General features: G+C 37.3%; 353 protein-coding genes, 2 rRNA genes, 1 other RNA gene, 1 pseudogene, 2 riboswitches and 4 other annotated features (2 of these 363 running past the window's edge). Of the genes and pseudogenes, 64 read left to right on the top strand and 293 right to left on the bottom strand.

All coding sequences use genetic code 11. The features are described from left to right. From M2919_RS08210 to M2919_RS08160, 11 genes are all read right to left on the bottom strand, one after another. Positions 1-1,343: ribosomal RNA gene (locus M2919_RS08210) — 16S ribosomal RNA — on the bottom strand (it extends 217 nt beyond the left edge of the window). 634 nt (positions 1,344-1,977) lie between these two features. After that, the gene (locus M2919_RS08205; protein WP_248848624.1) at positions 1,978-3,213 is read right to left on the bottom strand and encodes a tyrosine-type recombinase/integrase; all 1,236 of its coding nucleotides are present in this window, start codon (positions 3,211-3,213) and stop codon (positions 1,978-1,980) included. 77 nt (positions 3,214-3,290) lie between these two features. After that, entirely contained in the window at positions 3,291-3,500 is a 210-nt protein-coding gene (locus M2919_RS08200; RefSeq protein WP_202585261.1) for an excisionase, read from the bottom strand. 566 nt (positions 3,501-4,066) lie between these two features. Continuing rightward, on the bottom strand, positions 4,067-4,483 hold the full coding sequence (locus M2919_RS08195) for a sigma-70 family RNA polymerase sigma factor (RefSeq protein WP_202585262.1): 417 nt from the start codon (positions 4,481-4,483) through the stop codon (positions 4,067-4,069). 538 nt (positions 4,484-5,021) lie between these two features. After that, the gene (locus M2919_RS08190) at positions 5,022-5,819 is read right to left on the bottom strand and encodes an AP2/ERF family transcription factor (RefSeq protein ID WP_248848623.1); all 798 of its coding nucleotides are present in this window, start codon (positions 5,817-5,819) and stop codon (positions 5,022-5,024) included. A gap of 105 nt (positions 5,820-5,924) precedes the next feature. Beyond that, entirely contained in the window at positions 5,925-6,479 is a 555-nt protein-coding gene (locus M2919_RS08185) for a sortase (RefSeq protein WP_248848622.1), read from the bottom strand. Positions 6,480-6,511: 32 nt separating this feature from the next. Beyond that, positions 6,512-9,943: a DUF7604 domain-containing protein gene (locus M2919_RS08180; protein WP_248848621.1), complete on the bottom strand. Its 3,432-nt coding sequence runs from the start codon at positions 9,941-9,943 to the stop codon at positions 6,512-6,514. Further along, positions 9,940-10,890 (bottom strand): Cna B-type domain-containing protein, encoded by a 951-nt coding sequence (locus M2919_RS08175; RefSeq protein ID WP_202585266.1) that lies wholly within the window; start codon positions 10,888-10,890, stop codon positions 9,940-9,942. The genes M2919_RS08180 and M2919_RS08175 overlap by 4 nt, the downstream gene beginning before the upstream one ends. Positions 10,891-10,926: 36 nt before the next feature. Then, a complete protein-coding gene (locus tag M2919_RS08170) occupies positions 10,927-11,778 on the bottom strand; it encodes a class C sortase (protein ID WP_202585267.1) in 852 nt (283 codons plus the stop codon). A gap of 52 nt (positions 11,779-11,830) precedes the next feature. Continuing rightward, positions 11,831-13,300, bottom strand: a complete 1,470-nt coding sequence (locus M2919_RS08165; RefSeq protein ID WP_248848620.1) for a SpaH/EbpB family LPXTG-anchored major pilin — start codon at positions 13,298-13,300, stop codon at positions 11,831-11,833. 375 nt (positions 13,301-13,675) lie between these two features. Next, positions 13,676-14,281 carry a recombinase family protein gene (locus tag M2919_RS08160; RefSeq protein WP_202585269.1) on the bottom strand — a complete coding sequence of 202 codons (606 nt, stop codon included), beginning with the start codon at positions 14,279-14,281 and terminating at the stop codon, positions 13,676-13,678. A gap of 475 nt (positions 14,282-14,756) precedes the next feature. Here M2919_RS08160 and M2919_RS08155 point away from each other — a divergent pair, with 475 nt between their 5' ends. Beyond that, the gene (locus tag M2919_RS08155) at positions 14,757-15,110 is read left to right on the top strand and encodes a plasmid mobilization protein (RefSeq protein ID WP_202585270.1); all 354 of its coding nucleotides are present in this window, start codon (positions 14,757-14,759) and stop codon (positions 15,108-15,110) included. A gap of 2 nt (positions 15,111-15,112) precedes the next feature. After that, positions 15,113-16,444 carry a relaxase/mobilization nuclease domain-containing protein gene (locus tag M2919_RS08150; protein WP_202585271.1) on the top strand — a complete coding sequence of 444 codons (1,332 nt, stop codon included), beginning with the start codon at positions 15,113-15,115 and terminating at the stop codon, positions 16,442-16,444. Between the two features lie 11 nt (positions 16,445-16,455). On the opposite strand, the gene M2919_RS08145 is transcribed toward M2919_RS08150, so the two are convergent. From M2919_RS08145 to pth, 50 genes and pseudogenes are all read right to left on the bottom strand, one after another. Next, positions 16,456-17,565: an AAA family ATPase gene (locus tag M2919_RS08145; protein WP_202585272.1), complete on the bottom strand. Its 1,110-nt coding sequence runs from the start codon at positions 17,563-17,565 to the stop codon at positions 16,456-16,458. Continuing rightward, on the bottom strand, positions 17,558-18,349 hold the full coding sequence (locus M2919_RS08140; protein ID WP_202585273.1) for a DUF6414 family protein: 792 nt from the start codon (positions 18,347-18,349) through the stop codon (positions 17,558-17,560). The genes M2919_RS08145 and M2919_RS08140 overlap by 8 nt, the downstream gene beginning before the upstream one ends. Before the next feature lie 19 nt (positions 18,350-18,368). Continuing rightward, complete coding sequence (locus M2919_RS08135; RefSeq protein ID WP_248848619.1) at positions 18,369-19,004, bottom strand: hypothetical protein; 636 nt, start codon at positions 19,002-19,004, stop codon at positions 18,369-18,371. A 1-nt stretch (position 19,005) separates the two neighbouring features. Next, the gene (locus M2919_RS08130) at positions 19,006-21,384 is read right to left on the bottom strand and encodes an HsdM family class I SAM-dependent methyltransferase (RefSeq protein WP_248848618.1); all 2,379 of its coding nucleotides are present in this window, start codon (positions 21,382-21,384) and stop codon (positions 19,006-19,008) included. A gap of 344 nt (positions 21,385-21,728) precedes the next feature. Continuing rightward, positions 21,729-23,048: pseudogene (locus tag M2919_RS08125) on the bottom strand (IS1380-like element IS1678 family transposase). A gap of 222 nt (positions 23,049-23,270) precedes the next feature. Beyond that, on the bottom strand, positions 23,271-24,674 hold the full coding sequence (gene lacG / locus M2919_RS08120; protein WP_202585276.1) for a 6-phospho-beta-galactosidase: 1,404 nt from the start codon (positions 24,672-24,674) through the stop codon (positions 23,271-23,273). A 17-nt stretch (positions 24,675-24,691) separates the two neighbouring features. Beyond that, the gene (locus tag M2919_RS08115; protein WP_086950605.1) at positions 24,692-26,416 is read right to left on the bottom strand and encodes a lactose-specific PTS transporter subunit EIIC; all 1,725 of its coding nucleotides are present in this window, start codon (positions 26,414-26,416) and stop codon (positions 24,692-24,694) included. Between the two features lie 9 nt (positions 26,417-26,425). Next, the gene (locus M2919_RS08110) at positions 26,426-26,737 is read right to left on the bottom strand and encodes a PTS lactose/cellobiose transporter subunit IIA (protein WP_086950604.1); all 312 of its coding nucleotides are present in this window, start codon (positions 26,735-26,737) and stop codon (positions 26,426-26,428) included. 31 nt (positions 26,738-26,768) lie between these two features. Beyond that, the gene (gene lacD, locus M2919_RS08105) at positions 26,769-27,737 is read right to left on the bottom strand and encodes a tagatose-bisphosphate aldolase (RefSeq protein ID WP_202585277.1); all 969 of its coding nucleotides are present in this window, start codon (positions 27,735-27,737) and stop codon (positions 26,769-26,771) included. A 2-nt stretch (positions 27,738-27,739) separates the two neighbouring features. Then, positions 27,740-28,675 (bottom strand): tagatose-6-phosphate kinase, encoded by a 936-nt coding sequence (locus M2919_RS08100; protein WP_086950602.1) that lies wholly within the window; start codon positions 28,673-28,675, stop codon positions 27,740-27,742. 16 nt (positions 28,676-28,691) lie between these two features. After that, the gene (gene lacB / locus M2919_RS08095; RefSeq protein WP_086950601.1) at positions 28,692-29,207 is read right to left on the bottom strand and encodes a galactose-6-phosphate isomerase subunit LacB; all 516 of its coding nucleotides are present in this window, start codon (positions 29,205-29,207) and stop codon (positions 28,692-28,694) included. 23 nt (positions 29,208-29,230) lie between these two features. Then, complete coding sequence (gene lacA, locus M2919_RS08090) at positions 29,231-29,659, bottom strand: galactose-6-phosphate isomerase subunit LacA (protein ID WP_086950600.1); 429 nt, start codon at positions 29,657-29,659, stop codon at positions 29,231-29,233. A 275-nt stretch (positions 29,660-29,934) separates the two neighbouring features. Then, positions 29,935-30,690, bottom strand: coding sequence for a DeoR/GlpR family DNA-binding transcription regulator (locus tag M2919_RS08085; RefSeq protein ID WP_137010929.1), 756 nt, complete (start codon positions 30,688-30,690; stop codon positions 29,935-29,937). A 980-nt stretch (positions 30,691-31,670) separates the two neighbouring features. Continuing rightward, complete coding sequence (locus M2919_RS08080) at positions 31,671-32,990, bottom strand: IS1380 family transposase (protein WP_202585278.1); 1,320 nt, start codon at positions 32,988-32,990, stop codon at positions 31,671-31,673. 141 nt (positions 32,991-33,131) lie between these two features. Then, complete coding sequence (locus tag M2919_RS08075; protein WP_202585279.1) at positions 33,132-33,659, bottom strand: hypothetical protein; 528 nt, start codon at positions 33,657-33,659, stop codon at positions 33,132-33,134. A 3-nt stretch (positions 33,660-33,662) separates the two neighbouring features. Continuing rightward, a complete protein-coding gene (locus tag M2919_RS08070) occupies positions 33,663-33,881 on the bottom strand; it encodes a helix-turn-helix domain-containing protein (RefSeq protein WP_202585280.1) in 219 nt (72 codons plus the stop codon). A gap of 113 nt (positions 33,882-33,994) precedes the next feature. After that, the gene (locus tag M2919_RS08065; protein ID WP_202585281.1) at positions 33,995-34,654 is read right to left on the bottom strand and encodes a DNA-binding protein; all 660 of its coding nucleotides are present in this window, start codon (positions 34,652-34,654) and stop codon (positions 33,995-33,997) included. 40 nt (positions 34,655-34,694) lie between these two features. After that, a complete protein-coding gene (locus tag M2919_RS08060) occupies positions 34,695-42,509 on the bottom strand; it encodes a helicase-related protein (protein WP_248848617.1) in 7,815 nt (2,604 codons plus the stop codon). 65 nt (positions 42,510-42,574) lie between these two features. Beyond that, positions 42,575-44,293: a DNA topoisomerase 3 gene (locus M2919_RS08055; RefSeq protein ID WP_248848616.1), complete on the bottom strand. Its 1,719-nt coding sequence runs from the start codon at positions 44,291-44,293 to the stop codon at positions 42,575-42,577. A 76-nt stretch (positions 44,294-44,369) separates the two neighbouring features. Further along, positions 44,370-46,118: a CD1107 family mobile element protein gene (locus tag M2919_RS08050; protein ID WP_248848615.1), complete on the bottom strand. Its 1,749-nt coding sequence runs from the start codon at positions 46,116-46,118 to the stop codon at positions 44,370-44,372. Then, entirely contained in the window at positions 46,096-46,335 is a 240-nt protein-coding gene (locus M2919_RS08045; protein WP_248848614.1) for a conjugal transfer protein, read from the bottom strand. Before M2919_RS08045 ends, M2919_RS08050 begins: the two co-directional genes overlap by 23 nt. A gap of 14 nt (positions 46,336-46,349) precedes the next feature. Continuing rightward, positions 46,350-49,022: a CD1108 family mobile element protein gene (locus M2919_RS08040; protein ID WP_248848613.1), complete on the bottom strand. Its 2,673-nt coding sequence runs from the start codon at positions 49,020-49,022 to the stop codon at positions 46,350-46,352. Continuing rightward, positions 49,015-51,456 carry a VirB4-like conjugal transfer ATPase, CD1110 family gene (locus tag M2919_RS08035; RefSeq protein WP_248848612.1) on the bottom strand — a complete coding sequence of 814 codons (2,442 nt, stop codon included), beginning with the start codon at positions 51,454-51,456 and terminating at the stop codon, positions 49,015-49,017. The genes M2919_RS08040 and M2919_RS08035 overlap by 8 nt, the downstream gene beginning before the upstream one ends. Further along, the gene (locus tag M2919_RS08030) at positions 51,359-51,760 is read right to left on the bottom strand and encodes a PrgI family protein (RefSeq protein WP_248848611.1); all 402 of its coding nucleotides are present in this window, start codon (positions 51,758-51,760) and stop codon (positions 51,359-51,361) included. The genes M2919_RS08035 and M2919_RS08030 overlap by 98 nt, the downstream gene beginning before the upstream one ends. 15 nt (positions 51,761-51,775) lie before the next feature. Further along, the gene (locus M2919_RS08025) at positions 51,776-52,039 is read right to left on the bottom strand and encodes a hypothetical protein (RefSeq protein WP_248848610.1); all 264 of its coding nucleotides are present in this window, start codon (positions 52,037-52,039) and stop codon (positions 51,776-51,778) included. Positions 52,040-52,050: 11 nt separating this feature from the next. Continuing rightward, positions 52,051-52,914: a VirB6/TrbL-like conjugal transfer protein, CD1112 family gene (locus M2919_RS08020; protein WP_248848609.1), complete on the bottom strand. Its 864-nt coding sequence runs from the start codon at positions 52,912-52,914 to the stop codon at positions 52,051-52,053. 13 nt (positions 52,915-52,927) lie between these two features. Then, positions 52,928-53,143: a Maff2 family mobile element protein gene (locus M2919_RS08015; protein ID WP_202585291.1), complete on the bottom strand. Its 216-nt coding sequence runs from the start codon at positions 53,141-53,143 to the stop codon at positions 52,928-52,930. Position 53,144: 1 nt separating this feature from the next. Further along, positions 53,145-53,456 (bottom strand): single-stranded DNA-binding protein, encoded by a 312-nt coding sequence (locus M2919_RS08010; RefSeq protein WP_202585292.1) that lies wholly within the window; start codon positions 53,454-53,456, stop codon positions 53,145-53,147. 227 nt (positions 53,457-53,683) lie between these two features. Next, on the bottom strand, positions 53,684-54,865 hold the full coding sequence (locus M2919_RS08005; RefSeq protein WP_248848608.1) for a hypothetical protein: 1,182 nt from the start codon (positions 54,863-54,865) through the stop codon (positions 53,684-53,686). After that, positions 54,858-55,811, bottom strand: coding sequence for a hypothetical protein (locus M2919_RS08000; protein WP_248848607.1), 954 nt, complete (start codon positions 55,809-55,811; stop codon positions 54,858-54,860). The genes M2919_RS08005 and M2919_RS08000 overlap by 8 nt, the downstream gene beginning before the upstream one ends. A gap of 153 nt (positions 55,812-55,964) precedes the next feature. Then, positions 55,965-57,746 carry a VirD4-like conjugal transfer protein, CD1115 family gene (locus M2919_RS07995; protein ID WP_248848606.1) on the bottom strand — a complete coding sequence of 594 codons (1,782 nt, stop codon included), beginning with the start codon at positions 57,744-57,746 and terminating at the stop codon, positions 55,965-55,967. Continuing rightward, positions 57,743-58,471 carry a BRO family protein gene (locus M2919_RS07990; RefSeq protein WP_248848605.1) on the bottom strand — a complete coding sequence of 243 codons (729 nt, stop codon included), beginning with the start codon at positions 58,469-58,471 and terminating at the stop codon, positions 57,743-57,745. Before M2919_RS07990 ends, M2919_RS07995 begins: the two co-directional genes overlap by 4 nt. Then, positions 58,468-58,953, bottom strand: a complete 486-nt coding sequence (locus tag M2919_RS07985; protein WP_248848604.1) for a PcfB family protein — start codon at positions 58,951-58,953, stop codon at positions 58,468-58,470. Before M2919_RS07985 ends, M2919_RS07990 begins: the two co-directional genes overlap by 4 nt. Then, positions 58,950-59,792, bottom strand: coding sequence for an ATP-binding protein (locus tag M2919_RS07980; protein WP_248848603.1), 843 nt, complete (start codon positions 59,790-59,792; stop codon positions 58,950-58,952). The genes M2919_RS07985 and M2919_RS07980 overlap by 4 nt, the downstream gene beginning before the upstream one ends. Further along, positions 59,789-60,544, bottom strand: coding sequence for a replication initiator protein A (locus M2919_RS07975; protein ID WP_248848602.1), 756 nt, complete (start codon positions 60,542-60,544; stop codon positions 59,789-59,791). The genes M2919_RS07980 and M2919_RS07975 overlap by 4 nt, the downstream gene beginning before the upstream one ends. 84 nt (positions 60,545-60,628) lie before the next feature. Further along, complete coding sequence (locus M2919_RS07970) at positions 60,629-60,910, bottom strand: CD1845 family protein (RefSeq protein WP_248848601.1); 282 nt, start codon at positions 60,908-60,910, stop codon at positions 60,629-60,631. Between the two features lie 199 nt (positions 60,911-61,109). Further along, positions 61,110-62,714 carry a hypothetical protein gene (locus M2919_RS07965; protein WP_248848600.1) on the bottom strand — a complete coding sequence of 535 codons (1,605 nt, stop codon included), beginning with the start codon at positions 62,712-62,714 and terminating at the stop codon, positions 61,110-61,112. 401 nt (positions 62,715-63,115) lie between these two features. Then, a complete protein-coding gene (locus M2919_RS07960; RefSeq protein WP_248848599.1) occupies positions 63,116-66,346 on the bottom strand; it encodes a hypothetical protein in 3,231 nt (1,076 codons plus the stop codon). Between the two features lie 608 nt (positions 66,347-66,954). After that, positions 66,955-68,913, bottom strand: coding sequence for a lysine--tRNA ligase (lysS, locus tag M2919_RS07955; RefSeq protein ID WP_248848598.1), 1,959 nt, complete (start codon positions 68,911-68,913; stop codon positions 66,955-66,957). An 84-nt stretch (positions 68,914-68,997) separates the two neighbouring features. Further along, positions 68,998-69,987: a tRNA dihydrouridine synthase DusB gene (gene dusB / locus M2919_RS07950; protein WP_126762462.1), complete on the bottom strand. Its 990-nt coding sequence runs from the start codon at positions 69,985-69,987 to the stop codon at positions 68,998-69,000. A gap of 11 nt (positions 69,988-69,998) precedes the next feature. Then, positions 69,999-70,886: an Hsp33 family molecular chaperone HslO gene (gene hslO, locus M2919_RS07945; protein WP_126762460.1), complete on the bottom strand. Its 888-nt coding sequence runs from the start codon at positions 70,884-70,886 to the stop codon at positions 69,999-70,001. Between the two features lie 70 nt (positions 70,887-70,956). Further along, positions 70,957-72,990 carry an ATP-dependent zinc metalloprotease FtsH gene (gene ftsH / locus M2919_RS07940; RefSeq protein ID WP_168413264.1) on the bottom strand — a complete coding sequence of 678 codons (2,034 nt, stop codon included), beginning with the start codon at positions 72,988-72,990 and terminating at the stop codon, positions 70,957-70,959. A 69-nt stretch (positions 72,991-73,059) separates the two neighbouring features. After that, the gene (hpt, locus tag M2919_RS07935; protein WP_023605521.1) at positions 73,060-73,608 is read right to left on the bottom strand and encodes a hypoxanthine phosphoribosyltransferase; all 549 of its coding nucleotides are present in this window, start codon (positions 73,606-73,608) and stop codon (positions 73,060-73,062) included. Further along, on the bottom strand, positions 73,602-75,023 hold the full coding sequence (gene tilS, locus M2919_RS07930; RefSeq protein WP_248848597.1) for a tRNA lysidine(34) synthetase TilS: 1,422 nt from the start codon (positions 75,021-75,023) through the stop codon (positions 73,602-73,604). Before tilS ends, hpt begins: the two co-directional genes overlap by 7 nt. A gap of 52 nt (positions 75,024-75,075) precedes the next feature. Beyond that, the gene (locus tag M2919_RS07925) at positions 75,076-75,510 is read right to left on the bottom strand and encodes a S1 domain-containing RNA-binding protein (RefSeq protein WP_023605519.1); all 435 of its coding nucleotides are present in this window, start codon (positions 75,508-75,510) and stop codon (positions 75,076-75,078) included. A 72-nt stretch (positions 75,511-75,582) separates the two neighbouring features. Beyond that, on the bottom strand, positions 75,583-76,005 hold the full coding sequence (locus M2919_RS07920; RefSeq protein ID WP_126762454.1) for an FtsB family cell division protein: 423 nt from the start codon (positions 76,003-76,005) through the stop codon (positions 75,583-75,585). Positions 76,006-76,091: 86 nt separating this feature from the next. Next, on the bottom strand, positions 76,092-76,367 hold the full coding sequence (locus M2919_RS07915; protein WP_023605517.1) for an RNA-binding S4 domain-containing protein: 276 nt from the start codon (positions 76,365-76,367) through the stop codon (positions 76,092-76,094). A 5-nt stretch (positions 76,368-76,372) separates the two neighbouring features. After that, a complete protein-coding gene (locus M2919_RS07910; protein ID WP_248848596.1) occupies positions 76,373-77,944 on the bottom strand; it encodes a putative polysaccharide biosynthesis protein in 1,572 nt (523 codons plus the stop codon). Continuing rightward, positions 77,937-81,482: a transcription-repair coupling factor gene (gene mfd / locus M2919_RS07905; RefSeq protein ID WP_248848595.1), complete on the bottom strand. Its 3,546-nt coding sequence runs from the start codon at positions 81,480-81,482 to the stop codon at positions 77,937-77,939. The genes M2919_RS07910 and mfd overlap by 8 nt, the downstream gene beginning before the upstream one ends. Before the next feature lie 9 nt (positions 81,483-81,491). Next, positions 81,492-82,055 (bottom strand): aminoacyl-tRNA hydrolase, encoded by a 564-nt coding sequence (gene pth / locus M2919_RS07900; protein WP_126762447.1) that lies wholly within the window; start codon positions 82,053-82,055, stop codon positions 81,492-81,494. Positions 82,056-82,274: 219 nt separating this feature from the next. On the opposite strand from pth, the gene M2919_RS07895 reads away from it, so the two are divergent. From M2919_RS07895 to nrdF, 5 genes are all read left to right on the top strand, one after another. Beyond that, entirely contained in the window at positions 82,275-83,660 is a 1,386-nt protein-coding gene (locus M2919_RS07895; RefSeq protein WP_248848594.1) for a L,D-transpeptidase family protein, read from the top strand. Between the two features lie 365 nt (positions 83,661-84,025). Further along, positions 84,026-84,256, top strand: a complete 231-nt coding sequence (gene nrdH, locus M2919_RS07890) for a glutaredoxin-like protein NrdH (protein WP_023605512.1) — start codon at positions 84,026-84,028, stop codon at positions 84,254-84,256. Between the two features lies 1 nt (position 84,257). Beyond that, positions 84,258-84,638, top strand: a complete 381-nt coding sequence (gene nrdI / locus M2919_RS07885; protein ID WP_248848593.1) for a class Ib ribonucleoside-diphosphate reductase assembly flavoprotein NrdI — start codon at positions 84,258-84,260, stop codon at positions 84,636-84,638. Further along, positions 84,616-86,778, top strand: coding sequence for a class 1b ribonucleoside-diphosphate reductase subunit alpha (gene nrdE, locus M2919_RS07880; RefSeq protein ID WP_202585613.1), 2,163 nt, complete (start codon positions 84,616-84,618; stop codon positions 86,776-86,778). Before nrdI ends, nrdE begins: the two co-directional genes overlap by 23 nt. Positions 86,779-86,798: 20 nt before the next feature. Further along, positions 86,799-87,764, top strand: a complete 966-nt coding sequence (gene nrdF / locus M2919_RS07875; RefSeq protein WP_023605509.1) for a class 1b ribonucleoside-diphosphate reductase subunit beta — start codon at positions 86,799-86,801, stop codon at positions 87,762-87,764. 46 nt (positions 87,765-87,810) lie between these two features. Here the strand turns inward: nrdF and M2919_RS07870 are convergent, their stop codons facing one another. Then, positions 87,811-88,491 (bottom strand): YjjG family noncanonical pyrimidine nucleotidase, encoded by a 681-nt coding sequence (locus M2919_RS07870; RefSeq protein WP_248848592.1) that lies wholly within the window; start codon positions 88,489-88,491, stop codon positions 87,811-87,813. A 143-nt stretch (positions 88,492-88,634) separates the two neighbouring features. On the opposite strand from M2919_RS07870, the gene M2919_RS07865 reads away from it, so the two are divergent. Genes M2919_RS07865 through M2919_RS07855 form a run of 3 tightly spaced genes read left to right on the top strand, consistent with a single transcriptional unit; the run spans position 88,635 to position 90,601 of the window. Next, positions 88,635-89,414, top strand: coding sequence for a phosphopantothenoylcysteine decarboxylase domain-containing protein (locus M2919_RS07865; protein WP_126762438.1), 780 nt, complete (start codon positions 88,635-88,637; stop codon positions 89,412-89,414). A 1-nt stretch (position 89,415) separates the two neighbouring features. After that, positions 89,416-89,955, top strand: a complete 540-nt coding sequence (locus M2919_RS07860; RefSeq protein ID WP_168413269.1) for a flavoprotein — start codon at positions 89,416-89,418, stop codon at positions 89,953-89,955. A gap of 19 nt (positions 89,956-89,974) precedes the next feature. Next, entirely contained in the window at positions 89,975-90,601 is a 627-nt protein-coding gene (locus M2919_RS07855) for an ECF transporter S component (protein WP_126762434.1), read from the top strand. Between the two features lie 104 nt (positions 90,602-90,705). On the opposite strand, the gene M2919_RS07850 is transcribed toward M2919_RS07855, so the two are convergent. The 3 genes from M2919_RS07850 to spxA all read right to left on the bottom strand — a co-directional run bounded on the left by M2919_RS07850 (position 90,706) and on the right by spxA (position 93,330). Then, the gene (locus M2919_RS07850; protein WP_248848279.1) at positions 90,706-92,001 is read right to left on the bottom strand and encodes an ISL3 family transposase; all 1,296 of its coding nucleotides are present in this window, start codon (positions 91,999-92,001) and stop codon (positions 90,706-90,708) included. A 166-nt stretch (positions 92,002-92,167) separates the two neighbouring features. Beyond that, positions 92,168-92,824: an adaptor protein MecA gene (locus tag M2919_RS07845; protein WP_023605504.1), complete on the bottom strand. Its 657-nt coding sequence runs from the start codon at positions 92,822-92,824 to the stop codon at positions 92,168-92,170. Between the two features lie 107 nt (positions 92,825-92,931). Beyond that, positions 92,932-93,330, bottom strand: coding sequence for a transcriptional regulator SpxA (spxA, locus tag M2919_RS07840; RefSeq protein ID WP_023605503.1), 399 nt, complete (start codon positions 93,328-93,330; stop codon positions 92,932-92,934). A 358-nt stretch (positions 93,331-93,688) separates the two neighbouring features. Here spxA and trpS point away from each other — a divergent pair, with 358 nt between their 5' ends. Then, positions 93,689-94,696: a tryptophan--tRNA ligase gene (trpS, locus tag M2919_RS07835; RefSeq protein ID WP_023605502.1), complete on the top strand. Its 1,008-nt coding sequence runs from the start codon at positions 93,689-93,691 to the stop codon at positions 94,694-94,696. A gap of 37 nt (positions 94,697-94,733) precedes the next feature. Here the strand turns inward: trpS and M2919_RS07830 are convergent, their stop codons facing one another. The 8 genes from M2919_RS07830 to infC all read right to left on the bottom strand — a co-directional run bounded on the left by M2919_RS07830 (position 94,734) and on the right by infC (position 102,179). Further along, positions 94,734-95,738, bottom strand: a complete 1,005-nt coding sequence (locus M2919_RS07830) for a lipoate--protein ligase (RefSeq protein WP_222316861.1) — start codon at positions 95,736-95,738, stop codon at positions 94,734-94,736. 11 nt (positions 95,739-95,749) lie between these two features. Further along, the gene (locus M2919_RS07825) at positions 95,750-96,487 is read right to left on the bottom strand and encodes an MBL fold metallo-hydrolase (protein WP_126762430.1); all 738 of its coding nucleotides are present in this window, start codon (positions 96,485-96,487) and stop codon (positions 95,750-95,752) included. Positions 96,488-96,680: 193 nt separating this feature from the next. Continuing rightward, positions 96,681-97,766: a M42 family metallopeptidase gene (locus M2919_RS07820; RefSeq protein WP_126762428.1), complete on the bottom strand. Its 1,086-nt coding sequence runs from the start codon at positions 97,764-97,766 to the stop codon at positions 96,681-96,683. Positions 97,767-97,893: 127 nt separating this feature from the next. Beyond that, positions 97,894-98,496 (bottom strand): anaerobic ribonucleoside-triphosphate reductase activating protein, encoded by a 603-nt coding sequence (nrdG, locus tag M2919_RS07815; RefSeq protein ID WP_023605498.1) that lies wholly within the window; start codon positions 98,494-98,496, stop codon positions 97,894-97,896. Positions 98,497-98,515: 19 nt separating this feature from the next. Beyond that, a complete protein-coding gene (gene nrdD / locus M2919_RS07810; RefSeq protein WP_376716168.1) occupies positions 98,516-100,711 on the bottom strand; it encodes an anaerobic ribonucleoside-triphosphate reductase in 2,196 nt (731 codons plus the stop codon). A gap of 314 nt (positions 100,712-101,025) precedes the next feature. Beyond that, positions 101,026-101,385, bottom strand: coding sequence for a 50S ribosomal protein L20 (gene rplT, locus M2919_RS07805; protein ID WP_023605496.1), 360 nt, complete (start codon positions 101,383-101,385; stop codon positions 101,026-101,028). Positions 101,386-101,430: 45 nt separating this feature from the next. Continuing rightward, entirely contained in the window at positions 101,431-101,631 is a 201-nt protein-coding gene (gene rpmI, locus M2919_RS07800) for a 50S ribosomal protein L35 (RefSeq protein WP_023605495.1), read from the bottom strand. A 26-nt stretch (positions 101,632-101,657) separates the two neighbouring features. Continuing rightward, entirely contained in the window at positions 101,658-102,179 is a 522-nt protein-coding gene (infC, locus tag M2919_RS07795; protein ID WP_023605494.1) for a translation initiation factor IF-3, read from the bottom strand. A 26-nt stretch (positions 102,180-102,205) separates the two neighbouring features. Further along, positions 102,206-102,344: a sequence feature (ribosomal protein L20 leader region), on the bottom strand. Positions 102,345-102,449: 105 nt separating this feature from the next. On the opposite strand from infC, the gene M2919_RS07790 reads away from it, so the two are divergent. Then, entirely contained in the window at positions 102,450-103,163 is a 714-nt protein-coding gene (locus M2919_RS07790; RefSeq protein ID WP_248848591.1) for a uracil-DNA glycosylase, read from the top strand. A gap of 28 nt (positions 103,164-103,191) precedes the next feature. Here M2919_RS07790 and M2919_RS07785 read toward each other — a convergent pair whose 3' ends face one another. The 55 genes from M2919_RS07785 to M2919_RS07515 form a co-directional block, all read right to left on the bottom strand. After that, positions 103,192-103,701, bottom strand: coding sequence for a gamma carbonic anhydrase family protein (locus M2919_RS07785; protein ID WP_222316863.1), 510 nt, complete (start codon positions 103,699-103,701; stop codon positions 103,192-103,194). Between the two features lie 28 nt (positions 103,702-103,729). Next, positions 103,730-103,906 (bottom strand): hypothetical protein, encoded by a 177-nt coding sequence (locus M2919_RS07780; RefSeq protein ID WP_248848590.1) that lies wholly within the window; start codon positions 103,904-103,906, stop codon positions 103,730-103,732. Continuing rightward, the gene (locus M2919_RS07775) at positions 103,907-104,587 is read right to left on the bottom strand and encodes an NAD(P)H-dependent oxidoreductase (protein ID WP_248848589.1); all 681 of its coding nucleotides are present in this window, start codon (positions 104,585-104,587) and stop codon (positions 103,907-103,909) included. A 25-nt stretch (positions 104,588-104,612) separates the two neighbouring features. Next, on the bottom strand, positions 104,613-105,632 hold the full coding sequence (locus M2919_RS07770) for a zinc-binding alcohol dehydrogenase family protein (protein ID WP_248848588.1): 1,020 nt from the start codon (positions 105,630-105,632) through the stop codon (positions 104,613-104,615). Between the two features lie 56 nt (positions 105,633-105,688). After that, positions 105,689-107,500, bottom strand: a complete 1,812-nt coding sequence (pepF, locus tag M2919_RS07765; RefSeq protein ID WP_248848587.1) for an oligoendopeptidase F — start codon at positions 107,498-107,500, stop codon at positions 105,689-105,691. Positions 107,501-107,546: 46 nt separating this feature from the next. Then, a complete protein-coding gene (locus tag M2919_RS07760) occupies positions 107,547-108,740 on the bottom strand; it encodes a competence protein CoiA (RefSeq protein ID WP_248848586.1) in 1,194 nt (397 codons plus the stop codon). 79 nt (positions 108,741-108,819) lie between these two features. Next, positions 108,820-110,088 carry an NCS2 family permease gene (locus M2919_RS07755; RefSeq protein ID WP_338065015.1) on the bottom strand — a complete coding sequence of 423 codons (1,269 nt, stop codon included), beginning with the start codon at positions 110,086-110,088 and terminating at the stop codon, positions 108,820-108,822. Positions 110,089-110,260: 172 nt separating this feature from the next. Further along, the gene (locus M2919_RS07750) at positions 110,261-111,676 is read right to left on the bottom strand and encodes an AcpB/EbpR/MafR family transcriptional regulator (protein ID WP_248848582.1); all 1,416 of its coding nucleotides are present in this window, start codon (positions 111,674-111,676) and stop codon (positions 110,261-110,263) included. Between the two features lie 145 nt (positions 111,677-111,821). Continuing rightward, positions 111,822-112,457: a uridine kinase gene (gene udk, locus M2919_RS07745; protein WP_023607084.1), complete on the bottom strand. Its 636-nt coding sequence runs from the start codon at positions 112,455-112,457 to the stop codon at positions 111,822-111,824. Between the two features lie 60 nt (positions 112,458-112,517). Continuing rightward, positions 112,518-113,681, bottom strand: coding sequence for a tRNA epoxyqueuosine(34) reductase QueG (gene queG, locus M2919_RS07740; protein WP_248848581.1), 1,164 nt, complete (start codon positions 113,679-113,681; stop codon positions 112,518-112,520). Positions 113,682-113,880: 199 nt separating this feature from the next. Next, a complete protein-coding gene (locus tag M2919_RS07735) occupies positions 113,881-114,309 on the bottom strand; it encodes a hypothetical protein (RefSeq protein ID WP_248848580.1) in 429 nt (142 codons plus the stop codon). A gap of 161 nt (positions 114,310-114,470) precedes the next feature. Then, the gene (locus tag M2919_RS07730) at positions 114,471-117,146 is read right to left on the bottom strand and encodes a calcium-translocating P-type ATPase, PMCA-type (protein WP_248848579.1); all 2,676 of its coding nucleotides are present in this window, start codon (positions 117,144-117,146) and stop codon (positions 114,471-114,473) included. A gap of 249 nt (positions 117,147-117,395) precedes the next feature. Continuing rightward, positions 117,396-117,863: a hypothetical protein gene (locus M2919_RS07725; protein ID WP_248848578.1), complete on the bottom strand. Its 468-nt coding sequence runs from the start codon at positions 117,861-117,863 to the stop codon at positions 117,396-117,398. Beyond that, on the bottom strand, positions 117,850-118,281 hold the full coding sequence (comGF, locus tag M2919_RS07720; RefSeq protein ID WP_248848577.1) for a competence type IV pilus minor pilin ComGF: 432 nt from the start codon (positions 118,279-118,281) through the stop codon (positions 117,850-117,852). Before comGF ends, M2919_RS07725 begins: the two co-directional genes overlap by 14 nt. 43 nt (positions 118,282-118,324) lie before the next feature. Beyond that, on the bottom strand, positions 118,325-119,305 hold the full coding sequence (locus M2919_RS07715; RefSeq protein ID WP_248848576.1) for a hypothetical protein: 981 nt from the start codon (positions 119,303-119,305) through the stop codon (positions 118,325-118,327). Positions 119,306-119,315: 10 nt separating this feature from the next. Further along, the gene (locus M2919_RS07710) at positions 119,316-119,960 is read right to left on the bottom strand and encodes a hypothetical protein (RefSeq protein ID WP_248848575.1); all 645 of its coding nucleotides are present in this window, start codon (positions 119,958-119,960) and stop codon (positions 119,316-119,318) included. Then, positions 119,933-120,424 (bottom strand): hypothetical protein, encoded by a 492-nt coding sequence (locus M2919_RS07705; RefSeq protein WP_248848574.1) that lies wholly within the window; start codon positions 120,422-120,424, stop codon positions 119,933-119,935. Before M2919_RS07705 ends, M2919_RS07710 begins: the two co-directional genes overlap by 28 nt. Positions 120,425-120,599: 175 nt before the next feature. Continuing rightward, a complete protein-coding gene (locus M2919_RS07700) occupies positions 120,600-121,628 on the bottom strand; it encodes an N-acetylmuramoyl-L-alanine amidase (RefSeq protein ID WP_248848572.1) in 1,029 nt (342 codons plus the stop codon). A gap of 4 nt (positions 121,629-121,632) precedes the next feature. Continuing rightward, positions 121,633-121,899 carry a phage holin family protein gene (locus tag M2919_RS07695; RefSeq protein WP_248848571.1) on the bottom strand — a complete coding sequence of 89 codons (267 nt, stop codon included), beginning with the start codon at positions 121,897-121,899 and terminating at the stop codon, positions 121,633-121,635. A 5-nt stretch (positions 121,900-121,904) separates the two neighbouring features. After that, positions 121,905-122,246: a hypothetical protein gene (locus M2919_RS07690; protein WP_248848570.1), complete on the bottom strand. Its 342-nt coding sequence runs from the start codon at positions 122,244-122,246 to the stop codon at positions 121,905-121,907. Positions 122,247-122,408: 162 nt separating this feature from the next. Then, on the bottom strand, positions 122,409-122,729 hold the full coding sequence (locus tag M2919_RS07685) for a hypothetical protein (RefSeq protein WP_248848569.1): 321 nt from the start codon (positions 122,727-122,729) through the stop codon (positions 122,409-122,411). Continuing rightward, positions 122,723-124,693: a DUF859 family phage minor structural protein gene (locus tag M2919_RS07680; protein ID WP_248848568.1), complete on the bottom strand. Its 1,971-nt coding sequence runs from the start codon at positions 124,691-124,693 to the stop codon at positions 122,723-122,725. The genes M2919_RS07685 and M2919_RS07680 overlap by 7 nt, the downstream gene beginning before the upstream one ends. Continuing rightward, entirely contained in the window at positions 124,694-127,636 is a 2,943-nt protein-coding gene (locus M2919_RS07675) for a phage tail spike protein (protein ID WP_248848567.1), read from the bottom strand. After that, positions 127,636-128,292 carry a hypothetical protein gene (locus tag M2919_RS07670; RefSeq protein WP_248848566.1) on the bottom strand — a complete coding sequence of 219 codons (657 nt, stop codon included), beginning with the start codon at positions 128,290-128,292 and terminating at the stop codon, positions 127,636-127,638. Before M2919_RS07670 ends, M2919_RS07675 begins: the two co-directional genes overlap by 1 nt. Positions 128,293-128,295: 3 nt before the next feature. Continuing rightward, the gene (locus tag M2919_RS07665; protein WP_248848565.1) at positions 128,296-130,884 is read right to left on the bottom strand and encodes a hypothetical protein; all 2,589 of its coding nucleotides are present in this window, start codon (positions 130,882-130,884) and stop codon (positions 128,296-128,298) included. Positions 130,885-131,230: 346 nt separating this feature from the next. Further along, positions 131,231-131,671, bottom strand: a complete 441-nt coding sequence (locus tag M2919_RS07660; RefSeq protein ID WP_248848564.1) for a hypothetical protein — start codon at positions 131,669-131,671, stop codon at positions 131,231-131,233. Between the two features lie 2 nt (positions 131,672-131,673). Further along, positions 131,674-132,276 (bottom strand): hypothetical protein, encoded by a 603-nt coding sequence (locus M2919_RS07655; protein ID WP_248848563.1) that lies wholly within the window; start codon positions 132,274-132,276, stop codon positions 131,674-131,676. Beyond that, the gene (locus M2919_RS07650) at positions 132,276-132,644 is read right to left on the bottom strand and encodes a hypothetical protein (RefSeq protein ID WP_248848562.1); all 369 of its coding nucleotides are present in this window, start codon (positions 132,642-132,644) and stop codon (positions 132,276-132,278) included. Before M2919_RS07650 ends, M2919_RS07655 begins: the two co-directional genes overlap by 1 nt. A gap of 5 nt (positions 132,645-132,649) precedes the next feature. Beyond that, positions 132,650-133,084: an HK97-gp10 family putative phage morphogenesis protein gene (locus M2919_RS07645; RefSeq protein WP_248848561.1), complete on the bottom strand. Its 435-nt coding sequence runs from the start codon at positions 133,082-133,084 to the stop codon at positions 132,650-132,652. Next, complete coding sequence (locus tag M2919_RS07640; RefSeq protein WP_248848560.1) at positions 133,077-133,406, bottom strand: phage head completion protein; 330 nt, start codon at positions 133,404-133,406, stop codon at positions 133,077-133,079. The genes M2919_RS07645 and M2919_RS07640 overlap by 8 nt, the downstream gene beginning before the upstream one ends. Continuing rightward, positions 133,406-133,939 carry a hypothetical protein gene (locus tag M2919_RS07635; protein WP_248848559.1) on the bottom strand — a complete coding sequence of 178 codons (534 nt, stop codon included), beginning with the start codon at positions 133,937-133,939 and terminating at the stop codon, positions 133,406-133,408. The genes M2919_RS07640 and M2919_RS07635 overlap by 1 nt, the downstream gene beginning before the upstream one ends. Before the next feature lie 26 nt (positions 133,940-133,965). Then, entirely contained in the window at positions 133,966-134,238 is a 273-nt protein-coding gene (locus M2919_RS07630; protein WP_248848558.1) for a hypothetical protein, read from the bottom strand. Positions 134,239-134,242: 4 nt separating this feature from the next. Further along, the gene (locus M2919_RS07625) at positions 134,243-135,169 is read right to left on the bottom strand and encodes a hypothetical protein (protein WP_248848557.1); all 927 of its coding nucleotides are present in this window, start codon (positions 135,167-135,169) and stop codon (positions 134,243-134,245) included. Positions 135,170-135,185: 16 nt separating this feature from the next. Further along, a complete protein-coding gene (locus tag M2919_RS07620; RefSeq protein WP_248848556.1) occupies positions 135,186-135,773 on the bottom strand; it encodes a phage scaffolding protein in 588 nt (195 codons plus the stop codon). 111 nt (positions 135,774-135,884) lie between these two features. Further along, positions 135,885-136,088 (bottom strand): hypothetical protein, encoded by a 204-nt coding sequence (locus M2919_RS07615; protein ID WP_248848555.1) that lies wholly within the window; start codon positions 136,086-136,088, stop codon positions 135,885-135,887. 9 nt (positions 136,089-136,097) lie between these two features. After that, a complete protein-coding gene (locus tag M2919_RS07610; RefSeq protein WP_248848554.1) occupies positions 136,098-137,024 on the bottom strand; it encodes a phage minor head protein in 927 nt (308 codons plus the stop codon). Next, on the bottom strand, positions 136,963-138,483 hold the full coding sequence (locus tag M2919_RS07605; RefSeq protein WP_248848553.1) for a phage portal protein: 1,521 nt from the start codon (positions 138,481-138,483) through the stop codon (positions 136,963-136,965). Before M2919_RS07605 ends, M2919_RS07610 begins: the two co-directional genes overlap by 62 nt. Before the next feature lie 14 nt (positions 138,484-138,497). Then, positions 138,498-139,751, bottom strand: a complete 1,254-nt coding sequence (locus tag M2919_RS07600) for a hypothetical protein (protein ID WP_248848552.1) — start codon at positions 139,749-139,751, stop codon at positions 138,498-138,500. Continuing rightward, entirely contained in the window at positions 139,748-140,209 is a 462-nt protein-coding gene (locus tag M2919_RS07595) for a helix-turn-helix domain-containing protein (protein WP_248849494.1), read from the bottom strand. The genes M2919_RS07600 and M2919_RS07595 overlap by 4 nt, the downstream gene beginning before the upstream one ends. 217 nt (positions 140,210-140,426) lie before the next feature. Further along, positions 140,427-140,738, bottom strand: a complete 312-nt coding sequence (locus M2919_RS07590) for a hypothetical protein (protein WP_248848551.1) — start codon at positions 140,736-140,738, stop codon at positions 140,427-140,429. A gap of 202 nt (positions 140,739-140,940) precedes the next feature. Further along, positions 140,941-141,159: a hypothetical protein gene (locus M2919_RS07585; RefSeq protein ID WP_248848549.1), complete on the bottom strand. Its 219-nt coding sequence runs from the start codon at positions 141,157-141,159 to the stop codon at positions 140,941-140,943. An 11-nt stretch (positions 141,160-141,170) separates the two neighbouring features. Beyond that, complete coding sequence (ssb, locus tag M2919_RS07580) at positions 141,171-141,689, bottom strand: single-stranded DNA-binding protein (RefSeq protein WP_248848548.1); 519 nt, start codon at positions 141,687-141,689, stop codon at positions 141,171-141,173. Then, positions 141,682-142,173, bottom strand: a complete 492-nt coding sequence (locus M2919_RS07575; RefSeq protein ID WP_248848547.1) for a hypothetical protein — start codon at positions 142,171-142,173, stop codon at positions 141,682-141,684. Before M2919_RS07575 ends, ssb (M2919_RS07580) begins: the two co-directional genes overlap by 8 nt. Beyond that, entirely contained in the window at positions 142,173-142,544 is a 372-nt protein-coding gene (locus M2919_RS07570) for a hypothetical protein (RefSeq protein ID WP_248848546.1), read from the bottom strand. The genes M2919_RS07575 and M2919_RS07570 overlap by 1 nt, the downstream gene beginning before the upstream one ends. Positions 142,545-142,568: 24 nt before the next feature. Beyond that, a complete protein-coding gene (locus M2919_RS07565) occupies positions 142,569-142,805 on the bottom strand; it encodes a hypothetical protein (protein WP_248848545.1) in 237 nt (78 codons plus the stop codon). A gap of 208 nt (positions 142,806-143,013) precedes the next feature. Beyond that, complete coding sequence (locus M2919_RS07560; RefSeq protein ID WP_248848544.1) at positions 143,014-143,169, bottom strand: hypothetical protein; 156 nt, start codon at positions 143,167-143,169, stop codon at positions 143,014-143,016. Further along, a complete protein-coding gene (locus M2919_RS07555) occupies positions 143,153-143,347 on the bottom strand; it encodes a hypothetical protein (RefSeq protein WP_248848543.1) in 195 nt (64 codons plus the stop codon). The genes M2919_RS07560 and M2919_RS07555 overlap by 17 nt, the downstream gene beginning before the upstream one ends. A 4-nt stretch (positions 143,348-143,351) precedes the next feature. Further along, the gene (locus tag M2919_RS07550) at positions 143,352-144,185 is read right to left on the bottom strand and encodes an ATP-binding protein (protein WP_248848542.1); all 834 of its coding nucleotides are present in this window, start codon (positions 144,183-144,185) and stop codon (positions 143,352-143,354) included. Further along, entirely contained in the window at positions 144,154-144,987 is an 834-nt protein-coding gene (locus M2919_RS07545; RefSeq protein ID WP_248848541.1) for a conserved phage C-terminal domain-containing protein, read from the bottom strand. The genes M2919_RS07550 and M2919_RS07545 overlap by 32 nt, the downstream gene beginning before the upstream one ends. A 2-nt stretch (positions 144,988-144,989) precedes the next feature. Next, positions 144,990-145,652 (bottom strand): putative HNHc nuclease, encoded by a 663-nt coding sequence (locus tag M2919_RS07540; RefSeq protein ID WP_248848540.1) that lies wholly within the window; start codon positions 145,650-145,652, stop codon positions 144,990-144,992. 11 nt (positions 145,653-145,663) lie between these two features. Beyond that, positions 145,664-146,617: a DUF1351 domain-containing protein gene (locus M2919_RS07535; RefSeq protein WP_248848539.1), complete on the bottom strand. Its 954-nt coding sequence runs from the start codon at positions 146,615-146,617 to the stop codon at positions 145,664-145,666. Continuing rightward, on the bottom strand, positions 146,614-147,354 hold the full coding sequence (locus tag M2919_RS07530) for an ERF family protein (protein WP_376716154.1): 741 nt from the start codon (positions 147,352-147,354) through the stop codon (positions 146,614-146,616). Before M2919_RS07530 ends, M2919_RS07535 begins: the two co-directional genes overlap by 4 nt. Before the next feature lie 235 nt (positions 147,355-147,589). Next, positions 147,590-147,733 carry a hypothetical protein gene (locus M2919_RS07525; RefSeq protein WP_248848538.1) on the bottom strand — a complete coding sequence of 48 codons (144 nt, stop codon included), beginning with the start codon at positions 147,731-147,733 and terminating at the stop codon, positions 147,590-147,592. 12 nt (positions 147,734-147,745) lie between these two features. Next, a complete protein-coding gene (locus tag M2919_RS07520; protein WP_248848537.1) occupies positions 147,746-148,444 on the bottom strand; it encodes a Rha family transcriptional regulator in 699 nt (232 codons plus the stop codon). A gap of 164 nt (positions 148,445-148,608) precedes the next feature. Next, positions 148,609-148,806, bottom strand: a complete 198-nt coding sequence (locus M2919_RS07515) for a helix-turn-helix transcriptional regulator (RefSeq protein WP_248848536.1) — start codon at positions 148,804-148,806, stop codon at positions 148,609-148,611. 174 nt (positions 148,807-148,980) lie between these two features. Here M2919_RS07515 and M2919_RS07510 point away from each other — a divergent pair, with 174 nt between their 5' ends. From M2919_RS07510 to M2919_RS07500, 3 genes are all read left to right on the top strand, one after another. Then, positions 148,981-149,577 carry a LexA family protein gene (locus tag M2919_RS07510; protein WP_248848535.1) on the top strand — a complete coding sequence of 199 codons (597 nt, stop codon included), beginning with the start codon at positions 148,981-148,983 and terminating at the stop codon, positions 149,575-149,577. Between the two features lie 93 nt (positions 149,578-149,670). Next, positions 149,671-150,258 carry a hypothetical protein gene (locus tag M2919_RS07505; RefSeq protein ID WP_248848534.1) on the top strand — a complete coding sequence of 196 codons (588 nt, stop codon included), beginning with the start codon at positions 149,671-149,673 and terminating at the stop codon, positions 150,256-150,258. A gap of 122 nt (positions 150,259-150,380) precedes the next feature. Further along, entirely contained in the window at positions 150,381-151,811 is a 1,431-nt protein-coding gene (locus M2919_RS07500; protein ID WP_248848533.1) for a recombinase family protein, read from the top strand. A 48-nt stretch (positions 151,812-151,859) separates the two neighbouring features. Here the strand turns inward: M2919_RS07500 and M2919_RS07495 are convergent, their stop codons facing one another. The 21 genes from M2919_RS07495 to M2919_RS07395 form a co-directional block, all read right to left on the bottom strand. Continuing rightward, the gene (locus M2919_RS07495; protein WP_248848532.1) at positions 151,860-152,195 is read right to left on the bottom strand and encodes a type II secretion system protein; all 336 of its coding nucleotides are present in this window, start codon (positions 152,193-152,195) and stop codon (positions 151,860-151,862) included. Next, the gene (gene comGD / locus M2919_RS07490; RefSeq protein WP_248848531.1) at positions 152,176-152,631 is read right to left on the bottom strand and encodes a competence type IV pilus minor pilin ComGD; all 456 of its coding nucleotides are present in this window, start codon (positions 152,629-152,631) and stop codon (positions 152,176-152,178) included. Before comGD ends, M2919_RS07495 begins: the two co-directional genes overlap by 20 nt. After that, positions 152,628-152,924, bottom strand: a complete 297-nt coding sequence (comGC, locus tag M2919_RS07485) for a competence type IV pilus major pilin ComGC (protein WP_248848530.1) — start codon at positions 152,922-152,924, stop codon at positions 152,628-152,630. Before comGC ends, comGD begins: the two co-directional genes overlap by 4 nt. Beyond that, complete coding sequence (gene comGB / locus M2919_RS07480) at positions 152,924-154,036, bottom strand: competence type IV pilus assembly protein ComGB (protein ID WP_248848529.1); 1,113 nt, start codon at positions 154,034-154,036, stop codon at positions 152,924-152,926. Before comGB ends, comGC begins: the two co-directional genes overlap by 1 nt. Next, a complete protein-coding gene (gene comGA / locus M2919_RS07475; protein WP_222316879.1) occupies positions 153,936-154,955 on the bottom strand; it encodes a competence type IV pilus ATPase ComGA in 1,020 nt (339 codons plus the stop codon). Before comGA ends, comGB begins: the two co-directional genes overlap by 101 nt. 96 nt (positions 154,956-155,051) lie before the next feature. Further along, positions 155,052-155,777, bottom strand: coding sequence for a YebC/PmpR family DNA-binding transcriptional regulator (locus tag M2919_RS07470; protein ID WP_126762373.1), 726 nt, complete (start codon positions 155,775-155,777; stop codon positions 155,052-155,054). Between the two features lie 74 nt (positions 155,778-155,851). Next, entirely contained in the window at positions 155,852-156,853 is a 1,002-nt protein-coding gene (locus M2919_RS07465; protein ID WP_248848528.1) for a YeiH family protein, read from the bottom strand. Positions 156,854-156,941: 88 nt separating this feature from the next. Continuing rightward, entirely contained in the window at positions 156,942-157,463 is a 522-nt protein-coding gene (locus M2919_RS07460) for an NYN domain-containing protein (protein WP_248848527.1), read from the bottom strand. Positions 157,464-157,480: 17 nt separating this feature from the next. Beyond that, positions 157,481-158,263 (bottom strand): 23S rRNA (guanosine(2251)-2'-O)-methyltransferase RlmB, encoded by a 783-nt coding sequence (gene rlmB, locus M2919_RS07455; protein WP_126762367.1) that lies wholly within the window; start codon positions 158,261-158,263, stop codon positions 157,481-157,483. Next, the gene (locus M2919_RS07450) at positions 158,250-158,663 is read right to left on the bottom strand and encodes a Mini-ribonuclease 3 (protein ID WP_023607069.1); all 414 of its coding nucleotides are present in this window, start codon (positions 158,661-158,663) and stop codon (positions 158,250-158,252) included. The genes rlmB and M2919_RS07450 overlap by 14 nt, the downstream gene beginning before the upstream one ends. After that, positions 158,664-160,082: a cysteine--tRNA ligase gene (cysS, locus tag M2919_RS07445; RefSeq protein ID WP_248848526.1), complete on the bottom strand. Its 1,419-nt coding sequence runs from the start codon at positions 160,080-160,082 to the stop codon at positions 158,664-158,666. It lies immediately after the preceding gene. Next, positions 160,066-160,671, bottom strand: coding sequence for a serine O-acetyltransferase EpsC (gene epsC / locus M2919_RS07440; RefSeq protein ID WP_272158218.1), 606 nt, complete (start codon positions 160,669-160,671; stop codon positions 160,066-160,068). Before epsC ends, cysS begins: the two co-directional genes overlap by 17 nt. Continuing rightward, positions 160,672-160,880, bottom strand: a binding site (T-box leader). After that, positions 160,878-162,344 carry a glutamate--tRNA ligase gene (gene gltX, locus M2919_RS07435; RefSeq protein ID WP_126762359.1) on the bottom strand — a complete coding sequence of 489 codons (1,467 nt, stop codon included), beginning with the start codon at positions 162,342-162,344 and terminating at the stop codon, positions 160,878-160,880. It overlaps the preceding feature by 3 nt. A gap of 95 nt (positions 162,345-162,439) precedes the next feature. Then, on the bottom strand, positions 162,440-163,570 hold the full coding sequence (locus M2919_RS07430; protein ID WP_126762357.1) for a PIN/TRAM domain-containing protein: 1,131 nt from the start codon (positions 163,568-163,570) through the stop codon (positions 162,440-162,442). 18 nt (positions 163,571-163,588) lie between these two features. Further along, on the bottom strand, positions 163,589-164,959 hold the full coding sequence (gene radA, locus M2919_RS07425; protein ID WP_248848525.1) for a DNA repair protein RadA: 1,371 nt from the start codon (positions 164,957-164,959) through the stop codon (positions 163,589-163,591). Between the two features lie 104 nt (positions 164,960-165,063). Next, complete coding sequence (locus M2919_RS07420; RefSeq protein WP_248848524.1) at positions 165,064-165,597, bottom strand: dCTP deaminase/dUTPase family protein; 534 nt, start codon at positions 165,595-165,597, stop codon at positions 165,064-165,066. A gap of 115 nt (positions 165,598-165,712) precedes the next feature. Beyond that, a complete protein-coding gene (locus M2919_RS07415; RefSeq protein ID WP_248848523.1) occupies positions 165,713-165,949 on the bottom strand; it encodes a metal-sensing transcriptional repressor in 237 nt (78 codons plus the stop codon). 35 nt (positions 165,950-165,984) lie between these two features. Further along, on the bottom strand, positions 165,985-167,631 hold the full coding sequence (locus M2919_RS07410; protein WP_248848522.1) for an FAD-dependent oxidoreductase: 1,647 nt from the start codon (positions 167,629-167,631) through the stop codon (positions 165,985-165,987). After that, positions 167,632-167,946 carry a rhodanese-like domain-containing protein gene (locus tag M2919_RS07405; RefSeq protein ID WP_023607060.1) on the bottom strand — a complete coding sequence of 105 codons (315 nt, stop codon included), beginning with the start codon at positions 167,944-167,946 and terminating at the stop codon, positions 167,632-167,634. Between the two features lie 113 nt (positions 167,947-168,059). Beyond that, positions 168,060-168,779 carry a pseudouridine synthase gene (locus tag M2919_RS07400; RefSeq protein ID WP_248848521.1) on the bottom strand — a complete coding sequence of 240 codons (720 nt, stop codon included), beginning with the start codon at positions 168,777-168,779 and terminating at the stop codon, positions 168,060-168,062. 59 nt (positions 168,780-168,838) lie between these two features. Then, positions 168,839-170,482 carry a putative polysaccharide biosynthesis protein gene (locus tag M2919_RS07395; RefSeq protein WP_248848520.1) on the bottom strand — a complete coding sequence of 548 codons (1,644 nt, stop codon included), beginning with the start codon at positions 170,480-170,482 and terminating at the stop codon, positions 168,839-168,841. A 186-nt stretch (positions 170,483-170,668) separates the two neighbouring features. Between M2919_RS07395 and M2919_RS07390 the strand changes: the two genes are divergently transcribed. Continuing rightward, the gene (locus M2919_RS07390) at positions 170,669-171,706 is read left to right on the top strand and encodes a M42 family metallopeptidase (RefSeq protein WP_248848519.1); all 1,038 of its coding nucleotides are present in this window, start codon (positions 170,669-170,671) and stop codon (positions 171,704-171,706) included. Positions 171,707-171,748: 42 nt separating this feature from the next. On the opposite strand, the gene M2919_RS07385 is transcribed toward M2919_RS07390, so the two are convergent. The 10 genes from M2919_RS07385 to hisS form a co-directional block, all read right to left on the bottom strand. Continuing rightward, positions 171,749-172,240, bottom strand: coding sequence for a cupin domain-containing protein (locus M2919_RS07385; protein ID WP_248848518.1), 492 nt, complete (start codon positions 172,238-172,240; stop codon positions 171,749-171,751). Then, positions 172,240-172,881, bottom strand: a complete 642-nt coding sequence (locus M2919_RS07380; RefSeq protein WP_248848517.1) for a DUF1054 family protein — start codon at positions 172,879-172,881, stop codon at positions 172,240-172,242. The genes M2919_RS07385 and M2919_RS07380 overlap by 1 nt, the downstream gene beginning before the upstream one ends. 3 nt (positions 172,882-172,884) lie before the next feature. Continuing rightward, complete coding sequence (locus M2919_RS07375) at positions 172,885-173,457, bottom strand: GNAT family N-acetyltransferase (protein WP_248849491.1); 573 nt, start codon at positions 173,455-173,457, stop codon at positions 172,885-172,887. 23 nt (positions 173,458-173,480) lie between these two features. Beyond that, positions 173,481-173,753: a chorismate mutase gene (locus M2919_RS07370; protein ID WP_248848516.1), complete on the bottom strand. Its 273-nt coding sequence runs from the start codon at positions 173,751-173,753 to the stop codon at positions 173,481-173,483. A gap of 14 nt (positions 173,754-173,767) precedes the next feature. Further along, positions 173,768-174,478, bottom strand: a complete 711-nt coding sequence (locus M2919_RS07365; protein WP_420857186.1) for an NAD-dependent protein deacylase — start codon at positions 174,476-174,478, stop codon at positions 173,768-173,770. Positions 174,479-174,548: 70 nt separating this feature from the next. Next, positions 174,549-175,457, bottom strand: coding sequence for an EamA family transporter (locus M2919_RS07360; protein ID WP_126762330.1), 909 nt, complete (start codon positions 175,455-175,457; stop codon positions 174,549-174,551). Between the two features lie 116 nt (positions 175,458-175,573). Beyond that, entirely contained in the window at positions 175,574-176,983 is a 1,410-nt protein-coding gene (pepV, locus tag M2919_RS07355; protein ID WP_168413300.1) for a dipeptidase PepV, read from the bottom strand. Between the two features lie 74 nt (positions 176,984-177,057). Further along, complete coding sequence (locus tag M2919_RS07350; protein ID WP_023607049.1) at positions 177,058-177,933, bottom strand: YitT family protein; 876 nt, start codon at positions 177,931-177,933, stop codon at positions 177,058-177,060. Between the two features lie 116 nt (positions 177,934-178,049). Beyond that, positions 178,050-179,831: an aspartate--tRNA ligase gene (gene aspS, locus M2919_RS07345; protein WP_248848514.1), complete on the bottom strand. Its 1,782-nt coding sequence runs from the start codon at positions 179,829-179,831 to the stop codon at positions 178,050-178,052. Continuing rightward, on the bottom strand, positions 179,832-181,136 hold the full coding sequence (gene hisS / locus M2919_RS07340; RefSeq protein WP_126762324.1) for a histidine--tRNA ligase: 1,305 nt from the start codon (positions 181,134-181,136) through the stop codon (positions 179,832-179,834). Between the two features lie 52 nt (positions 181,137-181,188). Next, positions 181,189-181,402: a binding site (T-box leader), on the bottom strand. Between the two features lie 168 nt (positions 181,403-181,570). Here hisS and M2919_RS07335 point away from each other — a divergent pair. Then, positions 181,571-182,851, top strand: coding sequence for an N-acetylmuramoyl-L-alanine amidase family protein (locus M2919_RS07335; RefSeq protein WP_038101011.1), 1,281 nt, complete (start codon positions 181,571-181,573; stop codon positions 182,849-182,851). Between the two features lie 61 nt (positions 182,852-182,912). Here M2919_RS07335 and dtd read toward each other — a convergent pair whose 3' ends face one another. Next, the gene (gene dtd / locus M2919_RS07330) at positions 182,913-183,359 is read right to left on the bottom strand and encodes a D-aminoacyl-tRNA deacylase (protein WP_248848513.1); all 447 of its coding nucleotides are present in this window, start codon (positions 183,357-183,359) and stop codon (positions 182,913-182,915) included. A 17-nt stretch (positions 183,360-183,376) separates the two neighbouring features. Continuing rightward, positions 183,377-185,593, bottom strand: a complete 2,217-nt coding sequence (locus tag M2919_RS07325; RefSeq protein WP_248848512.1) for a RelA/SpoT family protein — start codon at positions 185,591-185,593, stop codon at positions 183,377-183,379. Between the two features lie 209 nt (positions 185,594-185,802). Here M2919_RS07325 and M2919_RS07320 point away from each other — a divergent pair, with 209 nt between their 5' ends. Beyond that, entirely contained in the window at positions 185,803-185,955 is a 153-nt protein-coding gene (locus M2919_RS07320) for a hypothetical protein (protein WP_248848511.1), read from the top strand. Between the two features lie 65 nt (positions 185,956-186,020). On the opposite strand, the gene M2919_RS07315 is transcribed toward M2919_RS07320, so the two are convergent. From M2919_RS07315 to M2919_RS07290, 6 genes are all read right to left on the bottom strand, one after another. Beyond that, positions 186,021-186,614 carry a TetR/AcrR family transcriptional regulator gene (locus M2919_RS07315; RefSeq protein ID WP_126762316.1) on the bottom strand — a complete coding sequence of 198 codons (594 nt, stop codon included), beginning with the start codon at positions 186,612-186,614 and terminating at the stop codon, positions 186,021-186,023. A 58-nt stretch (positions 186,615-186,672) separates the two neighbouring features. Then, positions 186,673-187,365, bottom strand: a complete 693-nt coding sequence (locus M2919_RS07310) for an ABC transporter ATP-binding protein (protein ID WP_126762314.1) — start codon at positions 187,363-187,365, stop codon at positions 186,673-186,675. A 3-nt stretch (positions 187,366-187,368) separates the two neighbouring features. Next, positions 187,369-188,451 (bottom strand): FtsX-like permease family protein, encoded by a 1,083-nt coding sequence (locus M2919_RS07305; RefSeq protein ID WP_248848510.1) that lies wholly within the window; start codon positions 188,449-188,451, stop codon positions 187,369-187,371. 123 nt (positions 188,452-188,574) lie between these two features. Beyond that, complete coding sequence (locus M2919_RS07300; protein WP_248848509.1) at positions 188,575-189,333, bottom strand: 16S rRNA (uracil(1498)-N(3))-methyltransferase; 759 nt, start codon at positions 189,331-189,333, stop codon at positions 188,575-188,577. Positions 189,334-189,335: 2 nt separating this feature from the next. Then, complete coding sequence (prmA, locus tag M2919_RS07295) at positions 189,336-190,292, bottom strand: 50S ribosomal protein L11 methyltransferase (protein WP_126762308.1); 957 nt, start codon at positions 190,290-190,292, stop codon at positions 189,336-189,338. 11 nt (positions 190,293-190,303) lie between these two features. Next, positions 190,304-190,792: a DUF3013 family protein gene (locus tag M2919_RS07290; RefSeq protein ID WP_248848508.1), complete on the bottom strand. Its 489-nt coding sequence runs from the start codon at positions 190,790-190,792 to the stop codon at positions 190,304-190,306. Positions 190,793-190,913: 121 nt separating this feature from the next. Here M2919_RS07290 and M2919_RS07285 point away from each other — a divergent pair, with 121 nt between their 5' ends. The 4 genes from M2919_RS07285 (at position 190,914) to M2919_RS07270 (ending at position 193,271) form a co-directional block, all read left to right on the top strand. Next, positions 190,914-192,191, top strand: a complete 1,278-nt coding sequence (locus M2919_RS07285) for a replication-associated recombination protein A (RefSeq protein WP_126762303.1) — start codon at positions 190,914-190,916, stop codon at positions 192,189-192,191. Positions 192,192-192,253: 62 nt separating this feature from the next. Then, positions 192,254-192,444, top strand: a non-coding RNA gene (gene ssrS, locus M2919_RS07280) — 6S RNA. Between the two features lie 92 nt (positions 192,445-192,536). Next, positions 192,537-192,821 (top strand): hypothetical protein, encoded by a 285-nt coding sequence (locus tag M2919_RS07275; RefSeq protein ID WP_248848507.1) that lies wholly within the window; start codon positions 192,537-192,539, stop codon positions 192,819-192,821. Between the two features lie 15 nt (positions 192,822-192,836). Next, the gene (locus tag M2919_RS07270) at positions 192,837-193,271 is read left to right on the top strand and encodes a universal stress protein (RefSeq protein ID WP_420857195.1); all 435 of its coding nucleotides are present in this window, start codon (positions 192,837-192,839) and stop codon (positions 193,269-193,271) included. Positions 193,272-193,345: 74 nt separating this feature from the next. Here the strand turns inward: M2919_RS07270 and M2919_RS07265 are convergent, their stop codons facing one another. The 6 genes from M2919_RS07265 to M2919_RS07240 form a co-directional block, all read right to left on the bottom strand. After that, positions 193,346-194,683: an FAD-dependent oxidoreductase gene (locus M2919_RS07265; protein WP_248848505.1), complete on the bottom strand. Its 1,338-nt coding sequence runs from the start codon at positions 194,681-194,683 to the stop codon at positions 193,346-193,348. Positions 194,684-195,085: 402 nt separating this feature from the next. Then, a complete protein-coding gene (locus M2919_RS07260; RefSeq protein WP_248848504.1) occupies positions 195,086-196,630 on the bottom strand; it encodes a bifunctional metallophosphatase/5'-nucleotidase in 1,545 nt (514 codons plus the stop codon). A 6-nt stretch (positions 196,631-196,636) separates the two neighbouring features. Continuing rightward, on the bottom strand, positions 196,637-197,446 hold the full coding sequence (gene phnE, locus M2919_RS07255; RefSeq protein ID WP_023607032.1) for a phosphonate ABC transporter, permease protein PhnE: 810 nt from the start codon (positions 197,444-197,446) through the stop codon (positions 196,637-196,639). 11 nt (positions 197,447-197,457) lie between these two features. Then, the gene (phnE, locus tag M2919_RS07250; RefSeq protein WP_023607031.1) at positions 197,458-198,270 is read right to left on the bottom strand and encodes a phosphonate ABC transporter, permease protein PhnE; all 813 of its coding nucleotides are present in this window, start codon (positions 198,268-198,270) and stop codon (positions 197,458-197,460) included. 4 nt (positions 198,271-198,274) lie between these two features. Then, positions 198,275-199,033, bottom strand: coding sequence for a phosphonate ABC transporter ATP-binding protein (gene phnC / locus M2919_RS07245; RefSeq protein ID WP_023607030.1), 759 nt, complete (start codon positions 199,031-199,033; stop codon positions 198,275-198,277). A gap of 83 nt (positions 199,034-199,116) precedes the next feature. After that, positions 199,117-200,163, bottom strand: coding sequence for a phosphate/phosphite/phosphonate ABC transporter substrate-binding protein (locus tag M2919_RS07240; protein WP_202585645.1), 1,047 nt, complete (start codon positions 200,161-200,163; stop codon positions 199,117-199,119). A 234-nt stretch (positions 200,164-200,397) separates the two neighbouring features. Between M2919_RS07240 and M2919_RS07235 the strand changes: the two genes are divergently transcribed. Next, entirely contained in the window at positions 200,398-201,729 is a 1,332-nt protein-coding gene (locus M2919_RS07235) for a C1 family peptidase (protein ID WP_248848503.1), read from the top strand. Between the two features lie 36 nt (positions 201,730-201,765). Here M2919_RS07235 and M2919_RS07230 read toward each other — a convergent pair whose 3' ends face one another. From M2919_RS07230 to M2919_RS07220, 3 genes are all read right to left on the bottom strand, one after another. Continuing rightward, positions 201,766-202,161 (bottom strand): DUF4809 family protein, encoded by a 396-nt coding sequence (locus tag M2919_RS07230; protein WP_248848502.1) that lies wholly within the window; start codon positions 202,159-202,161, stop codon positions 201,766-201,768. A gap of 121 nt (positions 202,162-202,282) precedes the next feature. Continuing rightward, complete coding sequence (locus tag M2919_RS07225; RefSeq protein WP_126762284.1) at positions 202,283-202,561, bottom strand: GNAT family N-acetyltransferase; 279 nt, start codon at positions 202,559-202,561, stop codon at positions 202,283-202,285. Positions 202,562-202,665: 104 nt separating this feature from the next. Next, a complete protein-coding gene (locus M2919_RS07220) occupies positions 202,666-203,514 on the bottom strand; it encodes a YitT family protein (RefSeq protein ID WP_126762282.1) in 849 nt (282 codons plus the stop codon). Positions 203,515-203,826: 312 nt separating this feature from the next. On the opposite strand from M2919_RS07220, the gene M2919_RS07215 reads away from it, so the two are divergent. After that, complete coding sequence (locus tag M2919_RS07215; protein ID WP_248848501.1) at positions 203,827-204,450, top strand: histidine phosphatase family protein; 624 nt, start codon at positions 203,827-203,829, stop codon at positions 204,448-204,450. A gap of 43 nt (positions 204,451-204,493) precedes the next feature. Here M2919_RS07215 and M2919_RS07210 read toward each other — a convergent pair whose 3' ends face one another. The 12 genes from M2919_RS07210 to M2919_RS07155 all read right to left on the bottom strand — a co-directional run bounded on the left by M2919_RS07210 (position 204,494) and on the right by M2919_RS07155 (position 215,630). Then, complete coding sequence (locus M2919_RS07210) at positions 204,494-205,312, bottom strand: ZIP family metal transporter (RefSeq protein WP_126762278.1); 819 nt, start codon at positions 205,310-205,312, stop codon at positions 204,494-204,496. A 120-nt stretch (positions 205,313-205,432) separates the two neighbouring features. Further along, complete coding sequence (gene thiT, locus M2919_RS07205) at positions 205,433-206,017, bottom strand: energy-coupled thiamine transporter ThiT (RefSeq protein ID WP_023607022.1); 585 nt, start codon at positions 206,015-206,017, stop codon at positions 205,433-205,435. A 66-nt stretch (positions 206,018-206,083) separates the two neighbouring features. Continuing rightward, positions 206,084-206,189, bottom strand: a riboswitch (TPP riboswitch). 87 nt (positions 206,190-206,276) lie between these two features. After that, a complete protein-coding gene (locus M2919_RS07200) occupies positions 206,277-206,582 on the bottom strand; it encodes a DMT family transporter (protein ID WP_248848500.1) in 306 nt (101 codons plus the stop codon). Positions 206,583-206,592: 10 nt separating this feature from the next. Further along, positions 206,593-206,922: a DMT family transporter gene (locus M2919_RS07195; RefSeq protein WP_126762274.1), complete on the bottom strand. Its 330-nt coding sequence runs from the start codon at positions 206,920-206,922 to the stop codon at positions 206,593-206,595. A 52-nt stretch (positions 206,923-206,974) separates the two neighbouring features. After that, positions 206,975-207,065: riboswitch (guanidine-I (ykkC/yxkD leader) on the bottom strand. 50 nt (positions 207,066-207,115) lie between these two features. Beyond that, complete coding sequence (locus M2919_RS07190; RefSeq protein WP_202585064.1) at positions 207,116-207,637, bottom strand: NADPH-dependent FMN reductase; 522 nt, start codon at positions 207,635-207,637, stop codon at positions 207,116-207,118. Positions 207,638-207,718: 81 nt separating this feature from the next. Continuing rightward, entirely contained in the window at positions 207,719-208,582 is an 864-nt protein-coding gene (locus tag M2919_RS07185) for an ROK family protein (RefSeq protein WP_248848499.1), read from the bottom strand. Between the two features lie 17 nt (positions 208,583-208,599). After that, the gene (manA, locus tag M2919_RS07180; RefSeq protein WP_248848498.1) at positions 208,600-209,562 is read right to left on the bottom strand and encodes a mannose-6-phosphate isomerase, class I; all 963 of its coding nucleotides are present in this window, start codon (positions 209,560-209,562) and stop codon (positions 208,600-208,602) included. 15 nt (positions 209,563-209,577) lie between these two features. After that, complete coding sequence (locus M2919_RS07175) at positions 209,578-210,444, bottom strand: ROK family protein (RefSeq protein WP_248848497.1); 867 nt, start codon at positions 210,442-210,444, stop codon at positions 209,578-209,580. A 151-nt stretch (positions 210,445-210,595) separates the two neighbouring features. Continuing rightward, positions 210,596-212,230, bottom strand: a complete 1,635-nt coding sequence (locus M2919_RS07170; RefSeq protein ID WP_248848496.1) for an extracellular solute-binding protein — start codon at positions 212,228-212,230, stop codon at positions 210,596-210,598. A gap of 31 nt (positions 212,231-212,261) precedes the next feature. Then, entirely contained in the window at positions 212,262-213,182 is a 921-nt protein-coding gene (locus M2919_RS07165) for a carbohydrate ABC transporter permease (RefSeq protein WP_126762262.1), read from the bottom strand. A gap of 12 nt (positions 213,183-213,194) precedes the next feature. Beyond that, positions 213,195-214,148: an ABC transporter permease gene (locus tag M2919_RS07160; RefSeq protein ID WP_023607013.1), complete on the bottom strand. Its 954-nt coding sequence runs from the start codon at positions 214,146-214,148 to the stop codon at positions 213,195-213,197. 132 nt (positions 214,149-214,280) lie between these two features. Further along, positions 214,281-215,630: an alpha-L-fucosidase gene (locus tag M2919_RS07155; protein WP_248848495.1), complete on the bottom strand. Its 1,350-nt coding sequence runs from the start codon at positions 215,628-215,630 to the stop codon at positions 214,281-214,283. Between the two features lie 156 nt (positions 215,631-215,786). Between M2919_RS07155 and M2919_RS07150 the strand changes: the two genes are divergently transcribed. From M2919_RS07150 to M2919_RS07130, 5 genes are read left to right on the top strand one after another with little or no spacing between them, the layout of a single operon-like run. Then, positions 215,787-217,685 (top strand): beta-N-acetylhexosaminidase, encoded by a 1,899-nt coding sequence (locus M2919_RS07150; protein WP_248848494.1) that lies wholly within the window; start codon positions 215,787-215,789, stop codon positions 217,683-217,685. Between the two features lie 26 nt (positions 217,686-217,711). Next, positions 217,712-218,182 carry a hypothetical protein gene (locus tag M2919_RS07145; protein ID WP_222316910.1) on the top strand — a complete coding sequence of 157 codons (471 nt, stop codon included), beginning with the start codon at positions 217,712-217,714 and terminating at the stop codon, positions 218,180-218,182. A 12-nt stretch (positions 218,183-218,194) separates the two neighbouring features. Continuing rightward, a complete protein-coding gene (locus M2919_RS07140) occupies positions 218,195-218,821 on the top strand; it encodes a YesL family protein (RefSeq protein ID WP_126762254.1) in 627 nt (208 codons plus the stop codon). After that, a complete protein-coding gene (locus M2919_RS07135; RefSeq protein ID WP_126762252.1) occupies positions 218,821-221,085 on the top strand; it encodes a helix-turn-helix domain-containing protein in 2,265 nt (754 codons plus the stop codon). Before M2919_RS07140 ends, M2919_RS07135 begins: the two co-directional genes overlap by 1 nt. 1 nt (position 221,086) lies before the next feature. Then, positions 221,087-222,466, top strand: a complete 1,380-nt coding sequence (locus M2919_RS07130) for a glycoside hydrolase family 1 protein (RefSeq protein ID WP_023607007.1) — start codon at positions 221,087-221,089, stop codon at positions 222,464-222,466. A 43-nt stretch (positions 222,467-222,509) separates the two neighbouring features. On the opposite strand, the gene M2919_RS07125 is transcribed toward M2919_RS07130, so the two are convergent. Next, positions 222,510-223,076, bottom strand: a complete 567-nt coding sequence (locus M2919_RS07125; protein WP_126762054.1) for a GNAT family N-acetyltransferase — start codon at positions 223,074-223,076, stop codon at positions 222,510-222,512. A gap of 93 nt (positions 223,077-223,169) precedes the next feature. Then, positions 223,170-224,327, bottom strand: coding sequence for a 3D domain-containing protein (locus tag M2919_RS07120; protein ID WP_248848493.1), 1,158 nt, complete (start codon positions 224,325-224,327; stop codon positions 223,170-223,172). 147 nt (positions 224,328-224,474) lie between these two features. Here M2919_RS07120 and M2919_RS07115 point away from each other — a divergent pair, with 147 nt between their 5' ends. Further along, entirely contained in the window at positions 224,475-224,963 is a 489-nt protein-coding gene (locus M2919_RS07115) for a nucleoside 2-deoxyribosyltransferase (RefSeq protein ID WP_126762059.1), read from the top strand. Positions 224,964-225,022: 59 nt separating this feature from the next. Here M2919_RS07115 and M2919_RS07110 read toward each other — a convergent pair whose 3' ends face one another. From M2919_RS07110 to M2919_RS10080, 7 genes are all read right to left on the bottom strand, one after another. Continuing rightward, positions 225,023-226,687, bottom strand: a complete 1,665-nt coding sequence (locus M2919_RS07110) for a protein O-GlcNAcase (protein WP_248848492.1) — start codon at positions 226,685-226,687, stop codon at positions 225,023-225,025. A 10-nt stretch (positions 226,688-226,697) separates the two neighbouring features. Beyond that, entirely contained in the window at positions 226,698-228,968 is a 2,271-nt protein-coding gene (locus M2919_RS07105) for a glycoside hydrolase family 2 protein (RefSeq protein WP_248848491.1), read from the bottom strand. A gap of 434 nt (positions 228,969-229,402) precedes the next feature. After that, positions 229,403-231,079 (bottom strand): formate--tetrahydrofolate ligase, encoded by a 1,677-nt coding sequence (locus tag M2919_RS07100; protein WP_126762065.1) that lies wholly within the window; start codon positions 231,077-231,079, stop codon positions 229,403-229,405. Between the two features lie 125 nt (positions 231,080-231,204). Further along, a complete protein-coding gene (locus M2919_RS07095) occupies positions 231,205-231,708 on the bottom strand; it encodes a VanZ family protein (RefSeq protein WP_023607000.1) in 504 nt (167 codons plus the stop codon). A gap of 110 nt (positions 231,709-231,818) precedes the next feature. After that, a complete protein-coding gene (locus M2919_RS07090; RefSeq protein ID WP_248848490.1) occupies positions 231,819-232,778 on the bottom strand; it encodes a tRNA dihydrouridine synthase in 960 nt (319 codons plus the stop codon). A 103-nt stretch (positions 232,779-232,881) separates the two neighbouring features. Then, positions 232,882-233,862 carry a choloylglycine hydrolase family protein gene (locus M2919_RS07085; protein WP_248848489.1) on the bottom strand — a complete coding sequence of 327 codons (981 nt, stop codon included), beginning with the start codon at positions 233,860-233,862 and terminating at the stop codon, positions 232,882-232,884. A gap of 39 nt (positions 233,863-233,901) precedes the next feature. Further along, positions 233,902-234,033: a hypothetical protein gene (locus tag M2919_RS10080; protein ID WP_023606997.1), complete on the bottom strand. Its 132-nt coding sequence runs from the start codon at positions 234,031-234,033 to the stop codon at positions 233,902-233,904. 243 nt (positions 234,034-234,276) lie between these two features. Between M2919_RS10080 and M2919_RS07080 the strand changes: the two genes are divergently transcribed. Then, positions 234,277-235,119, top strand: a complete 843-nt coding sequence (locus M2919_RS07080; RefSeq protein ID WP_248848488.1) for a D-alanyl-D-alanine carboxypeptidase family protein — start codon at positions 234,277-234,279, stop codon at positions 235,117-235,119. A gap of 82 nt (positions 235,120-235,201) precedes the next feature. Here M2919_RS07080 and M2919_RS07075 read toward each other — a convergent pair whose 3' ends face one another. Beyond that, on the bottom strand, positions 235,202-237,325 hold the full coding sequence (locus tag M2919_RS07075; protein WP_248848487.1) for a DEAD/DEAH box helicase: 2,124 nt from the start codon (positions 237,323-237,325) through the stop codon (positions 235,202-235,204). Between the two features lie 290 nt (positions 237,326-237,615). On the opposite strand from M2919_RS07075, the gene M2919_RS07070 reads away from it, so the two are divergent. Continuing rightward, positions 237,616-238,485, top strand: a complete 870-nt coding sequence (locus tag M2919_RS07070; RefSeq protein WP_248848486.1) for a sugar phosphate isomerase/epimerase family protein — start codon at positions 237,616-237,618, stop codon at positions 238,483-238,485. A 52-nt stretch (positions 238,486-238,537) separates the two neighbouring features. Here M2919_RS07070 and M2919_RS07065 read toward each other — a convergent pair whose 3' ends face one another. From M2919_RS07065 to M2919_RS07045, 5 genes are all read right to left on the bottom strand, one after another. After that, positions 238,538-240,313 carry a glycoside hydrolase family 35 protein gene (locus M2919_RS07065; protein WP_248848485.1) on the bottom strand — a complete coding sequence of 592 codons (1,776 nt, stop codon included), beginning with the start codon at positions 240,311-240,313 and terminating at the stop codon, positions 238,538-238,540. A gap of 16 nt (positions 240,314-240,329) precedes the next feature. Next, entirely contained in the window at positions 240,330-241,217 is an 888-nt protein-coding gene (locus M2919_RS07060; RefSeq protein WP_168413334.1) for a carbohydrate ABC transporter permease, read from the bottom strand. 10 nt (positions 241,218-241,227) lie between these two features. Further along, a complete protein-coding gene (locus tag M2919_RS07055; protein ID WP_248848484.1) occupies positions 241,228-242,142 on the bottom strand; it encodes an ABC transporter permease in 915 nt (304 codons plus the stop codon). A 30-nt stretch (positions 242,143-242,172) separates the two neighbouring features. Beyond that, a complete protein-coding gene (locus tag M2919_RS07050; RefSeq protein ID WP_248848483.1) occupies positions 242,173-242,859 on the bottom strand; it encodes a DUF624 domain-containing protein in 687 nt (228 codons plus the stop codon). Between the two features lie 61 nt (positions 242,860-242,920). Continuing rightward, entirely contained in the window at positions 242,921-244,555 is a 1,635-nt protein-coding gene (locus tag M2919_RS07045) for a type 2 periplasmic-binding domain-containing protein (protein ID WP_248848482.1), read from the bottom strand. Between the two features lie 250 nt (positions 244,556-244,805). Between M2919_RS07045 and M2919_RS07040 the strand changes: the two genes are divergently transcribed. Next, complete coding sequence (locus M2919_RS07040; protein ID WP_168413338.1) at positions 244,806-245,516, top strand: response regulator transcription factor; 711 nt, start codon at positions 244,806-244,808, stop codon at positions 245,514-245,516. Then, a complete protein-coding gene (locus tag M2919_RS07035) occupies positions 245,513-247,207 on the top strand; it encodes a sensor histidine kinase (RefSeq protein WP_248848481.1) in 1,695 nt (564 codons plus the stop codon). Before M2919_RS07040 ends, M2919_RS07035 begins: the two co-directional genes overlap by 4 nt. A gap of 65 nt (positions 247,208-247,272) precedes the next feature. Here the strand turns inward: M2919_RS07035 and M2919_RS07030 are convergent, their stop codons facing one another. Beyond that, on the bottom strand, positions 247,273-248,310 hold the full coding sequence (locus M2919_RS07030) for a Gfo/Idh/MocA family protein (protein ID WP_248848480.1): 1,038 nt from the start codon (positions 248,308-248,310) through the stop codon (positions 247,273-247,275). A gap of 188 nt (positions 248,311-248,498) precedes the next feature. Between M2919_RS07030 and M2919_RS07025 the strand changes: the two genes are divergently transcribed. The 4 genes from M2919_RS07025 to M2919_RS07010 are packed head-to-tail and all read left to right on the top strand — an operon-like array spanning position 248,499 to position 251,989. Next, positions 248,499-249,668 (top strand): Gfo/Idh/MocA family protein, encoded by a 1,170-nt coding sequence (locus M2919_RS07025; protein WP_248848479.1) that lies wholly within the window; start codon positions 248,499-248,501, stop codon positions 249,666-249,668. A 2-nt stretch (positions 249,669-249,670) separates the two neighbouring features. Next, a complete protein-coding gene (locus tag M2919_RS07020) occupies positions 249,671-250,153 on the top strand; it encodes a hypothetical protein (RefSeq protein WP_248848478.1) in 483 nt (160 codons plus the stop codon). Beyond that, positions 250,150-251,118 (top strand): Gfo/Idh/MocA family protein, encoded by a 969-nt coding sequence (locus M2919_RS07015; protein ID WP_168413343.1) that lies wholly within the window; start codon positions 250,150-250,152, stop codon positions 251,116-251,118. Before M2919_RS07020 ends, M2919_RS07015 begins: the two co-directional genes overlap by 4 nt. 10 nt (positions 251,119-251,128) lie before the next feature. Further along, on the top strand, positions 251,129-251,989 hold the full coding sequence (locus M2919_RS07010) for a sugar phosphate isomerase/epimerase family protein (protein ID WP_248848477.1): 861 nt from the start codon (positions 251,129-251,131) through the stop codon (positions 251,987-251,989). A gap of 39 nt (positions 251,990-252,028) precedes the next feature. Here M2919_RS07010 and M2919_RS07005 read toward each other — a convergent pair whose 3' ends face one another. The 20 genes from M2919_RS07005 to allW all read right to left on the bottom strand — a co-directional run bounded on the left by M2919_RS07005 (position 252,029) and on the right by allW (position 276,236). Continuing rightward, positions 252,029-252,922 (bottom strand): AraC family transcriptional regulator, encoded by an 894-nt coding sequence (locus M2919_RS07005; RefSeq protein WP_248848476.1) that lies wholly within the window; start codon positions 252,920-252,922, stop codon positions 252,029-252,031. 298 nt (positions 252,923-253,220) lie between these two features. Beyond that, positions 253,221-253,346, bottom strand: coding sequence for a hypothetical protein (locus M2919_RS10075; protein ID WP_276520478.1), 126 nt, complete (start codon positions 253,344-253,346; stop codon positions 253,221-253,223). 13 nt (positions 253,347-253,359) lie between these two features. Beyond that, positions 253,360-254,091 (bottom strand): DUF6339 family protein, encoded by a 732-nt coding sequence (locus M2919_RS07000; RefSeq protein ID WP_248848475.1) that lies wholly within the window; start codon positions 254,089-254,091, stop codon positions 253,360-253,362. Further along, positions 254,081-254,935: a hypothetical protein gene (locus tag M2919_RS06995; RefSeq protein WP_248848474.1), complete on the bottom strand. Its 855-nt coding sequence runs from the start codon at positions 254,933-254,935 to the stop codon at positions 254,081-254,083. The genes M2919_RS07000 and M2919_RS06995 overlap by 11 nt, the downstream gene beginning before the upstream one ends. Then, positions 254,932-256,827 carry a hypothetical protein gene (locus tag M2919_RS06990; protein WP_248848473.1) on the bottom strand — a complete coding sequence of 632 codons (1,896 nt, stop codon included), beginning with the start codon at positions 256,825-256,827 and terminating at the stop codon, positions 254,932-254,934. The genes M2919_RS06995 and M2919_RS06990 overlap by 4 nt, the downstream gene beginning before the upstream one ends. Positions 256,828-256,911: 84 nt before the next feature. After that, positions 256,912-258,528 carry a type I restriction-modification system subunit M gene (locus M2919_RS06985; protein ID WP_248848472.1) on the bottom strand — a complete coding sequence of 539 codons (1,617 nt, stop codon included), beginning with the start codon at positions 258,526-258,528 and terminating at the stop codon, positions 256,912-256,914. A 15-nt stretch (positions 258,529-258,543) separates the two neighbouring features. Continuing rightward, positions 258,544-259,731: a restriction endonuclease subunit S gene (locus M2919_RS06980; protein ID WP_248848471.1), complete on the bottom strand. Its 1,188-nt coding sequence runs from the start codon at positions 259,729-259,731 to the stop codon at positions 258,544-258,546. Positions 259,732-259,761: 30 nt separating this feature from the next. Next, positions 259,762-262,833 (bottom strand): type I restriction endonuclease subunit R, encoded by a 3,072-nt coding sequence (locus tag M2919_RS06975; RefSeq protein WP_248848470.1) that lies wholly within the window; start codon positions 262,831-262,833, stop codon positions 259,762-259,764. Further along, positions 262,814-263,404 carry a restriction endonuclease subunit S gene (locus M2919_RS06970; RefSeq protein ID WP_248848469.1) on the bottom strand — a complete coding sequence of 197 codons (591 nt, stop codon included), beginning with the start codon at positions 263,402-263,404 and terminating at the stop codon, positions 262,814-262,816. The genes M2919_RS06975 and M2919_RS06970 overlap by 20 nt, the downstream gene beginning before the upstream one ends. Before the next feature lie 525 nt (positions 263,405-263,929). Next, a complete protein-coding gene (locus tag M2919_RS06965) occupies positions 263,930-265,768 on the bottom strand; it encodes an RNA-directed DNA polymerase (RefSeq protein WP_248848468.1) in 1,839 nt (612 codons plus the stop codon). 462 nt (positions 265,769-266,230) lie between these two features. Further along, the gene (rpsI, locus tag M2919_RS06960; protein WP_126762093.1) at positions 266,231-266,623 is read right to left on the bottom strand and encodes a 30S ribosomal protein S9; all 393 of its coding nucleotides are present in this window, start codon (positions 266,621-266,623) and stop codon (positions 266,231-266,233) included. Between the two features lie 13 nt (positions 266,624-266,636). Next, complete coding sequence (gene rplM, locus M2919_RS06955) at positions 266,637-267,080, bottom strand: 50S ribosomal protein L13 (protein ID WP_023606990.1); 444 nt, start codon at positions 267,078-267,080, stop codon at positions 266,637-266,639. A gap of 106 nt (positions 267,081-267,186) precedes the next feature. After that, on the bottom strand, positions 267,187-267,972 hold the full coding sequence (truA, locus tag M2919_RS06950) for a tRNA pseudouridine(38-40) synthase TruA (protein WP_248848467.1): 786 nt from the start codon (positions 267,970-267,972) through the stop codon (positions 267,187-267,189). A 64-nt stretch (positions 267,973-268,036) separates the two neighbouring features. Next, positions 268,037-268,834 carry an energy-coupling factor transporter transmembrane component T family protein gene (locus M2919_RS06945; protein ID WP_023606988.1) on the bottom strand — a complete coding sequence of 266 codons (798 nt, stop codon included), beginning with the start codon at positions 268,832-268,834 and terminating at the stop codon, positions 268,037-268,039. Continuing rightward, positions 268,831-269,703 carry an energy-coupling factor ABC transporter ATP-binding protein gene (locus tag M2919_RS06940; protein WP_023606987.1) on the bottom strand — a complete coding sequence of 291 codons (873 nt, stop codon included), beginning with the start codon at positions 269,701-269,703 and terminating at the stop codon, positions 268,831-268,833. The genes M2919_RS06945 and M2919_RS06940 overlap by 4 nt, the downstream gene beginning before the upstream one ends. Then, on the bottom strand, positions 269,679-270,518 hold the full coding sequence (locus M2919_RS06935; protein WP_023606986.1) for an energy-coupling factor ABC transporter ATP-binding protein: 840 nt from the start codon (positions 270,516-270,518) through the stop codon (positions 269,679-269,681). Before M2919_RS06935 ends, M2919_RS06940 begins: the two co-directional genes overlap by 25 nt. 191 nt (positions 270,519-270,709) lie before the next feature. Next, positions 270,710-271,936, bottom strand: coding sequence for a pyridoxal-phosphate-dependent aminotransferase family protein (locus M2919_RS06930; protein ID WP_248848466.1), 1,227 nt, complete (start codon positions 271,934-271,936; stop codon positions 270,710-270,712). Between the two features lie 26 nt (positions 271,937-271,962). Beyond that, positions 271,963-273,201: an MFS transporter gene (locus M2919_RS06925; RefSeq protein ID WP_376715786.1), complete on the bottom strand. Its 1,239-nt coding sequence runs from the start codon at positions 273,199-273,201 to the stop codon at positions 271,963-271,965. Positions 273,202-273,363: 162 nt separating this feature from the next. After that, positions 273,364-274,731, bottom strand: a complete 1,368-nt coding sequence (gene allB, locus M2919_RS06920) for an allantoinase AllB (RefSeq protein WP_126762103.1) — start codon at positions 274,729-274,731, stop codon at positions 273,364-273,366. Positions 274,732-274,757: 26 nt separating this feature from the next. Continuing rightward, a complete protein-coding gene (gene allW / locus M2919_RS06915; RefSeq protein WP_248848465.1) occupies positions 274,758-276,236 on the bottom strand; it encodes an allantoin permease in 1,479 nt (492 codons plus the stop codon). A gap of 241 nt (positions 276,237-276,477) precedes the next feature. On the opposite strand from allW, the gene M2919_RS06910 reads away from it, so the two are divergent. After that, positions 276,478-278,118, top strand: a complete 1,641-nt coding sequence (locus M2919_RS06910) for a PucR family transcriptional regulator (RefSeq protein ID WP_248848464.1) — start codon at positions 276,478-276,480, stop codon at positions 278,116-278,118. 28 nt (positions 278,119-278,146) lie between these two features. On the opposite strand, the gene arcC is transcribed toward M2919_RS06910, so the two are convergent. The 41 genes from arcC to rpsL form a co-directional block, all read right to left on the bottom strand. Continuing rightward, complete coding sequence (arcC, locus tag M2919_RS06905; RefSeq protein ID WP_248848463.1) at positions 278,147-279,073, bottom strand: carbamate kinase; 927 nt, start codon at positions 279,071-279,073, stop codon at positions 278,147-278,149. Positions 279,074-279,081: 8 nt separating this feature from the next. Next, positions 279,082-279,921 (bottom strand): oxamate carbamoyltransferase subunit AllH family protein, encoded by an 840-nt coding sequence (locus tag M2919_RS06900; RefSeq protein WP_248848462.1) that lies wholly within the window; start codon positions 279,919-279,921, stop codon positions 279,082-279,084. Between the two features lie 63 nt (positions 279,922-279,984). After that, on the bottom strand, positions 279,985-281,247 hold the full coding sequence (locus M2919_RS06895) for a YlbE family protein (protein ID WP_248848461.1): 1,263 nt from the start codon (positions 281,245-281,247) through the stop codon (positions 279,985-279,987). 1 nt (position 281,248) lies between these two features. Further along, complete coding sequence (fdrA, locus tag M2919_RS06890; RefSeq protein ID WP_248848460.1) at positions 281,249-283,009, bottom strand: acyl-CoA synthetase FdrA; 1,761 nt, start codon at positions 283,007-283,009, stop codon at positions 281,249-281,251. Beyond that, positions 283,010-284,092 (bottom strand): ureidoglycolate dehydrogenase, encoded by a 1,083-nt coding sequence (gene allD, locus M2919_RS06885; RefSeq protein WP_126762119.1) that lies wholly within the window; start codon positions 284,090-284,092, stop codon positions 283,010-283,012. Positions 284,093-284,109: 17 nt separating this feature from the next. Next, positions 284,110-284,895 carry a (S)-ureidoglycine aminohydrolase gene (allE, locus tag M2919_RS06880; protein ID WP_248848459.1) on the bottom strand — a complete coding sequence of 262 codons (786 nt, stop codon included), beginning with the start codon at positions 284,893-284,895 and terminating at the stop codon, positions 284,110-284,112. Positions 284,896-284,922: 27 nt separating this feature from the next. After that, positions 284,923-286,152 carry an allantoate deiminase gene (gene allC / locus M2919_RS06875; protein ID WP_248848458.1) on the bottom strand — a complete coding sequence of 410 codons (1,230 nt, stop codon included), beginning with the start codon at positions 286,150-286,152 and terminating at the stop codon, positions 284,923-284,925. A 305-nt stretch (positions 286,153-286,457) separates the two neighbouring features. Next, positions 286,458-286,838 (bottom strand): 50S ribosomal protein L17, encoded by a 381-nt coding sequence (rplQ, locus tag M2919_RS06870; RefSeq protein WP_023606985.1) that lies wholly within the window; start codon positions 286,836-286,838, stop codon positions 286,458-286,460. 27 nt (positions 286,839-286,865) lie between these two features. After that, positions 286,866-287,804 (bottom strand): DNA-directed RNA polymerase subunit alpha, encoded by a 939-nt coding sequence (locus M2919_RS06865; protein ID WP_023606984.1) that lies wholly within the window; start codon positions 287,802-287,804, stop codon positions 286,866-286,868. Between the two features lie 81 nt (positions 287,805-287,885). Continuing rightward, on the bottom strand, positions 287,886-288,281 hold the full coding sequence (rpsK, locus tag M2919_RS06860) for a 30S ribosomal protein S11 (protein WP_023606983.1): 396 nt from the start codon (positions 288,279-288,281) through the stop codon (positions 287,886-287,888). A gap of 26 nt (positions 288,282-288,307) precedes the next feature. Then, positions 288,308-288,673, bottom strand: a complete 366-nt coding sequence (gene rpsM / locus M2919_RS06855; protein WP_023606982.1) for a 30S ribosomal protein S13 — start codon at positions 288,671-288,673, stop codon at positions 288,308-288,310. A gap of 18 nt (positions 288,674-288,691) precedes the next feature. Beyond that, entirely contained in the window at positions 288,692-288,805 is a 114-nt protein-coding gene (gene rpmJ, locus M2919_RS06850) for a 50S ribosomal protein L36 (RefSeq protein ID WP_009488082.1), read from the bottom strand. A gap of 31 nt (positions 288,806-288,836) precedes the next feature. Next, complete coding sequence (gene infA, locus M2919_RS06845; protein WP_023606981.1) at positions 288,837-289,055, bottom strand: translation initiation factor IF-1; 219 nt, start codon at positions 289,053-289,055, stop codon at positions 288,837-288,839. Positions 289,056-289,198: 143 nt separating this feature from the next. After that, on the bottom strand, positions 289,199-289,849 hold the full coding sequence (locus M2919_RS06840) for an adenylate kinase (protein ID WP_126762125.1): 651 nt from the start codon (positions 289,847-289,849) through the stop codon (positions 289,199-289,201). A gap of 45 nt (positions 289,850-289,894) precedes the next feature. Beyond that, positions 289,895-291,193, bottom strand: coding sequence for a preprotein translocase subunit SecY (gene secY / locus M2919_RS06835; protein WP_023606979.1), 1,299 nt, complete (start codon positions 291,191-291,193; stop codon positions 289,895-289,897). Then, the gene (gene rplO, locus M2919_RS06830; protein WP_023606978.1) at positions 291,193-291,633 is read right to left on the bottom strand and encodes a 50S ribosomal protein L15; all 441 of its coding nucleotides are present in this window, start codon (positions 291,631-291,633) and stop codon (positions 291,193-291,195) included. The genes secY and rplO overlap by 1 nt, the downstream gene beginning before the upstream one ends. A 41-nt stretch (positions 291,634-291,674) precedes the next feature. After that, complete coding sequence (gene rpmD, locus M2919_RS06825) at positions 291,675-291,854, bottom strand: 50S ribosomal protein L30 (protein WP_023606977.1); 180 nt, start codon at positions 291,852-291,854, stop codon at positions 291,675-291,677. 13 nt (positions 291,855-291,867) lie between these two features. Continuing rightward, the gene (rpsE, locus tag M2919_RS06820; RefSeq protein WP_023606976.1) at positions 291,868-292,368 is read right to left on the bottom strand and encodes a 30S ribosomal protein S5; all 501 of its coding nucleotides are present in this window, start codon (positions 292,366-292,368) and stop codon (positions 291,868-291,870) included. Between the two features lie 20 nt (positions 292,369-292,388). Then, entirely contained in the window at positions 292,389-292,745 is a 357-nt protein-coding gene (gene rplR / locus M2919_RS06815; RefSeq protein ID WP_023606975.1) for a 50S ribosomal protein L18, read from the bottom strand. Positions 292,746-292,779: 34 nt separating this feature from the next. After that, positions 292,780-293,316, bottom strand: a complete 537-nt coding sequence (gene rplF / locus M2919_RS06810; protein WP_248848457.1) for a 50S ribosomal protein L6 — start codon at positions 293,314-293,316, stop codon at positions 292,780-292,782. 29 nt (positions 293,317-293,345) lie between these two features. Beyond that, positions 293,346-293,744 carry a 30S ribosomal protein S8 gene (gene rpsH / locus M2919_RS06805; protein ID WP_023606973.1) on the bottom strand — a complete coding sequence of 133 codons (399 nt, stop codon included), beginning with the start codon at positions 293,742-293,744 and terminating at the stop codon, positions 293,346-293,348. 34 nt (positions 293,745-293,778) lie between these two features. Beyond that, on the bottom strand, positions 293,779-293,964 hold the full coding sequence (locus M2919_RS06800; RefSeq protein ID WP_016184192.1) for a type Z 30S ribosomal protein S14: 186 nt from the start codon (positions 293,962-293,964) through the stop codon (positions 293,779-293,781). Positions 293,965-293,982: 18 nt separating this feature from the next. Beyond that, complete coding sequence (rplE, locus tag M2919_RS06795) at positions 293,983-294,522, bottom strand: 50S ribosomal protein L5 (protein ID WP_023606972.1); 540 nt, start codon at positions 294,520-294,522, stop codon at positions 293,983-293,985. 26 nt (positions 294,523-294,548) lie between these two features. Further along, positions 294,549-294,860 (bottom strand): 50S ribosomal protein L24, encoded by a 312-nt coding sequence (gene rplX, locus M2919_RS06790; protein WP_023606971.1) that lies wholly within the window; start codon positions 294,858-294,860, stop codon positions 294,549-294,551. 33 nt (positions 294,861-294,893) lie between these two features. After that, complete coding sequence (gene rplN, locus M2919_RS06785) at positions 294,894-295,262, bottom strand: 50S ribosomal protein L14 (protein ID WP_023606970.1); 369 nt, start codon at positions 295,260-295,262, stop codon at positions 294,894-294,896. A gap of 53 nt (positions 295,263-295,315) precedes the next feature. Further along, positions 295,316-295,579 carry a 30S ribosomal protein S17 gene (gene rpsQ, locus M2919_RS06780; RefSeq protein WP_023606969.1) on the bottom strand — a complete coding sequence of 88 codons (264 nt, stop codon included), beginning with the start codon at positions 295,577-295,579 and terminating at the stop codon, positions 295,316-295,318. 23 nt (positions 295,580-295,602) lie between these two features. Then, on the bottom strand, positions 295,603-295,791 hold the full coding sequence (rpmC, locus tag M2919_RS06775; RefSeq protein ID WP_023606968.1) for a 50S ribosomal protein L29: 189 nt from the start codon (positions 295,789-295,791) through the stop codon (positions 295,603-295,605). After that, entirely contained in the window at positions 295,781-296,215 is a 435-nt protein-coding gene (gene rplP, locus M2919_RS06770; protein WP_023606967.1) for a 50S ribosomal protein L16, read from the bottom strand. Before rplP ends, rpmC begins: the two co-directional genes overlap by 11 nt. Positions 296,216-296,217: 2 nt before the next feature. Beyond that, positions 296,218-296,874, bottom strand: coding sequence for a 30S ribosomal protein S3 (gene rpsC, locus M2919_RS06765; protein WP_126762129.1), 657 nt, complete (start codon positions 296,872-296,874; stop codon positions 296,218-296,220). A gap of 12 nt (positions 296,875-296,886) precedes the next feature. Next, positions 296,887-297,234 carry a 50S ribosomal protein L22 gene (rplV, locus tag M2919_RS06760; protein ID WP_023606965.1) on the bottom strand — a complete coding sequence of 116 codons (348 nt, stop codon included), beginning with the start codon at positions 297,232-297,234 and terminating at the stop codon, positions 296,887-296,889. 22 nt (positions 297,235-297,256) lie between these two features. Then, positions 297,257-297,535, bottom strand: coding sequence for a 30S ribosomal protein S19 (gene rpsS / locus M2919_RS06755; RefSeq protein ID WP_023606964.1), 279 nt, complete (start codon positions 297,533-297,535; stop codon positions 297,257-297,259). 50 nt (positions 297,536-297,585) lie between these two features. Further along, positions 297,586-298,416, bottom strand: a complete 831-nt coding sequence (gene rplB / locus M2919_RS06750) for a 50S ribosomal protein L2 (RefSeq protein WP_202585035.1) — start codon at positions 298,414-298,416, stop codon at positions 297,586-297,588. A gap of 40 nt (positions 298,417-298,456) precedes the next feature. Then, positions 298,457-298,744, bottom strand: a complete 288-nt coding sequence (gene rplW / locus M2919_RS06745) for a 50S ribosomal protein L23 (RefSeq protein ID WP_023606962.1) — start codon at positions 298,742-298,744, stop codon at positions 298,457-298,459. Beyond that, positions 298,744-299,367 carry a 50S ribosomal protein L4 gene (rplD, locus tag M2919_RS06740; RefSeq protein WP_023606961.1) on the bottom strand — a complete coding sequence of 208 codons (624 nt, stop codon included), beginning with the start codon at positions 299,365-299,367 and terminating at the stop codon, positions 298,744-298,746. Before rplD ends, rplW begins: the two co-directional genes overlap by 1 nt. 24 nt (positions 299,368-299,391) lie before the next feature. Continuing rightward, positions 299,392-300,021, bottom strand: a complete 630-nt coding sequence (gene rplC, locus M2919_RS06735; protein ID WP_023606960.1) for a 50S ribosomal protein L3 — start codon at positions 300,019-300,021, stop codon at positions 299,392-299,394. A 24-nt stretch (positions 300,022-300,045) separates the two neighbouring features. After that, complete coding sequence (rpsJ, locus tag M2919_RS06730; protein WP_023606959.1) at positions 300,046-300,354, bottom strand: 30S ribosomal protein S10; 309 nt, start codon at positions 300,352-300,354, stop codon at positions 300,046-300,048. Between the two features lie 222 nt (positions 300,355-300,576). Further along, on the bottom strand, positions 300,577-301,296 hold the full coding sequence (locus tag M2919_RS06725) for a hypothetical protein (protein WP_248848456.1): 720 nt from the start codon (positions 301,294-301,296) through the stop codon (positions 300,577-300,579). 190 nt (positions 301,297-301,486) lie between these two features. Next, entirely contained in the window at positions 301,487-302,674 is a 1,188-nt protein-coding gene (tuf, locus tag M2919_RS06720) for an elongation factor Tu (protein WP_023606957.1), read from the bottom strand. A gap of 121 nt (positions 302,675-302,795) precedes the next feature. Continuing rightward, positions 302,796-304,886, bottom strand: a complete 2,091-nt coding sequence (fusA, locus tag M2919_RS06715) for an elongation factor G (protein ID WP_248848455.1) — start codon at positions 304,884-304,886, stop codon at positions 302,796-302,798. A gap of 92 nt (positions 304,887-304,978) precedes the next feature. Next, complete coding sequence (rpsG, locus tag M2919_RS06710) at positions 304,979-305,449, bottom strand: 30S ribosomal protein S7 (protein WP_023606955.1); 471 nt, start codon at positions 305,447-305,449, stop codon at positions 304,979-304,981. Between the two features lie 57 nt (positions 305,450-305,506). Next, complete coding sequence (gene rpsL / locus M2919_RS06705) at positions 305,507-305,923, bottom strand: 30S ribosomal protein S12 (RefSeq protein WP_126762135.1); 417 nt, start codon at positions 305,921-305,923, stop codon at positions 305,507-305,509. Positions 305,924-306,240: 317 nt separating this feature from the next. On the opposite strand from rpsL, the gene rpiA reads away from it, so the two are divergent. Beyond that, the gene (gene rpiA / locus M2919_RS06700) at positions 306,241-306,921 is read left to right on the top strand and encodes a ribose-5-phosphate isomerase RpiA (RefSeq protein ID WP_248848454.1); all 681 of its coding nucleotides are present in this window, start codon (positions 306,241-306,243) and stop codon (positions 306,919-306,921) included. 91 nt (positions 306,922-307,012) lie between these two features. Here the strand turns inward: rpiA and deoD are convergent, their stop codons facing one another. From deoD to M2919_RS06650, 10 genes are all read right to left on the bottom strand, one after another. Further along, entirely contained in the window at positions 307,013-307,720 is a 708-nt protein-coding gene (deoD, locus tag M2919_RS06695; RefSeq protein ID WP_023606952.1) for a purine-nucleoside phosphorylase, read from the bottom strand. Between the two features lie 17 nt (positions 307,721-307,737). Next, a complete protein-coding gene (locus tag M2919_RS06690) occupies positions 307,738-308,559 on the bottom strand; it encodes a purine-nucleoside phosphorylase (protein ID WP_126762141.1) in 822 nt (273 codons plus the stop codon). Between the two features lie 18 nt (positions 308,560-308,577). Continuing rightward, a complete protein-coding gene (deoB, locus tag M2919_RS06685; protein ID WP_248848453.1) occupies positions 308,578-309,744 on the bottom strand; it encodes a phosphopentomutase in 1,167 nt (388 codons plus the stop codon). Positions 309,745-309,827: 83 nt separating this feature from the next. Continuing rightward, positions 309,828-310,781 carry an ABC transporter permease gene (locus tag M2919_RS06680; RefSeq protein ID WP_126762145.1) on the bottom strand — a complete coding sequence of 318 codons (954 nt, stop codon included), beginning with the start codon at positions 310,779-310,781 and terminating at the stop codon, positions 309,828-309,830. Position 310,782: 1 nt separating this feature from the next. Then, positions 310,783-311,841, bottom strand: a complete 1,059-nt coding sequence (locus tag M2919_RS06675) for an ABC transporter permease (protein ID WP_126762147.1) — start codon at positions 311,839-311,841, stop codon at positions 310,783-310,785. Further along, positions 311,834-313,378: an ABC transporter ATP-binding protein gene (locus tag M2919_RS06670; protein ID WP_126762236.1), complete on the bottom strand. Its 1,545-nt coding sequence runs from the start codon at positions 313,376-313,378 to the stop codon at positions 311,834-311,836. The genes M2919_RS06675 and M2919_RS06670 overlap by 8 nt, the downstream gene beginning before the upstream one ends. A 77-nt stretch (positions 313,379-313,455) precedes the next feature. Continuing rightward, the gene (locus M2919_RS06665; protein ID WP_248848452.1) at positions 313,456-314,535 is read right to left on the bottom strand and encodes a BMP family lipoprotein; all 1,080 of its coding nucleotides are present in this window, start codon (positions 314,533-314,535) and stop codon (positions 313,456-313,458) included. Between the two features lie 66 nt (positions 314,536-314,601). Then, entirely contained in the window at positions 314,602-315,003 is a 402-nt protein-coding gene (locus M2919_RS06660; protein ID WP_126762152.1) for a cytidine deaminase, read from the bottom strand. An 8-nt stretch (positions 315,004-315,011) separates the two neighbouring features. Then, positions 315,012-316,313 (bottom strand): pyrimidine-nucleoside phosphorylase, encoded by a 1,302-nt coding sequence (locus M2919_RS06655; protein ID WP_126762154.1) that lies wholly within the window; start codon positions 316,311-316,313, stop codon positions 315,012-315,014. 132 nt (positions 316,314-316,445) lie between these two features. After that, positions 316,446-317,468 carry a LacI family DNA-binding transcriptional regulator gene (locus M2919_RS06650; RefSeq protein ID WP_248848451.1) on the bottom strand — a complete coding sequence of 341 codons (1,023 nt, stop codon included), beginning with the start codon at positions 317,466-317,468 and terminating at the stop codon, positions 316,446-316,448. A gap of 524 nt (positions 317,469-317,992) precedes the next feature. On the opposite strand from M2919_RS06650, the gene M2919_RS06645 reads away from it, so the two are divergent. The 4 genes from M2919_RS06645 to M2919_RS06630 all read left to right on the top strand — a co-directional run bounded on the left by M2919_RS06645 (position 317,993) and on the right by M2919_RS06630 (position 321,731). Then, positions 317,993-318,961: an ABC transporter substrate-binding protein gene (locus M2919_RS06645; protein ID WP_248849489.1), complete on the top strand. Its 969-nt coding sequence runs from the start codon at positions 317,993-317,995 to the stop codon at positions 318,959-318,961. Positions 318,962-318,974: 13 nt separating this feature from the next. Beyond that, a complete protein-coding gene (locus M2919_RS06640; RefSeq protein WP_248848450.1) occupies positions 318,975-319,895 on the top strand; it encodes an ABC transporter permease in 921 nt (306 codons plus the stop codon). After that, positions 319,892-320,698, top strand: coding sequence for an ABC transporter ATP-binding protein (locus tag M2919_RS06635; protein WP_248848449.1), 807 nt, complete (start codon positions 319,892-319,894; stop codon positions 320,696-320,698). The genes M2919_RS06640 and M2919_RS06635 overlap by 4 nt, the downstream gene beginning before the upstream one ends. Positions 320,699-320,759: 61 nt before the next feature. Then, a complete protein-coding gene (locus M2919_RS06630) occupies positions 320,760-321,731 on the top strand; it encodes a biotin--[acetyl-CoA-carboxylase] ligase (protein ID WP_248848448.1) in 972 nt (323 codons plus the stop codon). A 34-nt stretch (positions 321,732-321,765) separates the two neighbouring features. On the opposite strand, the gene menA is transcribed toward M2919_RS06630, so the two are convergent. The 3 genes from menA to pplA form a co-directional block, all read right to left on the bottom strand. Then, the gene (gene menA, locus M2919_RS06625; RefSeq protein ID WP_168413357.1) at positions 321,766-322,707 is read right to left on the bottom strand and encodes a 1,4-dihydroxy-2-naphthoate polyprenyltransferase; all 942 of its coding nucleotides are present in this window, start codon (positions 322,705-322,707) and stop codon (positions 321,766-321,768) included. A 16-nt stretch (positions 322,708-322,723) separates the two neighbouring features. Further along, entirely contained in the window at positions 322,724-323,833 is a 1,110-nt protein-coding gene (locus tag M2919_RS06620) for an FAD:protein FMN transferase (RefSeq protein ID WP_307726201.1), read from the bottom strand. 124 nt (positions 323,834-323,957) lie between these two features. Continuing rightward, positions 323,958-324,875, bottom strand: a complete 918-nt coding sequence (gene pplA, locus M2919_RS06615; RefSeq protein ID WP_248848447.1) for an extracellular electron transfer flavoprotein PplA — start codon at positions 324,873-324,875, stop codon at positions 323,958-323,960. Positions 324,876-325,134: 259 nt separating this feature from the next. On the opposite strand from pplA, the gene M2919_RS06610 reads away from it, so the two are divergent. The 4 genes from M2919_RS06610 to M2919_RS06595 all read left to right on the top strand — a co-directional run bounded on the left by M2919_RS06610 (position 325,135) and on the right by M2919_RS06595 (position 330,425). After that, positions 325,135-327,027 (top strand): NAD(P)/FAD-dependent oxidoreductase, encoded by a 1,893-nt coding sequence (locus M2919_RS06610; protein ID WP_248848446.1) that lies wholly within the window; start codon positions 325,135-325,137, stop codon positions 327,025-327,027. Between the two features lie 82 nt (positions 327,028-327,109). Beyond that, complete coding sequence (locus tag M2919_RS06605) at positions 327,110-327,655, top strand: Gx transporter family protein (protein ID WP_222316949.1); 546 nt, start codon at positions 327,110-327,112, stop codon at positions 327,653-327,655. A gap of 23 nt (positions 327,656-327,678) precedes the next feature. Next, positions 327,679-328,665: a polyprenyl synthetase family protein gene (locus M2919_RS06600; protein WP_420857185.1), complete on the top strand. Its 987-nt coding sequence runs from the start codon at positions 327,679-327,681 to the stop codon at positions 328,663-328,665. A gap of 140 nt (positions 328,666-328,805) precedes the next feature. After that, the gene (locus M2919_RS06595; protein ID WP_023606932.1) at positions 328,806-330,425 is read left to right on the top strand and encodes an ABC-F family ATP-binding cassette domain-containing protein; all 1,620 of its coding nucleotides are present in this window, start codon (positions 328,806-328,808) and stop codon (positions 330,423-330,425) included. 72 nt (positions 330,426-330,497) lie between these two features. On the opposite strand, the gene dnaB is transcribed toward M2919_RS06595, so the two are convergent. From dnaB to dnaA, 11 genes are all read right to left on the bottom strand, one after another. Then, the gene (gene dnaB / locus M2919_RS06590) at positions 330,498-331,859 is read right to left on the bottom strand and encodes a replicative DNA helicase (RefSeq protein WP_023606931.1); all 1,362 of its coding nucleotides are present in this window, start codon (positions 331,857-331,859) and stop codon (positions 330,498-330,500) included. A 29-nt stretch (positions 331,860-331,888) separates the two neighbouring features. Then, positions 331,889-332,341, bottom strand: coding sequence for a 50S ribosomal protein L9 (gene rplI, locus M2919_RS06585; RefSeq protein WP_023606930.1), 453 nt, complete (start codon positions 332,339-332,341; stop codon positions 331,889-331,891). 145 nt (positions 332,342-332,486) lie between these two features. Beyond that, entirely contained in the window at positions 332,487-332,726 is a 240-nt protein-coding gene (gene rpsR, locus M2919_RS06580) for a 30S ribosomal protein S18 (protein ID WP_023606929.1), read from the bottom strand. Positions 332,727-332,747: 21 nt separating this feature from the next. Then, entirely contained in the window at positions 332,748-333,251 is a 504-nt protein-coding gene (gene ssb, locus M2919_RS06575) for a single-stranded DNA-binding protein (RefSeq protein ID WP_248848444.1), read from the bottom strand. A 42-nt stretch (positions 333,252-333,293) separates the two neighbouring features. Continuing rightward, entirely contained in the window at positions 333,294-333,593 is a 300-nt protein-coding gene (gene rpsF / locus M2919_RS06570; protein WP_126762178.1) for a 30S ribosomal protein S6, read from the bottom strand. A gap of 170 nt (positions 333,594-333,763) precedes the next feature. Further along, positions 333,764-336,232 carry a DNA gyrase subunit A gene (gene gyrA / locus M2919_RS06565; RefSeq protein ID WP_248848443.1) on the bottom strand — a complete coding sequence of 823 codons (2,469 nt, stop codon included), beginning with the start codon at positions 336,230-336,232 and terminating at the stop codon, positions 333,764-333,766. A gap of 23 nt (positions 336,233-336,255) precedes the next feature. Continuing rightward, positions 336,256-338,211: a DNA topoisomerase (ATP-hydrolyzing) subunit B gene (gene gyrB / locus M2919_RS06560; RefSeq protein ID WP_248848442.1), complete on the bottom strand. Its 1,956-nt coding sequence runs from the start codon at positions 338,209-338,211 to the stop codon at positions 336,256-336,258. Next, the gene (gene recF, locus M2919_RS06555) at positions 338,208-339,338 is read right to left on the bottom strand and encodes a DNA replication/repair protein RecF (RefSeq protein ID WP_248848441.1); all 1,131 of its coding nucleotides are present in this window, start codon (positions 339,336-339,338) and stop codon (positions 338,208-338,210) included. Before recF ends, gyrB begins: the two co-directional genes overlap by 4 nt. Then, a complete protein-coding gene (yaaA, locus tag M2919_RS06550; protein ID WP_023606923.1) occupies positions 339,335-339,586 on the bottom strand; it encodes a S4 domain-containing protein YaaA in 252 nt (83 codons plus the stop codon). The genes recF and yaaA overlap by 4 nt, the downstream gene beginning before the upstream one ends. A gap of 192 nt (positions 339,587-339,778) precedes the next feature. Further along, positions 339,779-340,909 (bottom strand): DNA polymerase III subunit beta, encoded by a 1,131-nt coding sequence (dnaN, locus tag M2919_RS06545; RefSeq protein WP_126762245.1) that lies wholly within the window; start codon positions 340,907-340,909, stop codon positions 339,779-339,781. A gap of 165 nt (positions 340,910-341,074) precedes the next feature. Beyond that, a complete protein-coding gene (gene dnaA, locus M2919_RS06540) occupies positions 341,075-342,418 on the bottom strand; it encodes a chromosomal replication initiator protein DnaA (protein WP_023606906.1) in 1,344 nt (447 codons plus the stop codon). Positions 342,419-343,006: 588 nt separating this feature from the next. Between dnaA and rpmH the strand changes: the two genes are divergently transcribed. The 14 genes from rpmH (at position 343,007) to guaB (ending at position 355,644) form a co-directional block, all read left to right on the top strand. Beyond that, a complete protein-coding gene (gene rpmH / locus M2919_RS06535) occupies positions 343,007-343,141 on the top strand; it encodes a 50S ribosomal protein L34 (protein WP_023606905.1) in 135 nt (44 codons plus the stop codon). Positions 343,142-343,280: 139 nt separating this feature from the next. Beyond that, complete coding sequence (gene rnpA, locus M2919_RS06530; RefSeq protein WP_023606904.1) at positions 343,281-343,628, top strand: ribonuclease P protein component; 348 nt, start codon at positions 343,281-343,283, stop codon at positions 343,626-343,628. Between the two features lie 18 nt (positions 343,629-343,646). Next, positions 343,647-344,471, top strand: a complete 825-nt coding sequence (locus M2919_RS06525; RefSeq protein WP_023606903.1) for a YidC/Oxa1 family membrane protein insertase — start codon at positions 343,647-343,649, stop codon at positions 344,469-344,471. Positions 344,472-344,499: 28 nt separating this feature from the next. Beyond that, positions 344,500-345,240 carry an RNA-binding cell elongation regulator Jag/EloR gene (gene jag / locus M2919_RS06520; RefSeq protein ID WP_248848440.1) on the top strand — a complete coding sequence of 247 codons (741 nt, stop codon included), beginning with the start codon at positions 344,500-344,502 and terminating at the stop codon, positions 345,238-345,240. 172 nt (positions 345,241-345,412) lie between these two features. Then, entirely contained in the window at positions 345,413-346,804 is a 1,392-nt protein-coding gene (gene mnmE, locus M2919_RS06515) for a tRNA uridine-5-carboxymethylaminomethyl(34) synthesis GTPase MnmE (protein ID WP_248848439.1), read from the top strand. A gap of 13 nt (positions 346,805-346,817) precedes the next feature. After that, positions 346,818-348,725: a tRNA uridine-5-carboxymethylaminomethyl(34) synthesis enzyme MnmG gene (gene mnmG / locus M2919_RS06510; RefSeq protein WP_276520476.1), complete on the top strand. Its 1,908-nt coding sequence runs from the start codon at positions 346,818-346,820 to the stop codon at positions 348,723-348,725. A gap of 343 nt (positions 348,726-349,068) precedes the next feature. Beyond that, a complete protein-coding gene (locus tag M2919_RS06505) occupies positions 349,069-349,317 on the top strand; it encodes a hypothetical protein (protein ID WP_152514079.1) in 249 nt (82 codons plus the stop codon). Positions 349,318-349,480: 163 nt separating this feature from the next. Further along, on the top strand, positions 349,481-350,203 hold the full coding sequence (rsmG, locus tag M2919_RS06500; protein ID WP_248848438.1) for a 16S rRNA (guanine(527)-N(7))-methyltransferase RsmG: 723 nt from the start codon (positions 349,481-349,483) through the stop codon (positions 350,201-350,203). Between the two features lie 94 nt (positions 350,204-350,297). After that, positions 350,298-351,059 (top strand): ParA family protein, encoded by a 762-nt coding sequence (locus tag M2919_RS06495; protein ID WP_248848437.1) that lies wholly within the window; start codon positions 350,298-350,300, stop codon positions 351,057-351,059. Further along, positions 351,052-351,936, top strand: a complete 885-nt coding sequence (locus tag M2919_RS06490; RefSeq protein ID WP_248848436.1) for a ParB/RepB/Spo0J family partition protein — start codon at positions 351,052-351,054, stop codon at positions 351,934-351,936. The genes M2919_RS06495 and M2919_RS06490 overlap by 8 nt, the downstream gene beginning before the upstream one ends. A gap of 17 nt (positions 351,937-351,953) precedes the next feature. Next, positions 351,954-352,148, top strand: a complete 195-nt coding sequence (locus M2919_RS06485; protein ID WP_023606895.1) for a DUF951 domain-containing protein — start codon at positions 351,954-351,956, stop codon at positions 352,146-352,148. 34 nt (positions 352,149-352,182) lie between these two features. Further along, positions 352,183-353,283, top strand: coding sequence for a redox-regulated ATPase YchF (gene ychF, locus M2919_RS06480; RefSeq protein WP_023606894.1), 1,101 nt, complete (start codon positions 352,183-352,185; stop codon positions 353,281-353,283). A gap of 69 nt (positions 353,284-353,352) precedes the next feature. Further along, positions 353,353-354,024 carry a DUF1129 domain-containing protein gene (locus tag M2919_RS06475; RefSeq protein ID WP_038100999.1) on the top strand — a complete coding sequence of 224 codons (672 nt, stop codon included), beginning with the start codon at positions 353,353-353,355 and terminating at the stop codon, positions 354,022-354,024. Positions 354,025-354,159: 135 nt separating this feature from the next. After that, on the top strand, positions 354,160-355,644 hold the full coding sequence (guaB, locus tag M2919_RS06470) for an IMP dehydrogenase (RefSeq protein WP_248848435.1): 1,485 nt from the start codon (positions 354,160-354,162) through the stop codon (positions 355,642-355,644). A gap of 60 nt (positions 355,645-355,704) precedes the next feature. Here guaB and serS read toward each other — a convergent pair whose 3' ends face one another. From serS to croR, 4 genes are all read right to left on the bottom strand, one after another. Further along, a complete protein-coding gene (serS, locus tag M2919_RS06465) occupies positions 355,705-356,988 on the bottom strand; it encodes a serine--tRNA ligase (protein WP_248848434.1) in 1,284 nt (427 codons plus the stop codon). A gap of 61 nt (positions 356,989-357,049) precedes the next feature. After that, positions 357,050-357,266: a binding site (T-box leader), on the bottom strand. 41 nt (positions 357,267-357,307) lie between these two features. Then, positions 357,308-358,606, bottom strand: a complete 1,299-nt coding sequence (locus M2919_RS06460; protein ID WP_248848433.1) for a serine hydrolase — start codon at positions 358,604-358,606, stop codon at positions 357,308-357,310. Further along, positions 358,596-359,801, bottom strand: a complete 1,206-nt coding sequence (locus tag M2919_RS06455; RefSeq protein WP_248848432.1) for a sensor histidine kinase — start codon at positions 359,799-359,801, stop codon at positions 358,596-358,598. The genes M2919_RS06460 and M2919_RS06455 overlap by 11 nt, the downstream gene beginning before the upstream one ends. After that, positions 359,791-360,480: a response regulator transcription factor CroR gene (gene croR / locus M2919_RS06450; RefSeq protein ID WP_126763766.1), complete on the bottom strand. Its 690-nt coding sequence runs from the start codon at positions 360,478-360,480 to the stop codon at positions 359,791-359,793. The genes M2919_RS06455 and croR overlap by 11 nt, the downstream gene beginning before the upstream one ends. A 186-nt stretch (positions 360,481-360,666) precedes the next feature. Here croR and M2919_RS06445 point away from each other — a divergent pair, with 186 nt between their 5' ends. Together M2919_RS06445 and M2919_RS06440 are read left to right on the top strand one after the other, a co-directional pair. Beyond that, the gene (locus M2919_RS06445) at positions 360,667-361,281 is read left to right on the top strand and encodes a histidine phosphatase family protein (RefSeq protein WP_248848431.1); all 615 of its coding nucleotides are present in this window, start codon (positions 360,667-360,669) and stop codon (positions 361,279-361,281) included. Positions 361,282-361,769: 488 nt separating this feature from the next. Beyond that, positions 361,770-362,500: ribosomal RNA gene (locus tag M2919_RS06440) — 16S ribosomal RNA — on the top strand; it runs 829 nt beyond the window's last position.

Raw genomic sequence — 362,500 nt, 5'->3', positions numbered from 1 at the left:
GGCGAGTTGCAGCCTGCAATCCGAACTGAGAACAGCTTTAAGAGATTAGCTAAACCTCGCGGTCTCGCAACTCATTGTACTGTCCATTGTAGCACGTGTGTAGCCCAGGTCATAAGGGGCATGATGATTTGACGTCATCCCCACCTTCCTCCGGTTTGTCACCGGCAGTCTCGCTAGAGTGCCCAACTGAATGATGGCAACTAACAATAAGGGTTGCGCTCGTTGCGGGACTTAACCCAACATCTCACGACACGAGCTGACGACAACCATGCACCACCTGTCACTTTGTCCCCGAAGGGAAAGCTCTATCTCTAGAGTGGTCAAAGGATGTCAAGACCTGGTAAGGTTCTTCGCGTTGCTTCGAATTAAACCACATGCTCCACCGCTTGTGCGGGCCCCCGTCAATTCCTTTGAGTTTCAGCCTTGCGGCCGTACTCCCCAGGCGGAGTGCTTAATGCGTTTACTGCAGCACTGAAGGGCGGAAACCCTCCAACACTTAGCACTCATCGTTTACGGCGTGGACTACCAGGGTATCTAATCCTGTTTGCTCCCCACGCTTTCGAGCCTCAGCGTCAGTTACAGACCAGAGAGTCGCCTTCGCCACTGGTGTTCCTCCATATATCTACGCATTTCACCGCTACACATGGAATTCCACTCTCCTCTTCTGCACTCAAGTTCCCCAGTTTCCAATGACCTTCCCCGGTTGAGCCGGGGGCTTTCACATCAGACTTAAGGAACCGCCTGCGCTCGCTTTACGCCCAATAAATCCGGACAACGCTTGCCACCTACGTATTACCGCGGCTGCTGGCACGTAGTTAGCCGTGGCTTTCTGGTTAGATACCGTCAAGGTGAGAACAGTTACTCTCTCACTTGTTCTTCTCTAACAACAGAGTTTTACGATCCGAAAACCTTCTTCACTCACGCGGCGTTGCTCGGTCAGACTTTCGTCCATTGCCGAAGATTCCCTACTGCTGCCTCCCGTAGGAGTCTGGGCCGTGTCTCAGTCCCAGTGTGGCCGATCACCCTCTCAGGTCGGCTATGCATCATGGCCTTGGTGAGCCGTTACCCCACCAACTAGCTAATGCAGCGCGGGCCCATCCATCAGTGACACCCGAAAGCGTCTTTTATCTTTCTGTCAGGCGACAAAAAGAATTATGCGGTATTAGCACCTGTTTCCAAGTGTTATCCCCCTCTGATGGGCAGGTTGCCCACGTGTTACTCACCCGTCCGCCACTCCTCTTTCTCGGTGGGTGCAAGCACCCGGTGAAAAAGAAGCGTTCGACTTGCATGTATTAGGCACGCCGCCAGCGTTCGTCCTGAGCCAGGATCAAACTCTCATTAAAAGTATGATAACATCCGAAGATGTTTAGCTCATTTGTTGTTTGCTAGCGAATTGACTTCACTATCAGTTTTTATAAAAAACTGTAAAATTGTGTTTGTTTTTACACTTGTAAAAACGCCCTACACATTTGGTTCGTCTTACTTTGTTCAGTTTTCAAAGGTCTACTTCGTTGCGTTAGTAGCAACTTTTAAATAATAACATGTCGGCATTTGATTGTCAACACTTTTATTTAATTATTTTTTGAAGCTTGTTTTGTTGTCACCTGACAACTTCTAAATAATAACACGTTTAGTTGACTCCGTCAACATCTTTTTCAAAACTTTTTAAATCTTTTTTTATGTCACCTATTCGCTGTGACAACTTTTATATAGTAGCACGGGAACCCAACCGATGTCAACCATCTTTATAAAAAAATATAGTAGGTTCTAGAACCTACTATATCAAGCGTTTTATTTAAAATCAAGTATCTTTATGGACGCATCGTTGGGAAATCCATGTTGATTTACGAATATTCATCTATATGTCTCTAAAGACTGATATTATCAGCTTTTATCATTCTCTTCTTTTTTGCAACTGTCTACAACTGACCATAAATCTAGATCAAACGGTCGTAAATCGGTCGTATGATGGTCGTATTAATAAGATCCCATCATTGCTTTTTCAAAAGCTTGCATTTGCTCTATTTTAAAGTCTTCAGTTGCATCTGTGTATATGTCCATAGTAATCGTTATATCTGCATGACCTAAGATGGACTGCATTGCTTTAGTATTCATATTCTGTTCGTTCATTCTAGTCGTAAAAGTATGCCTAAAAATATGATTACTTAAATGTGGTACTAATATCACTTTTTCTTTCTTACTCTTATTTTGATCTAGAATTTTTAAATTACAGTCTCTTACAATTCTCCTTAATGATTTATTCAAAGTATTATTATTGTGTACTTTACCAAAGCGATTTAAAAACACAAAATTACTATAACCATCAATTGTATCTTTGCACTCAATTTCAAATACTTCTTGCATTTCTTTTTCTATCAAGAAAGCTTCTTTGACCTTTTCAATCATCGGAATTTTTCTTGTTCCCGCTTTAGTCTTTGGTGTATTAATTGCATATTTACTGCTTAGCCCCTTACCTTTACTATAGTATACCAAAGTATGCTCTACACTAATTAATCCTTCATCAAAGTCTAAATTATTCCATTGTAGTCCTGTAATTTCACCTACTCTCATACCTGTCCAAAGCATAACAGTAAAAATAGGATACCATCTTCTATATTCATTACTTGAGGATAAAAACTTTTCAAATAAAGCTTGTTCTTCGATGGTCATAGCTTTTTTCTTAGGTGTTTCGTGTCTATAAGCTGACTTCAACTCCTTTAGAGCATTATCTGAAGGATTATATCTTAAATAATCATCATCTAGTGCTAAATCTAAAACTTGATGTAATATAGTATGAACACAATCAATTGTTGATACTTTTAATCCCTGGTCTTCTTTTAATCGGTTATAAAAAGCTCTAACATCTGAACGTTTCACTTCAACTAACTTAAGTTGACCAAAGGTAGGTTCTACAAACTGTTGATACATATAAATGTAGTTTTTAAAAGTATTATCTTTTAATCCTCGCTTTACCTTTTTCCAAAGATTAAACATATCATTGATTGTAAGAGTAGAATTATCACTATCTATACCATCTAAGCTATTACGCAAAATTTCTTTTTGCCTTTCTCTTAATTCGGGTAAAGTTTTTGCATAGATAGACTTTCTTCTTCCAATCTTATCTCTCCACTTATATTCATAAGTACCATTAGCTCTTTGATGTTCTCCTTCTCTTAAAACTACTCCTTTATTATCTTTACGTCTTTTTACCATGAAAATCTCCCTTTCCGATAAAAAGAACACGCTATGATTATTATATCATATGCAGCATGTTCTTTTATCGAAAATCACTAAATTGAATACTGTTTATTTAAATACCCCTCCATCAACTCTCTTTTAATTAATCTCTTATTGCCATTGAATAAAACAAATGTGCAATCTCTTTCATCAGTTAACTGTCTAATTTTATCTTGTCCAATATTAAAATAACTAGCCGCCTCCTTAAGTGTTAAGAAGGCTTTTTCAGCAATACGAATATCATTTATATTTTCTCTATCCATAGCCCCTTCCTTTCATTAAAAACATATGGAGATACTTATATGTAAAGAATCTCCTATCTATTAAAAGGCTTATACTATAAAATGATATATCTAAGCCTTTTTGCTGTATTTTTCATTTTTTACTTTTCATATATTAGTATTTTAAATTTGCATGTTGTTATTTAGTTTTATGACATAAACGAGTGCAATGGAATTGCTACATAGGTATCTCACCTCTGCCCCTGTTATAGATGGGCCAGCATCAACTTTAGAAGTATCATTATCACCACTTAATTCATCGCTTAAGATTTCCAGGCCTTAATTAAACCTATTTATTTATCGCTCGCTTCCTTCTATTCCTTAGAACATCCTAGTATTTATTTGAACCGATTACTCAGCAGGAAGGTCTATGCGTAATTAAGTTTATGCTCCCTAAATGGATAACGTCTCGTCTTGGTCTATTAAGTTATCAAGGATCAATATTTATATAAAACATGAGAGGTATTTATAAGTTGCTTGTTTTAAAAAACAAAGGTCAAATCCCCCTCACTTATATGAGTGAAAATTTGACCCTCTTGGACACACTTTTATTTATTTTTTTCTAAAATCATTTTTAACTTTTCTAGAATCCTATCTCTTTTTCTTATAAGAGATGTCTTATGCGTCCCTATATTCTGTGCGACGTCTCGTATAGTCTCTTCCCTAAAATACAAAGCATTAATAATCTCTCTTTCTTCATCACTGAGTTTAGAAATAGCTTTTCGCAAGTTCACTATTGCCTCTTTTGTTTCAACTAATTTTTCTACATCTACACTTTTATCTTCTATTATATCCTGAAAGTTACCATCTTGATCAAATTGAGAAATATAGAGCAATCTATTTTTACGATCAAGTCGTTCTAAATATTTTTCCCTATTCGTCTGCTTCCAATAAGCCAGATAAACTTCCTTACTAACCATTACCTTTTCTTTATCAATAAAAATAAAATAATCTTTCTTTGTCATATAAAAACCTCCTTAAATCTCTTTTTGAAATTTAAGGAGGCATGGCGGGGATCTAATTCGTACACAATTCATAAGCAACTCACCTATAATTAGGTACAAAAATAGCCACGATTAACTCGTGGCTATCCTTTTATATTGGACCCTTTATAAAACACAGCTAAATATAACAAAACATTATCTAATACTTATTAGATTTAATTTTAAATAAAGCTCATTTCATAATATATAGAAAGAGTGTGATGTGAGTTATAGAATCTTTCTAAAATGTTGAATTTTTATAAATTTTGTTAAATTGTATATGGAAATTAAAAAAACATATATCTATTATCTCTTTCTTACTACAGAGATAACCTGGAGCATTATTTAATAGTTTGTTTTTATTTTTTCATTACACGACACATCCATATTTCTTTTTGAAGCTTGATACACTTGATTCTGTAAAACAACCTATTTTTTTCTGTTTTCAAGCAAAAGTGTTTCATTAAGGGTTCCTCCTAAATTTTTATATTCTTTTTTTCTTAACAACAGATTTTTTTTGCTATTCTTGTTTTTTTACCTTAATATTTTTACCTGCTTTTTCTAAAATTGGCTCGAATAGTTCTTCCTCAGCCTTTTTTCTAGCTCTAATAGCATCTTCTTTATTCTTAAATGTTCCAAGTGTATATCTTTTCCTTCTTAACGTAATATAAGAAACCCATTTGCCATTTTTAGTTTGACTAACACCTCTTACCCCACTAGTATTATTTGACGGTATTTTATCCGTTAGTAAATATGGTAAAGCTCCATCCACATAGTTATATTTGCGGTTACTATTAAGATGACCACAGCTTAGTGTATGCTTACTAATGAGATTAGATCTAGAAACATAAGTAGGCTTACCACAAGAACATAGACAAAGATATTTTTCTCTATTTTTATCAAATGAAATAACTGTAAGATCTCCGATTTTTTGCCTTAATAAGTCATCATATTTATGATTTCCACAGTCTTTGACATATCCTCTATCTAGTTGCTTTTTAGTGGCTTCAATATAATTTCCACATTTAAGACATCTACATTTCCAAACTATTGATCCATCTTCACGCTTTTGAGTTTTTTCTTCAACTATAAGGTTGTGATATATATTTCCTACTATGTTTTTATAACTATTAGCAATCTCCGCTCCTCTACATCCACAACTTACTGTCCTTCCCGAAATAAGATTACTATAATAAACATCAGTAGTGTTTCCACAATCACAAATACATTTATATTTTTTGTATTTGCCTTTTTTATAAACAGATAATACTTTTAATTTTCCAAACCTTTTCCCATCAAGTTTATCTTTTTTATTCATTTCTTTTGCTTTGTTTGATGTCATATCTACAAAAATTTTCTCTTTTCAAAATATAACCTCTCTTAAATTTTATTTCTACAATGATATATCAAGAAAAATTATTGCCTATTTTTCAATTCTTTTACATCGTATAGTTGTTCTTGCTTCTCCACCTAGGGTACAAGTGAATAATGTTAAGTCCCAATCTCCAGAAACCATATCTTCAACCTGTATTTCATCTAGCTCTTCTTTCTTTTCTACAGTAAAATCAAAAAGATTGTCATTCATATCCTTAAATTGAACTACATCTCCAATATTTAATCGATGAAGCTTTCCAAAATGGACTGTATAGTTATGAGCTAACAGGATCATATTGTTTAAGTATACAGAACCTTCATATCTTGCAGGTGCAATCTTAAGCTTTGGATATGACCAAGAGCTTAGAATCGGAAGTTCCAGCTCTAAGCTCGGTATAATTACATATCCTATATATTCATTGCCATCAATTGTAACCTTTGGCATTTCCATATACGGGTTTTTAACATAATCAGGTCTATCATCAATTGGTTTTTCAATTTCTATGACCTTCTTTTCTTCAAGCCTTTCTTTGATTAACTCAGTTTCTTTTCCAACCTGATAATCTTCCCATAAGTTTTTAGAAAAAAATACTAATCCAGCCACAATACAGATAGTACCAAATAAGAAAAACTTATTTACCTTTCGCATTTAATTTGTCTCTTTCTATAAGGGATGATTAAGGCAATAGCTAACACTAAAAGCCCTGTTAACCTGAATATAGTACTTCCTGATCCACCAGTTGTTGGCAGTTCATAGCCTCCCATTAATTCATTCTTTACTATGACGGTATTATCATTTAATGAAAAGTTATCATCTGCTTTCATACTAACTTTTCCTAGACGTGATACTTCAATCTTTAATGAGTTGTCTATTTTACTAAATCCTTCAGGGGCTTCGATTTCTTTTAAATAATATGTCCCATGGACTAGTCCATATATTTTAATCTCGTCTTTATCATTAGTAATAAATTCAGTTTTCTTGTCACCTTTTAAATCCTCATTATCATAAAGTTTAAGTGGTTGAACGTTTTGATTTTCATCAGGATTTTCTTTATATATTGCAAATTTAGCATTTTCAAGAGAATTACCTACCGAATCTATTTTTTTAACACTCAAATTTTGAAGAGCAACTTGGACTACTGGATGGTCATAGAACTCTTTATATGGTTTTTCTTCAGGTCCAAAGACATAATCTACATAAGCTTCTTTATTTGACTTAAATCCAGCTTTGTTAGAACTAGTCTTATTATCAGCATAATCTGTCCCAAAATCCCCTCTATGAGGGTAGCCGTTTCTTTGATACTCCTCAAATGTCTCCTTTGGAATAGTAATATTATAAGATAATGTAAATTTCATGTTTTTATCTAACTTATAGTCAGGATTGAAAGTTAAAATAACACTTTCTTCTTCATTGACTTTTTGAGTTTTAACTGATTGGATGTATCTACCATTTTCATTTTGTGCTGTTTGATTTCCATTTTCCCAAAGAGTCTTTATCATTCCATTTGTATCCGTTACTGTCACCTTAAAATCGGGTATCGAGTCCAATTTTATATCCTTACTTAAAGTATCCTTTACTTTTACTTCTGAAACTGAATATAAAACCGTATTACTTAAACTTTTTGTTAATTCACTTATATCCTCTTTAATTCCCAAGAATATTCCATTGCCTTTTTTCGACATAGCTTTTAAAACTTCTGGACTTTGTGACGTGAAGAAACCCGTATCGTTAATATCTTTTGAAACTCCTATAGCAACTGTAGAAACATCCGGATTTGAATTATAAAAACGATTCAAGGTACCTTCTTCTTCATCAAGAATCCACTTTCTAACGTTGTTAACATTAATAATACTATCGTAAGCTCCACTGCCATATCTTTTTCCATTATGCCAAACATAAAATGTTGGAACTCCATCACTTAAGAAAATCATGGCTTTTTTATTTGCACTTGACGGTCTTGCCAAGAATTGTTGTTCAGCTCTTTTCAATCCCGCATCGTAATTCGTACCTTCTTGAAATCCGTTGGTAAATCTCACCGTTTTTGGTTTGTTAGTCCAATCCAACAATATTTTTGAGTCTTTATCTAGTGTGTAAAACGGATTGCCTAGCAAACCTCCAACTCCTCCAAAATCTACAATGGTAAGATTGTTTTTTTCATTCTGATTTAAGAAATTATAAACAAAGCCATCATTATCATTGGGACCATTCAAGAAGAAGTCTATAGCTTTTGCTCTAGATTGCTTATATTTATATCCTGGAATATTCATATCTTTTTTACTCATACTCCCAGATCTATCAAGTACTAAAACCAGATCAACACCCTCTGTTTCTACCTGGGTTTTACTATTTAAGTCCAAATATATACGGTAGTTATCTGCAATTTCCTCTGGAGTTTTAGTCTTTTGTATATTCGTATCAGGATTTTGTATTCCATCTCCTAAATAATCAATTGTTTTATGTTTTTGTAAATTAGGTACTTTACCCATTTGAAAAATATCTGGTTGTCTATTGTAACTTCTAGGAATTAAACCATCTGCATGATTGGTTTCTGCAAATTGGCTATTTTCAAATATTATGACTTGCTTTCCTATATCACCTTCCACAATTATCTTTAACAAATTAATACTACTAATTTCTTTAACCGTCGATTTAAAAGCCAAAGTAAAGTCTTCAAAATCATTAGAATTCTTTGGAATTAACGAAACAATATCTACCTTATCTTCTAATACACTATGACTATCTAATCTCTCAAGTCCTTGATCTTCAAAATTATAAGAGATTTTTATCTTTCCAAGAGATTGTATCAACTCATGTTTTTTGTCATATAATTTTTTTACTGCGGCTTCTAAATTATTGAAATCTTTTTGTGATTGATTGACCTCGTTAAGTTTTTCTATTGATTTTTCTAGCTCTGTCAACTCTTTAAGTATAAGTTTTGCAGATTCTTTATCTTTATCTGAATATATTTCTTCTTCTAAAGTTAATTCTTTCGCAACTTCAAGTTCAATTTTTTTAATTTTGCTTTCTGAATTCTTGTAGAAATCAATAAAAAAATTTCCATCCTTAATTTCTATATTGCTTATGTCTATATATTCTGGAGAATTTTCATCATAATCCTTAATATCAAACTTATCCTTTAACTCTAAAGCGTCTTGATGAGTTAGACGACTTTCGCCGGACTTATCTTTTACAAGTTTTTCAAATTTTGAAATAAGTTTTTTCTCATAGTCTGAATAATTTAAAGTAAACTCTTTTAATTTATCAGTTCTTTTGTCTTCTTGTTCTTCTTTCAGTTCTTCTTCATGAACCTCTTGAGACTCTTCTTTAAGGTTTATGTTTTTTTCTACCGTATCGATCAAGATAAGTTGTTCTATTTTATCAACTTCAAAACTTAATTCTACAATTTCATTTCTATCATTTCTTTTGATTTCTGTATCTTTACAATCAATTAATTCGTTGTTGAACAGCGAAAATATTGAGAGTTCATTTTGCTCTTCTAATGAAAATGGCTTTTTAAAGACATAGTGTATATTTAGAATTTCAAGATCATGAATTCTATCTCCGTCTTTATTAATAAAGTAAATGTCATAAATTTTTGCTTTATTTAACTTTTGCTTTTCATTAAGCTTTTCAGTAATCATATTCGTGATTCTTTTTTGTAATCCTAATTGTCTATCGTCTTTTTCTGAATCAACCTCCTTAACTATTAATTGTGCCTCTTCTTGCAATGTTCCCTGTTTTAGCTCTATAGAAATTTCAATCTCACCATTTTCATAAAAATAAGTTTTAGGCAACTCCTTGCTAGTTTCAAAGGAGTTTATAATAGACCCCTTTGTAAGATCTTCACTATTTTTTATCTCTAATGAATTACTCTTACTCTCACTCTTTCTTTTTTCGTCTGGAGAGTCTTCTTTTATTTCTTGTGTGTTTGTTATAACAATTGAGTTACTTTCTTTTGTATGCTCACCAAAAGATTCTTTATCCATAGCCAGAGAAATAGGGGAATTTGAAAGTAATATTAGCAGTACTAAAACAAGCGATATAAATTTTTTCATTTTAATTTTCATTCATCCACCTTCTTTCTTCTATTTTGAATAAAGCCTAACACAATCATTATTGAACCGATACCAACTAGAGTATACACAGGCCACCATAACTGACCCGTCTGTGGCAAGGGGTCTTTGGTTTTTTTTGGTGTTTCGGATGATAAATAAGTATTTTCAACTATAAAAGTATCACCTTCTTCACTTATAGATACTTTATATTTACGTTTGCCCACACTTTTTTCTGCTACGGTCCAATTTACATTTGCATCTAATTTATGCCATGTGTGTTGCCAATTGCTTTTTTCACTTAAGCTTATTACTTCTTTTAACTTTCCATTTCCTAAAAGTTCAATTTGAACTTCTTTAGGGCGTAGATTTTCAAAGCCTTTATCTTTCCAAATCTTTATGACTTTTTTAGACACTTCTTTTATGATCTTTTCTTCTCTAGTTGTTTTTGGCTTTGAGATTACCTCATAGTTCCATGTCCCAGTTTCTCTTTCTACATTAGGTAATAGAACTAGAAAGGGACTGGATTCATATATATAATTATCTAAAGTTAACTGCTTTCCAATGACAAGATACAATCCAGCTTTTAGTTTTGTTTTGTAAATTCCGTTAGCATCAGTTAACCCTGTCACTACAGGTTTTACCCCGTCCTTTTGCACATATCCTTTTAGGGTGAGAGAATAATCGTTCCAACCATCTTGGTTTAATTTCGTTAAATCAACAGGATATTTGCTAAATTTCTTTGAAAGATCTATGTTTAGATTCTCATCAACATCCGCTACTTTATATATGTCAAATTCCGCATTAGATAATTTCTTACCTTCATTCTGATAGTCGATAGTAAACTCAACGTCCTTGTCTTTATCAAAGTCGCTACTTGCTAATATCTTTGAAGGAAATATAATAAGACTTAATATTAAGCACATGAGAAATAATGGTAGGATTTTTTTAGTTTTATTCATCTTTCACCTCCAATAAATCTTGCTTTAAGCTAATTTTTAATTTTTATCTTGGTTTTTATGCTTTTTCCTATTTATTATCAAAGATATTAAATCTTTTATAATAGTAAATAGAATAATAAGGAATACAATCAAGAAAAATATCATCTTAATTAGATGTATTTTTATACTTTTTTCCGCTTTTTCAAGAGTTTTTGCTTTTTTATGATTTGTATCTTTTATTACTCTTTCTCCTCTTACTAAAAGCCTATGAGTATTTATTCCATAGGGTGTGCATGTAAACATGGTTACATAGTCTTTGCCTTCTTCAATTTTTAAGGCTTCTACTTCTTTTGGCAAAACAGTAATAATTTGATTTATTTTATAGGTTAAATTATCCCCTAAGACAGATAAGGTAAATTCATCCCCCATTTTCAGTTTATTTAAATCAGTAAATAATTTAGCTGATGGCAGTCCACTATGAGTTGAAATTACAGCATGTGTGCCTTTGCCTCCTACCGGTAAAGAAGATCCCGGAAGATGTCCAACTCCTACTTGGATTACCCCCTCGTTGACATCATGGTAAATAGGTAAGTTAACATTTATTTTGTCTATAATTACCGTTCCCATCATTCCAGTTTTGAAAGGGTCTAAATTTTCTCTGTAGCCTTCTAATGAAAGAGGATTTGATAAGGGATTTTCAACCTTTAATAAATTTTGATTGTACTTATCTGCCTTTTCTTTTATTTTTCCAATCTCAATATCTTTAAATTGACTTAATGCTTCCTGATATTCAACAATTGCCCTAGATTGACTAATATTATTTACATAATCACTGATTGTAGGGTAGAAGAAAATACTACAGCCAATTAGTAATAAAATTCGAAAAAAAATTGATTTGCTTTTTTCCATAAACAAACTATTTATTTCAATAGAGATGGTTAACCATCTCTATTGAAAATTTTTATCTAATTCCTTTCTTTTTTAGTTTTTCTTTTGCAAGACTATATAGAGCTATTAAAATAATTCCACTACCTGAAACTGCAAATAAAGTAGTACCAATACCACCAGTTCCTGGAAGCTCTACACCAGAATTGTTTTCAACAATTGCTTCTCCATCTACAATAGCAGTAACAGCACCATCATCTTCTTTAGTTGCTTTAATTTCTACTTCAATATCTTTTGTTAATAGGTTATATCCATCTGGAGCTTTAGTTTCTTCCAACTTATATTTCCCAGCAGCCAAACCTTCAAATGAAGCAGTGGCATTTTCATCTACAATTTTTGTTTCAACTTCTGTTGCTTCATCTTTGTCGACCCAAGTTACTTCTTTAGTACTAGGATCAACTTTGTAATATTTATCTTGGTCATTTTTTAACTTAAATTTTGCACCCGCTAATGGTGTAGTCTTATCTTTTCCGTCAACTTTATTAACAATAACTTTAGCTGTAAATACTTTTTCTTCGTCTTTTGTTGTATCTGTTTTCTCATTATCTTTTGGATCGTTGCTATATTCAAGGGTAACATTGTTTGGATTAGATCCATCTGTAATCACTGCATCTTTATTTAATTTCGCCTTATATGTTATCGTAATTGTTTGACCTACTTTATCTTGTAGTTGTAACATATCAAAAGATACTTCTAAGTCTTGTTCATTTATTTTTTTTGTTACATGTTCTTCAATAGGGTCACTACCAATTGTTACTGTTACTTCCTCAGGTTTAGAAATAAAAGTTAGCCCTTTTGATAATGTATCTGTCATTTTAAAGGTATACTTACTATATCCTGTAGTGTCAGGAACCTTACTTGTTAATGTATAAGTAAGTTCTTGTCCAATGTCAGCTGTTGGCTTGTCCACTTTCTTTTCTACTGTTGGATATGTTGCTTTCACTTTAACTTCTGCTTCTGGAGTTGTTGAAGTTAAAGACACAATTGAATTTTGATCTTCTACTTTTTCTGTAGCCCCTTCTGGATGTACTAAATAGTAACCAAGTTCTAATCCACTAAAAGTTAAAGTTTCACCATCTGCTTTTTTTGTCTGAGTTTTCTTTATACCTTCCTTATTTAATTCGCCCAATGCAGCTTTTGCAAATTCTGATATATTAGATTCTGTGATATTGATATATTTTATTTCACCACCTACAACAATTGGATTTAGTTTTCCGGAATTGTCTTTAACGATATATTCCGTCCCTGCACCATCAGTGAAAAAGTCTTTCCATTCTTTTGCAATAGTATATGAAACATTTTCTCCACTTTGAGTTAAGTCAAAAATCTTATAAGCTGAATAGTTTTTCCCTGTAGTTGTTCCGTTTACTGTGATAGTTCCTTTATTTGACGATGCCGCCAATGCTTTTGAACTTGATAATCCCGTGGATAATATAAGTACTAATGCCATCATTACCCCTAGTATTCTTTTAATTTTTAAAGCCATTTTCTTCCTCCTTATGATCTAATTATTTTTTAGATATTTTTATATAATGATATAAGTTGTATAGATTCAGTTGTTATTAATTAGTTATAGCGATTTGACTCCAATTTTTAAAAAACCAAGTAAAATAAATGTTTCTTCTTATGATTTTATTGTATCTTCAGTTAGATATCTATTTCCTTATCAATTCCTCCTCCCTTAATTTTTTTGGTTTAATTCTAACTTTGACTGTCAATAATATCAGGAAATAAATTACAAACTATGATATAATTAATTCGTCTGTATAGACGCAGGAAATTACTGTTTTACAGAAAATTAACAGTATTGAATTAGTAAGCGATTTATACGTAAATAAAAGTCTACTTTTTTTTACACTTCTTATTTCTCTTTTGCATACCCTTGTTCTTTTAACCACTTTGAAAATGTAGTATGGCTTATACCAAGCTCTTTAGAAGCTTTTCTAAGACTTGTCTCGTTTTTGCAGTATTTCTCAGCCAGATTATAAAATTCTTTAGGAATTTCTATTTTACTCCTACCAAATTTCACCCCTCTTTTTTTTGCTTCACTTATTCCTTCCATTTGCCTTTGATGAATATTTTCTCTTTCTATTTGAGCTACATAGGATAGTATTTGAAGGACTATATCTGCTATAAATTTTCCTGTTAAGTCATTTACTTTTGTTCTAGTGTCAAGAAGTGGAAAATCTAGTACTACAATATCTGCGTTTTTTTCTTTGGTAATTGTGTTCCATTCTTTTATGATTTCGTCATAGTTTCTTCCCAATCTATCTATTGATTTTATATAAAGTTCATCTCCTTCTTTTAATTTTTTAATTAGCTTTTTATATTTCTTTCGATTAAAGTCTTTTCCGCTCGCTTTATCAATATAGATTTGTTTCATCTCTATTTTCTCTTTTAGTATTGCTGTAAGCTGTCTATCTACGTTTTGTTCTTTTGTCGAAACTCTTATATATCCATACCTCATTTAATCTCCTCCTGATTTTACTTTTATATAATTTAAATGTTATATGGATATATCTAGTGAGAACATATTTTCTTCAAACAAAAAAGAAGTCTTTAAACTTTATTTGTCTCCCAGACTTCTTTTATAATCTTTATATTTTTATAACACCTTTGTACAAATTATCTTTTCAACTCCTTTGTCAATATAAAATTTTCTACACAAATAATATGTCCATACTCTCCAAAGCATTTACATTAATATATGTTATATAGTATAAAGGTAAGATTTATGATATAATTTCATAAAACTAAATATCCGCTTAATTCTTGTTATCTTATATATTCTTTTGATCATTTAAGCAAGCATAGCAAGTGTACGGACACTTGCGAAAAATTGATGAAGCAGCTCCCCTAACGGACTGCTTCTTTTTTTATCAATTTTACCTTGTTAGGGAGAACCCTAAGACCCCCAAACATATAAATATAGGAGGCAAATCATGGCAAATAGAATAAGAAATGAACGAATAGAGATTAAATTAACCAAAGAAGAAAAGAAACTTTTTAAGAAGAAAATGAAGATGTCCAACAGTAAAAATATGGCTCACTTTATCAGAAAATGTGTCATGGAAAAAGAAATTTATATCGTCGATTTAGAGCCTTTTAGAAACATTCAATGGCTTCTTTCTAATGCAACTAACAATATAAATCAGATTGCTAAACATGCTAATCAGACAGGTATCATCTATAAGAATGATATAAAAAGCATGAGAAAAGATATTGATGAAGTATCAAAAGCAGTATGGCAAATTCATTCCTTACTACTTAATAGAACCACCGAAGGAGATGATTAATCATGGCAATTACAAAAATACATCCGATAAAATCAACCTTGAAACTTGCCATTGACTATATCACTCGTGATGAAAAAACAGATAATCAAATCTTGGTATCTGGCTATAAATGTAATCCTGTAACTGCTCATACTTCTTTCTTAAAGACCAGAGAAGATAACAATATTCAAGGAAAAGTTTTAGCTCAGCACCTTATTCAATCCTTCTATCCAGGAGAAACTGATGTCGAGACTGCTCATCGAATTGGACAAAAACTTTGCGAAAGACACCTAAAGAACGAGTATGAATATGTTATAGCAACACATATTGATCGTGGGCATATTCATAACCATATTATCTTTAATCATGTCAACATGAAGACGGGTAAATGCTATAGGTCTAACCATAAAACTTATCATAAAATCAGAAATCGAAGCGATAAATTATGTAGAGAAAATAATCTCTCAGTCATTGATCCATACTATGAAAGCTACAAGAGAAAGTACAAAACTACAGGCAAATCATGGTATGAATACCAACACGTAAAGAAAGGTACTTCATGGAAGTCCAAGCTTCAATTTGATATTGACCGAACACTAAAACAAGCAAAAGATTGGGAAAATTTTCTTAGAAGAATGGTCGAGTTAGGCTATGAAGTTAAGTACGGTAAACACATAGCTTTCAGGCATAAAAACAAGCAAAGATTCACTAGATCGAAGACCATCGGTGACGACTATACAGAAGAAAGATTAAAAGAAAGGCTAACTGAGAATCTTCAATTCGACTACTCTAGAGTTAAGAAAAGAGTTGGATATGTAATCGACATTAACAATAATAAGAAAATAAAATCTAGTAAAGGTTATGAGTTTTGGGCAAAGAAGCACAACCTGAAAACAATGGCTGATTCAGTAATTGCAATTCGTGAACTTGGCATAAATTCTAAACAAGATCTAGAAGCCTATATTCGAAACAGTGCTGATGAAAGACAAAAAACCCTAGATATAATTCAAGATATCGAGTCTACAATAGAAAAGCTTTCTGAAACAATGGAACAAGTTGAAATTATTAGAAAACATCGAGAACATTACAAATATCATAAGGCTAATCCTAATGATGAAAATTTTTCAAGAGAGTATTCTGCTGAATTAAAGCTATATATAGTAGCCTCAAAAGCCATAATGAAAACCTATGACACTGTACCTAAATCCAAAGATATCCTTAACCAGCTTGATAAACTACAAGAAAAAAAGAATACCCTTATGAAAGAGTATTTTAAGTTTAATAATTTATTTACTGAGTTAATTCAGTACAAAAAAAACTATGAAAGTTATATGGATAAGGAAGTAGAGAGATAGTCCCTACTTCCTTATGTTCTAAAACGCTTTAAGATTATGGTGGTGAAAATATATTCTTTTACCATCTTATCAACTAATCTCGCATTTGAAACTCCATTCCCTAATTCAAATAAAACCTTTAAAGTTTGTTCATAGTCTACTAATTGTTTATCATCTTCATTTAATTCACCATAATTTTTTGCCAAGCTAATTTGAATTAATTCTTTTATGGTATCAGGATCAAGTGGGTTAAATTGAATAACATCATCTATTCTACTATAAATCGGTTCACCTAATGAATTAACAATGTCCTTAGTATCCGAAAAATTTGAAGTACATATAATGATACTGTTCTTTAAATTGACTTTATAATTCTTGTCTTCAAATACCCCTTCATCAAACATTTGATAAAATGCACTGTAAAAAATTTGATTAGGTTTATCAAATTCATCAAACAGTATCACATTACTTTCTCTATCCAATAAATCCCTTGCTAAGCTTGATTCAGTATGATTCCCTCCAAAAACATAGTTACCAAACTCTCCACTCTGATACATAGAAAACTGTTTTCTAAATAGATTCTCATCCAATATATTGGCTATAAACTTAGCAGTTTCGGTTTTACCTACACCTGATGGTCCATAAAATAGTAAAACTAATGGTTTCTCTCTATTATAGCCTTGTGCAATCCTGTATAAGCTATTAGTTAACTTTAATGACACCTTTTGTTGCCCTAAAATCTTATTATCATATCCATCATAGAATTCTTCAACATTATGCATATCTAACTTGTTGAAGGTATATTCTTCAATTTTTAACTCATCACCAAATTCATCTTGCAGTTGATTTACGATTACTATTGGCGGATTCTGAAAATACATATTTTCTATATCATATTCACTCAAAATCGAAAGAAATCCATTTAAACCCGAATTGCTTAGTCTTGCATACTCATGTGTTCTAGCAACTAAATTCGTCACTCTTGTACGTTTTGGTTTTTGACGTGCACCATCTTGATTAAGAAAAAGCCCTCTGGCATTCATATCAGATTCATTGATAAGTTGAGTTAAAGTCCTTGGTCTAATTCGCTCTGGCAAACTTTGGTTAAATGCACTTTCTGGTCCATAGAATACCTTAATCATTCTCTACACCTGCCAAAATAACATCATAAACTTTGACTAAATCATTATTTTTATCATCTAACTGTAGACCACTTTCTTCTAAAGCTCTTTCATATGCATCAGGTACAACTGTATTTTTACCAAGACTGAATTCTTTTTCTATGTCTAGATTTTCTAAATTAATTTCACCAACTTCAACCGCATGATATGTTAGCTTCATTTTTACTAGATCTGGAAGAAGATAGGAATTTTTGAATGCATTTAAATTAAATCTCAAAACACATAAATTGTCCTTTTCTTCAAGAATCATTTCATAGTATCCTTTACTTTGTTCTAGAGCTGCATCTATCATAGAAATATTTAAACGAAACTCCCCTAAATCTACTTCTCCCTCTGTCATAATCATATATGGAGCCAATAATTTAATGTACGAAAGTGAATTCTCATATGGATAAACCTCACCGTTATTAAAAATATGAATTTTAAATTTATCCAAATCTAATTTCAGATAGTCTGTTAATACAGTGTTATTTATCACTCTGTTTAATAAATTTTCTCTACTCGTGCCAACAGATCCATTTGTACTTAAGCTAAACTTTCCTCCTAAAATTGATTTCAAAATACCAGTAGTAGCTATACCTGCTTCTCCAGAAACCTCTCCTTCATATTTAGTTAGGTTTTCTTTTATTAACTCTTCGCGTAAAGCTCCTTGATTGCTCATGTAAATCAAGTCCGTTGCAGAGTCTTCATCAAAGTATATAATTTTGCTAAATGTTGGTTTATTTGTAGTATCTATATCTTTCACCTCATATTTTTTTAAGTTATTATTTATTCTCTAAAGTTCGTGATATTTTTTTTATTTCACTTGTATTAAGTGAATAAAGTTCATAAATATTTTTATTCCAGTTACTTTTGATGATCCTCTCATATTCCAACTCAGAAGGTACGCTAAATTTTTTAACCTGGCTTTTAGCTGTTGAGTAATATCCTTGTGAATATGGCTTAGAAACCATAGAAATATAATATGCAAATAGGTCAGAAGATAAAATTTCACTTAAAAAGGAAAGATACTCTTTGTTATCATTATAAATTGCATACCCTGCAGCAAACATCTCATCTACTTCTCTAGATAACGAAGTGTGAACTTTTGAAGCAATGTATGGAAGGTATAATCTCAGACCTCTATCATTTAACCCTTGACTTCTTCCATATGCATACCACGCAGGAATATTTTTATCTACTGCTCTTTTTTTCAAATCATAAGAATAAGATGCAAGATATTCATAGGCAAATGATTCTGGTGAAATAGACAGAGACATCTTTTTATAATCATCGATAATCTTTGATACTAATCCAGGGTCTGATTTCTCTAATATTTTGCTATATTTTTCCCGAAAATTTTGAGATATAGAAGCGTATATCTGCATATGACTTGCTAATAAAGTATATTTATCGCTCACTTTACCACCTCATCTCTTTCAGCCAATTTAATGAATCTAAATCAACACCATCTTTCAAACTTATAATATCCTCTTCATTTAAATTATATTTCGAGTAAACAAAATCATTTTGCTTTTTTTGAAGTTTTATTAGTGTATCTAATACAATCTTTTTTTGGTCTCCATAAGAATCTTCATATCTTTCGATAGTACTTAATATTTCATCGTAAACTCCTGATAACATTTTTATTTCACTCTCTATTAGCTTAGGTATAGGAACTTCACCTATAAATTGTTTGTTCATCTTGTAATACCCACCTCTTGCCTCACCAGATACTGATATTGCAAGTAATGTCAAGAGTTCAGAATTTAAAATGATAGTTAAGGCTTTTAAGCTATCTATTTCATTATACTTTTCATCCACTATAGCGTTAATATTTGAATTATCTCCATAAATATTTCCATGCGATAACGAGGCAATGACTCTTCTAGCAGTCATAGGTATAAATATTTTTGCTTTATCTATTAACTTTAAGTTTTGATTTCTTGTATATCCATAAAACTCATCCGGATCTTTTCTTCTTTGATTTGTTGACATGGTATCCATCCATGTTAAATAAGCATATGACATTGGATAATCATTTTTTAATTTTTCTAGTTCAATTAAATTTGCATCTTTGTCGTAAGGGAATATCAGGTATGTTTTTATCTGATTCCTTTCAAAATCAACAAAAGAGTTCAAATTATCATTCTCATATATAGGTTTAGCTAATTCTTCTATCTTTACAATTTTTGTTTCTTTAGTACCAGTATTTGGATTTGTAAAATTAATTTCTCCTTCTACACAACCATTAAACTTCCTAGTATTTCTCAAAAAATAATATTGTTTGTCTAATGCTTGTGGACCAACAGTAACCTTAAACCTAGTACTGTTATTGATAGTAAAAAAGTTATCTTGCTCTACTAAATCCCTAAGGATTTTAGCATTTCTGAAATACCTATAAGACCAGGTTGGTGCTTGCAATAAATCATCCGCACTTAATTTTGTTTCGAAGTTGTTTCCTTCAATAACCGAATGTAAATTACCACGATCTTTATTGACTTCTTCTTGCGAAACAGAATATGTGATTTGAGCGTTTTCTTTTTTCACTGCATATAACAGAGCAACGTATGTTGTTTTGAATTTAAATAAATCATTACTAATGTACTCTTTAATTCCTGTTAAATATTTCTCTTCCGCAAGCCAATCTCTAATTTTTTTGCCATAACTTGTCGTAAAGAATCGCTTCTGAATAATAATTCCAAGTTTCCCATTTTCCCTTAACAGCTCGAAAACTCTTTCAAGGAAAAACATTGAAATATCTGCCTTTCCTTCTTTTATTAGATATCTATCTCTTAAATAGCTATATGTGACTGGCCAATTTGATTTGAAATGCTTAGGCTCAATATATGGTGGATTAGTCAAAACATATGAAAATCCACCAATCTTCATTACTTCAGGAAATTTATTAACATAATCCATTGGTACTTGCTCAAATTTCTCAATTTCTGGCAAATCATACATATCATAAATATCAGGTTCTACTATTGAGTTTCCAAGTTGAAAATTACTACTAAATTCTCCAAGCATTTTCTCTATTGGCTCAGGCTTTTCATGTTGAGTCATAACCAATTTTAAAGACAAGGTCATTTTTAATACTTCTATAGCAACAGGATCTATGTCTACTCCATATATACAGTTTTTTACTATTAATTTTATTTTTTCATATGGGAGTATTTCTAAGCCGTGTATTTCTTTCATTTTAGAAATCAATAAATCTAAAACTGTTACGAGAAAAATACCGCTGCCAGCACATGGATCTACTATTTTACAGTTAAATAAATCATCTTCATTACTAATATTGCCAGCATCTATTACATTTCGAACAATATATTTTGCAATTTCTGGAGGTGTTGGAATACTACCAGTTGGAGATGTTTTTTTATTTCGTATATCTATGGAATCATCATTGAAATACAATTCTTTTCCTAGAAAATAATCATACATTTCTGCAATGAATTCAGGCTCTATTGCATCAAATCTGTAGGGCGTAAAACCATACAGCTTATTTATGAACTTTTCAAAATGATTGTCATCAATAACTATAGAATCAGGAATTTGAAACTCATACATTGCACCATCGTATTTTTCAAAATATTCTTTTTTACAACTTGTATTAAATTGATTCCAGAATCCTTTTCCATTTTCCAACCAGTTTAATAAGCGACGTTCAGGTTCGTAATTAATAGCTTCAAGTACACGATGAAATAACAGTCTATTAATAATTACTTGAACAAAATACTGTAAATTATTTAATTTAATATCAGGAAGATAATGTCTAATTCCATATGCAAGTCCCATCTGCAAATCATGAATCAAGGATATAAAATCACTATCCAGCGTCTTTTTATACCCCTCTTCTATTTCTATAGAAAATGCTGAAACATCCCATTCATTATTTTGTATTTTTTCTCTATCTAAAAATTGATAATATAATTCAACCTGAATAATTCATAGCTTTAATTCTTTGGTACATTTTATTGAAATATGTATCACTAATATCCCTATCAACTGATTTTGACTAAAAAGTTACTTCAAACATTCACTGTTCAAAAATATTGAGGAATAAATTTTGGGTGTAAGGCATTTTGAGCATACTTCTCCCTGGATAACTTCCCAGTAAAAAAAATCGTTAGATTGTTGGATTAGATCCATTGACTGGCTCGCCTCAGGCGAGCAAAGACCCTGTAGAATTCATTCTGATACACATGATAACTAGATAATTTGAGATAGACTCGTCTACCCGTTTGGACTAATTTCCCAGCAACTTTCAGAAACTTCAATCGAATAGAATGAATGGTCATTCCCTTTTGGACTTCTTCAAAGCCAATCGTTCTTAAGAAGTTGACTAAGTTGTAAGCTATCAAGCTGAGCATCATTCGGACATGATTCTCCAAAAAGCGAGGACTGTCTGTCTTGTCAAAGTAAAAGCCAGCTTTCGCTTCTTTAATGAAGTTCTCCATTGTGCCACGTTTGGCATAGAGAGAAAAGATGGTATCAGGAGAAACATTTTCTGATAGATTCGTCACGATAAACTCATGTCGAAAGAGTAGTTCGCCCGCTTCACGTGTTGAGCGTATACACACGCGACGACTTTGTGACCAGGATTGTGCTTGATAAGTGGTGGAGAAGTACTGAACTTCTCGTTCTTCCCACTTTTGATTATCGCCATAAAGTACTGATTTCTCAGCTATTTGACCTAGTCTACGATTATTCTTCAGTCGAATAACATAATGACTCTTTTTTGATTCACACGAATCATACACACCAGGTGTAGCGAACCCGCTGTCTCCACGAACCAAGATGTCAGTGTTTGGTAGAGAGTGATTATAGTGCTCTAATAAAGGTGTGAGAAACTCCTTTACGCCTTTTGATGTATATTGATTTCCTGAACGTAGTTCAGCTTTTAAGAAGTCACCAGTCAATCCGTCAAAAGCTACCAATGGATGATAACCATAGGTTTGGTAGTGGGTATTATAATCCGTTTGTTCTTGGTGACCAAATGTATCTGAATGGGTCGAATCTAAATCAATGATTAATTCCGTATCATTACGGATGAGGCGTGCTTTATCAATAAGTTCTTGATTCAAAGCTTGAAGTTCATGGATATTCTCCTCAGATAGTCGATCTAAAAATCGAGAAAGTGAAGATTGAGAAGCGAGTTCTTTCCTATCTAAAACAGCTTTAAACACAGGATCTTGTCTCAGGAGATTAGCTGCAGAATCAGCTGAGTAACCAGCAATTAATTACATAATGAACTGCTCAAGTATGGATAAGTTGTCATTAGTAAAATATGCTCGTTCGTCTTCAATGTGAATGTGTTGCTTAGCCAGTTCAGAAAAACCGAAGGTGTTCATCAGCTCTTTCACTAGGACGAGACCCGAATCACTCGATAATTGACCACCTGTATGAGAAATAGTGATATTTGAATTGAATTTTACTTGGTTTTTGTGTAAGCTAGTCATTAGAAGAACTCCTTTCTTTTGGTTGGTTTAGTCACTTTAACCATAGCAGAAAGGGGTTCTTTTTTCATCACTTAACGGGTGAAGATGAAAAAGTAATTGTAAGCTGCCGTGAGGCAGTTTCACATGGTTTTAATTAAAAGTATGAATTATTCAGGATTAAAATTAACTTTCTAACTTAGTCGACAAATTAAAAAGGAAGACCCGCGTCTCCCTTTTAAGTCATTATTTAATTTCTTGAGTTGCTGCAAGTTCTTTGTACCAATAGGCACTCTTCTTTGGATAGCGTTCTTGCGTCTCAAAATCTACGTAGAATAGTCCATAGCGTTTTTCATAGCCATTAGACCAAGAGAAGACATCCATGAGAGACCAGATGAAGTATCCTTCAACCACAGCGCCGTCTCGTATCGCATCTGAAATGGCTTCTAAATGTTGTTTCACATAGTCAATTCGTGCATCATCATAGACAGTTCCATCAACAAAATCATCCTTATAGCCTAATCCATTCTCAGTGATATAGATTTTCTTGTAATTCGGATAATCTTTTTTAACGCGCACAATCTGATCATATAAGCCCTGAGGATAAATCATCCAATCCCAATCAGTACGAGGGACATCAACATCAAATTCTCGCTGGCCGACACCTTTAATCTGATATTTAGATCCACCTTTATCTCCTTTAGAGTTGTGTGTAATCTCTGTCTCACCTTCAAAGGCTTTCATCCAATCACTCATGTAATAATTAATTCCAAGGAAGTCATTCATATCTTTGGCAGCTTTTAAAGCTTCAAAGTCTTCATCTCTTAGGTCTAACTGTCCACCATTCACTGCAAGTATGTGATTCACACCATCCATTGTTTTCTCAGAATACTCTCCAAGATAAGTCGCATCCAGGATGAATTTATTATGGATGATATCCTCTAACTCCGCCGCACGTACATCTTCAGGGTTCTCTGGGTCTAGAGGATACTTAGTTGGCAAGGCATGCACTACACCTATCTCACCGCTATAGTCCGCTTCTTTATATAATTTGACCGCTCTTGCATGGGCAACCATCATATTATGATGTGATTGGAAGACTTTAGCTAGATCATACTTGATACCTGGCGGGAATTTACCAACCAGATATTGCCCATCCCCAATAGGTCCGATTTCATTAAAAGTAGTCCAGTACTTTACTTGAGTGAATTCCTTAAAGCAAAATTCTGCATAATCGACAAAGTGATCGATGTTTTCTCTGTTCAAAAAGTCACCTTTAGAATGAAGTGCTTCCGGTGTATCAAAGTGATGGAGTGTTACAAAAGGCTCCACATGTCGTTTATGACATTCATTGAATAGATTGTGGTAATATTCAACCCCTTTTGCATTCACTTCTCCATAACCCGTTGGAAAGATTCGTGACCAAGCGATAGAGATTCGAATACCATTCACACCAAACTCTTCCGCAAGCTGAAGATCAACGGGATACTTGTGGTAGAAATCACTTGCAGGTTCCGCAGTATACCAGTAATTATCCTCCAGATACTTATCCCAAGCAACAGGCCCTTTGCCATCCGTCTTGGTGGCTCCTTCTGCTTGATAAGCCGCAGTTGCCCCACCGAAAATAAAGTTCTTTGGTAATGTTTTCATTAATTAGCCTCGATTCCTTATTGTAAATTCTCTTCAACAAATGCTAAAGCACCTTCACCATCACGCGTCAATGCTATATATTCCGCTCCGGCTGTCTTAGCCAGCTTGATGCCTAACTTATCCGTCTCTGCTTTCATATCCTCATAATTAGAAGCTACTTGTGGTGCTAGAATAACAAATTGATATTGAGGAAGTATCTCGCGGTGTGCTCCATAGCTTCCAGCTGTAGCCTTAATAGGTCTATCATATTCTTTAGCAGCCTTGTTCAAGGCATTGGCTAAAAGTCCACTCGTTCCACCACCTGCACATAGTACCAGTACATTAGTTGATTCTGTCGCTTTAACAGCTGTTGAAGGCTCAGCTTTCACTGTTGTAGTCTCTTCAACCTGACTCTTCTCAAGAATCGCTGTAGCTTTACGTGTATCAAAGCTCTGTTCAACTTTGGCTTTTAATTCATCAGACGATGATACTCCTGACTCTTCTTCCGCTAGAATCTGACGGTCATAGACCTTCAAGAACGGGTAGTAGATTAAGACATCCACGATGATTAAGACGGCAACCAGGACAAAGGATAAGAATTGGAAGTTCGTTCCTAACAAGATACCAAGCGGTGCTGGTGTTGTCCAAGGAAGATTCGTTGTAAAGCTATTCATTCCTAAGGCATCGATAAAGAATTTAAAGATCCAAACATTGGCAATCGGTGCAAAGATAAATGGCACAAAGAATACAGGATTCAAGACGATGGGTGCCCCGAACAAGAGAGGTTCATTCACCCCAAAGAATGTGGGTATAACAGACGCGCGTCCAATGGCTTTGTTACGCTTAGACTTAGTCATCCACATAAACATGAATGGAACAACAAGCGTTGCACCAGTACCCCCCATTGTGACAATGAACATCTGAGTTCCAGATGTTAAGATTTTATCCGCATGTTCACCTGCTTGTAGTAATTGTAAGTTCACATCAATATTGGCATAGGTAATAGCTGCAATAGCTGGCTCAACAATTGAAGGACCATGAATCCCAATGAACCAGAAGAATGCATACGCACCAAAGATAATGGTAATCCCCAAGTAACCATCTGCTGCTTGGAATAAAGGCGCAAGTAAGGTACCAATAGATTCAGCAACATTTACGCCCAGTGTGCTTCTTACAAATAACGAAACCGCATAAAGGATAACCACTGAGACAGTAAAAGGAATTAAGTCCTTAAACACTTGAGATATATTAGGTGGGACTTCTTCTGGCATTGGAATCGTCACATTATTCTTCACACATACTTTATAGACATTGACCGTCACGAATGCAGCGATAAAGGCTGTGATTAGCCCCTTCGTCCCCATGAATTCCGTTAAGAATCCACCTTCTTGGGCAGGATCGGCTGCCATCAATAAGAAGCCTACCATCGTTGCTAGCATAGTTGAGATATAGTTTATCTGATTAGTTGATTCCATGTCTCGATTCATAGAATCGGTCAATGACTTTGCTGTCGTCCCTGATACAAAGAAAGCTAAGATTCCCATAGAATAGTTATAAGGGACCATTAAGAAATTCTCAACTTCAGGACTCCAGTGGAATCCCCATGCGTTTGGCACATAGGCTAGTAGAATAAATATACTAGAGAAAAGAATGACTGGCATACCCGCGATAAAGCCATCACGGATAGCACGGATATAGATATTACGAGAAATTTTTTCGAAGAAAGGTTTCGCTTTTTCAATTTGAGCAATTAATGTATTCATAGCTTTACCCTAGCCTTTCTTATAGAATCCAATTAAGTGATTAATTAGATCTTTAAGTAGTATGGTCGTCATCAGGTGGTCTTGACCATGCATCATAATGACACTGTATTCAATCTCTTCGCCAGATGCTTCTTTAGCAAGGAGATCAGTCTGAGCATTATGTGCACCAACTATCACTTCTTCAGCTTCTGCCACAAGTCTCTCAGCTTCGTCAAAGTCGCCATCTTTTGCTTTGTTCAAAGCATCTAATAGTTTAGATCGTGCTTCTCCTGCATAGGCAACAATTTCGAAGCCAATCATTCCCACTTCATCTTTGTTCATGTTAGTTCCTCCTTTTTCCAGAATACCTTTATTATAACCCAAAGTCGCAGGCTACTGCAGTACGATTGAGGACTTCATTCAGGTCTTCTATATTCTTTCTTCCTTCTGTCTGTAACCATTCACGAACCGCTTCTTCCCCTTGTTCAATAAAGACTTGAACAGATCCTGCCCATGTTGCACGTCCACATAATACACCATTAAATCTCGCACCGGCTTCATAAGCGAATTCTAAAGTATCTTGGAATAATTTAGCGCTTACACCTGCACTTAGATAGATATAAGGTAGGTCTGTTGACGCATCTTGTTCTTTAAAAGCTGCTTTGGCCTCTTCTTGAGAATGTAATACTTCTCCGCTCGCAAATCCTTCTACATAATTCATATTCACTGGCACTTCCACTTTAAGCACATCAACTCCAAAGCGATCTTGAGAGAATACTTTCATCGCACCATTCACTTTATGCGCTTTCACTTTTGCGAATTCAAGACTTCCGTTATCTTCAATATTTTCGTCGTATGCAAGAATTTCAAGGAAGAATGGAATATCCTCTGCCGCACATTCTGAACCAATTCTTTCCATGTATGCTTGTTTTTGAAGATTAACAAACCCACTACCATCCACATCATAATAAAGTAGGAACTTAACAGCATCTGCACCTTGTTCTTTAATGCGTTTTACTGACCATTCTACTAAGCAATCTGGTAAACGATCGGTCGTCGTAGCGTCATATCCAGTCTTTTCATAGGCTAGTAATAATCCAGCATTATCATCACGTGCTTGCGCAGCTGGTAGACCGTATTCTGGATCAAGTAGAATTGATGACGCATACGGTGTAAGTTCTTCTGATACAATTTCTTTTAATCGTTCAATCTGTTCAACGGTTGGCTCCTCACTTTGATACTTACTAATCATTCTCTTTAGGGCACCACGTTGGTCAAAGGCTAGGGCTGAGATAACGCCCTTATCATCAGTCAATTTGTTTAGGTAATCTAGTTTAGTCATTTTTATACTCCTCTAACTTGAATTTTATTGAATAAGGCCTCATAGTGATTCAAATTAACATGGCCTGTTATTTCTTCTTGAGCATTTAACATTCCTAAGACGTTCGCATGTTTCAGCAATGCCACATCGTCATAATTACGAGTGATTCCCGATACGATTCCTGCTACAGTCGAATCACCTGATCCAACCGGATTCACGATATCAATGGTTGGAATGTCTACTTTGTAATACAAATCATTATGTTTAGCAAAAGCACCTTCAGAACCGAGTGAGACAATGACCCACTCCACACCATTGAATAAGCTGTCTTGCAGTGCTTCTTTTAATAGATTTAAATCTTTATCTAATTCTCTGCCTAGTAATTGTGATAATTCATCCACATTAGGCTTAATGACTTTTGGTTTATGTCCAGATAATAGAACTTGTCTTAAACTTTCTCCGGAGGTGTCTAATACTACTGGGACTTCCTTAGCATTAGCAATCATAATGAGTTCAACATAGTAATCTGTTGCTAAGCCTGAAGGGGTGCTACCCGATATTGACACAACTTCAGCATCCTTCAGCAAGCTTTCAAAATGATTTTTAAAGGCTTCTCCCTCTACATCTGAGATGGTCGGACCTGATTCAAGAATCTCTGTCTGCATTCCTTCATGTAAGATAGCAATGCAGTTTCTTGTATTTCCCTTAATCTGGTAAAAGTCATGATGAATAGCTCCTTGGTCTAATTGAGACTTAATATAATTCCCAAGGTCTCCTCCTACTAATCCAGTTGCTGTAAGATCTTCATCTATTTCTTTTAAGACTCTGGTTACATTCAAGCCTTTACCACCTGCAGACTTATTCACATTACTCACTCGATTGACATCATCCAATTTGAATGTTGGTAATTGATAAGCGATATCCACGGATGGATTCATTGTGACAGTTAAGATTGACATAAGGTCACCTCTTCACCTAATCTTTGTATTCGCCACGGTCCCATTTTTCAAGAAATTCTTTAAAGAAATCTGGGTCTGTCTGGTCTACTTCTGCATGATCTAAATGACTAATCTTGGCAATTAATTCTTTGTTTTCGTCTGTTTTTTTATATTCAGCTGCTATAAAAGCATCAATAATATCACACATGAGTAATTCACCCGTAATCTTGCCACCAAAACCAATTACATTCGCATTCAATTCTTCTTTTGCATAGATAGCTGTTGACATATCACGAACTAAAGCTGAACGGATACCTGCTACCTTATTTACGGCGTTATTAATTCCTACACCAGTACCACAGATACAAATCCCTAGGTCTGCTTGGCCACTCGCTACAGCCTCTCCCACCTTTTTCCCGTAGATAGGATAGTGTGTTCTGACATTGTCATATGTTCCAAAGTCAAGGACCTCATAGCCTTGTTTCTTCAAATAATCAACTACAGCAATCTTTTCATAGGTTACAATATGGTCGCATCCAATAGCAATTTTCATTTTTTCTCCTCCAGTTAATTTAATTAACACATCTTGTTCAACATATCTACACGCACTTGATGGCGTCCACCATCATAGTCTGCAGATAAAAATTCAGTAGCAATATTCTTTGCTAATTCAGGTCCTACAATATTGGCTCCTATGGTAATCATTCTTGAATTATTATGTTCACGCGTCATATAAGCAGATCGTTCATCAGAGACTTCAGCTGCAACCATCCCCTTAATCTTAGTCGCAACCATGAAACTCCCTGCGCCATACCCATCAATGACAATTCCTAAGTGTCTCTCTTCTTCGTTCACTTTCTTCGCAACAGCTAAAGTAGTATCTACAAAGTCAGCTGTTAATTCTTCACTGACGTCAATCACATCATAGTTCTCATCTAATAGATGGGCCTTCACAATCTCTTTTAACTGTTTACCGTCTCTATCCGCACCCAATATAACTTTCATCTTATTGCTCCTTTATGTCTGCTAATTTTGCTTTGCCTTTTTCCGTTCGATAGTAGAAAACGCTTTCTGATTTACTATACATATAATATATCACGAATGTTAAAAAAGTCAACACTTTTTAAACGTTTATTGTTTAAAAAGTATTCATTAATTGTTTAAATGTTGATTTAATCAACTTTATTGCCATAAAACTTTTTTATTGGTATGCAAAAAACTCCTTCTAAACTCAACTGACTTGAGTTTAGAAGGAGTTTACTTTAGTATTGTGTGTTTAGTTAAACAATTAATTCTGTGTATACTTGAATTGCTTGTTTTTTATCCTCATTAGATTCTTCCATAACTACCGCTGTTAGGTCAGATAAGTGACATAATTTAGAGAAATCCTCTTTCCCAACCTTTGACGAATCCAATAACAAATAACTCTCTACCGAGTGCTCTAATGCCATCTTTTGAGTGTAGGCTTCTGCGACAGATGACGTCATGACAATCCCGTCTTTAACACCATTACCACCAAAAAATATCTTCCCGAACCGCATATTCTCCAAAGACATATTCGTAATCTCACCTACAAACGACTGTGTGACACTTCTCATCTCACCACCGAGTAGATAGACATGGAATGTCTCGGACTTTTTCTTTAATAGAATATTAAAGATGGGAAGGCAGTTTGTTACAACCGACAGGGCTTGGTAATTAATCACCTCTGCTAACAAAGCCGTGGTCGTTCCTGGCCCAATAAAGATTACATCCCCTTCATCAATTAATTCAGAGGCTCTTTGAGCTATATATCGTTTCTGGTCCGTATTCTTATCAAATTTATCTTCATGCGCGATTTCCTTATATTGAAACGCACTATTACTACGAGCCCCACCATGGATTTTCTTTAATAGCCCCTGATCATCTAACTCTTCTAAATCTCTTCTCACTGTCATATCTGACACATTATAGCGAGACACAATCTCTGAAACCCTGACAGTTCCTTGTTCATTCACCCATCGAATGATTGCTTCATGTCTTTGATATTTATTCATACCCGTCCTCCTCATTTATAAACTCACTATACAACATTTCTTTAGAAAACTCTACACTTAATGTTTAATTTATAAACATTCAAACATTAAAGCGTTTGCTAATGTTTGAATATAATCTATACGGATGTTTCCTTATTTCAATTGAAATATATAACTTATTAAGTCAGTGTACTATCTTTATTCAATCCGGATTTATTCACTAAAAAGTGATATCCCCGACCAACCGCATCGTTAATCATTGACCGTCACGAAATCGCTCATAATCAATTAACAGGTTTAATTTCTCCCTATTCAAACCATCGAAAGGTATTTCGTATCGTTTAGTAAAGTGCTATAAACCGCTTATTGTAGGCTTTGTTAAAAAAGTTGTGTTTTGTTCAATTTTGTTTTGGAGCTTATTGTTACTTAAAACACCAAGTTTCTCGCCATATGAACACTTATTAAAATAAATGTTTTGCAAGGTTTTAGTCTCCTTACAACACATTCTGAAATGCCCTGTGTACCCGATTTTGATACACTTTTATTTTGTAGATTCTCTCTTCATCAACTTCATCTTCGTAAAGAGCTGTAGCAGCCTTCTCAATTCCTATTATTCTTTCTTCAGATACTACTTCGTCTAGTCTTGCCTAGTTATCCTCATAGAAATCATTCAAAAGTATGCACATCAATATTCGGTATAAGCAATGTGTAAAGTCCTGAAAATACTAAGAAGCACTTATTAAGAATCAATAAAAAGAAATACTCAAAGCCAAAAAGATGATGATTTAGAATTAGAAAATATGATTATACCTGAATAATTCATAGCTATCTGTGGATAACTATTTCACTGACTATTTTCGTTCATTTGAGTATTTTTGTTGTCTTGACTGGCTCGAATAAAGTCGGTTCAGGCAGAGTTTGATAGGTCCGCCCAAAAAAAGGGTATACCACCCCCTTGGTTTTACACTACTTAAAAAAAGGCGTCTGACTCATTCAAAAAGCTAATGCAAGAGGACAAGCGATTGAATATTCTCAAGCACTTCCCAAAAGAGGGAATCAAATACGTGAGATGATGCCAAACGAACTCTTAGTTGCCTGGCATGACTCGTTAGCCTTCCTGCAATATGAAAGAGTTTGAAACGAATTGTTGAAATGGTCGACCGTTTCATTTCCTTTGGAAAGGTCGCTTCTTTCATGAGATGGACCAAATTGTAGGCGATACAACTCATCATCATTCGAGCTTGATTCGCCACATAAGTTGAGCTGTCGGTCTTATCAAAGGAAAACCCATTCTTGATTTCTTTGATACAATTTTCCATCGTACCACGCTTTTGATACAGCTTAAATACAGTTTCGGCAGAGAGTCCATGAAAGTTAGTGACAATAAACTCATACTTAGTAAACAGAAGGTCTCCAGCTTGACGAGTCGCTTTTACAGCGACTTCTCGGGAAATATCCCAACTACCTGCTTGATAGTCCATAATAAAATATTGGTGTTCGTCCTTAGTGAAGTCCGTGGTTTCTCCATAATGCACGCGGTGATGTGCGAGATCTTTCAGTTTATGATTCACTTTCAACCGAATCACATACTTGACTTGTTCTTCTTCACAAAGGGAATAGATCTCTGGTTTGGCAAAGCCACTGTCTCCACGAACAGTCAGAAACATCTCACAAGAATGTTTCTTGTGCTGACGGATAATAGCGGCTAAAAAGTCTTCTGCCGCATTGGACGTATAGACATTTCCAGGACGAAGTCGGGCATCTAAAAACAATCCAGTTAATCCGTCAAAAGCGACTAAAGGATGGTACACATTGGTACCGTAATGCGTGTTGAAATCTGTGTGTTCTTGATGGACAAAGGTATCCGAGTGCGTAGAATCGATATCAATCACCATGTGTTGTGTGTTCGTATGGTGGATCCAATCATCTGCCAAGCCTTTGGCGATTTGTTGGAATTGAGCCACATTTTCTTCAGTCAGTTCATGAATAAAGCGAGAAATCATGGATTGAGAAGCGAGCTGATCTTTTCCAAGCCCTTGCTTTAGAATAGGATCTAGGCGTAGACGGTTCGCAGCGGAATCTTGTGGATAACCGGCGATGAGTTGTACGATTAGTTGCTTCAATATTTCTTCGTACTCATGAATACAATAGGCACGAGAATCATTTAAATGAAAGAACTCCTTAAGCATCTCATCAAACTTAATCTTGTGTAAAAACTCAAAAAGTAAAAGAAGTCCGGCATCATTGGACAATTGTCCTCCATCGTTTGAAACAATCATATTTGAGTTGAATTTCAGCGATTTTTCTTGTAAAGTTTCCATATAAGAGCACACCTCTTTTTGGTATTTGGGTTTTGGATGACTTTACAATATCACAGAGTGTGCTCTTTTTGTATCTTTTTTACTTCACCCAACGGGTGAACAATGATTAAAGTGGTAAACGGTATTAATACGGGATAAATGCTAGTTCTGACAAATAAGTATGAATAATTCAGGTTCAAAGTTATCAATTAAATCATTAATGGAGAATGTAATAGTCTGATAATCTGGAGCCATTTCATAGTCTGGTTTTATCCTCGTATCATAGACTCTATAATGTTCAAAATCCGATATAATAGAAAAATCTAGACCAGCTGACCAGCCATAAGAACGTATTTGAAACGATGCTGACTTGTCATTTAGAAAATTAGCTTTTACATTCTTAGCATCTAGATATAATTTTAATATTCCTCTATCAAGTAATTGATAGTCAGGCTTAATATGAGTACTTTCTATAGAACTTAGATTTTCTCGAGTGGTTTGATTCGTTATTACCTTTTCTTGAATAACTTCATAAGTATTTGATAAATTCCAACCAAATAGTTCTAATACTTTATTTATGAATCCCGCCCTTATATATTCTTCCGAAAAATTTTCAGGTCGCTCTTTTAATTCCTTATAAAAAAGATCTTTTAATATAATTAATTCTTCTTTTATTCTATTTTCAATCATGCTTTATCCTTCTTTATTTACAGTTGATTTAACTGATACCATGTCACCAAAATCTACATCTAACTCATTAGCAATCCTATACAAAACTTCCATCGACACAAGCTCACCTTTCCCCATTTTAGAGACTGTTGCTGGAGCCAAGCCGACTCGCTCAGTAAGATCTTTTTTATTCATATTTTTGTCTATAAGTATTTTCCATAGACCATTATAATTAATTTTCATTTATTTATCTCCTTTGTTCACAAAATTGAAGTTTATTAATGTAATTATAACATGAAAAATATTTTTATTACAAACAAAAAACGGTGCAGTCCGAAGACCACACCGCCAGATTCTTATCTTTCATTTTCATGTTTTTGTTCAGTTTTCTTAACAGCCTTTTTCTTATCTGCTTCCTTATGCTTCTTGATCACTCCTAAAATGGACTCTTTCTTCTCTTCTTTACCCTTAACCCTTTCTTTAGCTTTTAAGAGCTTAGAATCGAGAATACGGACATTGGTATTCTCTTTGCCATGCTCATCAATGCTTCTTCTAACTTTACCAAATAGTTTTACAAAATCGCCCTTTTGAAAGCCCTCTGGAATCTTTGCCTTATCTTCATAGGCTGAGCAGTTATGGAATACTTTTTCTCCTGCTTCATTATTTGATACAACTGTAAAGTTAACAACTTTAAAAGGCTCTCCTTGATTATTTTTAAGCTCTAGTTTTTCAATATCATTAGCAATATTCCCAGCAATATTAATCAAGTCATCTCTTTCTTCTTTAATACTAGCTTCATCTTGGATAAGTCCCTGTTCTTTTAGATTATCAATTACATAATCAAACTCATCATTTAATAGTTCCTGTGTGTCATTATCCATATAGGACTTATAAATGCTATCAAGGGCTTTTTCATCATTAATACCTTTCTCAAAACTAATCAGCCCTTTTATAAAGTCCTCATAGTTTTCATTGACCATAGCTTCAATACTTGCTTTCATTTTCTTGTAATTCATTCTAAAATCCTCCCAATAAAATAGGGAGCTTTCGCTCCCCTTAACGTTCTCTGCTATTGTATTTGCTTTCTTTTTCTGGTTCTTGCCTGTCCTGTTTTTCTTTAATTTCTTTAATCTGCCCTAGGATAGATGGCTTATCTCCTTCGTCTCTTCTATGGAAGTTATCTTCCACATCATAGGCGGACTCAAAATAGTCGCTATCCTTTAAATCATTGTCATACCTATCAACAATCCCATCATTATCTAAGTCTTTTTCTAAAGGATCATATAGGTTTCCTTCCTCGTTTATTGCTAATCTTGTTACTTGTATGAGGTCTTCTGAATCCATATAAACTAAACCATCAAAGTTGGCAGAATGGACGCTTTCAATCATTTCTTTAATGATTTCATCTTCCGACATGCCTTTATCACCAAACTTTTCTGTTGCGATTAAAATTTCATCGTCTAAATATAAAGACCAGGATTTTTCTTCAAGATTAAGTTCATAGGAGATTGAGTTTCTTCCATCTGGTGTTTCTGTGTAGGCAATACCTACATGAGCTAAATCAGAGTATAAAGTATCGAATTCATCATAAGAATGGTCATTATCATACTCTTCATTACAGAACTCGATAATGGCTCTTTTCAAATCCTCCATTAAAGGGGAGTGGTTTTCTAATTCTTCAACCTCACCCATATCTAATAGTTTGTTTAACTCTGCCAGTCTTAAAATTTTATCCTGCAATTCTTGTTCCTTTTCAAAAGGCTTTTTCAGTTCTTCTTTGGCATTGGCAAGTTGTTCTTTTGTCGTTACTAACTTATTTTCTTGCTGTTCCAAGCGTTCCTGCATCTTATCAAGGACATTATCAAGCCTTATGATATTACCATCTGCACTAGTACCAAGTGTTCCAACATGTTTTGCTTCTCCATTTAGTGAAAAAGTGTATTGGTTCGCAAAAGAATTATAGGCAACTTCAATTTCAAAATTACGATATGCTCCGATTACCTTACCCTCGCTGATATGAACCCCCTTAATGGCTTCTAAAAGCTTCTCGCCCGCTAGTTTCTTATCTAAAATTTTCTCTCCACCAATAGTAATTCCATTAAACTTATCTTCGCCTTCTACTTTAGGCTCGACCTGATCAAGGTCGGTTTTCATGCGAACCATCAAATCTTTTGTCTTTTGAATTTCTTTTGGATAAGTCTTAGTAACCTTATCTTCCAGACTATACTTATTCGAATTATAGTTTGCTTCTAACATTTTTAGTTTGGTAACTTGATTGTCTAAGTCCATCTTTTCTTTAATCAGTGGATTGCCCGTTGCTAGGGCTTTAATTTCAGCATAGTTCAAACTATTTTCGTCTACGTCTTCAGCAGCTCTCACTGGCGTTTTCGATGTCATAATTTGAGAAATAAACTTTTGCTTGTTTTCAATGGTCTGCCATAAATAGCTATCAAAGGTATTTTCAGTAACGTATCTAAAGATATTGACCTTCTCATTTTCATTGCCTTGACGGACAATTCGACCTGCTCTTTGTTCAAGGTCAGCAGGCCTCCAAGGGACGTCTAAATCATGCAGAGCAATCAGTTTGTTTTGCACATTCGTACCCGAACCCATCTTTTGAGTTGACCCCATCAGGATTCTTACTTCACCTTTACGCACTTTAGCAAAGAGCTCTTCTTTTTGTTTGTCCGTGTTAGCTTCATGTATAAAAGCAATTTCCTTCTTGGGTATCCCCATCTCCACAAGCTTATCTCTTATATCATCATAAACATTAAATTCTCCATCACCTTTTGGTGTGGACATATCTGAAAAGATTAACTGTGTTGAGTTTTTTTCTGAAGAAGCTTCCCAAATGCTAAAGACATTCTTGATACAAGTATTGACCTTGCTATCTGGATTATCAGGAAGCAAAGGATTCATAAGTCTTTGATCTAAAGCTAATTTTTTACCATCATTGGTAATGTTAAGCATATTATCCTCTGTTGGTTCTACTTGATTACTCCTCACCTTGTCGGCTCTTTCTGCAAGACTTTGTAGGATTTCTTTTTGCTCTTCACTTGGCATAGTTTTAATAACATGAAACTCTGCTTCTGGTGTTGGTAAGTTGAGCATATCAGCCGTTTGAATATCGGCTACTTCTCTAAACACGCTCATCAATTCTGGCAAGTTATAAAACTTAGAAAAACGAGTCTTAACTCTGTATCCTGTTCCTTCAGGACTTAATTCCATTGCTGTTTGAGTTTCACCAAAGGTCGATGCCCATGCATCAAAATGTTCTAAACCATGTCTTTTCAAATCGTCGTATTGCAAATACCTTTGCATCGTGTAAAGTTCTGTCATAGAATTTGAGACTGGTGTACCTGTTGCAAAAACAACACCTTTTCCACCTGTCAATTCGTCCATATAACGACATTTCATAAACATATCCGAAGACTTAAAAGCTTCGGATTGACCAATACCAGCAACATTTCTCATCTTAGTATGAAGAAATAGATTCTTATAAGAGTGGGCTTCATCGACAAATAATTTATCGACACCCAACTCTTCAAAAGTAATGACATCATCTTTCTTAAAATCATCATTTAATTTTTCAAGCCTTGTCTCAAGCTTCTTCTTCGTTTTTTGTAACTGTTTCACCGTAAAGCTTTGATTTCGGTCATACTTGTATTCTGCAATGTAATGAACGATATCATCTATTTGCTCTTTAATATGGTTCTCTTGGTATTCTTTACTCATAGGAATCTTTTCAAATTGACTATGACCGATGATAACTGCATCATATTCCCCTGTGGCAATCTTACCGATAAATCTTTTACGATTCTTCGGTTGAAAGTCTTTCTTATCAGCCACCATGATATTGGCAGAAGGATATAGTTGCATAAATTCTCGACCAATCTGACCAGTTAAGTGGTTTGGTACAACAAATAAAGACTTCGTACACATTCCAAGCCTTTTTGATTCCATCGCAGAAGCTACCATTTCAAAAGTCTTACCCGCTCCTACGACATGAGCTAGTAAGGTATTACCACCATATAAGCTTCTAGCAATGGCATTTTTTTGGTGAGGCCTAAGTTCAATTTCTGTATTCATCCCCTCAAAGCTTAAATTCGTTCCGTCATATTCTCGATTTCGAACCGAATTAAAACGTTCATTATAAATGTTCTCTAAACGATGCCTTCTATTCGGATCTTCAAAAATCCAGTCCTTAAATTTTTCTTTTATCAATTCCTGCTTTTGACTAGCAAGCATAGTTTCTTTCTTATTTAAGATAGAGGTCGTTCTACCTTCGTCATCCGTTACTCGGTCAAAGACCTTGGTATCTTTTAGGTTTAATGAGTTTTCAATTAGCTTGTAAGCATTAACCCTCGATGTACCATAGGTCATATTTGCCAAGTCATTGAACCTATCTGCACTTTTTCCTTCAATATTCCATTCGCTAGTCATTGGTGAGAATTTTACATTAATATCCCACTTAGCAAAGCTCGGTGTTTTTAGCGTTTCAAAGATAAAAGCCTCAACATCTTTCGTGGGTATCCAAGTCGCTCCAAGCCTTACATTAATCTCACTTGCAGTTAGTTTTTCAGGCATCACCTCTTCCAGTCTTTCTTTTTGGAAGTGTAAACGGTCTAATTCGCCTTGTAAGAGCTTTTTCTCCTCTTCTGTATAAAGAAGAGTATAATCTCCAGAAATAGCCACCCTATTTCTCTCATCCTGGCTTAATTCATACTGAATTCTTGCGATATGACTATCTAAAATTTCCATCTTTTCTCTGATATTGCCACTTAAATATTCATCAGCTGTCACGTAGCGATATTTAAAAGAATCGTCTTCATTAGCAGATACAAAAGGCAAGTCTCCATCCTCAATATTGATTGAAAATGGTGTACCTGAATTTGCTTTTTCATCAAGGTTTAGGAATATTTCACCTTGAAGTTCTTCTACTATAGTTCTTCTATCCTTGCCAGTAAGACTCTCCATATAAGGGAGACTGATGAGCCCTTTTTCCGATACTGATAAAACAAGTGCTTCTAACGAAGTATCAACATGGTCGATAACTTTTGCCTTAGTAATTGTTCTTTTAGTAAAGATATCGCTTTTTGCCTTGAACTGGTCTTCATCATCTAATACTTCAATCGATGATACGAGAGGAAAATTAGAATCTTCTTTTAATGCTCTAGTGTTCGATAAGTTATTTATAAAGCCATGCTTTTCTGAAAACTCATCATAGACTTCATTGAGCTTTGCCTGCGCTTCTTTAACTTCGCTATCTAAAAAGTCCTCTTTTTGCCTAAAGATAACCTCTTTTAAGGCTTCATTAACGGCCAGATAGTCTTTAATCTTTTCCTTATTATTGTCTGAGACTTCCTTATGAATAAGAACAGAATTATCTCTATAATAGATTTCGCCATCAATGACTGTATAGGAGAAATTCTTAACATCATCCATTGCTGGTATCGTTTCTAATTCATCATCTAAAAGTTCTATCTCTTCATATCTATTTTTTAGAGAGATTTGTTTGCTAGCTTTTTCTAAGAGTTCAGCTAAAGGCTTATCACCTGCAATACAGTTAATTTCATTACCAAAACGACCACTTGTTTCAACCATTTCACCTAAAACCATTTCAGGATGGTCTACAAAATATTTATTGTAGACTAGACCATTCTCATCTTTTACTAAATGTATCCAGTCATCGTCACGATCAAGAATGGAATCTCTTTTCTTTAAAAAGATAATATCTGATGTTACTTCCGTACCAGCTTCACTTTTAAAGGTATTGTTAGGAAGTCTAATAGCTCCTAAAAACTCAGCTCTTGAAGCTAAATATCTTCTGACACTATCATCTTTCTTATCCATCGTTCCAGAAGAAGTAATAAAGGCAATAACTCCACCATTACGAACTTTATCTATGGATTTGGCAAAGAAGTAATCGTGAACGAGAAAGTTATTTCGATTATATTCTCTATCATTAATCTTATAGTCACCAAAGGGTACATTGCCTATAACTACATCAAAGAAGTTATTGGAAAACCTCGTTTCTTCTAAACCTTTAATTTGAATGTCACTTTCAGGATAGAGCTTTTTAGCAATGCGACCACTAATTGAATCAAGCTCAACTCCATAGAATTTAGATGCTGATAAATCACTTGGCAAGCTTCCAATAAAATTACCTACACCCATTGAAGGTTCAAGAATATTACCTTGCTTAAATCCCATATCATAAAGCGTCTTATACATACTATCGACCACAATTTTAGGTGTGTAGAAACTTGTTAAAGTGCTTTCTTTGGCTCTTTCATATTCTTCCTCACTTAGATTCTCTTTTAAGAAGTTTCTTCCTTCTCGCCATTGTCCAGCCTTACTTTCATCAAAGATATCAGCAAGACCACCCCAACCTAAATAACCAGAAAGGATTTCTTGTTCCTCAACTCTAGCATTTCTATTTTCTACTTCAAGTGTTTTAAGAACTCCTAAAGCAGAAATATTTCTGTTTAATCGTTCCGATGGAGTTAGATTAATTAATTCGCTTCTATCATCACTAATGACATAGTTTTTAGCAGGAATTTTTTCGGATTGAACAGTTTCAACAATTCCCTTTTTATCCTTTATTTCTTCTAAAGGATCATCTTGTACTAACTCTTCAGAAATTGGCTTAAACATCTTGTCAAGATCATCTTCATTTCTGAAGGGAATGACTTCCGAATCTCGAATCATGCCACCTAAAAATTCCTCATGGTCTCTTATTGTTACTGTCTTTAAACTTGACGATGTATCAAAATTGATAATTGTATAATTTTTACCTTTATAACTCACATCATCACCAATTAAAAAATGTGGCCTTTCTAAATTCACTTGATTAAATAGCTCTTCTTCATTTGTAAAAGTTATGTGAGGATTATAGTATCTATTATCTAATACAGTTCTAAGTTCAAGGTGAGCTTCATTACCCTCTAGAAAAATATCTTCCACCTGAAATTCTTCGTGGTCATAATAGACCGTTTGGCCAACTTCTAAAAGCTTGTCTAAGGTACTAGCTTTTATATAGTCATTTATTTTATAGGCTTCATATCCAATCTCATCTATTAACTCATCAACTTTAGTACTTTCTTCAAAATTACTACCTTTATATAAGGTAAAGGTCTTTCCATTAATTTCAACTTGTACTCCTGTTGATTCAACCCCAATTTGCCTAACGTTATTTCTATTAACTAATATGAATTTTGTTCCTACTTTTAACGCAATTTCTGATTCTTCTTTTTCAAATAATGATAATTGTTCTAAGTTTATAGTGTCAAAGCTTAATTGACCATTGAATACAAAATCTAACTCTGATTCTGTCATTTGTTTCTTTAAGTCTGTATCTACAAGCTCTCTAAAAGTCTTTGGGAAATCTTCTAAGATAAGTCGTTGAGCCTGTAGCTCTTCCAATTCATCTAAATTAAAATAACCCCATTCAGGCTCCAGTCCCAAAACAAGGCCATAGGCATCACGAGTTTCTTGATCATACTCTGTTAAATACCAAGTCCAATTACTTCTAAAGGGGATAAAATAAGCAGCATGAACTTCCTTATCTGCTAAAGGCACGTTGTCCTGTTCATACAACTTTGGTACTCGTTCAAGCATTTCTTCCGTCATTAAATTGCTTGGTTCATCTTTGCCATAGAAAAAAGAAGCCCCTTCGGCTTCTTCCATCTCTTCAGTATTATCTTTTTGATCTAGGCTTCCACGACTTCCTTGATGATAATCTCCTTCAAGGCTGACATCATTGTCTTCATCTCTTTGGAGTTCTCGTCTCTTATCTTCCAAGCTTCCATCATCTTGGGCTTCTCTTTTCTCATCATTTGAATCGCTTCTTCCTGAGTCATCATCAAATGATTCAATAATTCCTTCTTCTCGTATAGTTCTATCAACATCTCGAACTGACTCTGATTCTCGCTCTCCACTAGATAGTCCAATCTCATGATGGCGTAAGTCGGATTCGGATAAAGCTTCAGAAAGTCCTTCTCCTCCTCCAGTTGATCTAGCGTTTTCTCCCTGATTTTCAAAGCGATCTCTTCCATCGTTTCCAGATTCCCAAATTCCGTCTCTTTGTCTTGAGTCATTATCATCTCGTCGAATAACATTTTCTATTCCTCCTGCTATCTCTTTATCTTTTGTTAATTGTTCTTGTAGCTCTAAATCTCTGGTTCTCGCCATTACTTTCTCAATGGTTTGTTCTGTTAACTTGGAAACTATATTTCCAACAGTCATTAATGAAACACTATCTAAATGGCGATAACTACTTTCTACGAGTTCTTTATTAATTGGACAATCTAGGTTAAACCTATTTGCTATGGCATAGGTAATTGACTGATTCATAAAAGCAACAAAAGAACCTCTGTCTTCATCGTCAATCCTAAGTTCATTGGCTAGTTTATAAATTTTATCTTCACTAACAAGCCTAGTTAAATTATATAAGTTTTCAGAAAGCTTTTCACTAGGATCATAGCCTTCTGCTTCTAGTAATTCGTCAATTACAAAACTGTACTTTTGAATGTCAAACTGCCACAAACTAACTTCATTTACTTCTTTGTTTCTTGATATAGTTTGACTAATATCAAAGATATAATCTACTTTACGATAACCCTCATAATCTTCAATAACAGGGATACCTTTTTCCCCATACTTTACTGTTCTATTAAATCTTTTACGCCAAAAATCAAACTTGGCACAAGCTGTTGCTTCTATATTTTTATCATAGATTGTCATTTGACTTAAGAAGTCATATCGTTGGTTATTTCCCATAACTTTAAGTAATTTCAGATATTCATCTGGACTACTTAAAATATCCTGTTTAATGACTTCTATATTTTTATAAAAATCATTTAGTCGCATATATTTTCCTCCTTAATTTCTATTCACAAGTTAACTTCCTTAACTTGCCTTAAACACAGGAAATTTTATTTTCCAACCTTGTCATATATATCTACTGTTTCTTGAATCAACTTTTTTATTTCTTCTATAAATTTATTCTTTGCTAATTTTCCTTTAGCAATCTCAGATAATTTCATTTCCCACTCTGATGTCATTTCAGCAGACTTAAACTCATCAGAAACAATAGCAACCAAAGCTGCTCCTTTATGAGTTGCTAATAATTTCTTCTTATCTCTTACTACAAAATCTTTGTAAATTAAGTTCTCGATAATTCCCGCTCTTGTTGCAGGTGTACCAAGACCTATGCATTCCACTTCAATATCTTTATCTATGAGTTCTGTGCCAGCTTTTTCCATCGCTTTTAATAAGCTGTCTTCTGTAAAGTGTTGTGGAGGTTTTGTATATTTTTCTTGAATAACAACATCTAAGACCTTTATCTCTTCACCAGGGGATAGATTCGGCAATGTCTTTTCCTTACTCTCATTTTTCTTTAGTTCATACTTTTTAAAGCCTTGATCTAAGATCGTTTTGCCATTAGCTGTAAAAGTAAATCCATCATATTCATAAATCACTTTTGTTGTGCTTTCTATTAAAGGCTTGGTAAAGGCCATTAGTAACTTTGACCTTATCAAACTATAAACATTCTTCTCGTCATTGCTTAAATCAGACAGATCCTTTGTACTAGCACTTAAAGTTGGAATAATTGCATAGTGGTCCGTTACCTTAGAGTTATCAAAGATACTCATAAAATTCTTTTTATTAATTTCATATCCTTCCTCTAGTTGTCCCAACAGCCCACTAACCATAACTTTCATATCTTCCGTTAAATACCTACTATCCGTTCTTGGATAAGTAACTAACTTATTCTCATAAAGCTTTTGAGTGATATCTAAGGTCTTCTTGGCTGAATAGCCGAAAACTTTATTTGCTTCCCTTTGCAAAGTTGTTAAATCATAGGGCTTATCAGGTCTAGTTCTCTTCTCTTTATATTCGACATCATCAATAACAATTTTTTCATCAATGAGATTTCTAAGCTGGTCTGCTGCATCATAGTTATCGATTCTTTCTGTTGAAAGAGTAATGCCCTCACTGATTATTTCCACAGTGTAATATTTTTCTTTTATAAAACTTTCTATTTCGCTATCACGCTGTACAATCATATTTAGCGTTGGTGTTTGAACTCTTCCGACCGAATAATTTTGATTATAAAGACAAGAATAGAGCCTACTTAAATTCATTCCAACAAGCCAATCGGCAATAGACCTTGCTTGTGCTGAATCAAATAGATTTTCATAGTCTGATCCATCTTTTAAATTATTAAAACCATCCTTAATAGCTTGGTCTTCCATAGAAGAAATCCAAAGTCTTTGTATTGGTTTTGTACACTTTGCTTGATTGTAAACAAGCCTGAAAATTGATTCTCCCTCTCGACCAGCATCACAAGCATTGACAAGTGTATCCACTTGTTTGTCTACCATGAGTTTTTTTAAGATATTAAATTGTTTCTTAGTTTTGGGTTTTAACTCATAGAGATAATCATCTGGAAAAATCGGCAAGTCTTTTAATCTCCACTTGGTATACTTATTATCATATTTATCTGGATTGACCATTTGAACTAAATGACCAACACACCAAGAGACTAGATAATTATTACCTTTAAAGTAGCCATCTCGTCTTTGACTTGCTCCTATTGCCTTAGCAATAGATAGAGCAACACTAGGTTTTTCTGCAATTACTAATTTCATTTCTTCCTCCTAAAATAGTAAAAGGCGAAAGTTCTTATACTTTCGCCGTTATCTGTCTTATTTAATATTTACTTATTTATAGCAAGTCTTGGCTATCAATATCTTCTTCCTTCTCCTCGCTATCATCATTTTTTGAATCAACATAACTATCTTCCTCTTCTGAATAATAGTAGTCATCATCTTCTTCAAAACTTGTTAACTCATTATTTTCTTTGACTTTTATCACCTTGAAATAGTAGCCTGCTCCTAAAACACCTATTAGGACAATTCCTACTAATAGATAAGTTCCTAAATTACTTGAGTCTTCTTGTTTAACAGGTTCTTCCTTAGCACGTTCTTCTTTAACAGACTCTGTATCCTCAATTTTAACAGGTCCAGCTTTTTCTAGTTCTTCCTTCACTTCAATCATATTTAATAAATCATCTTCTGAAACCTCTGTTAAAAGCATTACATTTTCACTATCTTCATCATGATTGATGATTAAATGGAAAGTCTTGCCATTCTTAGTTGTAAATGTCACAAACTGTCTAGCATCTGCTGAATAATAAGGAATATTTTCATAAACTTCTTTTGTTTCTTCTACCGTACCATGATGAACAGGAAACTCATTATTAGCATTATCTACATTTTCAGTTACAGAAGCTCTTGCCTTAGACGGATCACTTGCCTTACCCTTATTGCTATTAACTGGTTGAATGTTTCCATTCATATCATTTGATGTACTATCCTCAGGTTGCTTTGGTGTCAACTTGTTTGGATATCTAATTTCAACTTCCTTATCTTGTGCTGTAGTTACAGGTGTAGACCCTGTATTACTGTTAGGATTTTTAGTTTGATTAATAGCGTTGTCAACTAAATCTTTTTTTGATTTTTCGTTTTTTTCAACTCCTGTTTTAGGAACTTTTTTATTTTCGTTTTTCTCCGATGAAATATTTGGTATTACAGAATTTGTTTGCTGAGTCTTTACAGGTTGAAAAATTTCTTTTGCTTGAGTTTGGTTTGCTGGAATAGAATATGTTTTATTTCCTTTAATAATCTTGTTTGTCTCTTGTAAAGTCTTATCGATATCAACAAACTTTTCTTCTAAAGCCTTTACTTGTTCAAGGTAAGCCTTATTTTTATCTGATTTTTCCTTTTTATTCGCTTCCTCAGATAACTTTTTAGATTCCTCTAATTTATTATTTAATTCTGCTTTTTCCTTTTCTAAAGCTTTAATCTTTTCTTTTTGATCCATAGATACTTCTTTTGATTTACTTAAGTCTTCTTTTAGTTTTTCAATTTCTTTACTTAACTTTTTTGATTTCTCTTCAAGTTTTTTAATATCTTCTTGAGTAATTTCAGTTTGAGTACTAGCCTCTTCTTTTTCAGACTCTCCAGTTAATTTAGCAACTTTTCTTTCAATTACATTGTCACTCTTTTTTACTTCATAAAATAAAAAATTATCTACAAACTTCATGTCTTCTGGAAGTATTGGTAAGTCTCCTGAATCAAGGGCAGAGCCGACATCAGCATCTACCTTATATTCTTTATAAACAGTTCCATCTTCAAACATATACTTAATTAACACTTCCACATTTCTTTGAGTAGTTTTATCTTCTGTTTTAGGATTATCTGTTTGTGTTCCTGTATCAATTGTTTCTTCATCATTTACTTGATTTTCTCCATCAACTTTACTTGTAATCAATTCTTCATTCTCTACATTTTCAAATCCAATAGCATAAGCAATCACCTTATCAAATCCTAATACACCAACTACACTACTGAGTAAAAGGACAAGAGCTAAAAAGCCAGTAATCACTTTTTTATTTTTCAGAAATGTCTTCATTTAATTCTTTCTCCTTTAATTTTCTTTGTTTATCTTCATTTACTTTTCTCATTAATTCTTCCAAACTAATATTGTTTTTCTTGCAAACAGCAAGTATCTCTTGATCTTCTAATTCTTCTTTTTTTAAGAGCAAAAGCCCTAACTCTTCTTCAAGTTGGGCTTTTTTCTCGTTTAACTTTTTAATTTTGTTGTTTACTGTATTTAATCGTCTACTCACATTTTTAATCCTTTCTATCTTAATCTTCCAAAACTGTAAAAATGGTTCTTCCAATAATTTGTATTGATACTTGTGTATTGAATTGGGTCACCTGCGTGAATCATCATACCATTACCAGCATAAATACCAACATGGGATATTGGTGTTCCACTGTTATAAGTTCCACGGAAGAAAATAATGTCTCCCGCTCTAGCTTCACTTGGACTTACAGGATTGCAATAATCCGTAAAGATACGATAAGCCGTAGTTCGTGGCATATTTTTTACTCCTGAATGAGTAAAGCTCCAACATACAAAACTAGAACAGTCAAAGTTACTTGGTCCATTCGCTCCAAAAACATAACGCTTGCCGATATGCTTTTCCGCTTCATTAAAAAGTTTCTTAGTAGTTGCATTATCAAAAGCAATACCAGGATTGCCAAAGGCTGGATTGAATACTATTTCAGATAAGTCACCTGTACCATTGCCAAAGTAATCCCCCATATTCCCTTGGTTAGCCATTAAGGCTTCGTAGTGAATAATGTTATCGGGATAATCTGCAAAGATTTCTCTTACCATACTATCCATTGATCTAGTTTTTAGATTTACAATCAATTTCTTATACTCATAAGGAACTTTTACTTGAGCTGTTTCCTCCTCACCATTTTCATTGATGAAGGTTTTCGTTTCAGTTCTATAGCGAATCTCTACTTCCGTTTTATAAGTCACTTGATACATGGCCTTAAATAGTTCATTTAAAGCACTTTTCACATCGGAAACTCTCTCAATAGCTCCATACCTTGATGTAATATAAGCAAGTAATTCATGAGTATTATGATAAATCTCCCCATCTTTATTGACGATGTACTCATCATAGCCTGGATAGTAATCTTCAAGACTAGATAACTCATCTTGAAGTTCTTGTTCCATAGAAGTAAAGACTTGGTTTACTTCACTGAGTACTCCTTGATCTGAAAGGTAGGTCGTTGAAAGAGTAGAACTTGCTGTATTTATCATTAAAGACAAGCTTGTTCCACCAAAATTAATAAAAAAGGTTCCCATGATAATTACAGCTAGAATAGCGAAAATAATCGTCTTTGACTTTCTAGTTATAAAATTTTTAGCACTTATAGTTAACTCTTTCAGACTTTCCTTGATTCTATCTCGAATTCTTGTATGGTTCTTTTCTTTAATGCAAGTCTTCATTTGTTTTCTTTTTTGAAATTTCTTATAAGCCCTACTCTTTTTATATTCATCACTTACCTTAGTCTTTTCTAGTTCATCACGAAAATCAAGTTTGGACTTTTTCTGTCTTAACTTGTAGTCATTTTCAGATAAAGAATAAGCTTCTTTAACTTTCCTTTTATTAAACGATTTTTGTTTTTGATGAACTAGTTTTGAGCCGGTATCTAAGGTTTTTTCTGCCGCTTCAACGCCAACATTATCCTCACTACCTGTACTAATATAACTTTTAGCAAGGTCTTGACTCTTCTCTACTCCTAGAAAAACACCTGAAGCTACTGACTCTTTCTTTAGATCAGACTTAGAAATTTCTTTTAAGGTTCGCTTTTTATTTTCTCTATCTCTTATCGCTTCTTTACCAGTACTTGCTTTTCCTTTCTTTCCTCTACTTCTGGTAAAATCTTCATTAGTAAAATTTTTCTTCTTATTTCCTTCTTTGTGGATTTCTTTCTTTGTTTGATTACTTCTAAAGTCTTTACCTATTTTACGGTTCTGCTTTTTCTTTCCCTTTACTTTTTCAAATTCTTTAGTTTCTAACTTTTGTTCTTTAACATCAAAGGTCGACTCAAAATACTTGCTGTTCTTAAAATTATGGTGAAATTTATCAACTATTCCCTCATTATCTGTATCTCTTTCAAGAGCATCATACTTATTTTCTTCAAAATTTTTTCTCTTGAAATTATCTTGATGTTTTCGAAAGTCCATTGCAATCTTTCGGTTTTTCTCTTTCTTGCTAGTAGGAGAATAATTGTTTTGCTGATTGATTTGTTCTTTCCTTATTGTATCTTCTACATCATAAGTTGATTCAAAATAGTCACTGTCTTTAAAGTTATTATCATACCTATCAGAAATACCGTCATTATCTGTATCTTGTGCTAGCGGATCATAAACCTCATTTTCTTCATTAGTCTTATATTTAAATTCTTCCTCCTTACGAAAAGTCTCTGCTTGTTTTCTAAGCTTGGTTTTCTTTGATTCTGTACTTTTAAGATTAGAATCAAGCTTTTCGCTATCAGGAGAATAAAAAACAGATTCCTCAGTTTTTACTTGAGAGTCTGTTTTAGGCCTAATATTTCTATTTGATTTTGACTTATCTATTACTCCCTCATAAGCCTTAAAGTCTTTTGAATTTGAATCATATGTCTTTAGCTGTTCAACATAAGTCTTTGTTGAATCATAATTAAAACTCTGAACTTCTTCTTGATGTTGAATTTTTTCTTCTGCTAATTTATATCTTCGATTACTTGACTGACTCCCTTTATCATTAACTTCTGAAACATATCTTTTACTTTTAGACTCTTGAAACTTATCTTGGAAACGCTCATTATCTTTTATGATTTTCCCACGATAATCGTCCCCATGCTTTAATTTTGAATCTTCGTTTACAATCTTACTACCATCTTGATTTTGTTTTTCTTTGCTTAACCTTAGCTTTTCATCAAATGACTTTTTTCTTTTCTTACTCATCTTTAACCTCTTCAGGCTTAGTAGTCATCTTTTGATAAAGAATCGTATCTTTAGGGAACTTATCTACAAATGGAACGATAGTATTCCCAAAGAATACAAGTCCTTCCCCTGCATTTGAGTTGGTTACATATCTAAGCTGAGGTGATGAAATTTTAAGTTTACTTGCCAGAATATCTCTATCTCCTGGTGCTTGGTTTAGCATTAGAACAAAATCTGTATTATCAAAAATATTTTCAATCTCTTGGCTAGCCAATAAATCCTTTACGTTTTGAGTAATACCTGTTGGAATACCTCCCCACTTTCTAAATCTTTTCCAGATTTCTACTGAATATTGGGCAGTCTGTTCATCTTTTAAAAGTAAGTGAAACTCATCAATATAATATCTAGTTGCCCTACTTCCTCTATTTTGAGATACCTTATTCCATACTTGGTCTTGAATAACTAGCATACCTATCTTTTTAAGCTGCGTACCTAGTTCTTTAATATCAAAACATAATAACTGTTTATTTAAATCGACATTAGAGTGGTTATTAAAGACATTGAGAGAACCTGATACATAGATTTCCATTTCTGTTGCCAATTTCCTACCAACCGCCTCTTCTTGATTTCTTAGCATGTCATACAAATCTTGAAGAATAGGCATATTCTCTGGTTTGGGATCTTCAAAATATTTCTCATAAATCTTAGGAAGACACCTATCAATAACAGATTTTTCAGCTGCTGTTAAACCACTTCCACCAACAACTAACTCTAATAAAGACATAATAAAGTTAGCTTTGTTTTTTAGTGGAGCATCACCATCTCCATAGTTCATATTGATGTCTAATGGATTGAGATAGTCTTTTGATTTAGATGAAACCTTAATAACCTCTCCATTAAATTGTTCAACTAGGCTTCCATATTCTCCTTCTGGATCACAGATAATAACATCATCATCGGTTACGAGAATTGCATTAGCCATTTCCCTCTTAGCTGAAAAAGATTTGCCTGAACCAGGTGTACCTAGAATCAGTCCATTTGGATTCTTTAAGAGCTTTCTATCAGCCATAATTAGGTTATGGCTAAGTGAATTTAAACCATAATACAAACTATTCTTAGAATCGATGAATAACTCTTCTGTTGTAAATGGAATAAAGGCTGCTGTCGAAGAACTTGTCAGCCCCCTTTCTATTTCGATCTGATTAACCCCAATTGGTAAAGTACTAACCAAACCTTGCTCTTGTTGGTGATCTAGTCTTTTTAACTTACAATTATGCTTATTAGCAATAGAATTAATCTGAGCAATAGTTGTATCTAACCTTTGAATCGTTCGTGCAAAGTTCATATATACAATAGTTACTAAAAACATTCTTTCATCTCTTGTCTGTAAATCTTTCAAAAGGTTTTTAACATCTTCACCATAGGTAATTAAGTCTGTTGGCAAAATATCCATATCATAACCACTTCTAACGGCTTTCTTGTTTTCTTCAATACGCATCTTATCAATGTCTGTATTCTTTCTTTTAACCATCTTAATGGCTTCTGACTGGTCAATAGCTTGAATGTGAAATGAAATATTGATGTTATCTTCAATATCTAAAAATTCAGCGAGCATTCTATCCGATAGCTCACTGGCTAAAATTTGAAAGTGGCTTACTGCCCCAATGTATTTGCCAAACTTAAAATATTTGCTAGGCGTAAAGTTAAACTCATCTGGAGTAATCCTACTTTTCGTTGTTTCTCTAGGTTTTAAGTCCTTATATGAAAACTCAAACTTCTTATCTGGGTTTAACATGTTATGAAGAATTTTTAGTCTTTCCTCTCCATTTAAAGATTCAGCTCTTACTCCCATACTCTTAAAGTTAGATAAGATGTCTATTTCCAATCTTTCTAGCATTGCTACTGCTTGTTCCAACTTATCTGCTTCCACAGTAAAGGTAATATACTTAGACTTTTTAAGTCCATTGTTCCCTTTAGCTAGTTGTGATTTAAGCATGGTTCTAAATTCTAATCTTATTTCATCATAGTCATCTCCTTTGTCTGGAATCTTTATTGCATCTTCCATTTCCTGATTTCTTCCCAACTGATTCACATAGGAGAACTGAACCGACACACTTGGATCAAAGGAATTTAAAAAGTTGGCAAACTGGTTAAAGATTAAGTCCCTATCTTCTTCCAGTGCCAACTGATAGTTTATGTCTTGAAATACTATTGTCTTATTGTATCTTTTCTCATCAACCTGACAAATACCGTTTTTCATCATTCTTAAATATGGAATAGTATCTTCTACGGTATATCGCTTTTTCTCCCTATTGAATATGAATTCTAATAAGCCACCCTTACTTTTCTTTTTTTCTTTACTTGCTTCGATTTGTATCAGGTTTTTTTTTTGTACCTTGAGGGCAGTTTGTCTTTGTTTTAGCTTTTGCTCTTGTCTTTTTTGTCTTTTGTCCAACTCGTAAAACCTCCTTCCTTACTCTTTTGTTAGGCTGATAATACTTGTGTAGATATATATATTTAAAGTACTGCTCAAATCTAAGTCCGTCTTTTTCAAACATAGTGATAAAAAATATAGGCAATGTCAACACAATCATAATAATGATAGCTACATCATTTGGGACATAATTCCGAACAGATAGATATATAGGAAAACCAACAAGACCAGCTACAGTAAAACCAATTAACTGTCTTCTAGTTAAGTTAAAGGCAATTTTTGTTTTAACTCTATTTAAGTCTTTGGGGATTGGTACATAGGCCATCTCTTTCCTCCTGTTCTATTTTTCATTTTCCTTTACTTGCACATATTCTAAATGTTCATATACAGAACCAACTTCATCAACTAGATTGTCTAATATATCTTCAAAATCTTCATTCTTCTTTGTTTGATACTCGAGTAATGAATCTTGTGTGAAAATCAATCTTGATACTATATCTTCTAATTTATCAAATCTTTCTTTTTTCTTTAATTCGAAAGTTATTAGACCTGTTAAACCTGCTAATGCACCTAAACCAATAACTACTAATTTTTTCTTTGTCATCTATCTTCCTCCTAATGTGAATTCATAACACTCTTGGCAAGTGTTCCACTCTTTAACATCATGAGACCAAGTAATAGGGAGTAACCTAATACACTAAAAATTCCCTGATGAATATTTTCTATTTTAATTGTTTTTATCAATACTGCGTAAATACCAAGGCATACCATTAAAAACAAACCTTGAAGCCCTAAGGCAAATAAACCTTTGATATAGTTACTGCCGATTTGTCCCCATTCCTTATTGCCCATCGTTGCAAATGGAATTGCTGAAACTGAAGCATAGACATAGATTTCAAACATTCTTCCGTAAACTACCAGCATAATAACAATGGAAACAATTTGGATAGCTATTTTAACAAGTGATGTTTCAACAAGAATCATAAGCAATTCTCCCATCTCTTTTTCCTTTAAAGCCTCAACCATTGTAAGTATTTCATCTGATGAAACTACGGCAGAGGTATTGATGACCCCTGCCGTTTTTTGCACCAGATTTTGAGCCACATCAAAGACGGCCATTGAAAACTCAAAGGCATGAGAAACGAGCCAAACAGCAATCCACATTTTGATAATGTACTTAAAAAACTCAAAGGTATCTGTATCATGCATATTATTTCTTTGTATAACTACATTAATGAGTTCAACACAAAGTATGGCTGTTATAATAAGGCCAGCAATGGGAATAATAACGGAGTCATTTATACTTTTGATAAAAGAAAATACATCACCATTCCATCCCATAGGTGTCTGCCCCACATCTATCGCTATCGTTCCTACCTTGTCATTGATGTCAATGAACATATCTTCAAGGTTTGTTTGGATCCCTCCGATTAAAAGTTCTTTAAAAAACTCCGTTATTTTATCGAAAATTCCAAACATGGTTTATCACTCCTTATTTCAATACATTTGCTAATAGTGGGATTAGTTTTAGACCAATTAGTACGATACCACCACCAGCCATTAACTGCTTAATACCTTGAGATTTAGCTCCAGGGTTATCATTACCATAACCTTCCATTAAGTTAATAACACCCCACGCTCCCAAGCCTGCACCAATTGCAGTTACAAGTGTTTTTAAAACTCCAACTCCAGCTGTAAAAAATTCCATATTATTCCTCCTCATTTTCTTGTCTTTTTTCTATTTTGTTTAGTGATTTAACTATAAAGTTCTTGTAGACCTTATCTCCTTTTTTATTTTCTTTGAAATATCCAAAGACATGAATCAGATCTCCTTTTTCAAATCCTTTTACAATTTCTACCTTTTTCCCATATACTGAACAATTAGTATATTCCTTGCCTTTTCCATACTTTTTAACAAGAGTAAAATTTGCAACTTGAATAACTTCTTCATCTTTTTCAAACTCTGAAAATTCAGGTTCCTTAACTAAATTTGCATTAATATTAATCATTTCTCTATTCATTAATTTCTATATTCTCCTTTTTCTTAAAATAAAAAAGCGATTGGACTTATTACTTTTCCAATCGCTTATAGTTCTCTATTAAATTTTCTGTTTTTTCTAAATAGTAGGACTTCTTATCCAGTTCATTATAACCTCCTAACTTTGGGTACAAAATTGGGTACAAAAATAGACGATATTTCTATCGTCTTTAAAATGATCTACTCAAACAAACTAAAAATTTAATTTGCTTACCATGGAAAAGTTTGAATAAATCTCCAAAAAAGAAGCATAAGTATTAAAGAAAATACTGCTATTTGCAATTTTCCAACTTTCGGTCTTTTTATTGTATTCTCGAATTTTTTTTCATCAGCTTCCTCTGTCTGAAACAAAATCTTATCTTTATATATTGTTTTTATTACTTCATATGTCCCTTCAAGAGATTTAATTTCTATTATATATGCTACAAAAATAGCGATTAATGCAATAATAAAAATCAAAACTACTATGCTTTTTTTTTCTCCTTTTGAAAACAAAATATATTGAAAAATATTGACTCCATTGTAGTCAATAATAACTTTAAATAACTCTAATCCTAAGGACCCTAACCAAGCAAAAAATGTTAAATTCAAGGTTCGTAATGCACTATTTTCATTTTGCGATAAAACTAAAAAGTCATCTTTTAACTGATTCAATTGCTCAAAATATTCATTGGTTTTTTTAGAAATAATTCTCTTATAAGCTAACTTTGAATCTTCAAGGAGACCTAATGTATCTCCAATATTTTGCTTATTGATAATTACTTGTCTTACAACATGTAACTTAACATTATACGATTCTTTATACTCTTCATCATTAATAACCCAATCATAAATTGGAAATAACTTTAATGGTTTAGAATCAATATTCAAGGCTCCCCTATAGATTTTATCATCAACTCTAACTTCAAAATTAAATTCCTCAGCATTAAAATTACTCTTATTTGCCAAAGCGATTAATATGAATATATCTAGAATTAGATTTGACTTCTTATTAACCTTATCAAATACTGTTTCCAATGTATTTATTGATATTGGAAATTCTCGAATATCCGCATCTACAATATTTTCTATTACAATCTCTTCATAGAAGTTCTTATCTGCTGAATCAACTTCTAAATATTTAAATCTATTAAGTTCCTTATCATAAACTGTAGCAATATCATCAAAATGTTTTGCAGAGTACTTCAGGATAATTGAAGATAAGTTTTTTGAATTGTTTATAAATTCATCTTCAAGAATATAATATTCTTGTTGATTTTCTAATATTTGTATTGACTCATCGCCTCTCAACTTGATGCCTTCCTCATTTAATACTTCTATTAATAAAGCTCCCTCAGCTGTTTGAGAATCAATCTTCAAAGAAGTATTTTTCCAATGGAATGGTTTACTCACTTTCTAACTTCTCCTTTACTGATTCTAGATATTCTTCATCTATTATTATTTTGATAGTTTTATCTTTTTCATTGAAAATCAACTCATTATCTCTAATACTTTCTAAATAATTTTTGGTTTTTATCGTTATCTCTGGTGATGTCGGAATATTTCTTTGATACTTACGATTAATTATTTTTTCGGAAATATCAAAATCTGAATCTATTTGGCTAGATTTATCAGAAAACAACTCATCTTCTTTTTTTAGCTCAAATAATCCACTACTATTTAATTCATTAAATAAATCTGATTTATCAAACTTTTTATTATCAAATAAATAAAACTCAGTGAACCTCTTAATTTCATTATAGTTTTCTCTTCTAATAACCTCTTCCACAAATAGTTCATCATTAAATATTAAATCAATAACATCTTGAGTATTGTCCTCCGAAGTTCTTTTTCTAGTTAAACCTAAGAAAGTCTGATACCAATATTTTGCTGCAGTCCTATTTTTATCTATTATTTTAATATCATCATAATTTCCTTTAAACGTACAAACTTTAAAATAATCTTTTTCTTTTCCAAGCTCGCTCTTAATCTCATAGGAGTTTTTATCAATAACTTCTAACTTTTCAAGTTTCATAATAGTAATAGTATTTTTATCAGCTTTTATAAATAATAATCCTTCTCTAATTGTGATATTCCTAGTTCCATCAGCTTTACATTCTGCCTTTAATAAATCGTCAGCTATCCTTTTATAATTAAAAGCTTCTTTATCAAAAGATTCTTTAAAATAGTGGATTGGACTAACTTTATAAGTATCAGATCCTGTATCCAGATAGCAATTGGTAATCAAGTGTGTTTCTTTTGTTAACTCATTAAAAATTTTTATAATATTACTTTTTTGTATTTCATTAATTTCATTTACAACTACCTCGTCACTAATATCAAATACTTTAAGTATCAATGCTTATACCTCCTTTTTTCAACTACATGTTTAGCATATTAATATTTTGTTTATACTCATAAAAATAAAATTTATAAGATTTAAACGCTATCAGCTAATTTTCTTTACTATAGCTATTGTATCAATTATATAATTTAAAGGCTTCTATTTAAACTATAATCTAATCACACCAGTATTTGCTTTGAGTTTAGGTTTGTCTTTCTTGTTTATATACTTGTCAATATCAAAAGAATTTCTCTTGTCATAGTCCTCGAGAAGCTTATAATTCTTATGTTTGGTAATATCGTATTTGTCAGATAAAAACGGCCTTACACCTCTAAGTTGCAAGATACATTTACTACCATCCATAACTGTAATCTCATCTTGACTCATTAAGTCTTTACCAGTTTTCTGGTAATTAAGACCGAAACTCTTCTGATTAGACCTGTTTTCTGAGGTGTTATATAGGTCAATAGTTTCTTTACCTAGTGTTTCTGATAATTCTTTTAAGGTGGTCTTCTCCTTGCCACCCAAGAAAATCATAGAGTCACAGTTACCGACAATAGTATCGGCATGATCCTTATAGATAGCTTTAAGTTGTGATTGAGCTTGCAAGATAATACTTGCTGAAATCTCTCTTGAACGAATGGTTGCTATAAGCTTTTCAAACTTTGGAATTAAACCGATATTGGCAAACTCATCAAGCAAGAATCTCACATGAACTGGAAGTCTACCTCCATATACATCATCAGCTTTATCACATAGAAGATTAAATAGCTGAGAATACATAATTGATACTACAAAGTTAAAGGTATCATCTGTATCCGAAATAACAACAAATAGTGCTGTTTTTTTATCTCCTATCGTATCTAAGGTTAATTCATCTTCACTCATCAACTCTCTTAATTCTTTAATATCAAAGGGAGCAAGCCTTGCACCACATGAAATTAGAATAGATTTAGCTGTCTTCCCAGCTGCTAATTTATACTTTCTATATTGCTTAACCGCAAAATGTGCTGGATCTTTTCTTTCTAGAGCATCAAACAGATGGTCGATTGGATTCTTGTAATTTTCATCATCTTCTCTAACCTCTGAAGCATCTATCATATCAAGTAGAGTTGCAAAGTTTTTCTCTTCTTTAGGAGCTTCATAGAAGATATATCCTATCAAAGCTGTATAGTAGAGCTTTTCAGCCTTAACCCAAAAGTCTTCACCTGCTTTTTCTCCCTCACCTTTTGTGTTAGCAATAATAGTTTGGACTAGTTTTAATATATCCTTTTCTGACCTTAAATAAGCAAAGGGATTGTATTTCATAGACTTATTAAAGTTAATTGTATTTAGAACTTTAATATTATATCCATTTCTTTCAAGCATTTTTCCACACTCTATGATGATTGTTCCTTTTGGATCAGTAACAACATAGGACGAGTGCATTTGCATAAGATTTGGTTTTACATAAAATCTGGTCTTACCTGAACCAGAACCTCCAATAACCATGACATTCTTATTTCTCGCATACTTTGGATTCTTTGGTCTAGGGTTCATGGTCAGATATTCAGTCTGAGTTAGAATTACATTGTTCTGAAACTTTTCATCAATATATGGATGAATATCTTTCTTCGTTCCCCATCTTGCTGAACCATACTCTTCACCTTCTCTAAACTTCTTAGCATTTTTGCCCTTTCTATAAACAATAACTTTTACTACACCTGAAAGTGCTAAACCAGTTATTAAGTCATTGAACTTAAAACTCGGAAGAAAACTCATAGTATCTATTTGTAGAATAGCTGTAAAAACTCTATCTATAATATCTCCACCTACATAGGTATTTACATGTTTAGTAAAAATATTACCAATGTAGAAAATTATGATATAAGGTAGCCGATAAATCATAAATTCTTTTGGACTATCTATCTTTAAAGCCTCTTTTACATCTTTCAGTATCTTATCAATCACAATGGAAACCACCCACCTCCTAGCAAAAGTAAAAAATAATTCCTTCCCTTAGGTGTTATCATCGTCTGAATTCCAACTAATCTTCCATCTTCACTAATCCATTCCTTAACCTCAAAATATCCATTGTTTTTTCTAGCATAAGGTAAAAGCCTCTGATGCCTATCTCTATAGACAAAATCATTTTCTATCAAAAAATCAATAAATGCTTTTTGTGGGATATTTAATTGCTTAGCTGTATTTCTGAAATTAGTTAATAGATTCTTATCTACCAAATAATCATAGTAATTAGCTTTAGATTCTAATTCTTTTATCTTCTGATTCTTTTCTTCAATAACATTATATGCAACTAGGATAGCTCTAGACAATATTTCTTCGTTAGGTAAATTTTCTTGGTTGGCAATATATCCTCCATGTTTTCTAATGCTTGGAAGAATTTCTTTTGTTATCCAGTGCTTGAATCTCTTAGCAGTTGGAAGTTTTGAAGATAGTATCAGGGAATAAAGACCTGACTCATTAATAGCTGTCATCTTTCTCATCTGTCTGCCGTCGTGGATACCGACGTCAGCTCTATCCTCTATATCAACATGTCTTGCTAAAGCATCTCTAGTATTTGAGTATCCTAATTTCTCAGCAACCTCTTTTCCTAAAAAGAAAAACTCACCGTCTTTTTCAATAATAGTGAGTTCTCCAAATTCTTGATTATTAAATTGTAAAATATTACTCATAAACTTTGCTCCTTATGTTTATTTTTAACCTTATCATTAGTAACAGTTTCTTTTATTTTTTCTTTAAACTGATTGATTTGTTTTTTTACCGATTGCTTCTTATCGTGTTTTTGTTCAGCTTTTTGTAAAGCCTTGCTGAAAGCTATATCCATTATCTTAGTATCCTTAGCTTGAAAAAACACATTGTAATTACCTGTTTCTTTATCTCGAAGAATAGAAAATTTAACACCATGCTTATTCAACTCTTTTCTAAGTTCTTTTAACTCAGGTTCTTTTACTTCTATTTCTTCAAGCTGGCCTTTTTTCACCAGATCCTTTAACTTAATTTCACTACCTTTTTGTTTAAGATATTGCTCCATTCCACCTACTTCTTTGGATTCTTTTTGCATTTTCTTTAAAGTTTTTAGAACCTGATACATTAACTTTTCACTTGCTCTAACTTGAATACTAACTGTCTTATTAGAGATTTCTTCATTTATCATCTTTTATCACCTCTTCTTATAAGCATTTCTCTGTATTTATCTAATTTATTATCATTAATTCTCTTCCTATAATCTTCTGATCTAACCTGAACTGGAATACACATTTCTACTATCCTTGAGTAAATTCTTTGATATTCCATGCTTTCATTGCTATTTAAGATATGTTTCCACGGCAAGTTGGTTGTTATAATAGTCGGCTTCTGCTTGAGATATCTACTATTTATTACGTTATATACCTGCTCTTTAGCATAGCTAGTATCTCTTTCTATACCAAGGTCATCAAGAATTAATAAGGGTGCATTTGTAAATGAATCAATATATTTATTCCTATCCAAATTAAAACCACCTGTTTGTAATTCGTTAATAATCTCAGAAAAATTTCTCATTTTTACACTTATCATTTCATTTTCCATTAAATAGTTTGCAATACAGGAAGCTAAGTATGATTTTCCACTTCCTACTGGACCAAATAAGAGCAAGCCTACATTTTCTTCTTTCATTTCTTTAAATTCTTTAGCATAGTTAAGTCCTGTAATGTATGCATTAGTCTTTTCCCCTTGAAAGTTCTCAAAGCTATGTGACCATTGCTTTGGAGATTTAAAACAGTCTTTTTTCAATGAGTCTATTTGTATTAATCTCTGCTGTCTTTCAAAGGCTTCTATCTTTTTTCTTTCACATAAACACTTTTTTGTGAAAATATATCGTTCTCCAAATAATTTGATTGGTTTGGTATCTAGCTGTTCACCACATGTCTTGCAGTAAACGTGCCCATCAATTAAATCTTCTCTTTCGTTATTGAATGGATACTTTAGTCCGTTAATTAAAATTGTTTCTATCATAAAAAATCTCCTTCGCTATAATCTTTAAAAGTTGGAACATCACTACCAGCATTAACATTATTCCTATCTCCTAGGTCTTTATGAAACCAACTTAATATCGTTGCATGATGATCTTGATAATGATTACCTGTACTTTTCAAGTAACTTGATAAACGTTCAATATAATTATCAAGCCTATATCCTAATATAGCTTCTAAGTTAATTAGCTCCTCATCAGATAAATAAATATTTTGAAAATAGCCATAACTTGTTTTTCCCTTGTTCAAATCAGTATTCTTAATATCAGTCTTATTATTATTAGTATTAGTTCTTTGTATTTTCTTCATTTCTTGATATGTACTATTTACATTTCTCGAGTGTAATGTCTTCACTTTTGCAGTGTAACTTTTACACTCAGGTGTAAAAGGTTTCATAAAATCCATTACATAAATTAGATTCGGTTTTCCTAGCCCTTGCCTTTTTCGTTCTATTAAACCTATATCATCAAGTTCTTTCATGATTTTTACTGCTGTTTTGTTTGACTTGTTTAGAGATTTCATAATCTCTTCTATCGTAAATATAATAAACACTCTGCCTTCACTATCACGCCAACCATTTTTATTAGATAAATCTATACGATCTAATAAACAGGCATAAAGTATTTTTGCATCTGAAGATAGTTCTTTAAATAAGTCATCAAAAATCAAAATCTTGGGTAACATATAAAAACTAAATCTTTCGCCCTCTCTATGATAAAAATAATCAAACTTCATATTACTCTCCCCCCCCTTTCAGGGCATAAAAAAAGACGACAGAGTTTTAATTCTATCGTCTTAAATCAGCCTATTTAATTTTTCTTAAATACTTTTAATTCTCAAATTGATTGCTTCTATTCCTATAATTACTTTACTAACTATTAATGGTAAGCCGTAAGGACTAAATATTAAAGCCAAAATTAAAGCGGTTATCCCAGTTACAACTACTCCATTAATAAACGAAGCAACCACTCCTATTAATACAAGTGTTGATATAATACTCAACATACAAGTTCCTACACCTAAAAGAAAAACCAGAAAATAGGTCGTCACCGATAGCAAAAGGGTTATTGGAAAAAATATGAGTTTTAATAATAATTTCAATTTTTCTAGCTACTCCTCCCTTAATTTAATAAGTCTTTTAATCTCTGATAAACTACTATTGGCTAATTTTTATAATCACTCCTAGAATCATATTCCAATAGACATTCATATTCTAATTAAATTTTATATAATATATCCCACACATAAAAAACTTCATTAATAACTTTTAATTGTTTAATGGGTATAATATTTTACTCTGTTAATATGATCCACTTTTAATATCGAGTTGTCCTTTTATAACTTCAGGTATATGTTTTGAAGTTATCTCATACTCGATTGTTTGTGGAACATTTTTAAACATCAATACAGAAGGAAAAGCCATTGAGGAGTTATGCTTTAAATATTTTATATCAAACACTAGTATGTCATTTTCCGAATTTTCAAATTCCTTATACAAAAATAAAGAATCTAACGAATTGCGATAGGCACTCTTTCTATCTTCATACTCCTCAGCAATACTTTTCCCTGGAAACGGGTATAAATTGTTAATGTCTCTGAAGTTTGGTTGTTCCATCGGATAATATCTATAATTGCTGACCTTATCACTTTCTTTTGTAGAGAATAAGAAATCAACTAATTTTATATCCAATATTTTTTCTATGATATTTATTCCTGGGTAAGGCAAATCATCTAGCTTTATAAGACAATCTTTAGGGACTATTAATTTAATATCGATATCTTCATCATAAGTCTTACCTAAATTCGAAATCATAAGTTCGGTAACTTTAATGCTATCTATAAATCCAAAATATTCATTATATTCATTGTAAGCCATTATATTCCAATATAGGTCTTCTAATAATGAGTAACGATTTTTTTCCTCATCAGTCCCCTCATACGAAGGTCCATTATTACCAAAAGGAAGTTGAAGCTTAAGATTATAACTCTTTAAATTCCCTAAATTCCAAAATTCATCTTCAAGCTTTATGTGATTCGTATTAGCAAAATCATTAATAGTTTTTTTCAAATTATCATCAACTTTAACGTAGTCGCTTATACCTCTAAAACTATTTATTTCTCCTCCTAATTTTGCAATCTGTGGAATCCTATAAGTATTCAATTCATTTTCCTTATCATCTTTGATTATACTTGACTCTTCAATCTCTTTTTTAGGTAAAATAGATTTTTTAAGAACCTCAATACTTTCTATAATTTTTTCTTTTTTTTCAGTAATAAGTCTTGATCTAAGTAAATTATTTCTCTTAATTGTGCAATATTCATCTGATGAAGTATTAATGTCCCTTATTTTTAAAATAGGTTTTAAAATTTCATTTGATGCATGTGCTTCACCTGAAATTAAAGGTAAAAAATACAATGATAAGTGATTTGTAAATTGACGTTGGAAATCATGCTTATCCTTAACTACTGCATATATCCCTCTATCTGTATATTTGTCTCTAAAATTTAACACTTTTCTATATTGCTCCATGTCTACTTCAGAAGGGTTAATGGGAGCGTCCAAAAAATACATAAAAACTTGTTTGCCAACTGATAACATCTCTTCTATTTCTTCTTCAGTACCAGAACCATATTTATCAGTTGGTGTTCCAAACCTTGTCCAGAAAATAGCAACTGCTGCATCACAGTCTCTAACAAATTGTTTGTTTAGTAATTCTTGTGGTTTATCACCTGATTCAGGATAACTATCAGTAGACCAATGTTTAGTAACTACTTCAATATTATTTAAAGTACCAAACACTCTATTAAAGCTTTCGACACTTTCTTTTAATACACCCAAATATTCTGAAATATCTCCAGGACAAGAAATTAATAAATCATAAATAGTAATTCCTTTTCTTGGCATATAGCTCCTCCTTTAAACTTTTTAATACATAAACCCATATTTTATTTCTCTAGTAGAGTCCTCGAAACACAGTATTCGTTATTACTATCTGCCGTTGTCATAATTATGACACGAGATTCACTTGTGAAGTCATATAATAATTTCAACACTTATCGATACAAATTACTTATCTATTCATGTGGATTGTTATCCCGAACAAACTAAGATATGTTATTGAATAATTATTGCCCATATTCCAATTATAACTAAAATCATTCTAATTATAGCTTCTATTAAGCCAATCTTCTTAGTATATGATTCTATTTTTCTACTAGCTTTACAATCTTCTTCAAATCCACTGATTTAAAACATAATGTTCTTCAATGTTTGTAACTTTATCTATTAAATTCTAAATAATTAGCTTATTTTCCCTCGATAAAGTTTTTTTTCATCTTTATTACTTTTTCAGCAAATATTTCTTTTCCTGATTTATTATATGGCTGATCTGTTGGCATTAATCCATTCAATAAAAACCTATCTTGTTCTCCGATATCAACAATATCTTTAATGATAATGCTTTTAGTACTTTTTAAGATTGATAAATCCATTCTTAATGTATTTGTTTTTAAATCTTCCAACAAGACTGGTAAAAAATAAAAAGTGTTATGTTTTTCAAGAGACTTCTTTAAAATATTCAGATTTGAATGATTTTTTGCCTCCATAGTATGCAATCTAGTTAATTGGTTAAAAATTGTTGGATGACTATTTTTTTCTATACTTTTAGACCCAATAAAATCTTCACCAATAATGACTCTATACCAATATTGATTAGCCTTGTTGATACCCGTAATGATACCAAGGGTAATTTTCTCGGCTTTTATTTCCTTTTTCCACTTTCTAAAAATATCTATGCCTTCTTTATTATCAAATAATAATCCGACAAAAGGAGGATATTCATAATTTTTGTCACTAATAACTGTGAGCCCCCTCCAGCCTGCTTTATCCCATAATGGAATATAAATTACATTGCTACTTTGGATGTGCTCATGCGACACTTTAGAAAAATCAATATCTTCTGTTTTTTTTCCATAGATAATTTCATTAAATCGATTCATGTTTTCTAAATCTTCTTGCATTTTATATTCTTTATTTATTAAACTATTTTTTCTAACTAATTTATATTTTTTCTCATTTTCTAACCGATCTAATAAACAATAATCTTCATCAAATACGACAAAAGTATCTAATGTACTAGAACAATATATTGTTCTAAACATTGTTTCTTCATCTTCAACAATATTTTGAAATTTTTTGAACTCACTCTCATATAGGAGCATTTGTGCAATAAATATTGACACAATAATAGTCAATTTTTCTAATACAAAATCTTTTTTTGAATATTCTACTATTTCTGAAATATTTGAAATATATACATTGATGATATTATCATTTTGCTTAATTTCTAATCCAAATTCTTTTTCGTCTTTCTCCTCTATGTTTACTATAAACTCTGGTAGTAATGGAAAGATTTGATTATAAATAGAAGTAACAAATATATTTTCAAACAGTGCCAATATAGTTGAGCCAAACTCTCTTAAATAACTATGTTTATCAAAATTAATACTTATGTTGCAACCCATAATCTTCGTTTTTAACTCAACCTTTTTAGAAGAGCTTTCCTCACTAAATTTATCTTGAAAGTATTTAGATGCAGGTTGTTCAACTAATTGTTCCATATATTCATTAACACAATCTTTTGTTCCAACTACCTCAATAAAATCATCATCATAATACCCTAGATTATATTTTAAAGCAGCTGATGATATCTCTAATCCTTGCTTTTTTAAATAATCTGGAAAACTTATATATTGTTCAATACTATCATTTGTTAAATTTAATAATGCAATGGCCAATAAAGCATCGTAATGTGTATAGATCTCCATTTCTACTTTCTCATCAGTATCATATGGATACATTCCTAATCCTATTAATTCTAATTCATTATATTGTAATGAAGACTCAATTCTCCCTAACCGTAATTCCAAATATTTTAGTGCCCTCGCTGATAAAAACAAACCTGGAATTGCATTTCCTTCAAAGAAATTTAAATTCATTGAATCCATAAATGCTCTTATATAATAACTTCTTGCACTCCATAACAGACCAATTTTTTCAAAAGCACTACCTAATCGCATATAAGTTTGAATTAAATCTATTTTAGAGTTTTCATGAAATAGCTTTGTTAAAGCTCGGCTATAGAACTTAATTGATTTATATACATCACTCTTAAAATAATCATCTCCCCTTTTTAATAATAATTGTGAGGATTCATTATTCTTTGACTGCTTTCCCAGTAAATCAATAAGAAGTTCAAGTAACTCATCATACTGAGGACATTTCTTCAAGATATTAAGTTCCATAATTCTTTTTAATTGATATAAATCAATGTCATTATTAAAATTTAAATCACTGAGAATCTCTATATACGTTTGAACTATATCATCCCATTTTTCAGGATATTGCAATCTCATCATTTGATAATCAAATTTAGCTAATTTACCTCTTTTAGGATTCTCAGTATCTTGAATAAATCTCCGAAATGAATCTATTAAAAACTGAGTATGATCCTCTATTTTATTAATTATTTTTTTGCCTTTATTGTGATTAGAATTCAATGTAATCCAGAGAGTACTTAATTGTTTTAAAATTGAATAATATTCAGGGTGTTCTTTGTATAATTCCTCAAGTTTAAGATACATTTCATAATATCTATCACGCTCTTCATACCACCATATTATTGTCCAACAATAATCATATATGGCATTTGCATAATCCTTTATGTTACCATATTTTTTAGCTAATCTAAGGTTTCTATCTAAACCACTAATCATTGTCGACTTATCAACCTCTAGCTCTCTTAAAAAAACAATATAATCTGTTGATAATTTTATTATTTTCGCCGGTTTTATTTCTTCTAGATTTTGTAATTCTTGTTCAATATCAGCTAATGCTTTCTTGCGTTCTTTATCTTTTGAGCCCTCATCTACCGTATCGTATAAATCTTCAGACATATTAAATGCTTCAATTGCTATTTTTTTATTATCATTTTTAAATGTATTGTCTAATAACCAAGTCCTATCCAATATACGTATATCTATACCATATACACTTCTTAATTCATCTTCTGCTTCTGCTCTTTTTTTGTCAGAAACAAATTGATTGGTCATAAAAAATATCTTTTTATATCCTCTTCCCAGATTTTCATTAGTTTCAATTATTTTCTTTACATCCGACTTAAATTTCGATTTCCAAGCTTTCTTTGCACTAATTGCAAAAGCCCATCTTTCACTATGTGCAGAGTCACTATATCCAACTAGCCATCCCTCAGCTATTGTCTCCGAAACTGGAAAAGTTTCAGAATCCACCTTACTGTCCCCCCCTCCTGTAGGTCCGGTTTGAGGGAGCAAATTAGGACAAATGGTAACTTCTGCTATACCTTTACAATATTTTTCAAATTCTTTTTCCAGACTTTGACTAGTTAAAGATTCTAAAAAATAAGAAAAGAACTCTTCTGAAAATTTCCCTTTTTTAACAATTTTTGTATCTGAAAATAAATCAGGATGAATTTTTTTATAAAACTTTTTTTCATTCATTTATATCACTTCCTACCAATATGTCACTTCATAATATATTTACATTAGTTCATTAACTCAATTAAACTCATTCACCTTTTCAATTTAAAACCAAAAACTTTCATGATACAAATACTTTTTAGCAGAGAGCTTCAAACCTAGTATCTCTCGTTACTATTAGCCCTTGTTACAATCACGACACAGAGCCCCTAGATAGCGCCTGTGGATTCCTTTTCTCGCTTTAATACCAATATAGCCAAATTGCCTTTATCTAGCCTCTAATCGTCTTTCTAGGGTATTAAAAACTTTATTAAGCTTATTCAACCTAGTTAACTATAAATATCAAATTTTAATACTCAGAAATTCGTCCTACACATTTATATGATAATTTGATTTTCACCTACCTATAAAAGTTATAGGAATATAAATACTTTGCTCATAATCCCCCTCGATAATTTATCTATAAACAAATAACTGATAAAGTTTATCTCCCGCTTAATCTTGTTTATTCTTTTTTTTAGTTATTACAATAATTGTATCAAATAAAAATTAATTTACCACATAGTTAATGCACATAAAAAGACTGAAGTTTTCACCTCAGCCTTTTTAAAAATTTTAGCGTGTTCTTTTTAATACATTTTTGCCCCTGCTGGAATTCTAGGGCTTAACATTATCAGATTTAATTTTTCTTTTCCTTCTTCCTCATGGATGGCTGAGATAATCATTCCTTCGGAATCAATTCCCATCATCTTTCTTGGTGGAAGGTTACATATAGCTAGCAGTGTTTTTCCAACTAATTCTTCTGCACTGTAATTTTCTTTAATTCCACTTAAGATAACTCTATCTTTATCAGATCCATCATCTAGAGTGAATTTCAAGAGTTTTTTACTCTTAGGTACTTCTTCACAGTTGAGAACTTTTACTGCTCTAAAATCAGCTTTAGAAAATGTTTCGAAGTCAATCATATCTTCAAATAGAGACTCAACTTTAACTTCAGAAAAATCAATTTCTTCTAAATCGGTCGTAAGTTGGTCGTAAGTTTTGGTATTATCTCCCTCAGAACCTTGGTTTACAGCCTTTTCTGCTCCTAGTGGTTTCATCGTTGGGAATAGTAACACATCTCTAATGGAGTGAGAATTTGTTAATAACATGACTAAGCGGTCAATCCCGATTCCTAGTCCCCCTGTTGGTGGCATACCATATTCTAACGACTCTACGAAATCTTCATCTATTCCATGAGCTTCATCGTTACCCAATTGTTTTTCTTTCATTTGATCTTCAAATCGTTGACGTTGATCAATCGGATCATTTAACTCTGTAAAGGCATTCCCATACTCATGGCCTGAAATAAAGAATTCAAAACGGTCGGTAAATCGTGGGTCTTCGTGATTTTTCTTAGCTAAAGGCGAAATAGATACAGGATGACCATATACAAATGTTGGTTGAATTAAGGTGTCTTCAACAAACTCTTCAAAGAATTCATTAATTACGTGACCAAAATCCATATGATCTTCGATATGAACGTTGTGTTCTTTCGCAATAGCACGTGCTTCCTCATCACTCATTTCTTGCCAGAAATCCACGCCGGTCTTCTCTTTAATCGCATCGACCATATGAATTCTCTTCCAAGGTCCTTCTAAATTAATCACATCAGCTCCATAAGTCACTTCCAGTTTACCTAATACTGTTTGCGCGACATGTGTGATAATTCCCTCAGTTAAATCCATGACATCTTTATAGTCCGCATAGGCTGTATAAACTTCCAACATCGTAAACTCTGGATTGTGAGTCGTGTCAATTCCTTCATTTCGGAAGACGCGTCCAATTTCATAGACTTTCTCCATTCCACCTACAATCAAGCGTTTCAAATGAAGCTCTAAGGCGATACGCAAATATAACTCCATATCTAACGCATTGTGATGTGTAATAAATGGACGTGCGGCAGCCCCACCTGCCATATTGTGTAATGTTGGTGTTTCTACTTCTAAATAGCCATTACTATTCAAGTAGTGGCGAATTTCAGAAACAATTTTACTTCTCATAACAAATGTATCAAAACTTTCACGGTTACTAATCAAATCAAGATAGCGTTGACGGTAACGTTGTTCTACATTTGCAAGACCGTGATATTTATCTGGTAATGGACGCAATGCTTTAGTTAGGAACGTTAACTCATCTGGTTTAATAGAAAGTTCTCCCATGTTCGTTTTCATGATTTCGCCACTGACCCCGATAAAGTCCCCTAAATCTGCTTGGTCAAACAACGCATATGCTTCCTCACCTACTGCATCTTTTCTTACATAAATTTGGATTTGTCCTTCGCGATCTTGTAAATGAGCAAAACCTACTTTTCCTTTACCACGTTTTGTTACAATACGTCCGGCGATTGTGGCGCGCTCTGCTTTTGCAGCTATTTCTTCTTTACTTAGCGCTTCATAAGCATCGTGTAGCATCTTAGAATCATGCGTGCGCTCAAAACGTTGACCAAAAGGATCTAACCCTTGTTCTTGTAATTTTTTCATTTTTTCACGACGAACGATTAACTGATCATTCATCTCTTGATAGTCTGTCACTGTTTTTTCCTCCATCCTCGTGAAACTCATTTCATCTCTTCTATAATGCCACATAAAAAACAAAAAAGGCAAGGGAAATCTCCCTTTACCTTATTTGTTTTATCTTCTCGACGGCATGTTAGCAACTTTTGCAACTAATTCATCCAAAAGCACAATAATTTCATCTGGAGAATCTGTTTGATTGATTGCTAATTTTGTTTTAGTCGCTCGCGGAATCCCTTTTAAGTAATAAGCTGCATGCTGACGAAATTCTCTTGCAGCTACTTTTTCGCCTTTTAAGTTTGCTAAACGAACTAAATGTAGTTTTGCCGTTTCAATTTTTTCAGCTGGTTCAGGTTCGGGTAGTAATTCGCCTGTACGCAGATAGTGTTCCGTACGGTAAATCATCCAAGGATTGCCCAATGCCGCACGACCAATCATGACGGCATCACATCCGACTTCTTCTAACATTCGTTTGGCGTCTTCTGGTGTTCGAACATCTCCATTCCCCATAAAAGGAATAGTTAAGACATCGTTCACTTGACGTAGAACATCCCAATTTGCTTTTCCTTCATACATTTGTGTACGAGTCCGTCCATGCATTGCGATAGCCGATGCCCCTGCTTTTTCTGCCGCCAAAGCATTTTCTACCGCAAAGACATGTTCTTCATCCCAACCAATACGCATTTTAACGGTAACTGGAATTGAAACGGCTGATGATACTGCCGACACCATTTCATAAACTTTGTTAGGATCAAGCAACCATTTAGCGCCCGCCTCCGCCTTAATAATCTTATTAACTGGACAGCCCATATTGATATCAATAATATCAGCAGTTGTATTCGCCTCAACAAACTTAGCTGCTTCAACAAGCGTTTCCTTTTGGCCACCAAACACTTGCAAACTAATGGGATGTTCTACTTCTTCAATATGTAGCATCTCTAATGTTTTTTTATTTTTAAAATGTAACCCTTTGTCACTAATCATTTCGCATACGACGAGCCCTGCACCGAACTCTTTTACAGTCACGCGAAAAGCTGAATTACTAATACCTGCCATTGGTGCTACAACAACACGATTAGGAATCTCAACATCTCCTATCTTCCACATGTTGTTTCCCCCTATCGTTGGCTCTGGATTTCTTCAATTAGCTGCTCGAGTTCTTGCTCACTATAATGATACTTTTCACCACAAAAATGGCAGACAGCTTCTGCACCATGATCCTCATCAATCATCGCTTGTATTTCTTCTTTTCCTAAAGTCAAAATAACACGTGAGAAACGATCTTTTGAGCAGTCGCAATGAAAAGCAACTGGCATCGTATCTAAAATGGTTAAGTTTTCCTCACCAAGTAAACGTGCTAAAATCGTTTCAGGTTCTTCCCCTTTGTCAATCAAATCTGAGACCAACGGCATATTAGATAAACGTTGTTCAATTTCTGTAATGGTTTCATCCGTTGCTCCCGGCATCACTTGAATCATGAAGCCCCCTGCCGCTTTTACCGTTTCATCTGGATTGACTTTTACACTTAAGCCCACAGCTGAAGGGATTTGCTCGGAATGAGCTAAATAATAAGTGAAATCTTCCCCTAATTCTCCTGAAACAAGGGGAACCTGACCGATAAACGGTTCTTTCAAACCTAAATCTTTTGTCACAGATAGACTGCCGGTTGTTCCGACAGCTCCTCGCACATCAATATGCCCAGCATCATTTAACGGTAAGGCAATATGAGGTTGGTCAATGTAACCTTTTACCTGACCTTTGCCATTACTATCCACTACAATTTTACCGCCCGGTCCGTCACCTTGAATTTGAATAGTCATTTTTTCTTCGCCTTTTTGCATGGAACCTAATAACAAGCCCCCGACTAAAGAACGACCTAAAGCAGCAGTAGACGTATGCCATGAATCATGACGACGTTGCGCTTCTGAAACAGTTTCAGTCGCACGTACAGCAAATGCTCGAATTTGTCCCTCAAACGCTAACCCTTTTACTAAATAATCTTGCATCTATTTCACCTTATCTTTCTATTATTGACATGAAAAGTGGGTTGCCTAGGCAACCCACTTTTATCATAACTTATTCATTATCTGGTTGGTTACTATTTTGCTCTTCGTGTTCGTGATCTTTCATTTTACGTGCTTCTTTTTCTTCTAACGCTTTTTTTGCTTCGTCAAATGAACGACCATTCTCACTTGGAAACTCTTCTTCTAATTCATCAGAAGGCATAACCCCTTCTTCATAAAGCGATTTGATACTACGTGCATCCAATGTTTCATGCTCTAATAGCATCTTCGCGATAAGTTCATGTTTTTCACGGTTCTCTTCAATAATCTCACGCGCTTTCGCATGTGCTTGGTTTAAGATATTACGTACTTCTTCATCAATTTGATACGCGACTGTTTCAGAGTACGCTTTCGTTTGACCATAGTCACGGCCAATAAAGACTTGATGATTACCTTCGTATTGAACAGGTCCAAGTTTTTCACTCATACCATATTCCGTCACCATGCTACGTGCTAACGCAGTTGCTTGTTCGAAGTCATTACTTGCACCTGTTGATTTTACTCCGAAGAATACTTCTTCAGCCGTACGTCCACCAAGTAAGCCAACAATTTGATCGAACATTTCTTCTTTCGTCATTAAGAAACGATCTTCTTTTGGTAAAGCAATCATATAACCACCTGCACGTCCACGAGGAACAATCGTTACTTTATGAACTGTACGAGCATCACTTAGTACAAGCCCCACAATCGTATGACCCGCTTCATGGTATGCCACCAATTCACGTTCTTTTTTACTAACAACACGATCTTTCTTCGCCGGTCCTGCAATAACACGGTCTTGTGCTTCATCCACATCTGAAGCGTCAATTTTCTTCTTATTACGACGAGCAGCTACTAAAGCAGCTTCGTTTAAGACGTTTTCCAAATCAGCACCTGAAAAACCTGGTGTTTGCTGTGCAATGACTTTTAAATCGACATCTGAAGCAAACGGTTTGTTTTTCGCATGGACTTTAAGAATCGCTTCACGTCCTTTAACATCTGGACGACCAACTAAAATTTGTCGGTCAAATCGGCCGGGACGCAATAATGCAGGGTCTAATACATCTGAACGGTTTGTCGCGGCAATAACGATGACACCTTCATTCCCACTAAAACCATCCATTTCAACTAACAGTTGGTTTAACGTTTGTTCACGTTCATCATGTCCGCCACCCATGCCGGCGCCACGTTGACGACCAACAGCATCAATCTCATCAATAAAGATAATCGCTGGTGCATTTTTCTTAGCCGTTTCAAACAAGTCACGAACACGGCTAGCCCCTACCCCAACAAACATCTCAACAAAGTCAGAACCTGAAATAGAATAAAATGGCACGCCAGCTTCGCCTGAAACAGCCTTCGCTAACAATGTTTTACCTGTTCCTGGAGGTCCTTCTAATAAAACCCCTGCAGGAATACGTGCGCCTAATTCTACAAATCGACGAGGATCTTTTAAGAATTCGACAACCTCTACTAACTCTTGCTTTTCTTCTTCAGCGCCTGCAACATCAGAGAAACGAACATTATTCGCTTTCTTATCTGCTTCTTTTGCTTTAGACTTGCCAAAGTTCATGACACGTCCGCCACCGCCACCTTGCTGTCCTTGACCCATCATCATATAGAAGAAGAAAATCATCAACAAGACAGGTAAGAAAGATAAAATCAAGGTTAAGAACATACCGCTGTTGCTTTGTTCTTTAATATTGACTTTTGCACCGGCTTCTTCTGCAGCATCTGCAATTTTCGCCATAGTAGAATCATTAGGTAAGACGGTTGTCGTGAAACGATCGGTCTCAACGTTAGTATCCCCTATCACGCGCAAGCCGTTACCTTCCACTTTTTGTTTGGAATTGTAAGTCCCTTTAATGACATAGGCACCATTTCCAGGTGTGATTTCCATGTCTTTAATTTCTTTTTGTTCTAATTTTTCGCTAAACGCGGAGTAAGGTATTTCAGTCCCTACATTACGCGAATCATTAAAAAAGAAGCTAACCAAAACGACCATCGCTAGTAACAAAATAATATAATACGTGGTACTTTTTGGGCCTCCGTTTCTCTTTTTATTCATATAGAGCCTCCCTCTAGCTATTTAATCACGATACATACATTAGTATTCTAACATAAGTTTTTAAAAACGTTAGTCTTTTGACTCATAAATTTCTGGTTTTAAAACACCAATGTAAGGTAAGTGACGGTAATCTTCTTTATAGTCCAAGCCAAAGCCAACCACAAACTCATTTGGCACGATATAACCAAAGTAGTCGACATCCATATCCACAACCCGACCTTCTGGTTTATCTAATAATGTCACAATTTTTACAGATTTAGCTTGGCGATATTTAAATAAATCAACCAAATAACGTAATGTTCGTCCGCTATCAATAATATCTTCTACTATTAAAATGTCACGACCCGCAACGTTCGTATCTAGGTCTTTAACAATTTTCACTTCACCTGAGGAAACGAGTGCCTCACCATAACTTGAAACATCCATAAAATCCATTTCTAAATGGATATCCATTTCTCGCACTAAGTCTGCCATAAATGGAATAGCACCTTTAAGTATCCCTATTACTAAAGGATTTTTCCCTTCATAATCACGAGCAATTTGCTGTCCTAGCTCTTTTGTTTTTTCTTGGATTTGTTCTTTTGTCACAAGAACCTTTTCAATATCTCGTTCTAACATTCCGTTTCTCCTCCCGAATTATCGGCTTTATTATATAGTAACTTGTACTGTATTTTATCAGTTTCAGGAACAATACTCAAATAACTTTTCCTAAAGGGTGGAATCCATAAAACTTCCCCGTGTCGATTGACTACCACCCAAGCGTTATCCCGTTTTTCCTTTGGCCATTTATTATCAATAAAGTAGCGACTAATCTTCTTCATGTTGCCTTGCTGATTCATGATAAACGCATCTCCCGGAAGCGGTCGACGTATCGTGAGCGGTAAATCGCTCTTCAATACCGTCAAACTATTCTTCTCGTTCAATGTCGCTGATTTTGTTTCTACTAACGAAAACTGTACACCCGGCTCCACTTTCAATACATCTCCTAGTGTCATCTCATAAGAAGCACAATCCTCGTTTACTCTAGAATTCTCTGTTGTCTTCGCTTTTTGATGGACGAGTTGAATCACCGTATAAGTCGTCATAATTTGCCAACCCTCTTCTAAAGGATAGGCTTTTTGTGGTGCCTCACTTCTTATCATCTGTAAAACGGCTTGCACTTGTCGATGATTGATGTTGATTCCTTTTGAAATAACCGTGTCTTCCAACCACTTGGTAAACACCATATATTGTAAACTTTCAGGCTGACGCAAAAATCCTGCTCTGTTAAGTTGCGGTCGTTCATCCAAATCATATGTGACAAGTTCAGCATACATTGGGTCCACAACTTGCGACACAATATCTTTAGTATAGTTTAGTTGTGTGACGAAATGATGAAAATGTTGCAAATAATTTGGATTTTCTTTTTCGATTAAAGGTAACCAATCATGGCGAATACGATTTCGTTGATACTCGCGTGAACTATTTGTAGCGTCTTCATAATAATCTAGTCCGTGCGTGCAAGCATAATGCAAAAGGTCCGCCTTCGAAGCAAAAAGGAGGGGCCGTACAAGTAGATAAGTAGCACGTTGTTGTGACATCGAGATGCCTGACATATCCCAAATATAGCTACCTGTCACTAAACGACGTAAAACCGTTTCCACTTGGTCTGTCCCATGGTGCGCTGTCACTAGATGCGTATAGCCGTGCTGACGACAAATCCGATCAAAAAAAGCATAGCGCGCTTCACGCAATGTCGCTTCTGAAATCACCTGAATGTCACTTGGTACTTCCCACGTTTCACTGTAAAAAGGCAGTTGCTTATCTAAACAATACTCTTTTAAAAACTGTTCTTCCTCTAACGACTGCTCACGTAAACCATGGTTAAAATGAACGACTCCGATTTCCGGATGCACTTTACTTGGCAGCCGTTGTAGCAAGTCTAATAACACCATTGAGTCTACTCCCGTTGAAACAGCAACTAAGACGTGGTCATTTCGTGTAAATAGTTTTTCCTGTTTAACTTGTAAATAAAACGCTTCTTGAAGTGTCATCTTGACCTCCTAAAAATAAAAAAGGATAAGTCCTCACTTATCCTTTCGTATATTAATTGCGACGACCGCCACGACCGCCACGTTTTCCTTCTGTATTACGTTTTAGAGACAACAGACGATCTTCACTATCTTTCATAAAGTCTGACATTAAATCATCAAAACTTTGTTTCTTAGGCGCTGAATGGACCGCTGGTTTTCGGTATTCTTTACGAGGTGCTCGCGCTTCACGTTGTGGTTTGCTAGGCTGTGCATCTTCTTGTAAACGACGAATAGATAGACCAATCTTACCGTCATCTCCAACACTCATAACCTTAACTTCCACTGTTTCTCCTACTTTTAATACATCATTAATGTCTTTGACAAAACTATTAGAAACTTCACTGATATGCACTAAACCTGTCTTACCTTCTCCCAAATCAATAAAAGCACCAAAATGTGTAATGCCTGACACCTTACCAGATAGCTTTTCGCCTACTTCAATCGACATAAAACTGTTGCTCCTCCTTCATCCTTATAAACCATTTATTTAAAAAATTAATACGCCTTGTTCACTCTCAGGTTATCCGTCTGAGCCCGTCTCCTGTTCATCTATCGGTTCTTCTTGCGTTCGACTAGATGAAGGGAAATGATACACTTGCTCTCCTTCACGCGAATAAAAATATTTTGTTCTGGCTAACTTTTCCAAATATTCATTATCTTTTAGCAACGCCACTTCATTCGCTAAAGCTTCGTGTTGTGTTTTTAACTCTTTTTGTTCCTTCATCACTACCGTCGCTTCTTGATCGACCACCCGTAGTTTATGATAGTTCTTGATAATGTTGACGCCTAGTAGCAGAAATACAATCAACGAAACGCCAAAAACAACGGCCAACCGACGACGACGATAAATAATTGCTTGTTGCATTTTACCAAATAAATATCGTTGTTCCTCAGTGTATCTCATATTCTGTTGTGATGGTGAATGTTCTTGATTGTGTGACATGACACTGCCCAACTTTCTGTTCTTCAAATTTTCTCTTTCAAGATAGAGGCATCATGGATAATTATAGCAATTCTACAGTACAATGTCTAATCATTTTTGTTCTGAATATCGACCTTTTCTTCACTGATTATTTCATACATTTCTTTTGCGTCTTCTTTTTTAGTTGACTCATGTAAAGCTAACACTTTAACAGTCAATATCCGATTACCAAATTGAATTGCTAAAATATCATCGACCTTAACTTTAGATGATGATTTAGCTACTTGATCATTCAGAGTAATACGTCCCTTATCTGCTACTTCTTTAGCAACTGAACGTCTTTTGATTAAACGTGACACTTTTAAAAATTTATCTAAACGCATTGCTTTCACCTTTTCTTTTTTATTTTATCGCCTAATGGAATAAGCGACCATTCTTCTAACGTAAAAATTTCAGCTCGCCATACGCTGCGAGCAAACACAACGACACCTACTAAAACACCGACTAACACCACCACAAACAGCGTTAAGCGTGAGACGTATAATGCCGGTAATACCACTTGAATCACTTTTTTATAAATGATGACACTCAGGGCCATTTTACCTAGCGCTATGACAAGTGGCACCACTTCTGCACGCGACTGTCTTGCTTGTGGATATAGTTCTTTTCTTAAAAAGAATAAACTAGTTAGAAACGCAATGACTGTGGATAAACTTGCTCCGACCGTTCCCCACCATTTAACAAAAGGATAACTTAAAGCCATCTTTAACACTAAACTAATCACAAGACCCCAAGCCAACGTACGTGTTTGTCCCATACTTTGACCAACCATTTGAAACACTTGGATCATCGAAAGAACATAGACAATCACGGTAAAAAGACGCAGTGCTAAAGTTTCTTGCGTGTCACCAAATAAAACACGATTTAATTCAGGTAGCAAGACAATCAGTCCTACGGTTGCGGCACTACTTAACACACGCATGATTTTTACAACTTGTCTAACTGCTGCTTGATATGCTAAGGACGATTGTTGCTGAGCCTTTGTTAGACGAGGCAAATAAGACGTGACAAAGCTTAGCGCGATCACAAGTCCTACTTGAACAAAAGGTTGACCTCGGTCAAAGGCACCTTTGACCATTTTGGCTTGTAGGTCTAAATAGCCATGTGCGACCAGCCCATTTTTTAACGAAAACGAATCAATGAATTGGCAAAACATTAAATTCGCACTATAGCCCCAGATTAATGCACCTTCCGTAAACAGGCGCTTAGTTACCTCTTCAACAGAGTGTTTCTGTGACATTTTTAGTGGCCACAATAGAGCGGGCGTCTGACTACGATACCGATATACCATTAAAACAATTAAGGCCGCTACACCTCCGACAACTGCTCCAGTTGAAGCATACGCCCCCATCTGATACAAAGAAAAAGAAGCTTGTGTATACCAATATGCCGCTATTAAAATCATCACTACGCGAATGGTTTGCTCCCACAACTGAGAATGAGCGGTAGCCGTCACATTTAGTTCTCCTTGAAAGTAACCACGGTAAATCGCTAACCATGGCGTTAATAAAAAACTAAAAGATGTGACACGGATAACCGGTGATAAAAGCGCGTCTCCCATTGCTTTGGCTATTCCCACACTAAAAAGAAAAAAGACTAAAAATAAGGCAACGCTTAATAACAAACTCAACCAAAAAACAAGCTGAATTTTTTCCTGTTTCTTTTCAAAGTCCCGCTCCTCCGCTACTAACTTTGATAGAAAAAGGGGAATTCCATTCAAACTCAACGTGACTGCTAAGCCATAGATTGGATAGACTTGTTGATAAACATAAAACCCTTCATCTCCCACCATATTTTGAAATGGCACACGATAAATCGCACTTAAAATCTTAACAATAAAAGAACTCATCACTAAGAGCCATGTCCCTTGTAACATTCGGGTGGTCGATTGCTTACTCATCTTTCGCCTCCGTTTGTTTCGTCATAGCCTCTTCACGCTCTTTTTGTAAAGCTTCCGTGACTTTACCAATTTCATTTAACCACAACTCGGTCATCATGACTTTTGGTAAATGTAAAATAATGTGCATTTGTTCATCGTTCATTCGCATGTCGGCTTTCAACTTGGTTACAGCCAGTGCTTTAAAGAGCTGTTCAACCATATACGTTTTCGTCCCCGCCACACTTAGCACTAATGTTACTTTTTGTCCCTGCTTCTCTATTTTTTCAATCAAAGCACGTTCACTATTCATTTTAATACGACCGATTGCAAGTAAATATGCCACTTCGTCTGGAAATTCACCAAAACGGTCCATAACGTCGTCTACTAATTCCTCGTACATCGCTTGGTTTTCCAACTCACGAACGCGTTTATAAATTTCAATTTTTTGTCGCTCGTCTGGAATATAGGCATTAGGAATATAAGCATCGACTCCTAACTGAATCTCAACGACTGTTTTCGGTGCAGTCGTTTGCTTACCTTGCTTACGCTGAACGGCTTCATTTAACATTTGTGTATATAAGTCAAAACCGACGGAATCAATAAACCCATGCTGTTGAGAGCCTAAGATATTGCCAGCTCCGCGAATGGATAGGTCACGCATGGCTAACTTAAAACCAGATCCTAGTTCAGTAAAATCTTTCATCGCTTGAAGTCGTTTTTCACTGACTTCAGTTAAGACTTTTTGTGGTTCGTACATCAAATAGGCAAAAGCTACACGATTACTTCTCCCCACACGCCCACGCAATTGATAAAGCTGAGATAAGCCCATATGGTCGGCATTTTCCACAAACAACGTATTCACGTTAGGAATATCTACTCCTGTTTCAATAATCGTGGTGGTCACTAACACGTCATACTCACGATTAATAAAATCAAAAAGTATATTCTCCAATTGCACTTCTGTCATCTGACCATGTGCAAATGCAATCCGTGCGTCCAGCACTAACTGTTGTAACTCACCCACTTTTTGTTCAATCGTGTCAACACGGTTGTGTAGATAGAACACCTGTCCTGAGCGTGCTAATTCGCGTTCAATACCATCTCGAATCGCCCCAATATTTTGTTCCATGACATACGTCTGGACGGGATAGCGATTAGACGGGGGTGTTTCAATGACGGACAAATCACGAACACCAAGCATTGACATATGCAACGTTCTTGGAATAGGCGTTGCAGTTAAGGTTAAAACATCGACTTCTGAGCGCAATTGTTTTAGGCGTTCTTTATGTTTCACTCCAAATCGTTGTTCCTCATCTATTATTAACAAGCCTAAATCTTGGAAGACGACATCTTTTGAAAGAATTCGATGTGTTCCGACTACCACATCCGCTTGCCCTTTTTTCAACTTTTCAATCGTTTCTGTCTGTTGTTTTTTCGTTCGAAAGCGACTTAACAACTCGACATTTACAGGAAAATCAGCAAACCGTTCTAACATCGTTTCATAGTGTTGTTGTGCCAAGATTGTCGTTGGTACTAAAAACGCGACTTGTTTATTATCACGCACAGCCTTAAACACTGCTCGCAACGCGACCTCCGTCTTACCGTAGCCAACATCTCCCACTAATAAACGGTCCATCGGTTTCGCTTTTTCCATGTCACGCTTAATCTCTTGAATACTTCTTAACTGATCATCTGTTTCACTATAAGGAAAAGCGTTATCAAAGGCAGCCTGCAAATTATCATCTGGTGAAAAAGCAAAGCCTTTTTCTGCTTCACGTGCTGCATATAGTTGGATTAAATCATCCGCTATATCCTCCACTTTGGAAGCTACCTTGCGTTTCGTTTTAGTCCATTCCGTCCCACCTAACTTATTGATTTTCGGTGTCTTGGACTCAGAGGCAACGTACTTTTGAATCAAATCTAACTGTGTGACGGGAATAAAGAGTTTATCGTTATTTTGGTAAACAATCGTCATGTAGTCTTGATGGACACCATCCATCTCTAGCGTTTCCATTCCTATATATTTACCAATTCCGTGATTCACGTGCACAACGTAATCGCCAGTTTTTAATTCATTATAACTTTTCAACCGTTCCGCATTAGAAATGGCGCGTTTCCGTGCTTTCGGTCGTTTTTTCACTTGTAAAAGTTCATGTTCGGTGACTACTACCAGTTTTTCATCAATTAATTCAAAGCCTGTCTGCAATTCTCCAAGGCGAATTTGAACGGCTTGCTCGAGTATCGGACCATCATGTTGTACCACATATTCAATGGCGTGTTCTCTTAACAATTGCTGAATCTTCTGACTTTTTTCTATTGTATTAGTTAAAATAATCACTGTTTGCTGTTTTTTCTTCCAGCTATTTAATTCGACTTCAAATAAGCCCATCTGCCCAAAGAACTGCTGCATCGTTCTCACTTGAAAATGATGAATCTGTTGAAACTTAAGATTTCCCATCCCTTTTTGAAACACTGAGAAATAACTTGTTGCCACAGCAGTTTTTTTAAGAATTTCGCGAATCTCCCGACCATACGACACGGAAGGAAGTAACTTATGTAAGGCTAACTGTTCACTAATCCACTCACCCTGCTCAGTTAACATCTCCTTTTCCACTTCTAAAATCCGACTATAATCATCTAAAATAACCGCATCGTCTGCTGCTAAATGCTCAATCATCGTACGAGCGTCTGGCATCAGATAGTAAATAAAGTGACGATCCTCCAGAGTCCTTTCACCTGCACGCCATTGTGTCGTTAAACTATCCATATAGTGAGTCGTTGCTTGTTTTGCTTCTTCATCTTTTAGTTTAGATGTATAAGCATGTACGTCTTTTTGTAGTTTATCTGCAGCAGGTTCGTAGACTTCTGGAACGATTAGGACATCTGTGGCTGGTTTGATTTTAATTTTTTCTACATTTTCAATAGAGCGTTGAGTATCAGCTTCAAAGTATCTTAGCGAATCAATTTCATCGTCAAAAAAGTCAATACGAAATGGATAATCTGATGTTAAAGGATACACATCTACAATACCACCGCGCACACTAAACTCGCCTGGTTTCCCTACCATACTTTCACGGACGTAACCCATCGTAATCAAATCTTGTGTCAATTGTTCAATTTCTACTGTATCGCCTACTGCTAACTCTTTTTCATAACGTTGCCATGTTTCTTTACTTGGCAAATAGTGACGCGCACCAGCAGCCGGTACAACTAGAATACCCGTGCGATTACTGTAAAGAAATGATAATGCTTCTATCCGATCAGCAATAGCCTCTGGTGAGGCAAAGCCCATTTCCACAGCCAACACTTCATTTACCGGATAACTGTACAGCTCTTCTTCTGGAACAAGATGGCTTAAGTCATCTAATAATTGATTCATTTGATGAAGATTTGGGGTTACGACAACGAGTTTTCTTTTTTGACCATAGTAAAGAGAGGCTAACGTTAGCGTTTTAGCTGATCCCGTTAACCCTGTCACTAATTGTGTTTGTTTTTGCTCCATCCCAGATAACCAATCTTGCATTGTGGGACTATTCATAACTTTTTTGATGAGTTCCATATTAATCTCCTACTTGTTGAATCGGTTCATTGTGCCAACAAAATCTTCTTGTTCCAACCAATCTTCAATAGCGTCTGTCGCTAAGTGAATAGCACCGCCTATTTCTTCATGAACCTCTTTGGCAAAAGGACTTAAAACGTGTGACACCACATCTTGTTTAGGATATGGTCGACCAATACCGATTTTAATCCGTTGAAAATTCTGTGTCCCTAAGTGCTGAATCAAACTTTTAATACCATTATGTCCACCTGCACTGCCTTTTTGTCGCAAACGTATTTTTCCGATTGGCAAATCCATGTCATCATAGACGACTACAATATCTGATAAGTCTATTTGAAAATAATCCATTAAAGGGCGTATCGCTCGACCAGATTCATTCATATAGGTAACAGGTTTAGCTAATATCACTTTTTCTCCATTAATAAACGTTGTGGCAACGTCTGAATCAAACATCGCCTCATTCGGTTGAATCCCTAGTCGATGGCAAAGCTCATCGACCGTCATAAACCCAACGTTATGTTTTGTGGTCATATATTTTCGTCCTGGGTTTCCCAGTCCTACAATTAATTTCATGGTGCATATCCTCCATTATTTTATCCAACACAAAAGAGCTGAGCAACAAGCGCTGCTCAGTTTTTCTTCTTTATTATAGCACACACCGTTCAATGCGTCATAACGTAACCTTTACCCTTTATTCCATCCATGTCACGCATGAAAACCTTATTTTTTCATCTACAAAGAGAATGTGTTATGATACAATCAAGTCATTATTAAGATAAACGAGGGTGGGCTATGAGTAAACAAACGAAAATCATTGGTATATTATTATTAGTCTTAGTTGTAATGTTAGGCGGCGTTTATTTCTATCAACGAAACTTTTTTACGACTCACTTTTTACCTAAGACGTACGCAAACAATACTGATATTAGTGAACTAACGGTTGCACAAGCTGAGAAAAAAATGTTGGAACGTAACAAAAGTCAAGTCTATGAAATCAAAGAAGGAAAAGAAGTCATTGAAACACTTCCTAAAGAATCATTAGGTATTCATTACGACTTTCGTGATGATTTAAAAAAAGCGATGAAACAACAAAAGCCAAGTCGCTGGTTCCTTGACTCACGTCAGAAAAAACAATTAATTTTAACCAACCATAATTTAAATGAGCAAGAGTTACAAACACAACTCAATCAATTAAAAGAAAAGCTAGATAAGATAAATGAAGAACGACAACCTGCTCAAAATGCTTCGATTGAAAAAACGGAAGTGGGCTTTGAAATCAAACCAGAAGTTAAAGGCACGGCGATTGATACTGGAGAAGTCATGGCAGCTTTAACTAAATCGATTCAAGCAGGCGAGTCGACATTGGACGTTTCACACTTTGTTCACCAGCCAACGGTCAAAGCTAACGATCCAAAGTTAAAAGAAAAATTAACACAACTGGAAAAAATCTCTAATCAAACCGTGTCCTATACATTAAGTGGCGAAAAAATTGACGTACCAAAAGAAACTGTGACGTCATGGTTTATTTACAATCCTGAAAGTCAGGAAATCGATATTGACCAAGAAGCAACAAAAGCTTATTTAGCATCACTCGGTCAAAAATACAACACGAGTACTAATCCAACCAAGTTTAAGAGTACCAAGCGTGGTGAAGTTACCGTTCCTGCTGGCACTTACAGTTGGACACTTGCTGTCGATACGGAAGCAGCCGCCTTACGTGAAGACTTATTAGCTGGCAATAGTGTCAATCGCGTTCCAGCATTTCAAGGTAGCGCACCAGCTGGGGCACCATTAATCGGCAACACCTATATCGAAATCGACATGAGCAATCAACACATGTACTTTTATAAAAATGGTAAATTAGAATTGGAAACAGATATCGTTTCAGGAAAACCAACTACTCCTACCCCACACGGCGTTTTTTATGTTTGGGATAAGGTAAAAGACACGACGTTGCGAGGCACTAACGACGATGGTTCAAAATATGCTTCCCCTGTCGACTACTGGATGCCAATTGATTGGACGGGTGTAGGAATTCATGACTCTCCTTGGCAACCAGCTTACGGAGGGCAACTATGGGAAACAATCGGTTCACACGGTTGTATCAATACCCCACCATCACTCGCCGGTAATTTATTTAACGCTGTAGAAGTCGGCACGCCTGTTTTAGTTTTTTAATCAGCAAAAGACGTCACCTTTATTAAAAAGGTGACGTCTTTTTTTACCACTAGATATAGTAGGTCACATCATTTCAAAATAATCTTTTTATTGAATAAAATCTCAATCAATCATGAATATTTTTATCCTTTAACTATAAATCTAAAACAAGACCACTATGAAAAAAACTAATGAAAACACACCACTTCTTGCTTATCACTCCTAAACCACTTAATCCTCCCTACTCTTGTTCAACACTAAACATTGTATATAAGATTTTTGTCACACACAAGATATAGTGTTTTAGCAAGGAAAAATGTTTGACTTCACCACAATTTAAGGTATACTAATAATTACGAATAATAAACATATGGAGGTCATGATAGATGAAAACAATAACACTTTACACAAAAAACAATTGCCCTCAATGTAAAATGACTAAACGATTTTTAGCACAAAAAGATGTGACATTTGAAGAAATCAACATTGATGAGCAACCACAATATATAGATTGGTTAAAAGAACAAGGACACCGCACTGTACCCGTTCTAACAACAAATGAAAGTATGACTATCGTCGGATTCCGTCCAGATCAATTAAAAGCGTTGGCTGTTTAATATGAAAATTGTTTATTTTAGTGTGACCGGTCAAACCCGTCGCTTTATCAAAAAAGTCGATTTGCCAGCTTATGAAATTGATCCGATGAATCCCTTTCACGAATTAAATGAACCTTACTTACTAGTCGTTCCTACTTATGATGTTGATGTCACCGAAGTAGTGAACGATTTTATTGAGTACAAAAGTAATCAGCAAAATTTAGTCGCTGTTGCCGGTGGTGGCAACCGTAATTTTGCCGATCTTTTTATTTTTACAGCGAAGGATATCGCTCGGGACTACAACATTCCCTTGGTCTTCTCGTTTGAATTTAACGGGACACCTGAAGATGTTGAAAATTTCAAGAAAGTAGTGAGTGACCTTGAGTCTAAAAGAACTAACTGATGTGACTTATTTTGAACTGAATAATGAAATTAATCGTCCTGTCGATAATCAAATCCCTTTACATAAAGATAAAGAAGCCTTAGCTGCTTTCTTTAAAGAAAATGTTGAACCTAATACGATGACTTTTTCCTCTATTCCTGAAAAAATCGCCTATTTGATTGAACATGATTATCTAGAAAAAGAATTTATCGAAAAATATGACATGGCTTTTATTGAAGAGCTATATGACTATCTTTTCGCACAAAACTTTGAATTCAAGTCATTTATGGCTGCTTATAAGTTTTATTCACAGTATGCATTGAAAAATAATGCGGGAACGCAATACTTAGAACGTTACGAAGACCGCGTTGCTTTTAATGCGTTATACTATGCAGACGGCGACCAAGAGTTGGCAAAAAACTTAGCGGAAGAGATGATTTATCAACGTTATCAACCGGCTACTCCTTCTTTCTTAAACGCTGGTCGTAAACGTCGTGGCGAACTCGTTTCTTGTTTCTTACTACAAGTAACTGACGATATGAACAGTATTGGCCGTTCCATCAACAGCGCGCTACAACTATCACGTATCGGTGGTGGTGTAGGGATTTCTCTTTCTAACTTGCGTGAAGCAGGGTCTCCTATTAAAGGATTTGAAGGGGCAGCGAGTGGGGTCGTGCCTGTCATGAAACTTTTTGAAGATAGCTTTAGTTATAGTAATCAACTTGGTCAACGTCAAGGAGCTGGGGTTGTTTATCTTGATGTTTTCCACCCAGATATTGAAATGTTCCTGTCTACTAAGAAAGAAAACGCCGACGAAAAAATCCGCGTTAAGACACTTTCTCTTGGTTTAACCGTTCCTGATAAGTTTTACGAATTGACACGCGAAAATAAGGAAATGTACTTATTTAGCCCTTATAGTATCGAACGTGAATATGGCGTGCCGTTTTCATACATTAACATTACTGAAAAATATGACGAACTAGTTGCAAATCCAAACATCCGCAAAACTAAAATCAATGCCCGCGATTTGGAAAATGAGATTAGTAAATTACAACAAGAATCGGGTTATCCTTATATCATTAATATTGATGAAGCTAACCGCCAAAATCCAATAGACGGAAAAATCATTATGAGTAACTTGTGTTCTGAAATCTTACAAGTTCAAACACCTTCTGTGATTAATGACCGTCAAGAATATGAAGAGCTTGGAACAGATATTAGTTGTAACTTAGGCTCAACAAATATTCCAAACTTAATGGAGAGCCCTGATTTTGGTAAATCTGTACGTACGATGACACGTGCCTTGACATTTATCACAGACTCTTCTGACATCGAAGTTGTCCCTTCAATACGTAACGGCAATCGTTTAAACCATACGATTGGGTTAGGTGCTATGGGATTACACTCTTACTTCGCTAAAAACCAAATGATTTACGGTTCTGAAGAATCCCTTGATTTTACAAATGTCTACTTCATGTTATTAAACTATTGGACACTTGTAGCAAGTAACCAAATCGCCAAAGAACGTGGCGAAAGTTTTTCAAACTTTGAAAAATCGGATTATGCTAACGGGACTTACTTTGACCGTTATATCGAAGATGTGGTCACACCAAAATTTGATAAAGTCAAAGCCCTATTTGCCAATATCGATATACCGACAGCTGCAGACTGGCAAGCATTGAAAGAAAATGTCATGCGTGATGGCTTATACCATCAAAACCGCTTAGCCGTTGCGCCAAATGGTTCTATTTCATATATTAATGACACTAGTGCGAGTATCCATCCGATTACTCGTTTAGTTGAAGAACGTCAAGAAAAGAAAATCGGAAAAATTTACTATCCTGCACCATACTTAAGTAATGACACCTTACCATACTACACGTCCGCTTACGATATGGACATGCGAAAAGTTATCGATGTGTATGCTACGGCACAAAAACATGTCGATCAAGGTATGAGTTTGACACTATTCATGCGTTCTGATATTCCTGAAGGCTTGTACGAATGGAAAACAGAAACAACAAAACAAACGACACGTGATTTAAATATTCTACGCCACTATGCTTTCCATAAGGGCATCAAATCTATTTATTACATCCGTACCTTTACGGAAGATGAAGAGGAAATCGGCAGTAATCACTGTGAGAGCTGTGTCATCTAATTTTGAAGGAGGAAAACAGAGTGAGTCACGAAACATATTATGAAGCCGTCAACTGGAATGCTATTGAAGATATGATTGATAAATCAACATGGGAAAAATTAACCGAGCAGTTTTGGTTAGATACCCGTATCCCTCTATCCAACGACTTAGATGATTGGCGTCAACTATCAGACTTAGAAAAACAAACGATTGGCTATGTCTTCGGAGGATTAACCTTACTAGACACGATTCAATCTGAAAACGGGGTGGAAGCGTTACGTCGTTCTGTACGGACACCTCATGAAGAAGCTGTTTTAAACAATATTCAATTTATGGAATCTGTCCATGCGAAAAGTTACTCGTCTATTTTCAGTACGTTGAATACCAAAGCAGAAATAGATGAAATTTTCCACTGGACGAACACTAACGAATATTTACAAAAGAAAGCTAAGATTATCAATGAAATTTATCTTCATGGGACTGATTTAGAACGTAAAGTAGTCAGTGTTTATGGCGAGACTTTCTTATTCTACTCTGGGTTTTACGCCCCATTGTATTATCTAGGGAATAATAAACTAGCCAACGTAGCAGAAATCATTAAGTTAATCATTCGTGACGAATCCGTTCACGGAACGTATATCGGTTATAAATTCCAGTTAGGCTTTAACGAGCTATCTGATGAAGAACAAGATGAAATGCGCGATTGGATGTACGACTTATTGTACGAGTTGTATGAAAACGAAGAAAAATATACGGAGTTATTATACGACGAATTAGGTTGGACGGATGAGGTTAAAACGTTCTTACGTTATAATGCCAATAAAGCCTTAATGAACTTAGGAATGGACCCACTCTTCCCTGATACAGCAAATGACGTGAATCCAATTGTAATGAACGGTATCTCAACTGGAACTAGCAACCATGACTTCTTCTCTCAAGTAGGAAATGGGTACTTACTAGGAACGGTTGAAGCGATGAAAGAAGACGATTATACGATTGGTCTTTAATTAATAGATAGCAAAAGGAGATTGTGTCACGGACACAATCTCCTTTTTAATTGAGGAATGACTTTAATTCTTCAAAAGAATGAATCGTATAGGTGGTTGCTACTGTCTGATTTTCTAATTTACGTGGATTGTACCAACATGTATCAATGCCCGCTTGAATTCCGCCTTGCATATCGGCAGATAGCGAATCACCAATGATTAGTACTTTTTCTTTCTCAACAGTAGGTATTTTAGCAAATACTTCATCAAAGAAACGTCGATCTGGTTTTTGATAACCAATTGTTTCGGATACAAATAATTGATTGAAATAAGATAGTAAATCTGCACGTTCTAACCGTTGATATTGCGTTTTTTCTACACCATTTGTCACAACATACAAGTCATAGTTAGCCGCTAATTGCGGTAACACCTCAGCTACTCCTGGCATTAAAAAAGGTTTGTCACTTAAAAATTGACGAAAATAGCGATCCATTTGCTTTCCATCTTGACCTTGACCATATTTTTTAAAAATATAATCAAAACGACCAGCCAATACCTCTTCACGTGTTAATAAATTTTTCTCCAGAGCCCCCCACAAAGCATGATTATGTGCAGTAAAATCTTGCTGAATTTCTTCTGTTAACACGATACCTTCTTGTTCAAACAAACGATTTAACGCATAGACTTCTGCTTCTTTAAAGTTCAATAATGTATCGTCCACATCTATCAATAATACATCATATCTCATCTCGTCCCCTCCTCTACCTTCATTATTATAATCAACTTTCAGTCATTCGACTACTTATAAGAAAATTAAAGTATTTTACTTTGACACATATACGCGGATTCAGTAAGATAGAAACAGTATATAGATAACAGGAGGCGTATAAAATGAACGTGTTAATAACTGCTGGCGGAACATCCGAACGTATTGATCAAGTTCGACATTTAATGAATCGTTCAACAGGTCGTCTAGGAAAAGCTCTTGCTGAGTATTTTTCAACATTCTCAGAATGTCAGATTACCTATGTTCATGGTAAAAATGCCGTCTTACCTGCATTAGAAAATCATACTTTTTATCCCATTGAATCCGTTGGTGATTTAGAAAAGACTCTTAAAAAGTTATTATCAGATAATCATTATGATATCATCATTCACGCTATGGCTGTGAGCGACTATCAGTTTGCGACAACTTCACATATCGAGCAATTATCCCAGCAAATTACACAAGCCATTCGACAAACGGAAATAGATTTATCACAGCAACCAGACCAATTGGAATGTTTAATCACAGACGTTCTCACTAAGGACCTGATGGAAGAAACGCCTGCGTCAACGAAACTTAGTTCAAATTTCGATGACTTACTTATTGGCTTAAAGCGCGCTCCCAAAGTCATTGCCCTTTTACGACAATGGCAACCAAACGCTTTTATTGTCGGTTTTAAATTATTAGTAGACGTTAGTAACGAAGAACTCGACCGTGTCGCCACAGCATTATTGCATAAAAATCAACTAAACTTAGTAGTGGCGAATGACTTGACACGTCTCACAGACGATACGCATCCAGCGCGTCTAGTCCATTCTGATGAATCTGTCCTGGCTGTTTCAACGCGCCAAGACATTGCTAAAGGTATTTATCACGCTTATCTCAAACAAAAAGAGGAGATGTAACATGACAAAACGTATCTTACTTGGCGTTTCGGCTAGCATATCCGCTTATAAAAGCGCAGATATCGTGCGTCAACTAACCAAACAAGGATGTGAAGTAGAGGTCATCATGACACGACATAGTACGGAGTTCATTACACCTCTCACTTTACAAACTTTATCTCGAAAATCCGTTCACACCGATGTGATGGCTGAACCTATCCCAGATCAAATCAATCATATTGATATCGTCAAGCGTCATGACTTATTCGTCGTTGCACCGGCTTCTGCTAATATTATTGGCAAAATCGCGAACGGTATCGCAGATGACATGTTATCTACGACTGCTTTAGCAGTACATGACATGCCTAAACTAATTGCTCCTGCGATGAATACCTATATGTACGAAAACCCTGCAATGCAAGCTAATCTAGTCAAACTCAATCAATATGGCTATCACATCATCGAACCTCGTGAAAGCTTACTGGCTTGCGGTGATTATGGAAAAGGTGCACTTGCACAACCAGACGTCATTGTAGATGAAATTTTAAAGGCGCTCGCCTAATTTGGAGGAATTGTCACTCATGAAAACCCGTGATTTAACATTAACAGCTATTTTTCTAGCGATTATATTTCTATTTGCTTTTACCCCTTTAGGTTTTATCAATTTAGGAGTTATTAAAGCGACACTTATTCATGTGCCTGTCATTATCGGAAGTATCGTTTTAGGACCTCGCATTGGAGCCTTACTAGGACTCGCATTTGGTGGTACAAGCTTATTAATTAATACTTTGACACCGTCACTGCTATCCTTTGCTTTCTCACCGTTTATTCCTGTTATCGGAACACAGCATGGTAGCTTGTGGGCATTGGTCATCGTCTTTATCCCTCGTCTATTAGTGGGAATTGTCCCTTACTATGTTTTCAAAGGGTTAGAACCTATTGTAAACAAAAAAAGCCACCGACCACTCGCATTTATTACGGCAGGAATTGCAGCGTCTATGACAAACACACTCTTAGTTATGAACCTCATCTATTTATTGTTCCAAGACGCGTACGCTATGGTTAAAGACATGCCAATAGGACCAAGCCTTTACAAAGCTGTTCTCACAGTCATTTTTGTTAACGGTGTGCCAGAAGCTATTGTAGCGGGAATCGCTACTGCTGTCGTTACACCGCTGCTGCTTCAGTTTAAAAATAAAAGAAGATAAAAAAAAGCCTGACTTTTAACAAATAAAGTCGGCTCTTTGTCAAATAGGACTGATGAATCAAAATGAAGTCGAAAGATGAGTGGAACTTGTTCCATTCATCTTTTTTATTTTACTTCAATGAGGCGATTCATCATGAATATTCTTAATTTCATGTTCTCAAATGATTTAAATCCATAGGATACCCGTTTTAAAGTTTTAATATGTGTGTTTTTAGCTTCAATCTTACCGTTTGAATAAGGATATAGAAGAGAGTTACGAATCCCTTCTTCATAGTTTAAAAGGTTTTGAAGTTTCTTACGAAATTCTGAATCCAATGTTTCAGGTAGTCCTTTTAGTTGTTGGATAAATGACACGTGATTTTTACTTCTGAAAGCATCCATCATATCATGAAAACAGTGATAGGCTTCTTTTAATGGTTCAGAATAAGACAAAAGACGGTCAATCATCATGGCTTCTGTTTGATAAGGATAATGGGGTGCACGGAAACTGCGCCATGTTTTATATTCTGAATGATTGATAGACATTCGGTCCTTCGTTAAGCGACGCCAGTTGGCTTTTAATTTTAGGTAACCTAAGTGGTTATGCTGTTGTTTCAATCGCTTCATTTCCTTAATACGAAAGTCCTGAAAGGCTTTATTACAATGTTTAACCACGTGAAATCGATCAATAATAATCTTGGCTGACGTAAAAACACTCTTCGTCAATTGAAAGTAAGCGGCATTCATATCTGTGACTAATAATTTGACGTCGTTAGGATTCGGATACTTTTTGAAATGAGCAGTCAAATGCGTTAACTTCCGTGAAGGAAGTATATTAATAAGTTTTCCTGTTATACCATCTGCACAAATAAAACTCATGGTGTCTTCTGAAGAACAATGGGAACGAAATTCATCTACCATTAAGACCTCCGGCAAGTACGTTTGATAGGGAGTTGGTAAATAACTTTTTATTGAGCGTAATACCCTAATGACGGTAGTAATAGAAACATGGCATAACTTCGCAATTAAAGTGAATGAGATTTTTTCTTTTAATAAATCTATTATTTTAAGTATCACATGTCTTGAAATAGAGTGTCCTTTCTCGACAAAATAAGGGGTAGCGGTCCAATGATGAGCACAATTTTTACAGGTATAGCGTTGTTTTGCGACGTTCATAATTAAAGGTAAATGATTAAATTGATCAAAACGCACGACCGCTTTTTTCTTACCATTTCTTACGACTACTTGCTTTCCACTTTCGTTATACACCGTTGAACCACAATGATGACAAGGCATTAGTGGGGGTGAAAAAGTAGCGTTGACCACACATGTTTGTTGTCCTTTTACCATTTCGTAAGAAATGTCAGATGTGATTAAATTTGGCTCTATGATTCGAAGTAATTTTTTGATATCATTAGACATGAGCATATCGCCTCCCGTTTGTTTTTTTGTGGTAAATTAATCATATAGGAGAACGGTATGCTTTTTAATACCTAAAATCAAGAAAATTAAAAAAGGGCTGATGAATCACTTTCTGATTCATCAGTCCTTTAAATTATAGAGCCATAAAGTCAGGCTTTTTTCTTCACTATTTAAAATAATAAGAAAGTTGTTCTAAAGCACTTTTTTCCATTATAAGTTGACCATGTTCAATCAAAAGCTCCGGACTAATCGAGGCTAATTTTCCATATTCTAACATGCGACCTAATTCAATTTCCATCATTTTATGTGTCAATTCTTCGACATAAAACGTTACATTTAAAAAATATTGCTGTTGATATTGATAAAGGTCAGTAGAGGCTGATTGGAAACGTTGTGTTTTAGCTAACTGTATTGCTTCTTCCAACGAGCGAAAAGCAATCACATAATGAACTTGAGGCGCTTCTTCTACTTCAATCGATTTATCTTCCAGTGGTGTTTGGGCCACTTTATCTTGTATTAAATCACCAAATGCACCTTGATTAATCAGGTCCGTAATATCTGGCAGTCCTTCTCCATCACTGGACATCAAGTTTTTACTAATAAAAAGCTCTAAACCATTTCGATTAGGCATGACTTGAAAAGTGACAGCGTCAGTCTCTTGGAACTGCTCATCGATATCAACTTCTTCTAAAATACTATGAAAAAACTCTTCGATTTGTTTATGATTTCCTAGCAAATCTAAAAAGGTGATGCCTCTTTCTTCTAGATCTTCATTTTCAATTAGTACACGAATAGTATTTTCATTGATTCGTTCCATTTCCATCGTACATACACCTCACTTCTTTTTACTTACCTATAACACTCATTGTAGCTTAATTACTGAGAATGTAAAGAAAAAAATACCTCGCCAAAAAGACGAGGTATTAAATCTTATAATCCTGCCATGAGTTGGGCATGTTTTAATTCTAAGGCACGAACTTCACGAGGTAAGAAACGTCGAATTTCATCTTCGTTAAACCCAACTTGAAGTCTCTTTTCATCAATCATGATTGGTCGTCGCAATAATCCTGGGTTTTCTTGGACCAATGTTAGTAAGTCTTGCAGTGGTAATTCATCTAAATCCATATCTAGTTTTTGAAAGACTTTTGAGCGAGTCGAAATAATTTCTTCTGTACCGTCTTCCGTCATTCTTAAAATTTCTTTTAACTCAGATATTTCAAGCGGCTCAGAAAAAATATTACGTTCCTTAAACGGAATTTCTTGCTCCACTAACCACGCACGTGCTTTACGACAAGATGTACAACTGGGAGAGGTATATAGTGTCAACATATGAGTCACTCCTTTTGATGCTCTCGACATCTTTATTTAATACAGGTTTTTATTAACCTTGTATAACCTTAATTATAACCTATGTTACAAACAATTACTATATCTTTTTCAAAAAAAGTAAGATTTTTTCACAAAAGAATCCCTTATTTTATCGCTTTTTCATAGTTTTTTCTCACTTTCACCACATTTAAACTCATTTAATTTTAATTTTTAAAATAACCGTTTAATTCAAGAAATCACATTTTATCTCTTCATTTCATACGTGTTATTCATAAGCCTTTGTGTTGGATATTTCTTTTTACCGCGATTTTTAGTATAATGGAAAGAACGAGTGTGACGCTGAAAGGAAGTAATAAAAATGAAAACTATTTTCTCTGGAATTCAACCAAGTGGTATTCCTACCATCGGTAACTACATTGGTGCTATGAAGCAATTTATCGCCTTACAAGATGATTATGATTGCTATTTCTGTGTAGTAGATGAACATGCTATCACGGTACCACAAGATCGACTTAAACTTAGAAAACAAATTTTAGATTTAGCGGCACTCTATGTCGCTATTGGGTTAGACCCAAACAAAGCGGCAATCTTCATTCAATCAGAAGTGTCTGCACATGCTGAAGCAGCTTGGATTGTCCAGTGTCATACGACTATTGGTGAGTTAGAACGCATGACTCAGTTTAAAGACAAAGCGCAGCAACAAGCGAAACAGGGAGTCACTGCTGGTCTATTAACTTATCCGCCATTAATGGTCGCAGATATTATTCTCTATGATACGGACTTAGTCCCTGTAGGAGAAGATCAAAAACAACATTTAGAGTTAACACGTGACTTTGTAGATCGTTTTAATCAGCGCTACGCCCAAAAAGGACAAACTTTACTTACCAAGCCTGAAGTTAAAATCCCAGAACATGGGGCGCGTATTATGAGTTTACAAGATCCTACTAAAAAAATGAGTAAATCAGATACTAACCAAAAAGGCTTTGTTTCCATGGCTGATACGCCAGATGCTATACGCAAAAAAATTAAGTCAGCTGTCACAGATTCAAGTGGAACGATTGAATATGATGTTGAAAATAAACCGGGCATTTCAAACTTGCTCACGATTTTCTCCGCGATGACTGGAAAATCTATCGCTGAACTTGCTGAAACTTACCGTGACTCAGGTTATGGGACATTTAAAGCTGATTTAGCAGAAGCGATTATTGACGTCTTAGAACCAATTCAAACCAAGCAAGCTGCCTTACTCGCTTCTGGTGAATTAGATGCTATTCTAGATGCAGGAGCTGAAAAAGCGACGATGAAAGCCAATCGCACTTTAAAACGCATGCAAAATGCTGTAGGTCTTGGACGTAAACGTTCATAAGCAAAACCTCTCAAGTCGTAACTTGAGAGGTTTTTTATTAATATAACACTGTTAATAAATCGTCGCTTGTAATGTTTCCAAAATATTTCTTCACATCGATTTGGTTTGCTACTTCTTTTAAGGCTTCTTTTGTATATTTGACGCCTACTAATTGTGCTTCAACATCACTAATCTCACCTAGACCAAAGAAGTCACCAAAGATTTTAGCTTCCTTAATCACACCACCCGATACATTCAAACGAACTTCAATTGAACCGATTGGGAAACGCTCACGTTTCACAATATCAAAATCCGGAGATTTACCAAAGTTCCAATCCCAATTTCGATAATATTTATCAGAAATCTGATTAATTTTCTCCCAATCAGACTCTGTTAGTTCATACGTTTTCACATCTTCCAACGCGTCTACTCCAAAGATACGTAGTAAAATATCTTGACGAAAATCGACAGTCGTTAAATCTTGATATTCATCATCTAAGAAAGGTTTGATATTGGTAACGCGTGAACGAATCGACTTAATTCCTTTCGATTCAATCTTATCTTTTCGTACCTTTAATGCATTCACGACTTCATTAACATCACTATCAAACATAATCGTTCCATGAGCAAACATTCGACCATTTGTCGCATACATCGCATTACCAGAGAATTTTTTATTATCAATAACTAAGTCATTGCGTCCCTTCAACTCTGCTCCTTCTACGCCCATTGCATGTAAAGCATCAATAATCGGTTTTGTTACCTTCGCAAAGTCACGGAAAGAATTGCCATCATCAGGCATGATAAAACTAAAGTTTAAGTTACCAAAGTCATGGTAAACAGCTCCTCCGCCACTTAAGCGACGGACAACGTGAATCCCTTTTTCTTCGACATAATCAACATTAATCTCTTCGATTGTATTTTGATTACGTCCGATAATAATCGAAGGTTCATTGATATAAAATAATAGGATCGGCTCTGACACTTCCATCTCACGTAATAAGAAAGTCTCAATCGCCAAGTTTACACGTGGGTCATTGTTCTCGTTTGGTACAAATAACATCTCTATTCCTCCTAAATTTCAATAGTTAAGTTTTTCTGAGCTAGTAGTACGTCAACATTTGGGCCTGCATAGTGACGCGCCTGATTTTCTAATTGTGACAAATCCAGTTCTTGTTGTAAATGACTTAATACCAATGTTTTCACATTACCTTGTGACGCTAATTTCCCAACTTCTTTCGCTGTAAAATGAACGGGATGATTCTCATTTCCCTCTAAGAAATAAGCATCAGTAATTAAAACATCCGCCTGTGTGACAAACGACTCAAAAGCCGATAAGTAGCCAGAATCAGCTGTATAAACGACTGTTTTCTTCGTTCTATCTTCAACAATACGCATTGCAAAACACGGTACAGGATGTTTAGTTCGCATAAACGTCACGGTAAAAGGGCCTATTTTTAAAGTATCTTCTTCCTGATACTGATAACCTTTCGAAACATTTGCCAACGTCAAAGAGGCAAAGTGTGCGTCATCCTCACCGTGTCCATATATCGGCAAAACAGGTGTTTCAGACGTACCACGCAATTGTCGATAATACTGTAACACACCTAAGTCAGCGATATGGTCATGATGATAATGTGAAATAATCACAGCATCAAGTGTCAAAGGATCCAGATGGTCTTCTAAAACAGATAAAGTATGGCTTCCCGCGTCAATTAAAAGTGAGAAGTCAGCTGTTTGTAACAAGTAACTAGACGTGCCTTCGTGTTGCCATGGGTAAGCACCCCAATATCCTAAAACCGTTAGTTTCATTTTTCCACATCCTTCATATTCATACTTTACGACTTTTTTTCATTTTTTTCAGCTTATCTTACTCAATAAAAGTCAAATCAGAACTTTTTTCTCTGTATCAAGTATTTTTCGTCTTCAAAAAAACATTTATGTACTTAAAAACCAAAGAAGCAGTAACAAAAATTGTTAACTGCTTCTAATCTTAATGACACGTTTACTCAAACGAGCGTAATTTTTCTACTGTTTCTTTATCCAGTCGTTTCACGACTTCTGTCACAAGTTTTACGGTATTTAAATAGTCGTCTTCATGAATGACAGAAGTATGGCTGTGCAAGTAACGTGTTGCAACAGTAATAGCCAATGACGGAATACCGTCACGCGTAATATGTTGTGTTCCTGCATCTGTTCCGCCACCTGCAATCACTTCTAATTGATAAGGAATTTCTAGTTCATCTGCCACATCAATGACAAAATCACGTAACTTGCGATGAGGAATCATAGACGCGTCAAAAATTAAAATTTGTGGGCCTTTTCCTAATTTAGACATTGATTCTTTATCTGTCATACCAGGTGTATCACCTGCAGTTCCAGTATCTAAGGCAAACGCAATATCTGGGTTGACCATATGTGTACTTGTACGAGAACCACGCAAGCCGACTTCTTCTTGAACGTTACTTCCAGCAAATAAAATATTTGGATGTCCTTCTTTTGCTAAATTCTCTAATACTTTTAATGAAACAGCTGTACCGATACGGTTATCCCAAGCTTTCGCTAATAAGAACTTAGAATCGTTAAGACGGCGATATTCTGTATAAGGTGTAATCATATCTCCTTGACGAATTCCCCACTCTTTCACTTCGTCCGCACTTGTTGCTCCGATATCCACAAACATATCAGAAATTTCATACGGTTTCTGACGAGCTTCCGCAGATAAAACGTGAGGCGGTTTACAACCAATAACACCATGAATTAATTTACCTTCACGTGTTTTGATTTCAACCTCTTGAGCCAACATAACTTGACCCCACCAACCACCTAATGTTTGGAATTTAATAAAGCCGTTTTCTGTAATTTGAGTCACCATAAAACCAACTTCATCCATATGCCCCATAATCATTACTTTAGGGCCTTCTTTAGCACCATTGTGGCGTGCTACAATGCCACCTAAGCCATCATACATCATTTTATCGGCATGAGGTTCTGCATATTTTTTGAAGACTGCTCTAACTTCATCTTCATTACCAGGCACACCGCGTGCATCTGTTAATTCTTTTAAAAATAATTCTTCTGTTTTTTCCACGATATCGCTCCTTTATAATGATTTACTTCTCTAGTATAGCATTTTTTTAAATGATTGCGTATTCATTGGCTACTTCTCTGTAAATTTTATCAAAAACGCCTTATCTCGTAAGACAAGGCGCGACTTTTTAGATTAAATCAGATTTTTTAATCTGCTCGTATGTTCGATCGGCATCCATACACTTGTTCCAAAGTACTGCTTTTTTTGCAGCAAGAGATTTTGGCACATCAAGGATACGTTGATTGCTACTACCTCTAAATTGTAAATTTAAATCTTTTTTATCTATTTCAAAACGACCGTCAACCAAAATATCGACTTGCTCGAGTAATTGCAATTTATCTTCTGTTTCTAATAACAGCTCTTCAAAGGTATATCCCGACCACGCCCAAATATCTTTTGTGTGACCATACGTCTGGCGTATACGTGTCACTAATGACAAACAAACCTCTGTGTTTAAAAAAGGCTCTCCCCCTAAAAGAGTCATACCTTGTACATAGTCATGTGCTAAATCCGCAATAATCTGATCTTCTAGTTCTTTCGTGTATGGCTTGCCATATTTAAAATTTTGAACGGCTTTATTATAACATCCCTTACAAGCGAATAAGCAGCCACTCACATATAAACTGCACCGAACTCCTTCGCCATCAACAAAGTTAAAAGGTTTATAATCACCATAGTAGCCTTGACTATACTGAGCTGAATCCCATTCTTGAGGTTTTGGATGACGCATGTTTTCTCCTCTTTTCTCTTTATCCTTGTGGCATATGTTTCACACGTGATGAAATTTCCTTGTGACGACCGTGTACCATTGGACGCGCTTGTGGATTGCCTAAATAACCGCATGTTCGTTTCACTACATCACACGTCTTAGGGTCACGGTTACCACAATTTGGACATTCAAACCCACGTTCTGTCGGATTAAAATCTCCTTCATAACCACACTCGTAGCAATGGTCAATCGGCGTATTTGTTCCTAAGTAACCAATCTTATCATACGAATAATCCCATACAGCTTCTAATGCTTTCGGATTTTGTTGCAACATTGGGTACTCACAGTAATGGATGAACCCTCCAGAACAATATTGTGGATAGTCCTTTTCAAAATCAAGTTTTTCAAAAGGTGTCGGATTTTTACGAACATCATAATGGAAACTGTTTGTATAATAATCTTTATCCGTAATATCTGGAATTACTCCAAATTTTTCTGTATCTAGTCGACAAAAACGGTCGGTTAAACTTTCACTTGGCGTACTATATACACTAAAGTGATAGCCGTACTTATCTCCCCACGCATCCGCATGTTCTTTCAGGTTTTTCAAGATGGATAACGTGAAGTTTTTGGCTTCAGCATTTCCTTCCCAATTTGGCCCATAAAAACGTGTTGCCACTTCATATAAGCCAATATAACCTAAAGAAACAGTTGCTCGTTTATTTTTAAACAGTTGGTCGGTATCTTCCTGCTTATTTAATCGATCTCCAAAAGCACCGTACATATAAAGAATCGGAGCATTTTCTGGCTTGGCTTCTTTACAACGATCGACACGATATAGTAACGCATCTTCCATAATCTCTAAACGTTCTTCAAGCAATTCCCAGAAACGCGTCACATCTCCTTCTGATTCTAACGCAATCCGCGGCAAGTTTAACGTTACAACACCTAAGTTCATCCGACCTGATGTAACATCTTCTCCCTGCTCATTTTTCCATCCTTGTAAAAACGAGCGACATCCCATAGGCACTTTAAAACTTCCCGTTAACTCTGTTATTTTTTCATAGTTTAGAATATCAGGGTACATCCGTTTTGTCGCACACTCAAGCGCTAACTCTTTAATATCATAGTTAGGGTCTGTTTCACGAAGATTCAAACCGTCTTTAATCGTAAAAATTAATTTAGGAAAAATCGCCGTTCTATTTTCTTGACCCAACCCTTTAATTCTAATTTGCAAGATGGACTTTTGAATTTCGCGAGCAAACCAATCTGTTCCTAAACCAAAGCCAAATGATGTAAAAGGCGTTTGACCATTTGACGTAAATAGCGTATTTATTTCATATTCTAGGCTCTGCATAGAATCATATATGTCTTTACTTGTTTTAGCCTTCGCATAAGCGTCATGCTTCGTTTCATCCTCAATCCATTCTCTAGCGTCCCGTAAGTGTTTTTCATAATTTTTACGCGCAAACGGCGCTAAAAGCTCATCTATCCGGTCAGCTGAACAACCTCCATATTGACTAGATGCCACATTGGCAATAATTTGAGAAATTTGAGCCGCTGCTGTTTGAATGGATTTAGGTGACTCGACTTCGGCATTCCCTATTTTAAAGCCATTATTCAACATGCCTTTAAAATCAATTAAACAACAGTTAGTCATAGGCGTATATGGATGATAATCTAAGTCATGATAATGAATATCCCCCTTTTGATGAGCATTCGCTACATGTGGTGGCAACATTTGGAGGCCAATAGATTTTCCTACAATCCCAGCTGTCAAATCACGTTGTGTATTGAAGACATCACTATCCTTATTGGCATTTTCATTAACCACCGTTTGATCTTTATGTATTAACTTATCAATTGCAACATTAATATCTGTCGCTTTTCGTCGTGAAAAATCACGCTGCGTCCGATAATGAATATATTCTTCAGCCAATTCATATTCACGCTCATCTAAAAGCGTCTGTTCCACAATATTTTGAATCTCATAAATTTTAATATTATCTGAGAAGCGCTCCGCAATCTCCTGATCGACTAATCGCACGACACGTTGAATTCTTTCTTCGGCTAAAGGACGAATTTCACCATGAATTTTTTTCTCTGCTTTCATTAGTGCTGCATAAATTTTATCATCATCAAAATCTACTGAACGTCCATCTCGCTTAATCACTTTAATTGTTTTTAATTTCGTTTGAAATTGCACAATACCTTGTGATTGTGCCAGTGCTTTCATCATTTCACTCATCCTCCCAATTAATTCTTACTCTATTCTATCTGATTTTAAGATAAAAAACAACAACATATAGATTATTACTTATAGTAAGAATCTATATGTTGTGGTACGATAAGGTTTTTTTATTTCTCTATGCGTAACTTAATTTTCATCTCATTTTTATTTATTAAATTATTTTTTCACAATATCAGTCAAAAAAAGAGTTGCAACCTAACCTGACAAGGTTTTAAGATTGTGAGGTTAAATAAGGACCAACAGTGTGCTTTAATACAATAAAAAAAACCTACTCACAAAGAGTAGGTTTAAAATTCATATTATTTAGCTAATGCAGCTTTTGCTTGTTCTGTTAAAGCTGTGAATGCTTTTGCATCATGTACAGCTAAATCAGCTAACATTTTACGGTTAACATCGATTTCAGCAACTTTTAAGCCATGCATTAATTTTGAATAGCTCATACCATTCATACGTGCAGCAGCATTGATACGTGCAATCCATAATTTACGGAAGTCACGTTTCTTTTGACGACGATCTCTGTAAGCGTAGCTATAAGATTTCATCACTTGTTCTTTTGCTGTTTTATATAATGTATGTTTTGAGCCGTAGTAGCCTTTTGCTAGTTTTAACGTTTTTTTACGACGTTGACGGGTTACGTATCCACCTTTAACACGTGCCATTTATAATTCCTCCTCAAGTTCTGTTTCGTTTTTCATATCCCTATGTTATTTCATGTAAGTTAATTGTTGACGAATACGTTTGTAATCGCCTTTTGATACCATTCTAGGTCTACGTAATTGACGGCGTTGTTTTTTAGTTTTGCCGTGGAAACGGTGACTTGTGAACGCACGATATCTTTTTAATCCGCCACCACCAGTACGTTTGACACGTTTAGCTAGTCCGCGGTGTGTTTTCATTTTTGGCATTGTATTTCCTCCTCAAAATCGATTGCTTACTTTTCTGTTTTTGGTGCTAGCATTAGAAACATGCTTCTGCCTTCCATTTTAGGGCGTACTTCTACATCGGCAATATCTTTTGTTTCGTCTGCAAAGCGAGTCAAGACTTCATGACCAATTTCCTTATGTGTAATGGCACGGCCTCTAAATCGGATAGACGCTTTCACTTTGTCTCCACTTTCTAGAAACTTTCGTGCTTGACGCAATTTGGTATTAAAATCATTGTCTTCAATTGTCGGACTGAGTCTTACCTCTTTAACATTAATAACTTTTTGCTTCTTGCGAGCCTCACGGGCTTTCTTCTGTTGTTCGTAACGATATTTTCCGTGGTCCATAATACGGGCAACAGGTGGTTTCGCATTAGGTGACACTAAAACAACATCTAAGTTAGCTGCTTCAGCAATTTGTAATGCTTCTGCTTTTGTCTTAACGCCTAATTGCTCGCCATCTTGGGAAATCAATCGTAACTCACGTGCACGAATACCGTTGTTTACCATCATATCTTTTGCTATGGTCATTCACCTCTCTGATTTTTTCCGAGAATTAAACAGAAAAAAAGAGTTCTTAACATAAGAACTCCCACCGATTTCATAAATAGCTACTCATATAGCTATCTAAAAAATTATCTAGCCCAGAGACGTTTTGTCTACTCAGGCGAGAAGCGGGTGCTCCTGCTTTATTTTCTCAACTCATATATCATAACAAGTTCTAAGTTTTTTGTCAACCACTTTTTATAAAAAGAGAAACTCATGGTATACTAAAAGCACTATTATAAGGAGGCCGTCGCTATGTTTCTTTCATCAGATATGATAAGGACAGATTGGAAGACTATTCTTGCCGATGAATTCAAACAACCTTACTTTTCATCGCTCGATCAGTTTTTAGCATCAGAGTATCAAACACAAACCATTTATCCACCCAAAGAGACGATTTTCCAAGCTTTTAATTTAACACCCTATGACAGTGTCAAAGTCGTAATTTTAGGCCAAGACCCTTACCATGGTCCTAAGCAAGCACAAGGGTTGAGCTTTTCTGTTTCAAGTGACGTTGCTATCCCGCCTTCTTTAAAAAATATTTTTAAAGAATTACATGACGATTTAAACGCACCTATCCCTCATCAAGGTGATTTATCCTCATGGGCACAACAAGGCGTATTGCTTCTTAATACGGTCTTAACTGTTCGTAAAGGCGAAGCGAACTCACATCGTCAGAAAGGCTGGGAACGCTTGACGGATGTGGCGATTCAAGCACTCAATGACCACCCTCGTCCGATTGCCTTTGTTTTGTGGGGAAAACCCGCTCAAAATAAAAAAGAACTGATTACGAATGATCAGCATCTCATCTTAGAAGCCCCTCATCCAAGTCCTCTTTCAAGCTATCGTGGTTTTTTTGGTTCAAAACCTTTTTCGACTATCAATCATTGGTTACTTTCACAAAAGCGAGAACCAATAAATTGGGAACTGCCTATTGATAATAGTATACAAACTATTTCTTTATTTTAAAAAAAAGCGACTCAAATGAGTCGCTTTTTCATTCTGTTTCTACGATGAAGCCGTCCTCATCAATCGTGATGGGTTTCCCTTCAAATTTTTGACCATTTTGCACGTATTCATGCGCATTTACTAAAATACTTTGTTTCTCTTCATCCGTTAGCGCTCGAATAACTTTTGCAGGTGAACCCATAATGAGAGAACCCGGTGGAAACTCTTTTCGTTCGGTGACTAAAGAGTTAGCACCTACGATAGAGTCTTGACCAATTTTCGCTCCATTCATAATAGTCGACCCCATACCGACAATCACACGATCTTCAATGGTACAGCCATGGATAATGCAACGATGCCCCACTGTGACATCGTCTCCTACAACTGTTGGGTATTGTTCATCTACATGAACGACTGAGCCATCTTGAATATTACTTCTATCACCGATTGAAATCACACCATAATCACCTCGAATAACCGACTGGTACCAAATCGTTGAAGCTTCACCTAATTTAATTTTTCCAATTAAATCTGCACTTTTTGCTACAAAATTTCTCATCTTATTCGCTCACTTTCTTACTATTCCATTACCATTGTTGCGGACTCCACAAAGTGCCGTCTATTTCGCCCTCAAGCTGTTCAATCCGTTGTTCTTGGTGTATCAACATATCAATGACTGCTTTAATAACGGCACGTTGTTGATACTCTTTACACTCGTTTTGTGCCTTTGTTAGCTGTTCCAATAATGTGTCTGATTGTGTCATTTATAAACCTCCTTGAAACATAGCTAGTGTCTCATGCAGTTCATCTAGCTGTTCACGATTAGCCGCAAGACGCAGCTGTGCTCTCTTCACTACATCAGCATAGTCATCTTCCGCTTGAAAACAATCTGATAAACATTGCTCTAACCATAAACTACGTTCGCGAATCGTCGCTTTATGAGTTAAGGTTAAATATTGTTGGTAAGCAATCAACAATTTCATCTGAGCGCCTTCTGAAAGATAGGCAAATTGATATACGGGGAAGACTGGTAGATAGGTCCATTTAAAATGATGAGCCATCGCTTGATATGGCCGTAATAATTCATCTAGCTGGAATTGTTCCCTGCCTCCAGCACGAAAAGCTTGTTCTTTCACTCCCATCATCACAACAATACCGAACTCTTTATCAGCCCAACGCGCAAGATAGTCTGAGTTAAGTACTTGATCTTGCCATTGCTTTAAGAAAGCAGGGGCACTATACCAATACATCGGAAATTGAAAAATAATCCGATCATGCTCAGCAAGCAAGGTTTGTTCTTGCTCTACATCTATTTGACCGTCTGGATACGCTTCTTCAAGATAATGCCACGTCACATCACTCAACGCTTGTGCTCCTCTTAAAAAGAACTGCTGTGTTGTGGAATCATTTGCAGAAGGATGACTTAATATTACTAATGTTTTCATACTTAAATCGACCTTTCTTTATTACTTACTCGTTCGTCGATTCATTTTGAATGACCAACTTCCCAATCATTTTACCACTTGCCACTCGTTGATGTCCTTTTAAAAGATTATGTTCATTCATGCCATTCAGCACTTCTGTCACAGTTGTTTTCAGAACACCTTGTTCCACTCTTTTGGCAATCTCTTCTAAAATACGCCCTTGCTCAGCCATATCATGTGTCTGATAAGTCGAGCGAGTGAACATAAATTCCCAAGTAAAGGTTGCACTTTTAGGCTTTAACAAACTTAGATCTAGCGGTTGTTGATTATCCACGATACTACAGATTCGGCCTTGCGGAGCAATCACACGACTCATCTCTTCCCAATGTTGATCTGTATGATTTAAACATAATAGATAGTCCACCAAGTCTTCTTGCTGCTCAGCTAACTGCTGTGACAATGAATGATAGTGGTTGATTACCACATCTGCCCCTTTTTCTTTTACCCATACTTCTGTTTCGGGCCGTGATGCTGTCGCAATCACTCTCAAACCGGCTGCTTTAGCCAGTGGTATAGCGACTGAACCTACGCCTCCAGCACCCCCAATAATCAGAATAGATGGATTCGTCTTATGATTTTCAGTAACTCTTAATCTCTCAAATAAACTCTCCCATGCGGTTAAACTCGTGAGTGGTAACGCTGCGGCTTCAGCATGAGATAAATTAGCTGGCTTTCTAGCAATCAGACGGCTATCAACATAATGGTAATCGGCATTTCCGCCTGGTCGATTGACTGCTCCTGCATAAAATACATCATCCCCTACTTCAAAGTCTGTCACATTTTCACCCAAGGCGACAATCGTACCTGAAACATCCCATCCCAAAACGGAACGCGGTTGATTTTCACGACGTTTCAGTGCCATTTTCGTATCAATCGGATTAATTGAAATCGCTTTAACTTTAACCAATACGTCATCTTTTTGGCAAGGTACTATAGTTACCTCTTCTTTATCAAAAGAATAGCTATCATCGTCACGTTGAACTACATACTGAGTATACGTTGTCATTTGTCTCTTCCTTTCTTTAGGAAAAAAGGCCGTGACAGTGTCACGGCCTTTTAATTTTATAATTGATCCACTAATGTTTCAAATTCATTTAATCGCGCTTCAAAGACTTTCATAGCTTCTTCTAAATAAGTTGCTTGAGTCATATCGACGCCTGCTTTTTTCATAATTTCAATTGGATAGTCACTGCGACCAGCTTTTAGATAGGTCAAGTACTTATCTAAAGCACCTTCTTCGCCTTTTACAATCTTATCAGCTAATGCTGAAGCAGCTGCAAAACCTGTTGAATACTGATAAACATAATAATTGTAGTAGAAATGAGGAATACGTGACCATTCTAAAGCAATCTCAGGATCACGCTCCACAGCTGGTCCATAATACTTCGCGTTTAAATCAGCGTAGTAATCGTTTAAGTAGTCGCTTGTTAGTGGAACTCCTTTTGCATCTTCTTCGTGAATGAAATGCTCAAATTCCGCAAATTGTGTTTGACGGAAAACAGTTCCTTTGAAACCGTCTAAGTAACGATTTAAAATAAAAGCGCGTACTTTTGGATCCGTTTCTGTCGCTAATAAGTGCTCCGTTAAGATGTTTTCGTTTGTCGTTGAGGCAATCTCAGCTAAGAAAATAGAATAATCACCGTAAACATAAGGTTGATTTGAACGTGTAAAGTAACTATGAACACTGTGTCCCATCTCATGCACTAATGTATACAATTGATCTAAACTATCATGCCAGTTCATTAAAATATAAGGCACTGTATCGTAAGCCCCTGATGAATATGCTCCACTGCGTTTTCCTTGATTTTCAACAACGTCAATCCAACGATTCTCATAAGCTTCTTGAACGACTTTGCCATATTCTTCCCCTAAAGGTTTTAATGCGACTTTTGATTTTTCAACAGCTTCGTCATAAGAATAACGAATTGGCGCATCTCCTAAAATAGGTGTATACATATCATACATATGTAAACTGTCTACTTTAAGAAGTTTTTTACGTAAAGCCACATAGCGATGTAATAACGGCAAATGCTCATGTACCACAGAAATCAAAGTATCATGAACGGATTCTGGAATGTGATTAGCTGACAATGCCGCTTCACGTGCTGAAGAAAAATGGCGAACTTTCGCACGGTAATTATGTACTTTAACATTCGTTGAAAGCGTCGTTGCCAATGTATTTTGAAACTGTTCATATACTTGGTATAATCCTTTAAACGCAGCTTCTCGCACTTTCGGATCAGTACTCTCCATTAATTGTCCATAAACACCATGTGAAAGTTTAACTTTTTCACCTTTTTCATTTTCAATGACTGGAAACTCTAAATCCGCATTGTTTAAGATAGAGAACGTCTTACCTGCTGAACCAAAAATCTCACCTGCACCGGCTAACAGTGCTTCTTCTTGTTCTGATAAAACATGTGGACGGTCTGCTAGCATAGAGGTAATATAGTGACGATAAATTTCTAATTCTGGAAGTTCATCAAAATACGCCCAGATTTGCTCATCTGTTAGTTCGAATAATTCTGGTTGCAACCATGAAATAGCTTCACTTGTTTTAGCAATCATGCTTTCCATCCGACTGTTCATGCCTTGATAAAAAGCATTTGCTGTATCTTGGTCATTCTTTAAATGAGAGTAAACATACAACGTTTCTAGCTCACGAGAAAGGGCTAACGTTAAGTCTAAAGCTTTTTTAAATGCGTCAGCTCCTTGCGCCAATGTCCCCTTTATAGCTTGAACCTCTGGTATTTTTGCTTCAAATTCTTTAAGAGCCGTTTCAAACGCCTCGTCATTTTCAAAAATCTTCGTTAAATCCCATGTCACTTCTACTGGAAGTGCGTCACGTTTTGGTAATTCATGTGGTGTACTCATATAATTATAACTCCCTTCTCTCTTTCTTCTCATTTTATCATAACTTTCAATGTTTAGGAAACATCAGGTAATAAGATAAATCGTTTATCTCGTGACGTAATTGTTGATTAAAATCACTTTCTGACACACAACGATGTAGCTTAGGCTCAATGCGATAGCCGTCAGATAATTGCTGCATATAACCTGTTGATTCCCACATTTTCAAAATAGCATGGATATAAAAATAAAAAGACATTTTTGCTCTAGCGGAATCCGTATCCAATGCATAGTCTTGAAACAAACAATCTAACTGATTGACTAGATGATGATGAGATATAAATGATCGTTTATAGAAGTTTGTTTTCATTGCCACGAGTAGTGATAAACTACTCATTCGATTATCCAACCAATGATGTCGCATCCAAAAGAAAGCCGGTGGCAATCCCATAATATGCGTCTTCTGATTGTACAACTGTGTTTGCAAATGTTTGACTGAAACAGACGGATAAATCAGACGTCGTTGTAAACGTTGACGCTCTTGCTGAATGAGATGAATCAAGCGTTCGCTTTCTATTGTCACTGGTTTTAACTCAAACAAGCTGTTAGATGACACTGAGGCTGTAAATAAATCAAAGAGACTCTGACCTCGTTCGGAAATAACATATTTATGCGCTGACACGCTCTTCATATCGGTACACGTATCTAAATGATGATACAGCACGAGCTCTTTTTGAGAGACATCTAATTGAAAAAAATGACGCTGATAAGTCAATGAGAAATAACTAGTTAGCACATGTAAACTCTTCAACTTTCTTTTTAAAAAAAGAGGAGAGCCTAAAATCCAAATAACAGATAACCCAATCTTTTGATAATCATGTGTTCGTTCTATTAATTGTTCTATTGAAATTGGACTACACTGATATTCCACTACCAACTGTTGATTCACGACTAAATCAGCTTGACGTTGAATGCGGCGATAATATTTTTCTATTTCCACAGTCAGATACGAAGCCTCACTTAACCATTTTGCTAAGAGTTGTTTTCCCGTCATATGCTCTATAGATTCTGCTTGTTTACTCACATGACACTTTCCCTCCTCATAATGAGCAAAATGAGCCCGTGTCTTCTGACCTTGTCGCAATAGCACTTCTCTTTGACAGACCGGGCAAAAGAATTTATTTCCTTTTAATTCCTTAATCTCAGTCTGCGTTAAACGCCAAATCTCAATGAGTCTTCCTTTTTCATCTCGCGCAACGAACATCCAACTCCCCCTCTTTATTCCTCACTTTATAAATACGCAAAATAAAAAAGCGAAACGATAAAATCGCTTCACTTCATTGTTATAGCCAAATTTTTGCAAGTAAATATAAGAAGAACAATCCTGATACTATCCACGACGTCATACTGACTTCTTTTTGTTTATTTGAAAACAGTTTAACTAGCGGATAGGAAACAAAACCAAAAGCAAGTCCATCTGAGATACTCATAGTAAAAGCCATCATGACAATCATGATAAACGCTGGAAACCACTCAGTCATATCACTTAAGTTGATATGTTGAAGGTTAGACATCATTAAACAACCTGTCATAATAATCACTGGCGCTAGCGCTGCACTAGGAATATACGATAATAGTGGGATAGCAAAAATAGCTGCGCCGAACAAGGCACCTGCTGTTATCGCCATACGCCCTGTTTTTGCTCCTTCTTGAATTCCAGTCGCACTTTCAGCGGCTGGAATCGTAGGACTCGTCCCTAACACACTGGATAAAAGCATGACCACACCATTGACGACAAATGCTTTATTAAACTGCTTTCGTTCAATTTCTGGAAGTAGTCCATTAAAAAGACCAATAGATTCAAAGACTAATATCATCGCCAGAGAAAATGTCCCTAGCACGAATTCCAAACTAAAAAATGAAGAAAAATCCAGTTTAGCTAGGACTGTCGGATAATTTTGAAAAGCACTTAAACTAAAACTGTGGGCTGCATCCGGCACTAAGCCAAAAAGATTCGCGAAAATAGTGGTCGCGATAATCCCAATAAAAAAACTGCCTTGAATGTTTTTTAAAAATAACCATAAAGTCAATACTAACGACCCTAATGTCAACCATAAGGTAGGTGAAGAAAAGCTATTTAACGTCATAAAAGTATGCTCGCCTCGTACAATAATTTCCCCTTTTTCCAGTCCAACTAACACTAGAAAAATTCCAATTCCTGCTGTAATACCATGCTTAAGATTATCCGGAATACCATCGTTCAGTTTATCTTTCAAGGATGTTAATGCCACTACCAAGTAAATAAGACTTGCTGAGAAGCTGACCGCTAACGCTTCTTGCCAATTAAGACCTAATCCGATAACAAGCGTGTACGTAAAAAAGGAATTGACACCCATTCCTGTGGTAATCACAATCGGAACGTTACTCACTAAGCCTATCGCTAATGACCCAATAACCGAAATAAAAATTGTCCCAAACACGCTATACTCTGGTGGAATCCCTGCTTCTGCTAAAATCATTGAGTTGACAATAATGACATAAGATATCGCGAAAAAAGCTGTTAAACCGCCAATAATATCTTTTTTCACTTGCTCTTGACTTACTTTTTCCATTTTTAACATACTCCTTTAATCATTTTCTCTAAATAAAAAAGTATAGACGGGTAGCGTTAGCCCACCCACCTATACATTTAGACAAGAGTTTATTTAATTAGTAAAACGTTTAACTTATAGTTTTAAGATAGCACATTTTCGAAATTAATGCAATCGCTATCACATTAATCATTCAACGTGTTGTTTGTTTAATTCGCTCTAAAGCAATCTTCTCAATCAAAGCCATTATCTTTCGTCGATCGTACTCTGTTTCAAATTCTGCAATGCGATAGGTATATAGGCTATGAAAGCTTTTCTTAGTACTATCATAGTTCGTAATCACTAAATCATATGATTGATTCGCCATGACTTTCTCTAATTTGACATTAACATCTAAAAAACGCGTCAGACGCTGAATCATATTTTGCTGCAAAATGTAATTCAAACGAAAATCAATGCCAATAATAATCGGTTCATCTTGCTCCAAAATCAAATCATAAACAATCGATTGATAACGATAATATGCTAATTGCCATACTTCATTTGATAAATCTTTTTCCAATATGTCTAAACAAATCTGCAACATTTCCGTTGCGATATTATCAACATAGTTATCTAAATAGCTACGAACTTTTTTCTCTAATGTTTGATTATCAAAATAGACCCCGAGACCATCAAATAGCACCATGTGCAAGTGCATTTGAATCAATTGATATTTAACATCTTGACGGACAGCATCTCGCTTAGTTAATACAGAAAAATAACTTTCCAATGTTTTCATTAATTTCTTATTAATAGGTGCTACTAAAGAATCAATAGGAAAGTTACCTTTTAACATCTTTTGTACATAATTATCTTCTATACCTAACACTCCCATTGAAATGATGAATAGGTAAGTATAGATACATTCAATTTCTGTATGATTTTCATTTTTATTATAAAAGAATGTTTGATAGCGTTTTTTAATTTTAAGATATAAATCATCTTTTTTAATTTCTTTTATTTGATTTTGAGACAAATTAATACGACTGATATTCGCTATATGCATTCTTTTCTTAGCAATGTAAAGCCATACTATCAAAGGGTACAACAACGCTTCATCATTATAACCTATTATATCCTTTTGAATTTTCTGCGCCAATAAATAAACGGACTGATACGTTTCTGTATCTTGAAACATATCAATTTTGGAAAATACATTATATAAAAAATAACGTATTTGTAGCTCAGGTCCAACGAATCTATTTGCTGAAATTTTAATATCAAATCCTTTAATTTGCTGATTAATTTGAGACACTCGGCGCTGGACGGATGACTCACTGATACCTAATTTTTTACTCAATAATGGTTTAGTCATAACATTAGAATAACCAATATGCTTAATCAAACGAATATTAATAGCTTGTTGATAGTAATGCTCAATTAAAGTAGAAATAGGAACCATTTCATCCATATCAATCTCAATCGTATTCCGATGTACGTCAATTTCAACTCCGGCTCTTAAATTTTTAGTTGTGTCCCTGATTTCTTCTAAATAACTCACTAAAGTATTATAACTCAAATCGAATACTCGCTCTAAATCACTTGCTGTCATTTTTCCACCGTTCATCAAAACTCTTCTTATAATGAGTACGTGGTTTTTTTCCCGTTGATCTAATAAAGACAGTAAGTCCATTTTTAAAAGTCACCCTCACTTTTTGCCCTTAGTATAACATGATATTGCCTATTAAAAAACACGTTAAGTCTCATGAGACCTAACGTGCTTCTAAAATACTCGCAATTTTTGTCGTCAACAAATCAATCGCTACTTGATTTTCGCCACCTTGCGGAATAATAATATCCGCATACTTTTTAGTGGGTTCAATAAACTGGTGATGCATTGGTTTTACTACACTGAGATATTGATGAATAACAGAATCAAGTGTGCGTCCACGCTCTTCCATATCACGCTTAATCCGACGAATGATACGAATATCATCTTCTGTATCAACATAAACTTTAATATCCATCAAATCGCGCAAGCGTTCATCTTCTAGAATTAGAATCCCTTCGATGATAATTACTTCTCGTGGCTCTTGATGTTCACACTCCGTACTACGCGTATGCGCATCGTAATCATAGACAGGTTTATCAATACTTTTATAGTTTAACAAATCTGTTAAATGCTCAATTAACAAATCTGTATCAAAAGCTAAAGGATGATCATAGTTCGTTTTTAATCGCTCTTCAAACGATAAATGACTCTGATCTTTATAATAAGAATCTTGTTCAAACAAGACTATCGAATGATCGTCTGTAAATTCTTTTAAAAGGGCTCGACTTACACTTGTCTTCCCACTTCCTGAACCACCCGTTACCCCTATTAAAACAGGGCGCTTTTTATTTTTCATGCGTCGCTTACCTCTTTCATCACTTGTCTGTTATTATATTAGACTATCTAATGCGAACAATCAACGTTTTTTATCATCGATGTCCCAATTGTTTAAGACCTTCGTAATTTCTATACGCGCTTCTTCATTTTCTTCCTTTTCAAATCGTTCTAATAAAAAAGAAACAAGAGCATCGTTCGATGGTGAACCAATTTTACCAATCGACCAGTAAGCCGTACCACGTATTTCTGGGCGGGGATCTTCTTCCGCACATGCTAGTAAATTTGGCAAAGCACTCGTTTGTTTCGCATTGCCAAGTGCGATAATAGCATTACGTTGAATAGGTTTCTTCCCACGCCACGACCCAGCCAAATAACCAAATTGTTCTTTAAACTCACGATTACTTATCGTCAATAACGGTGTTAAAAGTGGTGTCACGACTTCTGGATCAGGCTCCATTTCTTCATGAAAATGAAAATCTTTGCCCTTGTTAAACGGACAAACTTGCTGACAAATATCGCACCCATAGATGACAGTTCGGATTTTCTCTCGATACTCCTCCGGCATCATTCCACGCGTTTGCGTTTGATAAGATAGACAACGCTGACCATTCATCCGACCGTCTCCTAGTAGCGCACTAGTTGGGCAAAAATCAATACACTTTGTACAGCTGCCACATTGATTTTCAATCGGTGTATCTGGTTCAAAAGGGATATTCGTAATAATTTCGCCTAAATAAACGTAGGAGCCAAATTCTTCCGTGATTAACAAACCATTTTTTCCAATAAAACCCAACCCTGCTCGTTGTGCCACAGCTACGTCAATCAATTCCCCCGTATCGACCATGGGTTTAAATGAAAGTTCTGCAGAGTTAGGCGCGACTTCTTCAATAAAGGCAATTAATTTTGCCATACGGTCTCGCAAAATATCATGATAGTCTGTCCCCCAAGAAGCACGAGCGAAACTACCTCGTCGTTCACCTCTCACACGAGGGGCTTTCTCTTTTATTTTAGTAGGATAAGCTAAAGCAATCGAGATAATCGAAACGGGTTTATCAAATATTTTATCCGGATAAAGACGTTCCTCAATCACTGGATGTTCAAAACCTGTCGTATGTCCCGCAGCTTTTTGTTCATGAAGACTTTCTTCTAAGTGAGCAAATGGACTAGCATCAGTAAAGCCAATCTTATCAATCCCTATCTTCTTACTCTCTGCTATAATTTGTTTTTTTAACGTCGCTGTCATATTCAAACCTCACTTTACTAGTCATGTCATTTAACTTATTTTATCATAACACAAAAAAACCACTGCTAATCATATCAGCAGTGGAAAAAGGAGTATTTTACTCTTTAGGATGAGAGTAAAATGAAAAATAAAAAGGTTGTTGTTGGTTATACATACATCATACACGGCTTCGCATGAATTGTCCAGTAAAAAACAAGGGTTATTTTAAAAGTAATTGTGTCATGCGTTGAATACAAAAAGCAATCGTATCCGTTTCTGCATCTTGTTTTGTTTCTGATTCATTAAATTGATTCACATCTACTGACTCATCTGTTATCGATTCTACCATCGACTGGCACGCCAAAACATACTGACTATAAGCTTTTTCTAGCTTTTTATGGATTCCTAAAACTCTTGCTGGCGGACGTAAGTCTTTAATGACAGCTAGTTGTGCTTCGTACACAGCCGTTCCTTTCGCAAAGGCAGCTTTAATCTCTTCATATTGAGAAGATGTAAGTTCTGATAACGTATCTTCATCAATCGCTCCTCTAAGTGTTTCAAAAAACGGATTCATTTCTTCACCCGTTTGCTCAGTCAATGTCACAATATCATTAATTTTTTGAACATAGTAAGTTAAATTTCCTCGCATTTTTCTTGCCTCATCTTTCTTTTCTTTTGCCTACTTACTATATCAAATTTTACAGTGACAACGCAATCATTCGCATCACTTTTTTAGCCTTATTAGCCTAATAAAAAACTGACATCCGTTTTTCAACGAATGTCAGTCAAAATTATCTTATTCTGTACTCTTTATTTATATAACGTCTTACGTTGGAAGAACTTCACAATTTCTACAATCGGGATAATTGAGAAGGATGCTCCGGCAACGACTGCCCATTGATGTGTATCCAAATGAGCGACTTCGAATAAATCATTAAATCCTGGAACCACAATCGTAATGGCTAATAGAATGAACGATAACAAAATAGCATAGTTAAAGCTCTTATTTCTAAATGGCCCCACTTTAAAGAGTGACTGGTGGACAGATTTTACGTTAAAGGCATGGAATAATTGAATCAAGCCTAATGTCGCAAAGGACATTGTTAACGCATCAGCATGGATTTCATTGTATGTTTGATGAACAGGGTACGCAATCGCGAATAAGTAAACGCCTAACGTAATGCCTGCCTCTAAAATCCCTTGATAAATAATGCTGCTTAACACACCACCTGAGAAGAAGTTTGAATTACGACCACGTGGTTTTTGTTGCATCACATTTCGTTCAGCTGGTTCTAAACCAAGTGCAATCGCTGGGAAGGTATCTGTTACCACGTTAATCCATAATAGATGAACAGGTAGTAGCGTATCCCAACCTAATAACGTCGCGATAAATAGTGTTAAAACTTCCCCTAAGTTTGCAGCCAGTAAGTATTGAATCGTTTTTTGAATGTTTGAGAAGACTTTACGTCCTTCTTCAACTGCTACGATAATAGTTGAGAAGTTATCATCCGCTAGTACCATGTCACTAGCACCTTTTGATACTTCCGTTCCGGTAATTCCCATACCAATCCCAATATCAGCTGTTTTTAAAGCAGGCGCGTCGTTGACACCGTCTCCCGTCATCGCCACTACTTTACCTTCAGTTTGCCATGCTTTAACAATTCTTACTTTATGTTCAGGTGACACGCGCGCATATACTGAAAATTCATGAACGCGTTTAGCAAATTCATCATCTGACATTTCATTTAACTGAGCCCCTGTAATAACAGCTTCATGTTGGTTTTCTTCAATAATACCTAAGCGAATCGCAATCGCTTCGGCAGTATCACGGTGGTCGCCTGTAATCATCACAGGACGAATCCCCGCTTGTTTTGCCACATGAACGGCTTCAGCTGCTTCTTCACGTTCTGGGTCAATCATTCCGACAAGACCTGAAAAAATTAAATCTTTTTCAATTTCTTCTGGTACTAAGTTTTCTGGAACATAGTCGACAATTTTATAAGCCATTGCTAACACACGCAGTGCTTGTTTTGCAAGTTGTGTATTGGTCGACAAGATTAAGTCACGCTGTGCATCGTCCATTTGACGAATATCGCCATTTACATCATAAGATATACAACGTTTTAACAATTCATCTGGCGCTCCCTTAGTTGCTACTAAGAAACGACCGTCAGCTAGTTGATGATAAGTCGTCATCAATTTACGTTCAGAGTCAAACGGCAGCTCTGCTACACGTGGCTCTTGTTTTAAGGCTTCACGCACATCAAATGCATGTTTCAATCCAAATTTAATTAACGCCGTTTCTGTCGGATCACCAATTAACTCTCCTTCAGAAGAAAATTTCGTGTCATTACAATAGTTCATAATTTTTAACGTTAAATTATCCGTTGGAACTGTATCACTTTCTGCATGAATTTCATTGTTCGTAAAAATTTGTTCAACCGTCATTTGATTGACAGTTAACGTTCCTGTTTTATCTGAACAAATAATATCCGTACTTCCTAATGTTTCTACCGCTGGTAACTTTCTGACTAAAGAGTTACGCTTAGCCATTCGTTGTGTACCAAGTGCTAAAACAATCGTAACGATCGCTGGTAATCCTTCTGGAATAGCCGCTACAGCTAATGAAACAGAAGTTAGTAACATTTCAACCCATGTCTTACCACCATTCATCATCCCTACACCAAACATCACCACACAGATGACTAAAATAGCGATGGTTAACCACTTACCTAACTCATTTAAGTTTTCTTTCAGTGGCGTATTCGTTTCATCTGCGTCTGCTAACATCGTCGCAATTTTACCTACTTCAGTGTTCATCCCGGTACCAGTGACGACACCTACACCACGACCATAGGTAACATTACTATTCATGTAACCCATATTTACACGGTCACCGATTCCAGCATCCGCTTCTATCAACTGTTGACTGTCTTTTTCAACTGGAACTGATTCTCCGGTCAATGCCGATTCCTCAATTTTCAGTGAATTCGCTTCTATCAAGCGAATATCTGCCGGCACAACATCTCCTGCTTCTAGCAAGACCACATCTCCCGGTACTATTTCGGTACTTTTAACAACTTTGGCGTTTCCATCACGTAAAACATTCGCATTTGGCGTTGACATACTTTTAAGAGCATCGATTGCTTGCTCCGCTTTCGCTTCTTGTACCACACCAAAAATTGCCATCAATAATACAACTAAAATAATCATAATTGCTTCAGCAGAATCGCCCATAAAACCTGATAATACAGCCGCAACGATTAAGATAATAATCATTAAATCTTTAAACTGATCAAGAAACTTTGAAAATAAACTTTTCTTCTTACCTTGATCCAGTTCATTGGCACCATAAGCTGACAAACGCTTCTCAGCTTCCGCACTACTCAAACCTTGAGCAGATGTTTCCAGTTTTTTCAAAACATCTTCTTCAGTTTGTGTATAAAACGTATCCACTAATTGTTTCTTACGTTCATGTTCTGACATCTTTTTTCCTCCTATTTTCATGTATATTTTCTCATAAAAAAATAAAAAGAGACCTATGTATGAGCAATTTGTCCATACATAAGTCTCACTGTTTAAGACAACACCAGAAATTTCTTTCAGTGATGGTGATGTTGCCACGAACTAATCGCCAGTTACTCCCTTATGAGTTGATTCATCCTTAATTATACACGATAATGAGAATCTTGCAATTAATATGTTACGTTACGATCTTGTATCATGCCTGCACGCTCACTCATCAATATCATCTCTTGTCGAACATGTTTTCTCGGTTTCAGAAACGGTGGTTTGTTCCTTGACTGGTTCTTTGACTGATTCTTCTTTATTTTCAGTATTTTCAGTATTTTCAGTATCACTTGTTTCTTCTGTATGAGATAACTGAGGTGGGGTATGATAAAAGCGCCGCGTTTCGCCTGTATTTAAACTTACCTCAAAACACCATTCATCAGTATGTGGTTCAAATATCACGCGTCCTTTATTAAAGGTTAGGGTTTGGTCATGGATAACCTCTTGAGACGATACTCGTCGATAACTCAAATTGACCAATGTTTTCATCTCATAAAAATGAACGAGCTGACTTAATTGAGTTTGGTGTTCACGATAAAATCCAACAAACTGAAAGACCACTGCAAAATAGATGCTAAGCAAGGCTAGTACAGTAAACAAGACCATTCCATGATACGGCTTACTCTTTTTCATCTATTAACACACCCCCTGAATAGTGATGTCCATCAGAAAAAACGACCTCTATCATTAAATGACTCGCTTGTTTATCAAGCGTCCATTTTTCTACATTCGTAAGTAAAACGTGATGTCCCATACCATTTCGTCTTTTTCTTACTTTTGTTCGGTACCATTCATACTGAACGATAGCTTCTGAGCCATCTGGGGTTTTTTCTTTGGTCACTAAGCTATTAGCTACAACTTGGCATTCCTTTTTATTTTTCAATTCTTGTTCTAATTGTAGTAAAAACGTTTGCCATTCATAGTAGTTTTGGGCTGATTTAGGCTGAAAAAGCTCCGTTGTTTGAGCCATGATGGTTGAAAAAAAGTAAGTGCCTGCAATCAGCAAAAGTATGCCAATCAATGTTTCGATGTAAGTTACTAAATATAGCAAAAAAGAAGCGGGTCATTAGCGACCTGCTTCTTTGTGTTTGTTATTATTTCGATGGTACTTCTGCTTTGATTTGTTCGATTTCAGGAATTAACGTCATTTGTTCTTTCCTAAATTCGTTTTTTCTTTCTTGTAATCGTTCAATAAGCTTTTTCTCCACATCATTAAAGAAAATATCCTTTTCAGATAAATTCCATTTTTCTTCATCTTTTTCTTCAAAATAAACTTGAAGCAATTTAGGGATAACTTCGAGATATACAAGCAATAGTACTTGAGCTTTCATTTTCGGATCTTCTAAGTCTTCATAATTACCAGAATACGAATCAGTCTCGACTGCGACAACGCCTTTGTCGTTTAGCCTCATCTCAATATTTTCATGTCCTGTGTATTGTGTACGCAAAACAATTTGTTTTAGCAAATTACTTTCAAGAATAAACGAAAGTGTACTAATTAAGTTTAATACTGTATCTCCTTGAGCAGACAATTTATTTTCATCTCTGGTTTCACCACGAACACCAATAATACTATTTATGATAAGTTCTAGTTCGTTTTGATTTGAATCTGTGAAAGAGAATTCATTTTCTTTATTCGATACGATTTTTACGAACCACATAAAAATATCATCAGAAAACAAAAACTTATTTTCCATTATTTCATTTCTACCTGTGTATCCTAATAGCTTACGAAGTAACTTAAGAGCATCGTAGTTTCTATTAATAATATAATGAACTCGATTGCCATCGCTATACAAAATAATCAATCCTCTAATCAGTTGAGTACGGGCTTCAATCGGTGTAGAACCAGGAGTAATAGAATTCATTGAAAACTCGACTACATTATAAGAGTACGCACGGGTATCTATTGTTACAGTTTGATTTTGTTCGAACGCCTTTTCTTTCTCTAGATTTGAATAACTTACTCCCCCATCGTTTGCGAGACTCTCATTCTTAGACATTATTAATCCTATTGCTTCGTCTAACGATACTATATCTCTATCTGTCCAACGCGTAGTAGAAAACCAAGCCATACATTACCCCTCATTTCGTAAATAATAAATCGTTTTTTTCTAACATTATCTTTCTTTTTGGTCCCGTTATAACTGTTTCAATGTAACTTTGAACTTCATCATCACTTTTAATAACTTTAAATCCAATGTTAATTGAATCTTCGATTCTTTGAGTTTTCCCAGTGTTGAATAACTTTTCTAAATCGATTATTACACTTCTTTTGTCAGTGCTTATTTCATAATACTTAGAGTATTTCGGAATCTTTTGTGCTGTAACTTGAACGGGAAGCATTAGTTTCAATTCTTTTTGAAGAAACTTCTTAGGGTAACCATCTAATTTCACTTCCATATAAATTGTCGCGGTATCTTCGTTGAAATCACAATGAATCAACTCCATTTTATTGAAGTTTGGCCGATTCGCTGCATACTTGACTTTTACAATCGTTTTCTGTTTTATTAGCCAACTGATAAAGTAGTCTAAACCTGCGAATAATGCTACGAAGAGACCGGAATACAAGGTCAGACTTATTCCATAAACTTGATCTTCGGGAATAAAAGATGCGCTTACTGGAAAAACACTTGTGAGATAAGCAGACAACAACGTCCCAACCATTGGCGAAGCAATCGTTATTAGCTTCCTTAATTTTTTTAAATCCAATCCTTGACGCTCTCCCATATTGAATCGACCATAAATGAAATTTCCCCACCAACAATCTCATTCTCGCCTGCTTTAATCAATCCATTAACAGACAAAGATAAATCTATTGGTTTTTCATTTTTTCGGTACTTGATCCGAATATTTTTGATTTCAACTGATTCTTGTTCAGCCAAAAACGATAGTTCTTCCATTAAATCATAAAAATAATCTCTGTCCTTATTAACAGAGGCGATTAAGTTATTCATTTGTTCCAGATAATCAGAATCATCTTCAATAAAACCAATGCTAACAATCTTTGCTTTTTTTTCAACAAACATTTTTCGTAAAACTTGTAACATGATACTTGATGAAATTATTATTTGGCTATGCCCTTCATCAATCTTAGTCCGAACAAAAGAATAATAATCAGTTCCATCAATCTTAATGGCTTCTATACCATTATTTCCTTTGGTAATAAGTAATTTGTATTGACTAAAATCCATAGTCATCTCCCCCCAAAAAAAACTAACTAACCATATAATATAGCACTTTCATTTATTAAGCAAAGTTTCATATCCATCAAGATGTTGTTATTATTACATGGCTTTTACAATCCAAACACGACTAAAAAGCCCTACTTTTTATTAAGTAAGGCTTTTGATGGAAAATTCAGTTACTTTATAATAGTTGATTCACCCGATTTTGAACCTGGTTATAGTTATATCCCGCTCGCTCTAGACGTTGTTTACGATCATTACCGTTTCCCCATACGCCATTAATAACTTCACGTGCTACAGTGTCAATTGGTCTAAGTTTTGGTTTACCTGCTCCTAGCAATTCGTTTACGCGGTTTTGCACTTGCTGCGCGTTGTAGCCGGCTTTTGCTAATCGGTTGAATCTGTCTTGGCCACTTCCCCAGGATCCGCTAATCACTTCTCGAGCAACTGTATCAAGTGGTTTAAGCATCGGTTTCTGCGATACTGGTTTGGCTCCTAGAATAGTGTTAACACGTTTTTGTACTTCTTGGGCGTTGTAGCCTGCCTTAGTTAAACGATTAAAACGGTCTTGGCCACTTCCCCACTTGCCAGCAATCACCTCTTTAGCAATTGTGTCGATTGATTTTAATTGTGGTTTTGGTTGTGCAGGTTTTGCGGTCGGCTTGTTAGCTGTTGACTTGTAGCCAAAAATTTCAGCGACTGCCTGAACTGCCTTGTCCATGTTTTTATCAAGCTTTGCCATATCGTTTGGATTGTCAATAAAGCACCATTCGATTAATAACACCTTTTTGTTAGTTCCAGTATTTTGGGCAATAGCTAACCATGAACCATCTTTTGCACCTCTATCCACAACGCCTAACGCTTTAGCGATTGCTGCCGATAATTTCATTGCTAACGGCTTTTGAGCGTTTGATCCATATAAAACCTCGACCCCAGTCGCTTTGCTGTTAAATGCGTTTAAATGATGACTTAACGCAATGCCGTCCTCATGACTATTAATGTTTCTAGCGATACGATATAAATTATCGTTTACGGTTGTACCTGCGTTGTCTGTGGTGTCTTTCGCGCCTGTTAAGGCAATAAGCTTTGAGTTGATTAAACGCGCCACATCTGCCTCCAAGCGCCCGTTTCCAACCGCTCCGCTGTCGCGCCATTTTCCACTCGTTTTAACTCCGCCATGTCCGGCACCTGAACTAATTAATCTTTCCATATCGTTATTCCTCCTTCGATAAATAAGTTGCTTGCTTATACATTTGATTTCCTAACACCGATACACCAGTAACTAACACTGATTGAACGATATTATCAGCACTAAAGCCGCCTAATATTAACGGCGTTAGAATCATGCTAATAACCAGTAGGATAAACGGTATTAACTCATTTTTTATGTACTGACTACGCTTGATAAACTCACCAAGAATTAATAATGTTGGAACCATTACAAGCCCGTCTGTTGCAATAAACTCTATTACTTTTTCCATCTTAACTACCCTCCAAAAATCAAATTTAAAATATACGTAATTAAGCCACTCGCACCGCTAATCATTAAAATCAACTTCCACGTGTTTTCACGACTTATCTTTTTTAACTCGTGTACACGTTCTTCTGATTTTTCATTACGACTCAAAACAGCATTTAAAATCTCGATATTTTGCTCCGATTGTCGCGTGTTTTGTTCTCGTAAAAATCTATTTGACTCGTCAACACGTGCTAAACCTTCATTCATCCCTCGTTGCATCTCGACCAACACATCATTGATTCGACCAATTTCACGATCGTGTTGATCTAATTTCTTACCATGACCTTCAACAATTTTTTCTAAGTCCATACGCCACCTCCACTGTAAAATTATTTATCTATAAAATTTTGGTGTCGCTAGGATAACATTTTTTTCTTCTTCCGTTAGGTATCTGCGCTTTACCATTTCGACTAGATATTGCTCATCAATTTTTCCCATAAGGTACATATTTAATAAAAAGTTATACATTTTTTAACTCTCCTTTTTCATTAATAATTCTAATATTGTTTGTTCTAACATTTCGATTCGTTCTTTGTCGCTAGGTGTTTGTTCTAAGCGTTCTCGTTCCTCTTTTTCTCGTTCAATCTCCGTTTTAACTTTACTGTCATCAAAAACCATTTCATTGTCTGAAACCCTATATAAAAACGGACTATCAAAAAAATTCTCAGGAACATCTTCGGAATTCATGATGAAATCATTATTTGATATTTCGTTAGAGCTATAACCTATAACAAAACCATCTTCGTTTGTTTCAATGTAAATTTGCTTGCCTGTCCAAAATTCATCTACCATTCATACACCGCCCTTAAAACGACTTTATTTTTAGGAGCAACACTGTTTCCTGCATAACCTCTTAATGTGGTGTCATTGTCTAAATACATATATTTTGAGACTGGCTCCACCGAATCCCAATAACCGATAAAAGAGTGAAATCCAACTACTCCAAATTCTAATGCACTTTTTGACAGGTAGGAAATACTCCAGTTATTATCTTCAGCAGCGCTACCATTAAAGTGAGACCATAAAAACATCCAACCATTTCTACATTGTTTTATTGATTTTAATTTTAATGTATGACTCGCTTGCATATACAAAGCTCCACTCCATAACAAGGGCATAGGTTTATCCTTTAAGACTAGATCGCCATTAGCGCGAAGATTTCCATCATCACCAAACGCAAAAGTTTTCCGGACTTTATCCTCACCGTACAAATGTAGTTTTAAATGTTCTATGCCCTTACCCAAAGAAAGACCCGCCGCATATGTACCATCTAACCTATTAAATACCATTAACCAATCATCGGCTTGCCCAACCGTATTTGTTGCAATTTTTATTGCTTGCTTAAATTCTGTATTTAAAAAAACATCCAAGCCTTCTGGTCGTTCCATAACCCCACCAAATGCCATAGCTTTACCACTTTGATGAAAGTTAACAAGCGTATATCCTGAAGGCATGCTAGTAGGTTTTATGACGGATACAAAATAGTCCGTTACAACAAGTTGAAACTCATAACTGTTATCAACACTAAAACCACTTAAAATGGTTGATCCTGTCAAAGTATAATTAGCGTTTGATAATGCTTTCTCTGACCAAGTGCCTTCTCCGTTTTTCCGCCATCGTAGTTTAAATGTTTTATCATTTTTGTTGTTAACTGGTGCAATAGAGGCATTGTAAGTCACTTTGGCATACGTTCCCTCATTGTTAGGAGTTCCGTAAGAATTGCATCGAATAACAGATAACGCTGATATTTGCGGATCAATATAAGGTAAAACTGTTATGTTTTGCGTGGCGCTTGCTTTTCGTCCCCGTGAATCTATTACTTCATAGGTAAACTTATTTATCCCTGAACTTGATAACACGTCCGTATTAAGTTCAAAAGAATTCTCGACTTGGCCATTACCTATTATTTTCTTTTGCCTGATTGTACTACCGTAAGCGCCATTGCCTTTCATGGTCGTTTTAACCGATGATTTATTTTGTACGTACGCACCAAATTTGGCATTTAGTCCTGTAGTTGTCTCGGCAAACGTGATATTTGAAACGTTAGGTACAACACTAGTTGGTACGGTCACTTTAAAGTTTTTTGACGTACTACCAATCCGTGTACTTCCGCTGTATGTATCTACTACAATTTTAGCGGTCCCACTTGTTGCGTTAGGTAAATAAGAACTGTCACCGATTGGCAAAGTGAAGGTCGTACTTGTTCCCACATTATGTATAATATCTAAACCAAGTTTTCCATCTGTTCGATAATAACCGACCCGATGAGTAAACGAGCTTGCAGCTCTTGAGATACTAACGGTCAAAGAACTACCTAGCGTACCGCCTGAAATACTAGAAATGCTTGATGCCCTCGGAATTGTATTTAATGTTGCGTTAACCGTAGGGAATGTCTGCGTTCCTACAAGCGTTCCGCCCCACCAAACACCGAAGTATTTCTGGAACTGCATACTAAATGACTTAGTTCCATCAGCATTGTGATACACTCTTTTAGTTTGCGACATGATTAGTTTAGATGAGTTGTTACCCCCACCTACATTGCTTGTCGCTGTGTATTTTGTACCGTCAATCCATAGTGATTGAGTATCTGCAGTTGAATTAGTGTTGTAACCATAAGCGCCACGGATAACGGTTATGTCAACTTTCACATCAGAATAGTTTCCGGCAATATTTTGTGTTGCTGACCAGTCCATTCTGATTTTTAAATATCCGCTGGTTCTTTGCACATCCCAGGTATTTGATCCACTTAAAGCCATCTAATTCACCACCTTTTTAAAGTCTAATGAGCCGTTTTCACGCGGCATAAACGCAAAGTTTCCTAGTTTCAAACTGTTGATAAACTCGCCATCTGTCACGTAAAGTTTGTTGTTTGAGAAGTAAGCTACTTCTGCACCGCCTTGTAAAAACTGAATACGGTTGTTTTGTATCTTGAGTTCTAATTCGTTTCCGACTTGTCCCAGAATGATGTTTCCATTAACGAAGCGGATATATTTAACAATTTCCATGAATTGAGCTTGAGTATCGTCGTCAAGTTTTGTAATCTGTTCGATTAATTCATTGAACGTAAAGTTAAACTGCTCACTCGTTTGTTCAAATTGAGTAGAAACTGTTTCTTGATATGTTTCAAATTCTGATTTCGCGGTGTACACTTTCTCGACTTCTGTCCGAATACCATCTATTGCTTCTTCAATTGTCGTATTCAGTGTCGTTGTTACTTCTGTTACGTACTCGTTGTCGGCTTTGTTGTTTATTTCTGCTTCCCAATCTTCTGGTGCTTTACTCCACGGCGTGGCTACATTACCTTGTTCAAGTTTGATGTTTTTTACAACAGGCATATTACCAGTATCGTAAGTTCCATAAAAAGCAAGGTGTGCTGCAGTTTGTGTGCTACTACTCAACTTTGGTTTTAGCCCTTCAAATTTAAATCTTTTATATTCTTCTGTTACTTCTACAGCCCGATTGATAAAGTTATACTTAGTTCCACCCCCATTTTGCATATAAACCTGAACTCTATTAAATTTAGAAATATCCTTTGATTTTAAATCAAGTGATAGTGAGTACATTTCATCGAGTCCGTACTTTTCAAATATTGGAGCTAAGTCAAAAGTAGTGAAGAACTCTCTTGTACCTGAAGCGGTCCATTCTTTGTCACTACCAACTAATAAATTTACTCCACCAATCTCGATATTCTGTGGCATTAAACTCCACGTATAATCGCTTGCCGTACTGCTCTCGGTTTGCGTCGTTTTGTTGAAAGCTAAACCGATGTATAGCTTGCCGTCCGGACTATCGCTCATGCCTGAGCCTTTGTCATTGTCAGCATATTTTACCCATGTGTACGTCGTTTGACCGTCCGTTCCTGGAGCTCCAGGTATCCCCGGGCTACCTTGTTGTCCTGGCTCGCCTTTAAACTTGCTCCATGTGTATGACGCATTTGTTGCTGGTGCTGTTGGACTTGTGGTGTTTGCTAGTCCAATGTAAACCGTGTTTGATTGTGGCGTGTCGGTCATGTTCGAACCGTTAGCGTTTTCGCTATATCGGATATGGACGTATTGAGACTTGCCATCAGCTCCTGGTTCTCCTTTGATTCCTTGGTCACCTTTGGGGCCATTCGCACCCATTCTAGCAACGCTGTAACCTGTTTCGGCAGTATTATCTGTATACGTCCAAGTTGTTCTCGTCCATAAATAGTTACCATTTGGAACGCTTGGAATCGTGGTAGTCCATCCGGTAGTTGGCTTTGTTACTCCATTTGTGGAGTTTGCGTATTCAATGGTCGTTTTCTTTATTCCTACGCCATCTTTACCTGGTAAACCATCGGATCCACTGTTACCGTCTTTTGAGATATAAGTCACACTGTAGCCAGTTTCGGTAGTGTTGTCTGTGTAAGCCCAAACTGTCCGTGTCCATAAATATTGACCTTTAATCAAACTTGGAACACTTGCCGTCCAGCCGTTCACTGGCTTAGCTGTTCCGCTTGTTGATAAGGCATAATCGATAGCCGTACTTTTTAGCCCTACACCATCTTTACCGGGGATTCCATCGTTACCTTTTGCTCCCGGGTCTCCTTTGTCACCTTTTGGGCCTTTGATAACCTGGATGTTCCCTACCACCTTGTCTGTTTCAATTTGAGTTTCAGTTAGACTTTTTTGTTGACGTCCGATAGTGATTTTGTTGTTAGCAGGACTTGTCAAATTAAGCTCCATCTTTTCTACTAACAAACTTTCATTTACACCATGTGGCTCACTTAATACGTCGACATACTCAAAAACTCGGAACTCATCAATATTCACATCAATCATCGATAAATCAACAGCGGTCAATTCGAGCGTTAAACTCAATCTGACTAACTGTGCTAATTCTTGACGTGCTTTTCTTAGTAAATTCGAAGCGATAGTAACGTCTTTCCAGTCGCCAACCTTCATGATAAAACCATACTTTTGAACGGCTTCATCATCTTGTATAAAGTCTTTTCCATCGTTTACTGATTCGATGGTTAAGCGCTCACCGGTTTCTTCACCATCCTCATTTTTCAACTCTGAACCTAATGGCAAAATGGCAGTATAAACTTCACTGGCACTTGATTGTGTCGCTAGGTCTAACAAGTTTTTACCTAGTTCGATTTTTTGTAAGCTTTTACGGTTGCTATCTGCTAAGTAGTCAATATAGTTGACTCCCTTTTCGCGTCTTACCATCAAGTAGCCACCCAGTGATTTAATCAATTTGTTTTCCACTACATCCCATGTTTTTGGATAGGTGCTATCACTTCTAACGATATAATCATTTGGATCAGTGACCGTCACATTACCAAGAGTAAAGCGTCTTGCTGCTTGAACTTGCGAATTATGTTGATTGATAATCAATTTAAGATAATCTTTGACACTTCCTGTAAACTCATATGGGCGTAAAATAGAATCATTAAAGTAAGCTAACTCTCCCTCACAAATAACCATTTTCGCTTTATTGAAGTCCATCTCATCATCCAAGACACGTCCTCTAAAAAGTAACGTGCTATCTTGATAGACTTCGATAATGCTTTTTAATTTAAAAATACGATTGTAAAGTGGATGTGATGGATAAACTTTAAAATCAAACGCGCCAGCTTTATTGACTTCTAGTTTTAATTTAGGTGTGAAAATATCATAATCTTTTAGGCGAGGGTCATATAACGTCTCGCCATCTAATTCAACTCGATACATTACAACGCCCCCTCCTGATAAGTAATATTTATTGTAGTTCCTGCGACTGCTTCAATTTTAATTGGATTATCCCCTTCTCTTAATAAAATACCGGTTGATTGAAATGTGCCGGCCGTGTACAAATGTGATTTTCCGCCGAACGTGATTTTAACATTGGCACTTGTCGTAAACGTTGGCATAGTTGTCATGCGTTCGTTGTTTAGAACAAGATTTAAAACGCCGCTAGACGGTACGGAATGACTAGCAATGGTTTTGTTCATCTTCAATGCGAACGGCTCTACAATCGCTTTAAACGGTACATAAGCGACTGAATTATCCTGTTCAATCGCTCCAACCGATACCCGGCCGATAAAATAATAACCTTCGTATTGTGGCATGATGATTTCACAACGTTTTCCATGAAATAAATTTTTCAGTTGTCGTGCTTTAGGGTTCCATGTTGAAACATCAGCGGTTAACAATAACTTAAAACTTATTTCTCTATCTTCGAATGAAACCTCGCCTGTAATCGCTTCTGATAGGTCTAGCGTGCCGTTTCCGTGTGGTATATCGACTAGGTAGGTTTTTACCTTTGCTTCACCAATAGACGAATCAGGCGCTAATAAAAGCCCTAAATCATCATAAGTTTTTTTACCTCTTATAGTAATTTGTTTCAATTATTAACGCCCCCTTCCGCCATAATCGCGCTCACGTCCTAAAACGTGATTTATTTCATCTTTGATAGCTCCAACTAACTCGCCACTATCCATAACAACTTTCATGTTTTTGAATTGTTCAAACAACGCTTCTAAGCGATCGATTAATTCATCCAACTTTCTAACAACTGCTTCTTGGCTATACCCCATCGTGCTAGCGATTCCTTGACCGATTCCGCCTAAAGTTTCGCGGTTTAATGGAAGGATTGCCTCTGGTCCTGCTTCTCCTCCTACCATGATGTCGTTGCCGTTCATACCAAACGCCATTGCTTTTTGCATAATACCACCGTCTGCGTACCATTGAACTCCAAGTTTTGGAACTGACGGAGGTTTCAAACTAAAACTACCCGTCAAGCTGAAATGTGGTAGTGGCGGCAATGAGATTTTAGGTATACTTAATCGCATTCCACTAAAGAACCCCTTGATTGCGTTGACGATTCCACTAATCTTATTTTTTGCTGCTTCTATTGGTGTTACCATTGCGTTTTTAACACCGTTCCACACGCTTGTAGCTGTTGACTTAATGCTATTAAACACGTTTGAAGTTGTGGACTTAATGCTATTCCAAACGCTAGATACAACACTCTTGATTGCATTAACGACACTTTGAATCGTTGATTTAATACTATTCCATACGCTAGAAGCGACTGATTTAATGGCGTTAAATACACTTGTCGTTACTGACTTAATACCATTCCAAACGTTTGTTACCACGTTCTTAATTACGTTAACGACCGTTTGAATCACCGCTTTAATCCCGTTCCATACTGTTGTGATAAATAACTTAATCACGTTGAAAACTGTTGTTGTAACTGATTTAACGATGTTCCACCCTGCCGTTATAACATTTTTAATAACGTTTAATGCATTAGTTATAGTACCGCCAATAACAGACCAAACTGCCGAGATGATTGAACTAATAACATTCATCACGGTTTGAATCACAGTTTTAATGATGTTCCAATAAACTTGAATTACCGTTTGAATAACAAGCATCACGCCTTGAATGATTGACTGAATCAACATGAAACCTACCGTAACTAGATTACTTATAAACTCTAAAGCTGTTGAGAATACTTGTTTAACAGACTCCCAAACGGTAGAAAACACTTCTGTAATGGCGTTCCAAATTTCAGAAGCCTTTTCTTTGATCATCGTCCAAGCGTTAATCAAAAAATCAGTGAATGACTGCCAAATAGCAATCCCGGTTTCTGTCTTAGTAAAGAAATATGTTAACCCTGCGACAAGCCCTACAATCGCCAATATCAAAATAGCGATAGGATTTGCGCTTAGTACTGCGTTAAATGCTCCTTGAATTGCTGTCGCTATCGTTGTAACGGTGTTCCATGCGCTTAAAAAGCCTACAATCGCTCCGATACCTACTGCGATAGGTGTAAAAATATCTTTATACTTAACGATGAAGTCAAAACCTTGTTTCAATTTATCGAATGCTCCAGCTATCACACCAACTAAACTCTCGAATTTAGCTTGTACGTCCTTGCCGAATACCTCACCTAGAACGTTTGCCATACCACTAGCTAAACCACTAATGATTGAAGGAATCTTAGGTATTAACGTTTGAACCGCTTGTAAAATACCTATAAACAATTTAGGTGCTAACTCGCTTGCTGTGCGTCCTGCAACTTTGGCAAAATTCAGCCCTGCTGCTAATGCATCATCAATCGTGCTTGCGCCGCTCATAAAGTTGCTTAATGCTGCTTTTGCTGTTTGCAACGATCCAGACAACGTGTCATTCTCTTTTGCGTAATTTCCGGCATATTGCGCCGTTTTTTCTAAAAACATTTGAGTAGCAAGTCCAACTTTTTCTTGCGTTGTCATTTTGGCGGTTGACTTGTCGATACCTTTTGCAAGTGCATAGTTTCCGATGGCTGTGTCGTTGATGGCAACTCCAAGGTTATCCATCATAGTAAAGTTGCCCTTTGCCATACCGTTAACAGCTTCCATAGCGCTCTCGATGTCAATCCCCATGATAGATGCTACGTCTGCTGCTCGTTGCATGCTCTCGCTGGTCATTGTCATACTGTCCTTGACTGAGAACCCTACACCCTGATAAAGAGATCCCATGATGTTCGCACTGGCTAAGAAGTCCGATTGCGACAGCCCCATTTTAGAATAGGCTTCGATTCCCGTTTGTTGCATTTGCTTGGCGTATTTAGTAAATACTGCTTCACTACCGCCCATGTTTTGCTCCAGTTCACCAGCCAAATTCATTCCTTTAACTAAAGTTGCACCAGCGGTAGCCATTGCAGCTGTTCCACCGATTGCCATCATTTTAGCACCCGTTTGAATACCTTTGACGAGTGTATTGTTAATCTTCCCACCGAGCGTGTTGAACTGATTATGAATGCCTTTAAAGTCTATCTTTTTGCCGATGTTTGAAAAAGATTGACCAATTTTTCCGGAAACCTTTGAAAAGAATCCAGTTAATTTATTCGCGGTTCCTTTACCCTTATTCTCTACCTCATCTAGTGCTTTGTTTGCCTCGCTGTTATCTATGCCAATCGTTCCGAACAGCTTAAATACTTCACCCATTCCCATATATTTCTCACCTTCTTCCTAGAAGGGGTCTAGGATTGAGGCGGTTTTATCTTTACAAATTGTGATGCGAAATCAAGAAGTTTCTTCTCTGTTTCCGCTGTCACTGGTTTTGCTTTTTGTTTCTCGCGAAATGACTTCGATTTTTGTTCTTTTTTGAAATCTTTGAAAGGTTTTTCCATGGACGTGTGTACCCACATCTCCCAAAGTAATTCCTCGCGTTCCTGGTCCAATAAATAAAAAATATAGTCCGCTGTTGCTTCTAACGTATACGTTTTTAGTAGCTCTAGCGGACTAGCGTACCTTTTCCATAAAAGGTCTTTTATTTTGTACTCGCCATCTTTTAGGCTAATAAGGACGCGATAGATGAGAAAAAATCAGCAAGTTCTTTCTTCTTAAAGAAAGCAACTAATAAAGCGGTGTAGTCCTTCAAATTTAAATCTTGAATCTCTGCTACTTCCTTGTCCGTTAAATCTGCAAGCAAACCATTAATTTCAGGCTTGATAGATTTAATGTTTAACAATACTTTTTGTAACATGTTTGCTGCTACTTCCATTCCACGCTTTTGCGCTTCTTTTTCCGCTTTAGCTTTAGCCTTTGCTTGTAATTCAAGTTCTTTCTTTGTTGGCTCTTTCTTTTTATGATCCATCGGCACCACTTTAGGTGTTGCGTCCACATTGTCTTCAAACATCTTAATAAACTCGTCCTTGATGTCTAACTTTCCAACGATACCTAAAAGAGTGAATAAGTCATCTCCTTTAAGTTCTCTCATTTCTAATGTCATGCTTAAGCTCCTCCTACTGTGTCAGGGAATAAGATTTTCCATGGGAATTCATCGGCAGCTAATTGCTCATAGCTTGCGTGTGCTGTGATTGTTTGTTCAACCGTCGCTTCGTTATTGTCTTCTGTGGCCATCTCTAACGGACTAGTAACCAAACCATTATCTAATTGGAAAATAACCGGCTTTTTCGTTCCGTTGTGGATCCCGACGACTGCGATTGTTGGAATATAGTCTGCTTCTTCTACATAGCGCTTAGTTTTGATAACTTTATATCCTGCCGGCGCGTCTTCTGCGTCTGCTTCCTTGATTGTTCCGTTTAAGCTACGACGTAAGTTCTCAGCTGTTAATTCTTTTAAGTTTGCGGTAACGGTCGCTGTTGCGGACTCCATGAATTGCAATCCCACGACGTCCATGATGTATGTTCCATCTACTTCTGGCTTGCGGTACGTTTGTTCAATGTTTACTGTTACCCCACCACTTGTTGCGCCTAACGGAGTACCTGTAAATCCACCTTCTGCGCTGTATTCAAAATCTGTAAAGATAGTAGCAGCGTCAATGATAAAGTTTTCGGTTGTCTTTTTTGTATAACCTGTTTTTGGTAATGCCATTATTTATTCCTCCAGTCTACTTTTACGTAAAACCTTAAATTTCTACGTTTTAAATTTTCGTCGTTCGTTGGTACTTTATTTGAGCCCAGAAAGCTGAAAATAAGGTTTACTTCATTCGTCAATTCGCGTCTAAAGATTAAACCGTCCTTTAATTTCATTTCTAGCTCGAACAAGCGTGTGTAGCTTGCATTTGAATCAAACACATCAATATCTAAGTAAAAGCCTTCCTGATTGCGTTCTATCGCTTCACTGTCAAAGTCAAAGGTTGCGTAAGGATAGACAACTTTTTCTTTGCGGTTTCTGTCGTGATAGATTTCCGTGTGAATTCCCTTGAGAATCGCTGTCAGAGTTTTTAGTAAGTCAATCATCTATCTCACTTCCCCTTGAATCTGGCGCCATATTCATTGCCTAAAATTTCTTTTACTTGGTTCTTGTTTTGTCGGAATCCATTCCTCATGAAACGCTGTGGTTCTTGCCCCCAAGTGAAGAACCATTCGCCGGACGGGTCTTGGTAAACCCACCCACCTTTACGACCGGCTCCGTTTTCTGCGAATTCACCGGTTCCAAACTCGACGTAAATTCCGTATTGAAGCGGCGTTCCGACTTGGCCTTCGATTCTTCCGCCAGTTTGCTTGATTAAGTGGTTAATAGAATCACGTAGCCCACCAGTCATAACAGGCGTACCTGATTTAACCGCTGATTCGATTAACAAAAGCACCTTTTCCATTCCAGCTTCGCTTGCTTCTTTCATTTGTTTCTTAACTGTTCCGATGTTGCTTTTGAATGTAAACTTTGACCTTTTAGCCATCTAGCACCCCTCCAAACTTTAAATAAAGTTCATTGTGGTGTTGGATGTTTACCGGGTCATCGGCGTACGTGATTTCATACCATCGGTTTGATTTGTCCAGGATCCGCATATCATCTGTGATTCCTGCTTGATATTGCGGAATAATTAAGACGTGCGTTGATTCCTCTATAAAAGCGTTCTGTACGTTGGTTAGGTCTGACCCTTGTAATAAGTCTATGTAACCGTCAAAACTCTTGTAATCGCTCCACGATTCGTTAAACCCACCGATACCGTCGTCGACTTGTGCTTTGCTTTGCGCTTTTAACTTTTGTGGTGCGTACATTAACCCCACCTCATTTTCTCGTACTTCTTGAGAAAGTTGAGTTTGGCTGCAGGGAAGCCTTGTGAGTTATCATTTGCGTTTACGTCGTAATAAGTCACGCTCATTCGTGCGATGGTTTCTGATTTAATGCCCATTTTGGCGCCCATTTCCTTGTTCCATTTGATTAGGCCTTCCACTCCGTAGCGAATGTCTGCTGGATACTCAATCTTAGTAATAAAGCCAGTTGGAAAAGTTCCGTTAAAGAAATTAGGCTCTACACATGTGATAAACGTCTCACTGATTTCTTTTATCGTGTACAACCCGTCGTTATAACTAGAATCGCTCATCTGAATGGTGTCGCCGACCCTTAGTCCTACTGGGGTAGTCCCTAGATTGATTGTTTTTTCGTCCGTAATCGTAAAACCCAAGTAACGAACTCGCCAATTTTGAAAGTTGTTATTAGTAATTTGTCGGACCATTTGTTCGTATGCATCTATATCATTTTGAGTAATGTTCTCATCGATTTTTCTTGCGTCTTCTAAGCTAATAATCATTTTGCCACCCCTTTGAAAGACGTTGATTACTCGCCTTTTGCTTTTTCATATAATTCTTTGAGTTCAACGTTCGAAGCATTGCCTTTCGCTGGTACTCCTAATTCTTTAAGTGCTGCGAATAGTTCGCTTCGTGTTAATTCCTGCGTTGATTCTTCTTGCGGTTCCTGTTCGTCCGCTTCTTGCGTTGGTTCTTCTTGTTGAATCACTGGCTTCACTTCTTTATAACCTAAAGCTAAGAGGTGCTCGATTTCTCGAACATCCTCTTTAATCTTTACAACATTGTCTTTTACTAAAATCATAGAACTAACCTCCTACGGTTGGTTTGAAGTTCGCGTACACTTTCTCAAGTTTGTTTTTAGGAATCCACAAGTCATGGAACTTGCGATAGTCCATGCGCCAAGCGTTGGCACTTTGATTGGTTAACGGATCGAATACGCGCACTGTATCTGTTTTGCTGACAGCGACTGGTGCGTCTTGTGTTGTGATTAACCAGTTAATGTCTTGTGCGCCTTCTGCAGTTACAAATCCACCTTTTTCTTGGCCACCAGTCTTTCCATCTTGGAAAACAAATTTTGATTTGAATAACTTAGAAGCTACTTTGCGTAATGCGTTGCCATTAACTGCTGTCAAGCGCAAATCTAACCCGCCTTGTTTCAATACCGCTTCACTTGTTAAATTTTTGAAACGTTCGTTGCTAGCTAACAACTGAATCATTAATGGGTTTAACGTAACAATCACGTTGTTTTGTTCACCGATTTTATCTTCTAATGTAGCTAAGTCTTTAAATAATTCATCTAATGCGTTTGCTTCTGTCAGTTCGATGTCTCGGCTGTTTCCTGCATCTTTTGCTAATGTTGCGATTTTTGAGTAACGGAATGCATCAATTTCAGGGATTACTTGCGTACGTTGAAACTCACCCATTACGCTTCCGGCAGTTGCTACAAAGTTTGTTTCGTCCACTTCCATCGCATCTAAATGGAATCGACGACCGCGGTCTTGTGTTAATTTATGTGTGTCCCACGTCAACGTTACATCGCCATCAACGTAACCCGTTTGACGATTGTAATCTCCTAATCCGTCCATGATCATTGATGGAATTTTAACTTCATCCCCACCGTTGTATTTTACTTGTCCTGCATTTGCTTCCATCCAACCTGTTGTGGACTCTTGCACTACTTGTTTATCTAATACTGGTTGAAAAATTTTACTGTATTCTAAAGTGTTTGCCATTTCTTTTTCCTCTTTTCTATGTGTTTTGAACACCCACTGCCGCTTCAAATGCAGCGAGTGCTGTTGCTTCTGGAGTTGGTGCTGCTCCGCCTTCTAGTTTTGTGTCAATTGGCTTATAGCCGGCTTGACCTTCTTTTGGTGCCTCTGCCGCCTTGAACCAGTCAGGATTGGACTCTTGTAAACCTTTAACCTTACTTTCCAGGTCTTTGATTGCACCGTTCTCATCAAGTTCAACATCGCCTAACTTAAACATCATGTACTCGATGTCTGTTGCTCCTGCTTCACGTAATGCGTCTTTCAATGCGTATGTCTTTTCGATTTCCGCTTGTTTTGCTTTAGCTTCTGCAGCTTCTTGTTGATACTGTGTAATCTTGGCCGTTGCGTCCTCATTGTCTTTGACTGCTTTTTGCAAGTCTTGGACTAACTTATTAGCATTGGCCAGTTCTGTATCAGTTTGTTCTTTTTGCTCTTTTAGCTTGGCTAAGCGTGTATCAAGGTTTTCTTCGTTTGCGATATAAAATTTATTTTCAGGCATGCCATCGACAATTGAATTCACTTGTTCTTCGCTAAGCCCTAAGCCTGTTAAATACTCTTTAAATGTCATGTCTTCTCCTTGCCACTACCCTTTTTACGTGGTCGGGATCACGTGTGGTTTGCCGTTTACGCTCGGCAATCAGCGAATTAAGTAGTTTAGCGACTTGCTCAGGTCGGTTGTTTATTCGTAATGTTTTACTCTAACACCGTTAATCATTTCTGTTAGTCCGTCTGGAGTGCCTTCTGGTGACGGTGTCCAGTCGGTCATTTCGTCCACGTTGTTAAAATCTAGCGTTGATGGGTTCGCTATCGTTTTGTTTAAATCACGTATCTCTTTGCGCAACGCTTTTAATTCGTTCAGCATTGCTTTTTCGTATGGCGTCATTGCTTCCTCCTAGTCTGCGTTCCTAGCGCCCCACATGCTGTTACTCCATTCTTCGTAGCTCATAAATGGCACGTAGTCCTTATTAACGTTATCTTTTCTTAATTCGGGCGATATGCCATTCACTTTGATAATCGTTGTGCAGCGGCAGTTGACGTCCTCTTTAGCTACTCCGAATAATCGCGGACCTTCTGCTTCGTAGTTATGTATCTTAAATTTTTTTTTGATCCCCACAGTTTGGCCATCAAGAATTTGGTGATCATGTCTAGTCTTGCGATCTAGAGTAGCAAGCCATGTTTTCTCCATCTTGATTCCTAGCTTTTCCGATTCTTCGTAGCCTTTTTGCGTGGTGATTGATTGCGTTCGTCCGGCTTCCGTTCTAGCAATTCTTAATGATTGTTTGTAACTGGCTTCCGTTAGGTCCGATATGCGTTTAGCTATCACTTTGTAACCTTCACCGCTTAACATGCCGTTAATGATTGCGTCAGACGTTACCTTGGCTAATTTCTTGCAGTTTTGGTATAAGCGTTTCGATAGCGTCTTGCCTGCTACTGGTTTGTTGACAATCGTTGCGATGTAGTCGTGATTAATTACGGGCATACCCATTGTGATGTTTTGTGACTGCTCCAATTGGTACCACACTCCGTTGTAACCTTGAATAGCTTGGTCTGTGGAGTAATCTTTAATGATGTCTTCCACCTTTGCTCCGGTCGTCGTTAGAATGTTATCCATCTCTTTTGCCACATTGAATAGTCGCTCGACTTCTAACCGCTTAGAAAAAGAAAGTTGATCGTATGCGTTGATATACATTTGAAGACGCTGTTTAATTTCTTTCAGCGCGTCTTTGTATGTATTGAATAACTGGCTATCAACTTCCTTATACTTGCGCTCCGATAACCGCTCCAGTTCCTTCTGCCACTTGTTCAGCTCCGTTGCCATTTATCAACACCTCCTCCGGGTCTGTGTCGTCTGCTAGGCCGCTTGTGTATTCTTGCGTTTCGATAGCTTCTTGTACTTCCTCCCAGTTGAGTTCGAACTGTTCACAGATAAGTTTTAGAATAGTTTCGTCATCCAGTCGGGTGGCAGCAGTTAGAATCGTATTAATTAGAATCTGTTTCGTTTCAGCTTCTGCTTTTTCGTTGTTGACCAGATCGTTTTCATTGACCATCACCTCGCGAGTGAATGTGAACTTAACTTCGCTTGCTTTGTAGCTCGTGTTATATCGCCGGTTAATGTCATCTACTACCATCTGATTTATCCACTTCATCATTGCTTGAAGACGGACTTCTGTTTTGTTTGCTTTCATGTTTAGAAGTGTGTAGCGGCTTTTAATCACAATGTTTGTAATGTTTCCATCGCCAATCTGCGTAGAATCAAACGCCATACCGAATTTGTAGATGTTTTCCTTGTCAATCTCCATCTTGGTTTTGCGTCCTTCAACTGGAATTGTAACGGTTTTGATGTCAAGTCCACCGCCTGTCCCAGTTCCGACTACTTTCTTGCCTTTGATGTTTTGGCGTAGTTTGCTTAAATCGTCGCCCTGGAAGCCTGATACCACGTAGATTGCTTCTGCAAAGTCTTGCAAGTTGTTACTCATAAAAGCATTCATTAAGTCGTAGTCATCGATTAGCGCTTTAATCGGTCGTAAGTCTGAAAACTCCTTCTGATTGTTCTTGTAACGATAAAAAGGAATTTGACCATAATCTCTACTGGCCTTCTCTCCCACTTCGTTCTGTGCGACGATATGCGGTTTCGGGTTCATCTCTCGTTCGGCATCAACTTTAAATGCTTTTCCTTTTTCCGCTTTGAAGTACCACGTTTGCTTGTCGTCCCACACTTCGGCAATAGTTATAGTGATTGCTTTGCCTTCCTTGTAAATCTCTTTATCGTAGTGACGACATAAGCGTTCTAATTCATTTGCGTCATTGTAAATAGGGAACACGCATAGCGAATCAGCCACCTGGAAGCATAAGCGGTCATTTGAATTTGTTCGTGCGTAGACATATTCAAACCCTTTCTGACTTCCACCCTCCACCACTTCCTGAAGGAACAATTGAAAGTCCTCGTCGTAGTATTCTTCTAAATATGTATTTAGTGTTTCATCTTCCGTTTCAAACGCCATATCATTGGATAATAGGTATTGTGTTTTCTGGTCCACTTGCTCCGTTAGGAATTGATGAGGTATTCGAATGTTTGAAGCGAACTTATCCTCGCGAAGCACGCCATTATCATCAATATAAAACACACGGTTCTTTAAGATGTCATGTACTCCGTCGTAATACCGGACGCCTTCCCTAGCTTGTTCCTTCGCTGGAGATGACCTATCTTGTGCAATAGCCGCTTGCAATCCTTCGGCAATTGTCTTCGGGTTATCACTCAATAATTGATTTTTATCCATGCTTGACCTCCTTTCTAATACAGCCACTTGGTTCGCGACTTAATTTGTCTGATTAAACTTGCGGCACTGTCCGGTGCGTCGTCGTGTTCGGCGTTTTCGGTGTAGTCGAGTACCTCGCTCATGTAGTCCGGGTCAGTATCGTCTATCCATTCGATTTGCTTCCAGTACTTTCTTAGGTACGTTGCAATCTTAATCATTTTGTTTTGGTTCTCATGGTAGTCCTCGACAAACAATCCTCTATCGCGTAATGCTTTAGCTAGATAACCTTTATCTGCGTTCGTTTCGGCATACACAGTGCCTGCGCGGTAGTGCGTATGTAATGCAATGATTTCATCGATACAATCATCCACATGCTTGTTCCAACGCTTGCCATATGCTACAAAGCCTTTATCAGTTTCTTTAATGATTGTGAAGGCTGTCCCATCTTTACCGCCGTATGCTGCGTCAATATGACATAAACCGTCGTATATTGCCGATGCCTTGTCAATGTAGGTCGGTGCCGTGAACATTGCGTCTTCGTTGGCGATGTGTCGTAGCTCGTAGTTAGCTGCGAATAGTGAAGGTGTCATGCTATCTCTTAATGCCTGCAATTGTTCCTTGCTGATTAGTCCTGTTGAGTAACAATCGAATTTCTTCACGTTAGGCATCATTGAGATGGTATCTTCCTTGTGCCACGGTGTCCCGGTGTTAATGAAACGTCCGCCACGGTTCTTAACGTTCTGTAGTTCCTGGTATTGAAGTTTAGTTCTTTCACGTTCCGCACGACTTACACGGTCAACTACGTTAACAATGTCATCCGTTATAACGATGTCTGCGTGTTTCCCTGTAATCGATGTATTGATACCCATACCGACTAATTGAGATGTTCCTTTTGAGTTGGTATGCAGGTTAGTATCTATTTCACCGTTTGTGTCTTTTACCAGGACTAACTCAATACCGTATAAAACAAAAACAAGCTTTCGGATATGGTCGCTTTGTAAAATCTTTGATACCTGCTTAACTATCTCGATTACGTCTGTGTCTGTCTTACGGAAAAAGATAATATTCAAATTGGGAAATAATACAATCATCAATGCAATAGCCAATGCCAGGGCAGTCGTCTTATATGATCCACGATGGGCCAATAGTGTTTGATCATCTTTATCAAATAGAAACGATTTAAGCCATTCGTTATGTAGTTCGGTTAAATCCATAAAGCCTACCCAGTGACCAAACTTATAAGGCTCTGTCTTGATTAAATCTAAGTAACGTTTTTGCTGTGCGTTCATTTGTTATTACCGTTCAAATAGTTGTCAATCTCTGTCGCAATATTGGCCACATTGAGATTGCCTGTGACTTCTGTTTCGTGTCGGTCACGCCATTCAGTACGCTTGCGATTCTTCAACCAAAAGATTTGAGCGGTTGTGTTTGGCGGCGCGTGTTTCCTAACTACCTTTGTAACTATTAATTTTCCGTTTTCGTCCGGTTCTTTCGTCACTTCGTCGTAATAGTAACCACTTGCATTTTTAAACAGTGCGTTTTCCACTTGCCTATCAACAACTTCTTTACCTCTCTTTAAGGCGTCAGAAATGTTAGAATACTTTTTCTTCCATTCGTACAAAGTAGGACGTCGTATACCAATGTTATGAGCTATTTGTTCATCGGTGAGGCCATCTCGTGCCCACCCTTCAATTTTCAATAGACCTTCCGGCGTTATCCAATCTAAGTATTTTCCACGTGGTCCCATTTTGGGTTTCTTCTTTGCCACGACCTCACCTCCTCTTAAATAAAAAAAGAACCAGCGAATGAGCTAGTTCTCTGTCCTCCCTCCGAGTTTCGGAAGCTAGACCCCTTCTTTCATCATTGTAAGATGAATCGTGAGTCTGGAATTGACTATTTATTGACTAAAAATTGACTCAAAATTGACTATTTATTGACTATTTATTGATTTTCTATTGACTTTTTTACATTTCTCCTAATTCTTTTGCGAGTTTATATAAAAATTCAGTGTGTGCTCTACTTAGTTGACTTGGATGCATGCCACATTCAAACGCTACCCCTTGCCAGGTATACCGACGGGGCTTTGAAAAATAATAGAGTCTAATAGCATCTCTCAAGCTATCATTCCCGCTTTTATTCAGTAGTCTTGTAATCGCTTCTTTGCGTTCGATCATGACATCCCTTTTCTTGCAGTCTTCTAGTCGCTCAATTTGTGCATCATAATACGGATAATCAAATAAGATTTCCTGTAGTTTCGCTTTCGTTCCTGCTCTCAATGCGTCACTTCCTTTTATTTTGTGTACCGTTTGCGATTGCCTTTGCCTCTAGCCTGCGCTTCTTCTTTTTAATTTTCGATTTCTTTTTAGTCATTCCGTTCCTCCCGCTCCTTTTTTCGGCCTTCCTCAAGCCCGACTCCATAGCCGACCAAAACTAATAATATACCGACAAAAATATTGACTCCTAAACTCATAACTTTCACTACCTCTCTAATTCGTTCATAAATTCGTGTAATGGTATTTGTTTCTTGCCTGATCCAATTAACATTTCTATATCTTGATAAATTTCTCTTTTTGTTTTCACAGAACATTTATATCGCTTAGCGAACTCTTTTGCGTCCTGTCGTTCTACTACACAGAACATCCCCTTCCGTTCATTGATAATAAGTGATTCGCGCTGTGTATCTATTATTTTAAACATGCTTTACCTCCTTAAAATGGCAAGTCATCATCATTAATTTCAATCTTGTTACTACGTCCAAATGGTTCACTATCTGTATTAAAACCTCTTTCATCCAGTCCAGGCATACTACTTTGTCTAAACGTCTGATTTTGGTTCTGTGTGTTGTTAAAATTGTTTTGGTTATAATTCCCCTGTTGGTTATTTTGGTAGCCACCACCGCTGTTATCTTGCCGTTTTTCGAGCAACTGAAAGTTATCAGCAACAACTTCTGTTACGTATACTCTTTGGCCTTGCTGATTCTCATAATTTCTTGTCTGGATCCGACCTGTGATTCCAATAAGTGTTCCTTTTCTTGCGTAGTTTGCTAGATTCTCTGCTGCTTTTCTCCATATCACACAATTAATGAAGTCTGCTTCTCTTTCTCCGCTTGCATTAGTAAAGTTTCTGTTTACTGCCAATGTGAAACTTGCTGCCGCTATTCCGTTACTGGTATATCTTAAATCCGGATCTCGTGTCAGACGGCCAACAAGTACCGTATTATTAATCATTTGTTTCTTCCTCGCTTTCTGTTAAAAACATCTTTTCGTAAACTTCTTTATCATGTTTGAACTGCATTAAGCTATTGGCGTGATACACACATCCATTTTCGTCTTCTATAGCCGGTACTCCTGTAGCAAAACTGTTGTATAACTTTTCTTTACAGTTAGGACATTTACTAAAAGTGTTCCCCCACGTTGAATTTCGAATTCCTTTAAAATTACAAGTAGGACAATTAATATCAACTTTCACTTTATCTCCTTTGAACAGGTACGCCGTATCTTTCAATTCATTCTTTTTTTCTTCAAAACTATATTTATCTGGTTCTTGCTGTTCGAGTTGCTCGGATTTCTTTTCATCCGCTTCATCTCTTACAAACAACGCTTCAAAGTTTCCAGTAGCCAATTGGTGTGCCATTACAATTTCTTGTGTAGTTAGCTCTCTATCCGTTTTTAATGTGATTGTTAATTCTTTGCCTTGTATAACTGTTCTCATTATCTTTCTTCCTCCGCTTTGAGTTGTTTTACTAGATTTATTAATTCTCTTTGCACAAATCTCATATCTCTATAAGTATTAAAAATAGTATGAGTGTAATTAAAGTTCGGCACTAAATCGCCAAAATGAGCACAATCAAACCCCAGCGCCCATTGACCTTCCAGCCAGTCACAATATGTGATGCCGCCATGAACCTTTAAATCATTCTCAAGACTATTTGTCGCATATCTTTTATGTTTAAATGGTATAAATACATAGCCGCACAAATGTCCCATTCCAGAAACTCTTTTTATCAGACATTGATAACCTTTATACTGAAACTCTTTCCTGTCGCCCTCTGATGTTATTTTTTTTGCTAATTCCTCATTCATTGTTTCCCTTCCCCTTTTACTAAACTAAGATTCATCAATAACATAGTTCTTGCCGAATTCCTTTATAATGATTGGAACCCCTTCAACATCTGTTATCTTTCGCGTCCATTCTTTACACACGAACGTTTGATACGCACGATTAAACTCTTTATAAAACTTTGGACTCATATAAACCGCTCGTGCTACTCGTTGATACTTTCTTGCGGACCCAATCACTTGCTTCATATCGTTATAAGTTTGATTGTATTCTTTTAGATTCATGCTTTTACTCCTCTTTATCGTTTATAAACACTGCAATGATGGCCAACAGAATACCCACGACTATAAAAACGAATAGAATATTTAAGATTAGTAATAAAAATTTAATCATTGATCTTCCCCCAGTTTATGTATTTCTATCTCAATTCTTGGATCTAGCGAATATAATTTTTGTGAGCTTACTGCTGCTATTTGGTCATTCAATTCTCCTTTACAAAACTTCATCTATCATGTAATCCATGAATACTATGCCTTTATCGAGCACGTAGCGAACGATTTCAATACGTACTCCCCAAAACTTCGCTACATCTTCAATACTCTCAAAATAATCTGTATATCCTGTTAGCAAGTCATACGTGAACAACATTCACATCACGCTCTCTTAAGGCTCTCATTCGCTCTCTCGTGCGTTTAATTCGTTCATCTGATAGTTTGATACGTTCGTCGATAGAGACACAGTTACACTCTTTAAATGTCGTTATACCTGTTGTTACATTTGATTGAAATTGAGCGTGTCTGCCGTAGCATTTATTACACATTGTCATCCTCCTAAAATTCAACGTTTATCCGCTTGTCTTTTGTATCTTTGAATGAAATAACATGTCCTTCTGCTCCTCTGAACATTCTTGAAATCAACTTGCTATCATACATTTTTGTTAATTCCTGGCTGTTTAAGTTCGTTGTGATGATTGTTGGTTTCTCTTGACGGCCGTTGACGATTGCGTACAGCGTCTTGGTTATGAAGTTTGAGGCTCTTTTATCACTGTCGATCGCTCCTACTTCTGCTCCTAAGTCGTCAATGACTAATAAATCTGCTTCTGTTAAAAGCTGTATCATTCGTTGCTCTGTGTAGCGACTGTCCTTGTTATTGAAACTGTCTTTAATTCGGCGCATCAGTTCATCAATTGAAACAAACAAGCATTTTCGGTAATGATCACTGTGCTCATTCACGACTTTCAGCATGCTCATTGACAAGTGACTTTTCCCTGTTCCTGGCTTGCCTGTGAAAATCGTGTTGTATGTTGCACCTGCAAAGTATTCTCTAGCAATCTTTAATGCTAGCTCTTTATTTCTGGCTGTTTCTTCACAGTCTGTTCTGTAACTATCAAAGCCAGCTTTCTTCAAAGTCGCATCAAGAAATACTGAATATCTCTCTAGCCAGTGATAGGTTTTGCGTTTAAGATGCTCTTTCATCGCCTTATCTACAATTTCTCTATCTCGTTTAGCGACATCTTCTTTGCTACACTCCATACAGATAGGTTCTCTTCCAAAAGCTGAAATTAGATTAATTTTATGTACGGGGCATATTTCGTCAGTTTCTTTCAATTTTTCTTGCAACATATTACCTACGTTAGAAAAAGTTGTCGTATTCTGATGTGTCACGTTGACTAGCTCCTTTCACTTGATTTTCGTTCAAATATTCCTCAAATTTAGGTCCGAAAATCGTAGACGGCCTTACGTAAGTACTTGTTAAAGTTCCGTTACTGAATTTCTTTCCTGGCACTAGCCAATCAAAGCACTTATTGTCGATAACCTTTTTAAAGTCATCTAGTCTGAAACCTTCATTCCATCTAGCTTTAATCAATGCTCTAGTCTTTCCTGTTGTATGTTTTAGATTTTTTTTAGTTTTTGAATTAAAGTAATTCATAATTTTTTCATAAGGGATAGGCGGTTCGGCTTTGCCGGACGATATATCTTTATCTATCTCTTTATCTATATCTAACTCTTTCTCTTTCTCTATCTCTGTGTCACATTTTTGAACATTGTTCGCACAATGTGACGGAGCTTCTAATCGTTCATTTTTAGTAGCATCTAATGTTCGCTTTTTTCTCATTCTTCTAGCCGATTCTGTTTCATTCCCAATCATTTCATTAATTTGATTCATGTATATCTCACCTGTTTCGAGTCTTGTTACTAATCCAATGTCGAGAAAAGTCTTCATCGCGACTGCAACTGTGTCAACAGATGTATTTGTTAGCTTAGATAAAGCGTTTATATCGTAAGGAATCAGTTTTTCCCCGACGTAGCGGACTAAATAACCTTCGTTGCTAATAGATTTTAAACAAAGCTTTAGATAAAAAATGACATAATCTTTGCCGTTATCTTGTTCTTCTAACCAGGTAACTGTGTCATCTTCAAAAAAATTTTCATTCAACTTCAGCCAGTAATAGCGCTTATTACTCATCCTTATCCTCCAATCTTAAATTCCTTCACCTGTTCCGGCGTTAACTTGATAGGAACCAGTACATATTTTTGCATAAACTCGGTTAGCCCTATATTGTGCTGTTCCTGGTGATGCTCCCTACACAGTGTCATAAATCGGTGTTTTGAGTGGTCTATTTTCTTTCTGTTTCTACCCATTCCTACCGCTTCATAATGGGCCATATCCGCATGTGGTTTTCCGCATACAAAGCACGCTCTGTGTTTCAAATAAAGGAATAGAACTCTTGTAATATCACTTGCTAAATGGAATTGTTGATACTTAAACGGTATTTCATTTTCAAAACAAAATTCGAGTATGTATTCTATAAATTCCCCAGCGAAAACTTGGCTAATTTCATAGTTTTTCATACTGAACGTTTCAATACCTTTCTCGCCTGAAAACATTGCCTTTAATAGCTCTTTCACCCACTCTTGTGGGTATCCGGTGTACAAGGATATGTCATTAAACAAACCGTGTATCATGCCGTTTTGTGCCTTGGTAATATTACGCTCGTCAATAACCCTTATAATGCTTCTTGGATTTTCTTCAATCGATAATCTTTTAGCTTCGGCAATATCGAAGTCACGATCCAACTTGAAAGTGACTTCATCGCCTTGGACTTTGATAATTCGTCCTTCATACTCCATTTCGCTCGCTCCTAAAAAGGTAAATCGTCAATTGCTAGGTCTTCTGTGATGTCTTCCTGAATTTCCTCTACTCGCATATTTTGACTAATGATAAAATCGTTTAATGCATTAAGCTGTTCAATCGTCCCGTAAATTTTTAATGAGGCGGAATAAATGACAGTCGGTTCTGAAATCGTCTGTTGTGTTTCTTTAATGTCTTCTGCGAATTGTTCCGCTTCCTGCGCTGCTTGCTGTTGTCTAGCGATGAATTCATCGTGTTCTTGGCGTTTTTGCTCTTGTTCAGCAGCCAGCCTCTCTTTTCGCTCTCTTTCTAAATTAATTAAATCGATTATCTCTAAGGCCGATTTAAATTCTAGTTGACTGATCCATCCAGCCGGTTCAATATCTTGTGCTTTACAAAATTCTGTTAAAATACGAAGCTCTGTTTCTTTCCGTTCTTTTTCTTTTACTGCTTGTGTAATTGCTGCGTCTACTTCTTCTTCAAATTTTCCAGTCGGTTTTAATTTTGACGTCCAGTTGCCTTTATTAAGCCACCTTGGGTCTTTATCTATATCATCAATAGAAATATCTACTTCTTCCGCTTTGCTCGTTAGAAGTGAATTTAAAGCTATTTCTCGTTCTTCTTTTTCAGCGTCTTCTATCACCTTGAGTCCTTCGCGTATATCGTTCAAAGGTTCATCAATTAATTGAGTTAAGGCTTTGATTTTTTCTTCAAATTCCTTCAGCGGCTTGTTATAAACTGCCTTCACTTCTTTGCGTTCGTTTTCAATGGCATTCAGTAATGCTAAAAGTTCCGAACGCGCTTGATTAGCACCTTTTTTCTCATCTCTTGTAAATACCAGTCCTTTATATCTTGCTGCGTACTTTTCGACTTCCGTTTTTAATTCGTCGTAATTGGTCATATCTAAAATTGCCGGAGTAAAATCTAGATATACTTTTCTTTCTGCTACTAATTCATTACTCATTTTCGTTGCCCCCATCTAATGCCATCTAGTTCTGTTTGTACCGGTTGTTGTGCTGATTCTTGTGCCGGTTGTTTCGCTATTGTTTCATTCGTTTCTTTCTGTTTCATCGCAAACGCCTTGTAATAGCCCATTACTCTCACTCTGTCAACTTGTTCAATCCGTGCTACATTTTCTTTCTTGATAATGTATTGGTTTAATTCATTTAAGTCTCGATTATTTTCTAATAAGTACGTTCGATACTTCGCTATCAACGTTTCAATCTCTTTCTGGTTGTCAGATTGTGTTGGTTGAGTATTTTTCTGTCTCTCTTTTTGAGTTTCGTTCGCAGCTTGTCCATCATCGTCTTTGTCTGCTGCAATACCAAAGGCTGCTGATAATGCGTATCTTCTTGCGTATGTTGAAAGACTACCCAGACCTTGTGGATTTTGACCGCTTGTCGGGAATGTAAATGGTCCATGCAGCACCCATTGACCACTTTTATGGTAGATTATTGTATTTACAGATAAGTTATTATTCTCATTAATAACTTCCTGTTGAAAATCAATGCCTGACTCTGATGTTTGTGCTGCTTCTCTAATCGCTTCTTCAATTGCTTTTAGTGTTGCATATTCAAATTTTGTACGATCACCTTTTTTTGTCCTGTAGTCTACCGAGCTGTCAAATTTCGGTTGCTTTAATTTACTTTTCAGTAAAAACATTCCGTTGAAAAGCTCCTCTACTCCTTCACTCATTTTCATTATTTTTCCTCATTTCATGGTATAATAGACTTGTTTTATATTTACTTAGACTGATTTTTGCTTGCCGGCGAATCAGTCTTTTTTTCTTTTATTTCTATAGCCTCTAGATATAAGGCGTATCTCCGATGCATTTTGATTTTATATCCCAAGTTACCGCATACGTATTTAGCCCAAGTTTCGCCGTTCGCTACAAGCCAATTCTCGAAGTTGTGATAACGCATTCTCTCACCACCTTTCAGCTTAAAAGCGTTACAATCAACGCTATAATTAATGCAATGTTCAACGTAAACGATACGTAAAGCAGCAACTGAAACTGTCTAATGCGTTTTACCGGTGAGTGCCAAGTGCCTACTTTAGCTAATAAAAATTTTCTTTTCATTCTTAGTTCCTCCTACAATTCCAGTCTTAATTGATTTATTCTAGTTTTCGTTAAAGATGAAGGCTCCCATGTGTTTACAAAATCAACTGCTGCCTGGAAGTCTTTGTCTTTGATTCTTCCTCTGTGTGGCACTCCAAACAATTCTTTAATACTCTTTCCAATATCGCTAAATAATAAGGATTTAGCTTTTTGTTCCAGGTGCTGCTCTTTGCAAATAATCGCGACTTTTCGTCTAATCATTCGATCCAGTGAGTTTTTATCTTCCGTGCTAATCAACTGCTTTTCTTTAATTTCTTTTACATCTTCTTCGAGTACTTCGACTCGTTCGTTTGTTTGCTTTTGAGCGTCAAACGTTAGTTGTAAAATTTCCATTGGATCCGTCGGCAGTTGATATCTTGTGTCTGTCTTAATATGTTCTTCCATCTTGTTAAATGCTTCTATGTACTTGAGTTTGAATTGCATTGCTTTTTTGCCGGTGAAGCCCATTGCTAGTAAAGTAAATCCGTCACGATTCATGATAATTTGTCGGTATTCTTTACCGCGGTTTTTGTATGTATCTTCATAAAACATTCGGTGGCGTAAATCTTCGCTACCAATTTCTAAATTATCAATCGCCTTTAAAACATCTTTATGTTGCTTCCCGAATATTTCGGCAATTCTTAAACTTGTTGTTACTGCCTGTTTATTTTTCATCACTACTAATTCCTTCATGCTAATACCTCCATATTGATAATTTTATAAATTGTTAAACTTAACTCTTTTGGTAAAACTATGCTTGAAATGTTAGGTATTTCTTTCCCGTTTAAATCAATGTGCGTTATTTTTAATATCATTTTCTATTTACCTCTCCTTCCATAACTACGGTTTTTCCGTAGTTATTGTTTAAAAAAAACTATACGGTCTAATGAAATCCCCGTACTTTTAGAAAATTTAAACGCATCATCCATTCTAAATATAGAACGTCCTTTTTCGTATTTGATGTAAGTTGCTTCGCTCATGCCTAATTCAGCAGCAATTTGAACTTGAGTTTTACCAGACAATTTACGAGCTTGCTCGATTGTATATCTTTCCATTTATGCCACCCCCTTCCTGGTGTAAATTTATAATACTACGGTTTTTCCGTATTGTAAACACGAAAATACAGTTTTCCTTTATTTTTATGCTTTTTATCTATATAAAAATACGGAAATACTTTACTACCTGCAAGTACAGATGTATAATGTAGTTATATACAGGAGGTGGAAAGTTTGGAATTAAAAGATAAAATAAAACTTTTAAGAAAAGAAAATGGACTAACTCAATTAGAATTAGCTAAACGACTGGATGTAGCGCCAACATCAGTGTCTTCATGGGAAAGAGGAGCGAATAAACCGCTAATGGATAAAATTGAGGTAATGGCTCAGATGTTCGATGTTCCTCTAAGTTACTTTTTCAAGGATATTGAGCTTTTTAAAGGCGATATCATATCGATACCTATAATCGGTGAAATTGCGTGTGGTGATCCTATCACCGCTAACGAAAACATACTAGGTTATCGTGATCGTTCTAGTACTAACCTACCTACAGGTGATCTATTTTATTTAAAGGCTAAAGGTGATTCTATGGATCCAAAAATACCAGATGGTAGTTTTGTTTTAATAAGAGAACAACCTGACGTTGAAAATGGAGAAATTGCAGCTGTTTTGGTAAACGGAGACACAGAAGCAACTCTCAAACGAATACGGAAAGTACAAGACTCTCTCGTTCTTGAACCTTTAAACCCAGATTACAATCCTTATATAGTTAACGAAAGCAATCCGGCCAGAATTTTAGGAAAAGCTATTGAAGTGACATCAACTCTATAAAAATAGCACACTACTCTCTTCCGCTAAAGATTGAGTAGTGCACTATATAGATAGGTTTACAAAAATATTATATCACATAGGAGGAAGATACAAATGGCAAAAAAACAGGTTACGGGCGAAGATGGGAAAAAATATGTAATGAAAGAAAAAAAACCATTTTATAAAAAGTGGTGGTTCTGGTTGATAATTATTGTTATCGCAATAAGCTTCTTTGGACAAGATAATGATAAAGATGACAAAAAAGATACAGCTTCTAAGAAAACAGAAGTAGTAAAGAAAGATACTAAAGAAGGTGACACAAACGAAACAAACGAAATAAGTACAAATGAAACTAAAAGTACAACAAAAATAAATAAACCTGCAGCTGAAGAACAGTATCAACAAATATTAGACGAATACAGTGTTAAGATAAAGGACGCCGCTCCAAAATTAGTCGCAGAATACAATGCCGAGTATCCAAATAATAATGATGGTATTGAAGGTCTTGCTGAATTATCTAATGAAAAAATAGAAAAGTTAGCTGAAATATCTAACGATGGAATCGCTGAAATGGCTGAAGTAATGTATTCCAATGGTTCAGGTAGTTACGAAGAATATGAAGATTGGGCACAAAAATTACTAGATGTTTACATGGAGGAAGCCCAACAAATTACAGATGCTTACATGAATTCTGCACAGTAAAACAAATAAATAAAAACACTACTCTCCCCGACCAAAGTTTGAGTAGTGCATTCTGGCTGACAATAGACTGTTTAAGTCTCGTTTGTCATGCCCTATTTTAACATAATAGGAGCTGAAATAATATGAAAACCGCTATTTACGTAAGAGTTTCAACAAATGAACAAGCGGAAGAAGGCTATTCAATTGATGAACAGATTGATAAATTAAAGAAGTTTTGTGAAGTTAAAGACTGGCACGTGATGGGCGTTTATAAGGACCCAGGCTTTACGGGTTCGAATATTGATCGACCTGGTTTAAAAAAGTTAATCCGTGACGTGGAGAAGAAGAAAGTAGACACGGTTGTTGTTTATAAACTGGACCGATTATCTCGTTCGCAAAAAGACACTCTATTTTTAATTGAGGATGTATTCGGCGCGAACCATACGAACTTTGTTTCGTTAAATGAAAACTTTGATACCTCCACCCCTTTTGGTAAAGCAATGATTGGAATTCTAGCGGTATTTGCGCAACTGGAGCGAGAACAAATAAAAGAACGTATGCAGATGGGGAAACTCGGGCGGGCGAAGTCTGGTAAGGCTATGAGTTGGCATTGGCCGCCGTTCGGCTATAAACATAAAGGTGATAGTTATGAAATTGTGGAGTTAGAAGCACAAATAGTAAAACAGATATTTCATGATTATTTATCGGGCATATCAATTACCAAGTTAAAAGACAAAATGAATGATGAAGGTCATATAGCTAAAGATATTCCTTGGTCTTACCGTACTATTAGGCAAACGCTAGACAATCCAACTTATGCCGGATATACAAAATATAAAGATCAAATCTTTCCAGGAAACCATGAAGCAATCGTTTCTAAAGAAGTATATGAAGAAGTTCAAAAGCAACTAGTCATTAGACAAAAAGAAGCTTATCAAAAAAACAATATTTCTAGACCGTTCCAGGCGAAGTATCTAGTTTCGGGCTTGGTTCGTTGCGGTCATTGTGGCGCTGCTTTAGGTTTACATCAGTACGCCAAGAAGAAAGATGGAACGCGTACTAAAATATATAAATGCCATTCACGAACGAAAAAGCGACACTCGACAATGGCAAAGGCTGACCACTGTATTTCTCGCGATTACCAAAAAGAAGAATTAGAAGCGGCTGTGTTAAATGAAATTGAAAAATTAAGGTTAAACCCCAGCTTAATGAAAAACTATTCTGTTACACCTGAGGTTGACGACACACCTCTAATTAAACGAATAGAGGAACTGGACCGCAAACTTGAAAAATTAGTGAATCTATATCTTGATGAAACTTTACCGCTTGACGTATTAAACGAACGAAAAGAAGCTATCCAAAAAGAAAAGAAGGCAATTGAGAAAAAGCTGGACGGTGTGGAAAAGGAAAAACCGGAGCTTGAAAAGTCAGAAGCGCTAGGAATTTTAAAAAGTTTGAAAGGCTCTATCCTGGCCTTAGACTATGAAAAGCAAAAAGTTATCGTACGTCAGCTAATAAAACAAATCACATTAAAAGACGATGAAATGGTGATACAATGGCGTTTTGTGGTATAAACATATTTACTATACCGCATTTCAAGTAACGTAAAACCTTTCATGTTACTATTTTTCATAAATAAGCCACTTCTCTACTGGGGAATGAGTTTCAATCATTATTCGCCCTTTTTCATGACCGCCAATACTCGCTTGAATGTGATATTGTCTTCCGTCATTTGTGATGGTTGTATTCACACTGTCTGTTTCTTTCATCAGGCGTTGACTACTTTCATAGCCCAAACGAGCAGCGTCAGTCCGTCTTTGCCACTTTGCTGTCTGTTCTTTCATTTGAACGATAATCGGTAACAAACTGAGCATTACCAAACATAACACACCTAAACTAATAGAACTTTCTAGTAGAATAAACCCATAAAACCCTGTATTACTTCTCTTTTTTTTCAAGTTTCCCACTCCCCACGTTTACCGTATAAACAATTGGCTGTTTGTCGACTTCATTGTAAAAGTACACAGTTAAAGCTGGATGGGCAAGATTGCCTGTCGTTCCATTAAACATAATCGTCGTGTTCGATTGCATAGTAACTTCTGACGGCACACCCCAGCTATCAAAAGCCCTATCACCTGTTAACTCAATCATTTCCGTTTCAATACATCCTTTAGCCCGATTGAGCTTCAAGCGAGACGGCCGGCCTGTTAACATCGCCATTTGTTGACACCGCTTATAAACTGTTTCGAAATGAGCACAAAAGTCATTCACGTGATAACGTGCCATCCACTTTTGATAGCTAATGATAGGCCACCCTACTAAGATAAGTGTCAGTGATAAAACGATTAAAACTTCTAAGAGAGTAAAGCCTCCAAACTTATCATGCTGCTTCATTTAATCCCCTGTAATAAGTTTAATTCTTGTGCTTTCTTTATCTGCTTGTTATCTAAATACCCTTTATTTATTAAATTATCAACGCTGATTTCATCTGTTTCGTTAAATTGATACAACTCGATTTGCGTTTTAACGACCTGTTCAAATGCTACATCACTTTTCTGTTCTGCTTTTTTTCCATGTTCGACTAATTTAGGTGTTACTAACATAACTAAAAAACTAATGATTAAGATAACGACTAGCATTTCTAATAATGTAAAGCCTTGATACTTTTTTCTTTTTTTTGCTAACATTACTCCATTCCTCCTATTGCATCATACATTGGCAATAAAATAGCCGCATAAATCGAAATAATCAATAATGCCACTATGATAAACACTAGTGGTTGAATCCACTGAATTACTTTTTCTATTTTTCGCATTAGCTGTTGCCACACGCGGCTCCCGTAAATTTGTAATTCTTTTCCTAACTTTCCTGTGACTTCCCCTTCTAATAAAATTAATTTAAATCCAGGTAAAACAAAATGCCAGGATTGAAACGGCTCACTCAACGATTCACCTGACTCTAATGCTTGACTTAACGTCGTCCCCATTTCTTTCATTAAAGGGGTACTCCCTTCTGCTTTCATCAACGAAAAAACATCTCGTAATGGTAAACCCAGCACTAGTAATTTTCCCCACTCATAAGCAAAAAAAGAGGTAGTATAATCAGTCAGCCACGTGCCCAACAATGGCAAGCGGCTGCATAAGTTCATCTTTTGGGAGGCCGTTTTGTTTCTTAAAATATAACGACATAGCAAAAAAATGACTAGTATTCCTAGTAACAACCCGATTAAAAAAGACGGAGCATAGGTAATCACTTTTACACCTAAATTATCACGTGGATTCTCAATAGAGGCTTGCAACTGTGGCAATAATACGCCTCGCATAAAACCAAACATTCCTATTAAAAATATGAACAGAATCAATGGATATGTCATTACTTGATAAAACTTGCGTCGCTGTTTCTCACTATCTCTCATTTGCTTAGCCACATGATGTAACGTCCCAATAAAATCACCATGTCTCTCAGCAAAGTACAACTGTGTCACTTGTTGCGCAGAAAAACCAAGTGTTTTAAAGCCTTCGTATAGCGGATGTCCATTTTTCAACATGGTTTGTAATTGTTCAATAAACTGATGGGGTTCTGGCCAAATCTTTTGAAGAAATGACAAACTTTCTTGATAGCTAAAACCATTTTCTAAAAGCTTCGCTAGTAAGGACACAAAATCATAGCGAGCAGAGCGCTTTAAATGATACTGAGCGCTAGTGTTGAAATGCCAAGTACGTTTCTTCTGTAATATAGCCCAAAGCCCAGATTTTTTTGAGTCGTTCGTTCCAACGGTCTTTCGCTTGAAATATTTCACGAACCTCTCCTCTCTCTTCTAAAAAATAAGAATCATATAGGACGCCTACCTGTTTAGTTGGACAGTAGGTAGAACATTTCTTTTCGCAGTATGGACAATAGATGGGTAATAAACGTTGATAGGTGATGCCTTTTAGACACTGCTTCAACTCTTCTGGTGATACCCCTAGCTCAATCAAACGTAGCCATACTCCTGGCCCATCACTTGCATGAACCGTCGAAAAAATAGTATGCCCTGTTAATGCGCCTCTTACAACAGCTCGAGCAGTTTGTTCATCACGTATTTCCCCTACTATCAATATATCGGGCCGGTGCCGTAAACATAGTTGAACAAGACGCTCATATGTCGCTTCGATTGCTTCGTTAATTTGTAACTGTAAAAACGCCGGTTGTTCCATCTCAACGGGGTCTTCAATCGTAATCACTTGTTGATTTTTAGCTAGATGCTGGGCCAAATGATACATCGTCGTCGTTTTTCCAGAACCTGTTGGCCCTGAAAATAAATACAAGCCACTTTTTCGACTTTCTTTCAATAATTTTTGATACATTTTTGGCAAAAAAGTAATAAAAGTTCCACCATATTCAGCAGTATATAGAAAACGAACGACCATTGATTCACGATTTTGATAATCTGCTACGGTAGAAAAACGTAATCTTAGAGCGACTTTTTCATCTAAAGGATACGTTGCTGAACCTACTTGCATTCGCCTTTTCTCTGCAACATCCATATCCGCCAAGTATTTGAGATGAACTAAAATTTTTTCTCCCAGTGACTGATTTATTTGACGATAAAGACGTTGTTGATTATTTTGACGAAAAGTGATTTCGTAGCCTTTCGGATGTGGAAACAAATACATATCGCTAGCCCGTTGACTATATCCTTCTTTTAGTAAGTGATAAACTTGCTCCTGAACGTTCATAACTCCCTCCTCTCTTCATTATTTTCCCCATCTATATATAGTATTCGCAATTTAAACAAAAAAATCCCACAAATTTAAAAATTTGTGGGATTTTTTTTATAAATTAGCAGATGTGTAAACATCTGACACATCATCGTCTTCTTCAAGAGCGTCTACTAGTTTTTCTAATTTCTCTAATGCTTCGCCTTCAACAGTCATCTCATTTTGTGGCACCATCGTTAACTCAGCTTGAGCTAGGGTAAATCCTTCTGCTTCTAAAGCATCTCGAACACTAGTAAACTCAGCTCCCTCGCAATAGATTTCAAAGACTTCATCTGATGTCAGTAAATCATCAGCACCGACTTCTAAGACAGTCATCATCATCGTATCTTCATCTATATCTAGTCCTTCACGCTCAATCGCGATATACCCCTTACGATCAAACATATAACTAACCGAGCCAGTTTCTCCTAGCGAGCCTCCATTACGAGTAAAGGCAACACGCACGTTACTAGCTGTACGATTTCGATTATCTGTTAGAGCATACACTAAAATCGCTACGCCTCCTGGACCATAACCTTCATAAGTCACTTCATCATAATGCTCGCCCGCACCTGAAGCCGTCGCTTTTTTAATCGCACGTTGAATATTATCATTTGGCATATTCGCTGAGCGTGCTTTATCAAGTACTAATCGTAAAGATGGGTTTGTAGCCGGATCAGGTCCACCACTCTTTGCTGCCATGTATATCTCACGCGATAATTTTTGGAATATTTTTCCTCTTTTAGCATCTTGGGCATTTTTTCTGCCTTTGATGTTATTCCACTTGGAATGTCCTGCCATTCTCTACACCCTCTTTCTTTGTATTGAAACCTTCTATATAATACCAAATTTCCAACATTTTCGCAAAATAGATTTTAAAACAACCATTTAATTAAAAGCCACGCCATGCCTATTTGCATGCCACCTGTCAACAAGCCAAACATCATAGAACGCGGACCTTCTCTTACTAAATCTTTAAACTTCACACGCATGCCAATTCCTGCTAAAGCAATAATCTCAAATTGATTACTTATTTTTTTAGCGACGACACTTATTATCAACGGAACAGACACTAGCGTTACTACTAAGCATAATATCATAAATGTTAAAATAAACCAGGGTATGCCTACTCGCTTAGTTACATTATCTGTTTCTTTTCGAAACAACGGGCCGTCTTCTGCTGTATTTATCTTCGAAAATACCATCGCAACGACAACTAACAAGACAATACGTAACAATTTAAAGACCGTCGCAAACTGTGTCACATCGTCATTCACTAATTTAGCCGAAGCAATGACTTGTCCGATAGACTGTAATGTTCCGCCAATCATAGCACTTGTTTGGACAGTATCATGTTGATACAACCAGCCCGTCAATATTGGTAAAAACACCATTAAAACTGTTCCCGTCAAATTGACCGTTGTAATGGAAATCCCCTTATCTTTCTCGTCAGCACCAAGAATCGGACTCACCGTTCCAATTGCTGATGAGCCACAAACGGCGTTACCTGCGCACATTAATAACGAAAACTTGCGGGTAAAGCCTAATAACTGCCCTAGCATAAAAACCGCCACAATCGTAAGAGTCATCTGAAGCACGATAAAAAGTCCACCATACCAGCCAATCGCCATGACTTCCATTACATTGAGCGTCAAACCGGTCAAAGCAATGGATATTTCAAGCAATTTACTCTCAGAGAATTTTACACCCACATCTAAATTTTTTTGATTTAAAAAGGTATTACCACACGCCATTCCTAATAAAATAGCAAAAAGCGCTGCCCCTATCTGCGGTGCTTGGCTTCCAATCATTTGAGCGACCCACGCAATCACTAAACACGCTAAAAATCCTGGTGCTATTTGTTTCACTCGTGACACAATCTCATCTCCTTTATCGTTTACTTATCCATTGTAACGTAAAAAAAACTTAAGTAAAAGAAACTTTTCACAGCTTCTTTACTTAAGTTTATTTCGATAAATCATCTCTTAAGGACTCTAGTTGTTTCATATCTGACAGCGACCACGGAATATTGCGATTGTATCTCTTATATTGTGATTCAATCACTTCGTCACGAATTGACTCTTTCGTCTCACGCATGTCTTTATACAATTCAAAGGCCGACTTTCTCAAAGCTCCTTTTGAAAAAACTAACCACTGCTCAGCTAAATCACTCGTAGCCACTGTAATTTGGACAAAACGTGCCGCCCATTCTCCTGCGACACGTTCAATATAGCTATCAGCCGTTTCGTCTTTTTTAGTAAAAACAACAGTCAGTTCAAACTCTTGATACATTTGTTGGATACCAGGTACAAACTGAGCATCAAATACGACCACGATTTCAATCCCACGAAACTTGCTGTAATTGGACAACTCAAAAAGCAGCAAATCTCGTGCGTCCGATAGCTTATCTTGATTTTTCAGTTTGACTAATTCAGGCCAAGCACCAATCATATTATAGCCATCTACGATTAAAATTTGGCGTTTCATCTCAGCTCCTCCTTTTTTTAATAACGTTTACGATAAACTTCATACATCATAATACCAGCTGCAACACTCGCATTCAAACTTTGTACGTGTCCTGTCATTGGAATCGTAAGAACTTCATCCAGTTCTTTTTTCAAACCTGGTGAAATCCCTTTTCCTTCATTACCAATAACTAAGGCAATCGACCCTTGTACTTGCCAATGACGATAGTCGGTGCCTTCCATATCCGTACCAAACACCCAGAACCCTTGCTCTTTTAAAGTACTGATTGCTTGAGACAAGTTTGTGACACGAGCGACTGGAATATGCTCAACAGCTCCCGTAGAAGTCTTTGAAACAATTGACGTAATACCAACTGCTCGATGTTTAGGTATAATCACACCGTCAACCCCTGTCGCATCGGCCGTCCGTAAAATAGAACCAAAATTATGCGGATCTTCAATCCCGTCTAAAATCAAATAAAACGGCTCTGTTTTTTTAGTTTGCTCGATTAGTTCCTCTAAGCTCAAGTATTCATATGGCGTCACCCCTAAAACGACACCTTGATGCACACCATGATCCGTCAATTTATCCAGTTTTGATTTAGGAACCCACTGAACCGGTACTTTCATTTTTGTGGCCATCTGTTTTACCTCATCAAAACGACGTCCTGTCACATCTTCTTGAATAAACACCTTATTGCCGCGTTTTTCTTTTAGTGCTTCTAAAACGCCATAAAACCCCATCACGAAATCAGTCGTCTGCTCATTTTCTTTTGAGTCTACTCTGTCATTACGCGACATTCTTTTTTTATTTTTTACCATGTGTTTCCTCCACTTTTTCAATACAATACGCGACTAATTCCTCTAAGCGTTGCTGTTGTTCCGTCAAATGTAAATACCCAAATAATGCCTCAAAGCCTGTGGAATGACGATAGGTCATCACGTCAGCATTTTTAGCCGTTGTATGACTTTTCGCATTTCGACCGCGTCGATAAATTTCTGCTTCTCTATCGGTTAAAATCGCTTCCTCTATCATTGACTTAATCAACCACGCCTGCCCCTTAGCCGAAACATAACGGGTAGCTTTACGATGCAACATATTTGGCTTCGTATTTCCCTGTCGAATCAAATAATCGCGAATCGCCACCTCATACACAGCGTCACCGATATAAGCTAACGCTAAACCATTTAGTAATTCAAACTGTTGTGTTGATTGACTCATTTACTCACGTCTCCAACGGGTGCCTTGTGCTGTATCTTCCAAGACTATCCCCTCATTTTTTAACAAATCACGAATCTCATCACTTCGAGCAAAATCGCGATTCGCTCTTGCTTCATTACGTTCTTGAATTAACCCTTCAATTCGTTCATCACTCTCTGTATCAGCTTCTTCATTTAATTCAATTCCAAAAATCTTCATCATCACCGTCAAACGTTCTAGTAAAGTCTTTAAAACTACTGCGGAAACAGACTCTTTTTCTATATAATGATTAATCCATGAAATAAATTCATAAATGACGGTAATACCATTTGCCGTATTAATATCATCGTCCATTTCTTGAATAAACCGTTGCTCTATTTCTTCAATATAAGCTAACATATCTGCATCATCTGGCAACGCTTCTGCTGCAGTAGCTAAACGAAATTGACTGTTTTTCACAGCCAATCGAATACGTTGTAAATTACTTTTAGCACTTGCTAAAGTTTTTTCATTAAACGGAATAGGTCGACGATATTGAGTCGTTGCTAACGCAAAACGAATAACTTGTGGGTCTTCTTTTTGCAAGAGCTCATGGGCCGTGACAAAATTACCCAATGACTTACTCATTTTCTCTTGTTGCTCGCCCACTGTCACATATCCGTTATGTAGCCAATACTTTGCAAAAGGCTGACCTGTTTTCGCTTCAGTCTGCGCAATTTCATTTTCATGATGCGGAAACTGTAAATCTTCTCCACCGCCATGAATATCAATTGTATTGCCTAAATGTTTTGTTGCCATGACAGAGCACTCAATATGCCAACCCGGGCGACCCGGCCCCCAAGGTGACTCCCAAGAAAGTTCTTTTTCATCTGCTACTTTTTTCCAAAGAGCAAAATCTAACGGGTCTTCTTTCTTCAATTGCTCATCGCCTGTTCGCTGGCTCGCACCAATTTCTAAATCATCTAAAGACTGGTGACTTAGTTGACCATAATTTTCAAAAGAACGTGTTCGATAATAGACATCGCCATCCGATTCATACGCATGGCCTTTAACCATTAGCTCTTCAATAAACGCAATAATGTCTTCAATGTGATCCGTTACTTTCGGATGACAGCAAGCAGGTTGGACATTTAAAGCAGCTGTATCTTCTTGATATGCTTCAATAAAGGTTTCGCTTAAGTCTTTAGGTGACATCGCCTGTTCTTTAGCAGTGCGAATAATCTTATCATCGACATCGGTAAAGTTTGAAACATATTTAACAGGATAACCACGATATTCTAAATAGCGACGAATCGTATCAAACGCGACAGTGCTTCGTGCATTTCCAATATGAATGTAGTTATAGACAGTCGGACCACACACATACATGGTGACTTCTTCTTTATTTTGTGGGATAAAAGGTTCTTTTTTTCTTGTCAAAGTATTATATAGTTGTATCATTTTTAGCCTCCTCTATAGCTTGTTTCTCTTTATCTATCCGGACGACTTTCGCCGGTAAACCAACGGCTGTCGCATACGCAGGAATCGATTCTAAAACAACAGCTGCTGCGCCAATTTTAGCAAATTCCCCAATTTCAATCGGACCTAATATTTGGACATGAGCTGAAATCATCGCTCCTCTTCGAACAGTTGGATGACGTTTACCACATTCTTTCCCCGTCCCTCCTAAAGTTACGCCATGATAGAGCTTGACATCATCTTCTATCACCGCTGTTTCTCCTATCACTATCCCCATGCCGTGATCAATGAACACTCGACGACCAATTTGAGCACCAGGATGAATTTCAATCCCAGTTATAAAACGCGAAATTTGTGAATTAATCCGTGCTAGTAATTTAAAGCCATGATTAAATAAAAAATGAGAAACGCGATGAAACCAAAGAGCGTGAATTCCAGGATAAGTTAAAATGACTTCCAAACTCGTTCTTGCTGCTGGGTCATTCTGCTTAATCGCCCGAATATCTTCTCTAATACGTCGCATAGCAAGACTCCTTTCTTGGTATAAAAAAAGCGTCTTTTGTTTATCCAAACAAAAGACGCTTTCACGTGGTTCCACTTTTTTTTGTCACCAAAAAGATGACCTTTCACGATAACGGTCGTTTGCCGTGCTTGACTACTAATTTTTCATCAAACCCACTTTAAAGAGGCATTTCCTACGATATCTTTATCTGTTTGCACCAACCACAGACTCTCTAAAAAAGATACATCGAGTACTTCTTCTTTATCATACGTGTTTTAAGCATTCATTGCTTCATCTAAATGTTGGATTGTTTTGTCTTTTCCTAAGAGTAAAATAGTATCGCCTAATTCAGGCCCGTGCATTTGTCCTGAAACTGCTACACGAATTGGCATAAAGAGATTTTTCCCTTTAACACCTGTTTCTTTTTGGACAGCTTTAATCGCTTGTTTGATTGATGGTACATCAAATTCTTCTAACGCTAACATTTGTTCACGGAAAGCTTTTAACACAGTCGGAACTGTTTCGCCTGCTAAAACTTCTTGTGAAGCTGCGTCACGTGTAGGATGCTCATCAAAGAACATTTGACTTAAATCAATAATCTCTGCCGCATAGCTCATTTGTGGTTGATATAACGCAACTAATTTTTCTAACCATGCTTGCTCGTCAGCAGACAAGTTTTCTGATAGTAAACCTTCTTTAACGAAGAACGGATGACACATCTCGACTAAGTCAGCTAATGGCATTTTTTTCATGTATTGATTGTTAATCCACTCAAGTTTTTTCGCATCAAATGCTGCGGGTGATTTGCTTAAGCGATCAGCATCAAACATACGGATTAAGTCTTCTTGACTAAAGATTTCTTCTTCACCTACTGGAGACCAACCAAGTAATGCGATAAAGTTAAACATCGCTTCTGGCAAATATCCTAATTCACGATACTGTTCAATAAATTGAAGAATCGTTTCATCACGTTTACTTAATTTTTTACCTGTTTCACTATTAATGATTAACGTCATATGTCCAAATGTTGGAGGTGTCCAACCAAATGCTTCATAAATCATTAATTGTTTTGGTGTATTCGCAATGTGGTCATCTCCACGTAAAACATGTGAGATTTCCATTAAATGGTCATCCACGACAACGGCAAAGTTATATGTTGGCATTCCGTCACGTTTTAAGATAACAAAATCGCCACCAACACTATCCGATTCAAATGTGATTGTTCCTTTTACTAAATCTTCAAAACTATAAGATTTATTACGTGGTGCGCGGAAACGAATCACGTAATCGCGACCTTCTGCTTCATATTTTGCTTGTTGTTCTGCCGTTAGATTGGCACATGTACCCGCATAACGAGGCATTTCTCCACGCGCCTCTTGTGCAGCACGTGCTTCTTCTAACTCTTCTTCAGTACAGTAACATTTATACGCTAAGTTACTCATTAATAACTGTTCGATAAGCGGTAAGTAGATGTCTTTACGTTCTGATTGACGATAAGGACCATATTTTCCTGGTTTTTGCGGGGACTCGACCCAATCAATATTTAACCACTGTAAGTTTTCTAGCTGGCTTTGTTCGCCACCTTCAATATTACGTTTTAAATCTGTGTCTTCAATACGAATGATAAATTCCCCATCGTGATGTTTCGCATATAAATAGTTAAATAATGCGGTACGGGCATTCCCGATGTGTAAATGTCCCGTTGGACTTGGTGCATAACGCACGCGTACTTTGTTTGACATTGTTATTTCTCTCCTCCATGCTGTAATGAACAGCTTACGTCTAAAGTTTACAAGTATTTTCAGATTTAGTAAAGGAAGATTCCTTCATATGACTGTTATTTTTTCTTTTCTGAGTGATTTTCTTTATTCGTTTGATTAATACCCTTTTGCGCATGCGCTGGTTTTGCAAAAATCATGCGACCAGCTGCTGTTTGCAAGGCGCTTGTCACGACTACTTCGATTTCTTTGTTCATATAGTGTTGGCCGTCCTCTACCACAATCATCGTACCATCATCGAGATAGGCAACCCCTTGTTGACGCTCCGTCCCGTCCTTAACGACTAAGACTCGCATATGCTCACCCGGAATCACAACCGGTTTCACTGCATTGGCAAGTGCATTAATATTCAGAACTGGAACATTCTGAAATTCAGATACTTTATTAAGGTTGTAGTCATTTGTCACTAACACGCCATCCAGTAATTTTGCCAAGCGAATGAGTTTACTATCGACTTCAGTAATATCTTCAAAATCACCATCGTACATTTCAACATCGACGCTTTCTTCTTTTTGTAAAGCGTTTAAAATATCTAAACCACGACGTCCACGTACGCGCTTCAAGCTATCACCCGAATCCGCGATAAACTGAAGTTCGTATAAAACGAAGTTAGGGATAAGCAATGTGCCTTCGATAAAGCCTGTTTTCGCAATATCATAGATACGACCATCAATAATAACGCTTGTATCTAATATTTTATAACGACGAAACGCCTCATCGGCTTTTCTCTCCAGGACATCCTCTTGATTACGACGATTTTTAGGACTAAGCATTTTACGCCACTCATCCATCTTGCTCGTTCCGATATTGAATCCTAAGAATCCTAAAATAACTAAAATAAATGCAGGTAACACGTTACTGATAAAAGGTATATCGATACTATAAAGAGGGAATGAGCCTAGCACCCCTAATAATAAACCAATAATTGTTCCGATAGCGCCAAACAACAAATATTGTGAGCTTTTTTTACTAATCGCTTCCTCTAATTTGCGTAAGGCTTTGAAAAATGAGGGACTAGTAACTAAGGCTAAGACTAAAAATATTAATGCCCCAATCACACCATTGGTAAAAGGATTATTAATGGTTTTATTTAACTCTAAATCAATCAGAGCCCACGCCGCAGGTAGCATGGTCACACCTAAACTAACGCCTGCTATGACAAAAAGTAAATTATAGACTTTCTTTAACATTTTCTACCTCCTTTCAAATTAAGGAAAAACTTTTCTTAGCGCTTCTGATAAGGTGGCAATTCCAACCACTTCAATATCAGCTGGCGGTGTATATCCATGTAAATTGTTTTTTGGTACGTACACTTTTTTAAAGCCTAACTTTTGAGCTTCTCTAATGCGTTGATCAATCCGATTCACCCGTCGTACTTCACCGGTCAAACCAATTTCGCCAATAAAACACTCGGTAGCACTAGTTCCCGTATCTTTGTAGCTCGAAGCGATACTCATCGCAATGGCTAAGTCAATCGCCGGTTCATCTAGCTTAACACCACCAGCAGCTTTTAAATACGCATCTTGATTTTGCAACAAAAGACCGGCTCGTTTTTCTAACACTGCCATAATCAGTGACACCCGGTTATAATCTAACCCAGTCGCTGTCCGCTTTGCGTTTCCAAATAAAGTAGGAGATACAAGAGCTTGAACTTCTGCTAAAATCGGACGACTGCCTTCCATCGACACCACAATCGCCGAGCCAGTCGCACCATCTAATCGCTCTTCTAAGAAGACTTCAGAAGGATTTAAGACTTCCTGTAATCCCGACTCCACCATCTCAAATATCCCAATCTCATTTGTCGATCCAAAACGGTTTTTTACCGCTCGCAAAATTCGAAAGGTATGATGACGATCCCCTTCAAAATACAACACCGTATCTACCATATGTTCTAACATTCTAGGACCTGCTAAGGCGCCTTCCTTTGTCACATGGCCTACGATAAAAATAGCAATATGATTAGTTTTAGCGATTTGCATTAACTCAGCAGTCGTTTCTCGGACTTGACTCACACTACCTGATGCACTGGCTATCTCCGGTTGCATCATCGTCTGGATGGAATCAATGATGACATAGTCTGGTTGTAAGTCTTCGATAGTTTGACGTATTTGAGACATATCTGTTTCTGGATAAATATAAAAATCATTGCCTTTAATCCCTAAACGCTCCGCACGCATTTTTATCTGCTCGGCACTTTCCTCACCAGACACGTATAAAACTACGCCATCAGCTTGATTAAGCTGTTGCGAAACTTGTAGTAACAACGTAGATTTCCCAATTCCTGGGTCTCCACCAATTAAAACAAGTGACCCGGGAACAACGCCACCACCCAACACACGATTAAGCTCGTCCATTTGTGTTTTTACACGGGGTTCTTTTTCCATCGCGACTTCTGTTAATCGCTTAGCCGTTGTTCGCTTGCCAGCTAGGCTGACGCGACTATGACGGTCAGGTTCTTCTTGTATCTTCACTTCCATCATTTCATTCCAAGCACCGCAGTTAGGGCATCTACCTAAATATTTAGGAGAAATGTAACCGCATGCTTGACATTCAAATTGTGTACGTTGCTTTTTTGCCACGATTTCTCCTCATTTCTATGCACGTTTATTCCTATATTTTAACATAAGACACGTGACTTTTGTGTAGACAACCCATAATCATTTCATGAAACTTTGATGAAGTCTTAGCGCTGACCAGAAGAACCAAAACCACCCGTTCGTTTTCCATCTGCTTGGTCAGCATCTGCTTTTAAAAAAGGTAAAAAGATACCTTGGCCGATTCGGTCGCCTTTTTTTATCACTTTATCTGTTAAGCCAAAATTTAAAAATTGGAACATAATATGTCCTTCATTTTTTTCATTGTTATAATAATCTGCATCAATAATTCCCACGCCGTTCGGTAATACTATAAAGTTTTTCAAAGGATTACTAGAGCGGTTAGCTAATTGTAAATATTCATCTTCTTGCATATAGGCTTTAATACCGGTTGGAACCAGAACGGGCTTTAACATAGCTTGCCATTCAGCTTCTTTCCCTTCACCTTTTCTTTGCCAAATTAACTTAGCTATTTCAACAAGTTGGCCTTTCCAAACACTTGGTATAATGACTTCTTCTGCCGCCTCAAAATCATAACCTGCTGCCCCTTTTGTTGCTCGTTTCGGTAAGTTTACTTTTCCTTGATAATCACGGATAACTTCAAATCCTCGTTTTCGTTCCATATCTCTTTTACTCCCCTTCCCTATTTCTTAAGTCTATAAGATTCATTCCGCCTTGTAAACTAATCAGAGAAAGAAAAAAATCAAACTTAAGTTTTCTCTTAAGTTTGATTTTCCCTTATAATTTTTGAATCATTTGGACGGCTTGCGCAAGTCGCTCGGCTTGTGCCTGTTCATCTTCTAAAGGATTTTCATAGCAGTCTTTGATATTTTCTGCTGCCATAATTCCCATAATATTATCGATACCCGACCGAACGGCTGAAAGTTGCATCATGATATCGTAACACTCTTTTTCTTCAAGCATCATTTTTTGAATACCACGCATTTGTCCTTCAGCTCGTCGCATACGATTCATAATTCGTTGATCGCATTGCATTTTTATCACCTGCTTTATTTAATCATATCAGGTTTTACTACACTGTAAATAGCAAACGAACCAGACATATTGCTAACATCATAACCTTCCTGCACTAATACACGTTCAGCCATGTAGCTACGCTGACCACTCGCACAAGCAATCATATAATGTGTGCCTTTATCTAATTCTGATAAACGCTCACGTAATTGCGGTAATGGAATGTGAACCGCTTCTTTAAATTCTCCCGCTGTAAATTCATCTGGCACACGTACGTCGAGTATTTTAGCCCCTTGTGCTAATTTTTCTTCTACTTCATGCCATTGCACTAACGTCGTCAATCCTTCGATGACGTTTAATGCCACATAGCCAATCATATTGACAGGGTCTTTAGCAACGCCAAATGGTGGCGCATAGGTCAATTCTAACTCTGGTAAATCTTCCACAGTTAAACCGCCTTTAATCGCTGTAGCTAATACATCAATACGCTTATCTACCCCTTTAATTCCGACACCTTGTGCACCGTAAATTTGACCGGTTTCTGGATTAAAGACTAATTTTAAAGTCACTGGCGTAGAACCTGGATAGTAACTAGCATGGTCAGCTCCACGTGTATGAGCAACTGCATAGTTTAAACCAGCCATTTTAGCCTGACGTTCACTTAAGCCAGTCGAAGCCGCACTCATATTAAAGACACGAACAATCGCTGTTCCAATGCTGCCTTTATTTTTACGTTTTACACCTGAAATAATATCTGCCACTTGACGACCTTGACGGTTAGCAGGAGAGGCCAGTGAAATCATCGCATCTTCTCCTGTGATTTGTTGTTTGACAATAATCGCATCCCCAACAGCGTAAATATCAGAAACGTTTGTTTGATAATGCTCGTCTACTAAAATACCGCCACGCATTCCTAATTCAATTCCAGCTGATTCAGCTAAACCATTTTCTGGCAAAACTCCGACAGACATAATCACTAAATCTGTTTCTAATAAACTACCATCTTCTAGACGAACAGTTTTACCTTCGTTTTCAAAACCAACTGCTGATTGTCCTAAAATCACGCGAATATCATTTTCCACTAGTTCTTTTTGGACAAATGCTGCCATTTCTTCATCTAACGGCGGTAAGACATGAGGAGCTTTTTCGACTAGCGTCACTTCCATACCGGTTTCGGCTAAGTTTTCAACCATCTCTAAACCAATGAATCCAGCCCCAATCACTAAGGCTTTTTTCGGTTGTGTTTCTTTAACGTACGTCATGATTTTATCTAAATCAGGAACATTTCTCAAACTGAAGACATTTTTCGCCTCTGCCAATCCTTCAATCGGAGGAATAAATGGACGTGCTCCTGGAGATAAAATAAGTGAGTCATAAGTTTCCCAGTAAGTTTCCTCACCTTTTTTAATTGCAACTTTTTTATCATCAGGGTTGATTTCCGTCACTTCGCTAGACACACGTACATCAAGATTAAAACGAGCTTTTAAACTATCGGGAGTATGGAGCAACAGCGACTCACGGTCAGCTATCTCTCCTGAAACATGATACGGTAAGCCACAGTTTGCAAAAGAGACATGCGGGCCTTTTTCCACTACAATAATTTCTGCTTGTTCATTTAAACGTCTTAAACGAGTAGCTGCTGACATCCCACCAGCAACGCCACCTACAATAATCACTTTCATCTATACATTTCCTCCTTTAACAGGTCCTGTCCATCCATTCATGCCGCCTTTAACGCTGTAAGCCTTAATACCACGACTCTCTAATACTTGAACACCTTGTTTACTATTCATACCTGAATAACATACGACGTAAACGGGTTCTCCTTCTTTCACTTTCATACGGTGTAATTTATCTAATGTCATATGTTGCGCACCGGGTATATGCCCCATACGGAACGCATCTTTCTGACGAATATCGACAATAGTTGGTCTTTCTGATAATTTCCCTTCCAATTCCTTTGCTGAAATCGATGGGCCACGGTTAAATAAAAACATAAAGTTCCTCCCTTTATTTTTTCAAGATAAAATTATATTATACCGCACGGGGTATATCTTCAACTTTTATGCTTAAAAAAAAGCAGTCTCTTTAAAAAAGAGACTACTTCTATTTATATAATGGCTAATGCTTGTTTTTCGGCAGTTGTTAAAGCGCGAAACGTCCCAACCGTCAAATCTTCGGTTAATTTTAAAGGTCCCATCGTTTCCCGATGAAGGAGCAGTACTTTTTTATCAACTGCTTCAAACATCCGCTTTACTTGATGAAACTTCCCTTCAGTAATCGTTAAACGAATTTCCGACGTTTGCTCCTGTTCATTCACTTCCTCAATAACTAAGTGTGCTGGCGCGACCGGCTCGTTACCAGAAATAGTCATCCCTTGTTTAAATAAAGTGACATCGGCTTCTGTTACCACTCCTGCTATTTTTGCCCAATACGTTTTCGGCACTTTCTTTTTCGGAGACAGTAATGCGTGAGCTAAATCACCATTATTCGTTAATAACAATAAACCCGTCGTGTCTTTATCTAAACGTCCTACTGGAAAAATCCCTCTTTTTTGATAATCAACAGGTAACAAATCAAGGACCGTACGATGCCGTGGATCTTCTGTCGCCGAAATAACCCCCATTGGTTTATGTAGCAAAAGATAGACATCTGCTTCATAAAATAGTTGCTCACCTTCAACACATATTACTTGTTCGTCAGGATTTACTTGGTATTTTCCATCTCGCTGACGTACCCCATCCACTGTAATATGGCTTTTTTTCAATAGTTGTTTTACTTCTTTTCGGCTACCATATCCTACTTCACTTAATAATTTATCTAATCGCATATAACGCTCACTTTCTATGAAAAAAAGCTACCCCACTAAGAGTAACTTTCTTCAATCTTTTAATTAATATGAAATCGTGTTCTTAATTTTGCCACTTTAGGGCCTAATAATTTATCTGCTAAACGAATCTTTAACGTGATGTAGCCATAAAGAGCTATTCCTATAACCGCAACTAAAAGAATAATTAAAAACGCTTGGAATTTACGTGTCGGTGATAGCAACAAGTATAAACCTTGTCGCGTCAACCAAGCAACCAACGTCATGACTAACGTTATAATAAAGATTAATAACGTTCGACGTGCTGTTAACCCTCTATCAAATTGAGTTAAATGATAGATTTCTCTCACATTTAACAATGCTGCGATTAAAAAGGCAATCCCTGTCGCTAATAACGGTCCGTACGATTCAAATAACCAGATAGCTGGATACTGTAATAATACTTTAATTAAAAATCCGACACCTAATATACGAATAGCAATTTGATTACCGTATAATCCTTGAAGCGTCGTTGAGGTAATAATATAAAAACCAAGGACTATCCCTACTAAAGCAGCTTCAACTAAAAGCGACGTTCCCAGTGCATCTGCTTCATAAAACATGGTGTTTAACGGATAAGCTAACACAATCATCCCAAACGTTGAAGGCAACATCACAAAGAAAAATAATTGAATATTATCACTTACCAGCTTTGCTAATCCCACACGGTCTTTCACCGTAAAGGCCTCTGTTACCAAAGGTAGACTTGTGACAGCAATCGACGTCGCCAACGAAATGGTAATCATGGTCAGCTTGTCCGGGTTGGCACTGAACAACGTGAATAACTCGCCTACTTGCACATCTGAAAAGTTCGTTAACGATTTTAAAATTGGTTCAAACGTGTACTGGTCAAATATTTTAAAGAAAGTAATAGCCGAGCCTATGATAATAAACGGAATCGCTTCTTTAATAATATTCAACATCAGTTCATTTTGTGGCACCTCTACTTGATTAGCACTTTGAGCTTCCAACCTTTTGAACGTCTTGTTATATCTAAAATAAAACCAACTTAATAACCCAAGCGCAGCCAAAGCACCGATAAAAGCGGCAAATGTACTATGTGTCACTGCTTTAACATAGTCGCCTTTCATCACTTGCATAATCGTATACGTCGCGACCAACATATAAATGACACGCGCAATTTGTTCGACAATTTGAGATAAAGCAGACGGCATCATGTCATGATTCCCTTGGAAAAAGCCTCTCAATGTACTCATAACTGGAAAGATTAAAATCGCAATACTGAGTGAACGCATGGTAGGAATTAATTTTTCATTTCCTCCCGCCAAAATAGGCGCTCCGAAATACATCACACTGGCACAGACGACCCCAAAAATCGCCATCATCGTTAGCGCGCGTTTAAACAGCCGCTTACTAATTTGATATTCATTTAAAGAGTTGTAATGTGAGATTTGTTTTGCAATCGCTGCCGGAATCCCTGCCGTTGAAATCATTAAAAATAGCGCATAAATATTGTACCCTTTAGTAAATAAATTGTTTGCGACTTTCGCATGCTCTCCCATCCAAATATACCATGGAATAATATAAGCAGCGCCTAGCAAACGAGAAACGAAACTACCGATAGTCATCCAAATTGACCCTCTCACCATTTTCTCCTGAGAGTTTAAAGTCTTGGTTTCGGCCACCGAATTCTGCGGTTTGTTCATATTTTAAACCAACTTTCTTCTGCATATAGTCCATTTCATTGTAATGCTTATTTTCATTGAATGCAATCCTTTTCGTTTCCCTTAACAACCGAAAAAAGAACACTTACAGCTGTTAGAACGCTTTTAAAACTTAGCATCTTCTGTTATCGTTAAAGAGATAATATTTAACCATAGGAGGTTTTATTCATGACAGATTCAACTATTCAACTGGTCTCCCAACTGACCAATATCCCTTCCCCAACAGGTAACACCCAAACTATTATGACTTGGCTACATGATTTTCTCATCCCGCATGGCTATCAACCAACGTTTAATCGAAAAGGTAGTCTCATTGTCACTGTCCCAGGTCAAGACACGAATCAAGCGCGCTTTGTGACCGCTCACGTCGATACCCTAGGGGCTATGGTGCGTCAAATTAAACCTGACGGCCGCATTAAATTAGATTTAATTGGTGGCTTTAAATATAACGCGATTGAAGGGGAATATTGCACTATCCACACACAAAGTGGTAAAGAAATAACAGGAACAATTTTAATGCATCAAACAAGCGTCCATGTCTATGCTGATGCCGGAACGGCGGAGCGTAATCAAGCGAATATGGAAATTCGTCTAGACGAAAAAGTCACGAATGCCGATGAAACTAAAGCGCTTGGTATTCAAGTCGGAGATTTTATTAGTTTTGACCCTCGAACAGTGATAACTGAAACAGGGTTCATTAAATCACGTCATTTAGATGATAAAGTCAGTGTCGCCATTTTATTACAAATTTTAGTCGAACTGGCAAAAACGAAAACATCCCTTCCTTATACGACACACTTTTTCTTTTCAAATAATGAAGAAATTGGTTACGGGGGCAACTCAAACATTGATGAAAACGTTGTGGAATATTTAGCGGTCGACATGGGAGCTATGGGCGATGACCAACAAACAGATGAATACTCTGCTTCCATCTGTGTCAAAGATGCTAGTGGTCCGTATCATTTAGGACTAAGACAAAATCTTGTTCAACTTTGCGAAAATGAAACAATCCCGTATCAACTGGACATCTATCCTTTTTACGGTAGCGATGCTTCAGCAGCAATGAGAGCTGGCGCAGATGTCAGACACGCGCTTGTCGGTGCAGGAATTGATGCCAGTCACGCTTACGAACGGACTCATATAACTTCTATCGAAGCGACCGAACGCTTAGTTAGAGCGTATTTACATAGTCCTATGTCAGAGTAAAAGTGAAAAACAGATAGCTACCTTTAGGAAGCTATCTGTTTTTTAATTTCTTGGTATTTCTTCATACGCATAGTTTAAAATAATCTCTTCGTACGCTGGATAATCCGCTAATAATTCGGCTTGAGTGAATAATTCAAAATCAGCAAAATCAAACCCCGGTGCGACTAAGCAACTCACTAGCGCTGCATCTTTCGGAACACTTGACGCAAAAATCGTACCCGCTGGCACAACCGCGTGCAGTCTTTCACCCGCCGCTATATCCAACCCTAAATGAATAGCTTCATAACTACCATCTGGGTGTAAACAGTGGACTGTTAAGCTTTCTCCATGATGAAAATACCAGATTTCATCCGATTTTAAACGATGAAAATGCGAAGGCGACTCCTCAGTCAGCAAAAAATAGATACTCGTATACAAGGCCCTAGACCTGCCATTCGCCTCTATTTGCTGAGAATGTTTTTCCGTCTGACGGTAAAAGCCACCTTCTGGATGTGGGATTAACTCTAGCGCTTCGCACCACTTCTTTACATCCACTATTTAGTCACTCCTTTTTCTTGTTGGACTTTACATGCTAAATGATAAATAGGGAGTAATGATTGATAGGTTTCAATGATTACCTGTCCTACTTCTTCTGATGTCTGAGTTCTTACATCATCTGCTGTTAATACTCTACCTATTTGAAACTCGCCTTTTTTAACTTGGCAAAATCGTGTAAGACCTTTTTCTAAATTATCACGCGTTAGTGTCGCATAATCATTTTTCGTATGGTCTAAATTCAACTGGTACTTTTCAAGATAATCATCAAATAAGTCGCTATTTTTTAACAGAGTTTTGCCAATCTCAACTTCTTCATCAGGATTATCTATCAACGATAACCATATCACAATATGCGTGGCGGTAATTCCCAGTGTAAAATGCGGATAACGTTTATACCCTTTTTTACTGTGACTTATAGCCGACCAAGTAAAATCTGGGGCATTAGCCGTCCGACGTCGATGTTGCGCAATATGTAGATACATTGGTTCTTGAAGCTCTTCAGTTAATACGTCTACCGCTTGATTGCCGTACCACTGAAAGACTGGTTGAATATGTTCACGAATACTCGCCATTCTCTCATCTAGACCCGGTATCGTCATTGTCGTAAAACTTGTTTGATTAAAACTTAATGGTGTCATACTTTAACCCTTCTCTATTATGAATTTTTGATAGCGTGTTTTCGTCATCACGTAATAGTGGTCAGTAACTGGGCGTCCTCGAAACAGACGGTGATTTTCAATCGTTCCTTGTTTTACCATTCCAATCTTTTCCATCACACGCCCTGACTGTGGATTGCGTACATCATGAAAAGCAAAGACCATTTCTAAGGCAAGCTCTTCAAAAGCCAAGGCTAAGAGTCGTGTCGCCGCTTCTGGCACAATTCCCTGACCCCATTCTTCTTTAGCTAGCGCATAACCTAGTTCTGCCTTACGATTCACACGGTCTATTCGAATATCAATAGTTCCAATAAATTGTCGCGTATCTTTTTTCTCAATCCCATATTTTCCAAGAGGCTCTTTCAAAAAAAACTGAGCAATATCACGACGGGTATTGGCTAGTGAATCATGGGGTTCAAAAACAAAGGCCGTTACTTCTGGGTCAGATGCATAATGATACATGGCGGAAGCATCATTTAAAGAAACAGGACGTAAGTATAAGCGTGGGGTTTCTAGATGGGTATGTTCCGCTAAAACTAACCAATCATTTGGTATCATTTGACTCATTTACTCGCCTTCTTTCACTCTTTTATTTCATGATGTTGCGTTTGCAACATCTTAGACGCATCCATTAATGTTTGATAGACCTGTATAATGGCTTCTTCAAAAATAGGGTTCGTTACTTTGTCACGTAAACGATGAATAATTTTTTGCTCACGCTCTGCGTCCAACACAGGTAGTTGATGTTGCGCTTTAATCGCCCCCACTTCAAGTGAAACAGCAAAACGCTCTTCTAATAGCGCGACAATTTGTTGGTCTAACTGGTCAATTCGTTCTCGTTGCTCTCTTAACATAGTGTGTCACTTCCTTATAACTCTGTCATTTTAAAAAAATCACTCGCATCTCCTGCGATATAAAGATGCTCCTGTGCTAGCTGTATCGGTTCTCGATTTATCACGACAATCCGTGTCTGAGCAGGAACATAATCTATCAAGCTTCTAAACGGATAAACTTGAAAGCTAGTCCCAATAATCATTACTAAATCCGTTTGAATCATGGCTGAAAAAGCTTGTTGAATCGTTGGCTCATGCAGTCCTTCCTCGTATAACACAACATTCGGTCGCAAATGACCTCCGCACCCTTCGTGACAATCACTCTTTAAGTAAGCAGCAGCCGTCACCGATTCTCGACACTTTTGACAATAAATCTGATATAAATTTCCATGAAAATTCAATACATTTTGACTACCTGCTTTTTGATGTAACTGATCAATGTTTTGCGTAATAATCGTGGCCGTTTCTTTTTCGTCACTCCACTTTTTTAAAGCACGATGTATGACATTAGGCTTTGCTTCCGGATGATATAATTGCTTTACAAACTCGTAAAACTTATCCGGTTCTTGTTGCAAGCACGTGTGACTTAACAAATATTCTGGTCGTTCATAGCCAGCATAAACACCATCCATTGAACGATAATCAGGTATCCCAGAAGGAACAGATACCCCTGCTCCTGTTAAAAAAACAGGAGCGTTTGCTTCATCTAACCATTGATACGCTTGTTTTTTCTTTTCCATTTTCATCACCTATATCTATTATAACAAAAAGCAAGAAAAGAATCTGAAGAGACAAAAAAAGAGTGCCTAAGCACTCCTATCCATCATAAAAACCAAGTATCGCAATGGCCACCATAATCATCGCAATAACCGCATACTGCTTAGTCGTTAATTTTTCTTTTAAAAAGATGCGCGACAAAATAACCGACACAATGCTATAAGATGAAATCATTGGCGCCACCACTATTGCGTTACTCGCAATCGCTCCCACATAGAAAAATTGACCGAGCGTTTCAAAGCTGGCTGCAAAGAAACGATTTTTTTCACCAGAAAAAGAAAAACGTTGTCCTTTTACTAAAAGTAAATAAACAAGGGCGATCATTCCTACTATGAAAAAGGTCATTTCATAACTGATTAACGCTTGATCTTCAGACATAATTTTTTTCGTTTCTAAATAATAGCCGTCTAAAAATGTTCCTAAACCATCAATTAAACAATATAATATCGGATAAATAATCGCCAAAGTACTCGTCTGATATTTTTTATCTACTTTTTCGCCAGAAGCCGCTAATTCACGGTCTGCTTCTTTCTTTTCAAAATATGACAGTAAGAAAATACCAATTGAAATCATGCCTACCGCTACAAATTGTACCCATCTCATCGAGCTTCCTAATAATAAAAATGATAGCAACGCCGATACTGCTCCGGATGAATTACTAATGGGAGATGAAATCGATAGTTCAATATAACGTAAGCCAACATAGCCAATCGCCATCGATAAAATATACATGGTTGAAACTGGTAAATACTTAATAAGGTTAAACCATTCAAACGATACTTGTTTATAAAACATCATATATAAAATAGCGTGTGCTCCCATCACGACACCGACCATGATAACCGTTCGAAAGGCGCTAAATGATTCTGAAGGATCATTACCTTTCTTATAAAACAAATCAGCTGTTCCCCATGCTAAAACGGTAACCAATGCAGGTATAAACCACATTTTCTTCACTCCTTTCTATATCCTTTATAACGTTACCTTATAACTTTTTAAAATGCAATGCTTATTTTTCGTCAAAAAAAGAGATGGTTTCCCATCTCTTTTAGACGTAGTGTTTCTTATTTAATCAAACGATAAATCGCATCAGCATAAATAGCTGTAGCATTGATAATATCTTTTACTGCCATAAATTCATTCGCTTGGTGCATTGTATCGATACTGTCTGGGAACATAGCGCCATAAGCCACACCACGTTCTAATAAACGTCCAAACGTTCCACCACCAATAACTTGTCCTTTACCTTCTAGACCTGTATGTTCTTCGTAAACTTCTAATAACGTCTTCACAAGTTCATCATCTTCTGGTACATAGTGTGGTCCTTTACCACCAGGTTGTAAATTAACCTGAACCGCACTATCTGCTAAGCTTTTTTCAATATTAGCGACAAGTTTTTCTTCTGTCGTACCTTTTGGATAACGCATATTAAGTGTGACACTTGCTTCTTTCCCTTCTTCAAAAGAGAACAGACCAGCGTTCATCGTTAAAGCACCCATCACATCATCTACAATAGCCATACCCAGTTTTTTACCTTCAGTATCTTGATGAATGAAGTTTGCAATCATATCTAGGTAGCGTTTTGCTCCCTCTTTAAAGTCATAAGATGATAAGAAAGCAGCTAAGTAAGTCGCACCATTCACACCAGAAGCTGGACTCGCACCATGTGCTGATTTACCTTTTAGGAAAAATGTTACTTCCCGACCATTGACTTCGACTGTTCCTGTTACTTTTTCTTGCTCTAAGTATGCATCATACGCTTTTTGTAGTGCATCTACATCCGCATCTTCTGGTAAAACAACGACGGCATTTCCAGACTCTGGTACCATGTTCGCTCTTAAACCTGCTTGGAATTGTTTTAATTGATAGCTATCACCATTAGTCGCATCTAAAGATAAAACAATTGTAGCATTTCCTTTTTCTCCGTTAATAATTGGAAATTCTGCATCCGGTGCAAACCCAAAATCAGGCGTTTCTTCCACTTCAAGATAACGCTCCATACATTTCCAACTACTTTCTTCATCTGTTCCAATAATAAAACGAACGCGTTTTGAAGTAGGTAGTTCTAATTCTTTAATCATTTTTAATGCATAATAAGCGGCAACACTTGGCCCTTTATCATCACTTGAACCGCGCGCATATAAGCGACCGTCTTTAATCACTGGTTCAAAGGGATCTGTATCCCAACCAGTACCTACTGGAACCACATCAACGTGTCCAAAAATACCTAGTGTTTCATCGCCTTCTCCAAATTCTAAATGTCCTGCGACGTTTTCTACATTTTTTGTAACAAAACCATCACGCTCACCAATCTCTAAAAACTTAAGCAATGCGGCTTTAGGTCCTGGACCAAAAGGGGCATCTTCAGTGGCTTTATCATCTTCTCGAACACTCGGGACGCGTAATAAATCCATTAAGTCTTTCATTAAATCGTCTTCACGTTTTGCTACTTCTTGTTTCCAATCAATTGCCATACATAATCGCTCCCTTATTTTATACTTTTAACTAGTATAACACAGTTCTATTCTATCTTATGAAAATATACTAATTACATTCCTGGATCGTAAAAATTACCTAAAATATGGACGTTTTCCGACAAACTCACAAACGCATGTGGGTCAGCCTCACGCATAGCCTCTTCAAAAATATGCATTTCATACCGTGTAATCACTGTAAAAAGGACGGTTTGATTGCGACGACTGTACGCCCCTTCGGCATCATGAATAATCGTAATCCCACGACGCAATTTTTCTTGAACAGATTCAATCACACTATCAGGATCTTCCGTAATGATGGTCACTTGCATTTTCTGTTGTTTCGTATAAACAGAGTCCATTACTTTCCCACTAATGAAAAATGACAAAACACTGTAAAACGCGAAAGGCCATCCAAATAGAAAACCTGCTGCTAACGCAATACTACCATTAAAAACAATCGCAACCGAGCCTACTGTTTTGCCCGTCATTTTCCGAATCGTCAAGCTAATAATATCTAATCCACCTGAGGAAATACCGTTTTTTAACGCAAAACCAATCCCAAATCCATTGACCGCACCACCAAATAACGCACAAATCATCGGGTCAGTTGTGAGTGCTGTGACTGGCACAATCGCTATTGCAATAGAAGTTAAGGTGACAGTTAATAGGGTAAATAACGTGAATTTTCGACTGATTTTAAACCAAGCTAAAACAAGCAAAGGAATATTAAACGCATAATAGAGAACAGAGAATGTGGGGGTCACCCCAATTCCTCTTTCAATCAACGTGGTGACAACTTGCACTAATCCTGTAATCCCACTTGCATAGATATTTCCCGGTCGCCAAAAAACATTTAACGCGACAGACGCCATCATGGCATAGATGACTGCTGCACTCAGTTTGGTTGCATACTCATTTTCCGACACTTTCACTAGACGTGTTTTCATTGATTTATTGGTTTTCGCCCCTCATATTTTAGTTTCATACTCGTCTTCATTATAAGACGAAACAGCTAACAAATAAAGGACTAACTCTACTTGTTAGTCCTTTATTAAACATTTTTTTAGTTTGTCTCTGGAGATTCCTCTTCTTTTTCAACTGAAAGTGATAATTCTTGTAATTGTGCTGTTGAGACTTCACTTGGTGAACTGTTAAGCGGATCCATAGCACGACCGTTTTTCGGAAAGGCAATAACTTCACGAATATTATCCTCGCCTGCTAATAACATGACTAAGCGGTCTAAACCTAACGCAATACCACCATGTGGCGGGAATCCATACTCTAGCGCATCGAGTAAGAAACCAAATTGTGCTTGAGCCGATTCTTTCGTAAAGCCAACGACTTCTAATAATTTTTCTTGTAAGTCGCGTTGATAAATACGTAATGACCCACCACCAAGCTCATATCCATTAAGCACTACGTCATATGCTTGCGCATAAACTTCTTCAGGCTTCGTCTCTAATAATGGAATATCTGACTCTTTTGGCATTGTAAAAGGATGATGTGCCGCTACATAACGTGCCTCATCTTCATCATATTCTAACAACGGCCAATCAACAACCCATAGGAAGTTATAAGCCTCTTGATCGATTAAGTCTAACTCTTTTCCTAGCTTCAAGCGTAAAGCACCCAGAGAAGCGGCTACGACTTTCGCACTGTCAGCTACGAATAAGATTAAATCTCCTTCTTTTGCAGCAGTTGCTTCTAGTAAGTTAGCTTCAATCGCTGTTAAGAATTTGGCGATAGGACCGTTAAGACCTTCTTCTGTTACTTTTACCCAAGCTAATCCTTTGGCTCCGTATTGAGAAAGTTCTTTGCCCATATTATCTAAATCTTTACGAGAATATTTGTCTGCCGCTTGTGGTGCCACAATAGCCTTAACTTGCCCACCCGACTCTAATGCCATTTTAAAGACTTTAAAATCAATATCCGCGACGACTTCTGCCAAGTCTATTAACTCCATACCAAACCGCGTATCCGGCTTATCACTACCATAACGTGCCATAGCATCGTCATAGGCAAGGCGTGGGAATGGACGTGGAATTTCTAGTCCTTTCACTTCTTTCATCACATAGGCTAACAATGCTTCCGTATGCTCTTGAATTTCTTCAGCTGTTAAGAAACTTGTTTCAATATCAATTTGAGTAAATTCTGGCTGACGGTCTCCTCGCAAATCTTCATCACGGAAACAACGTGCCACTTGGTAATAACGGTCCACCCCTGCTGACATTAGTAACTGTTTTCTTAGCTGAGGAGACTGCGGTAAAGCATAGAAATGCCCTTCATGTACGCGCGATGGTACTAAATAATCACGAGCGCCTTCTGGGGTTGACTTATCTAAATAAGGTGTTTCAATATCTAAAAAGCCTTCTTCATCTAAATAGTGACGGATGCTACGTGTCACGTGATGACGCATTTTTAAGTTTTGGAACATTTTTTGACGACGCAAATCTAAATAGCGATATTTCAAACGCGTATCCGTATTAACCTGTCCTGATTCTTCAATTGTAAAAGGAGGAGTCTTCGCTTTACTTAAAATCGTAACTTCTTCTCCCACTACTTCAATCTGACCTGTTTTCATTTTTTTATTAACAGATGATGCTTCTCGTTCAACAACGTGCCCTTTAATCGTGATAATATACTCAGAACGACATTGGTCGGCAATCTTCCACGCTTCTTGAGATGTTTCAGGATTAAATACCACTTGTACGACCCCTTCACGGTCACGTAAATCAATAAAAATCAAGCCACCTAAATCACGGCGTTTTTGAACCCATCCTTTTAATACGACTGTTTCGCCGATATTTTCGCTTGTCACTTGACCACAATACATCGTTCTTTTCATTTACTTCTCTCCTCCGTTCATCCCTACCGCTTGACGGTAAACATGACTAAAATCTTGATAAATCTCTGCTAAGGGAACTGTTATCTCTTCCCGTGTTGCCATTACTTTTAGTTTTACTTCTTTTTGAGCTAACTCTGTTTCACCTATTGTTAATACGATTTCGGCGTTAGAACGATTAGCTGCTTTAAACTGAGCTTTAGGACTACGTCCCATTACATCTCGGTCAGCTGAAAAGCCAAACTCGCGAATCGTTTGTACTAATTTCAATGCTTCGAGATTCGTTTCTGAACCAATCCCTACAACGTAGACATTTACTCCTTTTGGCTCAGGCAATTCGTGTCCTTCTGATGCAACAGCTAACAATGTTCGTTCTACTCCTAAACCAAAGCCAAAACCTGAAACGTCTGGACCGCCAAGTTCTTCAACCAAGCCATTATAACGTCCACCAGCGCCTATCGTCGTCGTTTCACCAAATACTTTGGCATCGCTCATAATCTCAAAAATAGTGTGATTATAATAATCTAAACCACGAACCATACGGTGGTCGATTTCATAAGAAACACCTAAATAATCCAGCATTTCTTTCACCGTTTCAAAATACTCACGTGCTTCATCCGTTAGATAGTCTAAAATGGACGGAGCATTTTCAACAATTTTCTTATCCCCTTCATCTTTACTATCCAAAATACGAAGAGGGTTGTGTTCAAAACGATTTTTTGAGTCTTCACTTAACGCATCATAGTGCGGTCGCAAATAATCTAACAATCCTGTGCGATAATTTTGACGACTTTCACGATCTCCTAGTGAATTAATCACTAAGCGAATAGATGTTAAACCAATCTGGCGATAGTAATCCATTGCCATCATCATGATCTCTACATCCGTTGCGGGGTTATCACTACCCAACGCTTCAACGCCGATTTGATGAAACTGACGTAAGCGCCCTGACTTTGGACGCTCATAGCGAAACATTGGACCAATATAAAAAACTTTATACGGTTTGGCATGCTCTGGACCATACAGTTTATTTTCAACGAAAGCACGAACAATTGGTGCCGTCCCTTCTGGTCTTAACGTAACATGACGATCTCCCTTGTCATAGAAATCATACATCTCTTTTGAAACGATATCCGTTGTATCTCCAACACTCCGTGCAATCACTTCATAATGTTCAAAAAGTGGCGTGCGAATTTCTTTAAATTGATAATCCGAAAATAATAAACGAGCAGTTTCTTCTAAATATTGCCACTGTCCTACCTCACTTGGTAAGATATCTGCTGTTCCTCTTGGACGTTGATATGCCATAATAAAAGTTCCTCCTTCATCTTTAAAAGCACAAAAAAAGTCCTTGTTTTTACACAAGGACGTATAATTCGATACGTGGTACCACCTATAATTGAAAGAAATTCTATTTTCTTTCCACTCAACCGACTAACGCCTCGTAAGCGGAATAGCTTTTCACTACTCATCTCCAGAATGTCTTTCACTTCTGCTAAAGTCAGGCACTTTCAGCCAAGGTACCTGTTTCTGAGTCCTTTTCGCAGGGTTACTCTTTCTATCATCGATTTTTAATATTATATTCTAAACTACTAGACATAAAGCAATTTGTCAAGACTTTCTCATCTGGATTTAGAGTAAAATAAGAATGATTATCATTATAAGCTATATATTCTACTCCTTTTTTGGTATAATAGACAAAATCATAAAAATTAAAAGATAGTAATATGGGTGAAAGCGAAATGACAAAAAAGCAAACAATCAAAAAATGGTGGGGACTCCATCTCGCTTTAATTATAATAATCGGTATAATATATGCCACCCTTAGCCTGAGTAAATCTGTAACCGTCGTGGCTACCGCTATGAACGTCAGAACAGGTCCGGGTGTTGAGTACGATATTGCGGCACAAGTAAAAAAAGGACAAAAACTAAGAGTTCTTGAAGAAGACAGTGAATGGCTACATGTTAAAACAGAAAAAGGAAAATCTGGTTGGGTAGCGAGTTGGCTCGTTGAGAAAGAAGATGCGACACCTGCTACAAATATTCCAGCATTTATTAACACTAACAAAACTAAATTACGAGAATTTCCTGATCAAGAAAGTAAAGAAATTGCTCAATTAAAGAAAAAGACCGAAGTAACGATTACAATGGAACAAAATGGCTGGTCACAAGTAACCGTTGGTGATAAAAAAGGTTGGGTTTTTTCTGATTTAATCACGCTAGCGACGAATTCTAATAAAGAACCAGCAACTGAAAAAATCAAACAATTATATGCTCGACAAAATGAAACAAAACTGCGACAATCTCCTTCCATAGAAAGTGACATTATTGGCACTGTTGACCGCGGCGAATCATTAAAAGTGTTGGCAATTGAAGATGATTGGTACCAAGTGGAAACGAAAAATAATCAAACAGGATATGTTGCTAACTGGGTAGTAGCGACAGCTAAACCTAGCAAAAAACAAGATTCAGTCAACTCTTCCATTGCCGAAACCACTATTGTTTTAGACCCTGGTCATGGGGGTACTGACGTTGGAGCACAAAGTAATGATGGAAAAATCTTCGAAAAAAATGTCACACTTGCAACAGCCAAATACGTACAAAAGGCCCTACTTGACTTAGGTGCCAATGTCATCTTAACTCATCAAGGTGATGAACTATTAGGACTGTCTGAAATCGCTGAAAAAAGCAATCGCGCAAATGCTGACGTCTTTATTAGTTTCCACTACGATTCTACCGAAGATAGTAACGAAGCAAGCGGAACGACAACTTACTACTATGATGAAAAAAATCTACCATTAGCGAATGCCGTTGAAAATGAACTAGCTAAAAACTTACCGCTCATCAGTCGCGGTGTTGAATTTGGCGATTATCAAGTATTACGTGAAAATAATCAACCTGCACTATTGTTAGAATTAGGTTATATGAATAACGATAATGACTTAGCTCAATTTAAAACCAAAAAATACCAAGAACTTGTTGCGAAAGCCGTTCAAAATGCTTTACTCGAGTACTTCAAATAAAAAAGAAGCCTTTAATTATCAAGAAGCTCAAACATCTGAGCTTCTTGATAAAGGCTTCTTTTTATTTATTATCTGTATCTAATATAATCGTCACAGGACCATCATTAACACTTTCAACTGCCATATCGGCACCAAAAAGGCCCGTTTCAACTTTCAAGCCATATGCTCTAAGTTGTTTATTAAAGTATTCATATAGACGATTCGCATCTGTTGGGTCTTCCGCTTCCACAAAGCTTGGACGATTTCCTTTCTTTGTATTCGCTAGTAATGTAAACTGCGATATAGAAAGAATCTCTCCTTCAACAGCTGCTAATGCTAAATTCATTTTACCTGCTTCATCTTCAAAAAGACGCATATTAGCTACTTTTTTTGCCAAATAATCAGCTTCTGCTTTTGTATCGCCTTTTTTAACACCTACAAGGAGTAGAAATCCTTGGTTAATTTTCCCTACTACGTCCTCATCAACGGTTACTTTCGCTGACGTTACCCGTTGTAATACAATTCGCAAAATCCACTAACCCCTTTCTAGCCATTTGTTCGACGAACACTATAAACATCTGGTATTGTTTTAATTTTATCGACAATTCGTTTCAAGTGCGATAGATTTTGAATCGATAACGTTAAATGAATGGTTGCCGTTTTATTACGACCGGGACGTGCTTCCACACTGATAAGATTTTTTGTCATCCCATTCACAACGAGTAAGACGTCATTAAGTAAACCGCTACGATTATAGCCATAGATTTCTAAATCGGCATTGTACTCTTGATCGCTACTTGCAGCTGTGTCTTCCCACTCTACCTCGATTAACCGTTGAGACGCTTCATCATTGTTTACAATATTTGGACAGTCTTGACGATGAATCGAAACGCCACGTCCTTTAGTAATATAGCCGACAATATCATCGCCCGGCACAGGATTACAACATCGACTAATGCGAATTAATAAGTTCTCCACTCCTTGGATGACGATGCCACCCTCATGGCGTACTTTAATCTTTTCTGAATCCTTCTTCATCGGTTGTTGTAACAATTCATCTGCTTCTTGCTGTTTGCGTATTTTTTCGCGCTCTCGTCGCTCGGATTCTGTTAAACGATTCGCTATCGTTTGCGCTGTAATCTCGCCATTTCCAATGACTGCATAGAGATCTTCTTCATTATGATAGTTTTGTTTTGATAAAAACTCTGTCATCCGCGCCTTACTCATCATTTCTTTTGGTGAAAAATCCATCGCAATAAGTTGTTTTTCCAGACTCTCTTTACCTTTTGCGATGTTTAGCTCGCGGTCTTGATCTTTGAAGAAACGTCTGATTTTATTTCGAGCACGCGACGTTGCGACAAGTTGGAGCCAATCTCGACTTGGACCGAATGAATTAGCCGATGTCAGCACTTCAATGATATCGCCATTCTTCAATTTATAATCTAACGGCACCATTTTGCCATTAATTTTAGCCCCGGTTGTCTTATTCCCAATTTCTGTATGAATGTTATAAGCAAAATCTAACGGGCCTGAACCTTTCGGTAACTCGGTCACATCTCCTTTAGGCGTAAACACATAGACTTTGTCACTAAAAATATCGCCTTTCACACTTTCCATAAAGTCGGATGCATCGTGACTTTCATCTTGCAACTCAATAATGTCATGAAACCAGCTTAACTGACGAGACTCTTCTGTTTCTGCAACGCCATCGGTTTTCCCTTCTTTATACGCCCAATGTGCCGCCACCCCGAACTCAGCTACCTCGTGCATTTCATGCGTTCTAATTTGAACTTCCACAGGATTGCCATTAGGGCCAATAACAGTCGTATGAAGCGACTGATACATATTCGTCTTAGGCATTGCGATGTAGTCTTTAAAACGGCCGGGCATCGGTTTCCACTTAGTATGAATCGCACCCAATACCGCGTAACAATCTTTAATGGTATCAACCAAAACACGAATGGCTAATAAATCATAAATCTCTTCAAACTCTTTTTTCTGATCTTTCATTTTACGATAAATAGAGTAAATATGTTTAGGACGGCCATATATCTGAGCATAAATATCTAACTCCTCCGTCGCCACACGAATATCTTCCACTGTGCGATCAATATAGGCTTCTCGTTCATCTCGCTTTGAGTTCATCAAATGGACAATGCGATAATACTGTTGTGGATTTAAATAACGTAAAGCAGTATCTTCTAGCTCCCATTTTATCCGACTAATCCCCAAACGATGTGCTAAAGGCGCATAGATTTCCAATGTTTCTTTAGCTATTCGCCTTTGTTTATCTGCTCGCAAATGCTTGAGCGTACGCATATTATGCAAGCGGTCTGCTAATTTCACCATAATCACACGTAAGTCTTGTGCCATAGCTAAAAGCATTTTACGATGATTTTCCGCTAATTGTTCTTCATGTGATTTATATTTGATTTTCCCAAGCTTCGTAACACCATCTACTAACATCGCAACCGTTTCACCAAATTCAGCTGCAATATCTTCCTTTGTTACAGTCGTGTCTTCTACGACATCATGTAAAAAGCCTGTTGCTACGGTATAAGGATCCATTCTCAATTCTGCTAAAATCCCTGCAACTTGAATCGGATGCATAAAATAAATCTCACCAGATTTGCGTACTTGTCCTTCATGTGCTTTTTCGGCAAAGGCACATGCCCGTCTCACGAAGGCAACATGCTCTTCTCCCATATATCCTGATACTAAACGAATCACGTCTTCTGCTGATAGCACTTCTTCTTTAGGCATGTTATCACTCCTCCATGATAGAAAAAAGCACGACAAACCGGTGCTTTCGTTCTGAATTTATTGTTTCTATTATACCGATAATCTAGACGTTTGACAACGATAGGCTTTCAAGGTGTTTTCATCCGTAAATCCAATGTAAGCATGTTCAATGCATAAATAAAATCCTTATGATAATCTAATACTATCAATATAGAGGAAGGTGCTTATTCATGAGAAAATGGCTAAATATAGGCGCCGGCATTGCTTTGGGAATTATTTTTGGTGCTGCTATGGAAAGCTGGGCGGTCGGCATTGGTTTTGCTATCAGTCTAGGAACGATGTTTTATAACAGCTCTAAAAAACCTCAAGGCTCCCCCGGCTGACGATTCAGACCTTAGCCGGGCGCTAAGTTTCAAAAAAGACGTACACGCTAAAACGTGCACGTCTTTTATTTTTTCTTCACAATGCCAAATAACATCATATTTACCATTTTTTCCACTTGTTCCCGTGTCGATTCTGTATGATAACGTCGGTCGATACTCATCAAAGCACTCACATTATACAAAATAAACGTGACTGCTTCATTCAATGTGATATCTGCCGGTTGTTCCCAATCTGATTCACTTAACAGCTTACGAAATGGCTCTTGATACGTTGTTTGAAACAACTGATAAAGTTGATAGTGATACTGTTCATCTACCTCTTTTGACATATCATCCAACATGCCAAACAAATTAGTAGGATGTTCCTCAATTAAAAAGACGACCATCTCTACTAAACGACTTTTAACAGACGTTTGTTGCTGCAAAATATCGTGCATCCCTATTTTCACTTGATCAGTTAAACTTTCAATGACTGCTAAATAAATGACCTGTTTATTAGCAAAATGATGATACAAATTAGGTTGCGTAATCCCGCAACGATTTGCAATCTCTCGCGTAGACGTTTGCTTATAACCGTTTGTCATAAATAAATCCGTCGCTGTCTTGATAATACACTGTTTGGTTTTCTTCGCTGCAACCTGCCTTGGCGTTAAATTCATTTTCACACCTTCTTTAAACACTATCTTATCTGTTAGTATATCATATTTACGTCAGGTTTTAACGCGTTTTTCTTTTATCTGTTTCCTCTGTTAACGCACCATCTTCGATAAGGAAAACACGATGACAGTAAGATAATAACCTTTCATCATGTGTCACCATCAAGATTCCTTTTTCTTGTTTTTCCGCTTGACGAGCTAGTAGTTCGACCACTTCATACGCACGGTCTGTATCCAAACTAGCAGTGGGTTCGTCTGCCAAGATAATATCTGGTTGGTGGTAGAGCGCCGTCGCAATCGCAACTCGTTGACGTTCTCCTCCAGATAAGTCATTAGGATATTGATTTTTCAAATCTTCAATATCTAATTTTGATAACAACGTTTGCTTGTACTCCTCATCTTTTTTTTGAGCATCGACTTTTTCAATTAATTGAAATTGTTGAGCAACCGTTAAGAAGGGGACTAAATTGGAACTTTGTAAAATAAAACCAATTTTGTCAAAGCGCATTGCCACACGTTCCTTTTTGCTCAACTTAGAAATGTCTTTTCCGTCAACTAAAACAGTCCCTTCAGTAGGGTCTTGTAAACCCGCCATAACCGTTAAAAAGGTGCTTTTACCTGAGCCTGACGGTCCAATCACCCCTACCAATTCGCCTCGATTAACCGTAATATTTATATCATCTAAGGCCTTTACCTTCGTATGACCTTGCCCAAACTCTTTACTAACGTTTTTTAAAGCTAATACTTCTGTCATTTTTTATCCTCCAATCGCATCTAAAGGATTTGCTTTTGCTACTGTACGTATCGAAAAAGCTCCTCCAATCACAGCTACAATAATCAAGCCTACCGCGTAAATTGCCATTTCTTTAATATCCGCTGCAAACGGCATACTTTCTGGCAAGAACAACGTCGTTATATAAGTAATGAGTGAGCCTAATGCAACTCCTAGCACCGCAAGTAAAAAAGTTTGTAAAAGAACAGACCGAGCTAAGAAGCCATTTGGAACTCCTTGAACTTTCAAAATACCAAACATGTTCAGCTTTTGTAATGTCATCACGTAAATAAAGACACCAATTACAAATGCGGCAATCACTAGTAAAAAGTAAATCATCCCGTCTAATGTTAAATTTTGCTCGGTATATCCGGGAATGTTGCTAATAAATGTTTCTGTTGGTAAGCTTTCATACTTATCTTTATCAATGACTTTTTTGGCAGGTTTTCGATATAAAACCCCACTGACTTGCTGATCCTCCATTTTCTCTGTCGCATCTTTTCCATATTTTAATGCCGACCAATTTGGAATGGTCGTGTATAAAACAGGTGCAATATTATAAGTACTTGAACCAAAAGTTCCTACAATCGTTTGTTCCTCTTCATTACTACCTAAAATAATCTTATCGCCAACTTTATAGCCTAAGTTTGCCATTTCCTCTGACATGATGACTTCACCATCTGCTTTTGGATGGTCACCTTTCGTCAATTTTGGTAAAAAAGAACTTTTTTCTTCTAAACCAAAGACAGCTACATTGTCACGTTCTTCTTGTTTGCTTCCAGCTTTTTCAGCAGCAAAAAAAGCATAACCAATAGGTTCTTTTGTTTTGGCATCTACCTCATCCACTACTGATGTCGGCAACACTGATGCGGTTAAGCTCTTATTCGAATCCTCCGCTAAAACAATCCCATCAATTTCCCACTGATCAATCGCACGGCGATTTCCTTCACTTAAACCATTGGCTAATCCTGATAAAATAAAAACTAACCAAGCAATGAGTAACATTATAAATACAATTAAAAAGAACTTTCCTTTAGAGTGTTTCACTTCATTATAGGCTAAAAACATTTTCAACATCCTTTCACTTATCATCTGATAAACATATTATCACTTATCAATAGATAAGTGAATTTTTTTGCTCAAAAAAAGAATCAACCCTTTTAAGATTGATTCTTGCATAAGATTTTTTAATTAACCTTGCATTTCAAGTTGATAACTAATAGCACTTAATAAGTATAAAGGAGCTGTCTCCGCCCTTAGAATACGTGGTCCCAATCCACAAGCAAGCGCCCCGGTTTCCATAAGCTGTTGTACTTCTTGTGGTGTTAATCCGCCTTCTGGACCAAATACACACGCTACACGCATGCCTACTTTTAACTGATTTAACGTGCGGCTTAGTTGTGTCATTTCTCCTTGTTTGGCTGATTCTTCATAGGCTATTAACACAACATCATACTCTGCTGCACGTTGTATTAATTCCTTAGTATCAGATAATAATGTAATCGAAGGAACGCGTTGACGATGCGATTGTTCAGCTGCTTCTGTCGCAATTTTTGCTAAACGTTGTTCTTTAGCCAAACGTTTTTTATCATTCCATTTCACAACAGAGGTTTTAGCAGGAAACCCAATAATTTCAAACGCACCTAGTTCCGTCGCTTTCTGCGTTATCCACTCTAGTTTATCCCCTTTAGGAAACCCACAAAAAAGCGTCACATCTACGGGCATTTCGCTACTTTTTGTAATAAACTCCTCTTTTGAAACAAGCACACATTCTGGCGTGACCTCTCTGACTTTCACACGCCACGTTTGCCCTTCACTATAAACAAAATAACACTCATCACCGATTTTCATTCGCACGACATTTACCATATGGTGATAATGCTCATCCGGTACTCTTATCAAAGCATCGGCACTTTCAAAATCTTTTTCTTTTATAAAATAACGTTGCATACTTACGCCTCTTCCGTTATCAGTGGTTTTTCATAGATTAAAGCAAGCCAGTCTTCTTGTTGGAATTTTTGATAAAGTTTAAACCCAACTTCTTGCATCTTGTCGTGAATAGCACTTTCTTTCTCTGTAATAATTCCTGAAACAATAAATTTACCGCCGTCATTTACTAAGTTCCAAGCGTCTGGAATCATTTTTTCAATAATGTGCGGGAGAATATTCGCGACAATGACATCTGCTGTTTGTGTAATCCCATTTAGTAAATCGTTAGCTGCCACCTGGACATCCGCTGCGATAGGATTTAAATCTAAATTTTCTTGCGCAACACGGACGGCGACTTCGTCTAAATCATAAGCATAGACGTTTTTTGCGCCAAAATGTTTCGCTGCAATACTCAACACTCCTGAACCAGTTCCGACATCTAGTACGGTTTCGCCACCTCTTAACGTAACTTCTAACGCATGTAGCGTTAAGAAAGTAGTCGGATGCGTTCCCGTACCAAAGGCCATGCCCGGATCCATCACAATAATACGCTCATCAGCATGCTGAGCTTCATATTTTTCCCACTCAGGTACAATCGTTAAGAAGCGACTGACATGTACGGGATGATAGTATTTTTTCCAAGCAGTCGCCCAATCATCTTCGACGACGTCATTGAGCGAAATCTTACCCGCTCCTTTGTCTAAACCAAAAGACGGTAATTGATTGACGTGATGTTGAAGAGTTGGCACGATTTCAGGAAGAAAGACTGTTTCAGGGAAATAGGCCATTACTTTGGCTCCCTCTTTGATGTGAAGCATATTTTCCTTATCGACCAATTCTCCATAAGCGTCTGATTCGTACGCTTGTAAATCCAACGCATCTTCAATAGCGACACCACTTGCGCCAGCTTCCATTAAAAAATGAGAAACGGCTTCGACCGCTTCACTACTCGTTTCAATTGTTAACTCTGTCCACTCCATTTTTTCACTCCTTAATATCGTGGGTATAAAACACGTTCTGAACCGTGTTTCATCGCCTCTCTAGTTTTTAAGACTTCTTGATAACGGGCTTGATTCCACACGAGTTCAAATGTTGAAATCGTTTCGTCCGCTAAGAATTGATTCAATGCTATTGTTCCTTCATCCAAAACTGTTTTTAATTCAGAAGCGATGGCTTCAGCTTCGGCTTTACTCAATCCTTTTTTTCCGGCGTAAGGCAAGGCAACTAAATACTCATCTGCTTCACTTAGCGGTTTTCCTTGAGGGTATAAAAGCAAACTATCTTCAAACTCGATAATATCTTCTTCCGTTTCCACCCCATTTAAATCTTCCAATGTCACAGTCGCGTCATTATTAGCATATAACACCACAATAATTTCGACTAAATGATTTTTGGTATCCCAATCAATAGCAAAATCATAATCGCTCAAGCTTTTTTCTAATTGGCGCTCTAAATATTCCAACATATTTTCTTTTTTCATGATTTTCCTCTTTCTAATCTTCGTATTCGCTTTTAATCATACAAGAAATCAAGCATTTTTACCATTCTTCTTTCTTGCAGACTCTATGCTATAATAACAATAGAATAAAGGAGGAGCTACTATGCAACAACCCTTAGCGTATCGCATGCGACCGCGTGTCCTTAGTGAAGTCGTAGGCCAACAACATCTCGTCGGTGAAGGTAAAATCATTCACCGTATGGTCACTGCCAAAATGTTATCTTCCATGATTCTTTACGGTCCTCCCGGCACAGGAAAAACGAGTATCGCCAGTGCGATTGCTGGTTCTACCAAATACGCCTTTCGGACGTTAAATGCCGCGACCGATACAAAAAAAGACTTACAAATTGTAGCAGAAGAAGGTAAAATGAGCGGCACGGTCATCTTATTACTCGATGAAGTGCATCGTCTTGATAAAACAAAACAAGATTTTTTATTACCACATCTTGAAAGTGGCAGAATTATTATGATCGGGGCTACGACTGAAAATCCATATATTAGTATTAATCCGGCGATTAGAAGTCGAACCCAAATTTTTGAAGTCACACCGCTCAGTGAGAAAGAAATGACGACGGCGATTCAATATGCCCTAGCCGATAAGGAACGTGGATTAGGCAATGAAGCGATTGAACTAGATGACAACGCCTTACAACATTTAGCAAGAAGCACTAATGGCGATTTACGAAGTGCGCTCAACTCACTCGAACTGGCTGTCAAATCTACTCCTAAAAATGAACAAGCGGTCATACACATCACGCTCCCAATTATCGAAGAATGTTTGCAACGAAAAGCGATGACACATGATAAAGATGGAGATGCGCATTATGATGTGATTTCTGCTTTTCAAAAATCGATTAGAGGAAGCGATGTAGATGCAGCAATGCACTACTTAGCTCGCTTAGTCGAAGCAGGTGATTTATTTATTATCTGTCGACGTTTAATGGTTATTGCATACGAGGATATTGGCTTAGCCAATCCACAAGCTGCTGCTAGAACTGTCACTGCCGTGCAAGCTGCTGAAAAACTAGGTTTTCCTGAAGCAAGAATTCCTCTAGCTCAAGCTGTTGTTGATCTATGTTTATCACCAAAATCAAATTCCAGTTACTTAGCAATTGATGCAGCGCTTGCTGATATTCGTAAAGGTAGAATCGGACAAATTCCTGACCATTTGCGTGATAGTCACTATCAAGGTGCGAAAGAATTAAACCGTGGCGTAGGTTATCAGTACCCTCATGACCATGCTCTTGCTTGGCTGCCACAACAGTACCTTCCAGACGGATTGGCAAACCGAAAATATTATCAACCGAAAGAAACGGGCCGGTATGAAGAAGCTCTTAGCAAACGCTACCAACAGCTAGAACAATGGAAAAAACAGTCATAAAAAATATAAAAGACAGTCACTTGTATTTGATGAAATGATGACTTTGTGCTACTATATAAGTGGGTAGTCTGTGATGTTCGCGTTAGACCACTTCAGTGTTGACCGAACATATTAGTATTATATTGGGATTCAACGAGCCCAAGAAGAAAACATGCCTTATCACTTGGTAGTTTGACGCTTGGACAGAGAAGCCCACCTGCTTACTTTGCGGGTTCAATACTACGGTTTAACTAACGGCATCGACGGATTTTCCCATTTTTATGTTTTTAAAAGCAATTTGCATTGGCAAATTGCTTTTTTCTTCCTTATAAATATAAGTAAAATGATAAAAAACGAGGTGTTCCTATGATACGCTTTTTCACTATGACACTTGTCATAATCCTTGCGCTTGTCAGTGCAGGCTTAAAAAAATATTATCCAACATTGAGTCAAGTTTTAGGAGGTCCAACACATCAAGCGACCATTACACAGCTATTTCAGTTTTCGTTAAAAGTCACACAAGTGCTCATCATTTTAGGCGTCATTTTTGTTTTTATTAACAATAAATCAGCATCATTATTTTATATTTCTTCAGTGCTAATCGCTTCAGGTATTTTCAGTTACCGCTTATCGAAACGAATCAAAAGTTAGAGGAGGAAACGTATGATAAACCAATCCTATCCAACCATTATGGTAGCTGTCGATGGATCATCCGCAGCAGAAAAAGCGTTAAAAAAAGCGATTCATGTCACACGTGTCAATAGCGCCCATCTCATCATCGCTCATATTATTGACACTCGTGCCTTTCAGTCACTGACTTCTTACGACCAAGAAATGGCAGACCAAGCTTTACGGGTCGCAACCGAAACACTCGCCGTGTATCAAGAGTTAGCTGAAGAAAATGGATTAACTAACACTAGCACCGTCATTGAATTCGGTTCTCCAAAGCACCTACTAGCCGAATCCTTACCTGAAAAACATGATGTCTCACTTCTCATGATGGGGGCAACTGGGATGAACGCTATGGAACGCTTATTATTAGGTTCTGTTTCACAATACGTTTCACGACACGCGCTCTGCGATGTTCTTATCGTGCGCTAATTAACCTGACTAAAAACAAAAAAAGCGACGATCTGGTAGAAACTTCCTTTCTTACCAAATCGTCGCTTTTTATTTTATTTTATTTCTAATGCTTTTTGAGCTAATAAATTTAGATAGTTCCACGGACGATCAAAATGTGGTTGGAAAAAGAAGTCGCTGATTGCTAAATCTTCCACTGTCATGCGATTTTGAACTGCTAGCGACAGCGTGTTAGCAGACTGCGTCACATCATAGCGTGACATCAACTGTCCTCCCAATATTCTTCCTGTTTCTGCTTCAAACACAAGCTTCATTTGCACATTTTCAGTGGAAGGCATAAACTCTGGACGATAGTTATCTTCTAAGTAAGCTGATTTAACATTTAAACCGGCTACTTTCGCACTGGTTTCTGTCATCCCTGTCGAGCCAATATTGTATCCAAACAAATGAAGTCCTGATGTTCCTTGCGTCCCACGATAGGCTAGCTTAGGCTCACTAATATTATATCCTACTAACATTCCTTGACGTACAGCGTTTGTCGCAAGTGGTATATAGTGATGACTATTTGTAGGATTATAATGTACAACTGCACTGTCACCCGCTGCATATATGTCTGGATTACTAGTGCGCATATATTCATCCACCACAATCGCTCCGTTACCCAGACGTTCAACTTTTCCTGCCAACAATTCTGTCATCGGTCTAAAGCCAACACAGACAATCACTAACTCCGTTTCATATGTTCCACGGCTTGTCTTGACATGCGATACTACTTGCCCATCTCCGATGAATGCTTCTACATTTTGATTAAGGGCTAAAGTGATACCTTGATTAATCAGTTCTGCTTCTAAAACATCGGTCAATTCAGCATCTAAATATTTATTTAAAATACGGTCCAATCCGTCAATCAAGGTTACTTCTTTCCCCGATTCCGCAAAAGCTTCTACTAATTCAATCCCTATGTAACCAGCACCCACAACGGTAATCTTATTCGCCCCGTCTGCTTTAGCAATTAATTCCTGTGCTTGGCGATAATTTTTACAAAGCAAAATATTATCTTGTTCAATGCCTGGAATAGGTGGTGTAATCGGCCAAGAACCTGTCGTCATCACTAATTTGTCATAAGTATCTTCTTTTGTTTGACCTGTTTGTAAATCTGTCACCTGAATTTTCTTATTAACAGTATCTATTTCTGTCACGTCGTGCTCCATCCAAACTTTAGCACCTAAGCTAGCAAGCTCTTCTGGATTAGAATAAAACAAATCCTCAGCATTTTCCACTACTCCGCCGACATATAAGGCAATTCCACATGATAAAAAGGAAACATTATCATTTCTCTCGTAAACAGTCACATCTACTCCTGGATTTTCCTTTAGTATATTTTTAACTGCTGATGTCCCAGCATGTGTACAGCCAATAACGATAACTTTCACAAATAACACTCCTATACTTCAATATTTTTGTTACATGATAAACTTAACACATCGATAATGATTATCACTATCATTATGCTTGTGAATAAAAATAAGGATTAAAACGCCTATTATGCTTATCATCATGTTTTTAATACTTTAATTGAATGACTTTTATATGATAACAACTATTAAATAGAGTGCTATATCTATTGAAGTACTTTACACAAATAAATCAAATTGAACATGTGAATTTTTTCTTTTAATATTCACATAAATAAATTAATAATGACTGAATATCAAATGATACGTTGTCTAGAAAGACGATAGTCATCTATTTAACTATCACCCAAAGAAAGCTAGAACATAATAAAAACCCTCTAAAAGAAAACTTTCTTTTAGAGGGTTAAACTAAAACTAGTATTAATATATAACATCAAAAGTATGCTCGGTAATCGGCGTTAATTTAGGATGTTTTTTAAGAAAATCTGCGATCAACTCTGTCATATCCACTGTCACTTCTTTGACAATCTTATCCGCTCCAAACATTGTATAATCACCACCACCGACTGCTCGATACTGATTCATCGCTACTTCTAAGATTTGATCATCCGTCACTGGTTTACCAGCATAAGTTAAGGCCGTCACGCGCTGTCCTACCGGTTGTCGGATATCCAAAGTATACGAGATTCCTGCATACATATCATAATTAAAGTGCTGAATCTTCGGCTCTAAAAATGCTGGGCTGACAGTCAACGTGCCATCGGGATTAACCGCAAAGTATCCAGCCGAACGTTCCAGAGCAGCTTTCAAGTCAGCCCCTGTAATACGAACGACCGCTAATGTATTAGGATATATGTAGTTTGTCACGATATCGCGCATGGTAATGGACGCGCCAAAACCTTTTCCGTTGTTATCAAAAAGTGCCGTTCCGGAAATATCTGTCCCTGTCGCGTCCATTTGAACTTGATTGATAAATTCAATGTACGGATGTCCCTTTGCACGAACAGCCATCGGGTCTTCAATCCACATCGTCCCATCTACTTCGCCGATTTCTTGGTCGAGCCACTTATTCACTTCTTCTAATAACGGTAAATACGTTTGACTGAGTGTTTCGTCCACTTGTTCAGACGGCGTTAATAATTCTGCTGAACGTGAGAGAACCTGACGGGTTGTATCTTCTATTTCCAACGTCACACATCCCATAAAACGTCCCTTATCTCCCGGTTGCGTCCCAACACATGTGTCGGTTTCAAATGTCAACTCGCGATGTTGATGTCCTGTTAAAAGGACGTCAATACCAGGCACATGATGTAGCAACTCATAGCCTTCATTTTCACCCGTTAACATCTCGGTTGGCTCACCCGTTTCCAAGTCACGTTCAAAGCCACCGTGATAACTGACGACTACTATATCCGCTTGCTTTTTCAATTCCGGAATATATTTTTGCGCCGTTTCAACAACGGGTAGAAATTCCAATCCCTTAATCGTAGCTGGTTGTTCCCAATGCGGAATATAAGAAGTGGTTAATCCTAAAATCGCAATCTTAACCCCTTCACGTTCAATAATATGATAAGCGTGACCTGTTAAAGGCGCTCCTGTTTCATCGAGAATGTTCGCACACAATACCGGATAGTCGAGTCGTGCTAAATTTTCTTTTAAATACGACAAACCATAGTTGAATTCATGATTTCCTAGTACACCCGCATCATACCCCATATCATTCATAACCTCTGCCATGATTGGTGTACTTTTTTCTTTTGCCACATAATAACTTAACGGTGAACCTTGTAAAAAATCACCATTATCAATCTTTATCAGCGCAGAGCCAACCTCTTGTGCCAGTTGATTCATGCGCTCCTTTACTTTAAACGCACCAAACGGTAACGATTGATGTTGATCACGAAAATCAGTTGGATATAAATACCCATGTAAATCACTGGTCGATAAAATGGTAAGACGTACCATAGCTTTCTACCCCTTTACTAATTTGGCTCTCAGTTTATTAGAAATCACTTCGACAATTAAAATTAATACGATTAAACCGATTAAAATGGCCCCGACTTGATTCCAACGATAAGAATTCATCGCAAAGATTAACGGTGAACCAATGCCCCCCGCTCCTACCAAACCTAAAATCGTTGCATCACGAAGGTTCATATCAAATCGATAAATCGTAACCGATGTAAAATTGGCAATCAATTGCGGTAAAATACCAAAACGTATTTTTTCAAACGTATTACATCCCATAGCTGTCATCGATTCTAAAATGCCTGTATCTAAATCCTCAATCACGTCGACATATAACTTTGATACCATGCCGATAGAAGTTAAAGACATGGTCATCACCCCTGCAAAAGGACCCGGCCCTGTTACACGAACAAACATTAAGCCATATACAAGTGCTGGTATCGTACGAATCACAATGACGATAAAACGTGTGATGACATAAACTGGCTTTGGTACAATACTTGGCGCCATTAGAAAAGCGACAGGTATCGATAAGATGGCACCAAAAACGGTTCCTAGAAAAGCAATACATATTGTTTCAAATAACAAGTAAAAAACACCTTGTTGACTAAAATTCCATAGTAAATCCATATCCGGTTTTAAAATACCTTGAATAATACTGACAGCAATCTTCCAACCGCCGTCATCCACCGCATTAAATTGAATCGCCGATAGCGACCAAATAAATGCCCCTACTAGGACGGTGACAATCATCAGATATTGAACTTTTTTCGATGTTTCTTTATTTAATTGTGCTTCTATTGCGTGATTCATTTTTCACCCTCCTATTGTAGTTTTCGACGACAGTATTCACTTAGCGACTCTATAAGCGCCACTGTCACAACTAAGACGACTAGAATCGTCCCAACATTCGCATACTCACGCCACCCTAAGCGTTCATTTAAAATAATACCAAGACCACCTGCACCTACATATCCTAAGATAGACGCATAGCGTAAATTTCCTTCAAAGTTAAACAAAGACGTCGACAAGTACGTCGGTAGAATTTCTGGTAGTACAGCATAACGAAACGCTTGTAAACGCGTTAAACCCATAGATTCTAGAGCATAGAACGTTGACATATCTAACGACTCTATTTGTTCATAGGTTAGCTTCCCAACATACGCCACTGTAAATAGAAAAATCGCCAATGTCCCTGCCATCGTTCCTAATCCAAAAATAAATGTGGCAATTAAAGCCGTCACTAACGTAGGTAAGGTTCTCAAAACACTTAAAAACAACTTGAAAAACCCAGCAATAAAACGATTGTTAACAATATTTGCTGAAGCTAGTAAAGCAAGCGGCATAGCTACTAGAGCACCTACTAGTGACCCTAATAAAGACATTTTTATCGTGTCAAAAAGCGGTTGCCATACCCGATTTAAAAAGCCCCAGTTAGGAGGCATCATATCTCCTAAAATAACAAAGAATTGTGACCCTCTTGTCATCAATGTTGAAAAGTTAAAGCGTGTGACATCCATCGCTAACCAAGTGAAAATAAGTATTAACAAGACATATACCGGTACCCACGAGCGTTTTTCTGTGACCGTTTTGCCATTCGCCAGTTGAATCGTTTTACCTTTTACTAATTTATCCATTTGGCTACGACTCCTTTGCGTTGGTAGTATCTTCTAAGTAAATTGTATCTAATACATCCTGAGTAACCTCACTAGCAGCACCATCATATACAATTTGACCCTTGCGAATACCAATAACTCGGTCAGCGTATTCTAAAGCCAAGTCCACATGGTGAATATTAATCAGAATGGAGATATTCATCTCTTGATTGATACGTTTAAAATCATCCATCACAATTTTTGCTGTCACGGGGTCAAGCGACGCAACGGGTTCATCTGCCAAAATAATATCCGGTTGACGTGCTAACGTCCGTGCTAACGCCACACGTTGTTGCTGTCCTCCTGATAATTGATCCACACGTGTGAAGGCCTTATCTAAAATCCCAACATTATCCAGCGCTTCTAAGCCCACTACTTTCGTTTCTTTCGGAAAAACACCTAAAATACGACGCCATAAGGGCATATCCGGCACAGAAGAAATCATGACGTTTTTTAAGACAGTCGCTCGAGTGACTAAGTTAAAGGATTGAAAAATCATACCTATTTTCTTACGAAATTCACGAATTTCCTTGCCTTTTAAATCATTCACATTTACATCGTTGACTAACAAACGCCCTTCGTCAATATCATGCATGCGATTAATACAATGAATGAGAGTCGATTTACCCGCTCCTGACAACCCAATAATCGCAACAAACTCTCCCTGTTCAATTTCTAAATTTACATCTTTGAGTGCTGTATAACCATTCGGATACGTTTTTTGCACGTTCTCAAATTTAATCATAAAAAGTCCTTCCTTAAAAATAAACTGTGACTAGTTACTAATCACAGTTTATTTTTATTTACTATTCTATTATACTAAGCGTTTTATTTTGCTAATTCTTGAATTAATTTTTGTGCTTTACGTTCACTATCGTAATCTTCAGATTTTGCTTTTACATATCCTTCATGACTATAAATAGCAATCACTTCTTTACCTTCTTCGCTTTCGCCAATGTTAATAAACGCATTTTGTAAGGCTTGTTTTAAATCATCATCCATTTTTTCAGAATTTTTACTTACTGAAATTGTATCGTTATAGATGGCAGGAGTCACACCAATGACGTCTGTTTCATCCCAAATACTCTTTTCACGGTTGTAATCAGTTGTCCAAGTGTCTTCATAGTCACGACGACCATCTGCGTAAGTTAATAACACATCCACTTGTCCAGCAGCTAAACGAGCAAACGCACTACCATAAGAGTCAGATTGTACGATGTTTTTTAGTTCTGATAAGTTTTTGTCATAGTTTTCTTGTAACCATAAACTTGGGTAAATGTAGCCTGCTGGAGAAGATGAAGACATGACACTCCAAGAAGCGCTATTTAAATCTTCCCATGATAATTTTTCGCCATCATTCACTTTTTTCGCTAATTCTTGTCCTTTTGATGAAGGTCCAGCAATCATCAACGCACGATAAGAAGCTGCTTGTTTGTCTGTTGGTGCTGTTGGTTTGTTATCGTTCCAGTCTTTTGGCTCATCTGAATCAATTGAAAGACCTGCACGTGTTGCTGTCAATAATACTTCTGCGCCATCATCGTATAAAACATATGTACCACCTGGAATAAACCCTACATCTAATGTACCGGCAGATAAAGATTCTCCTACTGCTTCAAAGTTCGTTCCCACAGTGATATCTACTTTTTTAATATCGTAACCTTCGTTTTTCATTTCTTTGATAATCAAGTCTTTTAAAGGTTCAGTAGCAGAGACAATTTCTTCTGGGTCACGTGATGGTACAAACCCTACTGTCAATGTATCAAGTGATTTATTCCCATTTTCTTCTTTTGACCCCTCAGCTTCTTTTGACCCACATGCCGTTAATGTTGCGGCTAAACCTAAAATCGTTGCGTATTTCAGAACTTTTTTAAACAAAGTAACTCCTCCTTATTATTGTTGTTTCCCCACCTTTCGAGTATACCACCCCATTTCACAAATATCTATGCTTATTAAGCAATTAAAACTGAGAATGTATAAGAAAACGAAGAAAAACTGATGAAAATAAATTGAGTTTCTTTTTGAAAATGAGAATCCTTTAATTATCTGAAAAAGAGGCGTATAATATGACCCATGAGATAAATAATTAGTTAAATATAGAGGAGTGATTCAATGTCTCAAGAAATTACTAAAGAAGATTTATTACGCTATCAAACTGCCTTCGCTGCACAACCTAAAGCAGCAGCCCGTCAACGAAGCATCGTGGTTAATGGCTTGCTTGAAGCAACTGAGGACACCTTTGCGTACCAAAACACGACGCCAACCTTTTCTATCGATTTAGATACTGGTCATGTATCAAATCAAAAACAAAGCGGTCGTTGCTGGATGTTCGCTGCACTCAACACATTTCGTCATCATATCGCTAACACGCTTAAATTAAAAGATTTCGAGCTTTCTCAAAACTATACATTCTTTTGGGATAAGTTTGAAAAAGCGAATTACTTCTATGAAAATATTTTAGCAACAGCAGATAAACCTCTTAATAGCCGTAAAGTTGCCTTTCTTTTACAAACACCTCAACAAGATGGTGGACAATGGGACATGCTTGTCTCACTCATCGAAAAATATGGTGTCGTGCCAAAAAGCGTGATGCCTGAAAGTAAAAACAGCTCTTCATCACGCGCGTTAAATACCTATTTAAATAAAAAATTACGTAAAGATGCTATCACACTACGTCAGCTTGTCGCTGATCAAGCAAGTCCTGAAACGATTAAAGAAACAAAAGAACGCTTATTACAGGAAGTATACCAATTACTTGCCTTTTCACTTGGAACGCCTCCAACTTCTTTTGATTTTTCTTATCGTGATAGCGATGAAGTGTATCACTATGAGGAAAATTTAACACCACAAACTTTTTATGAAAAATATGTGGGACTGAACTTAGCGGACTACATCAGTGTCATTAATGCACCTACAGCTGATAAGCCTTATAAAACACTTTATACAGTCGAAATGTTAGGCAACGTTGTCGGCGGTCGCGAAGTTCGCCACTTAAATGTCGATATGCCAACTTTCAAAGATTTAGCCATTCGCCAATTAAAAGCAGGCGAAGCTGTATGGTACGGCTGTGATGTCGGTCAATCCTCTAATCGACAAACAGGCGTCATGGCGCTAGATATCTATCCGATTGATGACACATTAGACATTGACTTTTCAATGACCAAAGCCGAACGTCTCGATTATGGAGAAAGTCTAATGACACACGCGATGGTGCTAACAGGCGTTGACTTGGTCAATGAACAACCAACTAAATGGAAAGTGGAAAATAGCTGGGGAGAAAAAGTCGGTCACAAAGGTTACTTCGTCATGAGTGATGCGTGGATGGATGAATATACTTATCAAATTGTCATTCATAAAAAATATCTACCAGAAGAACTCCAACCCGTACTAGCCACCGACCCTATAATGCTTGACCCTTGGGATCCAATGGGCGCTTTAGCTTAATAAAAAACGACTTTGATTAAAAATCAAAGTCGTTTTTTATGACATTTCAAAGGTGTAGCCGTCTACATCAAAAAAGGTCGTTAAGATTTCATTAGCTTTTTGCGTCACCTCATTGGGGATTTCTAAAAAATCACGGGTAACAAGACGTTGACTGCCTTGACTAAACGTTAATTGGTCATATTCTTCTTCTAATTTCACTTGCTTAGAATCTTTTCGATACACCACATGTTCATCTAACATTCCTACTACTAACTCTTGACGCCATCCTTCATGAATAGCTAATGCTCTTACTAATTCATTTACTGTCATGTTTTCTAAGGCAATTTCACGACCTTCTATTTCCAATGTATACATAACACATTTGACCGTCCCACAAGCATTACATCCACCTTCTGTTAAGTCCACCGCACTACTTACTTTAATCTTTTTCATACTTAAGCCTCTTTCTACACTCGTGTTATTATTCACATATACAGTGTATAAGTCCTTTTTTAGTTTTGCAACTTTTCTGTCCGTAAAAAAGAGCTTGCCTTTTCTAGACAAGCTCTTTGACTTATTGTTCTTTTAACACATCGGCATATTCTGGCACACGTTCAAACTCTCGAACGGCAAAAGAACATTCTGGAATAATTTTTTTCCCTTCACGACGTGCTTTATCTACTGCTAAAGCCATTAATTTCTGAGCAATTCCTTGCCCACGGTAATCAGGATTAACACCCGTATGGTCTAATACAAGCGTATCTTCTCCCAATTGTTGAAAGGTAATTTGACCGATTTGATTCCCTTCATCGTCTACAAACGCCACACGTGTATCTGTTTCTACTGTTTTCATCTCATACCCCTTCCCATTTATAATATCGCTTACATCTAGTTTACTTCATTCTCGCTTTTTTTCAAATCATCTTGCTCAATAAAAAAAAGCTGGTTTCCCAGCTTTTAACGACTTAAACTAAACCCCTTGCCCATTACTTCACTGGCAGCCATTGCCACAACAAAGGCATGAGGGTCAATAGCTAAAACTTCTTCTTTTAATGTATGAAATTCCTTCTCTGGTATCACACACATGAGCATTTCTTTTTCTCGACGTTCAAACCCACCTTGAATGGCTAGATGAGTCACGCCTCGATCCATTTTCTCAATAATCATTTTATTAACCTCATCTGAAGCTTCAGAAATAATCATCACATTCTTAGAACGATCAAACCCAACTTGAACTAAATCCACCACGCGTCCGATAATAAATAAACTAATCAAAGAATATAATACACGGTCAACATCAAACACAAGCAACGCACCTATAATAACAAAACCATCAACAATTGAGACCGCTAGTCCCAAAGGTAATTTAAAATACACGTTGACAATTTGTGAAATAATCGCCGTTCCACCTGTCGAAGCATTTCCTTTAAACACTAACCCTAAACCTATTCCTGTAATCACACCACCAGAAAGTGCTGCTAGTAAAGGCGTATGCGTTAAAGTAGGGATATTACCGATTAATCCCACAAAAAAAGGGAAAATCATACTTCCATAAATCGTCTTCATTCCAACTTCTTTTCCCAACAAAATAAAACATAAAATAAGTAAGGGGATATTAATCGCATACAATATAACAAAAGAAGGAATTCCGGTGACATGATTTAAGATAACACTAACCCCCGTTGCTCCCCCTGCTACAATTTGATTTGGCTCTAAAACTGACTGCATAGAGACCGCTAATAAAAACGCACCGACTGTTACATACAATAAAGAAACAATGCGTTCTTTTGTCATTATTTTTTTCATTTCAACCCTTCCGACCTTTCCCCGTAATTTTACATGCCTTTCAAGTATAACGAACACAAAACATGACTGTCAATCACGCATTTAAAAGAATTTCTTCTATGAAAATAACAGTTGATTTTTACGTCTTTTTATGAGATTATAATGAATAAGATTAGAAACAAGTTAAAATATAGCGTGATTGTTTTTAATCTTGTCGTTTCCCCTTTTAAAGCACAAGAGTTCATCGTCTCTTGTGCTTTAATCTTTTTACTTGTCCTATCTGTCATTTTCACTGATAATAGATAGTGAAAAACAGAAGGAGGATATCTTAATATGACAACGTTTTATTGTGTACGACATGGCAAGACAGAGTATAATCAACATCATATTTTTCAAGGCGGAACAGCCGACTCACCGCTTTTACCAGAAGGAAAGCAGGCAGCGACTACTCTTGGAAAGTATTTTGCGAGTGAAGCGATTCAGTTTGATTATGTTTTTGTAAGTCCTCAAGGTCGCGCACAAGATACTGCTCACTATATTGTCGCCGAACTATCGCCTCAGCCAGCACTCACTACCGTCCGTGATTTACGTGAAATGGAATTTGGAAAGTGGGATGGCACACCTGAAGCCGATTATCACCACTTACCAGAATTTCAAAAGCTTGTCCATGAACCACATCTCTACGAAGCAAGCGCACATGGTGGCGAAACTTTTACTGAGTTATTAGAGCGAACGCTCAACGTGTTTAAAAAAATTCAAACTGAGCATCCTGAGGCTACCGTCTTAATTGTGGCACACGGACTTTTACTTCAATCTATTATTAAATACTTTCAAGGTGTTCCTCTTTCAGACATTCGAAAAGGGGAAGCATTAAAAAATACGAGCGTCTCCATTATTGAAGGTCACGCTGATTTATCATTTGACGTGACATCTTGGAACGACACGCATTTTCTATAATATTAAAAAGCTTAACAGCGGTTTAAGGCTGTTAAGCTTTTTCTTATCCCAACGCTACATCTAAAATCATCATAATGAGAAACCCAACCATTACCCCTAGCACACCATAGTGCGTACCGCTTTCTGTTGTTTGTTGCGCTTCTGGTATCAGCTCTTCTACTACGACATAAATCATCGCTCCCGCAGCAAAAGCTAGGGCGTAAGGAAGTAGAAAGGTAACTTTAGCTACAAGTAACGCCCCTAATACGCCAGCGATAGGCTCGACGACTCCAGACGCCTGTCCATATAGAAACGATTTCCACCGACTTAAACCCTCTTGCCTTAAGGGAATCGAAACAGCGGCTCCTTCAGGGAAATTTTGAATACCAATTCCTATCGCCACCGCAGCCGCAGCCAAAACAGCTTTTTCCGGTTGATCAGCATGTGCCGCGGCCCCGAATGCCACCCCTACTGCTAAACCTTCTGGAATATTGTGCAACGTAATCGAAAAGACGAGTAATATCGTTCGTTTTAAATGATTAGGCATGCCTTCTTTTTCTTGGTTAGGACCAAAATGCATATGAGGAATAATACGGTCTGCTAGATATAAAAATAAACCACCTGCTGAAAAGCCTATTCCTGCCACCAGCCATGGAATATCACCATTTTCCGTCGCCTGTGCGATAGCCGGGTCTAATAGCGACCAAAAACTAGCAGCAATCATCACCCCTGATGCAAACCCTAACATTAAATTCAATACATTTTTCTTAATATCTTTGAAGAAAAAAACAAGACCCGCGCCTAATGCGGTCATACCATAGGTAAAAAGTGTTCCTACCAACGCCTGTTGCCAAGCCGCTAATCCAACCATCCAAGATAACATCCTTGCCACTTCCTTTATCATTCTATAACACTATTTTACCATTTTTATTTGTAGGTAGTTAAAAAAACACTTCTTTTTCTAACAGAAATTTTCTGCTGAAAAAGAAGTGTTTAAATATGATTATTCAGAAACGCTTGATGTCACTAAACGCTCAGCTGTAAAGACTTGTGGATACACTTGATATATTAGCACTACACCAATCGCTGTGACTACAGCTGTTAGCAAGCCACTAATTCCATTCGCTACTAATGAGAAAGCGACCGGACCTAATCCCCACAGCGCATATTTACCCCAGAATATGAATCCTGCAACAAAGTGCCAGAAGAAACGAGCTAACGTCCCAATAAAGACCGCTCCCACCATTAATGATAACGTCCCTTTTTGACCGTTATGCATATTCTTTTGAATACGCGATGTAAAAATACCGGCAAATCCTGCAAAAGTAAAAGCAATAACATATTCAATAATGACTTGTGAAACTGATAAGAACCAAACATCTCCTGTTACAAAATGTAGCAAGCCCCACACTAATCCGGAAAATAAACCGGCTGCTAAACCTCTGCGAATCGCATAGATTGATAATGGAATCATCCCTAACGAAATGGTAAAGCTCGTTCCAATCGTTGTGGGAATCATCGACAAGACGATGGCTAAAGCTGCCACAATCGCGCCTTCAATCCACACACGTAATTTTACTGATGTCATAAAAAACTCCTCCTTTAATATTGTATAGAAACTTCCATACAACAAAGGAGGAGTAATAATTGGCTGTTATTACTCCATCACAATCCCTACGCAAGTATTAACAAGTTCAGGTTCGAAGGGTCTAAGCCTGCGCTTATTCTCAGCCTTAAAAAAGGCTCCCCTTTGTGATGGTAAGTTCTATTTAGTTTTCTGACATCCCTATCATCTCATGCTCTTTTCACACAGTCAACTTTTTAAAACCTTTTCTAATCTTGTTATCTTACGAGGTTAGTTTGAGGCCAATCGCACTCACTAATATTAAGCTAATACAAATAAGACGTTTCCAATCATATGGCTCTTTAAACAAAACAATCCCCAGAATCGCCCCGCCTGAAGCGCCGATACCCGTCCAAACCGCGTACGCTGTCCCCATAGCAAGATGTTGCATACTATACGCTAATAAAATAAAACTCAATGAAAAACTGCCAACAAGTGCTAGCAAACGAATAAACGAACGCTTTTGATGAAAATAGTGAATCATTAAGACACCAACCATTTCAAATAAACCAGCTACTATTAAACTCATCCAAACCATTTTAATCTATTCCTTTCTCTGTTGGAGTCACCAGTTTCAAACCTACAACTCCAATTAGTAACATCACAATAAACATAATGCGGACAAATGAAAGTGGCTGTTTGAAAAGTAACGCTTCTAATAACACCGTCCCTGTAGTACCAATCCCGACAAACACAGCGTACACCGTTCCGACTGGCAAATGATTGCCCGCCTCAATCATCCAATAAAAACTTAGAAAAATAGCGACTAGCGTCACTCCCCATTCAATAGGACTACTTGCATGCTTTAATCCAATAACCCATACTACTTCAAATAAACCGGCTATCACAACTTGTACCCAATACCTCATACCATTACTCCTTTCCAATCAAAAAAGCCTGAGACATACTGTATCTTACAGTATCTCCCAGGCTTTTATCCTTCCGTGACGTCTTGCGACGCGTTTTCTCTCGGACCAGACCATGTACATGCGGAACCCTAGAAAACATTTTGATTTAATTCATTATAGTATAAATAAAATTAACACATTTAGCAAGTCAAAACTAGCGAATCGTTTTAAACGCTTCTGACCATAATAATAATTCATCTAACATATCATTAATCCCCGGTAAATGGTGGTCTCCTGGACGGAATTGACTAAAGTTTTCAAAGTCAGTAAACAATGAGAAAGCAGGATTCGTTCTTACTACTGCCACGTATTGCTCACCCATCACTTGACGAAGATGCTCAGCAGCACGTACACCACCTGCCGAACCATAGCTCACAATACCTGCCGCTTTGTTAAACCATTCTTCACGAGCATGATCAATCGCATTTTTTAAGGCAGCTGACATGGAATGATTATATTCTTGTGCAACAAAAATATAGCCGTCTAGTTCAGCAATCTTATCATTCCAACGTTTATCGCCTTCTCCAGTGCCTAAAAAAGGTAAATCATAGTCTAAAATATCAATGATTTCAAACTCATGCTCTGAACGTTGATCTGCGACTTCTTTAACAAATGCAGCAACCCCTGGACTAACACGTCCTTCTCTTGTACTTCCCATAATGATACCAAATTTCAAATTATTTCCTCCTAATTTCATCTTGTAATGTATCTCAACTATAACAACTTGTAATTAGTAAGTAAAAATATATGCTCACATCTATTTTGCTTCCATTGCTAACAGCAAGCAACCGGTAATACCACTATTATCCCCTAAGCCTGTTGGCACGATATAATCGTCCAAATCAGGGGTCACGACATAATCGGCCATTTGTTTTTTAAACGACTCGCGGATAAGAGGAAACAGATGTGCTTGTTTCATCACGCCACCACCTAGAATAATCCGTTCAGGTGACAACACTAGTGTATAAGCCATTAGACCTTGTGCGATGTAATAGGCTTGTGTTTCCCAAACGGCGTCATCTTTCTCTATTTCTGCTCCTGGTTTTCCAGATCTCTCGCCAAGAGCCGGCCCCGCTACCAGTCCTTCCAAACAGTCACTGTGATAAGGACATTTTCCTTGGTATGTATCATTTTCTAAACGTTTTAACTGAATATGTCCCATCTCAGGATGACTAAATCCTTCTAATACCTGACCATTTACGACGGCACCACCGCCAACTCCCGTCCCAATTGTTAAATAAATACAACTGTTCGTTCCTTGCGCGGCTCCTCGATGCAATTCTCCATATGCTGCCGCATTGACGTCAGTCGTCCAAGCAATCGGCACATGATAACGATTTTTTAATGCCCCAACAAAATCAAACCCTTCCCAACCAGGTTTAGGTGTCGCCATAATATGACCGTATGTTTTAGAAGTCGGATTGACATCTATCGGTCCAAATGATCCGACACCTATGCTATGTAACGCATATTGATCAAAAAAATCAAATACGGCTTGAATGGTTGTTTCTGGATTTTCCGTTGGGATACTCACACGTTCTTTAATTTCCAACGCTTCATCACTCACTGCACATACAAATTTTGTTCCCCCAGCTTCAATTGCACCATACCATTTTGTCATGATTTTCTCCCTCACTTTTAGCTATTTTTCGGTCCAGGTGTTGCAACAATTAGCGTCATATTTCCTTCAAATGTCCATTCTGTTAAAGTCGCAGGAATAATAAAATGAACGCCTTTTGTTAATTCCCACTCTCCTTCTTCCGTTTTAATTGCTCCTTCGCCTTCTAATACACTGACTAAAGTATATGTCTTTTCATGAGAAAGAGTTAAAACACCATCAACATCCCAATGTGCGACGTTAAAGTAATCGCTACGAATTAAAGGTGTTAAAACAGATGACTCTTGTTGAACAGCTTCATATATAGGTTGTTCCACATGATGCGGAATAGTCGTGACATCGATTGATTCTTGAATATGTAACTCACGCAACTGTCCTGCTGCATCAGGTCGATCGTAATCGTACAAACGGTAAGTCGTATCACTACTTTGTTGTGTTTCAAGCACCATTACCCCAGCACCTATCGCATGGACAGTACCGCTTGGGACGTAGAAGAAATCACCCGCTTTGACTGGTACTTCTACTAATAATTCCGACCACTTACCGTCTTCAATCGCTTGCGCAAAGGCTTCACGCGTTTTAGCTGTATGACCGAAAATAATTTTAGCACCAGGATCAGCAGAGATTACGTACCAACATTCTGTCTTCCCTAATTCTCCTGCATGTGATTTCCCGTACGCATCATCTGGATGAACTTGAACAGATAAATCTTCTTTTGCATCAATGATTTTAGTTAATAAGGGAAACTCTGTCACGGATGGATGCGCAAATAATGCAGGTTCCTTTTCAAAAAGCTCTTGTAAACTTATACCTGCATATTTCTCTGGTGAACTGATATAACCCATGCCATTTTTATGTGCACTGATTGCCCAACATTCGCCAGTCGTTTCACTTGGAATATCATAACCGTATATATCTCGTAACTTTGTCCCACCCCAAATTTTTTCTTGTAAGACTGGTTTAATAAATAATGGTTGTTTCATTCTCTTATCCTTTCTTTATCGCCCTTGATTTTCAAAATTTAAAGCGGCACCAATCAGATTGGCATCATTTAAGTAATCACAACGCACCACTTTTGGCATCACACTTTCCACACGTTCTTCTTGTAAACGACGGAAAAGTTTAGTCCTTAATTGTTCTGCGATATCATGTCGCTGTGAAATACCGCCACCAATAACAATCGTATCTGGATCAAATGCTACTTGAATGTTATAAAGTCCTTCGCTAATATTTTCATACAACTCGTCCACTGCCAAAACAGCGCGTTCGCTACCACTATCTGCCTCTTCAAAGATTGCTAAGCCTGTATGATCCGTCCCATATTTTTGGTTGAAAATATGCGCCATAGCAACTGCTGTACCAGACGTACTAAAAATACGCTTATTCATGAGTCGCATTAAACCAAATTCACCACCAAACAAATGAGCACCTTTGTATAACTTACGATGAATGAAAATCGATCCGCCTACACCTGTTCCTAAAATAATAAATATAATATGCTCTCCTTGACGGCCTGCGCCGATTTCAACTTCACAAATCCCTGCACAGTTAGCATCGTTCTCAATCGTAAGTGGGAGGTCAAGTAGTGTTTCAATTTCATCAAATATAGGACGGTGATGAATATATGGTACCGCACTAACACCCTCGATTTGACGCGTTTTAGTATTAACAGCTCCAGGCATACTCATACCCACACCTGTTATAACACTTTCTTGACTAGCACGTTCTTTTATTTCTAGTAGTACCTGTTGAAACGTTTCATAATCTTTTGGGGTAGGAATTGCCTCAAACGTTGTCAATTTCCCATCAGACCAAATTCCATTTTTAATAGCTGATCCTCCAACATCTATTGTTAAAATTGCCATTCTGTCACCTCAATCTTCTATTATTATCTCTTACTCTTCTATTATACCTGTTTCAAAAATTGAGAACAATTTTTCTCATTAAAATGAAAGAAAAAACCAAGCGAACTTTCGCTTGGTTTTTCGCCAATGACACTTGAATGTCATAGATAGATTAAGCGTCTGACCAACGATCGTATGCTTGTTGGTAAACTTTCACGTAATCTTTAACTCCCATTGATTCAATCGTTTTAATGAAATTATCCCAGTTATCAAGAGATTCAACCCCTGTAATAAATTTCGCTTCCATTTGCTCAACGTAAGTTGTTAAGTCTGTCGCCATATCGCCAATTTGATCTTGCTCTTCTTTTGTTAAGTAAACAATTGGGAACGGAACTTTAGCGTATGGTTCAATCTTATCTTGAGTTTCTTTCTTGATAAATTCTTCAAATGGGAACGTATCTGGATCATTTGCGTCACGTTTAATACCAGGAATAGATACTTGTTTAGCGGGAACTGGAATACCGTAGTCTACTGTAATCTTACCACGCTCATCCTCAGTCTTATCTAAATCAATACCTTTTGCATAAACACGGACTTTTTCGCCTTTATCGTTTTCAGCGTATTCCCACAATGCACCTTCAGGACCTTGATTCAAGAATTTTAAGCCTTCTTCTGTGTAGAAGTAATCTACCCAACGTAATGCTGCTTCTGGACTTTTCGCATTGTTCGTGACTGCGAATACCCCTGTTGTTAAACGTGGGCTTCCTGGAACCACTGGGTCTTTAGAGTACTCACTTGTTAATGGACCAAACATTGGATCAGTTAAACTTTCCTCTTCATTTTTACCTGTTGTAAAGTAAGAGAACCAGTCTGGGAATAAACCAAGTTGATTGTTGTTTCCTTTTGCTTTCTTTTGCTCATCCGCTTGTGAATAGACTTCTGGGTCTAGTAATTTTTCTTTGTAAAGTTTATTCATGAATGTTAAGTAAGCTTTATAGTTTTCTGTTGTAGGGTTAAATTGTACTTTCCCGTCAATCTCTTCGATTCCTTGTGTTGTTAAACCAAAAGCAGATAATAACCAGTCACGACTACTGTTCATCTCAACGTCAGTCAATGGAATCTCATCTTTTTTACCGTTACCATTTGGATCTTCATCACGGAAACGAACGAGTAAGTCGTAAAACTCATCCACAGATTTTGGTAATTCTTTCACGTCTAATGCTTTCAACCAATCTCCGTTATACCATAGTGGACCACGTGGCCAAATAGACGTATCCCCCATACCGATAGTTGGTAAGCTATAAATATGTCCATCTACTGATGTAATAGATTTCTTAATTTCTGGATTTTCTTCTAATACTTTATTTAAGTTTGGTGCGTATTCAGGGATTAAGTCTTCTAAAGGTACTAAGATTCCTTGTCCACCATAATCCACTTCCATCGCACGCGTTAAGTTAGTTGAGCCTGCTCCAAAAATAATATCTGGTAAATCACCACTAGCAAATGCTAAGTTTAACTTTGTAGAGAAGTCACTTAATGGCGGTGTTGTATATTTAAAATCAATATTTGTCATCTTAGCATATTCTTTTAGCATTGGCATATCTGACCACTCTGCTAAACCTGTTCCTGGTGCAATCATCCCCATACTTAACTTATCTTTGGTAATTGGGAATCCTTCTTTATTGACTTCAATCGAAGCATCAGCTTTGCTTTTCGCTTTGCCTCCTTCACTTCCACCATTGCCACAGGCAACTAATGCTAATGAACAAACAAGTAAACCACTAACTAAAGCTTTTTTCTTATACATTTTTTTCTCCCCTTTACTATTTTTATGTTGACTACCCTTTCAATGAGCCAATCATCACGCCTTTAACGAAATAACGTTGAAGGAATGGATAAACGACAATCACTGGCAGTGTAGAGACAATCATGACACCATATTTAATAACTTGAACCAATTGTTGCTTACTGTAAAGCATTTCCGCTGTACTCGCCGAAACATTTGTTGCGGTTGAGTTAGACGATAAATCTTGTAAAACGAGAATTTCTCTTAATACCATTTGTAACGGATACATACTCTTGTTAGAAATATAGATTAACGCGTTAAAGTAACTATTCCAGTGCCCAATCCCATAGAACAATCCCATAACAGCGATAATTGGCATAGATAAAGGTAAAATGATTTTAATAAACATTTTAAAATCCGAACAACCATCGACAATCGCGGCTTCTTCCATCTCTCTTGGAATACTTGACTGGAAGAACGTACGTGTCACGACAATATTATAAACAGAGGCTGCGTTTGGAATGACTAACGCCCAAATCGTATCAATCATACCTAAGTTTTTAATTAGTAAATAACTTGGAATTAAGCCACCGCTGATGAACATCGTGAGTAACATAAAGTTCATAAATAGTTTTTTCCCATAAAAGTCCACTCGCGATAACGCATAGGCTGCTGGTAACGTCACTGCTAAGTTAATCGTTGTTCCTAAAGCAGTGTAAAAAATCGTATTACGATAACCGCGCCAAATATTTTCATTTTGAAAAATCGTCTTATACCCTTCAAACGTAAACCCTTTTGGCAATAGCCACATCTCTCCAGAGTTAACAAACTGCGGCTCACTAATTGAAGCACTGACGATGTAAATCAATGGATATAAAACAATGACCAATGCGAGCGCTAAGAAAAGGTACACGAATCCCACAAAGATTTTATCAGCTTTTGTATCCTTAATTTTTATTGCATTTGCTGCCATGTGTATCCCCTCCTACCATAAACTAACTTCGCTGACTTTACGTGACACTTTGTTCACGACAATCAGTAAGGTTGCATTAATTAATGATTCAAACAAACCAACGGCTGCGGCATAACTATATTGCGCATCTAACAAACCTTGTTTATAAACGAATGTTGCAATCACGTTAGATGACTCTAAGTTTAACGCATTTTGTAATAGCAAGATTTTTTCATATCCTGTTGCCATTAACGAACCAAAGTTCATAATTAACAAGATCACCATCGTTGGTAAAATTGTTGGAATATTAATATACCAAACACGTTGTAAACGCGTTGCTCCATCTACGGTTGCTGCCTCATGTAACTGTGTATCAACACCTGATAGTGCTGCTAAATAAATGACTGAAGCCCAACCCGTTCCTTGCCAAACGCCTGATAAGACGTATAACGTTTTAAACCATTTTGGATCCGTCATAAACGCAATTCGTTCCATTCCTAACGCTTCTAACAAGTGATTGATAATCCCGGTTGAAGGAGATAGAAAAGAAATCAACATCCCACTAATAACGACTACCGAAATAAAGTGTGGCGCATACGTTACAGTTTGAGTAAATTTTTTGAAAAAACCGTCTTTCGCTTCGTTTAATGCTAAAGCTAAGATAATAGGTAATGGAAACCCTACCACTAAACTGTATAAGCTAATACCTAATGTGTTTTTCAATAAGTCCCAAAAATAATACGAATTAAAAAATCGTTGGAAATGTTTGAAACCTACCCAAGGGCTTCCCCATATTCCTAATGATGGCATATAATCTTTAAAGGCAATGACCACCCCATACATCGGCCCATAAGCAAAGATTAAGAAGAATAAAAATGCAGGAAGGACAAAAAGATAAAGTTGTTTACTATTTTTAACTTTTTTCCAACTAATTTTTTTCTTCTTCGGCGATTCATTGGTGATTTTTTTTGTTGCTACTTCTGCCATGTGTTCCTCCTCCTTATCCCTTTTCGTGTTTTATCGTTGTCGATAACACGAAACGATAGAACGCTTTCATTTGCACTCTAATCATAAAGTGCAGCGCTATCATTTGACAATATGTTAATTTTATTCAATGTGTTAGTTTTGTTTTACAAGCTTGAAACCCCAATAACCATGCGTTTTCACAAGACAATCAGGTAAGGTGACTACTAGTTGATTTCCTTCTGTATGAAGTAATAACTCCGAGTGATTAGCCATATCTACACAGGCAGAAAAAGCAAAATCATGGATACCTAGCTCACTTAAATAGAGTCGATTTTCTGTTGAACCTTCATTAACTTTCGTAAAACAATAATACGCATTTGCTGTTTGTGTCACATACCACTCAGAATCTATCACACGATTTTTTAAAGCCCGCGTGCCATAAATGCCTTCGCTATACACCGACATAAATTCACCCAAGTCCATTAAAATTTGTGTCTCTTCTTCGGTAATAGTGCCATCAGGTTTAGGCCCTACGCCTAAGATAACGTTACCGCCTTTACTCACGACTTCTAAAACCGTTCTAATGATTTCTTCACTGGATTTAAATGTGTCGTTTGGCACATAGCCCCAATCGTTTCCTAAGGGAATATTACTTTCCCAGGGTTTATTTGGAATGTCGCTTTCATCAGGAATCTTACGTTCAGGGGTAACATAGTTTTCATGACGCCCCCCCATCATCCGATCCACCATAATTAGCTCTGGATTTTTTTCTCGAGCGATTTCAGCTAGTCGGTCCATATCTAAGTCTTCTTTTCCTTGACCACACCACCCAGCATCTAACCATAATAAATCAATCGGACCATAGTGATGTGTCAACTCGTGAATTTGACGATGAACAAATGTCACATATTTTTGCCAACGCTCTGGATGGGCTAAAGGATTGTAGCTAGCCGTTCGCCCCTTCTTTTCTCCGTCGTCCGTCCAGTAGTAACTCGAATACCAATCTGCTTTAGAATAGTATGCTCCCACACCTAGATTGGCTGCTCGGAAAGCCTCGACAAACTCTCCCACTAAATCACGTTTACAAGGACTTAACTTCCCACCGACCTTAAATCCTGTTTCTTCCGTATTAAATAAATTAAAACCATCATGATGCTTCGTCGTTAAAATTCCGTATCGAATACCTGCTTTTTGACATAATGAAGCCCACATGTGTGGTTGATAATGGACAGGATTAAATGTTTCGATCAAATTCCAGTAATCGCGTTGCAATACCTCTACCGACTCTCGCCAACTTCGTCCTTCTCGCGCCCATTCATCTTCTTCTGATAACTGCCATGACTCCACAATGCCCGCTTCTGAATAAAGGCCCCAATGAAAAATCACACCGATTTTCATATCTTGAAACCATTCCAAACGTGCTTTTAACATTTCTGTTTCTGGGTAACTAGTCGTGTCTTCTTCGTGCGTTCTCGTCACAATGTCTCCTCTTATTTGATCCATTTTCTCACTCCTCGCCTTGGTTAATGAATGGAATTAACTTTACTTTAACGAGATTAGAGAGCACTCGCAATATGTATCTTTTTTCCGCTATGTATCTTCGCCAAGCGATTGCAACCGCTTTATTTGAACCGTATAATACACATTGAGGTGATAATAATGAAGAAATTAAATTTGATAACTGTTGACACATCGCTCCAAACTATCTTGAATCACTGGCAACATAATCATTCCGCTTTTTCCATAGACACAGAAGGGTTTCCCGTTGACATTACTGTTAATGCCAGACTGGATGAAACCATAAACGTTAGTAAAGATATACACTCTGGTACCATCAGCATCGCAGAACCGCGTTACTTATCTCGCGCGCTATTTCTGTGGCTAACGCTAGCTGATAAGCAACCCACTTTTTCTTACTCTGAAAAAGCTGCGTTTAAAGAAGTGGGGACGATGATTGATTGTTCTCGTAATGCTGTTCCAACCCTCGACACTTTAAAATCATGGGTACGCTATTTATCAGCCTTAGGTTATACGCAACTCATGCTTTATACAGAAGATACATATGAAGTCCCAGAACTTCCATATTTTGGTCATTTTCGCGGACGATATACAGCTGAAGAAATCAAAGAGCTTGACCAATATGCTTCCTTATTTGGTATCGAGCTCATTCCATGTATTCAGACACTAGCGCATCTTGAAAATGCACTCAAATGGTTCCCTATGTCAGAACTACGAGATACAGAAGATATCTTACTTGTTAATTACGATGCGACGTATCAGTTTATTGAACAATTAGTCGCAACCATTGCAGAAAACTTTACCACTCGTCGTATCCATATCGGTATGGATGAAGCGCAGCGCCTAGGATTAGGACGCTACTTAGAAGAAAATGGTTATCACAATCGTTTTGATATTATGAATCAACATCTCACTAAAGTCATGGAGATTTTAAAACACTATCATTTAAAACCGATGATGTGGAGTGATATGTTTTTCCGTCTAGGATCTAAAACGGGTGATTACTATGATTTAGATAGCCATATTCCTGAAGAAGTGAAAGACAAAATACCTGACGTTGAAATGGTTTATTGGGATTATTACCATACTCAACAATCAGAATATGAAACGTTAATTAAGAGTCATCAATCGTTAGAACGTCCCCTTATTTTCGCGGGTGCAACGTGGACATTTAATGGGATGGTGCCTAATTATAGTAAAACGTGGCGCACGACCCAAGCTGCTCTTTCCGCTTGTAAACAGCAAAATGTCAAAGAAGTTTTCTGTACTCTGTGGCTTGATGACGGTGCTGAAACCTTATTAGAAACTGCTTATCCGGGACTTAGCTATTTTGCTTCTCAAAGCTATCCATCTGAAACAGGCATAGACGTGACAGCTGAGTTTTTTGAAACACTTTTTAAAGCACATTTAAATGATTTTCTATCATTAAATGATTTCGACTGCACACCGGGTGTGGATAAAGAGAATATTACCGCTAGTCATCCAGCTAAATTTAGCTTATGGCAAGATCCATTACTAGGCTTGTATGATGGCAATACTGCGAAGCTCTCATTAAAAGACCATTATGAGCAGTTGACAATAAAATTGCTAAACGTTTACAATAAAGAGAATCCGTTATTTAACCATAGTTGGCAATTTTATCAACAACTAGCACGTGTTTTAACTATTAAAGCCGATATTGGAAAAGAAATTCGCTCGGCTTATTTGAAAAAAGATAAAAAACAAATGGCTGACTTAGTGATTCAGATAGATTTACTAACCAAAGAAGTGGATACCTTACGGACTTATCACCGTGATGCTTGGTTCCATGCGAATAAACCGTTTGGTTGGGAAGTGCTCGATATTCGCTATGGGGGATTAATAGCGCGCCTTCATTCGACTTTATGGCGTCTCGAGCAATGGATACAGCATGACGTAGCAATCGAGGAACTAGACGCTGAGCGCTTAATTAATCTGCCACAGTCTAGTCTTGATAAAGGGAATCTTGGTCGTCAGCTTTATCAACACATTGTTAGCCCTAGCAAATTATCAAACGTTTAATATCGGTAAGATAAAGGAGTGTATATATGAAAAAACTCGTATGGGCAATTCCCTTTCTCATCTTGTTGAGTCTACCAACGATTTGGCAAAAGTTACAAAGTCAAACCATTAGCTATCATGACTATCAAATCACAGGTAAGATAACAGATGAAGAAAGTATTAAAGACGCAGTCGACGTCGTACTTATTAACAACGATGCGGCTAATTCCGAAAACATTGAGGCGTATCTCGATACACTCTCACCAGAAAGTCGCAAGGCTACCAAAAAAGAATTAACGACTTTTTTTAAAACTTACGATGTTACTCACGATATTCTTTCGATAAAGGTTTTAGAACAATCTAATCAAAAAATCGTTTTAGAAGTAACGAAAGAATCTCATAATCACAATCAAGCAACCTTCACTGATCATCGTGCTGAAAATGTTATTACCTTACAAAAACAGGCAGGAAACTGGCAAATCGTGGAAACATTTTTAAACAATACTCAAAAATTATAAAGGAGGGATACGATGAAAGGTCTTGTTAAAACAAGCTACACTGTGGGTGAGTTTCTCTTAACGCTTATCAAGCTACAATTTTACTGGATTGTATTTACATTAAAAGGCGGTATCATTCTAGGCATTTTCCCAGCTACTGCTCTGGTTATAGACTATTATTTGCAATCCTTTAATCATACTCCTTTCACACTTTCCTATCAGTCGCTCAATCAGAAATGGCGTGCTTATTTAAAAGAGACAAACATACTAGGCTATCTCATGACTGGCGTTTTAGCCGTACTCTATCTTGATTTACGAATTTCTCAACATTTTATAGGCAGTACTTTTTTACACTTTTTCTTAATTTTCTTGCTATGTTTAGCTTTTGGTACCTTTTTATATGTGTTACCAAGCTATTTGCGATATGAAATGCCGACATTACAACATATTAAACAAGCATTCTTCCTGCTTATTGCAAATATCTTAGATGTTGTTGCCATGCTGCTAGGTGTCATGATTGTTACAGGTGTTTTCGTCTTATTACCGATTTTATCTATTGTAGGCTTTATGCCGCTACTTGCTTTACCAGTTGCTTGGTTTAGTCTAATCAGTATGAAAAAAATCGAAACACAACAAACCCCTTCTTCAGGTGATGTTTAATGTTAGATTTTCTAAAAAATTATAAAGAGAAAGTACTAAAAAAGTACTTTCTCACCTACTTATTAATTTTTCTCATCCCGTTTATTATCCTAACTATTTCGCTCTATCAATTTTCTGCAGGAAGTTATAAAAAACAAATTGAAGAAGCGAACCTCAATAACCTAGCACAGTTAACGACTTACTTGGATAATGAATTTAAAGGATATCAGAATACGGCAAACAGCATCCGAGTCAATCAAAAACTTAGCTCATTTTACTTGAATCATCCTTACTATAGTTTGGATGCCAAATTAGAGCTGAATAAATATAGTGTCAATAATATGTTTGTTAAAGAACTATTCATCTATTATCCACAAAAAGAACAATTTTACTCACAACACGGAAATTATGACTTAAACACATTATTACGCTATAAGTACGACATGATTGACTTCAATGAAAAACAGTTTTATGACAATCTCACCACCCATTCTTTACAAATTACTTCAGATAGTTTTAAAGAAAACAATCAAGAAGCATTATTAGAAATCTTTATTCCTATTTCAAATAAAGACGCCTTGCACAGTGCGACTGTTGTATTTTTTATTGATGCAGGGAAGATGAAACAGTTTTTAAAAGAGATGAACCACGACTTTTCTGGTGAAATCTTTTTGTTTTCTAACAATGGAAACCTCGTCGCTAGTACTAGCAATGACTTCAGCCAAAAAGATATTGCGAAACTATTTAACGCGCAAGGAAACGAAAATACAATTAACAGAGAAACCTATGTTCTCGCACGTTCAACGCTTGCTAATGACAGTCTCAGCTTAATGACGATTGTAAATAAAAGTGAGCTTTACACACCTTTCTTAAAAGTCCAGGCCATTTTCTTCTTGACTATGTTAGTGCTGTTTGTGATTGGTATTTTGTTAAGTCTCTTTATGAGTTACAACCAGTACAAACCCATTCAACATCTCAACACACTTTTCGATGAAATTGCCAAAAAAGAAGAGGAACAACCAACGGCTTCCCAGCAAGATGTGTTAGCAGCACTTAATCAGCAAACATCACATTTAATTGAAACAAACTATGCGTACAATCAACAACTTCAAGAGCAACATGTTCAATTGAAATCCCAGTTGTTAACCCAACTTTTAGAAGGTAAGCTAGATAATCAAACAATCCAGACTTTTATCGAGCGTGGTTTACTTTCACAAATGGCTGGTCACTTCTGTGTTGGATTGATTGGTGTTCGTGCGAATGACACATCATTTAATGTAAAATTTAAATCGATTTTAATGGCGACGTTCCCTTTAGAAAATGAAGATGTCTATATTGAAGCCGTAGAATTACCTTTTAAAAAAGAATACATTGCTATCATTATTCAATTTTCTCAAAAGATGAAGAATACACAGCGTATTGAAAAATTAGCATTAAATATTACACATCAAATCGATGAACTCGTGAAACACCGCAACACGTATTATTTTGGTTCAATCTACGACGACTGGGCGAAGATTAATCAATCTTATATTGAAGCCATTTCTTGTCGCGACTATTACGCATATCGCTTAGAAAATCGTAACATCTATGCGTATCAGCAACTTCCTAATAAAGAGGAACAGGATGTCTTGTATCAACTCGATACAGGTATGATTGTCCAACTCGAAAATGCCCTAGCAGACGGAAATGAAGAAATTAGCCGACAAGCTATTGAAACACTTCTGACTGCATCAAATACCCAAACGCTACCACCTTATTTATTAAAATCATTATGCTTTGAAATTTTAAATACCATGATTAAGACTGCAAACAAGATGAACGTCACTCTGGAACCAGAATGGATTAAAAATGTGGTCAATGCCAGTACCCTTTTCACCATCATGACAGAGTTACAACAACTCGCGCATTTTATTTGTGAAAAGGTAAAGGCAAACGCGACGGTAGAAGAAAGTCAAATGAAGCATGACATCTTCGCCTACATTCATGAACACTTCCGCTCTCATGATTTCTCATTAGAGGAGTTAGCTCTTGAGTTTGACTTTTCAGTATCCTATCTCAGCAAATTAATCAAAGAAGAGACAGGTGAAACATTCTCAAAACACGTTCAACAACTAAGATTAGACTACATTCAACAACAGCTGATTGAAACGGATGATACCATCAAAGTAATCATTCATGATGCGGGATACTACGATGTTTCAAACTTTACACGTAAATTCCGTCAGCTCGTTGGTGTAACACCTGGACAATACCGACTATTAAATCAGAAGAAGGAGAATTAACATGACAAAATCATTTCCAAAAGGCTTTTTATGGGGAGCAGCAGCATCTGCCCCACAAACAGAAGGTGGCGCTAATTTAGGAGGTAAAAGCCCGTCTACTTGGGACGTCTGGTTTGAAAAAGAACCCGAGCGATTTTTTAATCAAGTAGGCCCTAGCAATACATCTGATGTTTATCATCGCTATGCAGAAGATGCTGGTCATATGAAAGCGATGAATTTAAACTCTTACCGAACTTCCATTGCTTGGACACGCCTGTTACCAGACGGCAAAACACTCAATCCAGAAGCGGTTGCATACTATCGTGACTATTTCCAAACATTGCGTGAAAACGGCGTGGAACCTGTGATTAACTTATTTCACTTTGATATGCCATGGTGGATGATGGAAAAAGGCGGTTGGGAAAATCGTGAGATTGTCGACCACTTTGCTTATTATGCCGATCAAGCATTTCAAGCATTTGGTGACCTTGTAAAAAAATGGGCGACATTTAACGAGCCAATGGTTCATATCGAATGTGGCTACCTAGGAGACGCTCACTGGCCAATGGTCAATGACATGAAACGTGCGGTACAAGTTGGCTACCATACATTACTAGCGCACTTTGCAGCCGTTAAAGCGTTTCGTGAAGGCAACTATGACGGAGAAATTGGTACTATTTTAAATCTATCACCCGTCTACCCTAAAGATGACGCACCTGAAAATATTGAAGCAAAAGAAATCGGCGAAGCTATTTATATTAAAAGCTTGTTAGACCCGATTGTCTTAGGACATTTCAACCCTCGTCTAACAGCTATCTTGAAAGAAAACGACTTAATGCCTAATAAAGAAGCACACGACGATGACTATCTAAACTATCGTATTGACTTCTTAGGCGTTAACTATTATCAGCCCGTTCGCGTCCAACATCAACCAGAAGGAAAACGCCCTATTGAAAGTCGTGGCGATTTAGTACGCGGTTATAACTGGCCTGATAAAAAGATGAACCCACATCGTGGCTGGGAAATCTACGAAAAAGGGATTTATGATATCGGTATGACGATTAAAAATGATTATGGCAATATTCCATGGTTTATCTCTGAAAATGGAATGGGTGTTGAAGGAGAAGAGAAATTCGCAGATGCAGACGGTATCATACAAGATGACTACCGTATTGAATTTATCGAAGGACATTTATCTTGGCTACACCAAGCCATTGAAGAAGGTTCAAACTGTTTTGGCTACCATTTATGGACCTTTGTCGATTGTTGGTCTTGGCTTAATGCGTATAAAAACCGTTACGGATTTTATCGCATCGACCTCGAGCAAGATGGTAAACGAATTCCAAAACAAAGTAGTTTTTGGATGGCCGATGTTATTAAAAATAACGCCTTACCAAAATAAAAAAAACGTGAAGCAAGCTCAAACTTGCTTCACGTTTTTCATTTTAGTCTAAGTACAATGACATATGGTCGTACAAATGATTACTAATTGTTACTAAACCGTCTGTTTCAAACCCAACACGATGATACAATTTTTTGGCACGTGGATTTTCTTTATCTACGTTCAATCCGATGCGGTCTGCGCCTTGTTGTTTCGCAAAGTTTGGTAATGCTTCAAGTAAACGGGCACCAATTCCCTTACCGCGCTGATCCGCTCGAACAGCTAAACTATCCAGATACCATTCTTCTGGGCTGGCTTCTTTATCATGAAACATTTTCTCACTCTCATCTATTCCCATGCGACTAAAAACATCCGTCAATGGTAAGTCGATAATCGCTTCTTCATGTTCCATATAACCAAACGCGACCCCTAAAATCTCATTGTCTTCTTCTAGTACTACCGCACGTTTATACCCGTAACGGAAAGTTTCGTCACGGAATCCTTCGCGTAATATCTCCGTTACTTTCTCTTCCCCATGTTTTAGTAAAAATTCTAATTCCATATCTTTTAAAATAATCATAATTAAAGGGATGATTTGTTCAACATCCGATAATCTTGCTTCTCTTATCATCTTTGTTCCTCCTAAATATTGTCACCTATGCTCTAATCTAACGGATATTTAAAAAAAGGTCAAGAAACTGCTCTAACAGTCTTGACCTTTCTCTTATAAGACTTTAAATAAAATACTACGACGGCCAAAGTTTACTGCTTCGCCTTGACTGCCTACAAAGATATCAATAATGTGACCTTTTACAACGCCACCTGTATCTTCCGCACGGTAAACTCCTGAATAAGCTGGGTTACTTGGGACTTCAATCTGTACAAGTGAACCAAGCGGAATAACCGAAGGATCAACCGCAATCGTACGATGTGGTGCAGGTACAGTACCCGTTGCCGTTTTATTTCCTGTTGCTATATACGCTGTCGCTTGACCAGAAAGCATATTACCTGATTGATTTTGCTCAGGAGCTGCTGGTTTTTCCGGCGCCGGTGTTGGTGCTGGCGCTGGCTTTGTTTCTGTTTGAGGCGCTTCGCTTGTTTCTGGTTGAGAAGGTGCTGTCGTAGCACTCTCCGTGTTAGCTGTTTGTGCTGCTTTCTCCGCTGCTTCTTTCTCTTTGCGCACCTTTTCTTGTTGTTCACGTTTCGCTTTTTCTTGCGCTTCACGTTCACGACGCTCTTTAGATTCTTGCGCGATTCGACGGTCTGTTAAATCTTTTAACACCGTATTATTTTCAGCTAACTTCTCTTCCAATCCAGCCATCTCAGAGTCTAATGCTTGTTGCTCTGTCTTAACAGATGCTTGCTGTGTTTTTAATTCTTTTTGAGTTGTTTCCAGTTCTGTTTCTAATGTCGTCAAACGCTCTTGCTCTGCGAATAATGACGCTATTTTTTCTGATTCTGCCGATTGCATTACCGTCACGGCATACGCCCGACTTAAAAAGTCAGATAAATTTTCTGCTTCTAAAATCGTTTGAATCCCCTCACGACTTGCTCCCTTTAATTGCAAGCCCTTCAAACGTTCTGCTACAACTTCTTTTCGTTTAGCAATCGTAGCTTTCGTTACACCAATCTCTTTTTGAGTTTCATCAATACGTTTTTCTGATGATGCAATATTTTTTTCAATTTCAGCTATTGCTTCGTATTTTTTATTAATAGAAGCCATCACATTAGTAATCATTGAATCTATTTGTTCCGACTCATCTTTCACTTGTTGTTCTTTTTCTTTTATCTCACGTGTTGATTCTGCATAGGCAGGGACACTAAATGAGGTTAGCGACAAACAAGCTAATAAAAGATAAGTCATCATCTTTTTAGGATTCACTCAATACAACACCTTTCTCACGTTTCATTCTCTCTCCAATATTATACGACTTTAATAATTATCATATGTAACAATCTCTTTACAAAATGTTACGATATGATGTACGCTTTAAACACAACATTAACTATTTTATAGGAGTGAAGTAAAATGTCAACCCAAACATACTATGCTGCCCCGCTCTTCTCAGATATGGAACGCTTTTATAACGAGTATCTCGTCAAAAAGCTGCGCGAGCATTTTCCAAATGAAACATTCTATGTGCCACAAGAACAAGGCGATATCAATGACAAGCAGCAATATGCTGACTCTAAAAAAATTGCCATGTATGACACGAATGCCCTATTAGATAGCCGCCTTATGATAGCCGTCCTAGATGGTGCGACCATTGACGTTGGGGTTGCTTCAGAAATTGGGGTTGCTTATCAAGCTGGTATTCCAGTTGTCGGTCTGTATACGGATAGTCGTCAACAAGGAGCCGACAACCCTGAAAAAATTGCGGCCTTAAAAGAAGTCGCTGAATCTCAGTTTTCCTATGCGAACCTCTACACCATTGGCTTGATTAAATTAAATGGTAAAGTAGTCGCGAGTGAAACAGAATTTTTTGAGACACTTGCCTCATTCTATGACACACTTTAAATCCGTATAAAAACGTGAGAAGTATGCTCTAAAATACGCATACCACTCACGTTTTTCTGCTACTTACTTGATTCTCTTTCCTTTACCTTAGGTGCTACATAGCGAGCAATAAGATCAGTGCCAATACGATGTGGATAGTCCTGTAAAGCTGTCAATTTTTCTCTAACCCCTTCTACATCTCCCGCACGATAAGCTTGCCACACATCCCAATCTTTTTCCGCTCGAACTAGCCACGGTCCTACCGCTTTTTGAAACGCGTCATTTGGAAACGCATGAAGTTTCTGTGCTGCTTGATAGAGCCGTTTTAATTCGGCTTCAATTTGTTCTTCGTCCTCATTCATCAATGCCAACGATTGCGTCAATGAAACCGTCTCACGCGTGAAATGATTAGGATTAAAGGCTGCCCATGTCAGCATCGCTTCTGCAAATTCTTCTCCTGCATAATGCTGTATAATGTCTTGCCAAGACGCGTCCAAATTAAACCCATCACTATCCCATAGAAAATCGCGCATACTTAGAATCGTAAGCTTAGAAGCTTCCCACTGCGCCATTGGATTTGAAACAACGCCTACTACTTGATACTGAGTGTCTGCTAAACGTGGTGAACGACTCTCATACGGGCTCAAGAAAAGTAACTCATAGTCTTTCAAATAGTCATTCACGGGAATATTATCCCAAATGACTATCGGACGTTGATATGCTTGCGCCATTGTTTGAATATCTTCCGTGCGAATATGCGCAGCCAACGTTGCCGGTCCCGTCCAAAACAATGGGACTTCTGGAGCCAAATGCTCATTTAAAAGTTCTAGATATAAAGAATCATGATGATTATCATACTCTGTCGGGCAAGCGACCAGTGTATACGTCGCTAGTGTTTGCTTTAAGTAGTCATTTACTTGGTTGACTAAAAAAGCATGCGCAATCGCTGAATGTTCAAAAATAATTTTTGGTTGTCCTTTTAAAATATAGTCAATATCGTCTAACAACAAACCAAAGTTACGAATTCCTAAATCAATCATTTGTTTTAATTTATCCGTTAGAACTTTTATTTCACTTGGTTGTGTATAATCAATATCATTTCCTGGACTAATCATGTAATAAAAGTCAACATTTTGTGATTCAGATTCGGCTAACAGCTCTTTAAATTTTTCTAAATCAGCTTCAGAGTAGTGCTCACGCCACTTTTTACGCTGAAGTTCATCATCCTTCGGCGCATACATATACGTATTCATCCGCTCTTCCCCTAAGAATCGGATAACGTCTAAACGATCTTCATGTGTCCAAGGAATCCCGTAAAACCCTTCAATTACCCCACGCATATTAAATGACGGCTCGTGCGCTACCGTGACAATCGGAACACACCAATAATCGCCACGTTTAGTCACTCCTTTCATCAAAGCTTCAATGGCGTAACGTAACCCACGCATGTGTTGCGTCCGCACAACGATATTCTTATCCGATGTTATTTCTAAATAAAAACTGTCACCTGACATCTGACGGTCAAACTCATGTATCAAAGTGAAATCATATTCTTCTTGAGTGTCATTATTAACCCAACGAATCGCTTCACGCGTTATTTCTTCATTAATTAAAGAGGTTGCCGTCTGAAAACGAAAATATTTTCCTACGAACCTAATGATCATTTTATCCTTTTGTACAAAGTGATAGGCACCTTTTGTATAAACTTCTTGATAATCTTGCAAAGCATGTTGTAGTTGATTCATCTTATTCCTCCTAGTTTTTTTTAACGGGAATCGTTAGTCTTTGACTGAATGTTCCGGATTGAACTATCAGTTGGATATCTTCGTGACAATCATTAAGCGAACGCACCCATACACTCGCTGACCCGCCAATTAACGCCACCGTTTCAGGTGTTAATAGCTCACCGTTTTCAATTTGGATGGTGACACTTCCCATTAAAAATGGCAATACATTGTCCATTTGATCGACTGCTTGAATACCGACTCGCACGGTATCCCAACTATCACGATTATCAAGTGCTCGCTCTTCATCCACGTAAACGTTCAATCCCGCCCAAATTGGATTGTGACAATAGGATTGACGCGCGACTTCCTGACCAGCAATTTTTCCAACAAACGTAATATCAGAAAACGCATGGCCCCACATAATATCCATATTTTTAATTAAAATAGGTGGGTAAGGTAACGACGGATATAAATCTTCTTGACGCGTAAAGGTTTCAATATACTGACCAGCATAATGCAACTCTACCTCATCACAGTTAGTGAAGACAAAAATAGGCATATTCATTCCCATATTTCGATCACCACGTGTCCAGTGTGTCAGAGGCGTCATCACAACCCGTTCTTCAGGGGATTGTTGACTGGCATAAACACTCGCCGCCCACTTTGGCTCGCGATAAGCATCCATTACACCGTGATAACAAATACGGTCACCTGAGCCAAAGTCTGCATGTGTATTATAGTCAAAGGCACACCAACCAATCGCTCCACTATTCTGACGTTGTTCATACATCTTATTTAAGACTGCCGCATGACGTAGGGCATGTTCTGTCAGACGCTCTTCTTGATCAAATCGTTTCGTAGGAAACATATGACCGGCATATTCTGTGACCATATAAGGAGTCTCAGCATTTCCTGTTACTTGTTTAGGGTCACGTAATACTGTAATGGCATCATTTCCATGCGTTTCATCATACGTCTTCACGTGAATCAAGCGTGATAATTTATCTTTATCACCACCGTCATAAATAAAATCATTCATCGTATAAACATCTTCTAAAAAGTCACTGTTTTCCATGTAACGCACACCGCCTGTTTGACGACTAGGGTCAGCTTTTTTAGCCATCTCATTCGTTCGAGTATATAATTCATGATGGTCCCATGATTCATTAACACGAACCCCCCACAAAACAATCGATGCATGGTGGCGGTCTCGTAAAATCATCTCTCGGACATTTTCAACCAATACCTCTTGCCATTCCCCTTCGCCAATATGTTGCCAGCCGGGAATCTCTTCAAAAACAAGCAAGCCTATCTCATCACAACGATCCAAAAACGCAGGCGCTTGAGGATAATGAGACGTTCTTACCAAATTTAATCCCAACTCATATTTTAAAATATCCGCATCCCGTCGTTGCGCACTATCAGGCATAGCATAACCCGTATGCGGAAAAGACTGGTGACGGTTAAGACCACGAATCTTCACTAATTCACCATTTAAATAAAAGCCTGTGTCGGTAAAAAGAGCTTCCCTAAAACCATGACGAAACACATAATCATCTTGTTTACCAATCGATACCGTCACGTCATATAAAGAAGGTTGTGTTAAATCCCATTCTTCTACATTGGATAGCACGCCTAGTTCACATGCAAACTCGCCTGATTTATCTAGTTGAAAATACTTTTTAACTAGCGTCTGATTATCTTTTGCAACGGTAACAGTAAGTGTTTTACTCGCGTCCTCGGTCAGACTGACCCATTCCCCTACTAAACGCACATCATAAACTCCTTCACTGTGACGGGTGGTTTGAAGATAGGGATGCTGAATAAAGTTAGTAGAACGATACTCTAGCGCTACTTCTCGATAAATCCCACTATAAGTGAGATAGTCTATCGTCCCTCCAAAAGGTGGAATATCCGACCGTTCACTACCGTCTACTACTACAGCAAGCACCACTGGACCCGTTTCCGTTACATTTTCAGGCAAGCGATACTCAAAAGGCGTGTACCCTCCCTTGTGACGACATACTTCTTGACCGTTCAAATAAAGTTTGGCGTAACCCATTACCCCTTCAAAACGAATGTAGGTCGCTTCTCCAATTTCTTGAGTGAGTATATAATAATAACAACTTTTCTTTTGATAGCATTTTTCATCAAAATAGTTTAAAGGTAATAGTTCTGTCGTATGTGGTAATCTCACTTCTGTCAACTGTAGAACCTCATCGACAGTCTTAAATTCATCTCCAACTTGGTACGTTTCTTTAAAATACCAATGATAATTCATTCGTTCTTTTTTACGCATGCGCTTTCCCTTCTTTCATTCTCTGTATGACCGATTCTGTCGGACAATAACTAACTAGTATCATCATAGCAAACTTTATGGAAACGCAACCAAAATCACAAAAAACACCAAGCAAATTTTTATTACACATTGACAATCTTTACTATTTTTATTTTCATAACACTTATTTCATCTTTTTAATAACATTTATTCACATTTTTTTCATATTTAAGGTCTATTATATAGACATACCAACAAACAACCCTAACAAAACTTTTCATTATTTACTCCTCCAAAGTAAATAAAAATCTCCTTTCTCCCTTGGTACCCTCTGAGGGAGATTCCTTTGAAATAGTCCTAAGCTTTGCTTAGGACTATTTTTTTGTGCAACAAAAAATGCTGAGAAACTGAATATCCAGTTTCTCAGCATTTTAAAATAACACACTATATGACTATTAAAACAAACCTGTAATCTTTCCATCGCGGTCAATATCAATCCGCTCTGCTGCCGGTGATTTTGGTAAACCTGGCATCGTCATCATATCACCTGCTAAAGCAACAATAAATCCAGCCCCCGCTGACACTTTCAACTGCTTAATATTAATCTCAAAATCCTCTGGCGCTCCTAGTGACTTCGGATTATCTGAAAAGGAATACTGAGTCTTCGCCACACAAATCGGATACGTACCAAAACCAAGACGCTCGAGATTGGCCATTTCTCTTTTCGCAGCAAGAGAGAGAACCACACCTTTTCCACCATACACTTTTTGGACAATCTTATTAAGTTTCGTTTCAATCGAATCTTCTGAGTCATAGGCATATTGGAAAGTCGATGCGTGCTCTGCTAAGGAAACTACTTTCTCAGCCAGCTCAATCGCTCCCTTACCCCCTTTAGCCCAGACTTCTGAAACGGCTACTTCTACGCCTAATTGACGACAAGCTGCTTCAACCGCCTCTTGCTCAGCTATCGTGTCTGTTGGAAATTGATTAATCGCGACTACAACCGGCATACCATATACCTCTTGTATCGTCGCAATATGCTTCATTAAATTCGGTAAACCAGCTTCAACCGCCGACACATCTTCTGTTCCTAAATCAGCAAGTGCGACCCCACCGTGCATTTTTAAAGCACGAATGGTTGCGACTAATACAACCGCATCCGGCTGAACAGATCCCAAGCGGCATTTTATGTCCATAAACTTCTCCGCGCCTAAATCCGCACCAAACCCTGCTTCTGTTACAGTATAATCAGCAAGCTTTAACGCTAACTTCGTAGCCAACAAACTATTACAACCATGAGCAATATTAGCAAAAGGACCCCCATGAATTAACGCAGGTGTATGTTCCAACGTTTGGACGAGGTTAGGATTCATCGCTTCTTTTAACAACGCCGCCATAGCGCCCTCAGCCTTCAAATCACCGGCTGTCACAGGCTCTCCTGCAAAATTATAGGCCACAATAATACGACGTAACTTCTCTTTTAAATCCTCCAAGTCATGAGCTAAACATAAAACAGCCATAATTTCAGAAGCTACAGTGATATCATAACCATCTTCACGAGGTACACCATTTGCTTTCCCTTGCAATCCATCCACAATATAACGCAATTGACGGTCGTTCATATCGACGACACGTTTCCAAGTAATACGACGTGTATCAATCTCTAATGCATTGCCATGATGAATGTGATTATCCAACATTGCCGCTAGCAAATTATTGGCCGCCCCAATCGCATGAAAATCACCTGTAAAATGCAAGTTAATATCTTCCATTGGGACAACCTGAGCATAGCCACCACCCGCAGCTCCGCCTTTCATACCGAAAACAGGGCCAAGTGAAGGCTCACGCAACGCTAACATTGCTTTTTTTCCAATCTGACGCAAGCCATCTGCTAGACCAACAGAGGTCGTTGTTTTCCCCTCACCAGCAGGGGTAGGCGTCATCGCTGTCACTAAAATCAGCTTCCCATCAGCGTCTTGAGAACGGCGCTCAAGCTCACGGTGATCAATCTTAGCTTTATAACGTCCATATAAATCATACTGCTCTTCCGATAACCCTAATTGCGAGGCAATCTCGTGAATAGGCTTCATCTTGACTTGGTTAGCAATTTCAATATCTGACAAATGTGACATTTTAACCTCTCCTTTTCCTAATAAATTCGTGCTTCTATCCTTTCATTTCACATGCTCCTACTAAACGTATTATAGCACCTCAATCGTCATTGCGTAAAAAAAACATGCGTAAAAACGCATGTTTTTTAATTAATCAGAATGACCGCTAACAATAACCCAACCGAAAGTAATAGTAAGACACTTCCTACCATAACTAATCGTTCATCCAATTTACCATTAGGAAATTGACGACGTAACAAGGCATACACACCCATACCTAACACTCCTCCACTCACGTTTGTCAGAATATCCGTAATATCCGACGCGCCGATTTGTAATAAATACTGCATTAACTCAATCATAAAACTAAAAATAAATAGATAACCGATTTTTTGCCAGACATTACTTTTTTTAGCCACAATACCTAATAAGCCACCAAACGGGACAAAAATCAAAAAATTATTCCACAACTCACTACGATCAATCATGCCATTTACTTTCGCCGAGTCGCCAAACGGAATGACATTAATCCGACGCATGTTTAACTGCATCATTTCACGAAAATCATCTGCCGAAATCGAAAACTTAAACAGCAAAATCCAGACTAATACGATTAAATATACCAACAATAAATACTTACCCTTCTTCATACACGTTGCCCCTCATCTTTTCTCTTACCTTCATCATACCAAAAAAGCCCGATAGTCAAAATCGGACTTTAGATGTAACCTGTTTATTTTTATCACTTTAATACGCCTTATTATTCGTCAAAAAACTCCTTTAACAACGCTCGCACTTCATCTGTCGACTTTGTGTTCATCAAACTAGCTCGTAAATCACTCGCGCCAGGAAAACCTTTGACATAAATTTTAAAGAAACGATGTAAGCCAATGATTGAGCGTGGCACCATCTCCGCATAGTGATCTTGTAAATCAAGTTGTAACTGAAGTAAGCCTAATAATTCTTCTGTACTATGCTCGCGCGGTTCTTTTTCAAAAGCAAAAGGATTTTTAAATATGCCACGACCAATCATAATACCGTCCACACCATATTTCTCTGCTAGAGCCAAACCAGCTGTACGATCCGCAATATCGCCATTAATCGTAATCAACGTTTGAGGAGCGACACGGTCACGTATCGCCATAATCTCGGGTATCATATCCCAGTGAGCGGGTACTTTACTCATCTCATCTCGCGTCCGCAAATGTATCGATAAATTTGCAATATCTTGTTCCAACAAGTGAGTAATCCAAGCCGTCATCTCTTCCCGTTCATGATAACCAATCCGTGTCTTCACACTGACAGGCAAGCCACCAGCTTTCGCTGCTTCAATTAATGTGGCAGCCACATCAGGTCTTAAAATAAGTCCGCTCCCTTTTCCACGTCCCGCAACATTTGGGACAGGACATCCCATATTAATATCAATGCCTTTAAAACCCATTTCAGCGACACCCATACTCATTTCACGGAAAAAGTCAGGATTATCTCCCCAAATGTGTGCCACAATCGGCTGTTCATCTTCAGTAAAGACAAGACGTCCTCGTACACTTTCCTTGCCATCTGGGTGACAAAAACTATCCGAATTAGTAAATTCAGTAAAAAAGACATCCGGTGCGCCAGCTTCTTTAACGACATGACGAAACACGACATCCGTAACATCTTCCATCGGTGCTAATATAAAAAAAGGCTTCGGTAATGCTGCCCAAAAGTTTTCTTTCATTTTTCTACTCCATTCTTATACCTTACGACATCGTTAAAAATCATTGCTATTATACTAATAATACAAAAAAGAAGCAAAATAAATCTTTGCTTCTTGTATCGTTTTATATTAGAGAGTTCGACTTAAACGCTGTCGGCACTTTAAACTCGATTGGTTCAGAAGCAGTCAATAAGGCTTCTGTTAAAACCACATCATAAACCTGTTGCGCGTGATAAGGTTTAAAATAATAACGTTTTTGTTGACTATCATACACCGATAAATACTGCGTATAATCCATAGAGCCATCATCCTTTATATTAACTCCTTTAGGAATCGACACACTGTTAAGCAAATGAAACAAGGCATTAATCGTTTCATCAGAAGTACTGCCCGTGTCAATATGCTGACGATGATAAACTGCGCGTACAAAACGCTCAGGTGATGTATGCCCACCAGGTAAGCCATACGTTCCGGAACCTTGCCCAAAAGGTTGTATAACATGAGATCCGATGGTCTGATGTTCAAAATTAACTGGACGTAAACTTAAATAGTTATTTAAATTCTTTAAATGCCACTCAAATTCGGGGCTATTCGTCATCACGCCTACAGGATTTTCTTTCATTTCTAACTCGCCGCGATTCGTTTCTAATACCACACTACGACCCGTCGCGTCTGTCACACTAAAATGAAGTGGTGGGACTATCCCTAAAAGTGCCACTTCGCGACTAACTAAATGAATCTCGGGTAGTCGCACCTCTAACTCAGCTATATTTTTAATCTCGCCCAACAACCACATGATGAGTTCTTGTGGGGCTAAATTAAATTTACCTTCTGCCGGAGTGTCATGATAGTGTGCTTCATGTAAAAAATATAGCTCTGCGACAGTCAAACCTGCTTCATTCATTCCGTCTGCTACATAATACGTTTCTAAACGACGACCCGTACCCACAAAACCATAACGCGTCGTCTGCATCGGTGCTAAAATAGGTTGCCACTGATACTGACGTGGAATAACTAAAGGATGCCCGTCTAACTGAAAACCAAAATCCATCGTTCGACCAAAAAAGTTGCCTGACTGATTGAAATAGGTAATACTTGTACACATTTTTACCACTCCTCTATTAAATCCCCACGCCCAGCACTGTTACTTATTAAAAATTTTAGGCCCTTTACGCATATTTTTCCGGTCGTTTTTCGGAGCCGTTTTGGTTTGCGTTTGACGTGCGGTTGTTTGTTTAGCGTCAATGATAGCTTGCATTTTTTCTTTTGCGTTCATGTTGTTCCTCACTATTACTTTAGACTAAGTGTTGTAACACTCGTTTTTATCATAACATTTTACAAGAGCCTATCGCAAATCAGATTGACACTCTTAAATTAAAAAATAATTACGATAAAATAACGAAAGACCTTTGAAGTTTTTATAAAGGTTTCAAAATAAAATTGCGACTAAAGTACAATATTATTAAAAAAATAACTATGATAGTATTTAGTCATTAAAATAACAACTGGAGATGTCAATATGAAAAAAATCAGAGTGTTAATCGGTCTACTATTAGTCGGGATTATCCTATTTAAAGGTGTCACTTTTTATCAAACAGGCACCTTTCATCTAAAAGGCAAGAAAATGTACAGTCAAAGTGCGATTCTGGTAGATGAAACCGGCAAAACAATCGCCTCTAAGCAAAAAAACAAGAAAATAGCCCCTGCTTCTTTAGCTAAGATGATGACAGCTATCGTTGCTTTAGAAAAGCTACCTGATATTAATACGACCACGCTAGTAGATAGCCAACAGACTAATCAACTGCTAGCACAAGATGCTTCGATGGCTGGCTTTACTCCTGGTAGCACGGTTACGGTGAGACAACTTCTTTATGGGTTAATGCTTCCATCTGGCGCCGATGCCGCTGTCTCACTCGCTATGACAGCTTCTGGTAGTGAAGAACAATTCGTCCAAGAGATGAATCAAAAAGCGGCTGATCTTGGAATGACGAATAGTCATTTTACCAATCCCTACGGCACATCAGATGACGAGCAATATGCGACGGTGTCCGACTTGGCCAAGCTTTTAACATACGCTTTAGAAAACGGTCATTTCAGAGCGATATTTACATCTCCTGTTTTTCAAGATGATAGCTATCTTTTTTATAGTAGTACGTTTAACGCTTTTGGTGACCCTCAGTTAAAAAACGGGTATTTACTTGGTGGAAAGACTGGCTTTACAGACGAAGCAGGTTTATGTTTAGCTAGCTTGGCAGAAGTAAAAGGAAAAGAGTACATACTTATCACAGTAGGTGCCGATGGCGATCACCACACAGAGCCTTTCCACACGATAGACGCTCGACATATTTATGATAGTTTGTAATAAGATTAAAAGTATAGATTACATAAAAACATCCTTGATGCCTAGTAATAGTACATCTTTACTTAGGACATCAAAGATGTTTTTAACTCTTTACTTGTTCTAAACGCTCTTTTTCCATTTGTAAAATTTTCTGTTTTGCTTTCTCTTCACTAATCTGGTTATTTTCAAAGTTCTCTCTGTCGACTACTTCCGATTCACGTGCGTATAAATCAAATAAATATGTTTTGTATCCCAATACTTCTAACATACTCTCATCTATGCTTTCTTCTGTTAAAAGTCGATGTACACGAACTTTACGAGTTTGCCCCATGCGATAGGCCCTACTGATTGCCTGATTTTCTGTAGATGGCTTCCACTGTGGTTCACATAATATAACAATATTTGCTGCTTGTATATTTAATCCCACTCCACCAGCACTGACCTGACTAATTAACACATGTTTATCCTGTGACTTACTAAACTCTGTAATTATCTCTTGACGCCTATCACTTTTAACGTCTCCTGAAATAATATCAAACGTGTCTTCTTCTAAATAAGAATGTACTAAATGTAACACTTCTTTGAAAAAAGAAAAAATAATAACTTTACTTTTATCTTTTTTTGCTTGTTCACATATTTCTAGCAATCTATACAGTTTAGGAGATTGCTCGGGTGTTTTACCTTGAAATGCTGATCTTCTCATTGACATTAACTTCCCCATGCTAACAGCCTGATCATAAAATATTTTTTCTTTCTTTCCAAATGGCAACCATTCTTCTTTGATTTCCAAATCTGGTAACTCTTTTAATACATCCTTTCTATTTCTTCTCAAATACACAGTTTGAATCGTTTTTTTAAAATTATTAGGCTCCAATTTATAAAAATGTTCAGAAAGTTGGTTACCAATCGATGGATTTAATTGGGTCACTAGTTGCTTCATCTCATCAATTCTATTTTCTAGAGGTGTTCCCGACATGAACAACACATACTCCGCTACATCGCTCAAAGTATAAACATTTTTAGAGCGTTGAGCTTCTGGATTTTTTATGTAATGCGCCTCGTCCACGACCAGTACATCTAGTTCCCCTGCAGCTATATTTAAATGTTTCGTGTGTTCGTATGTTGTTATCATAACTCCACCCGTAATAAGCCACTCTTGAAGTGCTACTTCACGTTTTTGTCCATGAAAAACAGTTAACGGTAGTTCAGAAAACTTCTTAATTTCATGCGTCCAATTCAACAAGATGCTGTATGGACAAACAACTATTGCATAACGTTGATTATTTTGAAAAAGATGATTAATTAGACCCAGTGCTTGTATTGTTTTCCCCAGTCCCATTTCATCTCCTAAAAGCGTCCGCTTAAAGTGCAACGCATACTTAGCTCCAAATAATTGATAGCTTCGAAATTGTATGTGAAGATTATCCGTATTTATAGGAAAACTATTTACTTCATCAACTATTCGAGATGGCAAGTCATCTGTCATCTGATCAAAACTAACCCCTATAACATTTTCTATCTCCACGTAATAAGAAATGCTATCTTGACTAAAATCTGTGGTAATGTCTTGAATCTTATTATCTTTAAATAAAGAATTGTATTTACTTTTTATGGTTTCTAGTTCTGATTGAACGCTAGCACTATTTAAAAAAGAAATTGCCTCATTAATTTGTTTTTTAACTGACTTTTTTTGAAAAAGCTCGCTTATCACACCTCTTTTGTTAGCCGCTAGAGTTAACTTATCTCCTATTTTCTGTTCTAAAAACATCAAATCATTCAATAGTTCCTCTACTTCCAAATGTTGATTTTTCTTTTGATAAACCGCCGATAGAAGCTCTTGCTCTTTATACGATAGATTTTCTAAATCAATGACTGGATGAATGTCCTTTTCAAGTGATTTTTTAACAACTTTCAAAGCCACCTGAATCTCGTCAACCCAAAAGCTACCAAAAAATTGCTCTAGTTTTGATTTTTCTTCGTTCATTACATCAAAAATTGTATGATAGCCACGATTAACAAGCCAATTAATTGGGATACTAGGGTCAACTGTCGAAAGTATATCAACTGATAATTTTTTACAGTATTCGTGTACAGCTTCATTTTTTAATTTTTCCCAAGCTTCTTCAATATTAGCATTATAGTACGATAGATTCCGTTCTCTTAAATCATAGTAAATTTGATTTAAACTAGTTTTTAAATTAATAACATCTTTTTTTGATTTGATCATGTTAATAACTCCAATATCACTATCCTGTTTTTATATTGATTACTCTTAATATAAGTCACTTTTTTTAAATTGTCTAATTAATAAACAAGCAGACTAATGATTAGATATCCACCCCCTATCCACCCGTTTCATAATAAAAATCCACTATACGTTGTATTATTTTTATCTTTTCTCTCTTTATGAAGCACACGCTATCATTATGCTTTATAATAATGATAGCGTTATCACGTTCGCTTATTATGAGTTTATAGTTATAAATAATACATTGTTAACAGAAAGGATTTGGTAAAATGACACGCATTGCTTGTAGCACGTACAGTTTTAATCAATTAATTTCCAAAGGTGAAATATCACAGCTTGAGTCGCTCCAACTTGCAAAAGAAATGGGGTTTGATGCTATCGAAATTGTCGACCTCATTCACGATGAATCCATTGCGGAACGTGACTATGTTTATCAATTAAAAGAAGAATTAGAACGACTAGATTTCCCAATCACTAGTTTTACTTTTCATGCCAATTTACTCCATGAAGATGCAGAACAAACTCATTTAGAAATTAAGCGCATTAAAAAAATGATTGACTACGCCGAAATTCTCGGCGCAAAGAGAATACGACATGATGTCGCATGGGGACAATCTAAAAAATCTTTCGATATCGTTTTACCTGACTTAGCTCTCGCTTGTCGAACGATCACCGAATATGCCGCCAACAAGCAAATCATCACTATGGTAGAAAATCACGGATTTTTCGTTCAAGATAGTGACCGTATGGAAAAACTTTACAATCAGGTTCACCATCCTAATTTTAAACTACTCATCGATGTCGGAAACTTCCTATGTGTAGACGAATCCCCAGTTCACGCAGTGAGTCGTCTGGCTCCTTTTGCTGAATATGTTCATATCAAAGACTTTCATGTCAAAAGTGGTCGAGAAGCAGCACCTGGTGAAGGCTTTTTTGAAACACGTGGGGGGAACTTTTTACGAGGAGCCATCATCGGTCATGGAAATGTACCACTGACACAATGCTTTAATAGTTTAAAAAACAGTGGTTATCAAGGGGATGTGGCCATTGAATTTGAAGGCATGGAAGATAATCGAGAGGGCGTACGCATTAGTTTAGAAAACGTTCGAAAACAGCTGTCTGAGTATCTCCGAAAATAAAAAGATAGTATCCTTAACTGGATACTATCTTTTTACTATGTCTTCTACCATGTTAATCAATAGACTCTGGATGAACCGTAATAGGTTCACTTGAAAAATGAATTTCAGTAATCTCTACTTCTTCTGTTTCAAAGAGAACGAGCTTATTCTTTCCTACTTTTAGCAAGTCAAAAGGAATGAACATTGTGTGGAAAGGCCCTTTTTTCCAGTACTTTCCGATATTAAAATCATTTAAAAAGGCAGAACCTTTTCCTAGATTACCTATATATAAATACGTATCTTTTGCTTCTGTAACATCAAACTCAAATTCATAGAAAGTAGGGCCGCTGCTAACACCTCGGTCAAAATCTACTTGGTCCGTATTGTCTAATGAAAGTGGATAATGTTTCCAGCCTGAAATGTAATGAAGGTCTTGCATGACACCTGAACGAATACCTTTTCTCTGATGTGGCGCAACTAAATAACGACCGTAGTTGTTACGCCCCATGTTTTCAACGAGAACTTGTAAGTGACTCGTCTTATTGCCAGCTTCAACTTCAAATGTTCTTCCTAAACTATCTTGATATTGTGTTTCAATTAACTCATGATTCAAATAAATTTGTGCACGGTCATTGGCTTCTACTAGCTTTGTCCGCATTCTTGTCTCTTGTATAGGACGCACTGTTTCATATAGCACATAACCATAGTTTTGGTCTATCTCTTCCATTGGTAATGTGACATCATTAATAATTGCCTCGCTAATAGTTTCAAGCGTATTAAATAACGAAACTTTTCGTTTTACTTTGACACTAGGTGGTGCCATAGTAGGTGAAATAATCGGGTCTTCAAAGTGATTTTCAGGAAATAGTTTTTGAATCTCATTTTTTATTGCAAAGTACTTGGCCGTCGGATTGGCACTCTCTGTTAGCGGCGCGTCATAATCATATGATGTCACTTGCGGTAAGTTACCGTTAGGCGTATCTGACGTTCCGTTATAAAAGCCGAAGTTTGTCCCACCGTGGAACATATAAAAATTAATACTCCCCATCTCTAACACTTTTCTTGTTTCTTCCGCCGTTTCAAAGGGATCGCGTTTAATCGTAGGCTCCCCCCAGTTATTAAACCACCCGTCCCAGAACTCCATACACATCAATGGTTTTTTGACATTATGCTGTGCCATAAAGTCTTGCAAAGCACCAAAGTTTTTTTCAGCGTTCGAGCCGAAGTTAGCTGTTGGTAAAATATCCTCTTCCATCAGCGTTCCTGCCTCTAATACTTCTTTCCAACCACCGTCTGATGTTACGAAGGGCACATTGATTCCTAATCGTTCCATTAAATCTTTTTGCTTAGATAAATAAACTTTATCATCCGAATATGAGCCGTACTCATTTTCAATTTGTACCATGATGACATTTCCACCATTAGTATACTGATACTTAGCAATTCGTGGAATCAATTCTTGATAATAACGTTCTAAAGCGCTCATAAATTTAGGATCTTGGCTTCTAATTCTTACATGGTCTTTCAATAACCATGCCGGTAACCCACCGTATTCCCACTCAGCACAAATATAAGGCGAGGGTCTTAATATGATATATAAGCCCAAATCTTGTGCTTCCTCAATAAATTTTTCTAAATTAGCAAGATGTTCAAAGTAAAACTCATTAGGCCTTGGTTCATGTAAGTTCCAAGGGACGTATGTCTCGACCGTATTGGCGCCCATGGCTTTTAAGTTAAATAAACTTTGATGCCATTTTCCTGGTGTGATTCTAAAATAATGTACAGCTCCTGAAATTAATCGTGTTGCTTTTCCATCAATGTAAAATTCTTCTTTAATTTCAAATTTCATATCATGAACGCTCCTTCTATTCTTTAACAGATCCTAAAACTAAACCACTTATTAAAAACTTCTGCATGATTGGATAAATGATTAAAATAGGTATCATCGAAACTAAAATTTTGGCTGAATTTAATGTTAATGACGAAACTTTTGACATTGCGACAATTTCTTCTTTAGACATCTCTTTCATTTGGTCTGTTTGTAACATTAATTGTTGTAAATACGTTTGCAAAGGTATTTTCGTTTGGTCATTAATATAAATGAGTCCATCGAAGAAATTATTCCAATGTCCTACGATGATAAATAGTGTGATTGTTGCAATCGATGGGAGTGAAATGGGTAAAAATACTTTGAGCAACACGGTTAGCGGTGAAGCACCGTCAATAATTGCCGCTTCTTCTAATGAACTAGGAATACCTTTAAAGAAATTCATCATTAAAATGATGTTAAAGACGGAAACAGCTCCTGGTAGAATTAACGCCCATAAGGTATTGATTAAGCCCATTTTCGTCACAACAAAGTATGTAGGAATAATGCCGCCATTAAATAACATTGTAAACATTAGTACCCACATATAAACATTTCTATATTTAAACTGTTTCGTCGTACGTGATAAAGGAAATGCCATAAAAATAACTAAAATTAAATTTAAGCCTCCTCCAAATATTACTCGCTTAATCGATACAAAAAACGCGCGCCAGAACGCCTTGTCTGTCATGATTTTTTCGTATGACCCTGTCGTAAAATCAACTGGTAAAAAAGTCACCTGTCCGCTGTTAGCTGCCGTACTTGAACTAAATGATATAGCAATCGTGTTAATTAAAGGCGCTAACGAAAGAAAGGCGGCAAAGAGTAAAATTGCGTAGATGATGACCGTTACAATGCGGTAGCTTGTTGTTTTAGATGCAACCATTTCTTCCCTCCTAGAAAATACGATATCCTGCAAATTTATCGGCAAGTTTATAAGACAAAACAATCAATCCAAAACTGACGACCGATTTTAATAATCCGACTGCTGTTGCGAATGAAAATTGCATATCTACTAACCCCATTCGGTAAACATAGGTATCAATAATATCCCCTGTTTGATAGACAATCGGGTTATATAAGTTAAATACTTGGTCAAAACCAGCGTTCAATACGCTCCCAAGATTTAGCGTAGCTAACAAAACAATGGTTGGTAAAATCCCCGGCAAGGTAATATGAATCATCTGTTTAAATCGATTCGCACCATCCATGGCTGCCGACTCATATAAAGCAGGATTGATAGCGGTTAAAGCTGCTAGATAAATAATCGTGCCGTAACCATAACTTTTCCATACATCTGTAGCGATCAATAACGGCCTAAACCAAGTGTTACTCGCTAAAAACATAATACGTTGACTTCCAATAAACTCTAAAAAGTTATTAAACATGCCGTCATATGAAAAAATCATCGAGACAACGGTTCCCAACACAACCCACGACAAGAAGTTAGGTAAATAGACGATTGTTTGAACCCATTTTTTAAACCACTGCACACGAGCTTCGTTTAAAATCAAAGCAAAAATAATCGGTACAATCATACCTACGACTAATTTTCCTACGGCAATGATAATCGTATTGGCAAAAATTTGTTTACTATCTGGCAATTGAAACATATATCTAAAATGATCTAACCCTACCCAATCAGAACCTAGAATTCCTTTAGCTGGCACGTAGTTCTGAAAAGCCATCAAAATACCAAACATTGGTATGATATTGAAAATAATAAGTAAAATCATACCTGGTAACAACATAGCATGATAATAACGTTGATTCTGTTTTGTGGTCTTTTTTAAAGATGCTTTTTTCGCCATAGCTTTCTCCTTTACAAATTCTGATAACTCTTACGCGTTCTTCTTAGTACGGACACTCTTTTCCAGTTTTAAAATTTGTTGTTGCATATTCACCATCAGTCCCAATGCGACACTTCCTGATAGTAAAAGAAGACTTAATGACATAGGGAGTATCATGATAGAAAATCCTGCTATTAACACTAATAAACTATTTTTAATGGTTTCCGTTCTAAATTTAAAAACATAATACCAAGATAAAAGAACGACCGCTTTAAAATGAGTATGAAAACGCGTAATAATCATCGCTTGATAGATACTTGTGTTCACAACCATGAACAACATCAACACAATTGGAATTAACCAAAGTTGATTGCGCATGGGATTTAACTTAATAAAAAAATAATTGAAAATAAAAACACTCAGTAATATGACATTTAAACAGCCACTCAGAAATGCGACTTTAAAATTAGTTTTATAAGCATAGAAATAGTCACGAAAAACAGCAACCTCTTGCTGACGCAACTGCTTCCAGATGACTTGCATTAATGCTGTTATGGAAGGAAACATCAACATTGCTGATATTAAAAAGACGAATAACGAAAGATGATTGAGTGAGATGAAAAAAATATGAAAGAAAAAGAGACTATTCGTTAAGAGAAAAAGACAACTCGAAATAAATAAAACGTGTACCCACTTCGTATATTTCATCCTATTCAAAAAGCCCTTCGTGTTTTCCATACTCTGTTCATCTCCTCATGATATAAAAGAGAGAGCATCACTCTCTCTTTTATATAGTAGTTTATTTTGTTTTAGCGACTTCTTCGTTGACTTCTTTCGTGATATCTTCGCCACCTGTGGCATACCATTTTTCAACAAAGTTATCAAACTCATCTAATTCAACTTCACCCATAATAATTTTTAAGAATGTTTCATCTTCAATTTTCTTCAAGTTTGCCCATTTCGTACTCATTGATTTTGTTTTGCCGTAAAACGCCATATCAACAAAGTTGGTCTTAGGATCAACAGAGGCTCTAACCCCATCAATACTACCTTTAGCTTCTGCCCATGCATCTGGATCTGCTGTTCCTTTTTCTTGATAGTCTTTCACTTGTTGTGCACGGCTTAATAAGCTCGCTGGAACATTTTCATAGTCATTTGTATCCACTGCTTTTTGCAATGCTTCGTAAATATCTTTGTTTGAGTCAGCATAGTCCAATTTAAAATCAAGAGGCGCATAGTACCAAGGATAGTTTACATTTTTACCAATATTTTCATCCTTATATTTCACTACCTCATCTGTCATATTAAAGTTGAAATCTGTGACTAAGTTCAATGAACGAATAATCGCTTCTGGATGTTCGTAACCTTTCTTCACAACTAGGTAACGTACAACAGGTGTCCCCGTGAATGTCGTAAATTGACCCTCTTTGTTTAATGGTGCAGCAACAGGAATCCAATCTGCTTCTGGATTTTTCTTAATCGCTTCTTTTAGCTCAAAGTAAGTTGCCCACCATGGTCCAAAGTAAATACCAACGTTTTCCGCTAATGCGCCATCACGTTCGTCTTTCGTTCTTACTGCAAATTGCTTATCGAGTACGCCATTTTTATATTGCTCACGTAGCTCTCCTAGCACTTCTTTTGTTTCAGGCTGCACACTTCCATATTCAACCTTACCGTCTTTATCAATCCATTGACGTGGGAATGAATTATTTTCGTTAAACAGAGGTGCTAGGTCGTACGTGCTACCAAAATTACCTGCGACTTCTTCTACTGCCGTAAACCCGATTGTTTTCCCATTTCCTGCCATATCTTCATCAACAAATTTTTTCGCCAATGCATATAAGTCTTCTTTTGATTCTGGTAGTGACTCGCCAGATTTTTCTAACCAATCTTTTCGAATCCAAGTCACGTTATGCTCATAGTAATAATAAGGAGTTGGAATCGCTAACATTTTTCCGTCAATGGTTGTGCTCTTAAAAGGGTCAACCTTGTAAGATTCCATGCGTTTTTTCACTTCATCTGATGCTGCTTTTTCATATGCTTCACTTAAATCTTCAATCAAATCATTCTCTGCTAATTCTTTAAACATATCTTGATTCACGATAAGAACGTCTGGGATATCACCAGTAGAAATAGATAACGCTACTTTTTGTGAATAATCTTTTACTTCCCAAGCGATTTTTGCTTTAATATTTGATTTTTCTTCCACAAATCGTGTTGCCGCGTTGTTTTCAAGGCTATCTCCTTTAGCCATCTCATTCATATCTCGTTGAAACTTACCGATAGTATACTCAACCGGCTCGTCATACTTTCCATACGGCTTGTATTCATCTAGATTCTTTGCCGTTTCTGATCCTGAATCTTTACCACACGCCATCAGTAAGACTGACATCCCAACTAACACACCCGAAAAAAGCCAATTTTTTCTTTTCATCTCATAAAACTCCTTTTCTATGTTTTATAACCGTGTTCTATTCATATTGTAAGCGTTATTACAAAGATGTTAAATGATATATTTTACAGAAAGTTTGTACTATTTTTGAATTCAGTGGTTTTTTATTTTTAATCAGTAGAAAATTAACCCTTATGAAAGCCTTTACTTTAGCTATATTGTATTTTAATATTAGTAATAACTATTAAGAGCTTATTTATCATTTGTTTTTAGCTATCTGGGAGGGAATGCCATGTACAACTTACTATTAGTAGATGATAATAAATTCGAACGTGAAGGCATTATTTATACGTTAAAAACAGGAAATATCCCTGTGAATATTGTAGAAGCAGAAGATGGCTACCAAGCCCTGGAACTATTAAAAAACCAACATTTTGATATTCTTATCTCTGATATTAAAATGCCTTTATTAAATGGCGTTGACTTAATTAAGCGAGTGCGAGATTTTGACCAACAGATTCATATTATTATCATCAGTGGCTATAATGATTTTGAATATGCCAAAAATTTGTTAAGCTCAAATGTGACCAACTACCTTTTAAAACCGATCAACACCACAGAATTTATTCATACAATCAAACAATTACCACTTTTTTGCCCATCTAAAAGTGCTGAATATTCGCTTGTCATTCGCAATGTCCTAACCATTATCGAAACTGAATATGCACAAAACTTAACCTTAGAAGCACTTGCTGATCGCGTTTTCCTATCCCCTAGTTATCTTAGTAATCTGTTTAAAAAAGAAGTCAATCAAAATATTATTCCATATCTTAATGACTACCGGTTAAAAAAAGCAAGCAATTTATTGAGACACTCAACCATGAAAATCAACGATATTGCGACTTTCGTCGGTATCCCAAATGTCTCCTACTTTAATCGCTTATTTAAAACAAAATTCGACATGTCCCCTACCCACTATAGAAAGTTGCATACTACAAAATGAAAAAAAAATGGAAAGACTTTGCAAAAGCTAAAATAAGTTTCCGAAGAAGATTACTTATTTCCTTTATCACTGTCAGTGTGACGCCTTTAATTATTATTGGCATCTTTTCGCTCATCCAAGCCGAACAAAAAACCTATTCTGAAAAAGAAAAAATTTATTTAAATAACATGGAACAGACGTATCAGACGATTGAAACCAAAGTCACAAGTATCAACCGAGCTAGCGAACTCCTTATTTTTAATACCGGTATTATTGAAATGTTTGAACAAGACTTTCGTGACAAATCCGATTTCCAAAAATATGCACTGTTTCGTGACATTTTCAACCCAGCAATTCGCTACACTAGTGTGATAGCACCAGATATCACGAATGTGACTTTTTATACGACTGCCGCTATTAAAGGCTATCGACAAGATATATCGCCTCTTGATAAAAATGTGCCAAAACGAATCAAAGAGTTTCGCCTCTCTAATACGCCCGAGTGGGTACTTGAAAACAATATACTTTATGTGATTAATGAAATCCCCTCGACCTTTTCACGTACCGATCGCACGATTATTGAATTTCAGCTCAACTATCAAGACTTTTTTTCCGACGTTATCAGTTCAGATGATAACTTTAACGTCGTCATATCAGATAAAAATAGGACTATCTTTACCAATCAAAATCAAGATAAAAAAGCCGAACATCCGATCGAAGCGACTTTTTCAAAAGAGTTTCACCACAATAATTGGGTGCTACACTATCACGTATTAAAAAGCCCCATCGACGATCAAACACAATCGATTATTCTGTCAGTTATCGCCTTATTAATTGGAAGTGTTTTGATTGCTTTTTTAATGACACAATTTTTTACCACCCACATCCTTAAAACACTGGATGAACTCAAAAATAAAGTCAAAAAAGTCACTAATAAAGATTTAACCGTGGATTTTAGTTCCACGCACCATGATGAGTTTGGCGAGCTGAGCAACTTGATTGGCGAGATGTTAGATAGTATCAAAACACTGATTGACAAAAATTACAATGCAACGATTGAAAAACAAGATAGTCAATATCAAGCGTTAGTCAGTCAAATCAACTCCCATTTTCTATATAACTCGTTATCAATGATTAATTGGAAAGCCATCATGTCTGAAAATTTAGAGATTAGTCACATTGTCCAAACACTGTCGACTTTCTATCGAACGACATTGAATCACGGACGAACACCGATTACATTGGAAGAAGAAATTGAAAATGCGCAAGCGTATATCAACTTGCAGTTATTTCTCGACCCAAATCAATTTAACATTATTTACGACTTCCAAATCGCCCATGATAACTTGTTCGTCATTAATTTACTGTTACAGCCACTTATTGAAAATGCCATTGAACATGGATTTAAAGAAAAACCCCCTAATGCCACCATTCAAATCATTACTAAAAAAGATATTGAAGGCAATTTAATTCTGGCCGTGACAGACAACGGGCATGGTATGACTAACGACGAATTGAACTCAGTCTTATCAGAAGACTACTCGGGATACGGTTTAAAAAACATTAATAAACGTCTGCAATTTTATTTTGGCAAGAAATACGGATTGACTATTCACAGTGTCGAAGGCAAAGGGACGACTGTTATTATGAAATTACCCGTACTAACTAGCTTAGATGAAATCGATCAACTCGACACACATGAACGCATATAAAAGAACTCCCCTTAAAGCCATTCTCAAAAGCTTTAAGGGGAGTTTCATTATACTTTTAAATTATTTTATGATACTTCTACAACGGTCAATTCACCTTTTTTATCCGCTGATTTTTCTTCATGCTCTGCAATCGTAATCGTTTGTTTCGTACATGCTAGCGGTACACGTTCAGCTGCCGGTGTACCATTTAAAATACTTTCAGCAAAGTGTTTGATTTCAAGGTAGTAACCATTTTCTTTAGAAATATCTGGTTCAAAACTCTTTTCACCATGTGGATAGTCAACTAGCTTACCATTTTCCAAAATAATAGTACCACGTTCAAAGTTTACTCTAAAACGCATCTCAAAACCAAAATCATCAGAATTGATTGTCCAATCATCTTCAGCACTGACGACTTTACCATCTTCATAAAAATATTTAGAAGACACGATATCATAGCCATTACCTTCATTGATAACTAGACCACTTGTTGAAACTGTTTCTGGTTTACCAAAGAACCAGTTAATCGTATCCACATCATGAATATGTTGATCCAATAAACAACCACCTGATTTATCTTTTTGTAATAACCAGTTCTCCCATGACCAAATTGGTGTTGTCCCACCACGGAAGAAAGAAGCAGCTACAACTTTTCCATAACGCTCACTGTCAATCGCTTCTTTCACATATTGATAAGATGGGAAGAAACGTAATGTTTGACCAATCATTAATTGCTTATCTGTTCGTTCTGAAGCCTCAATCATGCGTTCACAAGCTTCTGTAGAAATCGCCATCGGTTTTTCACAAAAAACGTGCAGTCCCATCTCCATTGCTTTAACAGCTAACGGCTCGTGTAAATAAGTTGGCAAACAAAGATCGACATAATCAAGCTCTTCTGATTCAATCATCGTTTCCATATCACGATAAAAATTATACTTAGAAAAATCCACGGGCGTAATACCTGTTGGTAAATTTCCTTCGACCAAAGCACCGCCTTGTTTTTTCTCATCGACGTCTGCAATCGCTACCAATTTAATAGGAAAGCCTTCTTCTTCTAGACGAATATAATTCTGTAAATGTGCATTTCCCATAAACCCAAGTCCAACTAAACCTACTTTTAACATATCGTGTTTCCTCCTAATAATTTATTTTGTATCTTAATATAAACATATCCGACATTGTCTTTTATTTAGAATATAAGTTTGATTTTGTACATAATAAGCCCAACTCCTATGAAAACCCTTTTTAAACTCATTTTCTTATAGTAAAAATAAGATAAGGGAATAGATAACATAACAGAAAGGAGCTTGACATGCATAAAAAAATTAACATCGCTGTCATCGGTTTAGGCAATCGGGGAAGTAAATTTGCTTTGCACACACTTATTCCACATGCTGAAATCGACGTCACGATGGTTACCGACCTTTACGGCAATCATTTTGATGAATTTGAACAACTAGGAATTAAAACGACAAAAAATCCAATGGACGTCTTTCAAAACGATGACGTTGACGCCGTTTTTATTGCTACACCAGATGGCACCCATGGCGACTATATTTTAGAAGCAATTAAACATGATAAACACATCATTGTTGAAAAACCACTAGAAATTACTGAAGCAAAAATTAAGGAAATCGAGCACGCCTTGATTGGTTTTGAAAAGGTCTTTATGGTTGGCTACGTTCTACGCTACGCACCACTCTATGCGAAAGCACAATCATTACTGGCATCAGGTATTATTGGGAACATTTACTTGGCAAATGGAATTGATCACATCCACTACGGAGGCTATGCCTTCTTCCATGATTGGCATCGTCGTCAAGAAACCGCTCAAAGTTTACTTTTACAAAAATCATCTCATAGTCTAGACATTTTAAACTGGCTAATCGATTCAACCCCGACACAAGTCATGGGGTTCGGTGGGTTAGAAGTCTTTGGCGAAAAAGGTGCCATTAAAAAATTCGGCAAACCTAATGATGAACCACGCTTTTGTCACTCGTGTGAGCTACAATACGTCTGTGAAGAAAGTATCTATAATATCAAAAAGCATAAAAACATTTCTTGGCAAGATGATTGGCCCGATCGCTGTGTCTTTGACTCTGAAATCGATGTAGATGATCATCAAGCCCTTTTAATTCACTATCAAAATAACACTAAATTAACCTACTCTATCAGTCAATTTAGTGCCTTTTATCGACGAGAATTCAGCTTCATTGGGGATAAAGGTGAACTGGCTTTTGATGATGAGTCAAATACTATTCGCGTTTACGACCGTTTAAAACGAGAAACCCTTACGTATCAAATCGAAGATTCAGGCAACCACAGTGGTGGCGATGACGAAATGCTCTTAGAATTTATCGAATGTGTGCGCACTTCTCTTAAACCACGATCAAACCTAGAAAGCAGCGCAGCCGTGACACGACTTGTCCTAGCTGCACAAGAGTCTATTAAACAAAATAAATTGATAGAAATTGGAGGATAGGCATGAAACTAGAAGATAAAAAAATATGTGACACGATTCAACAAAATGACTTAGGAAATGTTAAGTTCTTCCGCTATTCATTAACCGTAAACACGAATCAAAAACAAGAGGAAAAATGGCTCCTTGCCGAAATGTTCCAACTCTTACACGAATCCGGTCAACAAACCATCAAACAATTGACAGCGTCTCACGCTAAAGATGAGCGTGCAACATTATTAACCTTAGAATTTGAAGACCATGTTATGGCAAACTTGTTTATCGGATATGTACCTGATGTGACGACTTATACAAAAGTACTCGAAGTCGTCGGTGACAAAGCACTATATCAATTTAACTCAGACAGTCCTACTGCATTTTCAACTACTTTTACCAAAAAAAGCTATGCTGTCGATCAAACCATCGACCTTTCACGCTATGAAACATGGTTTAATATGATGACCCAAAGTATTCAACAAAAAACAAGTGTAAAGGAGATGACAGAATGAAAGCAGCTATTATAGGTGTGGCACATATGCACGTGCTTAGCTATTTGAGATGCATGAAAGAACTCGATATTGACGTCACTGGTGTGTACGACGACGATCAAGCACGTAAAGAAAACTTTGCCACAGAACACGAATTAAACACTTTTGACAGCTTAGAAGACCTTTTTCAAACAGACTGCGACACGGTTGTCATTTGCTCTGAAAACGTGCACCATTTAGAGCATGTTACGGCAGCTGCTAAACAGCAACGTCATGTTATCGTAGAAAAACCGATGGCCATTTCTACTGAAGAAGCTGACCAAATGATTGCTGTGACCAATCAGCACGATGTCAAACTTTTCGTTTGTCATCCCGTTCGCTTCTCTCCAGTCATGCAAGAACTTAAATCACTCGTCACATCCGAACAGCTAGGCGAAGTCTATGCGATTAACGCTAGTAACCACGGTAAAAATCCTGGTGGTTGGTTTGTGGATAGAGCCCTTTCTGGCGGTGGTGCTATTATCGACCACACCATCCACATTGCTGATTTAGTTTACTGGCTGTTTGATAAAGAAATCAAGTCAGTTTCTGCTCAATCAGCGACGGCTTTACATGATATCCCTGTCGAAGACACTGGTTTATTACACGTCGTCTTTACCGATGACACCTTGCTCAGCCTCGACACATCTTGGAATCGACCTGATAACTACCCTGTTTGGGGAGACGCAATTATGGAAATTATCTGCGAAAACGGACGCGTCTTAGTCGACGGCTTTGGTCGATACGCTGACGTTTATCATAATACGGGTAACCAAGAACGCGTTTACTACGAACCCGATATGGACATCGCCATGTTTACTGCGTTTAAAGACATTATTGAAAATGATTTACCTTCTCCTGTTGCTGGCGACGCAGGACGATTTACCATCGAGATGTTTGAACTTGCTTATCAATCTATCGCGACAGAAAAAACGGCGTTTAAATAGGAGGAAATAAATGAAAATCGGCATAAACAGTTGGTCTTTCCCAACAAACTTAACATTAGAAGAAACATTTAAATTAGCAAAAGAATTCGGTTACGACACGATCGAGTTAAATATGGCTGAAAACGTCCAACATGAAAACATCGTCTCTGACTTGGGATTACAAGATACACCACATCTTACAACGGAGATGACACAACCAGATTTCGATAACATATTATCATTATCTAAACAATATGACTTGCCTATCAGTAGTATTGCGACAGCTTTACACTGGCAGTATCCTCTCAACCATGCGGATCAAACCATCCGTGAAAAAGGAAAAGATATTGTAAAACAAATGATTGTCGCCTGTCAGGCATTAGGTGGCGACACCGTACTCATCGTTCCCGGAGTCGTAACTCCCGACCACCCTTACGACGCTTGTTATGACTTGAGTCTCGCCGCATTCAAAGAACTCGCACCTTTCGCTGAAGAACATGGCATTAAAATTGGGATTGAAAATGTGTGGAATAAATTCCTACTCAGCCCTCTTGAGATGAAACAATTCGTTGAAGCCATCAACCACCCTTACGTTGGTGTTTACTTTGATGCAGGAAATGTCTTACAATTTGGTTATCCAGACCAATGGGTTAGAATTCTCGATCAACATATTGTCAAAGTCCATGTAAAAGACTTCGATACGAATATCGGCAATATCACTGGCTTTAAAAACCTTTTAGCTGGTAGTCTCGATTGGCAGCGCCTCGTCCAATCATTACGTGACATTCGCTATGACGGTCCATTAACAGCGGAACTAAGCCCATATAAAGTAGGTGGCACACAGCTCGCCAAAGATACCGCAGAGGCCTTACGTATTATTACAAACTTATAAAATAAAGGAGCCAGGGTAAATATCCCTGACTCCTTTATTTTATTGAATAGAAGTTTCATACTCACTCGGCGTCATGCCCGTCAACTGTTTAAAACTGTTGGAAAAATGATGAACGGTATTATACCCTGTACGCTCAGCCACTTCCGTAAAGGTCAATTCCTTCCGACGAATCAGCTCTTTCGCTTTATTAATACGCAAGATACGTAGATACTCCATCACCGTAAAATCCGTTTTAGCTTTAAAGTGATTTTTCAAAAACGTCTTACTCAGGAAAAACTTTTGACAAATATCATCTAAATGAATGGTCTCCGCCAAATGTGTTTCTAAAAAAGCAATCACATGACGCACTGTTTCATCATCATACTCACGCTTTAACAAATCATGCTGCTTGACCACTCGCTTTTCATCTGACTCCAACCGAACCAACGTAATCAAAAATTGTTCTAATAACAAATACATCATTTGTTCACTACCGATATACGGGCGAGCTTGACGATTACTTGGCTCATATAATCTCCCCATGCTGTTCTTAAATACACTGCGTGACTCTATAATATAATGACTTAAAAACTTCGTCTCCGACTCTTTTAAGTTCATAATCCGATTTTCAAAAAAAGCCATTTGTGGTGAACGCGCGACAAAAGATGTCACTAAGACATTAGACGGCACGAAACCATTTCCACTAATCGTATGAAATTCATTTGGTTTGTGAAAAATAATGTCGCCTTTAGACAAATTGTAATAGGTACCATCAGCTGATACGGTCACTTCTCCACTATCAACATAAACTAACTCCCAAAAATCATGTTTCTCCCCTGCAAAAGAATAAGACTTCGTGAATTCATGGTAGTAAACGGTCACTATCTTTTCCACATTGATAAACGTCTCATGACGATCGGGTCCGATAAAATCTAGATTGAACTGATCTTGCATTCGCCACGCCTGCCTTCTTGTTTAATTTGCTGTTAGTACCTTACTAAAGACAGAAAACACTTAATGGTAGTGCTTACATTATAATGTGCTCTATCTTAACAGATTTTCATTACTCATCCATTCACTATTAGTATAACAAATAAAACTAGAAGATGCGGAGATAATTTGGTAATTTATGATTAAGACGATTGGTGCATACAGATCCGTGGAGATCTTTGACCAACAAATTTTAAGATTATTTTTATCAGTGACGATAACAAAACACTTCCCAAATATGTGGAAAGTGTTTTGTTCATGCTTAATGTTTGTCATCTTGATGTTTTTTTAATACTTTTCCAGCTTTAGATTTTTGTTTTTTACTACTAGTTTTACTTGATAGTAATTTACCAGCTTTTCCGACTTTACCACCTCTGTGTTTGGTCATATTATTCTCCTCCCTACAAGTAAATTTTTAAAGCCTTGTCTATTTCTTTTTTGAGTTCCTCTTTATCTAAAAAAGGTGCCATAATTACCGGATAGCTTTTATTTAACTCAAAAATAACAAGACGACCATATCGCACATCATTACCCAAATCAGGTCTATTTTTTACTTTTTTCTTTAATAAGCTACTCAAATTTTCTTCCTCTATAACACTTAAAAAATTTCTAACGAATTCACCATTACGAAAAATATTATATTTTATTATATAATTATACACATCCAAATTATTATAAATCATTTCAATAAAGCTTATTTCATCATCCTTTGATTGAAAGTTGCCATCCGTTAAGTATTCAGCTGCTAAAACACATTTGTAAATATAATTTTCCCAATCGAATTTTTTCAAAACGATATTATCAAATTTCTTCTTACTTTCGAGTACTTGAGGATATGTTTGGATAATATAGTCACGCTTATACAAACATAGCAACGAATGCCAAAAACGTTTATTTAAATGTATATCTCGGTCTACATTGATATAATGATCTCGAAGTGTTAATATTGCCTCTTTAAATCTCTCCAATCCGCCATCAGCCCCTGCTAAATAGATTGGAAAATCAGGAATTTCACTTCTTATCGTTATAACTTCATCTGAAACATAGTCTTCATTGAAATCTATCGTATTTTTTTTAAAATCGCGGTACAATTTTTCATCATCAAATCCAACAGTTAACAATCTAATGTCCATTCTCTGACATCTCCTTTACACTATGTACATACTTCTCAACAATATCATCAGCCATCATTTGAATAACTTCATCTATTCGGTCATCAGATAATTCCGTAATATTTTTGCTCAACATTAACTCACATAATTTCATATGTAGCCCGTTTTCAGGCATCTGAATACTTTCAATCTGAACAAATTCCTCATCTTTTCCATATGTTTCTAAAATATCCTTTAACGCACGACTCAGTCCTATATACAAGTACATATTTCGGATGCTTGGTTTCAAACCAGAAACCTCCAAACTTTCCTCCTTACTTCTAAAAACTAAGACAATCATTTCATTTGTTAATTCCACTTTAAAAGGCACTGGTAAGTCTGACCGAATAGATTGTTCAAACAACTCTAAAGGTTTAATATCTGAATGTTCTAAAACAGCCTCATCTGAATAGCCTAGGAGACTATGACGCTCAACGACAATCTGATTTCTAAATTCCTTATAAAAATCATTTAAATCATCTGCTTCAGAAAAACTAATATCTTCTAGTGTTTGAATATGCAGTTGGATTTTTGTACGCTTAGATAAAGAAAATCGATTCTTATTTAAAATTAACTCTGTTTCATCTATACCTATTCTCTTGAAGTAATTATCATTTGATTGAACGATTATAACTAACGTAGCCTTATTTTCTTTCAACATTTTTTCAATGAAAGGAGAGCCAATTTCATATGAAAAATTGAAAATAAAATGATCTGAATCTTCTTTAACATCTGTAATAGAAAAATCAAAATAATTGTTTTCATAGCTTGTTGATGTTCTAGATAATATAGGGTAAGGAAACGAAGCATCTTTATTATAAATCATTGTAATACCTCCAATTTATAGAGGAATTTCAAAGAACTTGATCGCTGGTCCTTTTTGGTCAAATGTAATTTTATTTGGTTATTTTTTACCTCTACATTATAAAGTGTGAAACTGTCAAAATCATAAGATGTATCACGATCGACATCTTTTATCATCGCATATGACTCTTGCATGTCTAATTCGTTATCATATTCTCTACCTTCTCCATCGACTACTCTAAAAGAAATATTTACTCTCCCGTTAGGACTAAGTTCTTTGATGGTCTTTAAGTCAAAATATATAACTTCATAACTAGGAAATACCACTCTGTTTACAACTTCTGTTGGCACAATTATCTTGTCAGAAATAAAGTCATCTTCGCTTGATACTTTTAGTTTTCTTGGTTTTCTGACTTTCTCTCTATCCGATGGTTTTGTTGATCTACCTTCCTCGCCTCGCGGCTTTCGTCTCTCTTTCACTTTTTTCTTTCTAATTTTTTTACCATTGGCCAACTCTATTTTTTCAGACATAGATTCCAATTTAGTACGAAAGGTTACTTTTCTCTCATACAGTAAATCTGATGTATCAATTTTACCTTCACTTGGATATAGCTTTTCCCACTCTTCATCAATTATTTTTCCTATCTCTCGATTTAAATTATTTAAAAATTTTCTAGCATCTCTTTTCATCAGTTTGTCTCTTAATGCACCATCTGACAATTCTGTATGAGATTCATTTTCTAACGTCTTTAAATACTGGTCCTCTTTCGCTCCACCAATCAAAATAGCATTAAAAGAGCGTCTAACATATCCCTTCACTTTATGATCGACAATCTTCATCCCCATGCTACGTACGATACCTACGCGACCTGTTTTAATCTCCTCATTATATTTAAAATATAAATCAAATGTGTAACTATCTGTATTTGATTCAACAGTCAATTTACTAGGTAAATGATTTAAATAGGTATCTAAATACAAAGGCGTGAAATTTTTCTTTATGGTTTCAATATTTGTCATGTTTTCTGGATAGTATTTCACATCAAACACTATATCTTTTATAGTTTTATGATTAATGATTACTTCTTCTTGTTTATTTCTAATACTCACTTTTAGTTTATTGGTTAATAAGGCTATAAAGAAATTATCACAGACAGATCGGACCAGTTCTGGCGTACTTACTTGATTACTTTTTAAAAACGGAATAATTAATTTTAATCCTCTTGTTTTTTTATGAAATAAAGGATGGTAATACTTATTTTCAAAGGGTACGTATTGCTTTTTTTCATCCATTTTCGCAAAATATCCTGTCGAACGGTAGCTTTCATTTAATAAACGATGTTCGATTAAATGAACAGTTCCACCCAAATGTTCATTGCCTGCTTCATCACAATTTGCAAAATACATAAGATGAATGTCAGAAGCCGCATTATTCGCTATTTTTCCGACTCCATGTGATCCTCCTCTAGTTATCTCTAAATCATTATCTGATTCTTGATGATGTACACCTTTTTTATAAGCAAATACTTTGTATGTCGTATTTTCATCTAAAGCATCAGCACCTGAAAGCCCTTTCGTATTGCTGTCTTCAAAAGTAAGCACCGGAACTTCTGTAGATTCTAATGCTTTTTTCATATGTTCGATTGTTTCTTGGGTATAACTATTTCCACCTTCTAAAGCATGAATACGTTGTTCAATTTCTTCAATACCTGGTAATTCACTCTTATTAATCTTATCAAGAACAATTGTGATTTCTACTGGATCATCATTGTCGACTAATCTGGCATCAATCGAGTTTTGAATATTTTCTCTGATTGTGCCACTCATCCCAACAGAATGAAAATGCTCCAATGAATTATCAAATGTCTGAGTTTCAGTGTTAGCTATTTGGGCAAAGTAAAATGATTTATTCAATGCTATCTCCTTTTTTAACCTTTTTATTTTATCCCCACAACCACCTAAATGTGGTTATGGGGAAATCAATCACTGACTTATTTCTTACTCGCTTAGTAAGCGAATGAAGTCATCCAAATCTTTTTTAGCGTCTTCAGTTGTACCTTCTAAATCGGATAACATCGTTAATAGTTTTTCAGTGGATTCAGCGATTTCTGCTCGCACTTCTTTGATCTCTTCTGCTACATCTGCCAATGGAATAGGCTCTTCTTCTTCAAATGTATCGACATAACGGGGAATATTCAAATTATAATCATTTTCTTTAATCTCATCTAAGGAAGCAACATAAGCATATTTGTCCACATCTTCCCGCTTTTTATATGTTTCCATTATTTTTTGAATATTTTCATCTGATAACTGGTTTTGACTTTTCGCTTTGACAAACTCTTCAGATGCATCTATAAAGAGAATATCTTTGTTTTGACGTGCTTCGCGTCCTTTAAAGACAAGAATACATGTCGGGATACTTGCACCATAAAATAAGTTAGCTGGTAATCCAATGACTGCATCCAATAGATTATCACCAATAATATTTTTACGTATCTTCTCCTCTGCTCCTCCACGGAATAACACACCGTGAGGTAAGACAATCGCCATCGTCCCTTTACTGTCTAAATGATACAAACCATGTAGAATAAATGCATAGTCAGCACGTGAAGCTGGGGCAACACCATATCCCTTAAAACGAACATCTTTTTCTCGGTTAATATTTTTTGTATCCCACTTTTGAGAGTAAGGTGGATTAGCAACTACCGCGTCAAACTTAAGAGGGACTTGTACTCCATCTTTTTCTGTAAATGGCCAGTCAGTACCCAATGTGTCAGCTCGACGTAGCTCCATATTACGATAATTCACATCGTGCATCATTAAGTTCATGCGCGCTAAGTTATATGTTGTCGTGTTAAGTTCTTGTCCGTAAAACTCGACACTTCCTTCTTTTTCACCAAATGACAATTCTTTCTTAACCGTCAACAGTAACGAACCTGAGCCCATTGTTGGGTCATAGACACGAAACTGATTGCCATCGTCTTCTACATCTAGTGTCACAATCTGAGCTAAGATCTTACTGACTTCATAGGGGGTGTAGAATTCTCCGCCTTTTTTACCAGCATTTGCTGCAAAAAAGCCAATCAAGTACTCATACACATCGCCTAAGACATCTTTACCAGAATCATCTTTAAACACAAAATTATCAATCATCAAGATAATATCGTTTAACGCTTTTGCCCGTTCATTCGTCGTCGTTCCTAAGCGTGTATCCCCTAAGTTTACATCAGAGAAAACATTGGCAAAATCATCTTGTGCCATCTCATTACGCTTAGCATTTTGGTTAAATGAGTCAAACATATCTTGAAAATCACTGGCTTTGATTTGATGATTCTCAATTTTCGATACAATCTCATCCCACGTATACGCTGGGTCAATCACATAACCAATGCTTCGACTCACTTCTTCTAAATAATCTTCTTTTTCACTTGGATCTGTCACTTCATAAAACTCTTCTAAGTGATTTTCTTTTAAAAACTCATCTTGATTTTCAGATAAATAGCGGTAGAACATAAACGGTAAAATATAGTTTTTATATTCACTCGCATCCATAGTTCCTCTTAATTTGTTTGCCATATCCCATAACTGGGTCGTAATATTCTTTGCATTTGTCATTTTCCTGTTCTCCTTTTACACAAACATTTTTTGTAAAAATGATTTTTTTATTTTTTCTAATGCTTCAAGCTGTCGCTGATGAAGAGCAATAGTGTCGTCGAGTTGTTTGAAGAAAGTGCCGATTTTTTGTTGTTCTTCTTCATTCGGAATAAAAAAATCTGTATTAGATACTTTTGTCCAATCTGAACGTGGCATTTTCGTTCCTGAAGTGTCATTTGCAACTCTTTGATACATATCTGATTGTATTAAAGTATAAACGAATTCTGGAATACTATTATTACACTCAAACACCCAAAAATCACCCAAAGCTATTCCATCAAAGTCTGCTAGTAACCAGTTCTTTAAATATGGTCTGAGCTTACCATACAATATATCGCTTTTAGTAAAAAGTACGCCTTTCCTATCATCGAATTTTTGGCTTACATCTTTATTTAATCTTCCTTGACCGGCAACAATGTCTTCAAATTCTACTTTAGGCAATTTATCAGAGTTAGAATTTTTACTTTTACGTAATACTATATTTTTAAACTTACGCTGTTCCCAATCGTCAGTAAATCCTGCAAAGCGAATTTCTGGTTTTGTTTCGTCTTTTTTGGGAAACATCTTTTGCAAGAAGGACTTTTTAGTTTTTTCTAACGCTTCAAGCTGTCGCTGATGAAGAGCGATAGTGTCGTCGAGTTGTTTGAAGAAAGTGCCGATTTTATCTTGCTCTGAAATACTGGGAACCATTAACTTATAGTCTTTTAGGACTTTTAAGTATAATCTAACTCTTGTTCCACCTGATTTTTGCATCATAGAAAACCTTAAAAATTCCTTTGAAGAATTTAAATGAGCTAATAAAAATGTTTCATTTGATTCATTATTAGATTTGAATACAGGATACTCCTTGCTAACCAACACATCAAAGTTAAAATCATTTCTATTAAACCTAAATACTGAATCATCGGACATGTGACGATATGTAATATATCCCTTTGGAAGTCTATGAAAATCAACGTTTTCATTAGTTCCTAATCTTTTCCCGTTAAAATAGTCATCCTGTAAAAATAACCCTTTTCTCGATGATGTGGCGATATGGAGTCCGCTTTTCCCTGAAACTATTTCATTAAGCTTAGTAATTAAACTTCCAAACTTACGCTGTTCCCAATCGTCTGTATATCCAGAAAAACGAATTTCTGGCTTTGTCTTTATTTTATGACTCATTTGCTGTCCTGACCTCCACTCTCATATATCTTACTCATTTTTCTTAATCTCATCTGCCAGTTCATAAAAGGCAGTTCTAAACTCTCGGCGATATTTAACCCATGATAACGAGGCGATTTCATCACTCGCAATTTCTGCATAATCACTACGTGCGTCATTCATGATATTGGTCAATTCATTTTGCTTGTCAAGATCTTGTTTTTTATATCGGTGCTTATCTATCAACGCTAGTACTTCTTTAGGTTTGATACTATTGTCGAGTCCCCATTTGCGGACAAAGTCAGTCACTAAGCGCATATGTGTATCTTTTTGAGCGCGATTCATCGCGTCATTCATTGCATCCACATTACGAGGAGCTGGGTAGCGGTCAAACTCAAAGACTTTATTGAATATCGCTTCCACAAACTCTCGGACTTTGTCTTTTTCTTTATCGCTCGTTGATTTCGCAATTTCGATATCAATGTCATCTCGTATTTGTTGAGCTTTAGCCATATTATTATCATGTACTTCATCTGCCATTTGAGCAATCAAGTCTACTAAGTAATCATAGTTAATCGTCACGTCATGAATATGTTCTAGTGACAACTCGATTTCAGAGATATCGATTTCTTTCCTTTCCGCCAACATCTCTCTTAATTCTCCTGCGATATAAGTCGTAAGACGGACTTCTTCCTCTTCAGTAATACCCAAGCGGTAATAAAAATCAGCCGGGTCCTCATAAACAGAGACTGCATTTTTGTCATCATCTTCTGTGTATTGTTTAAGCTGGCCCATCAATCGCGTATAAGTCTTCAACATTTCAAATGTCTCTTGTTGTTCTTTTTCACTCTTTGGCACTCGCTGAAACTCATCTGTCAACTCTGCTAACTGCTTGATCACACCTCTTGTTTCTGCCTCCACTTCACTAAATGGACGTGCTAAGATGCCCGCGTCTTCGTTTTCTTTCTTCATTTCTTCCAAATCACGTTTATCTTTAGCAGAAAGACGATTAGAATATATACGAAAAGCCTCGTTCATCTCATACTCATTTTGCTTTGGCCAACGATAATTGACTACGTTACCATAAGGCTTGGTATCACGATTATGTATTCGATTCGTTCGAGAATAGGCTTGAATCAAGTTCGCCCCTCGTAATGTTCGATCTACATATAAAGTATTTAATTCTGGCGCATCAAACCCTGTTAACAGCTGGTCGATGACAATGACTAAATCTAAATAACGCCCATCACTTGCCGTTTTATTCAGACGGCTGGCAATATCCTCCGTATAATACTTAACAGAAGACATATCAAATGACGTCCCAAATTGTTGATTATACTGCTTAATTGCACGATGCAAATTTTCATTGGTTGTTAATTGGTTTTGACTATTGGAACTATCTGCTGAAAAGCTAACCGCTACTTTCAAACGCTCCTCTGGTGGTAATGTGCTGTTAACTTCCATAAACTTATTAAAGTACTCCATCGCACGAGGGGTGCTGGCACGATTTCCTCCTACATGAACAGTAAACAGCGCATTGTAACGCCCATTGTTCGACCGCTCTTTCCAATTGTTAAAGACATCTTCGACCACTAAAGAAACATGTTCCGGACTATAATCATAGACACTGCTTCGGATATTATCATCTATTTCTTCATCTGTCGGGTTTTCTGGTGCTTCGATAGTTTCTTTAAACTCCACTTTAAATCCTAAAACATTACGATCGGCAATCGCTTCTTTTATCGTATAGGCATGTAACAAATCACCAAAAACATGAGGTGTTTTATCAAAATTCGGCGTACCCGTGTAGCCTATCCAAGCAGATCTAGGCATCTTTCTTCTGATAGTTTCTAACATACCTTCACTAGAAATGCCATCCCCAGTAGAACGATGCGCCTCATCAACGATAAACAAAATATTATCATCCGTTGGTTTATACTGTTTTCGTTCCACATAACGAGACATTTTCTGAATACTAGTAACAATAATATTCTTGTCACTGCGTTTAGTTAATTTGTCATGTAAATCTGAAATATTGGCCGTATCTCCAACCACGCCAGATTGTCCACTACCAGCAGTTGGATCATACGCTTGATAGGCATCTGCTGTTTGGTTTGTCAACGCAATACGGTCAACGAGAAAAATCACTTTGTCCACATTCGGCAAACGACTTGCTAGCCAAGCCGTTTTAAAACTGGTAATCGTTTTACCTGAACCGGTAGTATGCCATATATAGCCAAGCTTACCGTCGTCACTTTGAAAATCATGACGTCGAACTTTTTCTAATACACGATACGTTGCATACACTTGATACGGACGCATGACTTTGATACTTTCTCTATTTTTAGTACCGTCTAACACCATATAACGTGTCGCCATATCATGTGCCATCGGTATAGATAACACCTTGTCTGTAAATTCTTTCCAATTTCTGACAGGTTTTGCACTCTCTTCCTCTTGCCAATTGAACGCAAAAGCTTTATTGAATTTATCTATCTCCGTATTTGCCATGTATCGAATATCATAAGGGGTCATAGCAATTAAGATCTGAAGTGTTGAAAAAATATCCCCATACTGCTTTTCGGCAATGTATTGTCTCATTTGTTCTAACGCTTCATCCGAACTATGTAAGGCTTGTTTAAGCTCAATCTGAATAATCGGCAAACCATTGATCAGCAATGTCACATCAAAAATGCGGTTCATTTTCCCATCGACTACTTTAGGACGTCGTATCTGATTAACTACCTGATAAACCGTATTTCCTCCCCCTACTTGAGCTTGATCAAAAACGGTTAAGAACACATGATCACCATTATCCAAATCAACTTCTATTTCAGACACACCATTTATTCCGTATAGAAATTGACCAGCAGCATACGGTGTTTCAATATCTGTGATTGTTTTTTTCACTTGATTAAACTCTGTGACAGATAAAGGTCGCTCCAAACGCGCTTGGTTATTTCGCTCCAAAATCGTTTTAAAGTTATCCCATAACTGAGGCGTTGTTTTAATATCGCTCTTATACTCCCACTGTTTGCTTCCTCCGATTTTGGTTAAATAATCAATAAATTCTCGTTCAAAAGCAAGCTCGGATTGACGATTTTTATTTTCTTCTGGCTTCATGTTTTAAATTCTCCTCCAATAAAGTTGATGTAAATTGTTGAAGTAATTTAGCATATTGAGCTAATTGTATCTCTAAACGCTGCGTTTCGATATAAACTGTCCCCATTTTTTTTTGCTCTTCTAACGGGATAAATGGTATTTTTAGTGATTCTAATGATTTAATAGAAAGACGCATAACCATCCCTGTTCCTTGAAGTTCACGTTCTTTTTGTCGCTGAACCTCTCTGTACTCATTAAACATATAGATAAAATAATACGGGTCAAGCTTTTCACTATTAATGTCCACTTTAGTAAAGTTTAACGGTAAAACTTTATGAGCATTTTCCTTACTCACCATTGTAGCGAGGTGCAAAGAGTTACTGATAACAATTTCTCCTTCTCGAACAGAAAACTTCTCTAAATACTCCAATGATTCTAAAGGTGTTTGTTCTTTCGTATGGTACTGACAATCTTTTTCAAAAGAGTCTTGGTCATAATATATGATTCGTTTCCCTTTTAATTGTTTTTCCATACGCGATTGATTCGTTCCAGGTGTAAACGTGGCAACTCTACCTAACGTTATTTTTTCCAACCCTATCACCTCTTCCTTTGTTATAAACTTATATTACAATAAATCGCATGTTCAGTCAACGATTATTTGTAATATAAAAATATTTCGTTTTTTATATAGGTGAGGAAATTTATTACTCCCCAAAATGCTGTAAGCGTTGTCATAATGATGTTTAGCTCGTACACACTATCTTAGACTCTATTGCTTCACCTATGCAGCCCGTTTTTGCTTATAGTATAAGAATAAACTTTTTCAAATAATATAACAATATTATTTTATTTATTAAAATTATCATGTTTGATAAAAAGGCAATGAAATGCCAGAGTTAAATTTTCGATAATATGTAGTTAAGCTAAAAAATTACTAAGATAAAAACAAATAAATCTTTTGATATATATAAAGATTTTCGTGTTTTTAAATATAGAATTACATAAAAAGAATATAATCATATAGTTGAGCTCTAAATACATAAATATAGGTTACAAATCAATCATTTCTTTCTCTTAGTAATTTACAAGTTCAAAATTGATCACTATGGCAGTACTATTATAAGTATTTAAAATTATTATTTTTTCCTAAGTGCACCAAAGCTACATTTTTAGATAACAAATATTTATAAAAATTATTTATTTTTTTTCTTCCCTCTTTCATTTCTCTACTCTTTTCAAATGAATAATTGTTCGCTAACGCATATTCTTTACACAACTCAGATTTATAGTTACCATTTATATCTTTTTTAAATGAGGTAAAGTGATCATAAACAGTTATTGGATCTATTACTCCTTGATCTATAAGATAATAAACAAAATATCTTAATAGCCAATATTTTTCTTGCATACGTACGCTATATTTATCATAAGTATCATGAATCACTCTTAGTTCTTCTTCTAATATATAAAGTAATTCAATTAATTTGTATTCTTTTTTTAACCAGACTATCACACTCAGACATTTGGAATAATCATCTAATTCACTCTGTAATATTTCTTTCAACATTTTTTTTGTTATTAAATCTTTGTCATCAAAAATCACAATGTAAAGCAATATTTGATACACTTCCTGAGTCCATCGATTTTCTTTACTGATCTGTAATCGATTTCTAAATAATTCTTTATTTTCTTTGAAGTATCTTCTTGTAATTGCTTTTAACTTCTCTTTGTCTACCCCTAAATCTATTAATTGCTCAGTAAAATGGACAAAATTATTAGTTAATCTAGAATCTTTCAACGACACATCTAAAAATTGTTCAAATAAATTAAAATTGGTTACACTTTCTCTATTCGTGAAAATCTCATTAAGAACTTTTTTTGATATTTTCAGATTTTTAAACTTATTTAGCGGAACAGAAAAAAGACATTTAATCGCTCCTTTATTCTCTTGAGATTCTTCGTTTAAACAATATTCTAAAAACTCGTTAATCTTTTTAATCCACGTACTAACTTGTGAATATATAGTTAAATTGTCAAAATAGCTAAAAATCTCTATCTTTTGCTTATTATTCTCAAATGGAAATGTATTAATCTCCGTTTTTTTATCATTCAAAACTAAATTATATTCTCTACACAAAGTATTAAACTCCATTAAAAAAGATTCTCTTTCACTATCCGATGTATAGGGAAATTTGATATCATCTACATATCTAGAATATTTATATTTTTTGTTTTTTAATTTCAAATCTATATGACACATATAAAATTCCGCTATTATTCTAGATGCTATGTTTCCTGTAGGTATTCCATGAGTTTCCCCATACTGACATTTTTGGATTAGCTTATCTAAATTATTAGCAAATCCATCACTCCTATTTTTTTTAGATTCTTGTTTACCATCAACCACCCAGGGAATGCTGTGAGTGTATAATGTATGATAAAAATTTGATAAATCTAATGACAATATATTAGTTCCACCAAATAATAACCTTTGTTCTAATTTCTTAGTAAAAGCAAAATTAAAATCAAGTATATTAAAAAACTTTGATGTGGAGAAATTATTATCTTTAAAAATATCGATAAACTCTTTTTTATTATCAACCATAAAAAAAATCAGTGCTAAATAACTATATAGATTAGGCATTTTATACTCTCTTCTAATATAATTATTTTTAGGAATATTAAAATGAATTGGCTCAGTATCAACATTGTTTTTTATGCTGTTAAAGTCATAATATGATCGCAAATCATCTGATTCATGCAACTTTTCAATCTCTCTTAAATTTAATAGTTTTAAATAAAAACTATCATGTGTACTGTATCTCTCATCAAAATCATCTTCTTCAACTACAGTTGAATCTAATCTTTTCATCTTTACATCGTAATAACCATATCGAATCAAAAAGGAGTCATTAAAAATAGTTCTGTACAAATTATCAATATCATATTTTTTCAAAGATTAAACCTCCGTCATATCATATTAAATCAGTATATTTTAAAATTTTAATTTTCAATTTCTCAAACCTGCAGCTCTAATGATTTTATTTACCTTATCTATTGAATACAATTTAATATTTTATATACTTATTTTATTATATACCTACTTACGAATTTTAAAAAATTATTAAAGGTCCCATGATTTAACGTTTATTCATTTTAGCCCTAATAATCTTCTGTATTTTAAACAAGATCATTATTTAAGTTATATATAACTATTATTTATTAAATAATTAGATGTTGTTTCATAAATTTTGATTTTAAAACTTATAACTCACTTTTTTAAGAATTGTTTTTGTTAATTTAGTATTTCATATATTTTTCTTTACAAACTACTTTACTGATTATAGCTATCATATAAAACAAAAAAACACTTCCCAAATAAATGGAAAGTGTTTTTGAAATTCTGTATAAAAACGAATTAACGTTTTGAGAATTGTGAAGATTTACGTGCTTTCTTACGACCTGGTTTTTTACGTTCAACCATACGTGAGTCACGTGTTAATAATCCAGCTTGTTTTAATGGAGCGCGGAAGTCTGGGTCTACTTCTAGTAACGCACGAGCGATACCGTGACGAGTTGCGCCAGCTTGTCCTGCGTAACCACCGCCATCAACGTTTACATAAACGTCATAAGCGCCTTCCGTTGCTGTTGCAGCGAATGGTTGGTTAATCACTTCACGCAAGTCTGCGTGTGGAATATATTCTTCGATTTCTTTTTTGTTCATCACAATTTTACCTGTACCTGGTACTAAGCGTACGCGTGCTACAGATCTTTTACGACGGCCTGTGCCGATGTATTGTACTTTAGCCAATGAATTTCCCTCCTTAGATTAAGTTCGTAATGTCTAATACTTCTGGTTTTTGAGCTTGGTGTACGTGGTTTTCGTCACCATACACATGTAATTTAGACAATTGTTGACGTCCTAAAGTGTTTTTAGGAAGCATCCCTTTTACTGATGTTTCAATTAATTTACGTGAGCTCTTGTCGCGTAAAGCACCAGCTGAGATAGACTTTAATCCACCTGGGAAACCAGTGTGATGATGATACATTTTATCACTTGCTTTATTACCTGTTAATTTTACTTTATCAGCATTGATTACAATTACAAAATCTCCAGTATCCACATGAGGTGTGAATGTTGGTTTGTTTTTACCACGTAGTATAGATGCTACAACTGCAGATAAGCGTCCCATAGGAACATCAGTTGCGTCGACTACGTACCATTTACGTTCTACTTCGCCAGCTTTGGCCATATATGTTGTACGCACGTTGTTTTCCTCCAATTTTAAGTCTGATGTTTGACAAACACAATAAGTTTCCGGGGCTCATCGTGGGGCAAACAATACCATTTACCATATTAACGTGAAAAGACGATTATGTCAATGTTTTATTATCATTTTTTCCGGCTTTTTTTGTTTCATACGACACATTCATCAAATACAACCCCTCCGGATGTGCCGTCGGTCCTGTTAACGACCGATCTTCCGTCAATAACGCCCGTCGGATGTTTTCTTCTGGCAAACGGTCATTGCCGATTTTCAACAATGTTCCTACGAGTATACGCACCATTTTATAAAGAAAGCCATTGCCACGAAAGACAAATAACAGCTCTTGATTCGCCTCGTCATGTTCAATACATGCTTCATAAATCGTCCGTGTCTTATCTTCTACCGCACTGCCTGTCGCACAAAAAGATGAAAAATCATGTGTGCCTAAGAGGTCACGGGCTGCGCGTTGCATTTTTTCAATATCTAATGGATAAGGATAATAGCTCGTATAAAATCGTTTAAATGGGTTACGCGGTTTGCCGATGTCAACACGATAGTGATATGTTTTTTCTACGGCATGGTAACGGGCGTGAAAATCATCTGCGACTTGTTCTAGCGAGAGCACCGCAATATCTGGAGGTGTCTGCGTATCAAGTGCATGGCGAAACTTTTCTGCTTCGCGTTCTTGCGGATAGTCAAAATGAATGACCTGTCCTTGTGCATGGACGCCTGCATCCGTGCGACCAGACGGATGGATGGTAATCGGCTGTTGATTATTAAGCTTTTTAAGTGTTTTTTCAATTTCTGCTTGAACAGTATGCGCATTATCTTGTGTTTGAAAACCATGATAGTGTGTACCATCGTAGGCAATAACTGCTTTATAGCGAACCATCTCGGTTACTCCCTTCTTTTCAAATAAAAACTTGTCCAAGCATGACTTGGACAAGTCTTGTTTTTTATTGACGCACGTATAGTAGTGCGACAGTTAATAAGGCAAAGACAATGACACAGACGGTATCTGGCCAACGCCATTGAAGCACGCGATACTTCGTCCGTCCTTCGCCACCTTGATAGCCCCGGGCTTCCATCGCAATCGCAAGTTCTTCTGCACGATTAAAACTGCTAACAAAAAGTGGAATTAAAAGCGGCACGATAGCCCGCATCTTGTCCATTAGATTTCCTTCGCCAAAATCAACACCACGCGCACGTTGCGCATTCATAATCTTCTCGGTTTCGTCCATTAAAGTTGGAACGAAGCGTAACGCAATCGAGAGCATGAGTGAGACTTCATGTGCTGGAAAGCGAATCGCTTTTAGCGGTCGTAATAAATACTCGATCGCATCTGAGAGTGATAAAGGCGGTGTACTGAGTGTCAACAAGGTCGACATAAAAATGATGAGTACAAAGCGTGAGAAAATAAAAATCGCATTGAGCACACCAAATTCAGTAATCGATAAGACGCCCCATTGCCAGTATACCTCCCCACCGCGTGTAAAGAAGAGTTGTAGCATGACGGTAAAGAGGATTAACCATAATAGTGGTTTGACCCCTCGGATAAAGAAACGCATGCTGACTCTTGAAAGTAAAATCGCAACTAACGTAAAAGCAAACATTAAGAAGTAAGAGGCAAAGTTATTACACAGGAAGATAATCCCGATAAAGTAAAAACTAGCTAAGAGCTTCGCACGTGGATCCATACGGTGAATAACGGAATCTCCTGGAATATAACGACCAAAAATGAGTTTATCCATCATGATAAATCACCTACTTTGCTACGATTATCTTGAGCAAGCATGGTAACGAGCTCTGAGGTTGTCAGTGGTAAGCGGTCTAATTGCCAGCCTCTTTCCACGAGTTTGCTTGCAAAATGAGTCGCTGTTGGAACGCCTAGTTGCTTAGACTCTAACCACTGGACATCTGAAAAGACGTCATGTGGTAAACCTTGCTTAATGACCGTTCCTTTTTCTAAGACGACCACATAATCAGCATAGTCGGCAACGTCGTCCATCATATGTGTCACTAATACGATGGTCATGCCTTCTTCACGATGTAAACGTGCAAACATCTGTAGCATCTCTTGACGTCCTTGAGGGTCTAGACCTGCGGTAGGCTCATCAAGAACTAAGACAGAGGGTTTCATCGCCAAAACACCTGCAATCGCCACACGACGCATCTGACCGCCTGATAGCTCAAATGGAGAGCGTTCTAGATAGTCTTCGCTTAATCCGACGAGTTGCAGCGACTCTTTGACCAAAGCCAGTGCTTCTTCCTCCGTCTTTCCAAAATTCTTTGGACCAAACGCAATATCTTTTGCGACCGTTTCTTCAAATAGCTGTGCTTCAGGAAACTGGAAAACAATTCCGACTTGTTGGCGAATAGGCTTTAAATTTTTATTATCCGTCGTCGGTGTAATACGGCGTTCTCCGATAGTCACAGTTCCTTCCGTTGGCTTGACTAACGCATTTAAATGTTGGAGTAAGGTCGACTTACCGCTACCCGTATGGCCAACAATTGCCGTATACGAGCCTTCTTTAATCATTAAATCGACATCATACAACGCACGATGCTCGAATGGTGTGTGAGGTTGATACGTGTAGCCTACTTGTTCAAATTGGATGTCCATAGCCACTCCACCATCCCTTCTTCCGACATATATGCTGCTGGTACATCTAAGCCGACTTTTTCCATCTCCAGTTTTAGTTTTTCTGGGAAAGGTAAATCCAACCCCATTTCGATTAGGCGTTCTCCGGCGGTAAAGATTTCCTCTGGAGAGCCTTCTTTAATAAGCTCTCCTTGTTTCATCACTAAAATTCGATTTGCATTTGCTGCTTCGTCAATATCATGGGTAATCGATATGACGGTTAATTGTTTTTCTTCTCTGAGTTTTTGAATTGTATTAATCACTTCAAACCGTCCCTTAGGATCTAACATACTAGTCGCTTCATCTAATATGATAACATCAGGACTCAGTGCTACAACGCCAGCAATGGCGACACGTTGTTTTTGTCCACCGGATAGGCGAGCGGGTTCTTTTTCGCGAAACGCTAACATTCTGACTTTTTCTAAAGAGGCTTCGACTAATGCTACCATTTCATCATGAGGGACGCCCTGATTTTCTAAACCAAAAGCGACATCATCTTCGACCGTCGCACCGACAAATTGATTGTCGGGGTTTTGAAAGACCATCCCTATTTTTTTACGAATGTTCCAAACATTTTCCTCATTCATCGGCAATCCATCTACCAAGACCGTTCCTTCTTGCGGCACGATTAAGCCATTAATCGCTTTAGCAAGTGTTGATTTTCCTGATCCGTTATGCCCGATAACAGCAATCCACTCGCCGCGATAAATGGTCGTCGAAACATTTGTCAATGCTTGTCGGTCACTATCTGGCTGGTAACGATAATTTAAGCCTTGTAACTCAATGATTGGCTCCATGCTATTCCCTCACTTATTTTAAAGGTCTTAATCCTTTTCGTATTCATATATTAAGCTTGCTAGTTGATTGAAAAAAACAAGCCAACGTTTCCGCTGGCTTGTTGACAGTTTAGCAGCTTTTCCCTAGTATAACACTATCAAAAAAGCCACAATTATTCAATCAAAGAATCTATAGATATCTTGTTTTTTATTTATTTTGTAATAGCTTCTGCCTTTAGATAAACAGCCAAGGCTGCTTGTACTGCTTTTCCGACTTCAATCGGAGCTCCTTCTGCTGCTAAAACGGCTTCAAACGCACCTAAAACGTGTAAGACATTTTCACGTCGACTGCTAAAGCCCATATTCCCAATGCGCCATATTTTTCCTTTTAGTGGTCCAAAAGAAGCGGCAATTTCCACGCCAAACCAATCAAGTAAATGCGCTTGAACGCGTGCAGTATCCATGCCTTCTGGTGCAATGATAGGGGTGACGGTTGCCATTTTGCTTGTACGCTCACCATAAATACTCAAGCCCATTGCCTCAATCCCCGCTTGAATCGCTTGGTCATTTAGAGCATGACGAGCATGTACTTGCGCCATTCCTTCATTTAGCATTTGACGAAGTCCTTCATGTAACGCATATATCATACTAGTTGCTTCCGTATGATGGTTGATACGTTCAGGTCCCCAGTAGCGTTGTAATTGACTAAGGTCTAAATAGTTACTGCTAATATGACGATCATTGCGCGTGTCATCGCCTAGTCCCAACTCTTTTTGATAGCGACCGTTTAGATAGTGTTCGACGCGGTCGTTATAAGTAATGAGTGATAAACCAGATGGCACGCTCACACATTTTTGTGTGCCCGCAATCGCGATATCAATACCCCACTCATCTACTAAAATCGGAACACCACCATAGGTCGCTACGGTATCTACGACAAGAAAAACATCGTTTGCTTGGCAGTATGCTCCGATTTCATCTAAGGCTTGCATTTGTCCATTGGCTGTTTCGCCATGGACCATCGCCACTACTTTAGGTGATATTTCCTTTATTTTTTCAATAATCGTTGCTTGATCAAAAGGAGCCGACCAATCTTTTTCCAAATACGTAACATCCGCTTGCGCACGTTCACATATTTCTCCGAGTAAGTAAGCGAAACGACCATATGCTGGGACTAGTACTTTGTCACCTGGTTCGATTAAGGCGATTAATGCCGCTTCTAAGCCAGAACGAGAAGTCCCATCTATCGCGAAAGCTTGTTTATTTTGAGTGCCAAAGGGAACTTTGATCATCTCTTTCACTTCGTCCATTACCGCGAGAAAGCTTGGATCAAACTGTCCCACAACAGGTGTCCCCATCCGTCTTAAGACGGCTGGATGTACTTCAACAGGGCCTGGCGTCATAATCGTACGAATGGGTGTTTGAAAATCATGAATCATCTTAATTCCTCCTTTTTATTAATAGACTAAGCAACAACAGCTGGTTTGTCTTTACGGTTAAATATATAAAATACTGCTGTACCAATCGCTAAAATACCAACAGCTAAATAAAATGAATAGATTTTAGAGCCTGTCGCATCAGATATCCAGCCTGTTAAAGACGGCGCAATCACAGACGAGCTCATCCCAAAGAAGTTAAAAATACCTAAGGTTGTCGCAAGCCCCTTACTTGGAATATGTTCACCTAACCAAGAAATGATTAACGGTTCTACTGTTATTTTGCCAAAGAAACCATACGCAATCAACCCAAATAATAAGAGATTTTTAGACGAAGCGGCTACAGCAGTAAATAATGCAATCCCTGCTAAAATTTCTAAAACGACAATCAATTGAATTTTGCGATGAACAAACTTGTCTGCCAAACGACTAAATAAAAGGGCTCCTGGTATCGCCGTGAAGAAAACCAATGAGGAAGCAAGTCCAATCGTTGTTCCTTCAAAGCCTCGTTCGGTTGCTAAGAAGTTAGGCAACCATGTATCCGTTAAATAATAGGCATAACACGTGGAAAAATAAAGAATATACACTGCAATCATTTTCGGTGCAAATATTCGCTTCATCGTCATTTTTTCTTGTGGAGCTAATGCGCTAGCTTCCGCTGATTGTTTGTCTGGTTGCTCTTCTTTACGGATAAACTTCATAAATAAGCCTAACATCACCACTACAAACGCTAAAACGACATATAACATCGTGTTCCAGTGTAACCCTAACTTCACTACTAAGTAGCTAGAAGCAATCATACCGCCACCGCTACCAATAGCTGTTCCACAGTTAACAATCGCTGTGGCTAAACTCTTACGACTAGCTGGCACATATTGTCCAGTGAGAGAGTATGCCACGCCGTAGAACGTTCCACACCCTACTCCAGCCAAAACGCTTCCGATATAAACCACTAATAATGAAGGCGCTGTTGCTACAATAAGTGTCCCGACGCCAAACAAGGTAAAACCAGGGATTAAAACGGTCTTTTTACCAAAGCGATCGACTAATAACCCGGAAGGAATCTGCATTAAGACATAACCTAAGAAATAAAAGCTCGAAATAGATCCTATCTGTGAGTCGCTAGCCCCTCCAAAATGAGCACTTATTTGCGGATAAACCGGTGCTAAAGCTGTCCGGTATAACCAAATGACAACCCAACCTAATGTCATGATCATCACAATTTGTTTCCAATATTCTGTTGGTTGCTTTGTTGATTGTTTTTCTATTACCATCTCATTACCACCTTTCACTCTACTTTCTCTTCTATTGTAAAGCGTTATCATATTGGTTGCTTTATGTATTACCAACAATCTTTCGTGTGAAAACTAGCGGTTTTATACAAAAAAGGAACGCAAGAAATGACTTCTTGCGTTCCTCTAATAGTTATTTTATTTTTTAATAAACTCACCTGGGAATGTATCGATGACACCTGTTTCTTTATCATAAACAGTTGTACCACGAACGATTGTTTTCACAACTTGAGCCCCAATTTCACGTCCAATGTAAGGACTGATTTTGTTACGATACTCTAAATCTTCTGCTGCCAATGTGTAAGCATCATTACCTGAAATAAGAACAAAGTCCGCGTCTTTTCCTACTGAGATACGTCCTTTTTGATCTAAGCCAAAGCGATCAGCTGGGTTTTTCGCGATAATATCAGCAAATTGTTTCAAGCTCATACCACGTTTTTGGACACCTTCATCAAAGAGTACATCGACGTTGTTTTGTACGCCGGCAATACCGCCCCATGCTTCGAAAGCATTCTCTTTATCTTTCAAGTCTGGGGTACATGGTGAGTGGTCAGATGTGACAAATGCTATTTCATCTTTTAAGACTTTTTCCCATAGGCCGTTTTGCGCTGCTTTGTCACGGATTGGTGGTGAACATTTAACAACTGGTCCAATAGCATCTAGCTCATCTGTTTCAAAGTATAAGTAGTGTGTACATGTTTCACATGTGACGTCTACTCCTTCAGCACGTGCTTTCGATACTTCTTCTACACCTTCTGGACAAGCAACGTGACAAATATGAATACGGCAGCCTGTTTCTTTAGCGAATAAAATCGCACGACGAATTGGCTCTACTTCGGTAAAGACTGGACGAGATTCTACATAAGCTTTTAAGGTTGTTTCGCCATTTTCATAAGCAATTTCACCTAAACGGTCAGTAATTGTAGCATTCTCAGCATGAATAGCTAGCACTTTCCCTGTTTTAGCAATTTCTTTCATTCCTGCATATAATGAGTAATCATCTGCATTCATGAAGTCGCCTTCAATTGAACGGTCTCCACATGTTGCCATGAAACATTTATAAGCAGCTACGCCACCTTCATCTAACTCTTCAATCCCTTTTGGAATATTGAATGGGACTAAACCACCAAATGATGCCACGTCCACGACTAATTTATTTTCACCTGCTGCATATTTAATATCTAAACTTTTCTTATCGACAGTCGCTGGTACTTGGTTTAGAGGCATTTCCATAAAGGAAGTCACGCCGCCTTTTGCACAAGCACGTGTTCCAGTAATATACCCTTCCCACTCATCACGATAGCTGCCACCTGGATCTGTAATATGAACATGAGCGTCAACCATTCCCGGACTAACTACTAAGCCTTTTGCATCAATGACTTCTTTCGCTTCACCTAGGTTTGTTCCGATAGAGGCTATTTTTCCGTCTTTAACGGCAACATCTGTTTCGACTTCACCGTTTTCTAAAATTACTAACCCGTTTTTGATGATTAAATCATAGCTCATTTCTGTTCCTCCTAATTGTGTTTTAATTATTTAAATTTTTTTAATCCCAAATAAATTAAGAATGATAAACCTGCACCAATTAACCATGACAGACTTGAAATAATTTGAAGTGATGGAATGAATTGGCCTAACAATGAAATAACTAACGCAACGATGGTTGCAATATAGGCTTCTTTATTGACGCCTTTATATTGATTGTCTGTATTATCTGCTTCTGGATCCATGTAAAGCTCATCTAAGTTAAGCTTTTCTTTTAGAACAAAGAAGTATTGGGCAATCATGACCCCACCAACTGGTCCTAAAACAGCTCCAATCATATTTAAGAAAGCAAAGATACTGTCAGAATTTTCCATCAATTTCCAAGGCATGATTAAATAACTAATCACTCCGGCAATAATAACCCCTTTTTTGTAGTTGACTTTTTTAGGGAATAGAGCTGATAGTTGATACGCTGCTGGTATGATATTTCCAGTCGCATTAGTTGAAATCGTTGTCATTAATAGGACCACCATAGCTAAGATAATAGCTGGCATGCTATCCCAACGATCCACAATATTTAACACGTTCCACTCTTGTACACCGTAGTGAATAGAACCACCAATTAAAATCGCCACACTTGAAAATGCAAAAATAACATAGGCTACTAATAAACTCGCTGTTTGTCCAATCGCTTGTGCACGTGTTGATTTTGCATTTTGCGTAAAGTCAGAAGCACTTGCACCTGGACCTGCCCATACTGCTAATACTGAGTTAATAATCATTAAGTATACCAATATTGGCGTGTAACTTTGTGTCGGTGTGTTAGTTGGAGTAAAGGATAAGATATTTCCAATTCCTCCTGCGACTTTCACCGCCCAAATGGACATCCCTCCAAATACGACATAGATAAGTGGGTTTAAAATCGCTGTAAATTTATTTAATGCCCCACCTCCACCAAATCCTATCGCCATATTAATCAACCAAAAGATTGTAAATGCGATAAGTCCTGGTAAGCTAATCCCAAAGAATGAGAAGTTTCCACCAATTGTTAAAAAGCTTGGCCAAATTTTTCCGATTAAAATTAATAATGCTAATGATCCCGTATAGTTTTGTAACCCAAACCAAGCAATGGCGGCTACCACGCCTCGTAATGTTCCTGGCAGTTTTGCCCCTACATCTCCATAGGTCGAACGTAAGTGCATGGCAAATGGAATACCATATTTTGAACCTGCTTTTCCGTTATACACCATAAAAGCTGCTACTGCTAAGGCACTTAGTACAATAGCCAACATCACGTTGATTGGCGAAAGGCCTAAGAACAGAAACCCTCCTACGGCTGTATAGTTTGGGATGTTATGTACCGACCCCATCCAAAGCGTAAAGTAGTTTTTTGTATCCATATTACGTTTTTCTGCAGTCTTCGGTAATACATCATCGTTATATCCTCGTTCACGAAGAATGGCAACTTCTGCTTCTGTCACTGCAATATCTAACCCGTTGTTTTCAGTGGCATTTGATATCTCCATTCTCTTATCCTCCTCATATATCCTCTTGTTTGTCCTGTACATCAGCTGATACTTATATTGTATACACACAGTTAAGCGTTTTCATTATCAGAAATGCTCAAATTATTTTTTGATTTGTGCAAATTGAACGAAGTTTAAGAAAACGTTATTTTAAATCAGGTATTAGACATCTCTCTGACTTTTGTTTTATGTCATTACATAGTAGAATGAAGCTACAGAGAAAGAGGATGTGATAAATCATATGGCAACATTAAATGATATTTTAGCTGTGCCACGCTTTTTTGACATGACGTTATTAAATAAGCATGCAAACCTTGAAAGAACCGTCGATACTATTGAAATATCTGAAACCCCTGACGTTTCTGGTTACTTACCCAAACATTCACTTCTACTGACTACAGGTATGGCTTTCAAAGACAATCCCAAAGAACTATGCGAGTTAATTCATTCATTAAATGCTCTACCTTCAGCTGGTTTAGCCATTAAATTAGGACGTTTCATCTCGGAGCTAGACCCTGAAGTGATTGCGTTTGCCGACAAATTAAATTTTCCAATTATTCAGATACCTCCAACTAAAACACTAGGTGAGGTATCGCATCAATTACTATCTTATCTTTGGGATAATCACAATGAATCCATGCATTTTGCTTTGGACGTTCAACGTAATTTTTCTTCCATGATGATGAAAGGCGCATCGACTGACGCCCTTGTCAACCACCTGAGTTCCCTTATCAAGCAACCCATGCTTCTAATTAACCCTTTTGGTGATATTGATACTATTAGTCGACGAATCAAACCTGAAGATATTATCACGCAAGAGACACTGAATCAGGTCGTAAAAGATGTACACACGTATCAAATCAATCCGACACAGTTACTATCTTATACGACGATTGATCGACATAACGAACCACTTGTCGCCACGTTTTATCCAGTAGGAAATAGCCACTGTCATGCGTATGTTTTAGTCATTTTTCAATCTGACCAGCTGCCTTATCCTTTTTCACAGTTAGCGATTGAACAGGCGCTTAGTGTGTTATCTTTTACAACATATAAAGATAACATGATTAAACAAGATAAACGCAATGCTAAAAAGGATTTTTTTAATAAACTCATCGGACATGATAGCGAGGTCGACCATAATGTCACGCATTGGATTGATTATGGAAAACCGTTTGGTATCATTCAAAGTCCTATTTACCAAGTCATTATCGGACGCGTTTCAATTCCCGATACTTTAGACTATCACGAAAAAGAAATTATGCAACTCACACATGAGTGGTTTGATAGTAAAATTGAAGATTATTTTAATAACGCTATTTTTATTCCAAATGGTGATCAAACACAATTAGTGATTTTACTACAGCATAAAACGACGCAAATAACGGAACAACTAGAAGCGCTACACAATGAGCTTCTAGAAAATCTGAATGTGACGGTGACGTTTGGTGTCGGAACGACTATCAAAGAACTTTCTTTAGCACGTTTTTCTCTCAATGCAGCGAAAAAAGCACTAGAAGAATACGACCCACAACAAACAGATTTTATTTATTATTATCAAAATAGAGGGATATCGAGCTTAATTAGTGAAGTGTCAGAGGATGATATTCATTACTTCTGCACTACGACGTTAGGGCCACTCGCTTATCCAACTTCTGAAAGTAACCGAGAGTTACGCCAAACATTAAAAGTCTACTTAGACAACCAGTGTCGTATTACTGAGACTGCTGATGAATTATTTATTCATCGCAATACAGTAAAATATCGTATTAATAAATGTGATACCTTATTTGGTCAGAGTATTGAAGAGCCTTTAATCAGTTTACAACTTCGTTTAGCGCTCTTACTCTCCTCAGATAAAAACCGTTATCTAACCAACTAAAAAAAGTGATGCCTCGGCATCACTTTTTTTATCCAACAATACGTGTTCCTGCTTCGCCTCGTAAGGCAGCTGGAGCTTGTTCTAATGAGCATATGATCGCTGTTTTCCCTAATGCGGCAAACTCGATACATGCTTTCATCTTAGGTCCCATACTACCATCCGAAAAATGTCCTTGGGCATCGTACTCACGCGCTTGTGCGACTGGCACTTCTTCTAATTTCGTTTGCTCTGGTGTCCCGTAATTTAAATACACGTTGGGAACATCTGTTAAAATCATGAGAACATCTGCTTCCACATCAATTGCCAATTGATAGGCAGAAGAGTCTTTATCAATCACGGCCGCAATGCCTTCCCATTCACTTTGTTCATTTTTAACAACTGGAATACCGCCACCACCGGTAGAAATTACTACAACATCTTGCGCTAATAACTTTTTAATAGCATCTACTTCTACGATTTTTTGTGGCTGTGGAGAGGGTACTAAACGGCGATAACCGCGTCCCGCATCTTCTCCCATCACCCAACCATGTTCCGCACTCATCTTTTCCGCTTCTTCACTTGTATAGAAAGAGCCGATAGGTTTAGTAGGATTCTCAAACGCCTTATCCTGAGGGTCTACTTCTGTCATCGTCAAAATGGTCACAATATCTGACATTGGCAATTTATTTTTTAATGCTTGTTGTAACATATACCCAATGTATCCTTGAGATTCTGCGCTACACGCGTCGAGTGGTTGAACAGGTACTTCGGCTTGTGCCATTTCATTTTGACGTAAAATTTGTCCTACTTGTGGTCCATTTCCATGAACAATCACGACTTCATGACCGTCTTTAATAAGACGTGAAATGCTTTCGCTACTTTTCTCAACATTTTCTTGCTGTACTTTAAATTCTCCTACTTGACCAGGCTGTAATATAGCATTACCACCCAGTGCAAGAACGACTCGTTTTTTCATTCTTTATCCTACACTCCTTCAATAACATTTTGACGTACGATTTGCTGTAAGCCTAAAACTATCCCCATCAATGTATCATAACCAGATGTATGACCCATTTCTCCTAGCTGTCTGACTGCTTGATGTAATCGCTCAGGTTCTTCATAAGCAAACGCCGTCATAACTTGATTCACTTGTAAACTAAAATATCCAGATAATGCGGCGTTAATATATGCTTTTGAAACATCTGTTGTCACATCTTCTTTCAAGTAATCTGCTAATCCTTTTAAAAATACTGTGGATAAAAAAGGAGACACATGATGAACAGCTAGTAATCCGACTGTAAAATCATCACCTGATGGGGTCAATCCTAATCCACGTCCGATATAGTGGATAAAATATCGGGTAACTTCTTCCTTTTTATCCGAACAACAATAGTCAAAATATGGCGCATTTCCAGCTAATTCTTTGGTAAAATCTAATCCTGTTTTCCCATTAAATGTACTCGCTAAGTGACAAACAAAACGGGTATCCGCCGAAGAACAAAATGGTTGCCACTCTATTTTCAAAGGGTCATAGTATTTAACCTGTTCCAAAGAAATAACCATCGAGCCAATGGTTAACTTACCATGGCTTACCTTCATCTTGACTTGATCTTTTTTTATAGCGTGTTGCAAAAGATGAAAATGACACTGGGAGACATGCAAGCCAAACGGGACGATATTATTTTCCAACATACCGACATGTAATAAAGAGTGCCCATCTGTTAGATTAAAACTATGTTTGAACATACTATGGAGTGACACACTCCCTGTTTTATTCTGCCACTCTTTAACGAGTTTTCCTGCATAAACACCTGTTATTTCCATCTTTTGCCCTCCTTTTTAAGAAAAATAGAAAAGACAGTTTGTCTTTTCTATTTAATTGATATTTTATTTTTCCATGCCTAGTTTTTCAGCATAGGCTGCAATAGCTTTTTCAAAGCATGACATTGGCGGACGTACTGTTCCTGCCCCAATTTGTCCAACACCTGCTTTTTTATGTGCAATACCTGTATTAATAACAGGAGTAATGCCTTTTTCTACCACTAAGCGAGCATCAATTCCTAAACAAATCCCTTTAAAGTCCCATGTTGGTACTGGGAAATTATTATTATGCGCCTTACAAATTTCCGCCATCTCATTACTTGTATTTAATGCATCATAGAATCCACCTGAACCAACAAAACGTGTTACGGCTGGTGCAGCAATCATTGCCATACCCCCAACACCAAAGGTTTCTGTAATCGCACTGTCTCCAATGTCTGTGTTACCGTCCTCGCTTGAATAGCCAGCAAAGTATAAACCTTGAGGCGTGTTTACAGGTCCAGTAAACCACTCATCACCCATTCCTGCAATACGAATACCGAAATCTTTCCCATTACGACACATAGCTGTTACAATCGTTCCTGCTTCTATCGTACGCGCTCCATCCATGACAGCTTTAGCTGCTGCCATCATAATATTTAAGAAGAATTGGTCGGTATCTGCTAAAAATTGCGATACTTCTTGTTTTTCATTCTCTGGGATATCTAATGACACAATAATCGGTCCCATTTCTTTATAAAACGCAAGAGAAGCAGCGATATTACGTTGATGGAATTCATCTCCCATAGCGATGGCTTTCGCAACCAACACGTTGACATTTAGACCTTCCTCTAAGGTTTTTAATGCTTTACTCAGAACTGGTCCCAATGTATCTCTCATCCAACGTAAACGTGTGATAACTTCTTCTGAATACGCTCCGAAACGTAACACTGCACCGATTCCTTCGTTCATTGTACAATAAGCATAATTACCATCTGTTTTATTTTGTACGACTAAAACTGGCATATTCGCTGAGGTGATCCCCCCCATCGGTCCTACCGCTTGATGATGATGACAAGGTTCAAAGCCAATCGCTCCAGAAGAAAGTAATTCGCGTGCTTCTTCTTCTGTTTCTGCCCATTCTTCAAATAAAACAGCACCTACACAAGATCCTTGCATAGGATCCGTCATATCATCCCACGTCATTGGAGGGCCAGCATGCAGTAACATTCTCTTGTTTAAGGCTGGAATTACTTCTTTCGCACGCACCACGTCGAGTAAAAATGGTGATGCTTCAGTTATTTTATCAATAACGGCTTGATTCGCTTCATCAATCGTTTTAAATGTCATCTTAGTGAGCCTCCTTATCAAATTCATAGTGATCTAAGAAATACAATACTTTTTGTAAGTGAACATCGCCACCAGCAGCTGGCTTCCATTCAAAATGAACGACTTCGCCATGATTATCTAAAATAGAATCAGTAAAGCTCTTAAGACCAATATTAATCACTTTTGGTTTTTCATTCATTAAACGTTGGATAGCGTCAGATGCATCTGGTAATGTCTCATTTGATTTTTCTACTGGTTTCACTGCTTTTTCTGCAAATGTTAATCCACGGTCGATAACAGACAATGCCGTTTGAATTGCTTCTACGTTATTTTCGCAAACTACGACTCCTGCCTCTTCTAAAATCTGACGTTGTGCGTCATACCCTTGAGGATCCAAATCTGTTCCTACAATCACTGCCACAAAAGCGACTTCACGATCTGTCTCTTTTAAGGCTGTTTGAACTTCCGTAATCGGTTTAACCAGTTCACTAGCCATATCCATATGAGCACCATATCCTAGTACTACATCGAATAAAACAACCGCTGTTTCTTCTTGATTGATGACATCTTTTATCTTATTAATACGGTTTTCAGGATCAATCATCGGATGTGGTTTACCGCTAGTATACATATCATCCCCTAAGTCAATGACTTCGTGACTATCATGTTTCAATGTGTAGCCTTCTGGAGATTGATGATGTTCTAACTCAAGTGCTTCTTCGATTAAAACGCTAGCTTCATAAGCCAATGTTCCACCGGCATAATAACCTTTAATACCCGTTTGACTTGGAGCTAATTTAACGTCTACTGCTTTTGCTTGAGACGGTACATATAGAACCTCTTCTTTGTTTAATAATTTAACAGATAACTGTGCTGCTTCTTCTAACGTATAAGCATGATATAGATTTTCTTCATGTTCTGTCGGTTTGTCCCCTAAGAATAAAGCAACTACAGGTTTCTCAACAGCATGCAAGCGAGCTAACACTTTTTCTTTGATTTCTTGTGCAGGTGGTTTGGAAATAATTACAATGACTTCTGTATTATCGTCATGATTTAATGCTAAAATACCATCCATCATTGTCGTTGCGCCTACTTCAGAAGATAGATCGCGTCCACCTGTTCCTATAGCATTCGTAATCCCCGCACCATAACGATGTACTAATGTTGTCACTTCTTGAATACCTGTTCCAGAAGCGCCGACCACACCGATGCCTCCTGGACGTGTATTATTCGTAAAAGCAAGTGGCAAACGATGTAAAATACCTGTTCCGCAGTCTGGTCCCATTACTAGCAAGCCTTTTTCATGGGCTTTTTGTTTTAAGCGTGTTTCATCTTCTAACGACATATTGTCACTAAAGATAAACGCATGTAAGCCATTATCTAACGCTTTTTCAGCTTCTAGTGCCGCATATGTTCCCGGTATAGAAAGCAATGCAACATTCGCATCTGGCATTTTTTTCAAGGCTTTTTCCCAAGAATTAATATTCTCATTCACTTCGCCGCCATTATCAGCGTCTTTATTTAACTCTTCATCAATCATCGTTAACACATCATCTGTTTTGCTTTCATCGTTTACTTCTAGCATGATTACCATATCATTGGCGGTAGCGTCTGCTAATTCTGGTGTATCAAAACCACTCGCAATAAAGATATCTTTATTAGCAGGTGTTCCCATCATAATGGATACACGTTCAACAAATGGTAATTGATTTAATTTACTTGTTAATAACATCAAGACAACAGAATCTTGATAACTATTTTGTTTAATAATCGTTTGTAACATCTATTCTTCACCCTCTTCGTTTTTTTCTGCAAAGGCAGATCCATGGTCATAGCTATTATGATGAATAACATCACTTATCAAATACTCATGAATATCCTTCGCTACTGGAATACCCGTTTCTTGATATTTCGCAAAGGTTACTTCTGCCAACTCACCTGGATATAAAACACGATCGAAGCCGGTCGCTGGTGGGTTAGCATGAATATCTTCAATCATGCGACTTAAGTTGTTTTTAAATGATGATAACTCTGTAAAATAAGACGGGTTAATTAAAATATGTAAATGTCCTAAATTACGACCACTTGATAAGTCAGCATACATAGAACTAACATGTTTTCCAAAAGGAAGTCCTAGTAATGAACCTGATAAAATATCCACCATCATCATTAACCCATATCCTTTTGGCCCGGCAATCGGCAATAATCCTTGAACTTCATGAGGATTCGTTGTCGTTTCTCCTTGGCTATTTACAGCCCAGCCTTCAGGAATATCTTTATTTTTACTACGTGCGTCTAATATTTTCCCCCAGGCTTGTACAGTCGTTGCCATATCAAAAATAATCGGACGATCATTCGCTGTTGGCGCGCTAAAAGCAATCGGATTGGTACCGAAAAACGGCTCTGTTCCACCAAATGGAACAGCCATCGGATCTGATTGACAGACTGTTAGACAGATTAAATCGCGTTGTGCTGCATAATCAGCAAAATAGGATAGCATGCCACTATGTCCTATCCGACTAACACCTACGATTCCCACGCCCGTTTCCTCAGCTAACTCGATACCACATTTTAAAGCTTCCAATGCTGCAACGTGTCCAGAACCATTTTCTCCATGATAAATCCCTGTACTTGGTCCCGTTTTTTCAAAGTGAAAATGGGGGGATAAGTTCAGACCACCCTTTGCAATCCGCTCAGCGTAGTAATCGACACGTACGGCACCATGGGAATGAATACCATGAGCATCCGCATAGACTAAGTGTTTTGCGACTTCTTCTGCATGATCTGTTTTTAACCCAGCTGATTGCAACTTGTTTTGAATTAACGAATGAAGCTCATCTGGTGATACATAAACTAATTCTTCCAATTTTTTCACCCTATCTCTTATAATTCGACATCACGATTACAATCTTTCGAGTAAAGATAACTTAACGGTGCTTTGCGTCCAACTGAATAGCACGCCTGTAAGTTATATGCTCCCATAAAGATGTAATCTCCTTTTTTAACTGGCATCCAATTATTATCTAAGTTATACATACCTTCTCCACTTAAAAGAATGGCGCCGTGCTCTTGATAATGTGTTTCAATATAACCATGAGAACCCCCTGTTTCAAACGATAAGATATGGAAGTTCATATCGAAATTCAAATCTGTCGGCAATAAGTTTTTAAAGTTAACATCGGACATGCCTTCATAATCTTCTCCTGCAATATCATTAGAGTTACCTGATACGACATAAGGCTCATAGCCTTTTGCCTCTTGATAACGTTTTTTATAAAGAAATGTTTCAGCAGGCTCATCGCTATTATTTTCAAATGTCATTTGTTTCGTTGGCGGACAGTAAACATATCCCCCTTGTGTTAGCTCAAATGTTTCGTCTTCAATAGAAACCGTCAAGCTCCCTTCCATCACATAAATAAAGGTTTGAATTCCATTACCTCCAAACCCATCACGTTTACCTCCACCTGGTAAAACACGACATAAGTAATCCACAAAACTAGCACCTAGTTTAGGTGTTGCTAAAATAGTCATTTCACATTGCTCAAATCCTGGAAGTTGATTCATGACCATCCCTTCTGGTGGAATCACCGCAAAATTTCCTCTTTCTATTCTTGAACGTGACTCCAAAATACTTGAAGGATAACCCATTTCATTTGTTCTGTAACCCATCCAACTCGACCTCTTTCACTTTTTTATTTATTTTTCATATGCTAATTGATAAAGCGTTGCAGTTAAAGCACGAACGCCTTCGACTAAGTCACTCACATGCGTTGCTTCCGCTGGATTATGACTAATTCCTTTAATACTTGGGACAAAAATCATCGCTGTCGGAACATGTGGTGCAAAAATCTGAGAATCATGTCCCGCACCACTGTGCATCACATGATAATTCAATTCCTCTTTATCACATGCTGCGATAATATGATTGACAATATCTTCAGACATTGGTGTCGGCATTTCATCCATCCAACGTTCCATTTCAATTTCAATACCCATTTCTTGAGCAATCGTTTGCATGTCTTTTTCTATTTCTTGAACGAAGTTTTCTAGCACCGTATTATCTGTATGACGGCAATCCATTGAAAACACCGTTTCTCCTGGTACTACATTCACTGTGTTTGGCACGACTTCTACGTGGCCAAATGTTAACACAAGCGGATCGCCTATCTTATTTGCTTTTTCGATACTTTGACTAATCATACGACTCATGGCGTATACGGTATCATGACGATAACTCATCGGTGTCGTCCCAGCATGGTTTGCTTGTCCTTTTAGACGAATCGTATAACGTTTCTGTCCGACGATACTCGTGACAATCCCCACGGGTTTTTTCAACGTTTCTAAAACATTCCCTTGTTCAATATGTAGTTCTACAAACGCTTTGATATCTTCCCGAGTCTTTTCATTTTCGTCACGGAAATCAAATCCAGCTTGTTTCATAGCATCAACAAATTTAACACCTGTGGCATCTGCTGCGTCGATAACATCTTCTTTATCGGCTAAGCCAAAGATATTCTTACTTCCCCAAAAAGCGTATGGAAAACGACTTCCTTCTTCTTCCGCCATAGAAACTATTTCCATTGAACGTTTTGGTTGGCCATGTGTTTCATAGAGATATTTCATTGCTAGAAAAGCAGATAAAATACCAAATTGACCATCCAATGCGCCGCCATTTACTACTGTATCCACATGTGAACCAGACATAATAGTTTCTTCTGGAAATTCACTACCTTCAATACGTGCAAATAGATTTCCTACTGCGTCATATTGTGTTTTAAAATCGTGTTTTTCAAATAATGTTTTCAACTCATTTTGAGCTTTTACCCAATGCTCGTCATATAACAACCTTGTGGTGCCACCTGTTGGATCCGCTCCAATGCCTGATAGCCATTCTACATATTGTTGCACTTCTTTTTCATTGAACACTTTTTTCCCTCCTATACGAGTTGACATGCTTTATAAATAAATTGTAAGCCTTTTCTAAATCGAATACACTAGTTAAGGGTGATAAACACAGACTTAACTTTTGGTCATTAAGCACAAAAGGAGACACCTTTGTTTACAAAAAACAAAGGTGTCTCCTTTTCTACTAATAAAAAAAGCCCTTTACAGGACCCTCTCCATTTTATAATGAGCGCAAGCTCTCCGGTAAAACCGGAGAGTTGCAACGAGCTAGACTCGGATGCATAACATCCAACATCATAACACTCTCATTCATATATTTGTATGACTTATACTAATTCAATAACAACCATTTTAGCTGCGTCACCGCGGCGTGGTTCTGTTTTAAGAATTCTAGTATAACCACCATTACGATCAGCGTAACGTGGTGCGATGTCGTTAAACAGTTTTTGTAATGCTGTTTCAACAACGATTTCGTCATTTTCTTCGCGTACATCAGCGATTTCGTTACGTACGAAAGCTGCTGCTTGACGACGAGCATGAAGATCGCCACGTTTTCCTAAAGTAATCATTTTTTCAGTAGTTGAACGGATTTCCTTAGCACGCGCTTCAGTTGTTACGATACGTTCGTTGATTAATAAATCAGTTGTTAAATCACGTAACATTGCTTTACGCTGACTGCTAGTACGGCCTAATTTACGATAGCTCACGTTAGTTTCCCTCCTTATGAGAAAGTCTTAGTCGTCTTGACGTAGGTCTAAGTCTAATTCACTTAGTTTGTTTTTCACTTCGTCTAAAGATTTACGACCTAAATTACGGACTTTAATCATTTCAGCCTCTGACTTGTTTGTTAGTTCTTGTACAGTATTAATGCCTGCACGTTTTAAGCAGTTGTATGAACGAACTGATAAATCTAACTCTTCAATTGTCATTTCTAACATTTTTTCTTTTTGTGTTTCTTCCTTCTCAACCATGATTTCAGCATTTTTGGCTTCATCAGTTAAGTTAACAAAAATATCTAAATGTTCAGTTAAAATCTTCGCTGCTAAGCTAATAGATTCTTGAGGCATAATGGATCCATCTGTCCAGACTTCTAGTGTTAATTTATCAAAATCATCACGACGACCTACACGCGTATTTTCTACTTGGTAGTTAACACGACGAACAGGTGTGTAGATAGAGTCAACAGGTAAGACGCCAATAGGCATATCTTCTTGTTTGTTGTCTTCTGCTTGTACGTATCCACGGCCTGGTTGAACTTTCAAACGTGCGTGGAATGTAGCACCTTCAGCGACAGTACATAAATATAAATCTTTGTTTAAAATTTCAACATCACTGTCCGTAATAATATCTCCTGCAGTTACAGTAGCGGGACCAGTAACATCAATTTCAAGGGATTTTTCTTCTTCAGTATAGAGTTTTAAAGCTAATCCTTTAATATTCAAAATGATTTGTGTCACGTCTTCTTGCACACCTTTAACGGTTGAGAATTCGTGCAACACGCCATCGATTTGAAGGCTAGTGATAGCCGCTCCTGGTAAAGAAGACAATAAAATACGACGAAGAGAGTTTCCTAAAGTTGTTCCATAACCGCGTTCTAATGGTTCGATAACAAACTTACCATAATCTCGGTCTTCATCAATTTTAGTGATCCGTGGTTTTTCAAATTCAATCATTTTAATCTATACCCCTTTCAAAACGAAAAGTGCGTTGCTCAATGACGTTTTTAAAGTTCATACTCAAATGAAAGACGCTCATTAAACACGACGGCGTTTTGGAGGGCGGCATCCATTATGAGGAACTGGTGTGACGTCACGAATTGCAGTCACTTCTAATCCTGTTGCTTGTAGTGAACGAATTGCTGCTTCACGTCCAGAACCTGGGCCTTTAACTGTTACATCAACAGTTCTTAAACCATGCTCCATTGCAGTTTTAGCTGCTGCTTCAGCTGCCATTTGCGCTGCGAAAGGTGTTGCTTTCTTACTACCTTTAAATCCTAAAGCACCTGCTGATGACCAAGAAATAGCATTACCATGCGTATCTGTAATCATCACAATTGTGTTATTAAATGTTGAATGGATATGTGCAATACCTGATTCAATATTCTTTTTCACACGGCGTTTTCTGCTTACTTTTTTTGCTTTTGCTACCATGAAGTTCTAACCTCCTTCACTTTAAATTATTTTTTCTTACCTGCGATTGAACGAGCTGGACCTTTACGAGTACGGGCATTGTTTTTCGTGTTTTGACCACGAACTGGTAAACCACGACGATGACGAATACCACGGTATGAACCGATTTCCATTAGACGTTTGATGTCTAAGTTACGTTCACGACGTAAATCTCCTTCGACTTTTAATTTGTCGACTTCTGCACGAATCTTATCTAATTGATCGTTTGTTAACTCACGTACGCGAATATCTTCTGATACGTTTGCGTCTGCTAAGACTTTTTGAGCCGTTGTTTTTCCGATCCCATAAATGTATGTTAATGAAATAACAATACGTTTATCACGAGGAATATCTACTCCTGCTATACGAGCCATTATACGCTACACCTCCTATTAACCTTGACGTTGTTTATGTTTTGGATTTTCACAAATAACCATAACTCGACCTTTACGGCGAATTACTTTGCATTTTTCGCAAATTGGTTTTACTGATGGTCTTACTTTCATGATTTTACCTCCTTGATTTTACGGAGTGCAATTATTTAAATCGATAGGTAATGCGACCACGAGTTAAATCATATGGTGATAATTCAACTGTCACTTTATCTCCCGGTAAAATGCGGATATAATGCATACGGATTTTACCAGAAACATGAGCAAGAATCTCATGGCCATTTTCTAATTCAACTTTAAACATTGCATTCGGCAAAGTGTCAACAACTGTTCCTTCAATTTCAATCACTTCTTCTTTTGCCACTACGAGTACCTCCTTATACGGTTAGTCTTAAACGATGACAATTTTTCGTACTCAAATGCCAAATCTTCAACCTGTCTATTATACCATGATACAGCAACATTATGAAGCAACTTGAACCATTCTTTCCTGATAGATTCTGTTATCTACAGATTGTCAATAATCTTTTTCACATCTACAAAAACGTCTTCGATTTCACGATTTCCGTCTAATGTTTGAAGAAGATCCTTTTCGTTATAAAACTCAAGTATCGGTGCACTACCGGCAACGTTTACTTTCAAGCGATTTTTGACTGTTTCAGGTTTATCGTCTTCACGTTGATAAAAATTATGGCCGCCACAACGATCACATGTTCCTTCCACTTTTGGTGGATGGTTCACTTTGTGATAAGTTGCCCCACAATCTTTACACATAAAACGACCGGCTAAGCGGTCCACTAAAACATCTTCTTCAACATGTATATTGATGACAGTATCAAGTTGTTTGCCTAAGTCGTTTAAAATTTCTTCAAGTGCATAAGCTTGCTCAATGGTTCTTGGGAAACCATCCAACAAGAAGCCTTTTTCTGTATCAGCTTGAGCTAAGCGTTCTTTAACAATGCCATTGGTTACTTCGTCTGGAACTAATGAACCTTCGTCCATATAAGCTTTCGCTTGTTTTCCTAATTCTGTACCGTTAGCCATCGCTTCACGAAACATATCTCCAGTTGAAATATGTGGGATATTGTAAGTATCTACAATTCGTTCGGCTTGTGTTCCTTTACCTGCACCAGGTAATCCCATAATAATCAGATTCATATCGGTTTCCTCCTGTAAAGGATTTGAATGATTATGCATCAATGACTATTCCACAATGAAACCAGTATATTGACGTTTCATCATCAAACCTTCCAATTGTTTAGCTGTTTCTAATGCTACCCCTACAGCAATCAAAAGACTTGTTCCGCCTAAGCCAATGGCTGTCGGTAAGTCCCAAAGCTTTTGTGCAATAACAGGTAAGATAGCTACGGCAGCTAGGAATAGAGATCCTACTGCACTTAGTCGCATTAATAAAGATGAAATATAATTTTCAGTTGATGCTCCTGGTCGTACACTTGGGATGTAACTTCCTTGCTTTTGTAAGTTCTCTGCTACTTTCTCCGGATTCACCTGTACAAAGGCATAGAAGAAAGTAAAACCTACGATAAGCAATGTATAGAAAATACCCCCACCAAGTGTTGAATAGTCAAACATGTGTTGAACTACTTTAAACCATGTTGCACTTCCTTTAGTTGCGCTAAATAGTTGCATAATCGCATTAGGTGTTGCTAACAAGGAACTCGCAAAAATAACTGGTATAACCCCTGCGGCATTCACTTTTAAAGGTAAATAGCTGCTTTGAGGTGCGCCAGCTACACGTTTTGTATATTGAATTGGAATCTTTCTTTCAGCTTGGTTGAAGTACGTTACAAACGTTACGATTGCTAATATTGCCACCACAAGAAGGACTAAGAATAAAATATTCATCATCCGGTCTTCCGGTTTGATATTAATTAAGCGATCTTCAATAAGAGAAACGATCCCCTTCGGTATTCTTGAAATAATACCGGCAAAGATAATCATTGAAACACCGTTTCCAATGCCTTTATCAGTGATTTGTTCTCCCATCCATGTAACTAACATCGTTCCAGCTGTTAAAATAATTCCCACCATCATGTACGTTTTGGCATCGGGTGTCTTAACGAACCCAACTCCAGCGAATTGATTAAATCCGGCTGTAATCATAATTGATTGTAAAAACGCCATAACAAGTGTCAAATAACGTGTTGCTTGGTTTAATTTACGACGGCCTACTTCACCTTGCTTTGACCACTCTACAAACTTCGGTACAATATCCATTTGTAACAATTGGATAATGATAGAAGACGTAATGTACGGTGATACACCTAAAGCAAATAGTGAAAAGTTCTCCATCGCGCTCCCGCTAACTGTGTTAATCATGTTAAATAACGGATTATCACTTAAGTTAGCAAGTGCTTTGATGTCAACGCCTGGTACTGTGATATGAGCACCAAAACGAAATGCAAACAAGATGAATAATGTAAAGAAAATGCGATGACGAATGTCTTTAACCTTCATGCCATCTTTCAATAATTTAAACATTAAATCACCTCGATTGAACCGCCAGCAGCTTCAATTGCTTCTTGAGCAGTTTTTGAAAATTTAGCAGCTTTCACTGTTAATTTTTTCGTCAATTCACCATTAGCTAGTACTTTAACGCCAGATTTTTCATCTTTGATGATTCCAGCTTCTACTAGTAATGCAGGTGTTACTTCTGCGCCGTCTTCAAATTTGTTTAATACATCTAAATTGATAACAGCGTATTCTTTACGGTTAATGTTTGTAAAACCACGTTTTGGTAAGCGTTGGAATAAAGGTGTTTGTCCACCCTCAAAGCCTAAGCGTACGCCACCACCTGAACGTGCTTTTTGTCCTTTTTGACCGCGTCCAGCCGTTTTACCATTACCAGATGAAGTTCCTCGACCTACACGATTACGTACATGTCTAGATCCTTCAGAAGGTTTTAATTCGTGAAGTTTCATGTTTCTAGGCACCCCCTCTTTATTGATTTAAAATGATTTGTTTAAACTTCTTCAACGTCCACTAAATGTGAAACAGTATTAATCATGCCTTTAACAGCATCATTAGCTGGTCTTACAACCACACTGTTAATTTTCTTTAAACCAAGAGCTTTCACAGTATCTTTTTGGTTTTGAGGACGTCCGATTACACTACGTTTTAATGTAATTTTTAATTCTGCCATGACATTGTCCTCCTTATCCAATAATCTCTTCTACGGATTTTCCGCGAAGTTCTGCTACTTCTTCAGCACGTTTTAGACGAGATAGTCCTTCTAATGTTGCACGAATCACGTTAATTGGTGTGTTGCTACCAAGTGATTTACTTGTAACATCCGCAACACCAGCTAACTCTAAAATCGCACGAACTGGTCCACCAGCAGCGACACCAGAACCGGCAACAGCAGGTTTCATTAATGTACGTCCACCACTGTATACGCCAATAACTTCGTGAGGGATTGTAGAACCAACCATTGGGACTTCAATTAAGTTTTTCTTAGCGTCTTCGATTGCTTTACGGATTGCTTCAGGTACTTCTTGTGCTTTACCTGTACCAAATCCTACGTGACCATTTCTATCACCCACAACAACTAAAGCAGCGAAACGTAAACGACGTCCACCTTTAACTACTTTCGTAACGCGGTTGATCGATACGACACGGTCTTCTAATTCTAACCCTTTTGGATCAATATAAACCATGAATGGTGTTCCTCCTTCTCCTAAAATTCTAGTCCGTTTTCACGAGCAGCTTCTGCTAAAGCAGCAACGCGACCATGGTATAAGTAACCACCGCGGTCAAACACGACTTCTTTAACACCTTTATCGACTGCACGTTTTGCGACTAGCGCACCTACAGCTGATGCTTGCTCAGTTTTATTTCCACCTGAAATTTCTTTATCTAAGGTAGAGGCACTTGCTAGCGTCACACCCGCTACGTCATCAATTAATTGAGCGTAGATGTTTTTATTAGAACGAAACACGTTTAAGCGTGGGCACTCAGCAGTACCAGAGATATTTTTACGTACGCGACCATGTCTCTTTTGACGTACTTTGTTTTTATCTGGTTTTGAAATCACAATTGTCACCTCTTATATTTTATGTTACTGGCGATTATTTACCAGTCTTACCTTCTTTACGTCTTACAAATTCACCAACATAGCGAATTCCTTTACCTTTATAAGGCTCTGGAGGACGTACTCCACGAATGTTAGCAGCTAATTCGCCAACATGCTCTTTATTGATTCCTTTAACGATTACTTGAGTGTTAGAAGGAACTTCGATTGTGATGCCTTCTGGTGCATCAAATTCAACTGGATGAGAGTAACCTACGTTCAAGACAAGTTTTTTACCTTGTAATTGAGCACGGTACCCAACCCCGATTAATTCTAATTGTTTTTCGAACCCTTTGCTCACACCGATAATCATGTTATCAAGGTTTGAACGCATTGTTCCGTGCAATGAACGATTTGTTTTTTCGTCATTTTCACGTGTTAATACTACTTCATTTCCTTCGATAGAAATAGCAATGTTCGGTACAAATGTACGTGTTAATTCTCCGTTAGGACCTTTAACTGTAATGTCGTTACCGTTTTTTGTCACTGTGACACCTTCAGGGATAACAACTGGTTTATTACCAATACGACTCACTCAAGACACCTCCTTATTTTCTGTTTATCTTACCATACGTAAGCGAGTACTTCGCCGCCGATATTACGCTCTCTTGCTTCTTTATCAGTGATAACACCTTCAGAAGTAGAAATGATTGCAATACCTAAGCCGTTTAATACTTTAGGAACTTCATTCGCTTTTACATAAGCACGTAAACCTGGTTTAGAAATACGTTTTAGGTTTGTAATGACACGTTCTTCATTACGACCATATTTTAAGAAAACGCGAATGATGCCTTGTTTGTCATCTTCAATATATTCTACATCGCGGACGAAACCTTCTTTTTTCAAGATTTCTGCGATATCATGTTTGATTTTTGATGCAGGTACTTCTAACATATCGTGTTTTACCATGTTGGCATTACGAATTCGTGTTAAGAAATCTGCGATAGGATCTGTCATGACCATTGAACTATTAACCTCCTTCTATGCGGGTTTTTTGTTACCAGCTAGCTTTCTTCACGCCGGGAATTTGTCCTTTATAGGCAAGTTCGCGGAAGCAAATACGGCATAGTTTGAATTTGCGATAAACTGAATGTGGACGACCACAACGTTCACAACGCGTATATTCTTGAGTTGAGAATTTAGCTGGACGTTTGTTTTTAGCAATCATTGATTTTTTAGCCAAGTAGTTCGCCTCCTTTAATTATTTTTGGAATGGCATGCCAAGTTGTGACAATAGCTCACGAGACTCTTCGTCTGTGTTGGCTGTTGTAACAATGACGATGTCCATACCACGTACTTTATCTACGCGATCGTAGTCTACTTCTGGGAAAATTAACTGCTCTTTAACACCTAATGTGTAGTTTCCGCGTCCATCAAATGATTTAGCACTGACACCGTGGAAGTCACGTACACGAGGTAAGGAAACAGTTACTAGTTTGTCTAAGAATTCATACATTCTTTCGCCACGTAAAGTTACTTTACATCCGATAGGCATTCCTTCACGTAATCTGAAACCAGCAATTGATTTTCTTGCCTTCGTAATAACAGGTTTTTGACCTGAAATTAGGGTTAATTCTTCAACAGCTTTATCTAAGTTTTTAGCATTAGATACTGCATCACCAACACCCATGTTGATTACAATTTTCTCAACTTTTGGTGCTTGCATAATAGAAGAGTAGTTAAATTTTTCCATCAAAGATGGTGTTACTTCATTTACATATTTTTCTCTAAGGCGGTTCATTCTAACGGTTCCTCCTTCCTTACCAATTATTTATCTAAAACTTCACCTGTTTTTTTAGAAACACGCACTTTTTTACCGTCAACCACTTTGTATCCAACACGTGTTGGTTCGTTTGTAGATGGATCAACCACCATGACATTCGATACGTGAATAGATGCTTCTTGTTCGACAATTCCTCCTTGAGGAACAGTTGCGCTTGGTTTTTGATGTTTTTTAACCATGTTCACACCTTCAACGATGACACGGTCGTTTTTAGGGAAAGCTGTTAAAACAACGCCTTCTTTTCCTTTATCTTTACCAGTGATAATTTTTACTTTATCGCCTTTTTTTACAAACATTTTTGTCTCGCACCTCCTTTAGCTAACAATTGATTATAATACTTCTGGTGCTAATGAAATAATTTTCATGAAGTTATTATCACGTAATTCACGTGCAACTGGTCCAAAGATACGAGTACCACGAGGGCTCTTATCATCACGGATAATCACACATGCATTTTCATCAAATTTTATATATGAACCGTCTGCACGACGAGCTCCTGTTTTTGTTCTTACGATAACTGCTTTGACGATTTCACCTTTTTTAACAACTCCACCTGGCGTTGCATGTTTAACCGACGCAACAATTATGTCACCAATATTGGCATTATTACGACCAGAGCCACCCAACACTTTAATAGCAAGCACTTCACGTGCGCCAGAGTTGTCAGCTACTTTTAAACGACTTTCTGTTTGGATCATTATTGTATCCTCCTTTCAGATTTAAACTTTCAATCTATATAGGAAAATCTCGCTTAGATGATAACTGCTTCTTCTACTACCTCTAACAAACGGAAACGTTTTGTAGCGGATAATGGACGAGTTTCCATAATTCGCACGATGTCACCTGTTTTTGCAACATTGTTTTCATCGTGAGCTTTGTATTTCTTCGAATATTTCACACGTTTACCGTAAACTTTATGTGTTTTACGTGTTTCTACAACAACTGTGATGGTTTTATCCATCTTGTCTGATACGACACGACCTTGGTAAACTTTACGTTCATTTCTTTCAGTCATACGTTAATGGCCTCCTTCCACTATTACTTCTCTTGCTCGCGCAAAACTGTTTTGATACGTGCAATCGATTGGCGTACTTTCTTAATACGTGATGTATCTTCAAGTTGACCTGTTGCTAGTTGGAATCTTAAGTTAAATAATTCTTCTTTAAATTCTTTTTCCTTTTCTAGCATTTCAGCAGTGGATAATCCTTTAATGTCTTTAACCTTCATTCGATTCACCACCCATTTCCTCACGTTTTACAAATTTTGTTCTAACTGGCAATTTATGTGACGCTAGACGTAATGCTTCGCGTGCTACATCTTCAGGAACGCCAGCAATTTCAAACATGATTTTTCCTCGTTTTACTGGTGCTACCCATCCTTCTGGAGCCCCTTTACCGGAACCCATACGAACGCCGATAGCTTTTGCTGTATATGACTTATGAGGGAAAATTTTGATCCATACTTTCCCACCACGTTTCATGAAACGAGTCATTGCGATACGAGAAGCTTCGATTTGACGGTTAGTAATCCAAGCTGAATCTAATGCTTGTAAACCGTATTCTCCAAAAGCTACTTCTTTACCACCTTTGGCTTCGCCACGCATTTTTCCTCTAAACTCACGACGGTATTTTACACGTTTAGGTACTAACATGTCTATTTCCCTCCTTTCTCAGTGTTTTTGATTTCTGGAAGAATTTCTCCACGATAAATCCACACTTTAACTCCTAGTTTTCCGTATGTTGTGTCTGCTTCTTCCCAAGCATAGTCGATATCTGCTCTTAGAGTATGTAAAGGAACTGTTCCTTCAGAATACCCTTCTGAACGTGCGATATCAGCACCGTTTAAACGTCCAGATACTAATGTTTTAATTCCATCAGCTCCAGCACGCATAGTACGTTGGATAGCTTGTTTTTGTGCACGACGGAAAGCAACACGGTTTTCTAATTGACGTGCGATTCCTTCTGCTACTAACTTAGCATCCAAATCTGGTTTTTTGATTTCGATAATGTTAATGTGAACTCGTTTACCAGTTAATTTATTTAATTCTTTACGTAATTTCTCAACTTCTGATCCGCCTTTACCAATCACCATACCTGGTTTAGCTGTGTGGACTGAAACGTTGACGCGATTTGCAGCACGTTCGATTTCAACCTTAGACACAGCGGCGTCAGCAAGTGTTGTCGCGATAAATTCGCGAATTTTTAAGTCTTCGTGTAAGTATTCAGCGTATTCTTTTTCAGCATACCACTTAGCTTCCCAGTCGCGAATAACGCCAACACGCATTCCTATTGGATGTACTTTTTGACCCACTGATCGTCCCTCCTATTTCTCTGCCACTACTACAGTAATGTGGCTAGTTCTTTTGTTGATTGGTGACGCTGATCCTTTTGCACGTGGACGGAAACGTTTCATTGTTGGTCCTTCGTTTACAAAAGCCTCTGACACTACCAAGTTTTCAACATCTAAATCATAATTGTTTTCTGCATTTGCAACTGCGGACATTAAGACTTTCTCAATGATTCCAGCAGCTTTGTTAGGCGTATATTTCAAAATTGAAATAGCTTCTGCCACACTTTTCCCTCTAATTAAGTCAATAACTAGACGTGTTTTGCGAGGTGAAGTACGAACTGTTTTAGCAGTTGCTTTTGCTGAAGTAATTTGTGCTGTCATTTGCAATTCCTCCCCTCACGTATTAACGGCCTGTTTTCTTATCGTCGCCAGAGTGGCCACGGAATGTTCTTGTTGGTGCAAATTCACCTAATTTATGTCCAACCATATCTTCTTGAATGTAGACTGGAACATGCTTTCTTCCGTCATAAACAGCAATGGTGTATCCTACAAAATTCGGGAAAATTGTAGATCTACGAGACCATGTTTTAATGACTTTTTTCTTTTCAACATCTTTTTGAGCAACCACTTTTGACATTAAATGTTCGTCACAAAATGGTCCTTTCTTTAGACTGCGTCCCATGTTGAACCTCCTCTCAGATTCTACCGACACGTTAACATGCCGGTTTTAAATTATTTAGATTTACGACGACGCACAATAAGTTTGTCATTTTTAGATTTCTTACGTGTTTTGTATCCAAGTGTTGGTTTGCCCCATGGAGTCATTGGAGAAGGCATACCGATTGGAGTTTTACCTTCACCACCACCGTGTGGGTGATCGTTAGGGTTCATTACGCTACCACGTACTGTTGGGCGTTTTCTCTTCCAACGGTTACGTCCAGCTTTACCAATGTTTACTAATTCGTGTTGTTCGTTTCCGACTGAACCAACTGTTGCACGGCATGTTCCTAAGATCATACGTACTTCACCAGAGTTCAAACGTACTAAAACATATTTACCTTCTTTACCTAGTACTTGAGCTTTTGTACCAGCTGAGCGGATTAATTGTCCACCTTTACCAGGTTTCATTTCAATGTTATGAATAACTGTACCAACTGGAATGTTTGCTAATGGCAAAGCGTTTCCTAGTTTAATATCAGCGTCATCACCTGAAATTACTTTATCTCCTACTTTTAATCCTTTTGGTGCTAAGATGTATGATTTAACTCCATCTACATAGTGAATTAATGCAATGTTAGCTGTTCTGTTTGGATCGTATTCGATTGTCTTAACAGTTGCTTCGACATTGTCTTTCACACGTTTAAAGTCAATTAAACGATATTGACGTTTGTGACCGCCACCATGGTGACGAACTGTAATGCGGCCCATGTTGTTACGACCAGCATTGTTCTTCATCGGTTGTAACAAGCTTTTTTCTGGTTGATTAGTAGTAATCTCAGCAAAGTCTAAGCTTGTCATATTACGACGACCATTTGTGGTTGGTTTATACTTTTTAATCGCCACGTCTTTTCCCTCCTACTTTAAAAATTATACAGGTTAGATGCTATTCTGCATCGAATAATTGGATATCTTTTGAGTCTTCAGTTAATGTCACAATTGCTTTGCGACGTTTGTTTGTATGTCCGCCAAATTGACCCATACGTTTGAATTTAGGTTTAACATTCATGATGTTAACATTTTTAACTTTTACTCCAAAAGCCGCTTCAACAGCTTGCTTTACGAGTGTTTTGTTAGCACGAGTATCTACATCAAATGTGTATTTTTTCTCGTCCATCGCTAACATAGAGGCTTCGGTAATAACTGGACGTTTAATTACATCTAATAATTCCATTATGCAAGCACCTCCTCTAATTGAGTAAGAGCAGCTTGTGTCATTAACATAGTGTCGTTTGAAACAACATCTAAGACGCTGACGTTATCTGCTGAAATGACAGAAACATTTGGTAAGTTACGAGCTGATAAAGCTGCAAAGTCATTTCCTTCTTCTAATACAACTAATACTTTGTTGTTTACATCTAATTTATTTAATACTTCTTTAAATTCTTTCGTTTTTGGTGCGTCGAAGCTTAAAGCATCTACTACCATCAAACTATCTTGAGCAACTTTTTCTGATAATACAGAACGAATTGCTAAACGACGAACTTTTCTAGGAAGTTTGTAGCTGTATGAACGTGGTGTTGGTCCGAAGACAACGCCGCCTCCACGCCATTGTGGTGAACGGATTGATCCTTGACGAGCACGTCCTGTACCTTTTTGACGCCATGGTTTACGTCCGCCTCCGCGTACAGCACTGCGGTTTTTTACAGCGTGTGTTCCTTGTCTTAAAGAAGCACGTTGCATGATGATAGCGTCATAAACTACGCTTTCGTTTGGTTCGATACCAAAGATTGCATCGTTTAATTCAACGTCACCAGCTTTAGTACCATCTTGTTTAAATAATGCTACAGTAGTCATCCCTTAGTTCCTCCTCTCCAACAATTATTTAGCCGCTTTCGCTGACTGGATTTGAACTAATGATTTTTTAGATCCTGGAACATTACCTTTTACTAAGATAACATTACGATCTAGGTCAACACGAACAACTTCTAAGTTCTTGATTGTGACACGGTCGCCACCCATTTGACCTGCTAATTTTTTATTTTTAAACACGCGATTCGGATCGACTGGACCCATTGACCCAGGACGACGGTGGTAACGAGAACCGTGGCTCATTGGTCCACGAGCTTGACCATGGCGTTTAATAACCCCTTGGTATCCTTTACCTTTCGTTGTACCTGTTACGTTTACGATGTCTCCTGCTTGGAATACATCCACTTTTACTTCGTTTCCTACTTCGAATTCTCCTAGCTCAACATCTTTAAACTCTCTAATGAAGCGCTTAGGAGTCGTATTTGCTTTTACAGCATGACCTTTAGCAGGTTTGTTTGACAAAATTTCACGTTGGTCTTGGAAACCTAATTGAACGGCTTCGTAACCATCTGTTTCAACAGTTTTCACTTGCATTACCACGTTAGGTGTTGCTTCGATTACTGTTACAGGGATTAATTCACCATTTTCAGTGAAAATTTGTGTCATTCCTACTTTTTTTCCTAAGATTCCTTTGGTCATGAGTACACCTCCATCATCTTATTATTATAATTTAATTTCAATATTCACACCGCTTGGTAAGTCTAGCTTCATTAAAGCGTCAACTGTTTTCGGTGTTGGGTTCACAATGTCGATTAGACGTTTGTGAGTTCGCATTTCGAATTGCTCACGTGAGTCTTTGTATTTATGAGTCGCACGGATAACTGTATAAACAGAACGCTCTGTTGGTAAAGGAATCGGACCTGAAATGTCAGCCCCTGTTCTCTTTGCTGTTTCTACGATTTTCTCCGCTGATTGATCTAAAATACGATGCTCATATGCTTTTAAACGGATACGAATTTTTTGTTTTGCCATTTTTTTCCCTCCTTCGCCTATTTTGAAAAGTAGACATAGCTCCGCGAAAATATCCGACATCACCCTTCTATGGCAATGCTTCCGGGCGTGTCGCAACCTTTCGTTTCTTTGCCACGCAATCTCGCTTGATTGCTAATGTGTTTTGTACTATTTGTACGCGACACCTTTAAAAGTATACTAAAAAAAAAGCTTGATTGCAAGCTTTTTTCTTAATTATTTTCTTTATTCAAAAGGAATACCCATACTCGTCATCGCATCTTCTACTTTTTTCAGTTCTTTTTTCATTGCTTTCTTATCAGAACCTTCCGGAAGTGCGTCAATAGCTGTACGTGCATTTTGATAAGCTTCCATAGTAAAGCCGGTAATGACTTCGCCATCTTTCACTACGTTGGCTAACATTTGGTCCGCATAGGCGACATCCGCTTCAGTCGTATCCCAAGAAGCACTGACATTTTCATCTTCAGTTGCAACTGGCTCATCACCTTGTAAAACTGCCATTAGCGTTGCTGAAAATGCGTCATCAGGCAAACCGTTGACTAACTCCATCGCACTCTTTTTTTCTTTATCTGTGACATCATCTAGCATGGTCGCTTCTTCATTTACGACACGTCCCTTTAATGGCGCCTCTGTAAACAACCCATTCACTGTATGCAAGACATTAAACTTTGCTTTAGCTTGGTCTACAAGCCCTTGTTCTTCAGCTGGCAGATTTTTCTTGGCAGTTTTAATCATATCCGCTGTTAGTTGTTCATTTAAGTAAATGTGATCGTCACCATCAAACAAATCAGCAAGCGTTACGTTGTTTGATGTTTTTTTGTTTGCTTTTTTATTAGTGTTTTTCTTTTCAGTAGTGGCTATTGTTTTGTCCCCTGCAACTATCGCTTGATCACGTTTTTCTGCGTATACCCATCCAACTAATATGGAGGCAACTGCAAACACCATCGAAACGATTAGTAACAAAAATAGCTTCTTTTTACTTTGCACACCCATCCCTCACTTTTCTTTTATCAGTTTAAATGATACCTTAACTACCCAGAATGTACAATAGTAATTGTTCAAAAAAAGGAGCTAAGTTTCCTTAGCTCCTTACGGACGAATACATGTATATTTGATAGTCTTAATTTTTTAAAAATTAAGCCAAGATTTTAGATACAACACCTGAACCTACTGTACGGCCACCTTCACGAATTGAGAAACGAGTTCCTTCTTCGATAGCGATTGGGTGAATTAAGTCAACGTCGATTGTTACGTTGTCCCCAGGCATAACCATTTCAGTTCCTTCTGGTAATTCGATAACACCAGTTACGTCAGTTGTACGGAAGTAGAATTGTGGACGGTAGTTACCAAAGAATGGTGTATGACGTCCGCCTTCTTCTTTACTTAAAACGTAAACTTCAGCGTTAAATTTAGTATGTGGAGTGATTGTTCCTGGAGCTGCTAATACTTGACCACGTTGGATATCTTCACGTGAAACACCACGTAATAATGCACCAATGTTGTCTCCAGCTTCAGCGTAATCTAATAATTTACGGAACATTTCTACACCAGTAACAGTTGTTTTAGCGATATCTTCTGCAATACCGATAACTTCAACTTCGTCACCAACTTTGATTGTACCACGTTCAACACGACCTGTAGCAACAGTACCACGACCAGTGATTGAGAATACGTCCTCAACTGGCATCATGAATGGTTTGTCATGGTCACGTTCTGGAGTTGGAATGTATGCATCAACCTCAGCCATTAAGTCTAAGATTTTTTGCTCATATTCTTCAACGCCTTCTAAAGCTTTCAAAGCAGAACCAGCAACGATTGGTGTATCGTCTCCTGGGAAGTCGTATTCGCTTAATAAGTCACGAACTTCCATTTCTACTAATTCTAATAACTCTTCGTCGTCAACCATGTCCATTTTGTTTAAGAAAACAACGATGTATGGTACACCAACGTTACGAGATAAAAGAATGTGCTCACGAGTTTGTGGCATTGGACCATCAGCAGCAGAAACTACTAAGATAGCTCCGTCCATTTGAGCAGCACCAGTGATCATGTTTTTAACATAGTCCGCGTGTCCTGGGCAGTCCACGTGTGCATAGTGACGGTTTTCTGTTTCATACTCGATGTGTGAAGTACTGATTGTGATTCCACGCTCTTTTTCTTCTGGCGCGTTATCAATGTCAGCGTAGTTTTGAGCTTCACCATGTCCGTGTTTAGCTAAAACAGTTGCGATAGCAGCTGATAATGTTGTTTTACCATGGTCAACGTGTCCGATTGTACCAATGTTAACGTGTGGTTTAGAACGGTCAAATTTTTCTTTTCCCATTTTAAATAAATCCTCCTAAAAATATATGTTTTATTTTTTATGGATAAGCGATCAGAGCGCCTGACCGCTTTATCTCACTTACAGTTTACATGATTTTTCCCAGAAAAGATAGCAAGGGCTATTATTCTGCAGAGCCACCATTTTTCTTAATGATTTCTTCTTGAATAGATTTTGGAACATCTTCGTAATGGTCAAATACCATTGTAAAGACACCACGACCTTGTGTAGAAGAACGTAATGTTGTCGCATAGCCAAACATTTCTGATAAAGGAATCATCGCACGTACGACTTGTAAGCCACCTGTACGAGCTTCCATACCTTCAACGCGACCACGACGAGCTGTTACGTGTCCCATAATATCACCTAAGTGATCTTCTGGAATAACAATCTCTACTGCCATGATAGGTTCTAAAATAGCAGGTTGTGCTTTTTTAGCAGCGGCACGTAATGCCATAGAAGCTGCCACACGGAAAGCTGTTTCACTTGAGTCGACGTCATGGTATGAACCATCATAAAGTTTTGCTTTAATGTCAACTAAAGGATAACCAGCTAAAATTCCGTTTTCCATTGAAGCTTTTAATCCAGCTTCAACAGCAGGGATGTATTCACGAGGAACGACACCACCGACGATTGCGTTTTCGAATTCGAAACCGCCACCTTCTTCGTTTGGTGTAAATTCAATCCAAACGTGTCCGTATTGTCCTTTACCACCTGATTGACGTACGAATTTACCTTCAGCTTGTACCATTGGTGCACGGAATGTTTCACGGTAAGAAACTTGAGGTGCTCCAACGTTAGCTTCTACTTTAAATTCACGTTTCATACGGTCAACGATAACGTCTAAGTGAAGCTCACCCATACCTGCGATGATTGTTTCACCTGTTTCAGTGTTTGTTGACGCACGGAAAGTAGGATCCTCTTCAGATAATTTTTGTAACGCAACGCCCATTTTATCTTGGTCTGCTTTTGATTTAGGCTCAATCGCAACTTCGATAACTGGCTCAGGGAATTCCATTGATTCTAAGATAACTGGATGTTTCTCGTCACACAATGAGTCACCTGTTGTTGTGTCTTTAAGTCCAACAGCTGCTGCAATATCTCCTGCATATACAGTTGAAATCTCTTCACGAGAGTTTGCGTGCATTTGTAAGATACGACCAACACGTTCACGTTTACCTTTTGTCGCATTTTTAACGTATGAACCTGATTCTAAGACACCAGAGTACACACGGAAGAATGTTAGACGACCTACGAATGGGTCAGTCATAACTTTGAAGGCTAACGCTGAGAAAGGAGCGTCGTCACTTGATTCACGAACCACTTCTTCTTCAGTATCAGGAATAATACCTGTAATGTCAGCAACTTCTGTTGGTGATGGTAGGTAGTCAATAACGCCATCAAGCATTAATTGAACCCCTTTATTTTTGAAGGCAGAACCACAATATACTGGGTAGAATTCAACTGCGATTGTCGCACGACGGATAGCAGCTTTTAATTCGTCTTCAGAAATTTCTTCGCCTTCTAAATATCTCATCATTAATTCTTCATCAGTTTCAGCAACCGCTTCAACTAATTTTTCACGCCATTCTTGGGCTAATTCAGCGTATTCTTCAGGAATTTCTTCCTCACGAATATCTGTTCCTAGGTCATTTGTATAAATCTCAGCTTTCATCTTAATTAAATCGATGATTCCTGTGAAGTTATCTTCTGAACCAATTGGCAATTGTACTGGATGCGCATTTGCTTGTAAGCGGTCATGCAATGTTCCAACTGCGTATAGGAAGTCTGCACCAATTTTATCCATCTTGTTGATGAATACCATACGTGGTACACCGTATGTTGTAGCTTGACGCCACACTGTTTCTGTTTGAGGCTCAACACCTGATTGAGCATCTAAAACAGTAACCGCACCGTCTAATACACGTAATGAACGTTCAACCTCTACAGTGAAGTCCACGTGACCAGGGGTGTCAATGATGTTAACGCGGTGACCTTTCCATTGAGCAGTTGTAGCTGCTGATGTAATCGTAATACCACGTTCTTGTTCTTGCTCCATCCAGTCCATTTGTGAAGCACCATCATGTGTTTCACCAATCTTATGGATACGACCTGTATAATATAGGATACGCTCTGTTGTAGTTGTTTTACCAGCATCAATATGAGCCATAATCCCGATATTACGAGTGTTTTCTAGCGAAAATTCTCTAGGCATTCTTGTTTCTCCTCTCTTATGTCAGTGATTCAGTTAATCTCGATACAATTAAGTCGTATTTGATAGGCAAACCCACCAAACACTCGAGGATCTTACCAGCGATAGTGTGCAAACGCTCTGTTTGCTTCTGCCATTTTGTGTGTTTCTTCGCGTTTCTTAACAGAAGCGCCAGTGTTGTTAGCAGCATCCATCAATTCTTTCGCTAGACGTTGTTCCATTGTATGTTCTCCACGGTTACGTGAGAAGTTTACAATCCAACGTAATGCTAAAGTAATTTGACGTTCAGGGCGAACTTCAACCGGTACTTGATAGTTAGAACCACCTACACGACGAGCTTTAACTTCTAAGTCAGGTTTTACGTTATCCAAAGCTTGTACATAAACTTCTAATGGATCGTTACCTGTAGATTCTTTAATAATATCAAACGCACTGTAAACGATGTTTGAAGCTGTTCCACGTTTACCGTCAACCATAACGCGGTTAATTAAGCGTGTTACATCTTTTGAATGAAAAATCGGATCTGGTAAAACTTCACGTTTTGCAACAGGACCTTTACGAGGCATTCAACTTCCTCCTTCCAAATAATTTTCTCTTTATATAATAGTAAAATTTAATTTTAATTAAGCTTTTTTAGGTTTTTTAGCACCATATTTAGAGCGGCTTTGTTTACGATCCGTAACACCGGCTGTATCAAGCGCACCACGAACAATATGATAACGTACCCCTGGTAAGTCTTTTACACGACCACCACGAATTAACACAACACTATGTTCTTGTAGGTTATGACCAATTCCTGGGATATACGCTGTTACCTCAATGTTGTTAGATAAACGAACACGAGCAAATTTACGTAAAGCTGAGTTAGGTTTTTTAGGTGTCATTGTACCCACACGTGTACATACTCCACGTTTTTGAGGAGAGTTTGTGTTAGTATGAGATTTTTTTAGACTGTTATAACCTTTACCTAATGCAGGTGAGTCAGATTTTGTTGGTTTTGATTGACGTGATTTACGTATCAATTGATTAATTGTTGGCATCTTGTTTCCTCCTTCCCTACTGGCTTTCTAGTACCACACATCCTGGTGGTTCTTTTTTTGTGATAAAAAGAATGCAAGTCTCCTTGCAACGCTATTTAACACTATCAAATGCTTTCTATGACAGTCAGAACGTCTATCATAAAATAGAAACCTGTACATAAAGCACCTTAAAAATCGTATCACATAAAAAAAGAGGTGTCAACCATTTCTAATACTTTTTTATCGACTAAATTTTAATAACGCTATCATTTTTTTGAGAAAATCAGTATACTAAGACTAGCAAGGATTAAATCAGGATTTAAAGGAGCTAATAGACGATGAATTTAAAACAAATGGTCGGGATTGAAGCAGCATCTTATATTGAAGAAGGGATGATTGTTGGACTTGGAACGGGTTCTACCGCTTATTACATGGTTGAAGAATTAGGGCGTCGGATTAAAGAAGAAAATTTATCTGTGGTTGGTGTAACGACTTCAGAAGCAACACGCCAACAAGCAGAAGGTTTAGGTATTCCACTAAAAAGTATTGATGAAGTCACTCATGTCGATTTAACGATTGACGGAGCAGATGAGGTCAATCCACAATTTGAAGGAATTAAAGGCGGAGGTGCAGCCCTTCTTTTTGAAAAAATTGTAGCCACTTATTCACGTCATAATATTTGGATTGTGGATGAATCAAAATGGGTGGAACAATTAGGTGCTTTTCCTCTACCTGTTGAGGTTATGCCTTATGGTTCACAACAATTAGTGCATTTGTTTGAAAAAGAAGGTCTAAATCCCGTTTTACGTGTGGATGCGGATAACAACCCTATCGTCACAGATGGAAAGCACTATATTATTGATTTACATTGCCAAGTGATTTCCGAACCACGCCGCTTAGCTGATTGGTTGAATAGCTTACCTGGAGTGGTAGAACATGGATTATTTTTATCCATCGTAGATACGGTCATTATTGGAAAAGAATCAGGTATTGAGACCATTCAAAAACATGCAAACTAAATTGAGCAGAAAAAATGCGCCTCCCTTTTTAAAGGAGACGCATTTTTTTATTAATTAAATGGTAGACATAGGACACCATTTAATATTCAACTTAGTCTTTAATAATTGTATCCAACGCCACAATCATCATTTCATCAAATGTCTTTTGACGTTCTTCTGCTGAAGTTTCTTCACCAGTAATAATGTGGTCACTCACTGTCATCAAGGCTAATGCTTGAACGTGATACTTCGCTGCTAAGTAATACAAGACGGCTGCTTCCATCTCGATACCTAATACACCATGCTCACCTAGCTTCATCACATCGTCCATGCTATCTTTATAAAAAACATCATCTGACAGCACGTTTCCAACGTGAATATTAAAGCCTTTTTCTTTTGCAATTTGATAAGCCTCTAATAACAAGTCAAAGTTAGCAATTTGTGGGAAATCATATTTAGGAAAATCGTTACGAATAATCGAGGACGGCGTAGCCGCTGCCTGTGCTAATACTAAGTCGCGAACGTGAACGTCTTTTTGAATCGAACCACACGTACCCACACGAATTAATTTCTTAACACCATACTCTCGAATTAATTCATTCGCATAAATAGCAGCAGAAGGCATTCCCATTCCTGTACCTTGTACGGACACACGAACCCCTTTGTACGTACCTGTGTAGCCTAACATTCCACGCACTTCATTGTATAATTGAGCATCTTCCAAGAAGGTCTCTGCAATATACTTAGCACGTAATGGATCTCCTGGTAACAAGATGCGCTCCGCTATTTCACCTGATTTCGCTCCAATATGAACACTCATTTATTTCACTCTTTCTTTTATAAGTTTTGTAATGTTTCTTTGATTAGTGATTTAAAGTCAGCTTTAACACGCTCAGTCGTTTCAACTACTTCTTCATGGTTTAAATTAGCTTGCATACCAGCTGCTAAGTTTGTCACACATGTAACACCTAACACACGCATATCCATGTGGCGTGCTACAATTACTTCTGGAACGGTAGACATTCCAACCGCGTCCGCTCCCATCATACGAGACATTCTAATTTCAGCTGGTGTTTCATACGTAGGGCCTGAATATCCCATGTATACCCCTTGTTGTAACGTGATTTTCAGTTTGTCTGCAACTTGACGTGCTACTTTTCCATAAGCTTTGTCGTAAGGCTCTGACATATCTGGGAAACGTGGTCCTAAATCGTCATCATTCTCACCAATCAGAGGGTTAGTGCCTGTAAAGTTGATTTGGTCTGTAATTAACATTAAGTTTCCTGGTGTAAATGAAGTGTTCACACCACCCGCAGCATTCGTTACTACCATCGAGTGAGCACCGAGTGCTTTCATCACGCGAACAGGGAACGTCACTGCTTGCATACTATTTCCTTCATAGTAGTGGAAGCGTCCTTGCATTGCTAAGACTTTTTTGCCTGATAAATCACCATAAACTAATTGACCTGCATGCCCAACAACTGTTGAAACTGGGAAATGAGGAATTTTTTCATAAGGAATGACCACAGGATTTTCAATTTCATCGGCTAATTCACCTAGACCAGAACCTAGAATCAAACCAAATTCTACCTCTTTAACTCCTTGTTCACGAATATATGCTGCTGTTTCTTGTAATTTTACACTTAATTTTTCTGCCATTTTTTTGACCCCTTTAACTTATTTTAATTCTTGTAAAAAACTGTGACCATTTTCAGTTGCTGGCACTTCAAAGTTATCCGCAATAGTTGCTGCAATATCAGAGAAGTAGCCTTGTGGTAAAGCACCTTGCCCCTTAAATTTCTTACTATAGGCTAATAATGGAACATATTCACGTGTGTGGTCTGTCCCTTCAAAACTTGGGTCGTTACCATGATCGGCCGTAATAAGTAATAAATCATCTTCCTCTAATGCTTCCATAATTTCAGGAAGACGTGCGTCAAACTCTTCTAACGCTTGAGCATAGCCTTTAATATCACGACGATGACCGAATAACGCATCAAAGTCCACTAAGTTAGTAAAACTTAAACCTTCAAAATCACGCGCCATCACGTTTAACAGTTGGTCAACACCATCCATATTAGATTTTGTGCGAACGAAGTCGGTTATCCCTTGTCCGTTAAAAATATCATTAATTTTACCAACGGCAATGACATCTTTGCCCGCTTCTTTTAGTGAATCTAACACAGTATGACCAAATGGATCTAAGGCGTAGTCGTGACGATTAGCTGTTCGTTTAAAGTTACCTGGTTCTCCCACATATGGACGTGCAATAATACGACCAATCATATAAGGATCATCTTTTGTAATTTCACGCGTATACTCACAAATACGGTATAGCTCTTCTAATGGAATAATATCTTCATGAGCGGCAATTTGTAACACAGGGTCTGCTGACGTATAAACAATCAAGTCACCTGTTTTCATTTGATGCTCACCATAATCATCAATAACAGCTGTCCCACTATACGGTAAATTACAAACAATACCACGTCCTGAGAATTCAGATATTTTATCTAACAATTCTTGAGGGAACCCTTCTGGAAACACACGGAAAGGGGTTTGAATATTTAATCCCATGATTTCCCAATGACCTGTCATCGTATCCTTACCGACTGAAATCTCTTCTAATTTTGTCGCATACCCTTCATGATCTGACACTGCTTTAACGCCTGTTAACGGTTCGATCGTACCTAAACCTAGTTGCTCCATATTTGGAACAGCTAAACCAGCCTTTTCAGCAATATGCCCTAACGTGTGACTACCCACATCTCCAAATTTATGCGCATCTGGCGCTTCTCCAATTCCTACTGAGTCCATGACAATTAAATGTACACGTTTAAACATAATATGCCTTCTTTCGTATAATTTTGTTTATAATAAACGTGCCATAAGCAATGATGAACTATCACTACTTGGCACGTCTGTTATTATTTAGATTTTACATATGTGACACCGATTGATTTTGGTCCTTGTGATTTTCCAATGAAGATGACAAGCACAAGAATCGTTAACACATATGGTGCTGCTTGTAAGTAAACAGATGGTAGCCCAGATAAGAAACTAATTTGACTACCGATAATCGCTAGACTTTGTGATAGACCGAAGAAGAACGCTGCGCCCATCACGCCGATTGGATTCCATTTACCAAAAATCATCGCAGCCATTGAAATAAAGCCTTGTCCAGCAATCGTTGAAACTGAGAATTGACCAGAAATAGCTTGTACAACAACCGCTCCACCCATACCACCTAGGAAACCAGAAATTAAAACCCCTGCATATTTCATGGCATAGACGTTAATTCCTAAAGTATCCGCAGCTTGTGGGTTTTCACCAACTGAACGTAATCTTAAACCAAACTTTGTTTTAAAAATGACAAAGTAAGCAAGAAACGCGATGGCAATTGCCACATACGCTGGTGCAGAAGTATTTTTAAAGAAGATATCACCTAATACCGGAATATCTTTTAAAATCGGAAAACTAATCTTACCAAAACGTTGACGAATAATTTCTGTTTGACCTTTTCCATCAAAAAGTTGCTTTGTTAAGAAGACCGTAAGACCTGGTGCCATTAAGTTAATAACCGTACCACTGACAATATGGTCTGCACGTAAATTAATCGTTGCTACCGCATGGATAATGGAGAATAAAAGTCCAATTAAACCACCGAATAACATCGCAATCCACGGCGTCCAAACACCAAAGATGTGTGCCGTGTTCAAGTTGAAAATCGCCGCACTAAAAGCTCCTACTGTCATAATTCCTTCTAACCCAACGTTAACAACACCGCTTCGTTCTGAAAAAGTACCACCTAAGGCTGTAAAGATGAGAGGAGCGGAATACACTAAAGCTGAAGATACAATAATCGCTAATGTTCCTACCATATTAAGCCTCTCCTTTCTTTACGCTCAATTTATCCATAATAAAACGAATAGCAAAACTAATCCCAACAAAGAAGATGATAGACGCTACTACAATGTCGACAATCTCATTTGGAATACCGACACTTGGCATTTTCAATCCGCCAATCTTCAATATACCGAATAAAATAGCTGATAACAGAATACCAATTGGATTTCCGCCACCTAGTAATGAAACCGCCATCCCGTCAAAACCGATTTGAGGGGCTGCATCTAAGATATATAGGTTTTCAAATGTTCCTAACCCTTCAACGACACCACCCATACCAGCTAACGCACCAGAAATGACCATAGCTAATACAATATTACGTTTTGCACTCATCCCTGCATACTCTGAGGCAAATGGGTTCATCCCTACAGCACGAAGTTCAAACCCTGTGGTTGTTCGTTTCATTAAAATCCAGACAAGAATAATCATTAATACTGCTAAGAAAATCCCACCATTTAAACGAGAGCCACCAGACATATCACTTAAGAATTGCATTCTTAAAGACGCATTTTCACCAATTTTTGGTGTCGCATCTGCACTGTCTGTAAAAACATTTCGTACTAAGTGATTACTAATGTATAAAATCGTGTAGTTTAACATGATTGTCACAATAACTTCACTCGTACCAAACTGTGCACGTAAATACCCGGCAATTCCTGCCCAAATAGCTCCTGCTAAAGCTCCTACAATAATCGCTAATGGCACTAACACAATACGTGGTAAGTCTGGAAATGTCATCGCTATCCAAATAGCACCTATCCAACCGCATAGAGCCTGACCTGCTAAACCAATATTAAAAAATCCTGCCGTGTTCGCTACCGAGAACCCTAATCCTGTTAAAATTAAAGGTGTCGCTAAACGTAACACTTCTCCAATATTATAAGTTCGACCAAAAGCGCCTTTTAACATTGCGCCATAACCTTCAACTGGATTATAGCCAGATACTAACATAATGATAGCCCCTAGTAATAAACCAGCTAAGACGGAAATAACAGGAACCGCTAGATTCTTCCATTTAGAATGTTGATTACCCATTCACTTCCACCCCTTCCTGCTCTCCGTTTAGTTCTTTTCGTGCTTCTTCTAAGGTCATCCCTGCCATCAGTAGTCCCAATTCTTGCTCACTTGTTTCTTTAGGGTCTACGATACCGACGATTTGACCATCAAACATAACCGCGATACGATCTGACACGTTTAAAATTTCATCTAACTCAAAACTCACACACAAGACACCTTTTCCATGATCACGTTGTTCAATTAAACGTTTATGGATGTATTCAATTGCCCCTACGTCCAAACCACGTGTTGGCTGTGCAACGATAAGTAAATCAGGGTCGCGATCAATTTCACGTGCGATAATCGCTTTTTGTTGGTTACCACCCGATAATGCACTTGCCGGTACCAACTCATTTGGTGTTCGTACATCAAATTCTTCTATCAACTCACGCGCATGTGAATTGATTAATTGATAATTTAGTAAACCATTTTTACTTAAAGGTTCCTTGTAATAAGTTTGTAGTGCGATATTTTCTGAAAGTGTCATAGGTAATACTAAGCCAAACTTATGACGGTCCTCAGGAACATGTGCGGTACTATTTTCTGTAATCGTACGTGGACGTTGATTGGTCATATCTTTTCCGTTAATCTCAATCGTCCCACTTTCTACCTTACGCATACCTGTAATCGCTTGAAGCAACTCACTTTGACCATTGCCGTCAATTCCAGCAATACCCAATACTTCTCCTGCACGAACTTCTAAAGTTAAACCTTTTACCGCATCTAAACCACGGTTCTCTTTGACAACTAAATCCTTCACTTTCAAAACAGGCTCTTTAGGAACAGCAGGACCTTTCGGTGTCTTAAACGACACCGAACGACCTACCATTAAATCAGCAAGTTCTTGAGACGTTACGTCTGCCACGTTTACCGTATCAATACTCTTGCCTCGACGAATAACTGTACAACGATCTGCTACAGCTTTAATTTCATCTAACTTATGCGTAATAATAATGATGGACTTACCTTCTGCCACTAAGCCGTGCATAATAGACATTAATTCATCTATTTCTTGCGGCGTTAGAACGGCCGTCGGCTCATCAAAAATTAAAATTTCCGCGCCGCGATACAAAGTTTTGATAATCTCTACCCGTTGTTGCATCCCGACAGAAATGTTACTAACCAACTCATTCGGTACGATTTTAAAACCATAACGATCAGAAACAGCGACAATGTCGTCATACGCTTTTTTCTTGTCAATCATCCCAGCATTCGTTGGTTCGCTCCCAAGAATAATGTTTTCTGCAATCGAAAAATTGTCAATTAACATAAAATGTTGGTGAACCATTCCTATTCCTAACTCATTTGCAACAGTTGGGTTAGCAATTTGGACTTCTTTACCATTAATCTTAATCGTTCCAGAAGTCGGTTCTAGTAAACCAGATAAAATATTCATCAGAGTAGACTTACCTGCTCCATTCTCACCTAATAACGCGTGAATTTCACCTTTTTTTACTTTTAAATTAATATTGTCATTTGCCTTGAAAGTACCAAAAGCTTTGGTGATGCCTTCCATTTCAATCACGTATTGTGACTCATTCACTGTTTTCACTTCCTAACTATAATCGTTGGGTCCATACCTACATGTGCAAATTATTTAGCTGGTTTGTCTGGTACTTCAATTTCACCAGCAACAATTTTTTCTTTTGCTTCTTTGATTGCTTCTTTAATCTTTGGATTAACGTCGTCTAATTGTCCATCTGTCAAGTCAACGCCGCCTTCTTTCAATCCGTAAACCATTAATTCGCCACCAGGGAAGTTGCCGTCAGCTGATTTTTGTGCAATATCTTTAACAGATGTTCCTACACCTTTAAGTGTAGATGTTAATGTTACGTTACCGTCAGCGTATTCGCCTTCTTCTTCTTGGTCACGGTCAACACCGATAACCCATACTGGATTTTCTGGTTTTGTGTTCATAACGTCGATTGCTTCTGAGAAGACACCTTGTCCTGTGTCACCTGAAGCGTGGAAAATTACGTCCACACCGTCGTGGTACATAGCTGCTGCAATTGATTTACCTTTTGCTGCGTCACCAAATGAACCTGCATATTTCACTTGAACTTTAATGCTGTCGTCAACAGATTTTACCCCTTCAACGAAACCAGCTTCAAAACGTCCAATAACGTCTCCTTCTTGTCCACCAACGAAACCAATTTTTTTAGATTTTGTTGCGTTAGCTGCTGCGATACCTGCTAAGTATGCTGCTTCATGGTCTTTAAATAAAACAGATGCTACGTTATCTTGATCTTCTACCACACTGTCAATAATAACGAAGTGTGTATCTGCATTTGCTTTTGCTACTTCTTCAATAGCTGGTTGTAATTTAAATCCAATACCAAATACTGTGTCGAATCCATCGTCAATCGCTGCGTTTAAGTTAGGTAAGAAGTCTGCATCAGAGTCTGATTGTTTATAATCGTATCCGCCAACACCTTTTTCTTTACCTGCTTCTTTACCCCATTCTTGTAAACCTTCCCAAGCTGATTGGTTAAATGATTTGTCATCTACCCCACCTAGGTCTGTTACGAGTGCAACTGAAAAGTCATCAGAACTGCCGTCTTTTCCTGCATCAGAAGAAGCTGTTCCTTTCTTATCATTGTTGCCACATGCTGCTAAACCGACTGCCAATCCTAAAGTTAGCAATCCTAAACCGATCTTTTTAGATGTCTTCATCTTGTAAAGCCCCCTATGTATTTTTTTATTTAACAGCTAATTACTTAGCTGGTTAAATCAGATTGATTATAGCTGTGCATCGGTAAACGTATATGGTATCAATTCTTTTACAGTCATTTCTTTAGTTTCGCCAGATTCACTGACAAGCGTCACTGGCATATCCGGCTCACAAAACTCCGCCATAACTTGACGACAAGCCCCACAAGGAGAGATTGGTTCTTTAGTGTTACCCGTTATAACTAAATGTTGAAATTCCTTGCGCCCTTCTGATACCGCTTTGAAAAAAGCCGTTCGTTCAGCGCAATTTGATAAGCCAAAAGAAGCATTTTCAATATTACAACCGGTGTAAATCTCACCCTCTTTTGTAACTAGACAAGCGCCTACTGGAAAATGAGAATATGGAACGTGTGCATGCGTCATTGCGTTTTGAGCTTCTGAAATCCAAGTTTCTTTCATTTGTCTATCCATCCTTTTCGCTATTCAGTAATGATGCCTCTTACAAGCATTGGTTCTTCAATAGCATCACCAATTTCGATATTGTCCAATATCATTTGGTTAACGTCTTCAACATCTTCACGATTGCTATACACAGTGACTAACGGTTCGCCCGCTTCAACTGACATCCCGACTTTTTTGTTTAACACTAAGCCAACACTGTAATCGATGACATCTTCTTTTGTCTTGCGGCCTGCTCCTAATAACATAGCAGCAACCCCGATACTTTCAGCATGAATGTCACGCACATAACCTGACTTAGGTGCTAACACCTGTGTCACATATTTCGCTTGTGGCATTTTTTCTGGGTGATCCACGACACTGTCATCGCCACCTTGATTACGAATCATTTCTTTAAACTTCGCAAGTGCTTTTCCAGAGTGAAGTGCGTCTTCTAACATCTTACGTGCTTCTTCAAGTGTGTCTGCTTTTTCAGCTAATACAACCATTTGACTACCTAAAACATACACCATTTCTTGTAAATCTTCTGGTCCTTCGCCTTTCAAGGTGTTAATCGCTTCGACCACTTCTAACGTGTTCCCTATTGCTTCACCTAGAGGCTGCGACATGTCAGAAATCACTGCCATTGTCTTACGACCTGCTAAATTACCAATACGAACCATTGTATGTGCTAGACGTTCAGCATCTGCTTGATTTTTCATAAATGCCCCATCACCTAATGTCACGTCTAAAACGATAGCATCGGCACCTGAAGCAATTTTTTTACTCATAACAGAACTAGCAATTAGTGGGATAGAATCGACCGTAGCTGTTACATCTCGCAAGGCATACATCCGTTTGTCAGCAGGTGCTAAATCACCTGATTGACCTGTTACAGCCACCTGTGTGTCATTAACTAAATCAATAAATTGCTGATTGGGTATTTCAATTTGGAACCCGGGAATCGCTTCTAACTTATCTAACGTCCCACCCGTGTGACCAAGTCCACGACCTGACATCTTAGCAACTGGAACACCTACACTGGCAACTAGCGGTGCTAGCACGATGGTTGTCGTATCACCGACGCCACCTGTCGAATGTTTGTCTACCTTAATTCCATTAATAGAAGACAAGTCGATAACTTCACCTGAATTCGCCATGGCTAACGTTAGATGCGTAATTTCTTCATCTGTCATGTCTTGATTGAAAATTGCCATAAGCAACGCGCTCATTTGATAATCTGGAATAGAATGATCCGTGTAGCCAGAAACAATAAACTGGATTTCTTCTTGACTTAAAACCTCCCCGTCACGCTTTTTTGCAATTAAATCCACCATTCTCATAATACGTTCCTCCTGCACACTCTTATTATAACGAAACCGAATATAAAATAGAAAACTTTAATTGGTAAATCGTTTTACCAATTAAGCGTTTTTTAATTTAAACGCTTACATATAGATATTAACACCTTAATCCTAACGAGTCAACCGTTTTACCGAATCACGCTTAATTAATTTGGTTTCAAATATTTTATTAGGTATCTTTCGCTGTGGTGAGTCGATTGCTCCTATTATAAACTCTCCTGCAGTATAACCAATCTCAAAGATGGGCTGATGAACCGTGGTTAACGCGGGTGCCATATAACGACTAATTTCCAAACCATCAAAACCAATAACTGAAATATCCTCTGGTATTTTTAATCCTTGCTCGTTAATCGCTTGATAAGCACCTACTGCCATTTGATCGTTCGAGCACACTAACGCAGTAATAGGGGTAACGGCTGTCGTCAGTAACGCCTTCGTTGCTAAGTAACCACCTTCAATTGTTAAAGGACCACTCTGTACCCAGCTTGATTGTGCTGCAATATGATGGTCTTCCAAGCAATTTAGATATCCTGTAATACGTTCTGATAATTGATAGTAGTCGCCTACCTCTTGTAAAAACCCAATAGCTTCATGACCTTCTTCGATTAAATAACGTGTAGCATGATAGACCCCTTCATACTCTTCAACAAGTAATTTGCCTTCCGTTCGCTTATTACGGCCCATATCTACAAGTATTAAGGACATCGACTTGTTTAAAATGCGTTCGTGTTTCAAAATACTATCAGATAGTTGATTAGGGGTCGCAATAATAACACCTTCTACCGAACGATGAACTAATTCTTCAAAATATTTATCTTCTAATTCTGCTTGGTGGTTGGAATTACATAAAAGAATCATATAACCGAGTGAATTTAAATAAGCTTCTACCCCTTCAATTAACTTGGAAAAGAAAAAGTCTGTCACATCCGGCACAATCATACCAATTGTTTGCGATTTTTTGGTGACCATATTTTGAGCGAAAAAATCAGGCTTATAATTAAACTCTTCAACGATTGCCATTACTTTTTCACGTGTTTTTTCACTAAAACGACTGCCTTTATTATTTAAAATTTGCGAAACAGTCGTCGTAGATACGCCCGCTGCCTCGGCAATGTCTCGGATTGTCATTTTCATTTTGATTGGCTGTCCTCCTTTTTAATACAGTTAAATCATAGCATACTCTCTCATAATGTAATAGCTTTCTTTATGAAAGATACGCGTCTTTTCTCGTTATCGTTTTTCATAGACAAAATGATAATGAGAAAAAAATGAGGGATTTTTCATTTTTGTTCTTGACGTATTCTCCCCCCTACTTTATACTTAACTTAATTCTTTTAAGGAGGATTTTGATATGAACATCAAATCACACTTAAAATTGAATAGCACAAACTTTTTCTTTAGCTTCTTTAGATAGTGTTTGTAGACATGCAATCATGGATACAAACAAACATGTATCTATGATGGCTAAAGCAATTTGTGTTGACAAAAAGCCACATAGGATTGAAAAAAATCTAAGTGGCTAACCTATTATCTCCTTATCAGAGCTCGTAAGGATTATTGATGAAGACAAACCATTTAGAATTTTTTTCTAAATGGTTTTTTTGTTGTCTTATAACCAGAGTAAACAACATGAAGGAGGAATATTTATGAAACAATCAATGAAATTAAAACTTTTACTTTCTGCTGCTATGGTGAGCCTGATTGGTTTAGCGGCATGTAGCTCTCAGGAAAATAAGGGAGAAAAAGAAGGACATTATCAAGTCGGTGTCCTACAAGTTGTTGAACACGGCTCGCTAGATGCAAGCTATCAAGGATTTATTGAAGGTTTGGAAGAAAATGGACTCAAAGAAGGCGACAATCTCACCGTCACTTATCAAAATGCTCAAGGTGCACAAGACCAACTCAATACAATGAGTCAAAAACTTGTCAAAGAACGACCTAATTTGTTACTGGGTATCGCAACGCCTGCTGCTCAAGCCTTACTCAGTGCTAGTAGCGACATTCCGATTGTCGTGACAGCTGTAACTGACTTAGAAGAAGCTAAACTCGTCAAATCTAATGAATCTCCTGGTGGCAACTTGACAGGCGTATCGGATCAAGTCCCTATTGAAAAACAACTCGACCTTTTAATCAGCGTCGCCAAAAAAGCAGAGAAAATCGGAATTATGTATAATGGCGGGGAAGCAAACTCTGTTTTACAAGCCAAACAAGCCAAAGCTTATTTAGAAAAACAAGGGATTGCGGTGAAAGAATTAACAGCTAACACGACAAATGACGTGCAACAAGTGACAGAAAGTTTAGCAAAGGACGTGGATGGGATTTATATTCCAACAGATAACACCTTTGCAAGTGCTATGACGCTCGTAGGAGACGTAGCGAAAGAAAAACAAATTCCTGTCGTAGCGGGCTCAATTGAAATGGTTCAAGATGGAGGGTTAGCGACGTTTGGTATTGACTATCATGCTTTAGGAAAACAAACGGGCGACATGGCCGCTAAAATCTTAAAAGGTGAACGCCAAACAACCGACTATCCCGTTGAAACATCTCGTGACTTAAAACTTGAAGTGAACGAGGACATGGCAAAGGCCTTAGGTATTGATCCAGAAACGATAAAAGAGCCAAAATAAAGGAGGATTTTACGTGAGCAGTCTCATCTCTATTTTTTACAATTTACCTAGTATCTTCACTACCTCGCTCGCCCAAGGTTTGCTTTGGGCGTTGCTCGGTATTGGTGTGTTCATCACCTATCGGATTTTAGATGTCGCCGATTTGACGACGGAAGGAACCTTTCCACTAGGTGGTGCTATTACAGCGACACTCATTATTCATCAGTGGTCTCCTATTTGGGCAACTTTAGCCGCATTCGTAGGCGGATTGATTGCCGGCTTAGTATCCGGTCTTATCCATACTAAGCTTAGAATCCCTGCCTTACTAACAGGGATTATTACCATGACCGCTTTATATTCAATTAACTCACGCGTAATGGGAAAGAAGCCAAATATTCCTTTAATTGGTGAAAAAACTCTTTTTTCAATAAGTGAGACGCTACAATTAAGTAAAAATACGACCATCATTCTCGTTGGAGGCATAGTTGTCTTACTGGTCATCTTACTACTCTATCTCTTCTTCCGAACGGAAATTGGTTTAGCCATTATAGCCACAGGGGATAATCCTGATATGAGTGAAGCAAATGGGATTCACACACATTCTACCAAAATTTTAGGCTATATGATCGCTAATGGCTGTATTGCCCTTAGTGGTTCGCTACTCGTTCAAAATAATGGTTTTGCCGATTTGAATTCGGGTGTCGGCACCATTGTTATTGGCTTGGCGGCTATTATTATTTCAGAAGTTCTTTTTGCTAGCCAACCACTCTTGTGGCGTTTAGTGACTATTGTTTTAGGTGCTGTTATTTATCGCTTCATTTTAGCAATTATTTTAGAATTTCCTATTGAAGCAAATGACAACAAATTTTTCTCAGCACTCATCCTAATCATTTGCCTATCTTTTCCACTTATAAGAGAGAAATGGCCTATTAAAAAAGGAGGGACACGAGCATGAGTCAACCTTTACTTACCCTTGATAACTTACATTTAACCTTTGAAAAAGGCACTGTCAATGAAAACCCAGTTCTTAGAGGAATCGATTTAGCTATTCACAAGGGTGACTTTATTACCATTATCGGAGGAAATGGCGCAGGAAAATCGACATTACTCAATACAATAGCCGGCTCTTTACGTCCAGATGAAGGACAGATTCATCTTCACGGAGAAAATATAACGAAGCAAAATGTCGTGAAACGGGCCGCTAAAATCAGTCGCGTCTTCCAAGACCCTAAAATGGGAACCGCAGTACGATTAACCGTCGAAGAAAATCTTTCCATTGCTTTAAAAAGAGGGAGAAAGCGAACGCTGAGTCGAGGGGTGAAAAAACAACAACGTGCTTTTTTAAAAGAAAAATTGGCTACTTTGCAATTAGGATTAGAGGAACGATTGCAAACAGAAATCGGATTACTTTCTGGAGGACAACGTCAAGCTATTACGTTATTAATGGCGACAATCATTCAACCAGATTTATTGCTTTTAGATGAGCATACAGCTGCACTCGACCCTCAAACGTCCAAAACCGTTATGACCTTGACGGAACAACTTATTCACGAACAGGAACTGACTGCATTTATGATTACGCATAATATGAATGATGCGATTCGCTATGGTAATCGTTTAATTATGCTACATCAAGGAAAAATCGTCGTTGACGTTTCTGGACGTGAAAAATCCGAGTTAACTGTCCCACAATTACTCCAATTATTTGAAGAACGTAGTGGTGAAGCATTGACAGATGATAGTTTGTTGTTAACATAAAGTAGTCGATAATTGTCGGTTATGTTAAAGTAATAACATATATGAAACGATGAGGTGACTTATGACAACTAAAGACAACGTACTAGCCTTACTTCTTTCACAAAATGAACAACCTCTTTCAGGTGAGGAAATGGCCGAACGTTTATCTGTTTCACGCACTGCCATTTGGAAAGCCATTCAACAATTAAAACAAGAAGGACATGATATACAAGCAAAATCCAATGTTGGATATACTTACTTCTCACGAGAACGTTTAAACGCAGAAGGCATCCGAAAACTTTTACCCCCTTCTCTACAAACTATAGAGATTCTCGTTGAAAATGAAGTCGATTCTACCAATTCTGTTTTAAAGCGACGAGCAATTGACGGGATAGAGCGGGATACGATTCTACTAGCAGAGAATCAAACAGCTGGGCGCGGTCGTTTTCAGCGTTCTTACTTTTCAACTCCAGAAGATGGCCTTTATATGAGTCTATATATTCATCAGCCACAGCCAGTATCCGAACTCGTACATTATACGTTAATTACGGCAGTGGCAATGGCTCAAGCGATCGAAGCTGTGGCGAATAAAACGGTGGGAATTAAATGGGTTAATGACTTATATATTGAGGGCAAAAAAGTTACAGGCGTGCTTTCAGAAGCAACGACGAACTTTGAAACAGGAATGGTCGACGGTATTATTATAGGGATTGGGACGAATGTCAGTGTGCCGACCTCTCATTTTCCATTAGAATTACAGTCTAAAGCTGGATCTATTTTCCCACAAGGAGCCCCTAAAGATTTTCACCGCCATCAGCTTGTGGCACACTTTTTAACCGCTTTTTATGACTTAAAAGACCATCCGGAACGTTATCTATCAGACTATCGTGCTCGTTCATTTATTATCGGTCAGATAGTCTCATTCGATTATCAACAACAACGATTACAAGGAAAAGCGATCGGTATCTCCGATAGTGGAGAATTGTTAGTCGAACTTCCGAATCAAGACGTGATTGCTTTGTCCTCTGGCGAAGTCAGTCTTCATTATCAATAAAAAAGCAGGAGAATGACTATCATTCTCCTGCTTTTTATACGAGCCATAAGCTAAGCGCTAAGGTTACCACTTGAGCCGTGTTTAGTAAGACTAAGTTTTTTATCGAAACAACGAACGTTTCGCTCTTAATTTGCTTTTGATTAAATTGCTGAGTTAATTTTCTTGTCAGAGGAAACGTTAACCAAACACCTAAGACAATCCAATGATATACGCCGAAAAAGATTCCCACTAAAATCGTGAGATAAGGACTGTACGCTAAAAAGTTAAACAAGCGGACACCATTTTCTTTTCCTATATAATAAGGCAGTGTGTAGCGATGATTTTGAATATCTTCTTCTAAATCGCATAGATTGTTCGCTAACATAATATTGGCAATACTAAAAATCATAGGAAGCGATGCCCAGGCAATCGGAATTAATTGACGAAAATCACCAAAAACAGTAAATTGCCAATCATGTAAGTCAAGATACACAAAACGCTGTTGATACGTATTGATATAGATGGTCATTATAAAAATTCCAAAGCCCATGGTCACTCCACTAAAAATTTCTCCAAGTGGCATACGCGATAGTGGAACAGGACCAAACGTGTAAAATATTCCAATAAAACACGCAACGCCCCCCATTACTAACATCAGCCAACCTGTCTGATAAGTTAAAATCAAGCCGATAACAAAAGCGATGCCAATCATACTATATATTAAACGCCGAACTTGCTTATCCCCTAAACCCGCTTGTCCAACAATATTCACCTGATATTTATACACATCATCTTTTGCTTTTTTATAATCCATAAAATTATTAATAGCTGTGGTTGCCATATCAAATAATAACATACCTATAAAAAAGATTAACGTATTCATCGGATGAAACGAATGAAAATATACCATTGAAAATAAAACACCGATTAAGAATGGAAACAAACTTGCTAATTTCGTTTGAATTTCTACTAATTTTAAAAAAACTTTTACCGTCATTCCCCTGACTCCCAACTTACTGATTCGCTAATTTTTTTACTGTATAGCCTGACTCCTCATTCAATTTAAACGTATCCTTTAGTCCACTACTCATATAAATCTCGTCATCCGTCGTGATAAATAAAGCTTCGACATCTTTCATGCTTTCAATATAATCCATGCCTTCTTCTAACCCCATTGAGAAAATAGCAGTCGACAAGCCATCTCCATCCACTGATTTTTTCGAAATAATCGTCACACCTGCAATATGATTTTCAAACGGATACCCCGTCGTCGGATCAAATAAATGATGATACGTTTTTCCATCTACTTCTAAGACGCGTTCATAAATACCCGACGTTACAAGTGATTGATCTTGTGCTGGAACCGTACCCACAACTTTATTACGACTCTGATTTGGATCTTGAATACCGACCGTCCATGGCTGCCCTTCTTTTTTCGGACTAGTTCCAACGACGACAACGTTACCTCCTAAGTCAACAATCGCTGTTGTCACCCCGTGCTCTTTTAATACATCCACGACTTCATCTGCGATAAACCCTTTTGCAATCGAACCTAAATCAAGCGACATCCCTGGCTTCGTTAAGTACACCGTCTGATTTTTTTTATCTAGTTGCACATCTTCATGACGGACAAGCGCTAGCGCTTCATCTATTTCTGCTTGACTAGGTTTACGAGCATCGTCAAAACCAATATGCCAAAGCTGCGTAATTGGACCAATACTTAAATCAAAACCTTGATCTGCTTCTTCACTATATTGATAAGCTTTTTCAATCAAGCGAAAAACATCCTCTGATACTTTTACTGGTTGAACGCCTGCTTGACGGTTAATTTCAGCGACTTCTGACTTATCAGCATCTGGTTCATTAACCGTTGTTTTATCTGCTAGCTCTTTCACTCGTGCAAAGGCGTCATCTAATACCTCTTTTTTGCCTTCATCAAAAATTTGAACGCGGACATAAGTCCCCATTAAAAATTGCTGCTCTGAATAAGGTTCTTTATTGACTTTTTGCGAAGTCGTCGTATTTGAGTCGGCTTCTTTTGTTGTTGGTGTCGTGCGACATCCCACTAACATAAGGGCCGTCAAACTTATCATGATAGCTGTTTGCCATTTATTTCGTTTCATTTTCTTCCCTTCTTTCTGTTATTATAGTTTACTATGCTTTTTCTTGAGAAGAAAGTCTGCACTTAAACAATAGAAAAAACGGAACTAACCAAAAGGCTTAGTTCCGTTTTGACGCATTTCTGAATTATTTTTCAGCCATGACAATGTTGTCGACTTCAATTTTATCTGTGTTACCTTTTTCAGCAGCATTGATTAATTGTTCTGCGTACATTTGGAATGTGTGGAATGAATGAGTTGCACCAGTTACAGCATCCATCTCAGCTGGAGCTCCTTTGTCCACTAACCCTTTATTAAACGCTGGGATAAATTCTGAAGGACCAGTACCTGCTTTGTCTTTCATCATATCATCGTATTCTTTATTGTCAGCTTTTGATTCGCCAGCTTCATTCACGTTGTCATAGTTTGATTCTGCAATCTTACCATCTTTAACAACAATTGAGAATACAACACGGTAGTCGTTAGAGTAGTTTTTCTCTTCTAATGTATAAGTACCGTCTTTCAAATCTGCCCCATTGTCAATTTCAATTTTATCCGTATTACCAGCTTGAGCTGCTTGGATTAATTGTTGCGCATAGTTTTTAAAGCTATCTGTTGAATGAGTCGCACCTGTTACTACTTCAACATCGCCTGCATTTTGTTTATCTACTAACGCTTCATTTAATGCTGGAATGAATTCTGAAGGACCTGTACCAGACTTATCTTTCATCATATCATCGTACTCTTTATTTTTTACTTTTGATTCGCCAGCTTCATTCACATTGTCATAGTTTGACTCTGTGATTTTACCGTCTTTAACAACGATTGAAAATACTGTACGATAATCATTAGAGTAGTTTTTCTCTTCAAGTGTGTAAGTACCGTCTTTTAACTCGCCACCTGCAACTTGTGTCATTTCTTTTGACTCTTCTTTATCTTTTGCTACTGTTTCTTGTGTCGCATCTGTTTTTTCAGCTTCTTTTTGATCGTCACTCTTACATGCTACTAATAGTAAAGAAGACATTGCTAAAATAGCTAAACCTGAAATTAATTTCTTTTTCTTCATAAGATAAGACCGCCCTTTTCTATTTGTTATGTGAATTAACTTACAAAGATATTTTAACGCATCTTATTTATAAATGCAATGAATATCCTTTTTTTTCTCATGAAATTCACATACTTTTTTTGTTATTTGTTTGTTTTTCTATTATCATGCTACGGTTTTTGATAGACATTTAACAAGATTGGCTTTATAATATGTACGATTATGATAAAATAGTAGTTACACTATTATTTTATAACTAAAAGAAAAGGAGCGAAAAGCGATGTCAAAAACACGAATTGTCGTTGTTGGGGCAGGGTATGCTGGCGTATTTGGTACAAAGCATTTATCAAAAAAGCTTAAAAAAAATGAAGATGTCGAGATTACCTTAATAGACCGTCACACTTATCAAACCATGATGACAGAGTTACATGAAGTTGCAGGTGGACGTGTTGAACCTGAAGCGATTCAATATGATTTACAACGTTTATTCTCACGTCGCAAAAATGTGAAATTAGTCACAGATAATGTGACCAACATTGATAAAGACAACAAGGTGGTTATCACCGAACATGGTGAATATCCATTTGATTACCTCATGTTAGGTATGGGAGGAGAACCAAACGATTTTGGAACACCTGGCGTAAAAGAACACGGTTTTACACTATGGTCAATGGAGGACGCTATCCGTTTACGTCACCACATTGAAAACACTGTCGCTAAGGCAGCAGTAGAACCAGACGAACAAGTTCGTCGTAGCATGTTGACATTTGTCGTATGTGGTTCTGGCTTTACTGGTATTGAAATGGTTGGGGAATTAATCGATATGCGCGAACCTATCGCGAAAAAACATAAGATTTCACCTGATGAGATTACTTTAAAAGTAGTCGAAGCAGCTCCTACTATTCTAAATATGTTAGATCGTAACGATGCAGCGATTGCTGAACGCTTCTTAAATAAAAAAGAAGTTGAAATCATCAAGAGTTCACCTATCGTAGAAGTCGGTGCCACAGATATTACCTTAAAAGACGGATCAAAGATTCCGACACATACTTTAATTTGGACAGCAGGTGTGCAAGGTAATAGCGACGCGAAAGAGTTCGATATGGAAACAGGTCGTGCGAATCGTTTAGTGGCGAATGAATACTTGCAAGCCAAAGGTTATGAAGGCAAAGGTATCTATGTGGTGGGGGACTTAGTTTATTATGAAGAGTTCGAAAACACACCGACACCACAGATTGTTCAAGCTGCTGAAGGAACAGGACAATATGCCGCAACTAATATTGTTGCTGAAATAAATGGCACAGAGAAGAAAGCATACAAAGGCAATTACCAAGGTTTCATGGTTTCTATCGGTTCTAAATATGGGGTTGCTTGCTTATTTGAAAAAATCCATTTAAGTGGTTTTCTTGCAATTATAATGAAACATATTGTTAACTTGAAATATTTCTTTGATATCCGCTCTGGCTATTATATGTTCCAATACATGATGCATGAATTCTTCCGTGTTGAAAATGAACGAAACGTCACACGTGGACATTCTTCTCGCAACAGTAACGTTTTATGGTCAGTACCTTTACGTGTCTTTTACGGTCTTGTTTGGCTCGTTGAAGCGATGAAGAAAGTAGTGGGTAACGGTGATTACTTAAAACCAGCAACATGGTTCAAAGAAGGCTCATGGTTTACTGACCAAGTAGCATTCCCATTCCCTTGGTTACAAGCAGCTGATGCAACATCTGGGGCCTCAGAGGCGGCCGCTGGAGGAGCTGAAACTGTCGCTCACTTTGGTTTAAGTTATGCCTATGGTGAAGAGCCAATGCTTGTTTTTGACCATATGCCAAAATGGTTTGCCTCATTAATGGAATTTATGGTACCTAATCGCGAAGTTGCGCTATTCTTCCAAAAATTCATGACAATTTTTGAAATTCTAATTGCACTCGCTATTATCGTTGGACTATTTACATGGTTAGCGAATGCGACAACAATCGCTTTGGTTGCTGCTTTCTGTTTATCAGGCATGTTCTATTGGGTTAATATTTGGTTCATCCCAGTTGCTTTTGCCTTAATGAATGGTTCTGGACGTGCACTTGGTTTAGATAAATGGGTAGTACCTTGGCTACAACGAACATTAGGCAAATGGTGGTACGGTGAAACCAAATCACTGTACGGTCATTAGTACACGTCTATTTCAAAAGTTCTAGGGATTACCCTAGAACTTTTCTTTTATATTAGTGATGAAAAGAAAGGAAGACACTCACATGCAGCCAAATAAAAACCGACAACTTATTTATATTTCTCTACTCGTCGCGCAAGGTGTCATTATCGGGCTTTTAGAAAATATGATTCCTTTTCCTTTTGCAATTGCGCCTGGAGCTAAACTAGGTCTGGCTAATCTCATCACAATTATCGCTATTTTTACAATGCCAAAACGTGAGAGTTTTTTTCTCGTTTGTTTACGTTTAATTTTAACCACCCTATTAGGTGGCACTGTTTCTACGTTGCTTTATAGTGCAGCCGGGGCTCTTCTTAGTTACTTTGGAATGCTTTTAGTGAAAATGCTAGGCCCTGACCGTGTCAGTGTCATTGGCATTAGTGCGACAGGAGGCTTTCTTCATAATGTAGGTCAACTGCTCGTTGCTAGCTTTATTGCACGTTCATGGGCAGTTATGATGTATTTGCCAATTCTTTCAATGATTGGTATTTTAGCAGGGATTGCCGTCGGGATTGCTGCTAACTATCTTTTAGAACATGTTAAAACATTAGAACAATTTAAAAAGGAATATAGCGCGTCTACTCAGACGTAGCCGAATCATAAGGAGTGTCTAAGGTGATGATACACCCACTATGGAATGAATACCCTCAACTACAAAAAGAATTAAAACAAACACTGACCATTATGCAACAGTCGGTAAATCTAGCGAATAAAGAAGTTGAAGCGGCAATTTTAACGATGATGCACTCGGGTGGAAAAATGTTGCGTCCTGCTTATTTGCTACTCTTTTCTTACTATGGAAAAGAAACAGACCGACAAAAAATGATGGCTTTAGCGGCGTCAGTCGAAACTCTACATACCGCTACATTAATCCATGATGATATCGTAGATGAAGCTGCCACTCGCCGGTCACACCCTTCTATCCAAGCGACATTTGGAAAAGATGTCGCAGTTTATGCAGGTGACTACTTGTTCGTTTCATGTTTTAAAATACTTGCTCGCTATGCATCCGATTTAAAAAGTATGGAATTAAACATCGATAGTATGGACCGAATTTTATCTGGCGAAATAGGACAGATGGATACTCGGTATCAAACTGATTTACCTATTGAAACATATTTAGATAATATCGCAGGTAAAACAGGGGAACTGTTTTCTCTCGCTTGTTTTTTAGGCGCCTTTGAAGGACAAGCTAGTAAAACAGTCGCAAAAAAATCAAAAGACATTGGATTAAATGTTGGGATGGCCTTTCAAATCATGGATGATATTTTAGATTATAGTGAAACAGAAACACAGTTAGGAAAGCCTGTCCTTGAAGACGTCAAACAAGGGGTTTATTCCTTACCTTTATTATGTGCAATTCAAGAAAATCCTACTGAGATATTGCCATTATTATATAAAAAAGAACAACTGACGGAACAAGAAACACATGAGCTTTATCAACTGGTTCATACGGCAAACGGAGTGTCACAAGCCAAACAATATGCTGAAAAATATACCACAGCTGCTTTAAAAAGCCTAAAATCATTACGTTCCATTAATCCAGAAGTGACAGATATAATTTATCGTTTGACCGAGCATTTATTAAAACGAACACAATAAGAGAAAACGCCAAGACGTTTTCTCTTATTTTTTTGCCTTGTTTTCTGATATGAAAAACAGCTCTATCTTGCTAAACATTGTGGACACCGTTATAATACTTGAGAAGCAACTAAATATAGGATACAAAAGGAGATTACCTAATGATCACAGTAACAGATGTCAGTTTGCAATTACCTGATCGTAAATTATTTGATAATGTTAATATTAAATTTACTCCCGGAAATTGTTATGGGTTAATCGGTGCAAATGGTGCCGGCAAATCCACTTTTTTAAAAATTTTAGATGGGTCTTTAGAACCTACCACTGGTAATGTCACACTCGGTCCCGACGAACGTCTTGCTACACTTAAACAAAATCACTTTGACTATGAAGATTTTACAGTTCTAGAAACCGTTATTATGGGACACGATCGTTTATATGAAGTCATGAAAGAAAAAGATGCTATTTATATGAAAGAGGATTTTTCTGATGAAGATGGCGTTCGTGCGGCTGAATTAGAAGGTGAATTCGCTGAGTTAAACGGTTGGGAAGCAGAGCCTGAAGCGGCCAGTTTATTACAGGGATTAAATATTCCTGAAACACTTCACGACCAAAAAATGGCTGAACTTTCTGCAGGGGATAAGGTGAAAGTCTTACTCGCACAAGCTCTTTTCGGACATCCCGATGTTCTACTACTTGATGAGCCGACAAACGGTTTGGATACCCAGTCGATTGCTTGGTTACAAGAGTTCTTAATTAACTTCGATAACACAGTCATTGTCGTTTCACATGACCGTCACTTCTTAAATACCGTTTGTACACATATGGCCGACTTAGATTTCGGTAAAATTCAACTTTATGTTGGTAACTACGATTTCTGGTTAGAATCTAGTCAACTCGCAGCTAAATTACAAGCGGATCAAAATGCTAAAAAAGAAGAAAAAGTAAAAGAATTACAAGAATTTATCGCACGTTTTAGCGCGAATGCTTCTAAATCTAAACAAGCAACCTCGCGTAAAAAAATGTTAGAAAAAATTACCATTGATGACATTCAACCTTCTTCACGTCGCTATCCATTCGTAGGCTTCTCACCAGAACGTGAAATCGGAAACGACCTACTCCATGTTGAAAACATTTCAAAAACAATCGATGGTAAGAAAATATTAGATAATATATCTTTCACTTTAAACAAAGACGACAAAGTCGCTTTTCTTGCACAAAATGACGTCGTTCAGACGACACTCTTTAAAATCTTAATGGGTGAAATGGAACCAGATACTGGTACTGTACGTTGGGGCGTAACTACTTCTCAAGCGTACTTACCGAAAGATAACTCGGCAGAATTTGATTCAAACTTGCCTATTCTAGAATGGTTACGTCAATACGCTTCAAAAGAAGAGGACGACAACACCTTCTTACGTAGTTTCTTAGGCCGTATGCTTTTCTCTGGGGAAGATGTCATGAAACCAGTCAACGTTCTCTCAGGGGGCGAAAAAGTACGTTGTATGCTATCTAAATTAATGCTATCTAAAGCCAACGTCCTCGTTCTTGATGACCCAACAAATCACTTGGATTTAGAATCGATCACGGCTCTAAACGATGGCTTAATTGCTTTCAAAGGTTCTTTACTCTTTGCTTCGCATGACCATCAATTTATCCAAACACTAGCAAACCGCATGATTGTCTTATCAGACAAAGGAATGGTTGATTTCCCAGATGCGACATACGATGAATTTTTGGAAAATGAACGTGTCCAAAAACAAGTCGCTGCTTTATATTAAGATAAAACAAACAGGCACGTCCCATTTCAATATGGGGCGTGCCTATTATTATCATTGTCTTCTATGATACTACTAATACTCCGTTCGTGTCGTGATAGAAGAAAATTTATTATATTCTTTGATGAAGAGTAATTCGACAGTGCCTCGAGAGCCACTTCTATTCTTCTCGATTATCACTTCAATAATATTATTATCCTCATGTTCTTCTGCATCTTCATCTGAGTCACGTTGGTAATAATCATCACGATATAAAAAGGCGACAATATCCGCATCTTGCTCGATAGATCCAGACTCACGGATATCACTTAGGACTGGTCGTTTATCCTGCCGTTGTTCAACACCACGAGAAAGCTGTGACAAGGCGATAACAGGTACTTTTAACTCTTTCGCCAATTTTTTAAGCTGTCGTGAAATCTCTGAAACTTCTTGTTGGCGATTCTCTCGTCCAGTTCCTTCTATCAATTGCAAATAGTCAATCAACACTAAGCCAAGATTACCTTTTTCTTGTGCTAACTTTCGACATTTTGCTCTAATTTCTGAAATTTTAATTCCCGGCGTATCGTCAATGTAAATATCAGCTTGCGATAAGCTTCCCATCGCCATGACAAGATTACCCCACTCTTCTTCAGTCAGTTGACCTGTTCGTAAATGACTGGCGTCTATCGTGCCTTCTGCACACAACATACGATTCACCAGTGATTCCGCCCCCATCTCCAAACTAAAGATTGCAACCGCTTTATCCGTCTTCGTTCCCACGTTTTGGGCAATATTTAGAGCAAAGGCTGTTTTACCAACTGCTGGACGTGCTGCTAAAATGATTAATTCTTCAGGTTGTAAACCTGCCGTCATTTTATCTAGAGCATGATACCCAGTAGGTAAGCCGGTAATCTCTTCTTGTAATTGAGAGAGCCGGTCGATTTCAGCAAAGGTTGTATTTAATACATCGGCAATAGCTAAAAAACCAGACCGATTGCGACGTTCAGAAACTTCCATAATCATGCGCTCAGCTTCATCTAAAATCGTTTCGACTTCATCACCTTGCTCAAACCCTTTTGTCACAATATCCGTCGCTGTTTGAATCAAATTGCGCAACAATGCTTTTTGTTCTACAATTTTCGCATAATGCCCGACATTTGCGGCCGTCGGTACAGCCATGGCTAATTCTGTCAGATACCCAACTCCGCCAACATCTTCTAATAAATTCAAACTATCTAGCTGCTCTTTCACTGTGATTAAATCAATCGCTTCATTACGATCATTTAGTGTCAACATCGTTTGAAAAATAAGTTGATGACTACGTCGATAGAAATCTTGGTCTGTGATAAACTCCATCGCCTCAATAATCGCGTCGGCATTTAAAAAGACCGAACCTAGAACTGCTTGTTCGGCCTCCATACTTTGAGGTGGCATCCTATCTTGTACTATATCATTCATGATTTCTATCCCTCTCTAGTATGTATGCATTATTGTGCTTTAACGTGAACACGTAACTTCGCATTAACATCTGGGTATAGCTTTACAGGAACATTCGTATAGCCCAGACTACGAATTGGGTTCGCCAACTCCATTTTACGACGGTCTACTTTTATTTTATGTTGCTTATTTAGTTCTTCTGCTATTTGTTTCGTCGTAATAGAACCGAATAAGCGACCATCTTCACCAGATTTTGCTGTTAATACAACTTCAAAACCTTCCGCTTCTATTTGTTTTTTAATCTCTTCTGCTGCTGCTTTTAATTCAGCTTCTTCTTTTGCTTTTGCTTTTTTCTTAGCAGCAAGTTCACTCATACTAGCATTGGTAGCTTCTTTTGCTAAACCTTTTTTGATTAAAAAGTTTTGAGCATAGCCAGGTGACACCTCTTTCACATCACCTTTTTTACCTTGACCTTTAACATCTTTTAATAAAATGACTTTCATTCTACTACACCTCTCATGAAATATTCTACCTTTTATTTTACCATTTTTATTTAACAATAGCGAGTTAGACACAAAAATGTTCCACGTGAAACATTTTAGATAAAATAAAAAGAAGGTTTGAAATCAAACCTTCTCGAATAACTTTTTAGTCTTCTGTAACAAATGGTAAAAGTGCCATAATTCTAGCACGTTTAATAGATGTTGTTAAAGTACGTTGGTGTTTTGCACAAGTACCTGTTACACGACGTGGTAAAATTTTACCGCGTTCTGAAACAAATTTACCTTTAAGCAATTCAACGTTTTTATAATCGACATGATCGACGTGGTTAGCACAGAAATAACACACTTTACGACGTCGTTTTCCGCCTCTGCGTTGTTGAGCCATTTATTGTTCCTCCTGTTCGGTTTAGAATGGTAAATCATCATCTGAGATATCAATCTTAGCTGATGATGCGAATGGGTCTGAATCACGACCAAAATCCGGCATACCTTGTTGTGGCATTGAAGATGATGATTGATTAAAACTTTGGTTATTATTAGGTTGAGCACCAAAATCTGTACCAGATCCCTGACGTCGTTGTTCATTAACTGACTTCGACTCTAAGAATTGGAAACTGTCTGCTACCACTTCTGTCACATAGACACGTTGACCTTGTTGATTTTCATAGTTACGTGTTTGAATACGTCCTACCACACCAATCAGAGTCCCTTTTCGTGCGTAATTAGCCAGCGTTTCTGCTGGTTTTCGCCAAATCACCGTGTTGATAAAATCAGCTTCGCGATTACCGCTTTGATTTGTAAATGGACGATCAATTGCTAATGTGAATGTTGCAACAGCGACACCGTTTGCTGTATAACGCAAATCTGGATCTTTAGTTAATCTACCTACTAGTACGACATTATTAATCATTTTTCCATCTCCTTTCACCGGGATGTTTCACGTGAAACATTTTTAGTTTTCTTCTTTAACAATCATATGACGTAAAATGTCATCATTGATTTTAGCTAAACGGTCAAACTCGTTGATACCATTAGCATCTTCGGAAGAAACTTTAACGATGTGATAGAATCCTTCACGGAAATCGTTGATTTCATACGCTAAACGTCGTTTTTCCCATCCTTTAGATTCTAAAACCTCTGTACCGTTTTGTTTTAAAATATCATCAAAACGTGCGATAAGAGTACTTTTAGCTTCCTCATCAATGTTAGGTCGAATAATATACGTAATTTCATAATTCGTTACTTGACTCATTGATTTCACCTCCTTGTGGTCTCTGGCTCTATGATTTCATAGAGCAAGGAAGAGTAATCTTAGACTACTCACATCTAAATACTATACTACTTTTTATAAAAATTATCAAGTTTATTTTATTTTTCTCTATAAAAACAGACCTGCTGTAACAACAGGTCTGTTTTCACTGATTATTCTTCTGTCTGTTCTTCAGAAAGAGCGTTATCTTCATCTTCTTCAATAATCGCCATCGTCGCAACCTTGCTGCCTTCTTCTAAACGAATGAGGCGAACACCTTGTGTCGCACGTCCTGTTTGCGAAACAGAATCAACATCAAAACGAATAATCACACCTTGGTCCGTAATCACTAAGACATCTTCATCGCCTTCCACAGTCGTTAATGCGACCAGTGGACCGTTTTTATCGGTGATATTAGCTGTTTTAATTCCCTTACCACCACGTCCTTTAACGGGATATTCAGACGAATCCGTACGTTTTCCGTAACCATTCTCTGTGAGTATTAACACTTCATTGTTTTCCGTTAAAGTCGACATTCCAACAACATAGTCGCCTTCACGTAAACGAACACCACGTACACCGGCAGCCGTTCGTCCCATATCGCGCACGTCTGTTTCTTTAAACGTTACAGAGTACCCTAAATGCGTGCCTATAATAATGATTTGTTCACCATTTGTCACCGTCACGTTCATGACTTCGTCGCCATCTCGTAAACCAATAGCAATCAAGCCATTACTGCGAATATTCGCAAACGCTTCGGTTGTCGTTCTTTTAACTGTTCCATGTTTCGTCGTAAAGAATAAATAACTATTTTCTTTATCTGATTTTTCTATCGAAATCACAGATTGGATTTTTTCATTAGAATCAATTCCTAATAAATTAATAATTGGAATTCCTTTTGCTGTTCGACCATATTCAGGGATTTCATAACCTTTCGCGCGGTATACTTTCCCAGTATTCGTAAAGAACAGTAACGTATCATGCGTTGAACAAGACACGAGATTTTCTATGAAGTCATCGTCATGCATGCCCATACCTTGCACACCACGTCCACCACGTTTTTGTGTTCTAAATTCACTACTTGGTAGACGTTTAATATATCCGTTATGCGTCAACGTAATGACACTATCTTCTTCTTCAATTAAATCTTCATCTTCTAAGCTCAACACTTCGCCGACTAATAATTCTGTTCGACGCGGGTCACTGTATTTATCTTGAATTTCTTGTAATTCTGTTCGAATAATATCTAAGACCCGTTGATGGTTTGCTAATATGTCAGCCAAATCAGCAATAAGTTTTAACAATTCTTGATATTCATTTTCAATCTTATCGCGTTCTAAGCCTGTTAAGCGACGCAAGCGCATATCAAGAATAGCTTGTGCTTGTTTTTCAGAAAATTCAAAACGCTCTATTAACGCATTTTTAGCAATTTCATCTGATGCAGATGAACGGATAATCGAAATAATCTCATCAATATGGTCTAACGCCACACGTAAGCCCTCTAAAATGTGCGCACGGGCCTCCGCACGGTTTTTATCAAACTGAGTACGGCGACGGATTACTTCTTCTTGGTGGGCCAAATAATGCTCTAAAATAGCTTTCAAACTTAATAGCTTAGGTTCACCATTTACAATCGCTAGCATATTAAAGCCAAATGAACTTTGAAGAGCTGTCATTTTATATAAATTGTTCAGTACAACAGAAGCTGAGACATCTCGGCGAATCTCAATCACAATCCGCATTCCTTCACGTGATGATTCGTCACGTAAATCAGTAATGCCTTCAATTCGTTTCTCACGATGTAATTCCGAAATACGTTCGATCAATTTAGCTTTATTTACCATGTAAGGTAATTCTGTCACTAAAATACGCTCGCGACCGTTAGCTTGTTCTTCAATTTCAACTTTTGCCCGAACAGTAATAGATCCACGACCCGTTTCATACGCTCGGCGTATACCTGATTTCCCCATGACCAAACCACCAGTTGGAAAATCTGGTCCCGGTAAAACGTCCATTAAATCAACCGTCGTAGCGTCTGGATTATCCATTAAAACATTAATCGCGGCAATCACTTCGCCTAAGTTGTGTGGCGGAATATTAGTTGCCATTCCGACAGCAATTCCTGTCGTTCCATTTACGAGTAAGTTTGGAAAACGTGCGGGTAAAACAGTTGGTTCTTTTTCAGAATCATCATAGTTTCCTTGAAAATCTACTGTATCCTTATTTAAATCACGTAACAGTTCCATTGCTATCTTACTCATTCGCGCTTCTGTATAACGCATAGCCGCTGCACCATCACCATCTACTGAACCAAAGTTACCGTGACCATCTACTAACATATTACGGTAACTAAATGGCTGAGCCATCCGTACCATTGATTCATAAATCGCGAAGTCACCATGTGGGTGATATTTACCCATTACATCCCCAACAATTCTCGCCGATTTTTTATGCGGTTTATCCGGCGTAATCCCTAATTCATGCATCCCATATAAAATACGACGATGAACAGGCTTCAGCCCGTCACGGACATCCGGTAAAGCACGTGAAACGATAACACTCATCGCATAATCTATAAAGGAGTCTTGCATCTCACTTGTAAGATTCACATCGACTATATTTTCTTTTCTCTCTTCTGACATGAGCCTTTTTCCCTACTCTCTTTTTATATATCCAAGTTTTTCACGTAACGTGCATTCTGTTCAATAAATTCACGACGGGGTTCTACACGATCCCCCATCAACATTTCAAACACTTGATCGGCTTTAATCGCATCATCAATGGTGACACGCAACATCACGCGATTTTCAGGGTCCATCGTTGTTTCCCATAATTGATGATAGTCCATCTCTCCAAGACCTTTATAACGCTGAATACTTGGTTTTGGCGTTGCAGGTAAGCTTGCTAATGTATCGGCCAAATCTTGTTCTGCGTTTTTTCCTGGCTGAATATAATGCACTTTTTTCCCCTGTTTTACTTGATATAAAGGAGGCTGTGCAATATAAACATAACCTGCTTCAACAATTGGACGCATGTAACGATAAAACAGTGTTAAAAGCAATGTACGAATATGCGCACCGTCCACATCCGCATCCGTCATAATTACTAATTTATGATAACGTGCTTTAGCGACATCAAAATCATCACCAAAACCAGTCCCCATAGCAGTGAAAAGTGATCGAATTTCTTGGTTTGCTAAAATCCGATCCATCGAAGCTTTCTCTACGTTCAAAATTTTACCTCGAATAGGTAAAATCGCTTGGAATTCACGGTCTCGTCCTTGCTTAGCTGAACCTCCGGCAGAATCCCCCTCGACAATGTATAACTCGCTTTTTTCTGGATCTCGACTAGAACAATCGGCCAATTTACCTGGCAAGCTACTAATTTCAAGTGCCCCTTTGCGACGTGTCATCTCACGAGCACGTTTCGCTGCCATACGTGCTTTGGAAGCCAATACCCCTTTTTCTACGACTTGTTTAGCCGTCGTCGGATTTTCTAAAAGAAACTTAGATAGCGCTTCTGAAAATAATCGATCGGTAACCCCCCGTACTTCTGAGTTTCCTAATTTTGTTTTGGTTTGACCTTCAAATTGAGGCTCAGGATGTTTAATCGAAATAACAGCTGTCATGCCTTCACGAACATCTTCTCCTGATAAATTATCATCATTTTCTTTCATAATATTTTGCTTGCGAGCATAGTCATTAATGACACGCGTTAAAGCGGATTTAAAGCCCACCTCATGCGTTCCACCTTCATAAGTATGAATATTATTCGCAAAGCTTAATAAGTTCGTGTGGAAGCCATCTGTGTACTGAATAGCCACTTCCACCACGATATCATCTTGTTCCCCTTCAATGTAGATTGGCTCATTAAAAAGTGTTTCTTTACTATGATTTAAGTGTTCAACGTAACTCTTAATCCCACCTTCATAGTGATACTCTTTCTTTTGCTCTTTTCCTTCACGCAAGTCTTCAATTGTTAACATCAACCCGCGATTTAAAAAGGCCAATTCACGCATACGTGTGGCTAATTTATCAAATTCAAACTCGACAGTTTCTTTAAAAATTTCGGCATCCGGCACAAAATGTACAGTCGTTCCATGACGCTCGGTTTCTCCGATAACTTTTAAATCAGAAGCCACTAAACCACGTTCAAAGACTTGATAATGTATTTTTCCATCTTTATAAACTTTAACATCTAGCGTTTCTGACAACGCATTAACCACCGAAGAACCTACCCCATGAAGTCCACCAGATACTTTATAGCCACCTCCGCCAAACTTACCTCCGGCGTGAAGCACTGTAAAGACTGTTTCCACCGCTGGACGACCCGTTTTAGCTTGGATATCTACAGGAATCCCTCGTCCATTATCAATCACTGTAATACTGCCGTCTTTTTCAATTAAAACATTAATCTCATCACAATAACCTGCCAACGCTTCGTCAATCGAGTTATCGACAATTTCCCATACTAAATGGTGTAGGCCTTGAGTACTTGTCGTCCCAATATACATTCCCGGTCGTTTCCGAACCGCTTCCAATCCTTCCAAAACCTGAATCTGACTCGCATCATACTCATGTTCTGAAGGAAGATTCACCTCATGATGTTCTTTTTCTGTCATGCGTTTTCACTTTTCCTTTCCACCTGTCCATCTTTTACTAAATAAATCTCTGGATGTGAGAGCAACTTGTTGGTTAAATGATTCAAAGTGGTCGTCGTCACAAATGTTTGAACTTTCCCCTCGATTGCTGCCAACAAATGAACTTGTCGCTCATCGTCTAACTCGCTCATCACATCATCTAAAAGTAAGATGGGATACTCCCCTATCTGTTCATGAATAAGCTCCACTTCAGCTAATTTGACACTCAAAGCCGTTGTTCGTTGTTGACCTTGAGAACCGTATGTCTGAACATTTTGCCCGTCTATAAAAAAAATAACATCATCGCGATGTGGTCCTAACGACGTTGTTTGAAGCATTAATTCACGCGAACGCTGGCGTGATAACGCCTCTAAAAACAAAGCCTCTATCTCAGCCACCGTTTGCGCTTCTTCTAAAACAAAAGAAGGCTGATACTGCATCGTTAACTTCTCGCGATGATTCGTAATTGCACCATGAATTTCTTGCGCCCACTGCTCTAACTTTTGAATAAACATCAACCGTTCATGTATCACATGAGCCCCAGCTGCTGCTAACTGCTCTGTTAAGACTTCTAGATAGGTTTCATCTAGTTTTTTCTGTTGACGTCCATTTTCTTTTAAATAGCGATTTCGCTGCTTTAAGACATTTTGATAAACACTTAAATGATATAAATAACTAGGATTTACTTGCCCTAATTCCATATCAATAAATTTTCGTCTATTTTGTGGAGAACCTTTTATCAAATATAGGTCTTCCGGTGCAAATAACACGACATTTAGCTCACCAATATAATCACTTAACTTAGCTTGTTCGATATGATTGCGCTTCGTACGACGTCCTTTATTAGAGATAACTATTTCGAGCTCTGTCGTATAGTTTTTTTTAGCTAAAATCCCTCGTATTCTAGCAAAAGACTGTCCCCAACGAATTAACTCTTTTTCGTGCTGACTGCGATGACTACGCGTCATAGCGAGGACATACAGACTTTCTAAAACATTTGTTTTTCCTTGGGCATTTTCACCTAGAAAAACAATCAAATCTTTATTAAAAGAGAGAGAAGCTGACGCATAGTTGCGATAGTCCAACAACTCTAATTGTGTTATTCTCATTCTTCTGAAGCCTCTTCAGCTGTTTCAGAAGGTTTTTTTTCCATAAAAAAAGTACCTACTTCAGGTAACTCCACCATTGATCCTGCGTATAATTTTCGACCACGTCTATTTTCTAACTCACCATCAACAAACACGACATGTTCTTGCAAGTACCACTTTGCCATTCCACCACTAGAAATTTCATTAATTTCTTTTAAAAATTGTCCCAAGGTGATATACGGCGTTTCCAACATAAACTGTGTTTTCAATTTCTCACCTTCTTTTTTTCTTCCTTACTATTATAGCCTTTTTTAAGCAAAAAAACAAATAAACCCTAATCATTTCCCTTTTAAGAGATTTAATCATTAAGATATCTTTTTACCTTAAATGATTAAAAACGCCTAAAAACGAAAAATTAGGGCAAATAATAAAAAGCTGCTGTTGAATCAGCAGCTTTTTTTCTAACTTGTTCGAACTGGTGTAATCAGTTGCACAAATGAAATATCACTATCTTTAGGTTCTAACGTAAACGGACGAAGAGGAGAGATAAACTTAATGGTAATAGCTGTATCTCCAAACGCTTTGAGCGCTGCTTTCATATAGTCTGGGTTAAAGGAAATTTCTAAAGGATCTCCAGACACTTCTTGAAAGACTAATTGCTCTTGGACATTTCCGACTTCTGGTGAGTTACCATACAATGTCACATCATCGGCATTAATGACTAATTTAACAATATTATTACGTCCTTCATGAGAGAAAAGAGACGCACGTTCAATCGCAGCTAATAACGCCGGCACATCAAAACTAATCTCTGTATTAAATTCATTAGGAATGAGACGGTCTGTGTCTGGATATTTACCTTCTAACAAGCGAGAGTAAAAGTGCATGCTATCTGTTTTAAATAAAACTTGATTTTCCATGACACTGACTTCGACTTCTTCCTCTTCATCTGTAAATGAGCGAGATAATTCAATCAAACTTTTACCAGGAATAACCATATCTAGCTCTTTCGCCATACCCCCTAGTGGTATCTTTCTTTGAGCAAGTCGATGACTATCTGTTGCGACAGCTTTTAATTCTTCTGGATGAATAGTTAAGTGAACCCCTGTTAAAATTGGACGACTTTCATGAGCGGAAACAGCAAATACTGTTTCATTAATCAGTTTATTTAACACTCTTACAGGTAATTTTAACTGTTCGGCCTCATCAATCGCAGGTAAGTGTGGATATTGATCAGCATCTAAGCCGTTTATCATAAAATCAGCTGCGCCAGAAGTTAAATGAATCTGATTGTTCTCTTGTAAATCAAAAGAGAAGCGCGTATCAGGTAGTTTTCGGATAATTTCACCTAAAAAACGTGCCTGTAAAACAATAGCGCCTGTTTGTTCAATGACCATTTCAGCTTTTTCATCTTCATGAGATAAAAATGTTTCGATTGAGATATCACCATTACTACCAGTTAGAGATAAACCTTCTTCTGATAGAACAATTTTGACACCAGTTAAAATAGGAATAGTTGTTTTAGAACTAATTGCTCGTTGAATAATTGATAATTCGTTCATAAAAGCGTTGCGATTTATTGAGAATTTCATCATAGTTGAAAATCCTTTCTTTTATTCTTTATATATTAATAAATAATAGTAGTAGTAGGCACTGTTGATAGTGTGGATATGTGGATTCAGCAAATGGTATTAAAAGGTTTTCCACTTGTGGATAACCTGTGGAAAACTAAAGTCGTTTTTTGTTCTTTTCCACAATTACTGTGTTAGTTGATTTTTGATATCATTTATTTCTTTTTGAACGGTCGTATCATGTTCTAATAATTGCTGGATTTTTTCGTGAGAGTGAATAACGGTAGTGTGGTCTTTCCCACCAAACTCCGCTCCGATTTTTGGCAAAGAATTATCCGTCATCTCGCGTGAGAGATACATGGCGATTTGACGTGGCAAGACAATTTTTTTAACGCGTCGTTTTCCTTTTAAATCTTTCAAATCAATATGATAGTAAGCACAGACTGCTTCTTGAATCGCTAAAATAGAGAGTTGTTGATGTGGTGCTAATGGTCGTAGTGTTTTTAATGAATCGGCTGCTAAACTTGTTGTAATATCAGCACCATTCATAGTAGCGTATGCTTGCACACGTACCAATGCTCCTTCTAACTCTCTAATATTAGAATCAATTTGGCCTGCTATGTAACTTAATGTATCATCTGGTATTTCTAAACGTTCAGCGTCTGCTTTTTTTCTTAAAATAGCAATACGTGTTTCTAAATCGGGTGGGGTAATATCGACTGAAAGTCCCCAAGCAAAGCGTGAAACGAGACGTTCTTGTAATTTTGGAATTTCATTTGGTAAACGATCACTTGTTAAAACAATTTGACGTCCATCATTATAAAGTGAATTAAAGGTATGGAAAAACTCTTCTTGAGTTCCTTCTTTATCTGCGAAAAATTGAATGTCGTCAACTAGCAGCAAGTCAACATTGCGGTATTCTTGACGAAATTCTTCTGACGTTCGATTTTGTATCGAGTTAATAAAATCATTGGCGAACGTTTCGCTACTCACATATTTTACTTTCGCGTTAGGTTGATTTAATAACATTTGATGCCCAATCGCATGCATTAAGTGTGTCTTACCTAATCCGACACCACCATAGAAGAAGAGCGGATTATAGGTAGAACCCGGATCTTCGGCTACGACCAACGCAGCCGCATGTGCCATTTGATTTCCTTTTCCGATAACAAAAGTATCAAATGTATATTTAGGATTCAGTAACGCTTTTTTACTATTTTCTTGCGCTTGTTGGTCATTAATTGTATGGCTATCAATCAGAGGTTCCTCTGGTTGAGGTTGTTCGTTTTCAATAATAAAGACTGGAGTAATTTCTTCACCAGTAAGTTTAAAGCCAGTTTCCACAATTTTTGTTGAGAGATTTTTTTCCCAATAATCTTTGTGAAGGGTTGAAGGTACTTTAATCGTTAAAATACCATTTTCTAAGCTAATAGGTGTCGCTTGTTCAATCCAGGCATTAAAACTAGGGGTGGTTAAGATTTTCCGATAAGTATCTTCTAGTTCTTTCCAAATATATTCAATATTTGGCATATTTGCGTCCCTCCTTACAATCATCATCTTTTTCATTTTAGCATTAAAAATAAAAGTTTTCCACTGTTGATAAAAATTTGTGGAAAAGAAATTCACAAGAAAATTAAAACTTATCCACAAGAAGATTTATCGCTGTTAATAAGTTTACAGGAAAACATATTATGTGAAAACGTTGTGGATAACTATAAGTTGTTATATCAAGGTTTTGGAGAGTCAATCCACAGTTTATTGCAAGGATGTGGATAAGTTTATATACAGTGTTTAACTTGTGTATAACCTAAAACTAACTTCTGACTAACTTCTCATAATTAAAATCTTTTCCGCATGGAAGTCACAAAGTAAATAGCGGATTGTGGAAAACTTTTTGCATAAAATATTAACAAAAAACACAGAAGTTAATTTTCGGGAATGAATTTTTGAAAAAAAACAAGAGAGCAATGACCGAAAGTAAAAATAAAAACACGATGAAAAAATGATAGGATTACAATAAAGAGTTGACAGAAGAGCTCTTTTTTCGTATACTGTTAAAGTCTATCTAACTAATAATAGAAATAGAGTGGATATATCTTAATTAGGAGGTGCCTCGAAATGAAAAGAACCTATCAACCAAGCAAACGTAAACATAAACGAGTTCATGGATTCCGTAAACGCATGAGTACTAAAAATGGCCGTAGAGTTTTAGCAAACAGACGCCGTAAAGGAAGAAAAGTATTATCTTCATAAGCCGCTGAACCTATTCAGTGGTTTTTTTTTATTTTTAAATGACAAGTTTCTTTTAATCGCGTGATGTATTTTTTTAAAATTATGCTATTATTGATGAGAGAGTCTATCGTGATAAAGACTGAGAGGATGTGAGTGACGGATGAAGAAAAAATTTCGAATTAAGCAGGAAAAAGAGTTTCGAGAGATTATGCAGTTAAAAAACTCTTTTGCCAATCGACATTTGATTATTTATATCCGGCATCATAATCAATATCATCATCCGCGAGTCGGATTATCCGTGGGGAAAAAACTAGGCAATGCTGTCAAACGTAACCAAGTAAAACGCTACTTAAGACAAGCTATGCAAGGGGTATTTGCTGAGTTACCTCCGGATATCGATATTATTTTGATTGCACGTCCTCAAGCTGCCAATCTTTCTTATTATGAGATGGAAAAAAATCTTCATCATGTTTTAAGACTTGCTGATATATGGAAAGACAAGCAATAAAATAAGAGGAGTCAAGAAATGAAGAATAAGAAAAAGCTTTTATTATTTTTAGGGCTAACGAGTTTAGTCGTGATTTTGACAGCGTGTGGTACGACAGATGTTTCGGTAAATAGTACAGGGATTTGGGAGCGTTATATCGTTTATAACTTTGCCCGTGTCATTCAGTTCTTATCTTTTGGAAATCCCGGTGTTGGTATTATCCTATTTACTTTGTTAGTTCGAATCATTCTTTTCCCATTGATGAACTATCAAAATAAGAGTATGAAGAAGACACAAGAGCTACAACCGAAGATTAAAGAATTGCAAGAGCAGTATTCATCTAAAGATCCTGATACCGTTCGTAAGTTGCAAGAAGAGCAACAACGCTTATATGATGAGCATGGCGTCAATCCTTTTGCAGGGTGCTTACCATTATTAGTCCAAATGCCTATTTTAATGGCCGTTTGGCAAGCAATCTCTCGGGTTCCAGCCTTAACAGAAGGTCAGTTTTTATGGTTGGAGTTAGGGAAGATTGACCCGACGTACATTTTACCAGTCTTGGCAGCTATTCTAACGTTTATCAGTACGAAGTTAGCAAGTATGAATCAATTAGAAGCTAATCCATCGATGAAAGTCATGAACTACATGATGCCCGCGATGATTTTACTAATGGGAGTTCGTCTAGCAAGTGGTTTATCTCTTTACTGGGTTATTTCAAATGCGTTCCAAGTGGTTCAAACGTTAATCATTAACAATCCTTTCCAAGCACGACGTGAACGTGAAGAAGAGGAAAGAAAACAAAAAGAATTAGAACGTGCTTTAAGACGTGCTCAAAGTCCGAAGAAAAAACGTAATAAACGTTAATCAATCAAGCTCAACAGGAGGTTATCTTATGTCAAAGTATGAAGGTATATCTGTCGAAGAAGCTATTGCCAAAGGATTAAAAGAACAAGGTTTAACTAAAGAAACAGCGTCGATTCGTATTGTTCAAGAAGCAAAGAAAGGTTTTCTTGGTTTTGGTAAACAAATCGCTATTGTAGAAGTAACACCGCACGAGCAAACGGTAGAGTCGTCAGTCGAAACAGCACCGGTTGTCGAGATAGAGAAAGTCGAAAGACCAGTACCAACAACGACAAAACCGCAAGAAGTCAAAGACGCGCCAACTGAACGTTTATCAGAAGAAGAGACACTGAAAGCTTTGGCTGTTTATCTAACTGAAATTTCACAAGGGTTAGGCGCACCGGCCTTAGTAAAAATCGAGCGTCACTCTGACCATACTGTTTTACATCTTGAATCTAAACAAGCTGGTCGTTTAATCGGCAAACATGGCCGGGTACTCAACGCTATTCAGTATTTAGCGCAAGTCTTTATCCATCGCACGGCTGATCAACGCATGTCGGTTGTGGTCAATGTAGGCGATTATCGTGAACGTCGTGAAGCCACACTAGAACGTATGGCTAAACAAGCAGCACGTAAAGCATTGGATACGCAACAACCCGTCTTCTTAGAGCCAATGCCAGCGTTTGAGCGTAAAATGATTCATGGTATCTTATCTGCTAATAAACGCATTGAAACTCATTCAGAAGGGGAAGAACCACATCGTTATCTTGTCGTGTCACCCCGTCGATCATAAGATGTTTAACCAGTCGAGCAGCTTTATGCCGACTGGTTTTTTACTTGCAAAAAAAGAGAGATTACGGTATGATTTAAAGCAATTGAAGTAGCAGTCAAAGTGCTAATTCACCTTATTTAAAGGGGTGAAGTGGGCACTTTTTTTGTGCCTAAAAAAGAAAGGACGAAAGTTAATGGCTAATATTATAGAATTTGATACGATTGCTGCCATTTCAACTCCACCAGGAGAAGGCGCAATTAGTATCGTTCGTTTAAGTGGAGAAGAAGCAGTCAGTATTGCTAATCGTGTATTTCAGTCAAATGTTGATTTAGCGAGCGTTACTTCGCATACGATTCATTACGGACATATTAAGGACGTACGTCGTGATACCGTCTTGGATGAGGTCATGGTGACCGTTATGCGTGCTCCTCGTACGTTTACGCGTGAAGATGTTATTGAAATCAACTGTCACGGTGGCATGGTAGTCACGAATCAAATTTTACAACTGTTATTGCGAGAAGGTGCTCGTTTAGCAGAACCGGGTGAGTTTACCAAGCGTGCGTTCTTAAATGGACGGATAGATTTGTCACAAGCTGAAGCTGTTATGGATTTGATTCGAGCTAAAACAGATAAAGCCATGCATCTTGCAGTTGAACAGCTTGACGGCCAGTTGTCACATTTAATCCGCTTATTACGTCAAGAGATTTTACAAACGTTGGCTCAAGTTGAAGTTAATATAGATTACCCAGAGTACGATGATGTTGAAGAGATGACATCGCGCTTGTTAGTGGAGAAAGCAACAAGTGTGCGTACGCAGATATTAGAACTCTTACGTACGGCTCAACAAGGGAAAATATTACGAGAAGGTCTAGCTACAGCGATTATCGGTCGACCGAATGTAGGGAAATCGAGTTTGTTAAACCATTTGATTAAAGAAGATAAAGCGATTGTCACGGATATTGCTGGTACGACACGCGACGTCATCGAAGAATATGTTAACGTTCGAGGAGTTCCTTTAAAATTAATCGACACGGCAGGTATTCGTGAAACAGACGATGTCGTAGAACGTATTGGGGTCGAGCGCAGTCGTCAAGCATTGGCAGAAGCCGATTTAATTTTACTACTCTTAAATAGTAGCGAAGAGTTAACTAAAGAAGACAAGCAATTATTAGAAGCTACACAGGGAATGAAACGTCTTATTCTTTTAAATAAAACAGATTTACCAACACATTTAGCGGATGAAGAACTTGCCGCTTATCTCAATGAGGAAGAAGTTTTACCGATTTCTGTTATGACCAGCCAAGGAATTGATGTGTTAGAAGAACAAATCGCTGCCCTTTTCTTTGATGAAGGTGTGAGTGAGAAAGATGCGACGTATGTATCTAACAACCGTCATATAGGCTTGTTAGAAGAAGCTGAACAGGCGTTAGATGAAGTTATTCAAGGGATAGAGATGGGAATGCCTGTGGACCTCGTTCAAATAGATATGACGCGTGCATGGGACTTATTAGGAGAAGTCGTCGGTGATAGCGTACAGGATGAACTGATTACCCAGCTCTTTAGTCAATTTTGCTTAGGAAAATAAAGGAGGTTAAACAATGACCATAGGATACGAAGAAAATTATGATGTGATTGTCGTCGGAGCGGGTCATGCGGGATCAGAAGCGGCTTTAGCGAGTGCACGTATGGGTCTTTCGACCTTGTTATTGACGATAAATTTAGATATGGTCGCTTTCATGCCGTGTAATCCGTCACTAGGAGGTCCGGCAAAAGGTGTGGTCGTACGTGAAATAGACGCGCTAGGAGGCGAAATGGGGCGTAATATCGATAAGACCTATATTCAGATGAGAATGTTGAATACTGGGAAAGGACCGGCTGTAAGAGCCTTAAGAGCGCAAGCAGATAAGAATGACTATGCCGAAGCGATGAAACACACGATTGAACGCCAAGAAAATCTAATCTTGCGTCAAGGAATGGTGGATGAATTAATCGTAGAAGAAGGTGTCTGTCGTGGCGTGGTTACTTCAACAGGCACACGTTATCATAGTCAAGCGGTTATCATTACAGCAGGAACAGCGCTTAAAGGGGAAATTATTATTGGAGAGTTAAAATACTCTTCAGGTCCTAATAATTCTCAGCCGTCGCTAAAACTATCAGACAACCTGAAAGAGCTAGGATTTGAAATCGATCGATTCAAAACAGGAACGCCACCACGCGTACGTTCAGGCTCGATAGATTACAGTGTTACTGAAGAACAACCGGGTGATGAAACACCAAATCACTTTAGCTTTGAAACAAAAGATGAAGACTATAAGACTGAACAATGGTCGTGTTGGCTGACTTATACCAATGAACAGACGCATGAGATTATTCAAAATAATCTGCATCGCGCCCCAATGTTTACTGGGATTGTTGAGGGAGTTGGAGCGAGATACTGTCCATCAATTGAAGATAAAATTGTCCGCTTTAATGACAAGCCACGTCATCAAGTCTTTCTAGAACCAGAAGGAAAAGATACGGAAGAAGTATACGTACAAGGACTGTCTACCTCTCTCCCTGAAGACGTGCAACACGCTATGTTACGCACTGTCCCAGGCTTAGAAAAAGTGGAAATGATGCGTAGCGGCTATGCGATAGAGTATGATGTGGTCGTACCACATCAATTACGTCCGACTTTAGAAACGAAAAAAATAGAAAATCTTTATACAGCTGGTCAGACAAATGGAACAAGTGGGTATGAAGAAGCAGCTGGACAAGGTTTATTAGCCGGTATTAATGCAGCGTTAAAAATTAAGGGAGAAGAACCGCTTGTTTTAAAACGCAGCGATGGCTATATTGGTGTCATGATTGATGACCTTGTGACTAAAGGGACTTTAGAACCTTATCGTTTATTAACATCACGAGCTGAATATCGATTAATTTTACGTCACGATAATGCCGATTTACGTTTAAGTGAAATTGGTCATCGCGTGGGTCTGTTATCAGATGAACGCTATGAACGTTATTTAGCAAAAAAAGCAAAAGTAGAGCAAGAGTTAAAACGATTGAAAAAAATTCGTTTAAAACCAACCCCGGAATTACAAGCTTTTCTAGCTGAAAAACACTCTGCAGCGTTAAAAGATGGTATCTTAGTGGCGGACTTACTGAAACGTCCTGAGATGCATTATGAAGAGCTGATGCCCTTTTTTGAAGCACCAGAAGAACCGTTAGACCGTCGCGAAATAGAACAAATCGAAATTCAAATCAAGTATGAAGGATATATCAAAAAAGCGTTAGACAAAGTGGATAAATTAAAACGTCTTGAAGCGAAACGTATCCCGTCATATATTGACTATGATGCGATTGATAGTCTAGCAACGGAAGCACGTCAAAAACTAAAACAAATTCGCCCAGAAACGATAGCGCAAGCAAGTCGAATAAGTGGTGTGAACCCTGCAGATATCAGTATTTTAATGGTCTATATCGAACAAGGAAAAATAGCGAAGATAGAGGAAGAAAAGGCTTAGAGATAAGCCTTTTTTCTTATGCTAAAAATATAATATTAAATATATTTTTTTGCGTTTTAAATGAGCCTATGTGATACAAAGCCGTAATGATTTATATGATATATAGCTTAAGAAAATTGACATTTTTATAGATAATAGCGGTGTACTACTTCCGTTTGTACCTTACAGAGCTGGATGCGTCCCGCTCTTTTTTTATTATATTTCTATTATTATGTCTAATAATAAAAGGGAAACTATACGTAATGGTTTATTTTGTGTGGTTTTTCTGCTACATTTAAGCTAATCCTTTGGTTGAGTTGCTTTAAAGGAGAAGTACTTTAAACCAATGAAAGCGAGTGATTTTATGAAAAAGACAAATTTCTTTGTGGTTTTTTGGTTGTTGCTATCGCTAATATCATTTGTCGTGTTTGTGATTAGTTTTAGTAGTTTTTGGAATGATATTGCATATTTGGTTTTTCCTAGTAACGAACAATATATGAACGAGATGGAAATAAAACGAGACATGATTAAAGTAGTGCCGATGATTATTTTAGGAGCAAGTGTTTTTGTGGTAGGGATTAAACAGGGTTTGAAAACGTACCACGAATCATAAACTGACGAATAAAACAGCTAAAATGTTTCACGTGAAACATTTTAGCTGTTTTTTGCTTTGTTTTTAAGTGAAATTAGCGATAAATAATTGCACTTAAAGAGGGTTTAGGCTAAAGTATAAAAGGATGTCGTAGTTAAGCGACGAGAGGAAAGGATGACGTTCTTTGAAACCGGAACAATTTAGAGAGTTATTAGCGGAAAAAGGGGTAGTATTAACAGACCAACAAATGGCGCAATATCGTATATATTTTGATTATTTAGTGGAGTGGAATGCTAAGATTAATTTGACAGCTATTACAGATCAAGAAGGTGTTTATTTAAAGCATTTTTATGATTCATTAACGTTATCATTCATTCAAGAATTTGATAACGAAGCCTATCATCTATGTGACGTTGGGTCGGGAGCTGGTTTTCCAAGTATTCCATTAAAAATCGCCTTTCCGCATTTAAAAATCACGATTGTCGATTCTTTAAACAAGCGTATTAAGTTTCTATCTGAATTAGTTGAAGCATTGGATTTATCTGATGTAACGTTATGTCACAGTCGAGCAGAAGATTTCGGTCAAAATAAGGCATATCGTGAACAATTTGATTTCGTGACCGCTCGAGCAGTGGCGCGTTTAAATGTGTTAAGTGAGTTGTGTTTACCGTTAGTGAAAAAAGATGGCTATTTCCTAGCAATGAAAGCGGCGAAAAGTGAAGAAGAATTATCAGAAGCACAAAAGGCTATTGCCGTACTAGGTGGTAAGTTCATTCGTGAAACAACAACGACGCTTCCTAGCTCTGAAGAAGATAAGCGTTCGTTAATCGTCATACAGAAGAAAAAAGAAACACCGAAAAAATATCCAAGAAAAGCAGGAACACCGAATAGATCACCGCTAAAATAGTCGCAAACAGTTAAAGAAATCTACTAATAACTGTGATATAATAGGAATGTTAATGATAAAATGAAACTGTAAGAAAGAAAGCGGAGGAAGAAATATGGCACGGATTATCTCAGTGGCAAACCAAAAAGGTGGCGTCGGCAAAACAACGACGACGGTTAACCTAGGGGCAAGTCTGGCTTATAATGGAAAAAAGGTACTCATCGTGGACATTGACGCCCAAGGAAACGCTACGAGTGGTATCGGTGTAAGAAAGTCAGATGTTGGCAAAGACGTTTATGACGTTTTAGTTAACGAAGAGCCGATGACCAATGTCATTCATGAAACGTCACGCGAAAACTTAGAAATAGTCCCCGCTACGATTCAATTAGCGGGAGCAGAAATAGAATTAACCCCGATGATGGCGAGAGAATCTCGTTTAAAATCAGCTTTAGATGAAATTAAAGATCAATACGACTACGTCTTGATAGACTGTCCACCGTCGTTAGGTCATTTAACAATTAATGCCTTCACTGCAAGTGATTCAATTTTAATCCCTGTGCAGTGTGAATATTACGCGTTAGAAGGATTGAGTCAGTTACTAAATACTATCCGCTTAGTTCAAAAGCACTTTAATCCAGAGTTACGTATTGAGGGAGTCTTGCTGACAATGTACGATGCGCGAACAAATTTAGGGTCAGAAGTCGTGCAGGAAGTGCGTAAGTATTTTAGAGAACGAGTGTATGATACGATTATTCCACGCAATGTTCGATTGTCGGAAGCACCGAGTCATGGTTTGTCAATTATTGACTATGATCCACGTTCAAGAGGGGCTGAAGTTTACTTGTCATTAGCAAAGGAAGTGTTAGCGCATGAGTAAAAATAGCAAAGGACTAGGACGAGGCATTGACGCGTTATTCCAAGATTTTTCAAATTTAGAAGAGGTCGATGTAAAAAAGGAAGAAATTCGTGAGATTTCTCTAGAAGAGTTACGTCCTAACCCATATCAACCACGTAAAACGTTTGATGAAACGGCATTAAAAGAACTAGCACGTTCTATCGAACAATCAGGTGTTTTTCAGCCAATTATCGTCAGAAAGTCCGATGTAAAAGGCTATGAAATCATCGCTGGAGAACGTCGTTTCCGTGCGTCAAAATTGGCTAAAAAAGAAACAATACCAGCGATCGTCCGTGAATTTAACGAAGAAGAAATGATGCAAATCGCTGTATTGGAAAACTTGCAGCGTGAAGATTTGAGTCCACTCGAAGAAGCAGAAGCCTATGAGATGTTGATGAAAAACTTGAAGTTAACGCAGGCGGAAGTGGCGGAAAAATTAGGAAAGAGTCGTCCTTATATCGCGAACTATTTGCGCTTACTAACTTTACCAGCGTTGGTAAAAGATTTAGTTCAAGATGAGCAAATTACAATGGGGATTGCCCGTACATTGCTTGGCTTAAAAGATAAAGAACAAATCGTTCCTGTCGCAAAACGTGTTATTAAAGAAAACATGACGGTTCGTCAGCTCGAAGTACTCGTAAATGAGATGAACGAGGGAGCGTTAAAGAAAAAAGAGCCAAAAAAAGTAGCACAGAAAAAACCGTATTATATTCGTGAAAGTGAAGAGCGCTTGATGGATAAATTTGGCACGTCTGTACATATTCAAGAAAAGTCAGGCAAAGGGAAAATTGAAATCGAGTATTTGTCTCAAGAAGACTTGACGCGAATACTGGAAATCTTAGAAATAAAATTTGATTAAAAGAGAGGCGAAAACGCATGTATGAACTAGGAGACATTGTGGAGATGAAAAAGCCACACGCGTGTCAAACGAATAGCTGGGAAATCATTCGCATGGGCATGGACATCAAGATTCGATGTGAAAACTGTCGCCATATAGTAATGATGCCACGCCGTGATTTTGAAAAGAAATTAAAAAAAGTGATACGAAAAAAAGATGAGGCTGAAAAATAACTCAGCCAAACCATAATGAAAGAGAGAGTTGTTCATGTCATTAACAGCAGGAATTGTAGGATTACCAAACGTTGGGAAATCCACGTTATTTAATGCGATTACGAAAGCGGGAGTCGAAGCGGCAAACTATCCGTTTGCGACGATTGACCCTAACGTTGGAATGGTCGAAGTGCCAGATGCTCGTTTGGATGAGTTAACCCGCTTAGTAAAACCGAAAAAAACGGTCCCAACAACCTTTGAATTTACCGATATTGCCGGTATTGTTAAAGGAGCAAGTAAGGGTGAAGGGTTAGGAAACCAATTTTTAAGCCATATTCGTCAAGTAGATGCTATTTGTCACGTTGTCCGTTGTTTTGATGATGAAAATATTACGCATGTGGCAGGCGTTGTTGATCCTTTAGCCGATATTGAAACGATTAATATGGAATTAGTCTTAGCCGACCTAGAGTCCGTTGAGAAACGTCATAGCCGAGTCGCTAAAATTGCTAAGACAAAAGATAAAGAAGCAGTGGCAGAGTTAGCTGTCTTAGATAAGATAAAACCAGCGTTGGAAGATGGACAATCTGTAAGAACGCTTTCATTTACGGAAGATGAAGAGAAAATTGTAAAAGGAATGTTCCTTCTTACGTCTAAACCCGTTTTATATGTAGCTAACGTATCCGAAGAAGAAGTGTCTGATACGGATAACAATCCATATGTCAATCAAGTCCGTGAATTTGCTGCAACTGAAAATGCTAAAGTCATTACCGTTTGTGCAAGTGCGGAAGAAGAAATTGCAGAGTTAGACGATGAAGACCGTCAAGAATTTTTAGAAGCTTTAGGCATTGAGGAATCAGGTCTTGACCAGTTGATTCGTGAAGCCTATGATTTATTAGGCTTAGCCACTTACTTTACCGCAGGTGAAAAAGAAGTGCGTGCTTGGACCTTTAAAAAAGGGATGAAAGCACCTCAATGTGCAGGTGTGATTCATACTGACTTTGAAAAAGGCTTTATTCGTGCCGAAACTGTGTCGTTTGATGATTTAAAACACTACGGTAGTATGTCAGCTGCCAAAGAAGCAGGACGTGTCCGCTTAGAAGGTAAAGAGTACGTCGTTGAAGACGGCGACGTCATGTTATTCCGCTTTAACGTTTAAAATCCGTTCAGTACCATCATTCACTTGTCAGGGGGTCATTTTTTGGAAGAACAAGATTTACTACGTCAGATGATGGCGAAAAATAGAGAGTTAGAAAAACAACTCACGAAACGAAACGAGCAATATATTTTTGATTTAAAAAAAGCCATGAACGTGGCGAATTTATCTGAAGAAGAAAAAGTTAAAGTGCTAGATGAAATGTTAACACCACTTGTAGAAGGTCAAAAAACAGGGAAAACCGCTCGTCAATTATTTGGAACGGTATCTGAGCGTTTAGAAGTAATTTTAAATGCCCCAAAACCTTCTCGCTTAGGGTCACGTAATGAGCTATGGCTAGATAATAGCTTATTAATGTTTGGTTTCTTATCGCTGATGGCAGGCTTATTACCTATGCTAAGTAAAACACCTACAACGAGTCAACAAGGTGGTTTATTCACCTTGTTAATCGGTTCTATCTCTGGTGGATATGCGTTCTATTTGATATACAAATATATCTATAGCTACGACCACCCCGATGCCGACAAGAGTAAAAAACCAGGAATTTGGAAATCTATGTTATTAATGGCGGGGATCATGCTAGGATGGATGGTCGTCTTTATGTTGACTGCTTTTATCCCACCTGCTATTAACATCGTCTTCCAACCAGCCGTCTATGTGGTTATCGGTGCTGGCGCATTAGCTTTGCGTTATTATTTAAGAAAAAAATTAAATCTTACTGGTAGTATGTTTATTCGTCAGTAAAAGAGAGTCGTCTTGCGTTTGCAAGGCGACTTTTTTAATGAGAATTTGATTTGTTTTTGTCAACAGTGATTGACTAATACTGTTATATTTGATATTTTATTAGATAAAAATAAAAATAGAGGAGATGTCCAATACATGTCTAAGTGGGAAACAAAATTCGCAAAAAAAGGCTTAACATTTGATGATGTATTACTAATACCAGCAGAAAGTCACGTGTTACCAGATGAAGTAGACATGGCAATCGAGTTAGCCCCTAATTTAAAGCTAAACATACCGTTTTTAAGTGCCAGTATGGACACGGTAACGGAAAGCAAAATGGCCATTTCAATGGCACGTCAAGGTGGACTGGGGGTCATTCATAAAAATATGTCCATCGAAGCACAGGCGGATGAAGTCCGTAAAGTAAAACGTTCAGAGAGTGGTGTCATTATCGACCCGTTCTTTTTAACACCGACTCATACCGTCGCAGATGCAGAAGAATTAATGTCAAAATATCGTATTAGCGGTGTGCCAATTGTTGAAACATTGGAAAACCGTAAACTAGTCGGTATTTTAACGAACCGCGACTTACGTTTTATCACAGATTATACCGTGGCTATCGATGAAGTCATGACAAAAGATCAGCTTGTAACGGCTCCGATAGGCACTTCTTTAAAAGACGCAGAAAAGATTTTACAACGTCATAAAATTGAAAAGCTACCTATTATTGACGAAGAAGGTCGTTTAAGCGGGTTGATTACGATTAAAGATATTGAGAAAGTGATCGAATTTCCACGTGCGGCAAAAGACGAACATGGTCGTTTGCTTGTAGCGGCGGCTGTCGGGGTGACAAGTGATACTTTCGAACGAGCAAGTGCCCTACTTGAAGCAGGGGCGGATGCTATTATTATCGATACGGCACACGGTCACAGTGCAGGGGTTATTCGTAAAATTAAAGAAATTCGAGAAACATTCCCAGAAGCGACGTTAATAGCAGGGAATATTGCGACCGCAGAAGGCGCTCGAGCATTGTATGATGTTGGGGTAGATGTTGTTAAAGTAGGAATTGGACCGGGTTCTATCTGTACGACACGGGTTGTTGCCGGTGTCGGTGTGCCACAATTAACAGCTGTCTATGATGCTGCATCCGTAGCGCGTGAATACGGCAAAACGATTATTGCTGATGGTGGAATTAAGTTTTCTGGCGACGTTGTGAAAGCTTTGGCTGCAGGAGGCCATGCAGTTATGCTAGGAAGCATGCTAGCTGGGACAGATGAATCTCCAGGTGAATTTGAAATTTTCCAAGGGCGCCGCTTTAAAACATATCGTGGTATGGGCTCACTAGGTGCGATGGAAAAAGGGTCAAGTGACCGTTACTTCCAAGGAGGTGTCAATGAAGCCAATAAATTAGTTCCAGAAGGTATCGAAGGACGGGTCGCCTACAAAGGAAGCGTCGCCGATATTATTTTCCAAATGGTTGGTGGTTTGAAAGCAGGTATGGGATATGTAGGAGCAGGTAACTTGAAACAACTACGTGATGAAGCACAGTTTGTTCAAATGAGTGGCGCTGGATTACGCGAATCACATCCACACGATATCCAAATTACGAAAGAAGCACCAAACTATTCGATTGAATCATAAATAGCGAATAGATAGAAAAGAAAAAGCCAAACATCCTCACGATGTTTGGCTTTTTTTACATTATTTTTTTGCTGCTTCTATCTTAGTAATACCACCCATATAAGGGACAAGTGCTTCAGGTATCGTCACACTGCCGTCAGCGTTTTGATAGTTTTCCAAGATGCCAACGACTGTTCGGCCAACAGCTAAACCAGAACCATTAAGGGTATGAACGTATTGCAGCTTACCGTTTTCGTCACGGTAACGGATTTTACCACGGCGTGCTTGGAAATCCGTACAGTTAGAGCAAGAACTAATCTCACGGTATGTTTCCTGTGCAGGAACCCACACTTCTAAGTCGTAAGTTTTAGCGGCTGAGAATCCCATATCACCGGTAGATAGTGCGAGAACGCGGTACGGCAAACCAAGTTTTTGTAAAATCGCTTCAGCGTCATTCGTCATTTTTTCTAATTCGTCATATGAAGAAGATGGATCGGTAAATTTAACCATCTCGACTTTATTAAATTGATGCAAACGAATTAAACCACGAGTATCGCGCCCCGCACTGCCTGCTTCTGAGCGATAACATGGGCTGAAAGCAGTAAAGTATTGTGGTAAGGTATCACCTGCTAAAATTTCATCGCGATAATAATTCGTCAATGGGACTTCGGCTGTCGGAATGAGTGTCAAATCACTATCAGCTAGTTGGAAGACATCTTCGGTAAACTTCGGAAATTGCCCTGTACCGAACATAGATGCACTGTTGACGATATTAGGTGTTAACATTTCCGTGTAACCATGTTCATCAGTATGCACGTCTAACATAAAGTTGAAAACGGCTCTTTCTAGTTTGGCCCCTAGTCCTTTGTAATAGACGAAACGGCTACCAGAAACTTTTGCCCCACGTTCGAAATCAAGGATATCGAGTGCTTCGCCAATTTCCCAGTGAGGTTTAGGTTCAAAATCAAATGTCTTAGGTGTTCCCCAACGACGGACTTCGACGTTAGCGTCTTCGTCTTCTCCGACAGGGACGCTAGCGTCGGGTATATTAGGCAAACGAACTGCAATATAAGTCAGTTTTTCATCGACAGCTTGTAAGGCTTGGTCGAGTTCTTTAATAGTAGCGCCGACTTCTTTCATTTGATTAATCTTATCTTGCGCGTCTTCCTTATTTTTTTTTAATCGAGCAATTTCTTCAGAAACAGTATTACGTTCTTTTTTCTTTTCTTCGACTTGGACGAGTAAACGGCGTCGTTCTTCGTCTAGTGTTTTAAACTCTTCTAATACCGCAGGGTCAACGCCACGTGTTTGTAGAGCTTGTGTTACCGTATCAAATTCTTGTCTTATTTTTTTTACATCTAACATAGTGATTCCTCCTAAATAATATAATCAATAAAAAATCCGTTCAGCCCAAAGAGAAAAGACTCTCTGGGACGAACGGATTGAAATTCGCGGTGCCACCCAAATTCAACTGACCAATCAGTTGCACTTGTGATACAGATAACGGCTGTAACCGAAATGAATTATTTCTTCATTTACTCTTATAAAAGATGGATTCCCCTGTTTTCTTTGCTAACTTTCACCACCCGTTAGCTCTCTATAAAAGAAAATACAGCGTACTAGTCTTTGAGTCTTGATATTATATAGTAGTATAGCGAATGATAAGGTGTTTTGTCAATAAGGGTTAAAAAAGACGTTGGAAAAATGCTTGTGTTTTTTTAACAATTTTTTGTAAAAAAGAAAGAGAGTCTATCGTTTCTCCGGCATAAATAGGGATACTGACGCTTTCAGTTTGATCAAAAAGTGTTTCTTTTGCCGTGCCGGGCAGCTTAATTACCGCATGTCCAACTACCTCTGATTGCTGAATGGGCATTTTCAGGGTATTGTTTTTCGTCCATTTATGTTCATCCGGTACAAATTCTGTTTGAACCGATTGATTTTTTGGTAACCAGTAAACTGGCCCTTTTTGGTAGTGTAGTGTCACTTTAGGTTTCGTTCCATAGTCCGTAGTTGCTTCTTGGTAAATCGCATCTGGCTCGACAATCGGGCGTTGTTCCCAGTCGTCCAGTGCGTAGTTCATTAAGTTCTGTGTTTCTTCAAAACGTTTACCTGTATCTTCGTCGTATTCTTCCACGTGCATCACTACAGTAATAACACGACGCTGATCGCGTGAGATAAGTCCGGCAAAGTTAGTACCTGCTAACTCGGTAGTGCCCGTTTTTAGCCCTTGTACACCGGGGGTTTCAAAAGCCATACCGGGAAGCATTGCATTCGTCGACTCGAGTATGACTTCTTCAGGTGTGCCTTCTGCAAATAAGGCAGTCGGTTGTGAAGTGTCATCTAATATTTCGGGAAAATCATGGATTAAATGGTAAATGACAAGTGCCATATCTCTCGCGGACATGAGATTTTCTTCATTTGGACCGGAACCGGGATAAATCTGACCTCTTGCGTCTTCGTTATTAATACCAGAAGTGGAAATGAGATACGCATTGTGAATCCCCCACTCTTCGACTTTTTCTCGCATTTTGTCAACGAACGCCACTTCACTACCCGCTACACGTTCTGATAGGGCGATGATAGCGGCGTTAGCTGAAACTTTTTCGGCCGCATCAAATAAATCTTCTATAGTGTAATGATGATTTTGAGCTAAAAAGACATTGGATAACTCGGTGTTATGACTTAATTCGTAGAGATGTTCGTTAATCGTCATAGTCTCATCCCATGACAACTCGCCGTTATGAATCGCTTCTAATATGAGATAAAACGAGATGAGTTTTGTCATAGAGGCGATGGGAAGAGGCTCTTGGCTATTTTTTTCATAAAAAATCTGTCCCGAATCCGCATCAATCGCAATCGCAGCTTGTGCTAGACTGTCGAAAGGTATATCTGAGGTAGCAGCTAAGCTAGATAACGGAGACAAAAGCAACAAGATGACTGAGAAAAATATCGTGAGTGGTTTTCTCATTTTTTTATACATCATTTGAAACTCCTTTTTTCTCATTTGGCGGATTTCCTTGTTCTAAAGGGAGGTGAATGACGAATGTCGTCCAACCATTTTCAGATTTGACAAAGATATAGCCGCCGTGTAACACAATAATGCTTTGAGCAATCGCAAGTCCTAAGCCAGTTCCACCTGTTTCCTGTGAACGAGAAGCCTCTACGCGATAAAAACGTTCGAAAACTTGATTGAGTGCTTTTTCAGGAATTGTCGCTCCGTCATTCGCTACAGTGACAACGACTTCCGACCCGACTTTCTCAGCATTTAGTAAAATTTGTTTGCCGTCTTTTCCGTATTTTAAGGCGTTAGAGATGAGATTGTTAAAGACTCTTACGAGTTTTTCAGTATCTCCCGTCATAACAATCGGTCTTTTAGGTGGCACGACGTCGATTACCATTTGTCTACGTTGCGCTTCTAATTCAAAATCTGCAGCTAGTTGTTCTAATAATTGGCACATATCAAAAGAAGAAAGTTGTAAAGGAGCACTTGGTTGTCTTATTTTCGTATATTCAAACAAGTCGTCGACTAATACTTTCATTTGTTTGGCTTTGTTATAAGCGGTTTTCGTATAGTGTCGCAATTCTTGCTCATTTGAGTATTTTTCTTCTTCTATTAATCCTAAGTAACCAATAATAGACGTAAGTGGCGTGCGAATGTCATGGCTGATATTGGTAATCAATTCATCTTTTGATTTTTCAATGCGACGTTCTTCTTCCAGCGCTTGAACGGTACTATCAACTAAGCGATTAACACTGTTAACGACTTTACCTAAATCACCATTTAGTTTAAATGGAATACGATGGTCAAAATTATTATCCGCAATATAATGTAACTCACGGATGATATGACGCAATTGCATTTGATGATAGCGGCGAATAAGTCGCCAGTATAGAACGAGAATATCGATAATCAGTAAGATAAACGTTGCAATTTTTGAAAAAGAATAGACTGAATCGATAAAAAAGGTTTGATATAAAACTTCTTTAAAACTAAAGATGATACTTTCGAGCTGTGAATTTTCTTGAACGGCAATACGACTTAAGCCAAGAATCGCGACGTTTAATAGTAGTAAGAGAATGATTGTGACGATTCCTTCTACTAATAGCTCGCTTTTTTCTTTGGACGTGAGTTGTATTCGTTGGTTTGCTGGGATTTTTTTATGTTTTCTAATTCGCATTGATTTTATAGCCTACTCCCCAAACAGTTTCGATGACTTTTTCTCCGCCAGTTGCTGTTTCAATTTTATCACGCAAATGGCTAACGTGAACCATAACCGTTTTGGCTGACACGAGACTCTCCTGTTGCCAGACTCGTTCAAAAATATCATTCGCACTGAAGACGCGGTTTGGATGACTCGCAAGCAAATGAAGGATACCAAACTCCAACGCTGTTAACTGAATAGGTACGCCTTGATCAGTGGTTACCTCGTGTGAATCTTTATTAATAATAAGAGGCCCTATTTTTAATGCATCTGGTTCGTCACTTTTCATTTGCTGTTTGGAACGGCGTAACAAAGATTTGGCACGCGCCATTACTTCTAACGGATTGAACGGCTTAGTAACATAGTCATCCGCACCTGCGACAAGGCCCTTAATTTTATCCATGTCTGTCGTACGAGCGGTCAGCATGATAATCGGAATATCCGATTCTTTGCGAAGCTCCTTCACGACGGACATCCCGTCCATTTCAGGCATCATAATATCTAAAATCATTAAATCAATATTAGGTTCCGTGATGACTTTTGTCATGGCTTCCTTACCGTCATAGGCTTTAATCACATCGTAACCTTCGTTTTTAATATAAATACTTAATAACTCTACAATCTCTTTATCATCATCGACGACTAAAATTTTCATTGTCGATCCTCCTTTTATGCAGTTGTTATTTATATTGTATCAAAAACTTACTTGAAACTAATATAAAAGCGCCCATAATTAAATGAAACTTATAATTATAGCCATGTCTTGAAATGATGTGAGAGGTGTACGATAATAAATAGAGAAAGAAAGAGTAATCTTTTATATAGTAGAAAGGGGATAAACATGCGCATTTATTTAGTAAGACATGGTCGTACGGAATATAATGAACAGGGAATTGTTCAAGGTGGAGAAGTGAATTCAGATTTGACAGAAGTTGGGATTGAAGGAGCTTTACAAGCAGGTGAAAAACTAAAAGAGGTAAACTTTGATAAAGTATACGCGAGTCCTCTAGGTCGAACAATGGCAACTGCGAAATATTTATTAAAAGGGCAAGGTAAATCAGAAGATGAAACCATCTATCCACTAGAAGGTTTTAAAGAGTTTATGTTTGGTGCTTGGGAAGGTAAGAAAGTAAGCGAGCTAAAAGAACACCCACAATACTTTAATTTAAAAAAGGCTCCCGAAAAATATGATCCAACAGAGATGGGTGGCGAAACTTATTCGCAATTAGTTGCACGTAGCTATGCAGAACTAGAAAAACTTGCCAAACATCATGCTGAAAGTGATAAGGTGCTAGTAGTCTCTCATGCTGTTACTATTACGACGTTATTAAAGTATTTACAAGGATATGATATTGCAGACTTTCGTCGAGATGGATTAGTTGATAACACGAGTATATCTATAGTAGAAACGTGTGATAAAGGAAAAACTTGGAAAGTTTTAAAAATAAACGGATAAAAGTGTTGACACTCTAAATAAGAGCATGGTACTATATAAAAGTTGTCGCTGACAAACATCTAAAAAATAAACGAAAAGAAATTTTAAAAAGTAGTTGACCAAGTCAACTAACCATGTTATGATTTAGAAGTTGTCAGATACACCGACATCAAAAAAACATTTTAAAAAAGTTTTAAAAAATAGTTGACATGTTCAACTGAACGTGCTATTATTTAGAAGTTGTCAAAACAGACGACGAAAACTTAATTTAAAAAAATTAAATAAAAGTGTTGACAATCAAATGTCGACATGTTATTATTTAAAAGTTGCTACTAACGCAACGAAGTAGACCTTTGAAAACTGAACAAAGTAAGACGAACCAAATGTGTAGGGCGTTTTTACAAGTGTAAAAACAAACACAATTTTACAGTTTTTTATAAAAACTGATAGTGAAGTCAATTCGCTAGCAAACAACAAATGAGCTAAACATCTTCGGATGTTATCATACTTTTAATGAGAGTTTGATCCTGGCTCAGGACGAACGCTGGCGGCGTGCCTAATACATGCAAGTCGAACGCTTCTTTTTCACCGGGTGCTTGCACCCACCGAGAAAGAGGAGTGGCGGACGGGTGAGTAACACGTGGGCAACCTGCCCATCAGAGGGGGATAACACTTGGAAACAGGTGCTAATACCGCATAATTATTTTTGTCGCCTGACAGAAAGATAAAAGACGCTTTCGGGTGTCACTGATGGATGGGCCCGCGCTGCATTAGCTAGTTGGTGGGGTAACGGCTCACCAAGGCCATGATGCATAGCCGACCTGAGAGGGTGATCGGCCACACTGGGACTGAGACACGGCCCAGACTCCTACGGGAGGCAGCAGTAGGGAATCTTCGGCAATGGACGAAAGTCTGACCGAGCAACGCCGCGTGAGTGAAGAAGGTTTTCGGATCGTAAAACTCTGTTGTTAGAGAAGAACAAGTGAGAGAGTAACTGTTCTCACCTTGACGGTATCTAACCAGAAAGCCACGGCTAACTACGTGCCAGCAGCCGCGGTAATACGTAGGTGGCAAGCGTTGTCCGGATTTATTGGGCGTAAAGCGAGCGCAGGCGGTTCCTTAAGTCTGATGTGAAAGCCCCCGGCTCAACCGGGGAAGGTCATTGGAAACTGGGGAACTTGAGTGCAGAAGAGGAGAGTGGAATTCCATGTGTAGCGGTGAAATGCGTAGATATATGGAG

This window comes from Vagococcus lutrae (assembly GCF_023299185.1).
GTDB classification, from domain to species: domain Bacteria; phylum Bacillota; class Bacilli; order Lactobacillales; family Vagococcaceae; genus Vagococcus_A; species Vagococcus_A lutrae.
This window is presented reverse-complemented; position numbering and strand designations above follow the sequence as displayed.

What these genes read in the sequence shown, in the direction of transcription:
- M2919_RS08205 (WP_248848624.1), bottom strand. Translation starts at nt 3,213, where the DNA reads ATGGTAAAAAGACGTAAAGATAATAAAGGAGTAGTTTTAAGAGAAGGA.
- M2919_RS08200 (WP_202585261.1), bottom strand. Translation starts at nt 3,500, where the DNA reads ATGGATAGAGAAAATATAAATGATATTCGTATTGCTGAAAAAGCCTTC.
- M2919_RS08195 (WP_202585262.1), bottom strand. Translation starts at nt 4,483, where the DNA reads ATGACAAAGAAAGATTATTTTATTTTTATTGATAAAGAAAAGGTAATG.
- M2919_RS08190 (WP_248848623.1), bottom strand. Translation starts at nt 5,819, where the DNA reads ATGAATAAAAAAGATAAACTTGATGGGAAAAGGTTTGGAAAATTAAAA.
- M2919_RS08180 (WP_248848621.1), bottom strand. Translation starts at nt 9,943, where the DNA reads ATGAAAATTAAAATGAAAAAATTTATATCGCTTGTTTTAGTACTGCTA.
- M2919_RS08175 (WP_202585266.1), bottom strand. Translation starts at nt 10,890, where the DNA reads ATGAATAAAACTAAAAAAATCCTACCATTATTTCTCATGTGCTTAATA.
- M2919_RS08170 (WP_202585267.1), bottom strand. Translation starts at nt 11,778, where the DNA reads ATGGAAAAAAGCAAATCAATTTTTTTTCGAATTTTATTACTAATTGGC.
- M2919_RS08165 (WP_248848620.1), bottom strand. Translation starts at nt 13,300, where the DNA reads ATGGCTTTAAAAATTAAAAGAATACTAGGGGTAATGATGGCATTAGTA.
- M2919_RS08160 (WP_202585269.1), bottom strand. Translation starts at nt 14,281, where the DNA reads ATGAGGTATGGATATATAAGAGTTTCGACAAAAGAACAAAACGTAGAT.
- M2919_RS08155 (WP_202585270.1), top strand. Translation starts at nt 14,757, where the DNA reads ATGGCAAATAGAATAAGAAATGAACGAATAGAGATTAAATTAACCAAA.
- M2919_RS08150 (WP_202585271.1), top strand. Translation starts at nt 15,113, where the DNA reads ATGGCAATTACAAAAATACATCCGATAAAATCAACCTTGAAACTTGCC.
- M2919_RS08145 (WP_202585272.1), bottom strand. Translation starts at nt 17,565, where the DNA reads ATGATTAAGGTATTCTATGGACCAGAAAGTGCATTTAACCAAAGTTTG.
- M2919_RS08130 (WP_248848618.1), bottom strand. Translation starts at nt 21,384, where the DNA reads ATGGGACTTGCATATGGAATTAGACATTATCTTCCTGATATTAAATTA.
- lacG (WP_202585276.1), bottom strand. Translation starts at nt 24,674, where the DNA reads ATGAAAACATTACCAAAGAACTTTATTTTCGGTGGGGCAACTGCGGCT.
- M2919_RS08115 (WP_086950605.1), bottom strand. Translation starts at nt 26,416, where the DNA reads ATGAATACATTAATTGCTCAAATTGAAAAAGCGAAACCTTTCTTCGAA.
- M2919_RS08110 (WP_086950604.1), bottom strand. Translation starts at nt 26,737, where the DNA reads ATGAACAAAGATGAAGTGGGAATGATTGGCTTCGAAATTGTTGCCTAT.
- lacD (WP_202585277.1), bottom strand. Translation starts at nt 27,737, where the DNA reads ATGACTAAACTAGATTACCTAAACAAATTGACTGATGATAAGGGCGTT.
- M2919_RS08100 (WP_086950602.1), bottom strand. Translation starts at nt 28,675, where the DNA reads ATGTCAATCTTAACTGTCACAATGAATCCATCCGTGGATATCGCTTAT.
- lacB (WP_086950601.1), bottom strand. Translation starts at nt 29,207, where the DNA reads ATGAAAATTGCTATTGGATGCGACCATATTGTAACCTATGAAAAGATT.
- lacA (WP_086950600.1), bottom strand. Translation starts at nt 29,659, where the DNA reads ATGAAAGTTATATTGGGTGCGGATAGAGACGGTAAACAGTTAAAAGAG.
- M2919_RS08085 (WP_137010929.1), bottom strand. Translation starts at nt 30,690, where the DNA reads ATGAATAAATATCAAAGACATGAAGCAATCATTCGATGGGTGAATGAA.
- M2919_RS08080 (WP_202585278.1), bottom strand. Translation starts at nt 32,990, where the DNA reads ATGGAAACTTTACAAGAAAAATCGCTGAAATTCAACTCAAATATGATT.
- M2919_RS08075 (WP_202585279.1), bottom strand. Translation starts at nt 33,659, where the DNA reads ATGATTGAAAATAGAATAAAAGAAGAATTAATTATATTAAAAGATCTT.
- M2919_RS08070 (WP_202585280.1), bottom strand. Translation starts at nt 33,881, where the DNA reads ATGAAAATTAATTATAATGGTCTATGGAAAATACTTATAGACAAAAAT.
- M2919_RS08065 (WP_202585281.1), bottom strand. Translation starts at nt 34,654, where the DNA reads ATGAATTACAAGAAAATGAAAGCAAGTATTGAAGCTATGGTCAATGAA.
- M2919_RS08060 (WP_248848617.1), bottom strand. Translation starts at nt 42,509, where the DNA reads ATGCGACTAAATGATTTTTATAAAAATATAGAAGTCATTAAACAGGAT.
- M2919_RS08055 (WP_248848616.1), bottom strand. Translation starts at nt 44,293, where the DNA reads ATGAAATTAGTAATTGCAGAAAAACCTAGTGTTGCTCTATCTATTGCT.
- M2919_RS08050 (WP_248848615.1), bottom strand. Translation starts at nt 46,118, where the DNA reads ATGAAGACATTTCTGAAAAATAAAAAAGTGATTACTGGCTTTTTAGCT.
- M2919_RS08040 (WP_248848613.1), bottom strand. Translation starts at nt 49,022, where the DNA reads ATGAGTAAGAAAAGAAAAAAGTCATTTGATGAAAAGCTAAGGTTAAGC.
- M2919_RS08030 (WP_248848611.1), bottom strand. Translation starts at nt 51,760, where the DNA reads ATGGCCTATGTACCAATCCCCAAAGACTTAAATAGAGTTAAAACAAAA.
- M2919_RS08025 (WP_248848610.1), bottom strand. Translation starts at nt 52,039, where the DNA reads ATGACAAAGAAAAAATTAGTAGTTATTGGTTTAGGTGCATTAGCAGGT.
- M2919_RS08020 (WP_248848609.1), bottom strand. Translation starts at nt 52,914, where the DNA reads ATGTTTGGAATTTTCGATAAAATAACGGAGTTTTTTAAAGAACTTTTA.
- M2919_RS08015 (WP_202585291.1), bottom strand. Translation starts at nt 53,143, where the DNA reads ATGGAATTTTTTACAGCTGGAGTTGGAGTTTTAAAAACACTTGTAACT.
- M2919_RS08010 (WP_202585292.1), bottom strand. Translation starts at nt 53,456, where the DNA reads ATGAATAGAGAAATGATTAATATTAATGCAAATTTAGTTAAGGAACCT.
- M2919_RS07990 (WP_248848605.1), bottom strand. Translation starts at nt 58,471, where the DNA reads ATGAGTAATATTTTACAATTTAATAATCAAGAATTTGGAGAACTCACT.
- M2919_RS07985 (WP_248848604.1), bottom strand. Translation starts at nt 58,953, where the DNA reads ATGATAAATGAAGAAATCTCTAATAAGACAGTTAGTATTCAAGTTAGA.
- M2919_RS07980 (WP_248848603.1), bottom strand. Translation starts at nt 59,792, where the DNA reads ATGATAGAAACAATTTTAATTAACGGACTAAAGTATCCATTCAATAAC.
- M2919_RS07975 (WP_248848602.1), bottom strand. Translation starts at nt 60,544, where the DNA reads ATGAAGTTTGATTATTTTTATCATAGAGAGGGCGAAAGATTTAGTTTT.
- M2919_RS07965 (WP_248848600.1), bottom strand. Translation starts at nt 62,714, where the DNA reads ATGCCAAGAAAAGGAATTACTATTTATGATTTATTAATTTCTTGTCCT.
- M2919_RS07960 (WP_248848599.1), bottom strand. Translation starts at nt 66,346, where the DNA reads ATGAATGAAAAAAAGTTTTATAAAAAAATTCATCCTGATTTATTTTCA.
- lysS (WP_248848598.1), bottom strand. Translation starts at nt 68,913, where the DNA reads ATGGAGGAAAAAACAGTGACAGACTATCAAGAGATGAATGATCAGTTA.
- dusB (WP_126762462.1), bottom strand. Translation starts at nt 69,987, where the DNA reads ATGTGGAAGATAGGAGATGTTGAGATTCCTAATCGTGTTGTTGTAGCA.
- hslO (WP_126762460.1), bottom strand. Translation starts at nt 70,886, where the DNA reads ATGCAAGATTATTTAGTAAAAGGGTTAGCGTTTGAGGGACAAATTCGA.
- ftsH (WP_168413264.1), bottom strand. Translation starts at nt 72,990, where the DNA reads ATGAATAAAAAGAGAAACGGAGGCCCAAAAAGTACCACGTATTATATT.
- hpt (WP_023605521.1), bottom strand. Translation starts at nt 73,608, where the DNA reads ATGTTAGAACGAGATATTGAAAAGGTTCTTGTGACAAAAGAACAAATC.
- tilS (WP_248848597.1), bottom strand. Translation starts at nt 75,023, where the DNA reads ATGACACTTCAAGAAGCGTTTTATTTACAAGTTAAACAGGAAAAACTA.
- M2919_RS07925 (WP_023605519.1), bottom strand. Translation starts at nt 75,510, where the DNA reads ATGTCGATTGAAGTAGGCGAAAAGCTATCTGGTAAGGTGTCAGGCATT.
- M2919_RS07920 (WP_126762454.1), bottom strand. Translation starts at nt 76,005, where the DNA reads ATGTCACACAATCAAGAACATTCACCATCACAACAGAATATGAGATAC.
- M2919_RS07915 (WP_023605517.1), bottom strand. Translation starts at nt 76,367, where the DNA reads ATGCGTTTAGATAAATTTTTAAAAGTGTCACGTTTAATCAAAAGACGT.
- M2919_RS07910 (WP_248848596.1), bottom strand. Translation starts at nt 77,944, where the DNA reads ATGAGTAAGCAATCGACCACCCGAATGTTACAAGGGACATGGCTCTTA.
- mfd (WP_248848595.1), bottom strand. Translation starts at nt 81,482, where the DNA reads ATGGAACTCATCAAAAAAGTTATGAATAGTCCCACAATGCAAGATTGG.
- pth (WP_126762447.1), bottom strand. Translation starts at nt 82,055, where the DNA reads ATGAAATTAATTGTAGGACTGGGAAACCCAGGACGAAAATATATGACC.
- M2919_RS07895 (WP_248848594.1), top strand. Translation starts at nt 82,275, where the DNA reads ATGAGTAAACAAACGAAAATCATTGGTATATTATTATTAGTCTTAGTT.
- nrdH (WP_023605512.1), top strand. Translation starts at nt 84,026, where the DNA reads ATGAAAACAATAACACTTTACACAAAAAACAATTGCCCTCAATGTAAA.
- nrdI (WP_248848593.1), top strand. Translation starts at nt 84,258, where the DNA reads ATGAAAATTGTTTATTTTAGTGTGACCGGTCAAACCCGTCGCTTTATC.
- M2919_RS07870 (WP_248848592.1), bottom strand. Translation starts at nt 88,491, where the DNA reads ATGAGATATGATGTATTATTGATAGATGTGGACGATACATTATTGAAC.
- M2919_RS07865 (WP_126762438.1), top strand. Translation starts at nt 88,635, where the DNA reads ATGAACGTGTTAATAACTGCTGGCGGAACATCCGAACGTATTGATCAA.
- M2919_RS07860 (WP_168413269.1), top strand. Translation starts at nt 89,416, where the DNA reads ATGACAAAACGTATCTTACTTGGCGTTTCGGCTAGCATATCCGCTTAT.
- M2919_RS07855 (WP_126762434.1), top strand. Translation starts at nt 89,975, where the DNA reads ATGAAAACCCGTGATTTAACATTAACAGCTATTTTTCTAGCGATTATA.
- M2919_RS07850 (WP_248848279.1), bottom strand. Translation starts at nt 92,001, where the DNA reads ATGTCTAATGATATCAAAAAATTACTTCGAATCATAGAGCCAAATTTA.
- M2919_RS07845 (WP_023605504.1), bottom strand. Translation starts at nt 92,824, where the DNA reads ATGGAAATGGAACGAATCAATGAAAATACTATTCGTGTACTAATTGAA.
- spxA (WP_023605503.1), bottom strand. Translation starts at nt 93,330, where the DNA reads ATGTTGACACTATATACCTCTCCCAGTTGTACATCTTGTCGTAAAGCA.
- trpS (WP_023605502.1), top strand. Translation starts at nt 93,689, where the DNA reads ATGAAAACTATTTTCTCTGGAATTCAACCAAGTGGTATTCCTACCATC.
- M2919_RS07830 (WP_222316861.1), bottom strand. Translation starts at nt 95,738, where the DNA reads ATGTTATTTGTACCAAACGAGAACAATGACCCACGTGTAAACTTGGCG.
- M2919_RS07825 (WP_126762430.1), bottom strand. Translation starts at nt 96,487, where the DNA reads ATGAAACTAACGGTTTTAGGATATTGGGGTGCTTACCCATGGCAACAC.
- nrdG (WP_023605498.1), bottom strand. Translation starts at nt 98,496, where the DNA reads ATGCGTCATCCAAAACCTCAAGAATGGGATTCAGCTCAGTATAGTCAA.
- nrdD (WP_376716168.1), bottom strand. Translation starts at nt 100,711, where the DNA reads ATGAAAGCACTGGCACAATCACAAGGTATTGTGCAATTTCAAACGAAA.
- rplT (WP_023605496.1), bottom strand. Translation starts at nt 101,385, where the DNA reads ATGGCACGTGTTAAAGGTGGATACGTAACCCGTCAACGTCGTAAAAAA.
- rpmI (WP_023605495.1), bottom strand. Translation starts at nt 101,631, where the DNA reads ATGCCAAAAATGAAAACACACCGCGGACTAGCTAAACGTGTCAAACGT.
- infC (WP_023605494.1), bottom strand. Translation starts at nt 102,179, where the DNA reads ATGACCATAGCAAAAGATATGATGGTAAACAACGGTATTCGTGCACGT.
- M2919_RS07790 (WP_248848591.1), top strand. Translation starts at nt 102,450, where the DNA reads ATGTTTCTTTCATCAGATATGATAAGGACAGATTGGAAGACTATTCTT.
- M2919_RS07785 (WP_222316863.1), bottom strand. Translation starts at nt 103,701, where the DNA reads ATGAGAAATTTTGTAGCAAAAAGTGCAGATTTAATTGGAAAAATTAAA.
- M2919_RS07780 (WP_248848590.1), bottom strand. Translation starts at nt 103,906, where the DNA reads ATGACACAATCAGACACATTATTGGAACAGCTAACAAAGGCACAAAAC.
- M2919_RS07775 (WP_248848589.1), bottom strand. Translation starts at nt 104,587, where the DNA reads ATGAAAACATTAGTAATATTAAGTCATCCTTCTGCAAATGATTCCACA.
- M2919_RS07770 (WP_248848588.1), bottom strand. Translation starts at nt 105,632, where the DNA reads ATGACAACGTATACTCAGTATGTAGTTCAACGTGACGATGATAGCTAT.
- pepF (WP_248848587.1), bottom strand. Translation starts at nt 107,500, where the DNA reads ATGAGTACACCACATGAATTACCAAAACGTGACGCACTTCCAGTAGAA.
- M2919_RS07760 (WP_248848586.1), bottom strand. Translation starts at nt 108,740, where the DNA reads ATGTTCGTTGCGCGAGATGAAAAAGGAAGACTCATTGAGATTTGGCGT.
- M2919_RS07755 (WP_338065015.1), bottom strand. Translation starts at nt 110,088, where the DNA reads ATGGAAAAAGTAAGTCAAGAGCAAGTGAAAAAAGATATTATTGGCGGT.
- M2919_RS07750 (WP_248848582.1), bottom strand. Translation starts at nt 111,676, where the DNA reads ATGAACGGTGGAAAAATGACAGCAAGTGATTTAGAGCGAGTATTCGAT.
- udk (WP_023607084.1), bottom strand. Translation starts at nt 112,457, where the DNA reads ATGAAAAATAAAAAGCGCCCTGTTTTAATAGGGGTAACGGGTGGTTCA.
- queG (WP_248848581.1), bottom strand. Translation starts at nt 113,681, where the DNA reads ATGACAGCGACGTTAAAAAAACAAATTATAGCAGAGAGTAAGAAGATA.
- M2919_RS07735 (WP_248848580.1), bottom strand. Translation starts at nt 114,309, where the DNA reads ATGCGAGGAAATTTAACTTACTATGTTCAAAAAATTAATGATATTGTG.
- M2919_RS07730 (WP_248848579.1), bottom strand. Translation starts at nt 117,146, where the DNA reads ATGTCAGAACATGAACGTAAGAAACAATTAGTGGATACGTTTTATACA.
- M2919_RS07725 (WP_248848578.1), bottom strand. Translation starts at nt 117,863, where the DNA reads ATGAAAAAGAGTAAGCCGTATCATGGAATGGTCTTGTTTACTGTACTA.
- M2919_RS07715 (WP_248848576.1), bottom strand. Translation starts at nt 119,305, where the DNA reads ATGGCTTGGTTTTCTACTACGCGTTGGACAGATAGAGATATAGTATCG.
- M2919_RS07710 (WP_248848575.1), bottom strand. Translation starts at nt 119,960, where the DNA reads ATGGGAGAGCGTCAAGGATTGGATTTAAAAAAATTAAGGAAGCTAATA.
- M2919_RS07705 (WP_248848574.1), bottom strand. Translation starts at nt 120,424, where the DNA reads ATGGATTTTAGTCAATACAAATTACTTATTACCAAAGGAAATAATGGT.
- M2919_RS07700 (WP_248848572.1), bottom strand. Translation starts at nt 121,628, where the DNA reads ATGGAAAGATTAATTAGTTCAGGTGCCGGACATGGCGGAGTTAAAACG.
- M2919_RS07695 (WP_248848571.1), bottom strand. Translation starts at nt 121,899, where the DNA reads ATGGAAAAAGTAATAGAGTTTATTGCAACAGACGGGCTTGTAATGGTT.
- M2919_RS07690 (WP_248848570.1), bottom strand. Translation starts at nt 122,246, where the DNA reads ATGGACTTAGAAAAAATTGTTGAAGGTCATGGTAAGAAATTAGATCAA.
- M2919_RS07685 (WP_248848569.1), bottom strand. Translation starts at nt 122,729, where the DNA reads ATGGTAGATGAATTTTGGACAGGCAAGCAAATTTACATTGAAACAAAC.
- M2919_RS07680 (WP_248848568.1), bottom strand. Translation starts at nt 124,693, where the DNA reads ATGGCTTTAAGTGGATCAAATACCTGGGATGTGCAAAGAACCAGCGGA.
- M2919_RS07675 (WP_248848567.1), bottom strand. Translation starts at nt 127,636, where the DNA reads ATGTATCGAGTTGAATTAGATGGCGAGACGTTATATGACCCTCGCCTA.
- M2919_RS07665 (WP_248848565.1), bottom strand. Translation starts at nt 130,884, where the DNA reads ATGGGTGAAGTATTTAAGCTGTTCGGAACGATTGGCATAGATAACAGC.
- M2919_RS07660 (WP_248848564.1), bottom strand. Translation starts at nt 131,671, where the DNA reads ATGACATTAGAAATGAGAGAACTTAAAGGAGATGACTTATTCACTCTT.
- M2919_RS07655 (WP_248848563.1), bottom strand. Translation starts at nt 132,276, where the DNA reads ATGGCATTACCAAAAACAGGTTATACAAAAAAGACAACCGAAAACTTT.
- M2919_RS07650 (WP_248848562.1), bottom strand. Translation starts at nt 132,644, where the DNA reads ATGATTGACTTACTAAAAACTCTGACAGCGATTCTCAAGGGAATTCAC.
- M2919_RS07645 (WP_248848561.1), bottom strand. Translation starts at nt 133,084, where the DNA reads ATGGCTAAAAGGTCAAAGTTTACATTCAAAAGCAACATCGGAACAGTT.
- M2919_RS07640 (WP_248848560.1), bottom strand. Translation starts at nt 133,406, where the DNA reads ATGTACGCACCACAAAAGTTAAAAGCGCAAAGCAAAGCACAAGTCGAC.
- M2919_RS07635 (WP_248848559.1), bottom strand. Translation starts at nt 133,939, where the DNA reads ATGATTATTAGCTTAGAAGACGCAAGAAAAATCGATGAGAACATTACT.
- M2919_RS07630 (WP_248848558.1), bottom strand. Translation starts at nt 134,238, where the DNA reads ATGATTTTAGTAAAAGACAATGTTGTAAAGATTAAAGAGGATGTTCGA.
- M2919_RS07625 (WP_248848557.1), bottom strand. Translation starts at nt 135,169, where the DNA reads ATGGCAAACACTTTAGAATACAGTAAAATTTTTCAACCAGTATTAGAT.
- M2919_RS07620 (WP_248848556.1), bottom strand. Translation starts at nt 135,773, where the DNA reads ATGACATTTAAAGAGTATTTAACAGGCTTAGGGCTTAGCGAAGAACAA.
- M2919_RS07615 (WP_248848555.1), bottom strand. Translation starts at nt 136,088, where the DNA reads ATGACGCCATACGAAAAAGCAATGCTGAACGAATTAAAAGCGTTGCGC.
- M2919_RS07610 (WP_248848554.1), bottom strand. Translation starts at nt 137,024, where the DNA reads ATGGCAACGGAGCTGAACAAGTGGCAGAAGGAACTGGAGCGGTTATCG.
- M2919_RS07605 (WP_248848553.1), bottom strand. Translation starts at nt 138,483, where the DNA reads ATGGATAAAAATCAATTATTGAGTGATAACCCGAAGACAATTGCCGAA.
- M2919_RS07600 (WP_248848552.1), bottom strand. Translation starts at nt 139,751, where the DNA reads ATGAACGCACAGCAAAAACGTTACTTAGATTTAATCAAGACAGAGCCT.
- M2919_RS07595 (WP_248849494.1), bottom strand. Translation starts at nt 140,209, where the DNA reads ATGGGACCACGTGGAAAATACTTAGATTGGATAACGCCGGAAGGTCTA.
- M2919_RS07585 (WP_248848549.1), bottom strand. Translation starts at nt 141,159, where the DNA reads ATGTTTAAAATAATAGATACACAGCGCGAATCACTTATTATCAATGAA.
- ssb (WP_248848548.1), bottom strand. Translation starts at nt 141,689, where the DNA reads ATGATTAATAATACGGTACTTGTTGGCCGTCTGACACGAGATCCGGAT.
- M2919_RS07575 (WP_248848547.1), bottom strand. Translation starts at nt 142,173, where the DNA reads ATGAGAACAGTTATACAAGGCAAAGAATTAACAATCACATTAAAAACG.
- M2919_RS07570 (WP_248848546.1), bottom strand. Translation starts at nt 142,544, where the DNA reads ATGAATGAGGAATTAGCAAAAAAAATAACATCAGAGGGCGACAGGAAA.
- M2919_RS07565 (WP_248848545.1), bottom strand. Translation starts at nt 142,805, where the DNA reads ATGAATCTAAAAGAATACAATCAAACTTATAACGATATGAAGCAAGTG.
- M2919_RS07560 (WP_248848544.1), bottom strand. Translation starts at nt 143,169, where the DNA reads ATGTTGTTCACGTATGACTTGCTAACAGGATATACAGATTATTTTGAG.
- M2919_RS07555 (WP_248848543.1), bottom strand. Translation starts at nt 143,347, where the DNA reads ATGACAATGTGTAATAAATGCTACGGCAGACACGCTCAATTTCAATCA.
- M2919_RS07545 (WP_248848541.1), bottom strand. Translation starts at nt 144,987, where the DNA reads ATGAGTAATAAGCGCTATTACTGGCTGAAGTTGAATGAAAATTTTTTT.
- M2919_RS07540 (WP_248848540.1), bottom strand. Translation starts at nt 145,652, where the DNA reads ATGGAGTATGAAGGACGAATTATCAAAGTCCAAGGCGATGAAGTCACT.
- M2919_RS07535 (WP_248848539.1), bottom strand. Translation starts at nt 146,617, where the DNA reads ATGAGTAATGAATTAGTAGCAGAAAGAAAAGTATATCTAGATTTTACT.
- M2919_RS07530 (WP_376716154.1), bottom strand. Translation starts at nt 147,354, where the DNA reads ATGAAAATGAGTGAAGGAGTAGAGGAGCTTTTCAACGGAATGTTTTTA.
- M2919_RS07525 (WP_248848538.1), bottom strand. Translation starts at nt 147,733, where the DNA reads ATGAAAAGAAAATTTTTATTAGCTAAAGTAGGCACTTGGCACTCACCG.
- M2919_RS07520 (WP_248848537.1), bottom strand. Translation starts at nt 148,444, where the DNA reads ATGAAGGAATTAGTAGTGATGAAAAATAAACAGGCAGTAACAACAAGT.
- M2919_RS07515 (WP_248848536.1), bottom strand. Translation starts at nt 148,806, where the DNA reads ATGGAAAGATATACAATCGAGCAAGCTCGTAAATTGTCTGGTAAAACT.
- M2919_RS07505 (WP_248848534.1), top strand. Translation starts at nt 149,671, where the DNA reads ATGGCAAAAAAACAGGTTACGGGCGAAGATGGGAAAAAATATGTAATG.
- M2919_RS07500 (WP_248848533.1), top strand. Translation starts at nt 150,381, where the DNA reads ATGAAAACCGCTATTTACGTAAGAGTTTCAACAAATGAACAAGCGGAA.
- comGD (WP_248848531.1), bottom strand. Translation starts at nt 152,631, where the DNA reads ATGAAGCAGCATGATAAGTTTGGAGGCTTTACTCTCTTAGAAGTTTTA.
- comGC (WP_248848530.1), bottom strand. Translation starts at nt 152,924, where the DNA reads ATGTTAGCAAAAAAAAGAAAAAAGTATCAAGGCTTTACATTATTAGAA.
- comGA (WP_222316879.1), bottom strand. Translation starts at nt 154,955, where the DNA reads ATGAACGTTCAGGAGCAAGTTTATCACTTACTAAAAGAAGGATATAGT.
- M2919_RS07470 (WP_126762373.1), bottom strand. Translation starts at nt 155,777, where the DNA reads ATGGCAGGACATTCCAAGTGGAATAACATCAAAGGCAGAAAAAATGCC.
- M2919_RS07460 (WP_248848527.1), bottom strand. Translation starts at nt 157,463, where the DNA reads ATGAAACGCCAAATTTTAATCGTAGATGGCTATAATATGATTGGTGCT.
- rlmB (WP_126762367.1), bottom strand. Translation starts at nt 158,263, where the DNA reads ATGGTAAAAAATAAAAAAAGAATGTCGCGTAATGACAGAGTAGACTCA.
- M2919_RS07450 (WP_023607069.1), bottom strand. Translation starts at nt 158,663, where the DNA reads ATGAGTCAATCAACACAACAGTTTGAATTACTAAATGGTTTAGCGTTA.
- cysS (WP_248848526.1), bottom strand. Translation starts at nt 160,082, where the DNA reads ATGATACAACTATATAATACTTTGACAAGAAAAAAAGAACCTTTTATC.
- gltX (WP_126762359.1), bottom strand. Translation starts at nt 162,344, where the DNA reads ATGTCAAACAAAGTACGCGTGCGTTATGCACCAAGTCCAACGGGACAT.
- M2919_RS07430 (WP_126762357.1), bottom strand. Translation starts at nt 163,570, where the DNA reads ATGTTAAAGAAAGTCTATAATTTACTTTTTGTCATAGCAGGCGTTAGT.
- M2919_RS07420 (WP_248848524.1), bottom strand. Translation starts at nt 165,597, where the DNA reads ATGGAACGAAAACGAGGATTTGAAGTTATCCGTGATTATCAAGGAAAA.
- M2919_RS07415 (WP_248848523.1), bottom strand. Translation starts at nt 165,949, where the DNA reads ATGAATCGTATGCGACGAGCTGAAGGACAAATGCGTGGTATTCAAAAA.
- M2919_RS07410 (WP_248848522.1), bottom strand. Translation starts at nt 167,631, where the DNA reads ATGAAAGTGATTATTGTAGGTGGCGTTGCTGGTGGGATGTCAGCAGCT.
- M2919_RS07405 (WP_023607060.1), bottom strand. Translation starts at nt 167,946, where the DNA reads ATGTTTTTATTTAACCGTGGCCCATCGATTTCAGCAAAGGAATTGGAA.
- M2919_RS07400 (WP_248848521.1), bottom strand. Translation starts at nt 168,779, where the DNA reads ATGCGATTAGATAAATTATTAAGTGAAGTAGGATATGGTAGCCGAAAA.
- M2919_RS07395 (WP_248848520.1), bottom strand. Translation starts at nt 170,482, where the DNA reads ATGAACAAACCGCAGAATTCGGTGGCCGAAACCAAGACTTTAAACTCT.
- M2919_RS07390 (WP_248848519.1), top strand. Translation starts at nt 170,669, where the DNA reads ATGACAGATTCAACTATTCAACTGGTCTCCCAACTGACCAATATCCCT.
- M2919_RS07380 (WP_248848517.1), bottom strand. Translation starts at nt 172,881, where the DNA reads ATGACACCATTAAGTTTTAATCAAACAAGTTTTACGACAATGACGATA.
- M2919_RS07375 (WP_248849491.1), bottom strand. Translation starts at nt 173,457, where the DNA reads ATGATACCAAATGATTGGTTAGTTTTAGCGGAACATACCCATCTAGAA.
- M2919_RS07370 (WP_248848516.1), bottom strand. Translation starts at nt 173,753, where the DNA reads ATGTTAAGAGAGCAACGAGAACGAATTGACCAGTTAGACCAACAAATT.
- M2919_RS07365 (WP_420857186.1), bottom strand. Translation starts at nt 174,478, where the DNA reads ATGAAAATGGAAAAGAAAAAACAAGCGTATCAATGGTTAGATGAAGCA.
- M2919_RS07360 (WP_126762330.1), bottom strand. Translation starts at nt 175,457, where the DNA reads ATGTGGTTTATACCTGCATTGGTTACCGTTTTAGCATGGGGAACAGCT.
- pepV (WP_168413300.1), bottom strand. Translation starts at nt 176,983, where the DNA reads ATGGCAATTGATTGGAAACAAGAAGTAGCAAAACGTGAAGACGATTTA.
- M2919_RS07350 (WP_023607049.1), bottom strand. Translation starts at nt 177,933, where the DNA reads ATGAAAACACGTCTAGTGAAAGTGTCGGAAAATGAGTATGCAACCAAA.
- aspS (WP_248848514.1), bottom strand. Translation starts at nt 179,831, where the DNA reads ATGAAAAGAACGATGTATTGTGGTCAAGTGACAAGCGAAAATATCGGC.
- hisS (WP_126762324.1), bottom strand. Translation starts at nt 181,136, where the DNA reads ATGGCATATCAACGTCCAAGAGGAACAGCAGATATCTTACCAAGTGAG.
- M2919_RS07335 (WP_038101011.1), top strand. Translation starts at nt 181,571, where the DNA reads ATGACAAAAAAGCAAACAATCAAAAAATGGTGGGGACTCCATCTCGCT.
- M2919_RS07325 (WP_248848512.1), bottom strand. Translation starts at nt 185,593, where the DNA reads ATGCCTAAAGAAGAAGTGCTATCAGCAGAAGACGTGATTCGTTTAGTA.
- M2919_RS07320 (WP_248848511.1), top strand. Translation starts at nt 185,803, where the DNA reads ATGAGAAAATGGCTAAATATAGGCGCCGGCATTGCTTTGGGAATTATT.
- M2919_RS07315 (WP_126762316.1), bottom strand. Translation starts at nt 186,614, where the DNA reads ATGAATTTAACGCCAAGGCAGGTTGCAGCGAAGAAAACCAAACAGTGT.
- M2919_RS07310 (WP_126762314.1), bottom strand. Translation starts at nt 187,365, where the DNA reads ATGACAGAAGTATTAGCTTTAAAAAACGTTAGTAAAGAGTTTGGGCAA.
- M2919_RS07305 (WP_248848510.1), bottom strand. Translation starts at nt 188,451, where the DNA reads ATGTTTTTAGCCTATAATGAAGTGAAACACTCTAAAGGAAAGTTCTTT.
- M2919_RS07300 (WP_248848509.1), bottom strand. Translation starts at nt 189,333, where the DNA reads ATGCAACGTTATTTTATAAAAGAAAAAGATTTTGAAAGTGCCGATGCT.
- prmA (WP_126762308.1), bottom strand. Translation starts at nt 190,292, where the DNA reads ATGGAGTGGACAGAGTTAACAATTGAAACGAGTAGTGAAGCGGTCGAA.
- M2919_RS07290 (WP_248848508.1), bottom strand. Translation starts at nt 190,792, where the DNA reads ATGAAAAAAGAAAATATGTTGGAATATTTAGAGCGCCAATTAGAAAAA.
- M2919_RS07285 (WP_126762303.1), top strand. Translation starts at nt 190,914, where the DNA reads ATGCAACAACCCTTAGCGTATCGCATGCGACCGCGTGTCCTTAGTGAA.
- M2919_RS07275 (WP_248848507.1), top strand. Translation starts at nt 192,537, where the DNA reads ATGATACGCTTTTTCACTATGACACTTGTCATAATCCTTGCGCTTGTC.
- M2919_RS07260 (WP_248848504.1), bottom strand. Translation starts at nt 196,630, where the DNA reads ATGGTACGTCTTACCATTTTATCGACCAGTGATTTACATGGGTATTTA.
- phnE (WP_023607032.1), bottom strand. Translation starts at nt 197,446, where the DNA reads ATGAATCACGCAATAGAAGCACAATTAAATAAAGAAACATCGAAAAAA.
- phnE (WP_023607031.1), bottom strand. Translation starts at nt 198,270, where the DNA reads ATGGATAAATTAGTAAAAGGTAAAACGATTCAACTGGCGAATGGCAAA.
- phnC (WP_023607030.1), bottom strand. Translation starts at nt 199,033, where the DNA reads ATGATTAAATTTGAGAACGTGCAAAAAACGTATCCGAATGGTTATACA.
- M2919_RS07235 (WP_248848503.1), top strand. Translation starts at nt 200,398, where the DNA reads ATGTCTCAAGAAATTACTAAAGAAGATTTATTACGCTATCAAACTGCC.
- M2919_RS07230 (WP_248848502.1), bottom strand. Translation starts at nt 202,161, where the DNA reads ATGAAAAAGATTAAAGTAAGTAGTGCGGTGGACTTAACAGAAGGTGGA.
- M2919_RS07225 (WP_126762284.1), bottom strand. Translation starts at nt 202,561, where the DNA reads ATGAAAACAGTAGAAACAGATACACGTGTGGCGTTTGTAGACGATGAA.
- M2919_RS07220 (WP_126762282.1), bottom strand. Translation starts at nt 203,514, where the DNA reads ATGAAAAAAATAATGACAAAAGAACGCATTGTTTCTTTATTGTATGTA.
- M2919_RS07215 (WP_248848501.1), top strand. Translation starts at nt 203,827, where the DNA reads ATGACAACGTTTTATTGTGTACGACATGGCAAGACAGAGTATAATCAA.
- M2919_RS07210 (WP_126762278.1), bottom strand. Translation starts at nt 205,312, where the DNA reads ATGTTATCTTGGATGGTTGGATTAGCGGCTTGGCAACAGGCGTTGGTA.
- thiT (WP_023607022.1), bottom strand. Translation starts at nt 206,017, where the DNA reads ATGACATCAGTAAAATTACGTGTGTGGATTGAAGGCGCGATTGTGGCA.
- M2919_RS07200 (WP_248848500.1), bottom strand. Translation starts at nt 206,582, where the DNA reads ATGAGTTTAATAGTAGCTGGTTTATTTGAAATGGTTGGTGTCTTAATG.
- M2919_RS07195 (WP_126762274.1), bottom strand. Translation starts at nt 206,922, where the DNA reads ATGAGGTATTGGGTACAAGTTGTGATAGCCGGTTTATTTGAAGTAGTA.
- M2919_RS07185 (WP_248848499.1), bottom strand. Translation starts at nt 208,582, where the DNA reads ATGACAAAATGGTATGGTGCAATTGAAGCTGGGGGAACAAAATTTGTA.
- manA (WP_248848498.1), bottom strand. Translation starts at nt 209,562, where the DNA reads ATGAAACAACCATTATTTATTAAACCAGTCTTACAAGAAAAAATTTGG.
- M2919_RS07175 (WP_248848497.1), bottom strand. Translation starts at nt 210,444, where the DNA reads ATGGCAATTTTAACAATAGATGTTGGAGGATCAGCTATTAAAAATGGA.
- M2919_RS07170 (WP_248848496.1), bottom strand. Translation starts at nt 212,230, where the DNA reads ATGTATAAGAAAAAAGCTTTAGTTAGTGGTTTACTTGTTTGTTCATTA.
- M2919_RS07165 (WP_126762262.1), bottom strand. Translation starts at nt 213,182, where the DNA reads ATGGCAGCAAATGCAATAAAAATTAAGGATACAAAAGCTGATAAAATC.
- M2919_RS07160 (WP_023607013.1), bottom strand. Translation starts at nt 214,148, where the DNA reads ATGGCAGAAGTAGCAACAAAAAAAATCACCAATGAATCGCCGAAGAAG.
- M2919_RS07155 (WP_248848495.1), bottom strand. Translation starts at nt 215,630, where the DNA reads ATGGATCAAATAAGAGGAGACATTGTGACGAGAACGCACGAAGAAGAC.
- M2919_RS07150 (WP_248848494.1), top strand. Translation starts at nt 215,787, where the DNA reads ATGAAGAAATTAAATTTGATAACTGTTGACACATCGCTCCAAACTATC.
- M2919_RS07145 (WP_222316910.1), top strand. Translation starts at nt 217,712, where the DNA reads ATGAAAAAACTCGTATGGGCAATTCCCTTTCTCATCTTGTTGAGTCTA.
- M2919_RS07140 (WP_126762254.1), top strand. Translation starts at nt 218,195, where the DNA reads ATGAAAGGTCTTGTTAAAACAAGCTACACTGTGGGTGAGTTTCTCTTA.
- M2919_RS07135 (WP_126762252.1), top strand. Translation starts at nt 218,821, where the DNA reads ATGTTAGATTTTCTAAAAAATTATAAAGAGAAAGTACTAAAAAAGTAC.
- M2919_RS07130 (WP_023607007.1), top strand. Translation starts at nt 221,087, where the DNA reads ATGACAAAATCATTTCCAAAAGGCTTTTTATGGGGAGCAGCAGCATCT.
- M2919_RS07125 (WP_126762054.1), bottom strand. Translation starts at nt 223,076, where the DNA reads ATGATAAGAGAAGCAAGATTATCGGATGTTGAACAAATCATCCCTTTA.
- M2919_RS07115 (WP_126762059.1), top strand. Translation starts at nt 224,475, where the DNA reads ATGTCAACCCAAACATACTATGCTGCCCCGCTCTTCTCAGATATGGAA.
- M2919_RS07110 (WP_248848492.1), bottom strand. Translation starts at nt 226,687, where the DNA reads ATGAATCAACTACAACATGCTTTGCAAGATTATCAAGAAGTTTATACA.
- M2919_RS07105 (WP_248848491.1), bottom strand. Translation starts at nt 228,968, where the DNA reads ATGCGTAAAAAAGAACGAATGAATTATCATTGGTATTTTAAAGAAACG.
- M2919_RS07100 (WP_126762065.1), bottom strand. Translation starts at nt 231,079, where the DNA reads ATGTCACATTTGTCAGATATTGAAATTGCTAACCAAGTCAAGATGAAG.
- M2919_RS07095 (WP_023607000.1), bottom strand. Translation starts at nt 231,708, where the DNA reads ATGAAGAAGGGTAAGTATTTATTGTTGGTATATTTAATCGTATTAGTC.
- M2919_RS07090 (WP_248848490.1), bottom strand. Translation starts at nt 232,778, where the DNA reads ATGAAAGAAAACTTTTGGGCAGCATTACCGAAGCCTTTTTTTATATTA.
- M2919_RS07085 (WP_248848489.1), bottom strand. Translation starts at nt 233,862, where the DNA reads ATGTGTACAAGTATTACCTATTTCAATCAGTCAGGCAACTTTTTTGGT.
- M2919_RS10080 (WP_023606997.1), bottom strand. Translation starts at nt 234,033, where the DNA reads ATGAACGCAAAAGAAAAAATGCAAGCTATCATTGACGCTAAACAAACA.
- M2919_RS07080 (WP_248848488.1), top strand. Translation starts at nt 234,277, where the DNA reads ATGAAAAAAATCAGAGTGTTAATCGGTCTACTATTAGTCGGGATTATC.
- M2919_RS07075 (WP_248848487.1), bottom strand. Translation starts at nt 237,325, where the DNA reads ATGATCAAATCAAAAAAAGATGTTATTAATTTAAAAACTAGTTTAAAT.
- M2919_RS07070 (WP_248848486.1), top strand. Translation starts at nt 237,616, where the DNA reads ATGACACGCATTGCTTGTAGCACGTACAGTTTTAATCAATTAATTTCC.
- M2919_RS07065 (WP_248848485.1), bottom strand. Translation starts at nt 240,313, where the DNA reads ATGAAATTTGAAATTAAAGAAGAATTTTACATTGATGGAAAAGCAACA.
- M2919_RS07060 (WP_168413334.1), bottom strand. Translation starts at nt 241,217, where the DNA reads ATGGTTGCATCTAAAACAACAAGCTACCGCATTGTAACGGTCATCATC.
- M2919_RS07055 (WP_248848484.1), bottom strand. Translation starts at nt 242,142, where the DNA reads ATGGCGAAAAAAGCATCTTTAAAAAAGACCACAAAACAGAATCAACGT.
- M2919_RS07050 (WP_248848483.1), bottom strand. Translation starts at nt 242,859, where the DNA reads ATGGAAAACACGAAGGGCTTTTTGAATAGGATGAAATATACGAAGTGG.
- M2919_RS07045 (WP_248848482.1), bottom strand. Translation starts at nt 244,555, where the DNA reads ATGAAAAGAAAAAATTGGCTTTTTTCGGGTGTGTTAGTTGGGATGTCA.
- M2919_RS07040 (WP_168413338.1), top strand. Translation starts at nt 244,806, where the DNA reads ATGTACAACTTACTATTAGTAGATGATAATAAATTCGAACGTGAAGGC.
- M2919_RS07035 (WP_248848481.1), top strand. Translation starts at nt 245,513, where the DNA reads ATGAAAAAAAAATGGAAAGACTTTGCAAAAGCTAAAATAAGTTTCCGA.
- M2919_RS07030 (WP_248848480.1), bottom strand. Translation starts at nt 248,310, where the DNA reads ATGTTAAAAGTAGGTTTAGTTGGACTTGGGTTTATGGGAAATGCACAT.
- M2919_RS07025 (WP_248848479.1), top strand. Translation starts at nt 248,499, where the DNA reads ATGCATAAAAAAATTAACATCGCTGTCATCGGTTTAGGCAATCGGGGA.
- M2919_RS07020 (WP_248848478.1), top strand. Translation starts at nt 249,671, where the DNA reads ATGAAACTAGAAGATAAAAAAATATGTGACACGATTCAACAAAATGAC.
- M2919_RS07015 (WP_168413343.1), top strand. Translation starts at nt 250,150, where the DNA reads ATGAAAGCAGCTATTATAGGTGTGGCACATATGCACGTGCTTAGCTAT.
- M2919_RS07010 (WP_248848477.1), top strand. Translation starts at nt 251,129, where the DNA reads ATGAAAATCGGCATAAACAGTTGGTCTTTCCCAACAAACTTAACATTA.
- M2919_RS07005 (WP_248848476.1), bottom strand. Translation starts at nt 252,922, where the DNA reads ATGCAAGATCAGTTCAATCTAGATTTTATCGGACCCGATCGTCATGAG.
- M2919_RS10075 (WP_276520478.1), bottom strand. Translation starts at nt 253,346, where the DNA reads ATGACCAAACACAGAGGTGGTAAAGTCGGAAAAGCTGGTAAATTACTA.
- M2919_RS07000 (WP_248848475.1), bottom strand. Translation starts at nt 254,091, where the DNA reads ATGGACATTAGATTGTTAACTGTTGGATTTGATGATGAAAAATTGTAC.
- M2919_RS06995 (WP_248848474.1), bottom strand. Translation starts at nt 254,935, where the DNA reads ATGATTTATAATAAAGATGCTTCGTTTCCTTACCCTATATTATCTAGA.
- M2919_RS06985 (WP_248848472.1), bottom strand. Translation starts at nt 258,528, where the DNA reads ATGACAAATGCAAAGAATATTACGACCCAGTTATGGGATATGGCAAAC.
- M2919_RS06980 (WP_248848471.1), bottom strand. Translation starts at nt 259,731, where the DNA reads ATGAGTCATAAAATAAAGACAAAGCCAGAAATTCGTTTTTCTGGATAT.
- M2919_RS06975 (WP_248848470.1), bottom strand. Translation starts at nt 262,833, where the DNA reads ATGAAGCCAGAAGAAAATAAAAATCGTCAATCCGAGCTTGCTTTTGAA.
- truA (WP_248848467.1), bottom strand. Translation starts at nt 267,972, where the DNA reads ATGGTTCGCTATAAAGCAGTTATTGCCTACGATGGTACACACTATCAT.
- M2919_RS06945 (WP_023606988.1), bottom strand. Translation starts at nt 268,834, where the DNA reads ATGATGGATAAACTCATTTTTGGTCGTTATATTCCAGGAGATTCCGTT.
- M2919_RS06940 (WP_023606987.1), bottom strand. Translation starts at nt 269,703, where the DNA reads ATGGACATCCAATTTGAACAAGTAGGCTACACGTATCAACCTCACACA.
- M2919_RS06935 (WP_023606986.1), bottom strand. Translation starts at nt 270,518, where the DNA reads ATGGAGCCAATCATTGAGTTACAAGGCTTAAATTATCGTTACCAGCCA.
- M2919_RS06930 (WP_248848466.1), bottom strand. Translation starts at nt 271,936, where the DNA reads ATGATTCATGATTTTCAAACACCCATTCGTACGATTATGACGCCAGGC.
- allB (WP_126762103.1), bottom strand. Translation starts at nt 274,731, where the DNA reads ATGAGCTATGATTTAATCATCAAAAACGGGTTAGTAATTTTAGAAAAC.
- allW (WP_248848465.1), bottom strand. Translation starts at nt 276,236, where the DNA reads ATGGAGATATCAAATGCCACTGAAAACAACGGGTTAGATATTGCAGTG.
- M2919_RS06910 (WP_248848464.1), top strand. Translation starts at nt 276,478, where the DNA reads ATGGCAACATTAAATGATATTTTAGCTGTGCCACGCTTTTTTGACATG.
- arcC (WP_248848463.1), bottom strand. Translation starts at nt 279,073, where the DNA reads ATGAAAAAACGAGTCGTTCTTGCACTGGGTGGTAATGCTATATTACAG.
- M2919_RS06900 (WP_248848462.1), bottom strand. Translation starts at nt 279,921, where the DNA reads ATGGAAATAACAGGTGTTTATGCAGGAAAACTCGTTAAAGAGTGGCAG.
- M2919_RS06895 (WP_248848461.1), bottom strand. Translation starts at nt 281,247, where the DNA reads ATGACATTTAAAACGATTGATGAAGCGAATCAAGCCGTTATTGATAAA.
- fdrA (WP_248848460.1), bottom strand. Translation starts at nt 283,009, where the DNA reads ATGTTACAAACGATTATTAAACAAAATAGTTATCAAGATTCTGTTGTC.
- allE (WP_248848459.1), bottom strand. Translation starts at nt 284,895, where the DNA reads ATGGGTTACAGAACAAATGAAATGGGTTATCCTTCAAGTATTTTGGAG.
- M2919_RS06865 (WP_023606984.1), bottom strand. Translation starts at nt 287,804, where the DNA reads ATGATTGAATTTGAAAAACCACGGATCACTAAAATTGATGAAGACCGA.
- rpsK (WP_023606983.1), bottom strand. Translation starts at nt 288,281, where the DNA reads ATGGTAGCAAAAGCAAAAAAAGTAAGCAGAAAACGCCGTGTGAAAAAG.
- rpsM (WP_023606982.1), bottom strand. Translation starts at nt 288,673, where the DNA reads ATGGCTCGTATAGCAGGAGTAGATATTCCTCGTGATAAACGTATTGTT.
- rpmJ (WP_009488082.1), bottom strand. Translation starts at nt 288,805, where the DNA reads ATGAAAGTAAGACCATCAGTAAAACCAATTTGCGAAAAATGCAAAGTA.
- M2919_RS06840 (WP_126762125.1), bottom strand. Translation starts at nt 289,849, where the DNA reads ATGAATCTGATTATTATGGGATTACCTGGTGCAGGTAAAGGAACACAA.
- secY (WP_023606979.1), bottom strand. Translation starts at nt 291,193, where the DNA reads ATGTTTAAATTATTGAAAGATGGCATGAAGGTTAAAGACATTCGTCAT.
- rplO (WP_023606978.1), bottom strand. Translation starts at nt 291,633, where the DNA reads ATGAAACTTCACGAATTAAAACCTTCTGAAGGATCTAGACATGTACGT.
- rpmD (WP_023606977.1), bottom strand. Translation starts at nt 291,854, where the DNA reads ATGGCAGAATTAAAAATTACATTAAAACGTAGTGTAATCGGACGTCCT.
- rpsE (WP_023606976.1), bottom strand. Translation starts at nt 292,368, where the DNA reads ATGGTTTATATTGATCCAAAAGGGTTAGAATTAGAAGACCGTGTCGTA.
- rpsH (WP_023606973.1), bottom strand. Translation starts at nt 293,744, where the DNA reads ATGGTCATGACAGATCCTATCGCAGATTTCTTAACACGAATTCGTAAT.
- rplE (WP_023606972.1), bottom strand. Translation starts at nt 294,522, where the DNA reads ATGAACCGCCTTAGAGAAAAATATGTAAATGAAGTAACACCATCTTTG.
- rplX (WP_023606971.1), bottom strand. Translation starts at nt 294,860, where the DNA reads ATGTTTGTAAAAAAAGGCGATAAAGTAAAAATTATCACTGGTAAAGAT.
- rplN (WP_023606970.1), bottom strand. Translation starts at nt 295,262, where the DNA reads ATGATCCAAACAGAAAGTCGTTTAAAAGTAGCTGACAACTCTGGCGCA.
- rpsQ (WP_023606969.1), bottom strand. Translation starts at nt 295,579, where the DNA reads ATGACTGAAAGAAATGAACGTAAAGTTTACCAAGGTCGTGTCGTATCA.
- rpmC (WP_023606968.1), bottom strand. Translation starts at nt 295,791, where the DNA reads ATGAAGGTTAAAGACATTAAAGGATTATCCACTGCTGAAATGCTAGAA.
- rplP (WP_023606967.1), bottom strand. Translation starts at nt 296,215, where the DNA reads ATGTTAGTACCTAAACGTGTAAAATACCGTCGTGAGTTTAGAGGAAAA.
- rplV (WP_023606965.1), bottom strand. Translation starts at nt 297,234, where the DNA reads ATGACAGCACAAATTACTTCAGCAAAAGCAACTGCTAAAACAGTTCGT.
- rpsS (WP_023606964.1), bottom strand. Translation starts at nt 297,535, where the DNA reads ATGGGACGCAGTCTAAAGAAAGGACCATTTTGTGACGAACATTTAATG.
- rplW (WP_023606962.1), bottom strand. Translation starts at nt 298,744, where the DNA reads ATGGAATTATTAGATGTAATTAAACGTCCAGTTATTACCGAAGCCTCT.
- rplD (WP_023606961.1), bottom strand. Translation starts at nt 299,367, where the DNA reads ATGACTACTGTAGCATTATTTAAACAAGATGGTACTAAAGCTGGTGAC.
- rplC (WP_023606960.1), bottom strand. Translation starts at nt 300,021, where the DNA reads ATGACCAAAGGAATCTTAGGAAAAAAAGTAGGAATGACACAAATTTTC.
- rpsJ (WP_023606959.1), bottom strand. Translation starts at nt 300,354, where the DNA reads ATGGCAAAACAAAAAATTCGTATCCGTTTAAAAGCATATGAGCATCGT.
- M2919_RS06725 (WP_248848456.1), bottom strand. Translation starts at nt 301,296, where the DNA reads ATGGTGTTTGCAGTTGCCTCCATATTAGTTGGATGGGTATACGCAGAA.
- tuf (WP_023606957.1), bottom strand. Translation starts at nt 302,674, where the DNA reads ATGGGAAAAGAAAAATTTGACCGTTCTAAACCACACGTTAACATTGGT.
- fusA (WP_248848455.1), bottom strand. Translation starts at nt 304,886, where the DNA reads ATGCCTAGAGAATTTTCGCTAGAAAACACTCGTAATATCGGGATTATG.
- rpsG (WP_023606955.1), bottom strand. Translation starts at nt 305,449, where the DNA reads ATGCCTCGTAAAGGTCCTGTTGCAAAACGTGAAGTTTTACCAGATCCG.
- rpsL (WP_126762135.1), bottom strand. Translation starts at nt 305,923, where the DNA reads ATGCCAACAATTAATCAATTGATACGTAAATCACGTCAATCAAAACCA.
- rpiA (WP_248848454.1), top strand. Translation starts at nt 306,241, where the DNA reads ATGAATTTAAAACAAATGGTCGGGATTGAAGCAGCATCTTATATTGAA.
- deoD (WP_023606952.1), bottom strand. Translation starts at nt 307,720, where the DNA reads ATGAGTGTTCATATTGGAGCGAAATCAGGTGAAATAGCGGAGCGCATC.
- M2919_RS06690 (WP_126762141.1), bottom strand. Translation starts at nt 308,559, where the DNA reads ATGGCAGAAAAATTAAGTGTAAAATTACAAGAAACAGCAGCATATATT.
- deoB (WP_248848453.1), bottom strand. Translation starts at nt 309,744, where the DNA reads ATGTTTAAACGTGTACATTTAATTGTCATGGACTCAGTAGGAATTGGA.
- M2919_RS06680 (WP_126762145.1), bottom strand. Translation starts at nt 310,781, where the DNA reads ATGGTAGGAACATTAGCGATTATTGTATCTTCAGCTTTAGTGTATTCC.
- M2919_RS06675 (WP_126762147.1), bottom strand. Translation starts at nt 311,841, where the DNA reads ATGGGTAATCAACATTCTAAATGGAAGAATCTAGCGGTTCCTGTTATT.
- M2919_RS06670 (WP_126762236.1), bottom strand. Translation starts at nt 313,378, where the DNA reads ATGGAAGGCATCACCAAAGCTTTTGGTACTTTCAAGGCAAATGACAAT.
- M2919_RS06665 (WP_248848452.1), bottom strand. Translation starts at nt 314,535, where the DNA reads ATGAAGACATCTAAAAAGATCGGTTTAGGATTGCTAACTTTAGGATTG.
- M2919_RS06660 (WP_126762152.1), bottom strand. Translation starts at nt 315,003, where the DNA reads ATGGATAGACAAATGAAAGAAACTTGGATTTCAGAAGCTCAAAACGCA.
- M2919_RS06655 (WP_126762154.1), bottom strand. Translation starts at nt 316,313, where the DNA reads ATGAGAATGGTGGATTTAATTGCAAAAAAGCGTGACGGGGAGGTTTTA.
- M2919_RS06650 (WP_248848451.1), bottom strand. Translation starts at nt 317,468, where the DNA reads ATGAAAATGACAATCCGAGACATTGCCGAGGCAGCGGGCGTATCTACG.
- M2919_RS06645 (WP_248849489.1), top strand. Translation starts at nt 317,993, where the DNA reads ATGAAATTAAAACTTTTACTTTCTGCTGCTATGGTGAGCCTGATTGGT.
- M2919_RS06635 (WP_248848449.1), top strand. Translation starts at nt 319,892, where the DNA reads ATGAGTCAACCTTTACTTACCCTTGATAACTTACATTTAACCTTTGAA.
- M2919_RS06630 (WP_248848448.1), top strand. Translation starts at nt 320,760, where the DNA reads ATGACAACTAAAGACAACGTACTAGCCTTACTTCTTTCACAAAATGAA.
- menA (WP_168413357.1), bottom strand. Translation starts at nt 322,707, where the DNA reads ATGACGGTAAAAGTTTTTTTAAAATTAGTAGAAATTCAAACGAAATTA.
- M2919_RS06620 (WP_307726201.1), bottom strand. Translation starts at nt 323,833, where the DNA reads ATGAAACGAAATAAATGGCAAACAGCTATCATGATAAGTTTGACGGCC.
- pplA (WP_248848447.1), bottom strand. Translation starts at nt 324,875, where the DNA reads ATGAAGAAAAAGAAATTAATTTCAGGTTTAGCTATTTTAGCAATGTCT.
- M2919_RS06610 (WP_248848446.1), top strand. Translation starts at nt 325,135, where the DNA reads ATGTCAAAAACACGAATTGTCGTTGTTGGGGCAGGGTATGCTGGCGTA.
- M2919_RS06605 (WP_222316949.1), top strand. Translation starts at nt 327,110, where the DNA reads ATGCAGCCAAATAAAAACCGACAACTTATTTATATTTCTCTACTCGTC.
- M2919_RS06595 (WP_023606932.1), top strand. Translation starts at nt 328,806, where the DNA reads ATGATCACAGTAACAGATGTCAGTTTGCAATTACCTGATCGTAAATTA.
- dnaB (WP_023606931.1), bottom strand. Translation starts at nt 331,859, where the DNA reads ATGAATGATATAGTACAAGATAGGATGCCACCTCAAAGTATGGAGGCC.
- rplI (WP_023606930.1), bottom strand. Translation starts at nt 332,341, where the DNA reads ATGAAAGTCATTTTATTAAAAGATGTTAAAGGTCAAGGTAAAAAAGGT.
- rpsR (WP_023606929.1), bottom strand. Translation starts at nt 332,726, where the DNA reads ATGGCTCAACAACGCAGAGGCGGAAAACGACGTCGTAAAGTGTGTTAT.
- ssb (WP_248848444.1), bottom strand. Translation starts at nt 333,251, where the DNA reads ATGATTAATAATGTCGTACTAGTAGGTAGATTAACTAAAGATCCAGAT.
- rpsF (WP_126762178.1), bottom strand. Translation starts at nt 333,593, where the DNA reads ATGAGTCAAGTAACGAATTATGAAATTACGTATATTATTCGACCTAAC.
- gyrA (WP_248848443.1), bottom strand. Translation starts at nt 336,232, where the DNA reads ATGTCAGAAGAGAGAAAAGAAAATATAGTCGATGTGAATCTTACAAGT.
- gyrB (WP_248848442.1), bottom strand. Translation starts at nt 338,211, where the DNA reads ATGACAGAAAAAGAACATCATGAGGTGAATCTTCCTTCAGAACATGAG.
- recF (WP_248848441.1), bottom strand. Translation starts at nt 339,338, where the DNA reads ATGAGAATAACACAATTAGAGTTGTTGGACTATCGCAACTATGCGTCA.
- dnaN (WP_126762245.1), bottom strand. Translation starts at nt 340,909, where the DNA reads ATGAAATTCTCAATAAATCGCAACGCTTTTATGAACGAATTATCAATT.
- dnaA (WP_023606906.1), bottom strand. Translation starts at nt 342,418, where the DNA reads ATGCCAAATATTGAATATATTTGGAAAGAACTAGAAGATACTTATCGG.
- rpmH (WP_023606905.1), top strand. Translation starts at nt 343,007, where the DNA reads ATGAAAAGAACCTATCAACCAAGCAAACGTAAACATAAACGAGTTCAT.
- rnpA (WP_023606904.1), top strand. Translation starts at nt 343,281, where the DNA reads ATGAAGAAAAAATTTCGAATTAAGCAGGAAAAAGAGTTTCGAGAGATT.
- M2919_RS06525 (WP_023606903.1), top strand. Translation starts at nt 343,647, where the DNA reads ATGAAGAATAAGAAAAAGCTTTTATTATTTTTAGGGCTAACGAGTTTA.
- jag (WP_248848440.1), top strand. Translation starts at nt 344,500, where the DNA reads ATGTCAAAGTATGAAGGTATATCTGTCGAAGAAGCTATTGCCAAAGGA.
- mnmE (WP_248848439.1), top strand. Translation starts at nt 345,413, where the DNA reads ATGGCTAATATTATAGAATTTGATACGATTGCTGCCATTTCAACTCCA.
- mnmG (WP_276520476.1), top strand. Translation starts at nt 346,818, where the DNA reads ATGACCATAGGATACGAAGAAAATTATGATGTGATTGTCGTCGGAGCG.
- M2919_RS06505 (WP_152514079.1), top strand. Translation starts at nt 349,069, where the DNA reads ATGAAAAAGACAAATTTCTTTGTGGTTTTTTGGTTGTTGCTATCGCTA.
- M2919_RS06495 (WP_248848437.1), top strand. Translation starts at nt 350,298, where the DNA reads ATGGCACGGATTATCTCAGTGGCAAACCAAAAAGGTGGCGTCGGCAAA.
- M2919_RS06490 (WP_248848436.1), top strand. Translation starts at nt 351,052, where the DNA reads ATGAGTAAAAATAGCAAAGGACTAGGACGAGGCATTGACGCGTTATTC.
- M2919_RS06485 (WP_023606895.1), top strand. Translation starts at nt 351,954, where the DNA reads ATGTATGAACTAGGAGACATTGTGGAGATGAAAAAGCCACACGCGTGT.
- ychF (WP_023606894.1), top strand. Translation starts at nt 352,183, where the DNA reads ATGTCATTAACAGCAGGAATTGTAGGATTACCAAACGTTGGGAAATCC.
- M2919_RS06475 (WP_038100999.1), top strand. Translation starts at nt 353,353, where the DNA reads ATGATGGCGAAAAATAGAGAGTTAGAAAAACAACTCACGAAACGAAAC.
- guaB (WP_248848435.1), top strand. Translation starts at nt 354,160, where the DNA reads ATGTCTAAGTGGGAAACAAAATTCGCAAAAAAAGGCTTAACATTTGAT.
- serS (WP_248848434.1), bottom strand. Translation starts at nt 356,988, where the DNA reads ATGTTAGATGTAAAAAAAATAAGACAAGAATTTGATACGGTAACACAA.
- M2919_RS06460 (WP_248848433.1), bottom strand. Translation starts at nt 358,606, where the DNA reads ATGATGTATAAAAAAATGAGAAAACCACTCACGATATTTTTCTCAGTC.
- M2919_RS06455 (WP_248848432.1), bottom strand. Translation starts at nt 359,801, where the DNA reads ATGCGAATTAGAAAACATAAAAAAATCCCAGCAAACCAACGAATACAA.
- croR (WP_126763766.1), bottom strand. Translation starts at nt 360,480, where the DNA reads ATGAAAATTTTAGTCGTCGATGATGATAAAGAGATTGTAGAGTTATTA.
- M2919_RS06445 (WP_248848431.1), top strand. Translation starts at nt 360,667, where the DNA reads ATGCGCATTTATTTAGTAAGACATGGTCGTACGGAATATAATGAACAG.